At 69.8% G+C, this 446,137-nt stretch carries 435 protein-coding genes, 5 tRNA genes and 12 pseudogenes (2 of these 452 cut by a window edge); 274 read left to right on the forward strand and 178 right to left on the reverse strand.

Going from position 1 to position 446,137, the window contains the following annotated elements; translation table 11 throughout:
* Positions 1-172, forward strand: partial view of a phosphoenolpyruvate carboxykinase (GTP) gene (locus QM772_RS11740; protein ID WP_415136643.1) — the 3' portion only. The gene continues 1,703 nt to the left of window position 1, outside the view; only the last 172 of its 1,875 coding nucleotides appear in the window; its start codon lies beyond the left edge, outside the window; it ends in the stop codon at positions 170-172.
* 188 nt (positions 173-360) lie between these two features.
* Entirely contained in the window at positions 361-1,341 is a 981-nt protein-coding gene (locus QM772_RS11745; RefSeq protein WP_415136645.1) for a Bug family tripartite tricarboxylate transporter substrate binding protein, read from the forward strand.
* A gap of 69 nt (positions 1,342-1,410) precedes the next feature.
* On the opposite strand, the gene QM772_RS11750 is transcribed toward QM772_RS11745, so the two are convergent.
* On the reverse strand, positions 1,411-1,581 hold the full coding sequence (locus QM772_RS11750; RefSeq protein ID WP_415136647.1) for a hypothetical protein: 171 nt from the start codon (positions 1,579-1,581) through the stop codon (positions 1,411-1,413).
* 175 nt (positions 1,582-1,756) lie between these two features.
* On the opposite strand from QM772_RS11750, the gene QM772_RS11755 reads away from it, so the two are divergent.
* Together QM772_RS11755 and QM772_RS11760 are read left to right on the forward strand one after the other, a co-directional pair.
* Positions 1,757-2,581, forward strand: a complete 825-nt coding sequence (locus tag QM772_RS11755) for a metallophosphoesterase (protein ID WP_415136649.1) — start codon at positions 1,757-1,759, stop codon at positions 2,579-2,581.
* Between the two features lie 73 nt (positions 2,582-2,654).
* Positions 2,655-3,077, forward strand: a complete 423-nt coding sequence (locus tag QM772_RS11760) for a universal stress protein (RefSeq protein ID WP_415136651.1) — start codon at positions 2,655-2,657, stop codon at positions 3,075-3,077.
* A 244-nt stretch (positions 3,078-3,321) separates the two neighbouring features.
* Here the strand turns inward: QM772_RS11760 and QM772_RS11765 are convergent, their stop codons facing one another.
* Positions 3,322-4,116, reverse strand: a complete 795-nt coding sequence (locus QM772_RS11765) for an alpha/beta fold hydrolase (protein WP_415136653.1) — start codon at positions 4,114-4,116, stop codon at positions 3,322-3,324.
* A 29-nt stretch (positions 4,117-4,145) separates the two neighbouring features.
* On the opposite strand from QM772_RS11765, the gene dbpA reads away from it, so the two are divergent.
* The 8 genes and pseudogenes from dbpA (at position 4,146) to QM772_RS11805 (ending at position 10,143) form a co-directional block, all read left to right on the forward strand.
* Entirely contained in the window at positions 4,146-5,531 is a 1,386-nt protein-coding gene (dbpA, locus tag QM772_RS11770) for an ATP-dependent RNA helicase DbpA (protein ID WP_415136654.1), read from the forward strand.
* Positions 5,528-6,283, forward strand: a complete 756-nt coding sequence (locus QM772_RS11775) for an RNA pseudouridine synthase (protein WP_415136656.1) — start codon at positions 5,528-5,530, stop codon at positions 6,281-6,283. The genes dbpA and QM772_RS11775 overlap by 4 nt, the downstream gene beginning before the upstream one ends.
* 9 nt (positions 6,284-6,292) lie before the next feature.
* Entirely contained in the window at positions 6,293-6,691 is a 399-nt protein-coding gene (arfB, locus tag QM772_RS11780) for an alternative ribosome rescue aminoacyl-tRNA hydrolase ArfB (protein WP_415136658.1), read from the forward strand.
* Positions 6,692-7,255: 564 nt separating this feature from the next.
* Complete coding sequence (locus QM772_RS11785) at positions 7,256-7,762, forward strand: hypothetical protein (RefSeq protein WP_415136660.1); 507 nt, start codon at positions 7,256-7,258, stop codon at positions 7,760-7,762.
* Between the two features lie 142 nt (positions 7,763-7,904).
* Positions 7,905-8,372 (forward strand): hypothetical protein, encoded by a 468-nt coding sequence (locus QM772_RS11790; protein ID WP_415136662.1) that lies wholly within the window; start codon positions 7,905-7,907, stop codon positions 8,370-8,372.
* A 24-nt stretch (positions 8,373-8,396) separates the two neighbouring features.
* Positions 8,397-8,648 (forward strand): annotated as a pseudogene (locus QM772_RS11795) (ester cyclase); the annotation flags it as partial.
* A gap of 80 nt (positions 8,649-8,728) precedes the next feature.
* Positions 8,729-9,235 (forward strand): flavin reductase family protein, encoded by a 507-nt coding sequence (locus tag QM772_RS11800; protein ID WP_415136664.1) that lies wholly within the window; start codon positions 8,729-8,731, stop codon positions 9,233-9,235.
* Complete coding sequence (locus tag QM772_RS11805) at positions 9,232-10,143, forward strand: DMT family transporter (RefSeq protein ID WP_415136666.1); 912 nt, start codon at positions 9,232-9,234, stop codon at positions 10,141-10,143. Before QM772_RS11800 ends, QM772_RS11805 begins: the two co-directional genes overlap by 4 nt.
* On the opposite strand, the gene QM772_RS11810 is transcribed toward QM772_RS11805, so the two are convergent.
* From QM772_RS11810 to QM772_RS11830, 5 genes are all read right to left on the reverse strand, one after another.
* On the reverse strand, positions 10,140-10,490 hold the full coding sequence (locus tag QM772_RS11810; protein ID WP_415136668.1) for a copper-binding protein: 351 nt from the start codon (positions 10,488-10,490) through the stop codon (positions 10,140-10,142). The genes QM772_RS11805 and QM772_RS11810 overlap by 4 nt on opposite strands.
* A 74-nt stretch (positions 10,491-10,564) precedes the next feature.
* On the reverse strand, positions 10,565-12,010 hold the full coding sequence (locus tag QM772_RS11815) for a multicopper oxidase family protein (protein WP_415136670.1): 1,446 nt from the start codon (positions 12,008-12,010) through the stop codon (positions 10,565-10,567).
* On the reverse strand, positions 11,994-13,403 hold the full coding sequence (locus QM772_RS11820; RefSeq protein WP_415136672.1) for a TolC family protein: 1,410 nt from the start codon (positions 13,401-13,403) through the stop codon (positions 11,994-11,996). The genes QM772_RS11815 and QM772_RS11820 overlap by 17 nt, the downstream gene beginning before the upstream one ends.
* A complete protein-coding gene (locus tag QM772_RS11825) occupies positions 13,400-13,702 on the reverse strand; it encodes a hypothetical protein (RefSeq protein ID WP_415136674.1) in 303 nt (100 codons plus the stop codon). Before QM772_RS11825 ends, QM772_RS11820 begins: the two co-directional genes overlap by 4 nt.
* 97 nt (positions 13,703-13,799) lie before the next feature.
* Positions 13,800-14,183 (reverse strand): hypothetical protein, encoded by a 384-nt coding sequence (locus QM772_RS11830; protein ID WP_415136676.1) that lies wholly within the window; start codon positions 14,181-14,183, stop codon positions 13,800-13,802.
* A 76-nt stretch (positions 14,184-14,259) separates the two neighbouring features.
* Between QM772_RS11830 and QM772_RS11835 the strand changes: the two genes are divergently transcribed.
* The 3 genes from QM772_RS11835 to QM772_RS11845 all read left to right on the forward strand — a co-directional run bounded on the left by QM772_RS11835 (position 14,260) and on the right by QM772_RS11845 (position 17,018).
* Positions 14,260-15,225: a DnaJ C-terminal domain-containing protein gene (locus tag QM772_RS11835; RefSeq protein WP_415136678.1), complete on the forward strand. Its 966-nt coding sequence runs from the start codon at positions 14,260-14,262 to the stop codon at positions 15,223-15,225.
* Positions 15,226-15,288: 63 nt separating this feature from the next.
* Positions 15,289-16,500 carry an IS4 family transposase gene (locus tag QM772_RS11840; RefSeq protein WP_415134482.1) on the forward strand — a complete coding sequence of 404 codons (1,212 nt, stop codon included), beginning with the start codon at positions 15,289-15,291 and terminating at the stop codon, positions 16,498-16,500.
* Between the two features lie 206 nt (positions 16,501-16,706).
* Complete coding sequence (locus QM772_RS11845) at positions 16,707-17,018, forward strand: chaperone modulator CbpM (protein WP_415136680.1); 312 nt, start codon at positions 16,707-16,709, stop codon at positions 17,016-17,018.
* A gap of 67 nt (positions 17,019-17,085) precedes the next feature.
* Here the strand turns inward: QM772_RS11845 and QM772_RS11850 are convergent, their stop codons facing one another.
* The 8 genes from QM772_RS11850 to QM772_RS11885 form a co-directional block, all read right to left on the reverse strand.
* The gene (locus tag QM772_RS11850) at positions 17,086-17,901 is read right to left on the reverse strand and encodes a glycine zipper 2TM domain-containing protein (RefSeq protein WP_415136682.1); all 816 of its coding nucleotides are present in this window, start codon (positions 17,899-17,901) and stop codon (positions 17,086-17,088) included.
* 280 nt (positions 17,902-18,181) lie between these two features.
* Positions 18,182-19,084, reverse strand: a complete 903-nt coding sequence (locus QM772_RS11855) for an SMP-30/gluconolactonase/LRE family protein (RefSeq protein ID WP_415136684.1) — start codon at positions 19,082-19,084, stop codon at positions 18,182-18,184.
* Positions 19,085-19,100: 16 nt separating this feature from the next.
* Positions 19,101-19,871: an SDR family NAD(P)-dependent oxidoreductase gene (locus QM772_RS11860; RefSeq protein WP_415136686.1), complete on the reverse strand. Its 771-nt coding sequence runs from the start codon at positions 19,869-19,871 to the stop codon at positions 19,101-19,103.
* 48 nt (positions 19,872-19,919) lie between these two features.
* Positions 19,920-20,519: a GNAT family N-acetyltransferase gene (locus QM772_RS11865; RefSeq protein WP_415136688.1), complete on the reverse strand. Its 600-nt coding sequence runs from the start codon at positions 20,517-20,519 to the stop codon at positions 19,920-19,922.
* A complete protein-coding gene (locus QM772_RS11870) occupies positions 20,516-21,658 on the reverse strand; it encodes a PHA/PHB synthase family protein (protein ID WP_415136690.1) in 1,143 nt (380 codons plus the stop codon). The genes QM772_RS11865 and QM772_RS11870 overlap by 4 nt, the downstream gene beginning before the upstream one ends.
* 3 nt (positions 21,659-21,661) lie before the next feature.
* Complete coding sequence (locus tag QM772_RS11875; RefSeq protein WP_415136692.1) at positions 21,662-22,093, reverse strand: hypothetical protein; 432 nt, start codon at positions 22,091-22,093, stop codon at positions 21,662-21,664.
* 150 nt (positions 22,094-22,243) lie between these two features.
* The gene (locus tag QM772_RS11880; RefSeq protein WP_415139571.1) at positions 22,244-23,440 is read right to left on the reverse strand and encodes a CaiB/BaiF CoA transferase family protein; all 1,197 of its coding nucleotides are present in this window, start codon (positions 23,438-23,440) and stop codon (positions 22,244-22,246) included.
* Positions 23,441-23,458: 18 nt separating this feature from the next.
* Entirely contained in the window at positions 23,459-24,436 is a 978-nt protein-coding gene (locus tag QM772_RS11885; protein ID WP_415136694.1) for a 3-hydroxyacyl-CoA dehydrogenase NAD-binding domain-containing protein, read from the reverse strand.
* Between the two features lie 617 nt (positions 24,437-25,053).
* Here QM772_RS11885 and QM772_RS11890 point away from each other — a divergent pair.
* The 3 genes from QM772_RS11890 (at position 25,054) to creC (ending at position 28,902) form a co-directional block, all read left to right on the forward strand.
* Positions 25,054-26,211: an ABC transporter substrate-binding protein gene (locus QM772_RS11890; RefSeq protein WP_415136696.1), complete on the forward strand. Its 1,158-nt coding sequence runs from the start codon at positions 25,054-25,056 to the stop codon at positions 26,209-26,211.
* Between the two features lie 290 nt (positions 26,212-26,501).
* Positions 26,502-27,248 carry a two-component system response regulator CreB gene (gene creB / locus QM772_RS11895; protein WP_415136698.1) on the forward strand — a complete coding sequence of 249 codons (747 nt, stop codon included), beginning with the start codon at positions 26,502-26,504 and terminating at the stop codon, positions 27,246-27,248.
* A gap of 175 nt (positions 27,249-27,423) precedes the next feature.
* The gene (creC, locus tag QM772_RS11900; RefSeq protein ID WP_415136700.1) at positions 27,424-28,902 is read left to right on the forward strand and encodes a two-component system sensor histidine kinase CreC; all 1,479 of its coding nucleotides are present in this window, start codon (positions 27,424-27,426) and stop codon (positions 28,900-28,902) included.
* Here the strand turns inward: creC and QM772_RS11905 are convergent.
* Positions 28,899-29,144: a hypothetical protein gene (locus tag QM772_RS11905; RefSeq protein WP_415136702.1), complete on the reverse strand. Its 246-nt coding sequence runs from the start codon at positions 29,142-29,144 to the stop codon at positions 28,899-28,901. The genes creC and QM772_RS11905 overlap by 4 nt on opposite strands.
* Before the next feature lie 406 nt (positions 29,145-29,550).
* Between QM772_RS11905 and QM772_RS11910 the strand changes: the two genes are divergently transcribed.
* A complete protein-coding gene (locus QM772_RS11910) occupies positions 29,551-31,668 on the forward strand; it encodes a VIT domain-containing protein (RefSeq protein WP_415136704.1) in 2,118 nt (705 codons plus the stop codon).
* A gap of 24 nt (positions 31,669-31,692) precedes the next feature.
* Here QM772_RS11910 and QM772_RS11915 read toward each other — a convergent pair whose 3' ends face one another.
* Positions 31,693-33,513, reverse strand: a complete 1,821-nt coding sequence (locus tag QM772_RS11915) for an acyclic terpene utilization AtuA family protein (RefSeq protein WP_415136706.1) — start codon at positions 33,511-33,513, stop codon at positions 31,693-31,695.
* A 157-nt stretch (positions 33,514-33,670) separates the two neighbouring features.
* Here QM772_RS11915 and QM772_RS11920 point away from each other — a divergent pair, with 157 nt between their 5' ends.
* Positions 33,671-34,432, forward strand: coding sequence for a GntR family transcriptional regulator (locus QM772_RS11920; protein ID WP_415136708.1), 762 nt, complete (start codon positions 33,671-33,673; stop codon positions 34,430-34,432).
* Between the two features lie 22 nt (positions 34,433-34,454).
* On the opposite strand, the gene QM772_RS11925 is transcribed toward QM772_RS11920, so the two are convergent.
* Positions 34,455-35,216 (reverse strand): SDR family NAD(P)-dependent oxidoreductase, encoded by a 762-nt coding sequence (locus tag QM772_RS11925; RefSeq protein WP_415136710.1) that lies wholly within the window; start codon positions 35,214-35,216, stop codon positions 34,455-34,457.
* Between the two features lie 28 nt (positions 35,217-35,244).
* On the reverse strand, positions 35,245-36,198 hold the full coding sequence (locus tag QM772_RS11930) for a Bug family tripartite tricarboxylate transporter substrate binding protein (protein WP_415136712.1): 954 nt from the start codon (positions 36,196-36,198) through the stop codon (positions 35,245-35,247).
* Between the two features lie 163 nt (positions 36,199-36,361).
* Between QM772_RS11930 and QM772_RS11935 the strand changes: the two genes are divergently transcribed.
* The 4 genes from QM772_RS11935 to QM772_RS11950 all read left to right on the forward strand — a co-directional run bounded on the left by QM772_RS11935 (position 36,362) and on the right by QM772_RS11950 (position 40,683).
* A complete protein-coding gene (locus QM772_RS11935) occupies positions 36,362-37,483 on the forward strand; it encodes an NAD(P)H-dependent flavin oxidoreductase (RefSeq protein ID WP_415136714.1) in 1,122 nt (373 codons plus the stop codon).
* 129 nt (positions 37,484-37,612) lie between these two features.
* Positions 37,613-38,419, forward strand: coding sequence for an enoyl-CoA hydratase-related protein (locus QM772_RS11940; RefSeq protein ID WP_415136716.1), 807 nt, complete (start codon positions 37,613-37,615; stop codon positions 38,417-38,419).
* 49 nt (positions 38,420-38,468) lie between these two features.
* Complete coding sequence (locus QM772_RS11945; protein ID WP_415136718.1) at positions 38,469-39,695, forward strand: CaiB/BaiF CoA transferase family protein; 1,227 nt, start codon at positions 38,469-38,471, stop codon at positions 39,693-39,695.
* A gap of 67 nt (positions 39,696-39,762) precedes the next feature.
* Complete coding sequence (locus QM772_RS11950; protein ID WP_415136720.1) at positions 39,763-40,683, forward strand: tripartite tricarboxylate transporter substrate binding protein; 921 nt, start codon at positions 39,763-39,765, stop codon at positions 40,681-40,683.
* Between the two features lie 49 nt (positions 40,684-40,732).
* On the opposite strand, the gene QM772_RS11955 is transcribed toward QM772_RS11950, so the two are convergent.
* On the reverse strand, positions 40,733-41,902 hold the full coding sequence (locus QM772_RS11955; protein WP_415136722.1) for an acyl-CoA dehydrogenase family protein: 1,170 nt from the start codon (positions 41,900-41,902) through the stop codon (positions 40,733-40,735).
* 233 nt (positions 41,903-42,135) lie between these two features.
* Between QM772_RS11955 and xrtQ the strand changes: the two genes are divergently transcribed.
* The 9 genes from xrtQ to QM772_RS12000 all read left to right on the forward strand — a co-directional run bounded on the left by xrtQ (position 42,136) and on the right by QM772_RS12000 (position 49,056).
* Entirely contained in the window at positions 42,136-43,110 is a 975-nt protein-coding gene (gene xrtQ, locus QM772_RS11960; protein WP_415136724.1) for an exosortase Q, read from the forward strand.
* Positions 43,103-43,654, forward strand: coding sequence for a hypothetical protein (locus QM772_RS11965; RefSeq protein WP_415136726.1), 552 nt, complete (start codon positions 43,103-43,105; stop codon positions 43,652-43,654). The genes xrtQ and QM772_RS11965 overlap by 8 nt, the downstream gene beginning before the upstream one ends.
* Positions 43,651-45,066, forward strand: coding sequence for a biosynthetic peptidoglycan transglycosylase (locus QM772_RS11970; RefSeq protein ID WP_415136728.1), 1,416 nt, complete (start codon positions 43,651-43,653; stop codon positions 45,064-45,066). The genes QM772_RS11965 and QM772_RS11970 overlap by 4 nt, the downstream gene beginning before the upstream one ends.
* Positions 45,067-45,251: 185 nt before the next feature.
* Entirely contained in the window at positions 45,252-46,052 is an 801-nt protein-coding gene (locus QM772_RS11975) for a hypothetical protein (RefSeq protein WP_415136730.1), read from the forward strand.
* Between the two features lie 115 nt (positions 46,053-46,167).
* Positions 46,168-46,818, forward strand: coding sequence for a type III secretion system export apparatus subunit SctR (gene sctR, locus QM772_RS11980; protein ID WP_415136732.1), 651 nt, complete (start codon positions 46,168-46,170; stop codon positions 46,816-46,818).
* 9 nt (positions 46,819-46,827) lie between these two features.
* Positions 46,828-47,100 carry a type III secretion system export apparatus subunit SctS gene (sctS, locus tag QM772_RS11985; protein WP_415136734.1) on the forward strand — a complete coding sequence of 91 codons (273 nt, stop codon included), beginning with the start codon at positions 46,828-46,830 and terminating at the stop codon, positions 47,098-47,100.
* A 17-nt stretch (positions 47,101-47,117) separates the two neighbouring features.
* On the forward strand, positions 47,118-47,912 hold the full coding sequence (sctT, locus tag QM772_RS11990; RefSeq protein WP_415136736.1) for a type III secretion system export apparatus subunit SctT: 795 nt from the start codon (positions 47,118-47,120) through the stop codon (positions 47,910-47,912).
* A gap of 189 nt (positions 47,913-48,101) precedes the next feature.
* Positions 48,102-48,332 (forward strand): hypothetical protein, encoded by a 231-nt coding sequence (locus tag QM772_RS11995; protein WP_415136738.1) that lies wholly within the window; start codon positions 48,102-48,104, stop codon positions 48,330-48,332.
* Between the two features lie 37 nt (positions 48,333-48,369).
* Positions 48,370-49,056 carry a hypothetical protein gene (locus tag QM772_RS12000; RefSeq protein WP_415136740.1) on the forward strand — a complete coding sequence of 229 codons (687 nt, stop codon included), beginning with the start codon at positions 48,370-48,372 and terminating at the stop codon, positions 49,054-49,056.
* Positions 49,057-49,145: 89 nt separating this feature from the next.
* On the opposite strand, the gene sctU is transcribed toward QM772_RS12000, so the two are convergent.
* Positions 49,146-50,798: a type III secretion system export apparatus subunit SctU gene (gene sctU / locus QM772_RS12005; RefSeq protein ID WP_415136742.1), complete on the reverse strand. Its 1,653-nt coding sequence runs from the start codon at positions 50,796-50,798 to the stop codon at positions 49,146-49,148.
* A 281-nt stretch (positions 50,799-51,079) separates the two neighbouring features.
* Between sctU and QM772_RS12010 the strand changes: the two genes are divergently transcribed.
* The 26 genes from QM772_RS12010 (at position 51,080) to QM772_RS12135 (ending at position 77,306) form a co-directional block, all read left to right on the forward strand.
* Positions 51,080-51,910, forward strand: coding sequence for a lytic transglycosylase domain-containing protein (locus QM772_RS12010; protein WP_415136744.1), 831 nt, complete (start codon positions 51,080-51,082; stop codon positions 51,908-51,910).
* On the forward strand, positions 51,907-53,907 hold the full coding sequence (locus QM772_RS12015) for an FHIPEP family type III secretion protein (protein WP_415136746.1): 2,001 nt from the start codon (positions 51,907-51,909) through the stop codon (positions 53,905-53,907). The genes QM772_RS12010 and QM772_RS12015 overlap by 4 nt, the downstream gene beginning before the upstream one ends.
* An 83-nt stretch (positions 53,908-53,990) precedes the next feature.
* Positions 53,991-55,880 carry a type III secretion system outer membrane ring subunit SctC gene (gene sctC, locus QM772_RS12020; protein WP_415136748.1) on the forward strand — a complete coding sequence of 630 codons (1,890 nt, stop codon included), beginning with the start codon at positions 53,991-53,993 and terminating at the stop codon, positions 55,878-55,880.
* 34 nt (positions 55,881-55,914) lie between these two features.
* Positions 55,915-57,015, forward strand: a complete 1,101-nt coding sequence (locus QM772_RS12025) for a hypothetical protein (RefSeq protein WP_415136750.1) — start codon at positions 55,915-55,917, stop codon at positions 57,013-57,015.
* A gap of 37 nt (positions 57,016-57,052) precedes the next feature.
* A complete protein-coding gene (locus QM772_RS12030) occupies positions 57,053-57,355 on the forward strand; it encodes a hypothetical protein (protein WP_415136752.1) in 303 nt (100 codons plus the stop codon).
* Between the two features lie 7 nt (positions 57,356-57,362).
* On the forward strand, positions 57,363-57,770 hold the full coding sequence (locus QM772_RS12035) for a hypothetical protein (protein ID WP_415136754.1): 408 nt from the start codon (positions 57,363-57,365) through the stop codon (positions 57,768-57,770).
* A 23-nt stretch (positions 57,771-57,793) separates the two neighbouring features.
* Positions 57,794-58,648 carry a type III secretion system inner membrane ring lipoprotein SctJ gene (sctJ, locus tag QM772_RS12040; protein ID WP_415136756.1) on the forward strand — a complete coding sequence of 285 codons (855 nt, stop codon included), beginning with the start codon at positions 57,794-57,796 and terminating at the stop codon, positions 58,646-58,648.
* A gap of 8 nt (positions 58,649-58,656) precedes the next feature.
* Positions 58,657-59,265 carry a hypothetical protein gene (locus tag QM772_RS12045; RefSeq protein ID WP_415136758.1) on the forward strand — a complete coding sequence of 203 codons (609 nt, stop codon included), beginning with the start codon at positions 58,657-58,659 and terminating at the stop codon, positions 59,263-59,265.
* 72 nt (positions 59,266-59,337) lie between these two features.
* Entirely contained in the window at positions 59,338-60,003 is a 666-nt protein-coding gene (locus QM772_RS12050) for a hypothetical protein (protein WP_415136760.1), read from the forward strand.
* Positions 60,004-60,082: 79 nt separating this feature from the next.
* Positions 60,083-61,411 (forward strand): FliI/YscN family ATPase, encoded by a 1,329-nt coding sequence (locus tag QM772_RS12055; RefSeq protein ID WP_415136762.1) that lies wholly within the window; start codon positions 60,083-60,085, stop codon positions 61,409-61,411.
* A 6-nt stretch (positions 61,412-61,417) separates the two neighbouring features.
* Positions 61,418-61,897 (forward strand): hypothetical protein, encoded by a 480-nt coding sequence (locus tag QM772_RS12060; RefSeq protein WP_415136764.1) that lies wholly within the window; start codon positions 61,418-61,420, stop codon positions 61,895-61,897.
* Positions 61,898-61,916: 19 nt separating this feature from the next.
* On the forward strand, positions 61,917-62,522 hold the full coding sequence (locus tag QM772_RS12065; protein WP_415136766.1) for a hypothetical protein: 606 nt from the start codon (positions 61,917-61,919) through the stop codon (positions 62,520-62,522).
* 51 nt (positions 62,523-62,573) lie between these two features.
* Positions 62,574-63,008, forward strand: a complete 435-nt coding sequence (locus tag QM772_RS12070) for a DUF2846 domain-containing protein (protein ID WP_415136768.1) — start codon at positions 62,574-62,576, stop codon at positions 63,006-63,008.
* 220 nt (positions 63,009-63,228) lie between these two features.
* Positions 63,229-65,913: a hypothetical protein gene (locus QM772_RS12075; protein ID WP_415136770.1), complete on the forward strand. Its 2,685-nt coding sequence runs from the start codon at positions 63,229-63,231 to the stop codon at positions 65,911-65,913.
* Positions 65,914-65,915: 2 nt separating this feature from the next.
* Complete coding sequence (locus tag QM772_RS12080) at positions 65,916-66,299, forward strand: hypothetical protein (protein WP_415136772.1); 384 nt, start codon at positions 65,916-65,918, stop codon at positions 66,297-66,299.
* Between the two features lie 133 nt (positions 66,300-66,432).
* On the forward strand, positions 66,433-66,618 hold the full coding sequence (locus tag QM772_RS12085) for a hypothetical protein (RefSeq protein ID WP_415136774.1): 186 nt from the start codon (positions 66,433-66,435) through the stop codon (positions 66,616-66,618).
* Entirely contained in the window at positions 66,579-67,955 is a 1,377-nt protein-coding gene (locus tag QM772_RS12090) for a hypothetical protein (protein WP_415136776.1), read from the forward strand. Before QM772_RS12085 ends, QM772_RS12090 begins: the two co-directional genes overlap by 40 nt.
* The gene (locus QM772_RS12095; protein WP_415136778.1) at positions 67,952-68,182 is read left to right on the forward strand and encodes a hypothetical protein; all 231 of its coding nucleotides are present in this window, start codon (positions 67,952-67,954) and stop codon (positions 68,180-68,182) included. Before QM772_RS12090 ends, QM772_RS12095 begins: the two co-directional genes overlap by 4 nt.
* Positions 68,183-68,474: 292 nt before the next feature.
* Complete coding sequence (locus QM772_RS12100; RefSeq protein ID WP_415136780.1) at positions 68,475-68,879, forward strand: hypothetical protein; 405 nt, start codon at positions 68,475-68,477, stop codon at positions 68,877-68,879.
* A 162-nt stretch (positions 68,880-69,041) separates the two neighbouring features.
* The gene (locus QM772_RS12105) at positions 69,042-69,302 is read left to right on the forward strand and encodes a helix-turn-helix domain-containing protein (protein WP_415139573.1); all 261 of its coding nucleotides are present in this window, start codon (positions 69,042-69,044) and stop codon (positions 69,300-69,302) included.
* Between the two features lie 433 nt (positions 69,303-69,735).
* Positions 69,736-70,743: a porin gene (locus QM772_RS12110; RefSeq protein WP_415136782.1), complete on the forward strand. Its 1,008-nt coding sequence runs from the start codon at positions 69,736-69,738 to the stop codon at positions 70,741-70,743.
* A gap of 441 nt (positions 70,744-71,184) precedes the next feature.
* Complete coding sequence (locus tag QM772_RS12115; protein ID WP_415136784.1) at positions 71,185-73,026, forward strand: hypothetical protein; 1,842 nt, start codon at positions 71,185-71,187, stop codon at positions 73,024-73,026.
* Between the two features lie 232 nt (positions 73,027-73,258).
* Positions 73,259-74,521, forward strand: coding sequence for a sensor histidine kinase (locus QM772_RS12120; RefSeq protein ID WP_415136786.1), 1,263 nt, complete (start codon positions 73,259-73,261; stop codon positions 74,519-74,521).
* Positions 74,518-75,204 (forward strand): response regulator transcription factor, encoded by a 687-nt coding sequence (locus QM772_RS12125; RefSeq protein ID WP_415136788.1) that lies wholly within the window; start codon positions 74,518-74,520, stop codon positions 75,202-75,204. Before QM772_RS12120 ends, QM772_RS12125 begins: the two co-directional genes overlap by 4 nt.
* Positions 75,205-75,534: 330 nt before the next feature.
* Entirely contained in the window at positions 75,535-76,317 is a 783-nt protein-coding gene (locus tag QM772_RS12130; protein ID WP_415136790.1) for a hypothetical protein, read from the forward strand.
* Between the two features lie 200 nt (positions 76,318-76,517).
* A complete protein-coding gene (locus QM772_RS12135; RefSeq protein WP_415136792.1) occupies positions 76,518-77,306 on the forward strand; it encodes a DUF6683 family protein in 789 nt (262 codons plus the stop codon).
* A 90-nt stretch (positions 77,307-77,396) separates the two neighbouring features.
* On the opposite strand, the gene QM772_RS12140 is transcribed toward QM772_RS12135, so the two are convergent.
* Positions 77,397-78,083 carry a GNAT family N-acetyltransferase gene (locus QM772_RS12140; RefSeq protein WP_415136794.1) on the reverse strand — a complete coding sequence of 229 codons (687 nt, stop codon included), beginning with the start codon at positions 78,081-78,083 and terminating at the stop codon, positions 77,397-77,399.
* A 142-nt stretch (positions 78,084-78,225) separates the two neighbouring features.
* Between QM772_RS12140 and QM772_RS12145 the strand changes: the two genes are divergently transcribed.
* From QM772_RS12145 to lldD, 7 genes are all read left to right on the forward strand, one after another.
* Positions 78,226-78,981: a DUF4124 domain-containing protein gene (locus QM772_RS12145; protein WP_415136796.1), complete on the forward strand. Its 756-nt coding sequence runs from the start codon at positions 78,226-78,228 to the stop codon at positions 78,979-78,981.
* A gap of 266 nt (positions 78,982-79,247) precedes the next feature.
* The gene (locus QM772_RS12150; RefSeq protein WP_415136798.1) at positions 79,248-81,905 is read left to right on the forward strand and encodes a hypothetical protein; all 2,658 of its coding nucleotides are present in this window, start codon (positions 79,248-79,250) and stop codon (positions 81,903-81,905) included.
* Positions 81,902-82,288 carry a hypothetical protein gene (locus QM772_RS12155; protein WP_415136800.1) on the forward strand — a complete coding sequence of 129 codons (387 nt, stop codon included), beginning with the start codon at positions 81,902-81,904 and terminating at the stop codon, positions 82,286-82,288. The genes QM772_RS12150 and QM772_RS12155 overlap by 4 nt, the downstream gene beginning before the upstream one ends.
* Positions 82,289-82,670: 382 nt before the next feature.
* Positions 82,671-82,991: a hypothetical protein gene (locus tag QM772_RS12160; RefSeq protein WP_415136802.1), complete on the forward strand. Its 321-nt coding sequence runs from the start codon at positions 82,671-82,673 to the stop codon at positions 82,989-82,991.
* 190 nt (positions 82,992-83,181) lie between these two features.
* On the forward strand, positions 83,182-83,346 hold the full coding sequence (locus QM772_RS12165; RefSeq protein WP_415136804.1) for a hypothetical protein: 165 nt from the start codon (positions 83,182-83,184) through the stop codon (positions 83,344-83,346).
* Between the two features lie 165 nt (positions 83,347-83,511).
* The gene (locus QM772_RS12170) at positions 83,512-85,173 is read left to right on the forward strand and encodes an L-lactate permease (protein ID WP_415136806.1); all 1,662 of its coding nucleotides are present in this window, start codon (positions 83,512-83,514) and stop codon (positions 85,171-85,173) included.
* Positions 85,170-86,309, forward strand: coding sequence for an FMN-dependent L-lactate dehydrogenase LldD (gene lldD / locus QM772_RS12175; protein WP_415136808.1), 1,140 nt, complete (start codon positions 85,170-85,172; stop codon positions 86,307-86,309). The genes QM772_RS12170 and lldD overlap by 4 nt, the downstream gene beginning before the upstream one ends.
* A gap of 1 nt (position 86,310) precedes the next feature.
* Here the strand turns inward: lldD and QM772_RS12180 are convergent, their stop codons facing one another.
* The 11 genes from QM772_RS12180 to QM772_RS12230 all read right to left on the reverse strand — a co-directional run bounded on the left by QM772_RS12180 (position 86,311) and on the right by QM772_RS12230 (position 97,420).
* Entirely contained in the window at positions 86,311-87,207 is an 897-nt protein-coding gene (locus QM772_RS12180; RefSeq protein WP_415136810.1) for a M48 family metallopeptidase, read from the reverse strand.
* A gap of 13 nt (positions 87,208-87,220) precedes the next feature.
* Complete coding sequence (locus QM772_RS12185) at positions 87,221-87,994, reverse strand: lysophospholipid acyltransferase family protein (RefSeq protein ID WP_415136812.1); 774 nt, start codon at positions 87,992-87,994, stop codon at positions 87,221-87,223.
* Between the two features lie 60 nt (positions 87,995-88,054).
* Positions 88,055-88,633 carry a D-glycero-beta-D-manno-heptose 1,7-bisphosphate 7-phosphatase gene (gene gmhB, locus QM772_RS12190; protein ID WP_415136814.1) on the reverse strand — a complete coding sequence of 193 codons (579 nt, stop codon included), beginning with the start codon at positions 88,631-88,633 and terminating at the stop codon, positions 88,055-88,057.
* A 7-nt stretch (positions 88,634-88,640) separates the two neighbouring features.
* Positions 88,641-89,261, reverse strand: a complete 621-nt coding sequence (locus QM772_RS12195; RefSeq protein ID WP_415136816.1) for a hypothetical protein — start codon at positions 89,259-89,261, stop codon at positions 88,641-88,643.
* Between the two features lie 148 nt (positions 89,262-89,409).
* A complete protein-coding gene (gene glyS, locus QM772_RS12200; RefSeq protein ID WP_415136818.1) occupies positions 89,410-91,539 on the reverse strand; it encodes a glycine--tRNA ligase subunit beta in 2,130 nt (709 codons plus the stop codon).
* Positions 91,540-91,714: 175 nt separating this feature from the next.
* Positions 91,715-92,620, reverse strand: coding sequence for a glycine--tRNA ligase subunit alpha (gene glyQ / locus QM772_RS12205; protein WP_415139574.1), 906 nt, complete (start codon positions 92,618-92,620; stop codon positions 91,715-91,717).
* Between the two features lie 118 nt (positions 92,621-92,738).
* Positions 92,739-93,254 carry a bifunctional 3-hydroxydecanoyl-ACP dehydratase/trans-2-decenoyl-ACP isomerase gene (gene fabA / locus QM772_RS12210; RefSeq protein ID WP_415136820.1) on the reverse strand — a complete coding sequence of 172 codons (516 nt, stop codon included), beginning with the start codon at positions 93,252-93,254 and terminating at the stop codon, positions 92,739-92,741.
* A 22-nt stretch (positions 93,255-93,276) separates the two neighbouring features.
* A complete protein-coding gene (gene lnt, locus QM772_RS12215) occupies positions 93,277-94,899 on the reverse strand; it encodes an apolipoprotein N-acyltransferase (protein ID WP_415136822.1) in 1,623 nt (540 codons plus the stop codon).
* An 11-nt stretch (positions 94,900-94,910) separates the two neighbouring features.
* Entirely contained in the window at positions 94,911-95,789 is an 879-nt protein-coding gene (locus tag QM772_RS12220; RefSeq protein WP_415136824.1) for an HlyC/CorC family transporter, read from the reverse strand.
* A 248-nt stretch (positions 95,790-96,037) separates the two neighbouring features.
* A complete protein-coding gene (locus tag QM772_RS12225; RefSeq protein WP_415136826.1) occupies positions 96,038-96,745 on the reverse strand; it encodes a GNAT family N-acetyltransferase in 708 nt (235 codons plus the stop codon).
* Between the two features lie 192 nt (positions 96,746-96,937).
* Complete coding sequence (locus tag QM772_RS12230) at positions 96,938-97,420, reverse strand: Lrp/AsnC family transcriptional regulator (RefSeq protein ID WP_415136828.1); 483 nt, start codon at positions 97,418-97,420, stop codon at positions 96,938-96,940.
* Between the two features lie 110 nt (positions 97,421-97,530).
* Between QM772_RS12230 and hppD (QM772_RS12235) the strand changes: the two genes are divergently transcribed.
* A complete protein-coding gene (hppD, locus tag QM772_RS12235) occupies positions 97,531-98,661 on the forward strand; it encodes a 4-hydroxyphenylpyruvate dioxygenase (RefSeq protein ID WP_415136830.1) in 1,131 nt (376 codons plus the stop codon).
* Positions 98,662-98,762: 101 nt separating this feature from the next.
* Here the strand turns inward: hppD (QM772_RS12235) and QM772_RS12240 are convergent, their stop codons facing one another.
* Positions 98,763-99,224: an Lrp/AsnC family transcriptional regulator gene (locus QM772_RS12240; protein ID WP_415136832.1), complete on the reverse strand. Its 462-nt coding sequence runs from the start codon at positions 99,222-99,224 to the stop codon at positions 98,763-98,765.
* A gap of 142 nt (positions 99,225-99,366) precedes the next feature.
* Between QM772_RS12240 and QM772_RS12245 the strand changes: the two genes are divergently transcribed.
* The 5 genes from QM772_RS12245 (at position 99,367) to QM772_RS12265 (ending at position 108,955) form a co-directional block, all read left to right on the forward strand.
* Positions 99,367-102,969 (forward strand): indolepyruvate ferredoxin oxidoreductase family protein, encoded by a 3,603-nt coding sequence (locus tag QM772_RS12245; protein WP_415136834.1) that lies wholly within the window; start codon positions 99,367-99,369, stop codon positions 102,967-102,969.
* Between the two features lie 193 nt (positions 102,970-103,162).
* The gene (gene yajC / locus QM772_RS12250; protein WP_415136836.1) at positions 103,163-103,495 is read left to right on the forward strand and encodes a preprotein translocase subunit YajC; all 333 of its coding nucleotides are present in this window, start codon (positions 103,163-103,165) and stop codon (positions 103,493-103,495) included.
* A gap of 70 nt (positions 103,496-103,565) precedes the next feature.
* Entirely contained in the window at positions 103,566-105,449 is a 1,884-nt protein-coding gene (gene secD, locus QM772_RS12255; RefSeq protein WP_415136838.1) for a protein translocase subunit SecD, read from the forward strand.
* Between the two features lie 33 nt (positions 105,450-105,482).
* Positions 105,483-106,433: a protein translocase subunit SecF gene (gene secF, locus QM772_RS12260; RefSeq protein WP_415136840.1), complete on the forward strand. Its 951-nt coding sequence runs from the start codon at positions 105,483-105,485 to the stop codon at positions 106,431-106,433.
* Positions 106,434-106,540: 107 nt separating this feature from the next.
* Complete coding sequence (locus tag QM772_RS12265; protein WP_415136842.1) at positions 106,541-108,955, forward strand: DUF1631 family protein; 2,415 nt, start codon at positions 106,541-106,543, stop codon at positions 108,953-108,955.
* Between the two features lie 229 nt (positions 108,956-109,184).
* Here QM772_RS12265 and QM772_RS12270 read toward each other — a convergent pair whose 3' ends face one another.
* From QM772_RS12270 to QM772_RS12280, 3 genes are all read right to left on the reverse strand, one after another.
* The gene (locus QM772_RS12270; protein WP_415136844.1) at positions 109,185-109,661 is read right to left on the reverse strand and encodes a DUF494 family protein; all 477 of its coding nucleotides are present in this window, start codon (positions 109,659-109,661) and stop codon (positions 109,185-109,187) included.
* A 21-nt stretch (positions 109,662-109,682) separates the two neighbouring features.
* Positions 109,683-110,906 carry a DNA-processing protein DprA gene (gene dprA, locus QM772_RS12275; RefSeq protein WP_415139576.1) on the reverse strand — a complete coding sequence of 408 codons (1,224 nt, stop codon included), beginning with the start codon at positions 110,904-110,906 and terminating at the stop codon, positions 109,683-109,685.
* Between the two features lie 144 nt (positions 110,907-111,050).
* A complete protein-coding gene (locus QM772_RS12280) occupies positions 111,051-112,361 on the reverse strand; it encodes a LysM peptidoglycan-binding domain-containing protein (RefSeq protein WP_415136846.1) in 1,311 nt (436 codons plus the stop codon).
* 145 nt (positions 112,362-112,506) lie between these two features.
* Between QM772_RS12280 and def the strand changes: the two genes are divergently transcribed.
* The 5 genes from def to QM772_RS12305 all read left to right on the forward strand — a co-directional run bounded on the left by def (position 112,507) and on the right by QM772_RS12305 (position 115,721).
* A complete protein-coding gene (gene def, locus QM772_RS12285) occupies positions 112,507-113,037 on the forward strand; it encodes a peptide deformylase (RefSeq protein ID WP_415136848.1) in 531 nt (176 codons plus the stop codon).
* The gene (locus QM772_RS12290; RefSeq protein ID WP_415136850.1) at positions 113,034-113,522 is read left to right on the forward strand and encodes a hypothetical protein; all 489 of its coding nucleotides are present in this window, start codon (positions 113,034-113,036) and stop codon (positions 113,520-113,522) included. Before def ends, QM772_RS12290 begins: the two co-directional genes overlap by 4 nt.
* A gap of 66 nt (positions 113,523-113,588) precedes the next feature.
* Positions 113,589-114,557 carry a methionyl-tRNA formyltransferase gene (fmt, locus tag QM772_RS12295; protein ID WP_415139578.1) on the forward strand — a complete coding sequence of 323 codons (969 nt, stop codon included), beginning with the start codon at positions 113,589-113,591 and terminating at the stop codon, positions 114,555-114,557.
* Positions 114,558-114,688: 131 nt separating this feature from the next.
* Positions 114,689-115,381: an AzlC family ABC transporter permease gene (locus tag QM772_RS12300; protein ID WP_415139580.1), complete on the forward strand. Its 693-nt coding sequence runs from the start codon at positions 114,689-114,691 to the stop codon at positions 115,379-115,381.
* Positions 115,371-115,721 (forward strand): AzlD domain-containing protein, encoded by a 351-nt coding sequence (locus QM772_RS12305; protein WP_415136852.1) that lies wholly within the window; start codon positions 115,371-115,373, stop codon positions 115,719-115,721. The genes QM772_RS12300 and QM772_RS12305 overlap by 11 nt, the downstream gene beginning before the upstream one ends.
* A 2-nt stretch (positions 115,722-115,723) precedes the next feature.
* Here QM772_RS12305 and QM772_RS12310 read toward each other — a convergent pair whose 3' ends face one another.
* From QM772_RS12310 to QM772_RS12325, 4 genes are all read right to left on the reverse strand, one after another.
* Positions 115,724-116,515, reverse strand: a complete 792-nt coding sequence (locus tag QM772_RS12310; protein WP_415136854.1) for an amino acid ABC transporter ATP-binding protein — start codon at positions 116,513-116,515, stop codon at positions 115,724-115,726.
* Complete coding sequence (locus QM772_RS12315) at positions 116,502-117,158, reverse strand: amino acid ABC transporter permease (RefSeq protein ID WP_415136856.1); 657 nt, start codon at positions 117,156-117,158, stop codon at positions 116,502-116,504. The genes QM772_RS12310 and QM772_RS12315 overlap by 14 nt, the downstream gene beginning before the upstream one ends.
* A 216-nt stretch (positions 117,159-117,374) precedes the next feature.
* On the reverse strand, positions 117,375-118,061 hold the full coding sequence (locus QM772_RS12320; protein WP_415136858.1) for an amino acid ABC transporter permease: 687 nt from the start codon (positions 118,059-118,061) through the stop codon (positions 117,375-117,377).
* A 71-nt stretch (positions 118,062-118,132) separates the two neighbouring features.
* Positions 118,133-118,927 carry a transporter substrate-binding domain-containing protein gene (locus tag QM772_RS12325; protein WP_415136860.1) on the reverse strand — a complete coding sequence of 265 codons (795 nt, stop codon included), beginning with the start codon at positions 118,925-118,927 and terminating at the stop codon, positions 118,133-118,135.
* Between the two features lie 194 nt (positions 118,928-119,121).
* Here QM772_RS12325 and QM772_RS12330 point away from each other — a divergent pair, with 194 nt between their 5' ends.
* The 8 genes from QM772_RS12330 (at position 119,122) to pyk (ending at position 129,075) form a co-directional block, all read left to right on the forward strand.
* Entirely contained in the window at positions 119,122-120,315 is a 1,194-nt protein-coding gene (locus QM772_RS12330; RefSeq protein WP_415136862.1) for a phosphoglycerate kinase, read from the forward strand.
* 38 nt (positions 120,316-120,353) lie between these two features.
* Positions 120,354-122,198: an ATP-binding protein gene (locus tag QM772_RS12335; RefSeq protein ID WP_415136864.1), complete on the forward strand. Its 1,845-nt coding sequence runs from the start codon at positions 120,354-120,356 to the stop codon at positions 122,196-122,198.
* Positions 122,199-122,255: 57 nt separating this feature from the next.
* Positions 122,256-122,897, forward strand: coding sequence for a response regulator transcription factor (locus tag QM772_RS12340; protein WP_415136867.1), 642 nt, complete (start codon positions 122,256-122,258; stop codon positions 122,895-122,897).
* Between the two features lie 115 nt (positions 122,898-123,012).
* Positions 123,013-123,990 (forward strand): hypothetical protein, encoded by a 978-nt coding sequence (locus tag QM772_RS12345; RefSeq protein ID WP_415136869.1) that lies wholly within the window; start codon positions 123,013-123,015, stop codon positions 123,988-123,990.
* Positions 123,991-124,122: 132 nt separating this feature from the next.
* Complete coding sequence (locus QM772_RS12350; protein ID WP_415136871.1) at positions 124,123-124,797, forward strand: hypothetical protein; 675 nt, start codon at positions 124,123-124,125, stop codon at positions 124,795-124,797.
* A 219-nt stretch (positions 124,798-125,016) separates the two neighbouring features.
* Positions 125,017-125,943 (forward strand): leucine-rich repeat domain-containing protein, encoded by a 927-nt coding sequence (locus QM772_RS12355; RefSeq protein ID WP_415136873.1) that lies wholly within the window; start codon positions 125,017-125,019, stop codon positions 125,941-125,943.
* 175 nt (positions 125,944-126,118) lie between these two features.
* Positions 126,119-127,456, forward strand: a complete 1,338-nt coding sequence (locus QM772_RS12360) for an IPTL-CTERM sorting domain-containing protein (RefSeq protein ID WP_415136875.1) — start codon at positions 126,119-126,121, stop codon at positions 127,454-127,456.
* 182 nt (positions 127,457-127,638) lie between these two features.
* Entirely contained in the window at positions 127,639-129,075 is a 1,437-nt protein-coding gene (gene pyk / locus QM772_RS12365; protein ID WP_415136877.1) for a pyruvate kinase, read from the forward strand.
* On the opposite strand, the gene QM772_RS12370 is transcribed toward pyk, so the two are convergent.
* Complete coding sequence (locus QM772_RS12370) at positions 129,053-129,619, reverse strand: phosphatase PAP2 family protein (protein WP_415136879.1); 567 nt, start codon at positions 129,617-129,619, stop codon at positions 129,053-129,055. The genes pyk and QM772_RS12370 overlap by 23 nt on opposite strands.
* Positions 129,620-129,750: 131 nt before the next feature.
* On the opposite strand from QM772_RS12370, the gene QM772_RS12375 reads away from it, so the two are divergent.
* From QM772_RS12375 to QM772_RS12385, 3 genes are all read left to right on the forward strand, one after another.
* A complete protein-coding gene (locus tag QM772_RS12375) occupies positions 129,751-130,638 on the forward strand; it encodes a fructose bisphosphate aldolase (protein ID WP_415136881.1) in 888 nt (295 codons plus the stop codon).
* 4 nt (positions 130,639-130,642) lie between these two features.
* Positions 130,643-131,539, forward strand: a complete 897-nt coding sequence (locus QM772_RS12380) for a phosphoribosylaminoimidazolesuccinocarboxamide synthase (protein ID WP_415136883.1) — start codon at positions 130,643-130,645, stop codon at positions 131,537-131,539.
* A 202-nt stretch (positions 131,540-131,741) separates the two neighbouring features.
* On the forward strand, positions 131,742-134,048 hold the full coding sequence (locus QM772_RS12385; RefSeq protein ID WP_415136885.1) for a membrane-bound PQQ-dependent dehydrogenase, glucose/quinate/shikimate family: 2,307 nt from the start codon (positions 131,742-131,744) through the stop codon (positions 134,046-134,048).
* Between the two features lie 78 nt (positions 134,049-134,126).
* Here the strand turns inward: QM772_RS12385 and QM772_RS12390 are convergent, their stop codons facing one another.
* Positions 134,127-135,701 (reverse strand): carboxylesterase/lipase family protein, encoded by a 1,575-nt coding sequence (locus QM772_RS12390; protein WP_415136887.1) that lies wholly within the window; start codon positions 135,699-135,701, stop codon positions 134,127-134,129.
* A gap of 49 nt (positions 135,702-135,750) precedes the next feature.
* Between QM772_RS12390 and QM772_RS12395 the strand changes: the two genes are divergently transcribed.
* Complete coding sequence (locus QM772_RS12395; RefSeq protein ID WP_415136889.1) at positions 135,751-135,981, forward strand: hypothetical protein; 231 nt, start codon at positions 135,751-135,753, stop codon at positions 135,979-135,981.
* Positions 135,982-136,086: 105 nt separating this feature from the next.
* Here QM772_RS12395 and QM772_RS12400 read toward each other — a convergent pair whose 3' ends face one another.
* Both QM772_RS12400 and QM772_RS12405 read right to left on the reverse strand, forming a co-directional pair.
* The gene (locus tag QM772_RS12400; RefSeq protein ID WP_415136891.1) at positions 136,087-137,277 is read right to left on the reverse strand and encodes a 3-phosphoglycerate dehydrogenase family protein; all 1,191 of its coding nucleotides are present in this window, start codon (positions 137,275-137,277) and stop codon (positions 136,087-136,089) included.
* Positions 137,278-137,352: 75 nt separating this feature from the next.
* Positions 137,353-138,468, reverse strand: coding sequence for a phosphoserine transaminase (locus tag QM772_RS12405; protein WP_415136893.1), 1,116 nt, complete (start codon positions 138,466-138,468; stop codon positions 137,353-137,355).
* Between the two features lie 66 nt (positions 138,469-138,534).
* Here QM772_RS12405 and pyrF point away from each other — a divergent pair, with 66 nt between their 5' ends.
* Entirely contained in the window at positions 138,535-139,356 is an 822-nt protein-coding gene (pyrF, locus tag QM772_RS12410) for an orotidine-5'-phosphate decarboxylase (RefSeq protein WP_415136895.1), read from the forward strand.
* A gap of 149 nt (positions 139,357-139,505) precedes the next feature.
* Here the strand turns inward: pyrF and QM772_RS12415 are convergent, their stop codons facing one another.
* The 7 genes from QM772_RS12415 to QM772_RS12445 all read right to left on the reverse strand — a co-directional run bounded on the left by QM772_RS12415 (position 139,506) and on the right by QM772_RS12445 (position 149,850).
* Positions 139,506-140,225, reverse strand: coding sequence for an ABC transporter ATP-binding protein (locus QM772_RS12415; RefSeq protein WP_415136897.1), 720 nt, complete (start codon positions 140,223-140,225; stop codon positions 139,506-139,508).
* On the reverse strand, positions 140,222-141,025 hold the full coding sequence (locus QM772_RS12420; RefSeq protein WP_415136899.1) for an ABC transporter ATP-binding protein: 804 nt from the start codon (positions 141,023-141,025) through the stop codon (positions 140,222-140,224). Before QM772_RS12420 ends, QM772_RS12415 begins: the two co-directional genes overlap by 4 nt.
* Entirely contained in the window at positions 141,022-141,909 is an 888-nt protein-coding gene (locus QM772_RS12425; RefSeq protein WP_415136901.1) for a branched-chain amino acid ABC transporter permease, read from the reverse strand. The genes QM772_RS12420 and QM772_RS12425 overlap by 4 nt, the downstream gene beginning before the upstream one ends.
* Positions 141,902-142,795 (reverse strand): branched-chain amino acid ABC transporter permease, encoded by an 894-nt coding sequence (locus tag QM772_RS12430; protein WP_415136903.1) that lies wholly within the window; start codon positions 142,793-142,795, stop codon positions 141,902-141,904. Before QM772_RS12430 ends, QM772_RS12425 begins: the two co-directional genes overlap by 8 nt.
* An 88-nt stretch (positions 142,796-142,883) precedes the next feature.
* Positions 142,884-143,996: an ABC transporter substrate-binding protein gene (locus QM772_RS12435; RefSeq protein WP_415136905.1), complete on the reverse strand. Its 1,113-nt coding sequence runs from the start codon at positions 143,994-143,996 to the stop codon at positions 142,884-142,886.
* Positions 143,997-144,075: 79 nt separating this feature from the next.
* A complete protein-coding gene (putA, locus tag QM772_RS12440; RefSeq protein ID WP_415136907.1) occupies positions 144,076-147,897 on the reverse strand; it encodes a trifunctional transcriptional regulator/proline dehydrogenase/L-glutamate gamma-semialdehyde dehydrogenase in 3,822 nt (1,273 codons plus the stop codon).
* 408 nt (positions 147,898-148,305) lie between these two features.
* Positions 148,306-149,850 carry a YifB family Mg chelatase-like AAA ATPase gene (locus QM772_RS12445; protein WP_415136909.1) on the reverse strand — a complete coding sequence of 515 codons (1,545 nt, stop codon included), beginning with the start codon at positions 149,848-149,850 and terminating at the stop codon, positions 148,306-148,308.
* A 209-nt stretch (positions 149,851-150,059) separates the two neighbouring features.
* Here QM772_RS12445 and QM772_RS12450 point away from each other — a divergent pair, with 209 nt between their 5' ends.
* The 6 genes from QM772_RS12450 to QM772_RS12475 all read left to right on the forward strand — a co-directional run bounded on the left by QM772_RS12450 (position 150,060) and on the right by QM772_RS12475 (position 155,901).
* A complete protein-coding gene (locus tag QM772_RS12450; protein ID WP_415136911.1) occupies positions 150,060-150,818 on the forward strand; it encodes a TorF family putative porin in 759 nt (252 codons plus the stop codon).
* A 60-nt stretch (positions 150,819-150,878) separates the two neighbouring features.
* Positions 150,879-151,217 (forward strand): P-II family nitrogen regulator, encoded by a 339-nt coding sequence (gene glnK / locus QM772_RS12455; protein WP_415136913.1) that lies wholly within the window; start codon positions 150,879-150,881, stop codon positions 151,215-151,217.
* Positions 151,218-151,245: 28 nt separating this feature from the next.
* Entirely contained in the window at positions 151,246-152,625 is a 1,380-nt protein-coding gene (amt, locus tag QM772_RS12460; RefSeq protein WP_415136915.1) for an ammonium transporter, read from the forward strand.
* Between the two features lie 132 nt (positions 152,626-152,757).
* Entirely contained in the window at positions 152,758-153,822 is a 1,065-nt protein-coding gene (gene glcE / locus QM772_RS12465; RefSeq protein ID WP_415136917.1) for a glycolate oxidase subunit GlcE, read from the forward strand.
* A gap of 74 nt (positions 153,823-153,896) precedes the next feature.
* Positions 153,897-155,144 (forward strand): glycolate oxidase subunit GlcF, encoded by a 1,248-nt coding sequence (glcF, locus tag QM772_RS12470; protein ID WP_415136919.1) that lies wholly within the window; start codon positions 153,897-153,899, stop codon positions 155,142-155,144.
* 46 nt (positions 155,145-155,190) lie between these two features.
* Entirely contained in the window at positions 155,191-155,901 is a 711-nt protein-coding gene (locus tag QM772_RS12475; RefSeq protein WP_415136921.1) for a ProQ/FINO family protein, read from the forward strand.
* A 188-nt stretch (positions 155,902-156,089) separates the two neighbouring features.
* Here the strand turns inward: QM772_RS12475 and QM772_RS12480 are convergent, their stop codons facing one another.
* A complete protein-coding gene (locus tag QM772_RS12480; protein WP_415136923.1) occupies positions 156,090-156,365 on the reverse strand; it encodes a DUF1801 domain-containing protein in 276 nt (91 codons plus the stop codon).
* An 85-nt stretch (positions 156,366-156,450) separates the two neighbouring features.
* Positions 156,451-156,945, reverse strand: coding sequence for a glutathione peroxidase (locus QM772_RS12485; RefSeq protein ID WP_415136925.1), 495 nt, complete (start codon positions 156,943-156,945; stop codon positions 156,451-156,453).
* A 164-nt stretch (positions 156,946-157,109) separates the two neighbouring features.
* Here QM772_RS12485 and QM772_RS12490 point away from each other — a divergent pair, with 164 nt between their 5' ends.
* On the forward strand, positions 157,110-158,081 hold the full coding sequence (locus QM772_RS12490) for a hypothetical protein (RefSeq protein ID WP_415136927.1): 972 nt from the start codon (positions 157,110-157,112) through the stop codon (positions 158,079-158,081).
* A gap of 24 nt (positions 158,082-158,105) precedes the next feature.
* Here QM772_RS12490 and lplT read toward each other — a convergent pair whose 3' ends face one another.
* Positions 158,106-159,389, reverse strand: coding sequence for a lysophospholipid transporter LplT (gene lplT, locus QM772_RS12495; RefSeq protein ID WP_415136929.1), 1,284 nt, complete (start codon positions 159,387-159,389; stop codon positions 158,106-158,108).
* A gap of 160 nt (positions 159,390-159,549) precedes the next feature.
* On the opposite strand from lplT, the gene alr reads away from it, so the two are divergent.
* Positions 159,550-160,647, forward strand: coding sequence for an alanine racemase (gene alr / locus QM772_RS12500; protein WP_415136931.1), 1,098 nt, complete (start codon positions 159,550-159,552; stop codon positions 160,645-160,647).
* Between the two features lie 75 nt (positions 160,648-160,722).
* Complete coding sequence (locus tag QM772_RS12505) at positions 160,723-161,478, forward strand: hypothetical protein (protein WP_415136933.1); 756 nt, start codon at positions 160,723-160,725, stop codon at positions 161,476-161,478.
* Positions 161,479-161,532: 54 nt separating this feature from the next.
* Here QM772_RS12505 and QM772_RS12510 read toward each other — a convergent pair whose 3' ends face one another.
* From QM772_RS12510 to QM772_RS12525, 4 genes are all read right to left on the reverse strand, one after another.
* A complete protein-coding gene (locus QM772_RS12510; protein WP_415136935.1) occupies positions 161,533-162,291 on the reverse strand; it encodes a TSUP family transporter in 759 nt (252 codons plus the stop codon).
* Between the two features lie 563 nt (positions 162,292-162,854).
* Positions 162,855-163,268 carry a DUF3830 family protein gene (locus tag QM772_RS12515; protein ID WP_415136937.1) on the reverse strand — a complete coding sequence of 138 codons (414 nt, stop codon included), beginning with the start codon at positions 163,266-163,268 and terminating at the stop codon, positions 162,855-162,857.
* A 2-nt stretch (positions 163,269-163,270) separates the two neighbouring features.
* Positions 163,271-164,734: a dihydropyrimidinase gene (gene hydA, locus QM772_RS12520; RefSeq protein WP_415136939.1), complete on the reverse strand. Its 1,464-nt coding sequence runs from the start codon at positions 164,732-164,734 to the stop codon at positions 163,271-163,273.
* Between the two features lie 8 nt (positions 164,735-164,742).
* On the reverse strand, positions 164,743-165,465 hold the full coding sequence (locus QM772_RS12525) for an aspartate/glutamate racemase family protein (RefSeq protein WP_415136941.1): 723 nt from the start codon (positions 165,463-165,465) through the stop codon (positions 164,743-164,745).
* 59 nt (positions 165,466-165,524) lie between these two features.
* Between QM772_RS12525 and QM772_RS12530 the strand changes: the two genes are divergently transcribed.
* The 8 genes from QM772_RS12530 (at position 165,525) to QM772_RS12565 (ending at position 174,624) form a co-directional block, all read left to right on the forward strand.
* Positions 165,525-166,226 carry a GntR family transcriptional regulator gene (locus QM772_RS12530; RefSeq protein ID WP_415136943.1) on the forward strand — a complete coding sequence of 234 codons (702 nt, stop codon included), beginning with the start codon at positions 165,525-165,527 and terminating at the stop codon, positions 166,224-166,226.
* A 181-nt stretch (positions 166,227-166,407) separates the two neighbouring features.
* Positions 166,408-167,964, forward strand: a complete 1,557-nt coding sequence (locus tag QM772_RS12535) for an amidohydrolase family protein (protein WP_415136945.1) — start codon at positions 166,408-166,410, stop codon at positions 167,962-167,964.
* A 10-nt stretch (positions 167,965-167,974) separates the two neighbouring features.
* Entirely contained in the window at positions 167,975-168,721 is a 747-nt protein-coding gene (locus QM772_RS12540; RefSeq protein ID WP_415136947.1) for an aspartate/glutamate racemase family protein, read from the forward strand.
* On the forward strand, positions 168,718-170,109 hold the full coding sequence (locus QM772_RS12545; protein ID WP_415136949.1) for an amidase: 1,392 nt from the start codon (positions 168,718-168,720) through the stop codon (positions 170,107-170,109). Before QM772_RS12540 ends, QM772_RS12545 begins: the two co-directional genes overlap by 4 nt.
* A gap of 98 nt (positions 170,110-170,207) precedes the next feature.
* Positions 170,208-171,269, forward strand: a complete 1,062-nt coding sequence (locus QM772_RS12550) for an ABC transporter substrate-binding protein (protein ID WP_415136951.1) — start codon at positions 170,208-170,210, stop codon at positions 171,267-171,269.
* A gap of 55 nt (positions 171,270-171,324) precedes the next feature.
* Entirely contained in the window at positions 171,325-172,218 is an 894-nt protein-coding gene (locus QM772_RS12555) for an ABC transporter permease (protein WP_415136953.1), read from the forward strand.
* Positions 172,219-172,220: 2 nt separating this feature from the next.
* Entirely contained in the window at positions 172,221-173,009 is a 789-nt protein-coding gene (locus QM772_RS12560) for an ABC transporter ATP-binding protein (protein WP_415136955.1), read from the forward strand.
* 73 nt (positions 173,010-173,082) lie between these two features.
* A complete protein-coding gene (locus QM772_RS12565; protein ID WP_415136958.1) occupies positions 173,083-174,624 on the forward strand; it encodes an amidohydrolase family protein in 1,542 nt (513 codons plus the stop codon).
* Between the two features lie 138 nt (positions 174,625-174,762).
* On the opposite strand, the gene argG is transcribed toward QM772_RS12565, so the two are convergent.
* Positions 174,763-176,094 (reverse strand): argininosuccinate synthase, encoded by a 1,332-nt coding sequence (gene argG / locus QM772_RS12570; RefSeq protein WP_415139582.1) that lies wholly within the window; start codon positions 176,092-176,094, stop codon positions 174,763-174,765.
* Between the two features lie 164 nt (positions 176,095-176,258).
* Between argG and QM772_RS12575 the strand changes: the two genes are divergently transcribed.
* Positions 176,259-176,924: a 7-cyano-7-deazaguanine/7-aminomethyl-7-deazaguanine transporter gene (locus tag QM772_RS12575; protein ID WP_415136960.1), complete on the forward strand. Its 666-nt coding sequence runs from the start codon at positions 176,259-176,261 to the stop codon at positions 176,922-176,924.
* Positions 176,925-176,985: 61 nt separating this feature from the next.
* On the opposite strand, the gene QM772_RS12580 is transcribed toward QM772_RS12575, so the two are convergent.
* Positions 176,986-178,677: a GMC family oxidoreductase gene (locus QM772_RS12580; protein WP_415136962.1), complete on the reverse strand. Its 1,692-nt coding sequence runs from the start codon at positions 178,675-178,677 to the stop codon at positions 176,986-176,988.
* A gap of 117 nt (positions 178,678-178,794) precedes the next feature.
* Here QM772_RS12580 and QM772_RS12585 point away from each other — a divergent pair, with 117 nt between their 5' ends.
* A complete protein-coding gene (locus QM772_RS12585) occupies positions 178,795-180,255 on the forward strand; it encodes a TIGR04222 domain-containing membrane protein (protein WP_415136964.1) in 1,461 nt (486 codons plus the stop codon).
* Positions 180,256-180,350: 95 nt separating this feature from the next.
* Here QM772_RS12585 and QM772_RS12590 read toward each other — a convergent pair whose 3' ends face one another.
* Both QM772_RS12590 and QM772_RS12595 read right to left on the reverse strand, forming a co-directional pair.
* A complete protein-coding gene (locus tag QM772_RS12590; protein WP_415136966.1) occupies positions 180,351-180,989 on the reverse strand; it encodes a hypothetical protein in 639 nt (212 codons plus the stop codon).
* Positions 180,990-181,086: 97 nt separating this feature from the next.
* Entirely contained in the window at positions 181,087-181,653 is a 567-nt protein-coding gene (locus QM772_RS12595; protein ID WP_415136968.1) for a bactofilin family protein, read from the reverse strand.
* Between the two features lie 148 nt (positions 181,654-181,801).
* On the opposite strand from QM772_RS12595, the gene QM772_RS12600 reads away from it, so the two are divergent.
* From QM772_RS12600 to QM772_RS12615, 4 genes are all read left to right on the forward strand, one after another.
* Positions 181,802-182,911, forward strand: coding sequence for an MlaE family ABC transporter permease (locus QM772_RS12600; protein WP_415136970.1), 1,110 nt, complete (start codon positions 181,802-181,804; stop codon positions 182,909-182,911).
* 176 nt (positions 182,912-183,087) lie between these two features.
* Positions 183,088-183,951, forward strand: a complete 864-nt coding sequence (locus tag QM772_RS12605; RefSeq protein WP_415139584.1) for an ABC transporter ATP-binding protein — start codon at positions 183,088-183,090, stop codon at positions 183,949-183,951.
* Between the two features lie 6 nt (positions 183,952-183,957).
* Positions 183,958-184,953 carry an MlaD family protein gene (locus QM772_RS12610; protein ID WP_415136972.1) on the forward strand — a complete coding sequence of 332 codons (996 nt, stop codon included), beginning with the start codon at positions 183,958-183,960 and terminating at the stop codon, positions 184,951-184,953.
* Between the two features lie 66 nt (positions 184,954-185,019).
* A complete protein-coding gene (locus QM772_RS12615) occupies positions 185,020-185,610 on the forward strand; it encodes an ABC-type transport auxiliary lipoprotein family protein (RefSeq protein WP_415136974.1) in 591 nt (196 codons plus the stop codon).
* Positions 185,611-185,762: 152 nt separating this feature from the next.
* Here the strand turns inward: QM772_RS12615 and QM772_RS12620 are convergent, their stop codons facing one another.
* Both QM772_RS12620 and QM772_RS12625 read right to left on the reverse strand, forming a co-directional pair.
* Entirely contained in the window at positions 185,763-186,263 is a 501-nt protein-coding gene (locus tag QM772_RS12620; RefSeq protein WP_415136976.1) for a MaoC family dehydratase, read from the reverse strand.
* Positions 186,264-186,442: 179 nt separating this feature from the next.
* Complete coding sequence (locus QM772_RS12625; RefSeq protein ID WP_415136978.1) at positions 186,443-187,195, reverse strand: SDR family oxidoreductase; 753 nt, start codon at positions 187,193-187,195, stop codon at positions 186,443-186,445.
* Positions 187,196-187,241: 46 nt separating this feature from the next.
* Here QM772_RS12625 and QM772_RS12630 point away from each other — a divergent pair, with 46 nt between their 5' ends.
* Positions 187,242-187,841, forward strand: coding sequence for a 2-hydroxychromene-2-carboxylate isomerase (locus tag QM772_RS12630; protein WP_415136980.1), 600 nt, complete (start codon positions 187,242-187,244; stop codon positions 187,839-187,841).
* Between the two features lie 65 nt (positions 187,842-187,906).
* Positions 187,907-188,596, forward strand: a complete 690-nt coding sequence (locus QM772_RS12635; protein ID WP_415136982.1) for a dienelactone hydrolase family protein — start codon at positions 187,907-187,909, stop codon at positions 188,594-188,596.
* 203 nt (positions 188,597-188,799) lie between these two features.
* On the opposite strand, the gene QM772_RS12640 is transcribed toward QM772_RS12635, so the two are convergent.
* Positions 188,800-189,909, reverse strand: a complete 1,110-nt coding sequence (locus QM772_RS12640) for a magnesium transporter CorA family protein (protein ID WP_415136984.1) — start codon at positions 189,907-189,909, stop codon at positions 188,800-188,802.
* A gap of 58 nt (positions 189,910-189,967) precedes the next feature.
* Positions 189,968-190,975 carry a porphobilinogen synthase gene (hemB, locus tag QM772_RS12645; RefSeq protein WP_415136986.1) on the reverse strand — a complete coding sequence of 336 codons (1,008 nt, stop codon included), beginning with the start codon at positions 190,973-190,975 and terminating at the stop codon, positions 189,968-189,970.
* A 247-nt stretch (positions 190,976-191,222) separates the two neighbouring features.
* On the opposite strand from hemB, the gene QM772_RS12650 reads away from it, so the two are divergent.
* The 21 genes from QM772_RS12650 (at position 191,223) to QM772_RS12750 (ending at position 205,788) form a co-directional block, all read left to right on the forward strand.
* On the forward strand, positions 191,223-191,651 hold the full coding sequence (locus QM772_RS12650) for a CopD family protein (protein ID WP_415136988.1): 429 nt from the start codon (positions 191,223-191,225) through the stop codon (positions 191,649-191,651).
* Positions 191,652-191,668: 17 nt separating this feature from the next.
* Positions 191,669-192,781 carry a VanZ family protein gene (locus tag QM772_RS12655; protein WP_415136990.1) on the forward strand — a complete coding sequence of 371 codons (1,113 nt, stop codon included), beginning with the start codon at positions 191,669-191,671 and terminating at the stop codon, positions 192,779-192,781.
* Positions 192,778-193,113, forward strand: a complete 336-nt coding sequence (locus QM772_RS12660) for a (2Fe-2S) ferredoxin domain-containing protein (RefSeq protein WP_415136992.1) — start codon at positions 192,778-192,780, stop codon at positions 193,111-193,113. Before QM772_RS12655 ends, QM772_RS12660 begins: the two co-directional genes overlap by 4 nt.
* An 80-nt stretch (positions 193,114-193,193) precedes the next feature.
* Entirely contained in the window at positions 193,194-193,829 is a 636-nt protein-coding gene (locus QM772_RS12665; RefSeq protein ID WP_415136994.1) for an alpha/beta hydrolase, read from the forward strand.
* A 12-nt stretch (positions 193,830-193,841) separates the two neighbouring features.
* Positions 193,842-194,999 (forward strand): D-alanyl-D-alanine carboxypeptidase family protein, encoded by a 1,158-nt coding sequence (locus QM772_RS12670; protein ID WP_415136996.1) that lies wholly within the window; start codon positions 193,842-193,844, stop codon positions 194,997-194,999.
* Between the two features lie 150 nt (positions 195,000-195,149).
* Positions 195,150-195,527, forward strand: coding sequence for a 30S ribosomal protein S12 (gene rpsL / locus QM772_RS12675; protein WP_415136998.1), 378 nt, complete (start codon positions 195,150-195,152; stop codon positions 195,525-195,527).
* A gap of 168 nt (positions 195,528-195,695) precedes the next feature.
* The gene (gene rpsG / locus QM772_RS12680) at positions 195,696-196,166 is read left to right on the forward strand and encodes a 30S ribosomal protein S7 (RefSeq protein ID WP_415137001.1); all 471 of its coding nucleotides are present in this window, start codon (positions 195,696-195,698) and stop codon (positions 196,164-196,166) included.
* 78 nt (positions 196,167-196,244) lie between these two features.
* A complete protein-coding gene (gene fusA / locus QM772_RS12685; protein WP_415137003.1) occupies positions 196,245-198,347 on the forward strand; it encodes an elongation factor G in 2,103 nt (700 codons plus the stop codon).
* Between the two features lie 227 nt (positions 198,348-198,574).
* On the forward strand, positions 198,575-199,765 hold the full coding sequence (gene tuf / locus QM772_RS12690) for an elongation factor Tu (protein WP_415135621.1): 1,191 nt from the start codon (positions 198,575-198,577) through the stop codon (positions 199,763-199,765).
* Between the two features lie 15 nt (positions 199,766-199,780).
* Positions 199,781-200,092 carry a 30S ribosomal protein S10 gene (gene rpsJ / locus QM772_RS12695; protein WP_415137005.1) on the forward strand — a complete coding sequence of 104 codons (312 nt, stop codon included), beginning with the start codon at positions 199,781-199,783 and terminating at the stop codon, positions 200,090-200,092.
* A gap of 155 nt (positions 200,093-200,247) precedes the next feature.
* Entirely contained in the window at positions 200,248-200,928 is a 681-nt protein-coding gene (gene rplC / locus QM772_RS12700) for a 50S ribosomal protein L3 (RefSeq protein WP_415137007.1), read from the forward strand.
* Between the two features lie 3 nt (positions 200,929-200,931).
* Entirely contained in the window at positions 200,932-201,552 is a 621-nt protein-coding gene (gene rplD, locus QM772_RS12705) for a 50S ribosomal protein L4 (RefSeq protein WP_415137009.1), read from the forward strand.
* Positions 201,549-201,884 (forward strand): 50S ribosomal protein L23, encoded by a 336-nt coding sequence (rplW, locus tag QM772_RS12710; protein ID WP_415137011.1) that lies wholly within the window; start codon positions 201,549-201,551, stop codon positions 201,882-201,884. Before rplD ends, rplW begins: the two co-directional genes overlap by 4 nt.
* A gap of 3 nt (positions 201,885-201,887) precedes the next feature.
* On the forward strand, positions 201,888-202,712 hold the full coding sequence (gene rplB / locus QM772_RS12715; RefSeq protein WP_415137013.1) for a 50S ribosomal protein L2: 825 nt from the start codon (positions 201,888-201,890) through the stop codon (positions 202,710-202,712).
* A 12-nt stretch (positions 202,713-202,724) separates the two neighbouring features.
* Positions 202,725-203,000: a 30S ribosomal protein S19 gene (rpsS, locus tag QM772_RS12720; RefSeq protein WP_415137015.1), complete on the forward strand. Its 276-nt coding sequence runs from the start codon at positions 202,725-202,727 to the stop codon at positions 202,998-203,000.
* Positions 203,001-203,012: 12 nt separating this feature from the next.
* Positions 203,013-203,342 (forward strand): 50S ribosomal protein L22, encoded by a 330-nt coding sequence (rplV, locus tag QM772_RS12725; RefSeq protein WP_415137017.1) that lies wholly within the window; start codon positions 203,013-203,015, stop codon positions 203,340-203,342.
* A gap of 22 nt (positions 203,343-203,364) precedes the next feature.
* The gene (gene rpsC / locus QM772_RS12730) at positions 203,365-204,264 is read left to right on the forward strand and encodes a 30S ribosomal protein S3 (RefSeq protein WP_415137019.1); all 900 of its coding nucleotides are present in this window, start codon (positions 203,365-203,367) and stop codon (positions 204,262-204,264) included.
* A 3-nt stretch (positions 204,265-204,267) separates the two neighbouring features.
* Positions 204,268-204,684 (forward strand): 50S ribosomal protein L16, encoded by a 417-nt coding sequence (rplP, locus tag QM772_RS12735; RefSeq protein WP_208008996.1) that lies wholly within the window; start codon positions 204,268-204,270, stop codon positions 204,682-204,684.
* 16 nt (positions 204,685-204,700) lie between these two features.
* Entirely contained in the window at positions 204,701-204,904 is a 204-nt protein-coding gene (gene rpmC, locus QM772_RS12740) for a 50S ribosomal protein L29 (protein ID WP_415137022.1), read from the forward strand.
* A 2-nt stretch (positions 204,905-204,906) separates the two neighbouring features.
* Positions 204,907-205,176 (forward strand): 30S ribosomal protein S17, encoded by a 270-nt coding sequence (gene rpsQ, locus QM772_RS12745; protein WP_415137024.1) that lies wholly within the window; start codon positions 204,907-204,909, stop codon positions 205,174-205,176.
* Positions 205,177-205,281: 105 nt separating this feature from the next.
* Entirely contained in the window at positions 205,282-205,788 is a 507-nt protein-coding gene (locus tag QM772_RS12750) for a peroxiredoxin (protein ID WP_415137025.1), read from the forward strand.
* 60 nt (positions 205,789-205,848) lie between these two features.
* On the opposite strand, the gene QM772_RS12755 is transcribed toward QM772_RS12750, so the two are convergent.
* Both QM772_RS12755 and QM772_RS12760 read right to left on the reverse strand, forming a co-directional pair.
* On the reverse strand, positions 205,849-206,328 hold the full coding sequence (locus QM772_RS12755; protein WP_415139586.1) for a GNAT family N-acetyltransferase: 480 nt from the start codon (positions 206,326-206,328) through the stop codon (positions 205,849-205,851).
* Positions 206,329-206,351: 23 nt separating this feature from the next.
* Positions 206,352-207,032 carry a cytochrome b/b6 domain-containing protein gene (locus QM772_RS12760; protein ID WP_415137027.1) on the reverse strand — a complete coding sequence of 227 codons (681 nt, stop codon included), beginning with the start codon at positions 207,030-207,032 and terminating at the stop codon, positions 206,352-206,354.
* A gap of 112 nt (positions 207,033-207,144) precedes the next feature.
* Between QM772_RS12760 and QM772_RS12765 the strand changes: the two genes are divergently transcribed.
* Positions 207,145-207,600 carry a c-type cytochrome gene (locus QM772_RS12765; RefSeq protein ID WP_415137029.1) on the forward strand — a complete coding sequence of 152 codons (456 nt, stop codon included), beginning with the start codon at positions 207,145-207,147 and terminating at the stop codon, positions 207,598-207,600.
* Between the two features lie 50 nt (positions 207,601-207,650).
* Here QM772_RS12765 and QM772_RS12770 read toward each other — a convergent pair whose 3' ends face one another.
* Positions 207,651-208,421, reverse strand: a complete 771-nt coding sequence (locus tag QM772_RS12770; protein ID WP_415137031.1) for a Crp/Fnr family transcriptional regulator — start codon at positions 208,419-208,421, stop codon at positions 207,651-207,653.
* A 154-nt stretch (positions 208,422-208,575) separates the two neighbouring features.
* Here QM772_RS12770 and QM772_RS12775 point away from each other — a divergent pair, with 154 nt between their 5' ends.
* The 6 genes from QM772_RS12775 (at position 208,576) to QM772_RS12800 (ending at position 215,103) form a co-directional block, all read left to right on the forward strand.
* The gene (locus tag QM772_RS12775; protein ID WP_415137033.1) at positions 208,576-209,550 is read left to right on the forward strand and encodes a Bug family tripartite tricarboxylate transporter substrate binding protein; all 975 of its coding nucleotides are present in this window, start codon (positions 208,576-208,578) and stop codon (positions 209,548-209,550) included.
* Between the two features lie 11 nt (positions 209,551-209,561).
* The gene (locus QM772_RS12780) at positions 209,562-209,693 is read left to right on the forward strand and encodes a hypothetical protein (protein WP_415137035.1); all 132 of its coding nucleotides are present in this window, start codon (positions 209,562-209,564) and stop codon (positions 209,691-209,693) included.
* Between the two features lie 176 nt (positions 209,694-209,869).
* A complete protein-coding gene (locus QM772_RS12785) occupies positions 209,870-210,862 on the forward strand; it encodes a Bug family tripartite tricarboxylate transporter substrate binding protein (RefSeq protein ID WP_415137037.1) in 993 nt (330 codons plus the stop codon).
* A gap of 58 nt (positions 210,863-210,920) precedes the next feature.
* On the forward strand, positions 210,921-212,351 hold the full coding sequence (locus QM772_RS12790) for a DUF1254 domain-containing protein (RefSeq protein WP_415137039.1): 1,431 nt from the start codon (positions 210,921-210,923) through the stop codon (positions 212,349-212,351).
* A gap of 19 nt (positions 212,352-212,370) precedes the next feature.
* On the forward strand, positions 212,371-213,735 hold the full coding sequence (locus tag QM772_RS12795) for a DUF1254 domain-containing protein (RefSeq protein WP_415137041.1): 1,365 nt from the start codon (positions 212,371-212,373) through the stop codon (positions 213,733-213,735).
* Positions 213,736-213,750: 15 nt separating this feature from the next.
* Complete coding sequence (locus tag QM772_RS12800; RefSeq protein WP_415137043.1) at positions 213,751-215,103, forward strand: DUF1254 domain-containing protein; 1,353 nt, start codon at positions 213,751-213,753, stop codon at positions 215,101-215,103.
* A gap of 16 nt (positions 215,104-215,119) precedes the next feature.
* Here QM772_RS12800 and QM772_RS12805 read toward each other — a convergent pair whose 3' ends face one another.
* Positions 215,120-215,608: a TlpA disulfide reductase family protein gene (locus QM772_RS12805; RefSeq protein WP_415137045.1), complete on the reverse strand. Its 489-nt coding sequence runs from the start codon at positions 215,606-215,608 to the stop codon at positions 215,120-215,122.
* A 203-nt stretch (positions 215,609-215,811) separates the two neighbouring features.
* Here QM772_RS12805 and QM772_RS12810 point away from each other — a divergent pair, with 203 nt between their 5' ends.
* From QM772_RS12810 to ptsP, 5 genes are all read left to right on the forward strand, one after another.
* Positions 215,812-216,345, forward strand: coding sequence for a hypothetical protein (locus QM772_RS12810; protein ID WP_415137047.1), 534 nt, complete (start codon positions 215,812-215,814; stop codon positions 216,343-216,345).
* Positions 216,342-217,640 (forward strand): MFS transporter, encoded by a 1,299-nt coding sequence (locus QM772_RS12815; protein ID WP_415137049.1) that lies wholly within the window; start codon positions 216,342-216,344, stop codon positions 217,638-217,640. The genes QM772_RS12810 and QM772_RS12815 overlap by 4 nt, the downstream gene beginning before the upstream one ends.
* Before the next feature lie 10 nt (positions 217,641-217,650).
* Positions 217,651-218,100 (forward strand): PTS sugar transporter subunit IIA, encoded by a 450-nt coding sequence (locus tag QM772_RS12820; RefSeq protein ID WP_415137051.1) that lies wholly within the window; start codon positions 217,651-217,653, stop codon positions 218,098-218,100.
* The gene (locus QM772_RS12825) at positions 218,069-218,338 is read left to right on the forward strand and encodes an HPr family phosphocarrier protein (RefSeq protein WP_415137053.1); all 270 of its coding nucleotides are present in this window, start codon (positions 218,069-218,071) and stop codon (positions 218,336-218,338) included. The genes QM772_RS12820 and QM772_RS12825 overlap by 32 nt, the downstream gene beginning before the upstream one ends.
* Positions 218,339-218,829: 491 nt before the next feature.
* A complete protein-coding gene (ptsP, locus tag QM772_RS12830) occupies positions 218,830-220,578 on the forward strand; it encodes a phosphoenolpyruvate--protein phosphotransferase (protein WP_415137055.1) in 1,749 nt (582 codons plus the stop codon).
* Between the two features lie 131 nt (positions 220,579-220,709).
* Here the strand turns inward: ptsP and QM772_RS12835 are convergent, their stop codons facing one another.
* The 4 genes from QM772_RS12835 to QM772_RS12850 all read right to left on the reverse strand — a co-directional run bounded on the left by QM772_RS12835 (position 220,710) and on the right by QM772_RS12850 (position 224,107).
* Positions 220,710-221,990 (reverse strand): TRAP transporter large permease, encoded by a 1,281-nt coding sequence (locus tag QM772_RS12835; RefSeq protein ID WP_415137057.1) that lies wholly within the window; start codon positions 221,988-221,990, stop codon positions 220,710-220,712.
* A complete protein-coding gene (locus QM772_RS12840) occupies positions 221,987-222,550 on the reverse strand; it encodes a TRAP transporter small permease (RefSeq protein ID WP_415137059.1) in 564 nt (187 codons plus the stop codon). Before QM772_RS12840 ends, QM772_RS12835 begins: the two co-directional genes overlap by 4 nt.
* 88 nt (positions 222,551-222,638) lie before the next feature.
* The gene (locus QM772_RS12845) at positions 222,639-223,097 is read right to left on the reverse strand and encodes a type II 3-dehydroquinate dehydratase (protein ID WP_415137061.1); all 459 of its coding nucleotides are present in this window, start codon (positions 223,095-223,097) and stop codon (positions 222,639-222,641) included.
* Between the two features lie 8 nt (positions 223,098-223,105).
* Positions 223,106-224,107: a TRAP transporter substrate-binding protein gene (locus QM772_RS12850; protein ID WP_415137063.1), complete on the reverse strand. Its 1,002-nt coding sequence runs from the start codon at positions 224,105-224,107 to the stop codon at positions 223,106-223,108.
* A 176-nt stretch (positions 224,108-224,283) separates the two neighbouring features.
* Here QM772_RS12850 and QM772_RS12855 point away from each other — a divergent pair, with 176 nt between their 5' ends.
* Positions 224,284-225,066: an IclR family transcriptional regulator gene (locus QM772_RS12855; protein WP_415137065.1), complete on the forward strand. Its 783-nt coding sequence runs from the start codon at positions 224,284-224,286 to the stop codon at positions 225,064-225,066.
* A 115-nt stretch (positions 225,067-225,181) separates the two neighbouring features.
* Here the strand turns inward: QM772_RS12855 and QM772_RS12860 are convergent, their stop codons facing one another.
* The 4 genes from QM772_RS12860 to QM772_RS12875 are packed head-to-tail and all read right to left on the reverse strand — an operon-like array spanning position 225,182 to position 228,548.
* The gene (locus tag QM772_RS12860; RefSeq protein ID WP_415137067.1) at positions 225,182-225,925 is read right to left on the reverse strand and encodes an ABC transporter ATP-binding protein; all 744 of its coding nucleotides are present in this window, start codon (positions 225,923-225,925) and stop codon (positions 225,182-225,184) included.
* Entirely contained in the window at positions 225,925-226,635 is a 711-nt protein-coding gene (locus QM772_RS12865) for an ABC transporter ATP-binding protein (RefSeq protein ID WP_415137068.1), read from the reverse strand. The genes QM772_RS12860 and QM772_RS12865 overlap by 1 nt, the downstream gene beginning before the upstream one ends.
* Before the next feature lie 10 nt (positions 226,636-226,645).
* Positions 226,646-227,527: a branched-chain amino acid ABC transporter permease gene (locus tag QM772_RS12870; protein WP_415137070.1), complete on the reverse strand. Its 882-nt coding sequence runs from the start codon at positions 227,525-227,527 to the stop codon at positions 226,646-226,648.
* A gap of 40 nt (positions 227,528-227,567) precedes the next feature.
* The gene (locus QM772_RS12875; RefSeq protein WP_415137072.1) at positions 227,568-228,548 is read right to left on the reverse strand and encodes a branched-chain amino acid ABC transporter permease; all 981 of its coding nucleotides are present in this window, start codon (positions 228,546-228,548) and stop codon (positions 227,568-227,570) included.
* A 222-nt stretch (positions 228,549-228,770) separates the two neighbouring features.
* On the opposite strand from QM772_RS12875, the gene QM772_RS12880 reads away from it, so the two are divergent.
* On the forward strand, positions 228,771-230,009 hold the full coding sequence (locus QM772_RS12880) for an amino acid ABC transporter substrate-binding protein (RefSeq protein ID WP_415137074.1): 1,239 nt from the start codon (positions 228,771-228,773) through the stop codon (positions 230,007-230,009).
* Complete coding sequence (locus QM772_RS12885; RefSeq protein WP_415137075.1) at positions 230,006-231,424, forward strand: amidase; 1,419 nt, start codon at positions 230,006-230,008, stop codon at positions 231,422-231,424. The genes QM772_RS12880 and QM772_RS12885 overlap by 4 nt, the downstream gene beginning before the upstream one ends.
* Positions 231,425-231,436: 12 nt before the next feature.
* Here the strand turns inward: QM772_RS12885 and QM772_RS12890 are convergent, their stop codons facing one another.
* Genes QM772_RS12890 through QM772_RS12905 form a run of 4 tightly spaced genes read right to left on the reverse strand, consistent with a single transcriptional unit; the run spans position 231,437 to position 235,443 of the window.
* Complete coding sequence (locus QM772_RS12890) at positions 231,437-232,339, reverse strand: LysR family transcriptional regulator (protein ID WP_415137077.1); 903 nt, start codon at positions 232,337-232,339, stop codon at positions 231,437-231,439.
* Between the two features lie 45 nt (positions 232,340-232,384).
* Positions 232,385-233,170 carry an enoyl-CoA hydratase/isomerase family protein gene (locus QM772_RS12895; protein WP_415137079.1) on the reverse strand — a complete coding sequence of 262 codons (786 nt, stop codon included), beginning with the start codon at positions 233,168-233,170 and terminating at the stop codon, positions 232,385-232,387.
* A gap of 39 nt (positions 233,171-233,209) precedes the next feature.
* Positions 233,210-234,307: an acyl-CoA dehydrogenase family protein gene (locus QM772_RS12900; protein WP_415137080.1), complete on the reverse strand. Its 1,098-nt coding sequence runs from the start codon at positions 234,305-234,307 to the stop codon at positions 233,210-233,212.
* Positions 234,304-235,443, reverse strand: coding sequence for an acyl-CoA dehydrogenase family protein (locus tag QM772_RS12905; RefSeq protein WP_415137082.1), 1,140 nt, complete (start codon positions 235,441-235,443; stop codon positions 234,304-234,306). Before QM772_RS12905 ends, QM772_RS12900 begins: the two co-directional genes overlap by 4 nt.
* 89 nt (positions 235,444-235,532) lie before the next feature.
* Here QM772_RS12905 and QM772_RS12910 point away from each other — a divergent pair, with 89 nt between their 5' ends.
* Together QM772_RS12910 and QM772_RS12915 are read left to right on the forward strand one after the other, a co-directional pair.
* Entirely contained in the window at positions 235,533-236,753 is a 1,221-nt protein-coding gene (locus tag QM772_RS12910; protein WP_415137084.1) for a CaiB/BaiF CoA transferase family protein, read from the forward strand.
* A 44-nt stretch (positions 236,754-236,797) separates the two neighbouring features.
* Positions 236,798-237,502, forward strand: a complete 705-nt coding sequence (locus QM772_RS12915; RefSeq protein ID WP_415137086.1) for a TetR/AcrR family transcriptional regulator — start codon at positions 236,798-236,800, stop codon at positions 237,500-237,502.
* A 141-nt stretch (positions 237,503-237,643) separates the two neighbouring features.
* Here the strand turns inward: QM772_RS12915 and QM772_RS12920 are convergent, their stop codons facing one another.
* A complete protein-coding gene (locus QM772_RS12920; RefSeq protein WP_415137088.1) occupies positions 237,644-238,516 on the reverse strand; it encodes a DMT family transporter in 873 nt (290 codons plus the stop codon).
* Positions 238,517-238,579: 63 nt separating this feature from the next.
* Positions 238,580-239,263, reverse strand: a complete 684-nt coding sequence (locus QM772_RS12925; protein ID WP_415137090.1) for a helix-turn-helix domain-containing protein — start codon at positions 239,261-239,263, stop codon at positions 238,580-238,582.
* Between the two features lie 125 nt (positions 239,264-239,388).
* Here QM772_RS12925 and QM772_RS12930 point away from each other — a divergent pair, with 125 nt between their 5' ends.
* The gene (locus QM772_RS12930) at positions 239,389-240,273 is read left to right on the forward strand and encodes an amino acid ABC transporter substrate-binding protein (RefSeq protein ID WP_415137092.1); all 885 of its coding nucleotides are present in this window, start codon (positions 239,389-239,391) and stop codon (positions 240,271-240,273) included.
* 18 nt (positions 240,274-240,291) lie between these two features.
* Complete coding sequence (cls, locus tag QM772_RS12935) at positions 240,292-241,743, forward strand: cardiolipin synthase (protein WP_415137093.1); 1,452 nt, start codon at positions 240,292-240,294, stop codon at positions 241,741-241,743.
* A 64-nt stretch (positions 241,744-241,807) separates the two neighbouring features.
* On the opposite strand, the gene QM772_RS12940 is transcribed toward cls, so the two are convergent.
* The 4 genes from QM772_RS12940 to QM772_RS12955 form a co-directional block, all read right to left on the reverse strand.
* Positions 241,808-242,722 carry a pirin family protein gene (locus QM772_RS12940; RefSeq protein WP_415137095.1) on the reverse strand — a complete coding sequence of 305 codons (915 nt, stop codon included), beginning with the start codon at positions 242,720-242,722 and terminating at the stop codon, positions 241,808-241,810.
* On the reverse strand, positions 242,719-242,994 hold the full coding sequence (locus QM772_RS12945) for a GNAT family N-acetyltransferase (RefSeq protein WP_415137097.1): 276 nt from the start codon (positions 242,992-242,994) through the stop codon (positions 242,719-242,721). Before QM772_RS12945 ends, QM772_RS12940 begins: the two co-directional genes overlap by 4 nt.
* A complete protein-coding gene (locus QM772_RS12950; RefSeq protein ID WP_415139588.1) occupies positions 242,991-244,790 on the reverse strand; it encodes a monovalent cation:proton antiporter-2 (CPA2) family protein in 1,800 nt (599 codons plus the stop codon). Before QM772_RS12950 ends, QM772_RS12945 begins: the two co-directional genes overlap by 4 nt.
* A gap of 585 nt (positions 244,791-245,375) precedes the next feature.
* Positions 245,376-246,206: an SDR family oxidoreductase gene (locus QM772_RS12955; RefSeq protein ID WP_415137099.1), complete on the reverse strand. Its 831-nt coding sequence runs from the start codon at positions 246,204-246,206 to the stop codon at positions 245,376-245,378.
* A 110-nt stretch (positions 246,207-246,316) separates the two neighbouring features.
* Here QM772_RS12955 and QM772_RS12960 point away from each other — a divergent pair, with 110 nt between their 5' ends.
* The gene (locus QM772_RS12960; protein ID WP_415137101.1) at positions 246,317-247,213 is read left to right on the forward strand and encodes a LysR family transcriptional regulator; all 897 of its coding nucleotides are present in this window, start codon (positions 246,317-246,319) and stop codon (positions 247,211-247,213) included.
* Positions 247,214-247,364: 151 nt separating this feature from the next.
* Here QM772_RS12960 and QM772_RS12965 read toward each other — a convergent pair whose 3' ends face one another.
* Positions 247,365-248,330, reverse strand: a complete 966-nt coding sequence (locus QM772_RS12965; protein ID WP_415137103.1) for an NAD-dependent epimerase/dehydratase family protein — start codon at positions 248,328-248,330, stop codon at positions 247,365-247,367.
* 101 nt (positions 248,331-248,431) lie between these two features.
* Here QM772_RS12965 and QM772_RS12970 point away from each other — a divergent pair, with 101 nt between their 5' ends.
* Entirely contained in the window at positions 248,432-249,316 is an 885-nt protein-coding gene (locus QM772_RS12970) for a LysR family transcriptional regulator (RefSeq protein ID WP_415137105.1), read from the forward strand.
* A gap of 60 nt (positions 249,317-249,376) precedes the next feature.
* On the opposite strand, the gene QM772_RS12975 is transcribed toward QM772_RS12970, so the two are convergent.
* Complete coding sequence (locus QM772_RS12975; protein ID WP_415137107.1) at positions 249,377-250,300, reverse strand: LysR family transcriptional regulator; 924 nt, start codon at positions 250,298-250,300, stop codon at positions 249,377-249,379.
* A 106-nt stretch (positions 250,301-250,406) separates the two neighbouring features.
* Between QM772_RS12975 and QM772_RS12980 the strand changes: the two genes are divergently transcribed.
* The 7 genes from QM772_RS12980 to QM772_RS13010 all read left to right on the forward strand — a co-directional run bounded on the left by QM772_RS12980 (position 250,407) and on the right by QM772_RS13010 (position 258,334).
* Positions 250,407-251,366 (forward strand): prephenate dehydrogenase, encoded by a 960-nt coding sequence (locus tag QM772_RS12980; protein ID WP_415137108.1) that lies wholly within the window; start codon positions 250,407-250,409, stop codon positions 251,364-251,366.
* Positions 251,305-252,408: a Bug family tripartite tricarboxylate transporter substrate binding protein gene (locus tag QM772_RS12985; RefSeq protein ID WP_415137110.1), complete on the forward strand. Its 1,104-nt coding sequence runs from the start codon at positions 251,305-251,307 to the stop codon at positions 252,406-252,408. The genes QM772_RS12980 and QM772_RS12985 overlap by 62 nt, the downstream gene beginning before the upstream one ends.
* Positions 252,409-252,453: 45 nt before the next feature.
* A complete protein-coding gene (gene hppD / locus QM772_RS12990) occupies positions 252,454-253,539 on the forward strand; it encodes a 4-hydroxyphenylpyruvate dioxygenase (RefSeq protein WP_415137112.1) in 1,086 nt (361 codons plus the stop codon).
* 5 nt (positions 253,540-253,544) lie between these two features.
* Complete coding sequence (locus tag QM772_RS12995) at positions 253,545-254,084, forward strand: VOC family protein (RefSeq protein ID WP_415137114.1); 540 nt, start codon at positions 253,545-253,547, stop codon at positions 254,082-254,084.
* A complete protein-coding gene (gene fahA, locus QM772_RS13000; protein ID WP_415137116.1) occupies positions 254,081-255,364 on the forward strand; it encodes a fumarylacetoacetase in 1,284 nt (427 codons plus the stop codon). Before QM772_RS12995 ends, fahA begins: the two co-directional genes overlap by 4 nt.
* Before the next feature lie 77 nt (positions 255,365-255,441).
* Positions 255,442-256,224, forward strand: coding sequence for a 3-hydroxybutyrate dehydrogenase (locus QM772_RS13005; RefSeq protein WP_415137118.1), 783 nt, complete (start codon positions 255,442-255,444; stop codon positions 256,222-256,224).
* 13 nt (positions 256,225-256,237) lie between these two features.
* The gene (locus QM772_RS13010) at positions 256,238-258,334 is read left to right on the forward strand and encodes an acyl CoA:acetate/3-ketoacid CoA transferase (RefSeq protein WP_415137120.1); all 2,097 of its coding nucleotides are present in this window, start codon (positions 256,238-256,240) and stop codon (positions 258,332-258,334) included.
* A gap of 612 nt (positions 258,335-258,946) precedes the next feature.
* Here the strand turns inward: QM772_RS13010 and htpG are convergent.
* Together htpG and QM772_RS13020 are read right to left on the reverse strand one after the other, a co-directional pair.
* Positions 258,947-260,881, reverse strand: a complete 1,935-nt coding sequence (gene htpG, locus QM772_RS13015) for a molecular chaperone HtpG (RefSeq protein ID WP_415137122.1) — start codon at positions 260,879-260,881, stop codon at positions 258,947-258,949.
* 98 nt (positions 260,882-260,979) lie between these two features.
* The gene (locus QM772_RS13020; protein WP_415137124.1) at positions 260,980-261,798 is read right to left on the reverse strand and encodes a pseudouridine synthase; all 819 of its coding nucleotides are present in this window, start codon (positions 261,796-261,798) and stop codon (positions 260,980-260,982) included.
* 286 nt (positions 261,799-262,084) lie between these two features.
* Here QM772_RS13020 and QM772_RS13025 point away from each other — a divergent pair, with 286 nt between their 5' ends.
* Both QM772_RS13025 and QM772_RS13030 read left to right on the forward strand, forming a co-directional pair.
* Complete coding sequence (locus tag QM772_RS13025; protein WP_415137126.1) at positions 262,085-263,074, forward strand: tripartite tricarboxylate transporter substrate-binding protein; 990 nt, start codon at positions 262,085-262,087, stop codon at positions 263,072-263,074.
* A 55-nt stretch (positions 263,075-263,129) separates the two neighbouring features.
* On the forward strand, positions 263,130-263,495 hold the full coding sequence (locus QM772_RS13030) for a hypothetical protein (protein WP_415137128.1): 366 nt from the start codon (positions 263,130-263,132) through the stop codon (positions 263,493-263,495).
* Here QM772_RS13030 and QM772_RS13035 read toward each other — a convergent pair.
* On the reverse strand, positions 263,492-263,797 hold the full coding sequence (locus QM772_RS13035) for a DUF1840 domain-containing protein (protein ID WP_415137130.1): 306 nt from the start codon (positions 263,795-263,797) through the stop codon (positions 263,492-263,494). The genes QM772_RS13030 and QM772_RS13035 overlap by 4 nt on opposite strands.
* Positions 263,798-263,902: 105 nt before the next feature.
* Positions 263,903-264,535, reverse strand: a complete 633-nt coding sequence (locus QM772_RS13040; protein ID WP_415137132.1) for a LysE family translocator — start codon at positions 264,533-264,535, stop codon at positions 263,903-263,905.
* A 61-nt stretch (positions 264,536-264,596) separates the two neighbouring features.
* Between QM772_RS13040 and QM772_RS13045 the strand changes: the two genes are divergently transcribed.
* On the forward strand, positions 264,597-265,580 hold the full coding sequence (locus tag QM772_RS13045; protein ID WP_415137134.1) for a helix-turn-helix transcriptional regulator: 984 nt from the start codon (positions 264,597-264,599) through the stop codon (positions 265,578-265,580).
* 10 nt (positions 265,581-265,590) lie between these two features.
* Positions 265,591-266,667: an acyltransferase family protein gene (locus tag QM772_RS13050; RefSeq protein WP_415137136.1), complete on the forward strand. Its 1,077-nt coding sequence runs from the start codon at positions 265,591-265,593 to the stop codon at positions 266,665-266,667.
* Positions 266,668-266,673: 6 nt separating this feature from the next.
* Here QM772_RS13050 and QM772_RS13055 read toward each other — a convergent pair whose 3' ends face one another.
* Positions 266,674-268,137 carry a PLP-dependent aminotransferase family protein gene (locus tag QM772_RS13055; RefSeq protein WP_415137138.1) on the reverse strand — a complete coding sequence of 488 codons (1,464 nt, stop codon included), beginning with the start codon at positions 268,135-268,137 and terminating at the stop codon, positions 266,674-266,676.
* A 113-nt stretch (positions 268,138-268,250) separates the two neighbouring features.
* Between QM772_RS13055 and QM772_RS13060 the strand changes: the two genes are divergently transcribed.
* The 7 genes and pseudogenes from QM772_RS13060 to QM772_RS13090 all read left to right on the forward strand — a co-directional run.
* A complete protein-coding gene (locus tag QM772_RS13060) occupies positions 268,251-268,922 on the forward strand; it encodes a LysE family translocator (RefSeq protein ID WP_415137140.1) in 672 nt (223 codons plus the stop codon).
* Positions 268,919-269,872 (forward strand): DMT family transporter, encoded by a 954-nt coding sequence (locus tag QM772_RS13065; RefSeq protein ID WP_415137142.1) that lies wholly within the window; start codon positions 268,919-268,921, stop codon positions 269,870-269,872. Before QM772_RS13060 ends, QM772_RS13065 begins: the two co-directional genes overlap by 4 nt.
* Complete coding sequence (locus QM772_RS13070) at positions 269,872-271,095, forward strand: PLP-dependent aminotransferase family protein (RefSeq protein WP_415137144.1); 1,224 nt, start codon at positions 269,872-269,874, stop codon at positions 271,093-271,095. The genes QM772_RS13065 and QM772_RS13070 overlap by 1 nt, the downstream gene beginning before the upstream one ends.
* Before the next feature lie 73 nt (positions 271,096-271,168).
* Positions 271,169-271,807, forward strand: a complete 639-nt coding sequence (locus QM772_RS13075) for a glutathione S-transferase family protein (RefSeq protein ID WP_415137146.1) — start codon at positions 271,169-271,171, stop codon at positions 271,805-271,807.
* 36 nt (positions 271,808-271,843) lie between these two features.
* Positions 271,844-272,758, forward strand: coding sequence for a PhzF family phenazine biosynthesis protein (locus tag QM772_RS13080; RefSeq protein ID WP_415137148.1), 915 nt, complete (start codon positions 271,844-271,846; stop codon positions 272,756-272,758).
* On the forward strand, positions 272,755-273,480 hold the full coding sequence (locus QM772_RS13085; protein WP_415137150.1) for a VOC family protein: 726 nt from the start codon (positions 272,755-272,757) through the stop codon (positions 273,478-273,480). Before QM772_RS13080 ends, QM772_RS13085 begins: the two co-directional genes overlap by 4 nt.
* Positions 273,481-273,500: 20 nt before the next feature.
* Positions 273,501-273,854 (forward strand): annotated as a pseudogene (locus tag QM772_RS13090) (pyridoxal-phosphate dependent enzyme); the annotation flags it as partial.
* A 327-nt stretch (positions 273,855-274,181) separates the two neighbouring features.
* Here QM772_RS13090 and QM772_RS13095 read toward each other — a convergent pair.
* Complete coding sequence (locus QM772_RS13095; RefSeq protein WP_415137152.1) at positions 274,182-276,074, reverse strand: ATP-binding protein; 1,893 nt, start codon at positions 276,072-276,074, stop codon at positions 274,182-274,184.
* Between QM772_RS13095 and QM772_RS13100 the strand changes: the two genes are divergently transcribed.
* Entirely contained in the window at positions 276,073-276,750 is a 678-nt protein-coding gene (locus tag QM772_RS13100) for a histidine phosphatase family protein (protein ID WP_415137154.1), read from the forward strand. The genes QM772_RS13095 and QM772_RS13100 overlap by 2 nt on opposite strands.
* A gap of 147 nt (positions 276,751-276,897) precedes the next feature.
* Entirely contained in the window at positions 276,898-278,109 is a 1,212-nt protein-coding gene (locus QM772_RS13105) for an IS4 family transposase (protein WP_415134482.1), read from the forward strand.
* 340 nt (positions 278,110-278,449) lie between these two features.
* Here the strand turns inward: QM772_RS13105 and QM772_RS13110 are convergent, their stop codons facing one another.
* The 4 genes from QM772_RS13110 to QM772_RS13125 all read right to left on the reverse strand — a co-directional run bounded on the left by QM772_RS13110 (position 278,450) and on the right by QM772_RS13125 (position 282,295).
* Positions 278,450-279,430: an IS5 family transposase gene (locus QM772_RS13110; protein ID WP_415133009.1), complete on the reverse strand. Its 981-nt coding sequence runs from the start codon at positions 279,428-279,430 to the stop codon at positions 278,450-278,452.
* A gap of 68 nt (positions 279,431-279,498) precedes the next feature.
* The gene (locus tag QM772_RS13115) at positions 279,499-280,368 is read right to left on the reverse strand and encodes a creatininase family protein (RefSeq protein ID WP_415137156.1); all 870 of its coding nucleotides are present in this window, start codon (positions 280,366-280,368) and stop codon (positions 279,499-279,501) included.
* 21 nt (positions 280,369-280,389) lie between these two features.
* Entirely contained in the window at positions 280,390-281,022 is a 633-nt protein-coding gene (locus QM772_RS13120) for a hypothetical protein (RefSeq protein WP_415137158.1), read from the reverse strand.
* A 13-nt stretch (positions 281,023-281,035) separates the two neighbouring features.
* Complete coding sequence (locus QM772_RS13125) at positions 281,036-282,295, reverse strand: class I SAM-dependent methyltransferase (protein ID WP_415137160.1); 1,260 nt, start codon at positions 282,293-282,295, stop codon at positions 281,036-281,038.
* A 218-nt stretch (positions 282,296-282,513) separates the two neighbouring features.
* Between QM772_RS13125 and QM772_RS13130 the strand changes: the two genes are divergently transcribed.
* From QM772_RS13130 to QM772_RS13140, 3 genes are all read left to right on the forward strand, one after another.
* The gene (locus QM772_RS13130; RefSeq protein ID WP_415139590.1) at positions 282,514-284,745 is read left to right on the forward strand and encodes a protein-disulfide reductase DsbD family protein; all 2,232 of its coding nucleotides are present in this window, start codon (positions 282,514-282,516) and stop codon (positions 284,743-284,745) included.
* A gap of 106 nt (positions 284,746-284,851) precedes the next feature.
* Positions 284,852-285,700 (forward strand): ankyrin repeat domain-containing protein, encoded by an 849-nt coding sequence (locus QM772_RS13135; RefSeq protein ID WP_415137162.1) that lies wholly within the window; start codon positions 284,852-284,854, stop codon positions 285,698-285,700.
* Between the two features lie 112 nt (positions 285,701-285,812).
* On the forward strand, positions 285,813-286,874 hold the full coding sequence (locus tag QM772_RS13140; RefSeq protein WP_415133872.1) for an IS630 family transposase: 1,062 nt from the start codon (positions 285,813-285,815) through the stop codon (positions 286,872-286,874).
* Positions 286,875-287,036: 162 nt separating this feature from the next.
* On the opposite strand, the gene QM772_RS13145 is transcribed toward QM772_RS13140, so the two are convergent.
* The 4 genes from QM772_RS13145 to QM772_RS13160 all read right to left on the reverse strand — a co-directional run bounded on the left by QM772_RS13145 (position 287,037) and on the right by QM772_RS13160 (position 291,227).
* On the reverse strand, positions 287,037-288,323 hold the full coding sequence (locus QM772_RS13145) for a serine hydrolase domain-containing protein (RefSeq protein WP_415137164.1): 1,287 nt from the start codon (positions 288,321-288,323) through the stop codon (positions 287,037-287,039).
* A gap of 17 nt (positions 288,324-288,340) precedes the next feature.
* The gene (locus QM772_RS13150) at positions 288,341-289,189 is read right to left on the reverse strand and encodes a 3-hydroxybutyryl-CoA dehydrogenase (protein ID WP_415137166.1); all 849 of its coding nucleotides are present in this window, start codon (positions 289,187-289,189) and stop codon (positions 288,341-288,343) included.
* Between the two features lie 92 nt (positions 289,190-289,281).
* Positions 289,282-290,082 (reverse strand): ABC transporter permease, encoded by an 801-nt coding sequence (locus QM772_RS13155; RefSeq protein WP_415137168.1) that lies wholly within the window; start codon positions 290,080-290,082, stop codon positions 289,282-289,284.
* 197 nt (positions 290,083-290,279) lie between these two features.
* Positions 290,280-291,227 carry an ATP-binding cassette domain-containing protein gene (locus QM772_RS13160; protein ID WP_415137170.1) on the reverse strand — a complete coding sequence of 316 codons (948 nt, stop codon included), beginning with the start codon at positions 291,225-291,227 and terminating at the stop codon, positions 290,280-290,282.
* Positions 291,228-291,350: 123 nt separating this feature from the next.
* Between QM772_RS13160 and QM772_RS13165 the strand changes: the two genes are divergently transcribed.
* The 3 genes from QM772_RS13165 to QM772_RS13175 all read left to right on the forward strand — a co-directional run bounded on the left by QM772_RS13165 (position 291,351) and on the right by QM772_RS13175 (position 294,427).
* Positions 291,351-292,424, forward strand: a complete 1,074-nt coding sequence (locus QM772_RS13165) for a cupin domain-containing protein (RefSeq protein WP_415137172.1) — start codon at positions 291,351-291,353, stop codon at positions 292,422-292,424.
* A 54-nt stretch (positions 292,425-292,478) separates the two neighbouring features.
* Positions 292,479-293,177 carry a fumarylacetoacetate hydrolase family protein gene (locus tag QM772_RS13170; RefSeq protein ID WP_415137174.1) on the forward strand — a complete coding sequence of 233 codons (699 nt, stop codon included), beginning with the start codon at positions 292,479-292,481 and terminating at the stop codon, positions 293,175-293,177.
* Between the two features lie 257 nt (positions 293,178-293,434).
* Positions 293,435-294,427, forward strand: a complete 993-nt coding sequence (locus QM772_RS13175) for a tripartite tricarboxylate transporter substrate binding protein (protein WP_415137176.1) — start codon at positions 293,435-293,437, stop codon at positions 294,425-294,427.
* A gap of 148 nt (positions 294,428-294,575) precedes the next feature.
* Here the strand turns inward: QM772_RS13175 and QM772_RS13180 are convergent, their stop codons facing one another.
* A complete protein-coding gene (locus tag QM772_RS13180; protein WP_415137178.1) occupies positions 294,576-298,004 on the reverse strand; it encodes a beta strand repeat-containing protein in 3,429 nt (1,142 codons plus the stop codon).
* Between the two features lie 181 nt (positions 298,005-298,185).
* Here QM772_RS13180 and asd point away from each other — a divergent pair, with 181 nt between their 5' ends.
* Positions 298,186-299,064 (forward strand): archaetidylserine decarboxylase, encoded by an 879-nt coding sequence (gene asd / locus QM772_RS13185; protein ID WP_415137180.1) that lies wholly within the window; start codon positions 298,186-298,188, stop codon positions 299,062-299,064.
* An 83-nt stretch (positions 299,065-299,147) separates the two neighbouring features.
* Positions 299,148-300,350, forward strand: coding sequence for a formate-dependent phosphoribosylglycinamide formyltransferase (gene purT / locus QM772_RS13190; protein WP_415137182.1), 1,203 nt, complete (start codon positions 299,148-299,150; stop codon positions 300,348-300,350).
* Positions 300,351-300,397: 47 nt separating this feature from the next.
* Here purT and QM772_RS13195 read toward each other — a convergent pair.
* Together QM772_RS13195 and QM772_RS13200 are read right to left on the reverse strand one after the other, a co-directional pair.
* A pseudogene (locus QM772_RS13195) lies at positions 300,398-300,787 on the reverse strand (helix-turn-helix domain-containing protein); the annotation flags it as partial.
* A 77-nt stretch (positions 300,788-300,864) separates the two neighbouring features.
* A complete protein-coding gene (locus QM772_RS13200) occupies positions 300,865-301,677 on the reverse strand; it encodes a DNA-binding transcriptional regulator (RefSeq protein WP_415137184.1) in 813 nt (270 codons plus the stop codon).
* Between the two features lie 122 nt (positions 301,678-301,799).
* Between QM772_RS13200 and QM772_RS13205 the strand changes: the two genes are divergently transcribed.
* The 8 genes and pseudogenes from QM772_RS13205 to QM772_RS13240 all read left to right on the forward strand — a co-directional run bounded on the left by QM772_RS13205 (position 301,800) and on the right by QM772_RS13240 (position 311,702).
* The gene (locus tag QM772_RS13205) at positions 301,800-303,563 is read left to right on the forward strand and encodes a bifunctional 3-(3-hydroxy-phenyl)propionate/3-hydroxycinnamic acid hydroxylase (RefSeq protein ID WP_415137186.1); all 1,764 of its coding nucleotides are present in this window, start codon (positions 301,800-301,802) and stop codon (positions 303,561-303,563) included.
* Positions 303,564-303,566: 3 nt separating this feature from the next.
* Positions 303,567-304,523 (forward strand): 3-carboxyethylcatechol 2,3-dioxygenase, encoded by a 957-nt coding sequence (locus QM772_RS13210; protein ID WP_415137188.1) that lies wholly within the window; start codon positions 303,567-303,569, stop codon positions 304,521-304,523.
* A gap of 16 nt (positions 304,524-304,539) precedes the next feature.
* Entirely contained in the window at positions 304,540-305,322 is a 783-nt protein-coding gene (mhpD, locus tag QM772_RS13215) for a 2-keto-4-pentenoate hydratase (protein ID WP_415137190.1), read from the forward strand.
* 52 nt (positions 305,323-305,374) lie between these two features.
* Positions 305,375-306,343: a Bug family tripartite tricarboxylate transporter substrate binding protein gene (locus tag QM772_RS13220; protein WP_415137192.1), complete on the forward strand. Its 969-nt coding sequence runs from the start codon at positions 305,375-305,377 to the stop codon at positions 306,341-306,343.
* A gap of 13 nt (positions 306,344-306,356) precedes the next feature.
* Positions 306,357-306,659: pseudogene (locus QM772_RS13225) on the forward strand (acetaldehyde dehydrogenase); the annotation flags it as partial.
* A 123-nt stretch (positions 306,660-306,782) separates the two neighbouring features.
* On the forward strand, positions 306,783-307,658 hold the full coding sequence (locus QM772_RS13230) for an alpha/beta fold hydrolase (protein ID WP_415137194.1): 876 nt from the start codon (positions 306,783-306,785) through the stop codon (positions 307,656-307,658).
* Positions 307,659-308,122: 464 nt separating this feature from the next.
* Positions 308,123-309,328 carry an acetyl-CoA C-acetyltransferase gene (locus QM772_RS13235; protein WP_415137196.1) on the forward strand — a complete coding sequence of 402 codons (1,206 nt, stop codon included), beginning with the start codon at positions 308,123-308,125 and terminating at the stop codon, positions 309,326-309,328.
* A 202-nt stretch (positions 309,329-309,530) separates the two neighbouring features.
* Positions 309,531-311,702 carry a 3-hydroxyacyl-CoA dehydrogenase NAD-binding domain-containing protein gene (locus QM772_RS13240; RefSeq protein ID WP_415137198.1) on the forward strand — a complete coding sequence of 724 codons (2,172 nt, stop codon included), beginning with the start codon at positions 309,531-309,533 and terminating at the stop codon, positions 311,700-311,702.
* 50 nt (positions 311,703-311,752) lie between these two features.
* Here the strand turns inward: QM772_RS13240 and QM772_RS13245 are convergent.
* Positions 311,753-311,943: pseudogene (locus tag QM772_RS13245) on the reverse strand (tyrosine-type recombinase/integrase); the annotation flags it as partial.
* Positions 311,944-312,174: 231 nt separating this feature from the next.
* Here QM772_RS13245 and QM772_RS13250 point away from each other — a divergent pair.
* Together QM772_RS13250 and QM772_RS13255 are read left to right on the forward strand one after the other, a co-directional pair.
* Positions 312,175-314,316, forward strand: coding sequence for a helix-turn-helix domain-containing protein (locus tag QM772_RS13250; RefSeq protein ID WP_415137200.1), 2,142 nt, complete (start codon positions 312,175-312,177; stop codon positions 314,314-314,316).
* 25 nt (positions 314,317-314,341) lie between these two features.
* Entirely contained in the window at positions 314,342-314,557 is a 216-nt protein-coding gene (locus QM772_RS13255) for a hypothetical protein (RefSeq protein WP_415137202.1), read from the forward strand.
* A 39-nt stretch (positions 314,558-314,596) separates the two neighbouring features.
* On the opposite strand, the gene QM772_RS13260 is transcribed toward QM772_RS13255, so the two are convergent.
* The 4 genes from QM772_RS13260 to QM772_RS13275 all read right to left on the reverse strand — a co-directional run bounded on the left by QM772_RS13260 (position 314,597) and on the right by QM772_RS13275 (position 317,827).
* Complete coding sequence (locus QM772_RS13260; protein ID WP_415137204.1) at positions 314,597-314,995, reverse strand: type II toxin-antitoxin system VapC family toxin; 399 nt, start codon at positions 314,993-314,995, stop codon at positions 314,597-314,599.
* Positions 314,995-315,228 carry an AbrB/MazE/SpoVT family DNA-binding domain-containing protein gene (locus QM772_RS13265; RefSeq protein WP_415137206.1) on the reverse strand — a complete coding sequence of 78 codons (234 nt, stop codon included), beginning with the start codon at positions 315,226-315,228 and terminating at the stop codon, positions 314,995-314,997. Before QM772_RS13265 ends, QM772_RS13260 begins: the two co-directional genes overlap by 1 nt.
* Positions 315,229-315,306: 78 nt before the next feature.
* Entirely contained in the window at positions 315,307-316,275 is a 969-nt protein-coding gene (locus QM772_RS13270) for a Bug family tripartite tricarboxylate transporter substrate binding protein (RefSeq protein WP_415137208.1), read from the reverse strand.
* A gap of 58 nt (positions 316,276-316,333) precedes the next feature.
* Complete coding sequence (locus tag QM772_RS13275; RefSeq protein ID WP_415137210.1) at positions 316,334-317,827, reverse strand: AMP nucleosidase; 1,494 nt, start codon at positions 317,825-317,827, stop codon at positions 316,334-316,336.
* 60 nt (positions 317,828-317,887) lie between these two features.
* Here QM772_RS13275 and QM772_RS13280 point away from each other — a divergent pair, with 60 nt between their 5' ends.
* Positions 317,888-318,310 (forward strand): YbaN family protein, encoded by a 423-nt coding sequence (locus QM772_RS13280; RefSeq protein WP_415137212.1) that lies wholly within the window; start codon positions 317,888-317,890, stop codon positions 318,308-318,310.
* A gap of 163 nt (positions 318,311-318,473) precedes the next feature.
* Here the strand turns inward: QM772_RS13280 and QM772_RS13285 are convergent, their stop codons facing one another.
* Positions 318,474-319,319, reverse strand: coding sequence for a PPK2 family polyphosphate kinase (locus QM772_RS13285; protein WP_415137214.1), 846 nt, complete (start codon positions 319,317-319,319; stop codon positions 318,474-318,476).
* A 157-nt stretch (positions 319,320-319,476) separates the two neighbouring features.
* On the opposite strand from QM772_RS13285, the gene QM772_RS13290 reads away from it, so the two are divergent.
* Both QM772_RS13290 and QM772_RS13295 read left to right on the forward strand, forming a co-directional pair.
* Positions 319,477-319,722 (forward strand): metal-sensitive transcriptional regulator, encoded by a 246-nt coding sequence (locus QM772_RS13290; protein ID WP_415137216.1) that lies wholly within the window; start codon positions 319,477-319,479, stop codon positions 319,720-319,722.
* Between the two features lie 24 nt (positions 319,723-319,746).
* Positions 319,747-320,955 (forward strand): MBL fold metallo-hydrolase, encoded by a 1,209-nt coding sequence (locus tag QM772_RS13295; RefSeq protein WP_415137218.1) that lies wholly within the window; start codon positions 319,747-319,749, stop codon positions 320,953-320,955.
* 2 nt (positions 320,956-320,957) lie between these two features.
* Here QM772_RS13295 and QM772_RS13300 read toward each other — a convergent pair whose 3' ends face one another.
* The 3 genes from QM772_RS13300 to QM772_RS13310 all read right to left on the reverse strand — a co-directional run bounded on the left by QM772_RS13300 (position 320,958) and on the right by QM772_RS13310 (position 323,223).
* A complete protein-coding gene (locus tag QM772_RS13300) occupies positions 320,958-321,635 on the reverse strand; it encodes an IPTL-CTERM sorting domain-containing protein (protein ID WP_415137220.1) in 678 nt (225 codons plus the stop codon).
* 196 nt (positions 321,636-321,831) lie between these two features.
* Positions 321,832-322,113: a DUF3567 domain-containing protein gene (locus tag QM772_RS13305; RefSeq protein ID WP_415137222.1), complete on the reverse strand. Its 282-nt coding sequence runs from the start codon at positions 322,111-322,113 to the stop codon at positions 321,832-321,834.
* A 162-nt stretch (positions 322,114-322,275) separates the two neighbouring features.
* Positions 322,276-323,223, reverse strand: a complete 948-nt coding sequence (locus QM772_RS13310) for a DUF3108 domain-containing protein (protein WP_415137224.1) — start codon at positions 323,221-323,223, stop codon at positions 322,276-322,278.
* Between the two features lie 102 nt (positions 323,224-323,325).
* On the opposite strand from QM772_RS13310, the gene QM772_RS13315 reads away from it, so the two are divergent.
* Positions 323,326-324,339 (forward strand): fumarylacetoacetate hydrolase family protein, encoded by a 1,014-nt coding sequence (locus tag QM772_RS13315; RefSeq protein ID WP_415137226.1) that lies wholly within the window; start codon positions 323,326-323,328, stop codon positions 324,337-324,339.
* A gap of 57 nt (positions 324,340-324,396) precedes the next feature.
* Here QM772_RS13315 and fic read toward each other — a convergent pair whose 3' ends face one another.
* On the reverse strand, positions 324,397-325,554 hold the full coding sequence (gene fic / locus QM772_RS13320; protein ID WP_415137228.1) for a protein adenylyltransferase Fic: 1,158 nt from the start codon (positions 325,552-325,554) through the stop codon (positions 324,397-324,399).
* A gap of 204 nt (positions 325,555-325,758) precedes the next feature.
* Here fic and QM772_RS13325 point away from each other — a divergent pair, with 204 nt between their 5' ends.
* Positions 325,759-326,730: a Bug family tripartite tricarboxylate transporter substrate binding protein gene (locus QM772_RS13325; RefSeq protein ID WP_415137230.1), complete on the forward strand. Its 972-nt coding sequence runs from the start codon at positions 325,759-325,761 to the stop codon at positions 326,728-326,730.
* A 154-nt stretch (positions 326,731-326,884) separates the two neighbouring features.
* Here QM772_RS13325 and QM772_RS13330 read toward each other — a convergent pair.
* Positions 326,885-327,475: pseudogene (locus QM772_RS13330) on the reverse strand (MarC family protein); the annotation flags it as partial.
* An 84-nt stretch (positions 327,476-327,559) separates the two neighbouring features.
* On the opposite strand from QM772_RS13330, the gene QM772_RS13335 reads away from it, so the two are divergent.
* A complete protein-coding gene (locus QM772_RS13335; protein ID WP_415137232.1) occupies positions 327,560-328,369 on the forward strand; it encodes an enoyl-CoA hydratase/isomerase family protein in 810 nt (269 codons plus the stop codon).
* A gap of 59 nt (positions 328,370-328,428) precedes the next feature.
* Here QM772_RS13335 and QM772_RS13340 read toward each other — a convergent pair whose 3' ends face one another.
* A complete protein-coding gene (locus QM772_RS13340) occupies positions 328,429-329,082 on the reverse strand; it encodes a glutathione S-transferase (protein WP_415137234.1) in 654 nt (217 codons plus the stop codon).
* Positions 329,083-329,172: 90 nt separating this feature from the next.
* On the opposite strand from QM772_RS13340, the gene QM772_RS13345 reads away from it, so the two are divergent.
* The 5 genes from QM772_RS13345 (at position 329,173) to QM772_RS13365 (ending at position 332,888) form a co-directional block, all read left to right on the forward strand.
* Positions 329,173-329,532, forward strand: a complete 360-nt coding sequence (locus tag QM772_RS13345) for a hypothetical protein (protein ID WP_415137236.1) — start codon at positions 329,173-329,175, stop codon at positions 329,530-329,532.
* Positions 329,533-329,611: 79 nt separating this feature from the next.
* Positions 329,612-330,106 carry a YcnI family protein gene (locus tag QM772_RS13350; protein ID WP_415137238.1) on the forward strand — a complete coding sequence of 165 codons (495 nt, stop codon included), beginning with the start codon at positions 329,612-329,614 and terminating at the stop codon, positions 330,104-330,106.
* Positions 330,107-330,150: 44 nt separating this feature from the next.
* Positions 330,151-330,627, forward strand: a complete 477-nt coding sequence (locus tag QM772_RS13355; RefSeq protein WP_415137240.1) for a copper chaperone PCu(A)C — start codon at positions 330,151-330,153, stop codon at positions 330,625-330,627.
* A 103-nt stretch (positions 330,628-330,730) separates the two neighbouring features.
* Positions 330,731-331,597, forward strand: coding sequence for a PhaM family polyhydroxyalkanoate granule multifunctional regulatory protein (locus QM772_RS13360; protein WP_415137242.1), 867 nt, complete (start codon positions 330,731-330,733; stop codon positions 331,595-331,597).
* A gap of 25 nt (positions 331,598-331,622) precedes the next feature.
* Positions 331,623-332,888, forward strand: coding sequence for an FIST C-terminal domain-containing protein (locus QM772_RS13365; protein ID WP_415137244.1), 1,266 nt, complete (start codon positions 331,623-331,625; stop codon positions 332,886-332,888).
* Between the two features lie 132 nt (positions 332,889-333,020).
* On the opposite strand, the gene QM772_RS13370 is transcribed toward QM772_RS13365, so the two are convergent.
* Positions 333,021-333,959 carry a LysR family transcriptional regulator gene (locus QM772_RS13370; protein ID WP_415137246.1) on the reverse strand — a complete coding sequence of 313 codons (939 nt, stop codon included), beginning with the start codon at positions 333,957-333,959 and terminating at the stop codon, positions 333,021-333,023.
* Positions 333,960-334,053: 94 nt separating this feature from the next.
* Here QM772_RS13370 and QM772_RS13375 point away from each other — a divergent pair, with 94 nt between their 5' ends.
* The 3 genes and pseudogenes from QM772_RS13375 (at position 334,054) to QM772_RS13385 (ending at position 337,313) form a co-directional block, all read left to right on the forward strand.
* A complete protein-coding gene (locus QM772_RS13375) occupies positions 334,054-335,055 on the forward strand; it encodes a Bug family tripartite tricarboxylate transporter substrate binding protein (protein WP_415137248.1) in 1,002 nt (333 codons plus the stop codon).
* Between the two features lie 61 nt (positions 335,056-335,116).
* A complete protein-coding gene (locus QM772_RS13380; RefSeq protein WP_415137250.1) occupies positions 335,117-336,199 on the forward strand; it encodes a CaiB/BaiF CoA transferase family protein in 1,083 nt (360 codons plus the stop codon).
* Positions 336,200-336,283: 84 nt separating this feature from the next.
* Positions 336,284-337,313 (forward strand): annotated as a pseudogene (locus QM772_RS13385) (IS30 family transposase).
* Positions 337,314-337,381: 68 nt separating this feature from the next.
* On the opposite strand, the gene QM772_RS13390 reads toward QM772_RS13385, so the two are convergent.
* Positions 337,382-338,113 carry a helix-turn-helix domain-containing protein gene (locus QM772_RS13390; protein ID WP_415137252.1) on the reverse strand — a complete coding sequence of 244 codons (732 nt, stop codon included), beginning with the start codon at positions 338,111-338,113 and terminating at the stop codon, positions 337,382-337,384.
* A gap of 125 nt (positions 338,114-338,238) precedes the next feature.
* Between QM772_RS13390 and QM772_RS13395 the strand changes: the two genes are divergently transcribed.
* The 4 genes from QM772_RS13395 to QM772_RS13410 all read left to right on the forward strand — a co-directional run bounded on the left by QM772_RS13395 (position 338,239) and on the right by QM772_RS13410 (position 341,722).
* A complete protein-coding gene (locus QM772_RS13395) occupies positions 338,239-339,024 on the forward strand; it encodes a sterol desaturase family protein (protein WP_415137254.1) in 786 nt (261 codons plus the stop codon).
* The gene (locus QM772_RS13400) at positions 339,021-340,973 is read left to right on the forward strand and encodes an MFS transporter (protein WP_415137256.1); all 1,953 of its coding nucleotides are present in this window, start codon (positions 339,021-339,023) and stop codon (positions 340,971-340,973) included. Before QM772_RS13395 ends, QM772_RS13400 begins: the two co-directional genes overlap by 4 nt.
* 78 nt (positions 340,974-341,051) lie before the next feature.
* Positions 341,052-341,309 carry a FitA-like ribbon-helix-helix domain-containing protein gene (locus tag QM772_RS13405; protein ID WP_415137258.1) on the forward strand — a complete coding sequence of 86 codons (258 nt, stop codon included), beginning with the start codon at positions 341,052-341,054 and terminating at the stop codon, positions 341,307-341,309.
* A complete protein-coding gene (locus QM772_RS13410; RefSeq protein WP_415137260.1) occupies positions 341,306-341,722 on the forward strand; it encodes a type II toxin-antitoxin system VapC family toxin in 417 nt (138 codons plus the stop codon). Before QM772_RS13405 ends, QM772_RS13410 begins: the two co-directional genes overlap by 4 nt.
* Positions 341,723-341,746: 24 nt before the next feature.
* Here QM772_RS13410 and QM772_RS13415 read toward each other — a convergent pair whose 3' ends face one another.
* Positions 341,747-342,118 carry a hypothetical protein gene (locus QM772_RS13415; RefSeq protein WP_415137262.1) on the reverse strand — a complete coding sequence of 124 codons (372 nt, stop codon included), beginning with the start codon at positions 342,116-342,118 and terminating at the stop codon, positions 341,747-341,749.
* Positions 342,119-342,807: 689 nt separating this feature from the next.
* Between QM772_RS13415 and QM772_RS13420 the strand changes: the two genes are divergently transcribed.
* From QM772_RS13420 to QM772_RS13455, 8 genes and pseudogenes are all read left to right on the forward strand, one after another.
* Positions 342,808-342,885: transfer RNA gene (locus QM772_RS13420), tRNA-Pro, on the forward strand.
* Between the two features lie 7 nt (positions 342,886-342,892).
* Positions 342,893-342,968 (forward strand) — tRNA-Phe (locus QM772_RS13425).
* Between the two features lie 11 nt (positions 342,969-342,979).
* Positions 342,980-343,059, forward strand: a tRNA-Cys gene (locus tag QM772_RS13430).
* Positions 343,060-343,088: 29 nt separating this feature from the next.
* Entirely contained in the window at positions 343,089-343,262 is a 174-nt protein-coding gene (locus QM772_RS13435; RefSeq protein WP_415137264.1) for a hypothetical protein, read from the forward strand.
* Between the two features lie 12 nt (positions 343,263-343,274).
* Positions 343,275-343,351 (forward strand) — tRNA-His (locus tag QM772_RS13440).
* Between the two features lie 44 nt (positions 343,352-343,395).
* On the forward strand, positions 343,396-343,971 hold the full coding sequence (locus tag QM772_RS13445; RefSeq protein ID WP_415137266.1) for an HNH endonuclease: 576 nt from the start codon (positions 343,396-343,398) through the stop codon (positions 343,969-343,971).
* 377 nt (positions 343,972-344,348) lie between these two features.
* Positions 344,349-344,662, forward strand: a pseudogene (locus QM772_RS13450) (transposase); the annotation flags it as partial.
* Positions 344,659-344,825 (forward strand): annotated as a pseudogene (locus tag QM772_RS13455) (IS5/IS1182 family transposase); the annotation flags it as partial. The pseudogenes QM772_RS13450 and QM772_RS13455, both read left to right, overlap by 4 nt.
* A 305-nt stretch (positions 344,826-345,130) precedes the next feature.
* On the opposite strand, the gene QM772_RS13460 reads toward QM772_RS13455, so the two are convergent.
* The 4 genes from QM772_RS13460 to QM772_RS13475 all read right to left on the reverse strand — a co-directional run bounded on the left by QM772_RS13460 (position 345,131) and on the right by QM772_RS13475 (position 346,610).
* Positions 345,131-345,442: a hypothetical protein gene (locus QM772_RS13460; protein ID WP_415137268.1), complete on the reverse strand. Its 312-nt coding sequence runs from the start codon at positions 345,440-345,442 to the stop codon at positions 345,131-345,133.
* A 327-nt stretch (positions 345,443-345,769) separates the two neighbouring features.
* On the reverse strand, positions 345,770-345,973 hold the full coding sequence (locus tag QM772_RS13465) for a hypothetical protein (protein ID WP_415139669.1): 204 nt from the start codon (positions 345,971-345,973) through the stop codon (positions 345,770-345,772).
* Positions 345,883-346,188, reverse strand: coding sequence for a PAS domain-containing protein (locus QM772_RS13470; protein WP_415137270.1), 306 nt, complete (start codon positions 346,186-346,188; stop codon positions 345,883-345,885). Before QM772_RS13470 ends, QM772_RS13465 begins: the two co-directional genes overlap by 91 nt.
* Entirely contained in the window at positions 346,185-346,610 is a 426-nt protein-coding gene (locus QM772_RS13475; RefSeq protein WP_415137272.1) for a MarR family winged helix-turn-helix transcriptional regulator, read from the reverse strand. The genes QM772_RS13470 and QM772_RS13475 overlap by 4 nt, the downstream gene beginning before the upstream one ends.
* Before the next feature lie 140 nt (positions 346,611-346,750).
* On the opposite strand from QM772_RS13475, the gene QM772_RS13480 reads away from it, so the two are divergent.
* Positions 346,751-347,569, forward strand: coding sequence for a DODA-type extradiol aromatic ring-opening family dioxygenase (locus tag QM772_RS13480; protein ID WP_415137274.1), 819 nt, complete (start codon positions 346,751-346,753; stop codon positions 347,567-347,569).
* 84 nt (positions 347,570-347,653) lie between these two features.
* Here the strand turns inward: QM772_RS13480 and QM772_RS13485 are convergent, their stop codons facing one another.
* From QM772_RS13485 to QM772_RS13505, 5 genes are all read right to left on the reverse strand, one after another.
* Positions 347,654-348,628: an NAD(P)H-dependent flavin oxidoreductase gene (locus tag QM772_RS13485; RefSeq protein WP_415137276.1), complete on the reverse strand. Its 975-nt coding sequence runs from the start codon at positions 348,626-348,628 to the stop codon at positions 347,654-347,656.
* 26 nt (positions 348,629-348,654) lie between these two features.
* A complete protein-coding gene (locus QM772_RS13490; RefSeq protein WP_415137278.1) occupies positions 348,655-349,620 on the reverse strand; it encodes a hypothetical protein in 966 nt (321 codons plus the stop codon).
* 78 nt (positions 349,621-349,698) lie between these two features.
* Positions 349,699-350,871: a tRNA guanosine(34) transglycosylase Tgt gene (gene tgt / locus QM772_RS13495; protein ID WP_415137280.1), complete on the reverse strand. Its 1,173-nt coding sequence runs from the start codon at positions 350,869-350,871 to the stop codon at positions 349,699-349,701.
* Positions 350,872-350,881: 10 nt separating this feature from the next.
* Positions 350,882-352,207, reverse strand: a complete 1,326-nt coding sequence (locus QM772_RS13500) for a methyltransferase domain-containing protein (protein ID WP_415137282.1) — start codon at positions 352,205-352,207, stop codon at positions 350,882-350,884.
* Between the two features lie 27 nt (positions 352,208-352,234).
* Positions 352,235-353,173: a LysR family transcriptional regulator gene (locus QM772_RS13505; RefSeq protein ID WP_415137284.1), complete on the reverse strand. Its 939-nt coding sequence runs from the start codon at positions 353,171-353,173 to the stop codon at positions 352,235-352,237.
* An 87-nt stretch (positions 353,174-353,260) separates the two neighbouring features.
* On the opposite strand from QM772_RS13505, the gene QM772_RS13510 reads away from it, so the two are divergent.
* The 3 genes from QM772_RS13510 to QM772_RS13520 are packed head-to-tail and all read left to right on the forward strand — an operon-like array spanning position 353,261 to position 355,430.
* Entirely contained in the window at positions 353,261-354,625 is a 1,365-nt protein-coding gene (locus QM772_RS13510) for an aromatic ring-hydroxylating dioxygenase subunit alpha (protein ID WP_415137286.1), read from the forward strand.
* Positions 354,622-355,101, forward strand: coding sequence for an aromatic-ring-hydroxylating dioxygenase subunit beta (locus QM772_RS13515; RefSeq protein WP_415137288.1), 480 nt, complete (start codon positions 354,622-354,624; stop codon positions 355,099-355,101). The genes QM772_RS13510 and QM772_RS13515 overlap by 4 nt, the downstream gene beginning before the upstream one ends.
* 11 nt (positions 355,102-355,112) lie before the next feature.
* Positions 355,113-355,430: a non-heme iron oxygenase ferredoxin subunit gene (locus tag QM772_RS13520; protein ID WP_415137290.1), complete on the forward strand. Its 318-nt coding sequence runs from the start codon at positions 355,113-355,115 to the stop codon at positions 355,428-355,430.
* 93 nt (positions 355,431-355,523) lie between these two features.
* Here QM772_RS13520 and QM772_RS13525 read toward each other — a convergent pair whose 3' ends face one another.
* The 4 genes from QM772_RS13525 to queA are packed head-to-tail and all read right to left on the reverse strand — an operon-like array spanning position 355,524 to position 358,517.
* Positions 355,524-355,985 (reverse strand): DUF2269 family protein, encoded by a 462-nt coding sequence (locus QM772_RS13525; protein WP_415137292.1) that lies wholly within the window; start codon positions 355,983-355,985, stop codon positions 355,524-355,526.
* Positions 355,986-355,990: 5 nt separating this feature from the next.
* Positions 355,991-356,386, reverse strand: coding sequence for a DoxX-like family protein (locus tag QM772_RS13530; protein ID WP_415137294.1), 396 nt, complete (start codon positions 356,384-356,386; stop codon positions 355,991-355,993).
* A complete protein-coding gene (locus QM772_RS13535) occupies positions 356,383-357,486 on the reverse strand; it encodes a saccharopine dehydrogenase family protein (RefSeq protein ID WP_415137296.1) in 1,104 nt (367 codons plus the stop codon). Before QM772_RS13535 ends, QM772_RS13530 begins: the two co-directional genes overlap by 4 nt.
* Positions 357,483-358,517 (reverse strand): tRNA preQ1(34) S-adenosylmethionine ribosyltransferase-isomerase QueA, encoded by a 1,035-nt coding sequence (gene queA, locus QM772_RS13540; protein ID WP_415137298.1) that lies wholly within the window; start codon positions 358,515-358,517, stop codon positions 357,483-357,485. The genes QM772_RS13535 and queA overlap by 4 nt, the downstream gene beginning before the upstream one ends.
* Before the next feature lie 213 nt (positions 358,518-358,730).
* On the opposite strand from queA, the gene QM772_RS13545 reads away from it, so the two are divergent.
* Positions 358,731-361,055, forward strand: a complete 2,325-nt coding sequence (locus QM772_RS13545) for a DEAD/DEAH box helicase (RefSeq protein ID WP_415137300.1) — start codon at positions 358,731-358,733, stop codon at positions 361,053-361,055.
* On the opposite strand, the gene QM772_RS13550 is transcribed toward QM772_RS13545, so the two are convergent.
* The 8 genes from QM772_RS13550 to QM772_RS13585 form a co-directional block, all read right to left on the reverse strand.
* A complete protein-coding gene (locus QM772_RS13550) occupies positions 361,045-361,902 on the reverse strand; it encodes a DMT family transporter (protein WP_415137302.1) in 858 nt (285 codons plus the stop codon). The two genes, QM772_RS13545 and QM772_RS13550, sit on opposite strands and share 11 nt — an antisense overlap.
* Before the next feature lie 14 nt (positions 361,903-361,916).
* A complete protein-coding gene (locus QM772_RS13555; protein ID WP_415137304.1) occupies positions 361,917-362,228 on the reverse strand; it encodes a hypothetical protein in 312 nt (103 codons plus the stop codon).
* An 11-nt stretch (positions 362,229-362,239) separates the two neighbouring features.
* Entirely contained in the window at positions 362,240-362,887 is a 648-nt protein-coding gene (locus QM772_RS13560; RefSeq protein ID WP_415137306.1) for a GntR family transcriptional regulator, read from the reverse strand.
* 17 nt (positions 362,888-362,904) lie between these two features.
* Positions 362,905-363,357, reverse strand: coding sequence for a VOC family protein (locus QM772_RS13565; protein ID WP_415137308.1), 453 nt, complete (start codon positions 363,355-363,357; stop codon positions 362,905-362,907).
* A 3-nt stretch (positions 363,358-363,360) separates the two neighbouring features.
* Complete coding sequence (locus QM772_RS13570) at positions 363,361-364,152, reverse strand: amino acid ABC transporter ATP-binding protein (RefSeq protein ID WP_415137310.1); 792 nt, start codon at positions 364,150-364,152, stop codon at positions 363,361-363,363.
* A 4-nt stretch (positions 364,153-364,156) separates the two neighbouring features.
* Complete coding sequence (locus QM772_RS13575) at positions 364,157-365,008, reverse strand: amino acid ABC transporter permease (protein ID WP_415137312.1); 852 nt, start codon at positions 365,006-365,008, stop codon at positions 364,157-364,159.
* 72 nt (positions 365,009-365,080) lie between these two features.
* Positions 365,081-365,971, reverse strand: a complete 891-nt coding sequence (locus QM772_RS13580; protein WP_415137314.1) for an ABC transporter substrate-binding protein — start codon at positions 365,969-365,971, stop codon at positions 365,081-365,083.
* Positions 365,972-366,026: 55 nt separating this feature from the next.
* Entirely contained in the window at positions 366,027-366,530 is a 504-nt protein-coding gene (locus QM772_RS13585; protein ID WP_415137316.1) for a gamma-glutamylcyclotransferase, read from the reverse strand.
* Positions 366,531-366,882: 352 nt separating this feature from the next.
* On the opposite strand from QM772_RS13585, the gene QM772_RS13590 reads away from it, so the two are divergent.
* The 4 genes from QM772_RS13590 to QM772_RS13605 all read left to right on the forward strand — a co-directional run bounded on the left by QM772_RS13590 (position 366,883) and on the right by QM772_RS13605 (position 371,375).
* On the forward strand, positions 366,883-367,833 hold the full coding sequence (locus QM772_RS13590; RefSeq protein WP_415137318.1) for a hydrogen peroxide-inducible genes activator: 951 nt from the start codon (positions 366,883-366,885) through the stop codon (positions 367,831-367,833).
* A 72-nt stretch (positions 367,834-367,905) separates the two neighbouring features.
* The gene (ubiA, locus tag QM772_RS13595; RefSeq protein ID WP_415137320.1) at positions 367,906-368,790 is read left to right on the forward strand and encodes a 4-hydroxybenzoate octaprenyltransferase; all 885 of its coding nucleotides are present in this window, start codon (positions 367,906-367,908) and stop codon (positions 368,788-368,790) included.
* Positions 368,791-368,905: 115 nt separating this feature from the next.
* On the forward strand, positions 368,906-370,420 hold the full coding sequence (locus QM772_RS13600) for an SLC13 family permease (RefSeq protein WP_415137322.1): 1,515 nt from the start codon (positions 368,906-368,908) through the stop codon (positions 370,418-370,420).
* A gap of 1 nt (position 370,421) precedes the next feature.
* Positions 370,422-371,375, forward strand: a complete 954-nt coding sequence (locus tag QM772_RS13605) for a lactate/malate family dehydrogenase (protein WP_415137324.1) — start codon at positions 370,422-370,424, stop codon at positions 371,373-371,375.
* 3 nt (positions 371,376-371,378) lie between these two features.
* Here QM772_RS13605 and QM772_RS13610 read toward each other — a convergent pair whose 3' ends face one another.
* The 3 genes from QM772_RS13610 to QM772_RS13620 form a co-directional block, all read right to left on the reverse strand.
* Positions 371,379-372,221: an SDR family NAD(P)-dependent oxidoreductase gene (locus QM772_RS13610; RefSeq protein WP_415137326.1), complete on the reverse strand. Its 843-nt coding sequence runs from the start codon at positions 372,219-372,221 to the stop codon at positions 371,379-371,381.
* Between the two features lie 52 nt (positions 372,222-372,273).
* The gene (gene proC / locus QM772_RS13615; protein WP_415137328.1) at positions 372,274-373,104 is read right to left on the reverse strand and encodes a pyrroline-5-carboxylate reductase; all 831 of its coding nucleotides are present in this window, start codon (positions 373,102-373,104) and stop codon (positions 372,274-372,276) included.
* An 89-nt stretch (positions 373,105-373,193) separates the two neighbouring features.
* On the reverse strand, positions 373,194-374,342 hold the full coding sequence (locus QM772_RS13620; RefSeq protein ID WP_415137330.1) for an esterase-like activity of phytase family protein: 1,149 nt from the start codon (positions 374,340-374,342) through the stop codon (positions 373,194-373,196).
* Between the two features lie 145 nt (positions 374,343-374,487).
* Here QM772_RS13620 and QM772_RS13625 point away from each other — a divergent pair, with 145 nt between their 5' ends.
* The 20 genes from QM772_RS13625 (at position 374,488) to QM772_RS13720 (ending at position 385,456) form a co-directional block, all read left to right on the forward strand.
* On the forward strand, positions 374,488-376,092 hold the full coding sequence (locus tag QM772_RS13625; protein ID WP_415137332.1) for an FAD-dependent oxidoreductase: 1,605 nt from the start codon (positions 374,488-374,490) through the stop codon (positions 376,090-376,092).
* A gap of 167 nt (positions 376,093-376,259) precedes the next feature.
* Positions 376,260-376,628, forward strand: a complete 369-nt coding sequence (gene rplN, locus QM772_RS13630; RefSeq protein ID WP_415137334.1) for a 50S ribosomal protein L14 — start codon at positions 376,260-376,262, stop codon at positions 376,626-376,628.
* A 10-nt stretch (positions 376,629-376,638) separates the two neighbouring features.
* A complete protein-coding gene (rplX, locus tag QM772_RS13635) occupies positions 376,639-376,956 on the forward strand; it encodes a 50S ribosomal protein L24 (protein ID WP_415137336.1) in 318 nt (105 codons plus the stop codon).
* 8 nt (positions 376,957-376,964) lie between these two features.
* Entirely contained in the window at positions 376,965-377,504 is a 540-nt protein-coding gene (gene rplE, locus QM772_RS13640) for a 50S ribosomal protein L5 (protein WP_415137338.1), read from the forward strand.
* Positions 377,505-377,514: 10 nt separating this feature from the next.
* On the forward strand, positions 377,515-377,820 hold the full coding sequence (rpsN, locus tag QM772_RS13645; protein WP_415137340.1) for a 30S ribosomal protein S14: 306 nt from the start codon (positions 377,515-377,517) through the stop codon (positions 377,818-377,820).
* 18 nt (positions 377,821-377,838) lie between these two features.
* Positions 377,839-378,234, forward strand: coding sequence for a 30S ribosomal protein S8 (gene rpsH, locus QM772_RS13650; protein WP_415137342.1), 396 nt, complete (start codon positions 377,839-377,841; stop codon positions 378,232-378,234).
* Between the two features lie 12 nt (positions 378,235-378,246).
* Entirely contained in the window at positions 378,247-378,780 is a 534-nt protein-coding gene (gene rplF, locus QM772_RS13655) for a 50S ribosomal protein L6 (protein WP_415137344.1), read from the forward strand.
* A gap of 11 nt (positions 378,781-378,791) precedes the next feature.
* The gene (gene rplR, locus QM772_RS13660) at positions 378,792-379,157 is read left to right on the forward strand and encodes a 50S ribosomal protein L18 (protein ID WP_415137346.1); all 366 of its coding nucleotides are present in this window, start codon (positions 378,792-378,794) and stop codon (positions 379,155-379,157) included.
* Between the two features lie 17 nt (positions 379,158-379,174).
* Positions 379,175-379,696, forward strand: a complete 522-nt coding sequence (rpsE, locus tag QM772_RS13665) for a 30S ribosomal protein S5 (RefSeq protein ID WP_415137348.1) — start codon at positions 379,175-379,177, stop codon at positions 379,694-379,696.
* A 14-nt stretch (positions 379,697-379,710) separates the two neighbouring features.
* The gene (gene rpmD, locus QM772_RS13670; protein ID WP_180550655.1) at positions 379,711-379,896 is read left to right on the forward strand and encodes a 50S ribosomal protein L30; all 186 of its coding nucleotides are present in this window, start codon (positions 379,711-379,713) and stop codon (positions 379,894-379,896) included.
* 11 nt (positions 379,897-379,907) lie between these two features.
* Complete coding sequence (gene rplO / locus QM772_RS13675) at positions 379,908-380,339, forward strand: 50S ribosomal protein L15 (RefSeq protein WP_415137351.1); 432 nt, start codon at positions 379,908-379,910, stop codon at positions 380,337-380,339.
* A 27-nt stretch (positions 380,340-380,366) separates the two neighbouring features.
* Positions 380,367-381,686, forward strand: a complete 1,320-nt coding sequence (gene secY / locus QM772_RS13680; protein ID WP_415137353.1) for a preprotein translocase subunit SecY — start codon at positions 380,367-380,369, stop codon at positions 381,684-381,686.
* A 10-nt stretch (positions 381,687-381,696) separates the two neighbouring features.
* On the forward strand, positions 381,697-381,915 hold the full coding sequence (gene infA, locus QM772_RS13685; RefSeq protein WP_415137355.1) for a translation initiation factor IF-1: 219 nt from the start codon (positions 381,697-381,699) through the stop codon (positions 381,913-381,915).
* Between the two features lie 40 nt (positions 381,916-381,955).
* Positions 381,956-382,069: a 50S ribosomal protein L36 gene (rpmJ, locus tag QM772_RS13690; RefSeq protein WP_011481465.1), complete on the forward strand. Its 114-nt coding sequence runs from the start codon at positions 381,956-381,958 to the stop codon at positions 382,067-382,069.
* 41 nt (positions 382,070-382,110) lie between these two features.
* Entirely contained in the window at positions 382,111-382,476 is a 366-nt protein-coding gene (gene rpsM / locus QM772_RS13695; protein WP_415137359.1) for a 30S ribosomal protein S13, read from the forward strand.
* Positions 382,477-382,542: 66 nt separating this feature from the next.
* A complete protein-coding gene (gene rpsK / locus QM772_RS13700; protein WP_415137361.1) occupies positions 382,543-382,947 on the forward strand; it encodes a 30S ribosomal protein S11 in 405 nt (134 codons plus the stop codon).
* Between the two features lie 132 nt (positions 382,948-383,079).
* On the forward strand, positions 383,080-383,703 hold the full coding sequence (gene rpsD / locus QM772_RS13705; RefSeq protein WP_415137363.1) for a 30S ribosomal protein S4: 624 nt from the start codon (positions 383,080-383,082) through the stop codon (positions 383,701-383,703).
* A gap of 114 nt (positions 383,704-383,817) precedes the next feature.
* Positions 383,818-384,813: a DNA-directed RNA polymerase subunit alpha gene (locus tag QM772_RS13710; RefSeq protein WP_415137365.1), complete on the forward strand. Its 996-nt coding sequence runs from the start codon at positions 383,818-383,820 to the stop codon at positions 384,811-384,813.
* A 154-nt stretch (positions 384,814-384,967) separates the two neighbouring features.
* The gene (gene rplQ, locus QM772_RS13715) at positions 384,968-385,360 is read left to right on the forward strand and encodes a 50S ribosomal protein L17 (protein ID WP_415137367.1); all 393 of its coding nucleotides are present in this window, start codon (positions 384,968-384,970) and stop codon (positions 385,358-385,360) included.
* Positions 385,361-385,379: 19 nt separating this feature from the next.
* Positions 385,380-385,456: transfer RNA gene (locus QM772_RS13720), tRNA-Met, on the forward strand.
* 90 nt (positions 385,457-385,546) lie between these two features.
* Here the strand turns inward: QM772_RS13720 and QM772_RS13725 are convergent.
* Complete coding sequence (locus QM772_RS13725; protein ID WP_415137369.1) at positions 385,547-386,464, reverse strand: 3-keto-5-aminohexanoate cleavage protein; 918 nt, start codon at positions 386,462-386,464, stop codon at positions 385,547-385,549.
* A gap of 8 nt (positions 386,465-386,472) precedes the next feature.
* A complete protein-coding gene (locus QM772_RS13730) occupies positions 386,473-387,453 on the reverse strand; it encodes a Bug family tripartite tricarboxylate transporter substrate binding protein (protein WP_415137371.1) in 981 nt (326 codons plus the stop codon).
* A gap of 202 nt (positions 387,454-387,655) precedes the next feature.
* Here QM772_RS13730 and QM772_RS13735 point away from each other — a divergent pair, with 202 nt between their 5' ends.
* Complete coding sequence (locus QM772_RS13735) at positions 387,656-388,711, forward strand: AraC family transcriptional regulator (protein WP_415137373.1); 1,056 nt, start codon at positions 387,656-387,658, stop codon at positions 388,709-388,711.
* Positions 388,712-388,756: 45 nt separating this feature from the next.
* Here QM772_RS13735 and QM772_RS13740 read toward each other — a convergent pair whose 3' ends face one another.
* Together QM772_RS13740 and QM772_RS13745 are read right to left on the reverse strand one after the other, a co-directional pair.
* On the reverse strand, positions 388,757-389,221 hold the full coding sequence (locus QM772_RS13740) for a hypothetical protein (RefSeq protein WP_415137375.1): 465 nt from the start codon (positions 389,219-389,221) through the stop codon (positions 388,757-388,759).
* Positions 389,221-391,263 (reverse strand): ATP-dependent helicase, encoded by a 2,043-nt coding sequence (locus QM772_RS13745; RefSeq protein ID WP_415137377.1) that lies wholly within the window; start codon positions 391,261-391,263, stop codon positions 389,221-389,223. Before QM772_RS13745 ends, QM772_RS13740 begins: the two co-directional genes overlap by 1 nt.
* Positions 391,264-391,461: 198 nt before the next feature.
* Between QM772_RS13745 and QM772_RS13750 the strand changes: the two genes are divergently transcribed.
* The gene (locus tag QM772_RS13750) at positions 391,462-392,418 is read left to right on the forward strand and encodes an AEC family transporter (protein ID WP_415139592.1); all 957 of its coding nucleotides are present in this window, start codon (positions 391,462-391,464) and stop codon (positions 392,416-392,418) included.
* Here the strand turns inward: QM772_RS13750 and QM772_RS13755 are convergent, their stop codons facing one another.
* From QM772_RS13755 to hemE, 3 genes are all read right to left on the reverse strand, one after another.
* Positions 392,419-392,787 (reverse strand): hypothetical protein, encoded by a 369-nt coding sequence (locus tag QM772_RS13755; RefSeq protein ID WP_415137379.1) that lies wholly within the window; start codon positions 392,785-392,787, stop codon positions 392,419-392,421.
* Positions 392,788-392,923: 136 nt separating this feature from the next.
* Positions 392,924-395,050, reverse strand: coding sequence for a primosomal protein N' (priA, locus tag QM772_RS13760; protein ID WP_415137381.1), 2,127 nt, complete (start codon positions 395,048-395,050; stop codon positions 392,924-392,926).
* Between the two features lie 337 nt (positions 395,051-395,387).
* Positions 395,388-396,566 (reverse strand): uroporphyrinogen decarboxylase, encoded by a 1,179-nt coding sequence (gene hemE, locus QM772_RS13765; protein WP_415137383.1) that lies wholly within the window; start codon positions 396,564-396,566, stop codon positions 395,388-395,390.
* A gap of 211 nt (positions 396,567-396,777) precedes the next feature.
* On the opposite strand from hemE, the pseudogene QM772_RS13770 reads away from it, so the two are divergent.
* A pseudogene (locus tag QM772_RS13770) lies at positions 396,778-396,906 on the forward strand (transposase); the annotation flags it as partial.
* Here QM772_RS13770 and QM772_RS13775 read toward each other — a convergent pair.
* The 7 genes and pseudogenes from QM772_RS13775 to QM772_RS13805 all read right to left on the reverse strand — a co-directional run bounded on the left by QM772_RS13775 (position 396,872) and on the right by QM772_RS13805 (position 404,620).
* Positions 396,872-397,150 (reverse strand): hypothetical protein, encoded by a 279-nt coding sequence (locus QM772_RS13775; RefSeq protein ID WP_415137385.1) that lies wholly within the window; start codon positions 397,148-397,150, stop codon positions 396,872-396,874. The pseudogene QM772_RS13770 and the gene QM772_RS13775 sit on opposite strands and share 35 nt — an antisense overlap.
* 282 nt (positions 397,151-397,432) lie before the next feature.
* Positions 397,433-397,861, reverse strand: coding sequence for a hypothetical protein (locus QM772_RS13780; protein WP_415137387.1), 429 nt, complete (start codon positions 397,859-397,861; stop codon positions 397,433-397,435).
* 13 nt (positions 397,862-397,874) lie between these two features.
* Positions 397,875-399,971, reverse strand: coding sequence for a hypothetical protein (locus QM772_RS13785; RefSeq protein WP_415137389.1), 2,097 nt, complete (start codon positions 399,969-399,971; stop codon positions 397,875-397,877).
* 199 nt (positions 399,972-400,170) lie between these two features.
* Positions 400,171-400,455: a hypothetical protein gene (locus QM772_RS13790; RefSeq protein WP_415137391.1), complete on the reverse strand. Its 285-nt coding sequence runs from the start codon at positions 400,453-400,455 to the stop codon at positions 400,171-400,173.
* Positions 400,456-400,465: 10 nt separating this feature from the next.
* The gene (locus tag QM772_RS13795; RefSeq protein ID WP_415137392.1) at positions 400,466-403,558 is read right to left on the reverse strand and encodes a LysM peptidoglycan-binding domain-containing protein; all 3,093 of its coding nucleotides are present in this window, start codon (positions 403,556-403,558) and stop codon (positions 400,466-400,468) included.
* Between the two features lie 273 nt (positions 403,559-403,831).
* Positions 403,832-403,942, reverse strand: a pseudogene (locus tag QM772_RS13800) (uroporphyrinogen decarboxylase); the annotation flags it as partial.
* Positions 403,943-403,945: 3 nt separating this feature from the next.
* Positions 403,946-404,620 (reverse strand): hypothetical protein, encoded by a 675-nt coding sequence (locus QM772_RS13805; RefSeq protein WP_415137393.1) that lies wholly within the window; start codon positions 404,618-404,620, stop codon positions 403,946-403,948.
* A 477-nt stretch (positions 404,621-405,097) separates the two neighbouring features.
* Here QM772_RS13805 and QM772_RS13810 point away from each other — a divergent pair, with 477 nt between their 5' ends.
* Positions 405,098-407,779, forward strand: coding sequence for a GNAT family N-acetyltransferase (locus tag QM772_RS13810; RefSeq protein WP_415137395.1), 2,682 nt, complete (start codon positions 405,098-405,100; stop codon positions 407,777-407,779).
* Between the two features lie 120 nt (positions 407,780-407,899).
* Here the strand turns inward: QM772_RS13810 and QM772_RS13815 are convergent, their stop codons facing one another.
* The gene (locus QM772_RS13815; protein ID WP_415137397.1) at positions 407,900-409,066 is read right to left on the reverse strand and encodes an acyl-CoA dehydrogenase family protein; all 1,167 of its coding nucleotides are present in this window, start codon (positions 409,064-409,066) and stop codon (positions 407,900-407,902) included.
* Between the two features lie 146 nt (positions 409,067-409,212).
* Between QM772_RS13815 and QM772_RS13820 the strand changes: the two genes are divergently transcribed.
* Positions 409,213-410,724 (forward strand): WS/DGAT/MGAT family O-acyltransferase, encoded by a 1,512-nt coding sequence (locus QM772_RS13820; protein ID WP_415137399.1) that lies wholly within the window; start codon positions 409,213-409,215, stop codon positions 410,722-410,724.
* Positions 410,725-410,855: 131 nt separating this feature from the next.
* Here QM772_RS13820 and QM772_RS13825 read toward each other — a convergent pair whose 3' ends face one another.
* Together QM772_RS13825 and QM772_RS13830 are read right to left on the reverse strand one after the other, a co-directional pair.
* Positions 410,856-412,280 (reverse strand): amidase family protein, encoded by a 1,425-nt coding sequence (locus QM772_RS13825; RefSeq protein ID WP_415137401.1) that lies wholly within the window; start codon positions 412,278-412,280, stop codon positions 410,856-410,858.
* 29 nt (positions 412,281-412,309) lie between these two features.
* Positions 412,310-413,341, reverse strand: coding sequence for an AraC family transcriptional regulator (locus QM772_RS13830; RefSeq protein WP_415137403.1), 1,032 nt, complete (start codon positions 413,339-413,341; stop codon positions 412,310-412,312).
* Between the two features lie 133 nt (positions 413,342-413,474).
* Between QM772_RS13830 and QM772_RS13835 the strand changes: the two genes are divergently transcribed.
* The 9 genes from QM772_RS13835 (at position 413,475) to QM772_RS13875 (ending at position 422,880) form a co-directional block, all read left to right on the forward strand.
* Positions 413,475-415,157: an AMP-binding protein gene (locus tag QM772_RS13835; protein ID WP_415137405.1), complete on the forward strand. Its 1,683-nt coding sequence runs from the start codon at positions 413,475-413,477 to the stop codon at positions 415,155-415,157.
* A gap of 55 nt (positions 415,158-415,212) precedes the next feature.
* Positions 415,213-416,241 carry an IS30 family transposase gene (locus tag QM772_RS13840; RefSeq protein ID WP_415137407.1) on the forward strand — a complete coding sequence of 343 codons (1,029 nt, stop codon included), beginning with the start codon at positions 415,213-415,215 and terminating at the stop codon, positions 416,239-416,241.
* 79 nt (positions 416,242-416,320) lie between these two features.
* On the forward strand, positions 416,321-417,943 hold the full coding sequence (locus QM772_RS13845; protein WP_415137409.1) for a carboxyl transferase domain-containing protein: 1,623 nt from the start codon (positions 416,321-416,323) through the stop codon (positions 417,941-417,943).
* 39 nt (positions 417,944-417,982) lie between these two features.
* Positions 417,983-418,303, forward strand: a complete 321-nt coding sequence (locus tag QM772_RS13850; protein WP_415137411.1) for a type II toxin-antitoxin system VapB family antitoxin — start codon at positions 417,983-417,985, stop codon at positions 418,301-418,303.
* The gene (locus QM772_RS13855) at positions 418,290-418,691 is read left to right on the forward strand and encodes a PIN domain nuclease (protein WP_415137413.1); all 402 of its coding nucleotides are present in this window, start codon (positions 418,290-418,292) and stop codon (positions 418,689-418,691) included. Before QM772_RS13850 ends, QM772_RS13855 begins: the two co-directional genes overlap by 14 nt.
* 2 nt (positions 418,692-418,693) lie before the next feature.
* Positions 418,694-419,209, forward strand: coding sequence for a DinB family protein (locus QM772_RS13860; RefSeq protein ID WP_415137415.1), 516 nt, complete (start codon positions 418,694-418,696; stop codon positions 419,207-419,209).
* On the forward strand, positions 419,206-419,991 hold the full coding sequence (locus QM772_RS13865; protein WP_415137417.1) for an enoyl-CoA hydratase/isomerase family protein: 786 nt from the start codon (positions 419,206-419,208) through the stop codon (positions 419,989-419,991). The genes QM772_RS13860 and QM772_RS13865 overlap by 4 nt, the downstream gene beginning before the upstream one ends.
* A 65-nt stretch (positions 419,992-420,056) precedes the next feature.
* Positions 420,057-420,770, forward strand: coding sequence for a DUF4126 domain-containing protein (locus tag QM772_RS13870; RefSeq protein WP_415139594.1), 714 nt, complete (start codon positions 420,057-420,059; stop codon positions 420,768-420,770).
* 10 nt (positions 420,771-420,780) lie between these two features.
* Positions 420,781-422,880 carry a biotin carboxylase N-terminal domain-containing protein gene (locus tag QM772_RS13875; protein WP_415137419.1) on the forward strand — a complete coding sequence of 700 codons (2,100 nt, stop codon included), beginning with the start codon at positions 420,781-420,783 and terminating at the stop codon, positions 422,878-422,880.
* A gap of 44 nt (positions 422,881-422,924) precedes the next feature.
* On the opposite strand, the gene QM772_RS13880 is transcribed toward QM772_RS13875, so the two are convergent.
* From QM772_RS13880 to QM772_RS13905, 6 genes and pseudogenes are all read right to left on the reverse strand, one after another.
* On the reverse strand, positions 422,925-423,266 hold the full coding sequence (locus tag QM772_RS13880; protein ID WP_415137421.1) for a DUF86 domain-containing protein: 342 nt from the start codon (positions 423,264-423,266) through the stop codon (positions 422,925-422,927).
* A complete protein-coding gene (locus QM772_RS13885) occupies positions 423,263-423,391 on the reverse strand; it encodes a hypothetical protein (RefSeq protein WP_415139671.1) in 129 nt (42 codons plus the stop codon). Before QM772_RS13885 ends, QM772_RS13880 begins: the two co-directional genes overlap by 4 nt.
* A gap of 50 nt (positions 423,392-423,441) precedes the next feature.
* Positions 423,442-423,594, reverse strand: a pseudogene (locus QM772_RS13890) (nucleotidyltransferase domain-containing protein); the annotation flags it as partial.
* Positions 423,575-425,047, reverse strand: a complete 1,473-nt coding sequence (locus tag QM772_RS13895) for a serine/threonine protein kinase (RefSeq protein ID WP_415137423.1) — start codon at positions 425,045-425,047, stop codon at positions 423,575-423,577. The pseudogene QM772_RS13890 and the gene QM772_RS13895, both read right to left, overlap by 20 nt.
* A gap of 1 nt (position 425,048) precedes the next feature.
* A complete protein-coding gene (locus tag QM772_RS13900) occupies positions 425,049-425,237 on the reverse strand; it encodes a hypothetical protein (protein ID WP_415137425.1) in 189 nt (62 codons plus the stop codon).
* Between the two features lie 45 nt (positions 425,238-425,282).
* Positions 425,283-426,047: a metallophosphoesterase family protein gene (locus QM772_RS13905; RefSeq protein ID WP_415137427.1), complete on the reverse strand. Its 765-nt coding sequence runs from the start codon at positions 426,045-426,047 to the stop codon at positions 425,283-425,285.
* Between the two features lie 104 nt (positions 426,048-426,151).
* On the opposite strand from QM772_RS13905, the gene QM772_RS13910 reads away from it, so the two are divergent.
* The 7 genes from QM772_RS13910 to QM772_RS13940 all read left to right on the forward strand — a co-directional run bounded on the left by QM772_RS13910 (position 426,152) and on the right by QM772_RS13940 (position 431,059).
* The gene (locus QM772_RS13910; protein WP_415137429.1) at positions 426,152-427,057 is read left to right on the forward strand and encodes a hydroxymethylglutaryl-CoA lyase; all 906 of its coding nucleotides are present in this window, start codon (positions 426,152-426,154) and stop codon (positions 427,055-427,057) included.
* A 6-nt stretch (positions 427,058-427,063) separates the two neighbouring features.
* On the forward strand, positions 427,064-427,711 hold the full coding sequence (rhtB, locus tag QM772_RS13915; RefSeq protein WP_415137431.1) for a homoserine/homoserine lactone efflux protein: 648 nt from the start codon (positions 427,064-427,066) through the stop codon (positions 427,709-427,711).
* Positions 427,712-427,715: 4 nt separating this feature from the next.
* The gene (locus QM772_RS13920) at positions 427,716-428,219 is read left to right on the forward strand and encodes a YbaK/EbsC family protein (protein ID WP_415137433.1); all 504 of its coding nucleotides are present in this window, start codon (positions 427,716-427,718) and stop codon (positions 428,217-428,219) included.
* Positions 428,220-428,293: 74 nt separating this feature from the next.
* On the forward strand, positions 428,294-428,464 hold the full coding sequence (locus QM772_RS13925) for a DUF1289 domain-containing protein (RefSeq protein WP_415137435.1): 171 nt from the start codon (positions 428,294-428,296) through the stop codon (positions 428,462-428,464).
* Complete coding sequence (locus QM772_RS13930) at positions 428,461-429,057, forward strand: DsbA family protein (RefSeq protein WP_415137437.1); 597 nt, start codon at positions 428,461-428,463, stop codon at positions 429,055-429,057. Before QM772_RS13925 ends, QM772_RS13930 begins: the two co-directional genes overlap by 4 nt.
* Positions 429,058-429,223: 166 nt before the next feature.
* Positions 429,224-430,894: an MFS transporter gene (locus tag QM772_RS13935; RefSeq protein WP_415137439.1), complete on the forward strand. Its 1,671-nt coding sequence runs from the start codon at positions 429,224-429,226 to the stop codon at positions 430,892-430,894.
* A 15-nt stretch (positions 430,895-430,909) separates the two neighbouring features.
* Positions 430,910-431,059 (forward strand): hypothetical protein, encoded by a 150-nt coding sequence (locus QM772_RS13940; protein WP_415137441.1) that lies wholly within the window; start codon positions 430,910-430,912, stop codon positions 431,057-431,059.
* Positions 431,060-431,147: 88 nt separating this feature from the next.
* Here QM772_RS13940 and QM772_RS13945 read toward each other — a convergent pair whose 3' ends face one another.
* The 3 genes from QM772_RS13945 to QM772_RS13955 are packed head-to-tail and all read right to left on the reverse strand — an operon-like array spanning position 431,148 to position 433,108.
* A complete protein-coding gene (locus QM772_RS13945) occupies positions 431,148-431,627 on the reverse strand; it encodes an OsmC family protein (protein ID WP_415137443.1) in 480 nt (159 codons plus the stop codon).
* A 24-nt stretch (positions 431,628-431,651) separates the two neighbouring features.
* Entirely contained in the window at positions 431,652-432,200 is a 549-nt protein-coding gene (locus QM772_RS13950; RefSeq protein WP_415137445.1) for a PaaI family thioesterase, read from the reverse strand.
* 20 nt (positions 432,201-432,220) lie between these two features.
* Positions 432,221-433,108 carry an EamA family transporter gene (locus QM772_RS13955; RefSeq protein WP_415137447.1) on the reverse strand — a complete coding sequence of 296 codons (888 nt, stop codon included), beginning with the start codon at positions 433,106-433,108 and terminating at the stop codon, positions 432,221-432,223.
* A gap of 89 nt (positions 433,109-433,197) precedes the next feature.
* Here QM772_RS13955 and QM772_RS13960 point away from each other — a divergent pair, with 89 nt between their 5' ends.
* The 3 genes from QM772_RS13960 (at position 433,198) to QM772_RS13970 (ending at position 441,755) form a co-directional block, all read left to right on the forward strand.
* Positions 433,198-434,214 carry a GlxA family transcriptional regulator gene (locus tag QM772_RS13960; RefSeq protein ID WP_415137449.1) on the forward strand — a complete coding sequence of 339 codons (1,017 nt, stop codon included), beginning with the start codon at positions 433,198-433,200 and terminating at the stop codon, positions 434,212-434,214.
* A gap of 85 nt (positions 434,215-434,299) precedes the next feature.
* Positions 434,300-440,272, forward strand: coding sequence for an excinuclease ABC subunit UvrA (uvrA, locus tag QM772_RS13965; RefSeq protein ID WP_415137451.1), 5,973 nt, complete (start codon positions 434,300-434,302; stop codon positions 440,270-440,272).
* A 16-nt stretch (positions 440,273-440,288) separates the two neighbouring features.
* The gene (locus QM772_RS13970) at positions 440,289-441,755 is read left to right on the forward strand and encodes a YdgA family protein (protein WP_415137453.1); all 1,467 of its coding nucleotides are present in this window, start codon (positions 440,289-440,291) and stop codon (positions 441,753-441,755) included.
* A 116-nt stretch (positions 441,756-441,871) separates the two neighbouring features.
* Here QM772_RS13970 and QM772_RS13975 read toward each other — a convergent pair whose 3' ends face one another.
* The 5 genes in view from QM772_RS13975 to QM772_RS13995 are tightly spaced (at most 13 nt apart) and all read right to left on the reverse strand, a layout consistent with a single transcriptional unit that may run on beyond the window.
* A complete protein-coding gene (locus QM772_RS13975) occupies positions 441,872-442,690 on the reverse strand; it encodes an HAD-IIB family hydrolase (protein ID WP_415137455.1) in 819 nt (272 codons plus the stop codon).
* Positions 442,687-443,646: a glycosyltransferase family 2 protein gene (locus tag QM772_RS13980; protein ID WP_415137457.1), complete on the reverse strand. Its 960-nt coding sequence runs from the start codon at positions 443,644-443,646 to the stop codon at positions 442,687-442,689. The genes QM772_RS13975 and QM772_RS13980 overlap by 4 nt, the downstream gene beginning before the upstream one ends.
* A 13-nt stretch (positions 443,647-443,659) precedes the next feature.
* Positions 443,660-444,007: a hypothetical protein gene (locus tag QM772_RS13985; RefSeq protein WP_415137459.1), complete on the reverse strand. Its 348-nt coding sequence runs from the start codon at positions 444,005-444,007 to the stop codon at positions 443,660-443,662.
* Between the two features lie 6 nt (positions 444,008-444,013).
* Positions 444,014-445,990 carry a hypothetical protein gene (locus tag QM772_RS13990; protein ID WP_415137461.1) on the reverse strand — a complete coding sequence of 659 codons (1,977 nt, stop codon included), beginning with the start codon at positions 445,988-445,990 and terminating at the stop codon, positions 444,014-444,016.
* Positions 445,987-446,137 carry the final stretch of a hypothetical protein gene (locus QM772_RS13995; protein WP_415137463.1) on the reverse strand. Its footprint extends 1,277 nt past the window's final position, so the window shows 151 of its 1,428 coding nt (coding positions 1,278-1,428); its start codon lies off the right edge, out of view; it ends in the stop codon at positions 445,987-445,989. Before QM772_RS13995 ends, QM772_RS13990 begins: the two co-directional genes overlap by 4 nt.

The following is a 446,137-nucleotide window of genomic DNA, read 5'->3' on the forward strand; positions in this document are numbered from 1 at the left end:
GGCCTTCAGCCCCGAGCAGTTCGCCACCGTCACCAGCATCGACAAAAACGCCTGGGCGCAGGAGTTCCACCTGCACGACGAGCTGTTCACCCAGCTCGCCCACGGCCTGCCGCCCGCGCTGACCGCCACCAAGGCCGCGCTGGAGCAGCGGCTGGAAGCGCTGGCGCACTGAGCGCCCGCGCCACACATTGCCGTCATTCCCGCCTGCGCGGGAATGCCTGTGCGCTTCTGAATTTATAGCTGACCACGCTTGATGGGCGGGCGTTGGGGCCGTTATTGGCCAATAATCCACCGGCCCGACCCGCGCGCGGATTCTTTGGCATCATTACGAACCGTCACGATTTTCCGCAGGAGTCCGCCATGTCCCAAGCCCCCCGTTTCGCCCGCCGTGCCTTCACTGCCGGCCTGCTGCTGGCCGCCGCCGGCATCGCCGCCGCCCAGCCAGCGGGCGCGCCGATCCGGCTGCTGGTGGGCTTTCCGGCCGGCGCCGGCTCGGACGCCATCGCGCGCATCCTGGCCGAGAAGCTGAAGGACGAGCTGGGCGCCCCCGTGGTGGTGGAGAACCGCGCCGGCGCCGGCGGCCAGATCGCCGCCCAGGCGCTGAAGGCGGCCGCGCCCGACGGCCATACCCTGTTCCTCACGCACGACCACAGCATCGCCATCCTGCCGCTGGTCACCAAGAACCCCGGCTACGACCCGGCCGCCGACTTCACCCCGGTGGCCGGCTTCGCCACCTTCGCCAACGTGCTGGCCGTCTCGGGCGGCACGCCGGCCAAGACCATGCAGGAGTACGTCAACTGGGTGAAGACCGCCAGGGGCGGGCGCGACACCATCGGCGTGCCGGCGCCGGGCTCGATCCCGGTGTTCCTGGTGCAGCTGGTGGGCAAGAAGTACGGCCTCGACGTGCAGGCCGCGCCCTACCGCGGCAGCGCGCCCATGACGGCCGACATGCTGGGCGGCCAGATCGCCGCCGGCGTGGCCTCGGTGCCGGACTTCATCCAGTACCAGAAGGACGGCAAGGTGCGCATCGTCGCCACCATCGGCGCCAGGCGCGACCCGCTGCTGCCGGCCGTGCCCACCTTCACCGAGCTGGGCTTCGCCAACCTGGGCGACTACCCGTGGTACGGCGTCTTCGCGCCCGCCGGCACGCCGCAGCCGGTGGTGGACCGCTTCGGCGCCGCGCTGCAGAAGGCGCTGGCGCAGCCCGACGTCAAGCGCAAGCTCACCGAACTGGGCCTGAACGTGGCCTACGAGCCGCAGGGCCAGTTCTCCGGCCGCGTGCGCAGCTACACCCGCACCTGGGAAAAGATCATCCAGGACAGCGGCTTCCAGCCGCAGTGACCAAATCGGGCCGCAGCGCTTGCCAGGCAAGCGCTGGCAGCTATTCTTTCAATAGCTGAAGGCGGCGCTTCAGCGCATCACGCCCAGGTAGGACATGGCGGCGTTGCGCAGATCGGCGGCCTGCGCCGGGTCGCGGCCGGCACAGGCGGCGGCGCGCTCCATCAGGCTGGCGGCCACGTTGCCGCGGCGCATCATGACTCTCTGATAGTCCTTGGCGAAAGCGCTCAGGTATTGGGTCAACAGATTCAACATATGCGGTGCGCCGCCCTTGCGGGCCGGCGTTCTCTTGAAATGGCCCCAGGGCCGATGACGCCATTCTAGGCTGAGCCTAGGGTTTACCCCTAGACTCGGCACTCCAATCCCGGCGCCGCGCGGCCGTGGCGTGACAAACTGCCGCCTCCACCGCACACCCGCCATGCACATCCAGCTCCTGTCCGACCTGCACCTGGAAGAAAACCCCGGCTTCCAGCCCAGCCCCGCGCCGGGCGCCGACCTGCTGGTGCTGGCGGGCGACATCGGTTCTTACCAGCGCGGCTCGGCCCTGCCCGGGCTGGGTGACGAGGACTTCGGCCTCGGCCGCTTCGCCCGCTGGCCGGTGCCGGTGCTGGTGGTGCCCGGCAACCACGAGTACGACGGGCTGGACTTCGACGCCGCCCATGCGCGCCTGCGCGCCACCTGCGAGCGCCTGGGCCTGCTGTGGCTGGAGCGCGCCACGCGCGTGATCGGCGGCGTGCGCTTCGTCGGCACCACGCTGTGGGCCGACTTCGACGGCGTGGCCTCGCTGGCGCCCACGCCCGAGGCGCGCCTGCTGGGGCGCGAGAAGGCCTTCCGCGCCGCCAACCATTACCTGCGCTCCGCCGCCACCTTGCGTGACGGTGATCTGTTCTTGGCCCAGCAGATGCGCGAAGAATCCCTGCGCTGCCAGCAATGGCTGCGCGCCGCGCTGGCCGAGCCCTTCGACGGCCCCACCGTCGCCGTCACCCACTTCGCGCCCAGCCTGCGCAGCGCCGACCCGCGCTACGGCCTGACGCCCGGCACCGCCGGTTTCTGCAACGCGCTGGACGACCTGCTGCCGCTGGCCGACCTGTGGCTGCACGGCCACCTGCACTGCGCCATCGACTGGCGCGCCGGCCGCTGCCGCGTGGTCGCCAACCCGCTGGGCTACGCCGGCAAGGGCGAGCAGGCGGCGTTCCGGCCGCACGGCGTGGTGGAAGTGCCCGCTGCCCGCGTCCGGCCTTGACGCGGCTCAAGGTGGCCGGCGGCGCAGCGCCTAGACTCGAAGAGTCCGCAACCCTTTTTCCAAAGGAATCCGCATGAAGATCCTGCTGGCCGTCGATGGCAGCCCGTTCACCAAGAAGATGCTGGCCTACCTGACCACGCACCCCGAGATGTTCGCCGGCGACAACGAGTTCACTGCGCTGTCGGTGCAGGGTGCGCTGCCGCCGCGCGCGCGCGCGGCCGTCGGCAAGGAGGCGGTGGACGCCTACTACGTCGAGGAATCGGCCAAGGTGCTGGAGCCGGTGCTCAAGTTCCTGTCGCGACACGACCTCAAGGCCAAGGGCGCGGCCAAGGTCGGCAACGCCGGCGAGCTGATCGCCAGGACCGCCGACAGCGGCGGCTACGACCTGGTCATGATGGGTTCGCACGGCCACGGCACGCTGGGCAACCTGGTGATGGGCTCGGTCGCCACCAAGGTGCTGGCGCAGTGCAAGACGCCGGTGCTGATGGTGCGCTGAAATGGGCCACCCCCGTGGCTTCACTCGCTGCGCGATGTTGCGCCTCGCCCCTTGAAGGGGGCGCACCCACTGGCCGGGGAGACCCCGGCCACGGGTGCACTGGCATGGCCTGCTCCGCGGCCATTGGGCTCTTTGGGTCGCATGCGATGCGGGCAGTGCGCGGCGCCGCAGGCAGCTAAGTTACATGTCTTTTGGGCCTTCGGCGCGCGTCTGGCGGGCGCTGGCAGCTATCTAATAAATAGCATCAGTGAAGCTGCGCCCGCGTGCCGCGCAGGAACTCCACCAGCAGCTCCCCGAACTCGTCCGGCGCCTCCAGGTGCGGCAGGTGGCCGATGCCCGGCAGCGTGAACAGGCCGCTGCCGCCGATGGCCGTCGCCATCGCCTGCATCGCCTCGGGCGGCGCCACGCGGTCCTGCTCGCCCGCCACCAGCAGCGTGGGCACGTGCAGCCCGGCCAGCGCGGCGCGGCGGTCGAACGCCTGCATCGCCAGCAGCGCCCGCCGCCAGGTGGCCGCAGGCACCTGCGACTGGCACCAGCTCGCCAGTTGCAGCCCCGCCGGCAGCGCGCCCGGGCCGGCCAGGCGCTCCACCAGCGTGCCGGCGATGTCGGCCGGCGCGCGCCCCTCGTCCAGCCAGGCCAGGCATTGCGCAATGTGGCGCGCGTAGGCGTCGCCCGGCAGCACGGCGGCGGCGGTGGCCACCAGCACCAGCTGGCGCACCAGCTCCGGGCGGCGCAATGCCAGCTCCTGCGCCAGCATGCCGCCCAGGCCGTGGCCCACCACCGCCACCGGCGCGCCGCCCGTCACCGGCGCCAGCGACTCGATCAGCGCCGCGCAACCGGCAGCCAGTCCCTTGAAGGCATAGGGCTCCACCGGCGCGCTGCGGCCGTAGCCGGGCAGATCGCAGGCCACGGCACGAAAGCCCAGGCTGGCCAGCACCTCCACCTGCGGCGCGAACGCCCGCCAGCCGCCGCCCGCGCCGTGCAGCAGCAGCACTAAAGGGCCGTGGCCGAGCATGGAGTAGTGGGGGATGAGGGGCATGGGGCATCCTATCTACTTAAGATGAGTCCATGAGCGTTTCCTCGACTTCTTTTTCCGCCCTCCCTCTCTCCGCCCCCGTCCAGGACAACCTGCGCCGCCTCGGCTATCTGGAGATGACGCCCATCCAGGCCGCCAGCCTGCCGGCGGCGCTGCAAGGGCGCGACGTGATCGCGCAGGCCAAGACGGGCAGCGGCAAGACGGCGGCGTTCGCGCTGTCGCTGCTGGCGCGGCTGGACCTGGGCCAGCCGGCGCTGCAGGCGCTGGTGCTGTGCCCCACGCGCGAGCTGGCGGAGCAGGTCACGCTGGAGATCCGCCGGCTGGCGCGGGCCGAGGACAACGTGAAGGTGGTCACCCTGGCCGGCGGCGCGCCGCTGCGCGGGCAGGCCACCAGCCTGGCGCACGGCGCGCACGTGGCGGTGGGCACGCCGGGCCGCGTCATCGACCACCTGGTGCGCGAAACCCTGCGGCTGGACGCGCTGAACACCCTGGTGCTGGACGAGGCCGACCGCATGCTCGACATGGGCTTCGTGGACGACATCAAGAAGATCGCCCGCGGCTGCCCGCGCGACCGGCAGACGCTGCTGTTCTCGGCCACCTACCCCGACGGCATCGCCAGGCTGGCGGCGCAGTTCCTGCGCGATCCGGTCACCGTCAAGGTGCAGGCGCAGCACGGCGCCGACCACATCGAGCAGCGCTGGTACGAGGTGGCGGAGGACGAGCGCCTGCCCGCCGTGGCGCGGCTGCTGGCGCACTTTCGGCCCGCCAGCACGCTGGTGTTCTGCAACACCAAGGCGCGCTGTCGCGCGCTGGCCGAGCTGCTGCGCGCGCAGGGCGTGGCCGCGCTGGCGCTGCACGGCGACCTGGACCAGCGCGAGCGCGACCAGACGCTCATCAAGTTCGCCAACGGCAGCTGCACCGTGCTGGTGGCCACCGACGTGGCCGCGCGCGGGCTGGACGTGGCGGGCCTGGCGGCCGTCATCAACGTCGACGTGCCGGCCGACCCCGAGCAGCACGTGCACCGCATCGGCCGCACCGGCCGCGCCGGGCAGACCGGGCTGGCGCTGTGCCTGGCCGCGCTGGACGAGATGGGCGCCGTGGGCCGCATCGAGCTGCTGCAACGCCGCGCGCCCGCCTGGCACCCGCTGGCCGAGCTGACGCCCGCGCCCGGCGGGCGCCAGTTGCCGGCCATGGCGACGGTGCACATCCAGGCCGGCCGCAAGGACAAGATCCGCCCCGGCGACGTGCTGGGCGCGCTGACGGCCGACCTGGGCTACGCGCGCGAGCAGGTGGGCAGGATCGACATCAACGAGTTCGCCACCTACGTGGCCGTGGCGCGCGACGTGGCGGCCGAAGCCGTGGCGCGCCTGAACGGCGGCCGCATCAAGGGCCGCGGCGTGAAGGCGCGGCTGCTGTGACGGCCAGCGACCCCAGCCCGCCGCCGGAGGGCGAAGGCCAGCGCCTGGCCAAGGCCGTGGCCGCGCTGCTGCCCTGCTCGCGCCGCGAGGCCGAGCAGTACGTCGCCGAAGGCTGGGTGCGGGTGGACGGCGAATGCGTGCGCACGCCGCAGCAGCGCGTGGCGCCCGGCCAGCGCGTCGAGGTGGACCGGCAGGCGCCCGTTCCGTCGCGTTTGCAGCCGGTGCTGCCCGCCACCCTGCTGCTGCACAAGCCGGCGGGGCTGACCACCGCCGCCGCGCTGGCCCTGCTGGCCGAAGCCGCGCGCTGGCCGGGCGACGACTCGGGCATCCGCCCCAGCACCGCGCACCTGCGCGGCCTGCAGGCGCTGCTGCCGCTGCCCGCGCCGGCCAGCGGCCTGTGCGTGTTCAGCCAGTCGCCGGGCGTGCTGCGCAAGCTGACCGAAGACGCGGCCTTCATCGAGCAGGAACTGGTGGCCGAGGTGCAGGGCGACATCGCCCCCGGCGGCCTGGCGCGCCTGCGCCACGGCCTGGCCTGGGCCGGCCGCCCGCTGCCGCCCGCGCACGTGAGCTGGCAGAACGAAACGCGCCTGCGCTTCGCCATGAAAGGCATCGCGCCCGAGCGCGTGGAATGGATGTGCGCGCAGGTGGGGCTGCAACTGCAAGCGCTGCGGCGCATCCGCATCGGCCGCGTGCCCCTGGCGGGGCTGCCGGCCGGGCAGTGGCGCCACCTGGCCGCGGGCGAACGGTTCTAGGGGCAGGACATGGCGCACGAGGTGAAGGAGAGCGAGGTCGAGTTCACCGCCATGCGGGCGCAGGGGCCGGGCGGGCAGAACGTCAACAAGGTGTCCACGGCGGTGCACCTGCGTTTCGACATCCGCGCCTCGTCGCTGCCGGCCGAGGTGAAAGAGCGCCTGCTGGCGCTGCCCGGCCGCCGCGTCACCAAGGAGGGCGTGCTGCTGCTGAAGGCGCAGACCGCCCGCAGCCAGGAGCAGAACCGCGCCCTGGCGCTGGCGCGCCTGCAAGCCATCGTCGCCGAGGCGGCGCAGGTGCCCGAGATTCGCCGCCCCACCAAGCCCACCTACGGCTCCAGGCAGCGCCGCCTGCAAGGCAAGGCCCAGCGCGCGCAGGTGAAGGTGCTGCGGCGGCGGGTGGACGAGTAGGGCCGCGCGGCGGCGTGCGGTCGCAGCATGTAATCGCTCCCAAAAATATAGCTTCTCGCGCTTGACAGTCGGGCGCTAGCGGCCTATTTGGCTTGCAATTCTGGCGGCGCCAGCATCGTACCGCCAGCATGGAAATCAGGGGAATGGGCGTGGCTGCGGAGAAACGATCAGCCAGCACGTGCGGCGAATCGTTGCGCATGCGCTCTAGCAACTTGGGCGGGCGGCTTCTGCTGGCGCCGGCCGCGCCGTGCAGCAGCAGGACCAGCGGGCCGTGGCCGAGCGTGGAGCAGTGGGGGGTGAGGGGCATTGGGGCATCGTAGAAGATGCGGATGTCTGCGCCGTGCGGAAAGCATGCAACCAGCGACCCCCGAAGCGCCTTGAAAAAACAAGACAGCACCCCCGGCCTAGTCCTGTGCGGAGGTGAAGACTTGGTGCTTTCTGGCTGCGTAAGTCGGAAGGGCTGTGATCCCTACCCGTCTCATGCGAATGGCGTTTATAGTGAATTACGTCCAGTTCGGCTCAAGTAGGATGGAGCGATCTAAGACCTTGTAGTAACACCAACACATGCTTCGCACCATCGGCTTCGTCGGTATCGTCTTGCTTGCAATGCTGGACACCCTTGTGCTGTACGTCGCCGTTTCCGAAAAGAAGTGGGGCGGCATTGCCGTCGGTCTGCTTTTTGCTGGCCTTCTTATGTTCTTCGCCAGGGTTCTTTGGCTTGGCGCCAAAGCAGCCCGCGACCCGGCCTCCGCACCACCGTTGGCCGCGGGGTGGGACGGCCAACCCCTCAGCGTCTTCTTTCGCGAGCAGGTTTCCAAGTCCCTTGAAGGGCGTGTTCTCATTGTTGGCTCCATCGCTTCGCTTCTTACTGCGGCGGCATCAGTGTTCTGGCCGAGCATCCTTCCTTACCAGCGAACGCCAGAGGCAGTGGCCGTCTTGTTTGCCATGTGGCCAGTGTTGGCGTTTGTGGCTTACGTCCGTATCTGCGGCCCCAACTACGCGTCAAGCGCAATCAAGTTCATCGCGATGGTGGCCGTCGTTGCAGCCCCATTCGCATTGGCAGCAAGATGAGGCTTCACCTTCGCTGGAGCCGACAAATACCGGGGATAGACGGCAGTCAAATAAAAATTTCCCCAAAGCAACTCGCACTCAGCGAAAACGCAGCCAACCATACGTTTAGCTTGACGGCCTCGGGCCTCACCCAACAACCATCGTGACACCCCGTCGAATCGCTGCGCTGCTCGCACTCGCTGCCGCGGTCGGGCTGTGGTACGCGGCAGAAATTCTGTTCCGCGGCCCCCCCCTGAGCCCGGTGGTGCGCTTGATCTCACTCATCACCGGTCTCCTGGCCCTGGTGGTGTTCGTCTTCAACCTCGGTGCTGACACACGCTACTACAGGCGTTTCGGCCTCCTGTCGGAGCGGCAGGGTAGTACCGGGTTCGGCACGTTCGGGCTGCTCCTCTTCGGGGCCCTTTTCATCTTCATCGCCATCAAAGGGCTGCGCACCGGCCGCATGGCTACCCTTTGGCCCGGTGGTCCCGAATTCGTCTTCGCCCAGGCGCCGGTGGGCTTCGTGTTGGCGTTCGCTGTATATGCCGCAGCCGGATGCGCTCTTGTCTGGCTGGCCTGGAAGGTCCACCGCTACGTGCGCTCGCAATACGGCTCCGGCGACAAGACCTGAGGCTTCGCTCAAGCCGATGGAGAATCTGGGATGCGCGCAGAAAGCAAATCGCTCGTCCGCGCTTTCGTCGATGCCATCAATGCAACGGACTGGGTTCGCCTGCGCTCCGTTCTTGCGCCCGACTTCCGGCGTCACAGCGTCGCTGCTGGATCGGGCAAGGTGCTGGAGGCCACGTACCTGGCGATCTACCGCATCGAGAATGGGCGCATCGCCGAGGCGTGGGCCGAGTGGGACAACCTGGCCGGGCTCAGGCAGTTGAGGCACGGCGCGGCCTGACTGTTCGCGCGCACGCTTGCTTCGTCGCATATCGCCCTGCCCGCGCTGGGCTCGGCAACCGATGGCTATGATTCAGCCGCATGCCTGATCCTCAAGCCGCCGCGCCGGCCTTTTCCCTGACCGAGTTCCGCGCCGCGCTCGGCATGTTCGCCACCGGGGTGGCCATCGTCACGGCGCGCGCGCCGGACGGCGCGCCGGTGGGGCTGACGGTGAATTCCTTCGCCTCGGTCTCGCTGGTGCCGCCGCTGGTGTCGTGGAACCTGGCGCTTAACTCCACTTCGCTGCCGGTGTTCCAGGCCGGCACGCACTACGCCATCAACGTGCTGGGCGCCGCTCAGCAGGACCTGGCGCTGCGCTTCGCGGCGCCGCGCGTGGAGCGCTGGGCCGGCGTGGCCTGGCGGCCGGGCATGGCGGGCGCGCCGCTGCTGGCCGGCGCGGTGGCGCACTTCGAGTGCGAAAGCCTGGCCCTGCACGAGGCGGGCGACCACGTGATCTTCATCGGCCGGGTGGAGCATTGCGACCACCGCGCGGGCGCGGCGCCGCTGCTGTTCCATGGCGGGCGCTTCTATACCGAAACGGCGCTGTGACCGAACGCAAGGCTCATTTGGACGGCCGGGCCGTCAGCGTGCTGCTGGCCTGCTGCCTGTTCTGGGGCGCGCAGCAGGTGCTGGTGAAGGCCACGCTGCCGGAGCTGCCGCCGGTGTTCCAGGCGGGGCTGCGCTTCGCCGGCGCGGTGGTATTGCTGCTGCTGTGGTGCCGCTGGCGCGGCATCGCGCTGTGGGCGCGCGACGGCACGCTGGGCGCGGGGCTGCTGGCGGGCGCGCTGTTCGCGGCCGAGTTCGCGGCCATGTACCTGGGCTTGCAGCACACCACGGCCTCGCGGCTGACGGTGTTTCTCTACACCTCGCCGTTCTGGGTGGCGGTGCTGCTGCCGCTGTTCGTGCCGACCGAGCGGCTGCGCGCGGTGCAGTGGGCGGGGCTGGCCTGCGCGTTCGCGGCGGTGGTGTTCGCGCTGAGCGGCGGCTTCGCGCAGGGCGCCGGCAACACCTGGCGCGGTGATCTGCTGGCCCTGCTGGCCGGCGCGCTGTGGGGGCTGACGACGGTGACGATCCGCGCCACGCGCCTCGGCGCCGCGTCGCCGGAGAAGCTGCTGTTCTACCAGGTGGCCGTCAGCGCGGCGACGCTGCCCGCGCTGTCGCTGGCCCTGGGCGAAACCTGGGTGTGGCGGTGGAGCGCGTTCGCCGCCACCTCGATGGCCTTGCAGACGGTGGTGGGCGCGTTCGCCAGCTACCTGGCGTGGATGTGGCTGCTGGCGCACTACCCGGCCACGCGCATCTCGGCCTTCGTGTTCCTCACGCCGCTGTTCGCGCTGCTGGCGGGCGCGCTGTGGCTGCGCGAGCCGGTCACGCCCAGCCTGGTGGCCGCGCTGGCGCTGGTGGCGGTGGGCATCGTGCTGGTGAACCGGCGCGCGCCGGCGCCCAAAGCCCAGGCTTAGGGCGACTTCTCCAGCGCGGTGATGGCGAGCTGCCCGCCGCCGGCATCGACGGCGGTGAAGCGCACTTTGTCGCCCACCTTCAGGCCTTGCAGCAGCGCCGGGTCGCGCAGGCTGAAGGCCATGGTCATGGGCGGCATGTTCAGGTTGGGGATGTCGCCGTGGCGCAGGGTCACACGGGCGTTGGCGGCGTCGATGCGGCGCACTTCGCCCTGCACCCACGCGGCCGCTTCGGCGGCGACGGGTGCCGAGGCGGGCGCGGCGCCGTGGGCGGCGTGGTGCTGCGCCAGGGCGGGCACGGCGGCAGCAAGTGCCAGGGCGGCGACCAGGTCCAGGCTTCGGGTCTTCATGGCGGTTTCAAGCAAAAAGTGCCCCCAGCGCTTGTGTGGCAAGCGCTGGCAGCTATCAAAAAAAGAGTATTCCATCAATGCCCCGCGTGGCCGTGCCCGCCCGCGCGGCGCACGCGCACCTCGGCGGGGGGCTCGTCGCCGGCGCGCGGCATGGCACTGCCGCCGGCGGCGGACTGGCGCGCGGGTTCGGGCACGGGCGCGCCGACCTCGTGCGCGACGGTGCCGGGCGGGTGCGCGTACCAGCCCGGGTCGCGGTAGTCGCCGTGCGGCTGGTCGCGGCGCACCTTCAGCACGCTGAACATGCCGCCCATGCCGACGGCGCCGAACGGGCCCTGGCCGGCCATCATGGGCGCGGTGTTGTCGGGCAGGGGCATGGCCATCCCGGTCATGTCGGCCATGCCGCGCTCGCCCATCACCATGTAGTCGGGGATCAGGCGCGCCATCTTCGCGGCGATGCCGCGGTGGTCGACGCCGATCATGGTGGGCACGTCGTGGCCCATGGCGTTCATGGTGTGGTGGCTCTTGTGGCAGTGCAGCGCCCAGTCGCCTTCCTCGTCGGCAATGAACTCGATGGCGCGCATCTGGCCGACGCCGACGTCCACCGTCACCTCGGGCCAGCGGCCGGCGGGGGGCGTCCAGCCGCCGTCGGTGCCGGCGACGACGAACTCGTGCCCGTGCACGTGGATCGGGTGGTTGGTCATGGTGAGGTTGCCGACGCGGATGCGCACGCGGTCGCCGCGCCGCACGTTCAGGCTGTCGATGCCGGGGAAGATGCGCGAATTCCACGCCCACAGGTTGAAGTCCGTCATCGTCATGATGCGCGGCGTGGCGCTGCCGGGGTCGATGTCGAAGGCGTTCAGCAGAAAGCAGAAGTCGCGCTGCGCCGGCTGGTAGCCGGGCGTGCGGTTCGGCTCGCGCGGGTGGGTGATCCACAGGCCCATGAGGCCCATGGCGAGCTGCGCCATCTCGTCGGCGTGCGGGTGGTACATGAAGGTGCCGGGCCGGCGCGCGCTGAACTCGTAGACGAAGGTCTTGCCGGGCTCGATGGGCGGCTGCGTCAGCCCGGCCACGCCGTCCATGCCGTTGGGCAGGCGCTGGCCGTGCCAGTGCACGCTGGTGTGCTCGGGCAGGCGGTTGGTGACGAACACGCGCACGCGGTCGCCCTCGACCACCTCGATGGTGGGGCCGGGCGACTGGCCGTTGTAGCCCCACAGGTGGGCCTTGAAGCCGGGCGCCATCTCGCGCACCACGGGCTCGGCGACCAGGTGGAACTCCTTGACGCCGGCGTTCATGCGCCAGGGCAGCGTCCAGCCGTTGAGGGTGACCACCGGGTTGTACGGCCGCCCCGTGGGCGGCTGCCAGGGCGGCGCGGTGGCGGGCGTGTGCTGCGACACCGGCTCGGGCACGGCGGCCAGCGCGGCGCGGCCGACCGTCGCGGCCGCCACGGCCGTGGACGAAATCGCCGCCCGGCGCAGGAAGGACCGGCGCGAGGCGCTATCGAAATCAGTGCGCTTGGGCATCGCTGCCTCCTGCAAGGGCGGGCGCGGCGCCCGCGGGGTTGGGGGTGAGCGGGCGGCCGACCAGGGCGGCCTGCAAGGCGGCGTCGGCCAGCCAGAACCGCTGCTGCGCGTCGAGGGCGGCGATGACGCTCCGCACCTGCTCGCGCGCGTCCTGCAACAGCTCGAACACGCCGATCAGCATGGCGTTGTAGCGCAGCAGGTTCTCCTCCTGCATCAGGCGGCGCAGCGGCACCACCTCGTCCTGCCAGTGGCGCGCCACGTCCCAGGCGCCGCGGTAGGCGGCGTAGCCCTCGCGCAGCTCGGACTCGGCGGCGCGGCGCGCGGCCTCCAGCGCGTGGGCGGCGGCCAGGGTCTGGGCGGTCATGGCGTCGCGCCGGGCGCCGCCCCAGTCGAACAGGGGCAGGCGTAGGCCCAACTCCCAGCCGCGCGGGGACTGGCGCGCGCCGTGGCCCCAGGTGGTGTCGCTGCGCGCGGCCAGCTCGGCGTCGATCACGCTGGCCACGCGCTCCAGGCCCTGGGCGCGCGCGGCGCTGTCGTAGCGCGCGCGGGCCTGGCGCAGGTCGAGGCGGGTGTCGGGGGCGGCCGCGCCGACGGCGGCGGGCGCCAACGGCTCGGCGGGCAGATCGGGCAGGCGCTCGGGCAGCGCCAGGCGCGCGGCCTGGGCGCCGGTCAGGCCGAGCAGGCGCACCAACTGCTCGCGGGCGGCCAGCTCGGCCTGCTGCGCCAGCGCCAGCTGGGTGGTGGCGTCGGCGTAGAAAAGCTGCTGTCGCGCGCGGGTAAGGCGGTTCCAGTTGCCCACGGCCTGCATGCGGCGCGCCAGCTCGGCGCTGACCTCGGCGCTGTCGGCCACCTGGCGCGCATAGGCCAGGCCCTGCCGCGCCGCCACCGCGCGCACCCAGGCCTGGCGCGCCTGCGTGACCTGGTCCACCACGCCGGCGGTGAGCTGCAACCGCGCGGCGGCCACGCGCTGGTCGGCCAGCGCCGCGCGCGCGGGCAGCGTCAGCAGCTCGAACAGGCCGAAGGAGAGCGTGCGGGCGATCTCCAGCTCGCCGCCGCCGTGCAGGCGCTCGAAGCTCAGCACCGGGTTGGCCAGCCGCGCCTGCTGCGCCGCGCCAGCGGCGTCGGCCCAGTGCTGCGCCAGCCTGGCCTGCACGGCGGGGCTGTTCAGCAGCGCCAACTGCACCGCCTCGGCTTGGCCGAGCGGCGCGGCCAGCAGGCGGTCGGCGGCGGCCAGCTGGCGGGCGCGCTGCTCCTCGGTGCGCGCCAGGGCGAGCTGGCCGCCGGTGAAGGCGGCGGCGTCCTGGTTGACGGCGGCGACGTGCCGGTCCACGTCCACGGTGGCGCAGCCGGCCAGCGCCAGCAGGGCCACCAGCGCGGCGATGCGCGGGCTCATCGCGCGCCTCCGTGGTCGTGGTGGTGATCGTGGGCCGGAGCAGATTCGGGCTGGGCGGCCTGCGCCTCGCGCGCATAGGCGCGCCAGCCGCCGATGCGGCCCACGGTGTCGTTGGCCTGGCGCCAGCCGGTGGCCGGCGGCTCGGCATAGGCGCGGTAGCCTTCGAAGGCCGAGCGCTCTGCGGGCGGTGCCGCGGCCGGTGCGCTGGCGGGCGCGGCCGGCGGCTGCTGCGCGCCCGCGCCGACGCACAAGGCCCACAACAGGCCGGCCTGCATGGCGTGCAATGGATGGAATGACATGAAACACCCTCTGCGGAACATTGAAACTGCGGCACGCGCCCAGCGTGCAGGCGCGTGCGAACCTCGCGGCCCATCACGGGGGCCGCGCGCGGGGTGTTCAGCCTCGGGGGGGTTTGTCCAGGCCGGCCAGGTCGGCCGAGCGGAGCAGGGCGGCTGTCCAGACCTGCACAGGGCCAGCGGCCGGCGACGCCAGCGCCAGGGGCGCCACGGGCGCCGTCATGGCGGCGCCGGCGCAGCAGGGCGGCGGCTTGAGCTGGCCGGGCACCTTGTCGCCGGCATGGGCGTGGTCGTGGCCAGCCTCGGCATGGTGGTGCGCCTGCGTGTCGTGCTGCGCCGCATGCCCGTGGTGCGCCTCGGCCGCCGCCGCCGGCGCGCCGGACGGGCAGCAGGCGGTCACGCCCAGCGCGGCCAGCCCCTTGAGGGGCAGCGCGGCCAGCAGCAGGAAGGCAAGCCAGAGACGCCAGCGGGCATGCGACACCATGGTGGGTCGGTTATAGCATGGGGCACCGGCCGCATGGCTTGCAAACAGGCCAGGCGCCGTCATCTGAAAGCACATCATGGAGTTCAAGGACTACTACCAGATCCTGGGTGTGGAGAAGTCCGCCACCCAGGACGACATCCGCAAGGCCTACCGCAAGCTGGCCCGCAAGTACCACCCGGACGTCAGCAAGGAAGCCGACGCCGCCCAGCGCATGGCCGAGGTCAACGAGGCCAACACGGTGCTGGGCGACCCCGAGAAGCGCGCCGCCTACGACACCGTGGGCGCGCAGGCCTGGGCGGCCGGCGCGCGCTCGGGCGACGACGTGCGGCCGCCGCCGGGCTGGAACGCCGGCTATGAATGGGGCGATGCCGGCGCGCCGGGCGCGAGCGGCGGCGTGCATGGCGGCGAAGGCGGCTTCAGCGAGTTCTTCGAGCAGATGTTCGGCCGCGCCCGGGCCGGTGGCGCGCAGGCGCGGATGCGCGGCGAGGACCACCACGCCCGCATCGAGCTGGCGCTGATCGACGCCTACCGCGGCGCCGAGCGCGCCATCACCCTGCGCGGCGCCCGGCTGGACGGCGAGGGCCGCGTGGTGCCCGAGGAGCGCACCCTCCAGGTCAAGATCCCGCAGGGCGTGAAAGAGGGCCAGATGATCCGCCTGGCCGGCCAGGGCAGCCCCGGCTTCAACGGCGGCCCGGCGGGCGACCTGCTGCTGGAGGTGCACTTCCGGCCCGACACGCGCTGGCGCATCGACGGCCGCGACGTGACGCAGAAGCTGCGCGTGGCACCCTGGGAAGCGGCCCTGGGCGCCGGCGTGCAGGTCGATACGCCGGACGGCAAGGCGGTGGAAGTGACCGTGCCGGCCGGCTCCGGCGGCGGCCGCCGGCTGCGGCTGAAGGGGCGCGGCATCCCGTCCAGCGCCACGCCGGGCGATTTGTACCTGGAGCTGGAGATCGCCGTGCCTGGCGCCGTGACGCCCGGGCAGCAGGCCGCCTGGCAGGCGCTGGCCGGCAGCTACCCGGGGTTCGACCCCCGGCGGGCCTAGGAGCAATACTGTTCATCTAAAATCAATTGCTTCACAATCCCCCCATCACCAACCCCGTGATGGATGGAGCCGATGGCAAGAGTGCGCAAGACGCTGGCAGAGAAGATAGATGTGGCGCACCTGATGAGCGTAGGCGTCCTGGCCAGCGTATGTCCCAGGGCGTTGATCGACGAAGTGTTGGCGCAAACGGAACGTGCCAGCAAGCGCGAGCGGCTGTTGCCAGCACCGGCGGTGGTGTACTACATCATGGCCATGGCGTTATGGCGAGAAGCGCCCCTGGAGGAAGTGCTGCGCGTGGTGTGCGAAGGCTTGCAATGGCTCAGTAGAGGACAAGCGCCAGCAGTACAGGCCAGTAAGGCGGCAATCTCGCAGGCGCGCAGCCGCCTGGGCGCCGAGGTCATGGAGCAACTGGCCGAACGTGTGCTCAGTCCTCTGGCAGCCCCGGGCATGCCAGGGGCGTGGTACCGCCGGTGGCGCATCATGGCGCTGGACGGCACGGCAATGGACGTGGCCGATGAGAAGACCAATGCAGCGTTCTTCGGCTATCCAGGCTCCTCACGAGGAAGCAGCGCCTTCCCGCAAGCGCGGGTGCTGGGGCTGGTGGAATGTGGCACGCATGCGGTGGTAGCCGCGGCCATGGCCCCTTGCAGCCAGGGCGAGACCACCCTGGCGCAGACCCTGTGTGTCAAGTTCAAGCCGGACATGCTGGTGCTGGCCGACCGGGGCTTCTATGGCTTTGGCTTGTGGGGCAAGGCTTGCGCCAGCGGTGCGAGCCTGGTGTGGCGCGTCAAGGCCAACCTCAAGCTCGACGTACACCGGCAACTGCCCGACGGCTCCTATCTGAGCGAGGTATTCGACAGCGCCGACAGGCAGCGCCCAGCGGGGCAAGGGCAAGTGGTGCGCGTGATCGACTACACCTTGAAGGACTCGGCCAGCCCCGTGCAGGACAGCTACCGGCTGGTGACCAACATCCTCGACCATGAACAGGCCCCAGCGCTGGATCTGGCGGCGCTGTACCACGAGCGCTGGGAGATAGAGGGGGTGTTCGACGAATTCAAGACGCATCTGAGGGGAGCCAGCACGGTGCTGCGCAGCAAGACGCCTGAGTTGGTGCGTCAGGAGCTGTGGGGGCTGCTGCTGGCGCACTTCGCGATCCGGCAGTTGATGGCCCAGGCAGCCTGCACGCAAGGGCTTGATCCGGATCGTTTGAGCTTCACCCACGCCGTGCGCGTGATCAAACGCAAGATGCCGCAAGCTGCGGCCATTCCCCCCTGAGCACCTGGCAGCCTGGCGCGATGCGCTGCTCCAGGAGATCGCACGCGGGCGTTGCGTCAGTAGCCGCGGACGTTTGAACCCGCGTGGCGTCAAGCGCAAGATGAGCAACTTCCGCATTCGGCACCGTGGCGCTGTGCTTCATCAGCTCCATTTGCCTTCGCCTGTGATGCGAATGTGAACAGTATTGGGCCTAGGAGGGAACCGACATGAACACCATCACCATCCCCGCCGAGCTGGTCGAGCTGCTGGACGACGCCGCGCTGACGCTGCACGAGCTGGCGCGCTGCGGCCGCGTCACGCCCGAATGGGTGCACACCCACGTCGAGGCCGGCGTGCTGCAGCCCGTGCAGGGCGGCGGCGCGGCCGAGTGGCGCTTCGCCAGTGCCACGCTGACGCGCGTGCGCCGCGTCGCGCACCTGGAAGCCGCCTTCGACGCCGACCCGCAACTGGCCGCGCTGACCACCGACCTGATGGAGGAAGTGGCCCGGCTGCGCCGCCAGCTCGCGCAACTGGGTTGAGCACAAAAAAGGCTGCCGGCGCTTACTGGGTAAGCGCCGGCAGCTCTCTTTTTAATAGTTGCCTGACCTAGAATCCGATGCCGACGCCCACCCCCGTGTGGCGGCCCACCAAGCCGCCGATCGACAGGGTGACGCCCACCGGCGCCACGTAGCGCGGCGCGGGCTGCACGTAAACCGGCTGCGGGTAGGCCGGCTGGTACCCGGGCGGCGGATAGTCTTGCGGATAGGCCTGCGGCGGGTACGCGTCGGAGTAGGGTTGCGGATAGGCCGGCTGCGGATACGCATAGCCGCCATACGCCGCTGGCGGCGCCGTCACCACCGCCACGCCGGACGACTCGCCCCCCGCCGGATAGGCCGGCATCGGGTACGCGGCCATCGGCGCCGGCTGCACCGGGTAGCTCTGCGCGCCGTCGTGGCCCGGCTGGCCGTAGTAGGCGTCGGGCGCGGGCACCTGCAGCCACTGGCCGGGCGCCTGCGCCATGCGGGTCTGGTACTGGCGGCCGCCGACTTCGTAGGTGACGTCGTAGCCCGTCACGCGCTGGCCGTAGCGCGTGGCGCAGCCGCCGTGATAGGGCTGGCTGGCCTCGGCCGTGTTGCCCAGCAGGGCGCCGCCCAGAGCGCCCAGGATGGCGCCGGCGATGTGGCCGCTGCCCTTGCCGAGCTGGCTGCCGATCAGCCCGCCCGTCACCGCGCCGACCGCCGCGCCGGCCCCGGACGTGCGGCCGCCCTGCGGTCCGCAGTCCTGCACCGGCACCTGCTCGACCACCGGCTGCGCCGACAGCACGCGCGCGGTCACCATGGACTGCGCGCCGGCGGCCGTGGCCGCCGCTCCCAGAACTGCCAGCACGGCCAGGCGAAACGGTGTGACAACAGAGCTCTTCATGATGCGATCCCCTCAGCGAAGACCCGGCCCCCCTTCGGGCCGGCATGTTGGCAAAAACGCCTCGGCGGCGCGCTCGGCCGACCAACTTTACCTGCGGGTCACAAACCGCGCCGCGAATCGGCCTCGGGGCGTGACATTCCGCGCGGGAACGCGATCGACGGGCCGGGGGCGCCGCCATGGAATCGGCAGGCCCACCCAGCACGGTAACTATTATTATGATAGCTGCCAGCGCTTGTCCCGCAAGCGCTGGAGGCGGATTCGATGCCGAATCCGCGCGGGCTCAGGGCCGCCCCGCGTGCGGCACCTGCACGCGCACCGTCCAGATCGCCGCCTCGCGCGCCGCCTTGCGCGCGTCTTCGTGGAAGTCCGGCGCCACGCAGACGAACAGCGTGCGCCTGTCGGGGCCGCCCAGCGTGCAGGCGAAGGTGCCCATCGAACCCGTCGAGATGGTCTCCAGCACCTCGCCGCCCGGCGCCACGCGCACCACGCAGTTGCGTCCGCTGTCGCTGAACCACACGGCGCCCTCGGCGTCCAGCGTGGCGCCGTCGGGCAGGGCCTTGAGCGCGCCCATGGCGGCGGCGATGTCGCCGAGCGGCGGCAGGTCGCCGAAGCGGGCCCAGTCGCGGCGCGGGCCCAGGCTGCCGTCGGCGGCGATGTCGAAGGCCGAGATGCGGTTGCCCATGGTCTCGCCCACGATCAGCGTGCGGCCGTCGGGCGTGATCATCGAGCCGTTGGGGAAGTACAGCCCCTCGGCCGCGCGGTGCACCGAGCCGTCGGGGTCGACGCGCGCCAGCGTGGCCGTGGCGGGCGTGCCGCCGCCCATCAGGTCGAAGCCGAAGTTGCCCACGTAGGCGCGGCCCTGGGCATCGACCACCATGTCGTTCAGGTGCCCGGTGGCGATGCCCGACAGGTCGGCGTGCTCCACCAGCCGGCCGTCGGCCTCGCGGCGCAGCAGCTTGCGGTCGCGCATGGAGACGATCAGCAGCCGCCCGTCGGGCAGCCAGCCCAGGCCCGAAGGCTGCTGCGGCACGTCGGCCACCTTCTCCACCTGGCCGTCGAGCCCGACGCGAATCACCTGGTGCGAATAGAAATCCGACAGCCACAGAGTGCCATCGTGCCAGCGCGGGCACTCGAAGTAGTTGTAGCCGTCGACGAGGACGGAGAACCCGGGCGGCGTGCTCATGCTCTGATACCCCGCGTCAAAGCGACGAGCACAGGTGCCCGCCGTCCACCGGCACGCAGGCGCCCGTCATCCACGAGCCGGCCTCGGTGGCGAACAGCAGGAACAGGCCATTGAGCTCCTCCGGCTTGCCCAGGCGGCGCATGGGAATGCGCTTGATGAGCTCCTTGCCGTGCTCGGTCTGCCACATGTCGTCGGTCATTTCGGTGCCGATGTAGCCGGGCTCGATGGCGTTGACGCGGATGCCGTAACGCGCCCATTCCAGCGCCAGGCTCTTGGTCATGTGCACCACGGCGGCCTTGGACATGGAGTAGGGCGTGATGCCCTTCATGACGCGCTCGCCCTGGATCGACGCGATGTTGATGACGGAGCCGCCGCGCCCGGCGTTCTTCCAGCGCCTGGCGGCCTCGACCGCCACCAGCCACACGCCGCGCACGTTGATGTCCATCAGCTGGTCGAAATCCTTGATGGGCAGGTCGAGCGCCAGGCCGTCGTTGGAGACGCCGGCGTTGTTGACCACCACGTCCAGCGGCTGGCCCGAGGCGTCGATGGCGGCGAAGGCGTCCTGGATCGACTGCTCGGACGCGACGTCGAGCGCCAGCACCTGCACCTCGGGCGCGCCCAGCGCCTTCAGCTCGGTGGCCAGTTTTTCCAGCCGGTCGGTGCGGCGCGCGCCGATCACCACCTTGGCCTTGCAGCGTGCCGCCAGGCGCGCGAAGTTCTCCCCCAGGCCGGAAGAAGCGCCCGTGATCAGCACTTTCTTGCCTGCCAGCATCGCACCCATGTCCATCGTCGTCTCCTGGTTGGTTCTCGGTTTTCGTCGGTCGTTATCGCGGCATCACCCGGCGCCCATGGCCTCGGTGATGCCGTACAGATCCTTGCGCCCGGCCACGGCGTCCACGTGGTGGCTGAGCAGCACCAGGTCGTGGAGCTTGCCGGCGCGGTCGGCCACGTGGCCGGCCAGCAGCGCCTCGGGCTTGAAGCCCATGTCCTCGAACACGGTGATGCCGGAGCGCTGGTCGGTGGTCATCTGCGCCACCAGCTTCTTCAGGCCCAGGTCGAGCGCCTGCCCGAAGCACTCCTGCATCATCACGCGGCCCAGGCCGCGGCCGCGCCAGGCCGGCGACAGCAGCACGCGCAGCTCGCCCACGTGGCGCGACCAGCTCAGCTCGTCGGTGATGATCGCCGAGCAGGCCACCATGCTCTTGCCGTCCCAGGCCACCAGGCTGGTCAGGGCGCCGGTATCGAGCCCGCGCATCCAGGCGTCGAGCACCTTGGGGTGCGAGATGTCGCGCCGCAGGAACAGCAGGTCGTGCTCGGGCAGCGTGGCCACCAGGGCGGCCAGGGCGTCGCGGTCGGCGCTGGTCAGGCGCGCGATGTCGATGGCCTTGCCATCGCATTGCACGTGGCGCGGATAGGTGCGCGAAGATGAAGTCATACGGAACGTCCTTCCAGCCAGGAAACGAGTTTGGGCCACATGCGCTTGCTGGCATTGGGGCCGGCGGCGAGGCTGACGTGCCCGCCGGGCAGCGTCACTTCCTCCTTGTCGGCGGAGCCCACCAGCTGCACCAGCGGCTGCGCCGCCGGCGGCGGCACGATGTGGTCGTACTGAGCGACGAAATGCAGCAGCGGCACCGTGATGTTGCTGAGCTGAACCTTCTTGCCGCCGACCTTCAGCGTGCCCTTGTACAGCATGTTGTCGCGCAGCAGGTTCTGCGTGGTCTCGCGGAAGTAGCGGCCGGGCAGCGGCAGGGTTTCGTTGCCCCAGCGGTCCATGCGGCGGAAGGCATTGACGTATTCGTCGTTCCAGAGGTTGTCCCACAGCCTGATCTGGCCCGCCACGCGGCTGGCCGGGCGCAGGGCGTCGAAGCCGGCGGCCACGAACTCGGCCGGCACGACGCCGACGCGGTCCACGAAGCGGTCGAGGTCGAAGCCCTCCTCGCTCGACATCTTGCGGAACAGCTCCATGTGCGAGTAGTCGATCGGCGTGGTGAAGCACACCAGGTTCTTGACCGGCCCTTCGGGGTGCGTGGCCTGGTAGATGGTGGAGAGCATGCCGCCGGCGCAGTAGCCGATCAGGGTGACGTCGGTCTCGCCGCTGTCTTCCTGCACGCGCCGGATGCAGTCGGGGATGAAGTCCTGCGTGTAGGTCTCCAGCCCGATGTCGCGCTCGGCATCGGTGGGTGGGTTCCAGTCGATCAGGTAGAGGTCGTAGCCGCTGTCCAGCAGAAACTCCACCAGGCTCTGGCCGGGCGTGAGGTCGAGGATGAAGGCCTTGTTGGTGGGCGCCATCACGAGCAGGATGGGCACCCGGTACACCTCGTCGACGCGGGCGTGGTAGTGCACGAGCTCCAGCGTGCCGCGCCGGTGCAGCACCGTTTTGGCCGTGCCGCCGACGGCCGCCGGCGGCGCGCCCAGCAGCTCGATGCCCTTGAGGCCGCGCTGCACCGCGCGCTCTACCTCCAGGCGCAGGCGCGCCGCGAGCTCGAGGTCGGTTTCCTTGGCTGCTGGCTTTCCGCCGCCCGCCTGCGGGGGCTTGCTCTTGGCTGGCGTGCCGGTGGCTGCTTGGGTGGCCATGGCTTACCCCTTCCGCCCGCGCGCGGCCGTTTTCTTCGCCGTCTTCTTCGGCGCCTTCACGGCCTCGGGTTCGGGCGCTGCCTCGGGCGCCGGGGCGGCGGCGGGCCGCCGCGTACGCGCCGGGCGCGGGGCGGCGGCGGGGGCGGCGGCGCTGACGCCCAGCACCTGGTCGAGCTTGCTCTCGATGCGCTGCAGCGACTCGGCCAGTTCCGCCACCTCCTTGCGGCTGGGCAGGTTGGCGCGCCGCAGGTAGGCTTCCATCACCTTCTCGAACATTTGCTGCGTGCCGAGCGTCATGCCGGCGAGCTGGTTCATGGTGCGCACCACCTCGTTCGACTTGAGGCTGCCCGTGGCCAGGGTGTTGACTTCGCCTTCCATCTTGGTGAGCGCGTCGCGCCACATCTGGAAGGGATCGGGAATCAGGGAGGAGGCCATGTCGTTCAAGCCTCCGTCCCGGTTGAGTCGCGCTTTGGATTCCTGCCTGCCATCGTTGTCTCCTTCATCTTGTGATTGCCTGTCGGCTTTCTACGCGCAATTGGTCATTGTCGCCAGCGGAATAACGCGCTTGTGTCACGCGCAGGACGTTCAGGCCACGACCCTCGCCGCGCGCAGCCGGGCGATCGCCGCGTCGTCGTAGCCGGCCTCGCGCAGCAGCTCCTCGTTGTGCTGGCCCAGGGCCGCCGGCTTGCGCGGCGGGCGCTTGGGCGCGCCTTCCACGTACATCGGGCTGGCGATGGTGGGCTGCCCGTCGTCCTCGAACGGCACCACCACGCCGGCCTCGCGCATCTGCGCGTCGTGCGGGATGTCGGCCAGCTCGGCGATGCATTCGAACACGATGCCCGCCTCGTCCAGGCGCCGGCGCCATTCGTCGCGGTCGCGGCTGGCGAAGGCGGCGTCGAAGATGGCGATGAGCTCGCGCGAGTGCGCGTAGCGGCCGGCCTGGGTGGCGAAGCGCGGGTCATCGACCAGCTCGGGCTGGCCCAGGCACCGGGCCATCAGCGGCCAGTCGCGCTCTTCGTTGGAGCTGACCAGCACGAACCAGCGGTCGTCGCCGCAGCGGTAGTAGCCGACCAGCGCGTTCGGCAGCTGGTCGCGCGGCGGGCGCGGCACGTACCTGCCGCCGCACAGGGCGGCCTGCGCCATCACGCCGTTCGACCACATGCCGTTGGCCAGCAGCGAGGAGCCCACCTGCGTGCCCTGGCCGGTGCGCTCGCGTTGCAGCAGCCCCAGCAGGATGGCCGCGAACAGCGAAGTGCCGGAAGGGTGGTCGCCCATGCCGGTGACCCCGCGCGCCGGCGGGGTCTTGGCATCGGTGCGCACCGTGGCCATCAGGCCCGAGCGCGCCCAGTAGGCCGTCAGGTCGAAGCCGGGCTTGTTCACCTCGGCGCCGGTCTCGCCGTAGCCGGTGAAGGAGGCGTAGATCAGCCGCGGGTTCAGCGCGCGGATGCGCGCGGCGTCCAGCCCCAGCTTCCTGCGCACCGCCAGCGGGTAGTTGGTGATGAACACGTCGGCCCCGGCCGCCAGCCGGTGCAGCACTTCCTGGCCCTCGGGCTGGCGCAGGTCCAGCGCCAGGCTGCGCTTGCCGCGGTTGTCGAGCAGCCAGTTGTAGGGCTGGTCGGACACCGGCATGCCGGGCGCCTTGTAGGTCGCGCGGTAGGGGTCGCCGACGCCCGGCGGCTCCACCTTGATCACGTCGGCGCCGAAGTCGCCCAGCATCGTGGCCGCGACCGGCGCGGCGATGAAGCTGCCGCAGTCGATGACCTTGAGGCCCTTGAACAGCATGTCCACGGCGTATTCCCCTCAGCCCTGCCCGTTGGCCTTCTTCACCGCCGCCTTGGCGTGCAGCAGCGCCACCTGGGTCTGGTCGCGCAGGTTCTCCATCTGCTCCATGGGCGTGTCGGCGTAGGCCTTGTCGCCCTGGTCGATGATGAGCTGGGCGATCTCGTCGCTGTACTCGATGGGCGAGTGGTCGGCCCACGATTTGACGAAGCCCGGCCCGAACTGCTTGAAATAGCCGCGGAAGCCGGTCGGCCCGCCGCCCATGTAGAACGAGCTGAACGGCCCGTTCACCGCCCAGCGCAGCCCGACGGAATTGGTGACGCAGTCGTCCAGCTCCTCGATGGTGACCACGCCCTCCTTCACCAGGAAGCAGGCCTCGCGGAAGATGGCGCGCTGCAGCCGGTTGACGACGAAGCCGCCGATCTCCTTGCGCAGCACCGGCGCCACCTTGCCCAGCGCCTTGTAGAAGGCCGCCGCGTCCGCGGTGGCCTGCGGGTCGGTCTTCTCGCCCGGCACCACCTCCACCAGCGGGATCAGGTGCGGCGGGTTGAAGGGGTGGCCCACCAGCAGGCGGCTCGGGTCCTGCATCTTCTTGGCCTGCAGCGTGGCCGGGCGCGCCGAGCTGGACGACAGCAGCAACGCGTGCTTGGGCGCGGCCTTTTCGATGCGCGCCCACAGGTCCTGCTTCCACTCGGTGCGCTCGGGGCCGTTCTCCTGCACCAGGTCGGCGCCGGCCACGGCCTTCTCCAGGTCGGGCTCGAAGCGCAGGTTCTTTTCCAGCCCCTCGTGCGGCAGGCCGAGATCCTTCAGCGCCGGGGCGGCCTTGCGCAGCATGCCCAGCACGGTGCCTTCGATGTCGGGCGCCGGGTCGTTGATGACCACGTTCAGGCCGTGGGCCAGGAAGAGCGCGGCCCAGGAGGCACCGATGACGCCGGCGCCGATGACGCAGGTGTTGCGGTAGCGGGCCAGGATGGGAGTATTGCCGGGATGGGCGGGCATGGTCTTGTCTCCGGTTGTCAAAGTTGTTTGTCGTGCGCGGCACTATGCCAGAACTCATGGCGCCGCGCGAACGCGGACGGCCATGGTGGCTCAACAGGCGCAGGCTGGAAAAGGTGGCGCCGGACCGCGAACCGGTGAATTCGGGACAGGCCGCGCACACCGCTTCCCGGGATCGCCTTGCCTTGCCGCGAGACCCTGCCCCCGCACCGCGCACGATGCCCCCGTCCACGGGCTGCCGCGCGTCATCGCCATCGTCGATGTGCTGGCCGAACCGGCGCCGCGCCCGAGCTGCTCGGCGTTTGCTACTAACAAAGGAGCTGGCTGCGCTTGCTGCATGCGCCCTGGCGACCTGTTTCATGCCTCATCCATTGATCGCCCGCCAGCGGGGCGCTTCGAGGGCCGCCCTCGCCGTTGTCTTGTTTAATACAAAAATAGTCACAGTTTTGGCGAGAAGCGGGCCGCGTGCGTGGCGCGCATGACTGGCCGCCGAGGAAAATTGCAACAAGATTTCACGTGGCCACGCATCCCTACAGCCCCTTGCGCACACCGCAACCCACCGCACCAGAGCAAGCCACGGCGCCCGCGACCCGTTCACCCACAAGCCCCGCCCCATCACCATGACACGCCTTCCTGCTCCCCTCCTTGCGCGCCTGCGGCGCGCCCTGCTGGCCGGTGCCGCCGCATTGCTGCCGCTGGCCGCGCTGACCGCGCCCTCGGCCGCGTCGGCCCAGCCCATCGTGCTGGGCACCAGCGCGCCGTTCACCGGCGCGTTCGCCGAATACGGCGAGGAATACCGCAAGGGCGCCGACGCCTGCCTGGCGCCCGTCAACGCCGCCGGCGGCGTGCGCGGGCGGCCGGTGCGCATCAGCTACCTGGACGACGGCTACGACGCCAAGCGCACCGTCGCCAACGTGCGCACGCTGGCGGGCCAGGGCGTGGCGGCCTTCGTGAACGTGGTGGGCACCGGCCCCATGCTGGCCGTGCAGCCGGTGCTGGAGGAGATCAAGGTGCCGCTGATCGGCACCTCCAGCGGCGCCGACGCGCTGCGCACGGCCGAGGGCAGCAGCCCCTGGGTGGTCCACACCAAGGCCAGCAACGGCGACGAGTTCAAGGGCTTCGCGCGCATCCTGCCCACCATCGGCATGACGCGCGTGGCCCTGGTGGTGCAGGACAACGCCTTCGGCAAGGCGGGCCTGGCCAGCGCCCAGAAAGCCTTCGACCAGGCGGGCAAGCCGGCGCCCGTCATCGCGCTGGGCAGCGACGCGGCCGGCATGGCCGCCACCATCGCCGAGATCCGCAAGCTCCAGCCGAACGTGGTGGTGCTGATCGCCGCCGGCACGGCGGCGCCCGAGTTCATCGCGCGTTACCGCGCAAGCGGCCCCGGCGCCCACATCGCGGTGCTGAACGTGGTGGGCGGCCGCGTGCTGACCGACCGCCTGAAGGACCAGGTGGCCGGCATCCTGACCGCCATGCTCTACCCCAGCCCCTGGGGCGGCGCGCGCCAGGCCTCGCGCGAGTACCAGGCGGCCATGGCCCAGGCCAAGCAGGAGCTGTCGCTGCTCAGCATGGAAGGCTGCCTGAACCTGCGCTTTGCCGTGGCTGCGCTGCGCGCCGCGGGCGACGACCTCACCCCCGCCGGCGTGCGCCGCGCGCTCGACCGCGGCGTGTCGCTCGAACTGGGCGACTTCGCGCTGCGCCTGGCGCCCGGTTCGCGCGTCGCGTCCACCCACATGACGCTGGGCATCTACCGGGCCAACGGGCGGATTCTGGAATAAGACGGCAGCACCAGGCGGGTCGGGCGCTCCAGCAGCGCCGCCCACCGCCGACGGACTGTCCGCCGCGCCCTCGATCAACTCCCCCTGCCGGTGCTCCGGCATCGCGCGATCGTTGGCTTCGGGGCGGGCGCGCACGCCGGGATACATGCGCTGGGGAGTGGGCGGGCCATCCGCTGGGGCGAGAAGCGCCAGCACCGCGTGGTGCCGGCCAGGCGCCTGTCCCGTGAACCGCTTCCACGCCGGCGGAAGCGCATTGCAAAGGCTTTTCGCCGCCCTCCTAAAATCCCGCGATGCCCAACCCGCTCCCCGTGGTGCTGGTGGTGGAGGACGAGCCCGGCATCGCCGAGACCATCCACTACGCGCTGGCTTCCGACGGCTTCGCGCCCGAGGTCTGCGCCAGCGCGCGCGAGGCGATGGAGCGCTTCGCCGCCGCGCCGCCGGCGCTGGCCATTCTGGACGTGGGCCTGCCGGACCTGAGCGGCTTCGAGCTGCTGCGCCGCCTGCAGGATCTGCCCGGCGGCAAGGCGGTGCCCATGCTGTTCCTCACCGCCCGCGCGGACGAGATCGACCGCGTGGTGGGGCTGGAGCTGGGCGCCGACGACTACATCGCCAAGCCCTTCTCGCCGCGCGAGCTGGTGGCGCGCGTGCGCACCATCCTGCGCCGCAGCCAGCGCGGCGGTTCAGAGCCAAATCAGGCTCCAGCGCCCGTCCATCAAGCGCTGGCAGCTATAAAAACAGAAGTAGAAGATTCCGGCAGCCCGTTCATCCTGGACGAGGAGCGCCGCCTGATCCGCTACCACGGCCAGGCGCTGGCGCTGTCGCGCTACGAGTACGGCCTGCTGGCCGCGCTGCTCCAGCGGCCCGGCCGCGTGTTCACGCGCGGCGAGCTGCTGGAGCGCGTGTGGGACGACCCGGGCGAGAGCTTCGACCGCACCGTGGACGCGCACGTCAAGACGCTGCGCGCCAAGCTGCGCGCGGTGCGCGAGGATGAGGATCCCATCCGCACCCTGCGCGGCGTCGGCTACGCGCTGAAATGATCCACCCCCGTTGCTCCACTCGCTGCGCGATGTTCCGGCATCCCCCCTCCAGGGGGCGCACCCACTGGCCGGGGGAACCCCGGCCACGGGTGCACTGGCATGGCCTGCTCCGCGGCCTTTCGGATCGGGTTGTTTCGGGCGTGGTGGATGGCGGGCACCGCTGCAGGCAACTGGCGTGAGCCGCCGCACCCGCATCTTCCTGGCGCTGGTCGCGGTCTACGCCATCGGCATGGCGGCGCTGCTCTACCAGTTGCTGGCCGAGCTGGACCCGCGCTACCGCGAGTCGGCCGAAGAGGGGCTGGTCGAGACGGCGCAGCTGCTGGCCACCGTGATCGAGCAGGACGTGGAGCAGGGCGCGCTGCCCACCGACCGCATCGCCGGCATCTTCCGCGACCTGCTCGCGCGCCGCTTCTCGGCCCAGGTCTACGGCCTGCACAAGACCCGCGTGGAGCTGCGCGCCTACGTCACCAACCGCCACGGCACCGTGGTGTACGACTCCACCGGGCGCGACCTGGGCAAGGACTACGCCGGCTGGCGCGACGTGCGCAACACCCTGCGCGGCGAATACGGCGCCCGCACCACGCGCGACGTGCCGCAGGACCCGGACAGCAGCGTGATGGTCGTCGGCGCGCCGATCCGCTGGGAGGGCGAGATCGTCGGCGCCGTCGGCGTCGGCAAGCCGGTGCGGAGCCTGGGGCAGTTCGTCGCCGCGGCGCGCGGCAACGTCATCTCGGTGGGCGTGGTGTCGGGCCTGTCGGTGCTGCTGCTGGCCATCGTGCTGTCGTTTTTGCTGATGCGGCCGCTCGGCATCACCAGCGATCTGCTGGCCGCGCTGCGCACCGCCTGGTGGCACGACGAGGCGGGCCGGCGCCGCTTCAGCCCGCGCCGCGCCTGGCGCGCCGTGCGGGCGCAGACGCGCGCCGCCGCGCAGGAGGTGCGCGACGCCATCGCCGGCCGCAACTACGTGCACGACTACGTGCAGCAGCTCACGCACGAGCTGAAGAGCCCCATCTCCGCCATCCGCGGCGCCGCCGAGCTGCTGCAAGAGCCGGGCATGCCGCCTGGGCAGCAGCGGCGCTTCACCGCCAGCATCGAACGCGAGACACACCGCCTGCAGGAGGTGGTGGACCGCATGATGGAGCTCAGCGCGCTGGAGAGCCGCCGCCTGCTGAAGGACCAGCAGCGCGTGGAACTGGCGCCGCTGCTGCACGAGCTGGCCGCCGCCGCGCGCGCGCAGGCGCCGGCGCTGCGCATCGACGTGCACGCCGTGGCCGGCGTGGCCGGCGTGGCGGTGGAGGGCGACCCCTTCCTGCTGCGCCGCGCCGTCGGCAACCTGCTGGACAACGCGGTCCAGTTCTCCACCTCCGGCGGCGGGCAGGCGCCCGACATCGTGCTGACGCTGCGGCGCGAAGGCCGCATGGCCCGCATCGAGGTGCGCGACCACGGCCCCGGCCTGCCCCCGTTCGCCGAGGGCAAGGTGTTCGACAAGTTCTTCTCGCTCGCGCGCCCCGGCTCGGGCAAGCGCAGCACCGGGCTGGGGCTGGCCTTCGTGCGCGAGATCGCCGCACTGCACCAGGGCCATGTGACGCTCGGCAATGCCGAGCAGCCCCCGGGCGCGCTGGCCGTGCTGCGGCTGCCGCTGCTGAAGGCTTAAGCAGCCTGCCAGCCGCCGCCGGCCTGCTTGAACACGATCTTCTCCGGCACGGCGCCCAGGCTGCCCTTGTAGACCTCGGCGCCGTTGGCCACCAGGTCGAAGCTCTCTTCGTCCACCAGGAAGAAAGCCTGGCCGTTGGGCGCCGTCTCCAGTTCGCCGCACCCTGTCGCCTTCACCTTCACGCCGGCCACCGGCTGGCCCGAACCGTCGACGAACTCCACACGTACCTTCTTCGCGCCCATGGCTGCTCCTTGATTAGATGGGATGAGGGCCGCGCGATCGCGCGAGCCCGGTGATGAAAAAACAGGCGCGACTGTGCCATCGCCCGGCCGTTTCGGGGGTGGCCGCGAAACGCGCCGCGCGACAAATTCCACGCTGGGCGCGAGGCACTTTCCGGGGCATTGAACCGTGGTGCGAATCATCTGTAATGATTATTAACATTTGATGTAAATCATCTGATAGCGCACGCCAGAAGCCAACCAAATGCTACATAAAGCATAGCCCCGGGCGGGTGCTTCACATGCGCTTCACGCAGCGCGCACACGGCCTGCGCGGTTTTCCCGGCACCTTCTCGCGCGCTTCATCACCGCTTCCAGCGCGGCTTCCACAGTGGCGCCATGCCGCGAACCCCCTGAAAGGAAGGACCCCATGCGCGCTGCTGCACTGCTCCTCAACACCGCTCCCGCCCTCGCGGCGCGGCGCCTGGCCTGGTACTCGGCGCTGGCCGCGCTGGTGCTGCTGGCGCCGCCCACGCGCGCGCAAACGGGCGCCCCGGCCCAGGCCGAGAGCCCCTACTTCTTCGTCCAGGGCGCGCAGCCCGGCGTGGACGCGCTGCCGCTCAAGCGCACCGACGTGAAGGTGAACATCAGCGGCGTCATCGCCGACGTGGTGGTGACCCAGCGCTACAGGAACGAGGGCACGGTGCCGATCGAGGCGAAGTACGTCTTCCCCGGCTCCACGCGCGCGGCCGTGGGCGGCCTGAACGTGCGCATCGGCGAGCGCCTGGTGGTGGCGCAGATCCGCGAGAAGCAGCAGGCCAGGGTGGAGTACGACGCCGCCAAGCGCGCCGGCCAGACCGCCGCGCTGCTGGAGCAGCACCGCCCCAACGTGTTCCAGATGAACGTCGCCAACATCCTGCCCGGCGACGACGTGCAGGTGGAGCTGCGCTACAACGAGCTGCTGGTGCCCACCGAGGGCAACTACCAGTTCGTGTTCCCGACCGTGGTCGGCCCGCGCTACGCCGGCACCGCCCAGCCGGCCCCCAGCGCCACCACCAGCGGCCAACCGCCGGCGCACGCGCAGGCGTTTCCCGCCCAGCCCGTGCTGCGCGCGGGCGAGCCCAGCGCCAGCGCCTTCAACCTGAAGGTGAACCTCGCGAGCCCCATCGGCATCCAGGAGATCCGCTCGCCCAGCCACGCCATCGACACGCAGATGGATGCCGGCGGCGCCGCCAAGCGCGCCAGCGTGCAATTGGCGGCCGGCTCGTCACGTGGCGCGAGCCAGAGCAACGACCGCGACTTCATCCTCGACTACCGTTTGGCCGGCAGCGCCGTCCAGTCCGGCGTGCTCTTGCAGCGCGGCGAGAAGGAGAACTTCTTCCTGGCGATGGTGCAGCCGCCCAAGGCGGTGCCGCAAGCGGCCATCACGCCGCGCGAATACATCTTCGTGGTGGACATCTCGGGCAGCATGCACGGCTTCCCGCTCGACACCGCCAAGGCGCTGATGCGCCAGCTGCTCGGCAGCCTGAAGGCCGGCGACCGCTTCAACGTGCTGCTGTTCTCGGGCAGCAACCGCTTCCTGGCGCCGCGTTCGGTGCCGGCCACGCCGGCCAACGTCGAGGCCGCCATCCGCACCATCGAGCAGATGGGCGGCGGCGGCTCGACCGAGCTGCTGCCCGCGCTGCGCCGCGTGTACGCCGAGCCGAAATCGCCCGAGCTGTCGCGCACCGTGGTGGTGGTGACCGACGGCTACGTCACGGTGGAGAGCGAAGCCTTCGCGCTGGTGCGCCAGCACCTGGACCAGGCCAACGTGTTCGCCTTCGGCATCGGCAGCTCCGTCAACCGGCACCTGATGGAGGGCCTGGCGCGCGCCGGCATGGGCGAGCCCTTCGTCATCACCCGGCCCGACCAGGCCAAGGAGCAGGCCGAGCGCTTCCGCCGCCTCATCGAGGCGCCCGTGCTCACCAGCGTGAAGGCGCGCTTCGAGGGGCTGGACGTGTACGACGTGGAACCCTCCGTGTTGCCCGACGTGCTGGCCGAGCGCCCGGTGATCGTGTTCGGCAAGTGGCGCGAGCCCACGGCGGGCGCGCAGCCGAAGCTGATGGTCGAAGGCCACGCTGCCGGTGGCGCCTACCAGCAGACGCTGCCCATCGACCTGCGCGGCGCCGACGCCGGCACCACTGCCCTGCGCCACCTGTGGGCGCGCCACCGCATTGCCGTGCTGAGCGACCAGGAGGCCCTGACCGGCGGCGACGCGCAGAAGGCCGCCATCACCCGCTTGGGCCTGGATTACAGCCTGCTCACGCAGTACACGAGCTTCATCGCCGTGGACAAGGTGGTGCGCAACCCTGGCGGCTCTGGTGCCACGGCTAACCAGCCGAGCCCCCTGCCCGAAGGCGTGACTGACCGCGCCGTGGGCGAGGCCAGCGCGCTGGGCGCCGCCGTCAGCAGCACGCCCGAGCCGGCCACCTGGGCGGCCATGCTGGTGGTGCTGGCGGTGGTGGGTGCGCAGATCGCGCGGCGGCGGCGTGGTGCGTTCACCGCCTGAGCGCTCTCCGAAGGCCGCGGCTGTTCAGCCCCGGCTTTCGGGGCCCTTGTCCAGATCCCCCAGCCACGCCGCGGGTACACGCACAGGCAACGCCAGCAGCACCTGGCCCAGTGTCTTGCCCAGCGGATCGTTGCGCAGCGAGCCCGCGCCGCCGCCCGCCAGCGCCTGCTCCAGCATGAAGTTGTAGGCGTGCACGCCCGGCACGTCGAAGCGGCGGACGGGGCCGCGCACCAGATGCTGGAAGTACTGCCGCACCACCTCGGGCGTGACCTGCTCGCCGATGAGCGCGGCGAACTGCGGCCGGCGCGCGATGATGGCGATGTTCGAGATGTCCCCCTTGTCACCGCTGCGCGCCACCGCCAGCGCCGACAGCGGAGCGGTCACGGCTTCACCCGAGGGTGCCGCGGCCTGATGCCCGGGGTAGCGCGTGCCTTCGCCCCGCGCCTGGTCTACCGGCACGCCGGGTGGGATGGACACCGGCCAGGTTTCGTCATCCAGGGTGATGGTGACCGCTACCCGGTCCTTTGGCCACAGGAAGGAAAACAGGCGGAACACCGGCCCCGCCTTGGGCCGCCCGCTGAACCCCGTGGTGCCCTGCGCGGCCGAGACGCCGAAGGGCGCGACCTCCTTGGCCACGATGTTCAGCGCGGCGGCGTCGGCATGCCGCACCGCGAAGCGCATCACCACCTCGCGCGCCGCCGCGCCACGGGCCTGCTGGCCGTAGGAGGGCTTTTCGCTGCCCAGCACCTCCACCAGGGTTTCGCTGAAATCGCCGAAGCCGGCCTCACGCATCATCCGGCGGCTGCGCGCCAGCAGGGCCTCGCCGGTCCGCTCGGCCTTGGCGACGGCATCGTCGCCCGCGATCGTGAGGGTGGACGACAGCCGGAAGCCGTCCGCCCAGGTGGCGCTGACCTTGTAGCAATCCGTGGGCGGGCGGCCGCGCGCGCCGTGCACGTGGACGCGGTTCTCGCCGGCCTGTTCCATGCGCACGTCGCTGAAGTCGCAGGTGACGTCGGGCAGCAGGTAGTTGGCCGGATCGCCGACCTCGTAGAGCATCTGCTCGGCCGCCACGGTGGGCAGGATGAGGCCGCCGGTGCCGGGCGGCTTTTCCAGGTGGAAGCTGCCGTCGGCGTTGCAGTCGGCGATCGGGAAGCCCATGTTCTCCCAGCCGGGCACGCGCCACCAGTCGGTGTAGAGGCCGCCGGTGGTCTGGGTGGTGCATTCCAGGATGTGGCCGACCAGGCTGCCCGCGGCCAGCCGGTCGTAGTCGTCGGCGCTCCAGCCGAAGCGATGGATGAGCGCGCCCAGCGACAGCGCGCTGTCCACGCAGCGGCCGGTGATGACCACGTCGGCACCCTTCGCCAGCGCGGCAGCGACGGGCAGGGCGCCGAGGTAGGCGTTCATGCTGGTCAGGGCAGCGGGCAGCGGGGCGCCGCTGAACATCTCGCTCACCTGGCTGCCGGCGATGGCTTCGCGGCGGCCCATCAGGTCGTCGCCTTCCACCACCGCGATGCGCAGCGCAACACCCTGGGCCTCGGCGGCGTGGCGCAGCGCATCGGCGCAGGCGCGGGGGTTCATGCCCCCCGCGTTGGCCAGCAGCTTGATGCCGCGCTCGGCGATCGTGGGCAGATGAGGGCCTACCGCATGGATGAAGTCGGCCGCGTAGCCCGCCTTCGGGTCCCGGCTGCGGGCCTTTTGCAGCAGCGACATGGTCAGTTCGGCCAGGTAGTCGAACACCAGCACGTCGACGTTGCCGCCCTGCACCAGTTGCGCCACACCGGCGTCGCTGTCTCCCCAGAAGGCGCAGGCGCCGCCGATGCGCAGGGTTTCCCGTGATGTTTTCATGGATCAGAGCCTGTGAATGAAGAAAGAGATTGATGACAAGTAATACTATTATTAGGATAACAGGAATAGGTGGGGGCGTAAAGCAGGCCGTCATGAAGGAGGCCGACACGTAGAATTTCGCGTCCTCCCGTTGCCCGATCACTCCGGGGCTCAAGCCATGCCGTCTTCACTTGCTTCGCCGCAATTCGTCCCTGGTGCCACGGCGCTGTATGCACAACTGGCCAGCCTGTTGCGCAGCCGCATCCTCGGTGGCGAGTGGGCGTACGGCGAGACGATACCCAGCCTCCAGGAACTGTCCGAGCTCTACGGCCTGGGCCGGGTGACGGTGCGCCAGGCGTTGCAGATCCTGGCGGAAGAGGGACTGATTTCCAGTCAGCGAGGGCGCCGCACGTTCGTGACCTATGCGCCTGGCGCAGGCGCGGGGGCAGGGATGGAACAGCCGGTCGTCTCCTACGTGGCGGGGGTCGAACAGCGCCAGCCCGACTTCAACATCGTGCTGCTGTCGCGCGTGCGGGTGGCCGAGCTGCCCCGCGGGCGCTGGCAGGTCGGCCGCGACGAAGGCCCCTACGTGCACATCCGCAAGCTCGACCGCGATGGCGAGCTGGTCTATGGGCTGGGATCAGTGCACGTTGCGGAAGACCTGTACAAGCGTTTTCCCAAGGGTGCCGAGAGCAAGCAGAAGCTGGCGCAGCTGGTGCGCAAGTACGCCGGGTCGTTGTCCGTGGCCCGTGAACGCATCACTGTGCTGCCCACCGATTTCGAGGCGGCCGCAGCGCTGGACTACCCCATGGCGGCGCCCGCCGCGCGAGCTGAGCGCGTGGTGTGCGATGCCTCGGGTCGTGTCGTCTACCTGGCCGTGAGCATCTACCGCGGCGACCGTTTCGGGCTGGAACGGGATCTGCTGGACTACTTTCGCTGAATGGCTCAGGACTACCGCGAAGTCAGATCTTGCCCGCCATGGCACCGCCATCCATCAAAAAAGAACCCCCCGTGCTGTAGGCCGCCTCATCGGAGCTGAGAAATGCTGCCATCGCCGCCACTTCCTGCGGCGTCCCGTAGCGCCGTAGTGGGATGCCGCCCATGGCTTGCGCCCGTGCGCCCGCACGGCCAGCTTCGATTGCTTCCATCATGCGGGTGTCCACGGGACCGGGATGGATGGTGTTGACTCGGATGCCATGTTTTGCTCCTTCCAGCGCCGCCGTCTTGGCCAATCCGACGACCGCGTGCTTGCTGGCGCAGTAAGGCCCCAGTCCCACGCTGCCGCGCAGGCCGGCGGTGGAAGAAATGATCGTGATGGCGCCGCCATGGGACTGCATCACCTTCATGAGGCGCGAGAGCCACAGGAAGACGCCGCGCACGTTGATCGCCATGACGCGATCGAAATCAGATGCGGATTGCTCGCCCAGAGGGGCGATGCGGCCTTCGGTGCCAGCATTCAGGATGGCGATGTCCACGCTGCTCCATCGCCGCAGGAGCGATTGCAACGCAGCGTCGGTTTCGCTTTCGCTGCATACGTCAGCGGGTAGTGCCTGAGCTACCTGCCCTCCCAGTGCGTGCACTTGCCGATCGAGCAGTTCGGCATCGAGATCGACCAGTGCCAGCCGAGCGCCGTCGCGTGCGAACCGCTCGGCTATTGCGCTCCCGATCCCTCCGGCTGCGCCTGTGATCACGACCGTCTTGCCGTCGAAAGCAGCCGTCGTCATGGTGCTCTTCGGCGAGCGCGCGGTACGGTTACTCTGCCTCGATCTTGTTGTCTTGGATAACCTTGCGCCACAGCTGCGTGTCTTCACGATTGATGCGGTCCAGAACTTCCGGCGTGCCAGGGGCAGGCGTTGCATTCAGCTTGGCCAGCCTCTCGCGAACCGAGGGCTGATTGAGCGCATCGTTCAGCGCTTTGTTGTAGGCCTGCACGATGTCCGTGGGCGTCTTGGCGGGCAGCATCATGGCGTACCAGCCATCGCTGATGAAGCCTTCGTATCCCAGTTCCTTCGCCGTGGGCGTATCGGGCAACTCCGGCAGGCGCTGGGTACTGGTGACCGCGAGCGCCTTCAGGCGGCCGCTCTTGATGTTCGTGATGGTGGAGGACGGTGTCAGGACGCTCATGTCCACGACGCCGCCGATCACGTCGGTCATGGCCTGGACCCCCTTGTAGTGGATCATGCGGATGTCCACGCCGGTCTGGTTTTTCAGGCGTTCCATCATCAGGTGCTGCGGTGTACCCGCGCCGATCGATCCGTTGTTGAGCGAGCGGCCTTGCGTCTTGGCCAGGGCGATCGCCTCCTTCAGGTTGTCGCCAGGCAGCTTGGGATTGGCGACGATCACGTAGGGCGTGGTCGCGATCATGCCCACGGCGCGGAAATCCTTCACTGGATCGAAACCGAGTTTCGGGCCAAGCAGGCCGAAGGTGGGATGCACGTTGAACGTGATCAGCACCGTGTTGCCGTCGGGCTTGGACTTGGCCACGTGGTCGGTGGCGATGGTGTAGCCCGCGCCGGGCTTGTTCTCCACGATGATGGAGCGCCCCATGGACGCGGCCATGGGCTCGGCAATGATGCGCGACAGCACGTCCACCCCGCCGCCCGGTGCACTGCCCGAGACGAATCGGGTGACTTGATTGGATTGCGCCATCGCGGGTAGTGCAAGAAAGGATGAGGCGGCGGCCGCGAGCCAAGTTTTCCAGTGCATGAACTCTCCTTTGTCTCCAGAAAAAAGTGCACGAATCCAGCGGCATCCAAGTCGGCTCGACACGGCAGAAGACCTATTGTATCATCAAGCATCATACTTTGCGCAAGTCTGCCATCTCCGCAAGTATGTTCTTTGCCCCAACCATGACCATCGGCCATCCACCATGAATCACAGCAACGTTTGTCAAATGTTCGGGATCGAGATTCCGGTCTTCGGTTTTTCCCACTGCCGCAACGTCGTGTCGGAGATCACACGGGCGGGGGGTATGGGCTGTCTGGGTACGGCCTACTACACGCCGGAGCAGCTTGAGATAGAACTCAACTGGATTGACGAGCAGGTTGCCGGCAAGCCCTATGCCATCAACATGCTGTTGCCCAAGAAGTTCGAAACCGTGGGGGAACCGCTTGATTTCGACAAGTTGCCCGAGGGACATGTGGCGTGGCAAAGAAAGCTACTGGATGACGCGGGCATCCCGCCTTTGCCTGAATCCGAGCGTGAGCGGCTGCTGCGCGAGGAACTGGAACAGATGCACCTCACGCCCGAGTTCGCGGACGAACTGCTCGAAGTGGTGCTGCGTCATCCCAACGTCAAGCTCGTGGTCAGCGCGCTGGGTTCTCCTCCGCGTGACATTCTGGACCGCCTGCATGACCACGGCATCAAGGTGGGTGCCATGACGGGCAAAGTCCAGCACGCCCTTAAGCACAAGGAAGCGGGGTTGGACATCCTGATCGCGCAGGGTACCGAGGCCGCAGGTCACACGGGCGTGGTTTCTTCCATGGTCCTGTGGCCCGAGGTGGTGGATGCGGTGGCGCCCATTCCGGTGCTCGCCGCCGGCGGCATCGGGCGCGGACGACAGATGGCGGCGGCCTTCACCCTTGGCGCGCAAGGTATCTGGTGTGGCTCCATCTGGCATGGCACGCGGGAAAGCGATCTCACGGATGAGATGAAGCAACTGCTCTACAAGGCCCGCTCCGAAGATGCCGTTCAAACACGGTCGAAAACCGGCAAGCCCGGGCGCATGCTGCGCAGCAAATACACGGAAGCCTGGGTGCAGCCCGGTGCGCCGGCGACCCTGCCGATGCCGTGGCAGAACGTGCTGAACGCCGAGGCGCGCCTGCGCATCGACCGCGCCAGGGCGCTGGACTACATGACCTGCCCGGTAGGACAGATCGTGGGGACCATCAACAACGAGAGTTCCGTTCGTCAGGTGATACAGGACATTCTGGAAGAGTTCGTGACCACCGTCGAACAGATGCCGGTTGCAACCGGGCTGGCGGACGCTTGAGCGATGCCGGGAGAGCCTGGTCCGCAGGTGCGCCATGAAAGCGCTGAAGTTCGTCATGAGCTTTCCATCCTGACCGAGGATTGATATTATGTTGTTCGTTAAATAGAACTTCTTTGCAGGAGCGAATGGATGTCCCAGGATTCGTCGAACAACCAGCGAGCCGGCGGCGATCTGCTGGTGCAGCAGAAGGGCGCCGTGCTGTGGCTCACCCTCAACCGCCCGCAGCGGCGCAATGCCCTGACCGACGCCGTGATGTACGCGCTGCGCGACGAGTTCCTGGCCGCCGCCCGTAATCCGGCGCTGCGCGCCATTGTGCTCACGGGCGCGGGCGACAAGGCGTTCTGCGCCGGCGCCGACCTGACGCCCGGCGACACGCCTTTCCAGCCCAAGGTGGATCGGCTGCACACCCCCATGGGCGAGCTGTTCCGCGCCGTGCATGGCTGCCCCGTGCCGGTGGTCGCGCGCATCAACGGCGTCTGCGTGGCCGGCGGCCTCGGCCTGTTCGGCATGTGCGACATGGCGGTGTCGGTGGACACGGCCCAGTTCGGCATGCCGGAGGTGAAGATCGGCCTGTTCCCGATGCAGATTCTCACCGTGCTGCGCGACCTGATCCCGCCGCGCCTGCTGCACGAGATGTGCGTGACCGGCAAGCCCATCAGCGCACAGACCGCCTACGCCCAGGGCCTGCTGAACCGCATCGTGCCGGCGGCCGAGCTGGACGCCGCCCTCGACGCGCTGGTGGCCGACATCGTGGCCGCCTCGCCCATGGCCGTGCGGCGCGGCAAGTACGCCATGCGCGCCGTGGCCGCCATGTCGTTCGCCGAGATGATGGCCTTCACCGAGACGGCGCTGGTCCCCATGATCCAGACCGAGGACGCGCGCGAGGGCCTGGCCGCCTTCAACGAGCGCCGTCCGCCGCAGTGGCCGGGCCGATAAGCCCGCGCCCCTCGCCCAAGCCGCCAGGCATTCCACCCCTCCGACCCTCATGACAGACACCGCACCTGCCCGCTCCGGCCCCCTGGCCGGCGTCCGGATCATCGACGTCACCGCCGTGCTCATGGGCCCCTCCGCCACCCAGATGCTGGGCGATCTGGGCGCCGACGTGATCAAGATCGAGCCGCCCGGCGGCGACAAGACGCGCGCCATCGGCCCCATGGGCGACCGCAGGATGGGGCCGATCTTCCTGAGCGTGAACCGCAACAAGCGCAGTCTGGTGCTGGACCTGAAGGCGCCCGAGGGCCGCGAGGCGCTGTTCAGGCTGGCCGAGACGGCCGACGTGCTGACCTACAACGTGCGCCCCGCCGCCATGGCCCGGCTCGGCCTGACCTACGAGGCGCTGAGCGAGCGCAACCCGCGGCTCATCTACGTGGGCATGTTCGGCTTCTCGCAGCGCGGGCGCTATGCGCCGTCGCCGGCGTTCGACGACCTCATCCAGGCCGCCACCGGCGTCACCGCCGCCATGGCCGCCTCCAGCCCCGACGGTTCGGCCGGCTTCGTGCCGCTGAACATGATGGACCGGTCGGTGGGCCTGTACGGCTTCGGCGTCATCGCCTCGGCGCTGTACGCGCGCGAGAAGACCGGCCGCGGCCAGCGCGTGGACGTGCCCATGTTCGAAACCATGGTGCCCTACGTGCTGGGCGACCACCTGTACGGCCACAAATACCAGCCAGCGCAGGGTGGCTTCGGCTATCCCCGCATCCTCTCGACCGAGCGGCGCCCGTTCCGCACCAAGGATGCGCAGGTCTGCTGCGTCATCTACCAGGACCACCACTGGCGTGCCTTCCTCGGCATCCTGGGCATGGGCGAGCTGTACGACACCGACCCGCGCTTCAAGAACATCACCAGCCGCACCGCGCACGCTGACGAGCTCTACCGCTTCGTCGAGACGCACCTGGCGGAAAAGACCACGGCCGAATGGCAGCAGCTGCTGAAGGACGCCGACGTGCCGGTGTTCCCCGTCCACACCTTCCAATCGGTGCTGGAAGACGGGCATTTGCAGGACATCGGTTTCTTCCGCGAGGAAGACGTGCCGGGCATCGGCACCATGCGTGAAACCGCCGTACCCAGCGAATGGTTCGGCACGCCACCCGAGGGCTACCGTCCACCACCGACAGTAGGGCAGCACAGCGCCGAGGTTCTGGCAGAGGCCGGCTACAGCGTGGCCGAGATCGACCGGTTGGTGCAAAGCGGTGTCACCCGGGTTGGCGCCTAGCCGGCCTCATTACTCCTACTTCAGAAAGGCAACGGCAATGGATCGCAGAACATTCAGCACAGGTTTGGTGGCAGGCGCTGCTCTGGTGGCCACGGGGCTGGTGCGTGCCCAGGGCGGACGCCAAGCCGCCGTGGTGGTGCCGTACACGCCCGGCGGCAGCACGGACCTGCTGGGTCGCTTGTTCGCCGACGCTTACTCGACCCAGGCGGGGGAAAAGTACATCGTCGAGAACCGGCCGGGCGCGAACGGCATGCTGGGTTCGGCCCACGTGTCCGCCGCGCCGCCGGACGGCCGCACCCTGATGTACACCTACGGCAACCTGATGCTGAACCAGGAGTTCCTGATGAAGGAGCAGCGCCTCCAGCCCCTGCGCGACCTGGTGCCGGTGGCGCGCACCTGCATCATCCAGTCGGTCATCGTGGCGGCGCCGGGCTTTCCCGCGGCCAACCTGCGCGAGTTCATCGCCATGGCACGCAAGAACCCGGGCAAGCATTCCTACGCCTACTTCGGCGACCTCGGCATCGCCTCCGTGGCCGCCGAGGCCGACGTGCAGCTGCTGCGCGTGCCCTACAAGGGCGGCCTGCCCGGCATGATGGACGTGATGGCCGGCACGGTGGACATCATCACCAGCTCGCTGGCGCAGGCGCAGTCGATGCTGCGCGCCGGCAAGCTCAAGGCGCTGGCGGTCTACGGCGACGAGCGGCTGCGCGAGTGGCCCGACGTGCCCACGGTGAAGGAGGTGCTGCCCGACTTCCGCGCGCTCGACTACCAAGTGGTGATGGCGCCGAAGGGCATGCAGGGCGCCGTGCTGGCCCAGGTGGCGCAGCGCGCCCAGGCGGCGCTGGCCGGGGCCGAGATCCGCCAGGCCTTCCTGGAGCGCGGCGCGGTGGTCGCGCCGCTCGGCCCGGAGGAGACGCTGGCCTTCATGGAGGCCGACCGCGCGCGGCTGGCCAAGGTGGTGAAGGTCGCCCGGATCCAGCCGGAGTGAAATACCGCGGGACGCCGGACCCCGGCATCCCGCGCGCCCCGGCGACGCTTCAGTACGAGCGCGGCAGTCCCAGCACCCGCTCGCCGATGTAGTTCAGGATCATCTCGCGGCTCACGGGCGCGATGTTGGGCACCATCACCTCGCGGTAGTAGCGCTCCACGTCGTACTCGGCCGCGTAGCCCATGCCACCCAGCGTGCGCACGGCCTGCTCGCAGGTCTTGAGCGCCGCCTCGGCAGCGAGGAACTTGGCGGCGTTCGCCTCGGGCGCGCAGGGCAGACCCGCGTCGTACAGCTGCGCGGCGCGCCACACGAGCATGTCGGCCGCCTCCAGCTCCATCCAGTTGCGCGCCAGCGGGTGCTGGATGCCCTGGTTCATGCCGATGGGGCGGCCGAAGACCACGCGCTCGTTGGCGTACTGCGTGGCCTTGGTCAGCGCCCGGCGTCCGATGCCGATCGCCTCGGCAGCGACCAGGATGCGCTCCGGGTTGATCGCGTCCAGCAGGATGTGGAAGCCCCGGCCCTCCTCGCCGATGCGGTGCTCCTCGGGCACGGGCAGGCCGTCGATGAAGACGGCGTTGGAATCCAGCGCCGCCCGGCCCATCTTGCGGATTTCGCGCACTTCCACGTAGCGGCGGTCGAGGTCGGTGTAGAAGAGCGACATGCCGTCGGTGCGTTTCCTGCACTCCTCGATGGGCGTGGTGCGTGCCAGCACCAGCATCTTGTTGGCGCGCTGCGCGGTGGACATCCACATCTTGCGGCCGGACATGACGTAGCCCTTGCCCTGGCGCACGGCGCGCGTGGAGATGTTGGTGGTGTCCAGGCCGGCGTCGGGCTCGGTGACGCCGAAGGCGGTCACGTCCTCGCCGCGGATCAGGGGCGGCAGGATGTCCTTCTTCTGCTGCTCGGTGCCGTGGACCACGATGGCGTGCGGCGCGAAGATGTTGATGTGGATCGTGGTGCAGGCCGCAAGGGCCCCGGCCGAGTTGCCCACGATCTGCATCAGCAGCGCCGCATCGGTGAGGGCCAGGCCGGCGCCGCCGAACTCGGTCGGCATCATGATGCCCAGCCAGCCGGCCTCGGCCATCGCCTTCTGGAATTCGACCGGGTAGCTGTGCGTGGCGTCCTTCTCGCGCCAGTAGGCGTCGTCGAAGCTGTCGCACAGGGCCTGCACGGCCTCCTTGATCTGCTGCCGTTCGGGACTGAGCTCGAGTTCAAGCATGGGGGTGTCCTCAGAGGTGGTTAACGATGGCGAATGTTGTTATTTTCTTATTGTATGCCTAATAGTACTTCTGGCCAACGCTGATATCCGGCAGCAGCCGTATTCACGCCGATTTCACCTGGACTTCACACAGCGCCGCGCCGGGGCGCGCGCGCTTCATGGTGGCTTCGCATGGGCGGACCACAGTGGCGGACATGTTTCTGCCCACGCCTTCCCTGGAGCCGGAGTCCGCCATGTCTTCCTTCGCTCACCCGCCCGCCACCCGCCCGGCCCTGCCTGGCCTGCTGCGCCACGCGCCCACGCGCCGGGCCGCCCTGGTCGTCGATCGCCTGCCCGCCGCCTGCTGGCTGGTGTTGCTGACCGCCGCGCTCTGGCCCACCTGGCGCTGGATGGCGGCGCGCGTGGCCGATGGCTCCGACGACCCGGTCGGCCTGCTCGCGCTGGCCGCGCTCGGCGTGCTGCTGTGGTCGGTGCGCGGGCAACTGCGCGCGGCGCCGCGCCTGCACTGGCTGGCAGGGGCGCTGGCCGGCACGCTGGCGGCCACGCTGCTGCACGGCGCGGTCACGCCGCTGCTCGCCAGCCTGCTCGCCATCATTGCCTGGGCCTGCGGCCTGCTCGCCTTCCTGCCGGCCACGCGATGCGGCGCCATGCAGGTACGCGATGGCGTGCTGTGGCCGGCGCCGCGCCACGCCATCGCCGCCGCGCCGGTGCTGGGGCTGGCGGTGCTGGCGCTGCCGCTGATCGCCTCGCTCCAGTTCTACGCCGGCTACCCGCTGCGCGTGCTCACGGCCGAAGCCAGCCGCTGGCTGCTGGCGGCGGGGTTCGCGGTGCAGCGCGAGGGCAGCAGCCTGCTGGTGGACGGGCGGCTGATCGTCGTCGATGCGCCGTGCTCCGGCGTGCAGATGGCCTGGGCCGGCTACTTCACGGCCTGCGCGGTGGCGCTGCTGAAGGGGCGGGCCGACCGCGCTTTCATGCTGCGGCTGCCGCTGGTCGGCGCCGCGGTGCTGGCCGGCAACGTGCTGCGCAACACCGCGCTGGTGGCGCTGGAGGCCACGGGCCATGCCGCGCCGCCCGCCGTGCACGAGGGCATCGGGCTGCTGGCGCTGGCGGGGGTGTGCGGCGCGATCGCGCTGCTGATGAACCACGGCGCTACTGAATCAGGAGCTGCTCGCGCTTGCTGGACGGGCGCTGGAGGCCGAAATGATTAAAAATTCTTTCCAGAACCGCGTGCTCGGCAAGGGCCTGTTCGGCGCCGCCATGCTGGCCTGCGCGCTGGCCGGCGCGTTCCCGGGCACGCGCGAAGCGGCGTCCGCGCCCACCGCGCAAGCCGACGAACTGCCGCTGCACTGGCAAGGCGCGGCGGTGCGGCCGCTGGCCCTGTCGGCCGTCGAGCAGCGCTTCGCCGAGCGCTTTCCCGGCCGCATCGCGCGCCTGACCGATGGCCGCCGCATCGTGGTGCTGCGCGACGTGGCCGCGCCCACGCGCATGCTGCACCCGGCGGCCGACTGCTACCGCGCGCTCGGCTACCGCATCGAAGGCGAGCATCTGCAAACACTGGATGGCGGCCGGCAACGCTGCTTCGTCGCCCGCAAGGACGGCCTCGCCCTGCGCGTGTGCGAGCAGATCGAGGACGCGCGCGGCCAGCGCTTCGCCGACACCTCGGCCTGGTACTGGGCCGCCACCATGGGCCGCTCACACGGCCCGTGGCGCGCCGTCACCGTGACGCAGGCGCTGGGAGGAGGTGCGACATGAAGAAATCCCTCGCACGCCGCCTGGCCGCCGCCCTCGGCTGGATCCTGCTCACCCTCGCCGTGCTGCTGGGCGCGCTGTGGGCCATCCTGCGCATCGCGCTGGCGCCGCAGACCGGCGAATGGGCGACCGAAATCGGGCGCGGCCCCTTCAGGGTGCAGGCCAGCGTGCCGCAGCTCGCGTGGCTGGGCACCACGCCGTGGATCGGCGCGGCGCTGGACGGCCTGCGCGTGCCCACCCGCCTCGGCCCCGTCACACTCGGCTGGGTGCCCGCCGGCGCCGAAGGCCCCGAGCCGGTGCTGACGCTGCACTGCGAGCCCTGCACCCTGCCCCTGCCCGCGGCGCTGGGGCAGGACCGGCTCACCGTGCCGGCGGTGCAGATCGCCCTCTCGCGCGACCGCGTGCAGCACCTGCGCGGCACGCTGTGGCTGGCCCCCACGCTCCCCCGCTCCGCGTGGTCCGCTGCCCCCCAAGGGGGCGCTCGCCACCTTGGGGCGGCCCGGCGGCGGCTCGAGCTGGGCGCCGTATCACCCCAGGGCGAGCGCGCCGTCGTCACCGCGCAGTGGCGGGCGCAGCGCCACGGCCCCGGCTGGGACGTGACCATGCAGTGGCCCGAGGCGCCCGCGCGCCACTGGCTGGCCCTGCTGGCGCCCGACCTGCCCGAGCTGCGCGTGGCGGCCATCGAAGGCAGCGTGTCGGCCACCGCGCGCGTGCGCCTGCCCGCGGGCCGCGTCGAGCTGGCGCCGCGGGTGCAGGGCCTGGCCGTCAGCGGCCTGGGCACCGAGGCCTGGGCGCACGTGCGCTCGTCCTGCGGGCCGCGCCGCGCCATCGACCCGCGCGGCTGGCTGGCGCGCGCCGTGCTGGCGGCCGAGGACCAGCGCTTTCACGAGCACCCGGGCTACGACCTGGAAGAGCTGCTGGCCTCGCTGGACGCCAACCAGCAGCACCAAGCCATCCGGCGCGGCGGCAGCACGCTGACCCAGCAGGTGGCCAAGCTGATGGTGGCCGGCGGCGAGCGCACGCTGGCGCGCAAGCTGCGCGAGCTGCTGTACGCGGTGGAGATGGAGCAGACCCTGGGCAAGGCGCGCATCCTCCAGCTCTACCTGAACCTGGCGCCCTGGGGCCGCACGGCCGAGGGGCAGCTGGTGTGCGGCGCCGACGCCGCCGCGCGCCACCATTTCGGCGTGCCGGCGCGGCGCCTGGACGCGCGCCAGGCCGTCACCCTGGCCGCCCTGCTGCGCAACCCCGGGCGCGAGGCCGGCGCGGATCGCCTGCGCTGGGTGGCCGGGCAGGCGCGCGGCGTGCCGCCGGGCCAGCGGCGCGCGCTGCTCCGGCAGTGGCAGCCGGCGCGGCCCACGGTGGCGGATGCCGATCCGGTGCCCGGGCCGCAGTCGCTGGCCATGGCCGGCGATTGACGGAACAGCGTGCGAAGTACCGCCCTCACAACATAAGTGAGCGAGCACTTCATTTTTGATTGCCATGAGGCGGCGCGCGGCTGATGGCATGAAAAGCCCGCCGCGCCGTTCCCCCTGCTGGGGCACAGCTGGTAACGTTCCTAGCTGGCGGGGCCGGGCGTGCTCGGCCACACTCGCGCCGGAACATGCACTACGACATCACGGACTCGCCGGCGCTGCCGGCCGCCGATTCCTCCCTGCTTTTCTTCCAGGGCTCCACCGCCTGCGGCGCCGTGGGCCTGGCGCTGGCGCGCGAGGCGGGCGCCGAGGGGCCGGTCACCGGCGCCGAGCAGGTGCTGCGCCTGGCGCAGGCCGAGCCGCTGCTGCGCGCCGTCGAGCAGTGGCTGCGATCGCCCTGGGATCCGGCGCCCTGTGCCGCCCGCGCCCTGCCGGGCTACCGGGCGGTGGTGCGCGACCCGGCCGTGGCGCCGCCCGGCACCACGCTGCACCTGCCGCTGGCCGCCCTGCTGGCGCCACCGCCGCCCGTGCTGCGCGCGCCCGCGCTGGCCTGGGCCGGCCACGCGGCCGAGGCGCTGCTCGGCCCGGTGCCGGCCGAGGCGCTGGCGCGGCTGGAACCGCAGGCCCTGGTGTGGCTGCCGGCGGCTTTCGGCGCCGAATGGGCGGTCAGCCTGCGTGACCCGGAAGGGCGGCTGCCGCCCTGTCCGGCGCGGCTGGACCTGGCGGCCCAGCGCCTGGTGGTGACCGCCGGCGCGCCGCCGGCCATCGGCGCGCCGGACACCGCCGCCGCCGAGCCGCAGGCGGTGCTGGCGCAGCGCGTGCAGGTGCCGCTGGACCACTGGCTGGGCTGGGGGCGGGCGGAGGTGCCGTTCCATTGGCCGGTGCCGCAGCCCTGGGCGGCCGAGCTGCGCCAGGGCGGCGCCGCGCGCGCGCGCGGCGCGCTGATGCGGCTGGGCCAGGGCTGCGGGCTGTGGCTGGAGGCGGTCTGAGGGCGCCCGCGCGCCTATTGGCCGAATCGGGCTCCAGCGCAGCTATGATGAGCGCCGACAGCTATCAATTAAGTAGTAACCGGCCGCTGCACGGCGGCACCGCCGCGAGGCACGCATGGACCTGACGCAATTTTCCCCCTCGTCGGCGCTGATCACCGTCATCGTCGTCGCGCTGGCGCCCTTCGTGGGCGTGATGGTGACCTCGTTCACCAAGATCATCGTGGTGCTGAGCCTGCTGCGCAACGCGCTGGGCTTGCAGCAGGTGCCGCCCAACGTGGTGCTCAACGGCATGGCGCTGGTGCTCACCGTGTACGTGATGCTGCCGGTCGGCCTGGAGATGGCCGAGCGCGCCCGCACCGTGCCCAACCCGGCCGGCAGCACGCAGGGCATGCTGTCGGTGGCCGACGCCGCCAAAGAGCCGCTGCGCGACTTCCTGGTCAAGCATTCCAGCCCGGCGCAGCGCGCGTTCTTCCTGAAGACGGCGCAGAAGAACCTCTCGCCCGAGCGCGCCGCGCAGCTGACCGAGCGCGACTTCGTGGTGGTGGTGCCGGCCTTCACGGTGGGCGAGCTGTCGGCGGCGTTCCAGATCGGCTTCCTCATCTTCCTGCCGTTCCTGGTGATCGACCTGATCATCGCCAACATCCTGATGGCGATGGGCATGATGATGCTCTCGCCCACCACCATCTCGCTGCCGTTCAAGCTGCTGCTGTTCGTGCTGGTGGACGGCTGGGTGAAGCTCTCGCACGGCCTCGTGCTCTCCTACTAGGAGCGTTGAATGCTGGACAGCCAAGCGCTGCAACTCGTCTACCAGGCCCTCTGGCTGGTGCTGCTGCTGTCCGCGCCGCCGGTGCTGGTGGCCGCGCTGGTGGGGCTGCTGATCGCCCTGGTGCAGGCCGCCACGCAGATCCAGGAGCAGACGCTTCAGTACGCGCTGAAGTTCTTCGCCATCGTGCTGACCATCTTCGTCACCGCTTCGCTGCTGGGCGGCTCGCTCTACCAGTTCGCCGACCGCGTGATGACCGAGTTCCCCGCGCTGGTCAGGAAGTGACCGGGGGCTGACGGCCGATGGAGGCGTTCGCCAGCGTCAACAACCTGGGCGACCTGGCGCTGCTGGCCGCGCTGGCCAGCACGCGCTTCGCCATGGCCTTCCTGCTGCTGCCGATCCTGGCGCAGGACACCGTGCCGCAGATGGTGCGCGCGGCGGTGTTCCTGGCCTTCGGCGTCATCACGCTGGCCATGCAGCCCATGCTGTCGGTCCATGCCTTCGGCGTCGGCGACTGGCTGCTGCTGTTCGCCCGCGAAGCCTTCCTCGGCCTGGCGCTGGGGCTGCTGCTGGCGGCGGTGCTGTGGGCCTTCGACGCCGCCGGCGAGGTGGTGGACGGCGCCAGCGGCATGGGCATGGCGCAGGTGGTCGATCCGCTGTCGGGCCGGCAGACCTCGCTCTCCGGCGCGTTCCTGGGGCGGCTGGCGGTGTACGTGTTCATGGCCTCCGGCGGGCTGATGCTGTGGGTCGGCGTGCTGATGGAGAGCTTCGTGCTGTGGCCGCTGGCGCAGCAGGGGCTGTCGGTCAAGCTGGCCGGCGTGACGCTGTTCGAGAGCGCCTTCGCCCAGTTCGCCGGCCTCACCTTCATGATCGCCGCGCCGGCGCTGGTGGTGCTGTACGCCATCGACCTCTCGCTCGGGCTGATGAACCGCTACGCGCCGCAGCTCAACCTGATCTCCATCTCCATGTCGCTCAAGGGCCTGGCGGCGGTGCTGGTGTGGCTGGTGCTGCTGGCGACCCTGGTGCAGACCCTGCTGGAGCGCGTGGCCGCGCTGATGCCCGCCCTCCTGCGGCAGGTGCAGGCACTGCTGGGGTAAGTCCTATAACCATGAAATCGGGCTCCAGCGCTTGCGGGGCATGCGCTGGCAGCTATGATTGAAATAGCAAGAGCCGCTCTGGGCCGTGTGCAAAAGCGCACGCCAGCTAGGAACGATCCCAATGGCGCGGCGGCTCCGTCGCCCCTAACATAGCCTCATCGACCCGAATCAACCTCAGTGCAGACCGCCATGAGCTCGTTCCCGCCCCTGTCCACGCTGCCGTCCGGCCTGCAAGCGCCGGCCGCCGCCGGCTGGGCGCGTCCGGCGCCGGCTGCCGGCGGCGGCGCCAGCGCCGCCGAGGTGTTCGGCTTCAACGGCACCCGGGACGCCGCGCGCGTGCTGTCGGTGCCGCCCTCGCGCGGCGAGAGCGTGGCGCAGCTCGAGGCGCGCTTCCTCGGCTGCCTGTTCCAGCGCGGCTGAGCCCGCCGGGGCGCAGCCCCCCCAGCGATAGGCATCCATGAGCGCCGCTGCCTCCCCCCTGGTGCCGCGCCCCGACCCCGACTGGTCCGGCGCCGCCGAGGTGCTGATCGAAGGCTGCGCCCACCTGCCCACCCCCGAGGAGCGCGTGCGCTGGCTGGAACGCCTGTGCCTGACGCTGGGCGACGCGCTCTACCCCGCCTTCCTGCACGTGCTCTGCCGCGTCGGCGAACACGGCGACGCCGCGGCGCAGAAGGCCGTGGCCGACGCGCTGGTGCTGGCGCTGCAAAGCGGCCGCCTGCCCTCCGGCCGGCATGCCGCCTGGGGCGCCACCCACGGCGGCGCCACGCGGGCCATGGGCCCCATCGAATACCTGTGCGCCTGGCACGCCCAGCCCGACAGCCGCGGCCCGCTGGGCGCGCCCGCGTTCGACCGCGCCGCGCGCGCCGTGCTGGGCCTGGTGTCGCACAGCGAGGCCGCGCGGCGCCTGTACTGCGCCAAGCTGCTGAACGACGCCGAGGATCCGCTGGGCGGCGCCTGGTCGCGCGGCACGCGGCAGGCCCTGCGGGCCATGGCCAACGCCTGGGCGGGCGCCGGCGTCGGCGCCTCGCCCCAGCGCGTGGCCGCCGACGCGGTGGACGCCTTCCTGGCCGCGCTGCGGCAGGCCGACGGCGGCGGGGTCGCGGCCGCCGCCGCCGGCTGGATCCCGCCGTCGCCGCTGCGCTGAGGTTTCAGCATGAAAAGTGGCCCCAGCGCTTGCCAGACAAGCGCTGGCAGCTATCAAAACAATATCAACCGGTCTGACCCGGGGAGCGGCTAGGTTTCGCCGATCTTGGCATCATTTGCCGACAAATCAGCGCCGGTTGCCGCGCGTTTGTCGATCAGGCTGATGCTGGCCGCCGTCACGCCCAGCACGTATTCCTGCGCGCCGTGGCGCACGATCACCAGCCGCTCGCGCCCGCCCAGCGGCACCGCCTGCACCACCTGCGGCGCCTGGCCGCCCGCGCCGCGCAGCGTGGTGGCGCGCTTGAGCAGGCGCAGGAACAGCCAGGCCAGCGCCAGCACGAAAGCCAGCGCCACCAGCGTGACCAGCAGGCTGGACCACAGGCCGGCGCCGGTGTCGGCCAGCGCCGGGGCCGCCGCCGAGGCGGCGGATGCCGCGGTTTCGTTCATCGCCGCGTCCCCGGTCCGCGGCCGTGGTGCGGATCGCTGCCGCGCCAGCGGCGCGGCACGTAGCGCGCGAAGCGCCGCCGCGCGCCGCCGTTGGAGTCGCTGCCCGGCGCGGCGCGGAGGCCGATGTCGTAGCGCGTCAGAATCCTCGCCCGGCGGCTCGCGGCGCGGGCGCCCCTGCTGGCCGTCCTTGTCGGCCTCCCCGGTCTCGGCGCCCGGGCGCTCGCCGCGCGCCTTGGCCAGCTCGTGTCGCACGTCCTGCGCCCACAGCACCACGGCGGCGATGATGTCGAACAGCTCGGCCGGCACCAGCTCGCCCGTCTCGGCGTCGGCCAGCAGCTGGCGCGCCAGCTCGATGTTGCGCAGCACCGGCACGCCCGCCGCCTGCGCCGCCTCGCGCATCGCCAGGGCGTCGTCGTCCTCGCCCTTGGCGGTGACGGTGGGCACCGGGCAGCGCTCGCGGTGGTAGTCGATGGCGATCGCCACGTGCGTCGGGTTCACCACCACCACGTGCGCGCTGGCGGCGGCCTGGCTGGCGCCCTGCTGCGCCCACTCCTGCTGCAACTGCCGGCGCTGGCCCTTCAGGTGGGGGTCGCCCTCGGCGTCCTTCATTTCCTGGCGGATGTCGCGCAGGCTCATGCGCATCTTCTTCTCGTACGAATAGCGCTGCCAGGCCAGGTCCATCGCCGACACCAGCACGAAGGCGCCGCCGGCCCAGGCCAGCAGCGTCCAGCTGGTGTGCCACAGCGCCGAGCCCACGCCCTCGGGCCGGCCGCCCACCAGCAGGGGCAGGTCCGGCAGCAGCGATTTCATGGCCAGCCAGGCGATGGTGCCGACCACGGCGGTCTTCAGGATGGACTTGAGCAGCTCGACCAGGTTGTCCATCGAGAACATGCGCTTCAGGCCCTTGGCCGGGTTCAGGTTCTCGGCCTTGGGCTTGAGCTTCTCGGCCGTCATCACCGGCCCGGCCTGGATGAACTCGACCAGGGCGCCGATCAGCGCCACCGGCACCACCACCATCCCCACCACCACTAATAAAGTAAGTGCTGCCTGACGCCCCAGGCGAGGCGCCGCGTTGACGAACGGCTCCTGCATCACCTCGAAGCTGGCGCGCGCCAGCGCCGCGACCTGTTCGCCCAGCAGCGGCAGCGCCACCGCCGCCAGCAGCAGGATGGCCAGCAGGCCGGCGGTCGAGGTGAGGTCGCGGCTCTTGGAGACATCGCCCTTCTTGCGGGCGTCCTGCAGCTTCTTGGGTGTCGGTTTTTCGGTCTTACTGCCGCTGTCGTCCGAGCCGGCCATAGGGAAATCACTCCAAAGACATGGGCGCGCGGGATCCGGAAGGGTTTGCAAGCCATCCCGCGCCACGCGGATGCGCTCCCCAAGTCTGCCGTCTTCGTGCGAATCCGTCGCGAATAATGAAACTAAAAGTTTCTGCTCTGTTACCTATATTAGGGGGTACCCTATAGCGTACCGGGCCATGAACCGGCGTCTTTGGATACGAGTTGATGCGACTTTTGTCACAGAACGGCAGGCCCGCCGGCCAATACTTGCTCTTTTCGAGAATTCGAAGCGGGAGCGTCGTGCGGAAACTGAGCTTACGGCAGCCCACCGCGCAAGGCGGTGGCTGGAGGGTCTGGGGGCTGGTGTGCATCGGGCTGCTTTCCTGGGGCTGGGCCGGCGCCGCCCATGCGAGCAAGGCGGCCTTGCCGGCCAGCGGGCAGGGCTGCGCGCCGGGCTGGGACCAGCTGCTGCCTGCCGGGCAGCGTGACCAGCCGGGCGCCTGCGCGCCGGCGCCCGGCGGCCCCGCGCGCGTGCTGGCCGAGCAGATGAGCCGGTACGACACGCGGGGGACGCTGGTGGCGGCACCGCCACCGCGCCGGCCGTCGGCCCGCCCGCTCGCGCTGGCCGCGCTGGCCGCGCGCCGCGCGCCGCCAGCGCAGACGCCCCGGCCAGCGGCGGGCTTCATGCCGGTGGCGATGGCGCCGCTGATCGACCGCACCGCGCAAGCGCACGACATCGACCCGCTGCTGCTGCACGCCATCGCCCGCGTGGAGTCGCGCCACCAGCCGCGCGCGGTGTCGCACGCCGGCGCCCATGGGCTGATGCAGGTCATCGTGCCCACCGCGCGCCGCTTCGGCGTCGGCGATGCGCAGGCGCTGCACGACCCGCAGACCAACCTGCAGGTGAGCGCGCGCTACCTCAAGACGCTGCAGCAGCGCTTCGGCAACGACCTGCAGCTGGTGCTGGCGGCCTACAACGCCGGCGAGGGCGCGGTGGAAAAGCACGGCCGCCGCGTGCCCCCGTACCGTGAAACCCAGGGCTACGTGCGCAAGGTGCTGTCCGAATACAGCCTGCTGCGCCGCGTGAGCGAGCGCCAGGCCGGCGCGGCGCTGGCGAGGTATCCGCTGTGAGCCTGGCCAGCTACTTCCAGTCAACCGCCGCCGCGGGCGCCCGCGGCGGCGGCCTGGCGCGCTACACCGACATCGCGCTGGTGGCCGGCATCGTCGCCATCGTGGCGCTGATGATCGTGCCGCTGCCCATCTGGGTGATCGACCTGCTGGTGGCCGTCAACATCGCCGGCGGCCTGCTGCTGCTGCTGCTGGCCATCTACGTGGCCAACCCGCTGGAGTTCTCGGTCTTTCCCAGCGTGCTGCTGATCAGCACGCTGTTCCGGCTGGCGCTGTCGATCGCCACCACGCGCATGATCCTGCTGCACGGCGAGGCCGGCCACATCATCCAGACCTTCGGCCACATGGTGGCGGGCGGCAACCTGGTGGTGGGGCTGGTGGTGTTCCTGATCATCACCGTGGTGCAGTTCATCGTCATCGCCAAGGGCTCCGAGCGCGTGGCCGAGGTGGCCGCGCGCTTCTCGCTCGACGCCATGCCCGGCAAGCAGATGTCGATCGACTCCGACCTGCGCTCCGGCCTGATCGACAAGGACGAGGCGCGCCGCCGCCGCCGCGTGCTGGAGAACGAGAGCAAGCTCAACGGCAGCCTGGACGGGGCGATGAAGTTCGTCAAGGGCGACGCCATCGCCGGCATCATCATCATCATCATCAACCTGCTGGGCGGCCTGGCCATCGGCGTGCTCCAGCTGGACATGACGATGGGCGCGGCGGGGGTGAAGTACTCCATCCTCACCATCGGCGACGGCATGGTGATGCAGATCCCGGCGCTGCTCGGCGCCATGTCGGCCGGCCTGCTGGTGACGCGCACCACCGACGACGAGCACGACAAGCACCTGGGCGACGCCATCGGCCGCCAGCTGACGGCCAAGCCGCGCGTGCTGCTGGTGGCTGGCGGCCTGTGCGTGCTGTTCGCCCTGGTGCCGGGGTTCCCTGCGGCGGTGTTCCTGCTGCTGGGCGTGACGCTGTCCGTCGCCGGCGCCATGCTGACGCCCGCGCTGCGCGCGCGCTGGGAGCGCTACGCCCGGCCCAAGGTGGCGGCGGTGCGCCGCCGCGCCGACGAGGCGCCCACGCTCATGTCCACCGATGCCGCGCCGCCCCGGCCCGCCGTGCCGCTGCTGCTCGAACTGCCGGCCGGCCGCCTGTCGGCCGGTGCCGGCCGCGACCTGCTGCACGGCCTCGAAGGCGTGCTGGACCACTTCCAGCTCTACCTCGGCCTGCGGCTACCGCGCATCGACGTGCACGCCGTGCACCTGCTGGAGGACGAGCAGGAGAGCGCCGCCGCCACCCAGTGGCGCCTGCTGGTGCACGAGGTGCCGGTGGCCAGCGGCCCGCTGCCCGCCGAGGACACCGCCGGGCGCCTGGCCGACGCCGTGCGCGAGGCGCTGCGCCGCCATGCCGGCCTGTTCCTGGGCACGCAGGAGACCAACCACCTGCTCACCCGCGCCAGCGCCGACCTGCCCGACGTCGTCAAGGAAACCCTGCGCGCGCTGCCGCTGGCGCGCGTGGCGGAGATCCTGCGCCGGCTGGTCGAGGAAGAAGTGGCCATCCGCAACCTGCGCGACATCCTGGAGACGCTGTCCGACGCCGCGCAGCGCGAGAAAGACGTGTTCGCCCTCACCGAGCTGGTGCGCATCGGCCTCAAGCGCCAGCTCTGCTACCGCTACGCGCCGGACGGGCGCCTGAACGCCATGCTGCTGGAGCCCGGGCTGGAGGAGATGCTGCGCAGCGCCGTGCGGGTCAACGGCGGCGCCCAGCAGCTGGCGCTGGACCCGGTGCAGCTGGCACAGTTGATGCAGCGCTTCAGCGCCGCCGTGCAGCGCTGGCGGCCGCAAGCCATCGTCACCGCGGTGGACGTCCGGCGCCACGTGCGCAAGCTGATCGAGCCGGACTGCTTCGACATCCCGGTGCTCAGCTACCACGAACTCATGCCCGCGCTGCACCTGGAAGTGGTGCACCGCATGGCGCACGACGATGCGCCCATGCTGGAGGCGGCCCATTGAGGGCGGCCGCGCGGAACCTCGATCGATTCAACAACCAACCAGGAAGAAAAATGATTTTTGCCATGGGAGTGACGGGAGACGGAATGCCAGGAGCGCAGCCGCTGCGCGCGGCCTGGGCGGTGGCGCGCCGCCTGCTCGCGGGCGCGCTGCTCGGCACGCTGCTGGCGGGCGGCGCCGCGCTGGCGGCGCCGATCCCGTTCCAGGACCGGCAGGTGGACCTGACCGCGCGCGAGCAGCCGATCGCCTCCTTCCTGCAGGACTTCTTCGGCATGCTCGACATGCCGGTGTCGGTCAGCGCCAACGCCAGGGGCGCGGTCAACGGCGTGTTCCGCGGGCCGGCCGAGCGCGTGTTCGGCAGCATCCTGCGCTCGTTCGGCCTGATGGCCTTCTACGACGGCTCGGTGGTGCACGTGTACACGCCCGGCGAAGTCAGCACGCGCACCTACCCCATGCCGACCGGCGGCGCCTCGGCGGTCATGACCACCGCGCGCGACATGCAGCTCACCGACGCGCGCAACACGCTGCGCGTGAGCCAGAGCGGCGGCCTCATCGCCAGCGGCAACCGCCGCTTCGTCGAGATGGTGGGCGAGCTGGCGACCGGCCAGCAGGGCCAGGCCGCCGCCTCGGGCCCGCTCGGCTTCAAGGTCTACTACCTGCGCTACGCCTGGGCGCACGACGTCGCGGCCCAGTACGGCGGCAAGACCACGGTGGTGCCCGGCGTGGCCAGCATCCTGCGCGCCCTGCTGACCTCGCAGCGCGGCAGCCAGGCGCCGGCGCTGACGCAGTACATGGGCACCGGCGAGCAGAGCCTGCGCAGCCAGGGCCTGCGCGGCCAGGGCGGCACCCTCGGCGCGCGCGGCGCCAACCCCATGATGCCCACGGCCGCCACCGTTCAGCAGGCCTGGGACAGCCGCCCGGGCGGCGTGCAATACGCCTCGGTCGATGCCCAGGCGCTCGACAACCTGAACGCCGCCGCCGCGATCTCCAGCAACGCGCGCGTCGAGGCCGACACGCGCCTGAACGCCGTGGTCGTGCGCGACGCGCCCGAGCGCCTGCCCTACTACGACCAACTCATCAAGGCGCTCGACGTCGAGCCCCAGGCGCTGGAGATCGAGGCCACCATCATCGACCTCGTCACCGACAAGCTGCGCGAGCTGGGCATCAACTGGCGCCTGACGGGCGACCGCTACTCGTTCCTGTTCGGCAACGGCACCACCGGCGACAACCTGCTGGTGGGCACGACCGCGGTGCAGGACATCACGCCCAGCGGCAGCGGCGGCTTCATGTCGCTGGTGCTGGGAGGGCGCAACAACTTCATCGCCCGCATCAGCGCGCTGCAGGACCAGGGCGTGGCGCGCATCGTCTCCAGCCCGCAGGTCATGACCCTGTCCAACGTGGAGGCGCTGTTCGACAACAACCGCAGCTTCTACGTGCGCGTGGCCGGCCGCGACGAGGTGGACCTGTTCAAGGTATCGGCCGGCACCATGCTGCGCGTCACGCCGCACGTGTTCCAGGAAGGCAAGGACGTGCGCATCAAGCTGCTGGTGCAGATCGAGGACGGCAGCATCGAGCAGACGCAGGTCGACCAGATCCCGGTGGTGCAGCGCTCCTCCATCAACACCCAGGCGCTGATCGTGGCCGGCGAGAGCCTGCTGATCGGCGGCATGGTCAAGGAGACCACGCGCGAGGGCGTCACCAAGGTGCCGCTGCTGGGCGACATTCCGGTGATCGGCCATCTGTTCAAGACCAACACCGACCAGCACGAGCGCGTCGAGCGCCTGTTCCTGATCTCGCCGCGCCTGATTCCGGCGCAGCGGCCGATGAGCGCCACCGCGCCGATGGGCCCGCAGCGGCCGGGCGGCGCCGTGGCCGTGCCGCCGATGCCCAGCCACCCCGAGCCGGAATGGCTGCGCCGCGGCAACTCCAACCCCGACGCGCCCGCGGGCAACCTGCCGGCCGCCGGCGAACGCTGATCGAGCGAAGCACTTTGGAAAGGAGCAGCCGAGCATGAAACCCGCACTGATCTACGAACTGCGCGTATTGAGCGGCGAGCAGCGCGGCGCCAGTTCGGCCGTGCGCCCCGGCGACACCCTGCGCCTGGGGCGCGACTGGTCGAACGACGTCGTGCTGCGGGACGCCGGCGACGGCAACGCCGCGCTGCGGCTGGACGCCGACGGGCAGCTGCTGCTGAACGTCGACGGCGGCCAGTGCCAGGTCGGCGGCGCGGCGCTGGCCGCCGGCGAGCACACCGCGCTGGCGCTGTACACGCCGTTCACGGTCGGCGGCACGCGCATGGCCGTCGGGCGCATCGGCGCGCCGCAATGGGCGGCGCTGTTCGAGGAGCCGGCGCCTGTCGCCGCCTCCGCCAGCCCTTCCGCCGCCGAGGCCGCCGAGCCGGCGGCGGCGCCCGCTCGGCGCCGCATCGACTGGGTGCGGCGGCTGCTGACGGGCGGCGCGGCGCTGGTCGCCGCCTCGGCCGGCGCGCTGACCCTGGCCTGGGCCATGGGCCCGGCCTCGCTGTCGCCGGCGCAGCAGGCCGAGCACCTGCGCCAGACGCTCGCGCACCTCGGCTTCGGTGCGCTGCACGTCGAAAGCCGCGAAGGCCAGCTGGTGGTCACCGGCCACCTCGACACCCAGGCCCAGCGCACTCGGCTGGAGCAGGCGCTGGCCGGCCAGACGCCGGCGCGCGTGGCGGTGTGGGTCAACGAGCAGGTCACGGCCGCCGTCGGCGACGTGTACCGCCTGAACGGCATCGCCGCCGAGGTGCGCGGCGCCGGGCCGGGCGTGGTGCACGTGCAGACGCGCGAGGGCGACGTCGAGGCGCTGAACAAGGTGCAGGCCGTGGCGCGCCGCGACGTGCCCGGCCTCCAGCAGCTGGTGCCCCTCAACGAGCCGCCGCCGGCCGGGCCGCGGCCCGAGGCCACGGTTACCGACCCCGGCAAGCGGGTCGCCGCCATCGTCCCCGGCGAGCCGGCCTACGTGGTCACGGCCGACGGCACGCGCTACTTCGAGGGCGCGATGCTGCCCACCGGCCACCGCATCCTCTCCATCCTCTCCGACCGCGTGCAGATCGAGCGCGACGGCGTGCCCGGCACGCTGAATTTCTGACCCCTCCCTCCCTTCTTCCACCCCAAGGAGTTTTGCGATGAGCAACGACGTCAACCCCCTCTCCCTGATGGCCGCTTCGCCGCTGTCCCAGACCAGCAGCCGCTCCGGCAAGCCCGCGAGCTGGTACGAGGCCATGGCCGAGGCCTGGGGCAAGACCCTGGACGCCAAGGCCAGCGAGATCGAGGCCGCCGCCGACCAGCTCGCCGACGGCGACGACACGCCCTCGCACATCACGCAGATGACCGCGCTGGCGCAGCAGATGAACTTCATGTCCAACAGCGCGCACACCTCGCTGCAATCGGTGGGCACGGCGCTCGAAACCATGGCGCGCAAGCAGTGAGCCGCGCATGACCTCGATCGCATCCCCCCTGGTCGCCGCCGACGCGCTGGCCGCGCCCGCCACCGGCGGCGTGCAGGCCGGCTACGGCGTGTCGCTGACCGACCTGTCGGGCTTCTCGCAGGCCATGGCGCGCGCGCAGGCCGGCGGCGCCGGCCTGCTGGAGCCGCAGGCCGTGGCCGCGCCCAGCGAGAGCATGCAGGCGCTGTTCAAGCCGCTGGAACACCTCAACAACGAGGCCGCCTCGCTGGGCGAAGTGGCCCAGGCCGCGCAGGCCGCCGGCGCCGACCTCACGCCCGGCGAAATGGTCATGCTCACCGTGCGCTGCCAGGAGTTCCTTTTCCACAGCCAGCTCACCGCCAACGTGGCCAACCGCACGTCCGACGGCCTGCAGCAGCTGTTCCGCCAGCAGGCCTGAACGGGTTTTCCGGAGAAGCTTTCATGCCCACCCTGTTCCGCCGCGCCGCCCGCCTCGCCGCGCCCTGCCTGCTGGTGCTGCTGGCCGCCTGCTCGCAGCAGGAGCTGTACGGCCAGCTCAGCGAGCGGCAGGCCAACGAGATGGTCGCCGTGCTGCGCAACGCCGGGCTGGCGGCGGAGAAGTCGCCCTCGCGCGACGGCAAGGCCTACGTCGTCAGCACCAGCGCGCACGACTTCTCGCGCGCCGTCGAGGTGCTGCACGCCGGCGGCTTCCCGCGCGACGCGTTCGACAACCTCGGCCAGGTGTTCAAGAAGGAAGGCTTCGTCTCCTCGCCGCTGGAGGAGCGCGCCCGCTTCACGCACGCGCTGTCGCAGGAGCTGTCCAGCACCCTGTCCAGCATCGACGGCGTAGTGCAGGCGCGGGTGCACGTCTCGGTGCCCGAGAAGAACCCCCTGGCCGACAAGCCCACGCCCGCCACCGCCTCGGTGTTCATCAAGCACCGGCCCGGCGTCGACCTGACCCAGCAGACCGGCAAGATCAAGGCCCTGGTGGTCAACGCCATGGAGGGCCTGCCCTACGACAACGTCACCGTGGCCCTGTTCCCCGCCGAGCCCATCCCGCCCGCCGCGCCGCGCTCCGCGCTGGCTGCCGCGTGGGACAACTACGGCGCGCTGCTGCTGGCCGCCGGCGGCATCGGCCTGGCCGCGCTGGCCGGCGCGCTGGTGCTGTGGTGGCGCCAGCGCCGGCCCGCGCCGGGGCCCGGCGGCGCGCGTCTGCCCGCCGCGCCGGAGCCTGGCGACGGCGGCGGCGCCGCCAAGGCCCGGCGGCCCTCGCTGCGCGCCGTCGGCCTCGACGGCGCCCAGTCGGCCGAAGGCTGAGGGATGCCATGACGGCGCCGGACCTCGCGGGCGACTCGCTGGCGCAAGCCAGCGCCCGGCGCGCGCAGCGCGTGGCCGTGGCGCGCGCGCTGCAAGGGCTGGCCCTCGACTGGCCTGCCATCGACGCCTGCCCCGCCTGGCTGGCCGAGCCCGATGCCGACGCGCGCGAACGCCTGTGCGCCCGCGCCGGCGGCTGGTGGCTGGCATCCTCGCTGCGCGCCTGCATCGACGGCAAGCGGCTGGCCCGCGCCTGCGACCTGCTCGGCGGGCCCGTGCTGGCCGCGCTGCGCGAATCCCCCGAGGCCCAGCGCGCCGAGGCGCTGAACCAGGCCCCCCGCCCCCTGCTGCCCCCGGCCGAAGACGTGCCGGCCCACCTGCTCGCCTGCGGCCGCGCCCTGCTCGGCTGGAGCCTGCGGCCCGAGCTGCGCGCCCCGGTGCTGGGCCACCTGGGCTGGGCGGTGGACGCGCGGCACCACGCCGCCTTCGACACCCATGCCGCCTGGGCCCGGCAGGCGCTGCTGGCCGCCCAGCAGCCCGAGCCGCCAGTGGCCGAAGCCGAGCCGGAGCCCGAATTCGAGGTCGAGGCCGAGGAACAGTCCACCGATGGATGCTGCTAAATTAATAGCTGCCAGCGCTTGCTGCACAAGCGCTGGAGCCTGTTTTTATATAAATTCAGCAAAAGCGCGCCCATGAGCTACCTGCTGACGCTGCACCGCGACGCCGAGCTCACGCTCGCCACCACCGAGCCCGTGGTGCCGCCCGCCCAGCTCGCCCCGCTGCAAGACGCGCTGGCCCTGGCCGCCCGCCTGTCCGAGCTGCTGGCCAGCCACGAGCACCGCCTGGCCGAGGCCGAGCACGCCGCCCGCCTGCAAGGCGAGCAGGCCGGCCACGCCGCCGGCGCCGAGCGCGCCCGCCAGGACGGCGCCCACGCCCTCGCCGACGCCCTGGCCCGGCTGGCCGCCGACCAGGCCGCCCAGCGCGACGAACTGCGCCACGCCCTGGTCGCCCTGGCCGGCGCCATGGTGCGCCGCATGGCCGCCGAACTGGCGCCCCCCGCCGTGCTGGCCGCGCTGGCCGAGCGCGCCTTCGAGCACGTCGTGCCCCCGCAGCCCGTGCGCCTGCGCCTGCCGCCCGAGCTGGTCGAACCCGTGCGCGCGCACCTGGCCCAGCGCGAACTCGCCATGCCCGTGCAGTGCGTCGGCGACGCCGAGCTGCAAGGGCTGCGCTGCGTCGTCGAATCCCATGCCGGCGTGCTGCTGGCCGGGCTGGACGAAGTGCTCGCCCGCACCACCCAGTCGCTGGAAACGCACCGCCGCGCGCACAGCAGCGAAGACGCGCGGGAGGCGCTGTCATGAGCGCCGCCCGGCCGCCCGAAGGCGCGAAAGCCCCCTTGGGGGCAGCGGACCACGCGCAGCGGGGGAGCGTGGGGGTGTCATGAGCGTTACCCGCCCGCTGCTCGACCCTGCCCTGCTCGACACCTTGCAGGTGCTCCAGCCCGTCGTCGCGCGCGGCCGCGTGGTGCAGGCTTTCGGCACCACGCTGCGCGTCAGCGGCCTGCGCGCCCACATCGGCCAGCAGTGCCTCATCCGCGACCCCACCCGCCCGCAGGCGACGCCGCTGCGCGCCGAAGTGGTCGGCCTGCGCGACCACGAGGCCATCCTCGTGCCCCTGGGCCACATGCAGGGCGTGTCCATGGGCGCCGAGGTCGAGATCATCGAGCGCGGCGCCCTCATCCCCGCCGGCCCCGCCCTGCTCGGGCGCGTGCTCGACGCCTTCGGCGAGCCGCTCGACGGCGAGCCCCTGCCCGCCGCCACCGCCCTGCGCCCGTTCCAGACCGAGCCGCCCAACCCCCTCACCCGCCGCCCCGTGGACCGCCCCTTCGTCACCGGCGTGCGCGCCATCGACGGCCTGCTCACCGTCGGCGAAGGCCAGCGCCTGGGCGTGTTCGCCATGGCCGGCGGCGGCAAATCCACCCTGCTGGGCATGCTGGCGCGCCAGGCGCGGAGCGACGTCAACGTCATCGCCCTGGTCGGCGAACGCGGCCGCGAAGTGCGCGAATTCCTCGAGCACAACCTCGGCCCCGAAGGCCGCGCGCGCTCCGTCGTCGTCGTCTCCACCTCCGACCGCCCCGCCATGGAGCGCCTGCGCGCCGCCCAGACCGCCACCGCCATCGCCGAGCACTTCCGCGCCCAGGGCCAGCGCGTGCTGCTGATGATGGATTCCGTCACCCGCTACGCCCGCGCCCTGCGCGAAATCGGCCTCTCGGTCGGCGAGCCCGCCGTGCGCCGGGGCTTCCCGCCCAGCGTCTTCGCCGAGCTGCCCCGCCTGTTCGAGCGCGCCGGCAACGACGCCCACGGCTCCATCACCGCCTTCTACACCGTGCTGGCCGAAGACGAAGACGGCTCCGACCCGGTGGCCGAAGAAACCCGCTCCATCCTCGACGGCCACATCGTCCTCTCCCGCAGCCTCGGCCAGGCCGGCCACTACCCCGCCATAGACGTCCTGGCCAGCGCCAGCCGCGTCTTCAACCAGGTCACCGGCCCCGCCCAGCAGGCCGCCGCCCAGCGCGTGCGCGCCCTCATGGCCAAGCACGAGGAAATCCGCTTCCTGCTGCAAGTGGGCGAATACGCCGCCGGCAGCGACCCGCTGGCCGACGCCGCCATCGACGCCCAGCCCGCGCTCCAGGCCCTGCTGCGCCAGCGCCCCGACGAAGCCGCCGCGATGGACGACACCCTGGCCCAGTTGCGGCAGTTCATGGACTGAGAAGCTGTGAACGACCCCGCCCGCCAACTGCACGACGCCCGCCAGCTCCAGCGCCTGCGCGCCCTGCGCGAGCGCACCGCCATGAACGCCCTGCGCGCCGCCGAAGCCGAAGAGCGCGCCGCCGAGCAGACCGCGCAGGCACGCGAGGCCGCCCTGCTGCGCCTGCAAGCGCGGCGCCAGCAGCTTGCCGAGCGCGTGGTGGGCGAGCTTGCCGGCCGCATCGCGCGCCTGGCCGACTGCGTGAGCGCCCTGCAGGCCGACCTCGACGACCAGCTCGAACGCACCGAATACGCCCTCATCGACGACGAAGAGGCCCTCGCCGCCGCGCGCGAGAAAACCGCCCAGGCGCGCGCCCAGTGGCTGCGCGCCGTCTCGCAGCACGGCGCCGCCGGCACCCTCGTCACCGAAGCGCGCGCCGCCGTCCACCGCCAGCGCGAAACCCGCCTCGAACGCGAGGACGCCCCCGCGCCCATGCCCACCCCCTGACAATTTGGAGCGCACCGCCATGAGCCAGCTCACCTCCACCCCCCCCAGCCCCTTCGGCGCCGACGCCGAAGCCCTGTTCGACGTGCGCGCCAGCGCCGGCGCCAGCGCCCTCGCCGCCAGCCGCCAGCCCCCGCCCCAGGCCCGGCAGGACTTCGACGCCGCCCTGCGCCGCGCCGGCCGCCGCGGCGGCGACAGCGATGAAACCCGCCAGGGCGACGAGCCCGACGCCGCCGCCCAGTCCGCCCTCGGCGCCCTGCTGCCCGGCACCGGCACCAGCGCCGGCCCCCTCGCCGCCGCCGAGAGCCTCGGGGGCGCCGCCCCCGGCGCCCACCCCGGCGTGCCCACCGGCACCCTGCCCGACGCCGTGCCCATGGCCCCCAACCGCACCCAGATCGGCGCCGGCCAGCAATGGCGCGTCAGCGTGCCGCTCGACGCCCAGTCCAGCGCCACCCTGGCCATGCGCCTCGTCAACACCGGCGCCGGCCACTGGCAGATGCGCCTGGCCGCCGACAGCCAGACCCGCCAGCAGCTCACCCCCCACCTCGACCGCCTGCGCGACAAACTGCGCCAGCACAGCCAGGGCCGCCTGGACGACCTCGGCTTCGACGAAGAGCTTCCGAACTAGAAGCGGCTGCCGGCCTCCCTTCTTCACATCAACCTGCCAAATTCGACTCCAATGAAACACACGATTTCAGCCCTGTTCATCGCCGCAGCCCTGGCAGGCTGCGCCTCCGTTCCCATGGGGGATGCGCGGCAGGACGCCGCGGCCAAGACCTTTACCGTGCCCAAGGGCAAGTCGGGCATCTACATCTACCGCAACGAAGCCATCGGCGGCGCGGTCACGATGGACGTCGCCCTCGACGGCCAGCCCCTCGGGCAGACCTCGGCCAAGACCTTCCTCTACAAGGAAGTGCCTCCCGGCAGGCACACCGTGACCTCGAAGGCCGAGAACACCGAGACACTGGCGCTCGACACCAAGCCGGGCGGGGTCTACTTCATCTGGCAGGAGGTGAAGATGGGCTTCATCCACGCCCGCAACAAGCTCCACCTGGTAGACGAAGAAACGGGCAAGAAAGGCGTTGCCGAGACGAGTCTGGCCGCCACCAAATAGGGCCGCGCGGCGACGCGCGAGGCAAATCCCTCCATCCCAGGGAACCCCTGACTTCATGGCTGCCCGCAGCTTGCCGGATGTTCGCCTGCCGCCAATTGAATACTAAGTAACCTTCCCATCCGTAACCATCCCAGCTAGCCCCGTGGGCGCCGCCCTGCCAAGCTTCACGCACAGGGCGCGCCATGCAAGGCGCCTTGATCGACACACAAGGCCCCATCTGATGCAAGTCACGTCCACCCCCGCCGGCCTGGGCTGGGACAACCCCGTCCCCCCCGCCGACCCGCAGCCCCAGCCCCAGCCGCAGGAGCAAGCCCAGCCCCAGCCCGCCGCCCCCGCCACCACCACGCTCGGCGCGCTGATGCACCCCGGCCAGCCCCTGCCCACAGGCAACGGCAACCCCTGGCAAGGCTTCGAGACCAGCCAGGACAAACCCCAGCCCAGCCCCCTGCTGGACTACCCGCCCGACACCGCCATCGCCCTCCAGCTCAAGCCCCTCCTGCAAGAACACGCCCAGCCCGAGGCCGACACGCCCACCGAAGCCGCCACCCCCGCCGAAACCCCCGCCCCCGCCACCCCCAGCGCCGACCCGATGGAAATCGCCGCGCTGGAGCTCCTGCTGGCCGAGCCCGCCGCGCAGGAGCTCATCGAGCACTTCGGCGGCGACCTCCAGCCCCCACCCAGCGGCCACGCCGTGGCCGACAGCATCATCGCCCGCTACGGCAGCGACCTCGCCAGCCGGCTGAACCAGCTGCAAAGCGCCCAGCAGGAAGTGCAGAAGCAATACCTGGCCACGCTGGACGCCGCCATCGCCACCCCCGGCCCCCAGCAGCCCGGCAGCATCTTCACCCCCGACACCGGGCTCGGCGATGTGCCCGAGCACCTCATCGCCCTGCCCAGCCGGCCCGGCCAGCAGCAAGGCCAGCAAGGCAGCTGGACCCTGGACCCCGTGGCCTTCACCAGCGCCTGGGCGCAAGGCGACAGCCCCCTGCAAAGGGCCTACGCCCACCTGCACGGCGCCGAAGGCATGCAGCGCGTGACCTTCGATGCCGGCATGGAATACGAAACCACCCACTGGATGCTGGCCGGCCAGAAGCTCCACCTGGCCACGCAGCGCAGCGGCGACGCCGACCACGACACCGCCCAGAGCAAGCTGACCGACGGCTGGGACCGCATCGACCTGGAGCGCCCGCCCAAGCTCATCGACAACGACCTGGTGTGGTTCGACCCCGAGCGCGGCTGGGTCACCGACAAGAAGAACCTCAAGCCCGACGGCATCGACCGGGCGTTCCCCTACATCTTTGCCGGCGCCATCACCGCCATGACCTTCGGCGCCGGCAGCACCGTGGCCGCCGGCATCACCGCCGCCGCCGGCGGAGGCACCGCCGGCACCATCGCCGTGGGCGCGGCCACCGGCGCCGTCGGCAGCGCCGCGCTGCAACTGGCCGCCAACGGCAGGATCGACTTCGGGCAACTGCTGCAATCGGCCCTGGCCGGCGGCGTGACCGCCGGCCTGAGCCACCTGCCCGGCGTGGGCCAGCACATCGACGGCCTTGCCGAGACATTCAGCCAGCGGCTGATGGAATACACCGGCCGCGCCACGGTGCAAGGCGCGATCCAGACGGTCATGGGCGGGCAGTTCAAGGACGGCTTCGTCAACAGCCTGATGGGCAGCGTGGCCGGCGAGGTCACGGCGCAGCTGGAGATGAGCATCAGCGAGCTGCAAGGGCAAGGGCTCGATGCCGGCCAGGCCAGCGCCCTGCGCCTGCTCACGCGCGCCACGGGCAGCGCGCTGCGCATCGTGGGCAGCGACGACCCGGCGGCGGGGTTCGCGGCGGACTTCCTCAATGGGGTCATGGGGGATGCGCTGCAGGCGCAAGCCGAGCAGCCGGCGGAGGCGAACGTTGCTGCCGATGCAGTGCCTTCTGATGATCCGCTGGGGGCGTTCATTGTGGACAACCAAGACCGCTGGGCGGATCGGCAGGCCGCTGTTGATCAAGTGATTGAAGCGTTCTCCAACCCACCAGAAGATGGCATGGCGTCAGGCATTGACCTGGCTGCGGGGCCTGAATTCACCGGACTGGGGGGCGATGGCGAGGGCCTCGGCCCTGACGGCGTCTATCGTGTCACCATCACTGGCACCGGGGCCAGCGTCGATGACGGTGTGGCGACGCAGGAGCTCACGCGCATCGACCAAGTCCTGGCCAGCCGGGGGGCGCCGCAGGGCGTGACCCGCGCAGGTCTGTACAACGACTTGGTTGTGGAGCGCTTCAGAGACATGAGCGCGCACGATCAGCGCGCTGTGTTGGCGGCGCTGGACGACTACGCCAATGCGCTGCACGATCCAGACCTGCTGACGTGGACTGGCTTAGCCCCTGGTAGCCTGGAAGCCAGACGAGCTGACTTGGCGGTGCGAATCGCGGCTGACTTTGCGAGGCAATCCGGTGCGATTCCAGCCGATGCTCGATTTCCAGCCGATGCCAGGTCAGGGATGGAGACTGGTCTGGCTGCAATGATTGGTGGAATCGTGGGCAGAGACAGGCCTCGTGAATCCGGAGCAGCCGAGAACAACCCGAGCAGCAATGTAAGGCCGCCGAAGAATCCGCAGCCGATCACCAATCAAGCTCAAGTGCCGCCAATTCCCGCAGATTGGACAATTGCACCCAACCCAAAGCGTCCTGGCGGGATTATTGCAACGCCCCCTGGTGTTCCGGCAGGTTCCACCAGCGCGGAGCATATTCGCGTTGATCCTCCAGGATCGAGCCCCGTGCCGGGATTGGAAAATGGTTACTGGCGATGGAATCGGCCTGGGCAAGGATGGTATGATCCTGGCAAGGGAAATTTCGGCGGCGGTAATGGGCAAACCCATATTCCGCTTCCGCAGGGATTTAAGCCGCCAAAACCTTAAATATGAACACAGACAATAGTCTCTCAAGGCTCACCGGGATGGATTTGACCTCGGTTATGGTCGAAATGAATGCCATTCGATTGCAATTTGTCAAGTACTCACCGAATTCGGACGGAAGCTTCACGGACTCCGCAATTGTTGAAATTGAACACGGTTACGAAGTTGTAGGTCTAAAGCAGCCCGTTCTTCAAGAAAATGGCCTGAAGGAATTTAGAGTATCGGCCTTCCACATCCTTAATTTCATTGGAAGCCAAGTAAAAGAAATAACGCGTGAAATAGATGGAAGTTTGTGTATAGATTTTGATGGTGATCATGTTTTGCGTATCATTGATGGGCAAAACGGATTTGACAGCTTTCATGTCCATCTTCAAGATTTGCAAAACTGATTGATGTAAAAAATAAAATCTGGATTAGATCGCAATTCATGGATGGTCAGGGAATAATCAGAGCCAGATCACGATTTTTCAGGGCAGCGCCCTCGGCCAATACGTCTCCACCGGCCACGTCAGCTTCAGGAGCGTGCTCACCTCCGCGCTGGCCGGCGGCCTGACCGCCGGCCTCACCGACCTCACCGGCCTGGGCCGGAGCACCGCCACCGCCAGCTTCAGCCAGCGCCTGATCGAACACACCGGCCGCGCCACCCTGCAAGGGGCCTCCAGGCGGTGGTGGGCGGGAAGTTCAAGGACGGCTTCGTCAACAGCCTGATGGCCAGCGTGGCCGGCGAAGTCAGCGGGATGCTGAATGCCGAGATCGCGGAGATGAGCAGGAAGGGCAGCCTGAGCGAATCGCAGGCCAGCACGATGAGGCTGCTGGCGCGGGCCACCAGCAGTGCGCTGCAGGTGGTGGCCAACCCCGGGGACCCGGCGGCGGGGTTCGCCAGCGACTTCCTCAATGGGGTCATGGGGGATCTTTCCCGGCGCGGATCCGACAACCCGCTCGTGAACGGTGAGGGCGCCTCGATCCAGCCATCGAAGCCGGCGCCCGACGGTGACATCACGTCGCCGAATCCGTACCCCGTCGGCAGCACCGGGGGCACTGATCCCGCATCGAACGACAGCTACGCGTACTACAACGCCGCCGGCGAGATAACCATCGTAGGCCGGGGTGATACCGGCGACCGCTGGGTACTGGAGATGCTGGAGGAAGTGGCGTCACGCACCGTGGGCGCCACCGTCGGCACGATCGAATCGTTCGGCGAGGCGGCCAGCGGCGCGGCCCGCGTGGCGGCCAACAGCTTCATACAGGTGGGAAGCATCCTCACAGGCGACCTCACCCACGATCATCCCGTCATCCAGCAGGCGTGGCGCGAGCAGCAGCAATTGGGCGAGACCCTGGTCAACGCCATGCTCAGCCCGAGAGAAACCACCAGCCGGGTCATCGAGGCCGTCGTCAACCGCTACGACGCGGCGATGGCGCTGAGCGACCCGTATGAGCAGAGCCGAGCCTTGAGCCACCTGTTCAACGATGTTGGGCAAGCGGCGCTGGGCGCGGGCTACACGGCGGGCAGCCTGGTGCGGCCGGGGGCCGCGCTGGTGGGGGCTGTGGGGGAGAATGCGCTCACAGGGCCGGCGGCCGGGGGAAGAGGTGCTCAGCGGGGAGCGGTAGGAAATTTGAATGAAACCTCGAATACTGGAATATCGGGGAGCAATTCAATACCAGACGCACTGGATTGGTCCCGTGCGAGTCCGAGAACGGGTGGCGATGCTAGAGGGCATGTGACTGAAAATCATGGATCACTGAGCCTTACAAAGCCAAACCAAGGGGTGTTTTACGGGGATCCGATTTTTGTTATAGAAAATGCCTGGTCCGTTGCGCGACAACAATCAATAAATCCAGTTACTGTAGGCAATAGGGATATCTATGTTGTACCAAGGCCAAATTCAGGTTATGCCGGAGGGATGGGTGGTCAACTTGAAAATCTTAACTACGTGACAATCATCACCGAAACTGGAACGACAAGGATCGTGACTGGGTATCCTTCAGGAGGAACCCCTCCTCTGCCTAGAAATTATGAGTCATTCAAGGGGGTAGAAGTTAAATGAATAAAGAGATCTATTTTGGCGAGTGCCCGCTATGCAGGCAAGGTCAATTGGTGGCCGTAAAAAATATGGTCGATTCCAAAATTTTATTAATGTGCGATGATTGCGAATCTCAATGGGCCTCTCCGGAAGCTGTGAAATTCGGCGAAAATGCCCTTAAGGAAGAGGCATTCGATGTTATAAATGCCAGCGCAGAAGATGTAATGGAGGCTAATTGGAATATCTCGTGAGATCTGGAAATTATTGGGAATGAAATAATTAATGGAATGGACGCCCCCACTTGATCGGTCCTGAAGAGCCAAAGTGGAGGTCCGATCAACCACTTGTCATCCAGACAGGAGCGTCCCCCATGCAAGCTACCACCGTTGGCATCGATCTGGCGAAGAACATTTTTCACGGGTAAAAATCTTGATCTGACCCTAATTTCCACTAATTTCCACGAACTTGTTCGAGAGGGCTGGAATAAAAAACTTTAAATTTATCATTACACCATCAGTGACACGTCGTCCATAAGGGGAAATAATGAGTCGAACCGCGTCGTCGAAAGGTCATCTTCAAGATTTTGAGGGGCTTAAAAAACACCGACAGATATCAGGCCTCATTCCAACTGAAGATAGAGAGGTTCGATATATAGAGGACAAAAGCCAAGAGCCATTCGATAAAGTGTTTATAAATCTTGTACGCTATATCAATCCTCCCTTGATGGCTGACGGTGGTGCCCTTATTGATGGTTGCGTGCTTGTGCTTTCCTCGGGGCGTCGATTTCAGGCCATTTCCTATCGGGGGGATATTGATGGATGGAGAAATCAGGTGACGCAAGGCGCTGCCATGTTGAATATTGTTATAGGCTATCTAGAGGATGGCAAACTAGTCCTAACAGATGAAAGCTCTTACTCGATTTCTGAGTGCGTGGTCGAATTCTATTGATAGATGAAGCTAATCGAGATCAGCTAGAGGAGGGGAAATAGGGTCAGATCACGATTATTTCAGCCCGGCTGGGCCTACCACCCCGGCGGCGGCCATGCCGACAACTGGAGGGGCGGCCTCAATTCTGAATTGCAACACCCTCACCGAGGGTACTGCACGCAAATGGGAGCGAGATACGGGCACTTGCAACCAGAAGAGAGAATGACGCTGGGCTCGCTGTGCCAGCAGGGCGGGAACATCCGGGCCATTGCGCGGTTGCAAGGGCGCGGGCCCGGCACCCTCGGCCGCGAGCTGCGGCGCAATGCCGCCGATGGCCGCTGCGCCAGCGCGCCTGCACAGCGCAAGAGCGCGCAGCGGTGCATCGAGGCCCGGCCACTGCCCAAGCTGCGCAGCGACGACGCTCTTTGGTGGCAGAAGTCTTGACCTGACTCTGATGTTCCCCCGGGCGGCGTTGCCGTCGCATGTTCACTGCAAATATCATAGCTGCCAGCGCAAGCCAGACGGGCGCTACAACCGGATTTTGACAAGATTCGCGTGGGTCGCCCGCCATCCACGGGCGTGATGGTGGCGAGGGGGCGGGCGCGTAAAAGCCGGGCCGGCGCGGCGCGGCGCGGCGATGCAATAGCTTGTATTTGCCCGGGGCGTTTCTGTTCCGAGTCGCATCCCGCTACATCTCTTGCGCGGCGTAACGGCGTATGGAGGCGGCTTGTGGCGCGGGCGCCGCAGGGAGTATGGGTGTGCGGCCTACAATGGCCGGTCGTGGCCGGGGCTACCCGGCCGTGCTGGTTGTGGCAAGTGGGCCGCAGCCCGGCGATGTGCACTATTCCTCAAAATCACTGGACGGAGAGAGCCCCAAATGACCAACAAGAACCTCATCACCCTGGCCGCAATGCTGGCCGCCTCGGGCGCCGCTGTGGCGCAGTCGTCGGTCACGCTGTATGGCACGGCGGATGTGGGGGTCGGTAAGTTCAAGGGCGAGAAGATGCGTATGCAGACCAATAACGCATTGACTACCAGTGACAGCTATCTGGGCCTCAAGGGCGTGGAAGACCTGGGTGGCGGACTGAAGGCAGGCTTCCGGTTTGAGCAGGGTCTGAGTCTCCGCGACGGTAGCGCCGACACCCAGAGAGCTGCGCTACCTACTAAAACGATGTTCCAACGCGCTGCCCACATCTGGTTGGGGGGCAATTGGGGCACGGTGCAATTGGGCCGCGCCTACACGCCCAGCCGTAATGCGATGGCTGCTTGGGACTTGACGGGTGTGGGGAACAATTCGATCAATGTTTTGTCCTTTGGCGCCGTGGGGGGTGAAACAGATGAGCGCAATAGCAGCCAGCTTGCTTACAAGACCCCTAATTTCGGCGGGTTCGCGGCGGAAATCGGCTATATTTTCAAGCCGGATAATGGTGGCAACAGTAAGATTGACCTGGGTCTGACGTATGCGAACGGCCCGCTCTCCGTTGGGTTGGCCTACAATAAAACCAAGAATTTGAAGGCCAACTATGCTCTAGGTGCGCAATATCAGTTCGGTATGTTTGCGCTGGCGGCCGGTTATTACCATTCGCGCAATGGATTCTATAATGATGACACGACAGGTGAGCGCATTCCTGGTTCGGTTGCTCGGGCCAATGGTTTTTCGCTGGGCGGCAAAGTGAACTTCGGTGCCGCCAGCGTGGTGTTGGATGTGGCACGCCAGACCAAGGCCGAATATGATGTGGGTGGGGTTAATTACAAGGGTAAAAAATACACCAATGCGCTGCTGGAAGGGCGCTATGCGCTTTCCAAGCGAACCTTTTTCTACGGGAATTATATACGGTACTACGGCACCAATAACTATGGTGTTGGCATGCGGCACGATTTTTGATGCGTCTTAAGCTGGTGCCATTTAAAAATGGGTTTTGGATCTGCTGGATCTGTTGGAGCTAAGCTCCCTGGGGGGAACTCCACAGGGTTGGAAGGCCATTCCCCCGGGAATGAGCTTGGCCAAGAGCATGTAAATCAACCAGCATCCCCAGCTCCGGCCCCGGCGGTCAATGACCCCGGATTGTTGGGGACCAAGCCCCCGGCTACCAGCAATCCCGCTGCCAACTCCAACGACGGCAACAAGCCGCCCGGCACTGCCGCCGATGGCCAAGGGGACGGCAATCCCGCCAACGACACTCTGGGCGGTGGCGAGGGCGCAAAGCCACCCGGGCAACAAGGCGGTGGTCCGGAGATGGATGGGGGTGTAGGTGCCCTCGGGCGTTTTAGCGGCCCGGAGGGTGCGTTGGGCAGTGGTGCGAACTGGCCTCGTTTTGCCACGGGCATGATGCAGGGGCCCAACGGTTTCCCCAACGGCCAGACCTACATTCCGCAGCCCGTGTTCACGCCCGGCTACGTCCCCGGCCATAACCCCAACGCCAACCCCGTTCCAACAAACGTAGCGCCCTACCAGCCGAACCCGGCACCCGGCACCCCTCTGCCCAACCCGCTGCCGCCGCCCGGCACCACGGCCAACACACTGCCACCCCCAAACGGTACGCCCAGCGCGCTGCCGCCCGCGAACACCAACGTGGTTCCCCCGGGCACACCCCAGCCCCTCGCCCAGGTGGTGGCGCCCGCGACGGCGCTGGCCGGCAGCGCCGTCACCATCGGCCCGGCGGGCGCCGCCGGCCAGCCGGCCAACGGCCCGATGACCACGGCGCCGATGACGACGGCCCCGGTGGCCCGGGGCCAGCCAGCGGCCGGCGCGCCCGTGCCCGGCCTGGCGCAGGCGCCGGTGCAGGTGGCGCCGGGCCTGGCCAACCCGCGCGCCGCGCAGGCGGCCGCTGCCGCCATGCAAGGCCCCGGCGTGGGCCAACTGCCGCCCGTGGCGGCCAACCCGGCGGCGGTGCGCGCGGGGCAGGCGCAGGGGGCCTTGCCGGTGGCGGGGCAGGCGCAGCAGGCGGCGGCTGTCGGCGCCGCCGCGGGCCGTGGCGTGCCCACGGGGGTGCAGGCGGTGGCGCAGGCGCAGGTGGCGCTGGCGCAGACGCTGGGGCGGGTGACGGCGGGGCAGATGACGGCCGGCGGCGCCGCCGTGGCGCTGGCGCAGGCGCAGCTGGCGCTGCGGGCCAGCCGGCTGGCGCAGATGCAGATACAGGTGCCTGGGCTGGCGCAGGGCCAGCGCGGCGCCGCGGGCCTGCCAGGGCAGGCCGGGCAGGCGTTGCCGGCGGGGCCGGCGCAGCGCGCCGTGGCTGGGGCGGCTTCTCCGCTGGGCGCGCGGCAGGCGCCGGGCCAGCGGGGCGCGTCGGGCGCGGCGGCGCAGGCCGCGCCGGCACCGGCGCAAACGGTGCGGGCGGGCCAGTTGCCGGGGGGCGCGGCCAGGGCCGGCGGGGCGGGCGAGGCGGGGGCGCAGCAGGCGCCGGTGGGGGCGGGGGCGGCCATGCCGCGGCGGCTGGCGACGGCGCTGGCGATGGCGCCCAAGCTGCGCAGGCGCGGCTCGCACGACCGGGTGGAGAAGGTGGACCGCTTCACCCCGCGCGCGCAGACGCCGGAGATGGAGGACGAGGATTTCTGGGACGCCCTGGGGGACGAGGACGAGCCTTCCTGGGCCGCCGATGCGCCGCCGGACGAGGCGCGGGCGGGCGAATCGGCGGCCGAGGCGGCGGTGCAGCACTACCGCGCGCTGCATGTGTGGCTGCAGGCGAACGAGCGGCAGGTGCTGCTGCGCGAGCTGGCGCTGGGGCGGCGGGTGCTGGTGCTGGCGCCGCCGGACCAGACGCATCTGCGGCTGATGGGCCACGTGTTGTGGCCGGACCCGGCGGGGCCGGTGCGCGCGGCGGGCGCGCGGGGCCGCGCCTGGCCGCTGGCGGCGCGCTGGGCGGCCACGCTGCCGGCGGACGGGAGCTGGCGCGAATGGCGGCTGCGCCAGTGGGTGGACGCGGGGGGGGGCTGGCACGTGTCGGCTTCGCAGCCGGACCGCCACACGCCGCGCCTGCTGCTGGCGGGGGAGGCGCTGGCGGGCGAGGCGCTGGCGGCGACGCCGCCGGCGGTGGGCGAGTACATCACGGTGGCGGAGCCGCGCCGCCTGCGCCGGCTGATGGGCGCGCAGTGGACGATGAGGGTGCTGCGGGTGCCGGTGCCGCTGGATGGCGTGGGCGCGCAGGGGGCGGTGGCCGGGTGCCGGTGAGGGCGATGGTGGAGTGGCCGTTCGGGCGCCTTTTCTCTCCGGTGGGAGGGGGGGCGGGGGGTTGGGGGGTGTTCGGGCGCGGCGCGTGTGGCGCGTGCGCTGCCGCCCCCTCTCCCCGGCCCTCTCCCGCGAGGGGAGAGGGAGGGGGGCTGGTTCTCTACCGCGAGGGGAGGGGCCCGGTTTTGTCTTGCGAGGGGGGGCGCATGCCTGGTGTGGTTTCAAGGGGGGTGGCATGACGGCTGGTAGTGCGGGGGTGCCTGCTTGCGGCGCCGCGCCGCGCCGCCGCAAGGCCGCCGCAACGGCCGCGCCGGTGGCGCCGGTGGCGCTGTGGGAAGCCTTCGACGAGGCGATGGCGCTGCTGCCGGCGGACGCGGCCGCGCCGCTGGCCTGGTGCAGCCCGGCCTTCGCCGCGCGGCTGGCGCTGCCTGAGGGGGGGGCGCTGCCTTCGCTGGCCGGGCTGTGCGCGCGGCTGGAGGGCCTGGCCGAGGGGCTGGCGCTGCTGGCGGGCGCGCGGGGCGCCGCCGCGCGGGCCGGCTGGGACGGCGAGGTGCGCCTGGCGCAGGGCCGGGGCCGGCGGCGGGCCGCGCTGCGCGCCAGCCTGCGCCGCCTGCCGGAGGGCGCGGGCGTGCCTGGCGGCGCGCTGGCGCTGCGCCTGCGGGCGGAGCCCGGGCACGACCTGGCCGCGCGGCGCCACCTGGAGGACCGCGAGCGCCTGCTGTTCACCTCGCGCAGCGTGGCGGTGGGCGAGATGGCGACGACGCTGGCGCACGAGCTGAACCAGCCGCTGGGGGCGGTCACGAACGTGCTGCGCGGGCTGAAGACGCGGCTGGCGGCGATGCCGGCGCAGCCGGGGCCGGAGGCGATGGCGCACCTGGCGCAGGGGGTGCAGCTGGCGCTGGACCAGGTGCAGTACGCGGCGCGCATCATCGGCCGCATCCGCGACTTCACGCAGTCGCGCCAGCCGCGCCGCGAGCGGGTGGATGTGAACGCGCTGCTGAACAACAGCCTGACGCTGCTGGACTGGGAGCTGCGCCGCCACGGGGTGCAGCTCTGCATCGACCTGCGGGCCGATACTTCGGCCGACGGCGGCGCGCCGGTGGCGGGCGACGGGGTGATGTTGCAGCAGGTGCTGGTGAACCTGCTGCGCAACGCCATCGATGCCATGGGCGGCACGCCCGCCGGGCAGCGCCGGCTGGCCATCGAGAGCCGGCTGGACGACGCCGGGCAGCTGGAGATCGCCATCGCGGACACTGGCAGCGGCATCGACCACGGCGCCGCGGCGCAGTTGTTCACGCCGTTTTTCTCCACCAAGCCGACGGGCATGGGCATCGGGCTGAACATCTGCCGCAGCCTGATCGAGCTGCACCAGGGCCGGCTGTGGTTCACGCCCAACGCGAAGCGCGGCTGCACCTTCCACATCGCGCTGCCGCTGGCCGGGCCGGACGAGGCGGGCCGGCTGCCGCGCTTTCTTGACGCCGAGGAGCCTGTTTCATGACCGCCGTTCCCGCCGCCCGCAGGCTCTACCTGCTGGACGACAACGCCGACTTCCGCGCCACCGCCAAGTGGTGGCTGAGCGGGGCCGGCTACGAGGTGTTCGACTTCGAGGACGCGCGCCTGGCCCTCGACGCGCTGAAGGCGCTGGCGCCGGAGGAGATCGCGCGCGCCTGCCTGCTGCTGGACGTGCGGATGCCGGTGATGAGCGGGCTGCAGGTGCACGACGAGCTGATCGCCTGCGGCGTCACGGGCGCCAAGGCGCGGCCGGCGCTGCCGGTCGTCTACATGACGGGCCACGGCGACGTGCCGCTGGCCGTCAAGGCGATGGAGAAGGGCGCGGTGACCTTCCTGGAGAAGCCGTTCCAGGACAGCGCGCTCGAATCCGCCCTGGCGCGCGCCTTCGAGCTGGGCGGCGCGCCGGCGCGCGCCGACCTGGCCGTGGCCGTGGGCGAGCCCGCCGAGCCGCCTTGCCTCGAGTACGCGCGCCGCCTGGCCACCCTGAGCCGGCGCGAGGTGCAGGTGCTGGAGGGCGTGGTGGACGGCAAGATCAGCAAGGTCATCGCGCGCGAGCTGGACATCAGCACTAAGACGGTGGAGCTGCACCGCAGCCACGTGATGGCCAAGATGCAGGCCGAGTCGCTGGTGCACCTGACCCGCATGGTGGTGGCGCGGCGCGTGTCCTGAGGGCGGGATTTTGGAATACTCCCGGGTAGTAGCATGGTGCTGTCGCCCGGGTGGCGAGCGCTGGCGGCTGCCGTGTGCCGGAGTATCCGTGGGCCGTGCCGTGCGTATAGGTATCTCTACTAGCTGGTGTCGTTACTAGCTGGTGCCGTTACTAGCTGGTAACGCCCTGGATGGCGGATGGCGCGGGTTGCGGGTTCAATCCACCCATCAAGCGATTCGGCTTCATTCAAAGAGTTGCTTGACCGCCCGAGGGGAAGGGCCCCGAGGAGCGAACAGCGTGAAATCAACCATCCCGGCCCGCAGGGGTCATCTGGAACAAGGAGCAGGAAAATGGGTGCAGCAGTCGGATTCGTGGGTGCGGTGTTTGGCGGCGGCGCCGGTGGTCTGCTGGGCGGGCTGCTCGGCGGCGGCGGCATCGGCCAGTTGCTGAGCGGCTTTCTGGGCGGTGCCGAGGGCGCCGGCGGTGCCGAGGGCATCGGCAAGGCCCTGGAGGGCTTCGCGCCGGCCAACGTGCTGAACGCCACGGCCAACCTGATGAGTTCCGTCATGGGCAACAGCGCCAAGCAGGCGACCCAGACGCTGGCCAGGGAAGATGGCCTGCCGAAGTTCATTCAGGAAGAAATCAGCAAGGCCATCGACAAGGTGCTGAAGGAAAACCAAAAGGCGACCGACCCCGACTGCCAGAAGGCGCTGGACGACGCGACCAAGGGCGACGCCGACAAGACGACGGAAGACCTGGTCAAGCAGCTGATCGACAACGTCCGCAAGCAGCTGAGCGAGGAGTCCAAGGAGGCCACGGGCGAGAGCAAGGGTTGTGGCAAGAGCGGCAAGAAGTCGGGCGGCAGCTGGTTGCAGGCCATGGCCAAGGCCATGGGCGAGGTGCTGGGCCAGAAGGCCGGCGAGATGGTCAAGCTGTCGGACAAGATCTCGTCCCTGGCCAAGGAGGCCCAGGGCCTGGAGGGCGATGACAAGGAGCAGAACGCCAAGGAAATGACCGCCGCGCAGACCGAGCTGCAAGGCGTGAGCCAGGAGTACAAGCTGCTGACCGAAACCGTGAGCTTGGTGATCAAGGGCATCGGCGAAGCGCTGTCCACCATGGGTCGCAGGCAGTAAGCGCCTCGGGCTTGCGTCAGCAGGCAGGCAGGCAGGGCGGGCACCCTGCCTGTTTTCTTTTGGGTGGCTGGGTTGGGCGGCGCGCGGCCCGTCCTTTTGTTGCAGCCATTGCCTTTGGATACGTCGCGTCGAGGCCAGGCGGCCCATCCGCTTTCTAGACTGTGGCGCCAACGAGTTTCATCATCGAGGGGCTGCTTGTCATGCGAACTTGCTCGAATCGCTCCGGCTGGGCCAGGCCACGCGGCCTGTGCGCCGCCCTGGCCGCTGCCGGCGCGCTGGCGCTGTCGGCCACGGCGCGGGCGGACATCGATTGGAACTCCGCCGACTGGGGCGGCTTCAGCCCCAATGCGCTGAGCTACTGGTCTTATCGCGACATGGGCGATCGCAGTGCCAGGAAGGTGCTGGAGTTGTCCAACAAGCGCTCGTCGCGCGAGAAGTCCAGCAAGACGCCAGCGCATCAGCCGTCGGCGCTGAGCACCGCCGGCAACGTCGCCGCTTCGGGCGCATTCGTGGATGAGCGCGGCATCGAGCAGTTGGCGCGCCTGTATCCGCGCGATCAGTTCCAGGCGCGCAAGAAGCAATACACGCTGATCGTGCAGAGCTTCAACCAGAGTGTGCGCAAGCTGTATGGCCTGCCCTCGAACAATCTGGCGACCGGCATGGCGGTGGTGGCGGCGGGGGCGTACTCGGCGTACCACAACCAGCGTTTTCCCGACGCCTGGGTCAGACCGCTGTACCAGCAGATGAAGGAGCTTCTGCTGCAGGATCCCAGGGTGTCTCAACGCCCGGCGGCGCAGAAGGCGGTCGACTACCAGGTCATGGTGGGCACGGGCATGGCCATGATGCTGGCCCAGGCCGAGTTGGAGAAAGCGCCGAACGCCGACACCCGCGCGCAGTTGCGCCGCGCCGGCGCCGAGACCCTGCGCACGCTGTTCCAGGCCGACCCTGGCAGCGTGACGTTCACGTCGGCGGGGCTGAAGGCGCGCTGATTCATCTCATCGCCGCTGCCGCCGGCGATGAGATGACGAGCCGCCTGCCGTGCGCGCCGGCCGATACGAACTCACGCGCCCGGCGGTTCTTCAGCCCATGCCGCGCACGCGCCGCAGCCGCTCGCGCCGGGGCAGCGCGTGCCAGCCGGCCCAGTGCGCCCGCTCCAGCTGGAAGCGCGCCGCCTCGTGGCCGCTGTAGGGCGCCAGGCCGGCGCCGGCGAAGCCCAGCACGCGCAGGCAGTGCGCGGCCGAGCGGTTGGCCGGGTCGCAGTGGCCGAACACGCGCGCGCGGCCCAGGCCGGCGAAGGCGCGCGCCAGCAGCCATTCGCCGCCGTCCAGCGCCAGCGCGCCGCCCCAGGCTTCGGGCAGCAGGCGGGCGCCGATCTCCAGCTCGCCCGGCGCGTCCATCAGGTGCACCAGGCTGAACCAGCCGATGAAGCGCCACGTGGGCGCCTGCACCCGCGCCAGCAGGGCGTCGTCGATCTCGCCGGCCGCGTGGGCGGCGCGCGCCTCGGCCACGCTCTCCGGGTCGGGCGGCACGGCGCGCTCGGCGCACCAGATGCCGGTGCCCTCGTGCCGGCGGTAGAAAGCCTGCATGCCGGCGATGAAGCCCTGCGCCGCCCGTGGCTCGTGCAGCGGGTGGTCGTCCACCAGCAGCGCGCGCACGCGCGGGTCGTGGTGCATGTCCACGATGTCCTGCGCGTCGTGGGCGGCGAACTCGCGCAGGCGCAGCCGCGCGCTCGCGGGCCAGGGGGAAGGGGGCAGTGGCGGCGTCATGGATGCAGTTTGCTACTTAATGTATAGCTGCCAGCGCTTGCTGGATGAGCGCTGGCGGCCTGTTTCATCTGTAGCCGTGGGCGGGTTGCCGGCCCGCGCGGCTCCCGTATGATGGCCTTTTTCGCGCCAACGCCGCACGACCATGACCCAGGACGCCGCCGACCCTTCCGACCGCCCGCTGCTGCCGCCCCCGGCCGACGCCGGCCCCGGCCTGCTGCGCTGGGGGGTGGCCGTCGTGGCGCTGGTGCTGCTGCTGATCGGCGCCTGGCAGGCTTACGGCTGGCTGGCGGGCGACGTGGCGCGGCGCCGCGCCGTGGCCGAGAACGGCGCCGAGGCGCCGCCGCGGCCCGCCGCGTCGGCCGGTGCCGCCGCCATGCCCGACGCGCTGTCGGGCGTGGGCACCGGCGGCGGCCGCACCGTCCGGCCGCCGCAGCCCGGCCCGGCGGCCGGCGAGCCGCCCGCGCCCGCCGTGGCCGGCGGCGGCATCAACAAGTGCGTGACCGACGGCCAGGTGACCTACACCAACGCCCCCTGCCCCGAGGGCAGCCAGGCCCAGGCCGCCGACACCCCCGGCATGGACCCCAACGGCGTGGTCGGCTCCGCCGGCGACGGCGTGCCGGCCGTGGTGGCGCGGCCGGCGCCGCTGTCCGGCGGCGCCGACCCCAGCCAGCAAGCCGCCGAGTGCAGCTTTGTGGCGGCCGAGATCGGCCGGCTGGACTACGAGTTCCAGCAGCCGCTGCCGCCAGCGGTGCTGGACCACATCTCCACCCGCCTGGCCGGCCTGCGCGCCCAGGCCGCCGCCGCCCGCTGCGCGCCGCCGCCCAAGGCCGACACCGCCTCGGCCCCGGCCCGCCGGCGCGCGCCGGCCAAGGTGGTGGACGAGAAGGCCGGCGCCTGAGCGGCGGCGGGCCGTCCGGGGCTGGCGGAAAAGACGCGGGGATGACGACGGGGCAATGCCGGCCCAGCCCGCTTCACGGCCACGGAACCGCCCCTGACTTCATGGCTTCCCGCAGCTTGCCGGATGCTCGCCTGCCGCCAATTGAATACTAAGTAACCTTCCCATCCGTAACCATCCCAGCTAGCCCCGTGGGCGCCGCCCTGCCAAGCTTCACGCACAGGGCGCGCCATGCAAGGCGCCTTGATCGACACACAAGGCCCCATCTGATGCAAGTCACGTCCACCCCCGCCGGCCTGGGCTGGGACAACCCCGTCCCCCCCACCGACCCGCAGCCCCAGCCCCAGCCGCAGGAGCAAGCCCAGCCCCAGCCCCAGCCCCAGCCCGCCGCCCCCGCCAACACCACGCTCGGCGCGCTGATGCACCCCGGCCAGCCCCTGCCCACAGGCAACGGCAACCCCTGGCAAGGCTTCGAGACCAGCCAGCACAAACCCCAGCCCAGCCCCCTGCTGGACTACCCGCCCGACACCGCCATCGCCCTCCAGCTCAAGCCCCTCCTGCAAGAACACGCCCAGCCCGAGGCCCAGCCCGAGGCCGACACGCCCACCGAGCCCCCCGCCCCCGCCGAAACCGCCACCCCCGCCGAAACCCCGGCCCCCGCCCCCCCCAGCGCCGACCCGATGGAAATCGCCGCGCTGGAACTCCTGCTGGCCGAGCCCGCCGCGCAGGAGCTCATCGAGCACTTCGGCGGCGACCTCCAGCCCCTGCCCACCTGGACCACCGTCGGCCAAGGCATCGAAGCACGCTACGGCCCCGAGCTGGCCGCGCGCCTGTACCAATACCAGCAGGCCCAGCGCGCGGTGGACAGCGCCTTCCTCCAGGCCCTGGACCAGGCGCGGCAGAACCCGCCCGCGCCGCCTTCGCCCCTCGCGCCCCGCCGCGGCGAAGCCGCCCCCACCACCGACCAGCCCGGCTGGGCCTACCACCCCGGCGGCGGCCATGCCGACAACTGGAGTGCCCCCAGCTGGCAGTTCGACCCCGGCGCCTTCGCCCGCGCCTACGCCCAGGGTGACAGCCCCGCGCAGCGCGCCTTCGCCCATCTGCACGGCAGCGAGCCCTTGCGGTTCGTGCCCGCCCCCGACAGCGAGAGCGGCGCCCCCGCCCACTGGGAGCTCTGCGGCCTGACCGTGCGCGAAGGCCGCCGCGCGGACTTCGAGGACGGCCTCCAGGCCCTGTCGACCCACGACGGCTGGATTCCCTCGGACATCACACGCCCCTACCACCACCTCGACCCCGACCGCATCACCCAGCTGATCGACCAGGAGCTGGTCTGGTTCGACCCCGCGCACGGCTTCGTCACCGACAAGAAGAACCTCAAGGGCAACTGGCTGGACCGCTACTTCCCCCAGATCATGGGCGCGGCCTTCGCCGCCGTGGGCGCCTGGGGCGTCGGCAACGCGGTGGCCCAGGCCACCGGCAGCGTCGTCGCCCAAGGCGCCGCCGCCGGGGCCGTGGGCAGCGCCCTGAACCAATACGTCTCCACCGGCCACGTCAGCTTCAAGAGCGTGCTCACCTCCGCGCTGGCCGGCGGGTTGACCGCCGGCCTCACCGACCTCACCGGCCTGGGCCGGAGCACCGCCACCGCCAGCTTCAGCCAGCGCCTGATCGAACACACCGGCCGCGCCACCCTGCAAGGGGCCATCCAGGCGGTGGTGGGCGGCAAGTTCAAGGACGGCTTCGTCAACAGCCTGATGGCCAGCGTGGCCGGCGAAGTCAGCGGGATGCTGAACGCCGAGATCGCCGAGATGAGCAGGAACGGCAGCCTGAGCGAATCGCAGGCCAGCACGATGAGGCTGCTGGCGCGGGCCACCAGCAGTGCGATGCGCGTGGTGGCCAATCCTGGGGACCCGGCTGCCGGGTTCGCCAGTGACTTCCTCGGCGGGGTGCTGGGTGATGCCGTGCGGGATGAGGCGGACAGCGCGGCTCGGGCGGCGGCTGACCCCCTGGGCGACTTCATCGCGGCCAATGACGAGCGACGGGCGGTCAGGGACGGAATTCTCGATCTGCTGGACCGAGCGCTGGCGGGTGACGGCAGCCCCGATCCCGACGCCATCCGGTTGGCTGCCGGACCGGGGTTCGAGGGCATCAACATACCGCAAGGTGCAATAGACAGTGCGACGTTTACGCTGGGCTACCTGGAAGGCGTCGGCATACGCGGTTGGGAGAATTTCGACGGACTGCGGGGCATCATGGAAAACCCCAGCCAGTTCTACGAAGGGATGCAGGCGCTGCTCACCTCGGAGCAGGCGCGCAGGCAGTTGGGCGACGCGGTGATGGCCCGCATCGAGTACGACCTGGGCGAATTCCGTGCGGCCAGGGATCGTGGGGACATGCGCGTCGCCGGCCAGCAGTTCGGCATACTGACCATGCAAATGCTGGAAGCCGTCGGCGGCGTGGCAGCGCTGACAGCCGTGGCGGGCAGGGGTGTCGGGCGCTTGGCTGATGCCGTTCGGAATGGTGAATTGCAGGGGCCGGCTGCGGGCGGGCGGGCTGCTCAACGCGGGGGGGCAAATTTTCAGAATGGAAGCCATGGCACTATAGGGGATGCTTTTGGTTCCCCGTCGGTGCTTGCGGCGGCGAATCGATTGGGCTTTGATCCTGCAGATATCTCTATAGTGAACGGGCGTGCTCAACTATCGATTATTTACACGTCGCAAGTCAGTTTGGGTGATATTTCTGCGATTACGGATGCTCTTCGCCGAGCTGGTGCAACCTCGGTTCAGATTAACACCGGGCCGATTATTAATCCTTCGATAGCAAGCAGGCTCGAGAGTGCGCTAGTATCTAGCCGAAATTTCTTGGGATTTCAGGTTACAAGAACCAATGATCCGAATAACATGTACATCCTCACAAGGAGTTTGAATTGATTAACAAAGAGGGGTTAAAACGGCGACTAGATAAAAATCAATTGCTGTCTCTGGCTGGTGCATCCATAAGGCAGGCGGATGGTGAGTTGGCAAAAAATGTAACTGAAAGGCATGGGGACAATATATTATTTTTAATGGAGTCTGATGATGGGTTGTATTTTTCGTTGGGCGAAAGAGGCATCTACGCTTTGACTTCTAATGGAGAACACAAAAGATATTCTTTCGAAGATTTTTTGTCGATGCTGAGATTGAATTCATTGTCTAGGGGAAAATCGGGCGTCTCGGATTTTATTTCTGATGACAAAGATAAGGTGTGGGTTAAAGATCCAGAAACCATGAATTCGATTTGGAATACCATTCTATTCATGCAAGCTGCGAGTTAATCGGCGAGTTAATCGGCGAGTTAATCGGGGTCATATTACGATTTTCCGCTTGAATAACCGGAATAACCGGGGGCAGATCACGATTTCCCAGGCGAGAGGAAAATTAATGGAATGGACGCCCCCACCTGATTGGCCCTGAAGAGCCAAAGTGGAGATCCGATCAACCACTTGTCATCCAGACAGGAGCGTCCACCATGCAAGCTACCACCGTTGGCATCGATCTGGCGAAGAACATTTTTCATGGGTAAAAAACTTGATCTGACCCTAATTTCCCACAAAAGGGATTAGAAATAAAGAGGGTGACTCTTTGCGTCCCGATATCTTGCCTGACTTCACTCACATAGGATTGGCCCCAATATCAACATTTTCTGAGCGCGCCATCATGACGCTCGGCCCTCTACTGAGTGAATATGGCGAATTTGCCCCTATCGAGCTGGATGAGCCGATTCTCTACTTCGGATTCAATCCAACCACCATTGTCGACATCCTGGATGAATCGCGTTCTGAAATCGTGCGCTTCAGCAGCGGCCGCGTGATGGCAGTTGATAAATATGTGCTGCTGGATTCGGTGGTTGAACTGCCGCCGATCTTCAAGATTCCTCAGACTCGGCGCAATACTACCTATGTCAACGAGGCGTTCGTGACGAAGGTAAGAGATACAGGGCTGACGGGCTTTCGATTCGATCTGCTTTTTGAGCGGTAGCTTGGGTCCAGAGTAATCGGAGTCAGATAACATTTCCCCGGGGGGAAATAGGGTCAGATCACGATGATTTCAGCCCGGCTGGGCCTACCACCCCGGCGGCGGCCATGCCGACAACTGGGAATAATCAGGGTCAGATCACGATTTTCCCGCTGCTCCGGAGCAGGCGCGCAGGCAGTTGGGCGACGCGGTGATGGCCCGCATCGAGTACGACCTGGGCGAATTCCGTGCGGCCAGGGATCGTGGGGACATGCGCATCGCCGGCCGGCAGTTCGGCATACTGACCATGCAAATGCTGGAAGCCGTCGGTAATTTATGGGGTCTGATCACGATCCTCCCGCCGGCGGCCCGGCGATGAAAAATTTTCACGGGCGGCGCCGGCACATTTCACGCCCCGCCCTGGCCCGCGCTTCTACAGTGCCACCCGGCGCCCCTCCGCGCGGTCAGGCGGGGGCGGGCCGTTCCGGAGCCAGGGCCTCGCGCGCCCCAGCCATTGCGTACAACGACATCGAGGAGACAAGCCATGACCTGGCAGCAAATCTACGACCCGTTCGGCAACATGATCATCTCGACCGCGCTGGCGGCGATTCCGGTGGTCGTGATGCTCGGAGCCCTCGGCTTCTTCCACATCAAGGCGCACATCGCCGCCGGCATGGGCCTCGTCGCCGCGCTGCTGGTGGCCGTGTTCGCCTACGGCATGCCGGCCGACATGGCCGGCCGCGCCGCCATGCTGGGCGGCTTCACCGGCCTGCTGCCGATCGGCTGGATCGTGCTCAACATCATCTTCCTGCATCAGCTCACCGAGCAGAACGGCAGCTTCAAGGTGCTGCAGGATTCGCTCTCGGGCATCACCGAGGATCGGCGCATCCAGCTGCTGCTGATCGCCTTCTGCTTCGGCGCGTTCTTCGAGGGCGCGGCCGGCTTCGGCACGCCCGTGGCGGTGACGGCGGCCATCCTCATCGGCCTGGGCTTCTCGCCGCTGGCCGCCTCGGGCCTGTCGCTGATCGCCAATACCGCGCCCGTGGCCTTCGGCGCGCTGGGCACGCCGGTGATCACGCTGGCCCAGGTGCACGGCTATGACCTGCAGGAAGTGACGGCCATGATCGGCCGGCAGCTGCCGTTCTTCTCGCTGATGGTGCCGTTCTGGCTGATCTGGGCGTTCGCCGGCTTCAAGGGCATGAAGGAGATCTGGCCAGCGATCCTGGTCACCGGCCTGTCGTTCGCGATCCCGCAGTACCTGGTGTCCAACTTCATGGGGCCGGAGCTGGTGGACATCATCGCCGCCATCGTCTCGATGCTGTGCCTGGTGGCGTTCCTGCGCGTGTGGCAGCCCAAGAAGGTCTGGACTTCGCCGGCGATGCGCGGCAAGGACATCAGCGCCGCCGAAGCCAAGCCGCCGCAGCCGGTGGTGCGCCACTCCAAGGACGCGCTCATCGCCGCCTGGACGCCCTGGGTCATCCTGTCGGTGTTCGTCTTCATCTGGGGCCTGCCGCCGGTGAAGGCGTGGCTGAACGGCCTGTTCGCGCCCAAGTTCCCCATCGCGGGCCTGCACAACCTCATCATGAAGGTGCCGCCCGTGGTGACCACGCCGCACCCTGAGGCCGCCGTCTACACGCTGAACCTGCTGTCGGCCACCGGCACCGGCATCCTGCTGGCCGCCATCGTCAGCGCGCTGGTCATGAAGTACAACCCCGTCGCCATCGTGCGCACCTTCTTCAAGACCTTCTGGCTGGTGAAGTACTCGCTGCTGACCATCGTGCTGATGCTGGCCCTGGGCACGCTCACGCGCTTCTCGGGCACCGACACCACGCTGGGCCTGGCCTTCGCCAACACCGGCGTGCTCTACCCGTTCTTCGGCACGCTGATGGGCTGGATCGGCGTGGCGCTGACCGGCTCCGACACGGCCTCCAACGTGCTGTTCGGCGGCATGCAGAAGGTGGCGGCCGAGCAGCTCGGCCTGTCGCCCAACCTCATGGGCGCGGCCAACAGCTCGGGCGGCGTGATGGGCAAGATGATCGACGCGCAGTCCATCGTCGTCGCCTCCACCGCCACGCGCTGGTTCGACCACGAGGGCGACATCCTGCGCTACGTGTTCTTCCACTCCATCGCGCTGGCCTGCCTGGTGGGGCTGTACGTGACGATGCAGGCGTACGTCTGGCCGTTCACGCTGATGGTGGTCAAGTGATCATCTCCTCCACCACCGACTACCGCGCGGCCGCCGAGCGGCGGCTGCCGCCGTTCCTGTTCCACTACATCGACGGCGGCGCCTACGCCGAGAAGACGCTGGCGCGCAACGTCAGCGACCTGGCCGAGGTGGCGCTGCGCCAGCGTGTGCTCAAGGACATGAGCCGGCTCGACACCGGCATCGAGCTGTTCGGCGAGCAGCTCTCGATCCCCGTGGCGCTGTCGCCGGTCGGCCTGACCGGCATGTACGCGCGGCGCGGCGAGGTGCAGGCCGCCGTCGCCGCCGACAAGAAGGGCATTCCCTTCACCATGTCCAGCGTCTCGGTCTGCCCGATCGAGGAAGTGGCGCCGAAGCTGGGCCGCCCCATGTGGTTCCAGCTCTACGTGCTGAAGGACCGCGGCTTCATGCAGAACGCGCTGGAGCGCGCGCAGGCCGCGGGCGTTTCCACGCTGGTGTTCACCGTGGACATGCCCGTGCCCGGCGCCCGCTACCGCGACGCGCATTCGGGCATGAGCGGCCCCGGCGCCGCCTGGCGCCGCTATGCCCAGGCCGTCACGCACCCGCACTGGGCGCTGAACGTCGGCCTGCTGGGGCGCCCGCACACGCTGGGCAACATCTCCACCTACAAGGGCCAGAACGTCAGCCTGGAAGACTACATGGGCTACCTGGGCGCCAACTTCGACCCCGGCATCTCGTGGAAGGACCTGGAGTGGATCCGCGACTTCTGGAAGGGCCCGATGCTGATCAAGGGCATCCTCGACCCCGAGGACGCGAAGGACGCGGTGCGCTTCGGCGCCGACGGCATCATCGTCAGCAACCACGGTGGGCGCCAGCTCGACGGCGTGCTGTCGTCGGCGCGCGCGCTGCCGCCGATTGCCGACGCGGTGAAGGGCCAGATCAAGATCCTGGTCGACTCGGGCATCCGCAACGGCCTGGACATCGTGCGCATGCTGGCCCTGGGCGCCGACTGCACCATGATCGGCCGCGCCTTCGTCTACGCGCTGGCCGCCGACGGCCAGGCCGGCGTGGCGAACCTGCTGGACCTGCTTGAAAAAGAGATGCGCGTGGCGATGACGCTGACCAGCGTCAAGAGCGTGTCGGAGATCACCGGCGACCTGCTGGTGCAGGGCGGCTGATTCACCAGCGCGGCACCGCCTCGTCGCGCAACTCGCCGCGCAGCTCGGCGTAGTCGGGCAGCACGTCCTGCACGTGCTGCCAGAAGCGCGGGCCGTGGTTCATCTCGCGCAGGTGCGCCAGCTCGTGCACCACCACGTAGTCGATGGTCGGCTCGCGGAAGTGGATCAGGCGCCAGTTCAGGCGGATCGAGCCGTCGGCGCTGGCGCTGCCCCAGCGCGTGCCGGCCGAGGACAGGCTCAACTTCTGCCAGCGCACGCCCAGCCGCGGCGCGAAGTGGTCCAGCCGCGCGGTGAACACGCGCCGCGCCTGGCGCATCAGCCAGGCCTGCGTGGTGTCGCGCAGCTGCTCGGGCGTGGCGCCGTGCGGCAGGCCCAGGTGCAGCGTGGGGGCGCCGTCGCCCGCGTCCAGCACCGCGCCGCCGCGCCCGTGGCGCTGGCGCGGGTCCAGCCGCAGCACCACCGGCTCGCCCAGGAAGGGCACGCTGGCGCCTTCCCGCCAGTCGATGCGGGCCGCTTCCAGGCGCTGCTGGCGCTCGCGCGACTCGTCCAGCTTGGCGACGATCCAGCGCTGCTTCTCGCGCAGCGCGGCGTCGATCTCGCCCAGCGTGGTCCAGCGCGGCGCGCTCACCGTCAGGCCGTCGGCGCCCACGCTGAAGCCGATGGTGCGCCGCTGGCCGCGCCGCAGCAGGTAGGCCACGCGAGCCTGGCCCAGCACGATGGCGCGGTTCGCCCGGGGGTGCGCGAACCGGGCCGGCGCCAGCGCGTCGCCCAGCGCGACGGGGGGCTCGGATACTATGGTTTCAGTAGCTGCCGACGCTTGCCTGGCGGGCGCTGGAGGCCGATTTGGCTCTGAAGCCTCGGCGTCGCCCTCGAACAGGCCGAGCAGCATCTGGCGCATGGCGTGCAGCGCGCTAGCCACCGGGTTGCACGGCGGAGGGCCGCGCCTCGCCCGTGGGGTAGGCATCGGGGTCCAGGCGCAGCATCTCGGCCTCGATCCAGGCCTCGACCTCGCGCGTGAGGTCGTCGGGCCGGCGGCCCACGCTGGGGATGGGCGGGCCGATGGAGAAGTGCACCACGCCCGGCCGCTTGACGAAAGCCTTGCGCGGCCAGCACCTGGCGGAGGTGACGGCGACCGGCACCACCGGCACGCCGCTGTCGATGGCCAGCCGCGCGCCGCCGTTGCGGTAGACGCCCTTCTCGCCGCGCGGGATGCGCGTGCCCTCGGGGAACATCGTCACCCACACGCCCTTGCCCGTCAGTCGCCGGCCCTGCTGCAGCAGCTTGCGGAAGGCGGCGGTGCCCTGGCTGCGGTCGATGTGGATCATGTCCAGCAGGCCGATGGCCCAGCCGAAGAAGGGGACGTAGAGGATCTCGCGCTTGAACACGTAGGCGACGGGGTGCGGCATCAGCACCGGGAAGCAGAAGGTCTCCCAGGTGGACTGGTGCTTGGCCAGCAGCACCACCGGGTCGTGCTGGCCGGTGGGCAGGTTCTCCCAGCCGGTGACGCGGTTGCGGATGCCCAGGATCACCTCGCCGCCCTTGACCGCCGTGGCCAGCCAGCCCCTGCACACGCGGTACAGCCGCTCGCGGCTGACGAAGGGCGAGATGAGCACCACCACCGTGGCCCAGGGGATCACGGTGACGACCATCCACAGCATGTGGAGCACGGAACGGATCAGGTTCATGAGTGTTTTGGCCCTCCAGCGCCCGCCAGGCAAGCGCCAGCAGCTAGATATTCTATAGCGTCATGCGGCGCGCGAGGTGGGCGGGGCGACCTCGGCCTCGGCGATCAGCGCGGTGGCGAAGGCGGCCAGGTCGGCGTGCACGCGCGTGTGCGGCGCGAAGGCCGGCGGCAGCGGAGCGGTCCGGGCGGGCGCGCCCTTGCCGGTCAGCACCAGGTGCGGCACGCAGCCGGCGGCCACGGCGGCCTGCACGTCGCGCTCGCTGTCGCCCACGGCGTGCACCTGGCGCAGGTCCACCTTGTAGCGCTCGCCGATCTGCACGAACAGGCCCGGCAGCGGCTTGCGGCAGGCGCAGCCCTCGTCGGGCGCGTGCGGGCAGTAGAACATCGCCTCCACCCGGCCGCCGACGGCCGCCAGCTGCTTGTGCAGCTTGGCCTGGATGGCGTTGAGCGCCGCCACGTCGAACAGCCCGCGCCCCAGGCCCGGCATGTTGGCGGCGATGACCACTTGCCAGCCGGCGTGGTTGAGCCGCGCGATGGCGTCCAGCGCGCCGGGCAGCGGCTCCCAGTCGTCGGGGGTCTGGATGTAGCCCTCGCGCTCGACGTTGAGGGTGCCGTCGCGGTCGACGATGACGAGTTTCATGCGGCCATTATCGGACCGCGGGCGCCACGGGCGCGTCCGAGCCGGTGACGTACTCGCCCCACCAGCGCCCGCGCGCGCGTTGCAGGCGCAGCGGCTGGCCGGGCGGCAGGGCGCGGGCGTCGGCGCCCTCCAGCAGCACGCGGCGCGGCGCCGCGTCGCCGGGCAGCATCAGCAGCGCCAGCGCGCCGCCCGGGCCGCGCGCGCTGGCCAGCTGCGGGCGCGCCTGCGCCACGGTGGCGGTGGCCTCGGGCAGCGCGCGCAGCGCCGCGCGGTTGGCGTATTGCAGCACCAGGCCGCCGGCCGCCGCCGCGCACACGGCCAGCCACAGGCCCAGCAGCCACGGCGCCACGCGCCGCCAGCCCCACGCATGCGCGGCCAGGTACAGCGCCAGCCCCAGCGCGGCGGCGGCGCTGATGGCGATCAGCACCGGCAGGGCGGCCTGCCACATCAGCGCGCCAGCGTCGTCCAGCGCCCGCGCCGCGTGCAGCGGCTGCGCCGGGGGCAGGCTGTCGGCCAGCGTGCCGAGCGCGAAGCGCAGCAGCAGCACCGCCAGCGGCGGCGCGAACAGCAGCCAGGCGGCGCGCGTGGCGGCGCGCTCCGAGGCTGCCTTCAGCGATCGCGGACCCATGTCAGCGGAGCGCGGCGCCGCAAGAGTCCGATGGCCGCGGAGCAGGCCGCGCCAGTGTGCCCGTGGCCGGGGTTCCCCCGGCCAGTGGGTGCGCCCCCAGAGAGGGGGGAGGCGAAGCGGAACGCAGTCCGCGCAGCCTGGGGGTGAGTCATTGCGCCAGGCGTGAGAGGTCGGCGACGCGGTTCATCGCCTGGTGCAAGGTTTTCAGCAGGCCCAGGCGGTTCAGGCGCAGGTCGGTGGCCTCGGCGTTGACCATCACGCCGTCGAAGAAGGCATCCACCGGCGCGCGCAGCGCGGCCAGCGTTTGCAGCGCGCCGGTGTAGTCGCCGGCGTCGAAGCGCGCGTTGGCCTGCGGCACCACCTGCCGCATGGCGGCGTGCAGCGCTTGCTCGGCGGGTTCTTGCAGCAGCACCTCGCTCACGTGCGGATCGACCGGGCCTTCGGCCTCGGCCTTCTTCAGGATGTTGCCGATGCGCTTGTTGGCGGCCGCCAGGGCGGGGGCCTCGGGCAGTTCGGCGAAGGCGCGCACCGCTTGCAGGGCCTTGGGCATCTCGCCCCACATCGGGCGCGCGGCGATCACGGCGTCGGCCTCCTGGGCGCCGTAGCCGCCCTCGCGCAGGTAGCCGGCCACGCGCTCGTAGACGAAGGCGAGCAGCTGCGCGTTGGACTTGGCCGCGTCGGGCAGCAGCGCGCCGAAGGTCTGGGCGGCCTGCGCCACCACCGTGGGCAGGTCGAGCGGCAGCGCTTTTTCCACCAGCATGCGGATCACGCCCAGCGCGTGCCGGCGCAGCGCGAACGGGTCCTTGTCGCCCGTGGGCAGGCTGCCGATGCCGAACAGGCCGACCAGCGTCTCCAGCTTGTCGGCCAGCGCCACCACCACGCCCACTTGGCCGCGCGGCAGCTCGTCGCCGGCGAAGCGGGGCTTGTAGTGGTCCTCGATGGCGAAGGCGATGTCCTCGGACAGGCCGTCGTGGCGCGCGTAGTAGCCGCCCATGACGCCTTGCAGCTCGGGGAACTCGCCCACCATGTCGGTCAGCAGGTCGGCCTTGGCCAGCAGCGCGGCCTGCTCCACCCGCGCGGCATCCACGCCCAGTTGGCCTGCGATGGCCTTGGCGATGGCGCGCACGCGTTCCACGCGCTCGCCCTGCGTGCCCAGCTTGTTGTGATAGACCACCTTGGCCAGTTGCGGCACGCGGCTTTCCAGCGTCTTCTTGCGGTCCTGGTCGAAGAAGAACTTGGCGTCGGCCAGGCGCGGGCGCACCACGCGCTCGTTGCCGCCGATCACCGCGCTGGCATCCTGCGGGCTGATGTTGCTGACGACCAGGAACCGGTGGGTCAGCCGGCCCTGCGCGTCCAGCAGCGGGAAGTACTTCTGGTTGGCCTTCATCGTCAGGATGAGGCACTCCTGCGGCACGTGCAGGAACTCGGGCTCGAACGCGCAGACCAGCACGTTCGGGCGCTCGACCAGGGCCGTCACCTCGTCCAGCAATGCTTCGTCTTTGATAGCTGCCAGCGCTTGTCCTGCCTGCGCTGCGGCCTGATTCAGCTGTGATTCGATGGCGGCGCGCCGCTCGGCGAAGCTGGCGATGACGGCGCCCTGTGCGCGCAGCACGTCGGCGTAGCGGTCGGCGTGCGGGATCTCGATCGGGTCGGCCTGCGCCTCGAAGCGGTGGCCGTGCGTGGCGCGGCCGGCCGCCAGGCCCAGGGCGGTGGCGGGCACCACGTCGGCGCCGTGCAGCGCCACCAGGCCGTGCGCCGGGCGCACGAACTGCACGCTGTCCCAGCCGGGCAGCGGCGTGCCCTGCTCCAGCTGGTAGGTCATGACCTTGGGGATGGGCAGCTTGGCGATGGCCTCGTGCAGCGCTTTCTGCAAGCCGTCGGCCAGCGCGGCGCCGGGCACCAGGGCGTCGAGGAACAGCGCCTCGGCCTTGCCGTCGGGCGCGCGCTTGAGCCGCGGCACCGCCGACGCATCGGCGCCCACCGCCTGCAATTTCTTCAGCAGCGCCGGCGTGGCGTTGCCGGCCGCGTCCAGGCCCACGCTGACGGGCATCAGCTTGTGCCGCACCGGCTTGTCGGCGGCCTGGGCCACCACGCCGCTGACGTGCGCGGCCAGCCGGCGCGGGCTGGCGAAGGGCGTGATCTGGGCATCCGCCGCCGCCAGGCCCTGCGCCTTGAGCTGCTCGAACAGCGTGCCGGCGAAGGACTCGCCCAGTTTCTTGAGCGCCTTCGGCGGCAGCTCTTCGACGAACAGTTCGACCAGCAGGCTCTGAGTGCTCATTTCATTCATGCTTTTCATGCCGCCTGCGATCGGCAAAACCGAAAGAACCCGATGGCCGCGGAGCAGGCCAAGCCAGCGAACGCCGTGGACGGACCTGCGCCGGCCACCGGCGTTGTCCCCCCTCCCGCAGGAGAGGGGGGAAGGCGCGTCAGCGACTCAGGGGGGTGTTTCATGACTATGCGGCTTTCTTCTCGATCTGCGCCACCCACTCGCGCGGCGCCAGCGGAAAGCCCAGCCGCTCGCGGCTCTCGTAATAGGCCTGCGCCACGGCGCGCGCCAGGTTGCGGATGCGGCCGATGTAGGCGGCGCGCTCGGTCACGCTGATGGCGCCGCGCGCGTCCAGCAGGTTGAAGGTGTGCGCGGCCTTCAGCACCTGCTCGTAGGCGGGCAGGGCGAGCTGCTGCTCCATCAAATATTTGGCCTGTTTCTCGTGCGCGTTGAAGGCGGTGAACAGGAAGTCGGCGTCGCTGTGCTCGAAGTTGTAGGCCGACTGCTCCTGCTCGTTTTGCAAATACACATCCCCGTAAGTCAGACCTTCGGTCCACTTCAGGTTGAACACGTTGTCCACGCCCTGCAGGTACATCGCCAGCCGCTCCAGGCCGTAGGTGATCTCGCCGGTGGCGGGCCGGCAGTCGATGCCGCCGACCTGCTGGAAGTAGGTGAACTGCGTCACCTCCATGCCGTTGAGCCAGACCTCCCAGCCCAGGCCCCAGGCGCCGAGCGTGGGGTTCTCCCAGTCGTCCTCGACGAAGCGGATGTCGTTCTTCTTCAGGTCGAAGCCGAGCGCCTGCAGCGAGCCCAGGTACAGCTCCAGGATGTTGGCCGGCGCGGGCTTGAGCACCACCTGGTACTGGTAGTAGTGCTGCATGCGGTTCGGGTTCTCGCCGTAGCGGCCGTCCTTGGGGCGGCGGCTGGGCTGCACGTAGGCGGCCTTCCAGGGCTCGGGGCCGAGGGCGCGCAGGAAGGTGGCGGTGTGCGAGGTGCCCGCGCCCACTTCCATGTCGTAGGGCTGGAGCAGCGCGCAGCCCTGGGCGTCCCAGTACTGCTGGAGGGTGAGGATGATCTGCTGGAAGGTGAGCATGGCGGCGGCGGCCCGCGCGGCGCGGTGGCTGGCGAAACCGGGCATTTTACGAGCCGGCCGCTGCTCGGGCATCAAATGTGCCTCCAGCGCCCGCCAGCCAAGCGCCGGCAGCTATGTTTTATGCAGCGATCTTGGCTTCGCGCGAGAACAGGCCCACGCGCAGGTCGTTGGCGACGTAGATCTCCTGGCCGTCGGCCAGCAGGCGCGCGTCGCCGATGGCCATGTTCAGCTTGCGCTTGATGACGCGCTTGATGTCGATCTCGTAGCGCACCAGCTTCACGTCGGGGCCGACCTCGCCGGTGAACTTGACCTCGCCCGCGCCCAAGGCGCGCCCGCGCCCGGGCAGGCGCAGCCAGGTCAGGTAGAAGCCGATCAGCTGCCACATCGCGTCCAGCCCCAGGCAGCCGGGCATCACCGGGTCGCCCTGGAAGTGGCAGGCGAAGAACCAGAGATCGGGCTTGACGTCCAGCTCGGCCTCGATGCGGCCCAGGCCGTGCGCGCCGCCGTCGCCGTCGATGTTGGTGATGCGGTCGAACATCAGCATCGGCGGCAGCGGCAGCCGGCCCGCGTCGGGCCCGAACAGGCGCCCCTCTCCGGAGGCGATGAGTTGATCGTAGGAAAAGGATTCGGCCATGGGCGCGGATTGTGCCCCAGCGTCAGCCGCGTGCGCGTCGCGCGGCTGACGCCAGCGCTGCCGCCAGCAGCGCGCACCCGGCCCACAGCGGCCACAGCCCCGCCAGCGCCACCCAGCGCGCGTACGGCGTGAGGTGGGTGCGGCCCTCGAAGCTGCCCGCCAGCACGGCGCGCGTCAGGCGCGGCAGCTGGTGCGTGACCTGGCCGCGGTGGTCGATGATGGCCGTGGCGCCGGTGTTGGTGGCGCGCAGCATGGGACGCTCGAACTCCAGCGCGCGCATGCGGCTGATCGCCAGGTGCTGGTCGATCGCCACCGTGTCGCCGAACCAGGCGATGTTGCTCAGGTTGACGAAGGCCGTGGGCGCGCTGGCCGGGTCGGCGAAGCGCGCGCCCAGCTCCTCGCCGAACAAGTCCTCGTAGCAGATGTTGGGCGCCAGCCGCTGGCCCTGCCAGGCGAACGCGGGCTGGCCCAGGCCGCCGCGCGCGAAGTCGCCCAGCGGGATGTTCATCAGCCGCACGAACCAGCGGAACAGCGGCGGGATGAATTCGCCGAAGGGCACCAGGTGGTGCTTGTCGTAGCGGTAGGGCGCGGCCTGCCCGGGCGCAAAGCCGACCACGGAATTGGTGTAGCCCTCCTCCAGGTTGCCCAGCGGCACGCCCAGCAGCGCGGCTTGGCCGGGGCCGGCGAAGCGCTCGGTCAGCGCCTGCCAGTAGCCGTCGGGCAGCTGGCGCGGCAGCAGGGGCAGCGCGGTCTCGGGCGCCACCACCAGCGGCGCGGCGGCGCCCTGCAGTTGCTCGCCGTACCAGCGCAGCGAATCGGCCACGCCGGTGCCGGGCACGAACTTCTCGTCCTGCGCGATGTTGCCCTGCAGCAGCGCCACCTCGGTGCGCAGCGGCGCCTGCGGCGCGCGGCACGCGCCGTCCAGTTCGCACCAGCGCCAGCCCCACAGCCCGGCGCCCAGCAGCAGCAGCAGCGCCGACATGGCCCACACGCGCGGCCGGTGCCAGGCCACGCGCGGCGCCAGCGCCAGCAGGGCGGCGAGCGCCGCCGCGACGAAGCCGATGCCGTACACGCCGGCGTAGCGCGCCAGGAAGGCCAGCGGCCCGTCCACGTGCGCGTAGCCGCCCGCGCCCCAGGGAAAGCCGGTGAACAGCGTGCCGCGCAGCAGCTCGGCCAGCGTCCACAGCGCGGCGAAGCCTGAGGCGCACAACACGGGCCGCCGTGCCAGCAGCCGCGCCGGCGCCAGCGCCATGAAGGCGGCGGCCGCCAGCGCGTAATAAAGCGCCAGCAGGCCCGCCAGCGCCAGCACGGCGGCCACGGCCAGCGGCGCGGCCAGCCCGCCGTAGGTGTGCATGGAGATGAACAGCCACCAGAAGGTGCCGGCCAGCCAGCCGAGGCCGAACAGCCCGCCGGCCGCGAAGCCGCCGCGCCAGGCGCCGCCGGTTTCGGGGCTGACCCAGGTGCTGGCGCGCCAGGACAGCTGCCGTTCGGCATGGTGCGCGAACTGCCACACCAGCCAGGCCAGGCTGGCGATCTGCAGCCACCAGTGCGGCTGGCCGGTCCAGGGATCGGCGATGGAAAGGGCCTGCGCCAGGCCGGCCGGCAGCGCCGCGGCGGGCGAGGCCAGCCAGTGGGCGAGCCGCATGGGAGCGGACTTTAATCGACGCTGGCCGGCGCGGGCGAGACCTTGAACCAGCGCACCGCGCCGCCCTTGGTGTGCAGCACCTGGAAGTCGAGCCCGCCCATGCTGAAGGTTTCGCCGCGCTTGGGCACGTGGCCCATCTCGTGGGCGATCAGGCCGCCGATGGTGTCGAAATCGACCTCCAGGTCGCCGTCCGGGTCGGCGCCCAGATGCACGCCGAACGACTCGTTGACGCGCGCCAGCGGCGTGTCGCCGGCCACGCGCCAGGTGCTGTCGGCCAGGGCGAAGATGTCGCCCTCGTCGCTCTCGATGTCGAACTCGTCCTCGATCTCGCCGACGATCTGCTCCAGCACGTCCTCGATGGTGATCAGGCCCGCCGTGCGGCCGAACTCGTCCACCACCATGGCCAGGTGGTTGCGGTTGACGCGGAACGCGCGCAGCAGGTCGTTCAGGCCCTTGCTCTCGGGCACGAAGAAGGCCGGGCGCAGCAGGGTGCGCAGGTTCAGCTCCGGCGCGCGCTGGAGCTTGAGCAGGTCCTTGGCCATCAGGATGCCGATGACGTTCTCGCGCTCGTCCTGGTAGACCGGAAAGCGCGAGTGCGCGGTGGTGATGACCTGGTGCAGCAGGTCGTCGTAGGGCGCGTCGATGTCCAGCAGGTCCATGCGCGGCGCCGCCACCATGGCGTCGCCGGCCGTCATGTCGGCCAGCCGCAGCACGCCTTCGAGCATCACGCGGCTCTCGGCGCCGATCAGTTCCTTGTCCTCGGCCTCGGCCAGGGTCTCGATCAGCTCGTCGGTCGAGTCGGGCCCGGGCTTGATGAATTCGACCAGCTTCTGGAACAGGCTGCGCTTGTCTTCGCGCTCGCCGGGGCGGGACGGGTGTGGGTCAGCCACTGAGGTGGTGCAGGACGTGCGGTGGTTGCGACGTTTTCAAGGATAGCCGAACCGCAAGACGCCGCCGCGCCTCAGTTATTCATGGCGCCGCGCCATCCGCAGCGCAGGAAACCCAAAGAGCCCGAAGGCCGCGAAGCAGGCCATGCCCGCGCACCCGTGGCCGGGGTTCCCCCGGCCAGTGGGTGCGCTCCCTTGGAGGGGGGATGCCGCAACATCGCGCAGCGAGTGGAGCAACGGGGGGGGTCATTTCAGGTACCCGACTTGTGGCCGCCCTCGCGCATGCTGGCGCGCACTTCCTGCACCACGGCCAGCAGGCTGCGCGCCCACGAGGCTTCGGTCTTGAGCAGGTAGTCCATCTGGCCGACCTGGTCGCCGAGCAGTTCGTCCAGGCGGCTGCGGAAGCCCGCCTCGGGCAGCTTCAGGTAAGCCTCGCTCTCGCTGCCGGAGCGCTCGACCACCGCGCCGGCGCCGCGGGCGATGCGCAGCATGGCGGTGTTCTCGCTCAAGGCGTGGATGTAGAGCGTCTTGACGCCATCGTTGACGGCGTGGATGGCGGCGCGCTCGAACAGGCGCGTGCCGTAGCCGCGGCCGCGGGCGTGGCCGGCGACCGAGACGCCGAACTCGGCGAAGCCGGCCTGGCTCATGTCGGCCGGATAGGCCAGGTGGGCCGTGGCGACCAGTTCGAGCTTGCGGTTGAAGATGCCGAACACGCGGTCGCGCTCGAAGTTCAGACCCTCGGCGTACCGGCGGATCTGCTCGTCGTTGGCCGCGTAGCCGAAGCGCAGGTAGCGGTCGTGGCCGCTCAGGGCCAGCAGGTGCTGCGCGATCTGCTCGCGGTAGCGCGGGCCGATGGCGCGGATCGGCACGATGGCCGCGGGCTCGCGGGGCAGGGGGGCGGGGCTCGCGGCGGGCGTGTCGCCTGCGCGGTCCCGGTGAGTGAGCAGGTGGGTGTCCATGCCAGCCATATTAGGGCTAACCCCTAGAGTCGAAACTCCAAAGAAGGTGTATTTGCTGCATCGCAACAAATTAAATGTGAAGTTGTTGTATTAGCCGTCGCCAAATTGCCCTGCGCGACGACACGCTGGCGGCCCTTTCATATCAAAAACAATAGCTGCCTGCGCTTGCTGAATAAGCTCTGAGTCCGTATTTCATGCTGAAATCGGCAGCGCCGTGGTGGCCTTCACGCGGTCCATCACGAAGCTGGTCTTGCAGTCCTGCACGGCGGGGTGGCGCAGCAGCGTATCCATCATGAAACGTGAGTACGCGCTCATGTCCTGGACCACCATGCGCAACATAAAGTCCATTTCGCCTGTCAGCGCCACGCATTCCGTCACCTCGGGCCAGGCCAGCACGCTGGCGCGGAATTCGTCCATCGGATTGCGCTTGGCGCGGTCGGTGCGCTTTTCCAGTCGCACGTTGACGTAGGCCGTCAGCCCCAGGCCCAGCGCCTCGGGCCGCAGCAGGGCCACGTAGCGGTCGATGGCCTCTTCCTCGAGCTTTTTGATGCGGCGCAGCACGGCGCTGGCCGACAGGCCGATGCGTTCGCCGATGGCTTCGCTGGTGGCGCGCCCGTCCGCCTGCAACTCGCTCAGGATGGCGAGGTCGAGCCGGTCGAAGGCGTCCAAGGCCATGATCGCGCAATCTTACGCCGCATGACGGCCGGGCGCAGCCTTCGAACGCCGGAAAGCTGAGGCCCCCGCGCCCTAAAGTTGATGGCTTTCATCCCCGCAGGAGATTTCTCATGAACAGCACCGCCACCGCCCGGCCCGGCACCACCTGGGACAACCCGATGGGCACCGACGGCTTCGAGTTCATCGAATACGCCGCGCCCGACCCCAAGGCGATGGGCGAGGTGTTCGAGCGCATGGGCTTCGCCGCCGTGGCCAGGCACCGCCACAAGGACGTGACGCTGTACCGCCAGGGCGAGATCAACTTCATCATCAACGCCGAACCGGACAGCTTCGCCCAGCGCTTCGCGCGGCTGCACGGGCCGAGCATCTGCGCCATCGCCTTGCGCGTGCGGGACGCCAAGGCCGCGCACGAGCGCGCCATTCGACTGGGCGCCTGGGGCTATGCCGGGCAGGCGGGGCCGGGCGAGCTGAACATCCCGGCCATCAAGGGCATCGGCGACTCGATCATCTATCTGATCGACCGCTGGCGCGGCAAGAACGGCGCCAAGGAGGGCGACATCGGCAACATCGGCTTCTACGACGTGGACTTCGAGCCGCTGCCGGGCGTGAGCGGCGCCGGCGCGCTCAACCCCGAGGGCTACGGCATGACGGTGATCGACCACCTCACGCACAACGTGCACAAGGGCCGCATGGACGAGTGGGCCGGCTTCTACGAGCGGCTGTTCAACTTCCGCGAGGTGCGCTATTTCGACATCGAGGGCCAGGCCACCGGCGTCAAGAGCAAGGCCATGACCAGCCCCTGCGGCAAGATCCGCATCCCCATCAACGAGGAGGGCAACGACCAGAAGGGCCAGATCCAGGAGTACCTGGACCGCTACCACGGCGAGGGCGTGCAGCACATCGCGCTGGCGACGAAGAACCTCTACGACACCGTGGACGCGCTGCAGATGGCCGGCGTCAAGCTGCTGGACACCAGCGAGACGTACTACGAGCTGCTGCCCAGGCGCATCCCCGGCCTGAAGGAGCCCATCGGCGAGCTGCAGGCGCGCAACATCCTGGTGGACGGCCTGGAGGGCGAGCTGCTGTTGCAGATCTTCAGCGAGAACCAGCTGGGGCCGATCTTCTTCGAGTTCATCCAGCGCAAGGGCAACGAGGGCTTCGGCGAGGGCAACTTCAAGGCCCTGTTCGAGACCATGGAGCTGGACCAGATGCGCCGGGGCGTGGTGCCGGCCAAGGCTTGATGCTATCATACTGATAGCTTCCGGCGCTTTCTGGGCAAGCGCCAGAGGCCGAAAAGGCTTGCAATCCGCGCGCGGCCGGCATGGCGATGGGGCGGCGCCGCTCAGATCGGCAGCGCGCCCGCCGCCTTGACCTCGCCCAGCGAGAAGCTGGTGTGCAGGTCCTTCACGTTCGGCAGCTGGACCAGCACCTCGCGCGCGAAGCGGCTGAACTGCGCCAGGTCGCGCCCCACCACCTGCAGCTCGAAGGTGCCGGCGCCGCTGATGTAGTGGCAGCTCACCACCTCCGGAATGGCGCGGATCGCGTCCTCCAGCTGGCGCAGCTCGGCGCCGCTGATCTGCACCGCGTCCAGCCGCACGAAGGCCAGCACGCCCAGGCCGATCCGGTGGCGGTCCACCTCGGCGCGGTAGCCCTTGATGTAGCCGGCCTTCTCCAGCGCGCGCACCCGGCGCCAGCACGGCGCGGCCGACAGGCCCACGCGCTGCGCGAGCTCGGCGTTGGTCAGCCGCCCGTCGGACTGAAGCTCGCGCAGAATCGCCCGGTCATAGGCATCGAGTGTTTCCATGGTGGGTTGATTCTAGAAAGATTCTTTCTCCAATGCGGCGGCGCGCGGCACACAAAGAAAGAACTTATCGCGGGAGCCGGCATACACTTTGCTAACCCGCAAATGCCGGCGCATGAGGCCGGCGGCCCAGGAGACGCACACGATGAACGCCCCGTTGCCCGAACACGTCCGCAAGGCGCTGGAAACCGTCACGCTGGACGACAAATACAGCCTCGACCACGGCCGCGCCTTCATGAGCGGCATTCAGGCGCTGGTCAAGCTGCCCATGCTCCAGCGCCAGCGCGACGCGCTGGCCGGCAGGAACACCGCCGGCTTCGTCAGCGGCTACCGCGGCTCGCCGCTGGGCAGCTACGACCAGGCGCTGTGGGCGGCGCGCAAGCACCTGGAGAAGCAGAACATCGTCTTCCAGCCCGGCGTCAACGAGGAGCTGGCCGCCACAGCCGTCTGGGGCACGCAGCAGCTCGGCTTCGCGCCGCCGGGCAGCAACCGCTTCGACGGCGTGTTCGGCATCTGGTACGGCAAGGGGCCGGGCGTGGACCGCACGGCCGACGTGTTCAAGCACGCCAACATGGCCGGCACCACGCCCTGGGGTGGCGTGATCGCCGTGGCCGGCGACGACCACGTGGCCAAGAGCAGCACCGCCGCGCACCAGAGCGACCACATCTTCAAGGCCTGCGGGCTGCCGGTGTTCTTCCCGGCCAGCGTGCAGGACATCCTGGACCTGGGGCTGCACGCCTTCGCCATGAGCCGCTACGCCGGCGTGTGGACCGGCATGAAGACGATCCAGGAGATCGTCGAGTCCAGCGCCACGGCCATGATCGACCCCGAGCGGGTGCAGGTGGTGCTGCCCGACTTCGAGATGCCGCCCGGCGGCGTGCACATCCGCTGGCCCGACGCCGCGCTGCCGCAGGAGGAGCGCCTGTTCAACACCAAGTGGTACGCCGCGCTGGCCTACGTGCGCGCCAACCGGCTCAACCACAACGTGATCGAGGGGCCTCATGACCGCTTCGGCATCATCGCCAGCGGCAAGGCCTACAACGACACGCGCCAGGCGCTGCTGGACCTGGGCCTGGACGACGCCACCTGCCGCCAGCTCGGCATCCGCCTGCACAAGGTCAGCGTGGTGTGGCCGCTGGAGGCCACGGCCACGCGCGAATTCGCCACCGGCCTGCAGGAAATCCTGGTGGTGGAGGAAAAGCGCCAGGTCATCGAATACCAGCTGAAGGAAGAGCTGTACAACTGGCGCGCCGACGTGCGCCCCAACGTGGTGGGCAAGTACCACGAGGACGGCAGCGACTACTCCGGCGGCGAATGGTCGCGCGCCAATCCCACGGCCAACGCGCTGCTGCGCGCCACCGCCGACCTGACGCCGGCGCTGATCGCCCGCGCCATCGCCCAGCGGCTCAAGAAATTGGGCATCGACGGCGACATGCAGGCGCGCATCGACCGGCAGCTGGCCGTGCTGGACGCCGCCGACCGCACCATGCAGGTGCTGCAATCCAGTGGCGCGGGCGCCGACCGCCAGCCCTGGTTCTGCTCCGGCTGCCCGCACAACACCAGCACCCGCGTGCCCGAGGGCTCACGCGCCATGGCCGGCATCGGCTGCCACTTCATGAGCATCTGGATGGACCGCAGCACCGTCGGCTTCACGCAGATGGGCGGCGAGGGCGTGCCCTGGGTGGGGCAGCAGCCCTTCAGCCATGACCAGCACATGTTCGCCAACCTGGGCGACGGCACCTACTTCCACAGCGGCACGCTGGCGGTGCGCCAGTCGGTGGCGGCGGGCGTGAACATCACCTACAAGATCCTCTACAACGACGCCGTGGCCATGACCGGCGGCCAGCAGATCGGCGAGCGGCCCGAGGGGCTGTCGGTGATCCAGATCGCGCAGAACATGCGCGCCGAGGGCGCGGCCAGGATCACCATCGTCACCGACGAGCCCGAGAAGTACGACGGCGCTAAAGGCCTGGGCCTGCCCGAGGGCATCGAGATCCACCACCGCGACCAACTGGACGCGGTGCAGCGCGCCTTCCGCGAGATCAAGGGCACCACGGTCATCATCTACGACCAGACCTGCGCCACCGAGAAGCGCCGCCGCCGCAAGCGCGGCACCATGGTGGACCCGGCCAAGCGCGTGGTGATCAACGAGCTGGTGTGCGAGGGCTGCGGCGATTGCAGCGTGCAGAGCAACTGCCTTTCCGTGGAGCCGCTGGAGACCGAGTTCGGCCGCAAGCGCACCATCAACCAGAGCACCTGCAACAAGGACATGAGCTGCCTGAAGGGCTTCTGCCCCAGCTTCATCACCGTCGAGGGCGGGCAGCTCAAGAAGAAGGCCAGGGCTGGCGCCAAGGTGTCGCCGTTCGAGCTGGGCCCGCTGCCCGAGCCGGTGCAGCAGCAGCCGGTGCCTGGGGGCGCCTGGGGCATCGTGGTGGCCGGCGTGGGCGGCACGGGCGTCATCACCATCGGCCAGTTGCTGGGCGTGGCCGCGCACATCGAGGGCAAGGGCATCGTCACGCAGGACGCGGCCGGCCTGGCGCAGAAGGGCGGCGCCACCTGGAGCCACGTGCTGATCGGCGCCACGCAGGACGACATCCGCACCACCCGCGTGGGCATGGCGGCGGCCGACCTGATCATCGGCTGCGACCCGATCGTGGCCGCCAACAAGGAAACCCTGCTGCGCATGCGCGAGGGCCGCACCCACGTGGCGCTGAACGCCCATGCCACCCCCACCGCCGCCTTCGTCAAGGACAGCGGCTGGCAGAACCCGGCCGAGCGCTGCATGGCCGACATCACCCGCGCCGTTGGCGCCGAGGGCCTGGCCGCCTTCGACGCCGACGCCGTGGCCGGCAGGCTGATGGGCGACACGCTCTACATCAACCCCATGCTGCTGGGCTACGCCTGGCAGAAGGGCTGGGTGCCGCTGGCGCGCGAATCGCTGCTGCGCGCCATGGAGCTGAACAACGTGCAGGTGGAGAACAACAAGGCCGCCTTCGAATGGGGGCGCCAGGCCGCGCATGACCTTTCGCGCGTGACCCAGGCCCTGGCCGGCGCCGGCGGCGCGCAGGTGATCGAGTTCAAGAAGCGCGAGACGCTGGACACGCTGATCGCCCGCCGCGTGGAGTTCCTCGCCGGCTACCAGAACGCCGCCTACGCCGAGACCTATCGCGCCTTCGTCGCCCGCGTGCAGCAGGCCGAGAGCGCCCTGGGCAAGACGGCGGTAAGCGAAGCGGTGGCGCGCTATTTGTTCAAGCTGATGGCCTACAAGGACGAATACGAGGTGGCGCGCCTGCACAGCGACCCGGCCTTCCTGGCGCGCATCGAGGGCATGTTCGAGGGCGACTACACGCTGAACTACCACCTGGCGCCGCCGCTGACGGCCCGGCGCAACGAGAAGGGCGAGCTGGTCAAGAAGAAGTACGGCCCCGGCATGCTGCGCAGCTTCCGCCTGCTGGCCAAATTGAAGGGCCTGCGCGGCACCGCGCTGGACGTGTTCGGCCGCAGCGAGGAGCGCCGCACCGAGCGCGCGCTGATCGGGCAGTACCGCGCCAGCGTCGAAGAGTTGCTGAAGTCGCTGAACGCCGACAACCACGCGCTGGCGCTGGAGATCGCCCGCATTCCCGAGCAGGTCAAGGGCTACGGCCACGTGAAGGAGCGCAACCTGAAGGCCGCGCGCGCCCGCTGGGACGAGCTGATGGCCCGGTGGCGCCAGCCGGGCGGCGCGCCCGCGGCCCAGCAAGCGGCCTGATCTTTATGGGTTAAATCGGCCTCTATCGCCCGTCCAGCAAGCGCTGGCAGCTATCAAACATGTAGTAATCGGCGTGGCGCCGCCGCTTACTACAATACGCGGTTGCCTCCAGTGCCCGCTTTCGCGGGCACTTTTCCCGCCCAGGCGCCCGCCGCGCGCCTGCCTGGCCGTCCTTTCCTCAGGAGTCCCGCCCATGTTCATCTCCAATGCCTACGCCCAGGCCGCCCCCGCCGCCGCCGAATCCGCCTCGATGTCCTCCACCCTCACCAGCATGCTGCCGCTGGTGCTGATGTTCGTGGTGCTGTACTTCATCATGATCCGCCCGCAGATGAAGAAGCAGAAGGAGCACCGCGCCATGATCGACGCCCTGGCCAAGGGCGACGAGGTGGTGACCGCCGGCGGCATGCTGGGCAGGATCGTCTCGGTGTCGGACGGCGCCCTCGGCGTGCAGATCGCCAACGGCGTCGAGGTGCAGATGCAGCGCAGTGCCGTGGTGCAGGTGCTGCCCAAGGGAACCATCAAGTAAGCGGGCGACTCGCACCGCCGCGGCAGGCCGAGCTGGCCGGCCGCCCACCCATGCCTCACTCCTTCGCGCCATGAACCGTTACCCCCTCTGGAAGTACGCGATCATCGTCGTCGCCCTGCTGGTGGCCGTGATCTACACCCTGCCCAACCTGTTCGGCGAGGCGCCGGCGGTGCAGGTGTCGGCCGGCAAGGTGACGGCGAAGGTGGATACCGGCACCCTCGCGCGCGTGGAAGAGGCGCTCAAGGCCGCCGGCGTCGCCCCCGACCGGCTGACGATGGAAGGCACCTCGGTGCTGGCGCGCTTCACCACGCCCGACGACCAGCTCAAGGCCAAGGACGCGATCGAGCACGCCGTCAACCCCGACGCGGCCGATCCGGCCTACGTCGTCGCCCTCAACCTGGTGTCGCGCTCGCCGAACTGGCTGACGGCGCTCAACGCCAAGCCCATGTACCTGGGCCTGGACCTGCGCGGCGGCGTGCACTTCATGCTGCAGGTGGACATGCGCGCGGCCATCACCAAGCGCCTGGACACCGTGGCCAGCGACATCCGCCTGGCCCTGCGCCAGAAGGACGTGCGCCACGGCGGCGTCACGCGCGAGGGCAACGCGGTCGAAATCCGCGCCCGCGATGCCGCCACGCTGGAGGCGGCGCGCCGCGTCATCACCGACACCCAGCCCGACCTGCAATTGGCCGAATCCACCGCCGGCGAGCCGCGCCTGGTCGCCAGCTTCAAGCCGCCGGCGCTGCTGCAGGTGCAGAACGACGCCGTCAAGCAGAACATCACCACCCTGCACAACCGCGTGAACGAGCTGGGCGTGGCCGAACCCGTCATCCAGCAGCAGGGCGCCGACCGCGTGGTGGTGCAGCTGCCCGGCGTGCAGGACACCGCGAAGGCCAAGGACATCCTGGGCCGCACCGCCACGCTGGAGATGCGCCTGGTGGACGAAAGCGCCGAGGGCCGCGCCGCCGAGCTGAACAACGGCCCGGTGCCCTTCGGCTCCGAGAAGTTCCTGCTGCGCGACGGCCACCCGGTGATCGTCAAGCGCCAGGTCATCCTGACCGGCGACAGCCTGACCAACGCCCAGCCCGGCTTCGACACGCAGACCCAGCAGCCCAAGGTGGACCTGACGGTCGACTCCAAGGGCGGCGCGATCATGAAGCAGGTCAGCCAGGAGAACCTGAAGAAGCGCATGGCCATCGTCCTGTTCGAGAAGGGCAAGGGCGAGGCGCTGACGGCCCCGGTGATCCAGGCCGAGCTGGGCAACCGCTTCCAGATCTCCGGCTCGATGAGCGTGAACGAGGCCAACGACTTGGCGCTGCTGCTGCGCGCCGGCTCGCTGGCCGCGCCGATGGAGATCATCGAGGAGCGCACCATCGGCCCGAGCCTGGGCGCCGAGAACATCGCCAAGGGCTTCCACAGCGTGGCCTGGGGCTTCGTGGCGATCTGCATCTTCATGTGCGTGTACTACGCGCTGTTCGGCGTGTTCTCCAGCATCGCGCTGGGCTTCAACCTGCTGCTGCTGGTGGCCATCCTCTCGATGCTGCAGGCCACGCTGACGCTGCCCGGCATGGCGGCCATGGCGCTGGCGCTGGGCATGGCGATCGACGCCAACGTGCTGGTCAACGAGCGCGTGCGCGAGGAGCTGCGCGGCGGCGCTTCGCCGCAGGCGGCCATCCATGCCGGCTACGACCGCGCCTGGGCCACCATCCTGGATTCCAACGTCACCTCGCTGATCGCCGGCCTGGCCCTGCTGGCCTTCGGCTCCGGGCCGGTGCGCGGCTTCGCCGTGGTGCACTGCATCGGCATCCTGACCTCGATGTTCTCGGCGGTGTTCTTCTCGCGCGGCCTGGTCAACCTCTGGTACGGGCGGCAGAAGAAGCTCAAGACGGTGTCCATCGGCACCGTGTGGCGGCCGCAGGCCGACGCCCAGCGCCCCAGCCCCGACGCCGCCTGACGCGCGCCCCGAAACAGCCCAGGAACCCGAGCCATGGAATTCTTCCGCATCCGGCGCGACATCCCGTTCATGAAGCACGCGTTGATCCTCAACGCGATCTCGGTCATCACCTTCCTGCTGGCGGTGTTCTTCCTGGTTACCCGGGGGCTGCACCTGTCGGTGGAGTTCACCGGCGGCACCGTGATGGAAGTGGCCTACGAGCAGCCCGCCGAGCTGGAGAAGGTGCGCGGCGCCGTCGCCGCGTTGGGCTACAGCGACGTGCAGGTGCAGAACTTCGGCACCTCGCGCGACGTCATGATCCGCCTGCCGGTGAAGAAGGGCGAGACCTCGGCGCAGCAGAGCGAGCAGGTGCTGCAGGCGCTGAAGGCGGCCGACGCCGGCGTGCAGCTGCGCCGCACCGAGTTCGTCGGCCCGCAGGTCGGCGAGGAACTGGCGGCCGACGGGCTGAAGGCGCTGGCCTTCGTGATCATCGGCATCGCCATCTACCTGTCGTTCCGCTTCGAGTGGAAGTACGCGGTGGCGGGCCTCATCGCCAACCTGCACGACGTGGTGATCATCCTGGGCTTCTTCGCCTTCTTCCAGTGGGAGTTCTCGCTGGCGGTGCTGGCGGCGGTGCTGGCGGTGCTGGGCTATTCGGTGAACGAGTCGGTGGTGATCTTCGACCGCATCCGCGAGAGCTTCCGGCGCTACCGCAAGATGAGCACGGTGCAGGTGATCGACCACGCCATCACCTCCACCATCAGCCGCACCATCATCACGCACGCCTCCACCCAGGCCATGGTGCTGTCGATGCTGCTGTTCGGCGGCGCCACGCTGCACTACTTCGCCATGGCGCTGACCATCGGCATCCTGTTCGGCATCTATTCGTCGGTGTTCGTGGCGGCGGCCATCGCCATGTGGCTGGGCGTCAAGCGCGAGGATCTGGTCAAGACCGTCCGCAAGGAAGGCGACCCGAACGACCCGAATTCCGGCGCGGTGGTCTGAAACCCGTGAACGAATCCGGCATGGCAGCGGATTCCGCGTCCTGAAGGGGCGCCGGCGGCTGGCGCGCGGGCGGCTGCATGCGATACTGATTGCGGACTTCCACGCGCATGGCTTCCTTCTCCCGTCCCCACGAATCCCAGCACCGCCTGGCGCGCCAGGTGCGCGAGCAATTCGTCGATGCGTTGGAGGAGGGCGTTCTCGACCTGGCGATGCAGGTGCAGGCGCTGCTTTCGGCGCTGGCCTCCGGCGGCACCCGGAACGCTTCCATCGGCGAGATGCAACTGGCCATGGACGCTGTCCAGATGTTCCAGGTCCAGCGGCAGCACTGGGTGACCGCGGCGCGCCAGGGCTGGCGCGCGTCGCTGGCCCAGGCGGGCGCTGGCGGAACGGCGGCCGGCGGCAAGCGGATCGGCTTCGCGCTGGAGGACGCGGCGGTGGTGGATCGCAAGATCCTCGCCTCGCGCCTGGCCAGCGCCGTGGGCGAGGCCGCCGGGCCCGACATCAACAACCTCAAGCTGCGCATCCAGCGTCTGGAGCGCACACCCGACTGGCCTGGCCAGGACGTGCTGCGGCCGGACGCGTTCCCGACCGAGCTGGTCAAGGCCTGGGAGGGCTGCGGCCTGACGCAGCCCATGTGGGGCCTGGTGCAGCCGGCCCTCGTGCCGGCGCTGGCCAAGCGCATGGCCGATGCCTACCGCGCGGCCAATGAGTTTCTGATCGAGCACGGTGTGATGGCCGAGATCGACCTGAAGGAGCTGGTCAAGCGCGACCGGCCGAGCGGCTGGGGCAGCGCGTCCGCGCCCGTGCCGCCCTACGGCGACGCGCCGGCGTCCGCGCGCGCGCCGCGCGCCGAGCCGCCGGGCCTGCGCCGCGATCCGCCGCCGTCCATGCCCATGTCGCGCATGGACGGGTACACGCGCCAGGGCCCGGCCACCCAGACGCCCTACGTGCGCGATTCCGCGCTGGCGCGTGCCGCGCAGGAAACCCGCATGATGACCGGCGTGACGCCGATGGCGCGCATCCGCGAGCGTGCCCAGGGCGTGCTGGGGCAGTTGCGCCGCATGCTGTCCGACCGCGTGGCCGGCTTCGATGCCGGCGCGCCCGCCGGGCCGCCTTCGCCGCGGCTGGCGCAGGCGCTGGCCGAGCCGCCGACGCCGTTCGCCGTCACCGAGCTGATGGAGCGCCCCGGCGCCGGCGTCAGCGACATTGGCGAGATGCCCGGGGCGCAGGTGGAGGCGGTGGCGACCCAGCTGCGCCGGCGCGCCAACGCGCTGAAGGCCAAGGCCGACAAGCCCAGCGAGAAGGCGACCATCGAGATCGTGGCGCTGATGTTCCAGGCCATCCTGGCCGAGGAGCGCATTCCGGCCGCGCTGCGCGTGTGGTTCGCGCGGCTGCAGATCCCGGTGCTGCGGCTGGCGCTGGCCGAGCCGGACTTCTTCGCCTCGGTGCAGCACCCGGCGCGCCAGCTGATCGACCGCATGGGCGCCTGCGCGCTGGGCTTCGACGCCGCGCAGATCGGCGGCAGCCGGCTGGAGCGCGAGATCAAGCGCATCGTGCAGGTGATCGAGCAGTACCCCGAGACCGGCCGCCGCGTCTACCAGCTGGTGCTGGACGAGTTCAAGAAATTCCTCGGCCGCTCGCTCACCGAGAACAACGCCGTGCAGCAGGCCGCCACGCTGGCGCAGCAGGTCGAGCAGAAGGAGGCGCTGTCGATCCAGTACACCATCGAGCTGCGCCGCATGCTCGATCCGGTGCCGGTGGGCGAGGACGTGCGCGAGTTCCTGTTCCGCATCTGGTCCGACGTGCTGGCTATGGCGGCGGTGCGGCACGGCCCGCAGCACGCCGAGACGCTGCGCTTCAAGCAGGCCGCGGCCGATTTGCTGTGGTCGGTCAGCCCGCGCTCCGACCGCGCCGAGCGCGGCCGCGTGGTGCAGAAGCTGGCCGGCGTGATCGCCGTGCTGCGCGAGGGCATGACCTCGGTGGCCATCACCCCCGACGAGCAGGACGGCCACATCAAGCTGCTCAACGACGCGGTGATGCAGGCCTTCGTCTCGCGCGCCGAAAGCATTTCCCAGTCCACCCTGGACGGGCTGGCGCGCGGGCTGGCGGCGCTGGAGGACGTGGTCACCGACGACGCGGAAGGCGACGTGCTGCTCGACCCGGGCCTGATCGAGCTGATGTTCGGCGTCGAAGGCGACGCGCTGGAGGTGATCTCCACCGGCGGCTCTCAGCCTGGCGAAGGCATGCTGCAGTGGGCGCACGAGCTGGAGCTGGGCAGCTGGTTCTCTCTCGACCACCAGGGCGCGGTGGCCCAGGTGCAGTACGTCTGGCGCAGCGAGCGTGGCCAGCTGCACCTGCTGGCCAGCGGCGGCGGGCGGAGCTACCTGGTGCAGACGCGCCGTCTGGCCGCCTACCTCCAGGCCGGCCTGCTGGTGCCGGTCGAGGACGAGGCGCTCACCGTGCGCGCCACGCGCGAGGCGCTGGCCAAGCTCAACGCCACGCCGGATCAGCTGCTTCACTGAACTCGAAAGCAGTACGGCGGGGCGTCGAACCGAAACAGCTCGAAGGCCGCGGAGCAGGCCATGCCAGCAATCGCCGCGGACGGGCTTGCGCCGGCCGCTGGCGGTGCCCCCGTCATAACGCCCCCACGCTGCGCTGCCTCCAGAGGGGGGCGCTCGCGTCTTCGGGCGGCCGGGCGACGCTCAGGGGTGGCGCAACAGCGCGCAGCGCGTGGAGCCTGGGGTGGGCCTTTTAATGCGCCAACCGATGCGCGGTGTCGTCGCAGAGCTCGTCGAGGATCAGCACGTCCGGGTTGGCGTCCAGCCGCCAGTACACCATCATGATGATGATGCGCAGGTCGTCCGGCGCGGGCGGCTCGGGCATGGCCAGGGCGCGGTCGATCACCACCTCGCGCAGCGCGGGCGACAGCGCGCCGGCGCCTTCGAGGAAGTGGATGCAGGCGATGCCCTCGGGCCCCAGGCAGTCCATCTCCTGCGGGCTGTAGACGCGCAGGCTGCCCTGCGAGGCGGGGTGGGCGGGTTCGGCGGCGGCGGGCGGCAGCGTGAAGCCTTCGGCGGCGCTGTTCAGGCCGTCGAGCCAGCGCAGCGCCTGCTGGATTTCGTCGCGCTCGAAGCCGGCGCTGCCAAGCCGGCGGCCGAGCTGATCCCGGTCGGGGCAATCGTCGCCGCCCCAGTAGTTCTCGTACACGTACACGAGGACTTGGTACATGGGGCCAATATAGCGCATCCCCTACGCCTGGCCCAGGCGCTGGAACAGGCCGCCCGGCAGGCGGCCGACGCGGCCGTCCAGTTCCAGCGTCAGCAGGCGCGCTTGCAGGGTGGCGGTGTCCAGGCCGGTGCGCGCCAGCAAGGCGTCCAGGCCGACCGGGTCGGCGCCGAGCGCCTCCAGCAGCGTGGATTCATCGTCATTTTGGCCGCCAGCGCTTTCCTGGCCAGCGCCGGCAGCTATGGAATTGGAAGCAACCTGCGGCCAGCGCAGTTCTTCCAGCACGTCCTCGGCCGTCTCCACCAGCTTGGCGCCCTGGCGGATCAGCGCGTGGCAGCCGCGCGACTGCGGGCTGTGGATCGAGCCCGGAATGGCGAACACCTCCTTGCCCTGCTCGGCGGCCAGCCGCGCGGTGATGAGCGAGCCCGATTGCAGCGCCGCCTCCACCACCAGCGTGCCGCGGGCCAGCCCGGCGATTAGCCGGTTGCGCTTGGGGAAGTTGGCCGGCAGCGGCGGCGTGCCCAGCGGGTATTCGCTGACGAGCAGCCCCTGCGCCGCGATGCGGTGCGCCAGCGCGCGGTGCTGGCGCGGGTAGACGCGGTCCAGCCCGGTGCCGACCACGGCCAGCGTCGCCAGCCGCGCGGCCGGCGCGGCCTCGTCGCAGGCGGCCAGCGCACCCTCGTGCGCCGCGCCGTCCACGCCCAGGGCCAGGCCCGACACCACCGTGAGGCCCGCGCCGGCCAGCGCGCGGGCGAACTGGCGCGCGTTCTGAGCGCCCTGCGGCGTGGGGTTGCGGCTGCCGACCATGGCCAAGGCGCGGTCCGGCCAGCCGTTTGCTCCTGTTTCAATAGCTTCTGGCGCTTGACTGGCGGGCGCTGGAGGCTTATTTGATGCTGAATCCAGCAGCCCCACCTGGCCCAGCAGGTACAGCATCAGCGGCGGGTCTTCCGTGGCCAGCAGGGCGGCGGGGTAGCGCGCGTCGCCCAGGGTGACGAGGGCGCGGCCCTGCCCGGGCTCGGCGGCGGCCAGCCAGGCGGCGGTGGTCTGCACCAGCGCATCCAGGCCCTCGGGCGGTTCGGCCAGCGCGCTGGCCTGGGCCGGGGTGAGCAGTGGGCGCAGCGCGGCGGCGCTCTGCGCGAAGACGGCCTGCGGCAGGCCGAAGGCGGCCAGCAGGCGGCGCGCGGTGTCGTTGCCGATGCCGGGCGTCAGCGCCAGCCGCAGCCAGGCCGTGAGCTCCTCTTGCTCCATCATGCGCCTTCATGCCTTTGCATCGAGGGGGCGCGGAGCAGGCCACGCCAGCGACCGCCGCGGCCGGGCTGGTACCGGCCGCCGGCGTTGTCCTCCCTCGCGCGGCAGAGAGGGGGCAACGCGAAGCGGCTCAGGGGACGCCCTTTATTTCGGGTTGGTCAGCTTGTCGCCCACCTGCACCGGGCTGGTGATCTCCATCACCAGCGCGTAGGACACGCGCTCGAAGGGGCGGAACACCAGCGCCAGGCCGTTGCGCTCGTCCGGCAGCTGGATGCGGGTGCGCTGGCCGTCGGTCTTGTCGACGATCCGCGGGCCGGTGGACAGCACCGCCAGCACGTGGCCGTTCTCGATGCCGTCGCGCAGGCCCTTGTTGATGACCACGATCTGGTTCTGGCCGGCGTAGCGCACGGCGTTGCCGTGCACCAGCACCACGCGCGCGTTCACCGGCACGTTGGGCGCGTGCGGCACGTAGCTGCGGAAGTCGCGCGGCGGCTCGGGGATCAGGCGGTCGCCGGCACGCATTTCCTCCTTGCTGCCGACCACGTCGATGGTGGCGGGCACCGGCGTCAGGGCCGGCGCGGGCGCCGTCCGGTGCGCCACGGGCCGCGGGTCGGCGTCGCCGGCGGCGGGCGGCTCGGGCGGCGCGGCGCGGCGGTCGGCGGCCAGCACTTCCTGGTCTTCCTCCGTCTCGCTTTCGCCACGCACCAGCTCGGCCTGGCCGACGTACTGGCCTTCGTAGCCGAGGATTTCGCCCGTCACCGGATCCTTCAGCGGCGTGGCGGTGCGGAACACGCGGAAGGCGGTCGGCAGGCCCGGCGCCTTCAGCAGCGGGGCGTCGTCGGGGCCGCGGGCGTAGGCGCGGTCGCCCTTGACCATCAGCACGCGGTCCTGGTTGGCCAGCGCCACGATGCGCGGCGCGCGCTGGAAGGTGTCGTCATCGACCACCAGCGGCTCGGTCAGGAAGGGCTCGATCAGGTGCGGCTGCAGCGTGGGCAGCGGGCCGGTGCCCAGCATGTCCACGCGGGTGCGCGGCGACACGCGCATGGTGTCGCCCGGCCCGGCCTCGCCGCCCTTGCGCGCGCGCAGGAAGGCGCGGTCGCCCGAGCGCTCCAGGTAGAGCTGCTGGCCGGGGTAGATCAGGTGCGGGTTGCGGATGTCCTGCAGGTTCATGCCCCACAGCTCGGGCCAGCGCCAGGGCGACTTCAGGAACAGGCCCGAAATGCTCCACAGCGTGTCGCCGCGGCGCACCGTGTACTGGTCCGGAGCGTTGGGCGCCAGGGCCGACAGCGGCACGCCCTGGGCCGCCACGTGCTGTGCGGTGGCGCGCTGGCCGGGGGTGACCGGGCGGTCCGATCCCTGCTGGGCCTGGGCCGGCAGCGCCGCCAGCAAAGCGGCGGCCAGCAGGCCGAGCGGCAGGGCCGGGGCGCGTGTGGCGCCGGGAAAAGTAGGTTTCATTGTGTTGCTGAGCGCGGCGGCTGACTTGACAAACCACTGGCAATTCTGCATTCAAGCCCTTGATCCGGCAACGTAATTGACCCACGGCACCGGCGCGATGCGTCAAAAGTAGCGAAAATAGCGACAAGTTAGACCCGCTTCGCCCATGGCGCAACTGCCCATTCTTCGCTACCCCGATCCCCGCCTGCACAAGGTCGCCAAGCCTGTGCAGGCCGTCGACGCGCGCCTGAAGGCGCTGATCGGCGACATGTTCGACACCATGTACGAGGCCAAGGGCATCGGCCTGGCCGCCACCCAGGTGGACGTGCACGAGCGCCTGATCGTCATCGACGTCTCGGAGGAGCGCGACCAGCGCCTGGTGCTGATCAACCCCGAACTGCTCTGGGCCAGCGACGAGCGTGTGAGGGGCGACGAGGGCTGCCTGTCGGTGCCCGGCATCTACGACGGCGTGGAGCGCGCCGCCGCCGTGCGCGTGCGCGCGCTGGACGAGCGCGGCGTCTCGCGCGAGATCGCCGCCGACGGCCTGCTGGCGGTGTGCATCCAGCACGAGATGGACCATCTGCTGGGCAAGGTGTTCGTCGAATACCTGTCGCCGCTCAAGAAGAACCGCATCAAGACCCGGCTGCTGAAGGCCGAGCGCGAGGAAAGCCGCACGCGGGCGCAGGAGCGCGCGTGAGCCGGAGCCTGCTGGCGGCGCTGGCCGCCTGCGCGCTGCTGCTGGGCTGCGCCCAGCCCGAGCGCATCGCGCCCGGCACGCCGGCCGCCGACGTGGTGCGGTCGCTCGGCCGGCCGACGGCGCGCTACCCGCTGGCGGGTGGCGGCGAACGCTTGCAGTACTCCCGCCAGCCGGCCGGCCAGACGGTGCACAACGTCGATCTGGACGCCGCCGGGCGCGTGGCGCGCGTCGAGCAGGCGCTCGGCGAGGCGCTGTACGGCCAGCGCATCCGCGTCAACGAATGGAGCCGCGACGACGTGCTGCGCGAATACGGCCCGCCCGCGCGCACCATGGGCGTGCACAACTTCGACGGCACGATCTGGATCTGGCGCTACCTCGACGGCATCACTTGGCGCCTGCTGTTCATCGACATCGACCGCGCGGGCGTGGTGCGCGGCTGGTCGAACGGCGACGAGGACCTGCCCGATCCGCCGGAGCCGCGCTGAAAATTACATAAGAAATCGGCCCCCAGCGCTTGCTGGTTGTGCGCGAGCAGCTATCAAATCATGAGTATCCGAGCCGCCTTCGCCGGCACCCCCGAATTCGCGCGCGCGGCGCTGGAGGCCATCCATGCGGCGGGCTTCGGCATCCCCTTGGTGCTGACCCAGCCCGACCGCCCGGCCGGGCGCGGCATGAAGCTGCACGCCTCGCCCGTCAAGCAGTGGGCGCTGGCGCGCGGCGTGCCCGTGGCCCAGCCGCGCAGCCTGCGGCTGGACGGCAAAGCTCCCGAGGACGCCGCCGCCGCCCAGGCCGCCCTGCAAGCCGCCCGGCCCGACGTGCTGGTGGTGGCCGCCTACGGGCTGATCCTGCCGCAGTGGGTGCTGGACCTCCCGAGGCTCGGCTGTTTGAATATCCATGCCTCGCTGCTGCCCCGCTGGCGCGGCGCGGCGCCCATCCACCGCGCCATCGAGGCGGGCGATGCCGACACCGGCATCACCATCATGCAGATGGACGCGGGCCTCGACACCGGCGCCATGCTGCTGGCCGAGGCGCTGCCCATCGCCCCGCGCGAGACCACCGGCACGCTGCACGACAAGCTGGCCGCGCTCGGCGGGCGCCTGATCGTGCAGGCGCTGGAGCTGGCCGCCGCCGGGCGCCTGACGGCCACGCCCCAGCCCGCCGAGGGCGCGACCTACGCGCACAAGATCGAGAAGCACGAAGCCGCCATCGACTGGCGCCAGCCGGCCGAGACGATCGAGCGGCGCATCCGCGCCTTCGACCCCTTCCCCGGTGCCAGCGGCATGCTGGGCGGCGAGGCCGTGAAGCTCTGGCGCTCTGAAATCAGTAGCTGCCAGCGCTTGCCGGACGAGCGCTGCGGCCAGATTTTGCTTGTAAACGATGAAGGCGTGACAGTCGCCTGCGGCCAGGGCGCGCTGACGCTGACCGAATGGCAGCGCCCCGGCGGCAAGCGCCTGCCGGCGCGCGAGTTCCTGCGCGGCAGCGCGCTGCGGGCCGGCCAGTGCTTCGAGGCTGCCGCATGACCATGCCCCTGCCGCCCGACCCGCCGGGCGATCTGTCGCCGCACGGCCGCCTGGCCACCTGGGTCGGCCGCCGCATCGACGGCTGCGCACGCACCGCGCGCCACCCGCTGTTCTGGGTCGGCGCGCGCGAGATGTCGGGCATCTCGCTGGGCATGACGGCCTGGGCCTTCATGACCGGCGTGGCCATGATCAAGAGCGGCATGAGCATCACCGAGGCGGTGGCGATGTCGCTGCTGGTGTTCGCCGGCAGCGCGCAGCTGGCCGCCATCCCGCTGATCGCCGCCGGCGCGCCGATGTGGGTGGTGTTCGCCACCGCGTTCTGCGTCAACCTGCGCTTCGTGGTGTTCAGCCTGCACCTGCGGCAGTACTTCATGTTCCTGCCGCGCGCGCGGCGCCTGTGGCTGGGCTACTTCACCGGCGACGTGACCTACGTGCTGTACACGCGGCGCTTTCCCGAGCCGCCCGCGACCGACCAGCAGCGCCACGCGCAGATGGCCTACCTGTGGGGCGGCAACTGCGTCAACTGGGTGTTCTGGCAGACCTTCAGCATGCTGGGCATCTTCCTGGGCAACGCGCTGCCGGCGCGCTGGGGGCTGGAGTTCGCCGGCACGCTGGCGCTGCTGGCGGTGGCCTGCTCGCTCGCCACCTCGCGGCTGCGCGCGCTGGCGGCCGTCATCGCGGCGGCGGCGGCGGTGGCGCTGGTGGCGCTGCCGTACCGGCTGAACATCGTCGCCGCCATCGCGGTGGCGGTGGTGGTCTGCCTGTTCATCGAATCCCGGCGGCCGCCGCTGGCCGGCGAGCGGGAGGACGCCCATGCCGGCTGAGACCGACCTCTGGACGCTGCTGATCATCGTCGGGCTGACGGTGATCAGCGTGGTCACGCGCGGCTTCTTCTTCATCAGCGCGCGCGAGTGGCGCCTGCCCGGCTGGGCGCTGCGCGGCCTGCAGTACGCGCCCATCGCCGCGCTGACGGCCGTGATCGCGCCCGACATCGTGCTGACGCAGGGCCACGTCGGCAACCTGCTGGCGGATGCGCGGCTGTGGGGCGCGCTGGCCACGGCGGGCTTCTACTTCTGGCGCCGGCAGTCGGGCTTCGTGCTGGTCGGCGCCATCGCGGCCGGCATGGCGGTGTACCTGCCGCTGCGCATCGGGCTGGGGTGGTGAACTCAGCCGTGTAACGAAGACAGGAACTGCTTCAGCTCCGGCGTCCTCGGGCTGCCGAACAGCTCGGCCGGCGGCCCCATCTCGTGCACCTTGCCCTGGTGCATGAAGATCACGCGGTCGCTCACCTTGCGCGCGAAGCCCATCTCGTGCGTGACCATCAGCAGCGTCATGCCCTCGGCGGCCAGCGACTCGACCACGCCCAGCACCTCGCCCACCAGCTCCGGGTCCAGCGCGGAAGTGATCTCGTCGCACAGCAGGATGGCCGGCTCCATCGCCAGCGCGCGGGCGATGGCCACGCGCTGCTGCTGGCCGCCGGAAAGCTGGTCGGGCCAGGCGCCGAACTTCTCCGCCAGGCCCACCCGCGCCAGCAGCGCGCGGGCGCGCGCCTCGCCGGCCTTGGCCTCGGTCTTCTTCACCAGGCTGGGCGCCAGCATCACGTTCCTGCCCACCGTCAGGTGCGGGAACAGGTTGAACTGCTGGAAGATCATGCCCACGTGCTGGCGCAGCGTGCGCATGGCGGCCGCGTCATCGTGCTTCAGCGGCTGGCCCAGCACGGTCAGGGTGCCGTGCTGGAAGGTCTCCAGCCCGTTGATGCAGCGCAGCAGCGTGCTCTTGCCCGAGCCGCTCTTGCCGATGATGGCCACCACCTCGCCCGCGCGCACGTCGAGGTCGATGCCCTTGAGCACCTCGTGCGTGCCATAGGCCTTGCGCAGTCCGCGCATGCGCACGGCGGGTTCGGCGGTGTCGTCGGCGGGCAGGGCGTGGGCGGCGGCGAGCAGTTCAGTGGTGGACATGAAGTCTCCGTTCGAGCGCGCGCGCCCACAGGCTCACCGGGAAGCACAGCGCGAAATAGACCAGGGCGACGACGCCGTACACCAGCATCGGCTTGAAGGTGGCGTTGGCGATCATGGTGCCGGCCTTGGTCAGCTCGATGAAGCCGATCACCGACGCCAGCGCCGTGCCCTTGATGACCTGCACCAGAAAGCCCACCGTGGGCGCCACGGCGATGCGCACCGCCTGCGGCAGGACGACGTGGCGCATCTGCTCGCCGAAAGACAGCGCCAGGCTCTGCCCCGCCTCCCACTGCCCGCGCGGCACGGCGCGCACGCAGCCGTGCCAGATCTCGGTGAGGTACGCGCTGGCGTACAGCGTCAGCGCCACGGCGGCGGCCGTCCAGGCCGAGATCGGCAGGCCCAGCAGCGCCAGGCCGAAGTAGGCCAGGAAGAGCTGCATCAGCAGCGGCGTGCCCTGGAACAGCTCCACGTAAGCCCCCACCGCGCGCGCCGCCCACGAGCGGGCGCCGCCGGCCTCGCGCAGCACCAGCAGCGCCCCGCCCACCACGCCGCCGCCCACGAAGGCCAGCAGCGACAGCGCCACCGTCCAGCGCGCGGCCAGCAGCAGGTTGCGCACGATGTCCCAGAGGGTGAACTCAACCATCCTAGAAGCGGCAGTTGAACGCGCTCGCCAGTGCCGTGATCGGCGTGCCAGGCAAGGCGTGAGGACGCGGCAGGCTCGTGCCTGCGAGGACGAGCAACGCCGCATGGCGCGGCGAGCGCGGTGCTGGCGAGTGCGTAGCGCGCTCACCCCACAGATGGGGTTGAACGAAGTGGCGAAAGCAAAAGTTCATGCGGCTCTGGTGAAGATGGCAAGCGGTCAACTGCCGTTTCTAGGATCGGGGCGCCTGCCGAACAGCCAGCGCGGCCCGGCCCAGTTGAGCGCGCGCCGCACCGCCATCGCCAGCAGCAGGTAGAGCGCGGTGGCGACGATGAAGGCCTCGAAGGCGCGGAAATTGCGGCTCTGGATCAGGTTGGCGGCGTAGCTCAGCTCCTCGGTGCTGATCTGCCCGCACACCGCCGAGCCCAGCATGACGATGATGATCTGGCTCACCGTGGCCGGCCACACCTTGGCCAGCGCGGGCGGCAGCACCACGCGGGTGAAGGTCTGGCGGGCGTTCAGCGCCAGGCTCTCGGCCGCCTCGATCTGCCCGCGCGGCGTGGCCTCGATGCCGGCGCGCACGATCTCGGCCGCGTAGGCGCCCAGGTTCACCACCATGGCGATCACCGAGGCCAGGTCGGGCGTGAGCCGCACGCCCAGCGCCGGCAGCCCGAAGAACACGAAGTACAGCTGCACGATGAAGGGCGTGTTGCGCACCAGCTCCACGTAGCTCGCGGCCAGCCACTTCAGCCACAGCGGCCCGCGCGTGCGCGCCCAGGCGCAGGCCACGCCCACCGCCAGGCCCAGCACGGCGGCGATGGCCGTCAGCAGCAGCGTGACGGCCGCGCCCTTGGCCAGCAGCGGCCACTGGCCGAGCACGGCGGCGAAGTCGAGGTCGATGCGCATGCGGCGCTTGCTATTCAATACGGAGCTATTGGCGCTTGCCTGGCAAGCGCTGGGGCCTGTTTTTGCTTAGATTATTTCGGCAGGTCGCCGGCCGGGCGGCCCAGCCACTTGAGCGACAGCTTGTTCAGCTCGCCCGACGCACTGGCGGCGGCGATGATGGCGTTCAGCTTGTCCTTCAGCGCCGTCTCGCCCTTGGCCACGCCGATGAAGTTGGGGCTGTCCTTCAGCAGCAGCTTGTATTCGGTGCCGAGCTGCGGGTTCTTGGCCATCATCGCGCCGGCCACCGAGGCGCCGGTGGCCAGCGCCTGCGTCTGGCCCGACACGAAGGCCGCCACGGTGGCGTTGTTGTCCTCGAAGCGCTTGATGTCGGTGCCGGCGGGCGCCACCTTGGTCAGCTCCTGGTCCTCGATGGCGCCGCGCGTCACCGCCACCGACTTGCCCGCCAGGTCGGCGAAGCTCTTCACGGCCATCGTCTTGGGCGCGAACACGGCCTGGAAGAAGGGCGAATAGGCCGAGGTGAAGTCGAGCACCGCCTCGCGCTCGGGGTTCTTGCCCAGGGTGGAGATCACCAGGTCGGCCTTGGCCGTCTGCAGGTAGGGGATGCGGTTGGCGCTGGTCACCGGCACCAGCTCCAGCTTGGCGCCCAGGCCGGTGGCCACGACCTGCGCCATGTCCACGTCCAGGCCCTGGGGCTTCAGGTCGGTGCCGACGAAGCCGTAGGGCGGGAAGTCGGTCGGGATGGCGACCTTCACCGTCTTGCTGGCCTGGATGCGCTCCAGCGCTGACTGCGCGTGCGCCGCCAGCGGCAGCGCCAGGGCGGCGGCGAGGGCGATGAGGGCGGGGCGGCGGGCAAGGGGAGAGAACATGGCGATCCTTTTTTCAGTGCGCGCGGGCGCGCGATGTGGTGATGCGGGCCTTGGTGCAAGCGCCATGCCAGCCGGAAAGCACCGTTTTGGGGCGTTGGCGCTTCCTATAATCGGCCGCAGGATTTCTGGTCATTTACCTAGTTCTCGCCCGCCAGTTCAGCGCGGGCAGCTCATTTTTCAGGAGCAACCGCCGTATGAACGTGATCCGCTTTTCCGACCTCTGCGCCCAGGGCAAGGCCCGGGGCCAGCGCGTCTTCATCCGCGCCGACCTCAATGTGCCGCAGGATGAGCACGGCGCGATCACCGAAGACACCCGCATCCGCGCCAGCGTGCCCTGCATCCGCATGGCGCTGGAGGCCGGCGCGGCGGTGATGGTCACCAGCCACCTGGGCCGCCCGAAGGAAGGCGAGTTCAAGCCGGAGGATTCGCTGGCGCCCGTGGCCCGCCGTCTGGGCGAACTGCTGGGCCGCGAGGTGCCGCTGGTGCAAAACTGGGTGGACGGCGTTCAGGTGGCGCCCGGCCAGGCCGTGCTGCTGGAGAACTGCCGCGTCAACAAGGGCGAGAAGAAGTGCGATGAGGCGCTTTCGCGCAAGATGGCCGCACTTTGCGACATTTACGTGAACGATGCCTTCGGCACCGCGCACCGCGCCGAGGGCACCACCTACGGCATCGCCCGGTTCGCCCCAGTCGCCTGCGCCGGCCCGCTGCTGGCGGCCGAGATCGACGCCATCACGCAGGCGCTGGCGCAGCCCAGGCGGCCGCTGGTGGCCATCGTTGCCGGCAGCAAGGTGAGCACAAAACTCACCATCTTGCAGTCATTGGCGAGCAAAGTGGATCAACTCATCGTCGGCGGCGGCATCGCCAACACCTTCATGCTGGCCGCCGGCCTGCCCATCGGCCAAAGCCTGGCCGAGGCCGACCTGGTGGGCGAGGCGCGCGCCGTCATCGACGCCATGAAGGCGCGCGGCGCCGAGGTGCCGATCCCGACCGACGTGGTGACGGCCAAGGAGTTCAAGGCCGACGCGTCCGCCACCGTCAAGCCAGCCGCCGACGTGGCCGCCGACGACCTGATCCTCGACATCGGCCCCGCCACCGCCGCGCGCCTGGCCGCGCAGCTGAAGCAGGCCGGCACCATCGTCTGGAACGGCCCGGTGGGCGTGTTCGAGTTCAATCAATTCGCCCACGGCACCGAAACCATCGCCCGCGCCATCGCCGCCAGCCCCGCCTTCAGCATCGCCGGCGGCGGCGACACGCTGGCGGCCATCGCCAAGTACGGCATCGAGAAGGACGTGGGCTACATCTCTACCGGCGGAGGCGCCTTTCTGGAAGTGCTGGAGGGCAAGCAGCTGCCCGCCTTCGAGATTCTGGAAAAGCGCGCGGCGGGCTGACTCGCCGCCTCAATTCATCGGCGCTTGCGTACCCACCGATGCTTGACGCCGCCCGCCGCTGGACCGACATCAGGCTGGAAGGGGCTGCGCCGGCCGAGTATCTGCGCGTCGAGCAGCAGTCGCTGGATTTGCTGTTGCGCGGCGTGCGCATCGGGCTGCTGACGGCGCTGCTGGGGCCGGGGCTGTCGGCCTGGCTGTTCTCCGGTTTCGTCGGTCCGTGGTGGGCTTGGGGGCCAGCGGCGCTGGTCTATGCGCTGAACCTGGAGCGCATCCTCATGCTGCGCCGCATGGCCGCGCTGCGCGCGCTGCACGACGACACGCCGGGGCGCTGGGCCGCCGCGCTGGTGCTGCGCATCGGGCTCATGGGGTGCCTGATCTCGGCCTGGAACTACGCCGCGCTGCGCAGCGACGAGCCCGTGGCCATGATGTATGCGTTGGGGCTGTCCATCGTCGTGTGCGCCGGCGCCATGACGCAATACTGCATCTGGCCCGCCGCCGTGTGGGTCTTCGTCACCCCGCTACTGCTGGGCATGGCGGCGCAACTGCTCTGGGTGGGGCGCGGCGCGCAGGGGCAGGGCCACGTGGTCACGGCCGTGTTCATGGTCGCGCTCTGGGCGACGCTGCTGACCGCCACCACCCGCTTCGCCCGCGCCCAGCACGGCAACCTGCTGATGCGCCTGCGCAACGAAGAGCTGACGGCCGCGATCGACGGCAAGCGCCGCCAGGCCGAAGCCGCCAGTGCCGCCAAGTCGCGCTTTCTGGCAGCCGCCAGCCACGACCTGCGCCAGCCGGTGCACGCCATGTCGCTGCTGGGCGAGGCGCTGCGCCAGCAACTGGCCGGCACGCCCCAGGCGCCGCTGATGGGGCAGATGCTGGCCGGGGTGGACAGCTTCTCCGAGCTGGTGGACGAGGTGCTGGACCTGGCGCGCATCGATGCCGGCGCCGTCGAGGCGCGCATGGCGCCGGTGCCGGTGCCTGGGCTGCTGGCGCGTGCCGAGACCAGCTTTCGCGCCAGCGCCGCCGCGCGCGGGCTGGCGTTCTGGCTGCGTCCGCCCGTGTGCGGCGGCGATCCGGTGGTGTGGGCCGATGCGGCGCTGTTGTGGCGCGTGGTCGGCAACCTGGTGGCCAACGCCGTGCGCTACACGCCCGCGGGCGGCGTGATGCTGGCCGTGCGCCGCGCGCGCTTGAACGGTCAGCCCGCGTGGCGCATCGAGGTGCGCGACAGCGGCCCCGGCATCGCGCTGCACCAGCGCGAAGCCATCTTCGACGAGTTCTACCAGGCGCACGACGCGCACCGCACCCGTGCCGGCGGCGAGGGCCACGGCCTGGGCCTGTCGGTGGCACGGCGCATGGCGCGCCTGATGGGCGCCGACGTGCGCCTGCACCCGGCCAGCGCGCACGGGCCCGGCGCCGTGTTCTCCATCACCCTGGCGGCCGCGCCCGCCGCCGCGCCCGATGCCGCGCCGCACGGCGAGGGCGCCGCCTCGTCCGCGCCGCCCGACCTGCGCGGCCTGCGTGTGCTGGTGGTCGACGACGACCCTGCCGCGCGCCAGGCCCTGCACCTGCTGCTGCAAGGCTGGGGCGCGAGCGTGCATAACGCCGCCACCCCCGCTGCCGCCGCCTCGGCGGCCCGTCGCGCCGCCGAGGCCGGCGCGCCCGTGCAGGTACTCGTCACCGACCACTGGCTGGCCGACGGCGCCCTCTCGCACGACGTGCTGGCCGCCGTGCGCCCGCACGCGCCGCCCACGCTGCGCGTGGCCGTGGTCAGCGGCGGCGCCAGCGAGGCTGAGGCCGCCGCCCTGGCGCAGGGCGGCGCCGTGTTCCTGCGCAAGCCCGTGCGGCCCCAGGCGTTGCGCGACTGGCTGAACGCGGAATCGGTCTAGGCATACTCACTTTGGCGAGTGGCGCGGCACCGGAGCGCCATGAACCATGGCCTGGACATGAGCACCCCCCAACGCATCCTGCTGGCCGACGACCACGAGATCGTCCGCGACGGCTTGGCCGCCCACCTGCGCATGCTGGGCGATTTCGAGATCGTGCACGCCTGGAGCCTGGCCACCCTGCTGGCCGCGGCCGCCGCGCCGCCCGGCTGCGACCTGGCCGTGGTGGACGTGCACATGCCCGGCATGGACGGCGGCCAGGGGCTCGCGGCGCTGTGCGCTGCCCATGCGGCGCTGCCCGTCATCATCATCAGCGGCGCCGCCAGGCTGCCGCGCGTGGCCGAATGGCGGCGCTGGCCCAGCGTGCGCGCCATCGTGCACAAATCCAGCCCCATGGCCCAACTGCGCGCAGCCGTCGATCTGGCGCTGGCGCGCACGCCCGTCGCCGTGCCTGAGCTGTTCGCGCTGCCCCAGGCCCAAGCCTGGGGCGATGCCGACGCGCTGGCCGCGCTATCGCCGCGTCTGGCGCAGGTGGCCCAGGCCGTCGCCCAGGGCCTGAGCAACCAGCAGGCCGCCCAGGCGCTGGGCCTCTCGGAAGGCACCGTCAAGCAATACCTCAAGGACATCTTCCGCACCCTGGGCGTGGCCAACCGCACGCAGCTCACGCTGCTGCTGCTCGGTCAAAAGCCGGGCGGCGAGTAGCCGGGCGGGCGCTCTTGCGCGCCCGGGGCGCGGTCTTCACTTTCGGGAATGGCATCGCCTCGTCACACCGGGAAACATGGCTGTGTCTTCAACACATGCCCCCACGGAGGAAACCATGCCCGCTTCACCTGTTCAGCCATTACCGTCCTTGCCGGACCATCGCCGCTGGCTGCTGGCCGGCCTGATGGCCGCCGTGGCCACGCTGTCCGCCTGCGGCGGCGACGACGACCCCGTCGCCACCGATCCGTCCGCGCCCACGCCTGCGCCGACACCCGCGCCCGTTGATCCACCTGTGCCAGCCCCCGCGCCCACTGACCCGCCCGCGCCTGCGCCGGCCCCCGTCGATCCTCCGGCCCCGGCCCCGGCGCCCACCGACCCGCCCGCGCCCGCGCCTGCGCCGGCCCCCACCGACCCGCCTGCCCCCGCGCCTGCTCCCGCCCACGCGCGCGACTGCCTGAACCGCGACCTGTTCCGCGAAGGCGTGCCCGTGCATGCCGAATACAGCGTCACCGGCGCCAGTTACGACGCGCAGACCGTTGACTTCGAGATGCACGCGCCGGTCGAATTCAACGGCGTCCTGCGGCCCGAGATGCGCACCACGTCCTCCACCCGCACCAGCGGCACCTGGAGCACGCCCGCCACCACCTCGCACTACCTGGAGCTGGGCGCCGATGGCCTCATCACCCGCTACGGCAGCAGCATGCGCAGCGGCAGCGGCCTGGGCGTGCTGATCACCACCTGGACCATGGACCCGCCCATGGTCGATGCCCGCTTCCGCCTGCCCGAGGGCTGGAACTCCAACATACCGGCATCGACGGTGACCATGCGCGTGGGCCTGCTGCCCCCCAGCACCAGCACGCGGCAGACGCAGGTGTACTTCGACGGCATGGAGACGGTGTCCGTGCGCGCGGGCGAGTTCAACGCCTGCAAGTTCCGCGAATACGTCACCGTCAACGACGGCCCGCGCACGCTGATCACGAGCTGGGTTCGCTACGGCGTGGTCATCAAGGAGGTCACCACACCTCCCGAAGGCAGTGAGCTGACCAGCGAGCTGACCAGCGCCAGCGTCAACGGCCGTTTCCTGGTGCCCTGAGGGGGCGGTGGCCACACCACGCGGCGCCCGCAGGCATGGCCTGACGGCGCCGCGCGTCAACCGGGCTGGCGCGCTGCCTCTTCTGGCCCATTGCCGCCAGCCCATCGCCGCCCCTGCCTTTTGGAGACATGCATGAACTGGACACACGGCTTGCGCCGCCTGCTGGCGGCCATCGTGCTTTGTTGCGCGGGCACCGCCTGGGCGCAGATCACCACCACCTACGACTACGCCAGCCAGGTGTACGGCGCCGATGCCGTCGCGCCCTATACCGCCGGCATGCGCACCAGCGGCTGGGTCCGCGTCTCCGTCACCGGTCCGCTGCCCGCCAGCGCCGGGCCGATCTTTTTGCGCGATTACGTGACCGACTGGCACATCAGCGACGGCGTGCGCACGTTCACGCCCGCCAACTCGGCCGTGATGGGGCACAGCCACGCCTACACCGATTCCGGCGGCAGCCTGCACATCCACGTGCTGTCGCTGATCCAGCCGGGTGGGCCAGAGACCATCGCCCACATGGTCGGCGACCGCGTGGACAGCGTGTACCTCTGGAACAGCGGGCAAGTCACGGTGCGCGTCAACGATCGGTGCGAGGGCGTGGACCCGGCGACCAACCTGTGCAACTCGCTCGCCGCGGACGCCGCGTCAACCGTCTTTGCCTCGCACGGCGACCCCATCGACCCATGGACGCCGCGCGCCGCGCCCACAGTGGCGATCACCGCCGTGCCCACCCTGGCCGAATGGGCGGTGATGGCGCTGGGCCTGCTGCTGTGCGCGCTGGGCGTGCGGCGCCTGCACGCGCCGGGCTGACCTTGCCGCGTGCCGCGCCGCGTTGGCTCGGCAGGCGCGCAGGGGGTCTTTCGGGCGGCCAGCGCTGTGGACATGCAATCCATTCCAAGCGAGCCGCGCTGGCCGCCCGTTTTCCTGTGCCAGCGCGCAGCGGCGGCACCTCACTTTCGGGAGTGGCGGCGCCGTGGCCAGCCCCGCAGCATGGCCGTGGCCCATCGCTTTGCCTTACGGAGAAAAGATATGCCGCGTTCAACCCTCTGGCGCCGCTTGCTCGCGTCCATCGCCCTGGCCGCCAGCGTGCTGCCGGCCGCCGCCGCCATTCCCGCCAGCGAGCGCCAGGTGCTGCTCGACCTGTACGCCGCGACCGCCGGCGCGGGCTGGACCAACAACACCAACTGGAACGGTGCCGCCGGCACCGAATGCACGTGGTTCGGCGTCAACTGCGACGCGGGCGAGGACCACGTGACGGGTGTCGTTCTGCCCGCCAACAACCTCGTCGGAGCGCTGCCGGGCAACATCAACCAATTGACGGCGCTGGTGGCGTTCAGCGTCTGGAACAACCAGCTGAGCGGCAGCATTCCCTCGCTGGCCGGGCTGGTGAACCTGCGGGCGTTCGCCGTGAACGACAACCAGCTGAGCGGCGCCATTCCCCCGCTGTCCGGCTTGACCGTGCTGACCTGGTTCTACGTCTACAACAACCAGCTGAGCGGCCCGATTCCGCCGCTGTCCGGACTGACGACGCTGGAGTACTTCTCCGCCGATGGCAATCGGCTGAGTGGCGCCATCCCCGCGCTGACCGGCTTGACGGCGTTGCGGTATTTCATGGTTCACGACAACCGGCTGAGCGGCTCCATGCCCTCGCTGGACGGGTTGACGACGCTGGAGCGCGTGTTCGTCCACGGCAACCAGCTCACCGGCGCACCGCCCGCCGCGCCCGCCACGCTGACGGCCGGCTATTCGCGCCTGTGCCCCAACCACTTGATCGCTCCCTCGCCCACCGATGCCGCCTGGGATGCCGCCACGGGCGAAACCCCGTGGTCGCAGAACTGCACGGCCGCTGCGGTGGGTTCGGTCGCCGCCGTGCCCACGACGGGCGAATGGGCGCTGCTGCTGCTGGGCATGCTGGCCGCAGCGGTGGGCGCGCGCCGGCTGCGCCGGCAGGTTTGAGCGTTGGCCGCTGGTTTTTGGGGCTGGCTGGCGTCCGCATGCCCCGCGCCCGGCGTGGCCTCGGCCGCGTCAACGGCGCGGCGTGCACCGGCCACTCACTTTCGCGAGTGGCGCCGCCTTGTTCAGCCCCGCAGCATGGCGTGCATCCAACGTCTTGATCCCCCGGAGTAAAACCATGTCGATTCCCAGCTTCTTGCGCCGCGTTCTCGTGCCCATGGCCCTGGCCGCCAGCGCGCTGCCCGCGGCCGCCGCCATTCCCGCCAGCGAGCGCCAGGTGCTGCTCGACCTGTACGCCAGCACCGCCGGCGACGGCTGGACCAACAACACCAACTGGAACGGCGCCGCCGGCACCGAATGCACGTGGTACGGCATCACCTGCGACGCGGGCGACAACAACGTGACGGGGGTCAGCCTGCAAGGCAACAAGCTCACCGGCTCGCTGCCGGGCAACATCAACCAACTGACGGCGTTGACGTGGCTCGAGGTCGCGGAAAACGAACTGAGCGGCAGCATTCCCCCTTTGTCCGGGTTGACGTCGTTGACGTCGTTCTCCGCCTACACCAACCAACTCACCGGCCCGATTCCCTCGCTGGCCGGCCTGACCAGCCTGGCGGATTTCCTCGTGGACGGCAACGACCTGAGCGGCCCCATCCCGCCATTGGCCGGCTTGAGCGAGTTGCGCAGCTTCAGTGCCTACGGCAATCAACTCAGCGGCACGATCCCGCCACTGGCCGGCTTGACGGCCTTGCGGTTTTTCCTCGTCAGCGACAACCATCTGAGCGGCGCCATTCCGCCGCTGGCCGGCTTGACATCGTTGAGTTACTTCGACGCGCGCAGCAATGCCCTGACTGGCGCCCTCCCCGCGCTGTCCGGCTTGACGGCGTTGGAATACTTCATCGTCTACGACAACCAACTGAGCGGCGCGATTCCGCCGCTGGCCGGCTTGGCCGCGCTGCGATACCTCGACGCACACAGCAATGACCTGAGCGGCACCATCCCCTCGCTGGCCGGGTTGACGGCGTTGCAGTACTTCATCGTCTTCGACAACCAACTGACCGGCTCCATGCCGCCGCTGGCCGGCCTGGCGGCCCTGATCTATTTCGACGCGAGTGCCAATCGATTGAGCGGCGCCATCCCCTCGCTGTCGGAGCTGACGGCCTTGCGGTATCTCGTCGTCAACGACAACCAACTGAGCGGCCCGATTCCGGCCCTGTCCGGCTTGCCGGCGATCCGGGAGCTCCTCGTGCATAACAACCGGCTCACCGGCGCACCGCCCGCCGCGCCCGCCACGCTGACGGCCGGCGCCTCGCGCCTGTGCCCCAACAACCTCAGCACGCCTTCGCCCACCGATGCCGCCTGGGATGCCGCCACGGGCGAAACCCCGTGGTCGCAGAACTGCACGGCGGCGGCGGGCTCGGTCGCCGCCGTGCCCACGCTGGGCGAATGGAGCCTGCTGCTCACCGGCCTGCTGGCCGCTGGACTGGGCGCGGGAAGGCTGCGCCGGCGGGTTTGAACCATGCGTGGGCAGTGGCCAGGTTTGCTCTGTTAAATATAGCTTTTGGCGCTTGCTGCATCTGCGCTGGAGCCCGATTTGGCTTGTAATCGGCGCGGCGGTCGCCGCGCCGCCACGGCCCCATGCCAGAATGCCCGGCCGGGCGCGCCGTGCGTCCCGCCACCGCACAGGACGCCCACGCCATGACCTACCGCGCCACCAAGATCGTCGCCACGCTCGGCCCCGCGTCGAGCGATCCCGCCCTGCTGGAGGCGATGATCCGCGCCGGCGTCAACGTGGTGCGGCTGAACTTCAGCCACGGCACGGCCGACGACCACACGCAGCGCGCCGGTCTGGTGCGCGAGGCGGCCGAGCGCGCGGGCCGCGAGGTGGCCATCATGGCCGACCTGCAAGGCCCCAAGATCCGCGTCGGCAAGTTCGCCGATGGCAAGGTGATGCTGCTGCCCGGCGCGCCCTTCGTGCTGGACGCCGCGCGCAAGGAGCCGGGCGACGTGAACGGCGTGGGCCTGGACTACAAGGAGCTGCCGCGCGACGTGCGCCCCGGCGACGTGCTGCTGCTGAACGACGGCCTGATCGTGCTCACCGTGGAGGCCGTGCGCGGCGACGCCGTGCACACCACCGTCCGGGTGGGCGGCGAGCTGTCCAACAACAAGGGCATCAACAAGCAGGGCGGCGGCCTGACCGCGCCCGCGCTTACCGCCAAGGACATGGAGGACATCAAGACCGCCATGCGCCTGCGCGCCGACTACGTGGCGGTGAGCTTCCCCAAGAACGCCACCGACATGGAGATGGCGCGCCAGCTCTGCGCCGTGGCCGGCGCCGAGTGGGGGCACCGGCCCGGCATGATCGCCAAGATCGAGCGCGCCGAGGCCATCCCCAGGCTGGCCGAGATCCTGGCCGCCAGCGACGGCATCATGGTGGCGCGCGGCGACCTGGCGGTGGAGGTGGGCAACGCCGCCGTGCCGGCGCTGCAAAAGAAGATGATCCGCATGGCGCGCGAGGCCGACAAGGTGGTCATCACCGCCACGCAGATGATGGAGAGCATGATCGCCAACCCCGTGCCCACGCGCGCCGAGGTGAGCGACGTGGCCAACGCCGTGCTCGACGGCACGGACGCCGTGATGCTCAGCGCCGAGACCGCCGCTGGCCGCTACCCGCTGGAGACGGTGCGCGAGATGGCCGCCATCTGCGAGGCCGCCGAGGAGCACGACCCGGCGCTGGAGCTGGACGCCGATTTCAAGGGCGCCACCTTCCACCGCATCGACCAGTCGATCGCCATGGGCGCGCTGTTCACTGCCTTCCACCTGGGCGCCAAGGCCATCGTGGCGCTGACCGACTCCGGTTCCACCGCGCTGTGGATGAGCCGCCACCGCGTGCGCATTCCCATCTACGCGCTGACGCCCAAGGTCGGCACCCAGCGCAAGATGGCGCTGTACCGCAACGTGCGTCCCATGCTGATGGACACCGCCACCGAGCGTGACGCTGCCCTGGAGCAGGCCGAGGGCCACCTCAAGCGCCAGGCCGTGGTGTCCACCGGCGACGTGTACGCCATTACCGCCGGCGAGCCGATGGGCGCGCCGGGAGGCACCAACATGCTCAAGATCTGCCGGGTGGACTGAGCGCTCTCGACCACCCTGCCGCACCGCCCTGCACCGCCAGCGCGCAGAGTGCGCCCAATACCCAGCCGGCCAGCACGTCGAGCGGAAAGTGCACGCCCAGCGCGACGCGGCTCCAGCCCACCAGCAGCGCCATGCACGCAAGCGCCGCGCGCACGGCCGGGCGCGCTGGCGCCAGCGCGGCCGACGCCGCCCAGGCGGCCGCCACGCAGGCGTGCGCGCTGGGGAAGCCGGCCGAGGCGCCGTGTTCCAGCCACTGCGTGCCCAGGTCGAGCGCGAACGGGCGCGGCCGCGCGAAGCCCTGCTTCAGCAGGTACGCCGCCACGGCCGCCAGCGCCATCGCCAGCAGCACGCGCCAGGCCTGGGTGCGCCACGCGGGCTGGCCGGCCAGCGCCAGCGCCACGGTGCCTGCGATCAGCCACTCCGGCAGGTCCAGGCTGGCCAGGCGCGCCAGGTCCACCAGCCAGCCGGGTGCGGCCGCCCCCAGGTTGAGCCAGAGAAAAAGCGCCCAATCGGCCGAGAGCGGGGCGGCAAGCAGGTTGTGCATGGCGCGCCAGCGTAGGCGGAGCCTCTGAACAGCGGCTTAACGCGCGCCCCACGTCCTAAAATCAGCGGTTGTTCCTCGTGCGGCACTCACCTGCCGCACCTCGCAGCCTCTTCAGCCATAAGGAAACTCCCGTGAATCAAGAGCAACTCGCCAAAGTGGCCCAGGGCCAGGGCTTCATCGCCGCGCTGGACCAGAGCGGCGGCAGCACGCCCAAGGCGCTGCGCCTGTACGGCATCGAAGAATCCAGCTACAGCGGCGACGCGCAGATGTTCGACCTGGTGCACGCCATGCGCAGCCGCATCGTCACCAGCCCGGCCTTCGACGGCCGCCGCGTGCTGGGCGCCATCCTGTTCGAGATGACGATGGACCGCGACTTCGGCGGCCTGCCCGCCGCCGAATACCTGTGGCAGAAGAAGCAGGTCGTGCCTTTCCTGAAGGTGGACAAGGGCCTGGCCGATGAGGCTAACGGCGTGCAGGTGATGAAGCCCATGCCCGCGCTGGATGCGCTGCTGAAGCGCGCCGCCGCCAAGGGCATCTTCGGCACCAAGATGCGCTCGGTCGTCAACGCCGCCAACGCCGCCGGCATCGACGCCGTGGTGGCGCAGCAGTTCGAGGTCGGCCGGCAGATCCTGGCCGCGGGCCTGATGCCCATCATCGAGCCCGAGGTCAACATCAAGGCCGCCGACAAGAAGGAAGCCGAGGCGCTGCTCAAGGCCGCGCTGCTGAAGGCGCTGGACGCGCTGGCGGGCGAGCAGAAGGTCATGCTCAAGCTCACCATTCCCAGCGTGGACGGCTTCTACACCGAGCTGGTGAAGCACCCGCGCGTGCTGCGCGTGGTGGCGCTGTCGGGCGGCTACGCGCGCGACGAGTCGAACGCGCTGCTGGCCAGGAACCCCGGCGTCATCGCCAGCTTCAGCCGCGCGCTGACCGAGGGGCTGACGGCGCAGCAGAGCGACGCCGAGTTCAACGCCGCGCTCGACAAGGCGATCGAGTCGATCTACCAGGCTTCGATCACCTGACGCCGTGAGCGACGCCCTCCACACCTCCGCCCTGCACAGCCTGCCGCTGCTCGCGCGCGGCAAGGTGCGCGACAACTATGCGGTGGGCGACGACCGCATCCTGATGGTCGCCAGCGACCGCATCAGCGCCTTCGACGTGATCATGGGCGAGCCCATCCCCGGCAAGGGCGCGCTGCTGACGCAGATGGCGCTGTGGTGGTTCGAGCGTCTGGGCGACATCGTGCCCAACCACCTGACCGGGGAGGTGCCCGAGAGCGTGGTGGCGCCGGGCGAAGCGGCGCAGGTGCGCGGCCGCTCGATGCTGGTCAAGCGCCTCACGCCCATCCCGGTGGAGGCCGTGGTGCGCGGGTACCTCGCCGGCAGCGGCTGGAAGGAGTACCAGGCCGGCCAGGCCGTCTGCGGCGTGCCGCTGCCGCCGGGCCTTGCGAACGCCGGCAAGCTGCCCCAACCCATCTACACGCCGGCGGCCAAGGCGGCGGTGGGCGAGCACGACGAGAACATCAGCTACGAGCGCACGGTCGAGATGATCGGCCCCGAACTGGCGGCGAAGATCCGCGACGTGAGCATCCAGCTCTACGAGCGCGCCGCCGCCATCGCCCTGCCCAAGGGCATCATCATCGCCGACACCAAGTTCGAGTTCGGCCTGGACGCCGCCGGCACCCTGGTGCTGATGGACGAGGTGCTGACGCCCGACTCCTCGCGCTACTGGCCGGCCGAGAGCTACCGCGAAGGCGACAACCCGCCCAGCTTCGACAAGCAGTTCCTGCGCGACTGGCTGGAGTCGGTGCGCATCGACGGCCGGCCCTGGGGCAAGACGCCGCCGGCGCCCAGGCTGCCGGACGAGGTGACCGCGCAGACCGCCGCCAAGTACCGCGAGGCGATGCAGCGCCTGCTCGGCTGACGCTTTTCTTTTGATAGCTGCCAGCGCTTGTCCAGCAAGCGCTGGAGGCTGATTTCATTGGGAATCCGAAGGCGGGCGTAGGGGCTTCTGGCGAGCGCCCGCCGTCACGGCAGAATCGCAGGGGCGCTTCGGCTTGACTTGCATCAAGACGCCGCCGGTGCCTCGCTTCATTCACTGCTGGATTTCATCAAAAGGACAACGCATGCTCGCCAGGAAGCTCTTTTCCGTGGTGCTGATCGTCATCGCACTTTTCCTCATCGCGATGGGCGCCCGGCTCCTGTTCATGGGCGGCTCGCCCTACTACGTGCTGATCGGCGTGGTCTATGCCGTGTCGGCCATCCTCATGTGGAAGAGCAGCACCAAGGCCGTCCTGCTGCTCGGCCTCGCGCTGCTGGCCACCGTCGCGTGGTCGCTCTACGAGGTCGGCACCGCGTATTGGGGGCTGTTCCCCCGCCTGCTGGTGCCGCTGGGGCTGTTCTTCGTCGGGGCGCTGGTGTTCGCGTCGCTGAAGTCCATGCGGCTGTGGAGCCTGGTCGGCCTGGTCGCCTTCGCCGGCTTCTTCGCGCGCGCCTTCATGGCGGTGCCCGAGGTGGCGGCCCAGAAGAGCGGCGACTACAAGATCGCCCAGCCCGCCAACACGCCGAGCGACTGGACGGCCTACGGCCGCGACACCTTCGGCGTGCGCTACGCGCCCTTCACGCAGATCAACCGCGACAACGTGAAGAACCTGCAACCGGCCTGGACCTACCGCACCGGCCGCGACACGAAGATCCCCAACTCCGCCGACCAGAACACCCCGCTGCAAATCGGCAACACGCTGTACGCCTGCACGCCGCAGAACGCCGTGCACGCCATCAACGCCACCACCGGCGAGCGCGAGTGGCTGTTCGAGGCCAAGGCCTCCACCTACGCCTGGGCGCGCTGCCGCGGCCTGGGCTACCACAAGGACGCGGCCGCGCCGGCCGGCCAGGCCTGCGCCGCCCGCATCATCGGCAACACCGTGGACGGCCGGCTGTTCGCGCTGGACGCCAAGACCGGCGCCCTGTGCCCCGGCTTCGGCAACGGCGGCGTGGTGAACCTGCGCGAGCGCATGGGCGAGATCGGCCCCGGCTACTACTACCAGACCTCGGCGCCGCTGATCGCGGGCGAGCGCATCGTGGTGGGCGGCTGGATCTCCGACAACCAGAAGATCGGCGAGCCCGCCGGCGCGGTGCGCGCCTTCGACGTGCGCAGCGGCGCGCTGCTCTGGGCCTGGGACCCCGGCAACCCCGAGGTCGCCAAGGACCCGGTGAACGGCAACAGCTACACCCTGGGCACGCCCAACATGTGGACCCACGCCGCCTACGACCCGGCGCTGGAGCTGATCTACGCGCCCATGGGCAACGCCGGCACCGACTACTACAACGCCGACCGCCCGAAGGAATCGCTGAAGTACAACGCCGCGCTGGTGGCGCTGGACGCCCGCACCGGCAGGCCGAAATGGTCGTTCCAGACCACCCACCACGATCTGTGGGACTACGACATCCCCTCGCAGCCCGCGCTGCTCGACATGAAGAACGACCAGGGCCAGACGGTGCCGGCGGTGCTGGCCTTCACCAAGCGCGGCCAGATCTTCGCGCTCGACCGCCGCAGCGGCGAGCCCATCGTCAAGGTGGAGGAGCGCCCCGTGACCACCAGCGGTGCCATCCCCGAGAACACCGTCGCCCCGACCCAGCCGTACTCCGGCATGCCGCTCATCGGCAAGCCGCGCCTCTCCGAGGCCTCGGCCTGGGGCATGACCATGTTCGACCAGCTCATCTGCCGCATCGACTTCAAGAAGCTGCGCTACGACGGCGACTTCACCCAGCCCGGGCTGGACTGGAGCCTGTCCATGCCCGGCGCGCTGGGCGGCATGAACTGGGGCAGCGCTTCCTACGACCCCGAGAACCGCCGCCTGTTCGTGAACGACATCCGCCTGCCCAACACCCGCCGGCTCATCAAGCGCGCCGAGTACGAGGCCATCGCCAAGGTGCGCAAGCCCACCCCCGACGGCCACGGCCTGGCGCCGATGGAAGGCACGCCCTACGGCGTGCTGACCGGCATCTGGAACTCCGCGCTGGGCGTGCCCTGCCTGGAGCCGCCGCTGGGCACGGTGACGGCCATCGACCTCGACAGCCGCCAGATCGCCTGGCAGGTGCCCGCCGGCACCGCCGAGGAGCTGGGCCCGCTGGGCATCAAGCTGCGCCTGCCCCTGACCCTGGGCATGCCCACCTACGCCGGCACCTCGACCACCGCCGGCGGCCTGGTGTTCTTCGCCGGCACGCAGGACTACTACCTGCGCGCCTACGACGCCGCGACCGGCCAGGAGCTGTGGAAATACGCGCTGCCCGTCGGCTCCAGCGCCACGCCGATGACCTACATCTCGCCCGTCGATCAGCGGCAGTACGTGGTGGTGTCGGTCGGCGGCGCGGCGCGCTCGCCGGTGGTGGGCGACTACCTGATGGCGTTTGCGCTGCCGAGCAAGCCGTAGGCTTGGAGCTACTTTTTAATAGCTGCCAGCGCCCGTCAGACGGGCGCTGGAGGCTGATTTGACGTAGAACTCGCGCCGTCAGACGCCCGGCGTCCACACGGCGCACTGATGCTCGGCGCCGAAGGTGGTGCTGGGCGCGATGGCGCTCGGCGCCAGAGTCAGGTAGGTGTCGTTGGCTTGCGTGTATGCCGGCCAGTTCGGGTTGCCCGCCACGTTGGGGTTGCCGGTCTTGGCGAACTGCGCCCAGTACGCCACCATCCTGGCCGACAGATCGGTCTGCGCCGCGGTGAACGGCGCGCCGTGGTAGATCGTTTGCTGCTTCGGCCAGACGTACTGGATTTCCGACGCGTGGTAGGCGCCGAAGCCGTTCACGCGCGCGGGCACGTCGAACACCATCGGCGCGTCGGCGTCGGCGAACTCGTAGGCGTACACCGGCTGGCCCTGGGCGGCGATGAGCTGCGCGGCCTTGCGGCCATTGCAGGCGAACCCGGCGTCGGTCAGCAGGCTGTCGTAGGCCCAGGCCGGCGTGATGGTCACCGGGTAGAGCGCCAGCAGCGCGTCCGCGAGGGCGCCGAACTGGGCGCGCACGGTCGATTCGTATTCGCTGGCGTTGATTTCCCGGCCCAGCACGGTGTCGGTCACGAAGGCCGACAGCATGCTGTATTCGTGCTGGTTGCTGCCTTCGATGACGGGCACCTTGTTGAAGCTGCCGCTGGCGAACGCCTGCGCATAGCTGGCCGGCAGCACCTTGCCGTCCTCCGTGGGCAGTTGGGAGCCGCCGTGGACCTTGGCCGCATGGGCCATCACGGTGTCCAGGGGCAGCGCGCGCAGGCAGGTGGCGCTCTGGTCCGTGCAGCCGGCGTCGGCGGCAAAGCCCTCGCCGATGGCCTCGGCCTGGGCCAGTGTCGGCAGGGTGAGGGTGTAGGCCCCGCTCTGGACGATGGCCTTGTGGAACAGCCCTGCCGCCAGCGGCGAGACGAGCTGCGAATGGGTGGACAGGCCGCCCGCCGATTCGCCGAACACGGTGACGTTGGCCGGGTCGCCGCCGAAGGCCGCGATGTTGGCCTTGACCCACCTGAGCGCGGCCTGCTGGTCCATCAGCCCGTAGTTGCCCGAGGCGCCGCCCTGCTCGGCGGACAGCGCCGCGTGCGCGAGGAAGCCCAGCGGCCCCAGCCGGTAGTTGATGGTGACCACGGCCACGCCCTGGCTCACCAGCGCGGTGGGGTCGTATTCGTTGCTTTCGCCGTAGATGAGCGCGCCGCCGTGGATCCAGAACATCACCGGGAACGGTCCCTTGCCGGTCTTGGGCGTATAGACGTTCAGGTACAGGCAGTCCTCGGACGTGCTGGCCGTGCCGAAAGGCGTGGCCGGCTGCGGGCAGTGGGGGGCGAACTGCGTCGCGGCCCGTTCTCCGGCCCAGGCGGCGGCCGGCTGCGGCGGCTGCCAGCGCAACGCGCCGGTCGGCGCCGCCGCGTAGGGAATGCCCAGGAACTGCCGGTAGCCGGCGGTCTCGCTGCCCACCACGACGCCCTGGTCGGTGGTGATGGAATTGGGGTCGTCGCCCGAGCCGCCGCAAGCGGTTAGCACGGCAGCGGCCAGGCCGCAGAGGAGCAGGCGGGGCGACGGGATGCCGCGTGAAGCGAATGGGTGCAAGGTGGTCTCCTGGTTGTGATGGGGGGCAAAACGGCAGGGGCGGGTGGTCGTGCGCACGACCTCGAACCACCCGCACCTGGATCATGGTATGGCCTCGATGGCGGCCCGCATGTCGCGTTGGTGCGCGGCGCTGATCGTGGCGGTGCCGGGCGCCGGCGCGGCGCGTCAGCTGGTGGTCGGCGACTGCTTGATGGCCTTCGCGCTGCCGTATCGCCGCGTAGGCGTGCCAGCCCTTTGCTTTTGTTTTGATAGCTGCCAGCGCTTGACAGGCGGGCGCTGAGGGCCGATTCCAACCACAATCGAAGGAAGAGCCCGCTGGCAGGGGTTCTTGACCTTGCGGGAGCGATCGGCGGGTGAATTCTGTGCGTCCGTGGCTCGACGGACCTTATGGGGACGCTTTTCCTTGGATCACCCGCACCCGGATCACGTGCGGCACCGCCGCGATGGCCGCCAGCGCCGCATCGCCCGGCCGGCTGGCCACGTCGATGATGTTGTAGGCCAGCGCGCCCTGGCTGCGGTTGCTCATGTCGATCACGTTGACCTGGGCTTCGGCCAGCACCGACAGCACGTGGCCCAGCACGCCGGCCACGTTGTCGTTGGCGAAGGTGATGCGCGTGGCGCCGGGCGTGCGGTCCATGCGCACGGCGGGGTAGTTCACGCTGTTGGTGATGTGGCCGTGCTCCAGGAAGTCGATCAGCTGCCCGGCCGCCATCACCGCGCAGTTCTCCTCCGACTCCTCGGTGCTGGCGCCGATGTGCGGCATGGCGATGACCCTGGGCTGGTCGGCGAAGCCCGGCTCGGGGAAGTCGCACACGTAGCGCCCCAGCCGCCCGGCGGCCAGCGATTGCAGCACGGCAGCCGGATCGACGACGCTCTCGCGCGCGAAGTTCAGCAGCACCATGCCGGGCTTGGCCTGCGCCAGCGCCTCGGCGCCCACCATGCCGCGCGTGGCGTCGATGGCCGGCACGTGCAGGCTCACGTAGTCGGCGCGCGCCAGCAGGGCGGGCAGGCTGTCGATACGCTGCACGGCGTTGGACAGGCGCCAGGCGGCATCGATCGACAGGGCCGGGTCGTGCCCCAGCACCTTCATGCCCAGCGCCAGCGCGGCGTCGGCCAGCATCGAGCCGATGGCGCCCAGGCCGACGATGCCCAGCGTCTTGCCGCGCAGCTCGCTGCCGGCGAAGCGGCTCTTCTCCTGCTCCAGCAGCGCGTGCATGGCGGCGGCGTCCTGCATGCTGCCCAGCGACTGCGCGTAGGCGATGCCGGGCAGGATGCCGCGCGCGGCCAGCAGCATGCCGGCCAGCACCAGCTCCTTCACCGCGTTGGCGTTGGCGCCGGGCGTGTTGAAGACGACGATGCCGCGCCGGCCGTAGTCCTCCACCGGGATGTTGTTGACGCCGGCGCCGGCGCGCGCCACCGCCAGCAGCGACGCGGGCACCGGCGCGCCGTGCAGCTTGTGGCTGCGCAGCAGCACCGCCTGCGGCTCGGCCGCGTCGGCGCCGACGGCGTAGCGCGCCGGGTCGAAAAGCGCCAGGCCCTTGGGCGAGATGGCGTTGTAGGTCTTGATGGGGAACACCGCTTGTCTCCTGTTTTTATAGCTGCCCACGCTTGATGGGCGGGCGCTGGAGGCCGATTTGACCTGAAAACCCGCTTACTTCACCTGCTCGTAGCCCCAGGCCAGCCAGGGCATCAGCGCCTCCAGGTCGCTCTGCTCCACCGTGGCGCCGCACCAGATGCGGATGCCGGGCGGCGCGTCCTTGTACGAGCCGATGTCGTAGGCCACGCCCTCGGCCTCCAGCAGCTTGACCAGCGCCTTGACCTTGTCTTCGGCCAGGTCGAGCGTCAGGCACACGCTGGTGTTGGAGCGCGTGGCGGGCGTCCTGGCGAGGAAGCCGATCCACGGGTGGGCGGCCACAAAGTCCTCCACCACCTTCAGGTTGGCCTGGCTGCGCGCGATGGTGCCGGGCACGCCGCCCACGCTTTCGCACCACTTCAGCGCGTCCAGGTAGTCGGCCACGCACAGCATGCTGGGCGTGTTGATGGTCTCGCCCTTGAACAGCCCTTCGCTCAGCTTGCCGCCCGAGGTCAGGCGGAAGATCTTGGGCAGCGGCCAGGGCGGGCTGTAGCTCTGAAGCCGCTCCACCGCGCGCGGCCCCAGGATCAGCATGCCGTGGCCGCCTTCGCCGCCCAGCACCTTCTGCCACGAGTAGGTCACCACGTCCAGCTTGTGCCAGGGCAGCGCCATGGCGAACACGGCGCTGGTGGCGTCGCAGATCGTCAGGCCGGCGCGGTCGTCGGGAATCCAGTCGCCGTCGGGCACGCGCACGCCGCTGGTGGTGCCGTTCCAGGTGAAGACCACGTCATGCGCGAAGTCCACCTGCGCCAGGTCAACGATGTCGCCGTAGCCGGCCTCCAGCTTGCGCGCGTCCTTCAGCTTGAGCTGCTTCACCACGTCGGTGACCCAGCCGCTGCCGAACGATTCCCAGGCCAGCATGTCCACCGGGCGCGCGCCCAGCAGCGACCACATCGCCATCTCCACCGCGCCGGTGTCCGAGGCCGGCACCACCGCCACGCGCCAGCCCGCCGGCAGGCCGAGGATGCGCGCCGTCTCGGTGCAGCAGGCGCCCAGCAGCTTCTTGCCCAGGCTGCTGCGGTGCGAGCGGCCCAGCGCCGACAGGTCCAGCTTGGCGACGTCGTAGCCGGGGCGCTTGGCGCAGGGGCCGGAGGAGAAATTGGGAACCTGGGGCTTGCGGTCGGGTTTCGTCATGCGGTGCTCGCGTTGAATGGGAAAGGGCGGCGGCCATTCTAGGGGCGCCGCCTAGAATTCCCCGCCATGACCTTCCTCGACCAGCTGCGCGAGGCCGCGCGCGCCAACGACTCCATGCTCTGCGTCGGCCTCGACCCGGAGCCTGCGCGCTTTCCGGCCGGCATCGCGCGCGACGCCGAGGGGCTGTACGCCTTCTGCGCCCGCATCGTCGAGGCCACGGCCGACCTGGCGATCGCCTTCAAGCCGCAGATCGCCTACTTCGCCGCGCACCGCGCCGAGCCGCAGTTGGAGCGCCTGATGGCGCACATGCGCGCCGTGGCGCCGCGCGTGCCCGTCATCCTGGACGCCAAGCGCGGCGACATCGGCAGCACCGCCGAGCAATACGCGCGCGAGGCGTTCGAGCGCTACGGCGCCGACGCGGTGACGCTCTCGCCTTTCATGGGCTTCGACTCGGTGGCGCCCTACCTCCAGTACGAGGGCAAGGGCGCCTTCCTGCTGTGCCGCACCTCCAACCCCGGCGGCGACGATTTGCAGAACCAGCGCCTGGCCAGCGTGGAAGGCGCGCCGCGCCTGTACGAGCACGTCGCGCGGCTGGCGCAGGGGCCGTGGAACCTGAACGGCCAGCTCGGCCTGGTGGTGGGCGCGACCTACCCGCAGGAGATCGAGCGCGTGCGCGCGCTGGCGCCGACGCTGCCGCTCTTGATCCCCGGCGTGGGCGCGCAGGGCGGCGACGCCGCGGCCACGGTGCGCGCGGGGCTGCGCGCGGACGGCCCCATCATCGTCAACAGCTCGCGCGCCATCCTGTACGCCAGCGGCGGGGCGGACTTCGCCGAGGCCGCGCGCGCCGCCGCGCTGGCCACGCGCGCCACGCTGAACGCGGCACGTTGACTATCTAAACGATAGCTGCCAGCGCTTGCTGGCTGGGCGCTGGAGGCCGATTTGGCTTGCAAATGACGAATGGCCGCCCGGCCGGCGCCGGGCATGACGGATGTGGCCCGCGCCGATGGCGCCAGCGCCGGGACGGTTCTCGGCCGGCGTCAGTGCGCTCTTCCGCCCAGGTACAGCTCGCGCATCTGCGGGTCGCGCAGCAATTCGGCCGCATTGCCCTGCAGGGCCACCTTGCCCATCGAGAGCACGTAGGCGCGGTCGGAAATGCGCAGCGCCTCCATCGCGTTCTGCTCGACCATCAGCACGGTGATGCCCTCCTGCTCGCGCACGCGCACGATGGCCTCGAACACCTCGTGCAGCATCTTGGGCGAGAGGCCCGCCGAAGGCTCGTCCAGCAGCAGCACGCGCGGCCGGGGCATCAGCGCCCGCGCCAGCGCGAGGATCTGGCGCTCGCCGCCCGAAAGCGAGGCGGCCGGCGCGCCGAGCTTGCGCCCGAGCAGGGGGTACAGCGCGCACAGTTCCGCGATGCGGGCCTTCACGGTCGCGCCGTCCAGGTAGTGCCCGCCGACCTGGAGGTTCTCGCGCACCGAGAGCACGCTGAACACGTTCTCGGTCTGCGGAACGAAGCCGACGCCCAGGTGCCGCACCTTGTAGGGCGCCGGGCGCTGCGAGACGTCGGCGCCGCCGATCGCCACGCGCCCCTCGCGCGGCAGCAGGAAGCCGGCGATGGTCTTGAGCAGCGTCGACTTGCCGCAGCCGTTGGGCCCCAGCAGCGTCACGATCTCGCAGCTGCCGGCGTGCAGCGAAATGCCTTTGAGAATGTCGACCTCGGCGCTGTAGCCGGCGACCACGTCCTGCACCTCGATCATGCGGCGGACTCCTCGGCCGGCGCGTGCGCGGCGGCGCCCAGGTAGGCTTCCAGCACGCGCGCGTTGGAGGCCAGCTCGTCGGGCCGGCAGCTGGCCACGATGTGGCCGCGGTCGAGCACCACGCAGCGGGTGCACAGGGACTGGATGAAATGCATGTCGTGCTCCACCACCACCAGCGTCATGCCGGCGGCATTGAGTTTCAGCAGGGCCTGGACGATGTCGTTGCGCAGGTTGGGGTGCACGCCGGCGGTGGGCTCGTCGAGCATCAGCATGCCGGGGTCGCCCATCAGCGCGCACACGATGCCCAGCAGCTTCTTCTGCCCGCCCGAGAGGGCGGAGGCCGGCAGGTCGCGCACGGGTTCGAGCAGCAGCTCGGACAGCAGCCGCGCCGCCTTGTCGCGCGCGGCCTGCTCGGCCCGGCGCTCGGCGCGCGGCCGCAGCAGCGTGTCCCACACGCCGTGGCGCGCGGTCGACGCCGCCATGGCGACCTCCATGACCGACATCTTCGTCGGCATGGAGGGCAGCTGGAAGGTACGCGCGATCCCCTGGGCGACGATGCGGTGGGCGGGCAGGCGTTCGATGCGGCGGCCGTCGAACCGCACTTCGCCCTGGTCGGCGGCCTCGAAGCCGGTGACCACGTTCAGCAGCGTGCTCTTGCCGGAGCCGTTGGGGCCCAGCAGGCCGACGATCTCGCCGCGCCCGACGGCCAGGTCCACGCCCTCCAGCACCACATTGCCGCCGAACGCCTTGCGCAGGCCGGCCACCTGAAGAATGGGGGGCTTCTCGAAACCCGTGCTCATGCAATCCTCCGGATCTTCTCGGGCAGCAGGCCCTGGCTGCGCCACAGCAGGCAGGCCAGCAGGATCAGGCCGATCAGGCCGATGCGCATGGCCCCCGCCGTGTCGGACGAGAAATGGAAGGCGTCCTTGGCGAAGGGCACCAGCGCATGCGCCGCCTGCACCACCAGCACCCCCAGCAGCACGCCCGCGGTGTTGCCGAGCCCGCCGATCATCAGCATCGTCCAGAGCAGGAAGGTTTCCGCTGCCAGCATGTAGTCGGGCCCGGCGAAGCTCATGTAGTGGGCATACAGCGAGCCGGCGATGGCCGTCAGCGCGGCCCCGCTCATCACGGCGCGCGACCGCAGCGACACCAGGTCGTAGCCCATGCAGGCGGCCAGCTTCGGCTCCTCGCGCATCAGCCGCAGCGCGCGGCCGAAGCGGCCGTTGCCCAGTCGGCGGCCGGCCCATGCGGCCCCCGCCAGCAGCACAGCCACGGCCGCCAGGAAGGCCACCGAGTTCCACGGGCGCGGCAACCCCTCGAACAGCGAGGGAATGGCCGCGATGCCGTTGGCGCCGCCGGTGAGCCAGCCCTCGTTGGTGGCGACGGTGCGCAGGATCTCGGCGATCGCCAGCGTGGCGATGCCCCAGTAGTCCGCGCCGAGCTGGCGCCCGAGCCGGGCGATGCACCAGCCCAGCGCCATGGCCAGCAGCACGCCGATGCCCGCGCCCAGCCAGGGCGAGCCGCCAGCCTGCACGGTGATGCCGGTGGCGTAGGCGCCGAGTCCGGCGAAGGCGATGTGGCCGAAGTTGAGCAGGCCCGCATAGCCGGCCTGGAGGTTGAGGCCCAGCGCCATCAGGCCGTAGATGCCGGCGACGGTGAGGGTGGAGATGATGAACTCAGACACGGCGCACCTCGCGATCGAACAGGCCGTAGGGTTTGAACAGCAGCGCCAGCAGCAGGATGAGGAAGGACGCCGCGCCGATGTAGGCGACCGGCATGAAGGCCAGGTCGCGGCCCAGCAGCCATCCGAAGTTGACGTTGGTGACGAGGGTCTCGGTGAGCGCGATCAGCACCGCGCCGGCCACGGCGCCGAGCGGGTTGCCCAGGCCGCCGAGAATGGCGGCGGCGAACACCGGCAGCAGCAGGTCGTTGCCCAACTGCACGTGCGCGCCGGTCGACAGCGCCAGCAGCCCGCCGCCGAGCCCGGCCATGGCGCCGCTGGCGAAGCTCACCGCCAGCGTCAGGCGCGCCGCCCGCAGGCCCGAGGCGGCCGCCAGCGCCGGATTGGAGGCCAGCGCGCGCAAGGCACGGCCCGTGCGCGTGCCGAACAGCAGCAGCGCGAACAGCGCCAGCAGCACGGCCGTGGTCGAGACCGACCACAGCTGCGTCTGCGACAGCCGCGCGCCGCCGATGACCAGCGGCTGCGCCAGCGGGAGGTTGAACATGCGCGGGAAGGAGCCCGCGAAGCCCTGCACGCCGGCAATCACCAGCATGGCGACGGCCAGCGAGCCGATCATGGCGATGGCGGGGCCGGCCCGCAGCAGCCGCTGGAACACCAGTTGATGCAGCGCCAGCGTGAGCAGGCCGGCGGCCGCGCTGCCCAGCGCGATGGAGGGAATGAGCGGCAGGCCGGCGGCATGGCTCGCGAAGGTCAGGTAGGCGCCCACCATCGCGGTCTGGACGTGCGCGATGTTGGGGAACTTGACCAGGCCGTAGACCAGGCTCAGCCCCAGCGCGATCAGCGCCAGGTCCGAGGCCCGGAGAAGCGTGTCGATGAGAAGTTGAAGCATGTCTCAGCCGTGACGGGGCGGATGGAAATGAATGACTGGCATGGCGCGAGGCGCCGCCCCCTCGCGGGCGGCGGCGCGGCGATCATGCTCAGCGCGGAACGACCTTGCCGTCGAACTTCAGCTTGGCGTAGGGCGGATCGATGCGCTGGCGGTCGGCGTCGAAGACGATCGGGCCGGTCACGCCCACGAAGCCGCCCTTGCCGATCTCCTTGAGCGCGGCCTGCACGGCGGCGGGCTCGGCGGACTTGGCCTTGTTGATGGCGGCGGCCGTCAGCATCACGGCATCGTAGGCATAGCCGGTGTACGAGGTCTTCATGCCTTCCTTGTATTTGGCGGCGAAGGCCTCCGCGTAGGCCTTGCCGGCGTCGCCGTAGACATTGCCCACCTCCATGCCCAGCTGGCCCTTGGCGATGTCGGCCGGCGTGTCGGACAGGCTCATGCTCAGCAGGATCGCGTACCACGGCTTCTGGCGCAGGCCCAGCTCGAAGGCTTCACGGTTGATGACGGCGGACTCCTGGCCGTAGGCGGTGTAGATGTACGCGTCGGGGTTGCTGCGCGACATCTGCTGGAGTTCGCGGCGGTAGGTCGATTGCCCCTGCGTGTAGAGCAGTTCGGTCAGGATCTTGCCGCCGAGCTTCTCGAATTCCTCCCTGAAGCCGTGGGCCACGCCCTGGCCGTAGGCGTTGTTCGGCGCCAGCATGGCGACGTTGCGGTAGCCCAGCGCCCAGGCGTCGGCGGCGGAGAACTTGTTGCCCAGGTTCTCCAGGCCGATGAGGTTGAACGAGGTCGCGCCCAGGTCGCGGATCTTGACGCTGGTGCTGGCGATGTTGATGTGCGTGACGCCCTCCTTGACCAGGTACTGCGCCATCGGCAGCGTGATGCCGGAGGAGTATTCGCCGATCACCACCGGCACCTTGTCCACCGTGGCCAGCTTGCGCGCGGCGTTCAGGGCCGTGGTCGCGTTGCCGCCGGAGTCCTCGATGACCACGTCGAACTTCTTGCCCAGCACACCGCCCTGGGCGTTGACTTTCTCTGCGGCCAGCGCCACGGCACGGCGCACGTCCTCGCCGACGGTGGCGTTGGATCCGGTCAGCGACAGCACGGCGCCCATACGCACGGCATCCTGGGCCTGGGCTTGAGTGCTCAGGCCGGCCAAGGCCAGCGCGGCGCATGCGAGGGTGTGGCGGCGATTGATGTTCATGACGAAACTCCTATTTCTTGGGGGTTGGAAATCGATGCGGTCGTGAGACCGCAGGGTGGGGGGAACGGAAAACGGGGGCTCATCCGATGGTCATCAGCGAGGCATTGCCGCCGGCGGCGGCCGTGTTGGTGCTGACGCAGCGCTCGGTCACGAGGCGCGCGCGTTCGTAGCGGGCGCGTCCGCCGGCGAGGTCGCCGGCGGCGAGGCCCTGCACCGGCAGAATCGGCCCGCCGCGCGCGGCCATGCGCTGGTTGAGCGCGCGCAGCGCATCGGGGTCGCCCTCGAACAGCACGGCGTCGAAGTCCGCGCCGTCCAGCGCGGCCTCGGCCACGAAGCCGCAGGCGGCGCGGTCGGCCTCGGGCAGCGCGGCGACGAACGCGCGGGCGGCCGGCGTGTCCTGCCACAGCGCCCGGTTGCCCAGCGGGCGCAGCGCCGCCCACTGGGCCTGGGCGCCCTCGGGCGTGGCCGCCACGCACAGCACGGTGCCGCGCGGCGCCAGGCTGTAGACGTTGCGCTCGCCCGTGGGGCCGGGCAGCACCTGCGCCTCGTCCGTGCGCAGCGCCGGCTCGGCCCCGCCCGCCAGCAGGCGGTGCAGATACAGCGGGCCGCCGGCCTTGGGCCCGGTGCCCGACAGCCCCTCGCCCCCGAAGGGCTGCACGCCGACCACGGCGCCGACCACGTTGCGGTTGATGTAGACGTTGCCCGCGCGCACCCGCGCCAGGACCTGCGCGATGGTTTCGTCGATCCGGGTGTGCAGGCCGAAGGTCAGCCCGTAGCCGGTGGCGTTGATGCCGTCGAGCAGGGCCGGCAGTTGCTCGCGGCGGTAGCGCACCACATGCAGCACGGGGCCGAAGACTTCATGCGCGAGCTGCGCCGGATCGGCGATCTCGATCAGCGTGGGCGCGACGAAGCTGCCCGCCGCGCTGGCCTGCGGCAGCGGCAGGCGCTCCACGGCGCAGCCGCTGGCCCGCATGGCGGCGACGTGCCGCTCCAGCCCCTCGCGGGCCGCCTCGTCGATCACGGGCCCCACGTCGGTGGCGAGGCGGTCGGGGTTGCCCACCGCCAGCTCGCGCAGGGCGCCGCGCAGCATGTGCAGCAGGCGGTCGGCGATCTCTTCCTGCACGCACAGCAGGCGCAGCGCGGAGCAGCGCTGGCCGGCCGAATCGAAGGCCGACTGCAGCACGTCGAGCACGACCTGCTCGGCCAATGCGGAGGAGTCGACCACCATCGCGTTCTGGCCTCCGGTCTCGGCGATCAGCGGGATGGTGTGCCCGGCCTCGTCCAGCCGGTCGGCCAGCGTGCGCGCGATGTGGCGCGCCACATCGGTCGATCCCGTGAACATGACGCCGCGCACGCGCTCGTCCGCCACCAGCCGCGCGCCGACGCTCTCGCCCTGGCCGGGCAGCAACTGCACGGCGCCGGGCGGAATGCCGGCCTCGTGCAGCAGCGCGACCATGCGCGCGGCCACCAGCGGCGTCTGCTCGGCCGGCTTGGCCAGCACCACGTTGCCGGCCGCCAGCGCGGCGGCCACCTGGCCGGTGAAGATGGCCAGCGGGAAATTCCACGGGCTGATGCAGGCCACCGGCCCCAGCGGGCGGGCGCTGCCGGCCGTCAACTCGGCGCGGGCCTGGGCGGCGTAGTAGCGCAGGAAGTCGATCGCCTCGCGCAGCTCCGCGATGGCGTTGGGCAGGGTCTTGCCGGCCTCCCGCACGATCAGGCCCAGCAGCGGCTGCATCTGCGCCTCCAGCGCCTGCGCGGCGCGCTCCAGGCACTGGGCGCGCTGCTCCACCGGGGTGGATTGCCAGATCGGCCACTCGGCCGCGGCGGCGGCGAGCGCGCGGTCGACCTCCGCCTCGGTGGCCTCGATGACCTGGCCCACCACGTCGCGCCGGTCGGCCGGGTTGCGCACCGGCTGGGCGCGTGCCTCGTCCCATTCGGCGCCCGCCGGCGCGGCGCGCCATGCCTGCGCCACGCCGGCGAGCAGCGCGGACGCGAGCGAGGCCAGGCGCTGCTCGTTGCTCAGGTCCAGCCCCGGCGAATTGGCACGGCCGCGCCCCTGATCGTCGCGGTACAGATCGGCCGGCAGCGCGATGCGATCGTGCGGCGCGCCGACGGGCACGATGCGCTCGGCCACCGCCACGGGGTCGGCGATCAGCGCATCGACCGGCACCTTCGGGTCGGCGATCTGGTTGACGAACGAGGTGTTGGCGCCGTTTTCCAGCAGGCGGCGCACCAGGTAGGCCAGCAGCGTCTCGTGCGTGCCCACCGGCGCGTAGATGCGGCAGGGCCGGGCCAGCTTGCCCTCGGCGACGGGGCCGACCACCTCCTCGTACAGCGGCTCGCCCATGCCGTGCAGGCACTGGAACTCGTAGCGGCCGGGGTGATAGTTGGGGCCGGCCATCTGGTGGATGGCGGCCAGGGTGTAGGCGTTGTGGGTGGCGAACTGGGGGTAGACCTGCTGCGGCGCATCCAGCAGGCGCCGCGCGCAGGCCAGGTAGGAGACGTCGGTGTGCACCTTGCGCGTGAAGACCGGGTAGTCCTCCAGGCCGTCGATCTGCGCGCGCTTGATCTCGCTGTCCCAATAGGCGCCCTTGACCAGGCGCACCATCAGCCGGCGCTGGCAGCGCCGCGCGAGCTCGACCAGATAGTCGATGACGAAGGGGCAGCGCTTCTGGTAGGCCTGCACCACGAAGCCGATGCCGTCCCAACCCTGGAGATCGGCGTCGAAGCAGAGGGCTTCCAGCAGATCCAGCGAGATTTCGAGCCGGTCGGCCTCCTCGGCGTCGATGTTCATGCCGATGTCGTACCGCCGCGCCAGCAGGGCCAGCTCGCGCACGCGCGGCAGCAGCTCGGCCATCACGCGCTCGTGCTGGGCGCGGCTGTAGCGCGGATGCAGGGCCGACAGCTTGATCGAAATGCCCGGCCCCTCGTAGATGCCCCGGCCCGCGCTGGCGCGGCCGATGGCATGAATGGCCTGCTCGTACAGCGAGAAGTAGCGCTGCGCATCCTCCGCCGTCGTGGCCGCCTCGCCCAGCATGTCGTAGGAGTAGCGAAAGCCCTTGGCCTCGAACTTGCGGCTGTTGGCCAGCGCATCGCCGATGGTCTCGCCGGTGACGAACTGTTCGCCCATCACCCGCATGGCCATGTCCACGCCCTTGCGCACCAGGGGCTCGCCCCCCTTGCCGATCAGCCGCGTGAGGGCGGAACCCAGGGACTTCTCGCTGCTGGTGGCCACCAGCTTGCCGGTCAGCAGCAGCCCCCACGCCGCGGCGTTGACGAACATCGAGGGCGAATGGCCCACATGGGCCTGCCAGTCGCCCTGGCTGATCTTGTCGCGGATGAGCGCATCGCGCGTGGCGCGGTCCGGGATGCGCAGCAGCGCCTCGGCCAGGCACATCAGGGCCACGCCTTCCTGGCTGGAGAGGGAAAACTCCTGCAGCAATCCCTCGACCCCGCCGCTGGCGCGCTTGGAACGCAAGGCGAGAACCAGCTTGCGGGCCAGTTCACTGGCCTTGTGCGCCTCGGCCTGCGGCAGCCGCGCCTCGCCGATCAGCATCGGCAGGCATTCCGGTTCGGGCCGGCGGTACGCGGCGGTGATGGCGGCCCGGCGCACGGACTGGGGCGCCACCGACTGCGCGAATTCCAGAAAAGGTTGTACTTGCGGTGCAGCCTCGAAGATCTGGGTTGCACATTCCATGTGCGCGGGACCGTCCAGAGCGGTGCCCAATTCACCGGCGCCGAGCACGCGGCCGGCCACCAGCCCGCCCTCCACCTTCTCAATGGCGCTCAAGACCGCCTGCTTGATGAACCAGTGGGGCGTGCGGCCCAGCGCTTCCGCGGCGCCGCGCAGGCGTGCGCGGAACGCTTCGTCTACTTTGATTCCGAGGGTGGTCGAACCCATTGTCTTGGTGCCTGTGACGCGCAAATGACGGAATGTACTTTCTGGTGTCGCCGCGGATCATCGGGTGCAACCCGAGGTATGAGTTGATTGCAACCCACAAGCAGTTTGCATGCCAACCCGGGTGGGGCAGGCGCGCGGCCGGCGTTCTCGCCACGCGGCGCGGCAGGGGCCCTGTCGCGGCAAACTTCTCGCGGCCGAGGCCGCTCAGGGCGTGGATCGGTGCGCCGTCATCGGCCGCCAAAACCGCGCGGGCCTTTCTGCGGCTGACCGGGCAGCGCTGAACGCAGGGCCATAGCTATGTTAATAATAGCTGCCGGCGCTTGGTGGACAGGCTCTGGAGGCCAATTTGGCTTGAAAATGCCGAAGAACCGGAAAAATCGCTGGCCATTGACGCGACGCGCGGCGACGTCATCCCTCGTTCGTCATCTGGAGCGCGCGCCGGTACTGCACCGCCTCGCCCACGTGCGCCACGCCGACGGCGGCGCTGCCCGCCAGGTCGGCGATGGTGCGCGCCACCTTCAGCGCGCGGTGCGTGGCGCGGGCGCTCCAGCCCAGGCGGCTGGCGGCGGTGTGCAAAAAGCGCGCGGCCGCGTCGTCGAGTTGCGCGTGCCGGTCGATGGCCTGGCCGTGCAGCGCCTGGTTGGGGTGGCCCTGGCGCGCCAGCGCGCGCTCGCGCGCGGCGATGCAGCGCGCGCGCACGGCGGCGGTGGGCTCGCCGGGCGGGGCGGCCAGCAGGTCTTCGGGCGGCAGCGCGGCCACTTCCACGTGCAGGTCGATGCGGTCCAGCAGCGGGCCCGACAGCTTGCCCTGGTAGCGCGCCACCTGGTCGGGCGTGCAGCGGCAGGCGCGGCCGCGCGCGCCCAGGTAGCCGCAGGGGCAGGGGTTCATCGCCGCGACGAGCTGGAAGCGCGCCGGGAACTCGGCGCGCTGCGCCGCGCGGCTGATGCTGATGCGGCCGCTCTCCAGCGGCTCGCGCAGGGCCTCCAGCGCGGCGCGGGGGAATTCGGGCAATTCGTCGAGGAACAGCACGCCTTCGTGCGCCAGTGAGATCTCGCCCGGCCGCGGCGGCGAGCCGCCGCCCACCAGCGCCACCGCGCTGGCCGAATGGTGCGGCGCGCGCGTCGGCCGCTGGCCCCAGGCACCGAGCGCGAAGGCGCCGCCCAGGCTGGCGATGGCGGCGCTCTCCAGTGCCTCGGCCACGCCCATGGGCGGCAGCAGGCCGGCGAAGCGCTGCGCCAGCATCGACTTGCCGGTGCCGGGCGGGCCCACCATCAGCAGCGAATGGCCGCCGGCGGCGGCGATCTCCAGCGCGCGCCGGGGCGCGGCCTGGCCCTTCACGTCGGCCAGGTCGGGGTAGGCCGACGCGGCGGCGCTCTCGGCGGGCAGCACGCGCGACCAGCCGGGCGTGTCGGGCGCGGGCGGGTCGTCCGTGCGGCCGGGCAGGAACTGCGCCGCCACGTCCAGCAGGTGCCGCGCGCGGTACACGGCCATGCCGGGCACCAGCGCGGCTTCTTCCGCGCTGCCGGGCGGCAGGGCCAGCCGCGCCTGCACGCCGGCGCGGTGCAGCGCCACGCTCATGGCCAGCGCGCCGCGCACCGGGCGCAACTCGCCCGACAGCGACAGCTCGCCGGCGAATTCCCAGCCCGCCAGCCGGGCGCCGTCGATCTGCCCGCTGGCGGCCAGGATGCCCAGGGCGATGGGCAGGTCGAACCGGCCCGAATCCTTGGGCAGGTCGGCCGGCGCGAGGTTGACGGTGATGCGCTGGTTGTGCGGGAACTGAAGCCCGCTGTTCAGCAGCGCCGAGCGCACGCGCTCGCGCGCTTCCTTCACTTCCACGTCGGCCAGGCCGACCAGGGTGAAGCTGGGCAGGCCATTGGCCAGGTGCACCTCCACCGTGACGGCGGGCGCGGCCAGGCCCATCAGCGCGCGGCTCTGGATCAGGCTCAAGGCCATGGTGCGATATCCCTGAATTGGTGCGTTCGAAAGCGTGCGGGCCATCAGCCTGCGGTCTGGCACCTCATTGGTGCGAATGCGCGGCACACCATTTGCGGGCTGCGCCGCCGTCCTCATGGCCGGATGGCCAGGAATGTAGCGTCTTGCAACGCTGGCACGGTCCCTGCAATGGGTGATCCATTGCCATTTTCACCTTGATAGGAGAGGACATGATCACTAACACGCACATCCTGGCCAGGTCTTTGCTGGCCGCCGGCCTGCTCGGCGCCAGCGTCGGCGCCTTCGCGCAGGCCGCCGCAGCTCCGGCGCCCACGCCCGAGCACAGCTTCTCGTTCAACGCCGCCGTGACCAGCGACTACCGCTACCGCGGCATCGCGCAGACGCGCCTGAAGCCGGCCATCAGCGCCGGCGCCGACTACAGCCACTCCAGCGGCCTGTATGTAGGCACCTGGCTGACCACGATCAAGTGGGTCAAGGACGCCGGCGGCGACGCGCCGCTGGAGTGGGACGTCTACGGCGGCTACAAGGGCACGGCCGGCCCCATCGGCTACGACGTCGGCCTGCTGCGCTACCAGTACCCCAACGCCAAGCTGGCCATCAGCCCCAACACCACCGAGATCTACGGCGCCGTGACCTACGAGATGTTCACCGCCAAGTATTCGCACTCGCTGACCAACCTGTTCGGCTTCGACGACAGCAAGGGCAGCGGCTACCTCGACCTCTCCGCCAGCTTCGACCTGGGCGACGGCTGGTCGGTGGTGCCGCACATCGGCCGCCAGTGGATCCGCCACAACAGCGCGTTCTCGTACACCGACTACGCGGTGACGCTGAACAAGGACTTCGGCAACGGCCTGTCGGCCAGCGCCGCCGTCATCGGCACCAACGCCGACAAGGCGCTGTACGTCACGCCTTCCGGCCGCTTCACCGGCAAGACCGGGCTGGTGGTCGGGCTGAAGTACTCGTTCTGAGCGAAATGTGCCGCCAGCGCTTGCCAGTCAAGCGCTGGTAGCTATCGAAAAGGAAGCAAAATGAAACTGGTCACCGCCGTCATCAAACCCTTCAAGCTCGACGAGGTGCGCGAAGCCCTGTCGGCGCTGGGCGTGCAGGGCATCACCGTCACCGAGGTCAAGGGCTTCGGCCGCCAGAAGGGCCACACCGAGCTGTACCGCGGCGCCGAGTACGTGGTCGATTTCCTGCCCAAGGTCAAGATCGAGACCGCCGTGGCCGACGACGTGGTCGAGCGCGTGGTCGAGGCCATCGAGCAAAGCGCGCGCACCGGCAAGATCGGCGACGGCAAGATTTTCGTCGCCGACGTCGAACAGGTCATCCGCATCCGCACCGGCGAGACGGGCAAGGAAGCCCTCTGAGCGTGCCAATTCCTCCAAGAGTTCTGCCATGAAAAAACTGCTTGCTTCCCTCATGCTGGGCCTGAGCCTGCTGGCCGGCGGCGCCGCCGCGCTGGCGCAGGCGCCCGCCGCCTCCGAACCGGCGGCCACCGCCGCGCCCGCGCCGGCCGCCGCTGCCGCGGAGCCCGCGCCCGCCGCCGCCGCGCCCGCGCCCAAGGTCGATTCCGGCGATACCGCCTGGATGCTGACCTCCACGCTGCTGGTGATCCTGATGACCGTGCCCGGCCTGGCGTTGTTCTACGGCGGCCTGGGCCGCAGCAAGAACATGCTGAGTGTGCTGATGCAGGTGTTCGTCATCTTCTCGCTCATCAGCATCCTGTGGTCGCTGTACGGCTACAGCCTGGCCTTCGCCGGCGAAGGCAAGTTCTTCGGCGGCTTCGACAAGCTGTTCCTCAAGGGCGTGACGCAGGAGACCTTCGGCGCGCTCGCCACCATCCCCGAGTACGTGTTCGTCGCCTTCCAGGGCACCTTCGCCGCCATCACCGTGGCGCTGATCGTCGGCTCCTTCGCCGAGCGCGCGCGCTTCTCCGCCGTGCTGCTGTTCGCCGTGCTGTGGTTCACCTTCAGCTACGTGCCGATGGCCCACATCGTGTGGGGCGGCGGCCTGCTGGGCGCCGACGGCGCGCTCGACTTCGCCGGCGGCACCGTGGTGCACATCAACGCCGGTGTCGCCGGCCTGGTGGGCGCCTACATGGTGGGCAAGCGCATCGGCTTCGGCCGCGAGACGATGGCGCCGCACAGCCTGACGCTGACGATGGTGGGCGCCTCGCTGCTGTGGGTGGGCTGGTTCGGCTTCAACGCCGGCTCGGCCGGCGCCGCCAACGCCCTGGCCGGCCTGGCGTTCGTCAACACCGTGCTGGCCACCGCCGCCGCCACGCTCGCCTGGTGCGCCGCCGAGGCCATGCACAAGGGCAAGGCCTCGATGCTGGGCGCCGCTTCCGGCGCCGTCGCCGGCCTGGTGGCCGTCACCCCGGCGGCCGGCTTCGTCGGCCCGATGGGCTCCATCGTCATCGGCCTGATCGCCGGCGTGGTGTGCCTGTGGGGCGTGGGCGGGCTCAAGCGCATGCTGAACGCGGACGACGCGTTCGACGTGTTCGGCGTGCACGGCGTGGGCGGCATCATCGGCGCCATCCTGACCGGCGTGTTCGCCGCCCCCGGCCTGGGCGGCGTGCAGGGCGCCGACTTCGCCATGGGCCACCAGGTGTGGGTGCAGGTCAAGAGCGTGCTGTTCACCATCGTGTGGTCGGGCGTGGTGGCCTTCGTCGCCTACAAGATCGCCGACCTGGTGCTGGGCCTGCGCGTCTCCGAAGAGGACGAGCGCGAGGGCCTGGACATCACCAGCCACGGCGAGACGGCGTACAACCGCTGATGCCCCCTCTGGCGCGCGGAGCACCCGCGTCCGCTGCCCGCGCGCCCGGCACAACAAGAAGCTTCTCTCCAAGGTTCGACTGCCCGCCGCACGGCGGGCTTTTTTTCTGTCCGGGCGGATACGATCACGCGCATGGACGCCGCCGCCGAACAGATCGCCGAGAAAATCATCCAGTCCGCCGAACGCGGACGGCCGCTGCGCATCCGCGGCGGCGGCACCAAGGACTTCTACGGCCAGCAGCTGCACGGCGAACTGCTCGACGCGCGCTTGCTGGCCGGCGTGGTCAGCCACGAACCGAGCGAGCTGGTGGTGACCGTGCGCGGCGGCACGCGCCTGCGCGATCTGGAGGCGCTGCTGGCCGAAAGCAACCAATGCTTGCCCTTCGAGCCGCCGCGCTTCGGCGTTGCCGGCACCGTGGGCGGCATGGTGGCGGCGGGGCTGTCGGGCCCGGCGCGCGCCAGCGCCGGCGCGCTGCGCGATTACGTGCTGGGCGTGCAGATCCTCAACGGCCGTGGCGAGCTGCTGACCTTCGGCGGCCAGGTGATGAAGAACGTGGCCGGCTACGACGCGAGCCGCCTGATGGCCGGCTCCCTGGGCACGCTGGGCGTGATCGTGGAGGTCAGCCTCAAGGTGCTGCCCGTGCCGCCGGCCGAGGCCACGCTGCTGTTCGAGCTGTCCGAGACCAGCGCGCGCCAGCAGCTCAACCGCTGGGCCGGCCAGCCGCTGCCCCTCAACGCCAGCTGCTGGGCCGACGGGCAGCTCGCCGTGCGGCTGCGCGGCGCGCGGGCGGCGGTGGCCAGCGCCTGCCAGTCGATGGGCGGCCAGCGGCTGGACGATGAACGCGCCGAGCGCCAGTGGCAGGCATTGCGCGACCAGGCGCTGCCCTTCTTCCGGCTGGCGCCGGGCGAGGCGCTGTGGCGCGCGAGCGTGCCGGACACGGCCACGCCGCTCAACCTGGGGCCGACGCTGGTCGAGTGGCACGGCGCCCAGCGCTGGCTGCGCCTGCCGCCCGCCTGGGCGCCGCGCGTGCGCGAGGCGGCGGCGCGCGCCGGCGGCCACGCCACGCTGTTTCGCGGCGGCGATGGCAGCGTGCCGGTGTTCACGCCTTTGCATGAGCCGCTGGCGCGCATCCACCAGCGGCTGAAGGCCGAGTTCGACCCGGCCGGCATCTTCGGCCAGGGGCGCATGGGCTTCTGATTTCATAGCTGCCAGCGCTTGACTGGCGGGCGCTACAGCCCGATTCGATATAAAAAATACCCACGACCACCGCCATGCAGACCACCCTGTCCCCCGAGTTCAAGGACACGCCCATCGGCCGCGAGGCCGAGGCCATCCTGCGCAAGTGTGTGCACTGCGGCTTCTGCACCGCCACCTGCCCCACCTACCAGCTGCTGGGCGACGAGCTGGACGGCCCGCGCGGCCGCATCTACCTGATCAAGCAGGTGTTCGAGGGCGCCGCGCCCACGCGCGACACGCAACTGCACCTGGATCGGTGCCTGACCTGCCGCAACTGCGAGACCACCTGCCCCAGCGGCGTGCAGTACGGGCACCTGGTGGACCTGGGCCGCCAGGTGGTGGAAGAGCGCGTGCCGCGCCCGCCGGCCGAGGCGCGCCTGCGGCGCTGGCTGCGCTGGGGCCTGGGCTCGCCGCTGTTCGGCCCGGCGATGCGCGTCGGCCAGTCGGTGCGCGGGCTGCTGCCGGCGGCGCTGCGCGCCAAGGTGCCCGAGCGCCGGCCCGCCGGCGCCTGGCCCACGCGCACGCACGCGCGCAAGGTGCTGCTGCTGGCCGGCTGCGTGCAGCCGTCGATGGCGCCCAACATCAACGCCGCCACCGCCCGCGTGCTGGACGCCGCCGGCATCCAGTGCGTGCTGGCGCGCGGGCAGGGCTGCTGCGGCGCGGTCAAGTTCCACCTGGCCGATGCCGAGGGTGGCCTGAAGCAGATGCGCGCCAACATCGATGCCTGGTGGCCGCACATCGAGCGCGCGCCCCAACAAGGTGGTGCCGAGGCCATCGTCATCAACGCCTCCGGCTGCGGCGCCATGGTCAAGGACTACGGCCACCTGCTGCGCGAGGACGCGCGCTATGCCGCCAAGGCCGCCCGCGTCTCCGAGCTGGCGCGCGACCTGAGCGAGCTGCTGCCCGACATCGCCCCCGCGCTGCGCGGCCGCCTGCGACCCCCGGAGGGCACGCTGGCCTGGCACGCCCCCTGCACCTTGCAGCACGCGCTGAAGCTGCGCGGCACCGTGGAGCCGCAGCTCGCCGCGCTCGGCCTGCCCGTGCGCCCGGCGGCCGAGGAGGCGCACCTGTGCTGCGGCTCGGCCGGCACCTACTCGGTCTTGCAGCCCGTGCTGGCCGCGCAGCTGCGCGAGCGCAAGCTCGGCCACCTGCTGGGCGCCAGCGCGGCCGAGCGGCCAGCCGCCATCCTGTCGGCCAACATCGGCTGCATCACCCACCTGCAGGCCGGCACCGACGTGCCGGTGCGGCACTGGGTGGAACTGCTGGACGAGGCCCTGGCATGATCGAAGGCTTTGCCCGTTCCGCTGCCCCCAGCGCAGCCCGCCCGACATGACCGATACCGCCCCGCCCGAAGTCCCGGCCGAGACGCCTTCCCCCGCCGCGCCGCGCCAGGGCCGGCGCCGCCACCCCCAGGCACCCGTGGCCGGCGCGCGCACCGCCCACCCCGTGCTGGAGCAACTGGCCGCCCTGTACCCGCAGCTGTTCGGCGCCGTGTTCCACCCGCTCAAGCGCGGCATCTTCCACGACCTCCAGGCCGCGCACCCCGGCGTGTTCGCCAAGGAAGACCTCAAGACCGCGCTGGGCCTGCACACCCGCTCCACCCGCTACCTGCAAGCCGTGGCGGCCGGCGAGCAGCGCCGCGACCTGGCGGGCCAGCCTGTGGAGGCCATGGCGCCCGAGCACGTGCACCACGCGCTGCTGGAGGTGTACCGCCGCCGGAAGGGCCGCGCCACCGAAGACCTGCTGCCCCGGCTGCGCCAGCGCATCATCGCCACCTTCGAGGCCTCGGGCCTCTCGCGCGAGGACTACACCGCGCGGGTAGCAAGCCGCGACGAGGCCGCCAACGCCCTCCTGGAGGAAGCCTTCGCCGAATGGATGGCCCGCAACGCGCGCGACGAAGCCCTGCTGCGCGCCTTCGAGGCCAGCGGCCAGACGCTGGAGGCCTTCGCCGACATGTACGGCATCGAGCCCCGCGCCGCGGCCCAGCAGCTGGAGCGCGCGCGGCGCGTGGCCGCTGCGAAAGGCAGGAGCGCGCCGTGACTGCCCGCAAGCGGGCAACCCTCCCCATCGGTGCGTTCTGAGACTCCTGTTTTTATAGCTGCCAGCGCTTTCTGCATAAGCGCTGGGGGCTCAAAAGGCTTGGAATCCAGCGAGCTGGTCGGCCTGAATGTGGCTGGGCGCCACTCCTCGCGGCCTCCAAAGCCAGCGGAAGGTCGTGGGCCGGCCCTTCAGTCTGGATGTCCTTTGCCGCCGCCCTCCAGATGGCCGAGAGTGTCCGAGATCTTGGCGCCGCTGCCAAACCCCATCGAGACATGCTGCCTGTAGGCAAAGACGCCGCAGAACTGCACGCCCGAGGCGAAGAGGATGCCGCCGTACTTGACCTCCTCGGTCACGGATGGAATGGTCCTTTTGACGAGCTTGCGAACAGACTCACTCAATGAGAGTTGCTCGCCGCCAAGCAGACGAATGTCATCCAGGAGTGCTTGGACGGACTTCGTGGCCATGATGGGGGGTGCTTAACCAGGGGTGGATGGGATATCTGTTCGGACAGAAGCGGCATGCCTCCTGGAGCGCGCCAGCCTTTCGCCATCAGGCACCCAGCGCCGCCTCGATATCCCCCGCCAGCGCCTTCGGCGCATCCTGCGGCGCATAGCGGCGGATCACCCGGCCATCCTTGCCGACCAGGAACTTGGTGAAGTTCCACTTGACCGCCTGCGTGCCCAGCATGCCCGGCGCCGCGCGCTTCAGCCAGGCGAACAACGGATGCGCGCCGGGGCCGTTGACCTCGGTCTTTTCCATCATCGGGAAGCTCACGCCGTAGTTGCGCTCGCAGAAGGCGCCGATCTCGGCCGCGTCGCCCGGCTCCTGCCCGCCGAACTGGTTGCACGGGAAGCCCAGCACCACCAGCCCGCGATCGGCGTACTGCTCGTGCAGCGCCTGCAACTCGCCCAGCTGCGGGGTGAAGCCGCAGGCGCTGGCGGTGTTGACCACCAGCACCACCTTGCCGTGCAGGCTGTCCCAGGGCAGTTCCTCGCCCTCCAGCGTCTGCAAGGTCAAGGGGGCGGGAAAGGTGTCGCGGCTCATGGAGTTCTCCTGGGGGTGAATAGGTCACTGGCGTGCGGCGCCGCTACAACGCCGGCGCGCATCTTTCGGGCCGGACGGGGACGGCGGCGGCCGCCGAATCCCCTTGATCATCGACATGCGCGGGCACAGCGTCAACAATGCAGAGATTCACCCCTGAACGCACCGTGCCCTATACCTACGCCTTCGTCGGACTCACGCCCAGCGAGCGCTCGCTGCTGGAGTCGATCTTCGCCCTCGAAGCGGCCGAGGGCGACGACCTGGCGCAGGTGTACAAGCCCGAGGACGCCGACCTGCTGATCGTCAACGGCGACGACCGCGGCGTGGTGCAGCGCCTGCAGGCCGACCACCCCGGCGCCCTGCTGGTGCTGGTGGGCCGTCCGTCCGGCGCCGAGCCGGTCGATCTGCCGGTGCTGCCGCGTCCGCTCGACATGGCCGGCGTGGTGCGCGTGCTGAGCGGCCTGGACTGGCCGCACCAGCGGCGCGGCCAGCCGTCCGACTTCAGCGGCACCTTCAGCCCGACCACCGTGCCGCCGACGCGGCCGCCGCCCGAGTCGCAGCCTGCCGCCATCAGCGAGCGCGACCGGGTGGCGTTCGCGCCCACCACGGCGTCGGCGCCGCTCGGGGCCGGCGCCGCCGTGGCCGTGCGGCCGGTGTCGGCGCGCGCCACCTGGGCCACGCCGGAGCGCGCGGTCAGCGCGCCGGTGCCAGCCGCCGCCACGGGCGACGGCGGCGTGCACGGGCTGCCCGACGATCTCGAGGCCGACATCATGGTGGTCGTCGGTCTGGGCGGCACCAAGCACCATACGCTGCCGCTGGGCCTGCGCAAGCTGGGTTATCGCGTGCGCGTGGTCGAAGGCGCCGAACTGGCCGAGCGCCTGCTGGCGCAGGGCGTGGTGTCCTTCGTGTTCCTGGACCAGGCTTCGCTGGGCGAGCGGATGATGCCGCTGGCGCGCGCGCTCAGTGAACGGCGGCGCGCCCCCGGCGGCCTGCCGCACCTGGCCGTGGTGGCGCGCCACGGCAGCGTGTTCGACCGCATGCGCGCGCGCATGACGGGTTGCGCCTGGATGACGGTGCCGCTCCAGCGCGAGCGGCTGGTGGCCTACTTCGCCCATCGCGGCCTGATTCCGCACCATTGACGGCGTTGGCGCGCGGCGCGGCGGTCAATGCTGGCCGGGATCGCTGCGCGCGATGCGCAGCAGCTGTTCCACCTCGGCCGTGCGGTGCCGCAGGTTGTGCATGTGCCAGAGCTGGATCGCCAGCATCACCACCATCACCACGCCGCCGAACAGCGTGATGGCGCCGAACGCCGGCAGCCCGAAGCCGGTGGAAGCGCTGTACAGCGCCCCCAGCGCCAGGATGCAGGCCTGCTCGTTGAAGTTCTGCACCGCGATCGAGCGGCCGGCGCCCATCAGGTTGTGGCCGCGGTGCTGCAGCAGCGCGTTCATCGGCACCACGATGTAGCCGCCCAGGGCGCCCAGGAAGATCAGGAACGGCACCGCCAGCCACAGCCGGTCGATGAACACCATGGCGATCACCGCCGCGCCCATCAGCACGCCCAGCGGCATCACCGAGGTGGCGCGGTCCAGCCGCACCCGCATGGCCGCCAGCACCGCTCCCGCCGCCGTGCCGATGGCCACCACGCCCACCAGGCTGGCCGCCTGCATGGTGGCGTAGCCCAGCGCCGCCGCCGCCCAGGCCAGCACGATGTAGCGCATGTTGCCCGACACGCCCCAGAACAGCGTGGTGGTGGCCAGCGAGATCTGGCCCAGCTTGTCGTGCCACAGCCGCGAATTGCAGCGCCAGAAGTCGGCCAGCAGCGCCAGCTTCTTGGCCGGCAGGGGCCGCATCTCCACGCCGGTGTGCGGAATGCGCAGGTTGATCGCCGCGGCCAGCGCGTACACCAGCACCATGGCGGCGATGGCGGCCTCGGCCGGGGTGTCGATGCCGCTGTCCACGCCTGGCAGATCGATGGCCAGCAGCGCCGACGACAGGCGCGGCCCCAGCAGCTGCCCGCCCAGCAGCACGCCCAGGATGATGGAGGCGATGGTCAGCCCCTCGATCCAGCCGTTGGCCTTGACCAGCTGGGAGGGCGGCAGCAGCTCGGTCAGGATGCCGTACTTGGCCGGCGAATAGGCCGCCGCGCCCAGCCCGACGATGGCGTAGGCCAGCAGCGGGTGGCCGCCGAACAGCATCAGCAGGCAGCCGACGATCTTGATCGCGTTGCTGAAGAACATCACCCGCCCCTTGGGCCGCGAATCCGCGAACGCGCCCACCCAGGGCGCCAGCACCACGTAGAACAGCGCGAACATCGGCACCAGCGCGGCGCGCTGCCATTCCTGCCCGCCGGCGCCGCGCAGCAGCTCGACCGCGGCGACGAACAGCGCGTTGTCGGCCAGCGAGCTGAAGAACTGCGCGGCCATGATGGTGTAGAAGCCGCGCTTCATGGGAGCGTGGGTCCGGCGGGCGGGGCCCAGGGTGACAGCAGCAATCGGTGGTCAGGGTGAATCGTGCGGCCGTTATAGCATGCAAGGTTCGCGCCGCCGGCCAGGGTTTTCTTGGCTGGCGCGGTGCCAGAATCGGGCTTCCCAGAGCACTCGCCGCCCCATGCCGCGCCCCATCCACGCCACCATCCATACCGCCGCGCTGCGCCACAACATAGAGCGCCTGCGCGCCGCCGCGCCGGGCGCGCGCGTGTGGGCCATCGTCAAGGCCAACGCCTACGGCCACGGCATCGAGCGCGCCTACGAGGGCCTGCGCGGCGCCGACGGCTTCGCGCTGCTGGACCTGGACGAGGCCGAGCGCGTGCGGCGCCTGGGCTGGCGCGGCCCCGTCCTGCTGCTGGAGGGCGTGTTCGAGCCGCGCGACCTGGAGCTGTGCTCGCGCCTGAACCTGTGGCACGCCGTGCACTGCGACGAACAGATCGACTGGCTGGCCACGCACAAGACCCACCAGCCGCACCACGTGTTCCTGAAGATGAACTCGGGCATGAACCGGCTGGGCTTCACGCCCGCGCGCTTGCGCGCCGCCCACGCGCGCCTGCAGGCGCTGCCGCAGGTGGACGAGATCTCGCTCATGACGCACTTCGCCGATGCCGACGGCCCCAAGGGCATCGCCGCGCAGTGGGCCGCCTTCGAGCGCGCCACCGAGGGCCTGCCCGGCGAGCGCAGCGTGTGCAACAGCGCCGCCACCCTGCGCCACGGCCACGATGCCGCCGTGCGCGGCGACTGGGTGCGCCCCGGCATCGCCGCCTACGGCGCCTCGCCCGACTTCCCCGAGCACGACGCGGCGCACTGGGGCCTGCGGCCGACGATGACGCTGGCTTCCAGGTTGATAGCAGTCAATGCGCTCCAGCCGGGCGACAGCGTGGGCTACGGCTCCACCTTCGTGGCCGACCGGCCGCTGCGCGCCGGTGTCGTCGCCTGCGGCTACGCCGACGGCTACCCGCGCCACGCGCCCACCGGCACGCCGGTGCTGGTCGACGGCGTGCGCACCCGCACCCTGGGCCGCGTCAGCATGGACATGATCGTGGTCGATCTGGCGCCGGTGCCGCAGGCGCGCCCGGGCAGCGAGGTCACGCTGTGGGGCATGGCCGCCGGCGGCGCCGTGCTGCCCATCGACGAGGTGGCGCAGGCCGCCGGCACCGTCGGCTACGAGCTGATGTGCGCGCTGGCGCCGCGCGTGCCGGTGTCGGTCGCGGAGTAAGCCGGTTTGAGTGCCAAATCGGCCTCCAGCACCCGCCGGATAAGCGCGAGAAGCTCTAATTTCAGGAGCATCCGGGTGCGCGAAGGCGCCCTGGTGCGCCACCTGCGCGGCCGCCACGTGCTGTGGCTGCACGGCTGGGCGATGGGGCTGCTGACCCTGGGCGCGATGCTGCTCGCCACCACCTTGCTGCGCCACGCCGGCGTCGATGCGCTGGCCTGGCGCTACGCCATCGCGCTGGGCGCCGGCTACGGGGCCTACCTGCTGCTGGTGCGCGTGTGGGCCGGCATGCTGGTGCGCGAGGAGGAGCGGGACGTGCCCGATCCCGGCCTCGACCTGCCCTGGCCCGATGGCGGCGGCGGGCGTGGCGCGCACGGCGGCTACGAGCGTGGCGGCGGCGGCGACTTCGGCGGCGGCGGGGCCGACGCCAGCTTCGAGCTGCCCGCCGACGCCGGCTCGGCGCTGGGTGACGCGGCTTCCGGCGCGCTGGACGCGGTGAGCGGCGCCGACGAGGGCGCCATCGTCGTCATCCCCGTGCTGGCGGTGTTCGCGGCCGTCGCGGCGGCGCTGCTCGGCGGCGGCGGGCTGCTGCTGGCCTACTTCGGCACCGAGGCGCTGCTGGCCGTGGCGGTGGAACTGGCCTTCGCCTGGACCGCCGCCCGCACCGTGGTGCGCGTCGAGCGCGAAGGCTGGCTGCTGGCCGCCATCCGCCTGACCTGGAAGCCGCTGCTCGGCGCCCTGGCCTGCGGCGTGCTGCTGGGCGCGCTGATCGACCACTTCGCGCCCCAGGCCGACACCCTGCCCGAGGCGGTGCGCCTGTGGCGCGGCCGTTGATACTATGAAATCAGGAGCTGTCGGCGCTTGATGGGCGGGCGCTGGAGCCCTATTTCATTTGAGAAATGCGTCGTACCCCGTCTTCAGGATCAGCGCCCCCACGACGACGATGAACACCCCGCGCACGAAGCCCGCGCCGTGCTTCAGCGCCAGCCGCGTGCCCACCAGGCTGCCCGCCACGTTGGCCGCCGCCATCACCAGGCCGACGTGCCACCATACGTGGCCCTTGGCCGCGAACAGCGCGATCGCCGCCACGTTGGTGGCCACGTTCAGCAGCTTGGCGGCGGCCGAGGCGTTGAGGAAGTCGTAGCCCAGCAGCCGCACGAACAGGAAGATGAAGAAGCTGCCCGTGCCCGGGCCGAAGAAGCCGTCGTACCAGCCGATCACCGCGCCGATGGCGCAGGCCAGCAGCGTCTCGCGGCGCGGGTCCAGGTGCGGCGCGTGCGTGCGGCCCAGCTCCTTCTTGCCGAGCGTGTAGAGCAGCACCGCCAGCAGGATGAAGGGCAGCAGCCGGCGCAGAAAGCCCGGGTCGATCAGCGTCACCACCCAGGCGCCCACGAACGAGCCCAGCAGCGCCGCCAGCGCCGCCGGCAGCATCACCGGCCAGCGCAGGCGCACGCGGCGCGCGTATTGCAGCGTCGCGATGCCGGTGCCCCAGACCGAGGCGCTCTTGTTGGTGCCGAACAGCGTGGCCGGCGCCGCCGTGGGGTAGGTGGCGAACAGCGCCGGCACCAGGATCAGCCCGCCGCCGCCCACGATGGCATCCACCAGCCCCGCCAGCAGCGAGGCCAGCGAGACGATGACCAGTTCCATGCCCAAGATGCCTTCTACGCTTGTGATAGCGGCCGGCGCAGCACGGACGGACGCTGGCGGCCGAAACGGCTGATTATCCGCCAGCGCCGCCCGGCCAAAGAAAAGGGCGCCCGAGGGCGCCCTTTGGAGTCGTTTATAGCTGATGAATCTCGTGCTGTCGCTGGAAACCGGTACCGGTGGCCGATTGCTCGTTGTGTGCTGTCTCCTCGGCCCTTTGTGACCACGGCCTCTGAGGACCTGCGGACTGAGTGGCCCGAATGTAACCGTGCGGCGGCGTGACCGGTATCGGGGCTTGCCCGGGGATGGTGCGGGTTTGGTTGCCCAGAAAAGGTGCGCTCCATCTAAAAAATAAATCCTTTGTATTATTTTTTAGGTAATTCCTGGCCAAGCCGGACCAGATCTCAGAGGATTTGGTCATGAAACGTTGCCGCTGTGCTTCAAGGAGCTTGCGGCGCTTGCCAGTTATGCGCTGCCACCGGTTTTGACCGTAATCAATGCCATGACTCGAACGGGTAAGCGCTGAGATAGATCGCTGCATGGTGCTTGAATTTGAAGACGGTGATTCAGGCGCGCTCGATGGCGATGTCCTGCGCCCCTTGCCAGAGCACCTGGCGGCCCAGGGCCGCCAGGTGCTCGCGTCCCTCGACGATGGTCAGGAAATGGTTGCCCGCGAGCTGCCCCATCTTGCTGGAAAAGCAGCAACTGCCGTAGGCAATGAGCAATTCGGCTTCGCTGTAGCCGCCGGGATAGAACAGCACGTCGCCCGCCGAGGGGTGGCTGGTGTGGTTCTCGAAGTCGACGCCCAGCTTGAAATCTCCCAGCGGCACCCAGACGGCCTCTCCGCTCCAGCGGACGTGGATGAGCTTCTGGCGGTAGGGCAGCAGGCGCTCGAAGGCCGCCACCGTTCGAGGGGCGTCGGGGTGAGGCGCGGCAACGAATCTGTGGGCGCCTGCGGTAATGATCCAGCGTGTCTCCATGGTCATGCCTCCAGTCCCGCCCAGCGGCGCCAGCTCTGGGCGCGCGGCCGGGGGCGCGCCATCTCGGGGCGCGCGCAAGGCAGGAACGTTCCGCCTCCTTCGCGCCCCAGGAAGCGCTCGCCGTCCCATACCACCTCGCCGCGCAGCAGGGTCATGCCGGGCCACGCCTGCAACTGCCTGCCTTCGTATGGCGTGTAGTCCACCGCGTGGTGCAGGTCGCGGTTGCGGATGGTGTATGGCCGTCCGGTGTTCCAGACCACGAGATCCGCATCGCTGCCCACGGCGATCGTGCCCTTGCGGGGATACAGGCCGTACAGCCGCGCCGCATTGGTGGCGGTCAGCGCCACGAACTGCTGGAGGGTCAGTCGGTCGGCGAGCACGCCCTCGGAAAACAGCAGCGGCATCCGCGTTTCGATGCCGGGCACGCCGTTGGGCACGTCGGGGAAGGCGGGTTCCCGTGCGCCCAGGTGTTTGCCGGCGGGGTCGTCGTAGTTGTAAGGCGCGTGGTCGGATGAATAGACCGTGAACAGCCCATCCGCCAGGCCGTCCCAGATCACCTGCTGGTTGGCGGCGTCGCGTGGCGGCGGGCTGCAGACGCAACGCGCGCCCAGGAAACCGGGCAGCGCGAGATCGTCCTGGGTGAGGAAGAGGTATTGCGGACAAGTCTCGGCGTGCACGTTCAGGCCCTTGCCGCGGGCCCAGCGAATCTGCTCCACCGCCTCGGCGCCCGAGACGTGCACGATCAGGATGGGCACGTCGATCAGTTCCGCCAGGGAAATCGCCCGGTGCGTGGCCTCGCGCTCCACCGGCGAGGGCCGCGAGAGCCCGTGGTAGCGGGGGGCGGTCTTGCCCTGGGCCAGCAGGCGCTCGGTGAGGAAGGCGATGGCGTCGGTGTTCTCCGCGTGCACCATCACCATCGCGCCGTGCTCCCGCGCCACTTCCAGAAGCTCCAGCACCTGGCGGTCGTCCAGCTTCATGTCCTCGTAGGTCATGTACAGCTTGAACGAGGTGTAGCCCTTCTCGATGAGGGCCGGCAGCTCCTGCCGCAGCACCGCCGGCGTGGGGTCGCTCACGATCAGGTGAAAGGCGTAGTCCACGCTGGCGCGTCCGTCGGCGCGGCGGTGGTAGTCGGCGACGGCGTCGAACATGCGCTGCCCGCGCTGCTGCGCCGCGAAGGGGATGACGGTGGTCGTGCCTCCGCAGGCCGCCGATCGCGTGCCGGTGACGAAGTCGTCGGCCATGCGGACGGGGGGCTGCATGGGTTGGTCCAGATGGCAGTGCGAGTCCACGCCGCCAGGGGTGACGAAGCGTCCGGCGGCGTCGATCTCCCGCGTGGCGGGGGACGGCGGCAGCCGGTCGGCCAGGGCCGCGATACGCCCTTCGCGCACGCCGATGTCGCAATGGAACAGATCGGCCGCGGTGGCCACGTGCGCATTGCGCACGATGAGATCGAACGGTTTGTCCATGGTGGTCCTCAGTTGTGGTTGAAAAGGCTGCCCCAGCCCTGCACGCGGCGCGTGTCGACGCCGCACATGCGCAAGGCTTTCCATACCGCGGTGCTGACAGTGTCGTAGACCGGTATGCCCAGCTCCGCTTCCCAGGCGGGCACCAGATGGGCGGCACGCAGGTTGGTGCAGAAGGTGGTGATGCAGGACGGGCGGGCTTGCGCGACCGTCCGCACCATGCCGGTGAGGCGATCGAGGGGAACCTCGGAAAAACCGAAGTTCTCCTGCAGGCCCAGGTGCTGCTCGGCCACGCAGTCCAGGCCATGGCGTGCGTACTGCGAGACGATGGCCGCCTGCACTTCATCGAGATACGGCGTGACCAGGCCGAATCGCCGCACGCCCCGGCGCTGCATCAGCTCGTTGAGCGCCAGAACCGAGGTGCAGCAGGGCACGCCGGTGGTTTTCCGGACGGCCTCGCAAAGCGCCTGGTCGGCCTCGAAGCCGAGCCAGCCCGACGACGTTCCGCTCCAGGCGATCACATCCACGCGGGCATCGGCCAGCAGCCGTGCGGCCTCCAGAATCGGCTCGACCTGAAACTGGCCCAAAGCTTGCGCATGCAGTGCGATCTGCGTCACGCGAAAGCGTGAGAAATGCGCGGAGACCTCGTGCAGGCCACTGAGCATGGCCGAGGTCAGGGGCTCGAGAGCCGTGTTCGAGGATGGCGTGAGAACGCCGATGAGAACGCGTTTCATGACATCCCTCCGAAGTTTTTGTGCATCATCTGCCCTGCTTTTGTAGAAAAAGGAACACCATGACTGCTCGCAAATCCACGAGCACCCCCGCCGGTGCCGTTGTTCGCAACGTCATCTATGACCGTATCCAGCGCGCGGTCCTGGAGCATCGGCTGCCGCCGGGCACCAAGCTCGCGGAGGATCGTCTGGCCGTACTGTTCGACACCAGCCGCGCGCAAGTACGGGATGTGCTGGGCCGCCTGGCGAACGAAGGGGTGGTGTGCACCATCCCCAACCGTGGTGCGTTCATCGCCTCTCCCACACCCGAGGAGACGCGCGATATCTTCGAGGCTCGTCGTTTGATCGAGCCGGCCCTGGTGCGCCGCTTCGTGGCCTTGCGGGACACCGAAGCGCTGGGTCGCCTGCGGGCGCTGGTGAAGGAGGAAGAGGACGCGCGCGCGCGCAAGGATCGTCCGGCCATGGTGCGCTTGTCCGGTGAATTCCATATGCGATTGGCCGACTACGCGGGCAACCGCACGCTGGCGCGCACCATACGAGGGCTGGCAACGCTGACCTGTCTGGCGATATTTCTGTACGACGCACCGCATTCCACCTCATGCAGGGAGGACGAGCACGAGCAGTTGCTGTCGGCGATGAGCCGCCGACGCGCCGACCGCGCCGCCGAGCTGATGCTGGAGCATCTTCACCATATCGAACACTCGCTGGCGCTCGATGTGCCGCGCGAGCAGATGGTGGATCTGGCGCAAGCTTTGTTGGGTTGATGACGTTCTCGGTGCGGATGCGCTCTGTTCTGGGGCGCGCGGGAATGGCTCATGAGAAAGGTAGACAATAATCCATAATATTGTCTACAAAAGCACCATTCATGCCGGCAAACTGTTCGTAGTTTTGTTGGCATGAATATTGAATGAGGTGAGGCATGCATCGTCCCGTGCTCGCCTCCAAATGACCCCAAGACGAATCCTGCTGCGCGATGCGCAGGTCTTGCTGGGTGACGACTTCGTCTTCGACGGGTGCTTGCGCGACGTGCTGATCGAGGGCGGCCGCATCGCGGCCATCGAGCCGGCCGGGCGCATCGCCTCGCAGGGTTTCGATGAGGTGATTGGTCTCGCGGGCCGTTTGCTGGCGCCTGGCCTGGTCAATGGCCATCAGCATTCGCATGAGCATTTCCAGCGCGGGCGAACCGAGAACCTGCCGCTGGAGCTGTGGCAACACATGGTGCGCGGGCGCATGCCGGTGAGGCTCACCGCGCGCCAAGCCTATTTGCGGGCCATGATCGGTGCCATCGAGGCCTTGCGCACCGGCTGCACGACGCTGGTGGACGATCTGGCGCTGGGTGGCGCCATTGACCGCGAAGTGGTGGATGCCGTGCTGCGGGCCTACGACGACTGCGGCGTGCGTGCCTTGTTGGGCTTCGCCATGATGGACAAGCCCATGGTCGACAACTTCCCCTTCGTCGACGACCTGCTGCCGCCCGACTTGCTGAAAAGCCTGCGGCAGTCACCGCGCCCGGCGGGCGAGGATTTCCTGGCCTTGATGCGCGATCTGGTGCCCACGCGCCACCCGCACCGGCGGCGAGTCGGGGTGCTGGTGTCGGCGTCGGCACCGCAGCGTTGCACCGAGCCCTTCCTGCTGACACTGCGCGGCCTGGCCGACGAATACGGGTTGCCGGTGATCACCCACGTGCAGGAAACGCGGCTGCAGGTCGTCAGCGGCTTGCAGTTCTATGGCTCGCCCATGGTCGAGTACCTGGCGCGCATCGGTTTTCTCAAGCCTGCCACCAGTCTGATTCATGCGGTCTGGCTCAATCCCCGTGAGATGGCGCGCATGGCCGACAGTGGTGCCACCGCGCAGCACAACCCCTGGAGCAATCTGCTGCTGGGCTCGGGCGTGCAGCCGGTCAGGGAACTGCTGGACGCTGGCGTGAACGTCAGCCTGGGCTCCGACGGCTCGTGCTCCACCGTGAGCACCAACATGCTGCAGGTGGTGGGCACCGCGGCGGGCCTGTCCAAGTTGCGCGGAACCGATGGGGGACGCTGGCTCTCGGCCCGCGAGGCCTGGCGGGCGGGGACCCTGGGTGGCGGCCGGGCACTGGGTTTTGGCGATTCGCTGGGCAGCCTGCGTGTCGGCGCCCGGGCCGATCTGGTGGGTTACCGGCTGGACACGGTGACCTTCACGCCGTTGAACGATCCCCTGCGCCAACTGGCTTACGGTGAGCGGGGCGCGGGCATCGACTACGTGATGGTGGACGGCGAGACCGTTCTGCGCGAAGGGCGTCTGACGCGGGTTGACGAAGCCGCCCTGCTGGCGGAGATTGCCCAGGAATTCGAGGGCCTGCGCGAACGCTATGCCACGGCCGAGGCGGATGCCGCGCCCGTGATCGAGGCGATGGAGGCGGTCTACCGCCGATCCTTGCAATTGCCGGTGCCGGCGGACACCTATCCCGCGCTTCTGGGCTGCGGAAACCCGGTGCACCCCGCTGCCCCAGGGGTTTCGGCGTGAGGCCATGGCCATGCGAATCCTGCTCGTGAATCCCAACACCACCCAGGCCGTGACCGATGCGGTCATGGGTGCCGCCAGAGGCGTCGCGCGCGCGGGCACCGAGCTTGTGGGTGTGACCGGCTCCTTCGGCCCCGCGGTGATCGGCTCGCGCGCCGAGAACGCGCTGGCCCAGCACAGCGTGCTGCAGCTCGTGGCCGATCATGCGCCGGGTTGTGATGCCGTGGTGCTGGCGGTGTCGCTGGACACCGGGCTTTGGGCCTGCCGCGAGTTGCTGGACATGCCGGTGATCGGCATGACCGAAGCCGGGCTGCTCATGGGGTGTACCGTGGCCACGCGCCTGGGTGTCGTGACCTATGGCGCTCGCATGGCGCCTCTCTACCGCGAGCTGGCCGAGGCGCATAGGCTGGCCCATCGCCTGGCCGGTGTCGCCACCCTGGACGTGCCGCCGCAGCGCACGTTCGAGGATCCGGCCCGTGTGGGGGCGGAGGTCGCCGCATGCTGCCGTGCGCTGGTGCAGAGCCAGGGAGCCGAAGCGGTGCTGCTGGCCGGGGCGGCGATGGCCGCCATGGCGCCGCAGTGGCAGCGCGAGGTATCGGTTCCGTTGCTCGATGGCGTCGCTTGTGCCGTGGCCATGGCCGAGGCCCGTGTGGCCCTGCAGCTGCCCAAGGCCCGGGTGGGGAGCGTGTCGGCCACCGGGGGGCGAGCAGTGCATGGCGTGTCGCCGGCGCTGACCGCCCTGTTCGGAGGCGCGGCGTGAGTGCCCTGCACGAGTGGACGGCCCGCGAGTGCGCCGACTGCGTGAACCAGGGTGCGCTGCGCGCGCTGGACGTGGCGCGGCATTTCATCGAGCGCGTACAGGCCGTCAATCCTTCGATCAATGCCTTGGTGCAGTTCGATCCGGCCGATGTGCTGCGCCAGGCGGCCCAGGCGGATGAGCGGCTGGCCAGGGGCGAATGCCTTCCGATGGCGGGTGTTCCGGTGACGATCAAGGACAACCTGTGGGTGGCGGGCCGCACCATCACCCAGGGTTCGCGTTTGTTCGCCGATTTCGTGGCCCCGCGTGATGCCTGGGCTGTGGCGCGTCTGCGCCATCTGGGCGCGGTGATCCTTGGTATCACCAACTGCTCGGAGTTCGCGTGCAAGGGCGTGACCGACAACCTGGTGTACGGGCCGACGCGGCATCCGTTGGATCCCGCGTTGACGCCGGGGGGCTCCTCCGGCGGCGCCGTGGCGGCGCTGGCGGCCGGCCTGGGCTTGCTGGCCCTGGGAACCGATGCCGGCGGCTCGGTGCGCCGCCCGGCTGCGCACACCGGGCTGGTGGGGCTCAAGCCTTCGCAGGGCCTCATCCCGCATCCCTGGGGTTTCGGCGAGCCTAACTACGGGGTGTCCGTGGTGGGCCTGCTGGCGCGCAATGCCGCCGACTGCGCTTGGTTGTTCGACCATCTGGCCGATTTCGACGCGGGTGACGTGAGTGCGCCCGCGCTGCCGGTGGACTGGCAGGCGCTGTCCGGCACGCGCCAGGCACCACCCAGGGATTGGCGAATCGCCTGGAGTCCGCGCCTGGGGTGCGACTTCGCCATCGATCAAGACGTGCTGTCGGCGGTCGAAGCCTCCGTGTTGCGTCTGCGCGAGCGGGGGTGGATGGTGGTGGAGGCCGATCCGTCCTGGGGGCAGGCCGTGCGCGATTATCCGATGGATGCCCTGCAGCACGCGGGTTTGCACGCGCTGCATCACGAAGCGCTGGCGCGGCGTCCGCACGACATCGACCCCGTGCTGGTGATGCAGATCGAAGCTGGTGCCCGCGCCGATGCGGTCGATTGGGCCCGGGTGTTGCGCGCGCGCGAGCGCATCGCGCGCGAACTGAGTCGCTTCTTTTCGGAATACGACGTCCTGCTGTGTCCCACCGTGCCGGTCGTGCCCTGGGCACACACCGAACTCGGCCCCGCGCGGATCGAAGGCCGGCCGGCCGGGCCGCGCGGGCATGCCGTATTCACGCCCTTGTTCAACCTGTGCGGCGTGCCGGCTTGTTCCGTGCCTGCGGGACAGGTTCGTGGCGCGCCGGTCGGCCTGCAGATCGTCGCGCCCCGTTTCGAAGATGCGCGTGTGCTGCAGATGGCTGCGCTTGTGGAGCGGCTGGCGGCATGACGGCGCACGGGATCGAGGAGACAGAAGGAAGCCCCCAGCCCCTTCGGGGCTGGTGTTGATCGTTATCTGCGCCCCAGGCGCACTTTTTGGAGAGCCTTATGTGCAACCGTCACTGCAATCTGGAACACGATTTCGGCGCACCTTCGCGTCGTGAATTCATCAAGGGCGCCTCGGCCGCGGGGGCTTCTCTGGCGGTGCCCATCGGCATGGCCGCCAGTCTGCTGCCGGGCACGGCCGCCGCAGCCACGACCATCAAGGCCACCCACGGGACCGGCCTGTGCAACCTGGCTTTCTTCCTGGCGGAAAAGCGCGGCATGGCCAAGGCCGACGGCGTGGATCTGAAGTTCGTCGTCACGCCGACCAACGCCGACATCGCCACGCTGTTCGGCGCGGGCCAGGTGGACATGTCGGTGCTTCCATATTCCAACTTCCTGACGCTGTATGACGCGGGCGCACCAGTGAAGATCGTGGCGGGAGCGGGCGTGGAGGGCTGCATCCTGATTGCCCGCGAAGGCATCAAGAGCGCGGCCGACCTGCGCGGCAAGTCCATCGGCACCTTCCAGGCCGATACGCTGGAAGTCCTGCCCTACGACTACCTCAAGAAGAGCAACATGTCTTTCAAGGACGTGAAGGTGCGTTACTTCAACACGTCCCCCGAGCTCGCACAGGCCTTCATCGCGGGCGCGGTGGACGCCATCTGCCACATCGAGCCCTACGCCACCAAGTGCCTGGAGGAGCGCAAGGGCTCCACGATCCTGACCGACGGCAAGGATCTCTACGGCAATCTCTATTCCGACTGCGTGCTGGCTGCGCGCACCCCTCTGATCGAAAAGAACCCCAAGGCGGTCAAGGCCATCATCAAGGCGATGTTCCAGGCCCAGGCGGAGGTCGAGCGTGACGTGGATGCCGCCCTGCGCGAAACCGTGGGCAGCTACTACAAGACCTCGTTCGAGGCCGCCAAGCTCGCCGCCAGCAAGCAGCCGGTGATGGTGGATCAGCGGCGCAATACCCAGTTCATCCTGGATCGCGCGCAATCCATGCGCGAACTGGGATACGTACGCAAGCCTGTGCCCCGTGCTGCGATCGACTGGAGCCTGATGGATCAAGTCATCGCAGAGAACAAGGCGCTGTGCGACTCGCTCAAGTTCAAGTCCGCCTGACATTGCCGGACGGTGGGCCCCTGTTGCGCCTGCCCTTCCCGACCAGGAGCCTCCTATGTCCGCACCGCCGATGGCTGGCGCCAAGCCGGCCACGCCTTCTCCGTCTTCAGCCAAGCAAAAGCGCCTGGCGGCCGCTCTTCAGCGCAGCCTGTGGTGGCTGGCATCGGTGGGCTCGCTGGTGGCCATTTGGGAGCTGTGCTGGCTGGCCGGTCTTGCCGATCCGCTGCTTCTGCCGCCACCGCACATCTTTCTGGCCAACCTGACGGAGCAGTTCAAGTTCTTCGCGCCGGCAGGTTCGAGTGACGACGGCGAGGCTGGCGGCCTGCTTCCGGTGCTGGCGGTCATGGCCTGGACGTCGATGCGCGTCATCGTCGGTCTGGCCCTGGGCTTCGTGGGCGGCGTGGCCGTGGGGGTGGCCATCCGGTATTTCCGTCTGTTCGGCCTGCTCACGCTGCCCACGATCACGCTGCTGACCCCCATCTCGCCGGTGGCATGGCTGCCGGTGGCGGTGTTCGTGTTCGGCATCGGCGACATGCCGGCGATCTTCCTGGTCTTCATCTCGGTGTTCTTCGTCATCGTCTTGTCCACGCTTTCGCAGATCGACAACGTGCCGCCGGCGTACCTGCACGTGGCGCGCATCATGGGCGCGACCAAGCACCAGCTTTTTCGCCACGTCATCCTGCCCACCATTCTGCCCAGCCTGTTCGTCACGCTGCGGCTGAATCTGTTCGCGGCCTGGATGGTGGTGCTCATCGCCGAGGCGGTAGGCGTCGGCGCCGGCCTCGGACAGGTGGTGATGATGGCGCGTAACACCTTCAACTCCAGCCTGGTGTTCTTCACCATGACCCTGATCGGGCTGCTGGGATATGGCTTCGACCGGGCGTTGCTGCTGGTGCAGCGGCGCGTGCTGTGGTGGGTCGATCCTTCTTCACCGGTGGGAGGTAAATGAACATGAAAGCCATGATCAGCGTTCGCAACGTGGGCAAGGTGTGGAACCCGGATACGTCCAAGGCGCTTACCGCCATCGATGGCCTGTCGTTCGATGTCGCGCCCGGTGAATTCGTGGTGCTGCTGGGCCCGTCGGGTTGCGGCAAGAGCAGTCTGCTCTACATGGTCGCCGGCCTGGAAACCCCCTCCAGCGGCGAACTGCTGTGCGACGGCATGGCCATCACGGGGCCCGATACGGAGCGCGGCATGATCTTCCAGGAGGCGTCGCTCTATCCCTGGCTGAGCATCGCCGACAACGTGACCTTCGGCTTGAAGCTGCGCGGAGTCTTTCCCGAAAAGCGCGAGCGGATCGCGCAGGAACTGCTGCTCAAGGTGGGCCTGGCCGACGCGGGCCACAAGCGGCCCAACGAGCTGTCGGGTGGCATGCGCCAGCGCGCGGCGCTGGCGCGCGCCTTGGCCATGCAGCCCAAGGTGTTGATGATGGACGAGCCCTTCGCGGCCCTCGACATCCAGACCCGCGCCAAGATGCAGGATCACCTGCTGCAGATCTGGCGCGCCAGCGGCGCCAGCGTGCTCATGGTCACCCACTCCATCGAAGAGGCGGTGGCGCTGGCCGACCGCATCGTGGTCTGGACATCGCGCCCCGGCCGGGTCAAGGAGATCGTGCCGGTGGATCTGCCGCGGCCGCGCGATCCGCGTGATCCGGACTTCATCGCGCTGCAGCTTCGTCTCGGCGACCTGCTGGCCGACGAGGTGGATCGCGCGTTCCGCGAAATGGAAGCCTCGGTCTGATCCGCCGTTCTTCTCGCGGAGCCAGCCCGATGCCGGCTTCGCGACTTCTTTCCTTTTCTGTTTGGAGAATCTCATGACAGTTGCCCTGGTTCGCGCCAAGTGGATCGTCACCGGCGTGCAAGACCGCCATACCCCCGTGGTCATCAGCGATGGTGCCGTGGCGCACCAGGGGGGCAAGGTGCTGGAGGTGGGGCCTTTCGAGGCGGTGCGCCAGCAATACCCCGAGGCGCCGGTCACGCACCATCCCGTGCATGCGTTGCTGCCGGGCTTCGTCAACAGCCACCATCATGTGGGCCTGACACCGCTGCAACTGGGCTCGCCGGACTACGCGCTGGAGCTGTGGTTCGCCTCCCGCCTGTCGGCCCGCGATGTGGACATCTTCCTCGACACCCTGTATTCCGCGTTCGAAATGATCGCCAGCGGCATCACCACGGTGCAGCATATCCACGGCTGGATGCGCGGCGGCTTCGAGCAGGTGCACGGCGCTTCCAGCGCGGTGCTGCAGGCCTACCGCAGCATCGGCATGCGCGCGTCGTACTGCTACGCGGTACGCGAACAGAACCGCATGGTCTATGAAGACGACGCCAGGTTCTGCGCCAGCCTGCCGCCGGAGATCGGCGCGCCCCTGGCCGAGAACCTGCGACAGGCCACGATGAGCTTCGAGGACCATGTACGGCTCTACCGCCAGCTGCGCGGGGAGAACGCCGCCCACCCGCTCACGCGCATTCAGCTTGCGCCGGCCAATCTGCACTGGATCACCGACGAGGGCCTGATGACCCTGGTGGAGCTGGCCAAGGCCGACAACGTGCCCATGCACATGCACCTGCTCGAAACCGTGTACCAGAAGGAATATGCCCGCCGTCGTACCGGCACCACCGCCATCCAGCACCTGAACCGGCTGGGCGCCCTGGGGCCCTGGATGACCCTGGGGCATGCCGTGTGGCTCACCGAAGCGGATCTGGACATCGTGGCCCACAGCGCCACCTGCGTGTGCCACAACTGCAGCAGCAACTTCCGGCTGCGCAGCGGCGTGGCGCCGGTCAACGAACTGGAAAAGCGCGGCGTGACCATCGGCATGGGCCTGGATGAAGCGGGCATCAACGAGGATCGCGACATGCTGCAGGAGATGAAACTCGCGCTGCGGGCCCACCGGGTGCCAGGCATGGACGACGATGACGTGCCCAGCGTGCCGCAGGTTCTGCGGATGGCGACCGAGCACGGCGCTCGAACCACGGCGTTCCGCGGTGAAATCGGGCGTCTGGTGCCGGGCCTGAACTTCGATGCCGTGGCCATCGACTACCAGGCCGCGACCTTTCCGTACCAGGACGAGGACATTCCCATGCTGGACGCCCTGATCCAGCGGGCGCAGCAAAGGCACGTGGACACGGTCTACGTCGGGGGCGACCCGGTGTATGCGCAGGGCCGCTTCAAGTACGTGGATCGTGACAAGGTGCTGGCCGATATCGCCGAGCAGCTTTCACGCCCGCGCACGGCCGAGGAAGAGGCGCGGCGCCAGTTGTCCAAGGCGGTGTTTCCGCATGTCAAGGCGTTCTATGCCAACTACCTTGATCAGGAGCCGGCGCGGCAGCCGTTCTATGCCCCTTCTGCTCGATAGCGAACCCAGGGCCGCTTGCGTGCCTTGATAAAAAAACCGCCCGATGCGGAAGTCGAGCGGTTTTGCTTTTATTTGTATAGCTGCCAGTGTCCGTCGGACAAGCGCAACACACTGTTTTGGTCGTGAAAACCGCTCAGGTCAGTCGTTGCCCAGCTGCGGCAGCATCGAGCCCGGGCCGAGCTGAAGCAGCCCGCTCTTGCTGTAGACCGCCAGCTTGCCGCGCGTGTCGGTGATGTCGAGGTTGCGCATGGTGAGCTGGCCGATGCGGTCCAGCGGGCTGAAGGGGGCGTTCTCCACCTTCTCCATCGACAGGCGCTCGGGCGCGTAGGTGAGGTTGGGCGACTCGGTGTTCAGCAGGCTGTAGTCGTTGCCGCGCCGCAACTCCAGCGTCACTTCGCCGGTGACCGCGTTCGCCACCCAGCGCTGCGCCGTCTCGCGCAGCATGATGGCCTGCGGGTCGAACCAGCGGCCCTGGTAGAGCAGGCGGCCCAGCTTCAGGCCGCCCATGCGGTACTGCTCGATGGTGTCCTCGTTGTGGATGCCGGTCACCAGCCGCTCGTAGGCGATGTGCAGCAGCGCCATGCCGGGCGCCTCGTAGATGCCGCGGCTCTTGGCCTCGATGATGCGGTTCTCGATCTGGTCGCACATGCCCAGGCCGTGGCGGCCGCCGATGGCGTTGGCCTCCAGGAACAGCGCCACCGGGTCGGCGAACTCCTTGCCGTTCAGCGCCACCGGGCGGCCTTCCTCGAAGCGCACGCGCACTTCCTCGGGCTTGACCTCGACCTCGGGCTTCCAGAACGCCACGCCCATGATGGGCTGCACGATGCGGATGCCGCTGTTCAGGAATTCCAGGTCCTTCGCTTCGTGGGTGGCGCCGAGCATGTTGGAATCGGTCGAATACGCCTTTTCCGACGACATCTTGTAGTCAAAACCGGCCTTCTGCATGAATTCCGACATTTCCTTGCGGCCGCCCAGCTCGTCGATGAAGCGCTGGTCGAGCCAGGGCTTGTAGATCTTCAGCCGGGGGTTGGTGAGCAGGCCGTAGCGGTAGAAGCGCTCGATGTCATTGCCTTTGAACGTGCTGCCATCTCCCCAGATGTGCACGTCATCTTCCTTCATCGCGTTCACCAGCATGGTGCCGGTGACGGCCCGGCCGAGCGGCGTGGTGTTGAAGTAGGTGGCGCCGCCGGTCTGGATGTGGAAGGCGCCGCATTGCAGCGCGGCGATGCCCTCGTTGGCCAGTTGGGCGCGGCAGTCCACCAGGCGGGCGTTCTCGGCGCCGTAGGCCAGGGCTTTGCGCGGGATGGCGTCGTAGTCGCTCTCGTCGGGCTGGCCCAGGTTGGCGGTGTAGGCGTAGGGGATGGCGCCCTTCTGGCGCATCCACAGCAGGGCGGCGCTGGTGTCCAGGCCGCCGGAGAAGGCGATGCCGACCTTCTGGCCGGCGGGAAGCGATTGCAGGATGGTGCTCATGGCGTTGGGCTCGGGGGCGTTGGCGGCGCGGGCATCGCGCACGTGAAGAACCGCGCATTATCGGTCGCGGGGCGAGGGGGAGGGCGCGGCGCTAGAATTTCGCGCCCCGGCACGTCGCCGGCCATGGGTTCCCTCGCCCCCATCCATCAAAAAGGATTTTTCTCATGACGTTCCTCCAGGCATCGCCCTCGCGCGTGCCGCTTTACCTCTCCCTGCTGGTGGCGCTGCACATCGCCATCGTCATCGCCAGCAACTACCTGGTGCAACTGCCGGTCACGCTGCTGGGCTTCCACAGCACCTGGGGCGCGTTCAGCTTCCCGTTCATCTTCCTGGCCACCGACCTCACGGTGCGGCTGATCGGCAAGGCGCCGGCGCGGCGCGTCATTACCCGGGCCATGCTGCCGGCGCTGGTGGCTTCCTACGTGGTGGGCGTGCTGTTCCACGAGGGGCGCTTCAACGGCTGGGCCTCCTTGAGCGACTTCAACGGCTTCATCTTCCGCATTGCCTTCGCCAGCTTCGCGGCCTACGTGCTGGGGCAACTGCTCGACATCCAGGTGTTCGACCGCATCCGCCGGCGCAGCCGCGCGTGGTGGCTGGCGCCGGCGGCGGCCTCGGTGTTCGGGCAGGCGCTGGACACGGCGGCGTTCTTCTCGCTCGCCTTCTGGCGCAGCACCGACGCCTTCATGGCCGCCAACTGGGTGGAGATCGCCGTGGTGGACTACGTGATCAAGCTGGCGGTGAGCCTGCTGCTGTTCGTGCCGGCCTACGGCGTTCTGCTCACGGCGATCGTGCGCGCGATGGGCCGGGTGCCGGAGCCGGCGGCCACCTGAGATTGCTGCATATTCAATAGCTGCTCGCGCTTGCTGGGCGGGCGCTGGAGGCCGATTTGGCTTAAGGATTCTGAATCCAGCGCGCCGCCTTTTCGGCCATCATCAGCGTCGGGCTGTTGGTGTTGCCGCTGGTGATGGCGGGCATGGCGCCGGCGTCCACCACGCGCAGGCCGGCCACCAGGCCGCCGGCGCCGTCGCGCAGTTGCAGGCGCGCGTTCAGCACCGCCATCGGGTCGCCGTCGCGGCCCATCTTCGTCGTGCCGACGGGGTGGAAGATGGTGCTGGCGATGTCGCCGGCCAGGCGCGCCAGGTCCTCGTCGCTCTGGTGCTGCGCGCCGGGCTTGAACTCCTCGGGCGCGAAGCGCGCCATGGCCGGCTGGGCGACGATGCGGCGCGTGACGCGCAGGCTGTCGGCCGCCACCTGGCGGTCTTCGTCGGTGGCCAGGTAGTTGGGCGCGATGGCGGGCGCGTCCTCGAAGCGCTTGCTCTTGATGTGCACCGTGCCCCGGCTGGTCGGGTTCAGGTTGCACACGCTGGCGGTGATGGCGGGGAAGGCGTGCAGCGGTTCGCCGAACGCCTCCAGGCTGAGCGGCTGCACGTGGTACTGGATGTTGGGCCACGCGAAGGCGGGCGACGAGCGCGTGAAGGCGCCGAGCTGGCTGGGCGCCATGCTCATCGGCCCGGTGCGGCGCAGCAGGTATTCCAGCCCGATGCCGGCCTTGCCCCACAGCGTGCCGGCGATCTGGTTGAGCGTGCGCGCGCCCTGCACCTTGTAGACCGAGCGGATCTGCAAGTGGTCCTGCAAGTTGGCGCCGACGCCGGGCAGGTCGGCCAGCACGTCGATGCCGTGTTGGCGCAGCAAGTCGGCCGGGCCGATGCCGGAGAGTTGCAGGATCTGCGGCGAGCCGATGCTGCCGGCCGCCAGCACCAGTTCGCCGCCCTCGGCCAGGCGCGGCATCAGCATCTCATGCCCGTCCCACACCTGGGCGCCGGTGCAGCGCAGGCTGGTTTCATCGCGCTCCAGCAGCAGCCGCACGACCTGCGCGCTGGTCCACAGCTCGAAGTTGGGGCGGCCGTAGCAGGTGGGCCGCAGGAACGCTTTGGCGGTGTTCCAGCGCCAGCCGGCCTTCTGGTTGACCTCGAAGTAGCCCACGCCTTCGTTGTTGCCGCCGTTGAAGTCTTCGGTGGCCGGGATGCCGGCCTGCACGGCGGCTTCGGCGAAGGCGTCCAGCACCTCCCAGCGCAGGCGCTGGCGGTCCACGCGCCACTCGCCGCCGTGGCCGTGCAGCGCGGAGAATTCAGGTGGAATCGGGCTCTGGCGCCCGTCCGGCGTGCGCTGGGTGCTATCTAGTTTGTAGTGGTCCTCGTGCGCCATGAAGTCCGGCAGGCACTGCGCCCAGCGCCAGGCGTCGTCGCCCACCAGCTCGGCCCAGCGGTCGTAGTCGCGCGACTGGCCGCGCATGTAGATCATGCCGTTGATGCTGCTGCACCCGCCCAGCACCTTGCCGCGCGGGTAGCGCAGGGTGCGGCCGTTCAGGCCGGCGGCCGGCTCGGTCTGGTAGAGCCAGTCGGTGCGCGGGTTGCCGATGCAGTACAGGTAGCCCACGGGGATGTGCACCCAGTGGTAGTCGTCCTTGCGGCCGGCCTCGATCAGCAGCACGCGCCTGGCCTTGTCGCGCGACAGCCGGTTGGCGAGCAGGCTGCCGGCGGTGCCGCCGCCGACGACGATGTAGTCGAACGTGAGGTCGCTCATGCTTGTCTCGGGGCGTGACGGTTACAGGGCAGTCATGAAACCGTCATGAACGCGCCTTAGTCTCCGTATCAAGAAGAAGAACCAGATCAGAACAACAACAAGAAAGGAGAAGGCAGCATGCCACAAACCCCCACCTCCGTTGACGGGCCGCAGGACGCCCTCTGGCGGCGCCTGCGCGGCCACCCGTTCGACGACCCCGCCGACGCGCGCCCCTTCAGCGCCCGCCTGCGCCAGGCCACCGGCTGGAGCGCCGCCCACACCCGCCGGGTGCTGGAGGAGTACCGGCGCTTTCTCTACCTCACGCAGCAATTGCGCGGCCGCGCCTGCCCCAGCGAGGCGGTGGACGCCGCCTGGCACGCGCACCTGCTGGACTCCAGCCGCTACTTCGGCGACTTCTGTCCGCGCGTGCTGGGCCGCGTGCTGCACCACCACCCCAGCCGCGGCGGCGCCGACGGCGCGCGCCACCGCGCCAACTACGCCGCCACCCTGCGCGCCTATGCGCGCGCCTTCGGCGCGCCGCCGCCGGCCGACCTCTGGCCCCCTGCCGATCAGCGCTTCGCCGAGCGCGCGCGGCAGGTCAGCAGCCGCACCCACTGGGTGCTGGCCAAGCCCGGCTGGTGGCGGCGCCCGGCCTGGCCCGCGGGCGCGCTGCGCGCCTGGGGCGCGGCGCTGTGCCTGCCGGCGCTGGTGGTGGCCGGCTGCACGCAGGGGCGCATCCCGCTGGCCGCCAGCGGCACGCTGACCGGCCCGCAGTTCCTCGGCCGCTACCTGCTGGCCATGGCCGTCCTCCTGGCCGTGGGCATCCTGCTGGCGGTGCGCGGGCGCCGCGCCGGCACGCCGGTGCGTGCCGAGGGCCTGGACCCCATCGACCAGGCCTACCTCGCCGGCGGCACGGTGCGCGTGCTGTGGACGGCGATGGTCGGTTTGCTCCAGCGCGGCCAGGTGCGCTTCGACCAGGCCCTGGGCCGCTGGGTCGCCGTCGCCGCGCCGGGTGCGCAGGCGCACGCGGTCGAGCGCGCCCTGTACGCGCCGCTGGCGCGCGGCGTGCAGCCGCGCGAGGCGCTGGCCGAGGCGCAGGGGCCGCTGGACGCGCTGCATGACCGCCTGCACGCCCGCGGCCTGCTGACGCACACGCTGCGCGAGGGGCGGGGCACCGGCTGGGCCGAGCGGCTCTACCAGGCCGCTTGGGCGGGCCTGCTGCTGTGGGGCGCGCTGCGCGCCGCCCAGGGCTGGCACCGCGGCTACCCGGTGGGCGGCCTGATCGTGCTGATGGTGCTGGCGCTGCTGCTGAAGTGGGCCTTCGGCCGCGCGCTGCCGCACCGGTTGACGCGCGAGGGCCGCGCGTGGATCAAATCCGCGCGGCGGGCGCTGCCCCGCACCCGCGAGCTCGGCGCCGCCGACCCCGTGCTGCCCCTGGCCCTGGCGCTGCTGGGCGCTACCGTGCTGGGCGAGGAGCTGGCGGCGGTGCGGCAGGCGCTGGCGCCGGTCACCCCCGGCGACGGCGGAGGCAGCGGCTGCGGCAGCGGATGCGACGGCGGCGGCGATGGCGGCGGAGGCTGCGGCGGCTGCGGGGACTGAAGGCGCGCCGGATTCTCAATGAAAAGTGCCTCCAGTGCTTATGCAGCAAGCGCAGACAGCTATATGAAAGATAGCAAACGGCCTGTCGCCGCCGCCTACTTCACCGGCAGGAACGCCAGCAGCGGCGCCGCCACCACGCTCTGCACGTAGCTGATCACGGCGCGGCGGTAGCGCTCGGTCAGGTAGCTGGCCAGCAGGTCCAGCCGGCCGATGATCTTGCCGAACTCGCGCTCGAAGCCGAGGTTGCGGCTGTCCGGCCCGATCTCGTTGGCCAGCAGCAGCGGCTGGCCGGCGGGCGTGCGGCGCGTGTTCAGGATCCACAGCGCGATTTCCATGTTGCGCGCGGCGTTGTAGACGTGCTGCGGATCGACGCCGTCCAGGTAGTAGAACTCACGCTTGCCGCCGTGCGCGGCGACGATGGTGTCGTGGCAGGCCACGATGAAAGCGGCCACGCGGTCGCCGCCGAACTCGGGCGCCAGGGCCAGCGAGAGCGCCGCCACGTCGCGCCGGCCGGCCAGCGGCGCCCAGGGCTGGCCGGAGAGCAGCGCCGCCTCCACCTGCATCAGCGCCGCTTCGCGCGTGGCCGCGCTCTTGCGCCACTCGGCCGGGTTGCGGCGGTACAGCTTGTCGGCCAGCAGCAGCAGGCTGCGGCGGTTGGCCTGCATCGCCTGCTGGGTGATGCGGTTGCCCTCGCTCTGGATCAGCTCGGCGGTGCCGAAGCGGTCGCCCCGCACTTCGCCATACGGGGCGGGGGCGCTGGCGCAGCCCGCCAGCGCCGCGCCAATGCAAAGGGCCGCCAGCGCGGCCCTTCGCCGGCAATGCCGGGCAGCGTCAGGCCGCGACGGCCAGTTGCTCGCCCTTGCTGCTGGATTTGCTGCTGCCGCTGCTGGATTCGGCGGCGGTACCGAAAGTGATCTCACCGGAGAGCTGGCCCCCTTCCTCGATCACGATCTTGCCATAGCGGATCTTGCCCGTGACCTTGCCGGTGGCGAAGATCACCAGCTTCTGGCGCACCGTCAGGTTGCCGTCGAACACGCCGCGCACCTCGGCGATGTCGATCTCGGCCGAGCCCTTGAAGGCGCCCTGCTCGGCGATCTGGATCACGCGCGAGTTCATGGTGGCTTCCACCGTGCCCTCGACCACCAGCGTGTCGCAGTCGGTGATCTCGACGCCCTTGAGCTTGATGTTGGGCCCGACGGTCAGCTTGGCGCCGCTGTCCTGCGGGGCGGTGGCGGCCGCGATGGCGGGCGCGCTCACCGGGGCGGCGAACGGCTGGGCGCTGCTGGCCGGGCTGCCGGCCGAGCCGAGCGAACTGGTGCCGCCGAGTGCCGACGAGCCGGCGGCGCGCGGCGCGGCGGGTTCGTCGCGCTTGCCGAAAAAGGGGCCTTGAAGTGCCATGCTGCTATCTCCTTGTGACAAGCGGCCGATCGTAGTGAACTTTTGCACGCACAAAAGGAAAAAATCGTAACGGTCGGACGCGAAATGGCCGCCCCGGGGCGACCCGGTACCATCGGTTGCCGCACGACCCGCGCCTCCGATCCGCCGCATGCCCTCCGCCGCCCCCCGCATCGACACCCCGCCCGAAGGCGGCGCGGTGCTGCGCGGCGCCTGGACCGCCGCCGGGCTGACGGCCGGCCGCAGCTGGCGCGCCGCTTCGCAGGCGCTGGCCGCCGCCGGCCGGGCCGGCCCGTGGGATCTGCGCCAGCTCGACGCGCTGGACCACCTGGGCGCGCTCACCCTGTGGGACCACTGGGGCCGCCAGTGGCCGCCGCAGGTGCGGGCCGACGACGACCAGCGCGCCCTGATCGAGCGCGTGGCCGCCTTCTCGCCCGAGGCGCTGCCCAGCCGCCCGGCCACGCTGGCGCGGCGCGTCGACGCGCTCGGCCTGTGGGTGGTGCAGGCGGTCGCGCAGGTGCGCGACTTCGTGGCGCTGATGGGGCAGCTGCTGCTGGACTTCGGGCGCCTGCTGGCGGCGCCGCGCTGGGCGCCGTGGCGCGACTTTTCCGGCCACCTGTACAACATCGGCGCGCAGGCGCTGCCGATCACGGCGCTGGTGGGCTTTCTGATCGGCGTGGTGCTGGCCTACCTGATGAGCCAGGTGCTGCGCCAGTTCGGCGCCGAGACCTTCATCGTCAACATCCTCGGCCTAGCGCTGATCCGCGAGCTGGGGCCGCTCTTGGGCGCGGTGCTGGTGGCGGGGCGATCCGGCTCGGCCATCACGGCGCAGATCGGCGTGATGCGCGTCACCGAGGAGCTGGACGCCATGCGCGTGCTCGGCATCCCGGCCGGCTTCCGGCTGGTGCTGCCGCGCGCGCTGGCGCTGGCCATCGTCATGCCGCTGATCGCCGTCTGGACCACGCTGGCCGCGCTGGTCGGCGGCATGCTGGCGGCCGATTTGACGCTGGGCATCACGCCCAGCTACTTCATGGAGTCGCTGCCCAAGGTGGTGATGGTGTCCAACCTGTGGCTGGCCTGCGCCAAGTCGGCGGTGTTCGGCGTGTCGATCGCGCTGATCGGCTGCCACTTCGGCCTGCGCGTGAAGCCCAACACCGAGAGCCTGGGGCGCGGCACCACCTCGTCGGTGGTGACGGCGATCACGGCGGTGATCCTGATCGACGCCTTGTTCGCGGTGCTGTTCAAGAGCGTGGGTATATGACCACCCCCGTTGCTCCACGCGCTGCGCGCTGTTGCGCCTCCCCCCTCAAGGGGGCACCGCCAGCGGCCGGTGCAAGCCCGTCCGCGGCGGTTGCTGGCATGGCCTGCTCCGCGGCCTTTGGGCTCTTCCTGCGGGGTGGGCTGCGGGTGGTGGGTCGCGCCGGGTAAAAACGCATGATGGACGCCGCCGCTGTTCCCGCCCTGCCCGCGCCCGGCCAGCCGGTGATCGAGGTGCGCGGCCTCTGGAGCGTGTTCCCGGTGCCCGGCGGCGAACCGGTGGTGGTGCACCAGGATCTGGATTTGACCGTGCTGCGCGGCGAGGTGCTGACCCTGGTGGGCGGCTCGGGCACCGGCAAGACCGTGCTGCTGCGCCAGATGCTGGGGCTGAACACGCCAGCGCGCGGCAGCATCACCGTGCTGGGCCGGCCGGCGGCCGAGCTGGGCAGCCCGGGCGCGGCGGCGCGGGTGGGCATGCTGTTCCAGCAGGGGGCGCTGTTCTCGGCCTTCAGCGTGCTGGACAACATCGCCTTTCCGCTGCGCGAGCTGAAGGCCCTGCCCGAGGCGCTGGTGCGCGAGGCCGCGCTGCTGAAGCTGCGCATGGTCGGCCTGAAGGCGGCCGACGCGGTGAAGATGCCGGCCGAGCTGTCGGGCGGCATGATCAAGCGCGTGGCGCTGGCGCGCGCGCTGGTCATGGACCCGCCGCTGCTGATGCTCGACGAGCCCACCGCCGGCCTCGACCCGGACAGCTCCGACGCCTTCGTCACCCTGCTGCGCTCGCTGCACCAGGAGCTGGGCCTGACGGTGGTGATGGTCACGCACGACCTGGACACGCTGTTCGAGCTCTCCACCCGCGTGGCCGTGCTGGCCGACAGGCACGTCATCATCGCCGCGCCGGTGCCCGAGGTGCTGGCGTTCGAGCACCCCTTCATCCGCCACTTCTTCCTCGGCGAGCGCGGCCGGCGCGCCATGGAGCTGCTGCACGCCAGACGCGACAACGGCACGCCCGCCGACAGCGCGCGCAGAGCAGCGAAAGGACAATAGACCGCCATGGAAAACAAATCCCATGCCCTGGCCGCCGGCCTGTTCGTGGCGGCCGTCACCGTGCTGCTCATCGGCCTGGCCATGTGGCTGCTGCGCGACGAGGTCAACACCACCGCCTACGAGATGGTCAGCAGCGACGCCGTCACCGGCTTGCAGCCGCAGGCGGCGGTGCGCTTCAAGGGCGTGGCCGTCGGCAAGGTGACCGACATCAGCTTCGATCCCGACAACCGCGCCAACGTGCTGGTGCGCGTGGCCGTGGCGGCCGACGCGCCCATCACCAAGTCCACCTTCGCCACGCTCACCTTCCAGGGCGTCACCGGCCTGTCCTTCGTGCAGCTCGACGACCCCGGCGATTCAGCCGAGCCCCCGGCGCCCGGCCCCAATGGCGGGCCGCCGCGCATTCCGCTGAAGGACAGCGCGCTCGGCCAGCTGACCGAGCGCGCCGGCACCCTGATCGACAAGGTCGAGCAGGCCACCGACAGCATCAACCGCATGCTGGGCGCCGAGAACCAGGCTGCGCTGGCCGCCGCGCTGAAGGAGGTCGGCGCCACCGCGCGCGAGGCCGGCGCCGCCGCCAAGTCGCTGAACCAGCTTGCCGCCAACACCGACCAGGCCATCCAGGCGCAGTTCGGCGCGCGCCGCACCGACGTGCCCGCGCTGGTGCGCCAGGCCACCGCCACGCTGAAGTCGCTGGAGGGCGTGGGCGCCAAGGCCAACGCCGCGCTGGACGACGTGAGCGCCGCCGCCGGCGACCTGCGGCGCGGCATGGACACGCTGACCGGCCAGGGCGGCGTCATCGAGCGCCTCGGCGAAAGCGCCACCACCGTCGGCACCACCACGCTGCCGCGCATCCAGGGCCTGACCGAGGACGCCAGCCGCACCGTCCGCCGGCTCGACCGCGTGGTCGACTCGATCAGCGAGAACCCGCAGTCGCTGATCTACGGCGGCGGCGCCATTCCCCCGGGCCCCGGCGAGCCGGGCTTTGTTTCGCCTTCACGCTGACCGAGGTTTGATATGAAATCAATAGCTGCCAGCGCTTGCCAGACGGGCTCTAGAGCCGTTTTTGCCTTGATTTTTCTGGCCCTGGCCGGCTGCGCGCTGCCGCTGCCCGACAAGCCCGTGCGCCCGCAGCCCTACGACCTGGGCCCGGCGCTGCCGGCCGCCGCCGCCGCCCAGCCCGCCGGTCCCGCGCTGGCGCTGGAGCCCGTGGTGGCGCCCGCCGCCATCGACGGCACGCAGATCCTCTACCGCCTGGCCTACGCCGGCGGCGGCCAGCAGCCGCGCCCCTACGCCCAGGCGCGCTGGACCATGGCGCCGCCGCAGCTGGTCACCCAGCGCCTGCGCGAGGCGCTGTCGGCGCGCCGCCCGGTGGTCGAGGCCGGCACCGGCCTGGCGCCGCTGGAGCTGCGCGCCGAGCTGGACGAGTTCACCCACGTCTTCGGCGCCCCCGACGCCAGCGAAGGCGTGGTGCGCCTGCGCGTGACCGCCACCGCGCCCGCTGCCCGCACGGGCCGCCTGCTGGGCCAGCGCACCTTCACCGTGCGCCAGCCCGCCGCCACGGCCGACGCGCCCGGCGGCGCCGCCGCCCTGCGCGCCGCCACCGACGAGGTGGCGCGGCAGGTGGCGGCCTGGGTGGATGGGCTGCCAGCGCCGCGCTGAAATCAAACCACCCCCGTTGCTCCACGCGCTGCGCGCTGTTGCGCCTCCCCCCTCGAGGGGGCGCGCCCGCTGGCCGGGGAGGCCCCGGCCAGGAGCGCACTGGCATGGCCTGCTCCGCGGCCGTTGGGCTCTTCGGGTTCCTATGCGCCGCGTCAGCCGTTCTGGGCGTCTGAATCTTGGGCACCTGGCGCGCGCCGCCGGAACATGCCGTAGCCGTCCATCAGCAGCACCTGCTCGCCGTGCTGGTTGAACATCTCCCACAGCGCGCGCGTCAGCCCGACGTCGGGGCGCGACTTCATCGGCCGCGACTCGACGATGCGCTGGCGCAGCGTCAGCACGTCGCCGGGATACACCGGCTTGAGCCACTTCAGCTGCTCCAGCCCCGGCGAGCCCAGGCTGGCCGACTCGTGCAGGAAGTTGCGCACCATCAGCCCCATCGCCATCGCGCAGGTGTGCCAGCCGCTGGCCGCCAGCTTGCCGAACATCGACTGGGCGGCGGCCTCGTCGTCCAGGTGGAAGGGCTGCGGGTCGTATCGGCTGGCGAAGGCGATCACCTCGTCGCGGTCGACGGTGATGCTGCCCATCTCCACCGTGGTGCCCACGGGCAGGTCTTCCCAGAAATATCGGATGTTCTTTTGCGGGTGAGTGCTCATTTCAGTGCTCCAGAAGGCCGCGCATCGTCGGCAGCGCAGCAAGTATCAGGGAACGGCCGGCCGCGGAGCAGGGCACGCCATCGGCCGCCGCGGACGGGCTTGCACCGGCCGCTGGCGACGCCCCTTCGAGGGGGAGGCGCAACAGCGCGCAGCGCGTGGAGACACGGGGGTGGGCCACGTTATCGTGCTCCAGTGATGTCAAGAAGGCTCATGGTGGTGTAGCTTGCCTGCTCCGACAGCAGCCAGACGATCGCCTCGGCGACTTCGCCCGCCGCGCCGCCGCGCCCCATCGGTATCTGGTGCGCGAGCTGCGCCACGCGCCCGGGCCGGCCGCCGCTGGCGTGGATCTCGGTGTCGATCAGGCCCGGCCGCACGGCGTTGACGCGGATGCCCTCGGCCGCCACCTCCTTGGCCAGGCCGATGGTGAAGGCGTCCACCGCGCCCTTGCTGGCCGCGTAGTCCACGTACTCGCCCGGCGCGCCCAGCCGGGCCGCGCCGCTGGAGACGTTGACGATGCCGCCGCCCGCGCCGCCCCGCGCCGTGCTCATGCGCCGCACCGCCTCGCGCGCGCACAGCAGGGTGCCGATGACGTTGATGTCGAACAGGCGGCGCCAGCGCGCCACGTCGTGCGCGGCCAGCGGCGCGCCGGGGGCCACCACGCCGGCGTTGTTGACCAGGCCGGTGAGGCGACCCAGCTCGCCGTCGATGCGCTCGAACATGCGCAGCACCTGCGCTTCGTCGGCCACGTCGGCCTGCACCGCGAGGGCCGTGCCGCCGGCGGCGCGGATGCCGTTCACCACCTCGTCCGCCGCGTGCATGTTGGCGCTGTAGTTCACCGCCACGCGCCAGCCGTCGGCGGCGGCCCGCCGCGCCGTCGCGGCGCCGATGCCTCGGCCGCCGCCGGTGACCAGCACCACCTTGTCTGCATCCACGCCGGAGTCTCCTGCAAAATGATTGGCGATTATTCAGGAGACCCGCATGAGCCGTACCGTGCTGTACTACTTCACCCCGCAAAGTCCCTGGAGCTACCTTGGCCACGCGCGCTTCGCCGAGCTGCTGCGCGCCAGCCGGCGCGAGGTGGCGGTGCTGCCGGTGGACTACGGGCGCATCTTCCCCGCCTCGGGCGGCCTGCCGCTGCCCCAGCGCGCGCCGCAGCGCCAGGCCTACCGGCTGCTGGAGCTGCGCCGCTTCGCCGAGCACCTGGGCCTGCCGCTCAACCCGCAGCCGCGCTTCTTCCCGGTGGACGGCACGCCGGCCGCGCTGCTGATCACCGCCGTGGCGCAGCACGATGGCACGGAGGCCGCCATGCGCCTGGCCGGCGCCGTGATGGCCGCCTGCTGGCGCGAGGAGCGCGACATCGCCGCCGCCGCTACCCTGGCCGAGCTGCTGGAGGAGACCGACCTGCCGCCCGAGCGCCTGCGCGAGGCGCAGCACGCCGAGGTGCGCGCGCGCTACGATGCCCACACCCAGGCCGCCATCGACGCCGGCGTGTTCGGCGCGCCGAGCTGGCTCGTCGACGGCGAGCTGTTCTGGGGCCAGGACCGGCTGGAGTTCGTCGCCCGCAAACTCGGTTTATGAGTCAAATCGGGCTCTAGTGCTTACTGGACAAGCGCTGGCAGCTATTTTTAAAGGAGCAAATACGCATGGGACAGTTCATCGACCTCACCGCCGCCGACGGCCAGAAGATTCCCGCCTACGTGGCGCGGCCGGCCGGCCAGCCCAAGGGCGGCATCGTGGTGGTGCAGGAGATCTTCGGCGTCAATTCGCACATCCGCGAGGTGGCCGATGGCTACGCGCAGGACGGCTACCTGGCCGTGGCGCCCGGCACCTTCCAGCGCGTCAAGCCCGGCGTCGAGCTGGGCTACGCCGACGCCGACATGCAGGAAGGCTTCGGCTACAAGACGGCGGTCGAGGCGCTGCCCGCGCCCGGCGTCATGCAGGACCTGCAAGCGGCCATCGACCACGCGGCGCAGCAGAGCGGCGGCAAGGTCGGCATCGTCGGCTACTGCTGGGGCGGCCTGCTGACCTGGCGCGCCGCCTGCACGCTGAACGGCCTGGCCGCCGCCGTGCCCTACTACGGCGGCGGCGTGACCACGCCCGAGGAGGCGGCCCGCCAGCCCAAGGCGCCCGTGCTGGCGCACTTCGCCGAGCAGGACCACTGGATTCCGCTGGACAGCGTCGAGGCTTTCCGCCGGGCCCACCCCGAGGTGCGGGTGTTCACCTACGCGGCCGACCACGGCTTCAACTGCAACCAGCGCGGCAGCTGGAACGAGGCCGCCGCCAGGCTCGCGCGCGAGCGCACGCTGGCCTTCTTCGCGCAGCACGTGGGCTGAAGCGAACCACACCCCCAGGCTCCACGCGCTGCGCGCTGTTGCGCCACCCCCCTCGAGGGGGCACCGCCAGCGGCCGGTGCAAGCCCGTCCGCGGCGGTCGCTGGCCTGGCCTGCTCCGCGGCCTTCGGGCTCTTCGGTGGCGGTGTGCTATCAGTTAAGCAGCTGCCGGCGCTTGGTGGGCGGGCGCTGACGGCTGATTTGCCTTATTTTCTTGAACGTGTGATGTAGCGCCGCCGCCAGAACCACACCAGGATGCCCGCCGCCACCAGCACCAGCAGCCCCAGCGCCACCCACATGCCGCCGGTGCTGTGGATGAGCGGCAGGTGCTCGAAGTTCATGCCGAAGAAGCCGGTGAACAGGTTCAGCGGCAGGAAGATGGCGGTCACCGCCGTCAGCGTGCGCATGATGTCGTTGGTGCGCTGGCCCTGGGCGCCGAAATGGATCTGCACCGCCGTGTCGGCCGCCTGCTCCAGCCGGCGCGCGTGGTGCAGCACGCGGTCGATGTGCTCGATGACGTCGCGCGCCCGCGCCACCAGCTGGTCGCGCCGGGCCTGGGCCAGCGCGGCGTCGTCGGCGTAGGTGGCCAGCGGCAGCTCGCGCAGCGTGTCCAGCCATTCCTGCAGGGCGTCGTGCTGCTCCTCGCACAGGTCTTCCAGCAGGTGCAGGCGGCGGCGCGCGTGGATCACGTCGTTCCAGGCCGCCGGGCGCGGCTGGGGCGCGAGCAGGTCCTGCTGCACCTGCTCCAGCGCGGCGGTCAGGTCCTTGCGCAGGTCGAGGTAGCCGTCCACCAGGGTGTTGACCATGCGCAGCACCAGGTCGGCCGGGCTCTGCGGCGCGCGGTTGCGGGCGCTGGCGGCGTTCACGCTGAGCTGCGCGTCGGCCAGGAAGCGCTGGATGAAGCCGCGCGCGCTGTGGCAGCCGGGCGGGTGCACGCTGATCAGCAGCCGGTCGAAGATGGCGAAGCCGACCGGGCGCGAGTCGATGCGCGCGAAGGCGTCACGCGCGCGGCCGGCGCCGGGGGGCGTGCCGTTTTGCTGCGCCTCGGCCAGGCTGGCGAGGCGGCGGAAGATGACGATGTCGTAGACCGAGGTGGCGTCGTAGTCGGACGGGTGCGACTCGCTCACCAGGTCGGCCAGGTGCACGTCCAGCAGGGCCGAGCCGCCCAGGCGCTGCGCGGCCTGCTGCAGGGCGTCGGCGTGGGCGGCGAAGTCGGCGCGCTCCAGGTAGATCCAGACGAAGCCGTCGGCCGGCGCCACGCCCGGCACGGCGTCGGCGAAGCGCAGGCTGGCGGCGGTGACCTCGACGATGTGCACGGTGGTGGAAAATTTAGATCAAAAAGGCCTCCAGCGCTTGTCCAGCAAGCGCCGGCAGCTATTTATTCAGGAGCATTCGGGCGGCGTCGCGGGCGAAGTAGGTCAGCACGCCGTCGGCGCCGGCGCGCTTGAAGGCGAGCAGGCTCTCCATCATCACCAGGTCGTGGTCGAGCCAGCCGTTCTGCGCCGCGGCCTTGAGCATGGCGTATTCGCCGCTGACCTGGTAGGCGAAGGTGGGCATGCGGAACTCGTCCTTCACCCGGCGCACGATGTCCAGGTAAGGCATGCCGGGCTTGACCATCACCATGTCGGCGCCTTCGGCGATGTCCATGGCCACTTCGCGCAGCGCCTCGTCGCTATTGGATGGGTCCATTTGGTAAACTTTTTTATTGCTTTTTCCGAGGTGGGCCGCCGAGCCCACGGCGTCTCGGAACGGACCGTAGAAGGCGCTGGCGTACTTGGCCGAGTAGGCCATGATGCGCGTGTGGATGTGGCCCTTGGCTTCCAGCGCCTGGCGGATGGCGCCGATGCGGCCGTCCATCATGTCGCTGGGGGCGACGATGTCCACCCCGGCGGCCGCCTGCGTCAACGCCTGTTTGACGAGCTGGCCCACGGTCTCGTCGTTCAGGATGTAGCCCTTCTTGTCGAGCCAGCCGTCCTGGCCGTGGCTGGTGTAGGGGTCCAGCGCCACGTCGGTCATGATGCCCAGTTCGGGGAAGCGCTGCTTCAGCGCGCGCACCACGCGCGGGATCAGGCCCTTGGCGTTGGCGGCCTCGCCGCCCTTGTCGTCCTTCAGCCTGGCGTCGATCACGGGGAACAGCGCCATCACCGGGATGCTTAAGCGCACGCATTCCTCGGCCACCGGCAGCAGCAGGTCGAGCGACAGGCGATCGACGCCGGGCATCGAGGGCACGGCCTCGCGTTTGCCCTTGCCGTCCAGCACGAACACGGGGTAGATCAGGTCGCTCGGCGAGAGCGCGTGCTCGCGCACCAGGCGGCGCGTGAAGTCGTCGCGGCGCAGGCGGCGCGGGCGGTTGGCGGGGAAGGGGGCGAGGGGTGCGGCCATGCCGAAAATTGTGCCCGATCGGCGGGCCGCGCGCGGGCAGGCAGGGGGGCGCAAGCCGAAGCCCCGTCGATTGTGGCGATTAATTACTTTTGCTATATTCAATCCCGGATGGCTTGCCATCCCCCGCTTTTCCTCCCTGAGCGGGAGCCTTGATGTGTGACAGCAGACAGGCTTTTCAACCCCGGCCCCTGTGGCCGGGGTTTTTTCTTGGGGCCCTATCGAGTTGCCCCTGGCTACACTTGGTTGCATGCTCTGGGTCAAAGCTCTGCACATCGTCTTCGTCGCCAGTTGGTTCGCCGGGCTGTTCTACCTGCCGCGCATCTTCGTCAACCTGGCGATGGTGCCGCCGGGCTCGGAGGCCGAGCGCGCGCGGCTGCTGCTGATGGCGCGCAAGCTGTACCGCTTCATGGCGCCGCTGGCGCTGATCGCGCTGGCGCTCGGCCTGTGGCTGTGGCTGGGCTGGGGCATCGGCCGCGGGCCGGGCAATGGCTGGCTGCACGCCAAGCTGCTGGTGGTGCTGCTGCTGATCGCCTACCACGCCGCCTGCGGCCGGCTGCTGGCGCGCTTCGAGCGCGGCGCGGCCACGCGCGGCCACGTCTGGTTCCGCTGGTTCAACGAGGCGCCGGTGCTGCTGCTGCTGGCGGCGGTGATCCTGGTGGTGGTGAAGCCTTTCTAGGGCAGGAGGCGCGCAGGGTGCACAAGTCCGCCGCCCGTCCGCTCGCGCTGCTGTACGGCGCGCTGATCGTCTACGCCAGCCTGTTCCCGTTCACCGGCTGGCGCGACCAGGGCATCGCGCCCTGGGCCTACCTGTGGGCGCCGCTGCCGCAGTACTGGACGCGCTTCGACGTCGCCGGCAACCTGCTGGGCTACGCGCCGCTGGGCTTCCTGCTGACGCTGGCGCTGCCTGGCCCGGGGCGGCGCGGGCGGGCGGCGCTGCTGGCCGGCGTGGGGGCGGCGCTGCTGTCGTTCACGCTCGAATGCCTTCAGTCCTACCTGCCGCTGCGCGTGGCCTCCAACCTGGACCTGGCGCTGAACGCCGCCGGCGGCGCTTTCGGCGCGCTCGCCGCCTGGGTGCTGGAGCGGCTGGGCGCCATCGAGCGCTGGCGGCGCTTTCGGGCGCGCTGGTTCGTGGGCGATTCGCGCGGCGCGCTGGTGCTGCTGGCGCTGTGGCCGGTGGGGCTGCTGTTCCCGGCGCCGGTCGCCTTCGGCCTGGGGCAGGTGTACGAACGGCTGGAGGAGGGCCTGGCCGCGCTGCTGGAGGGCACGCCCTTCATCGAATGGCTGCCGCTGCGCGAGCTGGAGCTGGAGCCGCTGCTGCCCGGCGCCGAAATGCTGTGCGTGGCGCTCGGCGCGCTGGTGCCCTGCCTGCTGGGCTACACCGTGGTGCGGCACCGCGGCCGGCGGGTGCTGATGGCGGCGTCGGCGCTGCTGGTGGGCGTGCTGGCGTCGGCCCTGTCGGCGGGGCTGACCTATGGGCCGATCCATGCCTGGTCGTGGATCAGCCGGCCGGTGGAGCTGGGCCTGGTGGCCGCCGTGTTCGCCGCCGCGCTGCTGCTGGCGCTGCCGGCGCGGGTGTGCGTGGTGCTGCTGATGGCCGTGCTGGTGGCGCAGGTGGGGCTGTTGAACGCGGCGCCGCAGAACCCGTACTTCGCCATCACGCTGCAAAGCTGGGAGCAGGGGCGCTTCATCCATTTCAACGGCCTGGCGCAGTGGGTGGGCTGGCTGTGGCCCTATGCGGCCTTCGTGTACTTGGCCACGCGCATGGGGCGGCGGACGCTGGAGCCGCCGCCTAAAATCGCGCCATGACGGCAGCCTCGTACTACCAGCGCCACATCTTCTTTTGCCTGAACCAGCGCGACAGCGGCGAAGCCTCCTGCGGCGACCACGGCGCGCAGGCGGCGTTCGACCACTGCAAGAAGCGCGTCAAGGCCGAGGGGCTGGCCGGGCCAGGCCAGGTGCGCGTGAACAAGGCTGGCTGCCTGGACCGCTGCGCCGCCGGCCCGGTGGCGGTGGTCTATCCCGAGGCGGTCTGGTACACCTACGTGGACCTGGCCGACATCGACGAGATCGTCGAGTCGCACCTGAAGAACGGCGAGCCCGTCGAGCGCCTGCGCACACCGCCGCACCTGGGGCGCTGAGCGCGCGGACCGTTTACAAGCTTTTTCATGCTCCAGCGCGCGCCAGTCAAGCGCTGGCAGCTATAATTTAAGTAGCTGACATGAATGCCCAGACCCAACCGCTGACGCTGCAAGGCCCGGCCGGCGCCATCGAGGCGCTGCTCGACCTGCCCGACGGCGCCCCGCGCGGCACCGCCGTCATCGCCCACCCGCACCCGCAGTTCGGCGGCACCATGACCAACAAGGTGGTGCAGACCATCGCCCGCGCCTTCGTGCAGTGCGGCTGGCGCGCCGTGCGCTTCAACTTCCGCGGCGTCGGCGCCAGCGCCGGCGCCTACGACGAGGGGCGCGGCGAGACCGATGACCTGCTGGCTGTGATCGCCGGCCAGGCGCCGGGCGACGCGCCGCTGGCCATCGCCGGTTTCTCGTTCGGCGCCTTCGTCGCCACTCGGGCCATCGCCGCGCTGCATGGCCAGCGGCCCATCGCCGGCGCGGTGCTGGTGGGCACGGCGGCCTCGCGTTTCGCCGCCGCGCCGCTGCCGGCCGAGCTGCACCCGCACACCCTGGTGGTGCACGGCGAGCAGGACGACACCGTGCCGTTGGCCGCCGTCATGGACTGGGCACGGCCGCAGTCGCTGCCCGTCACCGTCGTGCCCGGCGGCGAGCATTTCTTTCACGGACAATTGCCGCTGCTCAAGAGCCTCGTCGTGCGCCATGTGCGCGGCGGCCTTTCCTGAAGTCTTTCCCCCATGAACCGTCTATTCAAATCGCTGGCCGCCTGCGTGCTGGCCGCCGCCGCCGTGCTGGCCCACGCCCAGGCCCCGCAGCCGCCCGAAATCGCCGCCAAGGCCTACCTGCTGGTGGACGTCACTTCCGGCCAGACCCTGGCCGCGCGCGACCCCGATGCGCCCGTCGAGCCCGCCTCGCTCACCAAGCTGATGACGCAGTACCTGGTGTTCGACGCCCTGCGCGCCAAGAAGATCAGCCTGGAGCAGACCCTGCCCGTATCCCCGCGCGCCTGGAAGATGCCCGGCTCGCGCATGTTCATCGACCCCAAGATGCAGGTGCCGGTGGACGACCTGCTCAAAGGCATGATCGTGCAGTCCGGCAACGACGCCACCGTGGCGCTGGCCGAGGGCGTGGGCGGCACGGTCGAGCACTTCGTGCAGCTCATGAACGACCAGGCCAAGGCCCTGGGCCTGAAGAACACCAGCTACAAGAACCCCGAGGGCCTGACCGAGCCCGGCCACACCACCACCGCGCGCGACCTCGCCACGCTTTCCACGCGGCTGATGAGCGACTTTCCCGAATACCTGCACTACTACAGCATCCGCAAGTACCGCTACCCCGGCACGCCGGCCAGCAACGACACCAACCGCAACCTGCTGTTGCAGCGCGACCCCACGGTGGACGGCCTCAAGACCGGCCATACCGCCGCCGCCGGCTACTGCCTGGTGGCTACCGCCAAGCGCGACTTTCCCAACCTGAAGGGGCGGCGCCTGCTGTCGGTGGTGCTGGGCGCGGCCAGCGAGTTGGCGCGTGCCAACGAATCGCAGAAGCTGCTGAACTGGGGCTTCACCGCCTACGAGGCCCTGAAGCTGTTCGACGCCAACCAGCCCGTCGCCACGCCCAAGGTGTGGAAGGGCCAGGCGAGCGAACTCAAGCTGGGCCGCGGCGAGCCGATCGTCGTGGCCGTGCCGGCCGGCGGCGCCAGCCAGATCAAGACCGAGATCGCCCGTCCCGAGCCGCTGGTCGCCCCCTTCAAGCAGGGCCAGGCGGTGGCCACGCTGAAGGTGAGGCTGGGCGAGCAGCAGCTGGCTGAAGTCCCGCTGGTGGCCCTGGAGCCGGTGGAGGAGGCGGGCTTTCTGGGCCGCGCCTGGGACGCCATGCGCCTGTGGATCAAGTGACGGCAGGCGCCGGCAATTGCGGATAACCCCGATCCGGGCTATACTTTAAGGCTTTCCCGCATTTGGGGCGGGAATTTCCGTGCGCGCGCACGGCGCCCGTCGAGGGTCGGCCGGCGCGCAAAGTCTTCCAGCGTTTAGGGACGTTTTTCAATGCCAACCATCAGTCAACTGGTGCGTCAGGGGCGGACGGTCGAGAAGATCAAGTCCAAGAGCCCCGCGATGCAGAACTCGCCGCAGCGCCGCGGCGTGTGCACCCGCGTCTATACCACGACGCCCAAGAAGCCGAACTCGGCGCTGCGCAAGGTCGCCAAGGTGCGCCTGACCAACGGCTTCGAGGTCATTTCCTACATCGGCGGCGAAGGCCACAACCTGCAGGAGCACAGCGTGGTGCTGGTGCGCGGCGGTCGTGTCAAGGACTTGCCTGGTGTGCGCTACCACATCGTGCGCGGCTCGCTGGACCTGCAAGGCGTGAAGGATCGCAAGCAGTCCCGCTCCAAGTACGGCGCCAAGCGCCCCAAGAAGGCCTGATCGGCCGGTTCGTTTTTTTGGTGCTCGGGCTGCCTTGGCGGGTGTCTCGAGCGTAGTGACCCGAAGCGCGGCATTCAGAGCCGTGTGGGTCGAGTAAGTGAGGGTCTCGAAATGGCTCTCGCGGTGCCCGGCAAGGGCGCCAACTGAAGCAAGGATAGAGGTTTAGAAATGCCACGTCGTCGCGAAGTCCCTAAGCGTGAAATCCTGCCGGATCCCAAATACGGCAATGTCGAGCTCTCCAAGTTCATGAACGTGATCATGGAAGGCGGCAAGAAGGCGGTTGCCGAGCGCATCATCTACGGCGCGCTCGAGCAGATGGAGAAAAAGAGCGGCAAGGATCCGCTCGAGCTGTTCACCGTCGCCATCAACAACGTCAAGCCGATGGTCGAGGTCAAGTCCCGTCGCGTCGGCGGCGCCAACTACCAGGTGCCGGTCGAAGTGCGTCCGGTGCGCCGCCTGGCGCTGTCGATGCGCTGGATCAAGGAAGCCGCCCGCAAGCGCGGCGAGAAGTCGATGGCGATGCGCCTGGCCAACGAGCTGCTGGAGGCCACCGAAGGCCGCGGCGGCGCCATGAAGCGCCGCGACGAGGTGCACCGCATGGCCGAGGCGAACAAGGCGTTCAGCCACTTCCGCTTCTAAGCGCAACCTCTCCCCGTTCCTCCCCTGGAATGCGGCCCGCCACGAGCGGGCCTCTCCGTTTCACGAAAGAGTTTCATCATGGCTCGCAAGACCCCCATCGAGCGCTATCGCAACATCGGCATCTCGGCGCACATCGACGCCGGCAAGACCACCACGACCGAGCGCATCCTGTTCTACACCGGCGTGAACCACAAGCTGGGCGAGGTGCACGACGGTGCGGCCACCACCGACTGGATGGAGCAGGAGCAGGAGCGCGGCATCACGATCACCTCCGCCGCGGTGACCTGCTTCTGGAAGGGCATGGACCTGTCCTACCCCGAGCACCGTTTCAACATCATCGACACCCCGGGCCACGTGGACTTCACCATCGAGGTGGAGCGCTCCATGCGCGTGCTCGACGGCGCCTGCATGGTGTACTGCGCCGTGGGCGGCGTGCAGCCGCAGTCCGAGACCGTCTGGCGCCAGGCCAACAAGTACAAGGTGCCCCGTCTGGCCTTCGTCAACAAGATGGACCGCACCGGCGCCAACTTCTTCAAGGTCTATGACCAGATGAAGGTGCGCCTGAAGGGTAACCCCGTGCCGGTGGTGATCCCGATCGGTGCCGAGGAGGGCTTCAAGGGCGTGGTCGACCTCATCAAGATGAAGGCCATCATCTGGGACGAAGCCTCCCAGGGCATGAAGTTCGACTACCAGGACATCCCGGCCGAGCTGGCCGCCGATGCCCAGAAGTGGCGCGAGAACATGGTCGAGGCGGCCGCCGAGTCCAGCGAAGAGCTGATGAACAAGTACCTGGAAGAGGGCGACCTCTCCGAGGAAGAGATCAAGCTCGGCCTGCGCACGCGCACCATCTCCACCGAGATCCAGCCCATGCTGTGCGGCACCGCGTTCAAGAACAAGGGTGTGCAGCGCATGCTGGACGCCGTGATCGACTTCCTGCCCTCGCCGGTGGACATCCCGCCCGTGGCCGGCACCGACGAGGACGAGCAAGCCATCAGCCGGCAGGCCGACGACGGCGAGAAATTCTCCGCCCTGGCGTTCAAGCTGATGACCGACCCGTTCGTCGGCCAGCTCACCTTCGTGCGCGTCTATTCCGGCGTGCTGAAGAAGGGCGACACGGTGCTGAACACCGTCAAGGGCAAGAAGGAGCGCATCGGCCGCATCGTGCAGATGATGGCCAACGAGCGCATCGAGATCGAAGAGATCGTCGCCGGCGACATCGCCGCCTGCGTCGGCCTGAAGGACGTGACCACCGGCGAAACGCTGAGCGACCCGAACGCCGCCATCGTGCTGGAGCGCATGGTGTTCCCCGAGCCCGTGATCTCGCAGGCCGTGGAGCCCAAGTCCAAGGCCGATCAGGAAAAGATGGGCATCGCCCTCTCGCGCCTGGCCTCCGAGGATCCGTCGTTCCGCGTGCGCACCGACGAAGAATCGGGCCAGACCATCATCTCCGGCATGGGCGAGCTGCACCTGGAGATCATCGTCGATCGCATGAAGCGCGAGTTCGGCGTCGAGGCCAACGTCGGCAAGCCGCAGGTGGCCTACCGCGAGACCGTGCGCAAGACCGTCGCCGACGTCGAAGGCAAGTTCGTGCGCCAGTCGGGCGGCAAGGGCCAGTACGGCCACGTCGTCTTCACGCTGGAGCCGCAGGAGGCCGGCAAGGGCTTCGAGTTCGTCGATGAGATCAAGGGCGGCGTGGTGCCGCGCGAATACATCCCCGCCGTGGAAAAGGGCGTGGTCGAGGCGCTGACCAGCGGCGTGCTGGCCGGCTACCCGGTGGTGGACGTCAAGGTGCGGCTGACCTTCGGTTCGTACCACGACGTGGACTCGTCCGAGCAGGCGTTCAAGATGGCCGCCATCTTCGGCTTCAAGGAAGCCGCCAAGCGGGCCAGCCCCGTCATCCTCGAGCCCATGATGGCCGTGGAAGTCGAGACGCCCGAGGACTATGCCGGCAACGTGATGGGCGATCTGTCCAGCCGTCGCGGCATGGTGCAGGGCATGGACGACATGGCTGGCGGCGGCAAGGTCATCAAGGCCGAGGTGCCGCTGTCCGAGATGTTCGGCTACTCCACCACGCTGCGCTCGGCCACCCAAGGCCGCGCCACCTACACGATGGAGTTCAAGCACTACGCGGAAGCGCCGAAGAACGTGGCGGAAGCCATCGTGGCGGCGCGGGCTAAATAATGACCAGGTGCCGGACCAAATTTGCGCAGCAAATTTGCTCGGGCACCTCTGTTCAGAATGAAAATGGCCTCCAGCGCTTGCCTGGCAAGCGCTGGCAGCTATTGAAAAGTTAGCAAACGGTCTGCGACCCAGAGCCCGCGCCGTGCCCGTGCAGCGCGATTCCGGCATCCGGGTGCAGACCTCAAAACCAGCACACGGGCATTCGTTCTTTACCGGAGTTTTTTGAAATGGCAAAAGAGAAATTCGAGCGTACCAAGCCGCACGTGAACGTGGGCACGATTGGCCACGTCGATCATGGCAAGACCACGCTGACGGCGGCCATCACCACCGTGCTGAGCAAGAAGTTCGGCGGTCAGGCCAAGGCGTACGACCAGATCGACGCGGCGCCCGAGGAGAAGGCGCGCGGCATCACCATCAACACCGCCCACGTGGAATACGAAACGGCCAACCGCCACTACGCCCACGTCGACTGCCCCGGCCACGCCGACTACGTCAAGAACATGATCACCGGCGCCGCCCAGATGGACGGCGCCATCCTGGTGTGCTCCGCCGCCGACGGCCCCATGCCCCAGACCCGCGAGCACATCCTGCTGTCGCGCCAGGTCGGCGTGCCCTACATCATCGTCTTCCTCAACAAGGCCGACATGGTCGACGACGCCGAGCTGCTCGAACTCGTCGAGATGGAAGTGCGCGAGCTGCTCAGCAAGTACGAATTCCCCGGCGACGACACCCCCATCATCAAAGGCAGCGCCAAGCTGGCCCTCGAAGGTGACACTGGCGAGCTCGGCGAGCAGGCCATCATGAAACTGGCCGACGCCCTCGACAGCTACATCCCCACGCCCGAGCGCGCGGTGGACGGCACCTTCCTGATGCCCGTCGAAGACGTCTTCTCCATCTCCGGGCGCGGCACCGTCGTCACCGGCCGCATCGAGCGCGGCGTCGTCAAGGTTGGCGAGGAAATCGAGATCGTCGGCATCCGCCCCACCGCCAAGACCACCTGCACCGGCGTCGAGATGTTCCGCAAGCTGCTCGACCAGGGCCAGGCCGGCGACAACGTCGGCATCCTGCTGCGCGGCACCAAGCGCGAGGAAGTCGAGCGCGGCCAGGTCCTCTGTAAGCCCGGCAGCATCAAGCCGCACACCCACTTCACCGGCGAGGTGTACGTGCTCTCCAAGGACGAAGGCGGGCGCCACACGCCCTTCTTCAACAACTACCGCCCGCAGTTCTACTTCCGCACCACCGACGTCACCGGCAGCATCGAGCTGCCCAAGGACAAGGAGATGGTGATGCCTGGGGACAACGTGAGCATCACGGTGAAGCTGATCGCGCCCATCGCCATGGAAGAAGGCCTGCGCTTCGCCATCCGCGAAGGCGGGCGCACCGTGGGCGCGGGTGTGGTGGCCAAGATCATCGAGTAAGGATCGGGACACACCATGGCCAAGCAAAAGATCCGCATTCGCCTGAAGGCGTTCGATTACAAGCTGATCGACCAGTCCGCCGCCGAGATCGTCGATACCGCCAAGCGCACCGGCGCCGTGGTCAAGGGCCCCGTGCCGCTGCCCACGCGCATGAAGCGCTTCGACATCCTGCGCTCGCCGCACGTCAACAAGTCGAGCCGCGACCAGCTCGAGATCCGCACCCATCAGCGCCTGATGGACATCGTCGATCCGACCGACAAGACCGTGGACGCGCTGATGAAGCTCGACCTGCCGGCCGGCGTGGACGTGGAAATCAAGCTGCAATGACGCGGCGCCCCGGCCCCGCGCTTGCCGCAGGCGGCGCGGCCGGGCTATAATGCACGGCTTGCCTGAAATCCAGGCAAGCTATTTCAAACCCTCTTTCGCACACCAAACGTCCCGGCCAATTGCAGCGCGGGGCGGCGAAAGCCAAGGAGCAACAAATGAGTCAAAGCAATCGATTGGGGTTGCTGGGGCGCAAGGTGGGCATGATGCGTCTGTTCACCGATGACGGCGATGCAGTGCCCGTCACGGTGGTCGATGTGTCGAACAACCGCGTCACCCAGGTCAAGACCCAGGAGAACGACGGCTACGTGGCCCTGCAGGTCACGTTCGGCGCGCGCAAGGCCTCGCGCGTGACCAAGCCGCAGGCCGGCCACCTCGCCAAGGCGGGCGTCGAAGCCGGTGAAATCACCCAGGAATTCCGTGTCGAAGGCGACGTGGCGGGCAAGTACGCCGCAGGCGCCACGCTGCCCGTGGCCGAGGTGTTCGCCGTCGGCCAGAAGGTGGACGTGCAGGGCACCTCCATCGGCAAGGGCTACGCCGGCACCATCAAGCGCCACAACTTCAGCTCGCAGCGCGCGTCGCACGGCAACAGCCGTTCGCACAACGTGCCGGGCTCGATCGGCATGGCGCAGGATCCGGGCCGCATCTTCCCGGGCAAGAAGATGACCGGCCACATGGGCGACGAAACCGTCACCACCCAGAACCTGGACGTCATCCGCATCGACGAGGCGCGCCAGCTGCTGCTGATCAAGGGCGCCGTGCCCGGTTCGCGCGGCGGCTTCGTCACCGTGCGCCCGGCCGTCAAGGCCAAGGCGTCCGCCAGCAAAGAGGGAGCGTAAGACATGCAGCTCGAACTCTTGAACGAGCAGGGCCAGGCCGCGTCCAAGGTGGACGCGCCCGAGACCCTGTTCGGCCGTGACTACAACGAAGCGCTGGTGCACCAGCTGGTGGTGGCCTACCAGGCCAACGCGCGCCAGGGCACCCGTGCCCAGAAGGACCGCGCCCAGGTCAAGCACAGCACCAAGAAGCCGTTCCGCCAGAAGGGCACGGGCAACGCCCGCGCCGGCATGACCTCCTCGCCGCTGTGGCGCGGGGGCGGCCGCATCTTCCCGAACATGCCGAACGAGAACTTCGCGCAGAAGGTCAACAAGAAGATGTACCGCGCCGGCATGGCGTCCATCCTCTCGCAGCTGGTGCGCGAAGGCCGCCTGTCGGTGGTCGAGTCGATCAAGGTCGATTCGCCCAAGACCAAGCAGCTGGCGCAGAAGTTCAAGGACATGAAGCTCGACTCCGTGCTGGTGATCGCCGACGAGGTCGATGAGAACCTGTACCTGGCGTCGCGCAACCTTGGCCACGTGCTGGTCATCGAGCCGCGCTACGCCGACCCGGTGTCGCTGGTGCACTACAAGAAGGTGCTGGTCACCAAGGGCGCCATCGACAAGCTCAAGGAGATGTTCGCATGAGCCGCATCAACCCGACGCCCAAAGAGCGCCAGTTCGACGAAGGCCGCCTGATGGCGGTGCTGATCGCGCCGGTCGTCTCCGAGAAGGCCACCATGGTGGCCGAGAAGTCCAATGCCGTCACCTTCAAGGTGCTGCCAGGCGCTACCAAGCCCGAGATCAAGGCCGCCGTCGAACTGCTGTTCAACGTGCAGGTCGAGGGCGTTTCCGTCGCCAACATCAAGGGCAAGACCAAGCGCTTCGGCCGCTCCATCGGCCGCCGCGACAACGTGCGCAAGGCGTACGTCGTGCTCAAGGAAGGCCAAGAGCTGAACCTGTCCGGGGAGGCTGCGTAAATCATGGCTGTGATCAAGATCAAACCGACCTCCGCCGGCCGCCGCGGCATGGTGAAGGTCTCGCGCGACCACCTGCACAAGGGCGAGGGCTACGCGCCCCTGCTGGAGCCGCAGTTCCAGAAGGCCGGCCGCAACAACAACGGCCGCATCACCACGCGCCACAAGGGCGGTGGCCATCGCCACCACTACCGCGTGGTCGACTTCCGCCGCGACAAGGACGGCATCGCCGCCAAGGTCGAGCGCATCGAGTACGACCCGAACCGCTCGGCCCACATCGCGCTGGTGTGCTATGCCGACGGCGAGCGCCGCTACATCATCGCGCCGCGCGGCGTCGAGGTGGGCAGCCAGCTCATGAGCGGCGCCGAGGCGCCGATCCGCGCCGGCAACACGCTGCCGATCCGCAACATCCCGGTGGGCTCGACCATCCACTGCATCGAGCTGAAAGCCGGTGCCGGCGCCCAGATCGCCCGCTCGGCCGGCACGTCCGCCACGCTGCTGGCGCGCGAGGGCGTGTACGCCCAGGTGCGCATGCGCTCGGGCGAGGTGCGCAGGATCCACATCGAATGCCGCGCCACCATCGGTGAAGTGGCCAACGAGGAGCACAGCCTGCGCCAGCTCGGCAAGGCCGGCGTCAAGCGCTGGATGGGCATCCGCCCGACCGTGCGCGGCGTGGCCATGAACCCGATCGACCACCCGCACGGCGGCGGCGAAGGCCGCACCGGCGAGGGCCGCGCGCCGGTCGATCCGTGGGGCAACCTGACCAAGGGCTACCGCACGCGCAACAACCGCCGCACGCAGGGCATGATCGTCTCGCGCCGCAAGAAATAAGGACCTCCGCAAATGACGCGTTCTCTGAAAAAGGGTCCGTTTGTGGACCACCACCTGCTCGCCAAGGTCGACAAGGCCGTGGCGGTCAAGGACAAGAAGCCCATCAAGACCTGGTCGCGCCGCTCCATGATCCTGCCCGAGTTCATCGGGCTGACGATCGCCGTGCACAACGGCAAGCAGCACGTGCCGGTCTACGTCACCGACCAGATGGTCGGCCACAAGCTTGGCGAGTTCGCCCTGACGCGCACCTTCAAGGGGCACGCGGCGGACAAGAAGGCCAAGAAGTAAAGGAAACAGACCATGGAAACACGTGCAGTCCTCCGTGGCGTTCGCCTGTCGGTCGACAAGGGCCGTCTGGTTGCCGACCTGATCCGCGGCAAAAAAGTGGATCAGGCGCTCAACACGCTCAGCTTCACGCAGAAGAAGGCCGCCGGCATCATCAAGAAGGTGCTGGAGTCGGCCATCGCCAACGCCGAGCACAACGACGGTGCCGACATCGACGAGCTTCGCGTCAAGACCATCTACGTCGAGCAGGGCATGACGCTCAAGCGCTCGGCCGCCCGCGCCAAGGGTCGCGGCGCCCGCCTGTCCAAGCCCACGTGCCATGTGTACGTGACGGTCGGCAACTGATAGGGAAGGCTTCGGAAAGACTATGGGACAGAAAATCCATCCGACCGGCTTTCGCCTCTCGGTCAGCCGCAACTGGGCCAGCCGCTGGTACGCGAGCAACCGCGACTTCGCCGGCATGCTGGCCGAGGACATCAAGGTGCGCGAGTACCTGAAGGCCAAGCTCAAGAACGCCGCCGTGTCGCGCGTGCTGATCGAGCGCCCCGCCAAGAACGCCCGCATCACCATCTACTCGGCGCGTCCGGGCGTGGTGATCGGCAAGAAGGGCGAGGACATCGAGAAGCTCAAGAAAGATCTGGCCGCCCAGTTGGGCGTGCCGGTGGCCGTCAACATCGAAGAGGTGCGCAAGCCCGAGGTCGATGCCCAGCTGATCGCCGACTCGATCACCCAGCAGCTCGAAAAGCGCATCATGTTCCGCCGCGCCATGAAGCGCGCCATGCAGAACGCCATGCGTCTGGGCGCGCAGGGCATCAAGATCATGTCCGCCGGCCGCCTGAACGGCATCGAGATCGCGCGCACCGAGTGGTACCGCGAAGGCCGCGTGCCGCTGCACACGCTGCGCGCCGACATCGACTACGGCACCTCCGAAGCCAAGACCACCTATGGTGTGATCGGCGTCAAGGTGTGGGTCTACAAGGGCGATACGCTGGGCCGCAACGACGCGCCCTCGCTGGACTCGACGCCTCGCCCCGAGGGCGAGGAGCGCCGTGGCCCGCGCGGCCCGCGCCGTGACGGCCGCGGTGGCCCCGGCGGCGACCGCGCCGGCCGTGGCGGCCCGCGCCGCCCCGCCGGCACCAACGCCGCGCCTGCCGATGGCAGCGACAAACCTGCGGAAGGCCAGGGGGCCGACGCCAAACCCGCCGTTAAGCGCGTCCGCAAAGTCGCCGCGCCCGCTGCAGCAGCGGACGGCGCTCAAGGAGAGTAAACCATGCTGCAACCTGCACGCAGAAAGTACCGCAAGGAGCAGAAGGGCCGCAACACCGGTATCGCCACCCGTGGCAACACCGTGGCCTTCGGCGACTTCGGCCTCAAGTCCACCGACCGCGGCCGCCTGACGGCGCGCCAGATCGAATCCGCTCGCCGCGCGATCTCGCGCCATGTCAAGCGCGGCGGCCGCATCTGGATCCGCGTGTTCCCGGACAAGCCCATTTCCACCAAGCCCGCCGAAGTGCGCATGGGCAACGGCAAGGGCAATCCCGAGTACTACGTGGCCGAGATCCAGCCAGGCAAGGTGCTGTACGAAATCGTCGGCGTGCCCGAGGAGCTGGCGCGCGAGGCGTTCGCCCTGGCTGCCGCCAAGCTGCCGCTGCGCACGACCTTCGTCGCCCGCATGATCGGCCAGTAATCAGGAGAACAGCCAGATGAAAACCGCAGAACTGCGCCAGAAAGACGTCGCCGGCCTGCAGGCCGAGGTGAAGGCGCTGCAAAAGGCCCACTTCAACCTGCGCATGCAGAAGGCCACCCAGCAGCTGAGCAACACCGGCCAGCTGAAGTCCACGCGCCGAGCCATCGCGCGCGCCAAGACGCTGATCGCCGAGAAGCAAGCCGCGGCAAGCAAGGAGTGACCATGACGGAAGCCAAACCATCCCTCAAGCGCACCCTGGTCGGCAAGGTCGTCAGCGACAAGCGCGCCAAGACCGTGACGGTGCTGATCGAGCGCCGCGTCAAGCACCCGATCTACGACAAGATCGTGATGCGCTCGTCCAAGTACCACGCGCACGACGAGAACGGCGAGTACAAGCTGGGTGACGTGATCGAGATCACCGAGAGCCGCCCGCTGTCCAAGACGAAGAACTGGGTGGCCACCCGCCTGGTCCAGAAGGCCGCCGCCGTCTGACCGCCAAGGCCCCGGCCGGCGCACGCCCTTGTCGGCCCGCCCCGGCGCCTGGCTCCGAAACAGCCCACAATGCGTGGGCTGTTTTCATTTTCAGGAGCCCCAAGCATGATCAAAGTCGGAGACGCGCTGCCCGCCGTCACCCTGTCCGAGTATTCCGAAGTCGAAGGCAACGGTTGCAGCCTGGGGCCCAACCCGGTCGATGTGGCCAAGGCTGCGGCCGGCAAGACCATCGCGCTGTTCGCCGTGCCGGGCGCCTTCACGCCCACCTGTTCGGCCAAGCACGTGCCGGGCTACCTGGAGCACGCCGACGCGATGAAAGCCGCAGGCGTCGATGAGATCTGGTGCTTGTCGGTGAACGACCCGTTCGTGATGGGCGCCTGGGCGCGCGAGCAGAAGACGGGCGGCAGGCTGCGCATGCTGGCCGACGGCGACGCCGCCTTCGCCAGGGCCGCCGGCCTGACGCTCGACCTGACGGGCAAGGGTCTGGGCCTGCGCAGCACGCGCTATTCGATGCTGGTGAAGGACGGCAAGGTGGCGACGCTCAACGTCGAGGCGCCGGGCAAGTTCGAGGTCAGCGACGCGGCCACGCTGCTGGCGCAGGCCAAGGGCTGATTTGCTCCTAAAATAATAGTTACCAGCGCTTGCTGTATAAGCGTTGGAGGCCGATTTTAATCAGATCTTCAAGTCGACCTTCAGGTAGTGCGCGCCCGGCAGGGGGTTGTGGTAGTAGGGCGGGATTTCCTCGAAGCCCAGGTCTTCGTACAGCGCGCGCGCCGATTCCATGTCGTCCAGCGTGTCGAGCAGTACCGAGGCGTAGCCCATGCGCAGGCCGGCGTCCAGCACCGCCTCGGCCAGTTGCCGGCCCAGGCCGAAACCGCGGAAGGCCTTGCGCACGTACAGGCGCTTCATCTCGGCGGCGTTGGTGTAGTCCACGTCGTCGATCGGCCGCAGCGCGCAGCAGCCGGCCAATTCGCCGTCCACCAGCGCCAGCAGCAGGGTGCCGCGCGGCTCGGCATAGTCGCCGGGCAGGCCGGCCAGCTCGGCCTCGAAATCCTGGAAGCACAGATCCACGCCCAACTGATCGGCGTACTCGCGGAACAGCGCGCGGGCAGCGTCGATCTGCTCGGGCGCGCTGGCGACGGCCAGCTCGATGGGCGGTCGGGTGTCCACGGTGCTCAAAAACCGCTCAACGACGCAGAGGCGCCCCACCGCACCACGCCATAGACCACACCGGCGGCCACGGCCAGCAGCACGAGGGCCAGCAGGCGCGCGCCCGGCGTGTCGCGCGCGGGCGGCACGGGCTCGGCCAGCAGCTTGTCGCCCGTCACCATCGGTTTGACGAGGTTCTGGCGGCGCACCAGGTACCAGGCGATGGCCAGCACGTGCAGAACCACCAGCCCGATCACCAGGTACTGGCCCCAGGACTTGTGCCAGCGGGTGGCCAGGCTGACCACTTCGCCCGAGACCAGCGGCGTCAGCGGCCCGGCGAATGCGATTTCGTCGTCGGCCATCAGGCCCGTGGCCACTTGCAGGCCCAGCACCGCCAGCATGGCCAGCACCGACAGCGCGCCCAGCGGGTTGTGACCGGCGGTGTCGGCGGCGCGGGTGCGGCCGCGCAGATAGCGCGCCAGCCGGCCCGGCGTCGGCACGAAGCTGGCGAAGCGCGACCAGTGCCCGCCCACCAGGCCCCACAGCAGGCGGAACACCAGCAGGCCGAACACGGCGTAGCCCAGGCGCAGGTGCCAGTTCATCGCCTCGCCGCCGAGCTTGGCGGTCACGACCAGGGCGATGACGCAGGCGGCCAGCAGCCAGTGGAACAGGCGGGTGGGCAGATCCCAGATGCGGACGAGTTGCATGGCGTCACAAGGCGTCGGATGCGGCGGCGTCGAAACCGATATGCTCGGTGCGTGCCGAGGGCACAGTGTAGACCGCTTGGTTTCCGTTCTTCACCCACAGGAGTCTCCCACGATGAAAACCGCCCTTTCCCTGATGCTCGCCCTGTCGGCCGCGACCCTTGCCGTGCCGGCCGCCGCCCAGTTCGCCAAGGCCGAGGATGCCATCAAGTACCGCCAGAGCGCGCTCACCGTGCTGGGCAACCATTTCGGCCGCCTGGGCGCCATGGCCAATGGCCGCGCGCCGTTCGACGCCGCCGTGGCCGCCGCCGACGCGGACGTGGTGGCCGTCGCCGCCAGGCTGCCCTGGCACGCCTTCGGGCCTGGCACCGACACCGGCCGCGCCACCGCCGCGCGGCCCGAGATCTGGACGGAGCAGGACAAGTTCAAGGACCGCGCCGAGAAGATGCAGGCCGAGGTCGCCAAGCTGGTGCCGGCGGCCAAGAGCGGCAACCTCGACCAGCTCAAGGCCGCGTTCGGACCTGCGGCGCAGAGCTGCAAGGCCTGCCACGACGACTTCCGCAGGCGCTGAAGCCAGTCTAGCTATCCTATCGATAGCTGTTAGCGCCCGCCACGTAAGTGCTAGAGCTTGTTTTCCTTCTGATTCGGGGAGGACCAGGGGTCAATGTGGAGAGCGCCCTGCGCCATCTGTTCGAGCCCGGGCAGGTCGAGGATCGCCAGGCGGCCGTATTCGGCGTGCAGCAGGCCGCGTTGCTCCAGCAGCCGCAACTCCTTGTTGATGGTCTGCCGGGACACTGACAGCATCGCCGCCAGGTCGCTCTGCGACACCGGCACCGACACGCCGGCAGCGTCTCGCGCGGGCACGCCGTGCGAGTGCGCGATCTGCACCACGGTATCGGCGAGCTGGCGGCCCAGATGGCTGAGGGTGCCGCGCCGCCGCGCTACGATCTGCTGCTGCTGCCGTTGCAGCATCAGCAGGCAAACGTCTCTCCACAGCGCCGGGTGGGCGTCCAGCACGCCGCGCAGGGCGCCGCCGGGCACGTGCACCAGCACGGTGGGTTCGCGCGCATGGAAGTGGTAGACGAACCGGGTGTCCTCCAGCAGCCGTACCAGCCCGGTGATGTCGCCCGGACCGAACATCGCCAACAGAAAGCGCGCGCCCGACGCGTCTACGCTGTCCACCACCACGCAGCCGGAGGCCACCACCAGTACCTCGCGCCGCTGCGGGTCGTCCGCCAGGATCTGTTCGTGACGCTCGTAGCGCCCCAGTCGTGCGACCGCCGACAGCTCGTCGAGCACGCCGGCGGGCCAGGCGCGCATCATTCGGCACAGGCCGATCGAGCGCCGGATCAGGGCCTGGGTGTCGGTCGGAGGCTGAGGCCTGGAGGACATGGGTAAGTGGCCTGAGTGGGGCGCGGTAATGAGCGCCGAATACCGTGCTTTGTCAATGGATTGACAGATTTTCTGTGCCTTTGCTACACATAGTAGCGATCGGGCGCGGAAACCGGCAGAGGGGTTTCACGGCCCTCATACAGGAGACAAGCTCATGAACACTCAGCACTGGCTGGTCGCTTGCGGCGTGGCCTTTTCTGCCACCGCGGCCCCGGCACAGGATGCCTACCCCAGCAAGCCGATCCGCATCATCGTGCAGTACCAGGCCGGCGGCTCGGCCGACACCCTGGCGCGCCTGGTGGGGCAGGGCTTGTCCAAGCGGCTGGGCCAGCCGGTGGTGGTGGAGAACAAGAGCGGTGCCGGCGGCATCATCGGCACCGACTTCGTCGCCAAGAGCGCGCCCGACGGCTACACCCTGCTGCTGACGGTGCCCGGGCCCATCTCGGCCAACCTGGTGCTCTACAAGAAGCTGCCCTACGACCCGCGCACCGATCTGCGCATGATCTCCGACATCGCGAGCCAGCGCACCGTCTTCGTCGTGAACCCGGCCGTGCCGGCCAAGACGTTCAAGGAGCTGATCGAGGTCATCCGCAAGCAGCCCGGCAAGTACGCCATCGGTTCCTGGGGGCCCGGTACCCAGCCGCACCAGATGCAGGTGTTCATGGACAAAACCTACGGCACGCAGACGCTGCACGTGGCCTACAAGGGCGAGGCGCCGATGGTGTCGGACCTGCTCGCCGGCACGATCCAGATGACCTCGGGTTCGGCGGCCACGCTCAAGCCGCACATCGAGTCCGGCAAGGTGCGTCCGCTGGCCGTGCCGGCTCCCGCGCGCGCCAAGGCCCTGCCCGATGTGCCCACCTTCACCGAGCAAGGCTTCAAGGATCCTGTCTACGTCCTCACGGCGCCCACCTCCTTGATGGCGCCGGCCAAGACACCCAACGCCATCGTCGAGCGGCTGAGCAGGGAAGTGGCCCAGGTGATCAAGGAGCCCGAGGTGCAGCAGCGCATCCTGGACATGGGCGCCGAGCCCATCGGCAACACCCCCGCCGAGGCCACTGCCGCCTACAAGGCCTTCCTGCCCGTGGCCCTGGAACTCACCGCAGCCACCGGCGCTTCGCTGGACTGAGCGCTCCATCCATGAGCAAGCCCGCCCCGTCGCTGGCAGAGGCCCGCCGCGCCCTGGCCCGCTCCATCGGCTTGGCCGCCTTCGTCTACGGCTACCCGCGCGAGAACGTGTGGATCTGGCGCACCCCCGAGTTGCAGCCCTGACGCCATGTGCGCCCACGACGACGAGCCCTTCAACGAACAGGGGGCGAGCCACTTGTCGGGCAAGCTGTGCCGGGTCAGCGCGTACCTGATCGAACAAGGGCAAAGCCGTTTTGGCATCCGCTGAGTGGCTTCATCCGCGCGGCACCCGCTGCGCCTGATTTCCAAGGAGACACGCCATGACACGCGCATTCCAACCGTCGCCCCTGAAGGCCGCCATGGCCCTGGCCCTGCTGGCCGGCGCCATGGCAGCCCACGCCCAGGGCGCCGACAAGTACCCTGACAAGACGGTCACGATCGTCGTGCCCACGGCGCCTGCAGGCGGCACCGACACCATCGCACGCATGTTCGCCGACGCGCTCGGCAAGACCTTCAAGCAGACCTTCATCGTCGACAACCGCCCGGGCGCCAACGGCATCCTCGGCGTCGATTTCGCCGCCAAGGGGCCGCCCGACGGCGCGCGGGTGCTGTTCACCTACACCGCTTCGGTGGCGATCAATCCGGCGCTGTACAAAAAGCTGCCCTTCGACCCCGTCAAGGACCTGGCGCCGGTGGCCCAAGTTGGCCGCGCCGGCAACCTGATGCTGGTGCGCAAGGACCTGCCGGTGAATACGCTCAAGGAATTCGTCGCCTACGCCAAGGCCAACCCCGACAAGCTCAACTACTGCTCGTGGGGCAACGGCTCGGGCGGCCACCTGACCATGGAGAACCTGAAGAAGCAGGCCGGGCTGGTGATGACGCACGTGGCCTACAAGGGCAGCGTGCCCTGCGTGCAGGACCTGATGGGCGGCCAGGTGGATGCGGCCTTCGCCGACATCTCCAGCACCGTCGAAGTGGTCAAGGCCGGGCGAGTGAAGGCCATCGCCTACAGCGGCCCCGGCCGCCTGCCGATGCTGCCCGACGTGCCCACGCTCAACGAGAGCGGCTACCCCTTCGACAACTACACATGGTACGGCTTCTTCGTGCCCGCCAAGACCCCGCCGGCCATCGTGGACAAGCTGAACGCGGCCATCGTCGGCGCATTGAAGGATCCTGCCATCGTCAAGCGCCTGCACGAGATGAACTTCACCGACATCCCGCTGACCACGCCCCAGCAGTTCTCCGCCACCCTCGCCCAGGACCTGAAGGACTGGAGCGCCTTGGTCAAGTCGGTCGGCGTGACGCTGGACTGATGTAGGCAGCGCGCGAGATGAACTGTCTATCGATCCGATTTTTCAGGAGCAGCCTGCGGTGACCTCCCCTTCTTTTCCCTTCTGGCGCATGAGCCGGATGCTGGCGCCGGGGGCGCTGGCCGCGACCGTCGTTCCCAGCGGTGCCGCCGGCAACCCGCCGCTGACGGAAGGCGAGGCCTACGCCATCGGCGTGGAGGCCTACACCTACGCCTACCCCCTGGTGCTGATGGAAGTGTCGCGCCGGGTCACCACCAACGTGGCGCAACCCGACAGCGCCAAGCTCCGCGCGCCGGTGAACCAGTTCACGCACGGCGCCATCTTCCCCGACGCCAGCTTCAAGGACGTGGTGCGCCCCAACGCCGACACGCTTTATTCCTTCCTCTGGTACGACGTCGGCAGCGAGCCCCTGGTGATCTCGCTGCCCGACACCGGCGGCCGCTACTTCGTGGTGCCCTTCATGGACCAGTGGACCGACGTGTTCGCCACGCTGGGCACGCGCACCACCGGCCGCGCCACGGGCGACTGGGCGCTGGTCGGCCCGCGCTGGCAAGGCCAGCTGCCGGCCGGCGTGCGCCAGATCGTCAGCGCCACCGACAAGGGCTGGATCATCGGCCGCGTGCAGACCAACGGGCCGGACGACTACCCGCAAGTGCGCCAGTGGCAGAAGCAGCTGACGGCCGTGCCGCTCTCGGGCTGGGGCAAGCAGGGCTACACGCCGCCGGCCGGCCAGGTCGATCCGGCCATCGACATGCAGATGCCGCCGGTGGACCAGGTCGCGCGCCTGGCACCCGCGGACTTCTTCGCCCTGTTCGCCGAGGCCCTGAAGCGCAACCCGCCGCACGCCGCCGACTACGCGGTGCTGCTGCGCATGGAACGCCTGGGCCTGGTGGCCGGCCGGAGCTTCGAGCTGGCCAAGGCCGACCCGGCCGTGCAGCGCGCCCTGGCGCGCGCCGTGCCCGACGCGCTCAAGCACATCATCGAGCGCGGGCGCTACCGCTACGTGCGGCGCGAGGGCTGGAGCGTGGCGCATGCCAAGCAGGGCGTCTACGGCACCGACTACCTGTTCCGCGCCTTCATCGGCTACGCCGGCCTGGGCGCTCTGCCGCCCGAGGAAGCCATTTACGTCACCGCCATCACCGACAAGGAAGGCCAGCCCCTGACCGGTGCCGCGCGCTACGTGCTGCACCTCGACAAGCACCAGATCCCGCCGGTGGACGCCTTCTGGTCGCTCACCATGTACGGCGCCGACCAGTTCTTCGTCGACAACCCGATCAACCGCTACGCCATCGGCGACCGCGACCGGCTGGCCTACAACGCCGATGGCTCGCTGGACATCTACATCCAGCGCGAGTCGCCCGGCAAGGACAAGGAGTCCAACTGGCTGCCCGCCGCCGCCGGCCCGTTCAGCGCCACCATGCGCGTATACCTGCCGCATGCCGAGGCTGCCGACGGCCGTTGGACACTGCCCGGCCTGACCCGGCTCCCCTGAGCGCACGGCGCACGCACCCATGACCACACCCGTGCAAGCTGCCGCGGCAGCCCCCATCGGCGAGGCCGAGGCCTTCGAGATCGCCGAGGAGGCCTACACCTACGCCTACCCGCTGGTGCTGATGGAGCTGACGCGCCGCGTGGCCACCAACGTGGCGCGGCCCGACCACCCGAGCCAGCGCGCGCCCGTCAACCAGTTCGCCCACGGCGTGCGCGTCACCACCGCGCGGCACCGCGACGTGGTGCGGCCGAACGCCGACACGCTGTTCTCGCTGCTCTGGTACGACGTCAGCCACGAGCCCCTGGTGGTGACCCTGCCCGATACGCAGGGCCGCTACTTCGTGTTCCCGCTGATGGACATGTGGACCGACGTCTACGCCTCGCTGGGCACGCGCACCACGGGCCCGGTGCCCGGCGAGTTTGCCATCGTCGCGCCCGGCTGGCAGGGCGAACTGCCCGCGGGCGTGCGCCGCATCGTCAGCCCGACGCCCGAGGGCTGGCTGGTGGGGCGGCTGCAGGCCAACGGCGAGGCGGACTTCCCGCGCGTGCAGGGCTTCCAGGCCACTTCCAGCGCGGTGCCGCTGTCGGCCTATAGCCGGCCCTACCAGCCGCCGGCCGGCCGCGTCGATCCGGGCGTGGACATGCGGACGCCGCCGGCCACGCAGATCGAGCAGCTGAGCCCGGCCGAATTCTTCGCCCTGTTCGCCGAACTGCTCAAGCGCCACCCGCCGCACGCGGCGGACTACGCCGTGCTGCTGCGCATGGAACGCCTCGGCCTGGTCGCCGGGCAGAGCTTCGAGCTGGCCCGCGCCGATCCCGTAGCCCGGCGCGCCCTCACGCGTGCCGTGAGCGAGGGCGTGCAGGGCATCCTCCAGCGCGGCAGGAACCTGCGCTTCACGCGCAACGGCTGGGGCCTCTTCGAAGGCAAGATGGGCATCTTCGGCTCCGACTACCTGCTGCGGGCCTTCGTCGCCTACCGGGGCCTGGCCGGACTGCCGCCCGAAGAAGCGCTCTATCCCTCCACCCTGGTCGATGCCGACGGCCGCCCGCTGGACGGCGCCAGGCACCGCTACGTGCTGCACTTCGAGAAGGGGCAGACGCCGCCGGCCAACGCCTTCTGGTCGCTCACCATGTACGGCGAGGACCAGTTCTTGGTGGACAACCCGATCGACCGCTACGCCATCGGCGACCGCGACAAGCTCAGCTTCAACGCCGACGGTTCGCTGGACCTCTACATCCAGCATGAATCCCCCGGCCAGGACAAGGAAGCCAATTGGCTGCCCGCGCCCGCCGGCCTCTTCAGCATGAATCTGCGCCTGTACCTGCCCCGGCCCGAGGCCACCGACCGCCGCTGGTGGCCGGAAGCGGTGAGGCGGGTGGACTAACGCCTGAGAACTTTCATGACCGCATCGCCCACCCTCACTGAAGACGAAGCCTACGAGGTCGGCGTCGAGGCCTACACCTACGCCTACCCGCTGGTGCTGATGGAGATGACCAACCGCGTGACCACCAACGTGGCGCGGCCCGACAGCGCCAGCTTGCGCGCGCCCTACAACCAGCTCGTGCACGCCACGGCCTTTCCCGACGCCGATTTCAAGGACGTGGTGCGGGCCAACGCCGACACGCTCTACTCCATGGTGCGCTACGACGTCAGCCAGGAGCCGCTGATCGTGACCGTGCCCGACGCCGGCGGCCGCTACTTTTCGCTGACGCTGATGGACATGTGGACCGACGCCTACGCCTCGGTCGGCACCCGCACTACGGGCACCGCCACGGGCCATTTCGCCATCGCCGTGCCCGGCTGGCGGGGTGCGCTGCCGGCGGGGGTGCGCCGCATCGACAGCCCCACGCCGCACGGCTGGCTCACCGGCCGCATCCAGACCAACGGCGCGGCCGACTACGCCACCGTGCACCGGCTGCAATCGGGCATGCAGGCGGTGCCGTTGTCGGTCTTCGGCCAGGCATGGACACCGCCGGCCGGCCGCGTGGACCCGTCCATCGACATGGCGACGCCGCCGGTCGAGCAGGTGAAGCAGCTCGGCCCCGGCGCCTACTTCGCCCTGGCCGCCGAGCTGCTGGGCAAGCACCCGCCGCACGCCGCCGACTACGCGGTGCTGCTGCGCATGGAACGCCTGGGCCTGGTGCCGGGCCAGCGTTTCGACCTGGCCCGCGCCGATGCGGCCGTGCAGCGCGCGCTGGAGAGGGCCGCGCCGGACGCCTTCCAGTCCTTCGTCGGGCGCGGGCGTTCGCGCTACGTCCCGCGCAACGGCTGGAACATGGCCGTGGCCCGCATCGGCTCCTACGGCGAGGACTACCTGCTGCGCGCTTTCATCGCCTTCGCCGGCCTGGGCGCGCTGCCGCCGGAAGAAGCCATCTACCCCAGCGGCTTCATGGACGTGGAGGGCCGCCCGCTCGACGGCGCCGCGCACCGCTACGTGCTGCACTTCGGCAAGGACGAGATTCCGCCGGCCAAGGCGTTCTGGTCGCTGTCCATGTACGGCGCCGACCAGTTCTTCGCCGCCAACCCGATCGGTCGCTACGCCATCGGCGACCGCGACCCGCTGCGCTACAACGCGGACGGCTCGCTGGATCTCTACATCCAGCACGAATCGCCCGGCCAGGACAAAGAGGCCAACTGGCTGCCCGCGCCCGCGGGCCCTTTCAGCATGAACCTGCGCCTGTACCTGCCGCGCCCCGAGGTGACGGATGGGCGCTGGCTGCCGCCGGGGCTGGCGCGCCTGCCGCTGTCTTGAGCGGTGGCGCCCGCGCTCAGCCCTGGGCCAGCAGCTTCTCGATCAGCTTGTGCAGCTCGCCGAAGTCGGGCGCGCCGACGTACTTCTTGACGATCGCGCCCTGCTTGTTGAGCACGTAGGTGGTGGGCGTCAGCTTCACGTCGCCCCAGTCCCGGGCCAGCGCGCCGGTGTTGTCCAGCGCCACCTTGAAGGGCAGCCTGCGCGTCTCGGCGAAGTTAACGACGTAGCTGGGCGGGTCGTACTGCATCGCCACGGCGAGGGTCTCGTAGCCCCGGCCCTTGAACTTGTCGTAGGTGGCGACGATATCGGGCATCTCGGCCACGCAGGTGGTGCAGCTGGTGGCCCAGAAGTTGACCAGGGTGACCTTGCCGCGCAGCGCCTGCGTGGTCTGGGTGCTGCCGTCGAGCAGGACGAACTTCGATTCGGGCGCGGTGCTTTGCGCGCAGGCTGTCAGCAGGCCGGCCGCCAGCACCAGGGCGGCGGCGCGCAGGGGAGTACGGTTCATCATGGTCATGGACAGAGCGATTGTCCCGCAGCTTGGTTCCGCGCGCCAGTTGAACCAGGTCAAGCCGTGGGCCGATCGCGGGCCGCGCTGAAGTTTATGAGCCAAATCGGCCTCCATCGCCCGTCCATCAAGCGCCAGCAGCTATTTAATTCATAGTATTCGGCCGAATCGCACCCTGCGTGGCGCAGCCCATAATGCCCGCCATGTCTTCTTTTCCCCTGGCGGTGCTGGGCGCGGCGCTGCTCGCCGGCTGCACGCCGTCGCTGAACTGGCGCGAAGTCGGCCTGCCGCCCACCGGCGCCGCCGCGCTGCTGCCCTGCAAGCCCGACCACGCCCAGCGCAGCGTGCCGCTGGGCGGCGTGCCCACCGAGCTGGCAGTGAGCGGCTGCGAGGCCGGCGGCGCCACCTTCGCCCTGATGGCCGCCCGGCTGCCCGCCGGCCGCGCGCCCGACGAGGTGCTGGCCGGCTGGCAGCAGGCCACGCTGGCCAACATGCAGGCGGGCGGCGAGGTGCGGCGCAGCGACTTCCGCCCGCCCCGGGGCCTGCCGCTGGCGCACGCGCAGCGCCTCGCCGCCGAGGGCCGGCAGGCCGGCGGCCAGCCCGTGGCGGCGCAGGCCGCGTGGACGGCGCGCGCGGCCGAGGGCGGCGGCACCGAGCTGCTGCACGCCGTGATGTACGCGCCGCGGCCGCAGCCCGAGGCGGCCGACGCCTTCTTCGCCGGCATCCGATGGCCATGACGACCGACGCCACCCTGCCGCGCCGCGCCGCCGTGGCGGTGTTCCTGGCCTTCGCGCTGGCCTACTTCGTCTCGGCGCTGCTGCGCGCCGTCACGGCCACGCTGTCGCCGGTGCTGACGGCCGAGTTCCACCTGCACGCGCGCGACCTGGGGCTGCTCGCGGGTGGCTACTTCCTGGGCTTCTCTGCCGTGCAGCTGCCGCTGGGCACCTGGCTCGACCGCCACGGGCCGAAGAAGGTGATCCTGGGCCTGCTGAGCGTGGCGGTGGCGGGCTGCGCCACGTTCGCCATCGCCACCGGCTTCAGCGGGCTGGCGGCCGCGCGCCTGCTGATGGGCGTGGGCGTGGCGGCCTGCCTGATGGCGCCGCTCACCGGCTACCGCCGCTGGCTCAAGCCCGGCGCGCAGCTGCGCGCCAACGCCTGGATGCTGATGGTCGGCTCGCTCGGCATGCTGGCCTCCACGCTGCCGGTGCAGTGGCTGCTGCCGGCGATCGGCTGGCGCGGCCTGTTCTGGGGCCTGGCGGCGCTGGTGCTGCTGGCGATGGCGGTGATCGCGCGGGTGGTGCCGCGCTGGCAGGTTGCTCCCAATTCAATAGCTGCTGGCGCTGGACAGGCGGGCGCTGGAGGCCAAAAAGGCTCTTATCTCGAAATTCTGCGCAACCCCTACTTCCGCCATGCCACGCCGCTGGGCATGTTCAGCTTCGGCGGCATGGTGGCCATCCAGTCGCTGTGGGCCGGGCCGTGGCTGACGCGCGTGGCCGGCGGCACGCCGCTGCAGGCGGCCACCGGGCTGTTCTGGATCAACCTGGGCATGCTCGTCACCTTCTGGGCCTGGGGCCTGCTGCTGCCGCGCCTGGCCGCGCGCGGCGTGTCGGTGGACGCGCTGGTGGTGCGCATCCAGCCCTTCAGCTTCGGCGCGCTGGCGCTGCTGGTGGCGCTGGGCGAGGCGGCCGGGCCGTGGAGCGCCGCGCTGCTGATGTTGTACTGCACGCTCTCCACCCCCTCGGCGCAGGTGCAGCCGGTGGTGGCGCTGGCCTTCGCGCCGCACCTGGCGGGGCGCGCGCTGTCGGCCTTCAACCTGATGATCTTCCTGGGCATCTTCGCCGTGCAGTGGGGCATCGGCCTGGGCGCCGACGCCTTCGAGGCCCTGGGCTGGCGCCCGGCCGACGCGCTGCGCGGCGCGTTCGCCGTGTTCGGGCTGATCAGCCTGGGCGCCTGGCTGCACTTCGCGCTGGGCGCGTGCGTGGATCCGGCGCCGGGCGCGCGCATGGATCCCGCGCCGGGCGCGCGCCGATAATCGGGCGACGATGAACACCATCCTGCTGATCGCCCACGCCCCGCTGGCCAGCGCGCTGCGGGCTGGCGCGCTGCACGTGTTCCCCGACGCCGGCGACGCCGTCCGGGCGCTGGACGTGCTGCCCGCCGACACCCCCGAGCAGACGCTGGCCATGGCCCAGGGGCTGCTGGCCGCCCTGCCCGCCGAGCAGGGCGTGCTGGTGCTGACCGACGTGTTCGGCGCCACGCCCTGCAACGTGGCGCAGCGCCTGGCAGGCGGCGCCGGCGTGCGCCTGCTGGCCGGCGCCAACCTGCCGATGCTGCTGCGCGCCGTGGGCTACCGGCACGAGCCGCTGGAGTCGATGGCGCAGAAGGCGCTGGCCGGCGGCACGCAGGGCATCATGCCCGTGGCCGCCACCGCGCCGCAGAACCAGAGCCGACGAGCAACGAATGACCAGGAACGAGATCACCATCAGCAATAAGCTGGGCCTGCACGCCCGCGCCTCCGCCAAGCTGACCAAGCTGGCCGGCAGCTACCCCTGCGAGGTGTGGATGAGCCGGGGCGAGCGCCGCGTCAACGCCAAGAGCATCATGGGCGTGATGATGCTGGCCGCGGGCCTCGGCAGCGTGGTCGTCGTCGAAACGGACGGGGCGCAGGAGCAGGAGGCGATGGATGCGCTCTTGGCCCTGATCAACGACAAGTTCGGCGAAGGCGAATGAAACAAGCCCCCACGCTTCCCCGCTGCGCGTGGTCCGCTGCCCCCCGAGGGGGCCCCGGCCGCCTTGGGAGCGGCCCGGCGGCGGCCGGAAGTCATGGCCCCCACGCTTCCCGCTGCGCGAGGTCCGCTGCCCTCCAGGGGGGGCCCGGCCGCCTTGGGGGCGGCCCGGCGGCGGCCGGAAGTCATGGCCCCCACGCTTCCTGCTGCGCGAGGTCCGCTGCCCCCCAGGGGGGCCCCGGCCGCCTTGGGAGCGGCCCGGCGGCGGCCGGAGGTCTTGGCCCCCACGCTTCCCCGCTGCGCGAGGTCCGCTGCCCCCCGAGGGGGCCCCGGCCGCCTTGGGAGCGGCCCGGCGGCGGCCGGAGGTCTTGGCCCCCACGCTTCCCCGCTGCGCGAGGTCCGCTGCCCCCCGAGGGGGCCTCGGCCGCCTTGGGACGGCCCGGCGGCGGCCGGAGGTCTTGGCTCTGCACGTTCGCTTTCTGAGGCGCGGCGCCCATGACCTTCTCCGTCCACGGCATCACGGTCTCGCGCGGGGTCGCCATCGGGCGCGCGGTGCTGGTGGCTTCCAGCCGGGTGGACGTGGCGCACTATTTCGTCGAGCCCGACCAGGTGCCGGCCGAGCTGGCGCGTATGCGGGCCGCGCGCAACGCCGTGGTGGAGGAGCTGCAACGCCTGCAGGCCGAGATGCCCAAGGACGCTCCGCCCGAGCTGGACGCCTTGCTCGACGTGCACCTGATGCTGCTGCAAGACGAGATGCTGGGCGCCGGCGTCAAGCAGTTCGTCACCGAGCGCTTCTACAACGCCGAGTGGGCGCTGACCACGCAGCTCGAAATCGTCTCGCGCCAGTTCGACGAGATGGAAGACCCCTATCTGCGCGAGCGCAAGGCCGACCTGGAGCAGGTGATCGAACGCATCCTGCGCCAGTTGAAGGGCGCCGCCCAGCCCGTGGCCGCGCCGCCGCCGCGCGCGCCGCGCCAGCAGGGCTTCGAGCTGGACGACACGCTCGACGTGCCCCTGGTGCTGGTGGCGCACGACCTGTCGCCGGCCGACATGCTGCAATTCAAGAAGAGCGTGTTCGCCGGCTTCGTCACCGACGTCGGCGGCAAGACCAGCCACACCGCCATCGTCGCGCGCAGCATGGACATCCCGGCCGTGGTCGGCGCGCGCTCGGCCAGCCACCTGGTGCGGCAGGACGACTGGGTCGTCATCGACGGCGATGCCGGCGTGATGATCGTCGATCCCTCGCCCATCATCCTGGCCGAATACGGCTTCAAGCAGCGCCAGGGCGAGCTGGAGCGCGGCCGCCTGTCGCGCCTGAAGAACACCCCCGCCGTCACGCTGGACGGGCAGAAGATCGAGCTGCTCGCCAACATCGAGCAGCCCGCCGACACCGCCGCCGCGCTGGCCGTGGGCGCCGTCGGCGTGGGGCTGTTCCGCTCCGAGTTTTTGTTCATGGGCCGCGAGGGCCAGCTGCCCGACGAGGACGAGCAGTACGCCGCCTACCGCGCCGCCGCGCTCGGCATGCACGGCATGCCCATGACCATCCGCACCATCGACATCGGCGCCGACAAGCCGCTCGACGACCGCCGCGCCGACACCCACCTGAACCCCGCGCTGGGCCTGCGCGCCATCCGCTGGAGCCTGTCGGAGCCGGCGATGTTCCTGACCCAGCTGCGCGCCATCCTGCGCGCGGCGGCGCACGGCCAGGTGCACCTGCTGATTCCCATGCTGGCGCACCTGCGCGAGATCCGCCAGACGCTGGAGCTGGTGGACAAGGCGCGCGCCCAGCTCGACGCGCGCGGCGTGGTGCATGGCCCGGTGAAGATCGGCGCCATGATCGAGGTGCCGGCGGCGGCGTTGTCGCTGCGGCTGTTCCTGCGGCACTTCGACTTTCTGTCGATCGGCACCAACGACCTGATCCAGTACACGCTGGCGATCGACCGCGCCGACGAATCGGTGGCGCACCTGTACGACCAGCTCCACCCCGCCGTGCTGCGCCTGCTGGCCGGCACCATCGCCGAAGGCGCGCGCCAGGGCAAGCCCGTGGCCGTGTGCGGCGAGATGGCCGGCGACCCCGGCATGACGCGGCTGCTGCTGGGCCTGGGGCTGCGCAGCTTCTCGATGCACCCGTCGCAGATCCTCGCCGTCAAGCAGGAAATCCTGCGCGCCGACACCGGCAAGCTGGCGCCCTGGGCGCAGGCGGTGCTGGAGAGCGACGAGCCGGCGGAACTGCTCCAGGCGTGATTGCAATCATATTGATAGCTGTCGGCGCTTGACAGGCGGGCGCTGGAGGCCTATTTTGTTCATGAGCCGGGTGTGCCCGCGGGGCCCGGGATCCGCCGCGCGGCCAGCATCCCGTCAGCGCCCGCCGCCGCTCAGCCGCCGAACCACCTGGCCGGCACCGTCACCAGCTGCGGGAACAGCACCATCACGAACATGATGGCGAACTCCGCCGCCATGAACGGCAGCACGCCGCGCGTCACGTCGTCCATCTTCATCCTGCCCACGCCCGCGACCACGTTGAGCACCACGCCCACCGGCGGCGTGATCAGGCCGATGGAGTTGTTGATGATGAACATCACGCCGAAGTAGACCGGATCGATGCCCGCCGCCTTGACCACCGGCATCAGCACCGGCGTCAGGATCAGGATGGTCGGCGTCATGTCCATGGCGGTGCCCACGGCCATCACCAGCAGCATGATGGCGATCATGAGCAGAACCTGGCTGCCCATGAAGGGTTGCAGCAGGTCCACCACCTTGGCCGGCAGGTCGGCCACCGTGATCAGCCAGGCGCTGACCATGGCCGCGGCGATCAGGAACATGACCACCGCGCTGGTCTTGGCCGAGCTCACGAACACCGCGTACAGGTCCTTCAGGCCGATCTCCCGGTACACGAAGGCGGCCACGCAGAAGGCGTACACGGCGGCCACCACGGCGGCCTCGGTCGGGGTGAACACGCCCATGCGCAGGCCCACCAGGATGATCACCGGCAGCATCAGCGCCCAGCCGGCGCCGCGCGCGGCGGCCAGGATCTCGCGGCCGCTCCTGCGCGGCGGCGGCACGATCTTCTCCTTGCGCACCAGCCAGGCCCAGGTGATCCACAGCGCGCCGCCGATCAGCAGGCCCGGCACGATGGCGGCCAGGAACAGCCTGGAGATCGACACGTTGGCCGCCACGCCGAAGATCACCAGCCCGATGCTGGGCGGGATCACCGGGCCGATGATGCCGGTGGCGGCGATCAGGCCGCCGGCGCGCGCCTTGTCGTGGCCGGCGGCGGCCATCATGGGCAGCAGCAGCGCCGTCAGGGCCGCCGCATCGGCCACCGCCGACCCTGACAGGGCCGACAGCAGGCAGCCGGCCAGAATGGTCACGTAGCCCAGGCCGCCGCGCACGTGGCCCACCAGGGCCAGCGCCAGGTGCACGATGCGGCGCGACAGGCCGCCCACGTTCATGATCTCGCCGGCCAGCATGAAGAACGGCACCGCCAGCAGCGGGAAGCTGTCGGCGCCGCCGATCAGGTTCTGGGTCAGGATCTGGGCGTCGAACAGGTCGAGCTGCCACATGAGGGCCACGCCGCTGGCCAGCAGGGCGAACGAGATCGGCATGCCGATGGCCATGGCCAGCAGCAGGGCGCCAAGGAAAACAGCGATGGTCATGGCCGACGCTCCTTCGGGTCGGCTTGCGGGCCCAGCACCTGGGCCAGCGCGGCGGCCTCCTCGGACTCCTGGATCGTCACCAGCTCGCTGTCGGACAGCCGGCCCGCCAGCAGGCGCGCCAGGTCGAGCAGCAGGATGAGCGCCGCAAACACGGCGAACACGATGCCGACCGAATACACCACCGCCATCGAGGCGCCCGTCACCGGGGCTTGGACGTCCCAGTTGATGCGGGTCTGCGCCACGCTGCCCTGGAACAGCAGCCACAGCATGTACAGCATCAGCAGGTGGCTGGCGGCCATGCAGAGCTTCTTGCCCCAGGGCGGCAGCCTGCCCACCACCATGTCCACGCCCAGGTGCGCGCGCTCGCGCAGCGCGACCAGCGCGCCCAGGAAGGTGATCCAGATGAACAGCCAGCGCGAGACCTCCTCGGAGATCGTGATGCCCGAGTTGAAGCCGTAGCGCAGCACCACGTTGCCAAAGACCAGCAGCACCATGACCGCGAGCATGAGGGCGATCAACGCCTCCACTGCGCGGCAGGCGCCATCGATGAGTCGGTTCATGTCCCCTTACCTCCTGCTTGCTTGCGCGCGCGCCGACGGCGCGCGCGGGGCGTCAATGGGCGCTGCCCGCCGCGCCGGCCGCGGCCGGTCAGGCGCGGGCGGCGGCGGGCGCCGATTCGCGCACGATCTCCACCAGCGCCCGCAACGCGGCCAGGTACGACTGCGGCCCCAGGCCCTGGACCGTGCCTTTGACCGCGGGCGAAATGATGGAGTGCGCGCGCCAGCTCTCGCGGGCGGCGATGTTGGACATGTGCACCTCCAGCACCGGGAACGGCATCGCCTTGATCGCGTCGTGCAGCGGCACGCCGTGCTGCGTCAGCCCGGCGGGGTTGACCAGGGCGCCCTGCGCGCCGTCGATGTGCCGATGCAGGAAGTCGATCAGTTCGCCCTCGTGGTTGGACTGGATCTTCTCCACCTGCACGCCCAGTTCGCGCGCCAGGCTGTCGATGCGCTCGTTGATCTGCGCCAGCGTGGTGGTGCCGTAGATGTGGGGTTCGCGGCGCCCGAACAGGTTCAGGTTGGGGCCGTGCAGGACGAGGATTTTCATCGCGGCCGTCACTGCTTGCGGATGCGGGCGAGCTCGCTCTTGTAGAGCTTGACCATGGTCGGGTCGTACTGGGCCGCGAACTTGTCGATCACCGGCGCCGCGATCTGGCGCATGCGGCCCTGCTCGGCCGGCGCCAGCGCGTTGTACTGCGCGCCCTTGGCCTGCAGGTCGCCCAGGGCCTTCTGCGCCGCCGCGCGGCTGACCTGGCGCTGGTAGCCGCGCGACTCGTCGGCGGCTTCCGTCATCCATTTCTGCTCGGCGGGCGTGAGCGAGTCCCAGAACTTCTTGCTGACCAGCACGATGTTGGCGGCGTACACGTGGTTGGTGCCGCTCACGAACTTCTGCACTTCGTAGAACTTGTTCGACAGGATGACCGAGAACGGGTTCTCCTGGCCGTCCACGGCCTTGGATTCGAGCGCGCCGTACAGCTCGGCGAACGGCATCGGCACGGGGTTGGCCTTGAAGGCCTTGAAGGTGTCCAGGAACACCGGGTTCGGGATCACGCGGATCTTCAGGCCCTCCAGGTCCTCAGGCTTGGTGATCGGGTGCTTGCTGTTGGTGACGTTGCGAAAGCCCAGGTCCCAGTAGCCCAGCGCGACCAGGCCCTTTTCAGGCAGCTTGGCGATCAGCGCCTGGCCCAGGGGGCCGTCCAGCAGGGCATCGGCCTGCTCGAAGGTGGCGACGGTGAACGGGAAGTCGAGCAGCCCGAATTCCTTCACGATGCCGGCCAGCGAGGTGGTGGCGGGCGCCGACATCTGCTGCACGCCGCCCTGCAGGGCCGACTGCTGCTGCATCTCGTTGCCCAACTGGTTGGACGGGAACTCCTGCACCTTCATCCTGCCGCCGCTCTTGGCGGACAGCAGTTCGGCAAAGCGCTTGACCCCGAAGCTGACCGGGTGGTCAGGGTTGTTCAGGTGGCCAAAGCGGATCAAGCGGTCCTGCTGGGCCCAGGCGGGGGCGGCGAAGGCGGCGCACAGGCCGATGGCGGCCACGACTCGAGAGAGTTTCACGGTTTGTCTCCATTGCTGTTGTGGATATCGGGCTCGGACGGGCTGGCCCCCGCCGAGTCGGCGCGATGATAAATCAATATGGAAAATATTTCCATAAAAGAATTGTCTTCCAGAAGGTTGCTACAATTTCCCTGCCGCAGCCGAGCCGGGCCTGCGCGGGGAACACGGAGACGGGCATGAGTGGTGCACTGGAACGCAGCTTCAAGGTACTGGAGTACCTGGCCGACCGCCCGGAGGGCGTGCCGCTGTCCGGTCTGGCCGCCGCGCTGGGGATCCCGCTGTCGGCCACCCATCGGCTGCTGAGTGAGCTGGTCCGCTGCGGCTACGTGCGGCAGGACGCTCACAGCGGGTACTACCTGATGACCATCAAGCTGGTGTCGGTCGGGCTGTCGTTCCTCAGCCGCGCCGGCATCGTCGACGTGGCGCAGCCGCTGCTGGACCAGCTGGCGGCCGACTCGGGCGAGCTGGTGCGCCTGGCCGTGGTGGACGGCGAGGACCTGACCTTCGTGGCCAAGGCCCAGGGCGCCAAGCACGGCCTGCGCTACGACCCGGACATGGGCCTGTCGGTGGCGCTGTCGTGCAGTGCCGCCGGCCACGCGCTGCTGTCGGCGTACCCGGAGGACGAGGCGATGGCCCTGGTGGCGCGCAAGGGCCTGGGCCGCCCGCAGGACTACGGCCCCAACGCCCCGACCACCCTCAAGGAGGTGATGGCTTACGTGCGCGCGGCCGGCCAGCGCGGCTTCAGCATGATCAACGAGGTGTTCGCGCCCGGCATGTCGGCCATGGCGGCGCCGGTGTTCGGCGCGGACGGCGGCGCCATCGGCGTGATCACCATCGCCGGCCCGGTGGTGCGCCTGACGCCGCAGCGCATGGAGGCGCTGGGCCCCACACTGCTGGCCGCGGCGCGCGAGGTGGCGCGCGCCAGCGGCGCTTCGGCGCTGTTCAAGCGCCGCGCCTGAGCGGCCGGCGGGCCAGGCCGCAATCCTGAATTGATAGCTGGCGGCGCTTGTCTGGCGGGCGCTGAAGGCCGATTTGGGGGATTTCTTCCGATGCCGAGCATTGCGAAGCGGCCCTTCAGTCGATCTTGTAGTCCATCCAGGAGGCGATCATGCCGCGCAGCGCCGTGGCGTCGTGGAAGGCCGAGGCGCGCGCCTGCGCCTTGTTGCGCCCCAGCTCCAGGATGTACACCTCGTCCGAGACGTTGATGCACTGGCGCACGTTCTGGTCCACCAGGACCACGGTGCGCCCCTCGTCCGCCAGCGTGCGGATGAAGCGGTAGATTTCCTTCGACAGCTTCGGCGCGATCATCGCCGTCGGCTCGTCGAGCAGGATCACCTGAGGGTCCAGCAGCAGCGCCCGCCCCAGTTCCAGGAAGCGCTGCTGGCCGCCGCTCATGCTGGAGGCGGGCGCCCGGCGCTTCTCGCGCAGGATGGGGAAGCGCTCGTACACCGCCTCCATCGCTTTGGCCATGCGCGCCTTGTCGCCGCGGAAGGGCCAGCAGCCCAGCTGCAGGTTGTCCTCGACCGACAGCTCGCCGAAGAGGCTGCGGCTCTGCGGCACGAAGGCCACGCCCTGCGCCGCGCGCTGGTCCGGCTTCATCGTGGTGATGTCGCGCTCGCCGAGCTCGATGCGCCCGCCCGCGCGCGGGCGCAGGAAGCCGAACAGGGTCTTCAGCACGGTGGACTTGCCCGCGCCGTTGGGGCCGATGATGCCCGTCACCTCGCCCGCCTTCGCGTGCAGGTGGACGCCGTTGAGGATGGTGATGTCGCCGTGGTAGGCCACCGTGACGTCGTGCAGTCGGATGCCGGTGGCGGCCATCAGTCGGCTCCCAGGTAGGCTTCGACGACCAGGGGGTCGTTCCTGACGTGCTGCGCGTCGCCCTCGGAAATGACGGCGCCCTCGTTCAGCACGATGATGTGGTCGGACAGCTGGTAGATGGAGGTGAGGTCGTGCGAGACGAGCATGATCGAGCAGCCGTCTTCCGCGGGGATCTTGCGGATGATGTCGATCATCAGCAGCGCCAGCTCGGGGTTCACGCCGGCGAAGGGTTCGTCCAGCAGGATCAGGCGCGGGCCGGTCACCATGATGCGCGCCAGCTCCAGCAGCTTCTGCTGGCCGCCCGACAGCTCGGACGCATGGTTGGCGCGCAGCCGCTTGAGCAGCACCTTCTCCAGCCAGTAGTCGGCGCGCTGGCGCGCGACGCCGGCCGCGACGCCGTGCGGGATCAGCGCGATCTCGAGGTTCTCGTCCAGCGTCAGCCGGGGAAAGACGCGCGGAACCTGGAACGTGCGCCCGATGCCGCGCAGGGCGGCCTGCATCGGCGTCTGGCGCGTGGCGTCCCGGCCGGCGAGGCCGATGTGGCCGTCGTCGGCCTGGTAGAGGCCGTTGATACAGTTCAGCAGCGTGGTCTTGCCCGAGCCGTTCATGCCGATCACGCCGAGGATGGCGCGGTCCGGCACCTCGAACGAGACGCCCTTGAGCGCCTGCAGCCCGCCGAAGGCCTTGCGGAGGTTCTCGACTTTCAGCACCCGGGCACCTTCAGCGACGGTAGGTCTTGCCGAACAGACCGCTCGGCTTGACGAAGAGGACGAACACCAGCACCGCGAAACCCACGGCCAGCGCGAGCGATGCATTCACGTAGATGGACATCACCTGCTCGGTCACCGCGAAGATCAGCGCGCCCACCACCGCCCCCACCGGATGGCCCAGGCCGCCCAGCACCACCACGATGAAGCCGATCAGCGTGTAGTCGGCCCCGGCGAAGGGCGAGAACGAGGGAAAGACCAGCGCCGTCAGCACGCCGGAAACGGCGGCCAGGCCCAGGCCGACACCGAAGGCCAGGGCCGACAGCCGGCCGACGTTGATGCCGACGATCTGCACCGCGTCCGGGTTCATCGTGATCGCGCGCAGCGCCTTGCCGGCCAGCGTGCGGTAGAGGAACCAGCTCATCGCCCCCATCAGCACCAGCACCAGCGCGAGCGCGACCAGGCGCAGCGTGGGTACGACGATGGGGCCGATCACGATCGACGCCGGCTCGACCGCGTAGCCCAGCGAACGCGGGTCGGCCTCGAAAGTCAGCAACATCGTCGCGGCGACGACGATCGACAGGCCGTAGGTTGCCAGCAGCGAGGCCGATTCGGGGTCGTCCGAGCGCCGCAGCCGCGGCACCAGCAGGTAGTACAGGCCGTAGCCCGCCGCGCCGAACACGACGAAAGCCACCGGCACCGCCAGCAAGGGGTTCAGGCCGGCCTGGTGCACCAGCAGCCAGGCCAGGTAGGAGCCCGCCACGACGAACTCGCCGTGCGAGAAATTCACCACGCGCAGCACGCCGAAGATGAGGTTCAGGCCGATGGCGATCAGGCCGTAGATGGCGCCCACGACGAGACCGTTGACGAGGGCTTGGAGGGTGAGCGTCAGCATCGAAGGGGACCGAGCGGAGAGAGGGCGCAGGGCAAGGCCGTCACGCGATGTAGCGGCGCAGCGCCGGCCAGCGCTTGACCGCCGTGCCGACGAGGCCGTGCGGCGCGAAGGTGATCAGGCCGAGGATCAGCAGGCCCAGCAGCAGCATGTTCAGCAGCGGGAAGCGCTGCCAGATCAGGTCGTCGATGCCCAGCAGCGCCAGCGCGCCCACTACCGGTCCGACGATGGTGCCGAAGCCGCCGGCCATCGCGTAGACGATGCTTTTGGCGCTGACCAGCACGTTGAATGCCGCCTCGGGGTCGATCACGTTGGTGTACCAGGCCTCGATGCCGCCGGCGCCGCCGGCGAGCGCGGCGGTGATGACCCAGGCCTTCAGGCGCGCGCGGCCGACGTTCACGCCGAGCACCTCGGCGGCGTCCGCGTCGTCGCGGATCGCGCGCAGCAGCTTGCCCAGCCGAGAGCCGCTGAGCCACAGCACGATGGACAGCGTGACCACGAGCAGCCCCAGCATCGCGAAATAGCTGGCCCGGGGGTCGTTGGCCGCGGCCAGCATGAGGCCGCTGCTGCCGCCCGTGATCTCGGAGGGGAGGTTGATGATGACGAGCCGGCAGACGGTCGCCAGCGCCAGGCTGACGATGCCGAAGTAGACCCCGCGCAGCCGCAGGGTCGGCGAGAACAGCAGCGACAGCACCATGCCGGCCACCACCGCGGCGGCGATGCCCGCGCCGACCGGCAGGCCGAAGCTCTTGATGCACATGCCGGCGGCGTAGGCGCCCACGCCGTAGAAGGCGACGAAGCCGAAGGGCATGTAGCCGGTGAAGCCGGCCATGATGTTCAGCGCGCTGGCCATCACCACCCACAGCATGGCGTAGAAGGCGAACGAGAGATTCTCGGAAAAATACGGCGCCAGCGTGAACCCCAGCGCCACCAGCAGAAAGAAGGCGCCGGCGATCCGCAGGCGCGGGCCGGTGTCGGCCATCTGGCGGATCAGGGTAGGCGGTGTGGGTGCGGGAGCGGTCATCAGGGATTCACAGGGGCATCGGGAAAGACTATATCGGAGAGATTCGAATGCGTGTCATGAGCGGATGTGCGGCTGGCATGCCTGTTGGTTAATCCGCATCAGGGTTTTGTCGGGAATAACCATCTGTTAATGGGGCCGGACAAATCGGCACTTTGACCACGGGTGGGCGGGGTCTAGGATGGCGGCCGTCCGTTCATCCCATCCACTGAAGGAGCCCCCGAAATGACATCCCGCCGCCGCATCCTCGGAACGATTCCGGTTCTCTGTGCCGCCCTGTCCGGCTTCGCATCCGTGCCCGCCCTGGCGCAGGCGGCCCCGCCGATCCGCATCGGGATGACGGTTTCCTCCGCCGGCGCCTTCGCATTGGCTTCGCAGTCGGGCACGCGGGGCGTGGACATCTGGGTCGACGAGGTCAATGCCCGCGGCGGCATCGACGTGGGTGGCCGCAAGCGCAAGGTCGAGCTGGTGAAGCTGGACGACCGCAGCGACAAGCAGATGGTCACCCGCGTGTACGAAAAACTGATCACCGACGACAAGGTGGACGTGCTGTTCGGGCCTTTCGGCTCCACCCTCACCGGCGCCGCCGCCACGGTGACTGAGCGCCTCGCCAAGTTCATGGTGATCTGGTCGGCGGCGAGCGACCAGATCTACCAGCAGGGTTTCAAGAACATCGTTTCGGCGACGCAGATGCCGGTGTCGGCGGTGCCCTCGATGAGCATCGAACTGGCGGCGAAGCTGGGCTTTAAGAAGATCGCCATCCCTTATTCGGACGAGCCCTTCACCGCCGGCATGGCCGAGGCGTCCAAGAAGACGGCCGAAGGCCATGGCATGCAGGTGGTGATGTTCGACCGCTATCCCAAGGGGCAGAAGGATTTCAGCACCGCCCTGCAGAAGGCCAAGGCGCTGGGCGCCGAGGTTTTCTACCCCTGTAGTTATGAATCCGACCTGATCAGCATGATCGGGCAGATGAAACAACTGAATATCTTTTTCCCATTCACCTATATACATTATGGATCGACGCCGCAATTCCTGGAAATCGGCAGGGACGCGGACTACATTTATTCGCAAACCCTTTTTCACCCCGATATCAATTGGAAGGTGAATGCCGGATATGACCGGGAGAAATTCCTCAACGCCTATGCGCGACTGAATCCCAATGCGTCCTTCGCGGCCGATTTCCAGACGGCGCAGGCCTATGGCGCCGGCGTCATCCTGGAGCAGATGATCGCCAAGGCGGGATCGACCGACGCCGCTGCCCTGAAGAAGGCGGCGCTGGAACTGTCCGGCAAGCTGACCGTGCTGCCGGGCGAGTACGCGATCGACGCCACCGGCAAGCAGCTGAAGATGGTGACCCCGACCATGCAGGTGCAGCCGGGCAAGGGCCTGGTGGCCGTCTGGCCGCCGGCGGTGGCGACGAACAAGCCCATCAGCCCCGCGCCCGGCTGGAACGAGAGAAAGTGAGCGACGCCGTTCTCATGCCTTCGCCCAGCGCCATGTCGTCGATTGCCTTTTCGAGCCTGGAGGACCTGTCCGCCGCGCTCGCCGAACGGTCCCTGTCATCCGAGGAGATCACCCGAGCCTGCCTGGAGCGCATCGCCCGGCTCGACCCGAAGGCGAGCGCTTTCGTGGACGTGTACCAGGATGCCGCTATCGCGCAGGCGCGTGCCGCGGACCTGGAGCGCGCGAGCGGACTGTGCCGCTCGCCCCTGCACGGCGTGCCGGTGGCGGTGAAGGACCTGTGCGAGCTCGAGGGCCGGGTAACGACCGGCGGCTCGGCCGCCTGGCGCGCGCGGCGCAGCGGGTCCACGGCCGCCGTCATCCGGCGGCTGCGCGAGGCGGGCATGATCGTGCTCGGCAAGACGCACACGGTGGAGTTCGCGTTCGGCGGCTGGGGCACCAATGAGCACATGGGCACTCCGCGCAACCCCTGGAGCTGGAACGGCCCGCACCGCGTGCCCGGCGGGTCGAGCAGCGGCTCGGGCGTGGCGGTCGCGGCCGGCCTGGCGCCGGTGGCCATCGGCACCGACACCGGCGGCTCGGTGCGCATCCCGTCGGCCATGACCGGGATCACGGGGCTGAAGACGACGTTCGGCCGCGTCAGCCTGGACGGCGTCATCCCGCTGTCGCGCACGCTCGACTCCGTCGGCCCGATGGCTCGCTCCGCGCGCGACGCCGCGATGGTCTATGCGCTCATCCGGCAGGATGCGCCCGTGCCGCAGGAGCGCGGGCTCGGCATTTCGGCGCGGCCGGTGCGCGCGCTGCGCATCGCCTGCATGGCGCCGTCGCAGTACCCGTGGCCGGTGGATGCCGCGACGGCGCGCGCGGTGGAGGGCGCCACGGAGGTGTTCCGATCGCTGGGTACGCAGGTCGAGACGGTCGAGTTGCCGGTTGACTTCGGTGCCCTGGCCGCGCACCTGGGCATCATTATCTCGGCCGAGGCCTACCGCGAGCACGGCGAGTACATCGGCGACCCGCTGCTGCCGTTCAGCGAACAGGCGCGCCGCCGGGTGCTGGGCGGGCGCGACGTGACCGCGGCGCGGTATCTGCTGGCGCTGGAGGCGCGCTGCCGCACCACCCAGCGCTTCCGCGCCGCGCTGGACGGCTTCGACCTGCTGCTCACGCCTACGGTGCCCTTCGGTGCGCCGCCGGCTGATGCCGTCGATGAAGACACCACGCCGATGTCCGTCTTCACCCGCCCGGTGAACTACCTCGGGGGCTGCGCGATCTCCCTGCCCTGCGGCTTCGACGCCGACGGCATGCCGCTGGGTGTCCAACTCATCGCCGCGCCGTGGCAGGAGGACCTGCTGCTGGCCGCTGGAGAAAGCTTCCAGGCCGTCACCGACTGGCATCGGCGCGTGCCGCCCGGGCTCGACTGAGGAGCAGAGTCGTCACTGCGCCGGCGCGATGGTGGCCAGCGACTGCTCGAGGATCTCGATGAACTCGCGCGACTGCACCGACAGCGGCACGTGTTTGGACGTGACCAGCCACAGGTCGGTCGTGATCGTCTCGGCCAGCGGCAGCATCGCGAACGGCGAGGTGTCGGCGCCCCAGGTGATGAACTCGTCCACGAGGGCCGGCATTCCGCTGGCCTTCACCAGGGCGTAGGCGTCCTGGCTGCGCTCGACCGAGATCGCGGGGCGGAAGGACTGGCCGCGGTGCTCGAACTCGCGCGCCACGGCCAGCCCGAAAGGCGAGTCGGTGATGTAGGAGATGTACGGCATCGCCGCGAGCTCCTTGACGCTGACGCTGCGCCGGCTCGCCAGCGGATGGTCGCGGCCGGCCAGGCACAGCATGCGGCCGCTGCACAGGCGCCAGCTTTGCAGGCCGGGGTGCTCGACCGGCAGGGCGCTGATGGCCACGTCGCATCGGCTGCCGATGATTTCGAGCGGGATGTCGGTGGACATCACCGAGCGGTAGCGGATGGTCACCTCCGGGTTCGCCTGCGCGAACCGGGCGATCGCATGCGGCACCACGTTGTCGGCCAGGCACGGGCTGGACAGCAGCCGGATCGCCCCTTTCGAAGTGGTGGCGAGTTCGGTCGCCAGTTCGTTGACCTTCAGGGCCGACTGGTAGACGCGGTCCACCTCGGCCAGCAGCCGCTGCGCTGCCGCCGTCGGGACCAGCCGACCGCCGCCGCGCATGAACAGCATCAGCCCCAGCTTCTGCTCGGTGTAGGCGAGCGAGCGGCTGACCGCCGGCTGCGACACGTGCAGCAGCTTGGCCGCGGCGCTGATGGTTCCGCCGGTCATCACTGCCCGGAAGATCTCCATCTGTCTCAGCTTGAATCGCATGGCAAACCTCGCAGCCGAGTGTTTCGAGGTCAGGCCGGCCGCTGCCTATCGCCCCGTGAAGCGCGGCGCGCGGCGCTCGGTCATGGCGCGGACGCCTTCGCGGAAGTCTTCCATCTTGAACTGGCGGTTCTGCGCGATGCTTTCGCGGGCGACCGCCTGGCGGATGGCATCGACCAGGCCCGCGCGCAGCGTGGCGCGCGTGCTTTGCACCGCATCGGGCGAGGAGACGGCGATCTCGGCCGCCAGCTCCCGGGCTGCCGTGCGCACCTGATCCTGCGGCACCAGCACGTCGGCCAGCCCGATGCGCAGCGCCTCCTCGCCGCCGATGCGGCGGCCGGTGTAGAACAGCAGCGCCGCCTGCTGCGCGCCGACCAGCCGCGGCAGCGTCACCGACAGCCCGAAGCCCGGGTGGAAGCCCAGCCGGTTGAAGTTGGCCGAGAAGCGCGCCCCGGGGCAGGTGACGCGGAAGTCGGCCATCACCGCCAGGCCCAGGCCGCCGCCGACCGCCGCGCCGTGGATGGCACCGACCACCGGTTTGGTACAGGCGAACAGGCGGATCGCCTCGAAGTACAGCGGGTTCATCGCGCGTGCGCTCGCCTGCACCGGCGCGCCGTCGTTGTTGAAGTCTGCCCCGGCGCAGAACGACTTGCCCTGCGCGCACAGCACGATCGCCCGGCAGGCCGGGTCGGCTTCCAGCGCCTCGAACGCATCGGCGATGCCCGAGATCATCGGGATGTCGAAAAAGTTGTGCGGCGGCCTTTGTATCTCGACGGTCGCGATGGCGCCGTCGATGCGGACGTCGATCTGCGGAAGGGATGGGGGTGTGGTCATGAGGGCGTGGATGCGAATTGTGACAAGGGCTCCGTGGACTCAGGCCGGGCCCAGCGGTGCCGGAAAGCTGCGGCGGGTGAGGCCGGGCCAGAAGCCCCGGCCGCCGGCGCCGATCGCGGCGCGGCCCAGCTGCTGCGCCCACCACGCGTCGCCGCCGAACTCGTCGCGCCAGGCCCAGAGCCGTCGTGTCGCGAAGTTCAGCGGGTGCTCGTAGGTGAAGCCGATCGCGCCATGCGTCTGGTGCGCGACCGCGGTGCCGCGGGTGGCCGCCTCGCCGCAGCGGGTCTTGGCGACGGCGATACTGAACTCGGCCGCGGGCGCATCGAGCCGGGCGGTTGACGGCGCGTCGGCGGCGGCCACCAGAGTCGCCACCCGCGCGGCGGACACGTCGCCCGCCATCAGCGCCAGCGGCTGCTGGATGGCCTGGTTGCGGCCGATGGGCTTGCCGAACTGGATGCGGTCGTTCGCGTAGCGCACCGATTGCTCCAGCGCCGATTCGAGGGCGCCCACCATCATCATGCTGCGCGCCAGCGCACCAAGTTGCAGCACCGGGCGCGCCAGCACGGGCAGCGGGTTGGGGGCTGTGGCCAGGATCGGGGCAGCGTCGAAGCGGACCATGTCAGCCGGCACGCGTGCAAGGTCCGTGCCCGGCGTGACCGACACGGTGGCGGTGTCGCGCAGGCCGATGAGGGCCAGATCGCCGCTGCGCAGGGACACCAGCGCGTGGCCCGCATGCCGCGCCCAGGCCACGCGCGAGGCGCAGCCCGACAGGCGCAGAGCGCCGCCGGCGCCGGAGGTCGAGATCTCGTTGCCGTGGCCCTGCTCGATCACCGCCAGCGGCCCGGCCGGGATGTCCAACCCCGCCGCGGACAGCAGCAGCGCGGCGATCATCGTTTCCGACAGCGGCAGCGGCACCTGCCAATAGCCGATCCCGCGCAGCAGGGGATAGGCGTCGAGCCAGGTCGCGCCGATGCCGCCGGCATCCTCGCCCGCCAGGGCCCGCCCGAAGCCGCTCTCCACGGCCAGGTCCCACAGCGCCTGGGGGAACACGCCCGCCTCGAAACGCTCGAGCAGCGGCTTGTCCACGTTGCCGGCGAACAGGCGCGCGGCGCTTTCTTCCATCATCAGGTCGATCATCGGAGGTCCAGTCCCTTGGCCAGGATGCCGCGCAGGATCTCGCGCGTGCCGCCGCGCAGCGAAAAGGAGGGCACGGCCAGTGTCAGGTAGTCCATGGCGTCGGCCAGCGGGGAGCCGGGCGGCACGGAGCCTCCGAAGAGGTCGTGGGCGATGTCGGGCATGGCCTGCTCGACCAGCGCGCCCTGGTCCTTCACGGCGGCGGCGGCCAGCGCCGGGTTCTCGCCGCGGGCCAGCATCGCCGAGACGCCCAGCGACATCTGCCGCAGCGTCGCGTACCGCGCGGTGACGCGGCCCAGCGCCACGGCGTGCCGCGCGTCGCCGGGGTCGGCGGCGTCGAGCATCTCCAGCAGCAGCTGCGTGCTGCTGAGGTAGCGCTCCGGGCCGCTGCGCTCGAAGGCCAGTTCGGTGACCACCTGCTTCCAGCCGTCGCCCTCGTTGCCGATCAGGTGCTCGTGCGGCACCAGCACGTCGTCGAAGGTCACTTCGTTGAACTCCCGGTCGCCGACCTGGCTGACGATGGGCCGCACCGTCAGGCCCGGCGTCTCCATGTCGACCAGGAGCTGCGACAGGCCTTCGTGCCGGTTCTCGCCGCGCTCGCCGGTGCGCACGATGGCGATCATGTAGTGCGCTTCCGCCGCGCCGGTGGTCCAGACCTTGCGGCCGTTGATCAGCCAGCCGCGCTCGGTGCGCCGCGCGTGGGTGCGCACCGAGGCCAGGTCGGAGCCCGAATCGGGCTCGCTCATGCCGATGCAGAAGAAGGCCTCGCCGCGCGCGATCTGCGGCACGATGCGCGGCGCCAGCGTGTCGGGCGCGAAGCGCATGAGCAGCGGGCCGCTCTGTCGCTCGGCGATCCAGTGCGCGGCGACGGGCGCGCCGGCGGCCAGCAGTTCCTCCAGCACGACGTAGCGCTCCAGCATGCTGCGCTCGTGGCCGCCGTAGCGGCGCGGCCAGGTCATGCCCAGCCAGCCCTTTGTCGCCAGCAGGCGGCTGAAGGCCGCGTCCCGGCCCGACCAGTTGCGCACCCGCCGCGCCGCGGTCCAGCCGGCGAGGTGCTCTTCGAGGAAAGCGCGCACCTCGGTGCGCAGCGCCTCGCATTCGGGCGGGAGTTCGCCGGGACTGATGTTCAGTGCCTGCATTCGCTGGGGTCCTTGCTCGGTCCGCGAGGGTCGCGGTGTGGCGTCCATTCTGATATAAACATGCTTGCTGATCAACAAATATATTTGGCATGACCACCGCATCTCCTATCCGCACCGGCCCGCTGGCCGGCATCCGCGTCCTCGATCTCACGGCCGTCGTGCTCGGCCCGGTCGCCACGCAGATCCTCGGCGACTGCGGCGCCGACGTCGTCAAGGTCGAACCGCTGGAGGGCGACATGATGCGCGCCAACGGCGTGTCGCGGCACCAGGACATGAGCTCGGTGTTCCTCTCGATCAACCGCAACAAGCGCTCCATCGCGCTCGACCTGAAGTCGGCGCAGGGCCGCGACGCGCTGCTGCGCCTGGCCCGCGGGGCCGACGTGCTGGTGCACAACATGCGCGTGAAGGCCGTCGAGCGCCTGGGGCTGGGCTATGCGGCGGTATCCGCGGTGAACCCGGGCATCGTCTACTGCGTCGCCACCGGCTTCGGCCAGGACGGCCCCGACGCCGACAAGCCTGCCTTCGACGACGTGATCCAGGCCGCGTGTGGCTTGGCCAGCCTCATCGGCGGCGAGCGTGGCCAGCCCACCTATGCGCCGACGCTGCTGGCTGACAAGATCGCTGGCCTGGCGACTGCGAACGCGGTGATGGCGGCGCTGGTGCACAAGGCGCGCAGCGGCGAGGGCCAGTACGTCGAGGTGCCGATGCTCGAGACGCTGGCCGCCTTCACCATGGCTGAGCACATGGGCGGGCTCACCTTCGATCCGCCGGGGGGCGAGGTCGGCTATGCGCGGTTGCTTGCCGGCGGCCGGCGGCCCATGCCCACACTGGATGGACATGTGGCGGTGCTGCCGTACAGTGCCACGCACTGGCGTGCCCTGTTCGCCGCCTTCGAGCGAGAGGACCTGGCGGCGAAGTACCAGTTGGACGACCGCAACGAGCGCAACGACCGGGTGCGCGAACTCTATGCCGACCTGGCCGGCCTGACGGCCACGCTGAGCACGGCCGCCTGCCTGCATCTCTTCAAGCGGCTGGACATTCCCTCGACGCGCCTGTACGCGATCGAGGAGCTGCCCGAGCATCCGCACCTGAAGGCCGTCGGGCTGTTCCAGCACGTGGACCATCCGACGGAAGGGCGCATCGTCAGCATCCGGCCGCAGGCCCGTTTCGAGCGCACGCCCGCAGTGCTCTCGCTGCCGGCGCCCCAGGTGGGCGAGCACGGCGACGAGGTGCTGCGCGAGGCCGGCCTGTCGCAGGATGAGATCGACGGGCTGGCGGCGGCCGGGGTCCTGCGGCGCCCGCGCGGCTGATCGCCTACAGGTTGGCGTGGCCGCGGCTGCGCTAAGCTGCGCGCATGCCCCGGCCGCCTTCCTCCCGACCTCCTGCCGCCGCGCCTGTCCGCCGCCGGACGCAGGCCGAGCGGCGGGAAGAGGCCGAGCAGAAGCTGCTGGAGGCGGCGCTGCAGATCGTGGCCCGGCGCGGCTCGGTGCGCATGACGCTGGCCGAGGTCGGCGAGGCCGCGGGTTACAGCCGGGGCCTGCCGGCGCAGCGTTTCGGCAGCAAGGCGGGCCTGCTGCGGGCGCTGGCATCGAGCATCGGCACCCGCTTCGTCACCAAGCTGATGCAGGCGCCCGCGCAGCCGGGGCTGAATGCGGTCCGTGCCCACGTCCGCGTGTACTTCAACCGCCGCGACGACGACTGGGCGACCACCCGCGCGCTGCTGGTGATGATGACCGAAGGTCTCATGGAGGCGCCGGAACTGGGCGAGATCATCGCCGGCTACAACCGCGCGCGGGCCGATGCGTTCGAACGCGACCTGCGTCACGCGATCGAGCTGGGCGAAGTCGATCCCGGCGCCGATCCGAAGGCGACCGCCGTGCTGCTGCTGGGCATGCTGCGCGGCGTGATGATGCAATGGCTGCTGGACCCGGCGATCCGCCTGGACGCGGTCCGCGACGAGATGCTGGCGATGATCGACGCCTTGAGCACGCCGCGCGCGGCCCCACGGCGTTCGAGTGGCCGGCGGGTGCGCAGGCCTGCCGGCGCGGCGCCGTCCTGATGTGTCCTGGAGCGTGCCATGCGCGCCATGGCGCTTGTGGCAGAAGCGATGAAGGCCAGCGGAATTGCTATTTCTTCGATAGCTGCCAGCGCTTTCCACATAAGCGCTGGAGGCTGATTTGATTCAAATCCCCGCTCCGCGTCAGCGCGCCCGCGTGCCCGCCACCGCCGCCCCCAGGATCAGCAGCGTGGCCAGCGCCACGTTCCACGACAGCGGCCGGCCCGTGGTCCACAGCAGCAGCAGGGTGGACAGCAGCGGCGTCAGGTAGCTCAGCACGCCGATCTGGCGCGCGTCGCCCAGCTTCAGTGCCTTGTCCCACAGAAAGAACGCGCCGCCCAGCGGCCCCAGGCCGAGCGCGGCGATCAGCAGCACGTCGCGCGCGCTCAAATCGACGCGCGGCTCCAGCAGCGCGTGGCAGACGAGCGCCAGCACGCCCGACACCAGCCCGAAGGTGCCGATGGCGGCGGTGGGAAAGTCGCGCCCCGTCAGCGCCAGCCGCTTGGTCAGCAGCGAGTAGCTCGCCCAGATGAAGGCCGCGCCCGCCGAGCAGGCGTAGCCCAGCACGGCGTTGCCCGGCGCGGGTGCCGCCGCGCCGCCGCGCCCCAGGATGGCGATGGCCGCGCCGGCGAAGCCCGCCAGCGCCGCCAGCACGTGCGCCGGCGCCAGCCGCACGCCGGGCAGCAGCAGCGGCGCCATCAGCACGATGCCCAGCGGCCACAGGTAGTTCACCAGGTTGGTCTCCACCGCCGGCGCCTGCCCGAGCGCGGTGAACAGCAGAAAGTGGTAGCCGAACAGCCCGTACACGCCCACCGCCAGCGTGGGCCAGGGCACGGCCAGGCGCCGCACATCGAACCGCACCATGGGCAGCGCGATCAGGCTGCCCGCCAGCAGGCCCAGCCCGGTCAGCAGGAACGGCGGCACGTGCCGCAGCGCGGTGCCCAGCGCGGCCAGCGAGGCCCACAGGGCGATGGTGGCCAGCGCCAGCGCGTTGGCCCGGGTGGATTGTTGGGACATGGCGGGCGGATGATAGGCGCGCGCGTCGTCGCGTTTCGACGGCGCATCGTCGCGCGCCGCCGGTCAGCGCCCGGTGCGGCGCAGCGCGGTGGTCAGCGCCGAGGGCGACCGGTAGCCGCAGCGCCGCGCCACCTCGGCCACCGCCAGGCCCTGCCCGCGCAGGCGCCGCGCCTCGTCCAGCCGCAGGCCGCGCAGCCAGTGCATCAGCGGCTGGCCCAGCTCGGCGCGGCAGCGCGCGGCCAGCTGGCTGCCGCTCAGGTGCACGCGGGCGGCCAGCTCGGCCACGCTGGTGGGGTGGTCGGCGCGGGCCAGCGCCCAGTCGCCGAGTGCTATCCAGTCGATAGCGCGCTGCGCGCGCCGGGCGTGCGCTGGCGGCTGAAAAAGCTCTTGCACCAGGGCCGGCCCCCAGAGCTGCGCGCGCGGCAGCCCGGCGGCCAGCGCCTCGGCCAGGTAGCGCGCCAGTCCGTGCGCGGCGGCGGGCGGCGCGTGCAATGGGCCCAGGCCGCGCCAGCCGGGGTGCCGGCTGTCCAGCACCAGGCAGCGCGCGCCCTGGGCGGCCTCGAAGTCGTGCCGCGCGCCGGCCGGCAACAGCAGGCCCTGGCCGGGGCCGACGAGGTGGCCGCGCCCGTCCACTTCCAGCGCCAGCGCGCCGTGCAGGCCCAGCAGCACCTGCGCGTGGTCGTGCACGTGGCTGCCGGGCGAGGCGCCGTAGGCGCGCAGCGACAGCGATGCCAGGCCGTGGTCCATGGCTCGGATGATAGGCGCCGGGGTGGGCGGTGGCACGGCGCATGCATGGTTTACGCGGTTGCCGCTCGCACCGGAAGGGGGCATCATGCGCCGCTTCAATTCCGTCAACAGAGAGGATCTCTCCCATGAAACGTGCTTATCTGATCGCCGCCGCCGCGCTGGCCTCCGCGCTGGCCGTCACCGCCCACGCCGACACGCTGGCCAAGGTGGCGGCGGACGGCAAGGTCGTGTTCGCCTACCGCGAATCCTCCGTGCCGTTCAGCTACCTGGCCGGGCCGGGCAAGCCGATCGGCTTCGCGGTGGACATCACCAGCGCCGTCCTGGCCGAGATCAAGAAGCAGACCGGCAAGACCGACCTCGAGGTGGGCTGGCAGGCCGTCACCTCGGCCAACCGCATCCCGCTGCTGGTCAACGGCACCATCGACCTGGAGTGCGGCTCCACCACCAACAACTCCGCGCGCGGCAAGGACGTGGCCTTCGCCATCAACCACTTCTACACCGGCACGCGGCTGCTGGTGAAGAAGAGCGCCGGCATCAAGGACTGGGCCGACCTGAAGGGCAAGAAGGTGGCGATCACCACCGGAACGACCAACATGCAGGTGGCGCGCCGCTACAGCGAGGAGAAGGGCCTGGGCCTGGACATCATCGCCACCAAGGACCACGCCGACGCCGCGCTGCTGGTCGAGACCGGCCGCGCCGACGCCTTCGCCATGGACGACATCCTGCTCTACGGCCTGAAGGCCAACGCCAAGGACGCGGCCGCGCTGGACGTGGTGGGCGAGGCCTTGCAGGTCGAGCCCTACGGCTGCATGCTGCGCAAGGACGACCCCAAGTTCAAGGCGCTGGTGGACGGCGTGATCACCGGCATGATGAAGTCGGGCGAGTTCACCAAGCTGTACGACAAGTGGTTCCTCAAGCCCATTCCGCCGCGCAACCAGGCCATCGGCCTGCCGATGAGCAAGGAGCTTCAGGACAACATCAGGCAGCCTTCGGACAAGCCGGCCACCTGATCCGCCGCGCGCCGCGCCTTGGCCGTCTTCTCGCTGCTGCTGCACCCGCTGCTGGTGCTGGTCTTCGGCGCGGCCGTGCTGCTGCGCGACGACTTGGCGCCGGACGTGCGCATGGCCTGGATCGTGGTCATCGTGCTGCTGCCCTACGCCGGCTGCGGGCTGTACCACCTGTTCGGCCGCGCCAACATCGGCCGCGCGGTGCTGGGCCGCTACCGCCGCGTGCGCGACCTGGTGCGCGAGCAGGTGGCCGAGGGCGGCGCGGCCGCGCGCGTGCTGGGCGCGCCGCGGGATGTGGCCGCGCTGATCGCGCCGCCGTGGCAGGGCGCGGCGCGCTACGCGGCGTCGGTCAACGGCTTTCAGCCCGTGCCCGGCAACCAGGGCGAGCTGATGGCGGGCGGCGCCGAGGCCCGCGCCCGCATGCTGGCCGACATGGACGCGGCCGAGCGCGAGATCAGCGTGCTGTACTACATCTGGCTGGACGACGGCACCGGCACCGCGGTGGCCGAGGCGCTGATGCGCGCCGCCCGCCGCGGCGTGGCCTGCCGTGCCATGGTGGACGGCCTGGGCTCGCGCGCGCTGCTGCGCGGCCCGCTGTGGCGGCGCATGCGCGAGGCCGGCGTGCAGTTGGCGGTGGCGCTGCCCATCCGGCACCCGCTCAAGGTGATGCTGACCAGCCGCATCGACCTGCGCAACCACCGCAAGATCACCCTTATCGACGGCCGCGTCACCTACGTCGGCAGCCAGAACTGCGCCGACGAAGCCTTCCTGGTGAAGGCGAAATACGCGCCCTGGGTGGACATCATGCTGCGGCTGCGGGGGCCGGTGGTGGCGCAGATGCAGCTGCTGTTCGCCACCGACTGGATGCAGGCGACAGACGAGCGGCTGGACGTGGTGGCCGAGCCGGCCGAGTCGTTGCCCAATGGCTTTGCTGCACAAGTGGTGGGCGAGGGGCCGACCGAGCGCCGCCGCGCCACGCCGCAGCTGGTGAGCACGCTGATCGCCAACGCGCGCGAGCAGGTCACCATCTCCACGCCCTACTTCGTGCCCGACGCCACCGTGCTGGAGGCGCTGTGCACCGCCGCCTGGCGCGGCGTGCGGGTGACGATGATTTTCCCGGCGCGCAACGACTCGTGGATCGTCGCCGCCGCCAGCCGCAGCACCTACCCGCGCCTGCTGGCCGCCGGGGTGCGCATCCACGAATACCGCGGCGGCCTGCTGCACGCCAAGACGCTGACCGTCGACGGCCTGGTCACCTTCATCGGCTCGACCAACCTCGACCGGCGCAGCTTCGACCTCAACTTCGAGAACAACGTGCTGTTGCAGGACGCGGCCCTCACCGCCGCCGTGATGGCGCGGCAGGCCGGCTACATCGCCCGCGCCGAGCCGGTGGCGCTGGAAGCGGTGCGCCGCTGGTCCCGCCCGCGCCGCATGTGGAACAACGCGCTGGCGACGCTGGGGCCGGTGCTATAGCTATCGATCCAATAGCTGCTGGCGCTTGCTGGGCGGGCGCTGGAGGCTGATTTGGCTTGAAACTTCAGCGCCCCGCCTGCAAGCGCACGCCTTCCAGCCCGGGCGCTTGCAGCGGCGCCGCCGGACTGCCCGCGCGCACGGTGCCGAAGCGCCCGCCCGCGTTGGGCGCGGCGTTCCAGTCGGCCAGCGCCTCGGCCAGCTCGGCCTGCGTGCGGGCGACGAAGTTCCACCACACGATCACGTCCTCGCCGAACGGCGCGCCGCCCAGCAGCAGGAGCTGCGCCTCGGCGTCGGCGCGGATGTCGAGCGCCGTGCGGCCGGGGGCCAGGTACAGCAGTTCGTCCTGCGGCAGCGGCGCGCCTTCGACCAGCGCCTGGCCGCGCAGCACCATCAGGCCGTATTCGAAGCCGGCGTCCAGCGGCACCGTGGTGCGCGCCGGGCCGCGGCTGGTCAGGTCGATGCCGACCAGCGGGCTGAAGACCTGCGTCGGCGCCGTCTGCCCCAGCGCCGTGCCCGCCAGCACCGTGGCGGTGAAGCCGCCGGCTTGCACCTGCGGCAGCACGGGGTGGTGGGCGAAGGCGGGTTCGCGCTGGCGCTCGGCGCCGGGCAGGGCGATCCACAGCTGCGCCGCGTGCATGCGGCCGCCGTCGCTCACCGAGTCTTCGGTGTGGGCGATGCCGCGCCCGGCCGTCATCAGGTTGACCTGGCCGGGGCGCACCACCTGCTCGTGGCCGAGCGAATCGCGGTGCATCACCTCGCCCTCGATCATCCAGGTGAAGGTCTGCAAGCCGATGTGCGGGTGCGCGCCCACGTGCAGCCCGTCGCCGGGGGCGAACTGCACCGGGCCGGCGTGGTCGAGGAAGCACCAGGCGCCGACCAGCCGCCGCGCGCGGTGCGGCAGCGCGCGGCGGATCGGCGTGCCTTCGCCGATGACGGAGGCGCGCGCCGGGTAGCGCTGGGGCGGTGCCGGCGTGGTCACAGCAGGCCCTGGTACTCGGGGTGGCGGTCGATGTAGGTTTTGACGAACGAGCAGTCAGGCCGCACCTTCAGCCCCTCGGCGGCCGCGTAGTCCAGCGCGTGCTTCACCAGCCGGCTGCCGATGCCGCGCCCTTCCAGCGCGGGGGGCACCACGGTGTGCAGGTAGGCGATGCCGCCGGGAAAGCGCTCGAACTCTTCGTAGGCCACGTGGCCGTCCACGGTCAGCTCGAAGCGCCGCGCGGCTTCGTTCAGGGCGATGGGGGCGTTGGTCATGCGGGGTCTCCCTGGGGTGTCGCCGCGGGGGGATCGCGCCGCGGCGGTTCGATGTAGTCGATGTTGCCCAGCACCAGCGCGCGGCCGGCGAAGTCGCCGCCGGACGTCTCCAGCGCGAAGCGCTCGGCGTCGCGCGCGCGCACCTGCTCGGCCAGCTCGCTCGCCTCGTCCTCGGTCGCGCCCAGCGCCAGCGCGGCGGCGCGGCCCATGTGCAGCGCCGACTCGAAGGTCTCGCGCACCACCGTGTCGGCGCCCAGCTTGACCAGCGCCAGCGCGTGCTGGCGGTCGAAGGCGCGCACCACCAGCCGGCTGTGCGGGCATTCGCGGCGCACGTTCTCGACGATGCGCGTGGCCGCGGCCTTGTCGTCCACGCACACCAGGATGGCCTGTGCCTGGTGCGCGCCGGCGGCGTGCAGCACGTCGGCGCGCGCGCCGTCGCCGTAGTACACCTTGAAGCCGTAGGGCTCGGCGCCGCGGATCATGTCGGTGTCGTTGTCGATGATCGACAGCCGCGCCCCCCGCGCCAGCGGCGCCTGGCTGGCGATCTGGCCGACGCGGCCGAAGCCGATCACCAGCACGTCGCCGCGCAGGTCGCTGGGCGCTTCCATGCCGTCGGTCGATGGCGCCTGCGCGCGCGCCAGGCGCCTGTGCAGCGCCAGCACCAGGGGCGTGAGGGCCATCGACAGCACGATGACGGCCGTCATGTTGGCGTTGACCTCGCCGCTGATCACCTTCAGCTTGACCGCCTCGGCATACAGCACGAAGGCGAACTCGCCGCCCTGTGCCATCAGCAGCGCGCGGTCCACCGCGTCGGCGCGGCTGCTGCCCGCCAGGCGCGCCACGCCGTAGATGCACAGCGCCTTGGCCGCCATCAGCGCCAGCACGCCGGAGAGGATCAGCGGCCAGTTGCGCGCCACCACGTGCAGGTCCAGCGACATGCCCACGCCGAGGAAGAACAGCCCCAGCAGCAGGCCGCGGAAGGGCTCGATGTCGGCCTCCAGCTGGTGGCGGAAGGTCGATTCCGACAGCAGCACGCCCGCCACGAAGGCGCCCAGCGCCATCGACAGACCGCCCATCTCCATCAGCAGCGCGGCGCCCAGCACCACCAGCAGCGCGGCGGCGGTCATCACCTCGCGCGCCTTGGCGCGCGCCAGCACGCGGAACAGCGGGTTCAGCAGCCACAGCCCGGCCGCCACCAGCGCCGCCAGCGCCAGCGCCGCGGTGCCGGCGCGCTGCCACAGCGGCGCCGCGTGCGTCGGCGCCGCCTCGGCCGGCGCCAGGAAGGCCACGAAGGCCAGCAGCGGCACGATCAGCAGGTCTTCCAGCAGCAGGATCGAGACGATGCGCTGCCCGCGCGGCGCCAGGATGTCGCCGCGCTCGGCCAGCACCTGCATCACGATGGCGGTGGAGGTCAGCACGAAGCCCGCGCCGCACACGAACGCCACCGGCCACGAAAAGCCGAACGCCATGCCCACCCCCGTCAGCAGCAGCGCGCTGGCCGCCACCTGGAGGCTGCCCAGGCCGAAGATCTGCGCGCGCAGGCTCCACAGGTGCGAGGGCTTCATCTCCAGTCCGATGACGAACAGGAACATCACCACGCCCAGCTCGGCCACGTGGACGATGGTCTGCGCGTCGGTCACCAGCCCCAGCCCGAACGGCCCGACCGCCGGCCCGCCCGCCAGGTAGCCCAGCACCGAGCCCAGCCCGATGCGCTTGAACAGCGGCACCGCCACCACGGCCGCGCCGAGCAGGGTGACGACACCGATCAGTTGACTTGCGCTTGCTTCCGTGGCCATGGCTGCTCTCTTGTGGGGTGGTCTGGTGGGCGGCAGGACGTGGATGCGGCCGCTGCGGCATGGTAAGGCGTCGGACAGCCGGTGGTCATCGGGGCGGGCGCTTGCCGTTTCATGTGAATCCAACCACTGCCAGTGTCCCGATTGAGAAGTTCGAAGGCAAAACCTCTCGATGCTGGCAAGGATGTCGTCAGCGGTCTGGGTCCAATGGAGCGGGTGGGGCTCCTGGTCGTTCATCTCGACGCAGGCGCGGATGGACATCGCCAGCGCTTGCGTGGAGCGGTGTGTGCCGCGGCGGATGCGGCGCCCGGCCAGCGTGGCAAACCAGTGCTCGACCTGATTGAGCCAGGACGCCGATGTGGGCGTGAAGCGCACATGAAAGCGAGGCCGTGCGAGCCGCCAGCGTTTGCCTTCGGCGCATGCCAGTCTGTGCGCGAATGCAGCGTTTCAGGCGGCCTGCCTCACGCGCGGCGCGCATCGAGGCAGCCGAGTGCGGCGAGCGTGGTGCGCGGCTCTTCGCCGAGCAGCGCGACGAGACGGGCGTTGATCAGCGAACCGCACGACGGCTCAGTGGCGTGTACACGTCCCTCACTCGCCACCATCGGCGGAAAGCGTCAGGGCCTTCTGCACTTCCAACTGCCGCAGACGCTCGGCCAGCGCCTGGCTGATCGAGGCGTAGGCGGTGCTTCCCAGAGCAAGGCGCAGCGGTGCAGCTTCGGCGTCGGCGGCAACGATCATGGCATCAACCGTTCTGGCCGCATCGCCCTTGATGACGAAGGCGCCCGACGCGATGGCCCGGCGCACGTCGCCGGATGGCGTGTCTTCGTAACTGGGCATGGGCGCCGCATGATCCAGGCCGGCGCCGAAGCCTGTGCCGGTCGGTCCGGGCTCGATGAGCAAAAAGTCGATGCCGAACGGCGCAACCTCCTTGGCGACGGACTCCACGAAGCCTTCGATGCCCCACTTCGTGGCGTGGTACACGCTGAAGTTCGGATAGGCGATCTGCCCGCCTTCGGACGACACCTGGACGATGCGCCCACCGCCTTGCGCACGCAGATGCGGCAGGACGGCGCGGACGACCTGGATGGACCCGACGAGATTGGTGGCGATCTGGCGCTCGATCTGCGTGTCGCTGAGCTCCTCGGCGGCGCCAAACAAGCCGTAGCCCGCGTTGCTCACCACCACGTCGATGCGGCCCATGTGCGCAAAGGCTTCCGCCACGGCGGTCCTGAGGGCCTTGGTATCGGTCACGTCGAGCGTCAGAACCTGCAACCGGTCACCGTACTGAGCCACCAGGCCGTCCAGCGCACCCGGCGTGCGAAGGGTGGCGGCCACCCGGTCGCCGCGTGCCAGCAAGCGCTCGGTGAGCAGGCGGCCGAGGCCGGTGGATGTGCCAGTGATGAACCAGGTCTTGACCATGATGTGACTCCAGGAAAGAAGAAAACAGGTGAGTGGCCTGGAGCATATGGCCGTGGCATTATTTTGATAATCACCAATTATTGGCACGAGAAGGTGAAAATAAATCACCAATGAACAAGCCGACACTGGCTGACCTGCGCGCCTTCACGGCCGTCGCCGAGCACCGCAGCTTCCGGCGCGCCGCCGACCTGCTGGGCATGACCCGCTCCTCGCTGAGCCATGCCATTCGCGGGCTGGAGGACGGCCTGGGCACTCGCCTGCTGCACCGGACGACGCGCAGCGTCTCTCTCACGCAGGCGGGCGAGCGCCTTCTGGGGCGCATCGACCCGTTACTGCATGACCTCGACGCGGCGCTGCAGGACGTGGCGGGCGCACACGGCCAGCTTCAAGGCCAACTGCGCATCAACGCCAACGAGGCCGCGATCCGGTTGCTGCTGCACACGGTGGTGCCGGCGTTCCTGGCGCGCCACCCCGGCGTCGAGCTGGATCTGGTGGCCGAGGGACGCCTGGTGGACATCGTGGAACAAGGCTTCGACGCGGGCATCCGGCTGGGCGAAGCCGTGCCCAAGGACATGGTGGCCGTGCGCCTCGGCCCCGACGTGCGTTTCCTGGCGGTGGCCTCCCCGGACTATCTGGCGGCGCATCCCGCACCGACAGTGCCCGATGCGTTAGGCCGGCATCGGTGCATCCGGCAGCGCCTGCCCAGCGGCAAGCGCTACCGATGGGAGTTCGGCAAGCACGGGCAGTCGCTGGAGATTGACGTACCCGGAGCGCTGACACTGGACAACAGCCAGTTGATGGTCGAGGCGGCCCTGGGCGGCATGGGCATCGCCTACGTGCCTGAGCCGTGTGCCCGAGCCGCGCTGGACGATGGACGCCTGGTGGCCGTGCTGGAAGACTGGTGCCCGCGCATCCCGGGGTTGTGCCTTTACTTTCCCCGCAACCGCCATGCGCCTGCGAGCCTGCAGGCCTTCGTCGATGCGATTCGGGAGGAATCCGAAAAGTAAAGGCGTCGGCCAGCCGCCCCAGCATTCGGGCACGATCTGCCAGATCGCCTCGAAGGTGGAAGCGGGATCGACCATGAAGACGGTGTCCACGGTGTTGCGCCGTCTGTCGGCAAGCCTGACGCTTTGAGTCCAGGGTTTCAGGCGGCCTGCCTCACGCGCGGCGCGCATCGAGGCAGCCGAGTGCGGCGAGCGTGGTGCCGATGGCGCTGCCGAGCGGGGTGCGCGGCTCCTCGCCCAGCAGCGCGACGAGGCGGGCGTTGTCGAGCCGGACCGGATGGCGCCAGTAAGGCGCCACCTCGGCCGCCTCGCGCGCAAAGCCCCCGAACGGTGCCGCCAGGCGCATCAGCCACCAGGGAAAACCGTACACGCGAAGCGGGCGGCCAGACGCCCGGCGCAGCGCCTCCACCATCTGCCGGCCGTCCTCGTCGTACAGGCCTTCGAATTGCAGCACCTCGAAAGGGGCCAGCCGCTCCGGCGCATCGACGAGCCGCGCGAAGGCCTCCGCCAGATCGGGCAGGTAAGCCCAACTGTGCCCGCCGCCGCGCGCGGGATTGACGATGCGGCGCAGCGGCCTTCCCGGCGCCACCATCGCCTGCGCGAACCAACTGCTGCGCGCGCCCGGTCCGAAAAAATCGCCTGCCCGCAGGATCAGCGTGGGCACATCGGGCGCCGCATGCGCCAACCGCTCTTCCAGCGCGACGCGGATCATGCCCTTGCGGCTCCTGGGCCGCTGGACGGCCTCTGCATCGATGACCGGCGTCGCCGCCGGGTCGAAGTTGTAGATCGTGCCCGGCAGCACGATGCGGGCCCCGGCCGACCTGGCGGCGGCAATCGTGTTGTCGGCCATCGGCAGGACGAGTTGGTCCCAATGGGCGTAGTTCGGCGGGTTCACGGCATGGACGATGACCGAGGCATCCTGCGCCGCCTGCACAACGTCGCCGCGCCGCATGGCGTCCCCTTCGAGCCATTCGACCCCTGCCGTGCCCGCATGGCGGGCGGCAGCGGTGTTGCGTGCCATGCCGCGCACCCGCCAGCCGTGGCGCAGCAGCGCCGCGCAGATGCTGGCGCCGATGCCGCCCGTTGCGCCGAGCACCAGCGCCGTCTTGTCCGGTTCCATCGCTGTCTTTCCTCATCTCCATGGTTGCGACAGCGAGAGGATGGCGCGCCAATGGGTGAAAATAAATTCCAATCCAGCCAACAGCATCTGTAGGGAAATCAATGAGCCCACCTGTCTCATGGGACGACCAGCGCATCTTCCTGGCGGTGCTCGAAACCGGCAGCCTCTCCGCGGCGGCGCGCAAGCTCGGGGTGACGCACCCCACGGTGCGCGCGCGCATAGAGGCGCTGGAGCGGGCCCTTGGCGCGGTGCTGTTCACCCGCTCCGTCCATGGCCTGGCGCCCACCGAGACCGCGCAAGCGTTGCGGGAAACGGCCCGCACCATGGCCATGGCGTCCGACATGTTCGTGCGCGTGGCCTCCGGCGGGATGCACGAGATCAGCGGCACGGTGCGGCTGAGCGTGCCCGAGATCATGGGGGTGGAGGTCGTGCCGCCCATCCTGGCGGCCTTGCACGGCAAGCATCCGGCCCTGAGCGTCGAGCTGTCCCTGAGCAATGCCCAGGCCGACATCCTGGCGCATGAAGTCGACCTCGCCGTGCGCACCGTCACACCCCGCCAGGAGGCGCTGGTCGCACGCAAGGTGGCCAGCATCCCGCTGGGCTTTTTTGCATCGGCGGACTATGTCGCCCGCCGGGGTTCGCCCCAGACACTGGCGGATCTGGACGCCCACGCCCTGATCGGGCCGGACCGCAGCCGTTCTGATCTGGCCGCGATGGAGACGCTGGGCCTGTCGCTGGCCGCGAGCCGCTTCGCGCTGCGCACCGACAGCCACGTCGCCCAGTTGGCCGCAGCTCGGGCCGGACTGGGCATTGCCGTGTGCCAGGTGCCGCTCGGCGAGCGGGACCCGCGGCTGGTCCGGCAGATTCCGGAGCTGACGCCGTTCGCGGTCGAGACCTGGATCGTCACCCACGAGAACCTGGCTCGCGTGCCGCGGGTGCGTGCCGTGTTCGATGCGCTGGTGGAGGGGTTCGCTGGCCTGTGTTAGCCAGCTGAACCGTCTGTCAGAGCGCCAAGAGGTACAGAACGCGGCGTTGGCGCCACTGCCTTATCGTCCACCAGCCTGGGACGCCAGCGTGGCCTTGAAGGTCGCGGCCGTGTCTTCCATGAAGTGCTCGGCCAGCGTGCCAACCGGCCGGTGCAGCGGCGAAGCCACGAAAACGGGGATGCGCAGGGGGGGTGTGACGGGCAGGATGTCGATGCCCTCGTTGGCGGCACTGGCCGCTGTCAGCTCATCGACGAAGGCAACGCCTACCCCGGCCTCTGCGAGCGAACAGGCGGTCCGCGCGAACCGGACGCTGGCGACCGGTTCGATCGGTGGGTGGACCTTGGAGAAGGCCTGTTCCAGCAGTTGTCCTTGCGTCGTGTGCGTGTCGAAGGTGATGAAGGGCAGCTTGCGAACGTCGTGTGCGGAAACACTGGCCTTCGATGCCAGGCCGTATTCCTTCGATCCCACGCAGACCATGCGCAGCTGCCCGATCCTCTTGATCCGCAGCAAGGGGTGATCGATCACCGCTGGATCGATCGCCGCCGCACCGACTCCGACGTCGGCATGCCCCATCACCAGCGCGTCAACCAATGCCAGGGAGGGAAGTATCTCCAGCTCGAAGCGCGCCGAAGGCATGCGGCGCAGCAGATTCGAGATGACGCGCGGCACGACATGCAGACCCACGCTCGGGCTGCACACGACTCTGAGGGTCGTGTGCGAGCCGTCGCCCAGCGAACGCGCGAAGGTCTGCACGTCTTGCACGCCCTTGTACACGAGCTGTATGCGCTCGAAAAGCTCGCGGGCCTCCCCGGTGGGCAGCAAGCGCCCCTTGAGGCGCTGAAACAGCCGGATGTTGAGCTGCTTTTCCAGGTGCTTCACAGCCCGGCTGATCCCGGGTTGCGTGACGTTGAGCATGCGCGCGGCGTCAGAAATCCCGCCGCTCAGCATCACGGCGCGAAAGATCTCGATCTGGCGCAGATTCATCAATGGCCATCCATCCCATAACATGCAGGCATTTATCGCGACTATATCGGCAATGGACGGAACGTCCTGGCACCCCGAGAATCTGATCCTGGAGACACTGCCCACCATGACAACCACCAGCCACGCGGCCCTTTTCGACGACCCCGCCTCTCATGGCGCAGCAAGCCGTGTCGCCATCGTCGGCTACGGCCTGATCGGCGGCTCCATCGCCCTGGCGGTGCACGCAAGAGGGCCGGCGGCCCAGGTCCGCGTATGGGACCCCCAAGAGGCGGCAAGAACCGTGGCCGCAGGACAACTCGGCGGCGCCTGCGTCGCGCACTCGCTGCAGGCGGCTGTCGAGGACGCCGATCTGGTGCTCATTACCGTCCCCACCGCCGCATTCGCCTCTGTTCTGCGCGAGGTGATCGCACATGCAAAGCCGACGGCCGTGCTGTCGGACGTCGCCAGTGTGAAGGGCGCCATCGTCGAGATCGTCCGCGACCTTCCGGGTGCGCAACGCGCTCGCTTCGTTCCCGCGCATCCGATTGCCGGCTCCGAGCAGTCGGGCGCCCAGCATGCCAATGGGCAGCTCTTCACAGGGCAGCAGGTGATCCTCACGCCGATCGAGGGCACCGCTGCCGGGCACGTGGACGGCATGCGGCGGTTCTGGCAGGGCATCGGGTCACGCGTCTCGATGATGTCGCCCGAGGCGCACGACGAGGTTTTCAGCGCCGTCAGCCACCTGCCGCATCTGATCGCATTCGCGTACCTCGGCGCCCTGGCCGGGTCGGATGCCGGCCATGACTACGCCGGCATGGCCGGCCCCGGATTCCGCGACTTCACGCGGATTGCCGGCGCCAACCCTTCGCTGTGGGCAGACATCTGCGTTTCCAACCGCCGGGCGCTTCTGGGCGACCTTCACCACTTCAAGAACCATCTGGAGCTGCTGTGCGACGCGCTCTCCCAGGGCGATCGCGCGGGGCTGTCCGCAAGCTTCGGCGCTGCCAAGGAACTGCGGCTGGCCTATGAACGGCACACCCATCTTCAGGCGGCCCGAGAAAGGAGCAGTGACCTGCCAGCAGAGTGAATTTCAACAGCATTCCGTCAACCCGCTCGTCAATACAAAAGGAGACATTCCCGTGAAAACAATCAATCTTGGCAGACGCATCATCGCCCTGGCGCTGCTCGCGGCCTCTTCGGCTTTTGCCCAGACCTATCCGGCACGCCCCATCCAACTGGTCGTTCCCTACCCCGCAGGCGGCCCTCTGGACGTTGCGGCACGGGCGCTCGCCAACGGCGTGCGGTCCACGCTGGGAACCGTCGTCGTCGACAACAAGGCCGGCGCTGGCGGAAACATCGGTGCCGCCGCCGTTGCGAGGGCGCCGGCGGACGGCTACACCCTCCTCTTGGGCGCGGTGGCAACGCACGCCATCAACCCGTCGCTGTACGCCAAGATGCCCTACGACGCCGTCAAGGACTTCGCGCCGATCACGTTGATCGCCAATGTCCCGAACGTGCTGGTTCTCAATGAGCGCTTCGCAGCGGAAAACAAAATCGCCACGATCGGGGATTTGATCAACTATGCGAAGCACAATCCCGGGAAACTTGCCTACGGATCCGGCGGAAATGGCAGCGCGGGCCACTTGGCGGGCGAGATGCTCAAGGAGCGCACCGGCATTGTCGCGGTCCATGTCCCCTATCGGGGCGCGAGCCCGGCGCAACTCGGCCTTTTGAGTGGCGAGATTCAGTACATGTTCGACAACCTCGCCTCGGCTGCGCCGCGCATCAAAGAGGGCAAGCTCAAGGCATTGGCGATCACGACGCGTGACAAGGCCGCCGCTTTCCCGGAACTTCAGACAGTCTCCGCATCCGGGATATCCGAACTGAAAGACTTCGAGGTCAGCACCTGGTTCGGCCTGTTCGCCCCGGCCGCTACGCCGAAGCCCATCCTGGACAAACTCCACCAGGACTTTGCCGCCACCATCAACTCGCCGGCATTTGCCAAGGTGATGGACCAACTCGCGGCATCGCCTACTTCCACCACTCCCGAGGACTTCGCAAAGATCATTGCCCGCGACCGGGTGAAGTACGAAGCGGTGATCAAGCGCGCAAACGTGAAGGTGGACTGATCCACCTTCGACCCATTGACTGCAACTCTTGCATGGAATGACCTCATGACCGACCTTGTCGACAACCCCATGGGCCTGTGCGGCTTCGAATTCGTCGAATTCGCCTCGCCCGCACCCGGCGTGCTGGAGCCGCTGTTCGAGAAAATGGGCTTTACCCTGGTGGCCCGCCACCGTTCCAAGAACGTGCTGCTGTACCGCCAGGGCGGCATCAACTTCATCGTCAACAACGAGCCGGGCCAGGCGGCCTACTTCGCCGCCGAGCACGGCCCGGCGGCCTGTGGCCTGGCCTTCCGCGTGAAGGACGCCCACACCGCCTACAAGCGCGCGCTCGAACTGGGCGCGCAGCCCGTCGAGATTCCCACCGGCCCGATGGAGCTGCGCCTGCCGGCCATCAGGGGCATCGGCGGCGCGCCGCTGTACCTGATCGACCGCTACGAGGACGGCAAGTCCATCTACGACATCGACTTCGAATTCCTGCCCGGCGTGGACCGCCATCCCAAGGGCCACGGCTTCCAGGTGGTGGACCACCTGACGCACAACGTCTACCGCGGCCGCATGGGCTACTGGGCCGGGTTCTACGAGAAGCTGTTCAACTTCCGCGAGATCCGCTACTTCGACATCACCGGCGAATACACCGGCCTGACCTCCAAGGCCATGACGGCGCCCGACGGGCTGATCCGCATTCCGCTCAATGAGGAAGCCAAGCAGGGCGGCGGCCAGATCGAGGAATTCCTGATGCAGTTCAACGGCGAGGGCATCCAGCACATCGCCCTGCTGACCGACGACCTGCTCGACTCCATCGACCAGTTGCAGATGGCCGGCATCCCGCTGCTGACGGCGCCCAACGACATCTATTACGACAACCTGGAGAAGCGCCTGCCCGGGCATGGCCAGCCGGTGGGCGAACTGCAGGCGCGCGGCATCCTGCTCGACGGCACGACCGAAGGCGGCCAGCCGCGCCTGCTGCTGCAGATCTTCTCGCAGCCGCTGCTGGGGCCGGTGTTCTTCGAGTTCATCCAGCGCAAGGGCAACTACCGCGAGGGCTTTGGCGAGGGCAACTTCAAGGCCCTGTTCGAATCACTGGAGCGCGACCAGATCAACCGCGGCGTGCTCGACACCGAGAAGGCCTGACGACCATGAAAATCGACCGCATCCACCACGTCGCGTACCGTTGCCGGGACGCCAAGGAAACGGTGCTTTGGTACAACCAAATGCTGAAGATGGACTTCGTGCTGGCCATCGCCGAGGACCAGGTGCCCTCGACCAAGGCGCCCGATCCGTACATGCACGTCTTCCTCGACGCCGGCAACGGCAACGTGCTGGCCTTCTTCGAGCTGCCCACGCAGCCCCCCATGGGGCGCGACCCCAACACGCCCGAATGGGTGCAGCACATCGCCTTCCGCGTCAAGGACCGGGCCGAACTGCTCGAATTCAAGGCGCACCTCGAAGGCCGGGGCATCGACGTGCTGGGCGTGACCGACCACGGCGCCTTCCACTCCATCTACTTCTTCGACCCCAACGGCCACCGCGTCGAACTGGCCTGCCCCGATCCCGAGGAAGAGGCCATGATCCGGCGGCTCGATGCCGTGAAGTGGGACATGCTGGAAGACTGGTCCAAAACCAAGCGCGCGCCCAGGCACGCCGACTTCCTGCACGCCCGGGAGTTCAAGCAATGAACACGACGCTGGATGACACCCACAACCCCGCGCTGCGCAGCTGGGTCGAATCGGCCAACGCCGACGGCAGCGATTTCCCGATCCAGAACCTGCCCTTCGGGCGGTTCCGCCAGCCCGGCGAGACCGCCTGGCGCATCGGCGTCGCCATCGGCGACCAGGTGCTCGACCTGCGCGCCGCCGGCCTGATCGCCCACGGCGACATGAACCGCCTGATGCAGGCCACGCCGCCCGAACGCCGCGCGCTGCGCCAGGCCATCTCGGCCGGCCTGCGCGAAGGCAGCGCGCAGCGCGCCGCATTCGAGCCCGCGCTGCTGGCGCAAGCCGCCGTGGAACTGGGCCTGCCCTGCGAGGTGGGCGACTACACCGACTTCTACGTCGGCATCCACCACGCCACCGAAGTAGGCCGCCAGTTCCGCCCCGACAACCCGCTGCTGCCCAACTACAAATGGGTGCCCATCGGCTACCACGGGCGCAGCTCCACGCTGCTGCCCAGCGGCGCGGCCTTCCACCGGCCCATGGGCCAGGTCAAGGCCGCCGATGCCGCCCAGCCCGTGCTGGCGCCGTGCGCGCGGCTGGACATCGAGCTGGAACTGGGCCTGTTCATCGGCCAGCCCAACCCGCAGGGCCAGCCCGTGCCCATGGCAGAGGCCGAGCAGCACCTGTTCGGCGTCACCCTGTTCAACGACTGGAGCGCGCGCGACCTGCAAGCCTGGGAATACCAGCCGCTGGGCCCGTTCCTGGCGAAAAACTTCGCCAGCACCGTCTCGCCATGGATGGTGACCATGGAAGCGCTGGAGCCCTTCCGCCAGCCCTTCACGCGTCCGGCGGGCGACCCCGATCCGCTGCCATACCTCGATTCGCCGGGCAACCGCGCGCGCGGCGCCATCGACGTGCGCATGGAAGTAGTGCTGCAAACCGCGCGCATGGCCCGCGAAGGCCATGCCGGCGACGTCATCGCGCATTCCAACTTCGCCGAGGCGGCCTACTGGACGGCGGCGCAGCTCGTGGCGCACCACACCGTCAACGGCTGCGCGCTGCGCGCGGGCGACCTGCTCGGCTCGGGCACGCTGTCGGGCGCGACCAAGGATCAATGCGGCTCGCTGCTGGAGCTGACCACGGGCGGCAAGCACCCGGTCACGCTCTCCAACGGCGAACAGCGCGGTTTCCTGGAGGACGGCGACAGCGTCATCCTGCGCGGCTGGTGCGAGGGCGAGGGCGCGCGCCGCATCGGCTTCGGCGAATGCCGGGGGACGGTGCTGCCGGTATTTGACGGCGCGTAGTGCCGCAGTGCGTGAGGTTCCGGCGCCAGGTCGCAGCCTGACGCCGGCATTCGATCTTGAGGCAAAAGGAGACAACCATGATTCAAGGCAAGGTCGCCATCGTGACTGGCTCGACCAGCGGCATCGGGCTGGCGGTGGCCCGTCAGCTCGCCGGCGCCGGCGCCGGCGTGGTGCTCAACGGCTTCGGCGACGCCGCCCAGATCGAGCAGCTGCGCGCCGCGCTGTCGGCCGAGTTCGACGTGCCCGTGCGCTACAGCGGTGCCGACATGAGCCAGCCCGGGCAGATCACCGAAATGGTGGCCGAGACCGAGCGTGCGTTCGGTGCGGTGGACATCCTGGTCAACAACGCCGGCATCCAGCACGTGGCCGCGGTGGACGAATTCCCGATGGCCAAGTGGGAGCAGATCCTGGCGATCAACCTGTCGTCCAATTTCTACGCGATCCGCGCCGCGCTGCCCGGCATGAAGGCGCGCGGCTGGGGCCGCATCGTCAACATCGCCTCGGCGCACGGGCTGGTGGCCTCGCCCTTCAAGTCGGCCTACGTGGCGGCCAAGCACGGCGTGCTGGGGCTGACCAAGACTGTCGCGCTGGAGGTGGCCGAGACGCCGATCACCTGCAACGCCATCTGCCCCGGCTACGTGAAGACGCCGCTGGTCGACGGCCAGATCCGCGACCAGGCCAAGGCCCACGACATGAGCGAGGAGCGCGTGGTGCGCGAAGTGATCCTGGCCTCGCAGCCCAACAAGCGCTTCGTCGAGACGCAGGCCATCGGCGACATCGTGCTGTTCCTGTGTTCGCCGGCCGCCGAGGCCATCACCGGCATCGCGCTGCCGGTGGAAGGCGGCTGGACGGCGCGCTGAGGGAGCAGTTGCCATGGCCCACCCGCTACGCTCGGCGCGCGACGCCGTCGCCAGTCTGTCCGAAGGCGACCGCAGCAAGGTCGTCCCCGCCGCCGACGCGGTGCGCCTGATCCGGCCTGGCGACACCGTGGCCACCGGCGGCTTCGTCGGCATCGGCTTCCCAGAGGCGGTGGCCGCCGCGCTGGAGGCGCTGTACCTCGACCCCGAGGTGCCTGCCGCCGACAAGCCCGGCGCGCTGACCCTTCTGTATGCGGCCGGGCAGGGCGACGGCAAGCAGCAGGGCCTGAACCACTTTGGCCATGCCGGCCTGGTCAGGCGCGCCATCGGCGGCCACTGGGGCCTGGTGCCCAAGCTGCAAAAGCTCGCGCTGGACAACCAGATCGAGGCCTACAACCTGCCCCAGGGTGTGATCGCGCACCTGTTCCGCGACATCGCGGCCGGCAAGCCCGGGCACCTGAGCCGCATCGGCCTGGGCACCTTCGTCGACCCGCGCCACGGCGGCGGCAAGCTCAACGCGCGCACCACCGATGACCTGGTGTCGCTGATGCAGGTGCGCGGCGAGGAATTCCTGTTCTACCCCACGATGCCCATCCATGTGGCCATCGTGCGCGGCACCACGGCCGACCCGGACGGCAACATCACCATGGAGCGCGAAGCGCTGACACTGGAGATGCTGTCCATCGCCATGGCCGCGCGCAACAGCGGTGGCCTGGTGATCGTGCAGGTGGAGCGGCTGGCCGCGCGCGGCACGCTCAACCCGCGGCAGGTCAAGATCCCCGGCATCCTGGTCGACTGCGTGGTGCTGGCCCCGCCCGAGCTGCACCAGCAAACCTTTGCCACCGGCTACAGCCCGGCCTACGCCGGCGAGCTGCGTGTGCCCGACGACAGCGCCCGGCCGATGCCGCTGGACGTGCGCAAGGTGATCGCGCGCCGCGCCGCCATGGAGTTGCGAGGCGGCAGCGTGGTCAACCTGGGCATCGGCATGCCCGAGGGCGTGGCGGCGGTGGCCGCCGAAGAGAAGATCGCGGACCTGTTCACGCTCACAGCCGAGCCGGGCGTGATTGGTGGCATCCCGGCCGGCGGGCTGGACTTCGGCGCGGCGCTGAACCCTCAGGCCATCATCGACCAGCCCTACCAGTTCGACTTCTACGATGGCGGCGGGCTGGACGTGGCGGTGCTCGGCCTGGCGCAGGTCGATGCCGAGGGCAACGTCAACGTGTCGAAGTTTGGGCCGCGGCTGGCCGGCGCGGGCGGCTTCATCAACATCAGCCAGAGCGCCAAGAAGGTGATCTACACCGGCACCTTTCTCACCGGCGCCTGCGAGGTCGACGTCACTCCCGAGGGGCTGCGCATCCGGCGTGAAGCGCGCGGCCCCAAGTTCGTGGCCGAGGTGGAGCACCGCACTTTCTCGGGCAGACACGCCGCCGCGCAGGGCAAGGAGGTTCTGTACGTCACCGAGCGCTGCGTGCTCGAATTGCGCGAGGACGGCCTGGTTCTGACCGAGATCGCGCCCGGCATCGACCTGGAGCGCGACGTGCTGGCGCACATGGCGTTCCGCCCGCTGATCGAAGGCCCGGACGGCCCGCGCCTGATGGATGCGCGCATCTTCCAGGACGAGCCGATGGGGCTGCGCCGGCGCCTGACCGGGCTGCCCTTCGACGCCCGCTTCGCCCACGACGCCGCGAGGAACGTGCTGTACCTGAACTTCGAGCACTTCGAGGTCAAGACGGCACAGACCATCGAGGCCATCGGCGCCAAGGTCGCGGCCATCTGCGAGCCCATCGTGCGGCGCGGCCAGCGCGTGCAGGCGGTCGTCAACTACGAAGCCTTCGTGCTCGACCGCGACCTGGAGGACAGCTACGCCGAGATGGTGCGCAACTGCGTCGAGCGCTACTACAGCGGCGTGACGCGCTTCACCACCAGCGCCTTCATGCGCGCCAAGCTGGGCGAGGCGCTGTCGCGCCGCAGGCTTGCGCCCTACATCTTCGAGAGCGAACAGGAAGCCATCGAGAACCTGGCAGGGATGCAGACTACGAGCGCCGACGTTCCTGGAACACCTCGTCGCCCCACCGAGCCGGCACCGCCTCGTGTCGAACGCCAACTGCGCTAGTCTTACCGCGTCGCAACTTAAGCCTTGCGTTTGCGCGCATGCAGCAAGGGGCACCGAGGCAGCGTCCTGAGCCATGCTGCGGCGATGCGCAGCCGCAAGCGCGAACGCAGTGTGAAGTTCGTGCCCTCGCGCCATTCGATGGCCTGCCATTGGGCCGGCCCCAGCTCGAAGGCCGCTTCCTGGATCGGCAGAGGCTGCTCGTGTCTTGCATCACCCAGCCGAAGCCGGCACGTTGCCGCGACCTTTGTAAGGCTGCGGCGGCAACGGCGCGTGCCCTGGTGGCCACACCGTCACCTGGCCCGTCACGCCCGCGATGGAGGGGCCGGCCCAGCTCGATCAAGCCCTCGCGAAACGCCGTGTCCGCGCCATAGCCGGCGTCCGTCAGCACGCAGGGCCGGGGCGCGCCTTTCGCCGGTGCCTGAGCTGCGCCAGCGCTATCTGCCCCTTGGTGGCGAATTGCACATCGCGCGGGACGCCGGCTTTCTGATGCCGCATCATCTCCTCGTCTGACCACGGCGAGCCGACCACGGAGTGCGCAGCGACTGGTGGCGCGAGCGCGTGACCTGGGGGCCAGATGAGCGGTCATCGCCTCCATCAGCCCGGGCGCCGCGTTCACACCAGCAGCGCATTCACGCGTCGCACGTAACCCGCCGGGTCTTCGGGCAGGCCGCCTTCGGCCAGCAGGGCCTGGTCGTACAGGATGTGGGCCAGATCGTCGAAGCGGGGGCTGTCCGCCAGCTTCCTGACCAGCGCGTGCTCGGGGTTGATTTCCAGCACCGGCCGCGTGTCGGGCACGGGCTGGCCGGCCTGTTTGAGCAGGCGCGCCAGCTGCGTGCTCATGCCGCCGTCCTTGACGACCAGGCAGGCAGGCGAATCGACCAGGCGGGTGGTGACGCGCACGTCCTCGACCTGGTCCCTCAGTGCGGCCCTCAGCCTGTCCAGCAGCGGCTTGACGTGCTCGGCCGCTTCCTCGGCGGCCTTCTTCTCGGCCTCGTCCTGCAGGTCGCCCAGATCCACCGCGCCCTTGGCCACGCTTTGCAGCGGCGTGCCGTCGAACTCGCGCAGGTGGGACAGCGCCCATTCGTCCACGCGGTCGGTCATCAGCAGCACCTCGATGTCCTTCTTGCGGAAGATCTCGATCTGCGGGCTGTTGCGGGCGGCGGCCAGGGTGTCGGCGGTGATGTAGTAGATGGCCTTCTGGCCTTCCTTCATGCGCGCCTTGTAGTCGGCCAGCGAGACGGTGGGCGTGTCGGTGGTGGTGCTGGCGTAGCGCAGCAGCTTGGCGATGCGCTCGCGGTTCGCGTGGTCTTCGCCCAGGCCCTCCTTCAGCACGGCGCCGAATTCGCGCCAGAAGGCGGCGTACTTGTCCCGCGGGGCCGCGGCCTTGTCGTCGCCACCCTCGGCCGGCGGGGCTTCGGCGGGCTCGGCCTTGGCCAGGTCTTCCAGCAGGCCGAGGACGCGGCGCGTGTTGCCTTCGCGGATGGCCTTCACGTCGCGGCTTTCCTGGAGCAGCTCGCGGCTGACGTTCAGCGGCAGGTCGGCCGAATCGACCACGCCCTTGACGAAGCGCAGGTAGCGCGGCAGCAACTGCTCGGCGTCGTCCATGATGAAGACGCGGCGCACGTACAGCTTGACGCCCGCCTTGCGCTCGCGCTCCCACAGGTCCATCGGCGCGTGGCTGGGGATGTAGAGCAGCTGCGTGTATTCGGTGCTGCCCTCGACGCGGTTGTGCGTCCAGGCCAGGGGCGGCTGCCAGTCGTGCGCGGTCTGCTCGTAGAACTGCACGTACTGCTCGTCGGTGATGTCCTTCCTGGGCCGCGCCCACAGGGCGGTGGCCTGGTTGACGGTTTCCCACTCGCCCGTCTTGACCATGCGGCCGGGCTGACCTTCTTCCTGGCCGTCTTCCCACTGCTCGCCTTCCATCTTGATGGGCAGGGCGATGTGGTCGGAGTATTTGCCGATCAGCTCGCGGATGCGCCAGCCGTCGGCGAAGTCCAGCGCGTCCTCGCGCAGGTGCAGGATCACGCTGGTGCCGCGCTCCGCGCGCGTGATGGCCTCGACCTCGAAGTCGCCTGCGCCGGTGCTGACCCAGCGCACGCCGGCTTCAGGCGGCAGGCCGGCGCGGCGCGACTCGACGGTGATGCGGTCGGCCACGATGAAGCCGGAGTAGAAGCCGACGCCGAACTGGCCGATGAGTTGCGCGTCCGCCTTCTGGTCGCCCGAGAGCTTGCCCATGAATTCGCGCGTGCCGCTCTTGGCGATGGTGCCCAGGTGCGCCACCGCCTCGGCCTCGCTCATGCCGATGCCGGTGTCGGTCACCGTCAGGGTGCGGGCGTCCTTGTCGATGGCGATGCGGATCTCCAGCGCGGGCTGCTCGCCGTAGAGCGAGGGGTCGGCCAGCGCCTCGAAGCGCAGCTTGTCGCAGGCGTCGGAGGCGTTGGAGACCAGCTCGCGCAGGAAGATCTCCTTGTTGGAATACAGCGAATGCGTGACCAGGTGCAGCAGCTGCGCGACCTCGGCCTGAAAGGCGTGTTTCTGGGTGCTCATGGTGTGGTTCGGTTCAGCGGAGATGGATGTGGGGTGGGGTCGCGCGCCGCCACCCGATGCGCCCAGATGCGGGCGGTGGGGGCCGATTCAAGAGGCGGTCAGAACGCCTCGCCCGGGCCCAGGTAGCGCCACTGCCCCACCGGCAGCTGCCCCAGCGCGACGCGGCCGATGCGGATGCGCTTGAGGCCCGTCACCTTCAGCCCCACCAGCTCGCACATGCGGCGGATCTGGCGCTTCTTGCCCTCGCGCAGCACGAAGCGCAACTGCTCGGGGTTCTGCCAGTCCACCTGCGCGGGCTTCAGCGGCTGGCCGTCCAGCGCCAGGCCGTGGCGCAGGCGCGCCAGGCCGGTGGCGGGAAAGGCGGCCTGCACGCCGGTGGTGACGTCGCCGTAGGCCACGCGCACCAGGTATTCCTTGTCCACGTCGGAGTCCTCGCCGATCAGCCGGCGCGCCACTCGGCCGTCCTGCGTCAGCACCAGCAGGCCGACCGAGTCGATGTCCAGCCGGCCCGCCGGCGCCAGCCCCTTGAGCTGCGCCGGCGCAAAGCGCGTGGGCGCCGCGTCGCCGCGCCAGCGGCTGCGGGCGTTGATCAGCGTCACCGCCGGCTGGTGGCCGTCCTCGGCCTGGCCGCTGACGTAGCCGACCGGCTTGTGCAGCAGGATGGTGACGCGCTCGGCCTGCGCCGCGTCGGCCCGGCGGTCCACGGTGACCTGGTCGTGCGGCGACACTTTCTGGCCCATCGCACCGACTTGGCCGTTCACCCGCACCCAGCCGCGCTCGATCCATTCGTCCGCCTCGCGGCGCGAGCACAGGCCCAGGTCGGCCAGGCGTTTGTTCAGCCGCACGGCGTCGGCGGCGGGCGCGGCGGCATCGGCGGCGGGCCGGGGGGCGCGGTGGAAGCGCGGGGGCTCGGACATTCGTGTGCTACTTGTTTGATAGCTGCTGGCGCTTGTCCATCAAGCGCTGGAGGCCGATTTTACTTATAAAGACCGGGCAGGCACGTCGACCAGCCGCAGGCCGCCGTATTCGATCTCGATCAGGCGCTGCGCGGCCTGATGCGACCGAGGAAAACGGTTTGTTGACCTGCGTCAGACATCCGGCCGCGTCTCGGTAGACGCCCGGATGGCCGACGGTGCTGGCGCCCTGTAGCATGCAATGTTCCGTCGAAAAACCCCTCATCTGTTTCACAGGAGACTCACCAGGATGTACACGCTTTCCCAACTGACCGCCGCTGCCGTGGCCGCCGCCGCGCTGCTGGCCGCGGGCGCCCAGGCCCAGACCTTCCCGGCGGGCAAGCCCGTCACCCTCATCGTGCCGTTCACCGCCGGCGGCCCGACCGACAAGGTGGCGCGCGACCTGGCCGAGGCGCTGCGCAAGCCGCTGAACGGCGCGGTGGTGATCGAGAACTCCGACGGCGCCGGCAGCACCATCGGCACCGCCAAGGCATTCCGCGCCGCGCCCGACGGCTACACGCTGCTGGTCACGCACATCGGCATGGCCACCACGCCCACGCTCTACCGCAAGCTGTCCTACAAGGTGGAGGACTTCGAGTTCCTTGGCCTCATCAACGAGGTGCCGATGGCCATCATCGGCAAGCCTGGCCTGCCGGCCAACAACTTCAAGGAGCTGGAAGGCTGGATCGCCCAGAACAAGAGCGCCGTGAACCTGGGCAATGCCGGCATCGGCTCGGCCTCGCACCTGTGCGGGCTGATGTTCCAGAGCGCGCTCAAGACCGAAATGACCACCGTGCCCTACAAGGGCGCGGCGCCGGCGCTGGTCTCGCTGATGGGCGGCCAGATCGACCTCCTGTGCGACCAGACCACCAACATCACCAGCCAGGTCGAGGGCAAGAAGGTCAAGGCCTATGCCGTGGCCGGTCTCAAGCGCCTGTCGGTGCCGGCCGTATACAAGGATCTGCCGACGCTGGACGAATCGGGCATGAAGGGCTTCAACGTCAGCATCTGGCACGGCCTGTATGCGCCCAAGGGCACGCCCCCGGCCGTGCTGAAGACCCTCAACGACGCGCTGAAGGTGGCCCTGAAGGACCCCGACTTCGTCAAGAAGGAAGAGGCGCTGGGCGCCATCATCGTGCACGACCAGCGCGTGGAACCCGCCGAGCACAAGAAGTTCGTGCTGTCCGAAATCGCCAAGTGGGCGCCGGTGATCAACGACGCCAAGCAGTACGCCGATTGACGGCTGATCGACGGCCCGGCGCGGCGCGGCGCCCTGGCGCGCCCGCCCCGTGGACATGAGCCCGCCGCTGCGCGTCGTCGATTCCATCACCGAGCTGGGCGGCCAGGACGCCGGCTGCATCGCCGTCAGCGGCTCGCACGGCGGCATCAGCTCGGCGCGGTACGCGCTGGCGGCGCGCCCGCTGATCGCCGTGTTCAACGACGCCGGCGTCGGCAAGGACGCCGCCGGCCTGGCGGCGCTGCCCTTTCTGCAAGGCCACGGCATCGCCGCCTGCACCGTGGCCCATGACAGCGCGCGCATCGGCGAGGCGCGCAGCACGCTGCATGACGGCATCGTCAGCCACTGCAATGAACTGGCCCGGGCGCTGGGCGTGGCGCCGGGGCAGGCGTGCCGCGCGGTGGTCGAGCGCCTGCGCGGCTAGACGCCCCAGACCACGTCCTTGCCGGCGGCGGCGCTGCGCTCCAGCAGGTCGATGAAGGGCGCGGCCCGGCGCTCCAGCGAGACGCCGTCGTCGGCTTTCTCGTCGTCGCCATCATCGGCCTTGGGCACCTGCCTGCTGGCCGCGATCGCCTGGCGCAGCGCGCCCACGGCGCCAGGGATCTGGTCCACCGTCACGATGCCTTGCGCGCCGGGCGACTTGCCGATGATCTTCAGCAGGGTCTCCGCGTCGGGCTGCAGCATGATGACTTCGGCGGCCGCCTGGGACTTGAACTTGTAGAGCATGAGCGCCTCCTGGAACGGGGATCGCCGGCCCGCTGGCCGGTGCGCGCCATTGTGCCGCGCGCCGCCAGGGCCGGCTGTAGGACGGCGGCGCCGGACGCATGGGCTTCAGCCGCGCCAGGCCGAGGCCGCGCTCCACGCCGCGCCGCCCGTCAGCAGCAGGCCGATGGCCCGCGCCAGGATGACCTGCGAGCGCCCCGCGCCGGCCAGCCAGCCGCGCGCACGGCTCGCCGCCAGCGCGACCGCGCCGTACACCACCGTCTGCACCGCCGCCGTCATGGCGCCCAGCACGGCGGCCTGCACGGCGATGGGGCCGTACTCCGGCCGCACGAACTGCGGGAACACGGCCAGCATGAACAGGTAGGCCTTCGGGTTCATCAGGCACACGGCGATGCCGCGCACGAACGCGTCGGCCGGCGAGGTGGCGCGCGCGGGCGCGCCCAGCGCCAGCGGCGAGGCGCTCTGCATCAGCGACCAGCCGATCCAGGCCAGGTAGATGGCGCCGGCCAGCAGCATCGCGTTGAACAGGCCCGGCGCCGCGTGCAGCACGGCGCCCACGCCCGCGAAGGCCAGCAGCGTGTGGCACACCCCGCCGGCCACGATGCCGGCCACGGCCGCCAGCCCGCGCCGCAGGCCGCCCGACAGCGCGTTGCCCAGCACGTAGGCCATGTCCATGCCCGGCAGCACGATGATGCCGATCAGGAACACGAGGTAGAGCCAAAGGTGGGCGGTGTGCGTCATGCATCGGACTGTGCGCCACGAAACACGACAATACCTGTCTTGTTTTATCTGGGGCGCCGCCGTGAAAGCCAGCCGACTCATGGCCATCCTGATGCTGCTGCAGTCGCAGGGCCGCGCCACCGCGCCGGCGCTGGCCGAGCGGCTGGAAGTGTCGGTGCGCACCATCCTGCGCGACATGGACGAGCTGTCGGCCGCCGGCGTGCCGGTCTACGCCGACCGGGGCCGCGCCGGCGGCTGGCGGCTGATGGAAGGCTGGAAGACCGACCTCACCGGCTTCACCGAGGCCGAGGCGCGCGCCGTGGCGCTGGCCGGCGTGCCGAGCGCGGCCCTGCAGCTGGGCCTGGGCGGCACCACGGCGGTGGCCTGGGGCAAGCTGGTGGCGGCGCTGGCGCCCTCGGCACGCATCGGGGCAGGGCAGGTGGCCGAGCGCCTGCACGTCGATCCGGTCGATTGGTACCGCGCGGCCGAGACGCCCCGGTGCCTGCCCGAACTGGCCGACGCCGTTTGGCGCGCACGCCGGGTAACGGGCTGCTACCAGAGCTGGACGCGCCGCGAGCGCAAGACGCTGGAGCCCCTGGGCCTGGTGCTGAAGGCCGGCGCGTGGTATCTGGCGGCGCGGCGCGCCGGGCAGACCGAGGTGCGCACCTACCGCGCGGCCAACTTCGAGGAATTGCGCGTGCACGAAGGCGAGGGCTTCAGGCGTCCCCGGCGCTTCGATTTGGCGGCGCACTGGCGCGTGGAGACCGCGCGCTTCGAGGCCGAGCGCCAGTCGCTGCGTGCGCGAGTGCGCCTGACGGAGCGCGCACGCGAATGGCTGCGCAACGCGCGCACGCCGTTCGAGCCGGCGAATGATTGCGCGGATGCGGCGCCGGGCTGGCGCGAGGGCTGGCTGGCCATCGAATCCATCGACCACGGCGTGCGCGCCCTGCTGGCCCTGGGCGGCGAGGCCGAGGTGCTCGGCCCGCCCGCGCTGCGCCGGGCCATGCGCGAGCAGGTCGTGGCGCTGGCTCGGATGTACGCGGCGGGCGCGCCGGGGCGGGGATAATCCGGCGCCCATGCCTGTCCAACGCCCTCCCGCCAGCGCCGAGCACCGGCTGGTGTTCCTGGACTACCTGCGCATCTTCGCGTTCGGCAGCGTGCTGGCGGGGCACAAGTTCTGGGAGCCGCTGTGGGCCGCCGTCTCCTCGCCGGATTCGCCCTGGCACTGGCCGGCATGGCTGCTGTGGCCGTGGGTGCGCTTCGGCGGCGTGGGCGTGCTGGTGTTCTTTCTGGTGTCGGGCTACATCATCACCCACGTGCTGCAGCGCGAGCGCACGGCGGAATTCCTGCTCAAGCGTGCCTTTCGCATCTACCCGCTCTACCTGGCCGCGGTGCTGGGCGAGGGGGCTTGGCTGGCGGCCGAGGGCCGCGCGCCGGAGCTGCCCACGCTGCTGCGGCAGATGACCTTGCTGGGCGACTGGATGGGCACGCCTTACGCGCTGGGCAGCATGGGCGTGGAATGGACGCTGCGCATCGAACTGGCGTTCTACGTGCTGATGGCCGCGCTCAAGGCGAGCGGCCTGGTCGATTGGCACGGCGGGGCCGCCCTGCCGTGGTTGTATGCGCTGCTGGCCGCGGCGCTGTGGGCCGCCGGCCCCTGGCCCACGCACACCGGCTGGGCGCTGGGCTACCTCAGCCTGTATTTCCCGTGCCTGCTGCTGGGTTCGGCGATCCAGCTGGGCGAGCGCGGCGCGGTGCGCTGGGGTGTGGTGCTGGGCCTGGGCGCTTTGGTGCTGCTGTTGCAATACGCCGGGCTGAAGCGGTGGCAGCCTGGGCTGGCCACGGTGCATTTGGCGCCCTTGGCGGTGGGCCTGTTCCTGCTGTTGTGGGCCTGCCGCCGGCGGCTGCCGGCGCCGGCCTGGGTGCTGGGGCTGTCCGAGCTGACCTACGCCGTCTACCTGTTCCACAACTGGGTGTTCGACATCGTGCGCGACGCGGCTCAGGGCTGGGGCTGGGCCGTGGGCGCGGCGCGGCTGCTGGCGCTGGTGGCCCTGCTGGCGCTGTGCGCGGCGCTGGTGCGCGGGATCGAGCAGCCGGCCATCCGGCTCGGGCGGCGCCTCGCCCGGCGCTTCGGTCCTCGACGGGCGGTGTGAGCGGCGTCAGCCGCCCAGTGCGTCGCGCGCCCGCTCGAACTCACGCCAGAACGCCGCCTCCTGCGTGCTGGCGAAGTTGATGCGCATCAGCGTGCTGGGCTGGCGCTCGGCGTGGAACAGGGCGCCGGGGGCCAGCAGGTAGCCGTGGTCGAGCAGGCGCAGGGCAAGCTGCTCGGTGTCCACGCCGGTGTCCACCCAGCCGAACAGCCCGGCCGGCTCCGAGGCCAGGCGGCAGCCGGCCTGCAGCGCCAGCTTCACGCTGCGGCTGCGCGCGGCATCCAGCCGGTCGCGCACGCGCTCGGCGTGGCGGCGCAATTGGCCCTGCTCGATGCAGTGGGCCAGGGCCCGCTCCAGCAGGCTGGGCGTGGTCAGGGTGGAGAGCAGCTTGGTGTCCAAGAGCGGCTCCAGCAGCGCCGGCGGCGCGGCCAGGAAGCCGATGCGCCAGTTGGGCGCCAGGATCTTGGCGAAGCCGCCGACGTAGATGGTGCGCGCCAGGCCGTCGAGCTGCGCCACCCGCGTGGCGTGCGGCGGCGCCAGGTGGCCGTAGCTGTCGTCCTCGGCAATCCAGAAGCCGTGCTGCTGCGCCAGTTGCAGCAGCCGGTGCGCGCTGGCCGGCGTCAGGCTGGCGCCGGTGGGGTTGTGCAGCACGCTCACGCTGACGAACAGGCGTGGCGCCTGCGGCGTGCCGGCGTGGGCCTCGCAGTAGCGCGCCATCACGGCCAGGTCGGGGCCGTCGGCGCGGCGCGGCACGGGCAGCATGCGCATGCCCAGGGCCGCCAGGCGGGCGAACTCCACCGCCCAGCCGGGTTCCTCCACCATCACCGTGTCGCCGGCCTTCAGCAGCGTGCGGCTGACGATGTCCAGCGCCTGCGTGGCGCCCACGGTGGTGATGATCTGCTCCGGCCCGGCGCCGATGCCCATGTCCTGCAGGCGCGCGGCCAGCACGCGGCGCAGGTGAGCGTCGCCGATCGGCTCGCCGTAGCGCACGGCGGTCTCGCGCAGCTGCGTGGCGCCCGAGACCTTGCGCAGCGAGGCGGCGATGGGGTCGGTGGCGATCCACTCCGGCGGCAGCACACCCATGCCCGGCTGCGGCTTGCCGCTGATGGGCTGGAACATGCCGCGCATCAGCGTGGCGGCGCTGATCGGCGCGCCCAGCCGGCGGGCGTGCTGCGGGTCCGCCAATACTTCTGAATTTGTAGCTGCTGTCGCCCGTCCCGCCTGCGCTGAAGCCACTTTTTGCCCCTGATCTCGGACGAAGAAGCCGCGGTTGCGCCGTGCCTCCACCAGCCCCTGCGCCAGCAGCTGGTCGTAGGCCGCCACCACGGTGGAGGGGCTCACGCCGTGCTGCGCCGCGCACTGGCGCACGCTGGGCAGGCGCGAGCCGGGCGCCAGCAGCCGGTCGCGGATGCGCTCGGCGAAGCGGGCGGCCAACTGCTCGTTCAGCGACTGGGCGGCGGTGCGCAGCAGCATGGTGTGTGTGGATGGCGGCGCCGGTACAGTTCGCCAAGTGAACGGTTCAACTGTACTGGCTGTGTATTGATGACGTGGGCTAGAGTGTGGCACATGCTTTCTCCCACGTCACCATGACCGGCGCCGAATTCGCCGCCCTGCTGCTGCTCGCCACGGCCGTGAGCTTCACGCCGGGGCCCAACACCACGCTGTCCACCGCCATCGCCGCCAACCGTGGCCTGCGGCCGGCGCTGCGCTTCGTGCTGGCGGTGCCCGTGGGCTGGGCGCTGCTGCTGGTGCTGTGCGCCGCCGGCCTGGGCGCGCTGGTGCTGGCGCTGCCGGCGCTGCGCTGGGCGGTGTTGGGCCTGGGCGTGGCCTACATGCTGTGGCTGGCCGGGCGGCTGGCCGGCAGCGGCGCGCTGGCGCAGGCCGACGGTGCGCGGCTTCATGTCGGCTTCTGGCAGGGCGTGCTGCTGCAATTCGTCAACATCAAGGCGTGGATGCTGGCGCTGTCCATCGCCGGCGGCTGGATCGGCGCCGGGCCCGACTGGCCGCAGCGCCTGGCTGTCGTGCTGCCGGTGATGCTGGGCTTCGCCTTCTTCAGCAACTTCACCTACGCGCTGGTGGGCTCGGCGCTGCGCGGCTGGCTGGCGCGGGGGCGCCGGCTGCTGTGGTTCAACCGCGTGATGGCGCTGGCGCTGGTTGCCACCGCGCTGTGGATGGCCTGGGACGCGCTCGGCAGCGCGCTGGGCTGGCGCCTGCCGTGGCACGTGGGGCAGGCGGCATTGGCAGGGGCGATGTTGTGACAGCGGCATCGCTTTCCGACGAGCAGCGCCTGCGCGCCGGCTTCTGGCTCGGCGTGCTGGGCGTGACCTGCTTCGCCATCACGCTGCCGGCCACGCGCCTGGCCACGGGCAGCGCGGCCGACCCGCAGCTGTCGCCGCTGTTCGTCACCGTGGGGCGGGCGGCGCTGGCGGGGCTGCTGTCGCTGGCCTTTCTGCTCGTCACCCGCTCGCCTTGGCCGAAGCGCGAACACTGGTGGCCGCTGGGCATGGCGGTGGCCGGCAATGCCGTCGGCTACCCGCTGCTGCTGGCATGGGCGCTGCGCGGCGTGGACACGGCGCATGCCGCCGTGGTCACCGCGCTGCTGCCGCTCGCCACGGCGGTGGCGGCGGCACTGATCCTGGGCCAGCGCGCGCGGCCCGCGTTCTGGGTCTGCGCGGCGCTGGGCAGCGCGCTGGTGGTGGCGTTCGCGGGGCTGCGCGCGGGCAGCTTCGCGCTGGCGCCGGCCGACCTGCTGCTGATCGGTGCCGTCATCGCCGCGTCGGTGGGCTACGTGTATGGCGCGCAGGTCACGCCCGCGCTGGGCGCCGAGCGCGTGATCTGCTGGATCTGCGTGCTGGCGCTGCCCCTCAGCCTGCCGGCCGCGCTGTGGCTGTGGCCCGACACGGCGGCGCAGCCCGTGCGCGCGGCGAGTTGGGCCGGCTTCGTCTACGTCGGCGCGGTGTCGATGTGGTCCGGCTTCTTCGCCTGGTACCGTGGTCTGGACTGGGGCGGCGCGCTGCGCGTGAGCCAGGTGCAGCTGCTGCAACCCTTTCTGTCGATGCTGTTCGCCGTGCCGCTGCTGGGCGAGCGGCTGGACATCGTCGCTGTCGGCTTCGCGCTGGGCGTGGTGGCCACCATTTTCATGAGCCGGCGCCTGGCGCGCCCCGTCGCCGCGCCGCGCGCGGCTTCCCGTCCTATGGAGAACCCGTGATGAACGCCCCTGACCTGCCCAACGCCACGCCCTGGCGCCTGGCCGCCCGCGCCGAGGCCATGAACCCCTCGGCCATCCGCGAGATCCTGAAGATCACCGAGCGGCCCGGCATCCTCAACTTCGCCGGCGGCCTGCCCGCGCCCGAGACCTTTCCGGTGGCGGCCATGCGCGCCGCCTGCGCCGCCGTGCTGGCCGAGGGCAGCGCCGTCGCGCGCCCGTCGCTGCAATACGCCGCCAGCGAGGGCCTGCCCGAACTGCGCCAGTGGGTAGCCGATGAGATGGCCAGGCAGGGCGCGCGCGTGGCGCCCGAACAGGTGCTGATCACCACCGGCAGCCAGCAGGGCCTGGACCTGGTGGCCAAGGTGCTGATCGACGAAGGCGCGCCGGTGCTGGTCGAGACACCCACCTACCTGGGCGCGCTGCAAGCCTTCGCGCCCATGCAGCCGCGCGTGGAGAGCGTGGCCAGCGACGGCGAGGGCGTGGTGCCCGAGGCGCTGCGCGCGCAGCTGGCCGCCAGCCCTGAGCGGCCGCGCTTCATGTACCTGCTGCCCAACTTCCAGAACCCCACCGGCCGCACCATGCCCGACGCGCGGCGCGAAGCGGTGCTGGCCGTGTGCCGCGAGGCCGGCCTGCCCGTCATCGAAGACAACCCCTACGGCGAGCTGTGGTTCGACGCGCCGCCGCCCGCGCCGCTGCTGGCGCGCTGGCCCGAGGGCGTGATCTACCTCGGCTCGTTCAGCAAGATCCTGGCGCCCGGCCTGCGCCTGGGCTACGTCATCGCGCCGCCCGCGCTCTACCCCAAGCTGTTGCAGGCCAAACAGGCGGCCGACCTGCACACGCCCGGCTTCAACCAGCGCGTGGTGGCCGAGGTGCTGAAGGACGGCTTCCTGGACCGCCACGTGCCCACCATCCGCGCGCGCTACAAGTCGCAGCAGGGCGCCATGCTGGACGCGCTGGCGCGCCACATGGCCGGGCTGGAGGTCACGTGGACACAACCCGTCGGCGGCATGTTCGTGTGGGTGCGGTTGCCCGAGACGCTGGATGCCCAGGCGCTGCTGCCGCGCGCGGTGGACGCCGGCATGGCTTTCGTGCCCGGCGGGCCGTTCTACGCGCACGCACCCGATCCGCGCACGCTGCGCCTGTCGTTCGTCACCTCCACGCCCGAGCAGATCGAGCGCGGCATGGCGATGCTGGCGCAGGTGGTGCGGCAGGCGGCGCCATGAGCGTCGCCCGGCCGCTCCGAAGGCGCCCGCATCCGCACCCGCACCCGCAGTCCGCAGGACGGAGGGCCGTCCGGTGACCGACGCCGCGCCCGCCCTGCGCCTGTGGGGCCGCATCACCTCGCTCAACGTGCGCAAGGTGGTGTGGGCCTTGCAGGAGCTCGGCCTGCCGTTCGAGCGCATCGACGCCGGGCTGGCCTTCGGCGTGGTGCAGACGCCTGAGTACGCCGCGCGCAACCCCAACCGGCTGGTGCCGCTGCTTCAGGACGGCGGCTACGAGCTGTGGGAGTCGAACGTCATCGTGCGCTACCTCTGCGCCCGGTATGGCACTGATGCGCTCTACCCGCAGGACCTGGCACGGCGCTTCGACGCCGAGCGCTGGATGGACTGGCAGCAGACCACGCTCAACCCGGCGGGTAGCCCCGCTTTCTTGCAGTTCTTCCGCACGCCGCCGGCCGAGCGGCGGCAGGAGGTGATCGACGCCTCGCGCGCCGCCATGGCGCCCCGCCTGGCGCTGCTCGACGCCCACCTGGCGCAGCGCGAATGGATGGCCGGCGCGCGGTTTTCGATGGCCGACATCCCCGTGGCCTGCGACATCCACCGCTGGTGGGGCTTGCCCCAGCCCCGGCCCGATGCGCCGCACGTGCAGCGCTGGCTCGACGCTGTGCTGGCCCGCCCGGCCACGCGCGGCGTGCTCGACGTTCCGCTGGGCTGACCCCGGCCCCGTTCATCACCTTCGTCCAGTTCCGCCATGCACAACCGCTCGTTCCGGCAGATCGACGTCTTCACCGCCACCCCTTGCCTGGGCAACCCGGTCGCCGTGGTGCTGGACGGCAGCGGCCTCGACGATGCCGCCATGCAGCGTTTCGCGCGCTGGACCAACCTGTCCGAAACCACCTTCGTGCTGCCGCCCACCGATGCACAGGCCGACTACGCCCTGCGCATCTTCACGCCCGGTGGCGAGCTGCCCTTCGCCGGCCACCCCACGCTGGGTTCGTGCTTCGCCTGGCTGGCGGCGGGCGGCCAGCCGAAGTCGCCCGAGCACATCGTGCAGCAGTGCGCGCAGGGCCTGGTGCCGATCCGGCGCCAGCATGTGGAAGGACATGAGCGCCTGGCCTTCGCCGCGCCGCCGATGCGCGCCAGCGACCCGGCACCCGCCCTGCTGTCCGAGGTGGCCCAGGCGCTGGGCGTGACGACCGCCCAGGTTCGGCGCGCGCAGCTGCTCGACAACGGCCCGCGGTGGCTCACCCTGCTGCTGGACAGCGCCGACACCGTGCTGGCGCTGGAGCCGGACCATGCCCGGCTCGCGGCTTTAGGGAAAAAAGTGGGTGTAGCCGGCGTCCATCCAGCGCCGGCAGCTATGCCATTGATAGCGCGCTCCAGCCGCGAGGCACGCGCCTTCGGCCCCGTTCCGGCGGCGCCGCTGATTGAGGTGCGCGCCTTTGCCCCGCCCATCGGCGTGAACGAAGACCCCGTGACGGGCAGCCTGAACGCCAGTGTGGCCCAATGGCTGATCGAGGCCGGCGAACTGCCCGCCCACTATGTGGCCGCCCAGGGCACGGCCCTGGGCCGCGCCGGCCGCGTGCACGTGGCGCGCGACGCCGCCGGACAGGTGTGGGTGGGCGGCCAGTGCGTGGGCTGCATCCGTGGAGAAGTACTTCTATGACCGAGACCGAGGCGCCGCCGGCGCTCGATCACCTGGTGGTGATGGCCACCACCCTGGAAGAAGGCGCCGCCTGGTGCCAGGCCACGCTGGGCGTGGCGCCGCAGCCGGGCGGGCGGCACGCGCTGTTCGGCACGCACAACCTGCTGCTCAACATCAGCTCGGCGCGCTACCCGCGCAGCTACCTGGAGATCATCGCGCTTGACCCTGCTGCCCAGCCCGCGCCCGACGCGCGGGGCCAGCCGCGCACCCGCTGGTTCGACATGGACGACCCGGCCCTGCGCGCGCGCGTGCGCACGCAGGGCCCGCAGCTCACCCACTGGGTGGCGCGCGTGCCCGACCTGGACGCCGCCGTCACCGCCCTGGCCACGCGCGGGCTCGACCGCGGCGACGTGCTGGCCGCCAGCCGCGCCACGCCGCAAGGCGAGCTGCGCTGGAAGATCGCCGTGCGCCCCGACGGCCAGCGCCTGTTCGACGGCCTGCTGCCCACGCTGATCGAATGGAGCGGGCACCGCCACCCCACCGACGACCTGCCCGACAGCGGCGTGGCCATGCGGCAGTCGGTGATGACCCACCCGCGCGCCGCCCAGCTGCTGGACGCCTGCGCCGCCATCGGCCTGGCGCGCGCCAGCGGCCACACCGGCGCCGTCCCCGGTTCGCGCATGCGCTTCGACACGCCGCGCGGCGCGGTCACGATCGACACCGACCTGCGGCTGTTCCGGTGAGCACGGCCGGGGAACCCGACGTGCCTCTGTACCAACTGCCCACGCTCGCCGGGATCGAAGCCGCCGCCGAGGTCGTTCACCGCGAATTCCCGCCCACGCCGCAGTACCGCTGGGCGCTGCTGTCCGAGCGGCTGGGCGCCGACTGCTGGGTCAAGCACGAGAACCACACGCCCGTGGGCGCGTTCAAGCTGCGCGGCGGCCTGACCTTCTTCGACGCGCTGGCGCGGCGCGGCGAGCTGCCGGCCGAGGTGGTCAGCGCCACGCGCGGCAACCACGGCCAGAGCATCGGCTGGGCCGCGCGCGCCCACGGCGTGCGCTGCACCATCGTCGTGCCGCGTGGCAACTCGGTGGAGAAGAACGCCATGCGCGCCCTCTACGCCGACACCCACAACCTGGCCGAAGGCGCGGGCGCCGCCGCCGTCGCCGCCGCCTGGCAGGCGCGCGCCGCGCTGCGCGGCCGGCGCGTCGGCGTGGTGCTGACGGGGCCAACGTGGATGCCGGCGTGTTCGCGGGCGTGCTCGGGAAGCCGTAGCCGCCGCCGGCCACGCCATGCGCCGCACTCCCTGCCGTCGTCCCCGCGCAGGCGGGGATCCAGGGGCTTCGGCAGAGGTCGGCACTGGATCCCCACTTGCGCGGGGATGACGGTAAGCTTCAAAAATAATAGCTGCTGGCGCACGTCCAGCAAGCGCTGGAGCCCGATTTCATTCAGATCGCGTGGCGTTCCGTGCGATCAGCTCGCGCAGCGTCTGCAACAGCAGCTCGGGCTGCACCGGCTTGAACATCACCTCCAGCCCGCTCGCGTAGGCCGCGCGCACGCGGGCCGGGTCGGTGTCGCCGGTGACCAGGATGGTCGGCACGTTGCGCCCGGCCAGTTGGCGCAGTTCGGCGGTGGCCTCGATGCCGTTCTGCTCGTCGGCCAGCCGGAAGTCGATGATGAAGGCGTCGAAGCCGTCCGGGCTGCCCATCACGTGCTGGCGCGCCGCCGCCACCGACTGCGTGATCTCGATGCGCGCGCAGTACGGCGCCAGCCACAGGCGGATGGCCTCGCCCACCGGCGCTTCGTCGTCCAGCAGCAGCACGCGCGGCGGCGCGTGGTCGGCCGCGGGCGCGGCGGCGGGAGGCGGCGCCTCGGGCGCGGGCGTGGGCAGGGGTGCGTGGCGCGGCAGGTCCAGCCAGAACACGCTGCCGCACCCCAGCCGCGAACGCACGCCGACTTCGCCGCCCACCAGCCGCGCCAGCCGCCGGGCGATGGCCAGGCCGATGCCCAGGCCGCGCGTCACGTCGCGGTGCGGGTTGTCCACCTGGTAGAACTCGTCGAAGACCAGCTCCAGGTGGTCGACCGCGATGCCGCGCCCGGTGTCCCACACCGCCAGCCGCACCTTCGGCCCGCGCGCGCGGGCGCTGATCAGGATGCCGCGCGCCGAATACTTGATCGCGTTGTCCACGAAGTTGGCCAGCACGCGCAGCACCAGCTCGCTGTCGGTGCTCAGCACCTCGGGCCCGGTGTGGAAGCGCAGCGCGATGCCGGCCTCGCTGGCGCGCGATTCGAACAGGTGCGCCAGGCGCAGGAAGAGCTGGTCGATCGCGATCTCCGCCGGGCGCGGCACCACCGTGCCGGCGTCGATCTTGGAGATGTCGAGCATGGCGTTCAGCAGGCCGCTGACGGCGTCGGTCGCCTGCACCACGCGGTCGGCCACGGCCCGCGCCGGGTGGTCCTGCAGGTCGCGCTGCAGCGCGCGCGAGAACAGCGCCAGCGCGTGCACCGGCTGGCGCAGGTCGTGGCTGGCGGAGGCGAAGAAGCGGCTGCGCTCCTGGTTCAGGCGCTGCAACTCGATCGACTGGCGCATGAGCTGCTCCGACAGCAGCTCTTTCTCGATCTGGTCGATCAGCGCGCGCCGCAGCACCTGGTGCTGCGACAGCGCGAAGCGCGCCATCGAGGCGCCGAAGATCACCCCCACCGCGCAGGTGAACCAGCCCACCGGGCCGCCCATCCAGGCGAAGCGGGTGGCCACGCCCAGCGCCAGCGGGATCGTCACCACCGGCACCATGGCGCGCCAGGTGGAGATCACCGGCACGGCGCCCATCAGCACGCTGAACTGCCCCAGCAGCAGGATCAGAATGCGCTCGGGCGTTTCGGTGCCCGGCGGCATCAGCGCCCAGGGTCCGAACGCCCACATCGACATGTAGGCCGCCAGCGGCGCCATGAAGCGCCAGGCGCCGTCGGGCTGCTGCAGCGCGAACTCGGGGTCGGGGTACAGGCGCGCGTTCCAGCGCATGAACACCAGCCGCAGCATCAGCAGCGCCGCCGTCACGCCGCCCCAGACCAGCGGCCCCGCCTCGCGCGTGATCCAGAAGAACACGCCGGCCATGAACAGCGCCGCCGCCAGCGCGGTGAAGACGGTGGGCGGCCCCATCACGAACATGCGCCGCAGCAGGCGCGCGCGCACCAGCTTCTCGGGCGGCGCGTGGGGCGTCGGCAAGGTGCCGGGGTGCGGGGCGTTCACGTCGTGCGGGCGGGGGGAGGTGCGGGCGCCGTGCGTGCTGTCGCGCAGGTGGTCGCTCGCGCCTGCCCGCCCGCCGCACAATCGGCGCATGGGAACACTTTATCTCGTGCGCCACGGACAGGCCAGCTTCGGCGCCGACGACTACGACAACCTGAGCGATCTGGGCCGCCGCCAGAGCGTGCGCCTGGGCCAGTACCTGCGCCAGCGCTTCGGCGCTGCGCTGCGCCTGGACGCGGTGCTGACCGGCACGCTCCGGCGCCAGGTCCAGACCTGGGAGGGCATCGCCGAAGGCGCGGGGCTCGACGTGCCGCGCCTCGAATGGCCGGGGCTGAACGAGTACGACAGCCACGCCGTCATCCACGCCATCCATCCCGAGCCGCTGCCCAGGGCCGACACGCCGGAGCTGTACCGCGCGCACTTCCGCATCCTGCGCCAGGGCCTGGCGGCGTGGATGCGCGGCGACACCGCGCCCCGGGGCATGCCCAGCTACCGCGACTTCGTGCGCGGCGTGACCAGCGCGCTGGACCACGTGCGCACCCAGCATGCGGGCAACGTGCTGCTGGTCTCCAGCGGCGGGCCGATCTCCACCGCCGTCGGGCATCTGCTGGGCACCTCGCCCGATACCACCATCGAGCTGAACCTGCGCTACCGCAACTCCGCCATCACGGAGCTGGCGTTCAACCCCAAGCGGCATGCGCTGGTGAGCTACAACACGCTGCCCCATCTGGACAGCGCCGAATACGCGGACTGGGTGACCTACGCCTGAACGAGCTGGGAGGCTGCGCGGCAGAAGCCGCCGAAGCGAAACGCGCGAAAAACGAGGAGCAGGTTCTGCCGCGCAGACTCCTAGGGACAATACTGTTCATCTAAAATCAATTGCTTCACAATCCCCCCATCACCAACCCCGTGATGGATGGAGCCGATGGCAAGAGTGCGCAAGACGCTGGCAGAGAAGATAGATGTGGCGCACCTGATGAGCGTAGGCGTCCTGGCCAGCGTATGTCCCAGGGCGTTGATCGACGAAGTGTTGGCGCAAACGGAACGTGCCAGCAAGCGCGAGCGGCTGTTGCCAGCACCGGCGGTGGTGTACTACATCATGGCCATGGCGTTATGGCGAGAAGCGCCCCTGGAGGAAGTGCTGCGCGTGGTGTGCGAAGGCTTGCAATGGCTCAGTAGAGGACAAGCGCCAGCAGTACAGGCCAGTAAGGCGGCAATCTCGCAGGCGCGCAGCCGCCTGGGCGCCGAGGTCATGGAGCAACTGGCCGAACGTGTGCTCAGTCCTCTGGCAGCCCCGGGCATGCCAGGGGCGTGGTACCGCCGGTGGCGCATCATGGCGCTGGACGGCACGGCAATGGACGTGGCCGATGAGAAGACCAATGCAGCGTTCTTCGGCTATCCAGGCTCCTCACGAGGAAGCAGCGCCTTCCCGCAAGCGCGGGTGCTGGGGCTGGTGGAATGTGGCACGCATGCGGTGGTAGCCGCGGCCATGGCCCCTTGCAGCCAGGGCGAGACCACCCTGGCGCAGACCCTGTGTGTCAAGTTCAAGCCGGACATGCTGGTGCTGGCCGACCGGGGCTTCTATGGCTTTGGCTTGTGGGGCAAGGCTTGCGCCAGCGGTGCGAGCCTGGTGTGGCGCGTCAAGGCCAACCTCAAGCTCGACGTACACCGGCAACTGCCCGACGGCTCCTATCTGAGCGAGGTATTCGACAGCGCCGACAGGCAGCGCCCAGCGGGGCAAGGGCAAGTGGTGCGCGTGATCGACTACACCTTGAAGGACTCGGCCAGCCCCGTGCAGGACAGCTACCGGCTGGTGACCAACATCCTCGACCATGAACAGGCCCCAGCGCTGGATCTGGCGGCGCTGTACCACGAGCGCTGGGAGATAGAGGGGGTGTTCGACGAATTCAAGACGCATCTGAGGGGAGCCAGCACGGTGCTGCGCAGCAAGACGCCTGAGTTGGTGCGTCAGGAGCTGTGGGGGCTGCTGCTGGCGCACTTCGCGATCCGGCAGTTGATGGCCCAGGCAGCCTGCACGCAAGGGCTTGATCCGGATCGTTTGAGCTTCACCCACGCCGTGCGCGTGATCAAACGCAAGATGCCGCAAGCTGCGGCCATTCCCCCCTGAGCACCTGGCAGCCTGGCGCGATGCGCTGCTCCAGGAGATCGCACGCGGGCGTTGCGTCAGTAGCCGCGGACGTTTGAACCCGCGTGGCGTCAAGCGCAAGATGAGCAACTTCCGCATTCGGCACCGTGGCGCTGTGCTTCATCAGCTCCATTTGCCTTCGCCTGTGATGCGAATGTGAACAGTATTGCTCCTAGGGATGCTCTTCACCAATCCCATGCGAGCGTGCTGATGTGCTGAGGCGGTGGGAAATTTCATCGCTTGCGCGCCGCTGAGCCGAATGAATGCGCTGGCAGCCTGTTTTGAGCGCTTGCACACGCTCCTGGCAGGCACTTTGGGCCCTTCATCCCTGCTGCGGGCGCACCTGTCCCATCAGCACGTGGCGCACCATCCACAGATTGCTCAGCGCAAACAGCGTCTTGAGTTGAGCCGTGTTCTTGGCCAGCCCCCGATAGCGCACCTTCACATGGCCGAACTGGCGCTTGATCACCCGAAACGGGTGCTCCACCTTGGCCCGAACGCTGGCCTTGAGCTTCTCGATCCTGTGCGTGAGCGCGTCGATGGGGTTGTTGTCCACATCCAGCGCCCGGCGCTTGCCCGGGCCCAGCGCCACATGCCAGGTCACTTTCGCGTTCGCATCGGGGCGCTTGGCCACCCCCTGGTAGCCCGCATCCCCGAAGGCCACCTCTTCCTGGCCATGCAGCAGGCTGTTGCCCTCGAGCACGTCGCTGACGTTGCCGGCCGTGCCGCGCACGGTGTGCACCAGCCCCGACTCGGCATCCACCCCGATGTGTCCCTTCATGCCGAAGTAGTACTGGTTGCCCTTCTTGCTCTGGTGCATCTCGGGGTCTCGGGCGCCGTTCTTGTTCTTGGTCGAACTGGGTGCGGCAATGAGCGTGGCATCCACCACGGTGCCGGCCTTCAGGAGCAGGCCCCGGCCGCTGAGCAGGTCGTTGACGGTGGCCAGGATCTGATCGGCCAACTTGTGTTGCTCCAGAAGGCGACGAAAGCGCAGGATGCTCGAATCGCTGGGCAGTGCGTCGCCCCAGTTGCTCAGGAGCGCGAAATCGCGAAACACGGGCACGTCGTGCAGTGCTTCTTCCATGGCCGGGTCCGACAGGTTGAACCACTGCTGCAGGAAGTGGATGCGCAGCAGCACTTCGACGCCAAAGGGCTGCTGGCCGCGCCGGCCGGCTTCGGGGGCGTAGGGCTCGATCAGGCAAACCAACTCGACCCACGGGATGACGCGATTCATCTGATCCAGGAACTCGCGCTTGCGTGTGCGGCGGGTGCTGGTGCCAAGGCCAAGGCTGTCTTGCTGCATGAGGCGCATGTTCGCTCACCGGGCAGATTCAACCAAGCACGCGAGTGACTGATTCGTGAAGAGCATCCCTAGGCCTGGGCGGGCGGCGGCGCGGGCGCATCGACGCCCCTGAGCGTGGTGGACGGCAGCCGGTCGATTTCGACCAGCAGCTCGGCCAGCGCGCGGCCGGCCGCGTCGAGCAGCGCCACGCCGTCGTCCGCGTTGGCCGCCACGGCGTTGCCGACGCAGCCCGAGGGGTGCAGGTCCTGCGCCATCCAGGCCAGCTTGGCGCTCTTGCCGTTGCCGAGGATGCGGAAGTCGCGCGCGCGCGACTCGGAACTGGAGGCGAAGTTGCGCGCCTTCGACAGCCGCACCAGCCGGGGCTTGAGGGCCATCATGATCGACGTCTCCACCTGCCCGCCGTGCACGCCGAAGCGCAGCTCCTCGGGGGTGAAGCGGGCCATCACGTCCTCGCCCTCGGGCGTCTTCAGGGGCAGGTCGAACCAGTTGACGCTGTAGGCCAGCATGCCCAGGCGCGCGCGCAGGTCGCGCGCCACCACGTCCAGCAGGCCGACGTTGCCGCCGTGGGTGTTGAACAGCACCAGCTTGTTCACCCCGCTGGCGGACACGCCCTCGGCGATGTCGGTCCACAGGCGGATCACGGTGTCGGCCTTCAGGCTCAGCGTGCCCGGGTAGGCGCCGTGCTCGGGGCTGTAGCCGATGCGCTGCACCGGCAGGAACAGCACCGGCAGATCGGGCGGAAGCGCGCGCGCGCTGGCCTCCACCATGCTGTGCGCCAGGTTGGCGTCCACCGACAGCGGCAGGTGCGGCCCGTGCTGCTCGGTGGCGCCCAGCGGCAGCACGGCGATGGCGCGCGCCAGGTCGAGCGTGGAGAAGTCGGTGGTCGCCAGGTCGGACCACTGGCGCGAGCGGGGAGGCAGGATCGGACGGGCGGACATGGCACTCGATCTTACGTGAGCTTACGTTTGGGCGCGGCCCAGCCACCCGGCCAGCGCCGCCAGCGCCAGCGCGGCCAGCAGCACGTAGGCCGCCAGCACCACGCGCAGATGGCGCAGGAAGTCCTCGTCGTGTTCCACCTCCAGCGCCATCGCCACCGTGAGCGGCGCGGCGCCGTCCAGCGGCATGCGCATCACCAGCGCGCTGCCGCGCCAGTGGGTGCCGTCGGCCTGCCAGGTGACCAGCGGCCCCGGCGGCGCCAGCGCCGGCTGCGCCAGCAGCGCGGGGGGCAGGGCGGCGCGGGGCAGCTTCTCGTACAGCGGCTGGCCCAGCGGACCCTGGATGCGCACCGCCAGCGCGGGCTGCGCGCCGAAGACGTCCGCCATGCGCGCCGGCATGGCGGCCAGCGCGGCGGTGTCGTCCACGCCGGCCAGCACCTGCCGCGCCTGCGCCAGCTCGCGGTGCAGCAGCGCGCGGCCCTGCGCCTCGAAGTGCATGCGCAGCGCCAGCAGCACCACGGCGGCCAGCAGAGCCAGCAGCAGGGCGGCGATGGCGGCAAACAACAGCGCCAGACGCCGGGCCGGCATGGCCGCGCGTGCGGCGGGAGCTTGAGCGGCGGGCGGATGGGTGGGCAGGTTCATGAGGGCGTGCATCATGACCGATGCCTGCTCATCCCGCGCGGCCTTCGTACATCCAGCGCCGCGACCAGGGCAGCGCCTCGGCCGCGCCGCCGGCGCGCCGGCACAGCACCTGGAACAGCGCGATCTCGTCGTGCTCGAAGGCCCACTGGCTGCCCACCAGGTACATGCGCCAGATGCGCCAGGTCTTCTCGGGCACCATCGCGCGCAGGCGCTCGCTGCGGGCCTCGAAGGCGTCGCTCCAGCATTGCAGGGTGCGCGCGTAGTGGCGGCGCAGGTTCTCGATGTCGAACGGCTCCAGCCCGCCCTCCTGCAGGGCGGTCAGCACGGTGCCGATGTGCGGCAGCTCGCCCTGCGGAAACACGTATTGCTCGATGAAGCGCCCGCCGCCGTGGCTGGTCTCGCCGTTGGCCGGGTCGGTGGAGGTGATGCCGTGGTTCATGGCCCAGCCGCCCGGCGCCAGCAGGTCGTGGATGATGCGGAAGTAGCCGGGGAGGTTCTTCAGGCCCACGTGCTCGAACATGCCGACGCTGGTGACGCGGTCGAACGGGCCGCGCACGTCGCGGTAGTCCTGCAGGCGGATCTCGATGCGGTCGTGCAGGCCGGCGGCGCGCACGCGCTCGGTGGCCAGGTCGAACTGGCGCTGCGACAGCGTGATGCCCACGCAGCGGGCGCCGAACTGCTGCGCCGCGCGCAGCACCAGCGCGCCCCAGCCGCAGCCGATGTCCAGCAGGCGCTGGCCGGGCTGCAGGCGGATCTTGGTCAGGATGTGGTCGATCTTCTTCACCTGCGCCTCGGCCAGGGTCTCGCTGCCCTGCTCGAAGTAGGCGCACGAATACACCATGGCCGGGTCCAGCCACTCGGCGTAGAAGTCGTTGGAGACGTCGTAGTGGTACTGGATGGCCTGGCGGTCGGCGTGGCGCGTGTGGCTGACGGCGTCGGCCACCCGGCAGGCCATGCGCCGCACCCAGCCGGGCTGCCCGTCGGCGCTGTCGCCGATCTCGGCCAGGCGGTGCGCCACGTCCACGATGTCGTGCGCGCTGCCGGCCACGTCGAGGTGGCCCTCGACGTAGGCGTGGCCGAGGTGGTCCAGCGAGGGGGCCAGCAGCGCTCCGGCGCCGGTGGCGTCGCGCACGTCCACCACCACGCGCGGCGGGGTGTCGGACCGGGAGAGGCGCAGGCCGGCACCGCCGTTCCAGCGCACCAGCAGCGGCACGTCGAGCCGCTGGCGCAGCCGCTCGGCCCAGGGCGCGAGGGCGGCATCGAGTGGGGAAGTGGCGGAAATTCGCATGTGCGCGGGCTCCTTGCATCTGGCGCGGCAGAATTGCAGGGTCTGCCGGGCACGGCCATTCCAATCGGCTGAGGCAAACCTACCACGTCTGTGCGACATTTGCACCGCCAGCGTGGCTTAAAACCTGCGGCCGCACCTGAATTCGCGGTGCCGTCCGACACAGGAACCAAACCCGGCGCCCGCTCTCCCACCTGATGGCCTTTTCTGCCTTGCTGACCATGTTGCCGCGGCGTTTCTCGTTCTGGTTGTTTGCTATATCAGTGATAGCTGCTGGCGCTTGTCCAATAAGCGCTGGAGCCCAAAATGTCACTAAACCCGAAGTGCGCACCGAGCAGGTCCACGCCACCTTGCTGGCGCACGCGCCGCAGGGCGTGCCGGTGGGCGTGGCACCCGAGGCCGCCCAGGGCCAGCCGGTCTGGGTGGGCCTGCAAATCGAGCACGCGCCCGACTGGCACACCTACTGGAAGAACTCCGGCGACTCCGGCCTGCCCACTGAACTCACCTGGACGCTGCCGCCCGGCGTGATGGCCGGCGACATCGCCTGGCCGCTGCCCAGGAAGATCCCCATCGGCCACCTGGCCAACTACGGCTACGAGGGCACGGTGCTGCTGCCGGTGCCGCTGATCATCACGCCCGAATACAAGCCCGGCCCGCTGGCCGATTCACTGGATATCCAGCTCAAGGCCAGCTGGCTGGTGTGCCGGCAGGAATGCATCCCGCAAGAGGGCGCGTTCAGCCTGAAGCTGCCGCTGCGCAGCTCCACCGCGCTGCACGCCGCCGCCTTCGACGCCGCGCTGAAGGCGCAGCCCGAGCCCGTGCAGGGCGCGCACCAGGTGGAAGTGAAGGGCGGCGGCCAGCGCCTGGCGGTGCGCGTGGCCGGCCTGCCCGCCGCCGTGCGCGGGCAGGCGCTGGAACTGTTCCCCGAGACGCCCGGCGTCATCGTCACCGCCGCCGAGCCGGTGAAGCCGGGTGAGCCGGTCGGCCCGAAGACCTGGAGCCAGCGCTGGGACGGCGAGGTCTGGACCGCCGACCTGCCCGTGTCGCCCGACCGCGCCGAAAGCCCGTCCACCCTGCCGCTGGTGCTGGTGGCCGGCACGCAGGGCTGGCGCGCCGAGGCGCCGGTGGCCGGCGCCTGGCCGGCGCTGGCGCCGCTGGCCGGCGTGTCGCCCGCGCTGGAGGCGGCGCTGCAGGCCAACGCCGCCGCCGCGCCCGCGCCCGCCCAGGCGGTCGCCGTGCCCGCCGGCACCTTCGTGCTGGCGCTGCTCGGCGCGCTGGTCGGCGGCATGGTGCTGAACCTGATGCCCTGCGTGTTCCCGGTGCTCGCCATCAAGGTGCTGGGCTTCGCGCAGCACTCAGGCGACCGCCGTGCGCACCGCGTCGGCGGGCTGGCCTACGGCGCCGGCGTGGTGCTGTCGTTCCTGGCGCTGGGCGCGCTGATGCTGGGCCTGCGCGCCGCCGGCGAGGCGGTGGGCTGGGGTTTTCAGTTGCAGTCGCCGGCGGTGGTGGCGGCGCTGGCGGTGCTGTTCGCCGTGATCGGGCTGAACCTGGCGGGCGTGTTCGAGTTCGGCCGCCTGCTGCCCGGCAGCGTGGCCGCGCTGGAGGCGCGCCACCCGGTGGTCAACGCCTTTCTCTCCGGCGTGCTGGCCACGGCCGTGGCCTCGCCCTGCACGGCGCCGTTCATGGGCGCCTCGCTCGGCCTGGCGGTGGGCCTGCCGGCGGCGCAGGCGCTGGGGGTGTTCGCCGCCATCGGCGTGGGGCTGGCCTTGCCCTACCTGGCGGCCAGCTGGTGGCCGGCGGTGGCGCGCCTGCTGCCGCGCCCGGGCGCGTGGATGGACGTGCTGCGGCGCTTCCTGGCCTTCCCCATGTTCGGCACCGTGGCCTGGCTGCTGTGGGTGCTGGGCCAGCAGAGCGGCATCGACGGCGCGGCCGCCCTGCTGGCGCTGCTGGTGGCGCTGGCGCTGCTGCTGTGGACGCTGGGGCTGTCCGGCCGTCTGCGCCTGGGGCTGGGCGCCGTGGCGCTGGGCGTGGGCGCCGGCCTGCTGGCCTGGGTGGGGCCGTCGGTCACTCACCCGCTGCCGGCGCAGGACGCGCCCACCGCGGCCGCCGGCCGCTGGCAGCCCTGGTCGGCCGGGCGCGCGCAGGCCGCGCTGGCGGGCGGGCAGCCGGTGTTCGTCGATTTCACCGCCGCCTGGTGCGTGACCTGCCAGTACAACAAGAAGACCACGCTGGCCAGCGCCGAGGTGCTGGACGCGCTGGACGCCGCGCGCGTTCAGACCCTGCGCGCCGACTGGACGCGGCGCGACGCCGCCATCACCGCCGAGTTGCAGAAGCTCGGCCGCGGCGGCGTGCCGGTGTACCTGTTGCAGGCGCCGGGCCAGCCGCCCGTGGTGCTGAGCGAGATCCTCAGCGTGGCCGACGTGAAGGATGCGTTGGCGCGGCTCAGACTCTAGGGCGCCAGGGCCTGCCAGCGCCGTTTCCAGGGGCGCGTCGCCCCTTCGGGAAACAGCAAGGGTTCTGGCATCCGGCAAGCCCTCCGAATCCGAATAAAGTGCGCCTATGCGAATCCCCGTCGGCCCTTACCTGGTGGTGTTCTCTATCCTCGCCGTCGCGGCCTACGGCTTCTGGGAAGGCACCCCGCAGGACGTCGTCAACGCCGTCCGGGCAGGCGATGTCGAGCGGTTTCGCAAGGCCGTGCGGCGCGACCCGGCCGCCGTGCACACCAAGGTGTACCCGCAGGCGCACGAGCGGTCGCAGGCGCGCATGGACCACCGGGCCCGCACGGGCGAGAGCGCCTGGCAGGGCCGCTATCTGATCCACGACGCGGTGCAGCGCCAGATCGAACCGATTCCGATGCTGGACGCGCTGGCCGCCGCCGGCGCCGACCTGAAAGTTCGCCTGGACGGGCAGACCTTGCTGCATCTGGCGGCGGTCGACGACAACGCCAAGGTGGCGGGTTGGCTCCTCGACCACGGCGCCGACGTCAATGCGCGTAACGATTGCGCCGCCCCTTGCGAGCAGCGCGGCCGCACGCCCCTGCACGAGGCGCGCTTCGACGACACCCTCACGCTGCTGTTGGCGCGCGGAGCGGCCGTCGACGCGCAGTCAGCCGACGGCCGGACCGCGCTGCACGACTCCGGCGTCGGACGTGCACTCGTCCTGTGCCGGCATGGCGCGGACCCCTCCCTGGCCGACGCCGCCAGCAAGACGCCGGGCCAGCAGGCGGACGGGCACCTCGCCGCCACCACAGGCGCGGGTGAGGAACTGCTGCAACTGCAGCAACTGGCCCGCTGGCTGCGGCCCGGCAGCGGCTGCGCCATCGTGTCCGCGCAAGCGCGCCGCACCGGCCAGCCCGTGCCGGACGCCGAAGCCCGCAAGGTGTTTGCGCAAACCGCACTGAGCAACTGAAAGCGCGCCGGGCAGGCATGTCGCCACGTTCTGTCATGAACGCCATGCGTGTGAACACGCCCTAGTCCATTGAAACATTGAAATCGGATGCATTGACCTCAGATGATGAGGCATGCAACGAATCATGCTGACGCCCGACCAACGCGAGGAACTTGAAGCGATGCTGCGCAAGCACAGCGGTGGGGCGGCGCAGGCGCGCCGCGCACGGTGTGTTCTGCTTTGGGCCGATGGCCAGCGGCGGGTAGACATCCGCTCGAAGCTGGCTTGCAACGACGCGTTCGTCACCCGTTGGACGACCGCGTATGGCGAGCAAGGCGCGGCGGGCCTGGTGTCGCTTTATCCGGGCCGCAAGCCGACCAAGCCGGTGGCGCGCCTGGAGGCACGGGTGTTGGACCGTACGCTCAAGCACAAGCCCAAGGATGGGTCCACGCACTGGAGCAGCCGCAAGCTCGCTGCGGAACTCGGCGATATCTCCTTCATGACCGTGCAGCGTATCTGGAGCAAGCACGGGGTGCGGCCTCACCGTTTGGAGCGCCACATGGTGTCCAACGATCCCGACTTCGAGGCCAAGGCGGCCGACGTGATCGGTCTGTACCTGAGTCCGCCGGCACACGCGGTCGTCTTCTGCGTCGATGAGAAGACCGCCATCCAGGCCCTGGACCGCAAGGACCGGATGCTGCCGCTGTCGCCGGGCCGCGCCGAAAGCCATGGGTTCGAGTACAAGCGCAATGGCACCCTGAGCCTGTTCGCCGCGCTGAACACAGCCACGGGCCAGGTGCTGGGCAAGACAGCTGCGCGCCACACCAGCGAACAGTTCGTCGCGTTCCTGCAAGACATCGTCTCCTCGCAATCGCCGCGGCGCGAGATTCACGTCATCTGCGACAACGTCAGCAGCCACAAGACCGAACTGGTCGAGCAGTTCCTGGCCAAGCATCGTCACGTGCAAATCCACTACACCCCCACGTACTCGTCTTGGTTGAACCAGGTCGAGAACTGGTTCGCCCGCATCCAGCGCGACGTGATCACCCGCGGCATCTTCACGTCCACCAAGGACCTCGACAAGAAGCTCATGCGATACATCCGCCAGTACAACCAGCAAGCCAAGCCCATCATGTGGAAGTACTCCGATCCGGGGCGCCGCATCACATCCAGTTCTTCTGTTTCAGTGGACTAGGAGTCTGCGCGGCAGAAGCCGCCGAAGCGAAACGCGCGAAAAACGAGGACAGCGTGGTGATACCGACAAGCCCAGGGTAGGCCCCCTGGGCGCAGGCGGTAGCGCCGCGATGGACCGTTTTCTCGCGCGTTGCAGCCGGCGCAGGTTCTGCCGCGCAGACTCCTAGCCTCTCGCCAGCAGCGCCTCGCCCATGGCGTGGAAGGCCGGCAGCGTGAGCGGGTCGTTGCCGATGCTGCTGGCCCAGGGGTGGGCGGCGAAGCGGGCGATCACCATCTCGGCCTTCGGGTCCACGTACAGGCTCTGGCCGTGGATGCCGCGCGCCATGCAGGCGCCGTGCGGGTTGTGCGTGACCCACCACATGTTCCTGTACGACCAGCCGGCGAGCTGGTCGTAGCCGCCCGCCGTGAAGGCTGCGGGGCTGCCGCCGGCGGCGGTCTCGGCGATGGCGGCGGCGGGCAGCACCTGCGCGCCGTCCACGCGGCCGCCGCACCGCATCAGCTCGCCGAAGCGCGCCAGGTCGCGCAGCGTGCAGTTCAGGCCGCCGCCGCCGCATTCGGTGCCGAGGGCATCGACCAGGAAGTAGGCGTCCTGCTCGGCGCCGATGGGCTGCCAGATGCGCTGGCTGAGCAGCTCGGCCAGCGGCAGGCCGCTGACGCGCCGCAGCACCCAGGCCAGCACCTCGGTGTTGACGGTCTTGTAGGTGAAGCCCGCGCCATGCGCGCCCTGCTTGCGCAGCGTGGGCAGGAAGTCGCAGAAGCAGCCGGGGCCGGCGTAGCCCGCCGGGCGCGGCAGCAGGCCGCCGGCGCGGGCGTAGTCGTGCACCTCGGCCCGCGGGTCGGTGTAGACCTCGGAATACTGCACGCCGATGCGCATGTCCATCACGTCGCGCAGCGTGGCGTCGGCGTAGGCGCTGCCGGCCATCTCGGGCAGGTAGCGCGGCACCAGGGCGCTCGGGTCCAGTTGCCCCTCGGCCGCCAGCGCGGCGGCCAGGATGCCGACGAAGGACTTGGTGACCGAGTAGCAGATGTGCGGGCGCTCGGGCCGGCCTTCGCCCCAATAGGCTTCGTAGACCACCTCGCCCCGGTGCAGCACGATCACGCTGTCGGCGTAGGTGTGCCACAGCATCTCGGCGAAGTCGGATTCCTCGCCAGTGCCCATGGCGGCGAAGCGCACCGTGCGCGGGTCGATCGGCCGCGCCGCCGCCGGCAGCGGCCGGGGCGCGCCGGCGCCGCGCCAGACGTTGGCGGTGGGCGCCAGCTCGCGCATGTGCGAGAACGCCCAGCGGTTGCGCGGAAAGCTGCCGTAGCCGGCGGGGTCGTCGAAGCGCACGCGCCGCTCGGGCGGCGGCGGGAAGCCGCGCATCCAGCCCAGCGCTTCGGCGGTGGTGGCGGCCGGGTCGGGCAGGGGATCGCCCTGGGGCGTGACCAGCGTGGCGGCGGTGAGCGGCATGGTGCGTGCCCCCAGGCTCAGTAGTGGTACACGCCGCGCCCGGTCTTGCGGCCGAGCTGGCCGGCGGCCACGTACTCGCGCAGCAGCGGGCAGGGGCGGTACTTGCTGTCGCCGAATTCGTTCAGGTACACCTCCATCACCGCCAGGCAAACGTCCAGGCCGATCATGTCGGCCAGCGCCAGCGGGCCGATGGGGTGGTTGCAGCCCAGGCGCATGCCGGCGTCGATGTCCTCGGGCGTGGCCAGGCCCTCGGCCAGCACGAAGAAGGCCTCGTTGATCATCGGCACCAGGATGCGGTTGACGACGAAGCCGGGCGCGTTCTTCACCGTGATGGGCGTCTTGCCCAGCTTCTGGGCCAGCGCCTTGACGGCATCATGCGTCTCGTCGCTGGTCAGCAGGCCGCGGATGATCTCCACCAGCGCCATCATCGGCACCGGGTTGAAGAAGTGCATGCCCACGAAGCGATCGGGCCGCGCCGTGACGGCCGCCAGCTGCGTGATGGAGATCGACGAGGTGTTGGTGGCGATGATGACCTCGGGCGCCAGCAGGCCGTCGAGCTGCTGGAGGATCTTGTTCTTCAGCGCGTGGTTCTCGGTGGCGGCCTCGATCACCAGCTGCGCGGCCTTCAGGTCGTCGTAGCTGGTCGAGCCCTTGATGCGGCCGAGCGCGGCGGCCTTGTCGGCCTCGCTCATCTTCTCCTTGGCGACCAGGCGGTCGAGGCTCTTGCCGACGGTGGCCAGGCCCTTGTCCACCGCCGCCTGGGCGATGTCGACCATGACGACGTGGATGCCCGAAGTCGCGCAGGCCTGCGCGATGCCGTTGCCCATGGTGCCGGCGCCGACGATGCCGACGGTGGTGATGCTCATGTGGTGTTCTCCAATCGATGAAAGGTCAAAAGAAATTCAAGCCAAATCGGCCTCCAACGCCCGTCTGGCAAGCGCTGGCAGCTATGTAAATGCTAGCGCCTGAAGCGCTGCCGCGTGAACGCCAATGCTACCCAGAAGCTGACCACGGCATACGCCGCCAGCACCGCCAGGTGGCGCGCCGCGTGCTCGGGCCACTGGTCCAGGAACAGCGGCCGCACCAGGTCCACCGCCGCCGACAGCGGCAGCCAGCCGGTGATGGCCTGGGCGAAGGCCGGCAGCTGCTCGCGCGGGAAGAACACGCCGGAGAGGAACATCATCGGCGACAGCACCACGGTGAAGTAGTAGGTGAAGAAGTCGTAGCCCTTGGCCTTGGCGTTGAACACCAGCGCCATGCTGGCGAAGGTGATGCCGGCCAGCAGCAGCACGGGCAGCACCAGTGCCAGCTTGGGGCTGTGGCTGATGCCCAGCGCCAGCATCACGCCCAGGATGGCGGCCACCGAGAACAGCGCCTTGAAGCCGGCCCACAGCATCTCGGCCAGCACCACGTCGTCGAGCTGCACGGGCGCGTTCAGGATGCCGTCCCAGGTCTTCTGCACGTGCATGCGCGAGAAGGCGGAATACAGCGCCTCGAAGCTGGCCGCGTTCATGGCGCTCATGCAGATCGAGCCGCTGGCGAGGAACAGCAGGTAGGGCACCTCCTGGCCGTGCGTCGGCACCTTTCCGACCAGCGAGCCCAGCCCGTAGCCGAAGGCCACCAGCCACATCAGCGGCTCGCCGATGTTGGCCAGCAGGCTGGGCACGGCCAGTTTGCGCCACATCAGCAGGTTGCGCCGGAACACCGGCCACCAGCGCATCGACAGGCGCGGGGGGGACCAGATGGAAGGTTCGTTCATGTCAGTGGTCCGCGGCGCCGCACATGGAACAGGACGGGGCCAGGCTCCCTCTCCCCTTGCGGGAGAGGGCAGGGGAGAGGGGGCGGCGGCGCCTGTATGTACGCACGGCAAACGCGGCGCCTGGGCCTCCCCCTCTCCCCCACCCCTCTCCCGCGAGGGGAGAGGGGCTTTGTGCAGTGGATGCGGCGTGCTGCATCTCAGCCATCCTCCCTGATCTGCCGCCCGGTGAGCTTCAGGAACAGGTCCTCCAGGTTGGCCGGCCGGTGCAGCGTGCGCAGTTGCGGCCAGGCTTCCAGCGCCTGGAGCAGCGGGCGCGCGTGGCGGGTGTAGAAGAACACCGTCTCGCCGCTCTTTTCCACCCGCTCGGCGTGGCGGATTGCGTCCGGAGCGTCGGCCAGCGCGTGCGCGCCCTGGCCGTAGACCTCCACCACCTCGGGCTCCAGGTGCTCGGCGATCAGTTCGCGCGGGCGGCCCTCGGCGATCTTGCGGCCGCGGTCCAGCACCAGCAGGCGGTGGCACAGGCGCTCGGCCTCGTCCATGAAGTGCGTGGTCAGCAGGATCGACTTGCCGCCGGTCAGCAGCATTTGCAGCCGCTCCCACATCAGGTGGCGCGCCTGCGGGTCGAGCCCGGTGGTGGGCTCGTCGAGCAGCAGCAGGTCGGGGTTGTTGATGAGCGCGCGCGCCAGCGACAGGCGCCGCCGCATGCCGCCCGACAGCTCCTGCGGCCGCACGTCGGCCTTGTGGCCCAGCGCGGCGAAGTGCAGCAGCTGCGGCACGCGCTCGGCCATCTGCGCGCGCGTCAGGCCGAAGTAGCGGCCGAAGACGAACAGGTTCTCGGCGCAGGTGAAATCGGGGTCGAGCGAATCGAACTGCGCCACCACGCCCAGCCGCGCCTTGATGGCGAGCGCGTCGCGCGGCATCTCCAGCGCGCCGCCGTCGGCTTGCACGAAGTAGCGGATCTGGCCCGCATCCGGCGCCGTCAGGCCGAGGCAGGCGCGGAGGGTGGTGGTCTTGCCGGCGCCGTTGGGGCCGATCACGCCCAGGCATTCGCCGGGCGCGATGCGCAGCGACACGCCATCGACCACGCGCGCGCCGGCGTAGCTCTTGGCGAGGTCGTGCACGTCGAGCAGGGCGGGCGCGGGCATGGCCGGCATTGTGCCCGCGCGGCGGCGCCCGCCCGCTTGCATGACGCGGGTCAATTCCCTAGAATGATAAGCATGCATATCAAACGGCGCGCAGTCGCGGCGCCGCACCAGGAGACAAGCCCCATGAACCCGCCAGGCGCCGTCAATTCGTTAGGGCACGCCGAATCGCTGGGCCGGCTGGAAGACCTGCCACCCGACTACGTGAAGGCCATCCACGACCTGTCGGTGGCGCCGCTGTGGCCGCAGCTGCGCGGGCTGTTGCCGCGCGACAAACCGGCGCGCGCCACCCAGCCCTTCATGTGGCGCTACCAGGACATCCGCCCGCACCTGCTGCGCGCCGGCGAGCTGACGCCGATCGAGAAGGCCGAGCGCCGCGTGCTGGTGCTGTGCAACCCCGGCCACGGGCTGGACAAGCTGGTGGCCACGCCCACCATCTACGTCGGCCTGCAACTCATCCTGCCGGGCGAGGTGGCGCCCAACCACCGCCACACGCCGACGGCGGTGCGCTTCGTGATCGAGGGCGAGGGCGGCTACACCACCGTCAACGGCGAGAAGTGCCCCATGCACAAGGGCGACCTGATCCTGACGCCCGCGCTCAACTGGCACGAGCACGGCCACGAAGGCAGCGGCCCGGTGGTGTGGCTGGACGCGCTGGACCTGCCGATGGTCTACGCCATGGAAGCCTCCTACGCCATCGAAGGCCCCAACCAGCAAGTGCGCCCCGAGGAAGACGCCTCGCAGACCAAATACCGCCGCGCCGGCCTGCTGCCCTACGCCTCGCTGGGCGCCGCGCTGCGGCCGAAGTACCCGCAGATCCGCTTCCCGTGGGCGGACGTGCGCGAGGCGCTGGGCGCGCTGGCCGCCGTCACGCCGAAGGACGAGGCGGTGCGGCTCGCCTACGTCAACCCCGAGACCGGCCTGCCCTGCCTCGCCACCCTGGGCTTCTCGGCGCAGCGGTTGCGCGCGGGGCAGGACTTCAACCCGCGCAGGCGCTCGGCCAGCAGCGTGATCCACGTCATCGAGGGGCGGGGCGAGTCGGTCATCGACGGCACCACGCTCGCCTGGTCGGAAGGCGATACGCTGGCGATCCCGACGCACGCCGCCGTCACGCACCGCGCCCAGGGGCAGGACGCCTACCTGTTCCACGTGGACGACGCGCCGATGCAGCGCGCGCTCGGCTTTTATGAAGACTTTTAGCCCATATCGCCCGCCAGTCAAGCGCCGGCAGCTATCAAAGAAAGAGCAATCATCATGACCGACTACGTTTTCCCGCCCGCCCCGCAGGCCGCCGTCGCCGTGCGCGGCGCCAGCCGGCTGTACGCCGTCAGCCGCATCTTCTGCGTCGGCCGCAACTACGCCGCCCATGCGCGCGAGATGGGGTTCGACCCCGACCGCGAGCCGCCCTTCTACTTCAACAAGACGCCCATCGACCTGATCGCCACCGGCGCCACCATCCCCTACCCGCTGGGCACGCAGAACTACCACTACGAGATGGAGCTGGTCATCGCCCTCGGCAAGCCGGCCTTCCGCGTGGCGCCTGAGCAGGCCGAGGACTGCGTGTGGGGCTACGCCTGCGGGCTGGACATGACGCGGCGCGACCTTCAGATCAAGTCGCGCGAGATGGGCCGGCCCTGGGACTTCGGCAAGGACTTCGAGCACAGCGCCGTCATCAGCCCCCTGGTGCCCGCCAGCGAGATCGGCCACCCCAGGAGCGGCAACATCCAGCTCAGCGTGAACGGCGCGCTGAAGCAGAACGCCGACCTGAAGGACCTGATCTGGAGCGTGCCCGAGATCGTCGCCAACCTCTCGCAGTACTACCACCTGCAACCGGGCGATCTGATCTACACCGGCACGCCCGAGGGCGTGGGCCCCGTCAAGCCGGGCGAGAAGATCACCGGCCGCATCGACGGCGTGGGCGAGATCGCCCTGACCATCGGCCAGCCGGAATAGGCGGATGAGTTCGCCGAGCCGCATGACCGTCGTCGGCGGCGGCAGCGGCATCGGCGGACTGGCCGCCGCGCTGGCGTGGGCGAGGCCGCGCGCCGCCGCGCCGTGTTGTCCGACGAACTGACCATGATGGACGCGGTGGGCCCGGCGTGGTGGGGCGCCTCCCCGTCGGCGAGCTGATCGCCGGCTGACCACGCGCGGTCTTCGTGTCCGCTTCTCCCATAGATTCGCCCCTGTAACAACCACTCAGGAGACTGTCCATGCCCACCTTCCGTTCCCGCCTGATGCGCCGCCCCGCGCTGGCCCTGCTCGCCGCCGCCTGCCTGGCCGGCCCCGCCCTCGCGCAGGGCGAGTTCCCGAACAAGCCCGTCAACGTCTTCACCCCGTTTCCGCCCGGCAGCGGCCCCGATGCGCTGCTGCGCGCCATCACCGACAAGCTGGGCCAGAAATGGAAGCAGCCCGTGCTGGTGCAGAACCGCCCCGGCGCCGGCGGCTTCGTCGTGTTCGAGGCCACGCGCCGTTTGCCGGCCGACGGCTACACCCTGGTGCAGCTCGACAGCGAGCAACTGGTCGCGCTGCCGCTGCTCTACAAGTCGCGCAACTTCCAGACGCTGGAGGTGTACGACCCGGTGGCCTCGCTCTACAACACGCCCTTCCTCGTCACCGTGCCCACCGCCTCGCCCTGGAAGAGCGTGGGCGACCTCGTTGCCGCCGCCAAGGCGCAGCCCGGCAAGGTGGCCTACGGCTCCTGGGGCATCGGCAGCCCCGGCCACCTGGGCGGCGAGCAGCTGGAGCTGGCCACCGGCATCGAGCTGCAGCACATCCCGTTCAAAGACTCGGGCCAGATGTTCACCGCGCTGGCCGGCGGCGACATCGCCTGGGCGCTGGGCTCCATCCCGTCCAGCCAGGGCGTGTACAAGGCGGGCAAGGTGCGCTACCTGGGCGTGGCGGCGCCCAAGCGCATCCCGCAGCTGCCCGACGTGCCCACCGTGGCCGAGGCGGGCGGGCCGAAGGACTTCGCGCAGAGCTCCTTCGTCGTGCTGGCCGCGCCCCGGGGCATCGCCCCCGCGCTGCGCGCGAAGATCGCGCAGGACGTGGCCCAGGTCATGCAGGACGCCGAGATCAAGGCGCGCATGGACACCTTCGCCTTCGAATACGTCAACTGGCCGCCCGAGGAGATCGTCCAGCAGGCGCGCGCCAAGGGCCGGATGTACCAGAAGCTGATCGAGCGCAAGAACATCACGCTGGATTGAGAGATGCAAGCCAAATCGGCCCCCAGCGCCCGTCAGACAAGCGCTGGATGCTACTGAAGAGGTAGCATCCAGCAGCGCCGCAACGGCTCCCGAGCGCCCAAAGAAAAAGCCGCCCCGAAGGGCGGCTTTTCAGTTTGCGCAACCGGTGTCAGCGGCGGCGGCGCAGGCGCATGCCGCCCAGGCCGGCCAGCGTGGCCATCAGCAGCAGCATGGCCCATTCGCCCAGCGTGGGGATCGGGGCCGGCGGCGTCGGCGGGGGCGGGGTCACTTCCAGCTCGTCGATGCCCTCGGACGTGTCGATGTAGGTCGTCGCCGTGATGTTGTACGGGCCGTTGACGTAGGTGCCCTGGCTGGCTGCCCTCACCAGCACCGTGATGGTGCAGGTCTCGTTGGCGCCGACGTCGCCGCCGGTGATCGAGATCGCGCCGCTGCCCACGGCGCCGCTCACCACGCCGTCGCCACAGGTGGTCGTCCCTTGGCCCGCCACGGTCATGCCGGCGGGGAAGGTGTCGGTCAGCTCGAAGTCGGTGCGTGCCTCGGTGTTGACGTTGACGATGCTCAGCGTCAGCGTGCTGGTCTCGCCGGCCGCCACCTCGCTGGGGCTGAACTGCTTCTGCAGGGCCGTGTTGGGCTGCGCCGACAGCGTGGCTTGCGTCGAGCTCGGGTTCGTCGAGAACACATCGGTCGAGATCGCGCCGGCCGGGATGACGTTGGTCTTGTTGCCGGTCGTGGTCAGCACCATGCTCATCGTCACGCTGCAGCGGTTGTGCGGCACGGCGCCGTCGCTGTAGGCCGCGAAGTAGAAGCCCGAGATCGTGAACGATGCGCGATCGGCTGCGATGGTCACGTCGGCGGGGGTGGTGCCATCGGCCTGCACGCAGGTGGTCGAAATGTTCGGCTCCAGGGCCACCAGCATGCCCTCGGGCAGGTTGTCGGTCAGGGTGATCTGGTCCTGCGCGCCGGTGCTGCCCGAGGTGGCCGAGAAGTCCAGCGTCAGCGGCACGGCGCGGCCGCCCAGGGCGCTGCTTTCGGCGAAGCTCTTGACCACGTTGATGCCCACGTCGCCGCCCTTGGTCACGGTGGCGGTGACCGGCTCCAGGTTGCTCTGGCCCTGGGTGTTGGTGACCGCGCCGGCGGCGATGGTGTTGGTGATGCTGGCGGTGCCCACGGTGCCGCCGGTCCTCACCACGTCAACCTCGATCTGGCAACTGCCAGGGACCGTCACGGTGCCGCCCGGCACGGTGCCGTCCGCCAGGCTCACGCTGTCGCTGCCGGCGGTGGCCGTCAAGGTGCCGCCGCAGGTGTTGCTGGTGTTGGGCGGGTCGGCGACCGTGAGCGCGCCGAAGCTGGCGCTGGAGGGCAGCGGGTCGGTCACGGCCAGGCCGGTGATGGGGTCGGCCGACTTGTTGTTGAAGGCGATGGTCAGGCGCGTGACGGCGCCCTCGCCCATGGCGATGGTGCTGGGGCTGAACGACTTGGTGGTGTCCAGGTCGGAGCGCACGATGACGCGCGCCGCCACGTCGCCCGAGGCGGTCACCGTTTCCGTGGTGCCCACGGGCGTGGCGCTGACGTCGTCCGCCAGGATGCGGTTGATGGCATCGATGCCGGCGTCGTTGGCGGTGTCGTCGCTCTCCAGCAGGATGTTGTAGAAGCAGCCCACGTTCCAGGGGCTGGTGTTGTTGGGGCCGGCGGCGTTGAGCAGGGTCCAGCCGCTGTAGGTGATGGTGCTGCCGCTGACGCTGACGCTGCCCGGCACGCTGCAGCCGGAGGTCACCGTCGCGCCGTTGCCAAACGGCGACGGGGGGTTCTGCATGACGCGCACGGTCAGCGGGCTGACGACCCTCAGGCCGGCAGGCAGGGTGTCGGTGATGGAGCCGCTCTCGTAATCGACGTCGTACGTGGTGTTGCGGACCGCCACGCGCATCCAGAACTCTTCGTCCTTGTTCACGTGCGCGGCCTGGCTGAGCGCGTCGCCGGTGTACGAGGTGCCGGTGCTGCCATTGGTGGTGATGAAGCTCTTGGTCGTGGCCAAGCGCCCATAGCCTGGGCCAGGGCCGGTCGCCGTGGTGACCAGTCGGGCCGAGGTGGACTGATCGGGGAAGACCGTCGAGTCGGTGTTCGTGAACGTGACGTTGCCGTTGGTGCCCACCGAGAGCGAGTTGATGGCCGGGCTCATCGCCGCCGTCGTCTTGACGTAGAACTGGACGTAGCAACTGCTGGGCTGGCCATCGGTGGCGGCGGGCACGGTGAAGCCGGTGATCGAAACCGTCGTCGAGCCGGCGGCGATCGATGCCGTCGGCAGGTCCAGGCAGGAGCCCGTGACGGCGCCGCCGACCGCGACGGTGTCGCCCGGCAGCGTGTCGACGATGGAGCCGCCGGTCAGCGCGGTGGTGGTGGGGTTGCTGAAATACACCCGCACCGCCACCGGCTGGTTGACGCTGGCCGTGGCGTTGGTGGTGCTGAAGGTGGTGCCGTACAGGTTGGCGGGCACCGGCTGGTCAACCGTCCGCCAGTCGGACGTGCCGCCGTTGTTGCCGAACGCCTTGGTCATCTTGATTTCGCTGCGCACGTTCAGCGTTGCCTGCGCCTGCACGGTGTTGCTGTAGCCGCCGGTTGCCGTCACGCCGCCTGTGGCAATGGTGTTGACCAGTGCCTCGGTGGTGTTGGGCGCGTTCACCAGCACCGTGACGGTACAGGTCGCCCCGATCGCGATGGTCCCGCCGCTCATCTGCACGGTCGTCGCGCCGGCGGCCGTCGTGGTGGAGGGAGAGCCGCAGCCCGAACTGAAGGTCGGTGCGGCGGCCGCGGTCAGGCCGGACGGCAGGGTGTCGGTGAAGGTCACCCCGCTCAACGCCACCTGCGGATTGCGGGCGTTGTTGCTCACGGTGATGGTCAGTGTGGACTGCCCACCGCCCGCGACCAGCGCGGGCGAGAACGCCTTGGTGACCGGCAGCGGGTTCACCGGCGCGAGAATGCGCAGGGTGGCACTGAAGTCGTTCGATTCGAAGACTTCGCTGCCGTTGCTGGCGGTGGCTGCGGTGCCAAGCACCGAGTTGGTCACGTTCTCGTCCGTGCTGACGGCGCCGGTGTACACCGGAATGGCAATCTGGCAGTTCGGCTGCACGGTGCCCGAGGGCCGCGGCGGCACCACGGCGTTGGTGATGGTGATGGTCTGCGCCTTGGTGTTGTCGGGTGCATCCAGAAAATCGGAGAACGTCACCGTGCCCGTGGTGCAGCCTCCTGCGGGGGTGGCGCTGCCCTGGATCGGCGTGGCCGTGTCGGTCGTCGAGAACCAGAGCTGGCCGGCGGGGGTGGTGACGGGCAGGGTGTCGGTCAGCGTGGCGTTCAGGTTCTCGGCACGCGAGTTGAACAGGTCGAAGGTCAGCGTCGTGCTGCTGTTGGCGGTGACTTCGGTGTCGTTGAACTTCTTGTTGGCCAGGAAGCTCTGAGCGGAAGCCCCCGCAGCAAACGCCAGCGCGGCCAGGGCCACGCCGCCGCGTACCAGCCAGCGCGTCGCGAGAAGAGGGGGAGGGCGGCGAGGTGGCCTGGCTTCGGAGGCCTGAAGGTGCGTTGCCATGGGTGTTCCAAATGTGTAAACAAAAACCATACTGATTCTTTCCGTCACATTCTTGGTGCGCCACACACAAAAACTCACAATTACCTACGATGGCGAGTCGGCGCACCTTCGCTTTTGCCAACATGACCGAATTCACGCCGATGATGGCTGCGGGCGACAGCCGGCGCGGCCCTAGAATGGGTTGGCCCCAGCTTTTCCGTGTCCTGCCTTGCCCTCCCCCCGCCTTGCCGTACTGCCTCAATATCTGCTGCCCAAGCGCGCACTCACCCGGTGCTTGGGGGTTCTGGCCGGTGCACGCGGGGGCCGCCTGACGCAGGCGGTGATCCGCCGCTTCGTCGCCCGCTACGGCGTGGACATGCGGGAGGCGGCCGACCCGCGCATCGAGAGCTACGCCAGCTTCAACGACTTCTTCACCCGCCCGCTGCGCGCCGGTGCCCGCCCGCTGGCGCCGACCGACTACGTGTGCCCGGTGGACGGCGCCATCAGCCAGCTCGGGCCCATCGCGCAGGGCCAGATCTTCCAGGCCAAGGGCCACGCCTACAGCACGCGCGCGCTGCTGGCGGGCGACGCGGCGCTGGCGGCGGAGTTCGAGAACGGCCTGTTCGCCACGCTGTACCTCAGCCCGCGCGACTACCACCGCATCCACATGCCCTGCGCCGGGCGCTTGTTGCGCATGGTCTACGTGCCGGGCGACCTGTTCTCCGTCAACCCCGTCACCGCGCGCGGCGTGCCGGGGCTGTTCGCGCGTAACGAGCGCGTGGTGTGCCTGTTCGACACCGCGCGCGGCCCGATGGCGCTGGTGCTGGTGGGCGCCACCATCGTTGGCAGCATGGCCACCGTGTGGCACGGCGTGGTCAACCCGCCGCGCCCGGGCAGCGTGCAGCGCCACGACTACACCGGCCAGGCCATCGACCTGGCGCAGGGTGCCGAGATGGGGCGCTTCCTGCTCGGCTCCACCGTGGTGTTGCTGTGGCCGCACGGCACGCTGCGCTTCAACCCCGACTGGGCGCCCGGCCACGCCATCCGCATGGGCGAGGCGATGGGCCGCGCGCTCGGTTGAGGGTTGCAAGCCAAATCGGCCTCCAGGGATTGACTGGCAAGCGCTGGCAGCTTCTGAATTCATAGCAAAATCAGGAATCGACCATGACCACCCTCGGCACCCCGCTGTCGCCCACGGCCACCCGCGTCATGCTGCTGGGCAGCGGCGAGCTGGGCAAGGAAGTGATCATCGCCCTGCAGCGCCTGGGCGTGGAGACCATCGCCGTCGACCGCTACGACCATGCGCCCGGCCAGCAGGTGGCGCACCACGCGCGCACCATCGCCATGAGCGACCCGGCCGCGCTGCGCGCGCTGATCGAGCGGGAGCGCCCCGACCTGGTGGTGCCCGAGATCGAGGCCATCGCCACGCCCGTGCTGCAAGCGCTGGAGGCGGAAGGCGTGGTGCGCGTCATCCCCACCGCCCGCGCCGCGCGCCTGACGATGGACCGCGAAGGCATCCGCCGGCTGGCCGCCGAGACGCTGGCGCTGCCCACCAGCCCCTACAAGTTCTGCGACTCGCTGGCGGAGCTGCAAGCAGCGATCGATGGCGGCATCGGCTACCCGTGCATCGTCAAGCCCGTGATGAGCAGCAGCGGCAAGGGCCAGAGCAGGATCGATTCACCCGCCGACGTGCGGAAGGCGTGGGACTATGCGATGCAGGGCGGACGCGTCAGCCACGGCCGCGTGATCGTCGAGGGCTTCATCGACTTCGACTACGAGATCACCCTGCTCACCGTGCGCGCGCTGGGCGAGGGCGGGCGGGTAGAGACGCACTTCTGCGCGCCCATCGGCCACTTGCAGGTTGCCGGCGATTACGTGGAAAGCTGGCAGCCGCACCCCATGACCGACGCCGCCCTGCACGAGGCGCAGCGCGTCGCCCAGGCGGTGACGGACGACCTGGGCGGCCAGGGCGTGTTCGGCGTCGAGCTGTTCGTCAAGGGCGACCGCGTGTGGTTCAGCGAGGTCAGCCCGCGCCCGCACGACACCGGCATGGTGACCATGATCACCCAGTGGCAGAGCGAGTTCGAGCTGCACGCCCGCGCCATCCTCGGCCTGCCGGTGGACACGGGCCTGAAGACGCCCGGCGCCAGCGCGGTCATCTATGGCGGCGTGGATGCCCAGGGCATCGGGTTCGACGGCGTGGATGAAGCGTTGAGTGTGCCCGGCACCGACCTGCGCCTGTTCGGCAAGCCCGAGAGCTTCACCAAGCGCCGCATGGGCGTGGCGCTGGCGCGGGATGCGGACGTGGAGACGGCGCGGGCGCGGGCGAAAGAAGCGGCGGGGAAGGTCAGGCCGCGCGCGGCCTGAGCCGCGTCACGCCGTCACTTCGAACCGCCGGCGGGTATCGGCCGCTTGCGCGGCACCGCGTTCTGCGGCATGCCCATCTCGCGCCCCATCGGCCTGGTGCTCCAGTGCGTCGCGCCGGCTGGTCTGGACTCCAGGGTGCGGGCCACCGCTGCTTCAACCCGGGCATCGCCGATGGTGCGCGGTGCGCCAGAGCGAGGTGCATCCAGCAAGCCGTCCAGCCGCTCGCGCACGAAACGGCCACGCCACTGGGAGACGGTCTGCCTGGCGACCTGCCGCCGCTGGGCCACGGCGTTGTTCTCGATGCCTTCGGCGCATGCCCGCACGATGCGCGCCCGCAGCGCCGCGGCCTGCGCGGTCTTGCGACGCCGCGCCAGCGCCGGCAGATCGCGGTGCTCGGCATCTGTCGGTACCAGTTCCGCTTTGGGTCTTGCGCGCATGGCTGCCTCGTCGTGCGCAGGGTGCACGACAGGCTCAGCGCAGGATCAGTCGTTCGTCGAGCTTCTCAATCGGGACACTAGCTCTCCACCCAGGCCCGACTGTTCTTTCCGATCGTCGCGGCCAGCCGCTCCAGGGCGGGCAGGAAGCGTGTCTTGATGTCCCGGCTGGACACGGCGGCTTTCGGGAACACCATGTTCAGTGCCGCGAGTAGCCTCGGGCCGGCAAACACCGGCACCGCGATCGCGGCAAAGCTGGCCTCGCGGATCCACTCGCCTTCGTTGCGCGAGTAGCCGCGGCGCTGCGTGTCGCGGATCAGCCGGCTGACAGCGGCCTGGTCGCGGGCCTGCTCGCCGATCCAGTCGCTGCGCATGCGCAGCAGCTCCAGCAAGCCTTCACGCTCCACCTCGCCGCAGGCGCTCAGGTAGGCGCGGCCCATGGCGGTCACCAGCATGGGCAGGCGCTCGCCGATCATGGCGCGGTGCTGCGACAGCGCGCTCCAGCGGTGGGTGGATTCGCGCACCACCATGAAACCGGCCTCGGCCGTGCCCAGGTCGCACGGCCACATCAGTTCGCGCACCGATGCCTCCATGGCAGGGGTGGCCACCTGCACCACCCAGGCTTCGTCCTCGAAGCCCTCGCTCAGGCTGCGCACCTCGAAGGTGAGGTAGTACTGCCCCTCGCGCTCCCCCTGGCGCACGAAGCCCATGTGGCGCAGGGTCTCCAGCAGGCGCTTGGTGGTGGTGCGGTCCAGGCCGCAGGCCTTGGCCAGCTCGCTGGTGCTGCCGATGCCGCCGGGCACACGGTTGAGCGCGCGCAGCACATGGAGGCCGCGGGTGAGGCCGCGGACTTCCTTGTAGCGAGAGGCGTCGTGCAAAGGCTGGATGGGCATGGCGGGGATGGGTGCACGCAGGCACCAGTTCTGGTTTACCCGGGTGCATCTGTGCACCTGGTGCACATGGTTTACCACGCCAGGGCCGCTCTCCACAATCCGCACCATTCAGGAGACACACCATGAGCACTGCATCACGCAGGCCGGCTGCACGCAAGCACCCCGATGCGGACGTCGTCATCATCGGGGCCGGTCCCGTCGGCCTGACCATCGCGAACACGCTGGGCATCGCCGGCGTAAAGACGCTGGTGGTGGAAAAGCTGCCGCAGATCATCGACTATCCGCGCGCCATCGGCATCGACGACGAGGCGCTGCGCACGCTGCAGGCGGCCGGGCTGGCCGACCAGGTGCAGGCCCACATCACGCCGGACCACTGGATGCGCTTTCTCACCGCCGATGGCCGCTGCTTCGCCAGCATCGAGCCGCGCACCGACGAGTTCGGCTGGTCGCGCCGCAATGCGTTCATCCAGCCGCTGGTGGACAACATCCTCTACCAGGGCCTGCAGCGCTTCGCGCATGTGGACGCAGTGTTCAACCACGAACTCCGCGCCCTGCGCCAGGATGCCGACGGCGTCACCGTGACGCTGCACAGCGGCCAGGAGGAGCGAACCCTGCGCGCCCGCTACGTGGTGGCCTGCGACGGCGGCAACAGCCTGGTGCGGCGCACCCTGGGGGTGGCCTTCGAAGGCCGCACCAAGCCCAACCAGTGGATCGTGGTGGACGTGCGCAACGACCCGCTGGGCACGCCCCACGTCGAGCTGTACTGCGATCCGGACCGACCCTACGTCTCCGGCGCGCTGCCGCATGGCATCCGCCGTTTCGAGTTCATGGTGATGGCCGGCGAGACGGAAGAGGAGCTGTCCAAGCCCGAGAACATGGCCCGGCTGATGGCCAAGGTGGTGCCGCACCCGGAGAAGCTGGACTACATCCGCAAGCGCGTCTACACGCACAACGCCCGCCTGGCCGCCACGTTCCGCGTGGATCGCGTGCTGCTGGCCGGCGACGCGGCGCACATCATGCCGGTGTGGCAGGGCCAGGGCTACAACAGCGGCATGCGCGATGCCAGCAACCTGGCCTGGAAGCTGGCGCTGGTGGTGCAGGGCAAGTGCGGCGCAGCCCTGCTGGACAGCTACACCGATGAGCGCCGCAGCCATGCCCGCTCGATGATCCATCTGTCCGAGGTCGCAGGCGACATCTTCGTCCCCGAGAGCCGCACCGCCGCCAAGCTGCGCGACCGGATGATGCTGGCGCTCAATGCCGTGCCCAGCGTCAAACAGTACTTCGCCGAGATGCGCTTCAAGCCCATGCCCCGCTACGAGAAGGGCGTGGTGCTGCTGCCCGAACGCCAGGAGGGCCGCCCGGTGCTGGGCGGCCTGCTGGAGCGCTCGGGCGACACCCCGCTGGGCCGGCTGGTCGGGCTCATGGCCGAGAAGAGGGAGTCGCTGGTGGGCCGCCTGCTCAATGGCATGGAGCCGCCGCTGGACACCCCCGTGGGCCGCATGTTCATCCAGCCGCGCGTGAGCACCGAAGCCGGCGCCACGGTGCGCCTGGACGACGTGATCGGCTTGCGCTTCGCCGTGATCGCCTGGGGCACGGACCCCACCCACGGCATGGCTCCGGCAGTGCGCGCGTTCTGGGAAAAGCTCGGCACCTGCTTCATCAGCGTGAAGCCGCAGGTGCAGATGGCCCATGCCAGCGAGGCCGGCGCAGGCGTCGTCACCCTGGGCGACGCGCAGGGCCGCATCAAGGACTGGTTCACCGGCAAGAGCGGCTCCATCGTGGTGGTGCGGCCCGACCGCTTCGTCGCCGCCATGGCCTCGCCGCAGGGCATCGACGCGGTCACGGCCCGGCTCGCCGCGCTGCTGCACGCGCCCAGGGAGGACTGAACCATGTCCAGCCAACCGAGGCGCGCCTTCCTGGGCATGTCGCACACGCCGCTGTACGGACTGAACCCGCTGGAGCCACAGGTCGAGGCCGACCTGCGGCAAGGCATCGCCCGCGCTCGCGAGGAGGTGCTGAAGTTCGCCCCCGAGCTGATCGTGCTGGTCGGCCCGGACCACTACAACGGCTTCTTCAACGCGCTGATGCCGCCGCTGTGCATCGGCAGCCAGGCCACCGCCGTGGGCGACTACCTGACGCCGTCCGGCGCGCTGAACGTCGATGAAGCCGCCGCGCTGGGCCTGGCCGAATGGCTGATGGAGCACGACTTCGATCTGGCGCTGTCACGTCGCATGGAGGTGGACCACGGCTTCTCGCAGGTGCTGCAGTTCATCTGGGGGGACGGCATGAAGACGCCGCCGCTCGTGCCCATCTTCATGAACGCCGTGGCCCAGCCCGGCATCCCGCGCCTGCGCCGCTGCCTGCAGCTGGGGCGCGAGATGGGCCGCTTTCTGGACACACTGCCGCAGCGCACGCTGCTGATCGGCTCGGGTGGCCTGTCGCATGAGCCGCCGGTGCCGACCCTCGCCCACCCCGATCCGGCCGTGCGCGAACGCATCACCCTTCGGCACAAGCCGACCCAGGCCGACCGCGACGCCAAGACCGAGCGCGTGAAAGCCGCGGGCATGGCACTGGCGCGCGGCGATTCCGACATGAAGCCGCTGAACCCCGCATGGGACCAGCATTGGATGGAGGCACTGGCATCGGGCCGGCTCGACGCGCTCGCACAAGAGCGAGAAGACCTGATCGAGCAGGAGGCCGGCCTGTCGGCGCACGAGTCCAAGACCTGGCTGATCGCGCGCGGCGCGTTGCCGTCTGACCGCGCCTTGCCCTGCCCCCTGCGCCACTACCAAGCCATACCGGTGCTGATCGCCGGCTACGGCATCCTCTTCCTGCACGACGCCTGACCCCCGAGGAGACCCCATGAGCACCTCTGGCACCGTCGAACAGTGGGCGTCGCGCCTGCGCGAGGCAGAGCGCACCGCCACCCCCATCGCTCCGCTGCGCAGCGAGATCCCCGATGGCGACACCGCCTACCGCGTGCAGCTGGCCAACGTGCGGCATGGCGTGGCGCAGGGCCGCCGCGTGGTGGGCCGCAAGATCGGCCTGACGTCGCTGGCGGTGCAGCAGCAGCTCGGGGTGGACCAACCCGATTTCGGCACCCTGTTCGCGGACATGGTCTATGGCGACGGCGAGGAAATCCCGTTCACCCGCACGCTGCAACCTAAGGTGGAAGCCGAGGTGGCCCTGGTGCTGGAACGCGACCTGGACCGGCCCGATGCCACGCTGGTGGAACTCATCGGCGCCACGGCCTATGTGCTGCCCGCCATCGAGATCGTGGACAGCCGCATCGCCCAGTGGAACATCCGCTTCATCGACACGGTGGCCGACAACGCCTCCAGCGGCCTGGTGGTGCTGGGCGGCGTGCCGACCCGGCTCGACGCGCTGGATCTCAAGCTCAGCAGCATGGTGATGGAGCGTGCTGGCGAGACCGTGTCGCAGGGCAGCGGCGCCGCCTGCCTGGGCCACCCGCTCAACGCCGCCACCTGGCTGGCCCGCAAGCTCGCCAGCCTGGGCCAGCCGCTGCGCGCGGGCGACCTGGTGCTCACCGGCGCGCTCGGCCCGATGGCGGCGGCACGGCCCGGCGACCGCTTCGAGGCCCGTATCAGCGGCGTCGGCACAGTACACGCCCGTTTCAGCGCCTGAAACCTGCACCGATTTCCCCTTCCCTGATCCATTTCAACCACCGGAGACAACCATGCTTTCACGCCGCGCACTGATCACCACTTTCACGCTTGCCGCACTGCCGGGCCTCGCGCTGGCACAGGCCTTTCCACAACACACCGTCACCCTGGTGGTGCCTTTCGCCGCCGGTGGCCTTACCGACCAGATATCGCGTGCCATGGCCCAGAAGATGAGCGAAACCCTGGGCCAGCCGGTGATCGTCGACAACAAGCCAGGGGGCGGCGGACAGATCGCGGCCAACATCGTCAAGCAGGCGCCCGCCGACGGCCACACCGTTTTCGTGGGCGCCACTGAGATGTTCGCCATCAACCAGAACCTGTTCCGCAAGTTTTCCTACGACCCGCTGAAGGACTTCACGCCCATCACCTCGCTGGTCGCCACGCCCATGGTGCTGGTGGTGCCCGCCAACAGCCCCGTCAACAGCGTGCAGGACGTGGTGCAGCTGGCCAAGACCCGCAAGGGCGGGCTGAACTTCGCGTCGCAGGGCGTCGGCTCCATCGGGCACCTGCTGGGTGAGCTGTTCCGCGGGCAGGCCGGAGGGGAATACAACCATGTCGCCTACAAAGGTTCGGCCCCCGCGCTGCAGGACGTGATGGCGGGGCAGGTGGACATGATGTTCGACGTGGTGCTCACCACCGGCCCCCTGATCGCGGGCAAGAAGCTCAAGCCCCTGGCCGTCGCGGCGGCCAAGCGCTCGCCCCAGCTGCCCGACGTGCCCACGCTGTCCGAGCTGGGCGTCAAGGGCGTGGACGCGGATGTCTGGTTCGGCGCGGCCGCCAAGGCTGGCACGCCGGCGCCCGCCATCGCCAAGCTCAACGAAGCCTTCGTCAAGGCCCTGAACGACCCCGAGGTGTTCAAACGCTTCTCGGACCAGGGCATGCAGGCATTCCCGTCCACCCCGGCGCAGTTCGGCAGCTTCATGCAGTCCGAGGCGGGCCGCTGGGCGCCGCTCATCAAGGCCAGCGGTGCATCGGTCGATTGAAGAAAGCGCACCCATGACCCGCAAGCTCAAGGCTGCCATCGTGGGTAGCGGCAACATCGGCACCGACCTGATGGTCAAGATCATGCGCCACGGCACGCACATCGACATGGGTGCCATGGTGGGCATCGATCCGGCATCGGACGGCCTGGCGCGCGCCGCCCGGCTGGGGGTGGTCGTCACCTCCGAGGGCGTGGAGGGCCTGGCCCGCCTGCCCGTGTTCGCCGACATCGACTTCGTGTTCGATGCCACCAGCGCCAGTGCGCACGTGAGGAACGACGCGTTCCTGCGCGGCCTCAAGCCCGGCATCCGCATGGTCGGCGGCCAGGAAGACATGATCGTGGATGTGGCGCTGGATCTGCTGAAACAGCAGGAACACGAGCGCATCCATGCCATCCCCACCATGAGCGAAGCAGGTTAAGGCCGCACCAGAGGAGAAGCCATGAACCCCATTGCCATCACCGAAGAATCCACCAGCCGCTTTGCCCAGGTGCAGGTGGGCGAGCGCAGCCTGCGCATCCACTACAACGACGCCGGCCAGGGCGCCGAGACCGTCGTCATGCTGCACGGCTCCGGCCCCGGCGCCAGCGGCTGGGCCAACTTCAACCGCAACGTGCAGCCGCTGGTGGACGCCGGCTACCGCGTGGTGCTGATGGACTGCCCGGGCTGGAGCAAGAGCGACCCCATCGTCAACACCGGCTCGCGCTCGGACTTGAACGCCGACACGCTGGCGGGCCTGCTGGACGTGCTGCAGATCGGGCGCGTACACCTCATCGGCAACTCCATGGGCGGCCACAGCGCCGTGGCCTTCGCGCTGAAACACCCGCAGCGCGTGGGCAAGCTGGTGCTGATGGGCGGTGGCACCGGCGGCCCCAGCCAGTTCGTGCCCATGCCCACCGAGGGCATCAAGCTGGTCGGCATGGTCTACCGCGACCCGAGCATCGAGAACCTCAAGCACATGATGAACGTCTTCGTGTTTGATGCCAGCAGCCTGACCGAAGCGCTGTACCAGGCACGGCTGGCCAACATGCTCAACCGGCGCGACCACCTGGAGAACTTCGTCAAGAGCAGCACGGCCAACCCCAAGCAGTTTCCCGACTACGGCCATCGCCTGGGCGAGATCGCCGCACCCGCGCTGGTGATCTGGGGCCGCGACGACCGCTTCGTGCCCATGGACGTGGGCCTGCGCCTCGTGTGGGGCCTGCAGAACGCCGAGTTCCACGTGTTCAGCCGCTGCGGGCACTGGGCCCAATGGGAGCATGCCGGCAAGTTCAACCGGATGGTGGTGGAGTTTCTCGCTAGAGAAGATTTGATTTAAGCATTCCCAATGCCGTAAGACCATCCCTCCCTGGAAGGCGGTCTTCATGCCTGCGTATTCGCAGGATCTTCGCGATCGTGTTCTGGGTGCGGTGGAGCGAGGCGAGAGGCCCAGCGTCATCGCCCAAGCGCCTGGAGGTCAGCCGGGTGTACCAAGTCAAGGTGCGCTCCTGCAAGACGGCGAGCGCAGCAGCCGGGCGCAGGGTGGGCATCGGAGATCCCAGGCGGCGGCGGGCACGCAAAGCGGCTCGCCGTTCTATTTCTTCGCCAGCAGGCAGGTGCTGCTGGCGGCGGTCATGCGGGAGGGCCTGGCCCGCGTCACGGCCGGCCAGGCGCAGGCGCTGTTCGCGGGGAGGGGTGACGCACTCCGCCGCCGCGGGAATTTCACCGGGCACCTGCCTGGTGAAAAATGTATGCTGCCGTCGAACGCCCCGCGCCGCGTGGCCTCCCGAGGAGCCCCCCACCATGACCGAAGCCTATGTTTTCGACGCCGTGCGCACGCCGCGCGGCAAGGGCAAGAAGGACGGCAGCCTGCACGAGGTCAAGCCCGTGGACCTGCTGGCTGGCACGCTCCAGGCGCTGCGCGCGCGCCACGACTTCGACACCGCCACGGTCGATGACGTGGTGATGGGCGTGGTCTCGCCCATCGGCGAGCAGGGTTCGGTCATTGCCAAGGTGGCGGCGCTCAAGGCCGGCTGGGACTGGCAGTGCGCCGGCGTGCAGCTCAACCGCTTCTGCGCCTCGGGCCTGGAGGCGGTGAACATGGCGGCGCAGAAGGTGCGCTCGGGCTGGGAAGACCTGGTGGTGGCCGGCGGCGTGGAGAGCATGAGCCGCGTGCCCATCGGCTCCGACGGCGGCGCCTGGGCGCAGGACCCGGCCACCAACAGCGCCACCGCCTTCGTGCCGCAGGGCATCGGGGCCGACCTGATCGCCACGCTGGAAGGCTTCTCGCGCGAGGACGTGGACGGCTTCGCCGCCGAGTCGCAGCGCCGTGCCGCCCAGGCGCGCGAGGGCGGCTTCTTCGCCGGCTCGGTGGTGCCGGTGAAGGACTTCCTCGGCCAGACCATCCTGGCCGAGGATGAGTTCATCAAGCCGCGCACCACGGTGGAGACGCTGGCGGGCCTGAAGCCCTCGTTCGAGCAGTTGGGCGCCATGGGCTTCGACCAAGTCGCCATCGGCCGCTACCCGCAGGTGGAGCGCATCCGCCACGTGCACCATGCGGGCAACTCGTCGGGCATCGTCGATGGCGCGGCGGCGGTGCTGATCGGCAATGAGGCGGCGGCCAAGGCGCACGGCTTCACGCCGCGCGCGCGCATCGTGGCGGTGGCGCTGTCGGGCGCCGACCCGACCATCATGCTCACCGGCCCGATGCCGGCCACGCGCAAGGCGCTGGCCAAGGCGGGCATGCGCATCGATCAGATCGACCTGTTCGAGGTCAACGAGGCCTTCGCCGCCGTGCCGATGAAGTTCATGAAGGAATTCGGCGTGCCGCACGAGAAGGTCAACGTCAACGGCGGCGCCATCGCCATGGGCCACCCGCTGGGCGCCACCGGCGCCATGATCCTGGGCACGCTGATCGACGAGCTGCACCGCCGGAATTTGCGTTACGGCCTGGCGACGCTGTGCGTAGGGGGCGGCATGGGCATCGCCACCATCGTGGAAAAGGTATGACCCCCCTGAGTCGCCTTCGGCGCCTTCCCCCCTCTCTCTGCGGGAGGGGGGACAACGCCAATGCCCGGCACAGGTCCGTGCATGGCGTTCGCTGGCATGGCGTGCTTCGCCGCCATTCGCATCACCTGATGTTTCCAAGTCAAATTGCCTTCTAGCGCCTGTCAATAAAGCGCTGGCAGCTATCAAATTCATAGAAATCGCCATGCAACTCAAGACCCTGCGCTACGCCATCGACGACACGCCCGCCGGCCCGGTGGGCACCATCACCTTCGACGAGCAGGGCTCGCCCGTCAACACCATGTGCGCGCAGTGGCAGGACGACCTGGCCGCCGTGACCGAGCAGGTGGTCAAGGACAAGGAGCGGCTCAAGGGCCTGGTCCTCGCCTCGGCCAAGACCACCTTCTTCGCCGGCGCCGACCTGAAGGGCGTGATGCGCATGCAGGCCAGCGACGCGCCCCAGGTGTTCGCCGAGATCGAGCGCGTGAAGCGGTGCTTCCGCACGCTGGAGACACTGGGCATCCCCGTCGTCGCCTGCATCAACGGCAGCGCGCTGGGCGGCGGCATGGAGACGGCGCTGGTCGGCCACCACCGCATCGCCGTGGACGACCCCAAGCTGCAACTCGGCCTGCCCGAACTCACGCTGGGGCTGATCCCCGGCGCCACCGGCATCACCAAGTTCACGCGCCTGCTGGGCCTGATGGGCGCGCAGCCCTACGTGATGGAAAGCAAGCTGTTCGGCCCGCGCGAGGCGCTGGAGATCGGCATCGTGCACGAGCTGGTCGAGAGCGACGGCGACCTGCGCCCGCGCGCCCTGGCCTGGATCGCCGGGCACCCGCAGGCCCAGCATCCGTGGGACGCCAAGGACTACAAAATGCCCGGCGGCACCCCCGCCAGCCCCCAGGTCGCCGGCGCGCTGGTGGTGGCGCCCGCCATGCTGAAAGCAAAGACGCGCGGCCGCTACCCCGCGCCCGAGGCCGCGCTGGCCGCCATGGTCGAAGGCGCGCAGGTGGACTACGACACGGCCACTCGCATCGAGAGCCGCTACCTCGCCGGCCTGATGGCCAGCCCGGTGGCGAAGAACATGATCAACACGTTCTTCTTCAACCTGAACGCCATCAAGGCCGGCCAGTCGCGCCCCAAGGACGTGCCCCGGTACAAGCCGCAGAAGGTCGGCATCCTCGGCGCCGGCATGATGGGCGCCGGCATCGCCTACGCGCAGGCCAGCCGCGGCATCGCCACCGTGCTGAAGGACGTGTCGGCGGAGAAGGCCGAGCAGGGCAGGGCCTACAGCGCCAAGGTCACGCAGCCGCGCGTGGACAAGGGCCGCATGAGTGCCGCCGATCAGCAGGCGCTGCTGGCGCGCATCACGCCCACCGCCAGCGCGGCCGACCTGAAGGGTTGCGAGCTGATCATCGAGGCGGTGTTCGAGCAGCGCGAACTCAAGGCCAAAGTGACGCAGGAGGCCGAGCCCATGTTGGCCCACACACCAGAGTTCAGCGGCTTCTTCGCCAGCAACACCAGCACCCTGCCCATCAGCGGCCTGGCCGAGGCGTCGGCGCGGCCGCAGAAGTTCGTCGGCATCCACTTCTTCAGCCCGGTGGACAAGATGAAACTGGTGGAGATCATCCGCGGCAAGCAGACCGACGACGAGACCGTGGCGCGCGCCTACGACTACGTGCTGGCGCTGGGCAAGCTGCCCATCGTGGTGAACGACTCGCGCGGCTTCTACACCAGCCGCACCTTCGGCACCTACGTGATGGAAGGCGCCGCCATGCTGGGCGAGGGCATCCCCGCCGCCGTGATCGAGAACGCCGCCGTGCAGGCCGGCCTGCCCGTCGGCCCGCTGGCGGTGCTGGACGAGACGGCGCTGTCGCTGTCGGTGCATGTCATCGACCAGACGCGCGCCGACGTCGCCGCCGAGGGCAAGACCTACACCGCCACGCCCGGCGAACTGCTGGTCGAGCGCATGGTCAAGGAATTGGGGCGCAACGGCCGCGCGGCCGGCGGCGGCTTCTACGACTACCCCGCCGGCGAGAAGAAGCGCCTGTGGCCCGAGCTGAAGGCGCTGTTCGAGAAGCCAGGCGCCGAGTGGCGCGTGCAGGATATCCAGGACCGCCTGCTCTACCGCCAGTCGGTCGAGACCGCGCGCTGCCTGGCCGAGGGCGTGCTCACCAGCGTGCACGACGCCAACGTCGGCAGCATCTTCGGCATCGGCTTTCCGGCCTGGACGGGCGGGGCGATGCAGTTCATCTACGGCACGGGTGTGGAGGCGTTTTGCAAGCGCGCCGATGAACTGGCGGCGGCGCACGGCGCGGAGTTTGCGCTCGACACGCAGGCACGCGAGGCTATCGCGCGCCATCAGCCGCGCTACTGATCTGCCGCCCGCCCGCTCCATCCCGGCACGGGACGGTACGCGCGGCGGCATTACAAGGTATCCAACGGGCTGAGAATGCCGCGTCCCCCTTGCTGAGCACATGCGTATAGATCATCGTGGTGCTTGCGTCGGCATGGCCCAGTAGTTCCTGCACGGTGCGGATGTCATATCCGGCCTGCAGCAAATGCGTAGCAAACGAATGGCGCAACACGTGCGGCGTCACCGGTTTGTTGATGCCTGCGTGCCAATTGCGTGACTCATGTCACATGGCTCGGCTCACACAGTGGAGCACATCCTCATTGGCTGCTTTGTGGCCTCGCCCCGCCTTGTTCCCCACGTCACCGCACGCCCCCGCCTGCCGCGCGTGACTTTTCTCACGGAGAGTGAGCCTAATTCTTGACAAATCGAGTCATGTTTGAATGATTTCCGCAATATTGCTGCATAATTGCAGCATCGAATCTTAAGAAATGCAATGGGCCACATCAACGCTATTTCCCCGCTTGAGATCGGTCGCCACCTGACTCAGGTTCGCGAGCGCGCCGAAGTCAAGCAGACTGACCTTGCTCGGCGGGTCACGTGGAGCCCGGCCGTGCTCTCGCGAGTGGAGAGCGGTGAGCGCTCGCTGGCTGCCGATGAACTTTCGATGCTGCTGGAGGCCATCGGTACGCCGGAAGCGACGCGCTTGCGCGAAGCGGTCCAGCGCAACTGGGTCGTGTTTCCGAGGCCGGCGCTGGACCATCCCGATCAAGACCTACTGTGGTCGGCAGAAGAAGTCGCCCAGCAACTCGCCGAACTGGGGCAGCGCCCCGACGTCAAGCACGCGTTTGAGCGCCGCCTCGCCGCCTATATCGACGAGCTCCGCGCCATGGTTTCCGTGCTCACGAAACGCGAGCATCAAGTGGCCTTCATCGGCAGCATCGGCATCGGCAAGTCCACCGCCATCTGCCGCATTGCCGGCCTGGAAGTTTCTGTTCCCGACTCGCCCCAACCCGCCCCCGTCCTCGAAGCCGGTGCCGGCGGCATCACCATCTGTGAGGTCCACCTCCGCAGCGGTCCCGGCTATGGCCTGCTGATCCAGCCGCGCAGCGACGAGGAGATTCGCGCCGACGTGGCCGACTTCGCCAACTACGTCCGCCCGGATGCGTCCGCGGCCGAAGCCGACGGCGACGAGGAAGGTCAGGGCATCTCCAAGGAGGTCGAGCGCGCTATCCGAAATCTCTCAGGCCTGAAGATCAAGCGAGAGAAGGGAGCAGATGGCAAGACCCAGCGCCGCGACGAGGCCAGGGAGCTCGCCAAGAAGTTTGGTAGTACTCGCGAGTTAGTGGTCGAGATTCTTTCGCTGATGGAACTGCCCCGGCGTGACCGGCGTGATATCTGGCACGACGCCACCACGGGCAAGCAGCCGTTGGAGTGGCTGAAGGACATCTTCGAGAAGGTCAACAACGGCCGCCACCCTGAGTTCACGCTGCCGCGCCGTATCGAAGTGGTCATTCCCGACGTGCTGCTCCAGGCCGACGATTTGACGATCCGATTCATCGACACCAAGGGTATCGACCGCACTGCGGCCCGTGCCGACCTGGAAAGCCTGCTAGACGACGCCCATACTCTGGCCGTGCTGTGTTCCGGCTTCAACAGCGCGCCAGCCCCCGAAGCCCAGCTGCTGCTCTCCCGTGCGAAGGAAGCCGGCGTTCGAGGACTAAGCGAAAAGGCATCGCTGCTGGTGCTCCCCCGGCCCAGCGAGGCGCTGGCCGTCAAGGATGACTCAGGCCAGAAGGCCGAAACCGTCGAAGAAGGCTACGAACTCAAGCACGAGCAAGTGGTCATGCGCCTGCAGCAGATCGGCATGGACGACCTTGCTGTCGGCTTCTTCAACTCTTACCAAGACGATCCGGCCACGCTGCGCAGCTTTCTGACCGGGCGCCTGCTGGCGGCCCGCAAGACCTTCCGCAACCGCCTGTCCGAGGTCATCACCAACGCTAAGGCATTGCTGCTGAACTACGAGAGAGAGCAAGCCCAGGCCGTGATTGACGCGGCAGCCGCACAGCTCAAGGCTTGGATCGGCCGGAATCGCAAGCCCAAGCAACTCAATGTGCATGTGCAGGAGAGCCTGCTTCAGCAACTGGCCAGCGCTTATGCCGCCACGGTGCGCGCTTCGGTCAACCGCGAGGGGGAGTGGCACAACCTGAACTATGGTCACCACCTAGGCTATGGCGCGCGCCGCATGGCGGCCCTTTCACTGGGCGAGGCCGTTGAAGGCTTCAGCAACGTCTGTCAGACCATGATCGACACGCCCAACTTCGAGGATGCTAGGGAATTGATCTCCCAGGCCGACCGTTTGCTCCAGGGCGCCTACGAAGAACTGCTGCTCAAGGTGCAGTTGATGGGGCAGACCTCATTCCGCGACGTGCTGAAACTCGACAAAACCCTCTGGAGCGCTTGCCAAAGCGAGTGGAGGCAAGGCAAAGGCTACAAGGATCGCGTGGCAAGCCGCAACCGTGAATGGTTCGCGGACGAACAGCACGCCGACCTCGAAAACGAACTACTGGCCATGATCCAGCGCGAATGGGACGCGGCCTTAGCGCGTATCGAGTCGCTGCTGGGCAGCGACGACTGAGCAACCACCACTCAGGAAGAGCACTATGAACAGCGCCCTGCACACCGAGTCACGCCGCCGTTTCCGTACTGCCTGGATTGCGGTCGGCGGTACCGTCGAAGACGTGCGCCGCACCGGCGAGGAACGCTATCGCCATCCGTTGTGCCCGCATCCCATCCGAACGAATAAGCGCCGCAAGGACGTGCCGGCCAAGCTGCTGAGCAGTTACAACACGATCCTGCGCGACCTCTACGCAGGCTGAACGACCGTGCAAGGCTGTCGGATACCAACGTACAGCAAGTTAAACGGGCGCGATCAAGCTAACCGTGGGGAAATAAGCCCGGTAGCGCGCCGTGTCCCGCGTCAGGATCGGCCAGCCCGCGACCGCCGCGTGGGCGCCGATGAAGAAATCGCTCAGCACATTGGTCTTGGTGCCGCCGCGCCGGCGGTACTGAGCAAAGGCTTTGCCGGCCAGGAACAGGGCGGGGCGCGGGATTTCCGGCACGGCGAGGCCCATGTCGTGCAGCACGCCGTCCAGCGCCTCGAAGCTGGAAAAGGCCAGCGACAGCTCGGCGTAGATGACAGGATTGATCGCCAAGCGATGCAGTTGCGATTGGGCGCGCAACTGGTGCAGCGACCAATCGGCCCAGTCCGGGTCGTCCTCCAGCACGTCCAGCAGGACGTTGGTGTCGACCAGCATCAGTCGCCGCGCAGCAGGGCCATCAGCGCGTCGGTGCGCCAGGGGATGTCGGCCTTGCCGCGCGCGGCTTCAAAGCGGTCGCGCGCTCTCTTTTCAGGTGCATCGGCGCGCCGCAGCACCACGCGCCCTTGCTCGTCCAGGTCGAAATCCACGCGCGCGCCGGGCGTCAGCCCGAGCGCGTCGCGGATCGGCTTGGGCACGGTGACCTGGCCTTTGACGGTGATGGTGCTCATGGCGGCGTCCTGGTATTACTTGATGTTTTCATTGTAATACTGAACTTGGGGCGCCGGCGCCCGCCCGTTGCCCTGCCCTTACTGCGGCACCACGCCCGCCGCCTTGATCAGCTCGGCGTGGATGCGGATGTCCTCGCCGATGACCTGGCGCAGCGGCTTCGGGTCGTCGATGGCGGGCTCCATGCCGGCGTCCAGCAGCTTGGCGCGCGCCTCGCCCTGCAGCACGGTGCGCACCGCCTTGTTCAGCTTGTCCAGCACGGGCTGCGGCGTCTTGGCCGGCGCCAGAAACCCGATCCAGGCCGACAGCACCAGGTTGTCGATGCCCGCTTCGCGCATCGTCGGCACCGCCGGCAGCAGCGACACGCGCTGCGTGCTCAGCACGCCCAGCGCGCGCAGCTTGCCGGCCTTGACGTGCGGCAGCGCCTCGGGCAGTGGCGCCAGCACCATGTCCACCTGCCCGCCGATCAGGTCGGTGATGGCCGGCGCGCCGCCCTTGTAGGGCACGTGCAGCAACTGGAGGCCGGCGCGGCTCTCCAGCATCAGCCCGGCCAGGTGCTGCGGGCTGCCGTCGCCGGACGAGGCGTAGGTCAGCTTGCCTGGCGCCGCCTTGGCGGCGGCCAGCAGGTCGGCCATGGTCGCGAAGCGCGACTTTTCCGGCACCACCAGCACCACCGCCTGGTTGACCAGCTTGGCGATGGGCGCGAAGTCCGCCTCGGGGTTGTAGGGCAGGCTCTTGAAGAGGCTTTTGTTGGTGGTCAGGAACGAGGCCGGCGACACCATCAGCGTGTAGCCGTCGGGCGGCGCCTTGGCCACCTGGGGCACGCCGATCTGGCCCGAGCCGCCGGCCTTGTTGTCGATCACGAAGGGCTGGCCCAGGTCGGCCGCCAGGTGCTGGCCCACCAGCCGCGCCACCATGTCCACGCTGCCGCCGGCGGGCAGGGCGACGATGACCTTGACGGGTTTGCTGGGATAGGCGTCCTGCGCGTGGGCCGCCAGCGTGGCGCCCAGGGCGCAGGCGGCGAGGGCGAAGTGTTTCAAGTGGTTCATCGGGGGCTTTCGGAGCGTGTGGATCAGGCCGCGGATGCAGCAGATTCCGTGCCACACGCTACTGGAAAGCCACCTCCGCGAAGCTCCGCAGCTTTCGGCTGTGCAGCTGGTCCAGCCCGTTCTCGCGCAGGCGCTCGATGGCGCGGATGCCGATCAGCAGGTGCTGGCTGACGCGCTCGCGGTAGAAGTGGTTGGCCATGCCGGGCAGCTTGATCTCGCCGTGCAGCGGCTTGTCGCTGACGCACAGCAGGGTGCCGTAGGGCACGCGAAAGCGCAGGCCGTTGGCGGCGACGGTGGCGCTTTCCATGTCCAGCGCGATGGCGCGCGACTGCGAGAAGCGCCGCTGCGGGCTGCCGGCGCCCAGCAGCTCCCAGTTGCGGTTGTCCGTGGTGGCCACGGTGCCGGTGCGCAGCACGCGCTTGAGCTCGTCGCCCGGCAGGCCGGTGACGTCGGCCACGGCCTGCTGCAGGGCGATCTGCACCTCGGCCAGCGCCGGCACGGGGATCCACGGCGGCAGGTCCTCGTCCAGCACGTGGTCCTCGCGCACGTAGCCGTGGGCCAGCACGTAGTCGCCCAGCTGCTGGCTGTTGCGCAGGCCGGCGCAGTGGCCGACCATGATCCAGGCGTGCGGGCGCAGTACGGCGATGTGGTCGGTGATGGTCTTGGCGTTGCTCGGGCCGACGCCGATGTTGACGAAGCTGATGCCGCTGCGGTCCTCGCGCATCAGATGGTAGGCCGGCATCTGTGGTGGCCTCGGTGGCGCTGCGCCCTTGTCATCGCCCGGCGCGGGTGGCAGGCCGGCGCGGCGCGCGACCACGTTGCCTGGCTGCACGAAGGCGCTGTAGCCGCTGGCCGGGTTTCCCATCTCCTTCAGTCCCAGGGCGATGAACTCGTCGATGTAGAACTGGTAGTTGGTGAACAGCACGAAGTTCTGGAAGTGCGTGGGAGAGGTGCCGGTGTAGTGGCGCAGCCGGTGCAGCGAATAGTCCACGCGCGGCGCGGTGAACAGCGCCAGCGGCGCCGGCTCGCCCGGCTGCACCTGGTGGGTGCCGTTGGCGATGCGGTCGTCCATGGCCATCAGGTCGGGCAGGTCGAACACCTCGGGCAGGCGCTGGCGGTGCGCCGGCGACAGGCGGCCCTCGAAGTTGTCGTCCTCGGCGAAGCTGAAGGGCAGCGGGATGGGCTGGTGGCTGGTGCCGACCTCCAGCGCGGTGCCGTGGTTGGCCAGCAGCAGGCGGAACTGCTCCAGGTAGTAGCGCGCGAACAGGTCGGGGCTGGTGAGGGTGGTCTCGTAGCGCCCCGCCTGCGCCACGAAGCCGTAGGCCAGGCCGCTGGCGGCGTGGTGGCGGTGCGCGGTGGTCAGGCGCACGAAGGGGTAGCACGCCCGCACGCGCGCGCCCGGCGCCAGGTCGGCCACGGGGGTGTCGGCGAAGGCGCGCAGGCCCTGCCGCAGGTGCGCCAGGCCGGCGGCGTGGATGTGCTGGACCCGGGCCAAGGCCTCGTGCGGGTCGGTGAAGGCCGCGGGCGGCTCGAAGTGGGGCTGGGAAAGCATGGCCTATTGTCGCCAAGCCACGGCGCGCGGGCTGGTGGCGGCATACTGGCGGCCCTGCCCATGAACCAGCAGCCCCCCAAGCCCTATCTGCCCAGCGAGGCGCGCGTGGTGCGCCGCCGCCGCATCGCGCTGGTGCTGTGGCGCGCGCTCACCATCGTGTTCGTCGGCCTGGCGGCGGTGGGCGCCGTGCTGCCGGTGATGCCGACGGTGCCTTTCCTGCTGGTGGCCGCCTGGGCCGCCAGCAAGGGCTGGCCGGAATTCGAGCGGTGGCTGCTCAGGCACCCCCGTTTCGGTCCGCCGATCCGCCACTGGCGTGAGCGCGGCGCCGTGCCGCGGCGTGCCAAGTGGACCAGCGCGTTGATGATGGCCGGCAGCGGCATCGGCATGCAGTTCTTCAGCCAGATTCCGCTCTGGCTGCGCATGGCGGTGCCGGCCGTGATGCTGGCGGTGGCGGTCTGGCTGTGGACGCGGCCCGAGGCATAAACCCGGCGCATACACGCGCTCAGCGCATCCAATCCAAAGAGTCGAATGGCCGCGGAGCAGGCCAAGCCAGCGAACGCCGTGGCCGGACCTGTGCCGGCCACTGGCGTTGTCCCCCTCCCGAAGAGAGGGGGGGGAAGGCGCCGAAGGCGACTCAGGGGGTATTTCATTCCACGATCAACCCCTTCAAAGCCGGATCGTCCGGCGGATAGCGCAGCCCGAGCGCGGCCAGCCGGTCGCGTACCAGGGTGGCGACCATCAGGTTGCGGTGCGTCTTGCTGTCGGCCGGCACCACGGTCCAGGGCGCCCACGCGGTGGAGGTGGCGCGCAGCAGCGCGTCGTAGGCGGCTTGGTACGCGTCCCACTGCTTGCGCGCTTCCAGGTCGCCCAGGCTGAACTTCCAGTGCTTGGCGGGGTCGTCGATGCGCTCCTGCAGGCGCTGGCGCTGCTCGTCCCGGCCGATGTGCAGCATGAACTTCATCAGCACGGTGCCGCTCTCGCACAGCAGGCGCTCGAAATCGTTGATCCGCGCGTAGCGCTGCTTCGTCTCGCTGGCGTCCAGCGCGCCGTTCACCACCGGCACCAGCACGTCCTCGTAGTGGCTGCGGTTGTGGATCATGAACTCGCCGGCGCGCGGCACTTGGGCGTGGATGCGCCACAGGAAGTCGTGCGCGCGCTCCAGCTCGGTCGGCGCCTTCCAGGCCACCGTGCGCACGCCCAGCGGGCTGGTTTCCTTGAAGACGGCGCGGATGGTGCCGTCCTTGCCGGCGGTGTCGGTGCCCTGCAGCAGCACCAGCAGCTTGAAGCGCCCGTCGGCATAGAACAGGTCCTGCAGGGCGTCGATCTCGCGCGCCAGTTCGGCGACGCGCGCGCGGTCGGCGCGCTTGTCGCCGCTGGAAAACGGCTTGGCGCCGGGGTTGCAGCCGGCCAGCGCAAAGCCTTTGCCGCCGGCCGGCACCTGCCAGCGGTGAGTGTCGGCGGCGCGCTTGCCGGATGTCTTGCGTGGGTGCATGCACTTTCTCCCCTGAGTGGGCGTTCACTGGCCGTGGGTCGCGCGCGCCCTACCCGGAACAGGGTAGGGCTTACGGAGGATAGTCAAACGCGGAAAGTCGGCCTACGATACCGCGCCCCGGTGAAATGCCCGAATCCAACCCTGAAGGAGCGCCGCCATGAGTTTCGTTGCCGAGCAAGCCCGCAAGAAAGCACTCTGCGCCCGGCTGGCGCGTATCGAAGGCCAGTTGCGCGGGCTGCAGAAGCTCATCGAGGCCGAGGCCGACGCCGAGAAGACCGCCCAGCAGATGTCGGCCGCGCGCAAGGCGCTGGACAAGGCCTTCTTCGCCATGCTCTCGGACCTGATCGCCGAGGGCAAGGCCAGCGCGGACGAAGTGGCCACGCTGCTGCTGCGCTTCGCCTGAGAGGCTGAGCCGTAAACTGGGGCCATGAACCCCACGCAGTTGTTCGACCCGGCCTCCGGCACCTACACCTACCTCCTGTTCGACGAGCACGCGCGCGAGGCGGTGCTGATCGACCCTGTCGACGAGCAGATCGACCGCGACCTCGCCGCCCTGCAAGACCTGGGCGTGACGCTGAAGTGGACGCTGGAGACGCACGCCCACGCCGACCACATCACCAGCGCCGCCCGCCTGGCCGAGCTGACCGGCGCGCGCACCGCCGCGCCGGCCGGCTGCGAGGTGGGCACCGCCGCCGTGCAGCTGCGGGACGGCGACGCCATCGGCTTCGGCCGCGAGCGCCTGCGCGTGCTGCACACGCCCGGCCACACCGCCGGCAGCGTGTGCTACCTGTGGCAGCGCGCCGATCCGCCGCGCGAGGCGCCCGGCAGCGTGGCGCTGCAGGCCGAGCTGGACCACGCCATGCGCCCCGGCCGCCGCCAGGACGACTGGCACGTCTTCACCGGCGACACGCTGCTGATCCAGGGCTGCGGGCGCACCGACTTCCAGTCCGGCGACGCCGGCGCGCTGTACGACAGCATCACGCGGAAACTGTTCACGCTGCCCGACACCGCCATCGTCTGGCCCGGGCACGACTACCACGGCCGCGCGCGGTCCACCATCGGCGCCGAGAAGGCCACCAACCCGCGCCTGGCGGGCAAGTCGCGCGAGGAATTCATCCGCCTGATGGGCGCGCTCGATTTGCCCCGGCCGCGCCGCATCGACGAGGCGGTGCCGGCCAACCGGCGCTCCGGCCTGCGGCAGGACGCCGATGCGCCGGCCGTGGACGCGCAGGACGTGCGCCCCGCCGAAGGCTACGCCGGCGACCTGGCGCCCGAGACCGCCCACGCCTGGGTGCAGGCCGGCCGCGCCGTGCTGGTGGACGTGCGCACCGACGCCGAGCGCGAATGGGTCGGCTTCGTCCCCGGCGCCGTCTCCGCCGCCTGGAAGCAGTGGCCCGGCATGGCGCCGAACCCCGGTTTCGACGCGCAGGCCGCCGCTGCCGCGCAGGGCGGCCTGCCGCTGTTGATGCTGTGCCGCAGCGGCGTGCGCTCCATCGCCGCCGCCCGCCGCGCCACCGAACTGGGCCTGGTGGCTTATAACGTGCTGGGCGGCTTCGAGGGCGAGCCGGACCAGCACGCCCAGCGCGGCCACCGCAACGGCTGGCGCCATGCGGGGCTGCCGTGGCGGCAGAACTGAGATCAGGCGCGTGAGCGTGACCGCCGCGTCCGCGCCAGGCCGCTGAGCCCGATCGCCAGCGCCAGCGCGCCCAGACCCCATTCCGCCAGGGTAGGCACGGCCGCCGCCGCCGCGGGAGCCGCGGCTTGCGTCAGCGTGAGGCTGCCGCTGTTGTCGGTGAAATATGTGTCGGCGACGATGAAGGTGATGGTTGGATTGGCTTGCGAAAACGCTGGGAATCCGAGCTCCGCCAAGGTCGTGGCGGGCAAGGTCAACCCGGCTGGCGGCGTGGCGCTGTCCAGCCCGTTGGCGGCGCTGGTTGGCCAGATCTGGACCGTGCCGACGCCGGAAATCTGCATCAGCAACGCCCCATAGGTCCAAGTGCCGCTCGGGATGATTCCGCTCGGGCCGGAGAAGCTGCTCGATTGCCCGATGCCCGTGCCTCCCACGCTTGCGGCCACGGTGAGGACACCCGCCCCGTTGGTGCAGTACGTGTCGCCGCTCTGGAGGCAGGGGGTGCCGATCTGGCTGAGGGACAGCGTGTCGGTCTCGGTCAGAGTGCCGGCGTAGGTGAACGATGCACCGCTGGCGTTGGTGGCTGAGATAGCCAGTGTTCCGCCCGGAAGGGCGATGCTCGCAGCCTGCGCGCCCATCGCGCCGAGCAGGCTGCATGCCAGTGTGATGATTCGGATTCGTTTCATGGCGCCTGTTCCGGTTGCCCCGCGCTGGCCGCGGTTTCAAGGTCTCGGGCGTGCCGCCGCTCCTCCTGCCGGCTGCTGCATCCCGAAATCATCGTAGCGCCGCCAGCCGCAAAAGCGGCATGACTAAAGTCATCTTGCGGGGCGGTCCGGCGTGAAAAAGGGGCCGTGAAGGCCCCCCCTGCCTGGGTGTGGCGGCTCAGTGCACCACCACCGGGTTCTGCGCCAGCTCGGCGTAGCCTTCCAGCGTGTCTTCGACTTCTTCCTGCGTGGGCGTGTTGGCCTGCCAGGCGGCGATGCGCTGCTGAAACAGCTCGGCCCACAGGCCGTCGAGGTAGACCTCCTTGCCCGAGCGCTTGTCCACGATCTCGAAGCCGTGCCGCGCCAGCGTGGGCGTGCCCGCCGGCGTGTCGGCGCCCTGGGGCGCGTCGGGCAGCAGGTGGACGACCGCGAAGCTGTCGGAATCGTAGAGCGTGTTCATCGGTGCGTGGAGCCTTTCAAAACGGTGGAGCGGGCGGGGCGGGTGGGGAAAGCCTGCGCTCTGCAGATAAGAACGCATGATGGGGATTCAAGGCCGACATGTGCGGGCCGGCGGCGCCCGGGTGGCCCGCATGTGCCAATTTAGGCACGCTCGCGGCGCTTGTTACCGGCCTTGCGGCGCCTGGTCGATGGCTTGCAGTTGCTGGTCGGTCACGTCGCCGTTGGCCTGCGTCACGCGCAGGCGCGCCGGCAGGTGATCGAGCGAGCGCGCCAGCCAGAGTTCCACGCGGGTGTCGTAGGGCCCGCGCGGCTGGCGCAGCAGGCGGGCGGCGAGCAACTCGCGCCCGGCCAGTTGCAGGGTCTCGTCGGCGTGCACTTCCCAGACCCAAGGCTCGGCCTCGCGCACGCCGGCGGTCTGCAGGGTGATCCGCGTACCCGGCGGGTAGCGCTCGGGCGCGGCGGCCAGCAACGCGGCGAGCTGCAGGGTCGCGCTCAGGCGGTCCTGCGCGCCGGGCTCCAGCACGGCGTCGGGCGTGTTGGCGCTGAAGCGGATGCGCCTGCCGGCGGCGTCGAAGTGCGCGGCGCGTTCGCCGCGCGCACGCTCGGCGAAGCGCTCCGGCGCCAGGCCGGCCTCGGTGACCGCGCCTTCGCTGCGCTGCGTGCGCGTGCCCGGCAGCGGCAGGCCGACCGACCACGCGGCTTCGTAGCGCTCGCCCTGGCGGCGCCATGCCAGCTGCGCACTGGCCTCGTAGCCCAGCCCGCGCGCGTGGCCCGTCACCTGGTAGTGCAGCGTGGCCGGGCCTGGCACGCGCACCGGGGCGTGCGGCGTGGCGGGCGGGCTGTCGGCGCCGGTGTCGGCCGCCGCGGCGGGTGTTTCGGCGATGACCGGCGCAACGGCCCGGGTGGCCGGCGCGGGCCTGCGCGCGGCGGGCGGCTTGTCCGCGTGCCGGGTGCGCGCGGGCGGCGAGGGCGTGGCGGCCGGGGGATGAGCCGGCGGCGGCATGGGCGCGGCGACGACGCGCGTCAGCAGCGCGGGCGCGCGCGGCGCGGCGGGCAAGGGGAGGTCGCGGGACGGTGGATCGCCCAGCAGCGCGGCGTGCGCCAACGCCACGGCGGCCATCAACCAGGGTGGCGGGCCGCCCGGAGGCTGGCCTAGAATGGCGCGCTTTCGCCGCTCGCCCGCGCAGGCGTCATCCACGGCCAAAGACCCCCCATGAAACTGGCAACCTACAAGGACGGCTCGCGCGACGGGCAACTGGTGGTCGTCTCGCGCGACCTGACGACGGCCCATTATGCGACCGGCATCGCCAGCCGCCTGCAGCAGGCGCTGGACGACTGGAACTTCATCGCCCCGCAGTTGCAGGACCTGTCGCACACGCTGAACCTGGGCAAGGCGCGCCACGCCTTTCCGTTCGAGCCGGCGCTGTGCATGGCGCCGCTGCCGCGCGCCTACCAGTGGGCCGACGGCTCGGCCTACCTGAACCACGTGGAGCTGGTGCGCGCCGCCGGCAAGAGCGACGTGCCCGAGAGCTTCTACACCGAGCCGCTGATGGTCCAGGGCGGCAGCGACGACTTCCTCGGCCCCTGCGACGACATCCTGGTGGCCGATGAGGCGTTCGACATCGACTTCGAGGCCGAGCTGGCCGTGATCACCGGCGACGTGCCCATGGCCGCCACGCCCGAGCAGGGGCTGGACGCGGTGCGCCTGCTGATGCTGGCCAACGACGTCAGCCTGCGCGCGCTGATCGCCGCCGAGATCGACCGGCGCATGGGCCTGTTCCAGGGCAAGCCGTCCACCGCCTTCAGCCCGGTCGCCGCCACGCCCGACGAGCTGGGCGACGCCTGGCAGGAGGGCCGCGTGCACCTGACGATGCAGACCACCTGGAACGGCCGCAAGGTCGGGATGTGCGATGCGGGGCCGGACATGCGATTTCACTTCGGCCAGTTGATCGCGCACGCCGCGCGCACGCGCCGGCTGCGCGCAGGCGCCATCGTCGGCAGCGGCACCGTCAGCAACCCGGGCATCGACAAGGACGGCCGGCGCGAGTGGCCCCGGGGCTACGGCTGCATCGCCGAGAAGCGCGCCATGGAAACCCTCCAGGACGGCGCGCCCAAGACCGCGTACATGCGCTTCGGCGACACCCTCCGCATCGAGATGAAGGGGCGGGACGGCGAGTCGGTGTTCGGCGCCATCGAGCAGCGCGTGGCGCGGTTCGGCACGGGCTGAATCTTATAAGCCAAATCGGCCTCCAGCGCCCGTACAGCAAGCGCTGGCAGCTATATATTAAATAGCTTCCGGCGCCGCATAGGGCGCGAAGGTGTTTCCGTCCCGCGTCAGCAGCTGCATCAGCTTGGGGTGGATGAACAGCTTCTCGCGCCCCACCGGCTGCTCGCGCAGCACGCCGATGCCCACCAGGTCCTGCAGATAGCGCGAGGCGGCCTGCCGCTGCCCGATGCCCCGGGCGACGAGGTGGCCGATGCGGCAGTAGGGCTGCTCGAACAGCGTCTCGACCAGCTCGTGGCTGTAGAGCTTGGGCAGGCGCTGGCGCACGTGGTCGGTGGTGTGGGCTTGCAGGGTGCGCAGGGCGGCGATCTTGCCGGTGGTCCAGCGGGCGGTTTCCTCGACGGCGCGCAGCATGTACAGCACCCACTCTTCCCAGGCCTGGCTGCGCGTGACCTCCAGCAGCAGGCGGTAGTAGTCGGCCTTGTGGTCGATGATGTAGCGACTCAGGTACAGCACCGGCAGGTTCAGCAGCTCTTCCTGGATGAGGATCAGGAGGTTGAGCACGCGCCCCGTGCGGCCGTTGCCGTCGGTGAAGGGGTGGATGGCCTCGAACTGGTAGTGCGCCACCGCCATGCGGATGAGCGGGTCGAGTTCGCGCTGCTCGTGGATGAAGCGCTCCCAGTTGGCCAGCAGGCCGCGCAGCAGCGCCTCGCCTTCGGGCGGGGTGTAGATGGCCTCGCCGCTGCGGTCGTTCACCAGCTGGGTGCCGGGCGTGCGGCGCACGTCCATGGCGGCGCCCTTGAGGGCGGTGCAGATGTCCACGGCGGTGCGGGCGGCGAGCGGCCGCTCGCGCAGCGACTCAAAGCCCTGGCGCAGCGCGGTGCGGTAGCGCAGGGCCTCCTTGGTGGCCGGGTCGGCGTGCTCGCCGCCGTCGTCGGCATGGCGGAACAGCTGGTCGGTGGTGGTGACGATGTTCTCGATCTCGGAGCTGTCCTTGGCCTCCAGCAACGGAATCGTGTTGATGAGCACCGTGGGGTTGGGGATCAGCGCCGTGGCCTGCTTCAACTCGGCCAGGGCCGCCCGCGCGGGAATGCACTGCTTGAGGATGGCGCGGCTTTCCAGCTCGGCCTGTGGCGGCAGCGGGGGCAGGTCGTTGTAGGGGCGGTCCCGAAACCAGCGCGCCTGGGCCATGTTCTCGTTTTCGTGGTTTTGCGACATATCTGGAGCATATGTCGCCGTCGAGCACAGGCCAACGGAACGCGTTCTAGAAATTGGATTTTTGCGACACGTTTTGATTTCGTGTCGTCGCCAGCGATATATAGGCAGAATGTGTCGCAGAAATTCTGAAATAGCGACATATCTTGCGGCCAGGGCCGAGCGTCTACACTCCTGCGGGCCATGAACATTAAAGGAGACAAACCCATGCAACGTCGAGACTTCATCGCCCTGGCCGCCGCCGGCATCGCCGCGCCCTGGGCGCGCGCGCAGACCGGCTGGCCCGCCCAGCAGATCCGCTGGGTGGTGCCGTACCCCGCCGGCGGCGGCACCGACGTGCTGGCGCGGGCGATCTCGGAGGCCATGCGCCCGCTGCTGAACCAGCAGCCCATCGTGGTGGACAACCGCCCCGGCGCCGCCACCAACATCGGCGCCGAGCTGGTGGCCCGCGCCAAGCCCGACGGCTACACCGTGATGTCGGCCGACAACGCCGTGCTGGCCTTCAACGAGCACCTGTTCAGCAAGCTACCCTTCAGCCCCGAGAAGGACTTCAGCTACATCGGCGCGTTCGGGCGCTTCCCGCTGGCGCTGGTGGTGCACCCCGACTTTCCGGCCAAGACGTTCAAGGACTTCCTGGCCTGGGCGCGCGCCAACCCCGGCAAGCTCAACTACGCCTCGCCCGGCAACGGCTCGCCGCACCACCTGGCGATGGAGCTGTTCAAGACCCGCACCGGCAGCTTCATCACCCACATCCCCTACCGCGGCGCCGCGCCGGCCATGCAGGACGTGATGGGCGGCCAGGTGCCGTGCATGTTCCTCGACCTGCCGGCCGGCCTGCCCGTGATCCAGAGCGGCAAGGTGCGCGCCCTCGCCATCGGTTCCGCCAGGCGCGTGGCGCAGCTGCCCGACCTGCCGACGCTGGCCGAGCTGGGCGTGAAGGACAGCGAGGTCTACGCCTTCCAGGGCCTGCTGGGCCCCGCGGGGCTGCCCGCCGACGTGGTGACCCAGCTGAACGGCGCCATCAACCAGGCGCTGCGCGACCCCGGCGTGGTCAAGCGCATGCAGGACTACGGCATGGAGGCGCAGCCCGGCACGCCCAGGCAGTTCCTCGACATGGCGCGCGCCGAAAGCCGCCGATGGGGGCAAGTCATCAAGGCCGCCGGCGTGAAATTGGACTAACCCCCAGTCTGCGCGGACTTCGTTCCGCTCCGCCTCCCCCCTTACAGGGGGCGCACCCACTGACCGGGGGAACCCCGGCCACGGGTGCACTGAGATGGCCTGCTCCGCGGCCACCGGCACCTTTTCCGCGCGATGCGCGGTTGGCGATCAGATTCTGTTGCAAGAACAGCCGCGCCCCGCGCAGCAGCATCTCCACCGCCAGCGCCACCAGGATCAGGCCGATCAGCCGCTCCACGGCCAGCAGCACGCGCGTGCCCACCAGGCGCTGAAGGCGCTCGGCCAGCAGCAGCACCACGGCGCACACGGCCATCGTCACCGACAGAGCGCCCACCCATTCCCAGCGCCGCTCGGGCGCCTGGCTGACCAGCAGCATCACCGTGGCCAGCGCCGAGGGGCCGGCCAGCGCGGGCACGGCCAGCGGCACGATCAGCGGCTCGCCCGCCGGTTCGTCGCCGGCCGGGCGCGGGGGCGGCGGGAACACCATGCGGATGGCGATCAGGAACAGCACCACGCCGCCGGCCACTTGCAGCGAGAGCTGCGACAGGTTCATCACCCGCAGGAAGCCGTCGCCCACGAACATGAAGGCCAGCAGCAGCAGGAAGGCGATCAGCACCTCGCGCAGGATCACGCGCGGCCGGCGCTCGGCCGGCACCGCCCTCAGCGCGTTGGCGAAGATGGGGATGTTGCCCACCGGGTCGGTGATGAGCAGCAGCAGGATGGTGGCGGAGACGAAGGTGTAGGCCATGGCGAGCGCGATTGTGACGCGCGGCGAAGTACCGCCCAGCGCTTACGATCCGCGCTTTCACCCCCGCAGCAGGAGACGCCCCGCATGAGCACCCCCGCCATCGACTACGGCCGCTACCAGACCCTCCACATCACCCGCCGCGGCCAGGACGGCGGCGTGATCGACTTGCAGATGAAGGCCGCCAACGGCAAGCTGCCCACCGCCGGCCACGACGGCCACTGGGAGCTGTCCGAGATCTGGCGCGACGTGGACAAGGACGACAGCGTGCGCGCCGTGGTGCTGCGCGGCGAGGGCATGGGCTTCTCGGGCGGCGGCGACCTGGCGCTGGTGCAGGACATGGCCAGCGACTTCGCCGTGCGCACCCGCGTGTGGAAGGAGGCGCGCGATCTGGTCTACAACGTCATCAACTGCGACAAGCCCATCGTCAGCGCCCTGCACGGCCCGGCCGTGGGCGCGGGGCTGGTGGCGGGGCTGCTGGCCGACATCTCCATCGCCGCCCGCACGGCAAAAATAGTCGACGGCCACACGCGCCTGGGCGTGGCCGCCGGCGACCACGCCGCCATCTGCTGGCCGCTGCTGTGCGGCATGGCCAAGGCCAAGTACTACCTGATGCTGTGCGAGGCCGTCACCGGCGAGGAGGCCGAGCGCATCGGCCTGGTGTCGCTGGCCGTCGATGACGACCAGCTGCTCGCCAAAGCCTACGAAGTGGCCGACAGGCTGGCCGCCGGCAGCCCCACCGCGATCCGCTGGACCAAGTACTCGCTCAACAACTGGTACCGCCAGGCGGGCCCGAGCTTCGACACCTCGCTGGCGCTGGAGTTCATGGGCTTCGGCGGGCCGGACGTGCACGAAGGCGTGGCGTCCCTGCGCGAGCGGCGCGCGCCGAAATACTGATAGCTATATAAATAATAGCTGCCAGCGCTTGTCCAGTAAGCGCTGGAGGCCGATTTGGCTCAAGACTTGGCTTTCATCTTCGCCAGCATCAACCCCGTGTTGGTCTTGCGGTCCGCATTGACCTGCTGCACCGTCGGCCGCTCGCCCATGCGCTGGAGGTAGTCGCGCGCGGCGGGCAGCGCGGCCAGCAGATCCTCGCCATAGATGATCTTGCTGCAACTGGCCACCAGCGGCAGGTGCACGGCGGCGGCGCAGTCGGCCAGCGTGAACTCGTCGCCGGCCACGAAGGGCGCGAACTTCGCCAACTGGCCGAAGGCGGCGATGTTCTTTTCGAGCTGCGGGCGCAGCTTGGCCTTCAGGCCGTCGCTGACCTTGCCGCCGAAGAACGCCTCGGGGTAGAGGTTGCGCGCCACCAGTTCCAGGTGCAGCTCCAGGTAGCGCAGCAGCTCGCGCACCTTGGCGGCCTGGTAGGGGCTGGCGGGCATCAGCGGGTGCTCGGGGTAGCGGTCTTCCACGTACTCCAGGATCACGGTCGATTCGCTGATCGGCCCCTCGTCGGTGATGGCGTAGGGCACCTTGCCCAGCGGGCTGGCGGCGCGGTCGGTCTCGCCGACCCAGGCCAGCACCTCCTCGAACGGCAGGCCTTTTTCCAGCAGCGCGAGCTTGACCTTGTTGTAGTAGTTGCTGGCCGCGAAGCCGCAGAGTTTGAGCATGGATGGTTCTCCTTGTGGTGCGATGCGCGAGCGTAGCGTGCACCGTGGCTTGGCGCAGTCGCGGATTGGACGTGTCCCATAATCCGCCGCATGCCGCCCCGCCGCCTGCACCGCCTCATCGCCCGTCTGGCGCTGGCGTGGTTCGCGCTGGCGCTGGGCGCGGCGGCCGCCTCGCCGCTGGTGCGGCCGCGCGCCATGCAGCTGGTGTGCAGCGCGTCGGGTGCGGTGAAGCTGCTGGTGGATACCGGCGACGGCCTGGCCGAGGCCGGCCAGGCCACGCTCGACTGCGCGCTGTGCCTGCTGGCCGACGCGCCGCCCGCCTGCCCGCCGACCGTGCGGCCGCCGGCCAGCGCGCAGGCGCCGCAAGCGGCCGCGCCGCACCCGCCCGCGCCCGTGGTGGCGCAGGCCGGGGCGCCGCTGCCGGCGCGCGGGCCGCCCGCTGTCTCCTGAACCGTCGTCACCCGCAAGCCGCGCCCGCTCCGCCCGGACCGGGGTGGCGGCTTTCCCGTCGATCTTCAGGAGGTTTTCCATGACCAGGTTCTTCATCGCCGCCGCCCTGCTGGGCGCGGCGGCCGGCGCGCAGGCGCACATCACGCTGGAGCAGCCCAGCGCCGAGGCCGGCACCTACTACAAGGCCGTGCTGCGCGTCGGCCACGGCTGCGAGGGCTCGCCCACGCAGGCCCTCACCGTCACGCTGCCGCCCGGCGCCCTGCATGCGCACCCCATGCCCAAGCCGGGCTGGACGCTGGCGGCGCGCACCGACCCGGCGTCCGGCGCCGTCACCCAGTGGGCGTGGCAGGGCGGTTCGCTGGCCGATGCGCATTACGACGAGTTCGTGCTGCGCGTGAAGCTGCCGGCGCAGCCCGGGCCGCTGTGGTTCCGCGTGCACCAGCAGTGCGCGCAAGGCGCCAACGACTGGGCCGAGGTGCCCGCCAGCGGCACCGACACGCGGGGGCTCAAGCGGCCCGCCGCGCTGCTGGACGTGCGGCCCGCCGCCGCGCCGGCGCATGCGCACGCGCATTGACGCGCTTTTCCCACTGCCTTCTCATCCCGACCGGAGAAACGAACATGCGTGAAATCAAGACACTGCTCGCCGCCGCTGCCCTGCTGCTGGCCGGCGCCGCCCTGGCCCAGACCGTGAAGGTCGAGAGCGCCTGGGCGCGCGCCACCGTGCCGGGGCAGCAGGGCACCGGCGCCTTCATGACGCTGACCGCGCCCGAGGGCGCGCGCCTGGTCGGCGCCAGCACGCCCGCCGCCGGCGTGGCCGAGGTGCACGAAATGGCGATGCAGGGCGACGTGATGAAGATGCGCGCCGTGCCCGCGCTCGACCTGCCCGCCGGCCAGCCGGTGGAACTCAGGCCCGGCGGCCACCACCTCATGCTGATGGACCTGCGCGCGCCGCTCATGCCCGGCAGCACCGTGCCGCTGACCCTGGTGCTGCGCGACGCGCGCGGCGCCGAAGTGCGCCAGGAGGTGCGCGTGCCGGTGCGCGCCGCCGCGCAGCCCGCGCCCGGCGCCGCGTCGGCCCACGAGCACAAGCACTGATCCGCGCGCCGGCGCGCCTTTGCGTTAAGCTGCGCGCAGCCGCCGTGAGGAGACCGCGTTCGCAGCGTGCGCGGCGGCCCCAACGACCATGAAAGGCGCAGCCATGAGTGATGCCAACGCGTTCGATCTCGGCAAGTTCATCCCGGGGTTCGACTTCCTGCAAAAGCTTGCCGCCGAGCGGCCCGGCGCCCGCGGCGCGGCGGCCGGCCTGGGCAACTGGGTCGCGCCCACGGTCAGCGTCGAGGAGCTGGAGCGCCGCATCAAGGATCTGCGCGCCGTGCAGTTCTGGCTGGAGCAGAACGTCGTCGCCGTCAAGGCCACCATCCAGGCGCTGGAGGTGCAGAAGATGACGCTGGCCACGCTGCGCGGCATGAACGTGAGCATGACCGAGGTGGCCAAGGCCTTCACGCTGCCCACGGGCAGTCCCGCATCGGCCACGGCGCCGGCGGCCGCGAAGGACGCCCCCGCGCAGTCTTCCGCCTGGCCCTACGCACCGGCCCCCGCCGAAGCCGAGCCCCCGGCCGCCGAACCGCCGGCCGAGCCCGCGCGCCGGCCCCGCCGCGCCAAACCGGCGCGCCGCGCGTCCGGCAAGGCCGCCGAAGCCGCCGCGCCCGCCGCCGGCCTGGCCGACCCGGTGCAGTGGTGGGGCGCGCTGACCCAGCAGTTCCAGCAGATCGCCGCCAGCGCGCTGCGCGAGGCCGGGCGCGCTGCCCCAGAGGCCACGCCCGCCGCCGAGACTGCTATTGATTCAGCAGCTGCCGGCGCAGACCAGGCGGGCGCCGAGGCCCCGAAAGCCGCCAAGAAACCGGCCGCGCGCAAGAAGGCGCCGGCCAAGAAGGCTGCCCGCAAGGCCGCCGCCAAGCCTGCCGCCAAGGCGGTCCCCTCCGCGAAGAAGGCCGCCAAGCCGGCTCCGCGCTCGCCGCTGGCCGGCTGGCCGCTGCCGCCGGCCTTCAAGCTCGGCCGCCGCTGAACCAGCGCCGCGCACCCCCGCCGGCATGACCCTGTTCCCCTGCGGCCATGCCACCCACCCGCAATGGCCCATGGCCTGCGGGCTGGTGCTGGCGCAGCTGCGCGCGCGGATGGCGCTGCCCGGCCACGCCGGCGCGCCCACGCTCGGCCTGCTCTACATCACCGACCACTACGCGCCGCACGCCGCCGCCATCCTCGACCACCTGAGCGCCGAGCTGCCCGAGGTGTCCGACTGGGCCGGCACCGTCGGCGTCGGCGTGTGCGCCAGCGGCGCCGAATACATCGACGAGCCCGCGCTCAGCGTCATGCTGTGCGAGCTGCAGGTGGACCAGTACCGGGTGTTCTCCGGCGTCGCGCCGCTGTCCGCCGGGCGCGGCTTCGCGCCGCACGCCGCGCTGGTGCACGCCGACGCGCGGATGCCCGACCTGCCCGAGATGATCGCCGAGATGGCCGCGCGCACCGCCACCGGCACCCTGTTCGGCGGTCTGGCTGCCAGCCGCAGCGAGCCGGTGCAGTTCGCCGCCCCCGGCCAGGGCAACGCGCCGGGGCAGGGCGCGGCCGGCGGCGTGTTCAAGGGCGGCCTGTCGGGCGTGGCCTTCGGCGCCGGCGTGGCGCTGGTCTCGCGCGTCACCCAGGGCTGCCAGCCGGTGGCGCCCGCGCGCGCCGTGACGGCGGCCGACGGCCGCCTGCTGCTGGCGCTGGACGGCGAGCCCGCGCTCGACGTGCTGCTGCGCGACCTCGGCGTTGACCGCAACCACCCGCAGCGCGCCTTGCCCGCGCTGCGCCAGACCTTGATCGGCCTGTCGGACGCTGGCGAGCACGGCCTCGGCCGCGCCGGCCACTTCGGCGCCGACGTGCGGGTGCGCCACATCGTCGGCGTCGATCCGGCGCGGCGCGGCGTGGCCGTCGCCGACACGGTGGAGGAGGGCATGCGCGCGGCCTTCTGCCAGCGCAACCCGGCGGCGGCGCGCGCCGACCTGATGCGCATCTGCGCCGAGATCCGAGAGGAGCTGGAGCCCGAGGAGGTCTCGCACAGCGCCGCCGTCGCCCTGGCCGCCGCGCACGAGACGGCGGCGGCGCACCCGGCGCGGCGCATCCGCGGCGCGGTCTACGTCAGCTGCGCCGGCCGCGGCGGCGCGCACTTCGGCGCCCCCGGCGCCGAGCTGCAAGCCGTGCGCCAGGCGCTGGGCGACGTGCCGCTGACCGGCTTCTTCGCCGGCGGCGAGATCGCGCGCCAGCAGCTGTACGGCTACACCGGCGTGCTGACGGTGTTCGTGGGCAGCGCCGGCTGATGCGCGCGGCGCTGAGGGCCTGAATTGGCCCTCAGCGCTTATTCAGCAAGCGCTGGCAGCTATTGATAGGGTAGCAATCGCCGGCAGGGCCGATGGCGGCCTCGGCATCGGGCGCGGCGGAATCATCGGCCATCATGCGAGCGAAGCCGCCTCCGCGATGCAGGCCGTGAGCGCCGCCAGCGCTGGGTCGTGCTGCTTGCCGCCGCGGTACACCCACGCCAGCCGGCCCGCCCCGCGCTGCGCCGGCACGCGCAGCGGCGTCAGGCGCAGCGTGGGCGCGTAGCGCCGCACCACCGATTCCGGCGCCACCGTGATGAAGCGGCCCGTGGCCACCAGGTGCAGATTGGTGTGGAACGACACCGAGGTCACCACCGGCTCGGGCGGCGCCAGGCCGGCGTCGAGGTAGAGGCCGTCGAACGCGCGCCGCGTGAGGCTGTCCTGCGGCGGCAGCGCCCAGGCGTGGCCGGCCAGGCTGCGCAGCGTCTGCCGGCCGCGCGCGGCGCGGTGGCCGGGGCCGGCGACGAAGGCGAAGCGTTCGTCGCCCACCAGCTGCACCACCGCGTCGTCGAACATCAGTGCCGGCTCGTCGGACGGCGGCAGCCGGCTGAGGATGGCGTCCAGCGCGCCCGTGCCCAGCGCCTGCCACAGCGGCGCGACGGTGGCTTCGTGCAGTTCCACGCGCACGTGCGGCGCATCGCGCTGCAAGGCCGCCAGCGCCGCCGGCATGAAGCGCAGCGCCGCCAGCGGCACGCAGCCGACGCGCAGCACCGGGCGGGCCGGCGCCTGCGCGGCGGCCTGGGCGGCCAGCAGCTCATGCCGCGCGGCGCTCAGCCGCTGCAGCGCCGCCTGGCCCGCCGGCGTCAGCGCTACGCCGCGCGCCTGCCGGTCCACCAGCGCCGCGCCGAAGGCCGCCTCCAGCCCGCGCAGCGCCTGCGTGATGGCGGGCTGCGTCACGTGCAGCCGCTCGGCCGTGCGCCGCAGCGAGCCGGTGGCGGCGATGTGGTCGAGCAGCATCAGGTCGCGCAGCCGCAGGTGGCCGATGCGGCTGGCGAGGACGGGGTCGGTGGTCATGGCGTGGCTTATCGGTGGATAAGAAAGTGTGTATTTTGCTTATCGGCCTGCATGCCTAGACTGGCTGCACGACAACGACCGCAGGAGACTGGCCATGCCCGATTCCCGTTCCCCGCCGGCGCAGCGCCGCCGGATGCTTGCCGGCGCCGCCGCGCTGGCCGCGACCGCGCTGTGGCGCCCGGCGCGTGCGCAGGCTTTCCCCAGCCGGCCGGTGAAGACCATCGTGCCCTTCGCCGCCGGCGGCGGCCCCGACGTGCTGGCGCGCAAGACGGGCGTCAGGCTGGCCGAAGCGCTGGGCCAGAGCGTGGTGGTGGAGAACATCGTCGGCGCCGGCGGCATCCTGGCCGCGCAGAACGTGGCGCGCGCGCCGGCCGACGGCTACACGCTGCTGCTGGGCTCGTCGGCGCAGATCGTGCAGAAGCTGATGCAGCCTTCGGTGAAGTTCGATCCGCTGAAGGATTTCACGCCCGTCACCTGCACCGGCTTCAGCCCCGCGCTGCTGGTGGTGGCGGCCGATGCGCCATGGAAGACGGTGCAGGAGCTGGTGGCCGCCATCCGCGCCAGGCCGGCCGCGCTCAACTACGCCTCGGGCGGCATCGGCAGCGCCGCGCACCTGACCGGCGCGGCGCTGGAGCAGGCCATGCAGGTGCAGGCCGTGCACGTGCCCTACAAGGGCTCGGTGGAGATCATCCCCAGCATCCTGCAAGGCGCCACGCAGTTCGCCTTTCCCATCGTCTCCACCGCCATTCCGTACGTGCTGGACGGGCGCGTGCGCGCGTTGGCCACTTCGGGCGGCCAGCGCCTGGCGCAGCTGCCGCAGGTGCCCACGCTGCGCGAGGCGCTGGGCAAGGAGGAGCTGGCGCTGTCTTCCTGGGGCGGCGTGTGGGCGCCCGCCGGCACGCCGGCCGAGGTGGTGGACGTGCTGTTCCGCGCCTACCAGAAGACCTACGCCGACCCCGCCGTGCGCGCCGACCACGAGGCCGCGGGCGTGCTGGTGGAGCTGAGCGCCTCGCCGGCCGACTTCGGCCGCTTCATGGCGGAGGAGACGCGCAAGTACGCGCGCATCGTCAAGGCCGCGCGGCTGGTCACCTCATGAGCGCCCGCCCGGCCGCTCCGAAGGGCGCTCGCACCGCAGTGCGAAGCACGGAGGTGTTCCGATGACCGCCGCGGATACCCCGATGCAGCCCCTGGCGGGCGTGCAGGTGGTCGATTTCAGCCACGTGATCGCCGGCCCGCTGGCGAGCTTCTACTTGGCGCAGCTCGGCGCCACCGTCGTCAAGGTGGAGGCGCCGGGCGGCGACGTGATGCGCGGCTCGGCCCAGGGCGCCGCGCAGTTCGCGGCCTTCAACGCCGGCAAGCAGTGCCGCACCATCGACCTGCACACCGAGGCCGGCCGCGCCGAGGCGCTGGCGCTGGCCGAGCGCTGCGACGTGCTGGTGGACAACTTCCGCCCCGGCGTGCTGGCGCGCCTGGGCCTGGGCCATGTGGCGGTGCGCGCGCGCAACCCGCGCCTCATCTCCTGCGCCATCTCGGGCTACGGCACGCAGCACGCCGGCTGGGCGCGGCGCGGCGCCTACGACCACGTGATCCAGGCGCTCACCGGCATGGCCATGCTGGCCGGCGGCGAGGGCGACCCGCCGGTGAAGACGGGCTTCCCCGTCGTCGACGTGATGACCGGCGTGCTCGCCGCCTTCGCCATCACCGCCGCCGTGCAGGAACGCGAGCGCACCGGCCGGGGCTGGCACGTGGACGTGTCGATGTGGGCCGCGGCGCTGCAGCTCATGTACCCCTTCAGCGTGGACGTCATGGCCGGCGGCAGCGCGCCGGCGCGCGTCGGCAACAAGGGCTATTCGGGCAGCCCGGCGGCGGAATACTTCGAGGCCAGCGACGGCTTCATCGCCATCGGCGCCAACACGCCGCGGCAGATCGCGAAGCTCTACGAGGTGCTGGGCTGGCCGGCCGCGCAGGCCGGGGACGACCTGGTGCAGGGCCCCGGCTTCGCCCGTGCGCGCGATCCCGATGCCTTCCGCACCCGGCTGGCCGCCGCCCTGCGCACGCGCACCGCGCAGGCGTGGGAGGACGCCCTGCATGCCGCCGGCGTGCCCGCCGCGCGCGTGCGCACGCTGGACAGCTTCGTGCGCGACGCGCAGGCCGCCGGCGCGCTGGTGCCGCACTGGCTGGAGCTGGACGGCGTGCGCGTGCCCAGCCCCGGCCTGGGCTGGACGAGCGTGCCGGCGTAAGTCATTCTTTTGAGCGAAATAGGCCTTCAGAGCTTGGCGGCCTCAAATCTGAAGTGCAACACCCCCTTCAGAATTGAGGCATCCATGACCGAAAGAACCTACGAGCAGCTCAGTGAGATGGAGCGCTACGCGATAGCGCTGGGCCTGCAGCAAGGGCAGAGCCAGAGCGCCATAGCCAGAGCGCTGGGCCGCTCCAAGAGCACCATCAGCCGTGAGTGCAAGCGCAATGGAGGTGCCCAGGGCTACACCTCCAAGTACGCCCAGCAGCGCAGCGACAGACGCAGGCGCTTTGCCCGGCCGTTACCGAAGCTGCACCGCGATGGCTCCTTGTTCTCACTGGTGTGCGAGCATCTGCGCCAGCACTGGTCACCCCAGCAGATTGCAGGACACTTGAAGGCCCTGCACCCCGATGACAAGCGCATGAGAGCGTCACACGAGAGCATCTACACCTGCATCTATGCCCAGCCCAGGGGCGAGCTGAAGAAAGAGCTGGTGTCGTGCTTGCGCATGGCCCATGCCAAACGCTGGCCCCGCTCCAAGGGCAAGGATCGGCGCGGGGAGATCCAGGATTCTGATGAGCATCCACGTGCGCCCGCCCGAGGTCGAGGATCGCCAGCTTCCCGGCCACTGGGAAGGCGATCTGATCAAGGGGGCGGCCAACGCCAGCGCCATCGGCACGCTGGTGGAGCGCACCACGCGCCTGGTGCTGCTGGTCAAGCTGCCACATCCCAACCCGGCCACGGCCGCGCACGTGCTGCAGGCGTTCAGCGACAAGCTCAATGGCATTGCCAGCCCTATGCGCAAAACCCTGACCTATGACCGAGGCTCGGAGATGGCCGAGCACGCCAGGCTGAGCCAGAACACGGGCATGAAGGTGTACTTCTGCGATCCCCACAGCCCCTGGCAGAGGGGCAGCAACGAGAACACCAATGGGCTGCTGCGCCAGTACTTCCCCAAAGGCACCGATCTGAGCGGCTATACGCAGGAGCAGCTTGATGCCGTCGCCGATGAGCTCAATGGCCGTCCCAGGATGACCTTGGGCTACCGCACTCCGCTTGAGGTCTATGCTCAGCACCTACAACTATTGACCCAGCGCGGGGACTCCGTGCATTGAATCAATGTTGCACTTGGACTTGAATCCGCCCTTGCCTGACAATCGCTGACAGCTATCAAAAATGTAGTTCAACGCCGCAGACGTGTGAACGCGGCGAACTCCCAGCAGCGCATCGCCAGCACCAGCGTGTAGCCCTCGACCTCGGCGGCCTTCAGCTTCTGGTCGGTCTGGTGCTGCTGCGCGAAGTCCTGCGCCAGGCGCTGCAAGCGCTCCACGAACGAAGGCGCCAGCGCGCGGCTGATGCTGCCGTGTACCAGTTGCAGGTGTTCGCCGCCGCCGTCGAAGCCGCCGCCGAAGTAGTCCAGCACCACGTGCTCGCGGAAGTACTGCATCACCGGCCCGTGCGGGCGCCAGCGGAAGGTCTTGGCCACTTTCAGGCGGTAGCGGTTGAGCGGCTTCAACTCGATGATGCCGATGCGGTCGAGCTGCGCCAGGTACTTGACCACCTCGGCCTCGGTCAGGCGGTAGGCGGCGGTCATCTGCTCCAGCGTCCAGCCGCTCAGCACGTTGATGGCCACCAGCAGCAGCTTCTCGTCCTGCACCACGGCGCGCTCCTGCTCGGCCGTCAGCTCTTTCAGCAGCGGCTGCGCGTCGGCCACGCGGCGCGCCAGCTCGGCGAAGTCCAGCTTCAGCGCGCGGCAGATGGCATCGACGCGCGACAACGGCATGTCGCCCTTGGCCAGCATGCGCTTGACGCTGGACTCGGCCATGCCCAGCGCGCGCGCCAGGTCGGCGTAGGTCATCTGGGCGGCCTTCAGCTCTTTCTTGACGGCGGCGACGAGGTCGGCGGTGGTGCTCATGGGCGGTATTAGAGCATCGCGTGGCGATACCGCTGGGCGCGGAAGCGGACGCTGGGGCGCATTTCGCGCATCGCGGGCCGCGCCGCTGCGTAGCCTGCGGCCTGCGTTTGACCGGAGAGTTCCCCATGCTGCCCATCATTCTTCTCGTATTCGTCCTGTGCTTCGTGTTGGAGCGCGCCTGGCCCGGCTGGCCGCTGCCGCGCATACGCACCTGGCCGCTGCGCGTGCTGACCATCAACGCCGCGCAACTGGCCGTGGTGCTGCTGGCCGGCGTGACGTGGGAGCGCTGGCTGTCCGGCGCGTCGCTGCTGCATCTCAGCGCGCATCTGTCGCCCGCCGCCGGCGGCGTGCTGGCGTACTTCGTGGCGACTTTCGTCTTCTACTGGTGGCATCGCGTCCGGCACGAGAACGACACGCTCTGGCGCCTGTTCCACCAGATCCACCACAGCCCGCGGCGGCTGGAGGTCATCACCTCGTTCTACAAGCACCCGGGCGAGATGGTGGTGAACGCCATCATCGGCAGCCTGCTGGTGTACGCGCTGCTCGGCCTGTCGCCGCGGGCCGGCGCGGTCTACACCCTGTGCACCGCGCTGGGCGAATTCTTCTACCACACCAACATGCGCACGCCGCACTGGGTGGGCTGGTTCTTCCAGCGGCCGGAGATGCACCGCATCCACCACCAGCACGGCCGCCACCGCAACAACTATGGCGACATCACCTGGTGGGACATGCTGTTCGGCACCTACGAGAACCCGCGGCAATGGCATGGGCGCTGCGGATTCGATGCCGACAAGGAGGAGCGGCTGATCGACATGCTGCTGTACCGCGACGTTCACCGCGACGTGCCGCAGCCCTCACAATGCGCCGGCAACACCGAAGCGACGCATCCCCAGAGGAACTTCCGATCATGAGTCAACCGACCGCCGCCGTGGCCGCCACCCAGGCCCTGCCTGCCGCACCGCACGACGCGCCCAACCAGTTCGCCCTGCTGCGCCAGCGCCGCTTCGCGCCGTTCTTCTGGACGCAGTTTTCCGGCGCCGCCAACGACAACCTGTTCAAGTTCGCCTTCACCGTGATGGTGACCTACCAGCTCAGCGTGAGCTGGCTGGAGCCGGCGCTGGCCGGCATGGTGATCGGGGCGCTGTTCATCCTGCCGTTCCTGCTGTTCTCGGCCACCAGCGGGCAGCTGACCGACAAGTACGAGAAGACAGCCCTGATCCGCCTCGTCAAGAACCTGGAGATCGCCATCATGGCGCTGGCCGCCTGGGGCTTCATGGCCGCCAGCGTGCCGGTGCTGCTGGCCTGCGTGTTCCTGATGGGGCTGCATTCCACGCTGTTCGGCCCCGTCAAGTTCGCCTACTTGCCGCAGGTGCTGAACGAGCGCGAGCTGACCGGCGGCAACGGCATGGTCGAGATGGGCACTTTCGTCGCCATCCTGCTGGGCAACGTGGTCGGCGGCATCCTGGTGGCCTTGCCGCAGGTGGGGCATGCGTCGGTAGCTATCGCTTGTGTAGCGCTGGCGGTGCTGGGCCGCGTGGTGGCGCAGTTCATCCCGCGTGCGCCGGCCACCGACCCGGGCCTGGCGATCAACTGGAACCCGGTCAGCGAGACCTGGCGCAACCTGAAGCTGGCGCACGGGCAGATCGCCGTGTTCCGCTCGCTGCTGGGCATCTCGTGGATGTGGTTCTTCGGCGCCGTGTTCCTCAGCAACTTCCCGGCCTTCGCCAAGGACGTGCTGCACGGCAACGAGCAGGTGGCCTCGCTGCTGCTGGTGGTGTTCTCCATCGGCATCGGCGCCGGCTCGCTGCTGTGCGAGCGGCTGTCGCACCGGCACGTGGAGATCGGCCTGGTGCCGCTGGGCGCCATCGGCATGAGCGTGTTCGCCATCGATCTGTACTTCGCCTCCCGCGGGCTGCCGCCGCACGCGGGCCACACGCTGGGCAGCTTCCTGGCGCAGGCCGCGCACTGGCGCGTGATGGCCGACCTGGCGCTGCTCAGCCTGTTCGCCGGCCTGTACAGCGTGCCCATGTACGCGCTGATCCAGCTGCGCAGCGCGCCCACGCACCGCGCGCGCATCATCGCCGCCAACAACATCCTCAACGCGCTGTTCATGATCGGCAGCGCGCTGATCGCGAGCGCGCTGCTGAAGTCGGGCTTCAGCATCCCGCAGATCTTCCTCATCACCGGCCTCGCCAACGCCGTGGTGGCCGCCTACATCTTCCTGCTGGTGCCGGAATACCTGCTGCGCTTCGTCTCCTGGGTGGCCACGCGCCTGGTGTACCGCTACCGGGTGCAGGGCGAGGAGCACATCCCGTCCGAAGGCCCGGCCGTGCTGGTGGCCAACCACGTGAGCTTCGTCGATGCCGTGCTGCTGATGGCCGCCAGCCCGCGCCCCATCCGCTTCATCATGGACCACCGCATCTTCCAGGTGCCGGTGCTGGGCTGGCTCTTCAGGCTGGCCAAGTGCATCCCGGTGGCCTCGCAGAAGGACGACCCCGCCACCTACCAGCGCGCCTTCGACGAGGCGGCCAAGGTGCTGCGCGAGGGCGACCTGCTGGGCATCTTCCCCGAGGGCGGCATCACGCGCGACGGCCAGTTGCAGCCCTTCAAGGGCGGCATCATGAAGATCCTGGAGCAGGCCCGCGCCGACGGCGTGAATACGCCCGTGGTGCCGATGGCGCTGACCAACCTGTGGGGCTCCTACTTCAGCCGCATCGAGCAGGGCGGCGCCATGGTGCGGCCGTTCCGCCGCGGCCTTTTCAACCGCGTGGGGCTGAACGTGGGCGAGGCGGTGCCGATGGGGGAGGTGACGCCGGAGGGCTTGCGTGAAAGGGTGGCAGGTTTGCTGGCGAGGGGGTGAGTGCGCCGAGCCAGGGCAGCTTGACGCATGCATGCATTCCGTCAAAATGCCTGCATTCACTCGCCCAGGAGGTGAACCATGTCCGGAACGCTCACCATCAGAAAGATCGATGAAGGCATCAGGCATGCCCTGAAGCTCCAGGCCCACCTGCACAACCGGAGCATGGAAGAGGAAGCCAGGCACATCATTGCTTCTGCGCTCACCAAGGCGCACCCCGAAGGTTTTGGCGACAAGCTGACGGCTATCGGCCGCAAGCATGGCGTGACCGCGCAAGACATCGAACAGGCGGGCGCCGTACGTGACTGCCGCCCCGCAACGCCGATGGACGTTGAATGATCGTCCTCGACTCCAACGTGGTTTCGGAAGTTCTGAAACCCGAGCCGGACGCCCATGCCCTGCGCTGGCTCAACCGGCAGGCGCCGGACACGTTGTTCATCACCGTCGTCACCATCGCCGAGAACCTGTTCGGCGTGGAAGCCATGCCCGACGGCAAGCGCAAGGAAATGCTGCGTGCCGCCTACGAGGAGTTGTATGCCAACTTCCAGGGGCGGGTGCTGCCCTATGACGAACCCGCTGCCCGGCAGTACAGCACCATTGCAGCGCAGGCGCGCAAGGCCGGCCGGGGCTTTCCGGTGCCTGATGGGTACATCGCAGCCATCGCGGCGGCCAGGGGCATGTACGTCGCTACCCGCGACACCGGGCCCTACCTGGCCGTCCCTCGCCTGAAGGTCATCGACCCCTGGGCTTGAGCGTTGCATGGTGCATGGCGTGTCTCAGCCACTCCCATCGACCACTCCCCGCATCTGCTTGCGCAGCGCCCGCCGCCCCGCCGCACTGCTGACGCGCCAGGCGGCCAGGGCCAGATTCATGAAGGCCTTTTCATCGGGTGAGGGCGGCGCGTCGTCGTGCGCTTCGTCCAGCCAGCCGGTGGGCTTGCCGCACAGCACTTCGATCTGGCGCGCCAGCTTATTGCCGATGGGCCGGCCCGATTTGATCTGGCTCCACATGCTGGGCGAGATTTGCAGCCGCGCGGCGAAGTCCTGCTCCAGCCCCTTGGGGGCGGCGCCCTGCGCCATCGCGTTTTCGGCGTGAAGCTGGAAGAGCGCCAGCACGTTCTGGCGGCGGACGAGGGTGAAGTCGGACACGGGCGGAATGTCGATGTATCGCAACAGATTAAAAAAGATTCTCGCCGCACTTGACGATGGAGTAAAGACTCTTTACAGTCACGACCCATCGCTCCTCGGAGCCATTTTTTCAACCGGACTTCTCAAGGCTTCATCGTGAAAACCGCATACGTCATCCGCACACGCACCTGCTTCGGCAGCGGCGCGATGGCGCGCGCCGGTTGGGCGCCGTGCGGCGTGTGGCATTCGGGGAATCGGCCCATGAACCATGCCTGCCGTTTTCCGCGGCTTGAGGACTTCACCCTTCCGGGGGAGGGCATCGCCTAGACGCATGCCCTTCACGCCGGGCGCCTGATGCAGGCGCCCACAGCGGCCCGGAAGACCGAGAGGTTTCCGGGCCGTTTCTTTTTCTCAGTTCTTTTCTCGACGCGCGGTGATCGCACCGCGCCGATGGCTCTTTAACAACTTGCCGCAAGACCGGGCGCCGTACTGGCGGACAGCCCGCTTGCAACGAACCGGGCGGGGCCGCGCGATGCGCGGCGCCTCGCCCCACTTCGGCTGTGCCCGCGCACGCCGTCGTCGCAACCGCCGGTGAGGGCGGCGGCGGCCATGTGCGCGGCAGCCCGGCCGGCGCCACGTGCAGCGGACCACCGCACCCGACGGGGTGCCCGCGCGCGGACACAGCCGAAGTGGACATTTTTTTGAGTTCTCTGGGCGTAATGTCAGCCAGGTAGACGGCCTGCCTTGGAAGCAGGAGGACGCTGGATCGAAGCCAGCCGCCCAGACCAGCACAGCGCCGACATAGCTCAGCGGGTAGAGCGCCTCGCCGAAGACGAGGGCGTGGGAGGTTCGAGTCCTTCTGTCGGCACCAGTTTCTTCATCGGCGCGGTAGCCAAGAGGTCGAAGGCAACGGATTGCAAATCCGTTCATCACCGCGGGTTCGAATCCCGCCCGCGCTTCCATCCCCTTCATCGTTCAAGGAGTGACCCGCATGCGCAAGCTGCAATCCCAGGCCGTGCCGGCGGTGATCCCGGCGATTCACCTGCCGGCCGCGCGGCGCGTGCTGCGCTTGACCGCGCGGCTGTGGCTGCCGGCGGCGCTCAGGCGCGCACGAGCCGACCGTCTGCCGCTGGACGAGCGCGTGCGCCTCGTCGGCGAATGGTGATTCTTTTTTCTGGTGTCCATGGCGCAGTCGGTCAGCGCGTCGGGTCGTGACCCCGAAGGCCGCCGGTTCGAGTCCGGCTGGACACCCCATTCGCTCCCATCTCATTTCTCAAGGCCGCGGAAAGGAGGCCCCCATGCACACGCATCGCTACAGCCAGGTGCTGCAACTCGACATCCAGGGCGCGCCGCAGGCGTGGATCACGCTGGCGCAGGCGGCCACGCACGTGGCGCGGGGCGCGGTGGCCTGGGCCGAGGGCAGCGGGCCGCTGGCGGTGCTGCGCGGCGGCTTCAACGTGCCGCGCGGCGCGCCGTCGGTGCTGGAGGTGCCGCCCATCATCGCGCTGCACGGCGCGGCCGGCGTCAACCTGTTCGACATCGTGCCGGCCGTCACCAAGACCCGGCTGCTGCGCCGCGACTGGCACACCTGCGCCTACTGCGGCCAGGTGCAGGCCGAGCGCGCCTTGCAGTGCGAGCACATCGTGCCCGCTTCGCGCGGCGGCGCATGGAGCTGGATGAACCTGGTGGCCGCCTGCGCCGCGTGCAACGGCCGCAAGGCCGACCGCACGCCGGAGGAGGCGGGCATGCCGCTGGTCTATCTGCCCTACGTGCCCAGCCGCTTCGAGAGCTTCCTGCTCGAAGGCCGGCACATCCGCGCCGACGTGCATGAGTGGCTGGCCGCGCGGCTGCCGAAACACTCGCGCCTGCATTGAGAACATCAACACGCTCGCAGGCGCGTCAACGCATCTGCTGTCGAGGGCGCAACGCTTACAGGCCAGGGGTTGGGGCCGCCAGGCCCGCCCCGTCGGTGCGCGGCGCCCGGTGTCACCACCGTGGGTCGCCGCGCATGCCGCGGCGCCGGAGGCAGCCGATACCGCCTTGCTCTGGAGAGCGCCCGCCAGGGTGACCGGGTTCGATTCCCGGGGCCGGCACCTTTGGATGGCTCAGAGGTAGAGCAACGAACTTGTAATTCGTCGTCCCTGAAGAACCCGTGGAACCCGCATGAACACTGGTTTCCTGGGTGAGTGCCGATGTTCTGAACTGCCGGTTTGATTTCCAATAGGGGCTGTTTCCTGGGAGTTCTGCCGTGATGTTTGCCTGCCCGGCCACCGACGATTTCTTCCGTGCGCGCATCGATCAGATGATCGAGCTGCGCCATCCGCTGGCGGTGCTGGCCTCGCGCATGCCCTGGCAGGAGATGGAGGCGCGGGTCGCGCACCTGCTCGTGCGCAAGGCCCACGCTGGGCTGACACGCCCCGCTGGCAGTTCTTCTCGGGCTGTGCCTGCTACGAAGACCGCCAGCCCTGCGACGCCACCCCCCTGGTGAAGTTTCGCCAGTTGCTGGGCGAAGAAGGCGTGGAGGAGTTGCTGGCGCAGACCATCAACGTGGCCGTCGATCTCAAGCCAAGGCCAGACGAATCAGCGCACAGGAGAAAACGCAGCTGAAGCGGCGTCAGGCGATCGAACCAATCATCGGGCACCTCAAGAGTGATCACCGCATGAACCGCTGCATGCACTGCTGTGTGCGGCCGGCTACAACATCCGCTGGCTGCTGAGGAAGATCGCCAAGAAGGGCATCGCCCTCCTGCGGCAGCTTTATTTGCGCCTGTGCGAGATGGCGGGCGCATCACCGAACTGGCGCACGGTGCTGCGCACTTTGCTTCTGTCGCCTCTCAATTCTCCAGACCAACGCCATGCAGGGGCTCGGATTTGAATAAATCAGGGACGACCACTTGCCGCAGGGCCTGTTTCCCATGCTGCGCGGGCTGATCCTTGTAATTCGTGCATGTACATGTAGGAAATGCAAGGATGAGTGTTTGACCCTATCGGGCCACCGCAGCTCCAGCGCCGTGCCTATGCGTTGGCTGTTTGCTACTCTAAAAATAGCTGCCAGCGCTTGATGGACGGGCGCTGGAGGCCGATTTGGCTATGAATCCAACGGCTCCCCTCGCACCCCTTGCCGCCGTCAGTGCACGGCCCCGTGAGGTGCCCCCAGGCGAACACCACGAACAGCAGCCAGCCGGCGATCCACATCAGCGCGGCGGCCCACCACGACGCCAGCACGGCCGCGCCCAGCCACGCCAGCCCCAGCAGCGCGAAGCCGGCGGCCATGCCCGCGTACACCGCGTACAGCGGCCATACCCAGCGGTGCAGCAGCGCGCGGCCCACGTGCCACTCGGTCATCAGCGCCAGCACGGCGGCGGCGGCAGCCAGGGCCAGCCAGCCGGCGGTGGCGAGGGCGATGCACCAGATGGCCAGCCGGCGGCGCGCGGTAGTCGGCCTCGTGCACGCCCAGGGGGTCCAGCATGCCGTGCAGCAGGCGCATGGAGATGCGGCTTTGCGCCAGCATGATCAACCATCATCACGCCCGCGCGCGGCGCCGCCAGCAGCGCATCGGCACCTTGCGGGATGCGGCGGCGAGTGGGTGGCGTCATCTCGATGCCTCAGGCTGGAGCGGCTGCGGCACTACTCCAGCGTGGGCAGGCCGGCGTCCCGAATCCTTGCCCGAAGTCACGCTTTTTGCGCGCGCGCCGCCTGCTCGGCCAGGTGGCGCGCGGTGGCGTCTCGTGCCATCGCCACCGAGCCCAGGGCGGTGCCGCCTTCGTCGCAGACCACGCCGAAGCTCATGTCCACGTACAGCTTGCGGCCCTGGTCCTTGTGCGCGGCGCGCGTGGTGCGCACCTGCGCGCCCAGGCGCGCCTGGGCGCTGGCCATGGCGCGGTCGTAGGCGGCCCAGTGGGCGGCGCGCAGGCGCTCGGGGATGATCTCAGGTCCAGGCTCTGGCCCAGCGCCTCGGCGGCGCTGAAGCCGAACAGCGCCTCGGCGGCGCCGTTCCAGGCGCGGATGGCGCCGCCAGTGTCGGCGTAGATCAGCGCGTCGGCCGCGCCGGCGACGATGCGGGCCCAGGGGGTGTCGGTTTCGGTGCTCATCGTGGGGGTTCTCCTGGAGGCGTGATGCCGGGCACGGCGAAGCCGCCGCGCACCGAGGCCAGCTCGTCGCGGTGCAGCCGCGCCAGCCGCTCCACCAGCGCGCGGCCGGCGGGCGTGAGGTGCACCTCGACCAGGCGCTGGTCGCCCCGGCTGGCGCGGCGCTCGACCCAGCCGGCCGCCTCGCAGCGGGTGACCAGGGCCACCACGCCGTGGTGCTGCGCCTGCAAGCGCTCGGCCAGTTCGGCGATGCTGGCCCAGCGGCGGCCGGGAAAGCCGCGCAGTTGCAGCAGCAGCTGGTACTGCTGCGCGGTGCAGCCGTGCGCGCGCGCCAGCTCCTCGCTGACGCGCAGAAAGCGCCGCAGCTGGTGGCGGAAGTGCGCCAGCAGCGCGATGTCGGACTGGCTCAGGCGGCGCGTCGGCATGCCTGTTTTTATATCACGCCGTGATATATGCGCGCGACGTTCGTGGGCGCCGAGCCGTGCGGGCCACCGCGATGCCGGGCCGCCGGGGCGCGGCGGGCGGACAATTGCCCCTCCCACCCCGCCGAAGACGTGAAGCCGCCATGAGTACCCCCGCAGACCGCCAGCCGACCCTGTTCATCCCCCACGGCGCCGGCCCGTGCTTCTTCATGGACTGGAACCCGCCCGATGCCTGGGACCGGACGGCCGCCTTCCTGCGCGGCATCCCGGCCGGCCTGCCGGCGCGGCCCCGGGCCATCCTGCTCGTCTCCGGCCACTGGCTGGCGGCGCAGCCCACGCTGACCAGCGGCGCGCGGCCGGGCCTGATCTACGACTACGGCGGCTTCCCGCCCCACACCTACCAGCTGCGCTACGACGCGCCCGGCGCGCCTGACGTGGCCGCGCGCGCGGCGCAGCTGCTGGCCGGCGCTGGCCTGCCCGCCGCGCAGGACGCCGCGCGCGGCTGGGACCATGGCGTGTTCATTCCGCTGAAAGTGGCCTTCCCCGACGCCGACGTGCCGGTGGTGCAGCTCTCGCTGCTGAGCAGCCTGGACGCCGGCGCCCACGTCGCCCTGGGCCGCGCGCTGGCGCCGCTGCGGGGCGAGGGCGTGCTGATCGTCGGCAGCGGCATGAGCTACCACAACATGCGCGGCTACCGCGACCCGCGCTCGACCCCCGTCAGCGCGGAATTCGACCGCTGGCTGACCGAGACCGTGGCCCTGCCCGCCGCCGAGCGCGACGCGCGCCTGGCCGGCTGGGCCGCGGCCAGCGGCCCGGCCGGCCGCCTGTCGCACCCGCCGCGCGCCGAGGAGCACCTGCTGCCGCTGCACGTGGCCGCCGGCGCGGCGGGCGAGGGGCGCGGGCGCCGGGTGTTCTCCGACGAGGTGCTGGACGTCGTGATCTCGGCCTTCCGCTTCGATTGAGTCTTCAAGCCTTTTTGGCCTCCAGAGCCCGCCAGTCAAGCGCTGGCAGCTACGATTAATGTAGTGAACTGGCGGCGGCGCGCATCAGCGCAGCAGGCCGGCCAGGCGCTGCTCGATCAGCGCGTGGGCCTGGGCCATGATGCCGTCGATCAGCTCCTTGACCGTCGGCACGTCTCGGATCAGCCCCGCCACCATGCCGCAGCTCCAGGCGCCGGCGTCCATGTCGCCGTTCTGCATGATGCGCGGATAGACGCCGGCCACCTCCTTGATGATGTCCTCGAACTTGATGCTGGCGCCCAGCGCCTTCTCCTTGGCCAGCAGGCGCTCGACGGCGGCGTTGTTCAGCACGCGCTCGGTGTTGCGCAGCGGGCGCATCACCAGGCGCGTGTCCAGCTCGCTGGCGGCGACGATCGCCTGCTTGACCTTCTCGTGCACCGGCGCCTCCTGGGTGGCGATGAAGCGCGTGCCCATGTTCATGCCCTCGGCGCCCAGCGCCAGCGCCGCCACCAGGCTGCGGCCGTCGGCCATGCCGCCGGAGGCGACGAAGGGCACCTTCAGCTCCTCGGCCGCGCGCGGCAGCAGGATGAAGTTGGGCACATCGTCCTCGCCCGGGTGGCCGCCGCACTCGAAGCCGTCCACGCTGACGGCGTCGCAGCCGATGGCCTCGGCCTTCAGCGCGTGGCGCACCGAGGTGCACTTGTGGATCACCTTGATGCCGGCCTCGTGCAGCAGCGGCATCCACTTCTGCGGGTTGTTGCCGGCCGTCTCCACGGCCTTCACGCCGCCCTCGACGATGGCCTTGATGTAGCCGGGGTAGTCGGGCGAGGTCACCGTCGGCAGGAAGGTGAGGTTGACGCCGAAGGGCTTGTCGGTCATCTCGCGGCAGCGCGCGATCTCCTTGGCCAGCAGATCGGGCGTCTTCTGCGTCAGGCCGGTGATGATGCCCAGGCCCCCGGCGTTGGACACGGCGGCGGCCAGCTCGGCCAGGCCGACGAAGTGCATGCCGCCCTGAATGATGGGGTGCTCGATGCCGAAGAGTTCGGTGATGCGGGTTTTCACGTGCGGTTCTCCTTGGGGATGCGGGATCAGGCTGTCAGTCCGAGTTCACGGGCCTCGGCATCGTAGTTGGCGTAGGACGCCTTGAGCGTGGCGTGGTTGAGGATCATCTCGGCCGCCAGGGTGCGCGTGCCGGCGGCGAACACGCGGGTGCGGATCCACAACGATTCGGTGCGGGCGCTCTCGCTCAGGGCGACGATCTCGCGCTCCAGGTCGTAGGGCTGGCCGACGAAGAGCGGCCCTTTCACCAGCCGGATCTGCTGCCCGGCGAACAGGCCCACGGCCGGCCCGCGCCCGCCGAGGGCCGCGCGGTCCATGCTGCTGCCCAGCAGCACGCTGATCATCTCGATCGGGACGATGGCGCGGCCCCAGGGCGAGGCCGCGCCGCCCTCGCGCGTGTACCAGGGCGAGGGCTCGGTGATGGCCTTCAGCTTGGCCGCCAGCGTGAACGGGTAGTAGTGGCCCATGTGCTGGTCGAAGTCCATCGCCACCGTTTCAGCCTCGGCGCCGCGCTGGCCCACCTTCAGGTCGCGGTTGATCACCAAGCCCTTGGGCGGGCGCAGCTTGGCGATGCGCTGCGGGATCTCGTGCGCGCCGCCCGGCACATCGCCGACCGAGGCGGTGCCGGTCAGCACCGGCGTGCCGTCGGCCTTCTCGGCCCAGATGCGCGCCACCGCCTCGCCAGCGGCGGGCGGCTGCACGAAGGCGCGCACCTGCTCGCCCTCGACCACCATGTTCTGGTAGTGCGCGCTGATGCAGCCGCTCTCGAACCAGCGTTGGCCGAACAGGCCGGCCAGCAGCGGGTCGAACTGGCTGAAGTGCGTGGGCCCCTCGATGGGGCCGGCGCGCAGGCCCAGGTCGCCTGCGGTCTTGTCGTCGTGGATGGACTTGTGGCCGCCGTAGGTCTGCTCGGCCAGCATCTGGCGCGGCTGGCGCAGTGGGCCGCACAGGGTGGTGGGGAAGTCGGGGAAGGCGGCGCTCTTGGCTGAGGTCATGGTGCGGCGTGTGGAGAAGGCGGGCGACCTGAAAGGATAGTCGGCCGGGTGCCGCGCCGCAGTCGCCGGGCCGACACGCTACACGCCTCTCGCCCGATCGGCCGCGAAGCGCGCGCGGAAGGCGGTGAACTGGCCGGCGTCCAGCGCATCGCGCACTTCCTGCATCAGCCGCAGGTAGTAGTGCAGGTTGTGGAGGGTGGCGAGCATCGGCGCCAGCATTTCGCCACAGCGCTCCAGGTGGTGCAGGTAGGCGCGCGAGAAGCCGCCGCGCCCGCCGTCGGCCCAGGCCACGCCGCTCTCGCCGGCGCAGGCGTGGCAGGTGCAGCTCTCGTCGATGGGGCGCGGGTCGGCCTTGTGGCGCGCGTTGCGCAGCTTCAGGTCGCCGAAGCGGGTGAACAGGTGGCCGTTGCGCGCGTTGCGCGTGGGCATGACGCAGTCGAACATGTCCACGCCGTGCTGCACGCCCCACACCAGGTCTTCCGGCGTGCCGACGCCCATCAGGTAGCGCGGCTTGTGGGCGGGCAGGCGGTGCGGGGTGTGGGCGGTGATGCGCAGCATGTCTTCCTTGGGCTCGCCCACGCTGACGCCGCCGACGGCGTAGCCGGGGAAGTCCATCTCGGCCAGCTGCTCCAGCGACTCCTGCCGCAGCCCCTCGAACATGCCGCCCTGCACGATGCCGAACAGGGCGTTGGGGTTCGCGAGGCGCGCGAACTCGGCCTGGCAGCGGCGCGCCCAGCGCAGGCTCAGTTCCATGCTGGCGCGCGCTTCGCGCTCGGTGGTGACGTGGCCCTTGGCTTCGTACGGCGTGCACTCGTCGAACTGCATGACGATGTCGCTGTTCAGCACGGTCTGGATCTGCATGCTGATCTCGGGCGTGAGGAACAGCCGGTCGCCGTTGACGGGGCTGGCGAACTTCACGCCTTCCTCGCTGATCCTGCGCATCTCGCCCAGCGACCAGACCTGGAAGCCGCCGGAGTCGGTCAGGATCGGCTTGGGCCAGCTCTCGAAGCCGTGCAGGCCGCCGAACTGGCGCAGCACATCGAGCCCCGGGCGCATCCACAGGTGGAAGGTGTTGCCCAGGATGATCTGCGCGCCCATCTCGTGCAGGCTGCGCGGCATCACGCCCTTGACGGTGCCGTAGGTGCCCACGGGCATGAAGATCGGCGTTTCGACCACGCCGTGGTTCAGCGTGAGGCGGCCGCGGCGGGCGTGGCTCGACGGGTCGGTGGCGAGCAGGTCGAAGCGCAGCATGCGCGGCGGCTCAGGCGGCGGGCTTGCGTGCCGTGACCAGGAAGCCCGGCAGCGGCTCGCCGCCTTCCAGGCGCAGCGCGGGCAGGTGCTCGATGGCGACGCTGTCGAACCCGGCCTCGCGGCATAGCCGCTCGACGGCCGAGGCCTTGTGCGCGTAGCGGTTGCTTTTGGCGCGCAGCACCAGGTCGGCCTCGTTCTGGCCCGCGGCTTCGCACGAGAAGATGAAGTGGCCGCCGGGCTTGAGGATGCGCAGCGCGTTGGGGATGACCGGGGAGAGGTCGCCGACATAGGGCAGGACGTCGGCGCAGGTGATGGCTTCGTAATGGCCGCTGGGGGTGTCGCGCAGGGCTTCGAGGATGTTGACCCGGGAAAGCTTCGAGTAGATGCCGTGCCGGGCGGCCTGCGCCAGCATCTTCTCGGACAGGTCGGCGCCGACGATGTGCCCGTCGACGCGGCCGAGGTGGAGGCCGACCAGGCCGGTGCCGCAGCCCAGGTCGAGCAGGTTGAGGCGGCGGTCGGGGTGGAGTTCCAGCAGGATGTGCGCCACGCGCTCGGGCAGCTGGTAGCGCAGGCCGCGTACCACGCTGACGTCGTAGCGCGCCGCATATTCGTCGAACAGGCTGGCCACCATCCCCGGGGGCAGGCTCGAGGGGGTCTGGCCGTACGCCATGGCATGCCAGTAGCGCGCGCCGTCGTCGGTGGGCGCCAAGGCGATCAGGTGGTCGGCATGGCGCCGGGCCTGCGCGGTGTCGCCGCCGTGCAGGGCGCAGGTCAGCAGGCCCGTGAGGGCCTCCAGGTGGTGGGGCGCGCGCTGGTGAATGAACTCGAAATGCTCGGCGGCCTCGCGGTAGCGCGCCTGGTTGACCAGATGGCTGCCCAGGAAAAGCCGCATCCCGAGGTGATCGGGAAACCGGCGCACGCCTTCCTCTGCCCACGCCTGGGTCTGCTCATGCCGCTCCGAAAAGAACGCGGTGTTGATGGCGCCCACCATGACCTGCTCGTCGAACGGCGCGTTGGCCAGCGCCTGCATGGCGAGCGGCACCGCCTCGTCGCCCTCTTGCTGGCGCGCCAGCAGCAGGGCCAGCTCGATCTGCGCGACGTGCCAGTCCGGCGCCAGCACCAGTGCGCGGCGCGCGGCCTGGATGGCGGCGGGCAGGTTGCCGCCGGCGTCGGCCAGCCGCATGCCGAGCAGGAGCACGCGGGCGTCTTTCGGCGCTTGGCCTTGCACCTTGTTCAGCGCCAGCGCGGCGGGCTGGAGCTGGCCTTCACCGATCAACTGGCGGATGCGCCGCAGTTCCTGCGTGAGGGGGTCGTTGGAGATGGTCTGGTCGAGCATGGGAAGAAGCGGGAAGCAAGGCGCGGATTATCCGGCATCGCCTCCGCGCCCTGGCCCGCCGAACGCGCGCGCCACCAGCGCGCGCAGCCACTGGTGCGCGGGGTCGCGGTGGACGCGCGCATGCCACACCTGGTGGATGGCCGAGGGCGGCAGCCGCGCCGGCAGTGGGCGCGCCGCCAGCGGCAGCGCGTCGCACACGCGGGCGGCGAAGCGCTCGGGCACGGTGGCCACCAGGTCGGTGCCGGCCAGCACGTGGCCCAGCGCCACGTAGTCGGGCACCGCGAGGCGTATGCGGCGGCGCAGGCCGCGCCGCGCCAGCTGCTCGTCCACCTGCGCGTGGCCGGTGCCGCTGGCCTCGATGTGCACGTGGTCCAGCGCCAGGAAGGCGGCCCGGTCCAGCGGCGCGTTCAGCGCCGGGTGGCCGCGCCGTATCAGGCACACGTAGCCCTGGCGGAACAGCGCCTGCTGGTAGAAGCCGGCGCGCAGGTCGGGCAGCCAGCCCAGCGCCAGGTGCACGTGGCCGGCGGCCATGGCGTCGGCCAGGGCGGCGCCGCCGACGCCGGTGGTGCGCAGGGTCACGCCCGGCGCCTCGCGCGCCAGCGCCTGCATCAGCACCGGCAGGAAGTAGATCTGGCCGACGTCGGTCATCGCCAGGGTGAAGCCGCGCTCGTCGCGCGCCGGCTCGAAGGCGCCGGGCGCCGCCAGCGCGGTGTCGATCAGCGCCAGCGCCTGGGTCACCGACGGGGCGATGCGCAGCGCGTACGCCGTCGCGGCCATGCCGGCGGGCGTGTGCACGAACAGCTCGTCGCCCAGCAGGCCGCGCAGGCGGCGCAGGGCGTTGCTCACCGCTGGCTGCGACAGCCCCAGCGCGGCGGCGGCGCGCGACACGCGGCGCTGCCGCATCACCTGCTCGAAGACCCGCAGCAGGTTCAGGTCGATGCGCGCCAGATCGCCGTGCGTATTCATGATGTGAATGGCGACTATAAGCCGATCCTCATTGATGATTTCGCCCGCCGGCCGCATGATCGGCGCCAAACCCACGAGGAGACACGCATGAGCGCAACCACCGCGCCTATCGCCGCGCCGGTGCACTGGCCGGCCGGTGACACCAGCCGCATCCCCTTCGCCGTCTATACCGACGAGCAGTTGCATCAGCAGGAGCTGGAACGCTTCTTCTACCAGGGCCACTGGTGCTACGTCGGCCTGGAGGCCGAGGTGCCCAACCCGGGCGACTTCAAGCGCACCGTGGTGGGCGAGCGCTCGGTCATCCTCAGCCGGGCCGCCGACGGCAGCCTGCACTGCTTCGAGAACGTGTGCGCGCACCGCGGCATGCAGTTCTGCCGCAAGCGCCACGGCAGCGGCATGAAGGAATTCGTCTGCCCCTACCACCAGTGGAGCTACACGCTGAGCGGCGACCTGCAAGGCGTGCCCCTGCGCCGCGGCGTGCGGCAGGACGGGCAGGTCAAGGGCGGCATGCCGAGCGACTTCAACCCCAAGGAGCACGGCCTGACCAAGCTGAAGGTGGCCGCGCGCGGCGGCGTGGTGTTCGCCAGCTTCGACCACGACGTGGAGCCGCTGGAGGACTACCTGGGCCCCACCATCCTGGCGTACTACGACCGCCTGTTCGACGGCCGCGAGCTGAAGATCCTGGGCTACAACCGCCAGCGCATCCCCGGCAACTGGAAGCTGATGCAGGAGAACATCAAGGACCCCTACCACCCCGGCCTGCTGCACACCTGGTTCGTCACCTTCGGGCTCTGGCGCGCCGACAACAAGGCGGCGCTGAAGATGGACGCGCACCACCGCCACGCCGCCATGATCTCCACGCGCGGCAACGCCGGCAAGCAGTCCGAGGTGTCGCAGGTGACCAGCTTCAAGTCCAGCATGGAGCTGGAGGACAAGCGCTTCCTCGACATCGTGCACGAGGACTGGTGGGGCGAGCCGACGGCGGTGATGACCACCATCTTCCCCAGCGTGATCTTCCAGCAGCAGGTCAACAGCGTTTCCACGCGCCACATCCAGCCGGACGGCCACGGCAACTTCGACTTCGTGTGGACGCATTTCGGCTTCGCCGACGACACGCCCGAGATGACCGCGCGCCGCCTGCGCCAGGCCAACCTGTTCGGACCGGCCGGCTTCGTCAGCGCGGACGACGGCGAGGCCATCGAGCTGTCGCAGTGCGGCTTCACGCAGAAGCCCACGCACCGCGCGCTGGCCGAACTGGGCGGGCGGGGCGTGGAGGAGACCGACCACATGGTCACCGAGACGCTCATTCGCGGCATGTACGAATACTGGCGCAAAGTGATGGAGCCCCCACGCTCCGCTGCTTCGCATGCTGCGCTGCCCCCCGAGGGGGCGCTCGCCGCCTTGGGGCGGCCCGGTGGCGGCGCGGCTTCGCCGGAAAAGGACGCCGCATGAAGCTCGACTTCGACACCTGGCAGGCGCTGGTGCAGTTGCAGGCCGACTACGCCGCCGCGGTGAGCAGCGGCGACTGGGACCTGTGGCCCAACTTCTTCACTGACGACTGCGTCTACAAGCTGCAACCGCGCGAGAACCACGAGCGCGGCTTTCCGCTCAGCACCCTGGCCTTCGACGGCAAGGCCAGCCTGCGCGACCGCGTGTACGGCATCAAGGAGACGCTGTTCCACGACCCGTACTACCAGCGCCACGTGGTCGGCGCGCCGGTGGTCCGCGCCGTGTCGGCGCAGGGCGAGATCGCGTGCGAATCCAACTACGCCGTGTTCCGCACCAAGCTCGACGGCATGAGCACCGTCTTCAACGTCGGCCGCTACCTCGACCGCGTGGTGCCCACGCCGGACGGCCTGAAGTTCGCCCAGCGCCTGGCCGTCTACGACAGCGAGATGATCCCCAACTCCATCATCTATCCCATCTGAAGGAGCGCGACATGAGCGATTGGATCGACGTCGCCGCCGAGGACGACATCTTCGAGGGCGCCGCCATCGGCGTGGACATCAAAGGCCACGACATCGCGGTCTACAAGACCGAGGCGGGCGAGGTGTTCGCCACCGACAACATCTGCACGCACGGCCATGCGCGCCTGTGCGACGGCTTTCTGGAAGGGCACGAGATCGAGTGTCCCTTCCACCAGGGCCGCTTCGACATCCGCACCGGCGCGCCCACGCTGGAGCCCTGCGTGGACGCGGTGCGCAGCTACCCGGCCAAGTGCGAGGGTGGCCGCATCTGGCTTCAGGTACAAGCCTGAAGCTATTCAAATAATAGCTGCTCGCGCTTGATGGGCGAGCGCTGGAGGCCGATTTGGCTTGAAACGGAATAAGGCGTGCCCGGAGCCACGCCATCACGACGGCTTGGCCACCATCAGCCAGAACACCACCAGCATGGCGACGAAGGCGGGGTAGCCCAGCGCTTCCCACCAGCGCGCGCAGCGCCCGTACGCGGCAGGCAGGGGCTGGCCGCCGTGCGCCGCTTGCGCCGCCATGCGCGCCATGCGCATCTGCAAGACCACCACCGGCAGCCAGAGCGCGCCCGTCAGCACGTACAGCGCCAGCGACCAGGCGATCCACGGCGTGGAGAGCGGCCAGCCGGCCAGGTGCGCCATCCACAGCCCGGTCAGCGGCTGCACGATGCCGGCGGGCGTGGTGAACCACCAGTCGGCCCGCACCACCAGCCGCGCCACCTCGGCCTGCGCCGCTACGTCGCGGCCGCGGTTGGCGAAGAACATGTAGTACGCCGTGCCGAAGCCCGTGCCCACCAGTAGCACGCTGGAGAGGATGTGGACGTATTTCAGCAGCAGGTACATGGGGTTCAGGGGCGTGCCGGCGCGCGGCGCCACAGCAGCACCAGCGCGGCGGCGATGGGCGCATTCTTGCTGAGCGGGCCAAACGGGTGCAGCCACCAGCCGGGTTCGATCACGGTGGCCAGCAGCGTCATGCCCGCCAGTGCCGCCAGCGCGGCGGCGTAGGCCGTGCGCCCAGGGCGCCACCACAGCCACACACCCAGCACGGCGTCGAGCAGCGCCCCGGTGCCGATCAGCCAGGGCTTGGCGCCTGCCCATGCGGGCGGCAGGCCGGCCAGCAGGGCCAGGCTCTGGCCGTGCCATTCAACTACCGAGACCACCGCCGTCCACAGCCAGACGAAGACCAGCGTCCCGCGCAGCCAGCGCAGCTCGGGCGGTTCGGCGGGGGTGGTGATCGAGGTCATGTGATTTGCGTGGCCATGCCCCAGCGCGCGAACTCGGGCTCGAAGTCTTCGAGCGGCAGCAGCCCCGCGGCCGTGGTGGCGCCGGGTGCCGGCACGGCGCCGCGCGCGAGCCGCCGCGCCAGCAGGACGGCGGCCATGCAGGGGATCTCGGGGCCGTGGTCGTGGTCGGCGGTGATGTCCCAGCGTGCCTCGGCCGGTTGGCCCGCCGCATCCGTGCCGCGCAGCGCCACCACCATGCCGCCCAGGGCCGAGCCCCAGCGGTCGAGCAGCGGCGCGCACCGGTGCAGCAGCGGCGCCAGGGCCTGCGGGCGCCGCAGCAGCCCGCGCCGCCGCAGCCAGGCCAGCAGCGCGAACGAGGTCTGCGACAGCGGCACCTCCAGCGCGGCGCGGAAGTGCACGCTGCCGGTCACGGCGTAGCGCGCCGGGAACAGTTCCAGATCAGGGATGTCGCACAGCGCACCGCGGCGCGGCGGCAGGTGGGCGAAGCGGACCGGCGTCGGCCGCGCCCAGCCATCGGCCTGCTGCCAGCGGCCGTCCTGCCAGACGTCGATCGGCGCGCCGCAGTAGCTCAGCACGCCGGCCAGCGTGGCCACGCCGCGCGGCGCGGTTTGCGCCGGCGCGATGCAGATGTCGATCGACGCGATGGCCTGCCAGCCGCGCGCCAGGTGCTCGACCACGGCGGACGACAGCGCCGGCACCGTGCTGGCGCCGCTGATGCCGCAGCGGCCGGCGGCGCGGAAGCCGGCATCCAGCGCGGCGGGAAAGTCGCACACGAAGCGGCGTCCATCGGCCAGGTCGATGTAGTGCGCGCCGGCACGTGCGCAGGCATGGGCCACGGCATAGCCCTGCGCCTGAAAAGGCCCGGCGGTGTGGATGATCAGGCCGATGCCTTCGTCGCGCAGGCGCTCGGCCAGCCGTGGGTCGCTGCCATCCACGGTCAGCGGCTGCGCGCCGCCTATCTCGCTTGCCAGGGCCTCGGCGCGCGTGCCATCCCGGCCACCGACCACCAGTTTGATCGCGGAGTCCGACGCCAGGGCTTTGGTGATGCGGGCGCCGAAGTTTCCGTAGCCGCCCAGCACCAGGGTTCGCAAGGCGGTCATGCGGCCTCCGTTCGCGCCAGCAGCATCGCGTCGCCATAGCTGAAGAAGCGGTAGCGCTCGGCGATGGCGTGGCGGTACAGCGCCATCACGTGCGCGTGGCCGGCGAAGGCGCTGACCAGCATCATCAGCGTGCTGCGCGGCAGGTGGAAGTTGGTGACGAGCCCGTCCACTACCTGGAAGCGGAAGCCCGGCGTGATGAAGATGCCGGTGTCGCCGTTGGCCGCGCCGCTCTGCGCCCAGCTTTCCAGCGTGCGCACGCTGGTCGTCCCCACGGCCACCACGCGGCCGCCGCGCGCGCGGCAGTCGGCGATGGCCTGCGCGGTTGGCGGCGGCACGTGGTAGCGCTCGCGGTGCATCACGTGTTCTTCCAGCCGCTCGGTCTTGACGGGCTGGAAGGTGCCGGCGCCCACGTGCAGGGTGACGGCGGCGCGCTGCACGCCGCGCGCGTCCAGTTCGGCCAGCAGCGCCTCGTCGAAGTGCAGCGCCGCCGTCGGCGCGGCCACGGCGCCGGGGTTGCGGGCGAACACGGTCTGGTAGCGCGTCTCGTCTTCCGCCGTATCGCCGTGTTCGATGTACGGCGGCAGCGGCACGTGGCCGTGCGCGGCCATCAGTTCGTAGGGGTCGGCGGAAAAGCGCAGGTGGAACAGCGGCCCCTGCGCATCCGGCCAGCGCCCCAGCAGCTCGGCCGTGAAGCCGCCGGCCATGCGCAGCACGGTGCCGGCGGGCGGCTTCTTGCTGACCTTCATGTGCGCGGCCACGGTGCCGTCTTCCAGCACGCGCTCCACCAGCAACTCCAGCTTGCCGCCGCTGGGTTTTTCGCCGTACAGGCGGGCCTTGACGACCTGGGTGTCGTTGAACACCAGCAGGTCGCCCGGTGCCAGCAGCGCGGGCAGCTCGCGGAATACCCGGTCCACGGCTTGAGCGCCGCGCCCGTCCAGCAGGCGCGAGGCGCTGCGCTCGGGCGCGGGGTGCTGGGCGATGAGTTCGGGCGGCAGCGCGAAGTCGAAGTCGCTCGTGTGGAATTGGCCCACCCCCGTGGCTTCACTCGCTGCGCGATGTTGCGCCTCCCCCCTTGAGGGGGCACACCCGCTGGCCGGGGAAACCTCGGCCAGGAGCGCGCTGGCGTGGCCTGCTCCGCGGCCTTTTGACTCTTTGGGCTTCATGTTATTCAGGGGCATCGAGCGTAACCGCTGACTGAAATGCCGCAGTGTGGTGGATGCGGCGGGTGCGGGCAGAATTGTCCTATGCCGCCCGACGATGCCACGCCCTTGTCAGCCCCGCAGAAGGCGCTGCGCAAGCTGGGCCTTCTGCGTCCCATCGACCTGGCGCTGCACCTGCCGCTGCGCTACGAGGACGAGACGCGCCTGACCCGCCTGGCCGACGCGCGCGACGGCGACACGGTGCAGATCGAGGCCCAGGTCACGCACCAGGAGGTGACCTTCCGCCCGCGCCGCCAACTGCTGGTGACGGTGGACGACGGCAGCGATGCCTGCGTGCTGCGCTTCTTCAACTTCTATCCCTCGCAGCAGAAGCAGATGGCGGTGGGCACACGCATCCGGGCGCGCGGCGAACTGCGCGGCGGCTTCGCCGGCCTGACCATGATGCACCCCACCGTGCGCGCTGCCGGCGGCGCGCTGCCGGCGGCGCTGACCCCCATTTATCCCACGGTGGCGCAGCTGCCCCAGCCCTACCTGCGCAAGGCCGTGCTGGCGGGGCTGGCGCAGGCCGACCTGTCGGAGACGGTGCCGGCGGAAGTTCTGAGCCAAATCGGCCTCCAGCGCCCGTGGGACTTGCGCCAGGCGCTCACTTTTTTGCATCAACCCACGCCCGACACGTCGCTGGCGCAGCTCGAAGACCACACCCATCCCGCCTGGCAGCGCCTGAAGGCCGAGGAGCTGCTGGCGCAGCAGTTGTCGCAGTTGCAGGCGCGGCGCGCGCGGGCGCACCTGCGCGCGCCGGTGCTGCGCGTGGCGTCGAACGGCGTGGCCGGGCAGCTGCTGGCCGCGCTGCCGTTCCAGCTGACCGCCGCGCAGCGCCGCGTGGTGGACGAGATCGCGCACGACCTGGCGCGCACCCAGCCGATGCACCGCCTGTTGCAGGGCGACGTGGGCAGCGGCAAGACGGTGGTGGCCGCGCTGGCCGCCGCCACCGCCATCGACGCCGGCTGGCAGTGCGCGCTGATGGCGCCCACCGAGATCCTGGCCGAGCAGCACTTCGCCAAGCTCATCGAGTGGCTCGCGCCGCTGTTGGCGCCGCGCGGCCAGTGCGTGGCCTGGCTCACCGGCGGGCAGAAGAAGAAAGCCCGCGCCGAGATGCTGGGCCTGATCGAGTCCGGCCAGGCCGCGCTGGTGGTGGGCACGCACGCCGTCATCCAGGCGCAGGTGCGCTTCGCGCGGCTGGGCCTGGCCGTCATCGACGAGCAGCACCGTTTCGGTGTGCAGCAGAGGCTGGACTTGCGCAACAAGCTGTCGGAGGCGGGCGTCGCCGCCGGGCCGCCCCAAGGCGACGCAACCCCCTCGGGGGGCAGCGAACCATGCGAAGCAGGGAGCGCGGGGGCGCCGAACCTCGCCGCCGGGCCGCCCCAAGGCGACGCAACCCCCTCGGGGGGCAGCGAACCATGCGAAGCAGGGAGCGCGGGGGCGCCGAACCTCGCCGCCGGGCCGCCCCAAGGCGACGCAACCCCCTCGGGGGGCAGCGACCCGCGCAGCGGCGGAGCGTGGGGGCCGTCAGCTTCAGAACCCCACCTGCTGATGATGAGCGCCACGCCCATTCCGCGCACGCTGGCCATGAGCTACTACGCCGACCTGGACGTTTCCACCATCGACGAGCTGCCGCCCGGCCGCACGCCGGTGGTCACCAAGCTGGTGGCCGAGCACCGTCGCGGCGAGGTGGCCGAGCGCATCCGCGCGCAGCTCGCGCAGGGCCGGCAGGTGTACTGGGTGTGCCCGCTGATCGAGGAGAGCGAGGCGCTGGACCTGCGCAACGCCACCGAGACGCACGCCGAACTGCAACAGGCGCTGCCGGGCTGCGCCGTCGGCCTGCTGCACTCGCGCATGCCGGCCGCCGAGAAGAAGGCGGTGATGCAGCGCTTCACCCGCGGCGAGCTGCCGGTGCTGGTGAGCACCACCGTCATCGAGGTCGGCGTGGACGTGCCCAATGCCAGCCTGATGGTGATCGAGCACGCCGAGCGCTTCGGCCTGAGCCAGCTGCACCAGCTGCGCGGCCGCGTGGGGCGCGGCGCGGCGGCCTCGGCCTGCGTGCTGCTGTATTCGGCGCCCGAGGGCGGCCGCCTGGGCGAGACGGCGCGCGCGCGCCTGAAGGCCATGGTGGAGACCGGCGACGGCTTCGAGATCGCCCGGCGCGACCTGGACATCCGCGGCCCGGGCGAGTTCCTCGGCGCGCGCCAGAGCGGCGCCGCGCTGCTGCGCTTCGCCGACTTGAGCACCGACGCCCCGCTGCTCGACTGGGCGCGTGACTGGGCCCCGCGGATGCTCGACCGCCACCCCGGCCTGGCCGCAAAACACGTTGCGCGCTGGCTGGGGGGGAAATCGGACTACCTCAACGCTTGAACGTCCTGCGTGCCATCCACGCGGCCATCACGCCACTGAGGGCGATGACGGACATGCCCAGCGCCGTGCGTGCGCTGGGCACCTGGCCGAACAGCAGCCAGCCCAGGATCGCGGCCCACAGCATCTGGGAGTACGAGAAGGGCGCGATGGCCCCCGGGGGTGCCAGCCGGTAGGCCAGTATCGTCATCCACTGCGCTAGGCACCAGGCCAGCGCCATGGCCAGCAGCCAAGGCCACTGGGCCGCCACGGCGGCCGTGTCGGCGGTGGCGAGCGCGGGCGAGAGCGCCACCACGCCCAGCGCGGCGGAGTAGAGCATGGTGGTGGTGGCGGAGTCGGCGCCGCTCAGCAGGCGCGTGCAGATCACGGCGGTGGCCCAGGCCATGGACGAGAGCATGGGGTAGAGCATGGCCGCGTTGAAGCCCGCGCCGCCCGGCTGCGCAACGATGAGCACGCCCGCGAAGCCCAGCATCACCGGCAGATTGCGCCACAGGCCCACGGGCTCGCGCAACATCAGGGCCGACAGCAGCGTCACGTACAGCGGCGATACGAACACGAGCGCGGTGGCGTCGGCGATGGGCAGGCTTTTGAGCCCTTGCAGGAACAGCACCGCCGAGCCCACGAGCCCCGCCGCCCGCAGCACCTGCACGCCAGGGCGCCGGCTGCGCGCCAGGGCCGGGTTGCGGATCAGCAGGGGCAGCGCACTGAGCAGCAGCAGCACGTAGCGCAGCCAGGCCAGGTGGACGGCCTGCAGGCCGCTGCCTGCGAGCTGCACCAGGGCGTCGGAGAGGGAAAAGCCAGCCATCGCTCCGATGAGGAGCAGGCCGCCCATGGCGTGGGGGGCAGGCATCGTGGCGAGGGGTTTCAGCGTGGGCTCGTGGGGCGGCGCACCCGCAGCAGTCCGGGTTGTCCGGGGCGCGGGGCGAGCCACCAGGTCTTCGCCGCCGTCGCCGTGCCCTTGGCCGTGGCGCGCGCGGCCACGCGCACCTGCCAGCCGCCCGGGGCGGCGGCCTCGACCACGCCCTGGCCGGTGGTCAGGTCGGCGAACTCGACGAGCACGGCGTCGCCCGCCTGCCACAGGGGCCAGTCCTGCACCGCCGGGCCGCCCAGCCGCACGCCGGGGTAGAGGTGGCTGGCACCCGCGTGCAGCACGCGGACGGCGGTGGTGTGGGCCATGGACGTGTCCTTCAGCGTTCTTCCAGCGCGTCGGCGACGATGCGCATGGTGGTGGCGATGTGCTCGCGCGTGAGCCGCTCGGCCAGGTCGCCGTTGCGCTGCTCCAGCGCCGCCAGGATGCCGGTGTGCTGCACGTTGGAGTGCGCGAGCTGGTCCTGCGCGAAGATCACGGGCAGGCGCAGGCTCCAGTAGTGGAACTGCGTGCGCTCGTGCTGCTCCACGAAGTAGAGGTTGTCCGACAGCGCCACCAGGCGGCGGTGGAACAGCCGGTTCAGGCGGCTGACCTCGCTGCGCGACACGGACTCGGCCGCGTTCATCTGCGCGAGCAGATCGCGCAGATACGCCAGATCCTCGGGCGTGGCGCGCTCGGCGGCCAGGCGCGTGGCATAGCCCTCGATGGCCATGCGGCCCTCGAAGATGCTGCGGAAGGCCAGCGGCGCGCCGTTGCCCACCATCCAGCCCCGGTGGCGGCTCACCAGCCCCTCGCCCTGCAGCCGCAGCAGCGCCTCGCGCACGGGGGTGCGGCCGGAGGAGAGCTGCGCGCAGATGTCGTCCTCGACCAAGCGGTCGCCCGGCTTGGCTTCGTGCGACAGGATCCTGTCGCGCAGCTGCTGGTAGACGTCGGTGGCGATGGAGGCGGCGGGGCGGGCGGGCGTCATGGCGGGCGGTGCGATGGCTATCCGGCGGACGTGGTGCGCACCTCCAGCACCACGCCGGCACCGGGCCGGGTGTCGAAATAGGTGAACCCGGAATTATCGGTGCGGCGGCCCCGCGCCGTGATGCCCACGCCCGCCTGGCACGCGTGGGCCTCGGCCGCGTCGCAGTCGGGCACCTCGAAGCCCAGGTGGTAGACGCCCTCGCCGTGCGTGTCCAGGAAGCGCCGCTGGGGCGAATCCAGCAGCGGCGGCTGGCACAGCTGGAGCTGGACGTTGCCCAGGTCCAGGCACTTGTAGCGCATGGCATCCGAGGCTTGCTTGTTGGGCACCTCGAAGCTCACGTAGGGATGGCGGCCCTTGGGGTAGTCGAACCAGGGGCCCATGCCCAGGCTTTCGTAATAGGCCACGGCTTTTTCAAGGTCGTGCACGACGATGCAGACGTGGTGCAGCTGCTGGAAGGGGTGTTGAGACATAGGCTAGTGGGCGGCCAGGTGGTGGGACAGGAACTGGCGCCCGCGCTCGCTCGCGGGGCCTTCGAAGAAGCGGCGCGCGGGCATCACGTCCTCGACGATCTCGCCGTTGACCATGAACAGCACCCGGTCGGCGAAGTCGCGCGCCAGGGACATCTCGTGCGTGGCCATCATCAGGGTGATGCCGTCCTCGGCGAGCTGGCGGATCACGGCGACGACCTCCTGCGCCAGCTCGGGGTCGAGGGCGCTGGTGGGCTCGTCGAGCAGCATCACGGTGGGCTGCATGGCCAGGGCGCGCGCAATCGCCACGCGCTGCTGCTGCCCGCCCGAGAGCTGGTGCGGATAGACGCTGGCCTTTTCCTCCAGGCCCACGCGGCGCAGCAGCGCCAGGGCCTGCGCGCGGGCCTCGGCCTTGGGGCGGCCCAGCACGTGCAGCGGGCCGGAGGTGACGTTGTCCAGCACCGTCATGTGGCGGAACAGGTTGAAGCTCTGGAACACCATGCCGGTGGTGCGGCGCTGAAGGCTGATCTCGCGGTCGCTCAGTTGCAGCAGCGTGTCGCCGCGCTCGCGGTAGCCCACCAGGCCGCCATCGACGACGATGCGGCCGCCGTCGATGGTCTCCAGGTGGTTCACGCAGCGCAGCAGCGTGGACTTGCCCGCGCCCGAGGGGCCGAGCACGGCCACGATCTGCCCGCGCGGGATTTCGGCGCTCACGTTGCGCAGCACGCACTGCGCGCCGCGGTACTTGGTCACGCCGGCCAGCTGGATGGCGATGGGGGTGGAGGATGGCGCGGACATGAGGCTACCGGTGGGGGAAGAGCTTTTCGAGCGCGGTCTGCAACACGGTGGCGAAGGCCGTCATCACCAGGTACCAGAATCCGGCGACCGCCAGCAGCTCCACCACGTGGAAGTTGGCGGCGTAGATGTCGGTGGAGATGCGCAGCAGTTCCAGGTAGCCGATGGCCGAGGCCAGCGAGGTGGACTTGAGCAGCAGGATGTACTGGTTGCCCGCCGCCGGCACGATGATGCGCGCCGCCTGCGGAATGACCACCTTGCGCATCAGCAGGCCCTGCGGCATGCCGATGGCGCGGGCCGCGTCGCGCTGCCCGTTGTCCACGGCCAGGAAGCCGCCGCGGATGATCTCGGCCATGTAGGCGCCCTCGGCCAGGCTTAGCCCGATCAGCGCGGCGACGTGGGGCGTGATGACCTGGGTCATCTGCGCATCCACCAGCACCCAGTCCGTGAACGGGACGGCGATGCGCAGCTGCGGGAACATGATGGGGAATGCGTTGAACCAGAAGATCAGCTGGATCAGCATCGGCGTGCCGCGGAACAGGTAGACGTAGGTGGACGAGAACGCGGTGAGGATGGGGTTGCCGCTCACGCGCATCAGCGCGGCCACCAGGCCGACGCCCGCCGCCAGGAACAGCGCCGTGGTGCCCAGCAGCAGCGAGTTGACCGCGCCTTCGAGCACCAGCCGGCTGAACAGGTATTCGCCGACGATGGACAGGTTCATCACCTGGGCGCGGATGGCGGCCTGGAGCAGCGCGGCCAGCGCCAGCAGCACCAGGGCAGCGAAGATCCAGGGGCCCCAGTGGCGGCGGTGCACCACGCGGCGGGGCGCCGCGCTGGAGGAGGGGGTGGCGAGGGTCACGCGGCAGCTCCGGAGTGGAATGTGGATGCCTGCGGACAGAGGCGCCCGGGGCGCCTTCCGCCGCGGCCCAGGTCACTTGGTCCGTTTGGAGGCGGGCAGGTTGACGCTGATCGCGGGCAGGGCGGCGCCGCCCACGCCCCACTTGTCGAGCGCCTTCTGGTAGGTGCCGTCGTCCAGCATGGACTGCATGGCCTTCTGCACCGCGTCGCGCAGGCCCGCGCGGTTCTTGGCGAAGGCCCAGGAGGTGATGTACTGCGTGAGCATGTAGTTGCCGCCCACGATGCGGTAGCGGCCGGGGAACTGCTGGCTCATGTACACCAGGGCCGGGAAGTCGCCCAGGTAGCCGTCCACGCGCTTCAGGTCGAGCTGCATGCGCGCGTCGGGCGCGGAGGGCAGCTGCTCGGCGCGGATCGCGGCCTTGCCGGCCTTGACGCAGCGCTCCGACGCGGCTTCCACCTGCGCCATGATGACGCGGCTGCCCAGCAGCGTGGCCACGCCTTTGCCGCAGAAGTCGTCGATGGTGTCCAGCTTGTCCTTGTTGGCCGCCAGCGCCAGGATGCTGCCGCCCGAGAACATGTAGTTCACGAAGTCCACCTTCTGCTCGCGCTCCTCGGTGTCGCTGATGCCGCCCGAGGCCATGTCGAAGCGGTCGGCCTCCAGGCCGGGGATCAGCGCCGCGTACTCGGCCTGCACGAATTCGATCTTCAGGCCGAGCCGCTGGGCCATCTCGGTCAGCAGGTCCCGGCTGGCGCCCGTGACCTCGGCTTTGCCGGGCTCGCGGAACTCGATGGGCGGGAAGGTCTGCTGCGAACCCACGCGCAGCGCGCCGCGCGCCTTGATCTCCGCCGGAATCATTGCCAGCACATCCGCGCCAGCGGTCTTGGTCTGGGCCATGCCCAGCAGCGGAACGGCGGCCGCAAGCAACAGGGCGCCGCTGCGGAGGTGACGTATCAGGGTGCTCATGATGATTTCCTTGGAAGAAAAGAAAAGGCGGTTGGCGTTGCGCGGGAGCGGCGGGTCAGCGGCTGTCGGCCGACTTGCCGGGGATGGCGGACGGGTTGGGGCGGTCCGCGCGCGGGCAGGGCGCGGCGGCGTCGTAGGTGGCCTGCACCGAGGCGATGTACTCGGCGGGGAACTGCCATGCCTTCAGCCCGGCGGGGATGTGGTCCCAGTAGAAGTTGGGCGGGCGCATGGCGATGCCGGGGTTGGTGAGGCGGTAGGTCCAGCAATCGTAGGCTTTCCCGTCGTCGCCGTGGACGGTCAGGAAGAAGCGCTCGAAGTCGTCGTAGTCTTCGTTGAACTGGTGCGGCTCGTGCTCGAACACCACGCCCAGCGCGTTCACGCCATGCGCGTCCGACACGCCGTTCAGGTGGCACCAGCCCCGGTCCGATCGGTCGCCCGCCGCGTGGAACTGCAAGCGGTGGTTGGCGGCGTGGCCCTTGGTGATGGCCTTGGTGTTGGGCCAGTAGCGGCGGATCTCGGGGTCGTTGAGCCAGGTGCAGTATGCGAAGTAATAGAGCATGGATGCCTTTCTTGAGAGGGTTGGAAGCCAGGGTCGGCGGGCGGGCAAGACAAGATATATGTCTTCGTATACGAACAATGCAAAAGCCATGCCAGCGGGCGTTGGCTGGCTTGCAGGATTTTCCGTATATGTATTCGTATATTTCAACGAATGTGCAATGGTATGCAGTGTTCCGGGCGCCAGGCGCCAGGGTTTTCACCAGGAACCGGGCTTCGGGCGGAGCGCGCGGCTGGTGCGGGCCCGCACCGGAAAGCGGCACGGCTGCCCGGGCGCCGCGGATTTGCAGGGGCCGTACCGCGCGCCGCCAAATCAGTGCACGATGGATTCTGGCAATAATGCGCAGAACCGTCCCATGACCCTCACCGAACTCAAGTACATCGTGGCTGTTGCCCGGGAGAAGCACTTCGGCAAGGCCGCCGAAGCCTGCTTCGTCTCGCAGCCTACGCTGTCGGTGGCCGTGAAGAAGCTGGAGGACGAGCTGGAGCTGAAGCTGTTCGAGCGCAGCGCCGGTGAGGTGACGGTGACGCCGCTGGGCGAGGAGATCGTGCGCCAGGCGCAGAGCGTGCTGGAGCAGGCGGCCGAGATCAAGGAGATCGCCAAGCGCGGCAAGGACCCGCTGGGCGGCCCGCTGCGGCTGGGCGTGATCTACACCATCGGCCCCTACCTGCTGCCCGACCTGGTGCGCCAGGTCATCGCCCGCACGCCGCAGATGCCGCTGATGCTGCAGGAGAACTTCACCGCCCGCCTGCTGGAGATGCTGCGCACCGGCGAGATCGACGCCGCCATCCTGGCCGAGCCCTTCCCCGACACGGGCCTGGCCATCGCGCCGCTGTACGACGAGCCCTTCATGGCCGCCATCCCCGCCGATCACCCGCTGGCGCGCGGCGAGTGGGTGAGCAGCGAGCAGCTCAAGGGCGAGCACATGCTGCTGCTGGGCACCGGCCACTGCTTCCGCGACCACGTGCTGCAGGTCTGTCCCGAGTTCGCGCGCTTCGCCAGCAGCGCCGAGGGCATCCGCAAGAGTTTCGAGGGCTCGTCGCTGGAAACCATCCAGCACATGGTGGCCGCCGGCATGGGCGTGACGCTGGTGCCGCGCCTGGCGGTGCCGGCCCGCGCGGACGACGGCCGTGCCGCGCCGCTGGTGCGCTACCTGCCGATCCGCGACGAGGGCGGCGGCGCGCCGCCCACGCGCCGCGTGGTGCTGGCCTGGCGCCGCAGCTTCACGCGCTACGAGGCGATCGCGGCGCTGCGCAACGCCGTCTACGCGTGCGCGCTGCCGGGCGTGCGGCGGCTGACCTCCTGAGGTGCTGGATTCTTGGTCAAATTGGCCTCCAGCGCCCGTCCAGCAAGCGTGGGCAGCTATTAAATAAATAGTATGAACTCGTTCGCCGAAGCTCCCCCGCCGCGCAGCCGGCTGGCGCTGTACCTGGACCTGATCCGCTGGAGCCGCCCCGCCGGCTGGCTGGTGCTGGTGTGGCCCACGCTGGCGGCGCTGTGGGTGGCGGCGGACGGCTTTCCCGGCTGGCACCTGCTGGCGGTGTTCGTGGCGGGCACGGTGCTGATGCGCAGCAGCGGCTGCTGCATCAACGACATCGCCGACCGCGACTTCGACCGCCACGTCAAGCGCACCGCGCACCGTCCCATCACCAGCGGGCAGGTCAGCGTGAAGGAAGCGGCCATCGTCGGCGTGGTGCTGGCGCTGGCGGCGCTGGCCCTGGTGCTCACCACGCGCTGGGAGGCGGTGGCCTGGTCGGTGCCCGCCGTGCTGTTCACCATCCTCTACCCGTTCACCAAGCGCTTCTTCGCCATGCCGCAGGCGTTCCTGGGCATCGCGTTCAACTTCGGCATCGTCATCGCGTTCGCCGCCGTGCGCGGCGAGGTGCCCGCCACGGCCTGGGTGCTGTGGCTGGCCAACCTGTGCCTGGTGCTGGCCTACGACACCGAATACGCCATGGTGGACCGCGACGACGACCTGAAGATCGGCATGAAGACCTCGGCCATCACGCTCGGGCGCTTCGACGTGGCGGCCGTCATGGGCTTCTTCGCGCTGTGCCTGGTGTTCACCGCCTGGGCGTTGTGGCCGCTGGGGCTGGGCTGGCCCCTCGCGCTGGGCTTGGCCGCGGCGGCGGCGCAGGTGGCATGGCACTACACGCTCATCAGGGGCCGCACGCGCGAGGGCTGCTTCACCGCCTTCAGCAGGAGCCACTGGATCGGCGCCTGCCTGTTCGCCGGCGTGGCGTTGGGGTTCGCGCTGCGTTGACGATCCCGTGCCGGCGGCGCGGGCATTCATGACGTAGATCAAGGGCCGGTCCGGCGCGCGGCCGCTAGCATGCCCTGTCCAGTCCCGCCAACCCAACGCACGAGAGGAGCCTCACATGGCATCCGCCCCCGTTCCCGCGCCGCCCGGCACGCCGTTCCAGTCGCAGCCGGAGCCCGGCTCCAACCGCAAGCTGGCCTTCCTGGGGCTGGCCATCGCCCTGTACCTCATCGTGCTGGCGCTGCCGCAGCCCGCGGGGCTGTCGGCCTCGGGGCAGGTGGCGCTGGGCCTGCTGGTGCTGGTCGTCACGCTGTGGATCAGCGAATGCGTCTCGCCCGCCAACAGCGCCGTCATCCTGACCGGCGCGGCCGTGCTGGGCCTGATGGGCAAGCCGCTCACCGAAGGCGGCAAGCCGATGAAGTCGTCCGACGCGCTCACCACCATGATCAGCGGTTTCTCCTCCACCGCCGTGCTGCTGGTGGCGGCGGCGCTGTTCCTGGCGGTGGCGCTCAAGCACACCGGGCTGGACCGGCGCGTGGCGCTGATGGTGATGAGCAAAGTGGGCATCTCGCCCGCGCGGCTGACGCTGGGCGCCATCCTGGTGGGGCTGGCGCTGGCGCTGTTCATCCCCTCGGCCACCGCGCGCGTGGGCGCGGTGATCCCGATCATGATGGGCATCACGGCGGCGCTGGGCCTGGCGAACAACAGCTCGCTGGCCGCCACGCTGATGATCGTCACCGCCCAGGCCTGCACCATCTTCAACGTCGGCATCAAGACCGGGGCGGCGCAGAACATCATCAGCCTGGACTTCATGCAGAAGGCCTTCGGCATGAACATCACCTGGGGCAAGTGGTTCATCACCGCGCTGCCCTTCACCATCGGCATGAGCGTGGTGCTGTTCTTCGCCGCGCTGTGGCTGCTGCGCCCCCAGGTGCCCGCCAAGGAGGCCGCCGAGGCCCAGCTGCGCGAGCAGCTGGCCCACCTCGGCCCCGTCTCCGCCGCCGAGAAGCGCCTGATCGTCGTGGCCATGCTGCTGCTGCTGATGTGGTCCACCGAGGGGCTGCTGCACCCCTTCGACACCACCACCACGACGCAGATCGGCATCGCCCTGCTGCTGATGCCCAAGATCGGCGTGATGCACTGGGCGCAGGCCGAGAAGCTCGTGCCCTGGGGCACGGTGGTGCTGTTCGCGGCCTCGATCTCGCTGGGCACCCTGCTGTCGAAGACCGGCGCCGCCGCCTGGCTGGCCCAGCAGACGCTGGGTCAACTGGGCCTGGCGGCGCTGCCGGTGGTGACGGTGATCGCCGCGCTGTCGATCTTCAACATCGTGCTGCACCTGGGCTTCGCGTCGGCCACCGGGCTGGCCAGCACGCTGATCCCCATCTTCATCGCCTTCGCCGAAACCCTGCCGGTGAGCCGCGAGACCGCTTTCGGCATCGTGTTGATCCAGAGCTTCGTGGTCTCTTTCGGCTTCATCCTGCCGACCAACGCGCCGCAGAACATGCTGTGCTACGGCACCAACGCCTTCGGCGTGATGCAGTTCGCCAAGGTCGGCGTGGTGATGACGCTCGCCGGCCTGGGCCTGATCCTGCTGCTGTCGGCCACGCTGTGGCCGATGATGGGAGTGCTGTGAGATGGGCGCGCGCATCGGCGTCATCGGCACCGGCCTGGTGGGGGCCGCGGCGGCGTACCTGCTGTCTTCCACCCCCGGTGTGAGCGAGGTCGTGCTGGTGGACATGAACGCCGCCCGCGCCGCCAGCGAGGCGGCGGACATCGGCCACGCCGCCGCTTTCGGCCCGGCCGCGCGCGTGGTCGAGGGCGGCTACGGCGACCTGGCCGGGGCCAGCGTGGTGGTCATCACCGCCGGCGCCAGCCTCCAGCCCGGCCAGACCCGGCTGGATCTGCTGAAGCAGAACCTGGGCATCACCGACGGCATCCTGGCCCAGGTGGTGCGCGTGGCGCCCGGCGCTGTGCTGCTGTTCGCCACCAACCCGGTCGATGCCATGCCCGCCCTGGCCGTGCGGCGCCACGGCGTCGCGCCGGGCCGCGCCATCGGCACGGGCTGCATGCTCGACTCCATCCGCTTCCGCGACCGGCTGGCCCACATCCTGGACGTGTCGCCCGTGGCCGTGCACGCCTACGTGTACGGCGAGCACGGCGATTCGCAGGTGCTGTGCTGGTCGAACGCCGTCGTCGGCGGACTGCCGCTGCTGGAGTTCGCGGCGCAGCGGGGACGCGCCATCGACGCGCGGGAGCAGCAGGCCATCGCCGAGGACGTGCGCACCGCGGCCTACCGCATCAAGGCGGGCAAGGGGGTGTCCAACTTCGGCATCGGCGGCTGCATCGAGCGGCTGGTGCGCGCCATCGTGGGCGACGAGAAGGGCGTGTTCAGCGTCTCCACCTTCATGCCGCAGCTGCTGGGGGTGCGCGACACCTGCGTGTCGCTGCCCCACGTCATCGGCGCGCAAGGCGCCTCCCAGCCCTTCGTGCCGCCGCTGTCGGCGGCCGAGACGCAGGCGCTGGCGGGCAGCGCCGCCATCCTGCGCGACACCATCGCCGGCGGCCTGAAAACGCTGGCGGCGGCTTGACGCTCAGCCGCGCGCGCGCGTGGCGAAGCCCGCCACGGCGCGCGTGAGCCAGCGCGGCGTGACCTGCGCCCAGGCGGCGGTGAGCTGGTTGGGCAGGCCCGGCACGGCCACCGTCTGGCCCGCCATCAGCGCGCGGTAGCCCAGCGCGGCCACGTCGGCGGGCTTGGAGAGCATCTGCTGCGGCAGCTTGCGGATGGCCGCCGAGCCGGCCTGGATCTCGTCCATCATGTCCGTCTGCGTGAAGCCCGGGCACAGGGCGGTGACGGATACGCCGGTGCCGTGCAGCTCCTCCGACAGCGCCTCGGTCAGCGAGAGCACGAACACCTTGCTGGCGGCGTACGTGCCCATGGTGGGCACCGGCTGAAAGGCCGACAGCGACGACACGTTGAGCACCCGCCCCGCGCCGCGCTCGACCATGCCGGGCAGCAGGCGGCTGGTCATCTCGGTCATGGCGCGCACGTTCAGGTCGACGAGGGCGAGCAGGCGCTCGGTGGCGGCCTGCACGAAGGGGCCGGTATCGACGATGCCGGCGTTGTTCACCAGGATGCCGATGGTCTCGCCACCGGCCTGCGCGGCCTTCACCACGGCGGCGGGGCCGCCGGGCGCGGCCAGGTCCTGGGCGATGGTCTTCACGTCCACGCCGTGCTCGCGCGTCAGCTCGGCGGCCAGCGCGGCCAGCGCCTCCTTGCGGCGCGCCACCAGCGTCAGCGGGTGGCCGTGGCGGGCGAACTCGCGCGCCAGCTCGGCGCCGATGCCGGCGGAGGCGCCGGTGATGAGCGCGCGGCCGAGGTCCGCGCCGCGGCGGCGCGTGGATTGGCGGGAAGAGGCTTTCTTGCTGGCGGGCATGGTGGTTGTCTCCTGATGGTTGTCGCGATGATCGCCCGCCGATGATAGGTTCTTACCGCCCGAATTCGTCGCCCAGTTCCTGGGCGCGCTGCGCGGCGGCCTTCATGGCGGCGACGAAAGTCTCGCCCATGCCCTTCTCGCGCATCACCGTCAGGCCCGCGTAAGTGGTGCCGCCCTTGCTGGTGACGCGCTCGCGCAGGGTGGCCAGCGGCTCGGGCGAATCCTTGGCCAGCGCGCTGCCGCCCAGGAAGGTGCCCACCGCCAGCCGCCGCGCCTGCTCGGGCGACAGGCCCAGCTCGGTGCCGGCCTGCTGCATGGCCTCCAGGAAGAAGAACACGTAGGCCGGGCCGGAGCCGGAGAGGGCGGTCACGGCGTCCAGCAGTTTCTCGCGCTCGACCCACAGGTAGTCGCCGGTGGTGGCGATCACGCGCTCGGCCAGCGCGCGGTCGGCCGCCGTCACCGCCGGGGCGGCGAACAGCCCCGTCATGCCTTGGCCGACCAGCGCCGGCGTGTTGGGCATGCAGCGCACCACGCGGGCGCTGCCGGTGGCGGTGGCGATGTCGCCGGCGCGGATGCCGGCCATCACCGACAGTTGCAGCGCGCCGCCGACGTGCGGCGCCGCCGGCGCGGCGGCCTCCTTGAACATCTGCGGTTTGACGGCCCACACCACCAGCCCGGCGCGCGCCAGCGCCGCCGTGGGCGCGGGCTGCGCGGCGATGCCCAGGCGCTCGCGCAATGCCGCGCGCGAGGGCTCGAAGGGCTCCACCACGTCGATCTGGCCGGCCGGCAGGCCCTGCCGGATCAGCCCGCCGATGATCGCGCTGGCCATGTTGCCGCCGCCGATGAAGGCGATGCAGGGGAAGGAGGAAGTGGTGTTCGTCATGCGCTCAACCGTGTTGCTGTTTCAAAAATGATAGCTGCCTGCGCTTTACTGGCGGGCGCTGGAGGCCGATTTTGCTTGAAGCCAGAACGTCACAGCCCTGCGACCTCGAAGGCCGCGAACTGCGTCACTTGCAGCGGGTTGAAATTGTCGTCCGTGCACAGCACCAGCGTGCGGCGCCCATCTGCTTGGGGCGGCCCCCAGGCCATGGCCTCGAAGTTGTCCACGTGCGGCAGGCCGCTCTGGCGCAGGTCGAGCAGCAGGCGCTTGGGGCTAGGCCGGTAGCGCCCGGCGCGCAGCGTGTCGATGCCCAGGGTGTCGGTGGCGCCGTCCAGCGCGGCCTCGTACAGGCGGGCCGACACGCCGGTGGCGGGGGTCCAGGCGCGCTCCAGCACCCACATGCGGCGCTCGTCCCGCATCAGGATTTCGGCCACGCCGCTCTCGGCCGGGCCGTGCGGCATGGCGGCGCCGAAGGGCAGCGGCTCCGGCAGATAGGCCAACTGGCGGTCGGCGCGGCCGCTGGCCAGGTCGATGCGCGTGATGCGGCAGGCGCCCGGCGCGCCGCCCGGGATGCCGGGGCCCTCGTCCTGCGCCAGCGCGCTTTCCATGGCGGCCCAGGCGTGGCGGCCGTCGGGGGTGATCGCCAGGCCCTCCAGCGCCTCGTTGTCGCGCGGGCCGCGGCCCAGGCGGCCGATCTGGCGCAGCAGCGGGGGCAGGGCGATCTCGCGCAGCAGCGTGCCGTCCAGCGCCGATTCGTACAGCGCCGGCGGCACGCGGGCGCGGACGTTGCCTTCGCTGGCCCACAGCAGGGTGGCGCGGCCGCTGGCGGCGTCGCGCCGCAGCGCCAGGGCCTCCGGGTCGGTGTCGCCGCGCGGGAACGGGCGGCCGTCCGGCCCGCGCAGGGTGATCACGTCCACCCACTCGGGCCGCAGCGGCCGGCCCGGCTCGGGCGTCGGCAGGCGCAGCGCGTAGCAGCGCACCGGGCCGTGGCGGGCGCGGTCGTCCGACAGCGCGTACCAGAGGCCGGTGGCCGCGTCGTGCGCCAGGCCGGAGAGGCCGCCCACCACCGTGCCCTTGAACTCGCCGCCCGCCGCCAGACTGCCGTGCGCCAGCAGGCGCAGCGCGGCCGGTGCGTCGCCGGCGCGCGCCAGCGCGGGCCAGGCCAGCGCGCTGGCGCCCGCTGCCAGCGTGCGCAGCACGGAGCGGCGCGAGGTGGCGAAGGCGGAGTGGCCGGTGGGCATGGGGCGGCAGTCTACGCCGCCGGGGCGGGCGCCGGTATTCATGAAGGAAATCGGCCTCTAGCGCTTGTCTGGCAAGCGCTGGCAGCTATCGAAAGAGGAGAAATGTGCTTGCGGGCGACCCCCGCGTAGACTGTGCGCACCCGCCATGACGCCCGCCCCCCTGCCCACCGGCCGCGCCGCGCTCCTGCAGCGCCTGGCCGTGCCGCACCGCTACGACATCGCCGTCGTCGGCGGCGGCGCCAGCGGCCTGGGCGTGGCGCTGGACGCCGCCCTGCGCGGCCACAGCGTGCTGCTGCTGGAGGCCGAGGACTTCGCCAAGGGCACCTCCTCGCGCGCCACCAAGCTGGTGCACGGCGGCGTGCGCTACCTGGCGCAGGGCGACATCCACCTGGTGCGCGAGGCGCTGCACGAGCGCGTGCACATCCTGCGCAGCGCGCCGCACCTGGCGCAGCCGCTGCCCTTCGTCATGCCGACCTACCGGCTGTGGGAGGCGCCGTTCTACGGCATCGGCCTGAAGATGTACGACGCCCTGGCCGGCGAGGCGGGCCTGGGCCGCACCGAATGGCTCACCCCGGGCCAGGCGCTGCGCCTGCTGCCCGGCGCCCAGCCGCGCGGGCTGAAGGGCGGCGTCAAATATTGGGACGGCCAGTTCGACGACGCCCGCCTGGCCCTGGCCCTGGCCCGTACCGCCGCGCGCGAGGGCGCGCTCCTCATCAACCACTGCGCCGTCACCGAAGTGCTGCACGAGGCCGGCCGCGTCGCCGGGCTGGTGGCGCGCGACGCCGAGAGCGGGCGCGAATTCCGCATCCAGGCCGGCTGCGTCGTCAACGCCACCGGCGTGTGGGTGGACGCGCTGCGCCGGCAGGACGCCGAGGCCGCCGGCGCCAGCGCGCCGCCCCTCGTGGCGCCCAGCCAGGGCGTGCACGTGGTGGTGGACCAGAGCTTCTCGCCCGGCGGCCACGCCCTGCTGGTGCCCAGCACCGCCGACGGCCGCGTGCTGTTCGCCGTGCCCTGGCTGGGCAAGCTGATCCTGGGCACCACCGACACCCCGCGCCCCGACGTGCCGCTGGAGCCCGAGCCGTTCGCGCAGGAACTGGACTTCATCCTGCGCGAGGCCGCCCGCTACCTGCGCCGCGCGCCCACGCGCGCCGACATCCGCAGCACCTGGGTCGGCCTGCGCCCGCTGGTCAGGCCGGGCGGCGCGGAGGGTGGCGACACCAAGACCATCAGCCGCGAGCACACGGTGCTGGTGGCGCCGTCGGGCCTGGTCACCGTCACCGGCGGTAAGTGGACCACCTACCGCGCCATGGCCGAGGACGTGCTGGCGCGCTGCGCCGAGGCCGGCGTGCTGCCGCCGCGCGGCCCCTCGCGCACCGCCGGCCTGATGCTGGTCGGCGCCGACACGGCCGCCCGGCCGCCTGCCCTGAGCCGCGCGCCAGGCATGCACCTGTATGGCGCGGAGCAGGCCGCCGTGGCCGCGCTGCCCGGGGCCGAGCGCTGGCTGGCGCCCGGCCTCAGCGAGGCCATGGTGCGCTTCGCCGCGCGCCACGAATACGCCCGCACCGTGGAAGACGTGCTGGCGCGGCGCTCGCGCCTGCTGTTCCTGGACGCCGCCGAGGCCGCGGGCGCCGCCCCCGCCGTGGCCGAAGTGCTGGCGGCCGAGCTGGGGCCGGCCCATGACGTGGCGCTGCCGGCCTTCCAGGCCCTGGCCGCCGCCTACGCGCAACACGGCCGCATCGGGGCGGCTTGACAGCCCTCGCGGCTTTGACGATAATCGCTGGCTTCGCCCAATCCGGGTTGAAGAAATCTGCCCAAAACGTCGGCGTCCAGGCTTGAGTCTGGGTGCTGGCGGCGGGCCCAAGACTGTTCCGGCGCCGTGCCCCAGGCCGAGCCGGATGCAAGTTGGGAAACATTGAAATGATCCAGACTGAATCTCGACTCGAGGTGGCCGACAACACCGGCGCCAAGTCCGTCCTGTGCATCAAGGTGCTGGGCGGCTCCAAGCGTCGCTACGCCAGTGTCGGCGACATCATCAAGGTGAGCGTGAAGGAGGCCGCGCCGCGCGGCCGCGTCAAGAAGGGCGAGATCTACAGCGCCGTGGTGGTGCGCACCGCCAAGGGCATCCGCCGCGGCGACGGCTCGCTCGTCAAGTTCGACGGCAACGCTGCCGTGCTGCTCAACAACAAGCTGGAGCCCATCGGCACCCGCATCTTCGGCCCGGTCACGCGCGAGCTGCGCACCGAGCGCTTCATGAAGATCGTGTCGCTGGCCCCCGAAGTGCTGTAAGGAACGCGCCATGAACAAGATTCGCAAGGGCGACGAGGTCATCGTGCTCGCCGGCCGTGACAAGGGCAAGCGCGGCACCGTGTCGCTGCGCGTGGACGAAGACCGCGTGCTGGTCGAGGGCATCAACCTCGTCAAGAAGCACGCCAAGCCCAACCCCATGAAGGGCATCACCGGCGGCATCGTGGAAAAGGCCATGCCGATCCACCAGTCCAACGTGGCCATCTACAACAAGGCCAGCGGCAAGGCCGACCGCGTCGGCATCAAGACCCTGCAGGACGGCACCCGCGTGCGCGTGTTCAAGTCCAGCGGCGAAGAGATCAAGGCCTGAGGAACATCATGGCACGACTGCAACAACACTACCGCGAAAAAGTGGCGCCCGAACTGATCAAGAAGTTCGGCTACAAGTCGCCCATGGAGGTGCCGCGCATCACCAAGATCACGCTCAACATGGGCGTGAGCGAGGCCGTGGCCGACAAGAAGGTCATGGACAGCGCCGTCGCCGACCTGACCAAGATCGCCGGCCAGAAGCCTGTGGTCACCAAGGCCAAGAAGGCCATCGCCGGCTTCAAGATCCGCGAGGGCCAGGCCATCGGCACCATGGTCACGCTGCGTGGCGTGCGCATGTACGAATTCCTCGACCGCTTCGTCACCGTGGCGCTGCCGCGCGTGCGCGACTTCCGCGGTATCTCGGGGCGCTCGTTCGACGGCCGCGGCAACTACAACGTGGGCGTCAAAGAGCAGATCATCTTCCCCGAGATCGAGTACGACAAGGTCGATGCCCTGCGCGGCCTGAACATCAGCATCACGACCACGGCCAAGTCCGACGAGGAGGCCAAGGCGCTCCTGGCGGCTTTCCGTTTCCCGTTCAAGAACTGAGGGTGATCACGTGGCAAAAGTAGCTTTGATCGAACGCGAACTCAAGCGCGAGAAACTGGTCGCCAAGTACGCCAAGAAGCACGCCGAGCTGAAGGCCATCGCCAATGACGCCAAGCGCGGCGACGACGAGCGCGCGCAGGCCCGCCTGGCGCTTCAGAAGCTCCCGCGCAACGCCAACCCGACGCGCCAGCGCAACCGCTGCGAGATGACCGGCCGCCCGCGCGGCACCTTCCGCCAGTTCGGCCTCGGCCGCGCCAAGGTCCGCGAACTGGCCTTCGAAGGCCAGATTCCCGGCGTCACCAAGGCGAGCTGGTAATCGGCAGGAGAGAACAACATGAGCATGAGTGATCCCATCGCCGATCTGCTGACCCGCATCCGCAACGCGCAGATGGTGGCCAAGCAGACCGTGTCGGTGCCGTCTTCCAAGGTGAAGGTGGCCATCGCCCAGGTCCTGAAGGACGAGGGTTACATCGATGGCTTCGAGGTCAAGAGCGAAGACGGCAAGTCCGAGCTGCTGATTGCCCTCAAGTACTACGCTGGCCGCCCGGTCATCGAGCGCATCGAGCGCGTCAGCCGCCCCGGCCTGCGCGTGTACAAGGGCTGCGACGCCATCCCGCAGGTCATGAACGGCCTGGGTGTCGCCATCGTCACCACCCCCAAGGGCGTGATGACCGACCGCAAGGCGCGCGCCACCGGTGTCGGTGGCGAAGTGCTGTGCTACGTCGCCTAAGGAGAAACGACCATGTCCCGCATTGCAAAAATGGGCGTCGCCGTTCCTTCGGGCGTCGACGTGCAGGTCAAGGATGACCAGATCACGGTCAAGGGCAGCGGCGGCGAGCTGAAGCTGGCGCCCAGCGCGCTGGTCAAGGTCGCGGCCGAGAACGGCAAGCTGTCGTTCACGCCGGCCGACGAGTCGCGTGAAGCCAATGCCATGAGCGGCACCATGCGCCAGCTGGTGAACAACATGGTGGTCGGCGTGAGCAAGGGCTTCGAGAAGAAGCTGACCCTGGTCGGCGTGGGCTTTCGCGCCCAGGCCCAGGGCGCCAAGCTGAACCTGCAGGTCGGCTATTCGCACCCGGTCAACATCGAGATGCCCGCCGGCGTGACGGTGGCCACCCCGACGCCGACCGAGATCGTGGTCAAGGGCGCCAACCGCCAGGTGGTCGGCCAGATCGCCGCCGAGATCCGCGACGTGCGTCCGCCCGAACCCTACAAGGGCAAGGGCATCCGCTATGCGGATGAGCGCGTCGTCATCAAGGAAACCAAGAAGAAGTAAGGACCTGCATCATGATGACCAAGAAAGAGCAGCGTCTTCGCCGCGCCCGCCAGACGCGCATCCGCATCGCCACCCAGGGCGTCGCGCGCCTGATGGTGAACCGAACCAACCTGCACATCTACGCCGCCGTCGTCTCCGGGGACGGTGCCAGGGTGCTGGCCAGCGCCTCCACCGCCGAGGCCGAGATGCGCAAGGCGCTGGGCGCGGGTGGCAAGGGCGGCAACGTGGCCGCCGCGCAGCAGATCGGCAAGCGCATCGCCGAGCGCGCCAAGGCCGCCGGCGTCGAGAAGGTCGCTTTCGACCGCGCGGGCTTCGCGTACCACGGCCGCGTCAAGGCGCTCGCCGATGCCGCGCGTGAGGCGGGTCTGCAGTTCTGAACGGTAGGACGGACAAGATGGCAAAGTTTCAGGCTAAGACGCAGGGTGACGGTCCGGAGGACGGCCTGCGCGAGAAGATGATCGCGGTCAACCGCGTCACCAAGGTGGTCAAGGGCGGCCGCATCCTCGGTTTCGCCGCACTGACCGTGGTGGGCGACGGCGACGGCCGCGTCGGCATGGGCAAGGGCAAGTCCAAGGAAGTGCCCGCCGCCGTGCAGAAGGCGATGGAAGAAGCCCGCCGCAACATGGTCAAGGTGTCGCTCAAGGAAGGCACCATCCACCATGGCGTGACGGGCCACCACGGCGCCGCCACCGTGATGATGGCACCGGCGCCGCGCGGTACCGGCATCATCGCCGGCGGTCCGATGCGCGCCGTGTTCGAGGTGCTCGGCATCACCGACATCGTGGCCAAGAGCCACGGCACGTCCAACCCCTACAACATGGTCCGCGCCACGCTGGATGCACTCAACAACTGCACCACGCCGGCCGAAGTGGCGGCCAAGCGAGGCAAGTCGGTCGAAGATATCTTCGCCGCCTGAACCGGAGTCTAGACATGGCAACCGAGCAGAAAACCGTCAAGGTCCAGTTGGTCCGCAGCCCGATCGGCTGCAAGGAATCGCACCGCGCCACCGTGCGCGGCCTGGGCCTGCGCAAGCTGAACAGCGTGCGCGAACTGCAGGACACGCCTGCGGTGCGCGGCATGATCAACAAGATCGACTACCTGGTCAAGATCGTCTGAGGAATCGAGTCATGGAACTCAACACCATCCAGCCCGCCGAGGGCGCCAAGCGCGGCCGCCGCCGCGTGGGCCGCGGCATCGGCTCCGGCCTGGGCAAGACGTCCGGCCGCGGCCACAAAGGTCAGAAATCGCGTGCCGGCGGCTACCACAAGGTGGGCTTCGAAGGCGGCCAGATGCCGCTGCAGCGCCGCCTGCCCAAGCGCGGCTTCAAGTCGGCGTCTCTCAAGTTCAACGCCGAGGTGACTCTGTCCGACCTGCAGCGCCTGGGTGCCGCCGAGGTGGATCTGCTGGCCCTGAAGAAGGCCGGCCTGGTGCGCGAGATCGTCAAGGTCGTCAAGGTCATCAAGTCGGGCGAGCTGAGCGCCGCCGTCAAGCTGACCGGCATCGGCGCCACCGCCGGCGCCAAGGCCGCCATCGAGGCGGCCGGTGGCTCGCTGGCCTGAAGCAACCCGATCGAAGGTGTTTGAGTAGTGGCCACCAGCGCAACGCAAATCGCGAAGACCGGCAAGTACGGCGACCTGCGTCGCCGCCTGGTCTTTCTGCTGCTCGCGCTGGTCGTGTACCGGGTCGGCGCGCACATTCCCGTGCCCGGCATCAATCCGGACCAGTTGCGTCAGCTGTTCGAGGGCCAGCAGGGCGGCATCCTGAACCTGTTCAACATGTTCTCGGGTGGCGCGCTGTCGCGTTTCACGGTGTTCGCGCTGGGCATCATGCCTTACATCTCCGCGTCGATCATCATGCAGCTGATGACCTACGTGGTGCCCACCTTCGAGCAGATGAAGAAGGAAGGTGAGGCCGGGCGGCGCCGGATTACCCAGTACACCCGCTACGGCACGCTGGGCCTGGCGCTGTTCCAGTCGTTCGGCATCGCGGTGGCGCTGGAGGCATCGCAGGGCCTGGTGGTCAGCCCGGGCTGGGGCTTCCGCCTGACCGCCGTGGTCAGCCTCACCGCCGGCACCATGTTCCTGATGTGGCTGGGCGAGCAGATCACCGAGCGCGGCCTGGGCAACGGCATCTCGATCCTGATCTTCGCCGGCATCGCCGCCGGCCTGCCGAGCGCGGTGGGCGGTCTGATGGAGCTGGTGCGCACGGGTGCGATGAGCATCATCGTGGCGCTGTTCATCGTCGCGCTGGTGTGCCTGGTGACCTACTTCGTGGTGTTCGTCGAACGCGGCCAGCGCAAGATCCTCGTGAACTACGCGCGGCGCCAGGTGGGCAACAAGGTCTACGGTGGACAGTCGTCGCACCTGCCGCTCAAGCTCAACATGGCCGGCGTGATTCCGCCCATCTTCGCCTCGTCCATCATCCTGCTGCCCGCCACCGTGGTGGGCTGGTTCAGCGCCGGTGATTCGATGCGCTGGCTGAAGGATCTGGCGAGCACGCTTTCCCCCGGTCAGCCCATCTACGTGATGCTGTACGCGGTGGCGATCATCTTCTTCTGCTTCTTCTACACCGGCCTGGTGTTCAACAGCCGGGAGACGGCCGACAACCTGAAGAAGAGCGGCGCCTTCATTCCGGGCATCCGCCCGGGCGACCAGACGGCGCGCTACATCGACAAGATCCTGATGCGGCTGACGCTGGCTGGCGCCATCTACATCACGGCGGTGTGCCTGCTGCCCGAATTCCTGATCCTGCGCTACAACGTGCCGTTCTACTTTGGCGGCACCTCGTTGCTGATCCTGGTGGTCGTGACGATGGACTTCATGTCCCAGGTGCAGAACTACATGATGAGCCAGCAGTACGAGTCGCTGCTCAAGAAAGCGAATTTCAAGACCAGTCTGGGCGGTTGACGAGGCATGCATGTCGAAGGACGACGTCATTCAGATGCAGGGCGAGGTTCTGGAGAACCTGCCCAACGCCACGTTTCGTGTGAAGCTTGAAAATGGTCACGTCGTACTGGGTCACATATCCGGCAAGATGCGCATGCACTACATCCGCATCCTGCCGGGCGACAAGGTCACTGTGGAGATGACGCCCTACGACCTGTCGAGGGCGCGCATCGTGTTCCGGGCCAAGTGAGGCGCGGAAGAGGGTATAGAGAGAGTTTTAGGAGAGTGAAATGAGAGTTTCAGCTTCGGTCAAGAAGATCTGCCGCAACTGCAAGATCATCCGCCGCAAGGGTGTGGTTCGCGTGATCTGCACCGACCCGCGCCACAAGCAGCGCCAGGGCTGAGCCGCGCGCTGCCTGCACGAACGTTCAGAGGATAAGAGCACATGGCACGTATTGCTGGTATCAACATTCCGCCGCACAAGCACGCCGAGATCGGCCTGACGGCGATCTTCGGCATCGGCCGCACGCGCGCGCGCAAGATCTGCGACGCCTGCGGCATTCCGTATTCCAAGAAGGTCAAGGACCTGACGGATGCCGACCAGGAGAAGATCCGCGACCAGATCGCGCAGTTCATCATCGAGGGCGACCTGCGCCGCGAGACCACGATGAACATCAAGCGCTTGATGGACATCGGCTGCTACCGGGGCTTCCGCCACCGCCGCGGCCTGCCCATGCGCGGCCAGCGCACCCGCACCAACGCCCGCACCCGCAAGGGCCCGCGCAAGGCGGCGCAGGCGCTGAAGAAATAACGACGGATTCAACACGGCATTGCCGCGCAATGCCGTGTTCTTCTGAACATCAAGGAACGCTAGACCATGGCCAAGTCACCCGCCAGCAACGCCGCCCAGCGCGTACGCAAGAAAGTCCGCAAGAACATTTCGGACGGCATCGCGCACGTGCACGCGTCGTTCAACAACACCATCATCACCATCACCGACCGCCAGGGCAACGCGCTGTCGTGGGCCTCGTCGGGCGGCCAGGGCTTCAAGGGCTCGCGCAAATCGACGCCCTTCGCGGCCCAGGTGGCCTCGGAAGTGGCCGGCCGCGCGGCGATCGAGCAAGGCATCAAGAACCTCGACGTCGAGATCAAGGGCCCCGGCCCCGGCCGCGAGTCCTCGGTGCGCGCGCTGGCCGCGCTGGGCATTCGCATCAACTCGATCTCCGACGTGACGCCGGTGCCGCACAACGGTTGCCGGCCGCAAAAGCGCCGGAGAATCTGACGACGGGTCAACACGGCATTGCTGCGCATGCCGTGTCCTTCTGATCTTTTTCTCAAGCCCACCGCCAGCCCCTGCAAGGCGCTGGCTCCCGCGATGAACGGTCGCGGCAGTTGATACACAAAGGAAGCTCAAGTGGCACGCTATCTCGGCCCCAAGGCCAAACTCTCCCGCCGTGAAGGCACCGACCTGTTCCTGAAGAGCGCGCGCCGCTCCATCAGCGACAAGGCCAAGTTCGACTCCAAGCCCGGCCAGCACGGCCGCACCTCCGGCCAGCGCACCTCCGACTACGGCCTGCAGCTGCGCGAGAAGCAGAAGGTCAAGCGCATGTACGGCGTGCTCGAAAAGCAGTTCCGCCGCTACTTCGAGGAAGCCGACCGCCGCAAGGGCAACACCGGCGCCAACCTGCTGTCGCTGCTGGAGTCGCGCCTGGACAACGTGGTCTACCGCATGGGCTTCGGCTCCACCCGCGCCGAGGCGCGCCAGCTGGTGTCGCACAAGGCCGTCACCGTCAACGGCCAGCCGGTGAACATCCCGTCGTACATGGTCAAGGCCGGCGACGTGATCGCCGTGCGCGAGAAGTCCAAGAAGCAGACCCGCGTGCAGGAAGCCCTGCAGCTGGCCGGCCAGGTCGGCTTCCCGGCCTGGGTGGAAGTCAGCGCCGACAAGGCCGAAGGCACCTTCAAGAAGACGCCCGACCGCGACGAGTTCGGCGCCGACATCAACGAATCGCTGATCGTCGAACTCTATTCGCGCTGATCCTTTTGATCTTCAGCGCCCTTTTTGTTCCGACCCGCCGGCCCGGCGGGTTTGGTGCTTCACCAGCCTTACCGGTGTAACGAGCCGGGGGTATTGAGAGGAAGTCTAGGAAAAATGCAAACCCAACTGCTGAAACCCAAAGCGATCAACGTCGAGCCCCTGGGCCACAACAAGGCGGAGGTCACGCTCGAGCCGTTCGAGCGCGGCTACGGCCACACCCTGGGCAACGCGCTGCGCCGCGTGCTGCTGTCCTCCATGGTCGGCTACGCGCCCACCGAAGTGACCATCGCCGGCGTGCTGCACGAATACTCCAGCATCGACGGCGTGCAGGAAGACGTGGTCAACATCCTGCTGAACCTGAAGGGCGTCGTCTTCAAGCTGCACAACCGCGACGAAGTGACCCTGAGCCTGCGCAAGGACGGCGAGGGCGTGGTCACCGCCGCCGACATCCAGACTCCGCACGACGTCGAGATCGTCAACCCCGAGCACGTCATCGCCAATCTGTCGCAGGGCGGCAAGCTCGACATGCAGATCAAGGTCGAGAAGGGCCGCGGCTACGTGCCCGGCACGCTGCGCCGCTACGCCGACGAGCCGACCAAGTCGATCGGCCGCATCGTGCTCGACGCCTCCTTCTCGCCCGTCAAGCGCGTGAGCTACGCGGTCGAGAACGCCCGCGTCGAGCAGCGCACCGACCTCGACAAGCTGGTGGTGGAGATCGAGACCAACGGTGCCATTACCGCCGAGGACGCGGTGCGCGCGTCGGCCAAGATCCTGGTCGAGCAGCTGGCGGTGTTCGCGCAGCTCGAAGGTGGCGCCATCGAAGGCATCTTCGAGCAGCCTTCGCAGCGCAGCGGCGCGGCCAGCTTCGACCCGATCCTGCTGCGCCCGGTCGACGAGCTGGAACTCACCGTGCGCTCGGCCAATTGCCTGAAGGCCGAGAACATCTACTACATCGGCGATTTGATCCAGCGCACCGAGAACGAGCTGCTCAAGACCCCCAACCTGGGCCGCAAGTCGCTCAACGAAATCAAGGAAGTGCTGGCCTCGCGCGGCCTGACGTTGGGCATGAAGCTGGAGAACTGGCCGCCCACCGGCCTGGACAAGCGCTGAGAGCTTTATAAGCCAAATCGGCCTCCAACGCCCGCCAGCCAAGCGCTGGCAGCTATTGGATTGATAGTAAACCGCTCGACAAAGAGCCTAAGTGCACGGGGCCGTACCTGATACGGCGGCCCTCTTACAAGGTAGAACCGAAAGGAAAAGCACCATGCGTCACGGCAACGGCCTCCGCAAACTCAACCGCACCAGCGCGCACCGCCAGGCGATGCTGCGCAACATGATGAACTCGCTGATCGCTCACGAGGCGATCAAGACCACCGTGCCCAAGGCCAAGGAGCTGCGCCGCGTGGTCGAGCCCATGATCACCCTGGCCAAGCAGGACAGCGTGGCCAACCGCCGCCTGGCCTTCGCCCGCCTGCGCGACGACGCCAGCGTGGCCAAGCTGTTCACCGAACTGGGCCCGCGCTTCAAGGCGCGCCCGGGCGGCTACACGCGCATCCTGAAGATGGGCTTCCGCGTGGGCGACAACGCGCCCATGGCTTTCGTCGAGCTGCTCGATCGCCCCGAGGCGGCCGACGGCGAGCAGGCCGGCAAGGAATAGGTTATAATCATTGGCTTACCGCGGGGTGGAGCAGTCTGGTAGCTCGTTGGGCTCATAACCCAAAGGTCGGAGGTTCAAATCCTTCCCCCGCAACCACACACAGCCGCAAAAAGCCCGCCTCATCGGCGGGCTTTTTGCTTTCGTCCGGCCAAGTAGCTCGGCCCTCGGAGGCAATGCCCAGCGGGCCTATCGCTTCAACTGCGCGTCGGCGGTACGGGCCACCGAACTGCTGCGCAGCCCGAGCGCGGAGCGTACTTCGGTGGGGCTGGCGACCTCCCGGCCCAGCAAACGGGCCAGCTGGACAACCTTCTCGACCTGCTGCGCATTCGAGCGCGCCAGCACACCCGGTTCGATGTAGAGGCTGTCCTCCAGGCCCACACGGACACCGCCGCCGAGCAGCATGGCTTGCGCAGCCACGCTGAACTGGCTCGGGCCGATGCCCGCCGCAGCCCAGTGGGCGCCTGCCGGCAGCATGTCCTTCAGGGCCAGCAACGTTTGCGCCGTGGCTGGCGCCCCCCATTTCACGCCCAGGACGAACTGGAAGGACAGCGGCGCCTCTATCAGGCCTTCGTCGATCAGTTCGCGGGCCAGCACCAGGTGCCCGAGATCGAGGATTTCGAGATCGGGCACCGTTCCCGCGCCGCGGATGCGCCGCGCCATTTCCCGCAGGTGGTCCGCGGTGTTCATGAACACGCCGCGGCCATAGCTCAGCGAGCCCATGTCCAGGCTGCACATGTCCGGGCGCAGGGCTTCGACGTGCGCCACACGCTGGGCCGGGCTGCGGTAGTTCGTGCCGGGCCCCGCCACGGCCGGCGCCTGATCGCCCGGAATGAACTCGGCGCCCTCGCCGCAAGTCAGTTCGATGACCAGGCGCTCGTCTTTTTCACGGATGCGTTCGATGGCCTCGCGGTAGAGCGCCAGATCGCTGGACGGCCGCCCCGACGCCGGCTCGCGCGCGTGGAGGTGGACGATGGCTGCGCCGGCCCGGCCCGCCTCCAGCGCGGATTCGGCGATCTGCCGGGGCGTGATGGGCACCGCGGGGTTGACGCTGAAGCCGCTGCCTCCGCCCGTCACCGCGCAGGTGATGATGACCGCGCTTTCCATTTTCCGGCCTACTGCGGCTCGATCTTCAGCTCTTCGAAAAGGCGCTTGGTCTGCTGGCGGCGTGCCGCCAGCGTCTGGGCGAACGCGGCCGGATCGCTCACGACCAGTTGATAGCCGTTGGGATCGAGGTATTTCTCCTGCATCTCCGGCTTGGACAAAACCTGGCGCACGGCCGCGTGGATCTTCTGCACGGTGTCCGCAGGCGTGCCGCGGGCCACCGCGAGGCCGATCAGTGTCCGGTAGTCCATGCCGGGGTAGCCGGATTCCGCGAACGTGGGTACGTTGGGCAAGGCCCGCTGCCGCTCGTTACCGGTGACGGCCAGCACGCGCATCTTCCCGCTGGGAACGAAAGGCGTGGCCAGGCCCAGGGCGCCGATGACGATGTCGATCTGGCCGCCCAGCAGGTCCTGCACCATCTGTGCCGGTGCCTTGTACGGCACGTGCGTCATTCCCTGCGTGCCCGTGACGCGCTGGAAGATCTCCATGGCCAGGTGCGTGCCGGAGCCCGTGCCGAGCGAAGAAAAACGCAGCTTGCCGGGGTCTTTCTTGGCGATGGCGACCAGGTCCGCCAGGGTGCGCGCCGGGGAATCGCCATGGACGATGAGCGCGTAGTTGACCGCGAACAGCTCCGACACCGGCACCAGGTCGCCCGCCGGGTCGTAGGGCAACTTGCGGAACAGGAAGCTGTTGTTGACGAGGCCGGTCTCGGTGCCGAAGAACCAGGTCAGGCCATCAGGCTTGGATTTCGTGACGGCCTCGATGGCGATGATCTCGGAGGCGCCCGGCTTGGGCTCGACCACCACGGGCTGGCTCCACACGGACTTCAGGGCATCCGCCAGCACGCGCGACATCGTGTCGATCACGCCGCCGGGGTTGGGGTGGATCAGGCGCACGGGGCGATCGGGAAAGTCGGCCGCGACGGCGGGCGAGAGGAACGAGGCCCCCAGAGCTGCGGCAAGAAGGGCGGCGTGGCGCCGGGTGAGGTTCATGTCTGTCTCCTGGTATGTGATGGCGAATCGGGGTTCGCAGGCTCTGCTGGAATCCAACCGCGATGGTAGAAAGTGGCGCCCGGCACACTTATCATCCTGGGACAAAAACTTGTCACAGGGTGACAAGCCAGGAAGTCCACCGCGTTGGTGGGGACAGGAATCGCAAGGCATGCGTCCAAGGCTGAACCGCACCGCGGTCCTGATGAGCTACGTGCGCGTGGCCGAGTCGCTGGGTCTGGATGCCCGTGGTCTGGCCGCCGAGGCGGGCATTCGCGCGGAGCTGCTGACCACACCGGACCTGATGGTGCGCGCCCGCAGCCTGTTCCGGCTGAAGGAGCTGGCCGCGCAGCGCAGCGGCGCGTTGGACTTCGGGCTGCGCCTGGCGCGCGAGCGGATCAACTTCTCGTACCTCGGCGCATTGGGCGCCCTGGCGCGGGAGGAGCCGGACGTGCGGTCGATGCTGCGGTTGCTGGCGAACAAGATGCACCTGCACTCGGCCATCGCGACGGTGCGGCTCGCCGAGGCGGCGGACCTGGCCCTGGTGGAGATCGCCATCGACCCGGATGGCGAGAACAAGGTCATGCAGAGCACTGAGTATTCACTGGGCATGCTGTGCCTGATGCTGCGCCAGATGCTCGGGCAAAGCTGGCGGCCCGCGCAGGTCCACGTGATCCATCAGCAGCTGGGCACCTTGCCGCAGTACCGCGCCGTGTTCGGCTGCCCGATGAAGTTCGGTGCCAGCGCCAACCTGCTGGTGATGTCATCGCGCGATCTCGACCGTCCCAACCCGTTTCATCACGCGGGCCTGCGGGCCTACGTCACCATGGCGCCGACATCGTCGCTGGCCAGCGGGCCGGAGGGTTGCGTGGCGCCGCGCCTGGTCGCTCAGCTGGTGGGGCAGCTGCTGCCCAACGGGAACTGCTCCGCCGCTCAGGTGGCCAGCGGATTGGGCATCGACCGGCGGACCCTGCACCGCCACCTCGCCCGCGCCGGTACCAGCTACACGGAGGTGTTGCAGCAGACACGGGCGGCGCTGGCTCGGCAGTATGTCGCCGCCGGCGCGCTGGGCATGACGGAGATCGCGGAGCTGCTGGGTTTCAGCGCCCTCGCCAATTTCTCGCGCTGGTTCAAGACCCAGCTGGGGAGTTCACCGAGGGTCTGGCAGGCAAGCCAGAAAGATGCCGGGTCTGTCGAGGGAGATCCGGTACGCGTCATCACTGAGCGTGCACCCGCCCCTCCGGCCAGCGCTCCACGCTGAGTGCCGCGCAACCGCGCGGCGACCGGACTTCTGCGCTGACGGGCCTTACCAGGCCCTGCTGCCAGTGGATTGCGTGCGCCGCAGGATGAAGTCGCTTTCTGCTGCTGGGCGTCCCTCGGGTGCCAGCGGCTGCCAGGTGCCGCGGATCTCGGCGCCGCAGGCGGCGGGCACCAGCCGGCCGCTCCAGAACGCGAACAGCGTTTTGCCGTCGCGCGACTCGTCCAGGTTGAACTCACCGCCTTCCACGTCGCCCGAGGCGATCGACTGCTGGCCGCCGTAGCGGAACTCGCCGCGCAGGCTGGCGGCGAACTCGGGGTGCTGGCGCAGCGTCAGCGTGCCGCGCAGGCCGGCCTGCGGCAGTTCGACGTTCCAACTGCCGTACAGGTGCGCCGCGTGCAGCTGCGCAACGTCCGGGCAGTCCGGGTTTTCTGAATCAAATCGGCCGCTGGCGCAGGCGGACAGGGCGCCAGCAGCTATTAAAAGAAGAGTAAACGTCAGTTTCGATCTCATCACGGGCTTTCCTGCACCGCCGCGCGGCGCGCGAACTCGGCGCGCAGCGCCTTGAGCTTCTCGCGCGGGTCTTCGCGCGTGGTGGCTTTGTCCAGCGCCATCTCGGCGATGAAGCGGCTGGGCTGCGCGGCGACGATCTCGCGGCCACGCTTGCGCCGCTTGGTCCAGCTCACCGCCAGCGTCTGTCGCGCGCGCGTGATGCCCACGTACATCAGGCGGCGCTCTTCCTCGATGCGCGCCGTCTGGTCGGCCGCGTCGGCGGCTTCGTCGGCGCGGAAGGGCAGCAGCCCCTCGACCACGCCGGCCAGCACCACGTGCGGCCATTCCAGGCCCTTGGCGGCGTGCAGGGTGGAGAGGGTGACGACGTTCGGGTCCTGCTCGCGCTCGTTCAGCGTGGAGATGAGCGAGACGGTCTGCGCCACCTCCAGCAGGCTGCGGCTTTCCTGCACCAGGGTGGCACCAGCGGCGTCTTCGATCTGGCCGCCGCAGCGGCCGGCCATCCAGTCGCAGAACTCCAGCACGTTGGTCCAGCGCGCGGCGGCCTGGCCCTCGCTGTCGCTGCTGTCGTAGAGGTGCTTCTCATAGCCGATGTCCTTCAGCCAGTCCAGCAGGAAGGCGCGCGCCGCCTCGGCGCCGGTGGTGTGGCGCGCGCGGTGACGCTGCTCGTTCACCGCGCGGCCGAACTCGTGCAGGCCGCCCACGGCGCGCACCGGCAGCGCCGCGCCCAGCGAATGCGCGAACAGCGCGCCGAACAGCGACAGGCGCGACCTGGCTGCGAACTCGCCCAGCGTGCCGAGCGTCTGGTGGCCGATGCCGCGCTTGGGCGTGGTCACGGCGCGCAGGAAGGCCGGGTCGTCGTCCTCGTTGATCCACAGGCGCAGCCAGGCGCACAGGTCCTTGATCTCGGCGCGGTCGAAGAAGCTCTGGCCGCCCGAGACCTTGTAGGGGATCTGCGCGCGCCGCAGCGCCTGCTCGAACACGCGCGCCTGGTGGTTGGCGCGGTAGAGGATGGCGAAGTCGCGCCACTCCTTGCTGGCCGACGCCTGCCGCAGCGACTGGATGCGCGCCACCGCGCGCTCGGCCTCGTGCTGCTCGTGGTCGCACGCCACCACGCGCACCGGCTCGCCCTCGCCCAGCTCGGAGTACAGCGTCTTGGGGAACAGCTTGGGGTTGGGGCCGATGACGTTGTTGGCCGCGCGCAGGATGGCGCTGGTGGAGCGGTAGTTCTGCTCCAGCTTGATGACCTTCAGCTGCGGATAGTCCTGCGGCAGGCGGCGCAGGTTGTCCAGCGTGGCGCCGCGCCAGCCGTAGATGCTCTGGTCGTCGTCGCCCACGGCGGTGAAGCTGCCGCGCGGGCCCACCAGCAGCTTCATCAGCTCGTACTGCGTGGCGTTGGTGTCCTGGTATTCGTCCACCAGCAGATGGGCCAGCCGCGCTTGCCACTTCTGCGCGACGTGCTCGTGTTTTTGCAGCATGCGCAGCGGCAGGCCGATCAGGTCGTCGAAGTCCACGCTCTGGTAGGCGGCCAGGCGCTCGTGGTAGCGTGCCATCAGTTGCGCGGTCTGGCGCTCGCCCTCGCCGCGCGCGGCGGCCAGGGCCTGCTCGGCGTCCAGGCCGGCGTTCTTCCAGCGGCTGATGGCCCACTGCCACTGGCGCGCCGTGGCGGCGTCGGTGGTGGCGCCGCAGTCCTTGATCAGGCTCAGCACGTCGTCACTGTCGAGGATGCTGAACTGGGGCTTGAGGCCCAGCACCGCGCCGTCCTCGCGCAGCAGGCGCACGCCCAGGGCGTGGAAGGTGCAGATCAGCACCTCGCCCGCCGCCTTGCCCACCAGGCCGCGCGCGCGCTCGCGCATCTCGGCGGCGGCCTTGTTGGTGAAGGTGATGGCGGCGATGCGGCGCGGCTCCACGCCGGTCTGGATCAGCCGCGCGATCTTGTGCGTGATGACCCGCGTCTTGCCCGAGCCCGCGCCGGCGAGCACCAGGCACGGACCGCGCAGGTGGTTGACGGCGTCTTGCTGGGCGAGATTCAGGCGGTCGGTCATGCGCGGGGGGATCATAACCACCCCCGTTGCTCCACTTGCTGCGCAATGTTCCGGCATACCCCCTCACGGGTGCACTGGCATGGCCTGCTCCGCGGCCTCATGTTCCCGGGCCTTTTGGGTGAGGCGTGGCGTTATGGGGTAGCAGTGCTGATACGCTTGCCGGCCTCCGATCCGCTCGAAGCGTCTTCCATGACCGCCCTGGCCGGCATCTTCGCCGTCACCTTCCCCTTCTTCGCCCTGGTGCTGTGCGGCTACCTGGCGGCGCGCGCGCGCCTGCTGCCGCTGGAGGCGGTGGCGGGGCTGAACATGTTCGTGCTGTACTTCGCGCTGCCGTGCATGCTGTGGCGCTTCGGCAGCAGCACGCCGGCGGCGCAACTGTTCAACCCGATGGTGGCGCTGCTGTGGCTGGGCTGCGCGGGGCTGGTCGTGGCCGTCGCCGCGTGGCTGGCGCGCCGGCGCGGCGCGGGCTGGCCCGACGCCGCCATGGGCGCGCTGGTGGCGGCGTTCCCCAACTCGGGCTTCATGGGCGTGCCGCTGATCCTGGCGCTGCGCGGCGAGGGTGCCGCCGGCCCGGTGATGGCGACGCTGCTGGTGGACCTGGTGGTGACCACATCGGTGTGCATCGGCCTGTCGCAGTGGGGCGCGGCGGGCGAACACGGCGCCGCCCGGGCGGCGGGCCGCGCGCTGCGCGGGGTGCTGCGCAACCCGATGCCGTGGTCCATCCTGCTCGGGGCGCTGGCGGGCGCGCTCGGGTGGCGCCTGTGGGCGCCGCTGGAGCGCACGGTGCACCTGCTGGCCGACGCCGCCTCGCCGGTGGCGCTGTTCACCATCGGCGCGGTGCTGGCGCGCTCGCAGATGCTGCCGGCGGCGGCGCGGCCGGCCCCGGCGGGCGACGTGGGCGCCATCGTTCTGATCAAACTGCTGGCGCACCCGGCGCTGGTGTGGGGCCTGGGCGCTTGGGCGGTGCGCGCCGGCGCGCTGCCGGCGCCTTTGCTGGCACCGCTGGTGCTGGCGGCGGCGCTGCCGTCGGCCAGCAACGTGTCGCTGCTGGCCGAGCGCTTCGGCGCCGACAACGGGCGCGTGGCGCGCGTCATCCTGTGGTCGACGGCGGCGGCGTTCCTGAGCTTCTCGGGCGTGGTGGCGCTGCTGGCGTGATCAGCGGCGCGGCGCCGGCAGCGTCATCGGCGGCTGGTTCTTCAGCATCTGGTCGAGTTCTTCCTTGGGCATCGAGGTCACGCTCTCCTTGACCATCCCGCCGCCCACCACGCTGCCCGACACCTGGCCCTCGCCGCGCACGCGGGCCTCGCAGTCGGTCTTGTAGAAGGCCGGCAGGCTGGCGCAGCGCAGCAGGGCGTTGGCCTGGGCCTGCTCGCTGGTCACCGTGGCGAGCTGGCTGCCGCGCGCGTTGCGCGCCTCCATGCGTGCGGCGCGGGGATCCTGGTTGGTCTGCGCGGGCGTCATCTGCGCCAGCGCCGGCAGGGCGAGGGCGCCGCCGAGGGCGAGCAGGGCAAGCGATTTGTTCATGTCAGGGCTCCTTTCGGTCATGAGACAGAAGCACTCTAGGCCGGCCTCGGCGCCGGTCTTGTCGGACAAGTCCGCCAGAACACGGTGTCACATGTGGGCCGCCATCCGGAATGCGGGAGGTCAGGGCGGGCCGGCGCTACAGCGCCAGCGGGTCCACGTCCACCGCCCAGCGCACGATGCCCCGGTGCCCGGGCTCGGCGCGCAGCGCGTGCAGCAGCGGCAGGCAGGCGGCCAGCACGCGTTGCAGGGCGGCGCGGGCGGGGCTTTCCAGCAGCATCTGGGCGCGCTCGATGCCGGCCACGCGCTGCACGGCCAGCGGCACGGCGGGGTACCAGGTGACGTGCGGCAGGGCGGCGGCCAGGGCCGGGTCGCGCGCCAGTGCGTCCTGCGCCCGCCGGGCCAGCGCGCTCAGGAAGGCCTGCGCGGCCTCCTGGCTGCGGGCCTCGGCGCGCAGCAGCGCCAGGTGGCTGAAGGGCGGCAGGCCGGCCTGGGCGCGCTCGTCCAGCTGGCGGGCGGCGAAGCCGGGGTAGTCGTGCGTCTTCAGCGCGGCGTACAGGGGGTGCGCGGGGTGGTGGGTCTGCACCCACATCTCGCTGCCGGCGCTGGCGGCGGCGTCGCGGCCGGCGCGGCCGGCCGCCTGCATCAGCAGGGCGAACAGCCGTTCGGGCGCGCGGAAGTCGCTGGAGAACAGCGCGCCGTCGGGGTTGACGGCCGCCACCAGGGTGACGCGCCGGAAGTCGTGCCCCTTGGCGATCATCTGCGTGCCGACCAGCACGTCCACCGCGCCGGCGTGCACCTGGGCCAACTGCGATTCGAGCTGGCCCTTGCCGCGCGTGCTGTCGGCGTCGATGCGGGCGATGCGCGCCGGCGCGCCATCCGGGCGGCGCACGTCGGCCAGCAGCTCGGCCAGGCGCTCCTCCAACTGCTCGGTGCCGCGGCCCAGCGGGGCGATGTCGAGGTTGCCGCAGGCCGGGCAGGCGCGCGGCACGCGCTGGGTGAAGCCGCAGTGGTGGCAGCGCAGCGTGCGGTCCACCTTGTGGAACACGCGGTAGGCGCTGCAATGCGGGCATTCGCTCTTCCAGCCGCAGTCGGCGCAGTGCAGCACGGGGGCGTAGCCGCGCCGGTTGAGCAGCAGCAGCGCCTGCTCGCCGCGCGCCACGCGCTCGCCGATGGCGGCCAGCAGCGGCGCGGCGATCAGCGTGCCGCGCGGCTGGCGGCTCATGTCCACGCGGCGCACCTTGGGCAGGCCGCCGTCCGCGCCGGCGCCGATGCGCCGGGGCATGGCCAGGCGCAGGTAGCGGCCCGGCCCGTCCTCGGTTTCGGGCGTGCTGGCGTGCCAGCTTTCGAGCGACGGCGTGGCCGAGCCCAGGATCACCTTGGCGCCCAGCAGCCGGCCACGGTACACGGCCAGGTCGCGCGCCGAATAGCGTGCGCCTTCCTGCTGCTTGTAGCTGGGGTCGTGTTCCTCATCGACCACGATCAGGCGCAGGCGGGGCAGGGAGGCCAGCACGGCCACCCGCGTGCCCAGCACGATGCGCGCGCGCCCGGCGTGCGCCGCCAGCCAGGCGGCCAGGCGCTGCGGCGGCGTCAGGCCGCTGTGCAGCGAAACGATGGTGTGGGCACCGAAGCGCTCGGCGAAGCGCGCCTCCAGCTGCGGCGTGAGGTTGATCTCCGGCACCAGCACCAGCGCCTGCGCCGTGGCCTCGCGCGCCAGCAGGCGCTCCACGGCCTGCATGTAGACCTCGGTCTTGCCGCTGCCGGTGGCGCCGAACAGCAGGAAGGGGCCATTTTCATGCTCGATTCGGGCTGTAGCGACCACCTGGTCAGCGCTGAGCGCTATGGTTTCTGTAGTTTCCGCGGCAGGCGAGGGCGGCGCGGCGGCCTGGCGCTTGAGGCGCCGCGCCATCTGCGCGCCGCTGAGCGTGCGCAGCTGCGGCGGCAGCGCGGCCAGCGCCACCTCGCCCAGGGCGCGCTGGTAGTAGCGCGCGGTGAACTCGATCAGGCGCCGCCAGTCGTCCGCCAGCGGCGCCAGGCCCTCGAAGGCGCCGGCCAGCGGGCGCACGGCGGCCCGCAAGTCGGCCGAGGGCGGCTCGGCAGCGCCCCAGACCACGCCCAGCACCTCGCGCGAGCCCAGCGGCACGCGCACGATGCTGCCGGGCGGCAGCGGGGCGTCGGCGCGGTAGGTCAGCGGCTCGCCCAGCCCGCTGTGCGCGGGCGTGGGCACGGCGACGGCGAGCCAGTGCGGGCGGGGGCTGTCATCCACTTGCAATATCGGCCCTAAGTCGTTGATTGGCCGGCGAAACCCCGACCATACCCAGAATCTGTGGATAACTTTGTTGAAAAGCCTGCCCCAGCCGCCCGCAAGCCTTGAAATACAAGGCTTTTCTTGCGTTGCCCGCCAAAAGAGCAGAACTTGATGTTCATATGAATCAATGACTTACGATTGCCCGATGCCGGCGGGTGGCGTCCGGCCGATGGCGCGGGGTGGCCGTGAGTTTTGTGCATAAGTCAAGCCCTCAGACCGGGTTTTTATCGTTTCGATATGTGGTATGCGCGCTTGACGGCGGCGCGGCGCGCGGGTAGGCCCGGCGGGCTGCCGCTCAGGCGCCGCGCAGGCGGCGCGAATGCGCGTGCACCTCGTCCACCAGGTGCGCCACGTGCTCGGGCGGCGTGAACTGGCTGATGCCGTGGCCCAGGTTGAACACGTGCGTGCTGCCGCGCGTGGCGCGGTCGGCGTGCGGCGCGCCGAAGGCCTCCAGCACGCGCCGCACCTCGGCGCGGATGGCCTCCGGCGGGGCGAACAGCACGTTGGGGTCGATGTTGCCTTGCAGCGCTTTCGGCGCCGTGGATTCAGTGCCAAATTGGCCTCCAACGCCCGCCATGCAAGCGCTGTCAGCTATAGAATCTATAGTATCCGCGCGGCCGGAGACGATCGCCCGCGCGCGCCCCAGGTCCATCGTCCAGTCCAGGCCCAGCACGTCGCAGTCGAGCGCGCGCATGGGGCCCAGCCACAGCCCGCCGCCCTTGGTGAAGACGATGCGCGGCACCACCGCGCCGTCGGCGCCGGTGCGCTTGAGCCGCGCCAGCACGCGCGCCGTGTAGGCCAGGCTGAAGGGCTGGAAGGCGCCGTCGGCCAGCACGCCGCCCCAGGAGTCGAACACCATCACGGCCTGCGCGCCGGCGTCGATCTGCGCGTTCAGGTATTGCGCCACGGCGTCGGCGTTGACGGCCAGCATGCGGTGCATCAGGTCGGGCCGGGCGTACATCAGCGTCTTGACCTGGCGGTAGTCGTCACTGCCGCCGCCCTCGACCATGTAGCAGGCCAGCGTCCACGGGCTGCCCGAGAAGCCGATCAGCGGCACGCGCCCGGCCAGGGCCTTGCGGATGCTGGCGACCGCGTCGAACACGTAGCGCAGCTTGTCCATGTCGGGCACGGCGAGCTTCGCCACGGCGGCCTCGTCGCGCACCACGTGGGCGAACCTCGGCCCCTCGCCCTGCTGGAACGTGAGGCCCAGGCCCATGGCGTCAGGCACCGTCAGGATGTCGCTGAACAGGATCGCCGCGTCCAGCGGGTAGCGCGCCAGCGGCTGGAGCGTGACCTCGGTGGCGTAATCGACGTTGGTCGCCAGCCCCATGAAGCTGCCGGCCCGGGCGCGCGTGGCGCAGTATTCCGGCAGGTAGCGGCCGGCCTGGCGCATCAGCCAGACGGGGGTGTGGTCGGTGGCCTGGCCCAGGCAGGCGCGCAGGAAAGTATCGTTTTGCAAGGGGGCGAAGCTCATGGGGCGATTGTCTCAGCCTCGGGCAGGGGCTCCGGCGCTCACTTCGCCTTGCGGACGATGGCGGCGCCATCCGCGAAGCGGTGGCCTGCCCGGACGCTGCCACTGGGTGCGCCGACGGCATTCCGGCTGTTCGGCGGCCCGTAGATGCCGCATTGACGGGACTTGCCGCGCGCGAACACGTTGCCGGTGATGGCCAGGTTCTGCGGGAGCGGATACGACCGACGAGGAGTGGAGCCTTGCCGCACCCCATCTGTCGCTGATCCATGAGCAGGCAGCGCGGCGCCAGCATGACCTTCGAGAAGTCTTCAATGCCTTGCGCTGGATGGCCCGTGCAGGCGCACCCTGCAATCGAGCCGCGAGAGCGGCCCGCGCGCGGGCCACGACGGCTGCAAGCGGCGCGACGGCCCGAAGGTGCCGGCCACGCCGTCGATTTGCTGGCCCACGCCGGGCAGCTTGGCCGCCCCGGCGGTCAGGCCGCCGGCCAATGCGGAGGTGAGCACGCCCCTGAAGCTGACGTGGCTGGTGGAGACGTATGGGTTGAGGGCGCTGCCCATCGCCCCGGCGGCGGCGAAAGCCGCGCCCATGATCTGGGGAAACGCTCGGTCTCCTCAATTTTTTTAAGTTATTGCGGTCGGTAGGATAATCATGATCTGACCCCGATATTTCTCTTCTGGCTGCAACTGCTCGTATCTTGTTCCCATTTGCGTACAGTACCCCCCTGTGAGGGTGTTGCACTTCAGAATTGAGACCGCCCTTGCCGGATTGCATTTCCTGATCTTCGTGATCCTCATGCTGCCAAAGGCCATACCTGTCTTGAGTGCAGGAGTAAGTTCATAACACGCTCTAGGGTCAGATCAAGATTTTTATCAGGCGACAACCCATTTCCTATCAAGGATATTATATATTTCGGCACCCTTTTGCCCTTTTGTTATCTGACCAGTAAGCAAGCGCTGCAGCGCGGCCAGCTCCTCGATTGCAACGTGCTTGTAAACCTGATGCTTGCCAAACTTGAACCCCGTTCCTTGCGATTGATCTTTGCGAAACTCCATCGCCAGCTGCTCCATTGCACTCAGCATGAAATTTACATCATCTTCGGTTTTGAGATACCGATCGCCAAAGGACTGCAATATCCCTACTATCCAAGAGTGCTCCAATGCTTCTTTCGCCTCACTGACAATTTCCCGCATGGACAATGGAATATCTTCTCTTCCGTCGTACCGATCAACCAACCACGCGAAGAAATACTCACCAAACCCGTCGTGCATCCAGACTGCCGAGTTTTTGTATGTAGACATTGTGGTACCCATACTATTTAAGAATAATTATCCTTGATCGCTGATGCGGAGGTAGGCTATCCAAATAGGAAGTGACTGCACTGGTTTGTTCTGCATTCAAACCACGCTGAACTGGGTCGACAATAATTTTGTCGAGGCCATCTTTGTTTATGTGGCGCCGTATAGATCCCTTCCACTCATTAAATGAGGCTTCATTAAAAAATTTTGATGGAGGCGGGCTTGCTGCATCGAGAGATGTGCCGTTTGGCATAAACCAATCACTATCGCCCAAGGGGTCTCTTCTGAGCCTAACTCCAAACTCTCTCTCAATCCTAGCACCGGTTATTGCCTCATCCAATCTGAATTGCCCATTATGGCCCGGGTCTCTACCAAGCTCAATCTGATGGAGCACGTGGGCAAGCTCTTGCTCCGCAGAAGCTCTTTGACCAGCGGAGCTGGGATCCATCCCGATGGGAGGCGGGGCATCATTTTCAGTGCCACTCGGTGTTCCTGGCACTCCTTCTGTGTTCGCATTTGTTCTCGGCCTGCCTAACGCATCTATTCGGTCTCGCCCAATAATGGCGCCGATCATCATTGCCATGCCGGTGTTCATGCCAGCACGGGCATCGGCACCAAAACGTACATCTTCCGGTATCGCGCCCGATTGACGTGCGAAATCAGCCGCCATTCGCATCGCCAAGTCGGCCCGTCTCGCTTCCAGGCTTCCGGGCTCCAGTCCTATGGCCGCTCGGCCATTGCCCGAATTGAGTTCGTTGGCGTAGTCGTCCAGCGTCGCCAATACTTCCATCTGTCCGGCGGGGCTGAGGTCTCTGAAACGATCGAGGACCAGCTGGTTGTACAGCCCCGCGCGGGTCAGGCCGCCGCTGCCTTGGGTTGCCAGCAGGTCATCCACGCGGGCCAGTTCCGCCCGAGCCTCGTCGCCGCTACCCGGGTCGCCCAGCAATGCGTCCCGCAACTGCTCGTATCTCAGGTCATCCGCCGTCAGTATTTCCCGCGGAACACGGATCGTGACTTCGGGCAGCGTACCGGCCACCTCCTCGCCATCGTCGCTGGCATCCCCAACGGCCCCTGTACCGTAGGTTTCGTCTGCCGCGTCCGCGAACGCGTCGGAGGCCGCTGCTATCTCCAGATACGCATCCAGATCGGCCTGGCGATCAGACCAGCGTTGAAGGTCGGTATCGGTGGGCTTGCCTTGATCAATCGGCGTCGGTCCATCCACGTCCGGTGTCTGCGCACTATCTTCGGCAGCCGCCCGAGCGACTTCGTCCCGCACGGCATCACCCAGCACCTCACCGAGGAAGTCACTGGCGAACCCGGCAGCCGGGTCCCCGGGGTTGGCCACCACCCGCATCGCACTGCTGGTGGCCCGCGCCAGCAGCCTCATCGTGCTGGCCTGCGATTCGCTCAGGCTGCCGTTCCTGCTCATCTCGGCGATCTCGGCGTTCAGCATCCCGCTGACTTCGCCGGCCACGCTGGCCATCAGGCTGTTGACGAAGCCGTCCTTGAACTGCCCGCCCACCACCGCCTGGATGGCCCCTTGCAGGGTGGCGCGGCCGGTGTATTCCATCAACCGCTGGCCGAAGGTGCCGGCCACGCCGTCGATGTGCTGGCCCACGCCGGGCAGATTGGCTATGCCGGCGGTCAACCCGCTGGCCAGCGCGGAGGTGAGCACGCTCTTGAAGCTGACGTGGCCGGTGGAGACGTATTGGTTCAGGGCGCTGCCCACGGCCCCGGCGGCGGCGCCCTGGGCGACGACGCTGCCGGTGGCCTGGGCCACCGCGTTGCCGACGCCCCAGGCGCCCACGGCGGCGAAGGCCGCGCCCATGATCTGGGGGAAGTAGCGGTCCAGCCAGTTGCCCTTGAGGTTCTTCTTGTCGGTGACGAAGCCGTGCTCGGGGTCGAACCAGACCAGCTCCTGGTCGATCAGCTGGGTGATGCGGGCGGGGTCGAGGTGGTGGTAGGGGCGCGTGATGTCCGAGGGAATCCAGCCGTCGTGGGTCGACAGGGCCTGGAGGCCGTCCTCGAAGTCCGCGCGGCGGCCTTCGCGCACGGTCAGGCCGCAGAGCTCCCAGTGGGCGGGGGCGCCGCTCTCGCTGTCGGGGGCGGGCACGAACCGCAAGGGCTCGCTGCCGTGCAGATGGGCGATGGCGCGCTGCGCGGGGCTGTCACCCTGGGCGTAGGCGCGGGCGAAGGCGCCGGGGTCGAACTGCCAGCTGGGGGCACTCCAGTTGTCGGCATGGCCGCCGCCGGGGTGGTAGGCCCAGCCGGGCTGAAATCATCGTGATCTGACTCCGATTATTCCTAACCACCTATCCAGATTCAGCGCTGACCAAACTCTCCTGAGCTATATCATTCAATTCGTATGGATAATCAACCATGATGCTGACCTGCCAATCACCTGACATCGCCTGACTGACAGAAACCCCCATTACCTCTAAAAGAATATTCTTCCCAACACCAGAAACACTCACTTTCTTGCCAAATGCTTGCTCGACCTCGCTTCTTCGCGAAAATCCTCTCAGCAGGAGAGGGCCAGTAATAATAACCCGGCCACTCTTAGAACGCATTAGATCTTTTACAATCATCAAATCCATTTTTAACCCTTTATCTTTTCCAGATATATAGTAAATCTCTTACATCACGTATTTTTATCGGTCCTTCTGGTGCATTTTGTAATCGGGTGATGGCATCGCGCAGCAGAGTGAATCGTTCGATCGAGGTCAGACCTGGGGCAAAGCGGGCAGCACGAATGCTTGCCTGCGCTTCCTCAAGGTGCAATAGGTCTTGAGTCCGACCGGCCATTCCTGCTTCCATATGTCCTACTAGTTCATGCGCCAATGCCCCGTTAGTGCTCACCCGTGAGTTTGCCGTCAAAGTCCCCACGCCTACGCCTCCTGGAATTACATCGGAGCCAATATTGAGAATGTGTTCCCCATACATACTTCCATATGCTGTATTTAGATTGGAGTTATCAACCCATCTGACGCTGAGGCCTTCTGTATCAAATCTAGATAAATAATCTTCAATTTGAACTCGCTGCTGCGGAGTAAGCGGCACTTCACCGCGTACGCCATTAGACGCTACGTTATAGAATGTACCCTCGCTAGCATTGCCGAATTCTCTTGCAGGCATGGCTGTCGTTGCACCTTGCGCGCGAGGGCCCGGTAGCCAAGCGCCCACTGAGTCGAATGCCTCAGCGCCCGTACTCACTGCTCGCAGAATGTCCATGTTGCGCTCGCTCGCATCTGTCTGCATGCCGGCGCGCGCAATGTACTGCCCCATCTCCCGAGCAGCTGGCGCGGCGTTCAGCGGTGCGTAGAGCATGCTCTCGACCAGCATATTGGGCGTTCCGGCCAAAGCTAGACTACCGTATGCCAGTCGTTCGCCAAGGCTATTGTTTGGGTTAAACGCCTCCCGCCATCCCATAGATACAGCTTGCGTTACGCCGCCAGCGTGACGTGGCTGAATCTCAATCTCTGGCAACGATGTTTCCGCAGCAGTGGTACCAGCAGAGCCGTTACTCGCGCTGCCGAACTCACCCTGATGCCAAACCGGCTTGTAGTCCTCCCCCATCTCCCGCGCATACCCACCGCTTCGCCCACCCGCCGCCATATAGCGCGCGTAGGCTTCGTCCTGGCTCATGGTGGCCGGCCCGCTTGCCTGCACGGCGCGCTGCTGTGCCTCGCGCGCGGCCAGCAGCTCCGCGCGCACATTCAGCCCCTGGGTGTTGCCCGCCACGATGCGCCCGCCCAGTTGCCCGTAGTGGCTCAGCTGCTCGGCGCTCAGGCCGTCGAGTGACGGGATATTGAGCGTCTGCCCCGGCTGGATGATGGGGCTGCCCCACTGGTTGGCGGCGATGCCGGGGTTGTCGGCCACCATGGCGGTCAGGCCGGCGCGCCAGTGCTCGCCGTACTGCTGGCGCGCCAGCCGCTCCAGGGTGTCGCCGGCCGCGACGGTGACGCTGGCCGGCGCGGCGGGGGCTGGCCCCTGCCCGGTATCGCGCGCGCCGCCTTCGGTGGCCTGGCCGTTGTCTGCCACGGTTTCGCCCTGTGCATCCGCCGGGGTGGCTTGCGCCAGGGCGCCGGCCAGGAAGTCGCTGGCGAAGCCCGCGGCCGGGTCGTTGCTGCCCACCACGCGCAGCGCGCTGCCGGCGGCGCGGCTGAACAGCCGCAGCAGGCTGCTTTCGCTGGCGCCCAGGCCCTGCTGCTCCATCTGCGCGATCTGGCTGTTGAGGTTCTGGGTGACCTCAGAGGCCACGCTGCCCATGGCGCTGTTGATGAAGCCGTCTGCAAAGCGCCCGCCGCTGGCCTGCTGGATGGCCCCTTGCAGGCCGGCGCGGCCGGCGCGGCCGAGCAGGCGCGTGGCGGTGTCGCCGCTTTGCAGCATCTGGCCGAGGCCGCTGAGCTGGGTCACGCCGGCCGCGACGCCGCCCGAGACGGCCGAGATCAGCACCTGCCTGAAGCTGAACCGGCCCCCGCCGATCATGTTCACCACCTGGTTGGTGGCGCCGCCCACGGCGCCGAGGATGGCACTCTGGCCTATGGTGGTGGCGGTGGCGCCGGCGGCAGTGCAACTGGTGGCGGCGCCCAGGCCCATGGCGGCGCTGGCCGCTCCCATGCTCATGAACGACATGGCGGCGCCGAAGACGATGGGCATGGCCCGGTCGATGCCGTCGGGCTTGAGGTTCTTGCGGTCGGTGACCCAGCCGCGCTCGGGGTCGAACCACACCAGGTCGTTGTCGATGAGCTTGGGCGGGCGCTCCAGGTCGATGCGGTCCCAGCCGTCGGTCAGCTTGCTCTGGGCGGTGTCGTGGTCGGCGTCGCCGCTGCGCTGCGTGGCCAGGTGGAGCTTCTGGCCGGCCAGCATCCAGTGGGTGGTTTCGTATTCCATGCCGGCATCGAAGGTCACGCGCTGCATGCCTTCGGCGCCGTGCAGGTGGGCGTAGGCCCTTTGCAGGGGGCTGTCGCCTTGCGCCCAGGCGCTGGTGAAGGCCACGGGGTCCAGGGTCCAGCTGCCTTGCTGGCCTTGCTGCTGGCCGGGCCGGCTGGGCAGGGCGATGAGGTGCTCGGGCACATCGCCGAGCTCGGTGTCGGGGGTGAAGATGCTGCCGGGCTGCTGGGGGCCGGGGGTGGCGATGGCGGCGTCCAGCGTGGCCAGGTATTGCTTCTGCACTTCCTGCTGGGCGCTTTGCAGCTGGTTCAGCCGGCTGGCGAGGTCGCTGCCGTAGCGGGCGATGATGCTGTCGGCCACGGCGTGGCCGCTGGGTGGGGGCTGGAGGTCGCCGCCGAAGTGCTGGATGAGCTCCTGCGCGGCGGGCTCGGCCAGCAGGAGTTCCAGCGCGGCGATTTCCATCGGGTCGGCGCTGGGGGGGGCGGGGGTGGTGGCTTCGGTGGGCGTGTCGGCCTCGGGCTGGGCGTGTTCTTGCAGGAGGGGCTTGAGCTGGAGGGCGATGGCGGTGTCGGGCGGGTAGTCCAGCAGGGGGCTGGGCTGGGGTTTGTGCTGGCTGGTCTCGAAGCCTTGCCAGGGGTTGCCGTTGCCTGTGGGCAGGGGCTGGCCGGGGTGCATCAGCGCGCCGAGCGTGGTGGTGGCGGGGGCGGCGGGCTCGGGCTGGGGCTGGGCTTGCTCCTGCGGCTGCGGGTCGGCGGGGGGGACGGGGTTGTCCCAGCCCAGGCCGGCGGGGGTGGACGTGACTTGCATCAGATGGGGCCTTGTGTGTCGATCAAGGCGCCTTGCATGGCGCGCCCTGTGCGTGAAGCTTGGCAGGGCGGCGCCCTCGGGGCTAGCTGGGATGGTTACGGATGGGAAGGTTACTTATATGCTTTGGTATTCAATTGGCCGCAAGCGACCCTGCGGCAGGCGCGGGCAGCCATGAAATCAGGGGCGGTATTTTGGCTGCGGGCCAGGTGAGTGCCCGGCATTTCATTTCTGGTCTTGCGGTAAGAGGCCGCTGCATGACTGGGCGCACTTGCAGCGCGCCAGCGGCTGGCGCGTGACCTCGGTGGCGTAATCGACGTTGGTGGCCAGCCCCATGAAGCTGCCGGCCTGGCGCATCAGCCAGGCGGGGGGTGGGCGGGTGGCCCGGCTTCAGAGCCCCAGCACCGACTGGCGCAGCTGGGCCACGCAGGCGTCGGTGGCGGCCTTCATGTCGCTGCGCAGCCGCGCGGCATCGTCGGCGACCATGGCCTCGGGCTTGGGCCACTCCACGCCAGGGGGCGGCAGCGGCGTGCGGCAGGTGTCCTGCGACACGACCTGGCGCGACTGCGTGTCGATGAGCGAGCCCACGACCGCTTGCAGGTACCGGCTCTGGCCGAACTGGCTCGACAGTTCCCAGCCGGCCGTCCTCACGTCCAGCACGTAGCGGGCGCGGGGCGCGGCCTTGCTGGCCAGGGCATCGGGCTCTTCCCCGTCCTCCACCGCCAAGAGGGGCGAGACGACGCGCATGTCCCGCTGGGTTCGCAGCGCCTGCGCCAGGCTGGAAGCCACCGCTTCCGACGGCTGCACCAGGCGATAGCGGGTGGCGAACGCGCTGCCTTGGTCGACCGCGATGCCGTCGCTGATTGCTCCGCCGATCGCGCCCAGAAGGCCGCCCAGGAACACCTGGCTGTTGGTGTGCAGCCTGAAAGCCGGCGCCTTGCGCGCCGTGACCACCACGGTCTGCCCGCGCAGCGTGGCGGAGGTTTCGGGACTGACTTTCACTGGGCTGGCGCAGCCGGCCAGCCCCAAGGCTGCGATCAGCGCGGCGGCGACGTGGATCTTCATGGTTCCTCCCTCGATCGGTGCAATTGGGAGGCGGAGCCTAACCGGCGCCTCGTGACCGCCCAGCCGGGTTGGTAACGGGTTGTGCGGAGCGCAGGGCATCTCGTGCCGTGGCCGGGCGAGGCCGTGGTTGCCTCTGGTTGCAATCGGCGCCGCTTCAAGCCGGCCCATGGCGCAACGCCGGGATGCTGGCTGCGGGGCTTTGCGAGACCGGGCTCGGCGGACACGCGGCACGAGAGAGCCCTGTGGGTCGCGGTGCTGGGCTTCGGGGGCGCATCGACGCCTGGGCGGCTGGCATCGTCCGGATACTGGTCGTGATCTTCCTGGTGCTGGCCGTGGCCTCGCTGACCGGAAACGCGGTCAGGAGGCTGCGGATGGCGCGCGGGGCAGCGCGGCGGCTTCGGGCGGCCCGTCTGGCGCCGGGCTGTTCGGCAGTAAAGGGAAAGCGTCACGGGCAGGATTGGCGTGGACAATCCGCCTATGGACCAACACTACCTCGCCTCGCTGTTCGAGCCCCAGTCCATCGCCCTGTTCGCCGGCCTGCCCGAGCGGCAGACGCCGCAGGCGCAGGCGCTGCTGGCGCACCTGAAGGCGCAGCAGTTCAAGGGCGTCATCGCGGCGCTGGACACGGGCACCGTCGGCACGCTGGCCGACCTGGCGCAGGCCAAGGCCGACCTGGCGGTGATCGCGCTGCCGGCCGACCAGATCCAGGCCGCGCTGGAGCTGGCCGGCCGCATCAAGGTGAAGGCGGCGCTGGTGCTGTCCACCGGCGTCGGCGCGGCGCAGGCGGCCGAGATGGCGCGCACCGCGCAGCGCCACGGCTTCTGCCTGCTGGGCCCCAACAGCCAGGGCCTGCAGCGGCCGCACCTGCAACTGAACGCCAGCGCCGTCGGCGAGCTGGCGGCGCCGGGGCAGCTGGCGCTGGTGTCGCAGTCGGGCGCGCTGACGGCGGCCATCCTGGACTGGGCGCGGCAGAACCGGGTGGGCTTCTCCACCGTGGCGGCGCTGGGCTCGCACACGGCGGTGTCGCTGGCCGACGTGCTCGACTTCCTGGCCGCCGACCGCCATACGCAGGGCATCGTGGTGTACATGGAGGGCATCTCCAACGCGCGCCGCTTCACCAGCGCGCTGCGCGCGGCGGCCAACGCCAAGCCGGTGGTGGTGCTGAAGGCCGGCCGCAAGTTGGCCGGCAACGCGGCGGCGCAGACGCATTCCAGCGCCATCGTCGGCAGCGACGACGTGTTCGACGCCGTGCTGCGCCGCGCCGGCGCGGTGCGCGTGCGCTCGTTCGTCGAGCTGTTCTCGGCCGCCATGTGCCTGGCCTCGCGCTACCGGCCGGTGGGGCGGCGGCTGGCCATCGTCACCAACGGCGGCGGCCCCGGCGTGCTGGCGGCCGACTGGGTGAGCGAGCTGGGGCTGGAGCTGGGCGTGCTGGGCCCCGAGACCGCCAGCGCGCTGGCGCCGCAGCTGCCGGCCAACGCCTCGCTGTCGGACCTGATCGACCTGTCGGAAGACGCCGGCGCCGAGCACTACCGCGCCGCCATCGAGGCCGCCAGCAAGGACCGCCAGGTGGACGGCGTGCTGGCCATCTACTCGCCCAAGTTCGGTGGCGACGCCGACGCCGTGGCGCAGGTGCTGGTGCAGGCCCGCCCGCGCATGGGCAAGCCGCTGGTGGCCTGCTGGATGGGCGACGCCTCGGTGCAGGGCGGGCGCCACGCGCTGGCCGAGTCGCTGGTGCCGAGCTTCCGCACGCCCGAGGGCGCGGTGGGCGCCTTCGGCAACATCGCCAGCTTCTACCAGAACCAGCAGCTCTTGCAGCAGACGCCGCCGCCGCTGTCCAGCCTGGCGGCGCCCGACGTGGAGGGCGCGCGCCTGCTGATCGAGGGCGTGCTGACCGAGCGGCGCAAGGTGCTGACCGAGATGGAGTCGAAGTCGCTGCTGTCGGCCTTCCACATCCCGGTGACGCAGACGCTGCTGGCGCGCACCAGCGCCGAGGCCATGATGATCGCCACGCAGCTCGGCTTCCCCGTGGCGCTGAAGATCGACTCGCCGGACATCAGCCACAAGAGCGACGTCGGCGGCGTGGCGCTGAACGTGATGAACGCCGCCGCCGTGCGCGACGTGTGGCAGGACATGACGGACGCCGTGCGCAAGAAGCGGCCCGACGCGCGCATCAACGGCATCACCGTGCAGGCGATGGCGCGCAAGCCGCGCGGGCGCGAGCTGTACATCGGCGTGGTGACGGACGAGCCCTTCGGCCCGGTGATCGCCTTCGGCGCCGGCGGCACCATGATCGAGCTGATGAACGACCAGGCCATGGAGCTGCCGCCGCTCAACCAGTTCCTGGCGCGCCGGCTGATCGAGCGCTCGCGCGTGCACGAGACGCTGGGCGACTGGCGCGGCGCCCCGGCGGTGGACCTGGCGGCGCTGGAGCAGGTGCTGCTGCGCGTGTCCGAGATGGTGTGCGGGCTGCCGCAGCTGCGCGAGATGGACATCAACCCCATCATCGTGGACGACAAGGGCGCGCTGGCGGTGGACGCGCGCATCGTCATCGGCCCGGCGGCGCAGACCTCGCCCGGCCGCGCCGGGCAGTACGGGCACCTGTCGATCCTGCCCTACCCGGCGCGCTACGAGGCGCGCTGGCCGCTGAAGGGCGGCGGCGAATACACCGTGCGCCCGATCCACCCGGACGACGCGCAGGGCTTGCAGAACCTGGTCAAGCGCCTGTCGCCCGAGAGCCGCTACTTCCGCTTCGTCTCCAGCATGGCCGAGCTGCCGCCGGCGATGCTGGCGCGCTTCACCCTGATCGACTACGACCGCGAGATGGCGCTGTGCGCCGTGATCGAGGAGGAGAGCACGGGCGAGGACGGCGCCAGGCAGGTGCGCGAGCGCATCGTCGGCGTGTCCCGCTACATCACCAACCCCGACCAGACGAGCTGCGAGTTCTCGCTGGTGGTGGACGACGCCTTCGCCGGCCAGGGCCTGGGCTCGCGCCTGATGCTGAGCATCATGGACGTGGCGCGCGACAAGGGCCTCAAGGAGATCGACGGGCTGATCCTGACGCACAACGAAGGCATGCTGCGCCTCATGCGCAGCCTGGGCTTCGAGGTGAAGGCGTACCCCGACGACCCCGACTTCAAGCTGGCGACACACCTGCTCTGAGCTATTGATTCGATAGCTTCTGGCGCTTGTTGGACGGGCGCTGGAGGCCGATTTTGCCGCAAGGACGACGAAGGATGCCGGCGGGCGCCGGACATGGCGAGTGGCCGGATGAGCCCTTCGTCACCGGTCATCCAGCAGATCGCGCGCCACGATCTCCTTCATGATCTCCGAGGTGCCCGCGTAGATGCGCTCGATGCGCGCGTCGGCCCAGGCGCGGGCGATCGGGACTTCGTGCATGTAGCCGTAGCCGCCGAACAGCTGCACGCATTCGTCCGTCACGCGGCTCAGCAGCTCGCTGTGCCACAGCTTGCCGGCGGCGGCACCGGCGGCGTCCAGCCCGCCCGCCAGGTGCCGGGCGAGGAGCTGGTCGCGGAAGGCGCCGCCGGCGGCGACGTCGGCGGCCAGCGCGGCCAGCTTGAAGCGCGTGTTCTGGAAGTCGGCCACGCGCTGGCGGAAGGCTTTGCGCTCCTTCACGTAGTCCACCGTCCAGGCCAGCGCCGCCTCGGCCCGCGCCTGGCAGCCCACGCTGACCAGCAGGCGCTCCTGCGCCAGCTTCTGCATCAGGTACTTGAAGCCCTGGCCTTCCTCGCCCAGCAGGTGGCTGGCGGGCACGCGCACCTCGTCGAAGAACAGCTCCGCCGTGTCCTGCGCGTGCTGGCCGATCTTGCGCAGGTTGCGCCCGCGCGTGAAGCCGGCCATGCCGCGCTCCACCACCAGCAGCGAGACGCCGCGCGCGCCCTGCCCGGGCCCGGTCTTGCAGGCCACCACCACCAGGTCGGCGTTGTGGCCGTTGGTGATGAAGGTCTTCTGGCCGCTCAGCACGTAGTGGTCGCCCGAAGCGTCGCTGACTCGCCGCGCCTGCGTGCGGATGGCCGCCAGGTCGCTGCCGGTGCCGGGCTCGGTCATGGCGATGGCGGCGATCTTCTCGCCCGCCACCATGGCCGGCAGCAGCGCGCGCTGCAATTCGGGCGTGCCGTGCGCTGCCAGGTAGGGCGCCACGATCACCGAATGCAGCGCGAAGCCCGGCCCGGTGGCGCCGATGCGCCCCAGCTCCTCGGCCACGATGAAGTCGAACAGCAGGTCGCCGCCCGGTCCGCCGAGCGATTCGGGCAGCCAGCAGCACAGCAGGCCGTGGTCGCCGGCCTGTTTCCACACCTCGCGCGGCACGCCGTGGGCGTCTTCCCAGGCGGCGTGGTGGGGCGCGACGGCCTGCTCGCAGAAGCGGCGGACCTGCGCGCGGAAGGCTTCGTGCTCGGGGGTGCGAAGGGCGCGCGGGGCGGGTGTCATGCGGGCACTGTAGTGCATCGTTGCCTCGGGCCTGGCGAATCCATCTACACTTGTGGCGGCGGCTTGGTTCATGCGCGTTGGGCGGCGCAAGCCCGCCGAAGCCGCCTCGCATGCCACCGCGATCTAACATCTATCAAGGAGACACCATGGATCATCTCAGCAGCCTGGACGCCTCGTTCCTGCACCTCGAAACCCCCGAAACTCCCATGCACGTGGGCATGGCGATGCTCGTGGACCTGCCGCCGGGCCGCAAGGGCGACTACTACGAGGAATTCAAGGCGATGATCGCCGAGCGCCTGCACCTGACCTCGATCCTCACGCGCAAGCTGGCGCAGATGCCCTTCGAGCTGGCCGAGCCGGTGTGGATCGAGGACCACGACATCGACCTCGACTACCACGTGCGCAGCCTCACCCTGCGCCGCCCGGGCAGCATGGCGCAGCTGGAGTCGCTGGTCGGCCGGCTGCACTCCAGCCTGCTGGACCGCAGCCGCCCGCTGTGGGAGATGTACGTGATCGAGGGTCTGGCGGGCGGGCAGGTGGCCCTGTACTTCAAGGCCCACCACAGCGGCGTGGACGGCAAGGCGGGCACCGAGATGGCCAAGGTGCTCTACGACGTCACGCCCGAGAAGCGCAAGGTGCCGCCGCCGCGCCGCCGCCGCGAGACGCACGGCTACCAGCTGGGCGTGGCCGAGCTGCTGCAGGCGGCGGTATCCAACAACACCCGGCAGTACCGCAAGCTGGCCGAGCTGCTGCCCGCCGCGGCCAAGGCGATGGCCGCCGCCGGCCGCGTGGTGTCCAGCCAGCGCACGGCCCCGGGCGAACGCCCGCTGGCGCTGGGCGCGGCGCCCAGGACGATGTTCAACGACGCCATCACCAACCAGCGCTCGTACGCCACGCTGTCGGTGCCCTTCCCCGAGCTGAAGGCGCTGGGCAAGCGCGTGGGCGGCACCGTCAACACCATCGTGATGACCATGTGCAGCATCGCGCTCAGCCGCTTCCTGAAGGAACGCGAAGGGGTGCCCAATGAGCCGCTGATCGCCGCCGTGCCGGTGAGCCTGCGCAGCGAGGGCGATGATTCGATGAACAACCAGGTGTCGATGGTGCGGGTGGATCTGGCCACCGACATCGCCGACCTGGCCGAGCGCTTCAAGGCCATCCACGCCTCTTCCGAAGCCGCCAAGGCCGTGGTGCGCGAGCTCAAGCCGATGTTGGGCGTGGACCTGCCGGTGACCGGCTCGCCGTGGCTGATGACCAGCATGGCCACGCTGTATGGGCGCTCCACGCTGGCGCGCGAACTGCCGCCGATGGCCAACGTCACCATCTCCAACGTGCCCGGCCCGACGCAGCAGCTGTACGTCTGCGGCGCTGCCATGGTGGGGTACTTCCCGGTATCCATTCCGTACCACGGCTCCTCGCTGAACATCACGGTGCAGAGCTATGCCGGGAAGTCGCTGGAGTTCGGCATCACGTCCTGCCGCCGGGTGCTTTCGCAGGACGAGGCGCACGAGCTGATCGGCTACCTGCGCGACGCGGTGGACGAGATCGCCAAGCTGCCCAGCGTGGACGGCAGCGCCGCCCCGAGCGCGCCCGCCGCCGCTCCGGCGAAGGGGGCGCTTGCCGCTCGCAAGAGCGGCAGCCGGCGCAAGACGGCCGCCTGAGGTTGGTGCGCAGCGTGGAGCCGGCCCGTGCGAGCGGGCCGGCTCCACTCATTTATTAATAGCTGTCGGCGCTTGCTGGACGGGCGCTGGAGGCCGATTTGGCTTGAAACCCCCGGCGCCGGTGGCCGGGCTCAGGCGGCGGCGGGCTCCGCGATCGGCAGCGGCGCGCAGCGCGCCTCGATGGCCTCGCCCACGGCCAGGCACACGTCCTCGCGGAACTTGCCGGCCACGATCTGCACGCCCACCGGGACGTTGCCCGGCAGCAGCCCGGTGGTCAGCGCCAGCGCCGGCAGGCCGGTGACGGGCAGGGCGATCTGCGGCATCTGCGCGCGCCACACGCGCTGGTAGCTGGCGGCGTCCTTCAGGTCCAGCTGGTCCTCGAACGGCAGCTCGCCGCTCACGGGCAGCAGCACGGCGGCGCAGCGCTCGGCCAGGTACAGGTGCCAGGCGCGCGCCAGCGCCAGGCGCTGCACCAGCGCGTCGGAATACTCGGGCAGGCTGATGGCGCGCGCATAGTCCCGCTGCCCCGCCAGCGCGGCGATGGCGCCGGGGTCGCCCTCGCGCGCGGCGGTGGCCGCCTGGGCCTCGTAGCCGTCGCCCATCCACAGCGCGATCTGCACCGGCACGGCTTGCTGCAACGGCGGCAGTTGGTCCACCTCGTCCACCACCCAGCCGGCGTCGCGCAACTGGTCGGCGGCTTTCAGCAGCGCGGCGCAGATCTCGGGCGCGGTGTCCAGGCCGTCGGGCCGCAGGCACACGGCGGCGCGGCGCGGCAGCTCGGGGCCAGTGAGCGGCGCGGGCACCTGCCAGGGGTCGCGCGGGTCGGGCGCGGCCATGGCGTGCAGGCCCAGGCGCAGGTCGTGCACGTGGCGCGCCAGCGGGCCGGAGGCGGCCATCAGCTGCCCGCCGATGGTGCGGTCCTTCGGCGCGGTGCCGTTGAAGTTGGCGATGCGCCCGAAGCCGGGCCGCAGGCCGTGCACGCCGCAGGCGCTGGCCGGGTAGCGCACCGAGCCGGCGATGTCGGTGCCGTGCGCCAGCGCGCCCAGGCCCGCTGCCACGCCGCTGGCCGCGCCGCCCGAAGAGCCGCCCGGCGTGAGCGCGGCGTTGCGCGGGTTGCGCGTGGCGCCGTGCAGCAGGTTGCTGGTGAACCAGCGGTAGCTGAAGGCGGGCGTGTTGGTGCGCCCCAGCAGCAGCGCGCCGGCGGCGCGCAGGCCGCGCACCACGGGCGCATCGTCCCGCGCGATCCAGTCCTTTTGCAGGCGCACGCCGTTGGTGGTGGCGTGGCCGGCCTGGTCCACGTTGACCTTGGTGGTCACCGGCACGCCGGCCAGCGGGCCGGGCGCTTCGCCGCGCGCCAGGGCGGCGTCGAGGGCGGCGGCCTGCGCGAGCACTTCCTCGGGACGGCACTTGACGATGGCGTTCAGCGCCGGGTTGACGGCCTCCACCCGCGCCAGCGCGGCCCGGGCCACCTCGGTGGCGCTGACCTGCCGGCTCTGCACCAGCGCGGCGGTCTGGGCGGCGGACAGGCGCCACAGGTCGGTGGGCAAGGTGGCCATGGTTGGTCTCCGGTCCGGTTTTCGTGCTTCTACGACGGCATTGTGCTTGCGTGCCGGCACTGCTCGGGCGTCTGCCCGGTCCAGGCGCGGAAGGCGCGGTGAAAGCTCTTCTCGTGGCCGAAGCCGACCGCGCGCGCCACCTGCTTGATGGGCTGCGGCGTGCGTTGCAGCAGGTCGATGGCGCGTTCGCGCCGCACCTCGTCCTTCAGCATTTGCAGCGCGTGGCCTTCGGCCGCCAGCTGCCGGTGCAGGGTGCGCGGCGAGAGCGCCAGCGCGGCCGCCAGCGATTCGGCCGTGTGCGTCGGCTGGGCCTGCAGGAACTGGCGCACGCGCAGGGCCAGCAGCCGGTCGCGCCGGTAAGGCCACACGATGATCGGCAGCGCCCGGCGCAGCATTTGGTCCAGCGCCGCGCCGTCGCGGCGCAGCGGCAGCTGCAGGTAATGGGCATCGAACTGCAGCGCGGCCTGCGGCGCGCCGAACTCCACCGGTCCCGGGAACAGCCGGCCGTACAGCTCGGCGTGCGGCGGCGCGGCAAAGGGAAACTGCGCCGCGTGCAGGGGAATCTGCGAATCGATCATCCAGCAGCCCAGGCCGTGCAGGTTGCGCAGCAGCGACAGCAGCGCCAGTTCGCGCGTCGCCCCCAGATCGCGCTGCTCGGCGATGCCGATGCTTGCGCGGCCGCCGCCCTGGCTGAGCGCGAGGCGCACGTCGCCCACCAGCAGGCCGTGGTGACGGCACCAGCGCGACAGGGCCACGCCCAGCGTGGGCGCGCCGATGCTGGCGCGCGCCAGCATGCCGTAGCTGCCCCAGGGCAGGCGGCGGCTGAACCAGCCGGGCGCCTCGTCGTCCAGCGCCTGCATGGCGGCGGCGCACAGGCGCTCGAACTGCAGGGCGGTGACTTTTGCCGCGGGCCGGCGCAGATCAGATGGCGGGATTTGTGCCTTGTGCAGTGCGGTGGCCGGGTCGAGGCCGCGCTGCTCGTAGGCCAGCACTACCTGCCGCACCAGGGCCATCGGCGTGTGTGCGGCGGAGGGGGGCGGGTCGGCGGCGTTGCGGGGCATGGGGCAAGAAGGCGGTGGCGCATTTTGCAACCACCCTGGCGCCATGGATTCCGGCTGCGGCGCTATGCTCTTTCCCTGCGGGGATTCTGGATTCCCGCGCGCAAGACCCGCCGCATCCCAGGAGACAAGCCGGATGAGCACCGCTTCCCAAGAAAGCCACGCACGCGGCCGCACCGACGTGCCGCTGATCGAGCAGACCATCGGCGATTTCTTCGACGGCATGGCGGCCCGCCAGCCCGATGCGCTGGCCCTGGTCAGCCGCCACGAAGGCGCCCGCTTCACCTACGGGCAACTGCACGCCGAAGCCAGCCGCCTCGCCAGCGCCCTGCTGCGCGCCGGCCTGGCGCCGGGCGACCGCATCGGCATCTGGTCGCACAACAACGTGGCCTGGGTGCTGATGCAGATCGCCACCGCCAAGGCGGGGCTGGTGCTGGTCAACATCAACCCGGCCTACCGCACGGCGGAGGTGGAGTACGCGCTGAACAAGGTGGGCTGCAAGGCGCTGGTGACGATGCCGCGCTTCAAGACCAGCGAGTACCTGGGCATGCTGCGCGAGCTGGGCGCGGCGAAGCTGCCCGAGCTGAAGGCCATCTGGTGGATCGACCGGCCGCAGGACGCCGACGAAGCCGCCTTCGATATCCCGCTGGCGCGTTTCTCGGCCCTGTTGGCCTCGGGCGACGCGCAGGACGCGCGCGTGGCCCAGGTGCAGACGCTGCTGCACGCCACCGACCCGATCAACATCCAGTTCACCAGCGGCACCACGGGCTTCCCGAAGGGCGCGACGCTGACGCACCGCAACATCCTGAACAACGGCTTCTTCATCGGCGAATGCATGAATCTCACGCCGGCCGACCGGCTGTGCATCCCCGTGCCCATGTACCACTGCTTCGGCATGGTGCTGGGCAACCTGGCCTGCCTGACGCACGGCAGCGCCATCGTCTACCCCAGCGACGGCTTCGACGCCCTGCTGACGCTGGAGGCGGTGCAGGCCGAGCGCTGCACCGCCCTGCACGGCGTGCCCACCATGTTCATCGCCGAGCTGGACCACCCGCGCTTCGCCGAGTTCGACCTCTCCAGCCTGCGCACCGGCATCATGGCCGGCACCGCCTGCCCGATCGAGGTGATGAAGCGCGTGGTCGAGCGCATGCACCTGCCCGAGATCACCATCGCCTACGGCATGACCGAGACCAGCCCGGTGAGCTGCCAGAGCAGTACCGGGACGCCGCTGGAAAAGCGCGTGACCACGGTGGGCACCGTGCAGCCGCACCTGGAGATCAAGATCGTCGATCCCGACACCGGCCGGGCGGTGCCGCGCGGCGAGCGCGGCGAGTTCTGCACGCGCGGCTACTCGGTGATGCACGGCTACTGGGGCGACGAGGCCAAGACGCGCGAGGCCATCGACGCCGAAGGCTGGATGCACACCGGCGACCTGGCGACGATGGACGCCGAGGGCTACGTCAACATCGTCGGCCGCATCAAGGACATGGTGATCCGCGGCGGCGAGAACGTCTACCCGCGCGAGATCGAGGAATTCCTCTACCGCCACCCCAAGGTGCAGGACGTGCAGGTGGTGGGCCTGCCCGATGCGCGCTACGGCGAGGAGCTGTGCGCCTGGATCATCGCCAAGCCCGGCCAGGAACTGACCGAGGACGAGGTGCGCGACTTCTGCAAGGGCCAGATCGCGCACTACAAAGTGCCGAAGTACATCCGCTTCGTCGATGCTTTCCCGATGACGGTGACCGGCAAGATCCAGAAGTTCCGCATCCGTGAGCAGATGGTGCAGGAGCTCGGAATTTCAGAACAAAAAACGGCCTGAGCGCCCGGCGGCCTCAAATCTGAAGTGCAACACCCCCTTCAGAATTGAGGCATCCATGACCGAAAGAACCTACGAGCAGCTCAGTGAGATGGAGCGCTACGCGATAGCGCTGGGCCTGCAGCAAGGGCAGAGCCAGAGCGCCATAGCCAGAGCGCTGGGCCGCTCCAAGAGCACCATCAGCCGTGAGTGCAAGCGCAATGGAGGTGCTGGGGGCTACACCTCCAAATACGCTCAGCAGCGCTGTGACAGGCGCAGGCACTTCGCCCGCGCTTTGCCCAAACTGCACCGCGACGGCCCCTTGTTCCCCCTGGTGTGCGCGCATCTGCGCCAGCACTGGTCACCCCAGCAGATTGCAGGACACTTGAAGGCCCTGCACCCCGATGACAAGCGCATGAGAGCGTCACACGAGAGCATCTACACCTGCATCTATGCCCAGCCCAGGGGCGAGCTGAAGAAAGAGCTGGTGTCGTGCTTGCGCATGGCCCATGCCAAACGCTGGCCCCGCTCCAAGGGCAAGGATCGGCGCGGGGAGATCCAGGATCTGATGAGCATCCACGTACGCCCGCCCGAGGTCGAGGATCGCCAGCTTCCCGGCCACTGGGAGGGTGATCTGATCAAGGGGGCGGCCAACGCCAGCGCCATCGGCACGCTGGTGGAGCGCACCACGCGCCTGGTGCTGCTGGTCAAGCTGCCACATCCCAACCCGGCCACGGCCGCGCACGTGCTGCAGGCGTTCAGCGACAAGCTCAATGGCATTGCCAGCCCTATGCGCAAAACCCTGACCTATGACCGAGGCTCGGAGATGGCCGAGCACGCCAGGCTGAGCCAGAACACGGGCATGAGGGTGTACTTCTGCGACCCCCACAGCCCTTGGCAGAGGGGCAGCAACGAGAATACCAACGGACTGCTGCGCCAGTACTTCCCCAAGGGCACCGATCTGAGCGGCTATACGCAGGAGCAGCTTGATGCCGTCGCCGATGAGCTCAATGGCCGTCCCAGGATGACCTTGGGCTACCGCACTCCGCTTGAGGTCTATGCTCAGCACCTACAACTATTGACCCAGCGCGGGGACTCCGTGCATTGAATCAATGTTGCACTTGGACTTGAATCCGCCCCCTGCTGGCAAGCGCTGGCAGCTACCTTAAACATAGCAAATAGAAGACATGTCCGTCATCCAGAGCAAGCTCAATCCCCGCGCCGCGGAGTTCCAGGCCAACGCCGAGGCCATGCGCGCGCTGGTCGGCGACCTGGCGGCGCGGGTCGCCGAGGTTGGCCAGGGCGGCGGCGAGGCCGCGCGCAAGAAGCACGCCGACCGCGGCAAGCTGCTGCCGCGCGTGCGCGTGCAGATGCTGCTGGACCCGGGCACGCCCTTCCTCGAAGTCGCGCCGCTCGCCGCCTTGGGCATGTACAAGGACAAGAACGGCGTGGACGAGGCGCCGGGCGCGGGCATCGTGGCCGGCATCGGCCGCGTGTCGGGCGTGGACTGCATGATCGTGTGCAACGACGCCACCGTGAAGGGCGGCACCTACTACCCCGTCACAGTGAAGAAGCACCTGCGCGCGCAGGAGATCGCGCGGGAGAACCGCCTGCCCTGCATCTACCTGGTCGATTCCGGCGGCGCCAACCTGCCGAACCAGGACGAGGTGTTCCCCGACCGCGACCACTTCGGCCGCATCTTCTACAACCAGGCCAACATGAGCGCGCAGGGCATCGCGCAGATCGCCGTCGTCATGGGCTCGTGCACGGCCGGCGGCGCCTACGTGCCGGCCATGAGCGACGAGACCATCATCGTCAGGAACCAGGGCACCATCTTCCTGGGCGGCCCGCCGCTGGTGAAGGCCGCCACCGGCGAGGTGGTGACGGCCGAGGACCTGGGCGGCGGCGACGTGCACACGCGCCTCTCCGGCGTGGCCGACCACCTGGCGCAGAACGACGCGCACGCGCTGGCGCTGGCGCGCGAGGCGGTGGCGCGGCTCAACCACAAGAAGGTTTACAGCGGCGACCTGCTGGCGCCCGTGCCGCCGCGCTACGCCGCCGAGGAGCTGTACGGCGTGATCCCCACCGACACGCGCAAGCCCTTCGACGTGCGCGAGATCATCGCCCGCATCGTGGACGACAGCGCGCTGCACGAGTTCAAGGCCCGCTACGGCGCTACGCTGGTGTGCGGCTTCGCGCGCATCGAGGGCATGCCCGTGGGCATCGTCGCCAACAACGGCATCCTGTTCGGCGAATCGGCTGGTAAGGGCGCGCACTTCATCGAGCTGTGCTGCCAGCGCAAGGTGCCGCTGGTGTTCTTGCAGAACATCACCGGCTTCATGGTCGGCCGCAAATACGAAAACGAGGGCATCGCCCGCCACGGCGCCAAGATGGTGACGGCCGTGGCCACGGCCAACGTGCCCAAGTTCACCGTCATCATCGGCGGCAGCTTCGGCGCCGGCAACTACGGCATGTGCGGGCGGGCCTATTCGCCGCGCTTTCTCTGGATGTGGCCCAACGCGCGCATCGGCGTGATGGGCGGCGAGCAGGCCGCCAGCGTGCTGGCCACCGTCCGGCGCGACGGCATCGAGGGCCGGGGCGGCCAGTGGAGCGCCGAGGAGGAGGAGGCCTTCAAGGCTCCCATCCGCCAGCAGTACGAGGAGCAGGGCCACCCCTACTACGCCACCGCGCGCCTGTGGGACGACGGCGTGATCGACCCCGCCGACACGCGCCGCGTGCTGGCGCTGGGCCTGTCGGCGGCGCAGAACGCGCCGGTGCCGGAGGTGAGGTTCGGCGTGTTCCGCATGTGAGGTGTATGATGTGTATTCATCATTGATTTAATGCATATCATGCGCACCAACATCGATATCGACGACGAGCTGCTGGCCAAGGCCATGCACGCCGGCCCCTACACCACCAAGAAAGAAACGGTGGAGGCCGGCCTGCGCCTGCTGGCGCGGCAGGCGGCCTACCGCGAAATCCTCAAGTGGAAGGGCAAGCTCAAGTGGGAAGGCGACGAGTCCGTCGATTGGACGCAGCCTGCCCAGGAGGAACCCGAGGCACCGGTGCACATGGTGCAGGAGCCGCGTGCAGCGTACCGCGTGGGCAAGGCGCCGGCCGCCGGCAGCGGCGGCAAGCAGCGGAAGGCGGCGCGCGGTGCTGGTCGTTGATTCCAGCGTCTGGATAGATTTCTTCGCCAACCGGCCCACGGCCGCGTGCGACGAACTCGACCGCCTGCTGGCCGACGGCCACACACGCCTGGTGGTGCCCGACCTGGTGCTTTTCGAAATACTGCGCGGCTTCCGCGAAGAGCGCGCCCTGCGCCAGGCGCGCCTGCTGCTGCAAACCCTGCACATCGAACCTTGCGGCGGCGAGGGCATTGCGCTGGCCGCCGCCGAGCACTACCGCCACCTGCGCGCGCGCGGCATCACCGTGCGCAGCGCCATCGACGTGATGGTCGCCACGTTCTGCATCGAGCAGGACTACCTACTGCTGCACAGCGATCGCGACTACGACGGCTTCGCCGCGCATCGCGGGCTGCGCGTATGGGGGCATTGACCATGTCATCCTGGCATCAATACTTCACCACCCTGGCCCGCTACAACGGCTGGGCCACCGCGCGCCTGCTGGACGCTGTGGCGGCGCTGCCCGACGAGGCGTACCGCCGCGACGTGGGCCTGTTCTTCAAGAGCATCCACGGCACGCTCAACCACCTGCTGGTGGGCGAGGTGCACCTGTGGCAGCCGCGCTTTGCCGGCGGCAGCTCGCCGCGGATGTCGGTGGACACCGAGCTGGAGCCCGACCGCCGCCGGCTGGACGCGCGCCTGCGCGAAGGCGCGGCGCGCTGGCCGCAGGTGGTCGCGGGCATCGCGCCCGAGCGCTGGGCCGGCACGCTCGACTACACCACCGGCAAGGGCGTGCCCGCCTCGCTGCCTTTCGCGCCCACGCTGGCGCATGTCTTCAACCACAGCACGCACCACCGCGGCCAGATCACGGCGGCATTGACAGCCCTGGGCCAGCCCTGCCCCGAACTCGATCTTGTCTACATGCTGCAAGAGGAAAAAGCCAAGCGATGACCTCCACCATCCGCATCGACCTCCAGGGCCAGGTGGCCACCGTGATGCTGAACCGCCCCGAGGTGCGCAACGCCTTCAACGACGAGGTGATCGCCGAGCTGTCCGAGACCTTCGCGCGGCTGGGCGAGGAGCCGGCGGTGCGCGCCGTCGTGCTGATGGCCGAGGGCCCGGCCTTCTGCGCCGGCGCCGACCTGAACTGGATGCGCCGCATGGCCGACTACACGCGCGAGGAGAACCTGGCCGACGCGGGCAGGCTGGCCTTCATGCTGCGCGCCATCTACGAATGCCCCAAGCCCACCATCGCCCGCGTGCAGGGCGACGTCTACGCCGGCGGCATGGGCCTGGTGGCGGCGTGCGACATGGCGGTGAGCGTGGACACGGCGCACTACTGCCTGAGCGAGGTGAAGATCGGCCTCGTGCCCGCCACCATCAGCCCCTACGTCATCCGCGCCATGGGGCCGCGCGCGGCGCACCGCTACTTCTTGACGGCCGAGCGCTTCAGCGCCGCCGAAGCGCTGCGCATCGGCCTGGTGCACGCCGTGGTGCCGGCCGACCGGCTCGACGCCCAGGTGGGCGAATGGGTCGCCGCGCTCACCAGCGCCAGCCCCAACGCCGTGCGCGAATGCAAGAAGCTGGTGCAGGACGTGGCGGGCCGCGACATCACGCGCCTGCTGATCGACCGCACGGTGGAGGGCATCGCCGACATCCGCGCCAGCGACGAGGGCAAGGAAGGCGTGCAGGCCTTCCTGGGCAAGCGCAAGCCTAACTGGCTGTCGTCATGAAATATCAAGCCAAATCGGCCCCCAGAGCCCGCCAGACAAGCGCCGAAAGCTATTGAATCATGAGCATGCAGGACTTCATCACGCAGATCGTCCAGTGGCTGCACGGCATGGGCATCCACCCCAGCCCCGACGCGGCCGCGGCCGTGGGCGACGCGGCGGGCCAGGCCGCCGCCCGCATGGACATGCCCAGCCTGCTGGCGCTGGCCGCCGCGCTGGGCTGGGCCAGCGGCTTCCGCCTGTACGCCGTGGTGTTCCTGACCGGCGCCATGGGCTACGCCGGCTGGTTGCCGCTGCCCGAAGGGCTGAAGCTGCTGGCGCACCCCGCCGTGCTGGCCGCCAGCGGCTTCATGCTGCTGGTGGAGTTCTTCGCCGACAAGATCCCCTGGGTGGACAGCCTGTGGGACTCGGTCAACGGCTTCATCCGCGTGCCCGCCGGCGCGCTGCTGGCGGCCGGCGTGTTCGGCGCCGACAGCGCGGCGATGGGGCTGGCGGCGGGCCTGCTGGGCGGCTCGCTGGCGGCCACGGCCTTCGCCACCAAGGCCACCACGCGCGCGGCCATCAACACTTCGCCCGAGCCGTTCAGCAACTGGCTGGCCTCGTTCTTCGAGGACGGCCTGGCCGTGGGCGTGGTCTGGCTGGCCACGCAGCATCCGCTGGCCTTCGGCATCGCGCTGGCGGTGATGCTGGTGGTGTCGGTGCTGCTGCTGGTGGTGCTCTACAAGTTTCTGAAAGTGGTGCTGGGCAAGCTCAAGGGCCTGGCCGCCACACCTGGCTCGTGAGGAGACGCGCATGTTCACCAAGATCCTGATCGCCAACCGCGGCGAGATCGCCTGCCGCGTGGCGGCCACCGCGCGCCGCCTGGGGCTGAAGACCGTGGCGGTGTATTCCGATGCCGACGCCCACGCCAAGCACGTGATGGCCTGCGACGAGGCGGTGCACGTGGGCGGCAGCGCGCCCAAGGAGAGCTACCTGCAATGGCAGCGCATCATCGATGCGGCCCAGGCCACCGGCGCGCAGGCCATCCATCCCGGCTACGGTTTCCTGAGCGAGAACGAGGACTTCGCCCAGGCCTGCGCCGACGCCGGCCTGGTGTTCATCGGCCCTCCCGCCAGCGCCATCAAGGACATGGGCCTGAAGGCCGAGTCCAAGCGCCTGATGGAAGCCGCCGGCGTGCCGCTGGTGCCCGGCTACCACGGCGCCGACCAGGACCCGGCGCTGCTGCGGCGCGAGGCCGACCGCATCGGCTACCCCGTGCTCATCAAGGCCAGCGCGGGCGGCGGCGGCAAGGGCATGCGCGCGGTGGAGAAGGCCGAGGACTTCGCCGCCGCGCTGGAGAGCTGCCAGCGCGAGGCCATCAACAGCTTCGGCGACGACGCGGTGCTGATCGAGAAATACGTGCAGCGCCCGCGCCACATCGAGATCCAGGTGTTCGGCGACACGCACGGCAACTGCGTGTACCTGTTCGAGCGCGACTGCTCGGTGCAGCGCCGCCACCAGAAGGTGCTGGAGGAGGCGCCCGCGCCCGGCATGACCGAGTCGCTGCGCCAGCAGATGGGCGAGACGGCGGTGGCGGCGGCGCGCGCGGTGGGGTACGTCGGCGCCGGCACGGTGGAGTTCATCGTCGAGCAGCCGGGCGGCTACGGATTGGAAGGAGCGGATGAAGGTTTCGCCGCCGGGCCGCCCCCAGGCGAAACAGCCCCCTCGGGGGGCAGCGGACCACGCGCAGCGGGGAGCGTGGGGGCCAGGTTCTACTTCATGGAGATGAACACGCGGCTGCAAGTGGAGCACCCCGTCACCGAGGCCATCACCGGCCTGGACCTGGTGGAGTGGCAGCTGCGCGTGGCCAGCGGCGAGCTGCTGCCGCTGGCGCAGGACGAGCTGGACCTGAACGGCCACGCCATCGAGGCGCGCATCTGCGCCGAGAGCCCCGACAACGACTTCCTGCCCGCCACCGGCCAGCTCGCCGTCTACCGCAAGCCGCCGGCCGCCAGCTTCGAGATCGGCGAGGTGCGCGTGGACGACGGCGTGCGCGAGGGCGACGCCATCAGCCCGTTCTACGACTCGATGATCGCCAAGCTCATCGTCTGGGGCAGCACGCGCGAAGAGGCGCTGGGCCGGCTGGACGCGGCGCTGGCCGAGGTGCGCATCGTCGGCGTACAGACCAACGTGCAGTTCCTGCGCCGCGTGCTGGCCACGCCCTCGTTCAGCCAGGCGCGGCTGGACACGGCGCTGATCCAGCGCGAGTCGGCCCGCCTGTTCAACCAGGACCCGATCGGGCGCGACATGGCCGTGGCCTGCGCCGTGGCGCAGACCGTGCTGGCCGAGCGCGACGCCGAGGGGCACGACCCCTTCAGCCGCACCGACGGCTTCCGCTTGCACGGCGTGGCCTCGCGCCGCATCGACCTGGCGTACGCCGGCCAGCCGGTGGTCGCCAAGCTGCGCTACCTGCACGACGGCCTGCAACTGAAGGTGGACGAGGGCGAGGCCGCGCCGCTGTCCGTCGCCCGCCAGCCCGACGGCCGCATCGACGTGCGCTACGCCGGCCGGCGCCAGGTGGTGCAGGTGTTCCGGCGCGGCGAGGCGCTGCACGTCTTCGGCGGTGCCGGCGCCGCCGCCATCACCGAGCTGGACGTGCTCTCGCACAGCGGCGAGGGCGCCGGCGAGGCCGGCGGCCTGACGGCGCCGATGCCAGGCAAGGTGGTGTCCATCGCCGTCAAGGCGGGCGACAAGGTGAACAAGGGCCAGGCGGTGGCGGTGATGGAGGCCATGAAGATGGAGCACACCATCGCCGCGCCGCGCGACGGCGTGGTCGGCGAGGTGCTGTACGCGCCCGGCGACCAGGTGGCCGAAGGCGCCGAGCTGCTGCGCCTGGGTGCTACCGATAAGTGAGCCTCCAGCGCCCGGCGGACGGGCGCTGGAGGCTGATTTGATGCTTAACCAGTAGCCAGTGCGCGTTGCAGCGCGGCTTCCAGTGCGGGCAATTCGTCCGTGATGGTCTTGAACAGGATGTCGTGCGCCACCTGTTCGTAGCCATGCGCCAGGATGTTGCGCAGGCCGGTGATCTTGCGCCAGGGAATGTCCGGCATCTGCCCGGCGCGCCGGGCGTCGATGCGACAGGCGGCTTCACCCAGGTTGATGAACAGCTTTTCCGTGGCCAGACACAGGATGCGCTGCCGCGCGAATTCCTCTATGGTGGTGGTCGCGGCGAGCGACCGCAGCTTTCGCGCGAACCCCGGCATGTCCGTCAGGTGCGCGGGCGTGCGGCCCACGGTCATTGGAAGAGGGGGCGCAGGCGCAGGTGGGGCTCGGTGGCGCGGCGCCGGAAGGGGTTGTCGAGCACGGAGGGCAAGGCCAGGTCGATCCGGCGGCCATCGAGGGCGGCGGACAGCTCGTCCTGCATGTCCACCAGCGCGAAGCCGCTGGGGCCTGGCCCGGAATGAATTCCACCAGCAGATCCACATCGCTGTCGGGCCGCTCCTGCCCCACGGCCGAGGAGCCGAACATCTGCAGCCGGCGCACGTGGTAGCGGCGGCAGATGTCCGCGACGCGGGATTGCAGGTCGGGTGCGATCACCATGGCCGGATTATGGCGGCGCGGCTCCATGCTCGCCCGCCAGCGCCGCGAACGGCATGCCCTGCTTGACCAGGATCACCGTGCACGGCGCGCGCATGGCCACCTTGATGGGCACCGTGGCGACGAAGCGCTGCAATTGCAGCCCGTGCGTGGCCGCGCCCATGACGATCATGCTCACGTTGTTGGCCTCGGCGTAGCGCAGGATCGCCTCGGCCGGGTCGCTGTCTTCCAGCACGTGGTAGGAGGTCTGGTGGCGCTCCAGCGGCAGGCCCTGGGCCCAGGTCTTGAGCATGGCGAGCATGCGGCGGTGCAGGGCGGTCTCGCTGCGGCCGGCGTCGGTGCTGCTGGCGGCGCCGGGCGCGACCACCGTGACCACCGCCAGCCGCGCGCCGGGCCGGATGCCGAGCGAGCGCGCCACCGCCTCGCGCAGCGAGTACAACGTGGCGTCGGTCACGTCGTGGTGCGGCACCGCCACCAGCAGGATCGGCACCTCGGCGATCAGCCTGGTGGGCAACGGGCTGGGCCGGTACTCGGCGCCGGCCGCGCGCAGCCAGCGCTTGAAGTGGGTGCGAAAACCGGTGCCTTTCAGGCGCCGGCCGCGCTCGGTCACCTGCACCTGTTCGGGCTGCGCCAGGTCGAAGGCCAGGTGCGCGGCCGAGGGGTAGCGGTCGGCGGCGGCCGGCTCCAGGCAGCGCAGGATCACCTCTTGCAGCCACTCGGGCAAATCGGGCCGCAGCGCGCGCGGCGGCTTGGGGTTCATCCACAGGCGCTGGCGCAGGCCGCCCTGCGTGGTGGGCGCGCCGAAGGGCAGCTCGCCGGTGGCCAGCTCGTACAGCAGCACGCCGATGGCGAACACGTCGCTGCGCGGGTCGCCGCGCACGCCCACCACCTGCTCGGGCGACATGTAGGCGGGCGAGCCGACGGCGGCGCGCATCTCCTCGGCCAGCAGGTCGGGGTAGTGGGCGTGGAAGGACAGGCCGAAGTCCAGCAGCACGGCCAGCAAAGGCGCATCCGGCTGGTCGGCCGGCGCGTCGCGGATGATGACGTTGGCCGGCTTCAGGTCCAGGTGCACGGCGTCCTGCTGGTGCAGGGCGTGGGCGGCGTGGGCCACGGTGGCGCCGAGCCGGGCCAGCGTCTCGGGCGCCAGCGGCCGGCCCTGCGTGGCCTGCGCCAGCCAGTGGTCGAGCGTGCGGCCGGGCACGTACTCCATCACCAGGTAGGGCAGCACCGACAGGTCGCCCGCCGCCACCAGGCGCGGCACGTGCGGGCCGCTGACGGCCTGCATCATCTGGTGCTCGACCTCGAAGCCGACGATGTTCTCGGCGCCGTCGCCGGCGGTCATGCGCGGCACTTTCATCACCATCGGGAAGGGCGCTTGGCGGCCGTCGGCGTAGCGCACTTCGTGGATCAGCGCCATGCCGCCCTTGTGCAGCAGCTCGCCCAGCACGAAGCCGTCCACCACGGCGCCGGGGGTCAGGTCCATCCTAGAAACGGGAGTTGAACGCGCTCGCCAGTGCCGTGATCGGCGTGCCAGGCAAGGCGTGAGGACGCGGCAGGCGCGTGCCTGCGAGGACGAGCAACGCCGCATGGCGCGTCGAGCGCGGTGCTGGCGAGCGCGCAGCGCTGTCGCCTGTCAGATGAACGTCATCGAAGCGAAAAAAGTCAATGCCCATGCGGCTCCCCTGAAGATGACAAGCGGTCGACTGCCGTTTCTAGGATCATCGGCCGGCCTCAAGACGGTCGGCGAAGAAGGCCGGCAGCGGCGTGGCGCGGATGGCGGCGGCGGCGGCCTGCACGTCGTAGGGCACGCGGTGGAAGGTGAGCTGCCGGGCCGCCTCGTCGAACAGCGCGTACATGGCGTCCACGCGGCCGTCGCGCGGCTGGCCGACCGAGCCGACGGTGGCCAGCCACAGGCGGTGCCGCGGCACCGGGATGGCCACGCCCGGCGTGGGCGTGAAGGGCATCAGCTTGCCGGCGCCGCCGCGGAAGTACAGCGTCTGCTGGTGCACGTGGCCGCCGAAGACGTAGCGCACGTCGGGGTGGCCGGTGGGCGGCTGGCAGGCGGCGTCCAGGCTGAGCGCGGCCGCCGCCGGGCTGTCCACGTAGCGCCACCTGGCGGGGTCGTCGGCGCTGGCGTGCACCAGCAGCACGCTGCCGTCGCGCGCGGTGAGCGGCAGCTCGGCCAGGAAGCGGCGCTCCTCGCCGCCGAGCTGCTCGCCCGTCCAGGCGGCGCCGACGTGGCCGAGGGTCTTGCCTGCGGCGGGCGGCTCGGTGGCGTACTGGTCGTGGTTGCCCTTGACCACCAGCGCGCCCTGCGCGTGCAGCGCCATCACGCGGCGCACCACGTAGGCCGGATCGGCGCCGTAGCCCACCAGGTCGCCCAGGATGGCGTAGCGCTCGGCGCCGGCGGCTTCGGCGTGGGCCAGGCAGGCGTCGAGCGCGGGGCCGTTGGCGTGGATGTCGGAGAGCAGGGCGAGCCGCATGGGGGCGATCCGTTCGTCGTGGGGCCGGGCCATCATACGGGCGCTGGCTGCCGCGAATCGGTAAACTGCCGCAGGCGCTCGCGCCTGCCTGAGAGACAACCCCCATGAACCTGCCCACCCGCGTCAAGCTCATCGACGTCGGCCCGCGCGACGGCCTGCAGAACGAGAAGCAGCCGGTGCCCGCCGCCGTCAAGGTCGAGCTGGTGCGCCGCCTGCAGGACGCCGGCCTGCGCGAGATCGAGGTCACCAGTTTCGTCAGCCCCAAGTGGGTGCCGCAGATGGCCGACAACGCCGAGGTCATGGCCGGCATCCCGCGCCGCGCCGACGTGTGCTACAGCGTGCTGACGCCCAACCTCAAGGGCTTCGAGGCCGCGCGGCCCACCCGGCCGGACGAGATCGTGGTGTTCGGCGCCGCCAGCGAGGCCTTCAGCCAGAAGAACATCAACTGCTCGATCGCCGAGAGCATCGAGCGCTTCGCCCCCGTGGTGCAGGCCGCCCGGGCCGCCGGCATCGCCGTGCGCGGCGCCATGAGCTGCACCGTGGGCTGCCCGTACGAGGGCGACGTCGCGCCCGCGCGCGTCGCGTACCTGGCGGGGCTGATGAAGGGCATCGGCGTGGAGCGCGTGGACGTGGCCGACACCATCGGCGTCGGCACGCCGCGCAAGGTGCGGGCGGCGTTCGAGGCGGCGCTGAGGCACTTCGGCATCGACCACGTGTCCGGCCACTTCCACGACACCTACGGCCAGGCCCTGTCCAACACGCTGGCCGCGCTGGAGTTGGGGGTGTGGAACTTCCAGTCGTCGGTGGCCGGGCTGGGCGGCTGCCCCTACGCCAAGGGCGCCACCGGCAACGTGGCCACCGAGGACGTGGTGTTCATGCTGCACGGCATGGGCATCGACACCGGCATCGACCTCGACAAGCTCATCGACGCCGGGCAGTACGTCAGCGACTTCCTCGGCCGCGGGACGGGCTCGCGCGTCGCCACGGCGGTGCTGAACAAGCGCGGCTGAGCGACCATGGACCTGCACGTCTGGCTGGCCTACCTCGTCGCCGCGTGGCTGATCGCGCTGTCGCCCGGCTCGGGCGCCGTGCTGTCGATGAGCCACGGCCTCGGCTACGGCGTGCGCCAGACCACGGCCACCATCGCCGGCTTGCAGATCGGGCTGGCCTTCATCCTGCTGGTGGCCGGTGTCGGCGTGGGGGCGCTGCTGGTGGCCTCGGCCACTGCCTTCATGGCGGTCAAGCTGCTGGGCGCGGCCTACCTGCTGTGGCTGGGCTGGCGCCAGTGGCGCGCGCCGGCCGTGGCGCTGGACGAAGGCATGGATGCCGTCACCGCGCCGGCCATGCTGAGCGTGCGCCAGCGCGTGGCGCTGGGCGTGTTCACCAACGCCACCAACCCCAAGGGCATCGTGTTCATGGTGGCGGTGCTGCCGCAGTTCATCGACCCCCAGCGGCCGCTGGCGCTGCAGCTCGCCATCCTGCTGGCCACCACGCTGGCGACGGACACGGTGGTGATGCATGGCTACGCCTTCCTGGCCTCGCGCCTGCGTGCCTGGCTGCGCTCGGCGCGCGCCCGGCGCACGCAGAACCGCGTATTCGGCGGCGTGCTGATGGGCATGGGCGCCAGCCTGCTGATGGTGGACCGCGTGGCGCGGACGGGATGAAGCGATGAGCGAAGAACAGAAGAACCTCCCCGAAGGCGTGCGGCGCGTGGCCGCCACCCTGCGCGAGGCCGGCCATGCGCACCCGCCCGTGATGCTGGACGACGCCGCGCGCACGGCCCAGCAGGCGGCCGACGCGCTGGGCGTCGGCGTCGGGCAGATCGCCAAGAGCATCATCTTCCGCCGCAGGAGCGACGATGCGGCGGTGCTCGTCATCACCAGCGGCGACCGCCGCGTGGACGAGAAGAAGGTGGAGGCCCTGGTCGGCAGGATCGGCCGCGCCGACGCCGAGTTCGTCAAGCTCAAGACGGGCTTCTCGATCGGCGGCGTGTCCCCCGTGGCGCACGCCGACCTGCCGGTGACGCTGATCGACCGCGAGCTGTACCGCTTCGACGAGATCTGGGCGGCCGCCGGCCACCCGCACGGCGTGTTCCGGCTGACCCCGGCCGACCTGGAGAAACTCACCGGCGCCCCGGTGGCCGACGTGGTGCAGGCGCCACCCGCGGCATGAACCCAGATGCTCCTAAAAAAATAGCTGCCAGCGCTTGCTGCACGGGTGCTGTAGGTCGATTCGATGCTGAACCCGTGCCCTCGCCCTGCACCCGCGTGTGCCGCATCGACGCCGCCACCGGCTGGTGCGCGGGGTGCTGGCGCAGCCTGGAGGAAATCGCTGGCTGGCGGACCATGAGCGCGGCCGAGCAGCGCGTGGTGCTGGCGCGCGTGCGGCAGCGACGCTTGTCCACGGAGGCGCCATGAAACACATCGACTTCTGGCTCGACTTCGTTTCACCCTATGCCTATCTGGCGTTCGAGCACCTGCCGCGCGCGCTGGAGGGCCTGGGCTACGAGGTGCGCCTGCGCCCGATCCTGTTCGCCGCGCTGCCGCAACACCACGGCCAGCGCGCGCCGGTGGAGAGCGCGCCCGAGCGCGACGGGAGCCATCGCCACGCCGTCTGGCAGGCGCGGCAGCTCGGCGTGCCGCTGCAATGGCCGGCCGCGCATCCGTTCGACCCGCTGGCGCTGCTGCGGCTGGCGCACGCCTGCGCGCGCCAGGGCGCGCCCAGCCGCTACGTGTGCGAGACGATCTTCCGTCACGTGTGGCGCGGCGGCGGCGCCGCCGACGATGCCGCGCGTCTGCGGGCGCTGGCCAAAGCCCTGGCGCCCGCGCGCGAGCCGGGCAGCGACGAGGTCAAGCAGGCGCTGCGCGCCGAGACCGATGCCGCCATGGCCGCCGGCGTGTCCGGCGTGCCGACCTTCGGCGTGGACGGCTGCCTGTGCCGGGGCCTGGACGCATGGCCCACGCTGCGTGCGCGGTTGCGGGGCGACGAGGTGCCGGCGCCGCGGGCTTGACGGCGTGCTCCTCGCGCCGGCCAGGACATCCGGTTGGCAAAAAAATGGCATCGGGGTTGTCCCGATGTCCTGCACGCTGTCAGAAAGCGGTCAGCAAGACCGAAGACATTCCACGCAGGACACGACTGGTTGCGTGTCCGCGGTTTCAAATTCCAGGAGACAGCGCATGGCTACATCGACGGCCGCACGGCCCATGACCCCGGAGGAGAAGAAAGTCATCTTCGCCTCATCGCTCGGCACCGTGTTCGAGTGGTACGACTTCTATCTGTACGGCTCGCTGGCGGCCATCATCGCCAAGCAGTTCTTCAGCGGGCTGGATGCCGGCTCGGCCTTCATCTTCGCGCTGCTGGCCTTCGCCGCCGGCTTCCTGGTGCGGCCGTTCGGCGCCATCGTGTTCGGCCGCCTGGGCGACATGATCGGGCGCAAATACACCTTCCTGGTCACCATCCTGATCATGGGCCTGTCGACCTTCATCGTCGGCCTGCTGCCCAGCTACGCATCGATCGGCATGGCGGCGCCGGTGATCCTGATCGCGCTGCGCATGCTCCAGGGCCTGGCGCTGGGCGGCGAGTACGGCGGTGCCGCCACCTACGTGGCCGAGCACGCGCCGCACGGCAGGCGCGGCGCCTACACCTCGTGGATCCAGACCACGGCCACGCTGGGCTTGTTCCTGTCGCTGCTGGTGATCCTGGGCGTGCGCATCGCCGTTGGCGAGGAAGCCTTCGCGGCCTGGGCCTGGCGCATCCCGTTCCTGGTGTCCATCCTGCTGCTCGGCATCTCGGTGTGGATCCGCTTGAGCCTGAACGAGTCGCCCGCCTTCCAGAAGATGAAGGCCGAGGGCAAGACTTCCAAGGCGCCGCTGTCCGAGTCCTTCGGCCAGTGGAAGAACCTGAAGATCGTCATCCTCGCGCTGCTGGGCCTGACGGCCGGCCAGGCGGTGGTGTGGTATTCGGGCCAGTTCTACGCGCTGTTCTTCCTGACGGCGCAGCTCAAGGTGGACGCCACCACCGCCAACCTGATGATCGCGGCCGCGCTGCTGATCGGCACGCCCTTCTTCGTGGTGTTCGGCACGCTGTCCGACAAGATCGGCCGCAAGCCCATCATCATGGCCGGCTGCCTGCTGGCGGTGCTGACCTACTTCCCGGTCTTCAAGATGCTGACCGAGGCCGCCAACCCCGACTTGGCCAAGGCCCAGGCCACGGCTGGCGTGGTCGTCACGGCCGACCCGGCGACCTGCTCCTTCCAGGGCAACCCGGTGGCGCGCGAAATCGACTTCAAGACCTCGTGCGACATCGCCAAGCGCTACCTGGTGCAGAACTCGGTGAGCTACGAGAACGTGGCCGGCCCGGCCGGCAGCCCGGCGGTGGTGAAGGTCGGCGACAAGAGCATCACCGCGCCCACGGGCAACGTGGTCAACCACAAGTTCGACGAAGACTCCGCCAAGGCCATCGCCGCCTTCAAGAAGGAGATGAGCGAGGACCTGAAGGCCGCCGGCTACCCCGCCAAGGCCGATCCGGCCAAGATCAACAAGGTGCTGGTGGTGCTGCTGCTGACCTACCTGGTGATCCTGGTGACCATGGTCTACGGCCCGATCGCCGCGATGCTGGTGGAGCTGTTCCCCACGCGCATCCGCTACACCTCGATGAGCCTGCCCTACCACATCGGCAACGGCTGGTTCGGCGGCCTGCTGCCCACCACCGCCTTCGCCATCGTGGCCTCCACCGGCAACATGTACAACGGCCTGTGGTACCCGATCATCATCGCCGGCATGACGCTGGTGATCGGCACGCTGTTCATCCGCGAGACCAAGGACGTGGACATCTACGCCGACGACTGATCGAAGGAGACGCACATGCTGAAACTGATCATCGGCCTCGTCGTGCTCGGCGTCGTCCTGTTCTTTCTGATGAGCAAGGGCGGCGAGATCGACATGGGCGGCGAGAAGCACGGCGCCGGGCAACCCGGCGCGGGGCCGCGTGCCCTGCTGACCATGACTACCTGACGGCCGCGAGGCCGCCAGCATTCAAAGCCCGCTTCGCGCGGGCTTTTTCATTTCAATCCGATACTCAAGAGGCGCATCGATGGAAGATTCAATTGCGTCTGTGATTCCAAGAGCCTTGAATGGTGATTGCGGATTTAACTGCGTTCGCCAAGAAGCACTCTTCATGTGCCCGATGGTGTAGATCCTCAACGGCGGCATCGGTCGGGGCTTTATCGCCTGAGAATCTGACTATCGGATTGAGGGCAACAAGTGACAGCCACGCCCTTCCATCGGGCCTTTTTGTCAATCTGCCTTCTGCCCGATCTTCGTAGGCATCCACCAGATATCCATCGCGCGCCGCGAGGTCCAGAAACCAGAGCATGTGGCAACTGGAGAGGGAGGCCACGAACGCTTCCTCGGGATCGACGGCAGAGGGATCGGAAAGAGGTGCGCGCACAACATCCGGAGAACTGGAGCCACGAAGCTCGACCCCGCCATCGAAGCGCCAGATGTGGACCCTGCTGTATCGGTGGTCGAGGAACTTGCTTTCCTTTCGGTCCCATTCGATTTCGACGATATGTGGTTTCATGCCAGATCCTTTCCAGTTTCATGCTCAGGCAAGTGAAGCGTCGAGCACCAAGCAAGTCGTGGTTGCGTGGCCGTACAAGACGCCGTCAGGGCCTGCCAGGTGGGCCTCTGCGGTGGCCAGCCGCCGGCCACAGTGAATGACCCTGCCCTCCGCGCGCACACAGGGCACGTCGAGCGAAACACCGCGCACCAGATTCACCTTGAGTTCGGCGGTCGTGTAGGCGCGGCCTGCGGGCAGCAGGGTGTAGACGCTGCACCCCATGGCTGAGTCGAGCAAGGTGGCGTACCAGCCGCCATGCACGGTTCCAATGGAGTTCAGAAGACCCGGGTTGGGCACGCCCTGGAACGCTGCCGTGCCAGACCCCACGGCGACCAGGACATATCCCAGCGTCTTCGTCATGGGCGCGTACGGAATTTCTCCGTTCAGCATGGACTGGAGAACGTCGAGCCCGGTCTTCCCCATGATCTGTTCCGGCTTCGCGACGCCAGCCCCAGGGCCGCTGGCCATTCGCTGCCTGACGGCCTGCGCTTCGGCCAGCCAGTCGGCCAGAGAAGAGTTCTGTTCGATGCGCATGGATGTCCTCACACTGAGCCCTAAGCGCGCTGAAAGCGCTGCACGGCCCGCGCGCCGAATGTCGCGGTCAGCACCCCCGTCAGAACCAGTCCGGCAGCGCACAATTTCCACCAGGACAAGGGTTCATCCAGGACTGCTGCCGACGACAGCAGGGTCAGCACGGGCACCAGTAGCGTGAACGGCGCCACCTGCGTGGCGGGGTAGAGGTAGAGCAATTTGCTCCACAGCGCATAGGCCAGGAAGGTGCCGAAGTAGGCCATGTACAGGATCGCCCCCAGGCCCACGCCCGACAGGTTCTGAAAGCTGCTCCATACCACCTGCGGGCCTTCGAGCGCCAGCGAAGCCAGCAGCAAAGGCGGCCAGGAAAACAGGCTCCCCCAGGCGATCAGCGCCAGCAGGTCCACCTTGCCCAGGCGCTTGCTGACGATGTTGGCCGCTCCCCAGGCTGTCGCGGCCAGCAGCATCAGCAGCAAGCCCAGCACGGGCCGTGTGCCGGTGATGGCCCCGGCATGCCAGGCCACGAGACCCAGCCCGGAGAACGCGATCAACGCCCCCAGAACCTGCCATCGCCCTGGACGCTCGTTCAGGAACAAGGCTGCCAGCACGGCGGTCACGAAGACGTGCACCTGCAACAGAACCGCTGCCAGCCCGGCCGGAACGCCCAGATGGATACCCGTGGCCAGGAGGCCGAGTTGCAGGGCGAACATGAAGATGCCGTACTGCGCCAGCTTGTACCAAGCCACGGGCGGGCGCGGCAGGATCAGCACCCAGGGCAAGGACGTGAGGATCAGCCTGGCCGTGGACAAAGCCAGCGGTGGAATGTCACGCAGGCCCAGCTTCACGGCCAGGAAGCTCAGCGTCCACAGCACGACGACCAGCAAGGCCAGCCCCAGGTGTGGCGCCGTCATGGATGCTCTCCTCGGAAAAATTCAGTCATGGCTCAGAGCATAGGCAGGCGTACCATGTCTGAAAGGACAACATCGCCGCAAATCCTGCCATGCGTTCAAAAGCGCTCAATGCCTCCGCTCAGACTCGTGTCGTGGTGCTGCTGGCTTTTGACGGTTTTCTGTCGCTGGACGTGTCGGGTCCCTGGGAGGTCTTCTCCAAGGCATCGCGGCTTGCCGCGGCGAACAGCGGGCGCCCGGCCTATCGGCTCGTGCTGGCATCGCCTGACGGAGGCACCATCCAGGCCAGTTCAGGCTTGCGCTGGGCCGACTCCTCGGCGGTGGCCGATCTAAGGGGACCGATCGACACCGTTCTGGTCGCAGGCGGCCTCCCAAGCGTCTTCGAGTCTGACGGCTCCGCCGCGAGTCTGCTGCCGTGGCTACGGCGCAAGGCGCCTGCCGTCCGGCGGATGGGCAGCATGTGCACGGGGGCATTCGCGCTGGCGGCCGCCGGCCTGCTGGACGGACGCCGTGCGACGACGCATTGGAATTCATGCACGCAACTGGCCAGCCAGTACCCCCAAGTCCGGGTGGAGCCCGACGCCATCTATGTGGCCGATCCGCCGTTCTATTGCTCTGCCGGGATCACCGCCGCCATCGACCTGTCGCTGGCCCTGGTGGAAGAAGACCTGGGGCAGCCCATCGCCCTGGCCGTGGCGCGCGACCTGGTCGTCTACCTGCGCCGTCCCGGCGGGCAGTCGCAGTTCTCCGCCGGATTGCAGGCGCAGATGCAGGCCAGTGACCGCTTTCGGGACCTGATCATGTGGATGGTGGAACACCCGGGCAGCGACCTGAGCGTGGCGGCTCTCGCCGAGCGCATGGCGATGAGCGAGCGGCACTTCGCTCGGCAGTTCCGCACCGAGACCGGGAAGACCCCGGCCCGTTTCGTGGAAGCCCTGCGGCTGGACCAGGCCAAGAGCCGCCTGGAACAGACGTCATGGCCCTTGGAGCGCATCGCCCAGCGGGCGGGCTTTGGCTCTGTCGATAGCCTTCAGCGCAGCCTGCGCCGGCACGCGGGGATCACCCCGGAGCTGTACCGGCAAAGGTTTTCAAGCAAGGGCATCGATTGACAACGCAGAGCCACCAGACTGAACGCTCTGGGTGCACTGTTACACGGGGCGCATAGAATTTTCGGCCCACCTCCCGCAACCCCTCATGCCGTCCCCCCTGATCCGCATCCGCGGCGCGCGCCAGCACAATCTCAAGAACCTCGACCTCGACATCCGCACCGGCGAGATGACGGTGGTCACCGGCCCCAGCGGCTCGGGCAAGTCCAGCCTGGTGTTCGACACGCTGTACGCCGAGGGGCAGCGGCGCTACGTCGAGACCTTCAGCGCCTACGCGCGCCAGTTCCTCGACCGCATGGACAAGCCGGCGGTGGACAGGGTGGAGGGCGTGCCGCCGGCCATCGCCATCGACCAGACCAACCCGGTGCGCAGCTCGCGCTCCACGGTCGGCACGATGACGGAGCTGAACGACCACCTCAAGCTGCTGTTCGCCCGCGCCGGCCAGCTGTTCGACCGCCAGACCGCGCTGCCGGTGCGGCACGACAACGCGGACAGCATCTACGACGAGCTGGTGCGCCGCGCGGCGCAGGCTGGTGATCCGCGCCTGGTGGTCACTTTCGCCGTCGAACTGCCCGCCAATACGGGCGCCGAAGAGGTGCAGCAGTGGCTGGCCGCCAGCGGCTTCACGCGCGTGCAGGCCGAGCGCGAGGAGGGCGGCAAGAAGGTGCTGGACGTGGCGGCAGACCGTTTCCGCCTGGCCGGCGCCGAACGTGTGCGCGCGATCGAGGCCATCGAGGTCGCGCTCAAGCGCGGCAGCGGACGCATGTCGGTGTACGCGCTGCCGAGCGACGAAGGCGGCGCACCCGACCTGTGGAAATTTTCGACCGGCCTGCACTGCCCCGAAAGCAACCTGCGCTACGCCGAGCCCATCCCCTCGATGTTCTCCTTCAACTCGCCCGTCGGCGCGTGCGAGACCTGCCGCGGCTTCGGCCGCGTGATCGGCGTGGACTGGGGGCTGGTGATCCCGGACGAGCGCCTCACGCTGCGCGCCGGCGCCGTCAAGCCGATCCAGACCCCCGCGTGGAAGGAGTGCCAGGACGACCTGATGCGCCACGCTGAGAGCGCCGGCATCCCGCGCGACACGCCGTGGAACAAGCTCACCGCCGAGCAGAAGGCCTGGGTCATCGACGGCACGCCCAGCTACAAGGAAGGCAACTGGAGCAGGCAGTGGTACGGCATCCGCCGCTTCTTCCAGTACCTGGAGAGCAAGGCGTACAAGATGCACATCCGGGTGCTGCTGTCGAAGTACCGCAGCTATACCCCCTGCCCGGTGTGCGCCGGCGCGCGGCTGAAGACCGAATCGCTGCTGTGGCGCGTGGGCGGTAAGGAGGACGCGGATGCCGTGTTGGCGCCCGCGCAACGCTTCATGCCGCAAGGCGTCGCGTGGTCGCGCGAACAACTCGAAGCCCTGCCGGGCCTGTGCCTGCACGACCTGATGCTGCTGCCCATCGACCGGCTGCGGCGCTTCTTCGACCGGCTGGCGTCGTCGGTTGCTCCTGAAGAAATAGCTGCCAGCGCGCGCCCAGCAAGCGCTGGAGGCCATTTTGATGCTGAATCCGCCGACGCCAAGGCGCTGAAGCTGATCCTGGAAGAGATCACCACCCGCATCCGCTACCTGTGCGACGTCGGCATCGGCTACCTCACGCTCGACCGGCAGAGCCGCACGCTCTCCGGCGGCGAGGTGCAGCGCATCAACCTCACCACGGCGCTGGGCACTTCGCTCGTCAACACGCTGTTCGTGCTGGACGAGCCCAGCATCGGCCTGCACCCGCGCGACATGGACCGCATCACCGAGGCCATGCAGCGCCTCAAGCGCGCCGGCAACACCCTGGTGGTGGTGGAGCACGACCCGGCCGTGATGCTGGCGGCCGACCGCGTGCTCGACTTCGGCCCCGGCCCCGGCGCCGCCGGCGGGCGCATCGTGTTCGACGGCACGCCGGATGAACTGCGCGCCGCCGACACGCTGACCGGCGCCTACCTGGGCGGGCGCCGGGCCATCGGCGCCGGCTTCACGCGCACCGTGGGCCACAGCACGCCGCGCCTGGTGCTGGAAGGCGCCAGCGCGCACAACCTGAAGCACGTGGACGTGGAGTTCCCGCTGCAACGGCTGGTCACCGTCACCGGCGTGTCGGGCTCGGGCAAGTCCACGCTGATCCAGGACGTGCTGGCGCCGGCGCTGCTGCGCCACTTCGGCCGCGCCACCGAATCGCCCGGCGCGCACGACCGCCTGCTGGGCGCCGAGCAGCTCGGCGACGTGGTGTTCGTGGACCAGTCGCCCATCGGCAAGACGGCGCGCTCCAACCCCGTCAGCTACGTCGGCGCGTGGGACCCGATCCGCACGCTGTTCGCGGCCGCGCCGCTGAGTAAACAGCGCAGCTACACCGCCGCCAAGTTCAGCTTCAACTCCGGCGACGGGCGCTGCCCGACCTGCGGCGGCTCGGGCTTCGAGCACGTGGAGATGCAGTTCCTCAGCGACGTGTACCTGCGCTGCCCGGACTGCGACGGCAAGCGCTATCGGCCCGAGATCCTCGAAGTGAAGATCGAGCGGCAGGCGCTTGAATTGGGGTCAGATTCCAATTTCCACGATTTAAGAACCCGCCACATGAACGTGGCCGACGTGCTGGACCTCACCGTGGCCGAGGCGGCGCGCCTGTTCGCGCACGACCGCGAGGTCATCCGCGCGTTGCAACCCATCGTGGACGTGGGGCTGGACTACGTGAAGCTCGGCCAGCCCGTGCCCACGCTGAGCGGCGGCGAGGCGCAGCGCCTCAAGCTGGTCGGCTTCCTGGCTGACGCGGCCAAATCATCGACCGCCAGCCGCCAGCCCGTGGCGCGCAAGGGCACGCTGTTCCTGTTCGACGAGCCCACCACCGGCCTGCACTTCGACGACATCGCCAAGCTGATGCGCGCCTTCCGCAAGCTGCTGGACGCGGGGCATTCGCTGATCGTCATCGAGCACAACCTGGACGTGATGCGCGCCAGCGACTGGCTGATCGACCTCGGCCCCGAAGGCGGCGAGGGCGGCGGCAGCGTCGTCGCGCAGGGCACGCCCGATGAAGTCGCGCAGCACCCCGCGTCGCACACCGGCGCCGCGCTGCGCGCCTACGCGCAGGCGCTGGGCGAGGGCAGCGCGCTGGAGGTGCGCGAGGCCGCCGTGCTCTACAAAAAGGAGCTGCCCGCGCTTACCGGACGGGCGCCAGAGGCCGAAAACGCCATCGAGATCGTGCACGCCCGCGAGCACAACCTGAAGAACCTCAGCGTGGACATTCCGCGCGGCAAGTTCAACGTCATCACCGGCGTCAGCGGCTCGGGCAAGTCCACGCTGGCGTTCGACATCCTGTTCAACGAAGGCCAGCGCCGCTACCTCGAAAGCCTGAACGCCTACGCCCGCAGCATCGTGCAGCCCGCCGGCCGGCCGGAGGTGGACGCGGTGTACGGCATCCCGCCCACCGTGGCCATCGAGCAGCGCCTCTCGCGCGGCGGCCGCAAGAGCACCGTGGGCACCACCACCGAGGTGTGGCACTTCCTGCGCCTGCTCTACGTCAAGCTGGGCGTGCAGCACTGCATCCACGACGGCGCGCCGGTGCAGCCGCAGACGCCCGAGCGCATCGCCGCGCAGATCATGACGCGCTACCGCGACCAGACCATCGGCCTGCTGGCGCCGCTGGTGGTGGGCCGCAAGGGCGTCTATACCGAGCTGGCCGACTGGGCGCGCCCGCGCGGCTTCACCCACCTGCGGGTGGACGGCGAGTTCCTGCCCACCACGGGCTTCCCGCGCATCGACCGCTTCAAGGAGCACACCATCGAGCTGCCGGTGATGAGCCTCGCCGTCACCCCCGGCAACGAGGTGCAGCTGCGCGAATCGCTCATGCGCGCGCTGGAGCACGGCAAGGGCGTGGTGCACGTGCTGAGCGACATCGCCGGCCTGCGCCACGCGATGGAGAACGGCGACGCCACCGCGCGCATCGGCCGTGTGGAGGTGTTCTCCACCAAGCGCGCCTGCCCGGTGTGCGGCACTTCGTATGCCGAGCTGGACCCGCGCCTCTTTTCCTACAACAGCAAGCACGGCTGGTGCCCCGACTGCGTGGGCACCGGCGTGCGGCTGACCCGGGAGCAGCGCAAGGCGCTGGACGACTCCGTGCTGTCGGCCGACGAGAAGGGCCGCGAGCAGACCTTCGCCGAGCCCGAGGTGGAGGACCTGGGCCACGCCGAATGCCCCAGCTGCCACGGCACGCGGCTGAACCCCGTGGCGCGCGCCGTGCGGCTGGAGAGCGGCCTGGTGGAAGGCGTCGCCATCACCGACCTCGCGCGCATGAGCGTGCACGACCTGCGCGCGTGGTTCGACGGCCTGGCGCTGGCAGGCCGCGACGCCGACATCGCGCGCGACCTGGTGCCCGAGATCAAGAGCCGGCTCGACTTCCTGGCGCAGGTCGGCCTGGGCTACCTCACGCTGGACCGCGGCGCACCGACCCTGAGCGGCGGCGAGGCGCAGCGCATCCGCCTGGCGGCGCAGCTCGGCAGCAACCTGCAAGGCGTGTGCTACGTGCTGGACGAGCCCACCATCGGCCTGCACGCGCGCGACAACCGCATCCTGCTGGACGCGCTGCACACCCTCTCGGCCAAGGGCAACACGCTGGTGGTGGTGGAGCACGACGAGGACACCATCCGCCGCGCCGAGCACCTGATCGACATCGGCCCCGGCGCCGGCGTGCGCGGCGGCCGGCTGGTGGCCGAGGGCACGGTGGCCGACGTGGAGGCCGCGTCCGATTCCGCCACCGGCCGCTACCTGCGCCACGCCATGCGGCATCCGCTGCACCCGCGCCGGGCGGTGGTCTCCCCCCTCTCCCCTCGCGGGAGAGGGGCCGGGGGCGAGGGGGCGTCCACCGACGTCGCGCCCGTACCCCCCCTCTCCCCAGCCCTCTCCCGCGAGGGGAGAGGGAGCAGGGACGGTTCGCCCGTGCATTGGCTCAGCGCCCGCGGCGCCTACCTGCACAACCTCAAGCACGTCGATGCCGCCGTGCCGCTGAAGCGCCTGGTGGCGGTGACGGGCGTGTCCGGCTCTGGCAAGTCCACGCTGGCGCGCGACGTGCTGCTGGCCAGCGTGCAGCGCTTCGTGCGCCAGGAGTTCAAAGAAAAAAAGGCCTCCAGCGCAGATGCATCAAGCGCTGGCAGCTATGAAATCAATAGTCATGGCCTGGTCGGCTGCACCGCGCTGGAAGGCTTCGGTGCGATCGACCGCGTGCTGGAAGTGGACCAGACCCCCATCGGCAAGACGCCGCGCAGCTGCCCCGCCACCTACATCGGCTTCTGGGACACCGTGCGGCGCCTGTTCGCCGATACGCTGGAAGCCAAGGCGCGCGGCTACGGGCCGGGGCGTTTTTCCTTCAACACCGGCGAGGGCCGCTGCCCCGCCTGCGAAGGCCAGGGCGTACGCACCATCGAGATGAGCTTCCTGCCCGACGTTAAGGTGCCCTGCGAGGTGTGCCACGGCGCGCGCTTCAACCCCGAGACCCTGGCCGTCACCTGGCGCGGCAAGAGCATCGGCGACGTGCTGCGGATGGAGGTGGACGAGGCGGTGGAGTTCTTCGCCAGCATGCCCGCCATCAGCCACCCGCTGCAACTGCTGAAGGACGTGGGGCTGGGCTACCTCACGCTCGGCCAGCCGTCGCCGACGCTGTCCGGCGGCGAAGCGCAGCGCATCAAGCTGGTGACGGAACTCAGCAAGGTGCGTGATGACGTGGGGCGCAGAGGCCAGAAGGCGCCGCACACCCTCTACGTGCTGGACGAACCCACCGTCGGCCTGCACATGCAGGACGTGGAGAAGCTCATCCACGTGCTGCACCGCCTGGTCGACGGCGGCCACAGCGTGGTCGTCATCGAGCACGACCTCGACGTGATCGCCGAGGCCGACTGGATCATCGACCTCGGCCCCGAGGGCGGCGAAGGCGGTGGCCGTGTCGTCGCCGCCGCCACGCCCGAGGACGTGGTGCGGTTGGGCACGCACACCGGCCAGGCGCTGGCGCCCGTGCTGGCGCGCGGGATTGATTTTTTTGCAACCTGAACGAGAGAGATTCGACTTGAGCAACAACGTTTTGAAGAAGGCCGCCATCGCGGCCGTGGTCATCGGCGCCGCCTATGTGGGCGCCAGCTGGTGGCTGGGCCAGCAGGTGGAAACGCGCTACCAGGCGCTGCTGGACCGCGCGGCCACGCAGTTCGGCGCCGACAAGTTCGCCGAGCGCCGCTACGAGCGCGGCCTGTTCGGCGCCCAGAGCACCGTGGTGCTCCAGTTCAACCTGCCCCCGCTGCCCGACGACGGCGAGGAAGAAGACACCACCGACGCCGCCCCGCCCGCCCGCGTGCTGCGCATCACCTTGCAGGACGACATCCGCCACGGCCCGCTGGCCGGCCTGCGCCCCGCCGCCGCGCGCATCCGCACGCGCGTGACCCAGGTCGAGGGGCTGGACGACGACACCCGCCAGGCCTTCGCCAAGGCCAGCGCGCCGGAGTTCGACACCCTGGTCGGCTTCGGCGGCGACTACGCCGGACGCATGCTGCTGCCCGCCGGCGAAATGACCGACCCCCAGCAGCCCGGCACGCGCGGCGTATGGCAGGCGCTGACCTACGACTACACCCTGGCGGCCGACGGCCGGCGCTTGACCGGCACCCTGCACTGGCCTCAGGCCAGCTTCGAGGCGCTGGAGCCGGCGGAGGAGGAAGAAGACGGCCAACCGGCCCAAGCCCCGGGCGCCATGAAGATGCGCCTGGACGCGCTCAAGGCCAGCTTCGACATGACCCCCGCCGATGACCAGTGGCTGATGGCCCCCGGCAAGGGCAGCGGCACCATCGGCACGCTGGAGATGACCCAGCGCACACCCGGGCAGACCGCCTTCGAGCCGCTGATGCTGATGCGCGACATCCAGATGGAGACGGAAACCACGCAGGCCGACGGGCTGGTGAACGCGGTCTATCGCGGCCATGGCCAGGGCAGCCTCGGCGGCATCGAGCTGAAGGAGATGCGCTACGAAAGCCAGCTGCGCCGCCTGGACGCGCAGGCGCTGGGCACGGCACAGAAGCTGCTGATGCAGTGGGTGTCGGCACCGAAGGCGGGCGAGGCCGGCGTGCCGTCCGAAGCCGTGGAGGCCATGGCGCGCCGCCTGCTCGATGCCAAGCCCGAATACCGTGACAGCTTCAGCGCCAGTACCGCCGACGGGCAGGCGGGCCAGTTCGGTTACGGCCTGGCCGTGGCCGAACTGCCCCCTGAGCGCGCGCAGGCGCTGGCGCTGGCCGGCATGCCGTGGCAACTGGCCGCCATGCAGCGCGTGCGTTTCGACGCCGACCTGCGCCTGCCCAAGGCCTGGCTGCCTATGCTGCAGCGCCTGATGAACAGCCCCGATATGAGCGCAGAGGACATGACCGGCATGGCCCAGGGCTTCGTCGAACAAGGCTGGCTGCGCGAGGAGGGCGATGCCTACCTGGCCCGGGCCGAGTTCGGTGCCGGCCGCCTGCTGCTGAACGGCCAGCCCTTCATGGCCGGCGGACGCTGATACGAGGGCGCGCTCAAGAATCAAAAATCCGTTCACGCTGGGCTTGTCGAAGCGCTGCGCAGGGCTTCGACAGGCTCAGCCCGAACGGCTATCGATCGAATGCGAATCCGTATGCGTCAGCGCCGCGCGGCCAGCACCTGCGCCGTCACTTCGGCAAAGCCCGCGCCGCGCTCGCCGCGCGTGACCCAGCGCGGCGGGTGCGCCAGCCGGGCCGCGAAGCGCGCGATGTTGGCCACGCCCACGCTGTGGGGGAAGTGCGCGAACATCACCTGGTCGTTGGTCGAGTCGCCGACGTACACCCAGCGCGCCAGCTCGGCATCGAGGTTGCGCCCCAGCAGCGCGCGGACGATCCAGCGCGCGCCCGCCAGCTTGTCGTGTGCGCCGAACCAGCCGTTGATGTGGATGCTGCTCACCGTGGCCTGCATGCCCGCCGCGCGCATCAGCGCCACGCACTGGTCGATGGCTTCTTGCGGCAGGTGGGTGAACTCGCCGTGGTCGATGGCGATGTCGCACGCGCGCCCGCCCGAGTCCGCCGCGCGCCGCGCGCCGGGCACCGCGGCCTCGATGTGCGCCAGCACGCGCTGCATGCGCGCGAAGTTGGCGGTGCGCGTGGCGGCATCCTGTTGATATATTTTTGATAGCTGCCGGCGCTTGCCAGGCGGGCGCTGAAGGCCGATTTGGCTTGGAATCAACGCCGCCGCCCCGTTCTCCGCCACGATGGCGTCCACCGGCCAGGTGGCGGCGAAAGGCTCGCTCCAGCCCACCGGCCGCCCGGTGATCGGGATCACGTGCAGACCCGCCGCCTTCAGCGCGGCCAGCGCTTGGAGCGCATCGGGCGTGATGGCGCCGTCGGTGGTCAGGGTGTCGTCGATGTCGGTGAAGACGCCGGCCAGGTTCGTCCAGGCGCCGGCGGGAAGTTGCGCGAGCGGCGTCACGGCGTGTCGGCGAGGTCGGGCGCCAGGGGCTCCGTCGGCACGTTGCTCACGTCGTGGTGCAGGAAGGCGATCAGCAGCTGGATGCCCACCAGCAGCGGCAGCGCCGCCAGCATCACCGTGCCGCTGGTGGCCGGCGCGCCCGTCACCATGCCGTGCACCCAGCGGCTGATGCCGAACACCAGCCCCACCATGCACAGCAGCGCGCCGAACAGGCTGTAGACCGAGCCCAGGTTGAAGTCGCGCAGCAGGTACACGTAGACGTAGCGCCTGAAGAAGCGCTGCACGTGCTTGAGCAGGAACTCCGGCAGCACGCGCGAGACCTTCAGGTGGGACTGCTCGCCGGCGTACACCGCGTCCATCGGCACGTCGTGCACCACCGCGCGGATGGTGTTCAGGCGGTAGAGCATGTCGCTCTCGAAGAAGTAGCGGCGCTCCAGCTTGTCCAGCGGCAGCTCGCGCAGCACGGCGGTGTGGATGGCGGTGTAGCCGTTGGTCGGGTCCATGATCGGCCAGTAGCCCGTGCTGAGTTTGTTGATGAACGACAGCGCGGCGTTGCCGACCAGCCGCACCGGCGGCATGCCGCGCAGCGACTCGGGCCGGTAGAAGCGGTTGCCCTTGGTGTAGTCCGCCTTGCCCTGCTGGATGGCGCGCACGAACTGCGGGATCAGCGCCGGGTTCATCTGCCCGTCGCCATCGATCTTGACCACGATGTCCATGCCGTCGACGATGGCCGCCTTGTAGGCCGTGACGACGGCGCCGCCCACGCCCAGGTTCTGCGGGTTGTAGAGCACGCGCACGCGCGGGTCGCGGTTGTTCTGCTCGATGAAGCGGCCGCTGCCGTCGGGGCAGGCGTCGTCCACGGCGTAGATCGCTTCCACCTCGGGGCCGGTGGCGTCGATCACGCCCAGCACGTGCTGGGTGACCTTGTAGCAGGGGATGGCGACGGCGATGCGCATCGGGTGCGGCTCCTCAGCTCGTGGAGGCCAGCGCCACGCCGGCCATGATCAGCGCGCCGCCGGCCAGCGTGCGCCAGTGCAGCGGCTCGCCCAAGAAGGCCCAAGCCAGTGTTGGCACGATCAGGAAGGCCAGACCCATGAAGGGGTAGGCCAGGTGCAGCGGGGCGTGGCGCAGGATCCAGATCCAGCCCAGCGTGGTCAGGCCGTAGAGCGCCAGCGCGGCGATGAGCCAGCCGTTGTGCAGCAGCGCGGGCAGCGACAGGGTGTCGGGCAGGGCGCTGGCGGCTTGCTTGAACAGCAGTTGGCCGATGGCGATGCACAGCACGCAAAGGAGGGTGGAGAGGCTGAGGGCGAGGCTCATGGGCGATCAGGGTGATATGTGGGCTGCGGCGTCCCAGACGTGGCGGCTTTCCAGCAACTGGGTGCTGCGCCATTGCACCTGCGTGCCGATCGGACAAGGCAGCACGATCCGCAGGCGTCCGGGCTGGCGCGGGCGCAGTTCTTCATTGGCATGGGTGACGAGCGCATGGAAGGTGCCGTCGGCTTGCAGCGGCGGCCGAAGGGGCCGCTTGTTAGGGGGTTGCAGGATGTTGCCATCCATCGTCTGGTAGGCCACCTCGGCGTTGCGGCAGCCTTTGCCGCCGGATTGCAAGGCCAGGTCTGTTTTCCATAGCGCATTGGCGATCCGGGCTGCTGCCACACTGTCGATGTCGTTCGGGTCCAGGCGAACGTGGAGCACGGCTGGAGATTCCGTGGTCACCCAGGTGCGCTGACCTTGGGGAGCCATGCCATAGGTCTCGATGCGATCGCTGGCCGAAATGTCCAGATGGATGGCGGTTTGGCCCATGCGCAAGGGATCGACGGCAATGTTTTCGCGTTTGCGTGCCAGGTTGTATCCGCCGAAGGTCGAGGTCAGGACAACGGTAATCACGCCGACGACGGGCCACAGGGAGGTTCCGGGAGGTGAGGCCATCCCGATGCTCCAGCTACGCTTGCTGAACGCGCCTTGCAGCCGGATGGGCGCCGTCAGGCAGGCCAGTGACCACGCGGCCAGCGCGATGAGCCATGGGTCCAGCAGGGCGGAACTGTATCGGCTGTTGTACAGGATGGGTAACAACTGCCCCAGCATGGCCAGGAGCATGGCCAGCAGAAAGGCCACGAAGGTCAGCTGCGGTGCCGTCGGGTGTCCGGGGAACGTGCCGGAGCCTGTGGTGACGGCGCGGCGGCGTGACCAGTCATGAGCCAGCCAGACGACTGATGCGATCAACGCGAGCAGTTCGAGGAAGCGCAGTTTGCGCAATGAGCCACCAACCGCGTCGATAGACGCGGGATGGTGTGCCAGCCACCACCAAAGCTTGCGGCCGAAGAATGCCGCCGCGTCCGTGATGGACATGGACTGGAGCTGCCACATCGCCGCACTGCGCAGCACCCGGTCACCGGCGAGGCTGAGATGGTCACCGGTGCCGGCCTCGAGCCCGGCAAGCTGATTGGCATCGTAGTAAAAACCAAGGAACGCGGGCTCCGCGCCCTGGAACAGGGGGTGTGTGCCAAGATACAGACCGGTTCCCGCGCCCGTGCCCAGTCCCCACAGCCCGAACGCCATGCCGTTCTTGAGCGCCAGCGCAAAGGGAACGATCAATCCCAGCAGCAGGCTCCAGGTCATGCATGCCAGGATACGCTGACCTGGGGCGCTGGCCGCTTCCTTGCGCGCCAGCCTTCGATACGCGAGAACGATCAGGCACAGGCCCAGGCATGCCGGGGCCAGAAGTTGCAGCACCGGGCGCGACAACAGTGTCAAAGTCAGCATGGATGCGCCCAGCATGGACATGCCGGGCGTGGACTTGCGGCCGATCAGGATTTGTGCCGCAGCGTACATCCAGCCCATAAGGCCGAACAGAAAAATAGGCTCCGTCAGCTCCGTGGAGAAATAGCGTGACAGCGCTGGATGTACCGCCAGGAGCAGCACGGCGATCACACCGGCGCGGGCGCCCCCCAGCAGGTAACCCGTGTGCCATATGAAGTAGCTGCAGCCGCCCCACAGGCCGGCATTGGCCATGCGGATCCAGGAGGGCTCCGCACCCCACAAGGCTGGCCATAGATAAGCCAGTGGGACGATCCGATGGCTATCGGGTGTCAGCAGGTAAGCCCAGCCTTGTTCCAGGAATGCCCTCGCAGCAGGAAGGTAGACGTGTTCGGCGTCGAAGTGAACAGGCTGGCCAGATTGTTCTGCGATGCTCCACCAGCCGGCGGCGCAGCCCAGCAATGGCCACAGCCAATGAAGGCCCAGTATCTTTTTTCGCGGTTGATAGCGGGTGGCGAAATCACCACGGGGCCGCGACGTCATGAGGTTTTCCTGGCGCCAGATGCGATGAAGGTGGCCAGCAGAGCAAAGAACAATGCGCCGAAACTGAAGCACAGCATCGCGTGGCGGGCCAGGTCGAAATAGCCATCTCCGAGAATGGAGGAAAACAAGGCGTAGTTGAACAGCAGG

The organism is Ottowia sp. (assembly GCF_047601385.1).
In the GTDB taxonomy this organism is placed as follows: Bacteria; Pseudomonadota; Gammaproteobacteria; order Burkholderiales; family Burkholderiaceae_C; genus Ottowia.

Bases quoted from the DNA above. Each gene is read 5' to 3' on its own strand.
- QM772_RS11745 (WP_415136645.1), top strand. From the start codon at position 361: ATGTCCCAAGCCCCCCGTTTCGCCCGCCGTGCCTTCACTGCCGGCCTG.
- QM772_RS11755 (WP_415136649.1), top strand. From the start codon at position 1,757: ATGCACATCCAGCTCCTGTCCGACCTGCACCTGGAAGAAAACCCCGGC.
- QM772_RS11760 (WP_415136651.1), top strand. From the start codon at position 2,655: ATGAAGATCCTGCTGGCCGTCGATGGCAGCCCGTTCACCAAGAAGATG.
- QM772_RS11765 (WP_415136653.1), bottom strand. From the start codon at position 4,116: ATGCCCCTCATCCCCCACTACTCCATGCTCGGCCACGGCCCTTTAGTG.
- dbpA (WP_415136654.1), top strand. From the start codon at position 4,146: ATGAGCGTTTCCTCGACTTCTTTTTCCGCCCTCCCTCTCTCCGCCCCC.
- arfB (WP_415136658.1), top strand. From the start codon at position 6,293: ATGGCGCACGAGGTGAAGGAGAGCGAGGTCGAGTTCACCGCCATGCGG.
- QM772_RS11785 (WP_415136660.1), top strand. From the start codon at position 7,256: ATGCTTCGCACCATCGGCTTCGTCGGTATCGTCTTGCTTGCAATGCTG.
- QM772_RS11800 (WP_415136664.1), top strand. From the start codon at position 8,729: ATGCCTGATCCTCAAGCCGCCGCGCCGGCCTTTTCCCTGACCGAGTTC.
- QM772_RS11810 (WP_415136668.1), bottom strand. From the start codon at position 10,490: ATGAAGACCCGAAGCCTGGACCTGGTCGCCGCCCTGGCACTTGCTGCC.
- QM772_RS11815 (WP_415136670.1), bottom strand. From the start codon at position 12,010: ATGCCCAAGCGCACTGATTTCGATAGCGCCTCGCGCCGGTCCTTCCTG.
- QM772_RS11820 (WP_415136672.1), bottom strand. From the start codon at position 13,403: ATGAGCCCGCGCATCGCCGCGCTGGTGGCCCTGCTGGCGCTGGCCGGC.
- QM772_RS11825 (WP_415136674.1), bottom strand. From the start codon at position 13,702: ATGTCATTCCATCCATTGCACGCCATGCAGGCCGGCCTGTTGTGGGCC.
- QM772_RS11830 (WP_415136676.1), bottom strand. From the start codon at position 14,183: ATGGTGTCGCATGCCCGCTGGCGTCTCTGGCTTGCCTTCCTGCTGCTG.
- QM772_RS11835 (WP_415136678.1), top strand. From the start codon at position 14,260: ATGGAGTTCAAGGACTACTACCAGATCCTGGGTGTGGAGAAGTCCGCC.
- QM772_RS11840 (WP_415134482.1), top strand. From the start codon at position 15,289: ATGGAGCCGATGGCAAGAGTGCGCAAGACGCTGGCAGAGAAGATAGAT.
- QM772_RS11845 (WP_415136680.1), top strand. From the start codon at position 16,707: ATGAACACCATCACCATCCCCGCCGAGCTGGTCGAGCTGCTGGACGAC.
- QM772_RS11850 (WP_415136682.1), bottom strand. From the start codon at position 17,901: ATGAAGAGCTCTGTTGTCACACCGTTTCGCCTGGCCGTGCTGGCAGTT.
- QM772_RS11855 (WP_415136684.1), bottom strand. From the start codon at position 19,084: ATGAGCACGCCGCCCGGGTTCTCCGTCCTCGTCGACGGCTACAACTAC.
- QM772_RS11860 (WP_415136686.1), bottom strand. From the start codon at position 19,871: ATGGACATGGGTGCGATGCTGGCAGGCAAGAAAGTGCTGATCACGGGC.
- QM772_RS11865 (WP_415136688.1), bottom strand. From the start codon at position 20,519: ATGACTTCATCTTCGCGCACCTATCCGCGCCACGTGCAATGCGATGGC.
- QM772_RS11870 (WP_415136690.1), bottom strand. From the start codon at position 21,658: ATGGCCACCCAAGCAGCCACCGGCACGCCAGCCAAGAGCAAGCCCCCG.
- QM772_RS11875 (WP_415136692.1), bottom strand. From the start codon at position 22,093: ATGGCCTCCTCCCTGATTCCCGATCCCTTCCAGATGTGGCGCGACGCG.
- QM772_RS11880 (WP_415139571.1), bottom strand. From the start codon at position 23,440: ATGCTGTTCAAGGGCCTCAAGGTCATCGACTGCGGCAGCTTCATCGCC.
- QM772_RS11885 (WP_415136694.1), bottom strand. From the start codon at position 24,436: ATGCCCGCCCATCCCGGCAATACTCCCATCCTGGCCCGCTACCGCAAC.
- QM772_RS11890 (WP_415136696.1), top strand. From the start codon at position 25,054: ATGACACGCCTTCCTGCTCCCCTCCTTGCGCGCCTGCGGCGCGCCCTG.
- creB (WP_415136698.1), top strand. From the start codon at position 26,502: ATGCCCAACCCGCTCCCCGTGGTGCTGGTGGTGGAGGACGAGCCCGGC.
- QM772_RS11905 (WP_415136702.1), bottom strand. From the start codon at position 29,144: ATGGGCGCGAAGAAGGTACGTGTGGAGTTCGTCGACGGTTCGGGCCAG.
- QM772_RS11910 (WP_415136704.1), top strand. From the start codon at position 29,551: ATGCGCGCTGCTGCACTGCTCCTCAACACCGCTCCCGCCCTCGCGGCG.
- QM772_RS11915 (WP_415136706.1), bottom strand. From the start codon at position 33,513: ATGAAAACATCACGGGAAACCCTGCGCATCGGCGGCGCCTGCGCCTTC.
- QM772_RS11920 (WP_415136708.1), top strand. From the start codon at position 33,671: ATGCCGTCTTCACTTGCTTCGCCGCAATTCGTCCCTGGTGCCACGGCG.
- QM772_RS11925 (WP_415136710.1), bottom strand. From the start codon at position 35,216: ATGACGACGGCTGCTTTCGACGGCAAGACGGTCGTGATCACAGGCGCA.
- QM772_RS11930 (WP_415136712.1), bottom strand. From the start codon at position 36,198: ATGCACTGGAAAACTTGGCTCGCGGCCGCCGCCTCATCCTTTCTTGCA.
- QM772_RS11935 (WP_415136714.1), top strand. From the start codon at position 36,362: ATGAATCACAGCAACGTTTGTCAAATGTTCGGGATCGAGATTCCGGTC.
- QM772_RS11940 (WP_415136716.1), top strand. From the start codon at position 37,613: ATGTCCCAGGATTCGTCGAACAACCAGCGAGCCGGCGGCGATCTGCTG.
- QM772_RS11945 (WP_415136718.1), top strand. From the start codon at position 38,469: ATGACAGACACCGCACCTGCCCGCTCCGGCCCCCTGGCCGGCGTCCGG.
- QM772_RS11955 (WP_415136722.1), bottom strand. From the start codon at position 41,902: ATGCTTGAACTCGAGCTCAGTCCCGAACGGCAGCAGATCAAGGAGGCC.
- xrtQ (WP_415136724.1), top strand. From the start codon at position 42,136: ATGTCTTCCTTCGCTCACCCGCCCGCCACCCGCCCGGCCCTGCCTGGC.
- QM772_RS11965 (WP_415136726.1), top strand. From the start codon at position 43,103: ATGATTAAAAATTCTTTCCAGAACCGCGTGCTCGGCAAGGGCCTGTTC.
- QM772_RS11970 (WP_415136728.1), top strand. From the start codon at position 43,651: ATGAAGAAATCCCTCGCACGCCGCCTGGCCGCCGCCCTCGGCTGGATC.
- QM772_RS11975 (WP_415136730.1), top strand. From the start codon at position 45,252: ATGCACTACGACATCACGGACTCGCCGGCGCTGCCGGCCGCCGATTCC.
- sctR (WP_415136732.1), top strand. From the start codon at position 46,168: ATGGACCTGACGCAATTTTCCCCCTCGTCGGCGCTGATCACCGTCATC.
- sctS (WP_415136734.1), top strand. From the start codon at position 46,828: ATGCTGGACAGCCAAGCGCTGCAACTCGTCTACCAGGCCCTCTGGCTG.
- sctT (WP_415136736.1), top strand. From the start codon at position 47,118: ATGGAGGCGTTCGCCAGCGTCAACAACCTGGGCGACCTGGCGCTGCTG.
- QM772_RS11995 (WP_415136738.1), top strand. From the start codon at position 48,102: ATGAGCTCGTTCCCGCCCCTGTCCACGCTGCCGTCCGGCCTGCAAGCG.
- QM772_RS12000 (WP_415136740.1), top strand. From the start codon at position 48,370: ATGAGCGCCGCTGCCTCCCCCCTGGTGCCGCGCCCCGACCCCGACTGG.
- sctU (WP_415136742.1), bottom strand. From the start codon at position 50,798: ATGGCCGGCTCGGACGACAGCGGCAGTAAGACCGAAAAACCGACACCC.
- sctC (WP_415136748.1), top strand. From the start codon at position 53,991: ATGCCAGGAGCGCAGCCGCTGCGCGCGGCCTGGGCGGTGGCGCGCCGC.
- QM772_RS12025 (WP_415136750.1), top strand. From the start codon at position 55,915: ATGAAACCCGCACTGATCTACGAACTGCGCGTATTGAGCGGCGAGCAG.
- QM772_RS12030 (WP_415136752.1), top strand. From the start codon at position 57,053: ATGAGCAACGACGTCAACCCCCTCTCCCTGATGGCCGCTTCGCCGCTG.
- QM772_RS12035 (WP_415136754.1), top strand. From the start codon at position 57,363: ATGACCTCGATCGCATCCCCCCTGGTCGCCGCCGACGCGCTGGCCGCG.
- sctJ (WP_415136756.1), top strand. From the start codon at position 57,794: ATGCCCACCCTGTTCCGCCGCGCCGCCCGCCTCGCCGCGCCCTGCCTG.
- QM772_RS12045 (WP_415136758.1), top strand. From the start codon at position 58,657: ATGACGGCGCCGGACCTCGCGGGCGACTCGCTGGCGCAAGCCAGCGCC.
- QM772_RS12050 (WP_415136760.1), top strand. From the start codon at position 59,338: ATGAGCTACCTGCTGACGCTGCACCGCGACGCCGAGCTCACGCTCGCC.
- QM772_RS12055 (WP_415136762.1), top strand. From the start codon at position 60,083: ATGAGCGTTACCCGCCCGCTGCTCGACCCTGCCCTGCTCGACACCTTG.
- QM772_RS12065 (WP_415136766.1), top strand. From the start codon at position 61,917: ATGAGCCAGCTCACCTCCACCCCCCCCAGCCCCTTCGGCGCCGACGCC.
- QM772_RS12070 (WP_415136768.1), top strand. From the start codon at position 62,574: ATGAAACACACGATTTCAGCCCTGTTCATCGCCGCAGCCCTGGCAGGC.
- QM772_RS12075 (WP_415136770.1), top strand. From the start codon at position 63,229: ATGCAAGTCACGTCCACCCCCGCCGGCCTGGGCTGGGACAACCCCGTC.
- QM772_RS12080 (WP_415136772.1), top strand. From the start codon at position 65,916: ATGAACACAGACAATAGTCTCTCAAGGCTCACCGGGATGGATTTGACC.
- QM772_RS12095 (WP_415136778.1), top strand. From the start codon at position 67,952: ATGAATAAAGAGATCTATTTTGGCGAGTGCCCGCTATGCAGGCAAGGT.
- QM772_RS12100 (WP_415136780.1), top strand. From the start codon at position 68,475: ATGAGTCGAACCGCGTCGTCGAAAGGTCATCTTCAAGATTTTGAGGGG.
- QM772_RS12105 (WP_415139573.1), top strand. From the start codon at position 69,042: ATGGGAGCGAGATACGGGCACTTGCAACCAGAAGAGAGAATGACGCTG.
- QM772_RS12110 (WP_415136782.1), top strand. From the start codon at position 69,736: ATGACCAACAAGAACCTCATCACCCTGGCCGCAATGCTGGCCGCCTCG.
- QM772_RS12115 (WP_415136784.1), top strand. From the start codon at position 71,185: ATGATGCAGGGGCCCAACGGTTTCCCCAACGGCCAGACCTACATTCCG.
- QM772_RS12120 (WP_415136786.1), top strand. From the start codon at position 73,259: ATGACGGCTGGTAGTGCGGGGGTGCCTGCTTGCGGCGCCGCGCCGCGC.
- QM772_RS12125 (WP_415136788.1), top strand. From the start codon at position 74,518: ATGACCGCCGTTCCCGCCGCCCGCAGGCTCTACCTGCTGGACGACAAC.
- QM772_RS12130 (WP_415136790.1), top strand. From the start codon at position 75,535: ATGGGTGCAGCAGTCGGATTCGTGGGTGCGGTGTTTGGCGGCGGCGCC.
- QM772_RS12135 (WP_415136792.1), top strand. From the start codon at position 76,518: ATGCGAACTTGCTCGAATCGCTCCGGCTGGGCCAGGCCACGCGGCCTG.
- QM772_RS12140 (WP_415136794.1), bottom strand. From the start codon at position 78,083: ATGACGCCGCCACTGCCCCCTTCCCCCTGGCCCGCGAGCGCGCGGCTG.
- QM772_RS12145 (WP_415136796.1), top strand. From the start codon at position 78,226: ATGACCCAGGACGCCGCCGACCCTTCCGACCGCCCGCTGCTGCCGCCC.
- QM772_RS12150 (WP_415136798.1), top strand. From the start codon at position 79,248: ATGCAAGTCACGTCCACCCCCGCCGGCCTGGGCTGGGACAACCCCGTC.
- QM772_RS12160 (WP_415136802.1), top strand. From the start codon at position 82,671: ATGACGCTCGGCCCTCTACTGAGTGAATATGGCGAATTTGCCCCTATC.
- QM772_RS12165 (WP_415136804.1), top strand. From the start codon at position 83,182: ATGGCCCGCATCGAGTACGACCTGGGCGAATTCCGTGCGGCCAGGGAT.
- QM772_RS12170 (WP_415136806.1), top strand. From the start codon at position 83,512: ATGACCTGGCAGCAAATCTACGACCCGTTCGGCAACATGATCATCTCG.
- QM772_RS12180 (WP_415136810.1), bottom strand. From the start codon at position 87,207: ATGCGCCAGATGCTGCTCGGCCTGTTCGAGGGCGACGCCGAGGCTTCA.
- QM772_RS12185 (WP_415136812.1), bottom strand. From the start codon at position 87,994: ATGAACCTGATCCGTTCCGTGCTCCACATGCTGTGGATGGTCGTCACC.
- gmhB (WP_415136814.1), bottom strand. From the start codon at position 88,633: ATGAAACTCGTCATCGTCGACCGCGACGGCACCCTCAACGTCGAGCGC.
- QM772_RS12195 (WP_415136816.1), bottom strand. From the start codon at position 89,261: ATGGGTCCGCGATCGCTGAAGGCAGCCTCGGAGCGCGCCGCCACGCGC.
- glyS (WP_415136818.1), bottom strand. From the start codon at position 91,539: ATGAGCACTCAGAGCCTGCTGGTCGAACTGTTCGTCGAAGAGCTGCCG.
- glyQ (WP_415139574.1), bottom strand. From the start codon at position 92,620: ATGCTCACCTTCCAGCAGATCATCCTCACCCTCCAGCAGTACTGGGAC.
- fabA (WP_415136820.1), bottom strand. From the start codon at position 93,254: ATGGCCGAATCCTTTTCCTACGATCAACTCATCGCCTCCGGAGAGGGG.
- lnt (WP_415136822.1), bottom strand. From the start codon at position 94,899: ATGCGGCTCGCCCACTGGCTGGCCTCGCCCGCCGCGGCGCTGCCGGCC.
- QM772_RS12225 (WP_415136826.1), bottom strand. From the start codon at position 96,745: ATGGACACCCACCTGCTCACTCACCGGGACCGCGCAGGCGACACGCCC.
- QM772_RS12230 (WP_415136828.1), bottom strand. From the start codon at position 97,420: ATGGCCTTGGACGCCTTCGACCGGCTCGACCTCGCCATCCTGAGCGAG.
- hppD (WP_415136830.1), top strand. From the start codon at position 97,531: ATGAACAGCACCGCCACCGCCCGGCCCGGCACCACCTGGGACAACCCG.
- QM772_RS12240 (WP_415136832.1), bottom strand. From the start codon at position 99,224: ATGGAAACACTCGATGCCTATGACCGGGCGATTCTGCGCGAGCTTCAG.
- QM772_RS12245 (WP_415136834.1), top strand. From the start codon at position 99,367: ATGAACGCCCCGTTGCCCGAACACGTCCGCAAGGCGCTGGAAACCGTC.
- yajC (WP_415136836.1), top strand. From the start codon at position 103,163: ATGTTCATCTCCAATGCCTACGCCCAGGCCGCCCCCGCCGCCGCCGAA.
- secD (WP_415136838.1), top strand. From the start codon at position 103,566: ATGAACCGTTACCCCCTCTGGAAGTACGCGATCATCGTCGTCGCCCTG.
- secF (WP_415136840.1), top strand. From the start codon at position 105,483: ATGGAATTCTTCCGCATCCGGCGCGACATCCCGTTCATGAAGCACGCG.
- QM772_RS12265 (WP_415136842.1), top strand. From the start codon at position 106,541: ATGGCTTCCTTCTCCCGTCCCCACGAATCCCAGCACCGCCTGGCGCGC.
- QM772_RS12270 (WP_415136844.1), bottom strand. From the start codon at position 109,661: ATGTACCAAGTCCTCGTGTACGTGTACGAGAACTACTGGGGCGGCGAC.
- dprA (WP_415139576.1), bottom strand. From the start codon at position 110,906: ATGGAGCAAGAGGAGCTCACGGCCTGGCTGCGGCTGGCGCTGACGCCC.
- QM772_RS12280 (WP_415136846.1), bottom strand. From the start codon at position 112,361: ATGAAACCTACTTTTCCCGGCGCCACACGCGCCCCGGCCCTGCCGCTC.
- def (WP_415136848.1), top strand. From the start codon at position 112,507: ATGGCGCAACTGCCCATTCTTCGCTACCCCGATCCCCGCCTGCACAAG.
- QM772_RS12300 (WP_415139580.1), top strand. From the start codon at position 114,689: ATGTCGGGCATCTCGCTGGGCATGACGGCCTGGGCCTTCATGACCGGC.
- QM772_RS12305 (WP_415136852.1), top strand. From the start codon at position 115,371: ATGCCGGCTGAGACCGACCTCTGGACGCTGCTGATCATCGTCGGGCTG.
- QM772_RS12310 (WP_415136854.1), bottom strand. From the start codon at position 116,515: ATGTCCACCACTGAACTGCTCGCCGCCGCCCACGCCCTGCCCGCCGAC.
- QM772_RS12315 (WP_415136856.1), bottom strand. From the start codon at position 117,158: ATGGTTGAGTTCACCCTCTGGGACATCGTGCGCAACCTGCTGCTGGCC.
- QM772_RS12320 (WP_415136858.1), bottom strand. From the start codon at position 118,061: ATGCGCATCGACCTCGACTTCGCCGCCGTGCTCGGCCAGTGGCCGCTG.
- QM772_RS12325 (WP_415136860.1), bottom strand. From the start codon at position 118,927: ATGTTCTCTCCCCTTGCCCGCCGCCCCGCCCTCATCGCCCTCGCCGCC.
- QM772_RS12330 (WP_415136862.1), top strand. From the start codon at position 119,122: ATGAACGTGATCCGCTTTTCCGACCTCTGCGCCCAGGGCAAGGCCCGG.
- QM772_RS12335 (WP_415136864.1), top strand. From the start codon at position 120,354: ATGCTTGACGCCGCCCGCCGCTGGACCGACATCAGGCTGGAAGGGGCT.
- QM772_RS12340 (WP_415136867.1), top strand. From the start codon at position 122,256: ATGAGCACCCCCCAACGCATCCTGCTGGCCGACGACCACGAGATCGTC.
- QM772_RS12345 (WP_415136869.1), top strand. From the start codon at position 123,013: ATGCCCGCTTCACCTGTTCAGCCATTACCGTCCTTGCCGGACCATCGC.
- QM772_RS12350 (WP_415136871.1), top strand. From the start codon at position 124,123: ATGAACTGGACACACGGCTTGCGCCGCCTGCTGGCGGCCATCGTGCTT.
- QM772_RS12355 (WP_415136873.1), top strand. From the start codon at position 125,017: ATGCCGCGTTCAACCCTCTGGCGCCGCTTGCTCGCGTCCATCGCCCTG.
- QM772_RS12360 (WP_415136875.1), top strand. From the start codon at position 126,119: ATGTCGATTCCCAGCTTCTTGCGCCGCGTTCTCGTGCCCATGGCCCTG.
- pyk (WP_415136877.1), top strand. From the start codon at position 127,639: ATGACCTACCGCGCCACCAAGATCGTCGCCACGCTCGGCCCCGCGTCG.
- QM772_RS12370 (WP_415136879.1), bottom strand. From the start codon at position 129,619: ATGCACAACCTGCTTGCCGCCCCGCTCTCGGCCGATTGGGCGCTTTTT.
- QM772_RS12385 (WP_415136885.1), top strand. From the start codon at position 131,742: ATGCTCGCCAGGAAGCTCTTTTCCGTGGTGCTGATCGTCATCGCACTT.
- QM772_RS12405 (WP_415136893.1), bottom strand. From the start codon at position 138,468: ATGACGAAACCCGACCGCAAGCCCCAGGTTCCCAATTTCTCCTCCGGC.
- pyrF (WP_415136895.1), top strand. From the start codon at position 138,535: ATGACCTTCCTCGACCAGCTGCGCGAGGCCGCGCGCGCCAACGACTCC.
- QM772_RS12415 (WP_415136897.1), bottom strand. From the start codon at position 140,225: ATGATCGAGGTGCAGGACGTGGTCGCCGGCTACAGCGCCGAGGTCGAC.
- QM772_RS12420 (WP_415136899.1), bottom strand. From the start codon at position 141,025: ATGAGCACGGGTTTCGAGAAGCCCCCCATTCTTCAGGTGGCCGGCCTG.
- QM772_RS12430 (WP_415136903.1), bottom strand. From the start codon at position 142,795: ATGCTTCAACTTCTCATCGACACGCTTCTCCGGGCCTCGGACCTGGCG.
- QM772_RS12435 (WP_415136905.1), bottom strand. From the start codon at position 143,996: ATGAACATCAATCGCCGCCACACCCTCGCATGCGCCGCGCTGGCCTTG.
- putA (WP_415136907.1), bottom strand. From the start codon at position 147,897: ATGGGTTCGACCACCCTCGGAATCAAAGTAGACGAAGCGTTCCGCGCA.
- QM772_RS12445 (WP_415136909.1), bottom strand. From the start codon at position 149,850: ATGGCCTTGAGCCTGATCCAGAGCCGCGCGCTGATGGGCCTGGCCGCG.
- QM772_RS12450 (WP_415136911.1), top strand. From the start codon at position 150,060: ATGATCACTAACACGCACATCCTGGCCAGGTCTTTGCTGGCCGCCGGC.
- glnK (WP_415136913.1), top strand. From the start codon at position 150,879: ATGAAACTGGTCACCGCCGTCATCAAACCCTTCAAGCTCGACGAGGTG.
- amt (WP_415136915.1), top strand. From the start codon at position 151,246: ATGAAAAAACTGCTTGCTTCCCTCATGCTGGGCCTGAGCCTGCTGGCC.
- glcE (WP_415136917.1), top strand. From the start codon at position 152,758: ATGGACGCCGCCGCCGAACAGATCGCCGAGAAAATCATCCAGTCCGCC.
- glcF (WP_415136919.1), top strand. From the start codon at position 153,897: ATGCAGACCACCCTGTCCCCCGAGTTCAAGGACACGCCCATCGGCCGC.
- QM772_RS12475 (WP_415136921.1), top strand. From the start codon at position 155,191: ATGACCGATACCGCCCCGCCCGAAGTCCCGGCCGAGACGCCTTCCCCC.
- QM772_RS12480 (WP_415136923.1), bottom strand. From the start codon at position 156,365: ATGGCCACGAAGTCCGTCCAAGCACTCCTGGATGACATTCGTCTGCTT.
- QM772_RS12485 (WP_415136925.1), bottom strand. From the start codon at position 156,945: ATGAGCCGCGACACCTTTCCCGCCCCCTTGACCTTGCAGACGCTGGAG.
- lplT (WP_415136929.1), bottom strand. From the start codon at position 159,389: ATGAAGCGCGGCTTCTACACCATCATGGCCGCGCAGTTCTTCAGCTCG.
- alr (WP_415136931.1), top strand. From the start codon at position 159,550: ATGCCGCGCCCCATCCACGCCACCATCCATACCGCCGCGCTGCGCCAC.
- QM772_RS12510 (WP_415136935.1), bottom strand. From the start codon at position 162,291: ATGGAACTGGTCATCGTCTCGCTGGCCTCGCTGCTGGCGGGGCTGGTG.
- QM772_RS12515 (WP_415136937.1), bottom strand. From the start codon at position 163,268: ATGGAGACACGCTGGATCATTACCGCAGGCGCCCACAGATTCGTTGCC.
- hydA (WP_415136939.1), bottom strand. From the start codon at position 164,734: ATGGACAAACCGTTCGATCTCATCGTGCGCAATGCGCACGTGGCCACC.
- QM772_RS12525 (WP_415136941.1), bottom strand. From the start codon at position 165,465: ATGAAACGCGTTCTCATCGGCGTTCTCACGCCATCCTCGAACACGGCT.
- QM772_RS12530 (WP_415136943.1), top strand. From the start codon at position 165,525: ATGACTGCTCGCAAATCCACGAGCACCCCCGCCGGTGCCGTTGTTCGC.
- QM772_RS12535 (WP_415136945.1), top strand. From the start codon at position 166,408: ATGACCCCAAGACGAATCCTGCTGCGCGATGCGCAGGTCTTGCTGGGT.
- QM772_RS12540 (WP_415136947.1), top strand. From the start codon at position 167,975: ATGCGAATCCTGCTCGTGAATCCCAACACCACCCAGGCCGTGACCGAT.
- QM772_RS12550 (WP_415136951.1), top strand. From the start codon at position 170,208: ATGTGCAACCGTCACTGCAATCTGGAACACGATTTCGGCGCACCTTCG.
- QM772_RS12555 (WP_415136953.1), top strand. From the start codon at position 171,325: ATGTCCGCACCGCCGATGGCTGGCGCCAAGCCGGCCACGCCTTCTCCG.
- QM772_RS12560 (WP_415136955.1), top strand. From the start codon at position 172,221: ATGAAAGCCATGATCAGCGTTCGCAACGTGGGCAAGGTGTGGAACCCG.
- QM772_RS12565 (WP_415136958.1), top strand. From the start codon at position 173,083: ATGACAGTTGCCCTGGTTCGCGCCAAGTGGATCGTCACCGGCGTGCAA.
- argG (WP_415139582.1), bottom strand. From the start codon at position 176,094: ATGAGCACCATCCTGCAATCGCTTCCCGCCGGCCAGAAGGTCGGCATC.
- QM772_RS12575 (WP_415136960.1), top strand. From the start codon at position 176,259: ATGACGTTCCTCCAGGCATCGCCCTCGCGCGTGCCGCTTTACCTCTCC.
- QM772_RS12580 (WP_415136962.1), bottom strand. From the start codon at position 178,677: ATGAGCGACCTCACGTTCGACTACATCGTCGTCGGCGGCGGCACCGCC.
- QM772_RS12585 (WP_415136964.1), top strand. From the start codon at position 178,795: ATGCCACAAACCCCCACCTCCGTTGACGGGCCGCAGGACGCCCTCTGG.
- QM772_RS12595 (WP_415136968.1), bottom strand. From the start codon at position 181,653: ATGGCACTTCAAGGCCCCTTTTTCGGCAAGCGCGACGAACCCGCCGCG.
- QM772_RS12600 (WP_415136970.1), top strand. From the start codon at position 181,802: ATGCCCTCCGCCGCCCCCCGCATCGACACCCCGCCCGAAGGCGGCGCG.
- QM772_RS12605 (WP_415139584.1), top strand. From the start codon at position 183,088: ATGGACGCCGCCGCTGTTCCCGCCCTGCCCGCGCCCGGCCAGCCGGTG.
- QM772_RS12610 (WP_415136972.1), top strand. From the start codon at position 183,958: ATGGAAAACAAATCCCATGCCCTGGCCGCCGGCCTGTTCGTGGCGGCC.
- QM772_RS12620 (WP_415136976.1), bottom strand. From the start codon at position 186,263: ATGAGCACTCACCCGCAAAAGAACATCCGATATTTCTGGGAAGACCTG.
- QM772_RS12630 (WP_415136980.1), top strand. From the start codon at position 187,242: ATGAGCCGTACCGTGCTGTACTACTTCACCCCGCAAAGTCCCTGGAGC.
- QM772_RS12635 (WP_415136982.1), top strand. From the start codon at position 187,907: ATGGGACAGTTCATCGACCTCACCGCCGCCGACGGCCAGAAGATTCCC.
- hemB (WP_415136986.1), bottom strand. From the start codon at position 190,975: ATGGCCGCACCCCTCGCCCCCTTCCCCGCCAACCGCCCGCGCCGCCTG.
- QM772_RS12650 (WP_415136988.1), top strand. From the start codon at position 191,223: ATGCTCTGGGTCAAAGCTCTGCACATCGTCTTCGTCGCCAGTTGGTTC.
- QM772_RS12660 (WP_415136992.1), top strand. From the start codon at position 192,778: ATGACGGCAGCCTCGTACTACCAGCGCCACATCTTCTTTTGCCTGAAC.
- QM772_RS12665 (WP_415136994.1), top strand. From the start codon at position 193,194: ATGAATGCCCAGACCCAACCGCTGACGCTGCAAGGCCCGGCCGGCGCC.
- QM772_RS12670 (WP_415136996.1), top strand. From the start codon at position 193,842: ATGAACCGTCTATTCAAATCGCTGGCCGCCTGCGTGCTGGCCGCCGCC.
- rpsL (WP_415136998.1), top strand. From the start codon at position 195,150: ATGCCAACCATCAGTCAACTGGTGCGTCAGGGGCGGACGGTCGAGAAG.
- rpsG (WP_415137001.1), top strand. From the start codon at position 195,696: ATGCCACGTCGTCGCGAAGTCCCTAAGCGTGAAATCCTGCCGGATCCC.
- fusA (WP_415137003.1), top strand. From the start codon at position 196,245: ATGGCTCGCAAGACCCCCATCGAGCGCTATCGCAACATCGGCATCTCG.
- tuf (WP_415135621.1), top strand. From the start codon at position 198,575: ATGGCAAAAGAGAAATTCGAGCGTACCAAGCCGCACGTGAACGTGGGC.
- rpsJ (WP_415137005.1), top strand. From the start codon at position 199,781: ATGGCCAAGCAAAAGATCCGCATTCGCCTGAAGGCGTTCGATTACAAG.
- rplC (WP_415137007.1), top strand. From the start codon at position 200,248: ATGAGTCAAAGCAATCGATTGGGGTTGCTGGGGCGCAAGGTGGGCATG.
- rplD (WP_415137009.1), top strand. From the start codon at position 200,932: ATGCAGCTCGAACTCTTGAACGAGCAGGGCCAGGCCGCGTCCAAGGTG.
- rplW (WP_415137011.1), top strand. From the start codon at position 201,549: ATGAGCCGCATCAACCCGACGCCCAAAGAGCGCCAGTTCGACGAAGGC.
- rplB (WP_415137013.1), top strand. From the start codon at position 201,888: ATGGCTGTGATCAAGATCAAACCGACCTCCGCCGGCCGCCGCGGCATG.
- rpsS (WP_415137015.1), top strand. From the start codon at position 202,725: ATGACGCGTTCTCTGAAAAAGGGTCCGTTTGTGGACCACCACCTGCTC.
- rplV (WP_415137017.1), top strand. From the start codon at position 203,013: ATGGAAACACGTGCAGTCCTCCGTGGCGTTCGCCTGTCGGTCGACAAG.
- rpsC (WP_415137019.1), top strand. From the start codon at position 203,365: ATGGGACAGAAAATCCATCCGACCGGCTTTCGCCTCTCGGTCAGCCGC.
- rplP (WP_208008996.1), top strand. From the start codon at position 204,268: ATGCTGCAACCTGCACGCAGAAAGTACCGCAAGGAGCAGAAGGGCCGC.
- rpmC (WP_415137022.1), top strand. From the start codon at position 204,701: ATGAAAACCGCAGAACTGCGCCAGAAAGACGTCGCCGGCCTGCAGGCC.
- rpsQ (WP_415137024.1), top strand. From the start codon at position 204,907: ATGACGGAAGCCAAACCATCCCTCAAGCGCACCCTGGTCGGCAAGGTC.
- QM772_RS12750 (WP_415137025.1), top strand. From the start codon at position 205,282: ATGATCAAAGTCGGAGACGCGCTGCCCGCCGTCACCCTGTCCGAGTAT.
- QM772_RS12760 (WP_415137027.1), bottom strand. From the start codon at position 207,032: ATGCAACTCGTCCGCATCTGGGATCTGCCCACCCGCCTGTTCCACTGG.
- QM772_RS12765 (WP_415137029.1), top strand. From the start codon at position 207,145: ATGAAAACCGCCCTTTCCCTGATGCTCGCCCTGTCGGCCGCGACCCTT.
- QM772_RS12770 (WP_415137031.1), bottom strand. From the start codon at position 208,421: ATGTCCTCCAGGCCTCAGCCTCCGACCGACACCCAGGCCCTGATCCGG.
- QM772_RS12775 (WP_415137033.1), top strand. From the start codon at position 208,576: ATGAACACTCAGCACTGGCTGGTCGCTTGCGGCGTGGCCTTTTCTGCC.
- QM772_RS12780 (WP_415137035.1), top strand. From the start codon at position 209,562: ATGAGCAAGCCCGCCCCGTCGCTGGCAGAGGCCCGCCGCGCCCTGGCC.
- QM772_RS12785 (WP_415137037.1), top strand. From the start codon at position 209,870: ATGACACGCGCATTCCAACCGTCGCCCCTGAAGGCCGCCATGGCCCTG.
- QM772_RS12795 (WP_415137041.1), top strand. From the start codon at position 212,371: ATGACCACACCCGTGCAAGCTGCCGCGGCAGCCCCCATCGGCGAGGCC.
- QM772_RS12800 (WP_415137043.1), top strand. From the start codon at position 213,751: ATGACCGCATCGCCCACCCTCACTGAAGACGAAGCCTACGAGGTCGGC.
- QM772_RS12805 (WP_415137045.1), bottom strand. From the start codon at position 215,608: ATGAACCGTACTCCCCTGCGCGCCGCCGCCCTGGTGCTGGCGGCCGGC.
- QM772_RS12810 (WP_415137047.1), top strand. From the start codon at position 215,812: ATGTCTTCTTTTCCCCTGGCGGTGCTGGGCGCGGCGCTGCTCGCCGGC.
- QM772_RS12815 (WP_415137049.1), top strand. From the start codon at position 216,342: ATGACGACCGACGCCACCCTGCCGCGCCGCGCCGCCGTGGCGGTGTTC.
- QM772_RS12820 (WP_415137051.1), top strand. From the start codon at position 217,651: ATGAACACCATCCTGCTGATCGCCCACGCCCCGCTGGCCAGCGCGCTG.
- QM772_RS12825 (WP_415137053.1), top strand. From the start codon at position 218,069: ATGACCAGGAACGAGATCACCATCAGCAATAAGCTGGGCCTGCACGCC.
- ptsP (WP_415137055.1), top strand. From the start codon at position 218,830: ATGACCTTCTCCGTCCACGGCATCACGGTCTCGCGCGGGGTCGCCATC.
- QM772_RS12835 (WP_415137057.1), bottom strand. From the start codon at position 221,990: ATGACCATCGCTGTTTTCCTTGGCGCCCTGCTGCTGGCCATGGCCATC.
- QM772_RS12840 (WP_415137059.1), bottom strand. From the start codon at position 222,550: ATGAACCGACTCATCGATGGCGCCTGCCGCGCAGTGGAGGCGTTGATC.
- QM772_RS12845 (WP_415137061.1), bottom strand. From the start codon at position 223,097: ATGAAAATCCTCGTCCTGCACGGCCCCAACCTGAACCTGTTCGGGCGC.
- QM772_RS12855 (WP_415137065.1), top strand. From the start codon at position 224,284: ATGAGTGGTGCACTGGAACGCAGCTTCAAGGTACTGGAGTACCTGGCC.
- QM772_RS12860 (WP_415137067.1), bottom strand. From the start codon at position 225,925: ATGGCCGCCACCGGCATCCGACTGCACGACGTCACGGTGGCCTACCAC.
- QM772_RS12870 (WP_415137070.1), bottom strand. From the start codon at position 227,527: ATGCTGACGCTCACCCTCCAAGCCCTCGTCAACGGTCTCGTCGTGGGC.
- QM772_RS12875 (WP_415137072.1), bottom strand. From the start codon at position 228,548: ATGACCGCTCCCGCACCCACACCGCCTACCCTGATCCGCCAGATGGCC.
- QM772_RS12880 (WP_415137074.1), top strand. From the start codon at position 228,771: ATGACATCCCGCCGCCGCATCCTCGGAACGATTCCGGTTCTCTGTGCC.
- QM772_RS12890 (WP_415137077.1), bottom strand. From the start codon at position 232,339: ATGCGATTCAAGCTGAGACAGATGGAGATCTTCCGGGCAGTGATGACC.
- QM772_RS12895 (WP_415137079.1), bottom strand. From the start codon at position 233,170: ATGACCACACCCCCATCCCTTCCGCAGATCGACGTCCGCATCGACGGC.
- QM772_RS12900 (WP_415137080.1), bottom strand. From the start codon at position 234,307: ATGATCGACCTGATGATGGAAGAAAGCGCCGCGCGCCTGTTCGCCGGC.
- QM772_RS12905 (WP_415137082.1), bottom strand. From the start codon at position 235,443: ATGCAGGCACTGAACATCAGTCCCGGCGAACTCCCGCCCGAATGCGAG.
- QM772_RS12910 (WP_415137084.1), top strand. From the start codon at position 235,533: ATGACCACCGCATCTCCTATCCGCACCGGCCCGCTGGCCGGCATCCGC.
- QM772_RS12915 (WP_415137086.1), top strand. From the start codon at position 236,798: ATGCCCCGGCCGCCTTCCTCCCGACCTCCTGCCGCCGCGCCTGTCCGC.
- QM772_RS12920 (WP_415137088.1), bottom strand. From the start codon at position 238,516: ATGTCCCAACAATCCACCCGGGCCAACGCGCTGGCGCTGGCCACCATC.
- QM772_RS12925 (WP_415137090.1), bottom strand. From the start codon at position 239,263: ATGGACCACGGCCTGGCATCGCTGTCGCTGCGCGCCTACGGCGCCTCG.
- QM772_RS12930 (WP_415137092.1), top strand. From the start codon at position 239,389: ATGAAACGTGCTTATCTGATCGCCGCCGCCGCGCTGGCCTCCGCGCTG.
- QM772_RS12945 (WP_415137097.1), bottom strand. From the start codon at position 242,994: ATGACCAACGCCCCCATCGCCCTGAACGAAGCCGCGCGGCGCTTCGAG.
- QM772_RS12950 (WP_415139588.1), bottom strand. From the start codon at position 244,790: ATGGCCACGGAAGCAAGCGCAAGTCAACTGATCGGTGTCGTCACCCTG.
- QM772_RS12955 (WP_415137099.1), bottom strand. From the start codon at position 246,206: ATGGTCAAGACCTGGTTCATCACTGGCACATCCACCGGCCTCGGCCGC.
- QM772_RS12960 (WP_415137101.1), top strand. From the start codon at position 246,317: ATGAACAAGCCGACACTGGCTGACCTGCGCGCCTTCACGGCCGTCGCC.
- QM772_RS12965 (WP_415137103.1), bottom strand. From the start codon at position 248,330: ATGGAACCGGACAAGACGGCGCTGGTGCTCGGCGCAACGGGCGGCATC.
- QM772_RS12970 (WP_415137105.1), top strand. From the start codon at position 248,432: ATGAGCCCACCTGTCTCATGGGACGACCAGCGCATCTTCCTGGCGGTG.
- QM772_RS12975 (WP_415137107.1), bottom strand. From the start codon at position 250,300: ATGAATCTGCGCCAGATCGAGATCTTTCGCGCCGTGATGCTGAGCGGC.
- QM772_RS12980 (WP_415137108.1), top strand. From the start codon at position 250,407: ATGACAACCACCAGCCACGCGGCCCTTTTCGACGACCCCGCCTCTCAT.
- QM772_RS12985 (WP_415137110.1), top strand. From the start codon at position 251,305: ATGAACGGCACACCCATCTTCAGGCGGCCCGAGAAAGGAGCAGTGACC.
- hppD (WP_415137112.1), top strand. From the start codon at position 252,454: ATGACCGACCTTGTCGACAACCCCATGGGCCTGTGCGGCTTCGAATTC.
- QM772_RS12995 (WP_415137114.1), top strand. From the start codon at position 253,545: ATGAAAATCGACCGCATCCACCACGTCGCGTACCGTTGCCGGGACGCC.
- fahA (WP_415137116.1), top strand. From the start codon at position 254,081: ATGAACACGACGCTGGATGACACCCACAACCCCGCGCTGCGCAGCTGG.
- QM772_RS13005 (WP_415137118.1), top strand. From the start codon at position 255,442: ATGATTCAAGGCAAGGTCGCCATCGTGACTGGCTCGACCAGCGGCATC.
- QM772_RS13010 (WP_415137120.1), top strand. From the start codon at position 256,238: ATGGCCCACCCGCTACGCTCGGCGCGCGACGCCGTCGCCAGTCTGTCC.
- htpG (WP_415137122.1), bottom strand. From the start codon at position 260,881: ATGAGCACCCAGAAACACGCCTTTCAGGCCGAGGTCGCGCAGCTGCTG.
- QM772_RS13020 (WP_415137124.1), bottom strand. From the start codon at position 261,798: ATGTCCGAGCCCCCGCGCTTCCACCGCGCCCCCCGGCCCGCCGCCGAT.
- QM772_RS13025 (WP_415137126.1), top strand. From the start codon at position 262,085: ATGTACACGCTTTCCCAACTGACCGCCGCTGCCGTGGCCGCCGCCGCG.
- QM772_RS13030 (WP_415137128.1), top strand. From the start codon at position 263,130: ATGAGCCCGCCGCTGCGCGTCGTCGATTCCATCACCGAGCTGGGCGGC.
- QM772_RS13035 (WP_415137130.1), bottom strand. From the start codon at position 263,797: ATGCTCTACAAGTTCAAGTCCCAGGCGGCCGCCGAAGTCATCATGCTG.
- QM772_RS13040 (WP_415137132.1), bottom strand. From the start codon at position 264,535: ATGACGCACACCGCCCACCTTTGGCTCTACCTCGTGTTCCTGATCGGC.
- QM772_RS13050 (WP_415137136.1), top strand. From the start codon at position 265,591: ATGCCTGTCCAACGCCCTCCCGCCAGCGCCGAGCACCGGCTGGTGTTC.
- QM772_RS13055 (WP_415137138.1), bottom strand. From the start codon at position 268,137: ATGCTGCTGCGCACCGCCGCCCAGTCGCTGAACGAGCAGTTGGCCGCC.
- QM772_RS13060 (WP_415137140.1), top strand. From the start codon at position 268,251: ATGACCGGCGCCGAATTCGCCGCCCTGCTGCTGCTCGCCACGGCCGTG.
- QM772_RS13070 (WP_415137144.1), top strand. From the start codon at position 269,872: ATGAACGCCCCTGACCTGCCCAACGCCACGCCCTGGCGCCTGGCCGCC.
- QM772_RS13080 (WP_415137148.1), top strand. From the start codon at position 271,844: ATGCACAACCGCTCGTTCCGGCAGATCGACGTCTTCACCGCCACCCCT.
- QM772_RS13085 (WP_415137150.1), top strand. From the start codon at position 272,755: ATGACCGAGACCGAGGCGCCGCCGGCGCTCGATCACCTGGTGGTGATG.
- QM772_RS13100 (WP_415137154.1), top strand. From the start codon at position 276,073: ATGGGAACACTTTATCTCGTGCGCCACGGACAGGCCAGCTTCGGCGCC.
- QM772_RS13095 (WP_415137152.1), bottom strand. From the start codon at position 276,074: ATGCGCCGATTGTGCGGCGGGCGGGCAGGCGCGAGCGACCACCTGCGC.
- QM772_RS13105 (WP_415134482.1), top strand. From the start codon at position 276,898: ATGGAGCCGATGGCAAGAGTGCGCAAGACGCTGGCAGAGAAGATAGAT.
- QM772_RS13110 (WP_415133009.1), bottom strand. From the start codon at position 279,430: ATGCAGCAAGACAGCCTTGGCCTTGGCACCAGCACCCGCCGCACACGC.
- QM772_RS13115 (WP_415137156.1), bottom strand. From the start codon at position 280,368: ATGTCCGCCCGTCCGATCCTGCCTCCCCGCTCGCGCCAGTGGTCCGAC.
- QM772_RS13120 (WP_415137158.1), bottom strand. From the start codon at position 281,022: ATGATGCACGCCCTCATGAACCTGCCCACCCATCCGCCCGCCGCTCAA.
- QM772_RS13125 (WP_415137160.1), bottom strand. From the start codon at position 282,295: ATGCGAATTTCCGCCACTTCCCCACTCGATGCCGCCCTCGCGCCCTGG.
- QM772_RS13130 (WP_415139590.1), top strand. From the start codon at position 282,514: ATGTTGCCGCGGCGTTTCTCGTTCTGGTTGTTTGCTATATCAGTGATA.
- QM772_RS13135 (WP_415137162.1), top strand. From the start codon at position 284,852: ATGCGAATCCCCGTCGGCCCTTACCTGGTGGTGTTCTCTATCCTCGCC.
- QM772_RS13140 (WP_415133872.1), top strand. From the start codon at position 285,813: ATGCAACGAATCATGCTGACGCCCGACCAACGCGAGGAACTTGAAGCG.
- QM772_RS13145 (WP_415137164.1), bottom strand. From the start codon at position 288,323: ATGCCGCTCACCGCCGCCACGCTGGTCACGCCCCAGGGCGATCCCCTG.
- QM772_RS13150 (WP_415137166.1), bottom strand. From the start codon at position 289,189: ATGAGCATCACCACCGTCGGCATCGTCGGCGCCGGCACCATGGGCAAC.
- QM772_RS13155 (WP_415137168.1), bottom strand. From the start codon at position 290,082: ATGAACGAACCTTCCATCTGGTCCCCCCCGCGCCTGTCGATGCGCTGG.
- QM772_RS13160 (WP_415137170.1), bottom strand. From the start codon at position 291,227: ATGCCCGCGCCCGCCCTGCTCGACGTGCACGACCTCGCCAAGAGCTAC.
- QM772_RS13165 (WP_415137172.1), top strand. From the start codon at position 291,351: ATGAACCCGCCAGGCGCCGTCAATTCGTTAGGGCACGCCGAATCGCTG.
- QM772_RS13170 (WP_415137174.1), top strand. From the start codon at position 292,479: ATGACCGACTACGTTTTCCCGCCCGCCCCGCAGGCCGCCGTCGCCGTG.
- QM772_RS13175 (WP_415137176.1), top strand. From the start codon at position 293,435: ATGCCCACCTTCCGTTCCCGCCTGATGCGCCGCCCCGCGCTGGCCCTG.
- QM772_RS13180 (WP_415137178.1), bottom strand. From the start codon at position 298,004: ATGGCAACGCACCTTCAGGCCTCCGAAGCCAGGCCACCTCGCCGCCCT.
- purT (WP_415137182.1), top strand. From the start codon at position 299,148: ATGACCACCCTCGGCACCCCGCTGTCGCCCACGGCCACCCGCGTCATG.
- QM772_RS13200 (WP_415137184.1), bottom strand. From the start codon at position 301,677: ATGCCCATCCAGCCTTTGCACGACGCCTCTCGCTACAAGGAAGTCCGC.
- QM772_RS13205 (WP_415137186.1), top strand. From the start codon at position 301,800: ATGAGCACTGCATCACGCAGGCCGGCTGCACGCAAGCACCCCGATGCG.
- QM772_RS13210 (WP_415137188.1), top strand. From the start codon at position 303,567: ATGTCCAGCCAACCGAGGCGCGCCTTCCTGGGCATGTCGCACACGCCG.
- mhpD (WP_415137190.1), top strand. From the start codon at position 304,540: ATGAGCACCTCTGGCACCGTCGAACAGTGGGCGTCGCGCCTGCGCGAG.
- QM772_RS13220 (WP_415137192.1), top strand. From the start codon at position 305,375: ATGCTTTCACGCCGCGCACTGATCACCACTTTCACGCTTGCCGCACTG.
- QM772_RS13230 (WP_415137194.1), top strand. From the start codon at position 306,783: ATGAACCCCATTGCCATCACCGAAGAATCCACCAGCCGCTTTGCCCAG.
- QM772_RS13235 (WP_415137196.1), top strand. From the start codon at position 308,123: ATGACCGAAGCCTATGTTTTCGACGCCGTGCGCACGCCGCGCGGCAAG.
- QM772_RS13240 (WP_415137198.1), top strand. From the start codon at position 309,531: ATGCAACTCAAGACCCTGCGCTACGCCATCGACGACACGCCCGCCGGC.
- QM772_RS13250 (WP_415137200.1), top strand. From the start codon at position 312,175: ATGGGCCACATCAACGCTATTTCCCCGCTTGAGATCGGTCGCCACCTG.
- QM772_RS13255 (WP_415137202.1), top strand. From the start codon at position 314,342: ATGAACAGCGCCCTGCACACCGAGTCACGCCGCCGTTTCCGTACTGCC.
- QM772_RS13260 (WP_415137204.1), bottom strand. From the start codon at position 314,995: ATGCTGGTCGACACCAACGTCCTGCTGGACGTGCTGGAGGACGACCCG.
- QM772_RS13265 (WP_415137206.1), bottom strand. From the start codon at position 315,228: ATGAGCACCATCACCGTCAAAGGCCAGGTCACCGTGCCCAAGCCGATC.
- QM772_RS13270 (WP_415137208.1), bottom strand. From the start codon at position 316,275: ATGAACCACTTGAAACACTTCGCCCTCGCCGCCTGCGCCCTGGGCGCC.
- QM772_RS13275 (WP_415137210.1), bottom strand. From the start codon at position 317,827: ATGCTTTCCCAGCCCCACTTCGAGCCGCCCGCGGCCTTCACCGACCCG.
- QM772_RS13280 (WP_415137212.1), top strand. From the start codon at position 317,888: ATGAACCAGCAGCCCCCCAAGCCCTATCTGCCCAGCGAGGCGCGCGTG.
- QM772_RS13285 (WP_415137214.1), bottom strand. From the start codon at position 319,319: ATGCACCCACGCAAGACATCCGGCAAGCGCGCCGCCGACACTCACCGC.
- QM772_RS13290 (WP_415137216.1), top strand. From the start codon at position 319,477: ATGAGTTTCGTTGCCGAGCAAGCCCGCAAGAAAGCACTCTGCGCCCGG.
- QM772_RS13295 (WP_415137218.1), top strand. From the start codon at position 319,747: ATGAACCCCACGCAGTTGTTCGACCCGGCCTCCGGCACCTACACCTAC.
- QM772_RS13300 (WP_415137220.1), bottom strand. From the start codon at position 321,635: ATGAAACGAATCCGAATCATCACACTGGCATGCAGCCTGCTCGGCGCG.
- QM772_RS13305 (WP_415137222.1), bottom strand. From the start codon at position 322,113: ATGAACACGCTCTACGATTCCGACAGCTTCGCGGTCGTCCACCTGCTG.
- QM772_RS13315 (WP_415137226.1), top strand. From the start codon at position 323,326: ATGAAACTGGCAACCTACAAGGACGGCTCGCGCGACGGGCAACTGGTG.
- fic (WP_415137228.1), bottom strand. From the start codon at position 325,554: ATGTCGCAAAACCACGAAAACGAGAACATGGCCCAGGCGCGCTGGTTT.
- QM772_RS13325 (WP_415137230.1), top strand. From the start codon at position 325,759: ATGCAACGTCGAGACTTCATCGCCCTGGCCGCCGCCGGCATCGCCGCG.
- QM772_RS13335 (WP_415137232.1), top strand. From the start codon at position 327,560: ATGAGCACCCCCGCCATCGACTACGGCCGCTACCAGACCCTCCACATC.
- QM772_RS13340 (WP_415137234.1), bottom strand. From the start codon at position 329,082: ATGCTCAAACTCTGCGGCTTCGCGGCCAGCAACTACTACAACAAGGTC.
- QM772_RS13345 (WP_415137236.1), top strand. From the start codon at position 329,173: ATGCCGCCCCGCCGCCTGCACCGCCTCATCGCCCGTCTGGCGCTGGCG.
- QM772_RS13350 (WP_415137238.1), top strand. From the start codon at position 329,612: ATGACCAGGTTCTTCATCGCCGCCGCCCTGCTGGGCGCGGCGGCCGGC.
- QM772_RS13355 (WP_415137240.1), top strand. From the start codon at position 330,151: ATGCGTGAAATCAAGACACTGCTCGCCGCCGCTGCCCTGCTGCTGGCC.
- QM772_RS13360 (WP_415137242.1), top strand. From the start codon at position 330,731: ATGAGTGATGCCAACGCGTTCGATCTCGGCAAGTTCATCCCGGGGTTC.
- QM772_RS13365 (WP_415137244.1), top strand. From the start codon at position 331,623: ATGACCCTGTTCCCCTGCGGCCATGCCACCCACCCGCAATGGCCCATG.
- QM772_RS13370 (WP_415137246.1), bottom strand. From the start codon at position 333,959: ATGACCACCGACCCCGTCCTCGCCAGCCGCATCGGCCACCTGCGGCTG.
- QM772_RS13375 (WP_415137248.1), top strand. From the start codon at position 334,054: ATGCCCGATTCCCGTTCCCCGCCGGCGCAGCGCCGCCGGATGCTTGCC.
- QM772_RS13380 (WP_415137250.1), top strand. From the start codon at position 335,117: ATGACCGCCGCGGATACCCCGATGCAGCCCCTGGCGGGCGTGCAGGTG.
- QM772_RS13390 (WP_415137252.1), bottom strand. From the start codon at position 338,113: ATGAGCACCACCGCCGACCTCGTCGCCGCCGTCAAGAAAGAGCTGAAG.
- QM772_RS13395 (WP_415137254.1), top strand. From the start codon at position 338,239: ATGCTGCCCATCATTCTTCTCGTATTCGTCCTGTGCTTCGTGTTGGAG.
- QM772_RS13400 (WP_415137256.1), top strand. From the start codon at position 339,021: ATGAGTCAACCGACCGCCGCCGTGGCCGCCACCCAGGCCCTGCCTGCC.
- QM772_RS13405 (WP_415137258.1), top strand. From the start codon at position 341,052: ATGTCCGGAACGCTCACCATCAGAAAGATCGATGAAGGCATCAGGCAT.
- QM772_RS13410 (WP_415137260.1), top strand. From the start codon at position 341,306: ATGATCGTCCTCGACTCCAACGTGGTTTCGGAAGTTCTGAAACCCGAG.
- QM772_RS13435 (WP_415137264.1), top strand. From the start codon at position 343,089: ATGCGCAAGCTGCAATCCCAGGCCGTGCCGGCGGTGATCCCGGCGATT.
- QM772_RS13445 (WP_415137266.1), top strand. From the start codon at position 343,396: ATGCACACGCATCGCTACAGCCAGGTGCTGCAACTCGACATCCAGGGC.
- QM772_RS13460 (WP_415137268.1), bottom strand. From the start codon at position 345,442: ATGACCGAGTGGCACGTGGGCCGCGCGCTGCTGCACCGCTGGGTATGG.
- QM772_RS13465 (WP_415139669.1), bottom strand. From the start codon at position 345,973: ATGGCCAGCGCCCAGGCGCGCCTGGGCGCGCAGGTGCGCACCACGCGC.
- QM772_RS13470 (WP_415137270.1), bottom strand. From the start codon at position 346,188: ATGAGCACCGAAACCGACACCCCCTGGGCCCGCATCGTCGCCGGCGCG.
- QM772_RS13475 (WP_415137272.1), bottom strand. From the start codon at position 346,610: ATGCCGACGCGCCGCCTGAGCCAGTCCGACATCGCGCTGCTGGCGCAC.
- QM772_RS13480 (WP_415137274.1), top strand. From the start codon at position 346,751: ATGAGTACCCCCGCAGACCGCCAGCCGACCCTGTTCATCCCCCACGGC.
- QM772_RS13490 (WP_415137278.1), bottom strand. From the start codon at position 349,620: ATGACCTCAGCCAAGAGCGCCGCCTTCCCCGACTTCCCCACCACCCTG.
- tgt (WP_415137280.1), bottom strand. From the start codon at position 350,871: ATGCTGCGCTTCGACCTGCTCGCCACCGACCCGTCGAGCCACGCCCGC.
- QM772_RS13500 (WP_415137282.1), bottom strand. From the start codon at position 352,207: ATGCTCGACCAGACCATCTCCAACGACCCCCTCACGCAGGAACTGCGG.
- QM772_RS13505 (WP_415137284.1), bottom strand. From the start codon at position 353,173: ATGAATACGCACGGCGATCTGGCGCGCATCGACCTGAACCTGCTGCGG.
- QM772_RS13510 (WP_415137286.1), top strand. From the start codon at position 353,261: ATGAGCGCAACCACCGCGCCTATCGCCGCGCCGGTGCACTGGCCGGCC.
- QM772_RS13515 (WP_415137288.1), top strand. From the start codon at position 354,622: ATGAAGCTCGACTTCGACACCTGGCAGGCGCTGGTGCAGTTGCAGGCC.
- QM772_RS13520 (WP_415137290.1), top strand. From the start codon at position 355,113: ATGAGCGATTGGATCGACGTCGCCGCCGAGGACGACATCTTCGAGGGC.
- QM772_RS13525 (WP_415137292.1), bottom strand. From the start codon at position 355,985: ATGTACCTGCTGCTGAAATACGTCCACATCCTCTCCAGCGTGCTACTG.
- QM772_RS13530 (WP_415137294.1), bottom strand. From the start codon at position 356,386: ATGACCTCGATCACCACCCCCGCCGAACCGCCCGAGCTGCGCTGGCTG.
- QM772_RS13535 (WP_415137296.1), bottom strand. From the start codon at position 357,486: ATGACCGCCTTGCGAACCCTGGTGCTGGGCGGCTACGGAAACTTCGGC.
- QM772_RS13545 (WP_415137300.1), top strand. From the start codon at position 358,731: ATGCCGCCCGACGATGCCACGCCCTTGTCAGCCCCGCAGAAGGCGCTG.
- QM772_RS13550 (WP_415137302.1), bottom strand. From the start codon at position 361,902: ATGCCTGCCCCCCACGCCATGGGCGGCCTGCTCCTCATCGGAGCGATG.
- QM772_RS13555 (WP_415137304.1), bottom strand. From the start codon at position 362,228: ATGGCCCACACCACCGCCGTCCGCGTGCTGCACGCGGGTGCCAGCCAC.
- QM772_RS13560 (WP_415137306.1), bottom strand. From the start codon at position 362,887: ATGACGCCCGCCCGCCCCGCCGCCTCCATCGCCACCGACGTCTACCAG.
- QM772_RS13565 (WP_415137308.1), bottom strand. From the start codon at position 363,357: ATGTCTCAACACCCCTTCCAGCAGCTGCACCACGTCTGCATCGTCGTG.
- QM772_RS13570 (WP_415137310.1), bottom strand. From the start codon at position 364,152: ATGTCCGCGCCATCCTCCACCCCCATCGCCATCCAGCTGGCCGGCGTG.
- QM772_RS13580 (WP_415137314.1), bottom strand. From the start codon at position 365,971: ATGAGCACCCTGATACGTCACCTCCGCAGCGGCGCCCTGTTGCTTGCG.
- QM772_RS13585 (WP_415137316.1), bottom strand. From the start codon at position 366,530: ATGCTCTATTACTTCGCATACTGCACCTGGCTCAACGACCCCGAGATC.
- QM772_RS13590 (WP_415137318.1), top strand. From the start codon at position 366,883: ATGACCCTCACCGAACTCAAGTACATCGTGGCTGTTGCCCGGGAGAAG.
- ubiA (WP_415137320.1), top strand. From the start codon at position 367,906: ATGAACTCGTTCGCCGAAGCTCCCCCGCCGCGCAGCCGGCTGGCGCTG.
- QM772_RS13600 (WP_415137322.1), top strand. From the start codon at position 368,906: ATGGCATCCGCCCCCGTTCCCGCGCCGCCCGGCACGCCGTTCCAGTCG.
- QM772_RS13605 (WP_415137324.1), top strand. From the start codon at position 370,422: ATGGGCGCGCGCATCGGCGTCATCGGCACCGGCCTGGTGGGGGCCGCG.
- QM772_RS13610 (WP_415137326.1), bottom strand. From the start codon at position 372,221: ATGCCCGCCAGCAAGAAAGCCTCTTCCCGCCAATCCACGCGCCGCCGC.
- proC (WP_415137328.1), bottom strand. From the start codon at position 373,104: ATGACGAACACCACTTCCTCCTTCCCCTGCATCGCCTTCATCGGCGGC.
- QM772_RS13620 (WP_415137330.1), bottom strand. From the start codon at position 374,342: ATGCCCACCGGCCACTCCGCCTTCGCCACCTCGCGCCGCTCCGTGCTG.
- QM772_RS13625 (WP_415137332.1), top strand. From the start codon at position 374,488: ATGACGCCCGCCCCCCTGCCCACCGGCCGCGCCGCGCTCCTGCAGCGC.
- rplN (WP_415137334.1), top strand. From the start codon at position 376,260: ATGATCCAGACTGAATCTCGACTCGAGGTGGCCGACAACACCGGCGCC.
- rplX (WP_415137336.1), top strand. From the start codon at position 376,639: ATGAACAAGATTCGCAAGGGCGACGAGGTCATCGTGCTCGCCGGCCGT.
- rplE (WP_415137338.1), top strand. From the start codon at position 376,965: ATGGCACGACTGCAACAACACTACCGCGAAAAAGTGGCGCCCGAACTG.
- rpsH (WP_415137342.1), top strand. From the start codon at position 377,839: ATGAGCATGAGTGATCCCATCGCCGATCTGCTGACCCGCATCCGCAAC.
- rplF (WP_415137344.1), top strand. From the start codon at position 378,247: ATGTCCCGCATTGCAAAAATGGGCGTCGCCGTTCCTTCGGGCGTCGAC.
- rplR (WP_415137346.1), top strand. From the start codon at position 378,792: ATGATGACCAAGAAAGAGCAGCGTCTTCGCCGCGCCCGCCAGACGCGC.
- rpsE (WP_415137348.1), top strand. From the start codon at position 379,175: ATGGCAAAGTTTCAGGCTAAGACGCAGGGTGACGGTCCGGAGGACGGC.
- rpmD (WP_180550655.1), top strand. From the start codon at position 379,711: ATGGCAACCGAGCAGAAAACCGTCAAGGTCCAGTTGGTCCGCAGCCCG.
- rplO (WP_415137351.1), top strand. From the start codon at position 379,908: ATGGAACTCAACACCATCCAGCCCGCCGAGGGCGCCAAGCGCGGCCGC.
- infA (WP_415137355.1), top strand. From the start codon at position 381,697: ATGTCGAAGGACGACGTCATTCAGATGCAGGGCGAGGTTCTGGAGAAC.
- rpmJ (WP_011481465.1), top strand. From the start codon at position 381,956: ATGAGAGTTTCAGCTTCGGTCAAGAAGATCTGCCGCAACTGCAAGATC.
- rpsM (WP_415137359.1), top strand. From the start codon at position 382,111: ATGGCACGTATTGCTGGTATCAACATTCCGCCGCACAAGCACGCCGAG.
- rpsK (WP_415137361.1), top strand. From the start codon at position 382,543: ATGGCCAAGTCACCCGCCAGCAACGCCGCCCAGCGCGTACGCAAGAAA.
- QM772_RS13710 (WP_415137365.1), top strand. From the start codon at position 383,818: ATGCAAACCCAACTGCTGAAACCCAAAGCGATCAACGTCGAGCCCCTG.
- rplQ (WP_415137367.1), top strand. From the start codon at position 384,968: ATGCGTCACGGCAACGGCCTCCGCAAACTCAACCGCACCAGCGCGCAC.
- QM772_RS13725 (WP_415137369.1), bottom strand. From the start codon at position 386,464: ATGGAAAGCGCGGTCATCATCACCTGCGCGGTGACGGGCGGAGGCAGC.
- QM772_RS13730 (WP_415137371.1), bottom strand. From the start codon at position 387,453: ATGAACCTCACCCGGCGCCACGCCGCCCTTCTTGCCGCAGCTCTGGGG.
- QM772_RS13735 (WP_415137373.1), top strand. From the start codon at position 387,656: ATGAGCTACGTGCGCGTGGCCGAGTCGCTGGGTCTGGATGCCCGTGGT.
- QM772_RS13740 (WP_415137375.1), bottom strand. From the start codon at position 389,221: ATGAGATCGAAACTGACGTTTACTCTTCTTTTAATAGCTGCTGGCGCC.
- QM772_RS13745 (WP_415137377.1), bottom strand. From the start codon at position 391,263: ATGACCGACCGCCTGAATCTCGCCCAGCAAGACGCCGTCAACCACCTG.
- QM772_RS13755 (WP_415137379.1), bottom strand. From the start codon at position 392,787: ATGAACAAATCGCTTGCCCTGCTCGCCCTCGGCGGCGCCCTCGCCCTG.
- hemE (WP_415137383.1), bottom strand. From the start codon at position 396,566: ATGAGCTTCGCCCCCTTGCAAAACGATACTTTCCTGCGCGCCTGCCTG.
- QM772_RS13775 (WP_415137385.1), bottom strand. From the start codon at position 397,150: ATGGGCGCGGCTTTCGCCGCCGCCGGGGCGATGGGCAGCGCCCTCAAC.
- QM772_RS13780 (WP_415137387.1), bottom strand. From the start codon at position 397,861: ATGTCTACATACAAAAACTCGGCAGTCTGGATGCACGACGGGTTTGGT.
- QM772_RS13790 (WP_415137391.1), bottom strand. From the start codon at position 400,455: ATGGATTTGATGATTGTAAAAGATCTAATGCGTTCTAAGAGTGGCCGG.
- QM772_RS13795 (WP_415137392.1), bottom strand. From the start codon at position 403,558: ATGCAAGTCACGTCCACCCCCGCCGGCCTGGGCTGGGACAACCCCGTC.
- QM772_RS13805 (WP_415137393.1), bottom strand. From the start codon at position 404,620: ATGAAGATCCACGTCGCCGCCGCGCTGATCGCAGCCTTGGGGCTGGCC.
- QM772_RS13810 (WP_415137395.1), top strand. From the start codon at position 405,098: ATGGACCAACACTACCTCGCCTCGCTGTTCGAGCCCCAGTCCATCGCC.
- QM772_RS13815 (WP_415137397.1), bottom strand. From the start codon at position 409,066: ATGACACCCGCCCCGCGCGCCCTTCGCACCCCCGAGCACGAAGCCTTC.
- QM772_RS13820 (WP_415137399.1), top strand. From the start codon at position 409,213: ATGGATCATCTCAGCAGCCTGGACGCCTCGTTCCTGCACCTCGAAACC.
- QM772_RS13825 (WP_415137401.1), bottom strand. From the start codon at position 412,280: ATGGCCACCTTGCCCACCGACCTGTGGCGCCTGTCCGCCGCCCAGACC.
- QM772_RS13830 (WP_415137403.1), bottom strand. From the start codon at position 413,341: ATGCCCCGCAACGCCGCCGACCCGCCCCCCTCCGCCGCACACACGCCG.
- QM772_RS13835 (WP_415137405.1), top strand. From the start codon at position 413,475: ATGAGCACCGCTTCCCAAGAAAGCCACGCACGCGGCCGCACCGACGTG.
- QM772_RS13840 (WP_415137407.1), top strand. From the start codon at position 415,213: ATGACCGAAAGAACCTACGAGCAGCTCAGTGAGATGGAGCGCTACGCG.
- QM772_RS13845 (WP_415137409.1), top strand. From the start codon at position 416,321: ATGTCCGTCATCCAGAGCAAGCTCAATCCCCGCGCCGCGGAGTTCCAG.
- QM772_RS13850 (WP_415137411.1), top strand. From the start codon at position 417,983: ATGCGCACCAACATCGATATCGACGACGAGCTGCTGGCCAAGGCCATG.
- QM772_RS13860 (WP_415137415.1), top strand. From the start codon at position 418,694: ATGTCATCCTGGCATCAATACTTCACCACCCTGGCCCGCTACAACGGC.
- QM772_RS13865 (WP_415137417.1), top strand. From the start codon at position 419,206: ATGACCTCCACCATCCGCATCGACCTCCAGGGCCAGGTGGCCACCGTG.
- QM772_RS13870 (WP_415139594.1), top strand. From the start codon at position 420,057: ATGCAGGACTTCATCACGCAGATCGTCCAGTGGCTGCACGGCATGGGC.
- QM772_RS13875 (WP_415137419.1), top strand. From the start codon at position 420,781: ATGTTCACCAAGATCCTGATCGCCAACCGCGGCGAGATCGCCTGCCGC.
- QM772_RS13880 (WP_415137421.1), bottom strand. From the start codon at position 423,266: ATGACCGTGGGCCGCACGCCCGCGCACCTGACGGACATGCCGGGGTTC.
- QM772_RS13885 (WP_415139671.1), bottom strand. From the start codon at position 423,391: ATGCAGGACGAGCTGTCCGCCGCCCTCGATGGCCGCCGGATCGACCTG.
- QM772_RS13895 (WP_415137423.1), bottom strand. From the start codon at position 425,047: ATGGACCTGACCCCCGGCGCCGTGGTGGACGGCTTCGTGCTGGGCGAG.
- QM772_RS13900 (WP_415137425.1), bottom strand. From the start codon at position 425,237: ATGGGCATTGACTTTTTTCGCTTCGATGACGTTCATCTGACAGGCGAC.
- QM772_RS13905 (WP_415137427.1), bottom strand. From the start codon at position 426,047: ATGCGGCTCGCCCTGCTCTCCGACATCCACGCCAACGGCCCCGCGCTC.
- QM772_RS13910 (WP_415137429.1), top strand. From the start codon at position 426,152: ATGAACCTGCCCACCCGCGTCAAGCTCATCGACGTCGGCCCGCGCGAC.
- rhtB (WP_415137431.1), top strand. From the start codon at position 427,064: ATGGACCTGCACGTCTGGCTGGCCTACCTCGTCGCCGCGTGGCTGATC.
- QM772_RS13920 (WP_415137433.1), top strand. From the start codon at position 427,716: ATGAGCGAAGAACAGAAGAACCTCCCCGAAGGCGTGCGGCGCGTGGCC.
- QM772_RS13930 (WP_415137437.1), top strand. From the start codon at position 428,461: ATGAAACACATCGACTTCTGGCTCGACTTCGTTTCACCCTATGCCTAT.
- QM772_RS13935 (WP_415137439.1), top strand. From the start codon at position 429,224: ATGGCTACATCGACGGCCGCACGGCCCATGACCCCGGAGGAGAAGAAA.
- QM772_RS13940 (WP_415137441.1), top strand. From the start codon at position 430,910: ATGCTGAAACTGATCATCGGCCTCGTCGTGCTCGGCGTCGTCCTGTTC.
- QM772_RS13945 (WP_415137443.1), bottom strand. From the start codon at position 431,627: ATGAAACCACATATCGTCGAAATCGAATGGGACCGAAAGGAAAGCAAG.
- QM772_RS13950 (WP_415137445.1), bottom strand. From the start codon at position 432,200: ATGCGCATCGAACAGAACTCTTCTCTGGCCGACTGGCTGGCCGAAGCG.
- QM772_RS13955 (WP_415137447.1), bottom strand. From the start codon at position 433,108: ATGACGGCGCCACACCTGGGGCTGGCCTTGCTGGTCGTCGTGCTGTGG.
- QM772_RS13960 (WP_415137449.1), top strand. From the start codon at position 433,198: ATGCGTTCAAAAGCGCTCAATGCCTCCGCTCAGACTCGTGTCGTGGTG.
- uvrA (WP_415137451.1), top strand. From the start codon at position 434,300: ATGCCGTCCCCCCTGATCCGCATCCGCGGCGCGCGCCAGCACAATCTC.
- QM772_RS13980 (WP_415137457.1), bottom strand. From the start codon at position 443,646: ATGCGCATCGCCGTCGCCATCCCCTGCTACAAGGTCACCCAGCACGTG.
- QM772_RS13985 (WP_415137459.1), bottom strand. From the start codon at position 444,007: ATGAGCCTCGCCCTCAGCCTCTCCACCCTCCTTTGCGTGCTGTGCATC.
- QM772_RS13990 (WP_415137461.1), bottom strand. From the start codon at position 445,990: ATGACGTCGCGGCCCCGTGGTGATTTCGCCACCCGCTATCAACCGCGA.